This is a genomic window from Flavobacterium sp. KACC 22763 (assembly GCF_028736155.1).
Classification (GTDB): Bacteria; Bacteroidota; Bacteroidia; order Flavobacteriales; family Flavobacteriaceae; genus Flavobacterium.
The window spans coordinates 2,479,877-2,941,249 of sequence record NZ_CP117879.1 but is presented as its reverse complement, the minus strand read 5'-3'; the positions used below and the strand labels follow the sequence as shown (position 1 = coordinate 2,941,249).

General features: G+C 34.1%; 351 protein-coding genes, 5 tRNA genes, 3 other RNA genes, 1 pseudogene and 1 riboswitch (2 of these 361 only partly in view). Of the genes and pseudogenes, 168 read left to right on the top strand and 192 right to left on the bottom strand.

The features are described 5' to 3' along the window. Positions 1 to 1,908: the 5' portion of a SusC/RagA family TonB-linked outer membrane protein gene (locus PQ463_RS11785; protein WP_274253874.1), read on the bottom strand. Its footprint begins 1,377 nt before the window's first position; the window shows 1,908 of its 3,285 coding nt (coding positions 1-1,908); it begins with the start codon at positions 1,906 to 1,908; its stop codon lies off the left edge, out of view. Between the two features lie 279 nt (positions 1,909 to 2,187). Here PQ463_RS11785 and PQ463_RS11780 point away from each other — a divergent pair, with 279 nt between their 5' ends. The 21 genes from PQ463_RS11780 (at position 2,188) to PQ463_RS11680 (ending at position 34,229) form a co-directional block, all read left to right on the top strand. After that, a complete protein-coding gene (locus tag PQ463_RS11780; protein ID WP_443135182.1) occupies positions 2,188 to 2,907 on the top strand; it encodes a DeoR/GlpR family DNA-binding transcription regulator in 720 nt (239 codons plus the stop codon). Positions 2,908 to 3,237: 330 nt separating this feature from the next. Continuing rightward, on the top strand, positions 3,238 to 6,153 hold the full coding sequence (locus tag PQ463_RS11775) for an FAD-binding and (Fe-S)-binding domain-containing protein (RefSeq protein ID WP_274253872.1): 2,916 nt from the start codon (positions 3,238 to 3,240) through the stop codon (positions 6,151 to 6,153). Positions 6,154 to 6,190: 37 nt separating this feature from the next. Then, complete coding sequence (locus PQ463_RS11770) at positions 6,191 to 7,018, top strand: alpha/beta hydrolase (RefSeq protein ID WP_274253871.1); 828 nt, start codon at positions 6,191 to 6,193, stop codon at positions 7,016 to 7,018. Positions 7,019 to 7,611: 593 nt separating this feature from the next. Continuing rightward, entirely contained in the window at positions 7,612 to 9,447 is a 1,836-nt protein-coding gene (locus tag PQ463_RS11765) for an outer membrane protein assembly factor BamB family protein (protein ID WP_274253870.1), read from the top strand. Positions 9,448 to 9,694: 247 nt separating this feature from the next. Then, complete coding sequence (locus PQ463_RS11760; RefSeq protein ID WP_274253869.1) at positions 9,695 to 11,176, top strand: glycoside hydrolase family 10-like protein; 1,482 nt, start codon at positions 9,695 to 9,697, stop codon at positions 11,174 to 11,176. A gap of 13 nt (positions 11,177 to 11,189) precedes the next feature. Further along, positions 11,190 to 13,691, top strand: a complete 2,502-nt coding sequence (locus PQ463_RS11755; RefSeq protein ID WP_274253868.1) for a beta-N-acetylhexosaminidase — start codon at positions 11,190 to 11,192, stop codon at positions 13,689 to 13,691. A 4-nt stretch (positions 13,692 to 13,695) separates the two neighbouring features. Beyond that, on the top strand, positions 13,696 to 15,000 hold the full coding sequence (locus tag PQ463_RS11750; protein ID WP_274253867.1) for a serine hydrolase domain-containing protein: 1,305 nt from the start codon (positions 13,696 to 13,698) through the stop codon (positions 14,998 to 15,000). A 455-nt stretch (positions 15,001 to 15,455) separates the two neighbouring features. Beyond that, positions 15,456 to 17,318 carry a TonB-dependent receptor plug domain-containing protein gene (locus PQ463_RS11745; protein ID WP_274253866.1) on the top strand — a complete coding sequence of 621 codons (1,863 nt, stop codon included), beginning with the start codon at positions 15,456 to 15,458 and terminating at the stop codon, positions 17,316 to 17,318. A gap of 252 nt (positions 17,319 to 17,570) precedes the next feature. Next, a complete protein-coding gene (locus PQ463_RS11740; protein ID WP_274253865.1) occupies positions 17,571 to 17,837 on the top strand; it encodes a hypothetical protein in 267 nt (88 codons plus the stop codon). A 270-nt stretch (positions 17,838 to 18,107) separates the two neighbouring features. Next, entirely contained in the window at positions 18,108 to 20,783 is a 2,676-nt protein-coding gene (locus PQ463_RS11735; RefSeq protein WP_274253864.1) for a PAS domain-containing sensor histidine kinase, read from the top strand. Positions 20,784 to 20,785: 2 nt separating this feature from the next. After that, entirely contained in the window at positions 20,786 to 21,235 is a 450-nt protein-coding gene (locus PQ463_RS11730) for a response regulator (protein WP_111378991.1), read from the top strand. A gap of 222 nt (positions 21,236 to 21,457) precedes the next feature. Further along, positions 21,458 to 21,558: riboswitch (SAM riboswitch) on the top strand. Between the two features lie 239 nt (positions 21,559 to 21,797). Continuing rightward, positions 21,798 to 22,787, top strand: a complete 990-nt coding sequence (locus PQ463_RS11725; RefSeq protein ID WP_274253863.1) for a TlpA disulfide reductase family protein — start codon at positions 21,798 to 21,800, stop codon at positions 22,785 to 22,787. Between the two features lie 188 nt (positions 22,788 to 22,975). After that, positions 22,976 to 24,448 carry an aminotransferase class V-fold PLP-dependent enzyme gene (locus PQ463_RS11720; protein ID WP_274253862.1) on the top strand — a complete coding sequence of 491 codons (1,473 nt, stop codon included), beginning with the start codon at positions 22,976 to 22,978 and terminating at the stop codon, positions 24,446 to 24,448. A 265-nt stretch (positions 24,449 to 24,713) separates the two neighbouring features. Then, complete coding sequence (locus PQ463_RS11715; protein ID WP_274253861.1) at positions 24,714 to 25,190, top strand: cupin domain-containing protein; 477 nt, start codon at positions 24,714 to 24,716, stop codon at positions 25,188 to 25,190. Between the two features lie 325 nt (positions 25,191 to 25,515). Continuing rightward, on the top strand, positions 25,516 to 26,859 hold the full coding sequence (locus tag PQ463_RS11710) for a TolC family protein (protein WP_274253860.1): 1,344 nt from the start codon (positions 25,516 to 25,518) through the stop codon (positions 26,857 to 26,859). Positions 26,860 to 26,870: 11 nt separating this feature from the next. Next, complete coding sequence (locus tag PQ463_RS11705; RefSeq protein ID WP_274253859.1) at positions 26,871 to 27,935, top strand: HlyD family secretion protein; 1,065 nt, start codon at positions 26,871 to 26,873, stop codon at positions 27,933 to 27,935. A 3-nt stretch (positions 27,936 to 27,938) separates the two neighbouring features. Beyond that, complete coding sequence (locus PQ463_RS11700; protein WP_274253858.1) at positions 27,939 to 29,507, top strand: efflux MFS transporter permease; 1,569 nt, start codon at positions 27,939 to 27,941, stop codon at positions 29,505 to 29,507. A gap of 200 nt (positions 29,508 to 29,707) precedes the next feature. After that, on the top strand, positions 29,708 to 30,403 hold the full coding sequence (locus PQ463_RS11695; protein WP_274253856.1) for an ion channel: 696 nt from the start codon (positions 29,708 to 29,710) through the stop codon (positions 30,401 to 30,403). Between the two features lie 139 nt (positions 30,404 to 30,542). Beyond that, positions 30,543 to 31,634, top strand: a complete 1,092-nt coding sequence (locus PQ463_RS11690; protein WP_274253855.1) for an AI-2E family transporter — start codon at positions 30,543 to 30,545, stop codon at positions 31,632 to 31,634. A 150-nt stretch (positions 31,635 to 31,784) separates the two neighbouring features. Next, complete coding sequence (locus tag PQ463_RS11685) at positions 31,785 to 33,005, top strand: DUF763 domain-containing protein (protein ID WP_274253854.1); 1,221 nt, start codon at positions 31,785 to 31,787, stop codon at positions 33,003 to 33,005. A gap of 45 nt (positions 33,006 to 33,050) precedes the next feature. Continuing rightward, positions 33,051 to 34,229, top strand: coding sequence for an MFS transporter (locus PQ463_RS11680; RefSeq protein WP_274253853.1), 1,179 nt, complete (start codon positions 33,051 to 33,053; stop codon positions 34,227 to 34,229). Between the two features lie 12 nt (positions 34,230 to 34,241). Here the strand turns inward: PQ463_RS11680 and PQ463_RS11675 are convergent, their stop codons facing one another. Both PQ463_RS11675 and PQ463_RS11670 read right to left on the bottom strand, forming a co-directional pair. Further along, the gene (locus PQ463_RS11675) at positions 34,242 to 34,706 is read right to left on the bottom strand and encodes a hypothetical protein (protein WP_274253852.1); all 465 of its coding nucleotides are present in this window, start codon (positions 34,704 to 34,706) and stop codon (positions 34,242 to 34,244) included. Positions 34,707 to 34,718: 12 nt separating this feature from the next. Further along, the gene (locus PQ463_RS11670) at positions 34,719 to 35,006 is read right to left on the bottom strand and encodes a hypothetical protein (RefSeq protein ID WP_274253851.1); all 288 of its coding nucleotides are present in this window, start codon (positions 35,004 to 35,006) and stop codon (positions 34,719 to 34,721) included. A 619-nt stretch (positions 35,007 to 35,625) separates the two neighbouring features. On the opposite strand from PQ463_RS11670, the gene PQ463_RS11665 reads away from it, so the two are divergent. Further along, a complete protein-coding gene (locus PQ463_RS11665; protein ID WP_274253850.1) occupies positions 35,626 to 39,108 on the top strand; it encodes a patatin-like phospholipase family protein in 3,483 nt (1,160 codons plus the stop codon). 70 nt (positions 39,109 to 39,178) lie between these two features. On the opposite strand, the gene ssrA is transcribed toward PQ463_RS11665, so the two are convergent. After that, positions 39,179 to 39,576, bottom strand: a transfer-messenger RNA (tmRNA) gene (ssrA, locus tag PQ463_RS11660). A 67-nt stretch (positions 39,577 to 39,643) separates the two neighbouring features. Further along, positions 39,644 to 40,846 carry a serine hydrolase domain-containing protein gene (locus PQ463_RS11655; protein ID WP_274253848.1) on the bottom strand — a complete coding sequence of 401 codons (1,203 nt, stop codon included), beginning with the start codon at positions 40,844 to 40,846 and terminating at the stop codon, positions 39,644 to 39,646. 241 nt (positions 40,847 to 41,087) lie between these two features. Here PQ463_RS11655 and PQ463_RS11650 point away from each other — a divergent pair, with 241 nt between their 5' ends. After that, on the top strand, positions 41,088 to 42,290 hold the full coding sequence (locus PQ463_RS11650; RefSeq protein ID WP_274253847.1) for an NAD(P)-dependent oxidoreductase: 1,203 nt from the start codon (positions 41,088 to 41,090) through the stop codon (positions 42,288 to 42,290). A gap of 124 nt (positions 42,291 to 42,414) precedes the next feature. Here the strand turns inward: PQ463_RS11650 and fumC are convergent, their stop codons facing one another. Next, positions 42,415 to 43,800 (bottom strand): class II fumarate hydratase, encoded by a 1,386-nt coding sequence (gene fumC / locus PQ463_RS11645; RefSeq protein WP_274253846.1) that lies wholly within the window; start codon positions 43,798 to 43,800, stop codon positions 42,415 to 42,417. 219 nt (positions 43,801 to 44,019) lie between these two features. Between fumC and PQ463_RS11640 the strand changes: the two genes are divergently transcribed. After that, positions 44,020 to 44,193, top strand: coding sequence for a hypothetical protein (locus PQ463_RS11640; RefSeq protein WP_111288649.1), 174 nt, complete (start codon positions 44,020 to 44,022; stop codon positions 44,191 to 44,193). A gap of 327 nt (positions 44,194 to 44,520) precedes the next feature. Here PQ463_RS11640 and PQ463_RS11635 read toward each other — a convergent pair whose 3' ends face one another. Both PQ463_RS11635 and arsC read right to left on the bottom strand, forming a co-directional pair. Next, positions 44,521 to 47,025, bottom strand: a complete 2,505-nt coding sequence (locus tag PQ463_RS11635; RefSeq protein WP_274253845.1) for a TonB-dependent receptor — start codon at positions 47,023 to 47,025, stop codon at positions 44,521 to 44,523. A 91-nt stretch (positions 47,026 to 47,116) separates the two neighbouring features. Then, the gene (arsC, locus tag PQ463_RS11630; protein ID WP_111426449.1) at positions 47,117 to 47,461 is read right to left on the bottom strand and encodes an arsenate reductase (glutaredoxin); all 345 of its coding nucleotides are present in this window, start codon (positions 47,459 to 47,461) and stop codon (positions 47,117 to 47,119) included. Between the two features lie 114 nt (positions 47,462 to 47,575). Between arsC and PQ463_RS11625 the strand changes: the two genes are divergently transcribed. Both PQ463_RS11625 and PQ463_RS11620 read left to right on the top strand, forming a co-directional pair. Then, a complete protein-coding gene (locus PQ463_RS11625) occupies positions 47,576 to 48,508 on the top strand; it encodes a CPBP family intramembrane glutamic endopeptidase (protein ID WP_274253844.1) in 933 nt (310 codons plus the stop codon). A gap of 4 nt (positions 48,509 to 48,512) precedes the next feature. Next, entirely contained in the window at positions 48,513 to 49,556 is a 1,044-nt protein-coding gene (locus tag PQ463_RS11620) for an AMP-binding protein (RefSeq protein WP_274253843.1), read from the top strand. A gap of 359 nt (positions 49,557 to 49,915) precedes the next feature. Here PQ463_RS11620 and PQ463_RS11615 read toward each other — a convergent pair whose 3' ends face one another. The 4 genes from PQ463_RS11615 to PQ463_RS11600 all read right to left on the bottom strand — a co-directional run bounded on the left by PQ463_RS11615 (position 49,916) and on the right by PQ463_RS11600 (position 55,236). Further along, positions 49,916 to 51,130 carry an RsmB/NOP family class I SAM-dependent RNA methyltransferase gene (locus tag PQ463_RS11615; protein WP_274253842.1) on the bottom strand — a complete coding sequence of 405 codons (1,215 nt, stop codon included), beginning with the start codon at positions 51,128 to 51,130 and terminating at the stop codon, positions 49,916 to 49,918. Positions 51,131 to 51,265: 135 nt separating this feature from the next. After that, positions 51,266 to 53,245 (bottom strand): KUP/HAK/KT family potassium transporter, encoded by a 1,980-nt coding sequence (locus PQ463_RS11610; protein ID WP_274253841.1) that lies wholly within the window; start codon positions 53,243 to 53,245, stop codon positions 51,266 to 51,268. A gap of 132 nt (positions 53,246 to 53,377) precedes the next feature. Continuing rightward, positions 53,378 to 54,685, bottom strand: coding sequence for a hypothetical protein (locus tag PQ463_RS11605; protein WP_274253840.1), 1,308 nt, complete (start codon positions 54,683 to 54,685; stop codon positions 53,378 to 53,380). 110 nt (positions 54,686 to 54,795) lie between these two features. Then, complete coding sequence (locus PQ463_RS11600) at positions 54,796 to 55,236, bottom strand: hypothetical protein (RefSeq protein WP_274253839.1); 441 nt, start codon at positions 55,234 to 55,236, stop codon at positions 54,796 to 54,798. 119 nt (positions 55,237 to 55,355) lie between these two features. Between PQ463_RS11600 and PQ463_RS11595 the strand changes: the two genes are divergently transcribed. After that, positions 55,356 to 56,417 carry a beta propeller repeat protein gene (locus tag PQ463_RS11595; protein WP_274253838.1) on the top strand — a complete coding sequence of 354 codons (1,062 nt, stop codon included), beginning with the start codon at positions 55,356 to 55,358 and terminating at the stop codon, positions 56,415 to 56,417. A gap of 69 nt (positions 56,418 to 56,486) precedes the next feature. Here PQ463_RS11595 and PQ463_RS11590 read toward each other — a convergent pair whose 3' ends face one another. From PQ463_RS11590 to PQ463_RS11575, 4 genes are all read right to left on the bottom strand, one after another. Further along, complete coding sequence (locus PQ463_RS11590) at positions 56,487 to 56,945, bottom strand: sensor of ECF-type sigma factor (protein WP_274253837.1); 459 nt, start codon at positions 56,943 to 56,945, stop codon at positions 56,487 to 56,489. A 31-nt stretch (positions 56,946 to 56,976) separates the two neighbouring features. Then, on the bottom strand, positions 56,977 to 57,396 hold the full coding sequence (locus PQ463_RS11585) for a hypothetical protein (protein WP_274253836.1): 420 nt from the start codon (positions 57,394 to 57,396) through the stop codon (positions 56,977 to 56,979). Positions 57,397 to 57,429: 33 nt separating this feature from the next. Further along, on the bottom strand, positions 57,430 to 57,972 hold the full coding sequence (locus PQ463_RS11580; protein WP_274253835.1) for an RNA polymerase sigma factor: 543 nt from the start codon (positions 57,970 to 57,972) through the stop codon (positions 57,430 to 57,432). A 79-nt stretch (positions 57,973 to 58,051) separates the two neighbouring features. Further along, the gene (locus tag PQ463_RS11575; protein ID WP_274253834.1) at positions 58,052 to 59,251 is read right to left on the bottom strand and encodes an SRPBCC family protein; all 1,200 of its coding nucleotides are present in this window, start codon (positions 59,249 to 59,251) and stop codon (positions 58,052 to 58,054) included. A gap of 418 nt (positions 59,252 to 59,669) precedes the next feature. Here PQ463_RS11575 and PQ463_RS11565 point away from each other — a divergent pair, with 418 nt between their 5' ends. Then, entirely contained in the window at positions 59,670 to 60,050 is a 381-nt protein-coding gene (locus PQ463_RS11565) for a pyrophosphohydrolase domain-containing protein (protein ID WP_274253833.1), read from the top strand. A 237-nt stretch (positions 60,051 to 60,287) separates the two neighbouring features. Here the strand turns inward: PQ463_RS11565 and PQ463_RS11560 are convergent, their stop codons facing one another. Continuing rightward, a complete protein-coding gene (locus PQ463_RS11560; RefSeq protein WP_274253832.1) occupies positions 60,288 to 61,358 on the bottom strand; it encodes a branched-chain amino acid aminotransferase in 1,071 nt (356 codons plus the stop codon). A 307-nt stretch (positions 61,359 to 61,665) separates the two neighbouring features. Here PQ463_RS11560 and mnmC2 point away from each other — a divergent pair, with 307 nt between their 5' ends. Then, entirely contained in the window at positions 61,666 to 62,328 is a 663-nt protein-coding gene (gene mnmC2, locus PQ463_RS11555) for a tRNA (5-methylaminomethyl-2-thiouridine)(34)-methyltransferase MnmC2 (protein ID WP_274253831.1), read from the top strand. A gap of 166 nt (positions 62,329 to 62,494) precedes the next feature. After that, complete coding sequence (locus tag PQ463_RS11550) at positions 62,495 to 62,692, top strand: hypothetical protein (RefSeq protein ID WP_008468486.1); 198 nt, start codon at positions 62,495 to 62,497, stop codon at positions 62,690 to 62,692. 31 nt (positions 62,693 to 62,723) lie between these two features. Here the strand turns inward: PQ463_RS11550 and PQ463_RS11545 are convergent, their stop codons facing one another. Then, entirely contained in the window at positions 62,724 to 63,668 is a 945-nt protein-coding gene (locus PQ463_RS11545; RefSeq protein WP_111366250.1) for a LysR substrate-binding domain-containing protein, read from the bottom strand. 107 nt (positions 63,669 to 63,775) lie between these two features. Between PQ463_RS11545 and PQ463_RS11540 the strand changes: the two genes are divergently transcribed. The 4 genes from PQ463_RS11540 to can all read left to right on the top strand — a co-directional run bounded on the left by PQ463_RS11540 (position 63,776) and on the right by can (position 67,139). Then, the gene (locus PQ463_RS11540) at positions 63,776 to 64,255 is read left to right on the top strand and encodes a Dps family protein (RefSeq protein WP_111379024.1); all 480 of its coding nucleotides are present in this window, start codon (positions 63,776 to 63,778) and stop codon (positions 64,253 to 64,255) included. A 122-nt stretch (positions 64,256 to 64,377) separates the two neighbouring features. Next, a complete protein-coding gene (locus PQ463_RS11535; protein WP_239457881.1) occupies positions 64,378 to 64,659 on the top strand; it encodes a hypothetical protein in 282 nt (93 codons plus the stop codon). 83 nt (positions 64,660 to 64,742) lie between these two features. Next, on the top strand, positions 64,743 to 66,389 hold the full coding sequence (locus PQ463_RS11530) for a SulP family inorganic anion transporter (RefSeq protein WP_274253830.1): 1,647 nt from the start codon (positions 64,743 to 64,745) through the stop codon (positions 66,387 to 66,389). Between the two features lie 114 nt (positions 66,390 to 66,503). Continuing rightward, a complete protein-coding gene (gene can, locus PQ463_RS11525) occupies positions 66,504 to 67,139 on the top strand; it encodes a carbonate dehydratase (RefSeq protein ID WP_111366243.1) in 636 nt (211 codons plus the stop codon). Between the two features lie 41 nt (positions 67,140 to 67,180). Here can and PQ463_RS11520 read toward each other — a convergent pair whose 3' ends face one another. Then, positions 67,181 to 68,383, bottom strand: coding sequence for an LETM1-related biofilm-associated protein (locus PQ463_RS11520; protein WP_274253829.1), 1,203 nt, complete (start codon positions 68,381 to 68,383; stop codon positions 67,181 to 67,183). A 109-nt stretch (positions 68,384 to 68,492) separates the two neighbouring features. Continuing rightward, positions 68,493 to 69,020 (bottom strand): superoxide dismutase family protein, encoded by a 528-nt coding sequence (locus PQ463_RS11515; protein WP_111379028.1) that lies wholly within the window; start codon positions 69,018 to 69,020, stop codon positions 68,493 to 68,495. A gap of 212 nt (positions 69,021 to 69,232) precedes the next feature. Between PQ463_RS11515 and PQ463_RS11510 the strand changes: the two genes are divergently transcribed. From PQ463_RS11510 to PQ463_RS11495, 4 genes are all read left to right on the top strand, one after another. Continuing rightward, positions 69,233 to 69,661 carry an META domain-containing protein gene (locus PQ463_RS11510; RefSeq protein WP_274253828.1) on the top strand — a complete coding sequence of 143 codons (429 nt, stop codon included), beginning with the start codon at positions 69,233 to 69,235 and terminating at the stop codon, positions 69,659 to 69,661. Between the two features lie 4 nt (positions 69,662 to 69,665). After that, positions 69,666 to 70,184, top strand: coding sequence for a DUF4251 domain-containing protein (locus PQ463_RS11505; protein ID WP_274253827.1), 519 nt, complete (start codon positions 69,666 to 69,668; stop codon positions 70,182 to 70,184). A gap of 44 nt (positions 70,185 to 70,228) precedes the next feature. Continuing rightward, positions 70,229 to 71,143 (top strand): transporter, encoded by a 915-nt coding sequence (locus PQ463_RS11500; RefSeq protein ID WP_274253826.1) that lies wholly within the window; start codon positions 70,229 to 70,231, stop codon positions 71,141 to 71,143. 82 nt (positions 71,144 to 71,225) lie between these two features. Further along, positions 71,226 to 71,717 (top strand): hypothetical protein, encoded by a 492-nt coding sequence (locus tag PQ463_RS11495; RefSeq protein WP_274253825.1) that lies wholly within the window; start codon positions 71,226 to 71,228, stop codon positions 71,715 to 71,717. Between the two features lie 50 nt (positions 71,718 to 71,767). Here PQ463_RS11495 and PQ463_RS11490 read toward each other — a convergent pair whose 3' ends face one another. The 7 genes from PQ463_RS11490 to PQ463_RS11460 all read right to left on the bottom strand — a co-directional run bounded on the left by PQ463_RS11490 (position 71,768) and on the right by PQ463_RS11460 (position 81,271). Beyond that, complete coding sequence (locus PQ463_RS11490; RefSeq protein ID WP_274253823.1) at positions 71,768 to 72,784, bottom strand: glycoside hydrolase family 18 protein; 1,017 nt, start codon at positions 72,782 to 72,784, stop codon at positions 71,768 to 71,770. A gap of 308 nt (positions 72,785 to 73,092) precedes the next feature. After that, positions 73,093 to 74,898, bottom strand: a complete 1,806-nt coding sequence (locus PQ463_RS11485) for an acyl-CoA dehydrogenase FadE (protein WP_274253822.1) — start codon at positions 74,896 to 74,898, stop codon at positions 73,093 to 73,095. Positions 74,899 to 75,045: 147 nt separating this feature from the next. Beyond that, a complete protein-coding gene (locus tag PQ463_RS11480; RefSeq protein ID WP_198856475.1) occupies positions 75,046 to 76,227 on the bottom strand; it encodes a thiolase family protein in 1,182 nt (393 codons plus the stop codon). 105 nt (positions 76,228 to 76,332) lie between these two features. After that, entirely contained in the window at positions 76,333 to 78,723 is a 2,391-nt protein-coding gene (locus PQ463_RS11475) for a 3-hydroxyacyl-CoA dehydrogenase/enoyl-CoA hydratase family protein (protein WP_274253821.1), read from the bottom strand. Positions 78,724 to 78,771: 48 nt separating this feature from the next. After that, the gene (locus tag PQ463_RS11470) at positions 78,772 to 79,230 is read right to left on the bottom strand and encodes a MarR family winged helix-turn-helix transcriptional regulator (protein WP_274253820.1); all 459 of its coding nucleotides are present in this window, start codon (positions 79,228 to 79,230) and stop codon (positions 78,772 to 78,774) included. Positions 79,231 to 79,451: 221 nt separating this feature from the next. Next, positions 79,452 to 80,489 carry a helix-turn-helix transcriptional regulator gene (locus tag PQ463_RS11465; protein ID WP_274253819.1) on the bottom strand — a complete coding sequence of 346 codons (1,038 nt, stop codon included), beginning with the start codon at positions 80,487 to 80,489 and terminating at the stop codon, positions 79,452 to 79,454. A 134-nt stretch (positions 80,490 to 80,623) separates the two neighbouring features. Beyond that, positions 80,624 to 81,271 carry an HD domain-containing protein gene (locus tag PQ463_RS11460; RefSeq protein ID WP_274253818.1) on the bottom strand — a complete coding sequence of 216 codons (648 nt, stop codon included), beginning with the start codon at positions 81,269 to 81,271 and terminating at the stop codon, positions 80,624 to 80,626. A 122-nt stretch (positions 81,272 to 81,393) separates the two neighbouring features. Here PQ463_RS11460 and PQ463_RS11455 point away from each other — a divergent pair, with 122 nt between their 5' ends. The 10 genes from PQ463_RS11455 (at position 81,394) to PQ463_RS11410 (ending at position 101,567) form a co-directional block, all read left to right on the top strand. Next, on the top strand, positions 81,394 to 82,911 hold the full coding sequence (locus PQ463_RS11455) for a TROVE domain-containing protein (protein ID WP_274253817.1): 1,518 nt from the start codon (positions 81,394 to 81,396) through the stop codon (positions 82,909 to 82,911). A gap of 999 nt (positions 82,912 to 83,910) precedes the next feature. Beyond that, positions 83,911 to 85,332: an RtcB family protein gene (locus PQ463_RS11450; RefSeq protein ID WP_274253816.1), complete on the top strand. Its 1,422-nt coding sequence runs from the start codon at positions 83,911 to 83,913 to the stop codon at positions 85,330 to 85,332. Positions 85,333 to 85,965: 633 nt separating this feature from the next. Further along, on the top strand, positions 85,966 to 86,763 hold the full coding sequence (locus PQ463_RS11445; protein WP_274253815.1) for a TatD family hydrolase: 798 nt from the start codon (positions 85,966 to 85,968) through the stop codon (positions 86,761 to 86,763). 178 nt (positions 86,764 to 86,941) lie between these two features. Further along, complete coding sequence (locus PQ463_RS11440) at positions 86,942 to 90,862, top strand: YobI family P-loop NTPase (RefSeq protein ID WP_274253814.1); 3,921 nt, start codon at positions 86,942 to 86,944, stop codon at positions 90,860 to 90,862. A 215-nt stretch (positions 90,863 to 91,077) separates the two neighbouring features. Continuing rightward, a complete protein-coding gene (locus PQ463_RS11435) occupies positions 91,078 to 91,359 on the top strand; it encodes a hypothetical protein (protein WP_274253813.1) in 282 nt (93 codons plus the stop codon). A 302-nt stretch (positions 91,360 to 91,661) separates the two neighbouring features. After that, complete coding sequence (locus PQ463_RS11430; RefSeq protein WP_274253812.1) at positions 91,662 to 92,096, top strand: hypothetical protein; 435 nt, start codon at positions 91,662 to 91,664, stop codon at positions 92,094 to 92,096. Positions 92,097 to 92,226: 130 nt separating this feature from the next. Continuing rightward, complete coding sequence (locus PQ463_RS11425; RefSeq protein ID WP_274253811.1) at positions 92,227 to 97,299, top strand: DUF4132 domain-containing protein; 5,073 nt, start codon at positions 92,227 to 92,229, stop codon at positions 97,297 to 97,299. A gap of 1,258 nt (positions 97,300 to 98,557) precedes the next feature. After that, positions 98,558 to 99,061: a hypothetical protein gene (locus PQ463_RS11420; RefSeq protein ID WP_111426411.1), complete on the top strand. Its 504-nt coding sequence runs from the start codon at positions 98,558 to 98,560 to the stop codon at positions 99,059 to 99,061. A gap of 827 nt (positions 99,062 to 99,888) precedes the next feature. Beyond that, positions 99,889 to 100,986 (top strand): slipin family protein, encoded by a 1,098-nt coding sequence (locus PQ463_RS11415; protein WP_274253810.1) that lies wholly within the window; start codon positions 99,889 to 99,891, stop codon positions 100,984 to 100,986. A 35-nt stretch (positions 100,987 to 101,021) separates the two neighbouring features. Beyond that, positions 101,022 to 101,567, top strand: a complete 546-nt coding sequence (locus tag PQ463_RS11410; protein ID WP_274253809.1) for a 3'-5' exonuclease — start codon at positions 101,022 to 101,024, stop codon at positions 101,565 to 101,567. 6 nt (positions 101,568 to 101,573) lie between these two features. Here PQ463_RS11410 and PQ463_RS11405 read toward each other — a convergent pair whose 3' ends face one another. The 12 genes from PQ463_RS11405 to PQ463_RS11350 all read right to left on the bottom strand — a co-directional run bounded on the left by PQ463_RS11405 (position 101,574) and on the right by PQ463_RS11350 (position 116,727). Then, positions 101,574 to 102,488 carry a phytanoyl-CoA dioxygenase family protein gene (locus PQ463_RS11405; RefSeq protein ID WP_274253808.1) on the bottom strand — a complete coding sequence of 305 codons (915 nt, stop codon included), beginning with the start codon at positions 102,486 to 102,488 and terminating at the stop codon, positions 101,574 to 101,576. Between the two features lie 141 nt (positions 102,489 to 102,629). Then, the gene (locus PQ463_RS11400) at positions 102,630 to 104,408 is read right to left on the bottom strand and encodes an AMP-dependent synthetase/ligase (protein ID WP_274253807.1); all 1,779 of its coding nucleotides are present in this window, start codon (positions 104,406 to 104,408) and stop codon (positions 102,630 to 102,632) included. A 179-nt stretch (positions 104,409 to 104,587) separates the two neighbouring features. Next, a complete protein-coding gene (locus PQ463_RS11395; protein ID WP_274253806.1) occupies positions 104,588 to 105,022 on the bottom strand; it encodes a hypothetical protein in 435 nt (144 codons plus the stop codon). 144 nt (positions 105,023 to 105,166) lie between these two features. Beyond that, the gene (locus PQ463_RS11390; protein ID WP_274253805.1) at positions 105,167 to 107,578 is read right to left on the bottom strand and encodes a TonB-dependent receptor domain-containing protein; all 2,412 of its coding nucleotides are present in this window, start codon (positions 107,576 to 107,578) and stop codon (positions 105,167 to 105,169) included. A gap of 255 nt (positions 107,579 to 107,833) precedes the next feature. Then, the gene (locus tag PQ463_RS11385) at positions 107,834 to 108,550 is read right to left on the bottom strand and encodes an urease accessory protein UreH domain-containing protein (protein ID WP_274253804.1); all 717 of its coding nucleotides are present in this window, start codon (positions 108,548 to 108,550) and stop codon (positions 107,834 to 107,836) included. 7 nt (positions 108,551 to 108,557) lie between these two features. Further along, positions 108,558 to 109,634, bottom strand: coding sequence for a hydrogenase formation protein HypD (gene hypD, locus PQ463_RS11380; protein WP_274253803.1), 1,077 nt, complete (start codon positions 109,632 to 109,634; stop codon positions 108,558 to 108,560). 1 nt (position 109,635) lies between these two features. Next, a complete protein-coding gene (locus tag PQ463_RS11375) occupies positions 109,636 to 110,262 on the bottom strand; it encodes an FKBP-type peptidyl-prolyl cis-trans isomerase (protein WP_274253802.1) in 627 nt (208 codons plus the stop codon). 3 nt (positions 110,263 to 110,265) lie between these two features. Continuing rightward, positions 110,266 to 112,539: a carbamoyltransferase HypF gene (gene hypF / locus PQ463_RS11370; protein WP_274253801.1), complete on the bottom strand. Its 2,274-nt coding sequence runs from the start codon at positions 112,537 to 112,539 to the stop codon at positions 110,266 to 110,268. Positions 112,540 to 112,551: 12 nt separating this feature from the next. Beyond that, positions 112,552 to 113,061 (bottom strand): HyaD/HybD family hydrogenase maturation endopeptidase, encoded by a 510-nt coding sequence (locus tag PQ463_RS11365; RefSeq protein WP_274253800.1) that lies wholly within the window; start codon positions 113,059 to 113,061, stop codon positions 112,552 to 112,554. An 8-nt stretch (positions 113,062 to 113,069) separates the two neighbouring features. Next, on the bottom strand, positions 113,070 to 113,831 hold the full coding sequence (gene cybH / locus PQ463_RS11360) for a Ni/Fe-hydrogenase, b-type cytochrome subunit (protein ID WP_274253799.1): 762 nt from the start codon (positions 113,829 to 113,831) through the stop codon (positions 113,070 to 113,072). A 15-nt stretch (positions 113,832 to 113,846) separates the two neighbouring features. Next, positions 113,847 to 115,583, bottom strand: coding sequence for a nickel-dependent hydrogenase large subunit (locus PQ463_RS11355; RefSeq protein WP_274253798.1), 1,737 nt, complete (start codon positions 115,581 to 115,583; stop codon positions 113,847 to 113,849). A gap of 16 nt (positions 115,584 to 115,599) precedes the next feature. Then, positions 115,600 to 116,727 carry a hydrogenase small subunit gene (locus PQ463_RS11350; RefSeq protein ID WP_274253797.1) on the bottom strand — a complete coding sequence of 376 codons (1,128 nt, stop codon included), beginning with the start codon at positions 116,725 to 116,727 and terminating at the stop codon, positions 115,600 to 115,602. Between the two features lie 167 nt (positions 116,728 to 116,894). On the opposite strand from PQ463_RS11350, the gene PQ463_RS11345 reads away from it, so the two are divergent. The 4 genes from PQ463_RS11345 to hypE are packed head-to-tail and all read left to right on the top strand — an operon-like array spanning position 116,895 to position 119,370. Further along, positions 116,895 to 117,236, top strand: a complete 342-nt coding sequence (locus tag PQ463_RS11345) for a hydrogenase maturation nickel metallochaperone HypA/HybF (protein ID WP_274253796.1) — start codon at positions 116,895 to 116,897, stop codon at positions 117,234 to 117,236. 7 nt (positions 117,237 to 117,243) lie between these two features. Beyond that, positions 117,244 to 118,110 (top strand): hydrogenase nickel incorporation protein HypB, encoded by an 867-nt coding sequence (gene hypB / locus PQ463_RS11340; RefSeq protein ID WP_274253795.1) that lies wholly within the window; start codon positions 117,244 to 117,246, stop codon positions 118,108 to 118,110. Positions 118,111 to 118,112: 2 nt separating this feature from the next. Next, the gene (locus tag PQ463_RS11335; protein ID WP_274253794.1) at positions 118,113 to 118,349 is read left to right on the top strand and encodes a HypC/HybG/HupF family hydrogenase formation chaperone; all 237 of its coding nucleotides are present in this window, start codon (positions 118,113 to 118,115) and stop codon (positions 118,347 to 118,349) included. Between the two features lie 10 nt (positions 118,350 to 118,359). Continuing rightward, complete coding sequence (gene hypE / locus PQ463_RS11330; RefSeq protein WP_274253793.1) at positions 118,360 to 119,370, top strand: hydrogenase expression/formation protein HypE; 1,011 nt, start codon at positions 118,360 to 118,362, stop codon at positions 119,368 to 119,370. 151 nt (positions 119,371 to 119,521) lie between these two features. On the opposite strand, the gene purL is transcribed toward hypE, so the two are convergent. The 3 genes from purL to PQ463_RS11315 all read right to left on the bottom strand — a co-directional run bounded on the left by purL (position 119,522) and on the right by PQ463_RS11315 (position 127,261). Beyond that, positions 119,522 to 123,175 (bottom strand): phosphoribosylformylglycinamidine synthase, encoded by a 3,654-nt coding sequence (gene purL / locus PQ463_RS11325; protein ID WP_274253791.1) that lies wholly within the window; start codon positions 123,173 to 123,175, stop codon positions 119,522 to 119,524. Positions 123,176 to 123,561: 386 nt separating this feature from the next. Continuing rightward, a complete protein-coding gene (locus PQ463_RS11320; RefSeq protein ID WP_274253790.1) occupies positions 123,562 to 125,406 on the bottom strand; it encodes an endonuclease in 1,845 nt (614 codons plus the stop codon). Between the two features lie 340 nt (positions 125,407 to 125,746). Next, a complete protein-coding gene (locus PQ463_RS11315) occupies positions 125,747 to 127,261 on the bottom strand; it encodes a hypothetical protein (protein WP_274253789.1) in 1,515 nt (504 codons plus the stop codon). A gap of 285 nt (positions 127,262 to 127,546) precedes the next feature. Here PQ463_RS11315 and PQ463_RS11310 point away from each other — a divergent pair, with 285 nt between their 5' ends. From PQ463_RS11310 to PQ463_RS11295, 4 genes are all read left to right on the top strand, one after another. After that, entirely contained in the window at positions 127,547 to 127,978 is a 432-nt protein-coding gene (locus PQ463_RS11310) for a PaaI family thioesterase (RefSeq protein ID WP_012026684.1), read from the top strand. A 3-nt stretch (positions 127,979 to 127,981) separates the two neighbouring features. Then, positions 127,982 to 129,046 (top strand): chorismate-binding protein, encoded by a 1,065-nt coding sequence (locus PQ463_RS11305; protein WP_274253788.1) that lies wholly within the window; start codon positions 127,982 to 127,984, stop codon positions 129,044 to 129,046. A 96-nt stretch (positions 129,047 to 129,142) separates the two neighbouring features. Further along, on the top strand, positions 129,143 to 129,859 hold the full coding sequence (gene bshB1 / locus PQ463_RS11300) for a bacillithiol biosynthesis deacetylase BshB1 (RefSeq protein ID WP_111379060.1): 717 nt from the start codon (positions 129,143 to 129,145) through the stop codon (positions 129,857 to 129,859). A gap of 79 nt (positions 129,860 to 129,938) precedes the next feature. Next, positions 129,939 to 130,012: transfer RNA gene (locus tag PQ463_RS11295), tRNA-His, on the top strand. Between the two features lie 269 nt (positions 130,013 to 130,281). Here the strand turns inward: PQ463_RS11295 and ypfJ are convergent. The 8 genes from ypfJ to PQ463_RS11255 all read right to left on the bottom strand — a co-directional run bounded on the left by ypfJ (position 130,282) and on the right by PQ463_RS11255 (position 142,203). Next, the gene (gene ypfJ / locus PQ463_RS11290) at positions 130,282 to 131,136 is read right to left on the bottom strand and encodes a KPN_02809 family neutral zinc metallopeptidase (RefSeq protein WP_111379061.1); all 855 of its coding nucleotides are present in this window, start codon (positions 131,134 to 131,136) and stop codon (positions 130,282 to 130,284) included. A 162-nt stretch (positions 131,137 to 131,298) separates the two neighbouring features. Next, entirely contained in the window at positions 131,299 to 135,345 is a 4,047-nt protein-coding gene (locus PQ463_RS11285) for a PAS domain S-box protein (protein ID WP_274253787.1), read from the bottom strand. Between the two features lie 90 nt (positions 135,346 to 135,435). Continuing rightward, positions 135,436 to 136,092 carry a hypothetical protein gene (locus PQ463_RS11280; protein WP_274253786.1) on the bottom strand — a complete coding sequence of 219 codons (657 nt, stop codon included), beginning with the start codon at positions 136,090 to 136,092 and terminating at the stop codon, positions 135,436 to 135,438. 270 nt (positions 136,093 to 136,362) lie between these two features. Continuing rightward, positions 136,363 to 137,691 (bottom strand): aldehyde dehydrogenase, encoded by a 1,329-nt coding sequence (locus PQ463_RS11275; protein WP_274253785.1) that lies wholly within the window; start codon positions 137,689 to 137,691, stop codon positions 136,363 to 136,365. A gap of 75 nt (positions 137,692 to 137,766) precedes the next feature. Continuing rightward, positions 137,767 to 138,456: an RluA family pseudouridine synthase gene (locus PQ463_RS11270; RefSeq protein ID WP_274253784.1), complete on the bottom strand. Its 690-nt coding sequence runs from the start codon at positions 138,454 to 138,456 to the stop codon at positions 137,767 to 137,769. Positions 138,457 to 138,609: 153 nt separating this feature from the next. After that, positions 138,610 to 139,428, bottom strand: a complete 819-nt coding sequence (gene panB / locus PQ463_RS11265) for a 3-methyl-2-oxobutanoate hydroxymethyltransferase (RefSeq protein ID WP_111366180.1) — start codon at positions 139,426 to 139,428, stop codon at positions 138,610 to 138,612. Between the two features lie 51 nt (positions 139,429 to 139,479). Next, the gene (locus PQ463_RS11260) at positions 139,480 to 140,676 is read right to left on the bottom strand and encodes an SH3 domain-containing protein (protein ID WP_274253783.1); all 1,197 of its coding nucleotides are present in this window, start codon (positions 140,674 to 140,676) and stop codon (positions 139,480 to 139,482) included. Between the two features lie 99 nt (positions 140,677 to 140,775). Continuing rightward, a complete protein-coding gene (locus PQ463_RS11255) occupies positions 140,776 to 142,203 on the bottom strand; it encodes an L-serine ammonia-lyase (RefSeq protein ID WP_202003590.1) in 1,428 nt (475 codons plus the stop codon). 297 nt (positions 142,204 to 142,500) lie between these two features. On the opposite strand from PQ463_RS11255, the gene PQ463_RS11250 reads away from it, so the two are divergent. From PQ463_RS11250 to PQ463_RS11240, 3 genes are read left to right on the top strand one after another with little or no spacing between them, the layout of a single operon-like run. Further along, the gene (locus tag PQ463_RS11250) at positions 142,501 to 144,648 is read left to right on the top strand and encodes a cation:proton antiporter (protein WP_111379067.1); all 2,148 of its coding nucleotides are present in this window, start codon (positions 142,501 to 142,503) and stop codon (positions 144,646 to 144,648) included. Positions 144,649 to 144,677: 29 nt separating this feature from the next. Then, positions 144,678 to 145,421 (top strand): DUF2625 domain-containing protein, encoded by a 744-nt coding sequence (locus tag PQ463_RS11245; RefSeq protein WP_274253782.1) that lies wholly within the window; start codon positions 144,678 to 144,680, stop codon positions 145,419 to 145,421. A 30-nt stretch (positions 145,422 to 145,451) separates the two neighbouring features. After that, positions 145,452 to 145,814 (top strand): VOC family protein, encoded by a 363-nt coding sequence (locus PQ463_RS11240; protein WP_111379222.1) that lies wholly within the window; start codon positions 145,452 to 145,454, stop codon positions 145,812 to 145,814. Between the two features lie 105 nt (positions 145,815 to 145,919). Here the strand turns inward: PQ463_RS11240 and PQ463_RS11235 are convergent, their stop codons facing one another. From PQ463_RS11235 to truA, 35 genes are all read right to left on the bottom strand, one after another. Next, positions 145,920 to 146,603 carry a 2'-5' RNA ligase family protein gene (locus PQ463_RS11235; protein WP_274253781.1) on the bottom strand — a complete coding sequence of 228 codons (684 nt, stop codon included), beginning with the start codon at positions 146,601 to 146,603 and terminating at the stop codon, positions 145,920 to 145,922. 9 nt (positions 146,604 to 146,612) lie between these two features. Next, positions 146,613 to 147,512 carry a TlpA family protein disulfide reductase gene (locus PQ463_RS11230; protein WP_274253780.1) on the bottom strand — a complete coding sequence of 300 codons (900 nt, stop codon included), beginning with the start codon at positions 147,510 to 147,512 and terminating at the stop codon, positions 146,613 to 146,615. A 44-nt stretch (positions 147,513 to 147,556) separates the two neighbouring features. Beyond that, entirely contained in the window at positions 147,557 to 147,925 is a 369-nt protein-coding gene (locus PQ463_RS11225; RefSeq protein WP_274253779.1) for an iron chaperone, read from the bottom strand. A 265-nt stretch (positions 147,926 to 148,190) separates the two neighbouring features. Next, positions 148,191 to 148,658 carry an SRPBCC family protein gene (locus PQ463_RS11220; protein WP_274253778.1) on the bottom strand — a complete coding sequence of 156 codons (468 nt, stop codon included), beginning with the start codon at positions 148,656 to 148,658 and terminating at the stop codon, positions 148,191 to 148,193. A gap of 110 nt (positions 148,659 to 148,768) precedes the next feature. Further along, positions 148,769 to 149,431 carry a porin family protein gene (locus PQ463_RS11215; protein ID WP_274253777.1) on the bottom strand — a complete coding sequence of 221 codons (663 nt, stop codon included), beginning with the start codon at positions 149,429 to 149,431 and terminating at the stop codon, positions 148,769 to 148,771. Between the two features lie 63 nt (positions 149,432 to 149,494). After that, entirely contained in the window at positions 149,495 to 150,076 is a 582-nt protein-coding gene (locus tag PQ463_RS11210; protein WP_274253776.1) for an LOG family protein, read from the bottom strand. Positions 150,077 to 150,162: 86 nt separating this feature from the next. Beyond that, positions 150,163 to 150,699 carry a GNAT family N-acetyltransferase gene (locus PQ463_RS11205; protein WP_274253775.1) on the bottom strand — a complete coding sequence of 179 codons (537 nt, stop codon included), beginning with the start codon at positions 150,697 to 150,699 and terminating at the stop codon, positions 150,163 to 150,165. A 143-nt stretch (positions 150,700 to 150,842) separates the two neighbouring features. Then, entirely contained in the window at positions 150,843 to 151,967 is a 1,125-nt protein-coding gene (locus tag PQ463_RS11200; RefSeq protein WP_274253774.1) for a lactonase family protein, read from the bottom strand. A gap of 167 nt (positions 151,968 to 152,134) precedes the next feature. After that, positions 152,135 to 153,238 (bottom strand): MBL fold metallo-hydrolase, encoded by a 1,104-nt coding sequence (locus PQ463_RS11195; RefSeq protein ID WP_274253773.1) that lies wholly within the window; start codon positions 153,236 to 153,238, stop codon positions 152,135 to 152,137. Continuing rightward, the gene (locus tag PQ463_RS11190; RefSeq protein ID WP_274253772.1) at positions 153,235 to 153,660 is read right to left on the bottom strand and encodes a DUF1801 domain-containing protein; all 426 of its coding nucleotides are present in this window, start codon (positions 153,658 to 153,660) and stop codon (positions 153,235 to 153,237) included. The genes PQ463_RS11195 and PQ463_RS11190 overlap by 4 nt, the downstream gene beginning before the upstream one ends. Before the next feature lie 6 nt (positions 153,661 to 153,666). Continuing rightward, positions 153,667 to 154,707: a serine hydrolase domain-containing protein gene (locus PQ463_RS11185; RefSeq protein ID WP_274253771.1), complete on the bottom strand. Its 1,041-nt coding sequence runs from the start codon at positions 154,705 to 154,707 to the stop codon at positions 153,667 to 153,669. Between the two features lie 142 nt (positions 154,708 to 154,849). Next, the gene (locus PQ463_RS11180; protein WP_111379079.1) at positions 154,850 to 155,218 is read right to left on the bottom strand and encodes a nuclear transport factor 2 family protein; all 369 of its coding nucleotides are present in this window, start codon (positions 155,216 to 155,218) and stop codon (positions 154,850 to 154,852) included. Positions 155,219 to 155,297: 79 nt separating this feature from the next. Further along, positions 155,298 to 155,510, bottom strand: a complete 213-nt coding sequence (locus tag PQ463_RS11175; RefSeq protein ID WP_274253770.1) for an ArsR family transcriptional regulator — start codon at positions 155,508 to 155,510, stop codon at positions 155,298 to 155,300. A gap of 8 nt (positions 155,511 to 155,518) precedes the next feature. Continuing rightward, the gene (locus PQ463_RS11170; RefSeq protein ID WP_274253769.1) at positions 155,519 to 155,935 is read right to left on the bottom strand and encodes a hypothetical protein; all 417 of its coding nucleotides are present in this window, start codon (positions 155,933 to 155,935) and stop codon (positions 155,519 to 155,521) included. A 35-nt stretch (positions 155,936 to 155,970) separates the two neighbouring features. Further along, positions 155,971 to 156,459, bottom strand: a complete 489-nt coding sequence (locus PQ463_RS11165; RefSeq protein WP_274253768.1) for an SRPBCC family protein — start codon at positions 156,457 to 156,459, stop codon at positions 155,971 to 155,973. A 106-nt stretch (positions 156,460 to 156,565) separates the two neighbouring features. Continuing rightward, positions 156,566 to 157,018 carry a hypothetical protein gene (locus PQ463_RS11160; RefSeq protein ID WP_274253767.1) on the bottom strand — a complete coding sequence of 151 codons (453 nt, stop codon included), beginning with the start codon at positions 157,016 to 157,018 and terminating at the stop codon, positions 156,566 to 156,568. 73 nt (positions 157,019 to 157,091) lie between these two features. After that, the gene (locus tag PQ463_RS11155) at positions 157,092 to 157,535 is read right to left on the bottom strand and encodes a hypothetical protein (protein WP_274253766.1); all 444 of its coding nucleotides are present in this window, start codon (positions 157,533 to 157,535) and stop codon (positions 157,092 to 157,094) included. 23 nt (positions 157,536 to 157,558) lie between these two features. Then, positions 157,559 to 158,152: an NAD(P)H-dependent oxidoreductase gene (locus PQ463_RS11150; RefSeq protein ID WP_274253765.1), complete on the bottom strand. Its 594-nt coding sequence runs from the start codon at positions 158,150 to 158,152 to the stop codon at positions 157,559 to 157,561. A 254-nt stretch (positions 158,153 to 158,406) separates the two neighbouring features. Then, a complete protein-coding gene (locus PQ463_RS11145; protein ID WP_274253764.1) occupies positions 158,407 to 158,613 on the bottom strand; it encodes a helix-turn-helix domain-containing protein in 207 nt (68 codons plus the stop codon). A 9-nt stretch (positions 158,614 to 158,622) separates the two neighbouring features. Next, positions 158,623 to 159,165 carry a DUF2975 domain-containing protein gene (locus tag PQ463_RS11140; RefSeq protein WP_274253763.1) on the bottom strand — a complete coding sequence of 181 codons (543 nt, stop codon included), beginning with the start codon at positions 159,163 to 159,165 and terminating at the stop codon, positions 158,623 to 158,625. Between the two features lie 136 nt (positions 159,166 to 159,301). Further along, positions 159,302 to 159,982 carry a DUF4919 domain-containing protein gene (locus PQ463_RS11135; protein WP_274253762.1) on the bottom strand — a complete coding sequence of 227 codons (681 nt, stop codon included), beginning with the start codon at positions 159,980 to 159,982 and terminating at the stop codon, positions 159,302 to 159,304. 107 nt (positions 159,983 to 160,089) lie between these two features. Further along, entirely contained in the window at positions 160,090 to 160,470 is a 381-nt protein-coding gene (locus PQ463_RS11130) for a YdeI/OmpD-associated family protein (protein WP_274253761.1), read from the bottom strand. A 107-nt stretch (positions 160,471 to 160,577) separates the two neighbouring features. After that, positions 160,578 to 160,964 carry a DUF1801 domain-containing protein gene (locus PQ463_RS11125; protein ID WP_274257921.1) on the bottom strand — a complete coding sequence of 129 codons (387 nt, stop codon included), beginning with the start codon at positions 160,962 to 160,964 and terminating at the stop codon, positions 160,578 to 160,580. A gap of 16 nt (positions 160,965 to 160,980) precedes the next feature. Beyond that, complete coding sequence (locus tag PQ463_RS11120; RefSeq protein WP_274257918.1) at positions 160,981 to 161,415, bottom strand: GNAT family N-acetyltransferase; 435 nt, start codon at positions 161,413 to 161,415, stop codon at positions 160,981 to 160,983. 85 nt (positions 161,416 to 161,500) lie between these two features. Then, positions 161,501 to 162,007, bottom strand: coding sequence for a TPM domain-containing protein (locus PQ463_RS11115; protein ID WP_274257916.1), 507 nt, complete (start codon positions 162,005 to 162,007; stop codon positions 161,501 to 161,503). Between the two features lie 154 nt (positions 162,008 to 162,161). After that, positions 162,162 to 162,911: a DUF2314 domain-containing protein gene (locus PQ463_RS11110; RefSeq protein ID WP_274257914.1), complete on the bottom strand. Its 750-nt coding sequence runs from the start codon at positions 162,909 to 162,911 to the stop codon at positions 162,162 to 162,164. 235 nt (positions 162,912 to 163,146) lie between these two features. Next, positions 163,147 to 164,535 (bottom strand): dihydrolipoyl dehydrogenase, encoded by a 1,389-nt coding sequence (lpdA, locus tag PQ463_RS11105; protein WP_274257912.1) that lies wholly within the window; start codon positions 164,533 to 164,535, stop codon positions 163,147 to 163,149. Positions 164,536 to 165,043: 508 nt separating this feature from the next. Further along, the gene (locus PQ463_RS11100) at positions 165,044 to 165,628 is read right to left on the bottom strand and encodes an NUMOD4 domain-containing protein (protein ID WP_274257911.1); all 585 of its coding nucleotides are present in this window, start codon (positions 165,626 to 165,628) and stop codon (positions 165,044 to 165,046) included. A 225-nt stretch (positions 165,629 to 165,853) separates the two neighbouring features. Further along, positions 165,854 to 166,618: a LytR/AlgR family response regulator transcription factor gene (locus PQ463_RS11095; RefSeq protein WP_274257909.1), complete on the bottom strand. Its 765-nt coding sequence runs from the start codon at positions 166,616 to 166,618 to the stop codon at positions 165,854 to 165,856. A gap of 138 nt (positions 166,619 to 166,756) precedes the next feature. After that, complete coding sequence (locus tag PQ463_RS11090; protein ID WP_274257908.1) at positions 166,757 to 168,076, bottom strand: RagB/SusD family nutrient uptake outer membrane protein; 1,320 nt, start codon at positions 168,074 to 168,076, stop codon at positions 166,757 to 166,759. Positions 168,077 to 168,088: 12 nt separating this feature from the next. Then, the gene (locus PQ463_RS11085) at positions 168,089 to 171,427 is read right to left on the bottom strand and encodes a SusC/RagA family TonB-linked outer membrane protein (protein WP_274257906.1); all 3,339 of its coding nucleotides are present in this window, start codon (positions 171,425 to 171,427) and stop codon (positions 168,089 to 168,091) included. Between the two features lie 16 nt (positions 171,428 to 171,443). After that, positions 171,444 to 174,041: a zinc-dependent metalloprotease gene (locus PQ463_RS11080; protein ID WP_274257904.1), complete on the bottom strand. Its 2,598-nt coding sequence runs from the start codon at positions 174,039 to 174,041 to the stop codon at positions 171,444 to 171,446. An 86-nt stretch (positions 174,042 to 174,127) separates the two neighbouring features. Then, the gene (locus tag PQ463_RS11075; protein ID WP_274257903.1) at positions 174,128 to 175,705 is read right to left on the bottom strand and encodes a sensor histidine kinase; all 1,578 of its coding nucleotides are present in this window, start codon (positions 175,703 to 175,705) and stop codon (positions 174,128 to 174,130) included. 16 nt (positions 175,706 to 175,721) lie between these two features. Next, positions 175,722 to 177,476 (bottom strand): ABC transporter ATP-binding protein, encoded by a 1,755-nt coding sequence (locus PQ463_RS11070; protein WP_274257901.1) that lies wholly within the window; start codon positions 177,474 to 177,476, stop codon positions 175,722 to 175,724. 151 nt (positions 177,477 to 177,627) lie between these two features. After that, positions 177,628 to 178,362, bottom strand: coding sequence for a tRNA pseudouridine(38-40) synthase TruA (gene truA / locus PQ463_RS11065; protein ID WP_274257899.1), 735 nt, complete (start codon positions 178,360 to 178,362; stop codon positions 177,628 to 177,630). 630 nt (positions 178,363 to 178,992) lie between these two features. Here truA and PQ463_RS11060 point away from each other — a divergent pair. Then, positions 178,993 to 180,912, top strand: a complete 1,920-nt coding sequence (locus PQ463_RS11060; RefSeq protein ID WP_274257897.1) for an SPFH domain-containing protein — start codon at positions 178,993 to 178,995, stop codon at positions 180,910 to 180,912. 202 nt (positions 180,913 to 181,114) lie between these two features. After that, positions 181,115 to 181,609, top strand: coding sequence for a metallophosphoesterase family protein (locus PQ463_RS11055; protein WP_274257896.1), 495 nt, complete (start codon positions 181,115 to 181,117; stop codon positions 181,607 to 181,609). Here PQ463_RS11055 and PQ463_RS11050 read toward each other — a convergent pair whose 3' ends face one another. From PQ463_RS11050 to PQ463_RS11040, 3 genes are all read right to left on the bottom strand, one after another. Then, positions 181,610 to 182,524: a sensor histidine kinase gene (locus PQ463_RS11050; protein WP_274257894.1), complete on the bottom strand. Its 915-nt coding sequence runs from the start codon at positions 182,522 to 182,524 to the stop codon at positions 181,610 to 181,612. Between the two features lie 11 nt (positions 182,525 to 182,535). Continuing rightward, positions 182,536 to 183,195, bottom strand: a complete 660-nt coding sequence (locus tag PQ463_RS11045; RefSeq protein ID WP_274257892.1) for a response regulator transcription factor — start codon at positions 183,193 to 183,195, stop codon at positions 182,536 to 182,538. A gap of 147 nt (positions 183,196 to 183,342) precedes the next feature. Then, positions 183,343 to 183,753: a DUF4293 domain-containing protein gene (locus tag PQ463_RS11040; RefSeq protein WP_008468670.1), complete on the bottom strand. Its 411-nt coding sequence runs from the start codon at positions 183,751 to 183,753 to the stop codon at positions 183,343 to 183,345. 181 nt (positions 183,754 to 183,934) lie between these two features. Between PQ463_RS11040 and rho the strand changes: the two genes are divergently transcribed. Further along, positions 183,935 to 185,755, top strand: a complete 1,821-nt coding sequence (gene rho, locus PQ463_RS11035; RefSeq protein ID WP_274257890.1) for a transcription termination factor Rho — start codon at positions 183,935 to 183,937, stop codon at positions 185,753 to 185,755. A 161-nt stretch (positions 185,756 to 185,916) separates the two neighbouring features. On the opposite strand, the gene PQ463_RS11030 is transcribed toward rho, so the two are convergent. The 4 genes from PQ463_RS11030 to PQ463_RS11015 form a co-directional block, all read right to left on the bottom strand. Continuing rightward, complete coding sequence (locus PQ463_RS11030) at positions 185,917 to 186,933, bottom strand: M28 family peptidase (protein WP_274257889.1); 1,017 nt, start codon at positions 186,931 to 186,933, stop codon at positions 185,917 to 185,919. A gap of 9 nt (positions 186,934 to 186,942) precedes the next feature. Next, positions 186,943 to 187,917 (bottom strand): DUF3667 domain-containing protein, encoded by a 975-nt coding sequence (locus PQ463_RS11025; RefSeq protein ID WP_274257887.1) that lies wholly within the window; start codon positions 187,915 to 187,917, stop codon positions 186,943 to 186,945. 54 nt (positions 187,918 to 187,971) lie between these two features. Beyond that, positions 187,972 to 188,745 carry a dienelactone hydrolase family protein gene (locus tag PQ463_RS11020; RefSeq protein ID WP_274257886.1) on the bottom strand — a complete coding sequence of 258 codons (774 nt, stop codon included), beginning with the start codon at positions 188,743 to 188,745 and terminating at the stop codon, positions 187,972 to 187,974. A 107-nt stretch (positions 188,746 to 188,852) separates the two neighbouring features. Continuing rightward, entirely contained in the window at positions 188,853 to 189,305 is a 453-nt protein-coding gene (locus PQ463_RS11015; protein ID WP_274257884.1) for an Lrp/AsnC family transcriptional regulator, read from the bottom strand. 393 nt (positions 189,306 to 189,698) lie between these two features. On the opposite strand from PQ463_RS11015, the gene rocD reads away from it, so the two are divergent. Beyond that, positions 189,699 to 190,949 carry an ornithine--oxo-acid transaminase gene (gene rocD / locus PQ463_RS11010; protein WP_274257883.1) on the top strand — a complete coding sequence of 417 codons (1,251 nt, stop codon included), beginning with the start codon at positions 189,699 to 189,701 and terminating at the stop codon, positions 190,947 to 190,949. A 134-nt stretch (positions 190,950 to 191,083) separates the two neighbouring features. On the opposite strand, the gene PQ463_RS11005 is transcribed toward rocD, so the two are convergent. The 8 genes from PQ463_RS11005 to PQ463_RS10970 all read right to left on the bottom strand — a co-directional run bounded on the left by PQ463_RS11005 (position 191,084) and on the right by PQ463_RS10970 (position 204,709). Beyond that, positions 191,084 to 192,739, bottom strand: coding sequence for an arylsulfatase (locus PQ463_RS11005; protein ID WP_274257882.1), 1,656 nt, complete (start codon positions 192,737 to 192,739; stop codon positions 191,084 to 191,086). A 33-nt stretch (positions 192,740 to 192,772) separates the two neighbouring features. After that, positions 192,773 to 194,032, bottom strand: coding sequence for a YeiH family protein (locus tag PQ463_RS11000; RefSeq protein ID WP_274257881.1), 1,260 nt, complete (start codon positions 194,030 to 194,032; stop codon positions 192,773 to 192,775). 126 nt (positions 194,033 to 194,158) lie between these two features. Next, entirely contained in the window at positions 194,159 to 195,778 is a 1,620-nt protein-coding gene (locus tag PQ463_RS10995; RefSeq protein ID WP_274257879.1) for a sulfatase-like hydrolase/transferase, read from the bottom strand. 186 nt (positions 195,779 to 195,964) lie between these two features. Then, on the bottom strand, positions 195,965 to 196,681 hold the full coding sequence (locus PQ463_RS10990; RefSeq protein WP_274257877.1) for a thioredoxin domain-containing protein: 717 nt from the start codon (positions 196,679 to 196,681) through the stop codon (positions 195,965 to 195,967). An 11-nt stretch (positions 196,682 to 196,692) separates the two neighbouring features. Beyond that, entirely contained in the window at positions 196,693 to 197,748 is a 1,056-nt protein-coding gene (locus PQ463_RS10985) for a sterol desaturase family protein (protein WP_274257875.1), read from the bottom strand. Positions 197,749 to 197,976: 228 nt separating this feature from the next. Further along, complete coding sequence (locus PQ463_RS10980) at positions 197,977 to 199,893, bottom strand: arylsulfatase (protein ID WP_274257873.1); 1,917 nt, start codon at positions 199,891 to 199,893, stop codon at positions 197,977 to 197,979. Between the two features lie 195 nt (positions 199,894 to 200,088). After that, positions 200,089 to 201,561 (bottom strand): RagB/SusD family nutrient uptake outer membrane protein, encoded by a 1,473-nt coding sequence (locus tag PQ463_RS10975; protein WP_274257872.1) that lies wholly within the window; start codon positions 201,559 to 201,561, stop codon positions 200,089 to 200,091. Between the two features lie 16 nt (positions 201,562 to 201,577). Continuing rightward, positions 201,578 to 204,709 carry a SusC/RagA family TonB-linked outer membrane protein gene (locus PQ463_RS10970; RefSeq protein WP_274257870.1) on the bottom strand — a complete coding sequence of 1,044 codons (3,132 nt, stop codon included), beginning with the start codon at positions 204,707 to 204,709 and terminating at the stop codon, positions 201,578 to 201,580. A gap of 961 nt (positions 204,710 to 205,670) precedes the next feature. Here PQ463_RS10970 and PQ463_RS10965 point away from each other — a divergent pair. The 17 genes from PQ463_RS10965 to moaA all read left to right on the top strand — a co-directional run bounded on the left by PQ463_RS10965 (position 205,671) and on the right by moaA (position 222,982). Beyond that, a complete protein-coding gene (locus tag PQ463_RS10965; RefSeq protein ID WP_274257868.1) occupies positions 205,671 to 207,143 on the top strand; it encodes an MFS transporter in 1,473 nt (490 codons plus the stop codon). Positions 207,144 to 207,360: 217 nt separating this feature from the next. Continuing rightward, positions 207,361 to 208,839, top strand: a complete 1,479-nt coding sequence (locus tag PQ463_RS10960) for an MFS transporter (RefSeq protein WP_274257866.1) — start codon at positions 207,361 to 207,363, stop codon at positions 208,837 to 208,839. A gap of 19 nt (positions 208,840 to 208,858) precedes the next feature. Further along, entirely contained in the window at positions 208,859 to 210,451 is a 1,593-nt protein-coding gene (locus PQ463_RS10955; RefSeq protein WP_274257865.1) for a magnesium transporter MgtE N-terminal domain-containing protein, read from the top strand. A gap of 29 nt (positions 210,452 to 210,480) precedes the next feature. Then, positions 210,481 to 211,530 (top strand): MFS transporter, encoded by a 1,050-nt coding sequence (locus PQ463_RS10950; RefSeq protein ID WP_274257863.1) that lies wholly within the window; start codon positions 210,481 to 210,483, stop codon positions 211,528 to 211,530. Between the two features lie 145 nt (positions 211,531 to 211,675). After that, a complete protein-coding gene (locus tag PQ463_RS10945; RefSeq protein ID WP_111285406.1) occupies positions 211,676 to 213,892 on the top strand; it encodes a molybdopterin oxidoreductase family protein in 2,217 nt (738 codons plus the stop codon). A gap of 17 nt (positions 213,893 to 213,909) precedes the next feature. Then, positions 213,910 to 214,479, top strand: coding sequence for a 4Fe-4S dicluster domain-containing protein (locus tag PQ463_RS10940; protein ID WP_111285404.1), 570 nt, complete (start codon positions 213,910 to 213,912; stop codon positions 214,477 to 214,479). 10 nt (positions 214,480 to 214,489) lie between these two features. Continuing rightward, entirely contained in the window at positions 214,490 to 215,002 is a 513-nt protein-coding gene (locus PQ463_RS10935) for a QcrA and Rieske domain-containing protein (RefSeq protein WP_111285402.1), read from the top strand. A 15-nt stretch (positions 215,003 to 215,017) separates the two neighbouring features. Further along, positions 215,018 to 215,266 carry a DUF6755 family protein gene (locus PQ463_RS10930; RefSeq protein ID WP_089059585.1) on the top strand — a complete coding sequence of 83 codons (249 nt, stop codon included), beginning with the start codon at positions 215,018 to 215,020 and terminating at the stop codon, positions 215,264 to 215,266. Between the two features lie 170 nt (positions 215,267 to 215,436). Further along, on the top strand, positions 215,437 to 216,609 hold the full coding sequence (locus tag PQ463_RS10925) for a molybdopterin molybdotransferase MoeA (protein WP_274257857.1): 1,173 nt from the start codon (positions 215,437 to 215,439) through the stop codon (positions 216,607 to 216,609). 127 nt (positions 216,610 to 216,736) lie between these two features. Continuing rightward, positions 216,737 to 217,483 (top strand): sulfite exporter TauE/SafE family protein, encoded by a 747-nt coding sequence (locus PQ463_RS10920; protein ID WP_274257856.1) that lies wholly within the window; start codon positions 216,737 to 216,739, stop codon positions 217,481 to 217,483. 252 nt (positions 217,484 to 217,735) lie between these two features. Next, positions 217,736 to 218,308: a molybdenum cofactor guanylyltransferase gene (locus PQ463_RS10915; protein WP_274257854.1), complete on the top strand. Its 573-nt coding sequence runs from the start codon at positions 217,736 to 217,738 to the stop codon at positions 218,306 to 218,308. 6 nt (positions 218,309 to 218,314) lie between these two features. Beyond that, positions 218,315 to 219,103 carry a uroporphyrinogen-III C-methyltransferase gene (cobA, locus tag PQ463_RS10910; RefSeq protein ID WP_274257852.1) on the top strand — a complete coding sequence of 263 codons (789 nt, stop codon included), beginning with the start codon at positions 218,315 to 218,317 and terminating at the stop codon, positions 219,101 to 219,103. A gap of 2 nt (positions 219,104 to 219,105) precedes the next feature. After that, positions 219,106 to 219,345 carry a MoaD/ThiS family protein gene (locus PQ463_RS10905; protein WP_274257850.1) on the top strand — a complete coding sequence of 80 codons (240 nt, stop codon included), beginning with the start codon at positions 219,106 to 219,108 and terminating at the stop codon, positions 219,343 to 219,345. Positions 219,346 to 219,355: 10 nt separating this feature from the next. Beyond that, a complete protein-coding gene (gene moeB / locus PQ463_RS10900; protein WP_274257848.1) occupies positions 219,356 to 220,423 on the top strand; it encodes a HesA/MoeB/ThiF family protein in 1,068 nt (355 codons plus the stop codon). Positions 220,424 to 220,632: 209 nt separating this feature from the next. Continuing rightward, the gene (locus PQ463_RS10895) at positions 220,633 to 221,064 is read left to right on the top strand and encodes a molybdenum cofactor biosynthesis protein MoaE (protein WP_274257847.1); all 432 of its coding nucleotides are present in this window, start codon (positions 220,633 to 220,635) and stop codon (positions 221,062 to 221,064) included. 9 nt (positions 221,065 to 221,073) lie between these two features. Continuing rightward, positions 221,074 to 221,988, top strand: a complete 915-nt coding sequence (gene moaCB, locus PQ463_RS10890; RefSeq protein ID WP_274257846.1) for a bifunctional molybdenum cofactor biosynthesis protein MoaC/MoaB — start codon at positions 221,074 to 221,076, stop codon at positions 221,986 to 221,988. Beyond that, a complete protein-coding gene (moaA, locus tag PQ463_RS10885) occupies positions 221,975 to 222,982 on the top strand; it encodes a GTP 3',8-cyclase MoaA (protein WP_274257845.1) in 1,008 nt (335 codons plus the stop codon). The genes moaCB and moaA overlap by 14 nt, the downstream gene beginning before the upstream one ends. Positions 222,983 to 223,242: 260 nt before the next feature. Here moaA and PQ463_RS10880 read toward each other — a convergent pair whose 3' ends face one another. The 3 genes from PQ463_RS10880 to PQ463_RS10870 form a co-directional block, all read right to left on the bottom strand. Beyond that, positions 223,243 to 223,860, bottom strand: a complete 618-nt coding sequence (locus PQ463_RS10880; RefSeq protein ID WP_274257844.1) for a hypothetical protein — start codon at positions 223,858 to 223,860, stop codon at positions 223,243 to 223,245. Positions 223,861 to 224,001: 141 nt separating this feature from the next. Beyond that, positions 224,002 to 225,432 (bottom strand): rubredoxin, encoded by a 1,431-nt coding sequence (locus PQ463_RS10875; protein WP_274257843.1) that lies wholly within the window; start codon positions 225,430 to 225,432, stop codon positions 224,002 to 224,004. 271 nt (positions 225,433 to 225,703) lie between these two features. Next, on the bottom strand, positions 225,704 to 229,222 hold the full coding sequence (locus tag PQ463_RS10870) for a nitrate reductase (RefSeq protein WP_274257842.1): 3,519 nt from the start codon (positions 229,220 to 229,222) through the stop codon (positions 225,704 to 225,706). A 176-nt stretch (positions 229,223 to 229,398) separates the two neighbouring features. Here PQ463_RS10870 and PQ463_RS10865 point away from each other — a divergent pair, with 176 nt between their 5' ends. Further along, positions 229,399 to 230,103 (top strand): Crp/Fnr family transcriptional regulator, encoded by a 705-nt coding sequence (locus PQ463_RS10865; RefSeq protein WP_274257841.1) that lies wholly within the window; start codon positions 229,399 to 229,401, stop codon positions 230,101 to 230,103. A gap of 93 nt (positions 230,104 to 230,196) precedes the next feature. Here PQ463_RS10865 and PQ463_RS10860 read toward each other — a convergent pair whose 3' ends face one another. The 10 genes from PQ463_RS10860 to nirB all read right to left on the bottom strand — a co-directional run bounded on the left by PQ463_RS10860 (position 230,197) and on the right by nirB (position 242,316). Then, positions 230,197 to 230,820 (bottom strand): class I SAM-dependent methyltransferase, encoded by a 624-nt coding sequence (locus tag PQ463_RS10860; RefSeq protein ID WP_274257839.1) that lies wholly within the window; start codon positions 230,818 to 230,820, stop codon positions 230,197 to 230,199. A 3-nt stretch (positions 230,821 to 230,823) separates the two neighbouring features. Continuing rightward, complete coding sequence (locus PQ463_RS10855; RefSeq protein ID WP_274257837.1) at positions 230,824 to 231,537, bottom strand: endonuclease/exonuclease/phosphatase family protein; 714 nt, start codon at positions 231,535 to 231,537, stop codon at positions 230,824 to 230,826. 124 nt (positions 231,538 to 231,661) lie between these two features. Beyond that, positions 231,662 to 232,027, bottom strand: a complete 366-nt coding sequence (locus PQ463_RS10850) for a hypothetical protein (protein WP_111379137.1) — start codon at positions 232,025 to 232,027, stop codon at positions 231,662 to 231,664. 138 nt (positions 232,028 to 232,165) lie between these two features. Next, positions 232,166 to 233,443 (bottom strand): alginate export family protein, encoded by a 1,278-nt coding sequence (locus PQ463_RS10845; RefSeq protein WP_274257835.1) that lies wholly within the window; start codon positions 233,441 to 233,443, stop codon positions 232,166 to 232,168. 96 nt (positions 233,444 to 233,539) lie between these two features. Next, a complete protein-coding gene (locus PQ463_RS10840; protein WP_274257834.1) occupies positions 233,540 to 235,024 on the bottom strand; it encodes an MFS transporter in 1,485 nt (494 codons plus the stop codon). A 100-nt stretch (positions 235,025 to 235,124) separates the two neighbouring features. Next, on the bottom strand, positions 235,125 to 235,784 hold the full coding sequence (locus tag PQ463_RS10835) for a response regulator transcription factor (RefSeq protein ID WP_274257832.1): 660 nt from the start codon (positions 235,782 to 235,784) through the stop codon (positions 235,125 to 235,127). A gap of 715 nt (positions 235,785 to 236,499) precedes the next feature. Next, on the bottom strand, positions 236,500 to 238,311 hold the full coding sequence (locus PQ463_RS10830) for a PAS domain-containing sensor histidine kinase (RefSeq protein ID WP_274257830.1): 1,812 nt from the start codon (positions 238,309 to 238,311) through the stop codon (positions 236,500 to 236,502). A 6-nt stretch (positions 238,312 to 238,317) separates the two neighbouring features. Continuing rightward, positions 238,318 to 238,902 carry a DUF4202 domain-containing protein gene (locus PQ463_RS10825; RefSeq protein WP_274257829.1) on the bottom strand — a complete coding sequence of 195 codons (585 nt, stop codon included), beginning with the start codon at positions 238,900 to 238,902 and terminating at the stop codon, positions 238,318 to 238,320. Between the two features lie 253 nt (positions 238,903 to 239,155). Next, positions 239,156 to 239,533 (bottom strand): nitrite reductase small subunit NirD, encoded by a 378-nt coding sequence (nirD, locus tag PQ463_RS10820; RefSeq protein WP_274257828.1) that lies wholly within the window; start codon positions 239,531 to 239,533, stop codon positions 239,156 to 239,158. A gap of 269 nt (positions 239,534 to 239,802) precedes the next feature. Then, entirely contained in the window at positions 239,803 to 242,316 is a 2,514-nt protein-coding gene (gene nirB / locus PQ463_RS10815) for a nitrite reductase large subunit NirB (RefSeq protein ID WP_274257826.1), read from the bottom strand. Positions 242,317 to 242,583: 267 nt separating this feature from the next. Here nirB and PQ463_RS10810 point away from each other — a divergent pair, with 267 nt between their 5' ends. After that, positions 242,584 to 243,357, top strand: coding sequence for an META domain-containing protein (locus PQ463_RS10810; protein ID WP_274257825.1), 774 nt, complete (start codon positions 242,584 to 242,586; stop codon positions 243,355 to 243,357). 130 nt (positions 243,358 to 243,487) lie between these two features. Here PQ463_RS10810 and PQ463_RS10805 read toward each other — a convergent pair whose 3' ends face one another. Beyond that, complete coding sequence (locus tag PQ463_RS10805; protein ID WP_274257823.1) at positions 243,488 to 244,777, bottom strand: DUF2130 domain-containing protein; 1,290 nt, start codon at positions 244,775 to 244,777, stop codon at positions 243,488 to 243,490. Between the two features lie 368 nt (positions 244,778 to 245,145). Beyond that, a complete protein-coding gene (locus PQ463_RS10800; protein ID WP_274257821.1) occupies positions 245,146 to 246,033 on the bottom strand; it encodes a LysR family transcriptional regulator in 888 nt (295 codons plus the stop codon). A 306-nt stretch (positions 246,034 to 246,339) separates the two neighbouring features. On the opposite strand from PQ463_RS10800, the gene PQ463_RS10795 reads away from it, so the two are divergent. Then, the gene (locus PQ463_RS10795) at positions 246,340 to 247,047 is read left to right on the top strand and encodes a class I SAM-dependent methyltransferase (RefSeq protein WP_274257819.1); all 708 of its coding nucleotides are present in this window, start codon (positions 246,340 to 246,342) and stop codon (positions 247,045 to 247,047) included. A gap of 116 nt (positions 247,048 to 247,163) precedes the next feature. Here the strand turns inward: PQ463_RS10795 and PQ463_RS10790 are convergent, their stop codons facing one another. The 3 genes from PQ463_RS10790 to PQ463_RS10780 form a co-directional block, all read right to left on the bottom strand. Beyond that, positions 247,164 to 247,442 carry a putative quinol monooxygenase gene (locus PQ463_RS10790; protein WP_274257817.1) on the bottom strand — a complete coding sequence of 93 codons (279 nt, stop codon included), beginning with the start codon at positions 247,440 to 247,442 and terminating at the stop codon, positions 247,164 to 247,166. Positions 247,443 to 247,444: 2 nt separating this feature from the next. Continuing rightward, a complete protein-coding gene (locus PQ463_RS10785) occupies positions 247,445 to 248,050 on the bottom strand; it encodes an NAD(P)H-dependent oxidoreductase (RefSeq protein WP_274257815.1) in 606 nt (201 codons plus the stop codon). Between the two features lie 410 nt (positions 248,051 to 248,460). Continuing rightward, a complete protein-coding gene (locus tag PQ463_RS10780; RefSeq protein ID WP_274257812.1) occupies positions 248,461 to 249,447 on the bottom strand; it encodes an aldo/keto reductase in 987 nt (328 codons plus the stop codon). Positions 249,448 to 249,563: 116 nt separating this feature from the next. Between PQ463_RS10780 and PQ463_RS10775 the strand changes: the two genes are divergently transcribed. Then, positions 249,564 to 250,409, top strand: coding sequence for an AraC family transcriptional regulator (locus PQ463_RS10775; RefSeq protein ID WP_111285332.1), 846 nt, complete (start codon positions 249,564 to 249,566; stop codon positions 250,407 to 250,409). Between the two features lie 182 nt (positions 250,410 to 250,591). On the opposite strand, the gene PQ463_RS10770 is transcribed toward PQ463_RS10775, so the two are convergent. Continuing rightward, on the bottom strand, positions 250,592 to 251,353 hold the full coding sequence (locus tag PQ463_RS10770) for a C40 family peptidase (protein ID WP_274257808.1): 762 nt from the start codon (positions 251,351 to 251,353) through the stop codon (positions 250,592 to 250,594). A 68-nt stretch (positions 251,354 to 251,421) separates the two neighbouring features. Further along, the gene (locus PQ463_RS10765) at positions 251,422 to 252,600 is read right to left on the bottom strand and encodes an acetyl-CoA C-acyltransferase (protein ID WP_274257806.1); all 1,179 of its coding nucleotides are present in this window, start codon (positions 252,598 to 252,600) and stop codon (positions 251,422 to 251,424) included. A 238-nt stretch (positions 252,601 to 252,838) separates the two neighbouring features. On the opposite strand from PQ463_RS10765, the gene PQ463_RS10760 reads away from it, so the two are divergent. The 9 genes from PQ463_RS10760 (at position 252,839) to PQ463_RS10720 (ending at position 257,727) form a co-directional block, all read left to right on the top strand. Next, a tRNA-Ser gene (locus PQ463_RS10760) sits at positions 252,839 to 252,922 on the top strand. A gap of 14 nt (positions 252,923 to 252,936) precedes the next feature. Next, positions 252,937 to 253,011: transfer RNA gene (locus tag PQ463_RS10755), tRNA-Pro, on the top strand. A gap of 16 nt (positions 253,012 to 253,027) precedes the next feature. Further along, positions 253,028 to 253,101 (top strand) — tRNA-Arg (locus tag PQ463_RS10750). A gap of 81 nt (positions 253,102 to 253,182) precedes the next feature. Beyond that, positions 253,183 to 253,256 (top strand) — tRNA-Arg (locus tag PQ463_RS10745). A gap of 1,463 nt (positions 253,257 to 254,719) precedes the next feature. After that, positions 254,720 to 254,902 (top strand): type II toxin-antitoxin system HicA family toxin, encoded by a 183-nt coding sequence (locus tag PQ463_RS10740; protein WP_274257804.1) that lies wholly within the window; start codon positions 254,720 to 254,722, stop codon positions 254,900 to 254,902. A gap of 264 nt (positions 254,903 to 255,166) precedes the next feature. Further along, complete coding sequence (locus PQ463_RS10735) at positions 255,167 to 255,574, top strand: type II toxin-antitoxin system HicB family antitoxin (RefSeq protein ID WP_274257802.1); 408 nt, start codon at positions 255,167 to 255,169, stop codon at positions 255,572 to 255,574. A 118-nt stretch (positions 255,575 to 255,692) separates the two neighbouring features. Then, positions 255,693 to 256,364 carry a hypothetical protein gene (locus tag PQ463_RS10730; protein ID WP_274257801.1) on the top strand — a complete coding sequence of 224 codons (672 nt, stop codon included), beginning with the start codon at positions 255,693 to 255,695 and terminating at the stop codon, positions 256,362 to 256,364. Positions 256,365 to 256,580: 216 nt separating this feature from the next. Continuing rightward, a complete protein-coding gene (locus PQ463_RS10725; RefSeq protein ID WP_274257800.1) occupies positions 256,581 to 257,126 on the top strand; it encodes an AAA family ATPase in 546 nt (181 codons plus the stop codon). A gap of 82 nt (positions 257,127 to 257,208) precedes the next feature. Continuing rightward, positions 257,209 to 257,727: an STM3941 family protein gene (locus tag PQ463_RS10720; RefSeq protein ID WP_274257798.1), complete on the top strand. Its 519-nt coding sequence runs from the start codon at positions 257,209 to 257,211 to the stop codon at positions 257,725 to 257,727. Between the two features lie 57 nt (positions 257,728 to 257,784). Here the strand turns inward: PQ463_RS10720 and PQ463_RS10715 are convergent, their stop codons facing one another. From PQ463_RS10715 to PQ463_RS10705, 3 genes are all read right to left on the bottom strand, one after another. Beyond that, complete coding sequence (locus PQ463_RS10715; protein WP_274257796.1) at positions 257,785 to 258,558, bottom strand: ThuA domain-containing protein; 774 nt, start codon at positions 258,556 to 258,558, stop codon at positions 257,785 to 257,787. A gap of 343 nt (positions 258,559 to 258,901) precedes the next feature. Beyond that, positions 258,902 to 259,105, bottom strand: a complete 204-nt coding sequence (locus tag PQ463_RS10710; RefSeq protein WP_274257795.1) for a hypothetical protein — start codon at positions 259,103 to 259,105, stop codon at positions 258,902 to 258,904. A 45-nt stretch (positions 259,106 to 259,150) separates the two neighbouring features. Next, positions 259,151 to 259,420: a hypothetical protein gene (locus PQ463_RS10705; RefSeq protein ID WP_274257792.1), complete on the bottom strand. Its 270-nt coding sequence runs from the start codon at positions 259,418 to 259,420 to the stop codon at positions 259,151 to 259,153. Between the two features lie 122 nt (positions 259,421 to 259,542). Here PQ463_RS10705 and PQ463_RS10700 point away from each other — a divergent pair, with 122 nt between their 5' ends. Then, a complete protein-coding gene (locus tag PQ463_RS10700) occupies positions 259,543 to 259,866 on the top strand; it encodes a helix-turn-helix domain-containing protein (protein ID WP_111426299.1) in 324 nt (107 codons plus the stop codon). 170 nt (positions 259,867 to 260,036) lie between these two features. Further along, positions 260,037 to 261,140, top strand: a complete 1,104-nt coding sequence (locus tag PQ463_RS10695) for a fatty acid desaturase family protein (RefSeq protein ID WP_274257790.1) — start codon at positions 260,037 to 260,039, stop codon at positions 261,138 to 261,140. Positions 261,141 to 261,196: 56 nt separating this feature from the next. On the opposite strand, the gene PQ463_RS10690 is transcribed toward PQ463_RS10695, so the two are convergent. Next, positions 261,197 to 261,718 carry an Ivy family c-type lysozyme inhibitor gene (locus tag PQ463_RS10690; protein ID WP_274257789.1) on the bottom strand — a complete coding sequence of 174 codons (522 nt, stop codon included), beginning with the start codon at positions 261,716 to 261,718 and terminating at the stop codon, positions 261,197 to 261,199. A 208-nt stretch (positions 261,719 to 261,926) separates the two neighbouring features. On the opposite strand from PQ463_RS10690, the gene PQ463_RS10685 reads away from it, so the two are divergent. Beyond that, positions 261,927 to 262,574, top strand: coding sequence for a M15 family metallopeptidase (locus PQ463_RS10685; RefSeq protein ID WP_274257788.1), 648 nt, complete (start codon positions 261,927 to 261,929; stop codon positions 262,572 to 262,574). Here the strand turns inward: PQ463_RS10685 and PQ463_RS10680 are convergent, their stop codons facing one another. From PQ463_RS10680 to tsaD, 8 genes are all read right to left on the bottom strand, one after another. Next, entirely contained in the window at positions 262,575 to 263,141 is a 567-nt protein-coding gene (locus PQ463_RS10680) for a hypothetical protein (RefSeq protein ID WP_111426295.1), read from the bottom strand. 4 nt (positions 263,142 to 263,145) lie between these two features. After that, positions 263,146 to 264,324, bottom strand: a complete 1,179-nt coding sequence (locus PQ463_RS10675) for a THUMP-like domain-containing protein (RefSeq protein WP_274257787.1) — start codon at positions 264,322 to 264,324, stop codon at positions 263,146 to 263,148. 2 nt (positions 264,325 to 264,326) lie between these two features. Then, positions 264,327 to 265,418 (bottom strand): AI-2E family transporter, encoded by a 1,092-nt coding sequence (locus PQ463_RS10670; protein WP_274257786.1) that lies wholly within the window; start codon positions 265,416 to 265,418, stop codon positions 264,327 to 264,329. A gap of 104 nt (positions 265,419 to 265,522) precedes the next feature. Then, complete coding sequence (locus PQ463_RS10665; RefSeq protein ID WP_274257784.1) at positions 265,523 to 266,485, bottom strand: zinc metalloprotease; 963 nt, start codon at positions 266,483 to 266,485, stop codon at positions 265,523 to 265,525. Positions 266,486 to 266,782: 297 nt separating this feature from the next. Continuing rightward, positions 266,783 to 267,280: a TrmH family RNA methyltransferase gene (locus tag PQ463_RS10660; RefSeq protein WP_274257782.1), complete on the bottom strand. Its 498-nt coding sequence runs from the start codon at positions 267,278 to 267,280 to the stop codon at positions 266,783 to 266,785. A gap of 127 nt (positions 267,281 to 267,407) precedes the next feature. Next, a complete protein-coding gene (locus PQ463_RS10655; protein WP_274257780.1) occupies positions 267,408 to 268,046 on the bottom strand; it encodes a DUF4159 domain-containing protein in 639 nt (212 codons plus the stop codon). Between the two features lie 214 nt (positions 268,047 to 268,260). Next, on the bottom strand, positions 268,261 to 268,965 hold the full coding sequence (locus PQ463_RS10650) for a 16S rRNA (uracil(1498)-N(3))-methyltransferase (protein ID WP_274257779.1): 705 nt from the start codon (positions 268,963 to 268,965) through the stop codon (positions 268,261 to 268,263). A gap of 2 nt (positions 268,966 to 268,967) precedes the next feature. Then, positions 268,968 to 269,990 carry a tRNA (adenosine(37)-N6)-threonylcarbamoyltransferase complex transferase subunit TsaD gene (tsaD, locus tag PQ463_RS10645; RefSeq protein ID WP_129745714.1) on the bottom strand — a complete coding sequence of 341 codons (1,023 nt, stop codon included), beginning with the start codon at positions 269,988 to 269,990 and terminating at the stop codon, positions 268,968 to 268,970. Between the two features lie 193 nt (positions 269,991 to 270,183). Between tsaD and PQ463_RS10640 the strand changes: the two genes are divergently transcribed. The 5 genes from PQ463_RS10640 to PQ463_RS10620 all read left to right on the top strand — a co-directional run bounded on the left by PQ463_RS10640 (position 270,184) and on the right by PQ463_RS10620 (position 278,485). After that, a complete protein-coding gene (locus PQ463_RS10640) occupies positions 270,184 to 274,722 on the top strand; it encodes a translocation/assembly module TamB domain-containing protein (protein ID WP_274257953.1) in 4,539 nt (1,512 codons plus the stop codon). 308 nt (positions 274,723 to 275,030) lie between these two features. Further along, a complete protein-coding gene (pfkA, locus tag PQ463_RS10635) occupies positions 275,031 to 276,017 on the top strand; it encodes a 6-phosphofructokinase (protein WP_111366010.1) in 987 nt (328 codons plus the stop codon). A 95-nt stretch (positions 276,018 to 276,112) separates the two neighbouring features. Then, positions 276,113 to 277,117 (top strand): type I glyceraldehyde-3-phosphate dehydrogenase, encoded by a 1,005-nt coding sequence (gene gap / locus PQ463_RS10630; protein ID WP_012026555.1) that lies wholly within the window; start codon positions 276,113 to 276,115, stop codon positions 277,115 to 277,117. Positions 277,118 to 277,248: 131 nt separating this feature from the next. Next, positions 277,249 to 278,100: an N-acetylglucosamine kinase gene (locus tag PQ463_RS10625; protein WP_095930500.1), complete on the top strand. Its 852-nt coding sequence runs from the start codon at positions 277,249 to 277,251 to the stop codon at positions 278,098 to 278,100. A 10-nt stretch (positions 278,101 to 278,110) separates the two neighbouring features. Continuing rightward, complete coding sequence (locus PQ463_RS10620) at positions 278,111 to 278,485, top strand: methylglyoxal synthase (RefSeq protein ID WP_044048067.1); 375 nt, start codon at positions 278,111 to 278,113, stop codon at positions 278,483 to 278,485. Here PQ463_RS10620 and PQ463_RS10615 read toward each other — a convergent pair. Both PQ463_RS10615 and PQ463_RS10610 read right to left on the bottom strand, forming a co-directional pair. Further along, a complete protein-coding gene (locus tag PQ463_RS10615; protein WP_111426286.1) occupies positions 278,466 to 278,846 on the bottom strand; it encodes a RidA family protein in 381 nt (126 codons plus the stop codon). The genes PQ463_RS10620 and PQ463_RS10615 overlap by 20 nt on opposite strands. A gap of 28 nt (positions 278,847 to 278,874) precedes the next feature. Next, positions 278,875 to 281,577: a putative LPS assembly protein LptD gene (locus tag PQ463_RS10610; RefSeq protein ID WP_274257775.1), complete on the bottom strand. Its 2,703-nt coding sequence runs from the start codon at positions 281,575 to 281,577 to the stop codon at positions 278,875 to 278,877. 82 nt (positions 281,578 to 281,659) lie between these two features. Between PQ463_RS10610 and PQ463_RS10605 the strand changes: the two genes are divergently transcribed. The 5 genes from PQ463_RS10605 (at position 281,660) to PQ463_RS10585 (ending at position 286,645) form a co-directional block, all read left to right on the top strand. Next, positions 281,660 to 282,784, top strand: a complete 1,125-nt coding sequence (locus PQ463_RS10605; RefSeq protein WP_274257774.1) for an N-acetylmuramoyl-L-alanine amidase family protein — start codon at positions 281,660 to 281,662, stop codon at positions 282,782 to 282,784. A gap of 50 nt (positions 282,785 to 282,834) precedes the next feature. Next, positions 282,835 to 283,800, top strand: coding sequence for an MlaD family protein (locus PQ463_RS10600; protein WP_274257772.1), 966 nt, complete (start codon positions 282,835 to 282,837; stop codon positions 283,798 to 283,800). 6 nt (positions 283,801 to 283,806) lie between these two features. Continuing rightward, positions 283,807 to 285,144: a 4Fe-4S dicluster domain-containing protein gene (locus PQ463_RS10595; protein ID WP_274257770.1), complete on the top strand. Its 1,338-nt coding sequence runs from the start codon at positions 283,807 to 283,809 to the stop codon at positions 285,142 to 285,144. Between the two features lie 136 nt (positions 285,145 to 285,280). Further along, positions 285,281 to 286,072 (top strand): (Fe-S)-binding protein, encoded by a 792-nt coding sequence (locus PQ463_RS10590; RefSeq protein ID WP_095930505.1) that lies wholly within the window; start codon positions 285,281 to 285,283, stop codon positions 286,070 to 286,072. Positions 286,073 to 286,162: 90 nt separating this feature from the next. Continuing rightward, positions 286,163 to 286,645: an ABC transporter ATPase gene (locus tag PQ463_RS10585; RefSeq protein WP_274257768.1), complete on the top strand. Its 483-nt coding sequence runs from the start codon at positions 286,163 to 286,165 to the stop codon at positions 286,643 to 286,645. Between the two features lie 159 nt (positions 286,646 to 286,804). Here PQ463_RS10585 and PQ463_RS10580 read toward each other — a convergent pair whose 3' ends face one another. Together PQ463_RS10580 and PQ463_RS10575 are read right to left on the bottom strand one after the other, a co-directional pair. Beyond that, positions 286,805 to 287,350, bottom strand: coding sequence for a cysteine hydrolase family protein (locus PQ463_RS10580; RefSeq protein WP_274257767.1), 546 nt, complete (start codon positions 287,348 to 287,350; stop codon positions 286,805 to 286,807). 167 nt (positions 287,351 to 287,517) lie between these two features. Beyond that, on the bottom strand, positions 287,518 to 288,102 hold the full coding sequence (locus PQ463_RS10575) for a Crp/Fnr family transcriptional regulator (protein WP_274257765.1): 585 nt from the start codon (positions 288,100 to 288,102) through the stop codon (positions 287,518 to 287,520). A 177-nt stretch (positions 288,103 to 288,279) separates the two neighbouring features. Here PQ463_RS10575 and bshA point away from each other — a divergent pair, with 177 nt between their 5' ends. Next, a complete protein-coding gene (gene bshA / locus PQ463_RS10570) occupies positions 288,280 to 289,425 on the top strand; it encodes an N-acetyl-alpha-D-glucosaminyl L-malate synthase BshA (RefSeq protein ID WP_111379183.1) in 1,146 nt (381 codons plus the stop codon). A 15-nt stretch (positions 289,426 to 289,440) separates the two neighbouring features. Continuing rightward, a complete protein-coding gene (locus tag PQ463_RS10565) occupies positions 289,441 to 289,866 on the top strand; it encodes a protease complex subunit PrcB family protein (protein WP_274257762.1) in 426 nt (141 codons plus the stop codon). Positions 289,867 to 289,997: 131 nt separating this feature from the next. Here the strand turns inward: PQ463_RS10565 and PQ463_RS10560 are convergent, their stop codons facing one another. Both PQ463_RS10560 and PQ463_RS10555 read right to left on the bottom strand, forming a co-directional pair. After that, positions 289,998 to 290,495 carry a hypothetical protein gene (locus PQ463_RS10560; protein WP_274257760.1) on the bottom strand — a complete coding sequence of 166 codons (498 nt, stop codon included), beginning with the start codon at positions 290,493 to 290,495 and terminating at the stop codon, positions 289,998 to 290,000. Between the two features lie 139 nt (positions 290,496 to 290,634). Next, a complete protein-coding gene (locus PQ463_RS10555; RefSeq protein ID WP_111379186.1) occupies positions 290,635 to 291,456 on the bottom strand; it encodes a UDP-2,3-diacylglucosamine diphosphatase in 822 nt (273 codons plus the stop codon). A gap of 188 nt (positions 291,457 to 291,644) precedes the next feature. Here PQ463_RS10555 and aroC point away from each other — a divergent pair, with 188 nt between their 5' ends. The 3 genes from aroC (at position 291,645) to PQ463_RS10540 (ending at position 296,326) form a co-directional block, all read left to right on the top strand. After that, the gene (aroC, locus tag PQ463_RS10550) at positions 291,645 to 292,703 is read left to right on the top strand and encodes a chorismate synthase (protein ID WP_274257759.1); all 1,059 of its coding nucleotides are present in this window, start codon (positions 291,645 to 291,647) and stop codon (positions 292,701 to 292,703) included. Between the two features lie 52 nt (positions 292,704 to 292,755). Continuing rightward, positions 292,756 to 294,018 (top strand): dicarboxylate/amino acid:cation symporter, encoded by a 1,263-nt coding sequence (locus tag PQ463_RS10545; protein WP_111379188.1) that lies wholly within the window; start codon positions 292,756 to 292,758, stop codon positions 294,016 to 294,018. A gap of 247 nt (positions 294,019 to 294,265) precedes the next feature. Further along, on the top strand, positions 294,266 to 296,326 hold the full coding sequence (locus tag PQ463_RS10540; RefSeq protein WP_274257757.1) for a response regulator: 2,061 nt from the start codon (positions 294,266 to 294,268) through the stop codon (positions 296,324 to 296,326). On the opposite strand, the gene PQ463_RS10535 is transcribed toward PQ463_RS10540, so the two are convergent. Together PQ463_RS10535 and PQ463_RS10530 are read right to left on the bottom strand one after the other, a co-directional pair. Then, complete coding sequence (locus tag PQ463_RS10535) at positions 296,323 to 297,570, bottom strand: DEAD/DEAH box helicase (RefSeq protein ID WP_274257755.1); 1,248 nt, start codon at positions 297,568 to 297,570, stop codon at positions 296,323 to 296,325. The genes PQ463_RS10540 and PQ463_RS10535 overlap by 4 nt on opposite strands. 136 nt (positions 297,571 to 297,706) lie before the next feature. Next, a complete protein-coding gene (locus PQ463_RS10530) occupies positions 297,707 to 298,744 on the bottom strand; it encodes a formimidoylglutamase (protein ID WP_274257753.1) in 1,038 nt (345 codons plus the stop codon). 98 nt (positions 298,745 to 298,842) lie between these two features. Between PQ463_RS10530 and PQ463_RS10525 the strand changes: the two genes are divergently transcribed. Beyond that, positions 298,843 to 299,721, top strand: a complete 879-nt coding sequence (locus PQ463_RS10525) for a DUF8428 domain-containing protein (RefSeq protein WP_111379192.1) — start codon at positions 298,843 to 298,845, stop codon at positions 299,719 to 299,721. A 165-nt stretch (positions 299,722 to 299,886) separates the two neighbouring features. On the opposite strand, the gene hutI is transcribed toward PQ463_RS10525, so the two are convergent. Continuing rightward, positions 299,887 to 301,125, bottom strand: coding sequence for an imidazolonepropionase (gene hutI, locus PQ463_RS10520; protein WP_274257752.1), 1,239 nt, complete (start codon positions 301,123 to 301,125; stop codon positions 299,887 to 299,889). Between the two features lie 94 nt (positions 301,126 to 301,219). Then, the gene (locus PQ463_RS10515; RefSeq protein WP_274257750.1) at positions 301,220 to 302,269 is read right to left on the bottom strand and encodes a glutaminyl-peptide cyclotransferase; all 1,050 of its coding nucleotides are present in this window, start codon (positions 302,267 to 302,269) and stop codon (positions 301,220 to 301,222) included. Between the two features lie 88 nt (positions 302,270 to 302,357). On the opposite strand from PQ463_RS10515, the gene ffs reads away from it, so the two are divergent. The 4 genes from ffs (at position 302,358) to PQ463_RS10495 (ending at position 304,923) form a co-directional block, all read left to right on the top strand. Further along, an RNA gene (ffs, locus tag PQ463_RS10510) (signal recognition particle sRNA small type) lies at positions 302,358 to 302,455 on the top strand. A 175-nt stretch (positions 302,456 to 302,630) separates the two neighbouring features. Further along, on the top strand, positions 302,631 to 303,434 hold the full coding sequence (locus PQ463_RS10505) for an SDR family oxidoreductase (RefSeq protein ID WP_274257748.1): 804 nt from the start codon (positions 302,631 to 302,633) through the stop codon (positions 303,432 to 303,434). Between the two features lie 243 nt (positions 303,435 to 303,677). Continuing rightward, positions 303,678 to 304,334, top strand: coding sequence for a fructose-6-phosphate aldolase (gene fsa, locus PQ463_RS10500; RefSeq protein ID WP_012026532.1), 657 nt, complete (start codon positions 303,678 to 303,680; stop codon positions 304,332 to 304,334). A gap of 91 nt (positions 304,335 to 304,425) precedes the next feature. After that, complete coding sequence (locus PQ463_RS10495) at positions 304,426 to 304,923, top strand: hypothetical protein (RefSeq protein ID WP_274257744.1); 498 nt, start codon at positions 304,426 to 304,428, stop codon at positions 304,921 to 304,923. Between the two features lie 118 nt (positions 304,924 to 305,041). Here the strand turns inward: PQ463_RS10495 and PQ463_RS10490 are convergent, their stop codons facing one another. The 3 genes from PQ463_RS10490 to PQ463_RS10480 form a co-directional block, all read right to left on the bottom strand. Continuing rightward, positions 305,042 to 306,511: an MFS transporter gene (locus PQ463_RS10490; RefSeq protein WP_274257742.1), complete on the bottom strand. Its 1,470-nt coding sequence runs from the start codon at positions 306,509 to 306,511 to the stop codon at positions 305,042 to 305,044. A gap of 175 nt (positions 306,512 to 306,686) precedes the next feature. Continuing rightward, entirely contained in the window at positions 306,687 to 307,388 is a 702-nt protein-coding gene (locus tag PQ463_RS10485; RefSeq protein ID WP_111426265.1) for a LytR/AlgR family response regulator transcription factor, read from the bottom strand. Continuing rightward, entirely contained in the window at positions 307,378 to 308,430 is a 1,053-nt protein-coding gene (locus tag PQ463_RS10480) for a sensor histidine kinase (RefSeq protein WP_274257739.1), read from the bottom strand. Before PQ463_RS10480 ends, PQ463_RS10485 begins: the two co-directional genes overlap by 11 nt. Before the next feature lie 274 nt (positions 308,431 to 308,704). Here PQ463_RS10480 and PQ463_RS10475 point away from each other — a divergent pair, with 274 nt between their 5' ends. From PQ463_RS10475 to PQ463_RS10445, 7 genes are all read left to right on the top strand, one after another. After that, positions 308,705 to 311,755, top strand: a complete 3,051-nt coding sequence (locus PQ463_RS10475; RefSeq protein WP_274257737.1) for a SusC/RagA family TonB-linked outer membrane protein — start codon at positions 308,705 to 308,707, stop codon at positions 311,753 to 311,755. 156 nt (positions 311,756 to 311,911) lie between these two features. Further along, on the top strand, positions 311,912 to 313,489 hold the full coding sequence (locus PQ463_RS10470; RefSeq protein ID WP_274257735.1) for a RagB/SusD family nutrient uptake outer membrane protein: 1,578 nt from the start codon (positions 311,912 to 311,914) through the stop codon (positions 313,487 to 313,489). Between the two features lie 104 nt (positions 313,490 to 313,593). After that, positions 313,594 to 315,531 (top strand): glucosamine-6-phosphate deaminase, encoded by a 1,938-nt coding sequence (nagB, locus tag PQ463_RS10465; protein WP_274257733.1) that lies wholly within the window; start codon positions 313,594 to 313,596, stop codon positions 315,529 to 315,531. Positions 315,532 to 315,677: 146 nt separating this feature from the next. After that, a complete protein-coding gene (locus PQ463_RS10460) occupies positions 315,678 to 317,744 on the top strand; it encodes a beta-N-acetylhexosaminidase (RefSeq protein WP_274257732.1) in 2,067 nt (688 codons plus the stop codon). Between the two features lie 495 nt (positions 317,745 to 318,239). Continuing rightward, positions 318,240 to 322,976, top strand: a complete 4,737-nt coding sequence (gene chiA / locus PQ463_RS10455) for a T9SS-translocated chitinase ChiA (RefSeq protein WP_274257730.1) — start codon at positions 318,240 to 318,242, stop codon at positions 322,974 to 322,976. A 417-nt stretch (positions 322,977 to 323,393) separates the two neighbouring features. After that, the gene (locus PQ463_RS10450) at positions 323,394 to 324,164 is read left to right on the top strand and encodes a TlpA family protein disulfide reductase (RefSeq protein WP_274257728.1); all 771 of its coding nucleotides are present in this window, start codon (positions 323,394 to 323,396) and stop codon (positions 324,162 to 324,164) included. 281 nt (positions 324,165 to 324,445) lie between these two features. Then, entirely contained in the window at positions 324,446 to 326,065 is a 1,620-nt protein-coding gene (locus tag PQ463_RS10445; RefSeq protein WP_274257726.1) for an ABC-F family ATP-binding cassette domain-containing protein, read from the top strand. Positions 326,066 to 326,293: 228 nt separating this feature from the next. Here the strand turns inward: PQ463_RS10445 and PQ463_RS10440 are convergent, their stop codons facing one another. Continuing rightward, a complete protein-coding gene (locus tag PQ463_RS10440; protein WP_008468862.1) occupies positions 326,294 to 326,467 on the bottom strand; it encodes a hypothetical protein in 174 nt (57 codons plus the stop codon). A 101-nt stretch (positions 326,468 to 326,568) separates the two neighbouring features. Next, positions 326,569 to 328,371, bottom strand: a complete 1,803-nt coding sequence (locus PQ463_RS10435; RefSeq protein WP_274257725.1) for a hypothetical protein — start codon at positions 328,369 to 328,371, stop codon at positions 326,569 to 326,571. A gap of 239 nt (positions 328,372 to 328,610) precedes the next feature. Between PQ463_RS10435 and pyrR the strand changes: the two genes are divergently transcribed. The 6 genes from pyrR to PQ463_RS10405 all read left to right on the top strand — a co-directional run bounded on the left by pyrR (position 328,611) and on the right by PQ463_RS10405 (position 333,187). Next, complete coding sequence (pyrR, locus tag PQ463_RS10430) at positions 328,611 to 329,150, top strand: bifunctional pyr operon transcriptional regulator/uracil phosphoribosyltransferase PyrR (protein WP_008468864.1); 540 nt, start codon at positions 328,611 to 328,613, stop codon at positions 329,148 to 329,150. Between the two features lie 151 nt (positions 329,151 to 329,301). Continuing rightward, on the top strand, positions 329,302 to 330,228 hold the full coding sequence (locus tag PQ463_RS10425) for an aspartate carbamoyltransferase catalytic subunit (RefSeq protein ID WP_029273654.1): 927 nt from the start codon (positions 329,302 to 329,304) through the stop codon (positions 330,226 to 330,228). Positions 330,229 to 330,426: 198 nt separating this feature from the next. Continuing rightward, positions 330,427 to 330,759 (top strand): ribonuclease Z, encoded by a 333-nt coding sequence (locus tag PQ463_RS10420; RefSeq protein WP_274257716.1) that lies wholly within the window; start codon positions 330,427 to 330,429, stop codon positions 330,757 to 330,759. 59 nt (positions 330,760 to 330,818) lie between these two features. Continuing rightward, positions 330,819 to 331,724 (top strand): ribonuclease Z, encoded by a 906-nt coding sequence (locus PQ463_RS10415; RefSeq protein ID WP_274257714.1) that lies wholly within the window; start codon positions 330,819 to 330,821, stop codon positions 331,722 to 331,724. A gap of 126 nt (positions 331,725 to 331,850) precedes the next feature. Next, positions 331,851 to 332,495 carry a pyridoxamine 5'-phosphate oxidase gene (gene pdxH / locus PQ463_RS10410; RefSeq protein ID WP_274257713.1) on the top strand — a complete coding sequence of 215 codons (645 nt, stop codon included), beginning with the start codon at positions 331,851 to 331,853 and terminating at the stop codon, positions 332,493 to 332,495. Between the two features lie 185 nt (positions 332,496 to 332,680). Next, a complete protein-coding gene (locus tag PQ463_RS10405; RefSeq protein ID WP_274257712.1) occupies positions 332,681 to 333,187 on the top strand; it encodes a CAP domain-containing protein in 507 nt (168 codons plus the stop codon). A gap of 119 nt (positions 333,188 to 333,306) precedes the next feature. Here PQ463_RS10405 and PQ463_RS10400 read toward each other — a convergent pair whose 3' ends face one another. The 3 genes from PQ463_RS10400 to PQ463_RS10390 all read right to left on the bottom strand — a co-directional run bounded on the left by PQ463_RS10400 (position 333,307) and on the right by PQ463_RS10390 (position 345,292). Further along, positions 333,307 to 335,250, bottom strand: coding sequence for an OmpA family protein (locus tag PQ463_RS10400; protein WP_274257710.1), 1,944 nt, complete (start codon positions 335,248 to 335,250; stop codon positions 333,307 to 333,309). A gap of 12 nt (positions 335,251 to 335,262) precedes the next feature. Further along, positions 335,263 to 336,180 carry a PorP/SprF family type IX secretion system membrane protein gene (locus tag PQ463_RS10395; RefSeq protein ID WP_274257708.1) on the bottom strand — a complete coding sequence of 306 codons (918 nt, stop codon included), beginning with the start codon at positions 336,178 to 336,180 and terminating at the stop codon, positions 335,263 to 335,265. Positions 336,181 to 336,313: 133 nt separating this feature from the next. After that, positions 336,314 to 345,292, bottom strand: coding sequence for an HYR-like domain-containing protein (locus PQ463_RS10390; RefSeq protein ID WP_274257707.1), 8,979 nt, complete (start codon positions 345,290 to 345,292; stop codon positions 336,314 to 336,316). An 825-nt stretch (positions 345,293 to 346,117) separates the two neighbouring features. Here PQ463_RS10390 and PQ463_RS10385 point away from each other — a divergent pair. The 6 genes from PQ463_RS10385 (at position 346,118) to PQ463_RS10360 (ending at position 351,471) form a co-directional block, all read left to right on the top strand. Continuing rightward, positions 346,118 to 346,603 carry a SixA phosphatase family protein gene (locus PQ463_RS10385; protein WP_111377238.1) on the top strand — a complete coding sequence of 162 codons (486 nt, stop codon included), beginning with the start codon at positions 346,118 to 346,120 and terminating at the stop codon, positions 346,601 to 346,603. Positions 346,604 to 346,608: 5 nt separating this feature from the next. Continuing rightward, positions 346,609 to 348,687 (top strand): polyphosphate kinase 1, encoded by a 2,079-nt coding sequence (ppk1, locus tag PQ463_RS10380; protein ID WP_274257706.1) that lies wholly within the window; start codon positions 346,609 to 346,611, stop codon positions 348,685 to 348,687. A gap of 33 nt (positions 348,688 to 348,720) precedes the next feature. After that, positions 348,721 to 349,611 carry a Ppx/GppA phosphatase family protein gene (locus PQ463_RS10375; RefSeq protein ID WP_111363603.1) on the top strand — a complete coding sequence of 297 codons (891 nt, stop codon included), beginning with the start codon at positions 348,721 to 348,723 and terminating at the stop codon, positions 349,609 to 349,611. 14 nt (positions 349,612 to 349,625) lie between these two features. Next, positions 349,626 to 350,198 (top strand): TMEM175 family protein, encoded by a 573-nt coding sequence (locus PQ463_RS10370; protein ID WP_274257705.1) that lies wholly within the window; start codon positions 349,626 to 349,628, stop codon positions 350,196 to 350,198. A gap of 12 nt (positions 350,199 to 350,210) precedes the next feature. Further along, positions 350,211 to 350,771, top strand: coding sequence for a Crp/Fnr family transcriptional regulator (locus PQ463_RS10365; RefSeq protein ID WP_274257704.1), 561 nt, complete (start codon positions 350,211 to 350,213; stop codon positions 350,769 to 350,771). Positions 350,772 to 350,892: 121 nt separating this feature from the next. Beyond that, complete coding sequence (locus PQ463_RS10360) at positions 350,893 to 351,471, top strand: NAD(P)H-dependent oxidoreductase (protein ID WP_274257703.1); 579 nt, start codon at positions 350,893 to 350,895, stop codon at positions 351,469 to 351,471. Positions 351,472 to 351,594: 123 nt separating this feature from the next. Here the strand turns inward: PQ463_RS10360 and PQ463_RS10355 are convergent, their stop codons facing one another. Both PQ463_RS10355 and dnaX read right to left on the bottom strand, forming a co-directional pair. Beyond that, positions 351,595 to 352,011 carry a DUF8439 domain-containing protein gene (locus PQ463_RS10355; RefSeq protein ID WP_111425461.1) on the bottom strand — a complete coding sequence of 139 codons (417 nt, stop codon included), beginning with the start codon at positions 352,009 to 352,011 and terminating at the stop codon, positions 351,595 to 351,597. A 254-nt stretch (positions 352,012 to 352,265) separates the two neighbouring features. Beyond that, positions 352,266 to 353,351, bottom strand: a complete 1,086-nt coding sequence (gene dnaX / locus PQ463_RS10350) for a DNA polymerase III subunit gamma/tau (RefSeq protein ID WP_248727475.1) — start codon at positions 353,349 to 353,351, stop codon at positions 352,266 to 352,268. Positions 353,352 to 353,531: 180 nt separating this feature from the next. On the opposite strand from dnaX, the gene PQ463_RS10345 reads away from it, so the two are divergent. Continuing rightward, on the top strand, positions 353,532 to 354,329 hold the full coding sequence (locus tag PQ463_RS10345) for a hypothetical protein (RefSeq protein WP_274257698.1): 798 nt from the start codon (positions 353,532 to 353,534) through the stop codon (positions 354,327 to 354,329). 12 nt (positions 354,330 to 354,341) lie between these two features. Next, the gene (locus PQ463_RS10340) at positions 354,342 to 354,737 is read left to right on the top strand and encodes an NIPSNAP family protein (protein WP_274257696.1); all 396 of its coding nucleotides are present in this window, start codon (positions 354,342 to 354,344) and stop codon (positions 354,735 to 354,737) included. A 245-nt stretch (positions 354,738 to 354,982) separates the two neighbouring features. On the opposite strand, the gene PQ463_RS10335 is transcribed toward PQ463_RS10340, so the two are convergent. Next, a complete protein-coding gene (locus PQ463_RS10335; RefSeq protein ID WP_111425466.1) occupies positions 354,983 to 355,276 on the bottom strand; it encodes an SH3 domain-containing protein in 294 nt (97 codons plus the stop codon). A 124-nt stretch (positions 355,277 to 355,400) separates the two neighbouring features. Between PQ463_RS10335 and rnpB the strand changes: the two genes are divergently transcribed. Together rnpB and PQ463_RS10325 are read left to right on the top strand one after the other, a co-directional pair. After that, positions 355,401 to 355,741: RNase P RNA component class A (gene rnpB / locus PQ463_RS10330), an RNA gene on the top strand. 30 nt (positions 355,742 to 355,771) lie between these two features. After that, positions 355,772 to 357,022, top strand: coding sequence for a cation:dicarboxylate symporter family transporter (locus tag PQ463_RS10325; RefSeq protein ID WP_274257694.1), 1,251 nt, complete (start codon positions 355,772 to 355,774; stop codon positions 357,020 to 357,022). Between the two features lie 132 nt (positions 357,023 to 357,154). Here PQ463_RS10325 and PQ463_RS10320 read toward each other — a convergent pair whose 3' ends face one another. The 3 genes from PQ463_RS10320 to PQ463_RS10310 all read right to left on the bottom strand — a co-directional run bounded on the left by PQ463_RS10320 (position 357,155) and on the right by PQ463_RS10310 (position 359,499). Then, entirely contained in the window at positions 357,155 to 357,349 is a 195-nt protein-coding gene (locus PQ463_RS10320; RefSeq protein WP_274257692.1) for a hypothetical protein, read from the bottom strand. Positions 357,350 to 357,443: 94 nt separating this feature from the next. Further along, complete coding sequence (locus PQ463_RS10315) at positions 357,444 to 358,130, bottom strand: response regulator transcription factor (RefSeq protein WP_274257690.1); 687 nt, start codon at positions 358,128 to 358,130, stop codon at positions 357,444 to 357,446. Between the two features lie 10 nt (positions 358,131 to 358,140). Next, complete coding sequence (locus tag PQ463_RS10310; protein ID WP_274257689.1) at positions 358,141 to 359,499, bottom strand: sensor histidine kinase; 1,359 nt, start codon at positions 359,497 to 359,499, stop codon at positions 358,141 to 358,143. 140 nt (positions 359,500 to 359,639) lie between these two features. On the opposite strand from PQ463_RS10310, the gene PQ463_RS10305 reads away from it, so the two are divergent. Beyond that, entirely contained in the window at positions 359,640 to 361,754 is a 2,115-nt protein-coding gene (locus PQ463_RS10305; RefSeq protein ID WP_274257687.1) for a TonB-dependent receptor domain-containing protein, read from the top strand. A gap of 132 nt (positions 361,755 to 361,886) precedes the next feature. On the opposite strand, the gene PQ463_RS10300 is transcribed toward PQ463_RS10305, so the two are convergent. Further along, entirely contained in the window at positions 361,887 to 362,492 is a 606-nt protein-coding gene (locus tag PQ463_RS10300) for an RsmD family RNA methyltransferase (protein WP_274257685.1), read from the bottom strand. Then, entirely contained in the window at positions 362,489 to 363,310 is an 822-nt protein-coding gene (locus PQ463_RS10295; RefSeq protein ID WP_274257684.1) for a DUF3822 family protein, read from the bottom strand. The genes PQ463_RS10300 and PQ463_RS10295 overlap by 4 nt, the downstream gene beginning before the upstream one ends. A 295-nt stretch (positions 363,311 to 363,605) precedes the next feature. Between PQ463_RS10295 and PQ463_RS10290 the strand changes: the two genes are divergently transcribed. Then, entirely contained in the window at positions 363,606 to 365,015 is a 1,410-nt protein-coding gene (locus PQ463_RS10290; protein WP_274257683.1) for an ATP-dependent DNA helicase, read from the top strand. Between the two features lie 84 nt (positions 365,016 to 365,099). Continuing rightward, positions 365,100 to 365,930 carry a 4,5-DOPA-extradiol-dioxygenase gene (gene ygiD, locus PQ463_RS10285; protein ID WP_274257681.1) on the top strand — a complete coding sequence of 277 codons (831 nt, stop codon included), beginning with the start codon at positions 365,100 to 365,102 and terminating at the stop codon, positions 365,928 to 365,930. A gap of 94 nt (positions 365,931 to 366,024) precedes the next feature. Here the strand turns inward: ygiD and PQ463_RS10280 are convergent, their stop codons facing one another. Beyond that, positions 366,025 to 367,365 (bottom strand): outer membrane protein assembly factor BamB family protein, encoded by a 1,341-nt coding sequence (locus PQ463_RS10280; protein WP_274257679.1) that lies wholly within the window; start codon positions 367,363 to 367,365, stop codon positions 366,025 to 366,027. A 344-nt stretch (positions 367,366 to 367,709) separates the two neighbouring features. Here PQ463_RS10280 and PQ463_RS10275 point away from each other — a divergent pair, with 344 nt between their 5' ends. Together PQ463_RS10275 and kdsB are read left to right on the top strand one after the other, a co-directional pair. Continuing rightward, entirely contained in the window at positions 367,710 to 368,519 is an 810-nt protein-coding gene (locus PQ463_RS10275; protein ID WP_274257677.1) for a class I SAM-dependent methyltransferase, read from the top strand. 155 nt (positions 368,520 to 368,674) lie between these two features. Continuing rightward, positions 368,675 to 369,409 carry a 3-deoxy-manno-octulosonate cytidylyltransferase gene (gene kdsB / locus PQ463_RS10270; RefSeq protein WP_274257675.1) on the top strand — a complete coding sequence of 245 codons (735 nt, stop codon included), beginning with the start codon at positions 368,675 to 368,677 and terminating at the stop codon, positions 369,407 to 369,409. A 274-nt stretch (positions 369,410 to 369,683) separates the two neighbouring features. Here the strand turns inward: kdsB and PQ463_RS10265 are convergent, their stop codons facing one another. The 9 genes and pseudogenes from PQ463_RS10265 to PQ463_RS10225 all read right to left on the bottom strand — a co-directional run bounded on the left by PQ463_RS10265 (position 369,684) and on the right by PQ463_RS10225 (position 385,615). Further along, positions 369,684 to 372,098 (bottom strand): alpha-ketoacid dehydrogenase subunit alpha/beta, encoded by a 2,415-nt coding sequence (locus tag PQ463_RS10265; protein ID WP_274257672.1) that lies wholly within the window; start codon positions 372,096 to 372,098, stop codon positions 369,684 to 369,686. A gap of 190 nt (positions 372,099 to 372,288) precedes the next feature. After that, entirely contained in the window at positions 372,289 to 375,036 is a 2,748-nt protein-coding gene (locus PQ463_RS10260; protein ID WP_274257951.1) for a gluzincin family metallopeptidase, read from the bottom strand. A 299-nt stretch (positions 375,037 to 375,335) separates the two neighbouring features. Next, a complete protein-coding gene (locus tag PQ463_RS10255; protein WP_111377213.1) occupies positions 375,336 to 376,064 on the bottom strand; it encodes an LOG family protein in 729 nt (242 codons plus the stop codon). 362 nt (positions 376,065 to 376,426) lie between these two features. Next, positions 376,427 to 377,500 (bottom strand): hypothetical protein, encoded by a 1,074-nt coding sequence (locus PQ463_RS10250; RefSeq protein WP_274257669.1) that lies wholly within the window; start codon positions 377,498 to 377,500, stop codon positions 376,427 to 376,429. A 12-nt stretch (positions 377,501 to 377,512) separates the two neighbouring features. Next, entirely contained in the window at positions 377,513 to 380,344 is a 2,832-nt protein-coding gene (gene uvrA, locus PQ463_RS10245; protein ID WP_274257668.1) for an excinuclease ABC subunit UvrA, read from the bottom strand. Positions 380,345 to 380,445: 101 nt separating this feature from the next. Continuing rightward, positions 380,446 to 381,399, bottom strand: a pseudogene (locus PQ463_RS10240) (Fic family protein). A gap of 63 nt (positions 381,400 to 381,462) precedes the next feature. Beyond that, on the bottom strand, positions 381,463 to 383,247 hold the full coding sequence (locus tag PQ463_RS10235) for a chloride channel protein (RefSeq protein ID WP_274257666.1): 1,785 nt from the start codon (positions 383,245 to 383,247) through the stop codon (positions 381,463 to 381,465). 73 nt (positions 383,248 to 383,320) lie between these two features. Further along, on the bottom strand, positions 383,321 to 385,009 hold the full coding sequence (ggt, locus tag PQ463_RS10230; protein ID WP_274257664.1) for a gamma-glutamyltransferase: 1,689 nt from the start codon (positions 385,007 to 385,009) through the stop codon (positions 383,321 to 383,323). Positions 385,010 to 385,030: 21 nt separating this feature from the next. Further along, positions 385,031 to 385,615, bottom strand: coding sequence for an acyl carrier protein phosphodiesterase (locus PQ463_RS10225; protein WP_274257663.1), 585 nt, complete (start codon positions 385,613 to 385,615; stop codon positions 385,031 to 385,033). Positions 385,616 to 385,820: 205 nt separating this feature from the next. Between PQ463_RS10225 and glmM the strand changes: the two genes are divergently transcribed. Continuing rightward, positions 385,821 to 387,209, top strand: coding sequence for a phosphoglucosamine mutase (gene glmM / locus PQ463_RS10220; RefSeq protein WP_198856239.1), 1,389 nt, complete (start codon positions 385,821 to 385,823; stop codon positions 387,207 to 387,209). A 223-nt stretch (positions 387,210 to 387,432) separates the two neighbouring features. Here the strand turns inward: glmM and PQ463_RS10215 are convergent, their stop codons facing one another. Beyond that, positions 387,433 to 388,305, bottom strand: coding sequence for a lysophospholipid acyltransferase family protein (locus tag PQ463_RS10215; protein WP_111377205.1), 873 nt, complete (start codon positions 388,303 to 388,305; stop codon positions 387,433 to 387,435). Between the two features lie 113 nt (positions 388,306 to 388,418). On the opposite strand from PQ463_RS10215, the gene PQ463_RS10210 reads away from it, so the two are divergent. Both PQ463_RS10210 and PQ463_RS10205 read left to right on the top strand, forming a co-directional pair. Continuing rightward, on the top strand, positions 388,419 to 389,057 hold the full coding sequence (locus PQ463_RS10210; RefSeq protein WP_274257661.1) for a rhomboid family intramembrane serine protease: 639 nt from the start codon (positions 388,419 to 388,421) through the stop codon (positions 389,055 to 389,057). Positions 389,058 to 389,108: 51 nt separating this feature from the next. Then, positions 389,109 to 389,801: an SIMPL domain-containing protein gene (locus PQ463_RS10205; protein WP_274257659.1), complete on the top strand. Its 693-nt coding sequence runs from the start codon at positions 389,109 to 389,111 to the stop codon at positions 389,799 to 389,801. Positions 389,802 to 389,921: 120 nt separating this feature from the next. On the opposite strand, the gene PQ463_RS10200 is transcribed toward PQ463_RS10205, so the two are convergent. After that, the gene (locus PQ463_RS10200; RefSeq protein WP_274257658.1) at positions 389,922 to 391,292 is read right to left on the bottom strand and encodes a sensor histidine kinase; all 1,371 of its coding nucleotides are present in this window, start codon (positions 391,290 to 391,292) and stop codon (positions 389,922 to 389,924) included. A 249-nt stretch (positions 391,293 to 391,541) separates the two neighbouring features. Here PQ463_RS10200 and PQ463_RS10195 point away from each other — a divergent pair, with 249 nt between their 5' ends. Then, positions 391,542 to 392,519: a YheT family hydrolase gene (locus tag PQ463_RS10195; RefSeq protein WP_274257657.1), complete on the top strand. Its 978-nt coding sequence runs from the start codon at positions 391,542 to 391,544 to the stop codon at positions 392,517 to 392,519. A 9-nt stretch (positions 392,520 to 392,528) separates the two neighbouring features. Here PQ463_RS10195 and PQ463_RS10190 read toward each other — a convergent pair whose 3' ends face one another. Beyond that, positions 392,529 to 393,296 carry a DUF2490 domain-containing protein gene (locus PQ463_RS10190; RefSeq protein WP_274257656.1) on the bottom strand — a complete coding sequence of 256 codons (768 nt, stop codon included), beginning with the start codon at positions 393,294 to 393,296 and terminating at the stop codon, positions 392,529 to 392,531. Between the two features lie 259 nt (positions 393,297 to 393,555). On the opposite strand from PQ463_RS10190, the gene PQ463_RS10185 reads away from it, so the two are divergent. The 16 genes from PQ463_RS10185 (at position 393,556) to PQ463_RS10110 (ending at position 412,968) form a co-directional block, all read left to right on the top strand. Beyond that, complete coding sequence (locus tag PQ463_RS10185; protein ID WP_274257655.1) at positions 393,556 to 394,182, top strand: TetR/AcrR family transcriptional regulator; 627 nt, start codon at positions 393,556 to 393,558, stop codon at positions 394,180 to 394,182. Positions 394,183 to 394,210: 28 nt separating this feature from the next. Further along, positions 394,211 to 395,452 carry a TolC family protein gene (locus tag PQ463_RS10180; RefSeq protein WP_274257654.1) on the top strand — a complete coding sequence of 414 codons (1,242 nt, stop codon included), beginning with the start codon at positions 394,211 to 394,213 and terminating at the stop codon, positions 395,450 to 395,452. Between the two features lie 11 nt (positions 395,453 to 395,463). Further along, a complete protein-coding gene (locus PQ463_RS10175) occupies positions 395,464 to 396,366 on the top strand; it encodes an HlyD family secretion protein (protein WP_274257653.1) in 903 nt (300 codons plus the stop codon). Between the two features lie 11 nt (positions 396,367 to 396,377). Further along, entirely contained in the window at positions 396,378 to 397,328 is a 951-nt protein-coding gene (locus tag PQ463_RS10170; RefSeq protein ID WP_274257652.1) for an ABC transporter ATP-binding protein, read from the top strand. Then, the gene (locus PQ463_RS10165) at positions 397,318 to 398,061 is read left to right on the top strand and encodes an ABC transporter ATP-binding protein (protein ID WP_274257651.1); all 744 of its coding nucleotides are present in this window, start codon (positions 397,318 to 397,320) and stop codon (positions 398,059 to 398,061) included. The genes PQ463_RS10170 and PQ463_RS10165 overlap by 11 nt, the downstream gene beginning before the upstream one ends. A gap of 1 nt (position 398,062) precedes the next feature. Further along, positions 398,063 to 399,169, top strand: a complete 1,107-nt coding sequence (locus PQ463_RS10160) for an ABC transporter permease (RefSeq protein ID WP_274257650.1) — start codon at positions 398,063 to 398,065, stop codon at positions 399,167 to 399,169. Then, positions 399,166 to 400,290 carry an ABC transporter permease gene (locus tag PQ463_RS10155; RefSeq protein WP_274257649.1) on the top strand — a complete coding sequence of 375 codons (1,125 nt, stop codon included), beginning with the start codon at positions 399,166 to 399,168 and terminating at the stop codon, positions 400,288 to 400,290. The genes PQ463_RS10160 and PQ463_RS10155 overlap by 4 nt, the downstream gene beginning before the upstream one ends. Positions 400,291 to 400,504: 214 nt before the next feature. Next, positions 400,505 to 400,771, top strand: coding sequence for a hypothetical protein (locus PQ463_RS10150; RefSeq protein WP_274257647.1), 267 nt, complete (start codon positions 400,505 to 400,507; stop codon positions 400,769 to 400,771). Positions 400,772 to 400,861: 90 nt separating this feature from the next. Further along, on the top strand, positions 400,862 to 401,311 hold the full coding sequence (locus PQ463_RS10145) for an SMI1/KNR4 family protein (RefSeq protein ID WP_274257645.1): 450 nt from the start codon (positions 400,862 to 400,864) through the stop codon (positions 401,309 to 401,311). A gap of 8 nt (positions 401,312 to 401,319) precedes the next feature. Further along, on the top strand, positions 401,320 to 401,733 hold the full coding sequence (locus PQ463_RS10140) for a hypothetical protein (protein WP_274257644.1): 414 nt from the start codon (positions 401,320 to 401,322) through the stop codon (positions 401,731 to 401,733). Between the two features lie 278 nt (positions 401,734 to 402,011). Beyond that, complete coding sequence (locus PQ463_RS10135) at positions 402,012 to 402,392, top strand: hypothetical protein (protein WP_274257643.1); 381 nt, start codon at positions 402,012 to 402,014, stop codon at positions 402,390 to 402,392. Positions 402,393 to 402,617: 225 nt separating this feature from the next. Beyond that, positions 402,618 to 404,015 (top strand): DHA2 family efflux MFS transporter permease subunit, encoded by a 1,398-nt coding sequence (locus PQ463_RS10130; protein ID WP_274257640.1) that lies wholly within the window; start codon positions 402,618 to 402,620, stop codon positions 404,013 to 404,015. Between the two features lie 139 nt (positions 404,016 to 404,154). Next, positions 404,155 to 406,527, top strand: a complete 2,373-nt coding sequence (locus tag PQ463_RS10125) for an arylsulfatase (protein WP_274257638.1) — start codon at positions 404,155 to 404,157, stop codon at positions 406,525 to 406,527. Positions 406,528 to 406,583: 56 nt separating this feature from the next. Next, positions 406,584 to 408,158, top strand: coding sequence for an arylsulfatase (locus tag PQ463_RS10120; protein WP_274257636.1), 1,575 nt, complete (start codon positions 406,584 to 406,586; stop codon positions 408,156 to 408,158). A 49-nt stretch (positions 408,159 to 408,207) separates the two neighbouring features. Next, positions 408,208 to 410,556, top strand: coding sequence for an arylsulfatase (locus tag PQ463_RS10115; RefSeq protein ID WP_274257635.1), 2,349 nt, complete (start codon positions 408,208 to 408,210; stop codon positions 410,554 to 410,556). 36 nt (positions 410,557 to 410,592) lie between these two features. Further along, positions 410,593 to 412,968, top strand: coding sequence for an arylsulfatase (locus tag PQ463_RS10110; protein ID WP_274257633.1), 2,376 nt, complete (start codon positions 410,593 to 410,595; stop codon positions 412,966 to 412,968). Positions 412,969 to 413,115: 147 nt separating this feature from the next. Here the strand turns inward: PQ463_RS10110 and PQ463_RS10105 are convergent, their stop codons facing one another. From PQ463_RS10105 to PQ463_RS10050, 12 genes are all read right to left on the bottom strand, one after another. Next, positions 413,116 to 413,625: a hypothetical protein gene (locus PQ463_RS10105; RefSeq protein ID WP_274257631.1), complete on the bottom strand. Its 510-nt coding sequence runs from the start codon at positions 413,623 to 413,625 to the stop codon at positions 413,116 to 413,118. A gap of 2 nt (positions 413,626 to 413,627) precedes the next feature. Continuing rightward, positions 413,628 to 414,581 (bottom strand): hypothetical protein, encoded by a 954-nt coding sequence (locus PQ463_RS10100; RefSeq protein ID WP_274257630.1) that lies wholly within the window; start codon positions 414,579 to 414,581, stop codon positions 413,628 to 413,630. Then, positions 414,565 to 415,029, bottom strand: a complete 465-nt coding sequence (locus tag PQ463_RS10095; RefSeq protein WP_274257629.1) for a hypothetical protein — start codon at positions 415,027 to 415,029, stop codon at positions 414,565 to 414,567. The genes PQ463_RS10100 and PQ463_RS10095 overlap by 17 nt, the downstream gene beginning before the upstream one ends. 49 nt (positions 415,030 to 415,078) lie before the next feature. Next, a complete protein-coding gene (locus PQ463_RS10090) occupies positions 415,079 to 416,266 on the bottom strand; it encodes a PilN domain-containing protein (protein ID WP_274257628.1) in 1,188 nt (395 codons plus the stop codon). Positions 416,267 to 416,268: 2 nt separating this feature from the next. After that, a complete protein-coding gene (locus tag PQ463_RS10085) occupies positions 416,269 to 418,170 on the bottom strand; it encodes a type II secretion system protein GspD (protein WP_274257627.1) in 1,902 nt (633 codons plus the stop codon). 4 nt (positions 418,171 to 418,174) lie between these two features. After that, positions 418,175 to 419,581: a GspE/PulE family protein gene (locus PQ463_RS10080; RefSeq protein WP_274257626.1), complete on the bottom strand. Its 1,407-nt coding sequence runs from the start codon at positions 419,579 to 419,581 to the stop codon at positions 418,175 to 418,177. A 483-nt stretch (positions 419,582 to 420,064) separates the two neighbouring features. After that, positions 420,065 to 420,499 (bottom strand): type IV pilin protein, encoded by a 435-nt coding sequence (locus PQ463_RS10075; protein WP_274257625.1) that lies wholly within the window; start codon positions 420,497 to 420,499, stop codon positions 420,065 to 420,067. A 63-nt stretch (positions 420,500 to 420,562) separates the two neighbouring features. Next, entirely contained in the window at positions 420,563 to 421,684 is a 1,122-nt protein-coding gene (locus PQ463_RS10070; RefSeq protein ID WP_274257624.1) for a type II secretion system F family protein, read from the bottom strand. After that, positions 421,684 to 422,181: a PulJ/GspJ family protein gene (locus PQ463_RS10065; RefSeq protein ID WP_274257623.1), complete on the bottom strand. Its 498-nt coding sequence runs from the start codon at positions 422,179 to 422,181 to the stop codon at positions 421,684 to 421,686. The genes PQ463_RS10070 and PQ463_RS10065 overlap by 1 nt, the downstream gene beginning before the upstream one ends. Then, a complete protein-coding gene (locus PQ463_RS10060; protein WP_274257622.1) occupies positions 422,165 to 422,503 on the bottom strand; it encodes a hypothetical protein in 339 nt (112 codons plus the stop codon). Before PQ463_RS10060 ends, PQ463_RS10065 begins: the two co-directional genes overlap by 17 nt. Then, positions 422,478 to 423,689, bottom strand: a complete 1,212-nt coding sequence (locus tag PQ463_RS10055; protein ID WP_274257621.1) for a hypothetical protein — start codon at positions 423,687 to 423,689, stop codon at positions 422,478 to 422,480. Before PQ463_RS10055 ends, PQ463_RS10060 begins: the two co-directional genes overlap by 26 nt. Further along, positions 423,689 to 424,531: a toxin-antitoxin system YwqK family antitoxin gene (locus PQ463_RS10050; protein ID WP_274257620.1), complete on the bottom strand. Its 843-nt coding sequence runs from the start codon at positions 424,529 to 424,531 to the stop codon at positions 423,689 to 423,691. The genes PQ463_RS10055 and PQ463_RS10050 overlap by 1 nt, the downstream gene beginning before the upstream one ends. 562 nt (positions 424,532 to 425,093) lie before the next feature. On the opposite strand from PQ463_RS10050, the gene PQ463_RS10045 reads away from it, so the two are divergent. The 3 genes from PQ463_RS10045 to PQ463_RS10035 all read left to right on the top strand — a co-directional run bounded on the left by PQ463_RS10045 (position 425,094) and on the right by PQ463_RS10035 (position 427,944). Further along, complete coding sequence (locus PQ463_RS10045; protein WP_443135195.1) at positions 425,094 to 426,080, top strand: RHS repeat-associated core domain-containing protein; 987 nt, start codon at positions 425,094 to 425,096, stop codon at positions 426,078 to 426,080. A gap of 1 nt (position 426,081) precedes the next feature. After that, positions 426,082 to 426,444, top strand: a complete 363-nt coding sequence (locus tag PQ463_RS10040; protein WP_274257619.1) for a hypothetical protein — start codon at positions 426,082 to 426,084, stop codon at positions 426,442 to 426,444. A gap of 438 nt (positions 426,445 to 426,882) precedes the next feature. Continuing rightward, complete coding sequence (locus PQ463_RS10035; RefSeq protein WP_274257618.1) at positions 426,883 to 427,944, top strand: tyrosine-type recombinase/integrase; 1,062 nt, start codon at positions 426,883 to 426,885, stop codon at positions 427,942 to 427,944. Positions 427,945 to 428,255: 311 nt separating this feature from the next. Here PQ463_RS10035 and PQ463_RS10030 read toward each other — a convergent pair whose 3' ends face one another. The 9 genes from PQ463_RS10030 to PQ463_RS09990 form a co-directional block, all read right to left on the bottom strand. Continuing rightward, positions 428,256 to 428,630 (bottom strand): hypothetical protein, encoded by a 375-nt coding sequence (locus PQ463_RS10030; protein WP_274257617.1) that lies wholly within the window; start codon positions 428,628 to 428,630, stop codon positions 428,256 to 428,258. Between the two features lies 1 nt (position 428,631). Beyond that, a complete protein-coding gene (locus PQ463_RS10025; protein WP_274257616.1) occupies positions 428,632 to 439,872 on the bottom strand; it encodes a thrombospondin type 3 repeat-containing protein in 11,241 nt (3,746 codons plus the stop codon). 13 nt (positions 439,873 to 439,885) lie between these two features. Continuing rightward, on the bottom strand, positions 439,886 to 440,599 hold the full coding sequence (locus tag PQ463_RS10020; protein WP_274257615.1) for a LolA3 family protein: 714 nt from the start codon (positions 440,597 to 440,599) through the stop codon (positions 439,886 to 439,888). Between the two features lie 5 nt (positions 440,600 to 440,604). Continuing rightward, a complete protein-coding gene (locus PQ463_RS10015) occupies positions 440,605 to 442,959 on the bottom strand; it encodes a hypothetical protein (RefSeq protein WP_274257614.1) in 2,355 nt (784 codons plus the stop codon). Between the two features lie 88 nt (positions 442,960 to 443,047). After that, the gene (locus PQ463_RS10010) at positions 443,048 to 448,123 is read right to left on the bottom strand and encodes a beta strand repeat-containing protein (RefSeq protein WP_274257613.1); all 5,076 of its coding nucleotides are present in this window, start codon (positions 448,121 to 448,123) and stop codon (positions 443,048 to 443,050) included. Positions 448,124 to 448,206: 83 nt separating this feature from the next. Next, positions 448,207 to 450,639, bottom strand: coding sequence for a hypothetical protein (locus PQ463_RS10005; protein WP_274257612.1), 2,433 nt, complete (start codon positions 450,637 to 450,639; stop codon positions 448,207 to 448,209). Between the two features lie 14 nt (positions 450,640 to 450,653). Further along, on the bottom strand, positions 450,654 to 456,296 hold the full coding sequence (locus tag PQ463_RS10000) for a hypothetical protein (RefSeq protein ID WP_274257611.1): 5,643 nt from the start codon (positions 456,294 to 456,296) through the stop codon (positions 450,654 to 450,656). Then, positions 456,293 to 456,892: a hypothetical protein gene (locus PQ463_RS09995; protein ID WP_274257610.1), complete on the bottom strand. Its 600-nt coding sequence runs from the start codon at positions 456,890 to 456,892 to the stop codon at positions 456,293 to 456,295. Before PQ463_RS09995 ends, PQ463_RS10000 begins: the two co-directional genes overlap by 4 nt. After that, on the bottom strand, positions 456,876 to 457,355 hold the full coding sequence (locus tag PQ463_RS09990; protein ID WP_274257609.1) for an OmpH/Skp family outer membrane protein: 480 nt from the start codon (positions 457,353 to 457,355) through the stop codon (positions 456,876 to 456,878). Before PQ463_RS09990 ends, PQ463_RS09995 begins: the two co-directional genes overlap by 17 nt. 1,492 nt (positions 457,356 to 458,847) lie before the next feature. Here PQ463_RS09990 and PQ463_RS09985 point away from each other — a divergent pair. After that, on the top strand, positions 458,848 to 461,373 hold the 5' portion of the coding sequence (locus tag PQ463_RS09985; RefSeq protein ID WP_274257608.1) for a SusC/RagA family TonB-linked outer membrane protein. It continues 564 nt past the right edge of the window; the window shows 2,526 of its 3,090 coding nt (coding positions 1-2,526); the start codon lies at positions 458,848 to 458,850; the stop codon falls past the right edge of the window.

The window sequence follows — 461,373 nt, the reverse complement described above, 5'->3', positions numbered from 1 at the left end:
TACCTCCAATAGATATTTACCTTTGTAATCATAATTTACACGTGCAAAAAATCCTGCAATGGCATATCTTGATAAACCAGGATTTAAAATGTCATTAGAAACTAGAGGCGAAGTAAATTGGTCGCCAATAGCTAAGTTAAATTCTGGTTTGGTTTTGTCCAAAAGTGTATTTCTACGAGCATAAGTTCTTTCTTGATCGTACCATTCTGTATTCAAACCACCTAATACTTTAAAGTTGTGGTTTTCTCCTAATGTCTTAGTGTAATTTCCAAAGATATTGACTACATTTCTAGTGTAAGATGTTTTCGCTTGCGCAACAAAATCGTTGGCAGTTTCCATTGAAGTAGGTTTTCCGGCAACTAAGTCAGCAGCACTTGTCCACCAGTCCCAAAGCGGTACTTGACCACCATTCATTTTTAGACTAGAAAAATTGGTATTATAACTGTATTCTCCAACGATATTAAAGTCTTTTGTAACTTGAGCAGTAAGTCTTCCGCTTATCCTCATATCATTTGATTTACTTTCGTTTTGAGATGCATTTGCCATATAACCAGGCGCATGTCTAAAGTAAGTACCATTATAAGTTCCATAAGGGAAATAAGAACCCCAACGCATATAGTATCCAAAATATCCGTTACCAGCAGTATCAATACCATTGTTGTAGTAGTTAAAAGGAGAATCGTATTCTTGGAAAGTTCCCAATACTTTAAAATCTCCAGTAAGCCAGCTTGCTAATTCCGTTGTCAAACCAAGGTTAAGGTTGAATCTTTGGTTGGTTTCATTGTTAATTTTCATTACACCATCTTGATTAGAAAGCCCTAACGAAACAATAAATGAACTTTTGTCACTCAAAGAACCTTGAGCAGATAAATTATGAAGTGTTTGTACCGCATTCTTCTTTAACATTTCATCATGCGGATTCCAAATTCTGTAGAAATATTCTTTTCCTCCAATAACATCAAAATCTTCTCCTAAGATCATGTTTTTGTCATTTGGATTTCTAGTTGCAGCATATTTTTCTTTCCAGTTAATGATACCAGGCAATAATGTTTTGTAGTTCATACCGAAAGATTCTGGATTTGCATTTCCAGCTCTAGCCTGCGCGTCAATCATTGCTGGAAGCTCTACAGTTGGATCATTAAATTGAACCAAAGAAATTGGATTGCTCCAACCTGTATTGTTGCTATAAGCGAATCTTACTTTTCCTTTAGAATTTTTACCGCTTTTAGTAGTAATTAATATAACTCCAAATGCAGCACGAGCACCATAAATAGAAGCAGAAGCGGCATCTTTAAGTACAGACATAGATTCTACATCTTCTGCATTTAGCATAGACAATTCGCCTGGAACACCATCAACTAAAATAAGTGGTGATCCTTTAGCTTCTCCATTTATAATAGTTCCGGCTCCACGAATGTTAACGTTTGATCCTTTACTTATATTACCTGAATTAAAAGTAATATTAAGTCCAGGAGTAGTTCCTTGTAAACCTCTTGTGATATCAGTAATAGGGACACTTCCTAGAGCTTTTTTAACATCTACTTTTGCAACCGCTCCAGTAAGATTAGCTTTTTTCTGAGAAGCAAAACCTACAACAACAACTTCGTCTAGTTTCGAAGTGCTTTCTGAAAGACCAACATCTATTTTCTGTTGGCTTTCCACTTTAATTGATTGGGTTTCATACCCCATGTAACTAAAGTTTAGAGTTCGTCCTGATGCTACAGAAATACTGTAGTGTCCATCAAAGTCAGTTGTCGTACCGTTATTCGTTCCCTGAATAACGACGCTGACTCCAGGAATTGGAATTCCGTCTGCTTTGCTTTTTACTGTTCCAGTAACTGTTTTTGCTTGTCCAAATGCTGTTTGAATGCACAAAACCAACACTGAAATAAAGAGTAACTTTTTCATGATTAATCTGGTTTTTTATGGTTGTTGTTGAGCAAATATATTTAATTATTGCATATAAATGCATTATTTACTGTTTTTTTTCAAAAAATAATTTAAAAAACGCAAAATAACGCAAATTTTAATAAAAAATAAGAATTGAATTTGTTTTGAAAATCTTACTGTTGCATGATTTTGCAGTTTTTTGGGTCTTTTCTGAGATGGAATGAAATATTTGATATATTTGTGATGAATTTTAACTTTTATAAAAAAATGCTGAAGGCTGAAAGACAGAAATATATAATGACTAAACTTATTGAGGACCAAAAAGTTGTTACAACAGATTTAGCTTTGGCTCTCGATTTGTCAGAAGATACTATAAGAAGAGATTTGAATGAATTGGACAGCAAAAAGCTGTTAGAGAAAGTATACGGCGGCGCGGTTCAGGTTAAAGAAAAGTCTGCAAATGTCTTTGATATTGCAATAACTGCCGAAGAGCAGAAAAAGAAAATAGTTACAAAAGCGTTATCTCTACTTCATGACGATCAGGTTATTATAATGAGTGGAGGAAGTACCAATCTCGTTTTTGCAAAATTAATTCCGGCAGATTTAAAAGCTACTATATATACGTACAGTTTACCAATAGCTATGCAATTATCTCAGCATCCCAATATTGATTTGATTTTTATTGGTGGAAAAATGCAAAAAAACGCAATGGTTACTATTGGTATGGATGTGATTCAGGTGGTTTCTAAAATTAAAGCCGATATTTGTTTCATTGGTGCCAGCAGCATAAATATAAAACAAGGACTTACAGAAGTAGGTTACGAAATTTCAATTGTCAAAAAAGCAATGATAGAAGCTTCTGATAGAGTAGTTTCGATGTTTTCTTCAGATAAATTGAATACTAAGATGCCTCATGGGGTATGCGATCTTACGCAACTGGATACGATTGTAACAGAATTAGATCCAGAAGATGAAAAACTAGATGAATATAGAAAATCTGGAGTCTTTATCTTATAACTTTAAACTTATACAATGTGATTTTTGCGTTTTGTTGCGTTATTTGAATTTTATTATGTTAAAAAACGCAAAATAATGTATTTGTATGCTTTTTGTATCTATATTTGTTAAAACTAATTTTATTAGTAAGATATATTTATGAAAATCATCCCTTTGTCTGTTTGCCATTTCTGAAACGCATTTGAAGAAGTACGAAGCTTTCACGAGGAACTTTAATAAATATTGAATTCTAATAAAATTTAGAATGTATTGTTTTTGCCAAACCGCTTTTTAGCGAAGTGCAGAAATAAAACATGTATTAAAGAACCAAAAGCAACAGAACCAAATTAAATGTCCGATTCTCTCCAATTACAAGAATTAGAAAACTCCTTAGAAGGAAACCTTTTTTATGATGACCTTCATAAAAAAATATACGCCACAGATGCCTCTGCTTATAGAATTATGCCGCTTGCCGTGGCTATTCCAAAATCAGAAAATGATATTGTAAATATTATCCAATTTGCTTCAAAAAATAAAATTTCTATAACGCCAAGAACGGCAGGAACATCATTAGCCGGACAAACCGTTGGAAGCGGAATCATTGTCGATGTTTCTAAACATTTTAATAAAATTGTTTCTTTTGATCCTAAAAAGAAAACCATAACGGTTCAGCCTGGAGTAATTCGCGATGAACTGAATTTATATCTAAAGCCACACGGATTATTTTTTGCACCAACGACATCAACTACCAATAGATGTATGATTGGGGGAATGGTTGGAAATAATTCGTCTGGGACAACTTCGATTCGCTACGGTGTTACCCGAGATAAAATTGTAGAAATAAAAGCCGTTTTAAGTGACGGAACTACAGCTGTATTCAAAGATTTAACTTCTGAAGAGTTTATTGAGAAAACAAAAGGAGATTCTTTAGAAAATAAAATCTACAAAACGATTTACGAAGAACTTTCGAACAAAGAAAATCAGGAAGAAATCTTAAAAGAGTTTCCAAAACCAGAAATTCACAGACGAAATACAGGTTACGCGATTGATGTCCTGCTAAAATCTAAACTTTTTTCGGGAACTGAAGATACCATCAATTTAGGAAAACTCCTTTGCGGAAGTGAAGGAACTTTGGCATTTACGACAGAAATCACTTTGAAAGTAGATGATTTGCCGCCAGTAAACAATATTATGGTGGTAGCGCATTTTCATACGATTCAGGAAAGTTTGGAAGCTGTTGTCACTGCAATGAAGCATCATTTGTACACTTGCGAAATGATGGATGATACAATATTAGATTGTACGAAAACCAATAGGGAACAGGCTAAAAACCGATTTTTTATTGTGGGCGAACCAAAAGCAGTTATTATGCTTGAAGTTGGATCGCATATTAGTATGGAAGATGCCGAATTGCAAGCTGATGCATTAATTAAAGATCTTGAAAATAATGGTTTCGGATATGCTTTGCCAAAGATTTACGGTGCCGATATTGACAAAGTAAACGAGGTGAGAAAAGCAGGTCTTGGACTTTTAGGAAGCATTGTGGGAGACGATAAAGCAGCTGATTCTATTGAAGATACAGCGGTTGAATTGAGCGATCTTCCAAACTATATTGCCGATTTTGCAGCGATGATGGAAAGACACGGACAAAGTGCCATTTACTACGCGCACGCCGGAGCGGGCGAGCTGCATTTGCGTCCGAAGATAAATTTGAAGACAAAAGAAGGATTGCATCAGTTTAGAAATTTATCTACTGAAGTAGCGCATTTGGTAAAAAAATATAGAGGTTCGTTAAGCGGTGAACATGGCGACGGAATTCTACGCGGAGAATTTCTGCCGTTTATGATTGGCGATAAAAATTACGAGTTGCTAAAACGAGTAAAAAAAGCGTTTGATCCGAACACGATTTTGAATGTTGGAAAAATCGTAAATGCTTCAAAAATGGATGAAAATCTTCGTTTTGAAGCGGGAAGAATTGAACCTGAAATAAAAACGATTCAGGATTTCTCGGATAGTTTGGGAGTTTTGCGTGCCGCAGAAAAATGCAACGGTTCGGGCGATTGCCGAAAAATGCCATCAGCAGGCGGAACTCTTTGTCCAAGTTATCGTGCGACAAGAAACGAAAAAGATACTACGCGAGCACGTGCGAATGCTTTAAGAGAATATCTGACGAATTCTGAAAAAGAAAATAAATTCGATCACGAAGAATTATATAAGGTTTTTGAATTATGTGTAAGCTGTAAAGCCTGCGCGAGCGAATGTCCTAGTAATGTTGACGTAGCAACTTTAAAAGCTGAATTTTTATATCAATATCAAAAAGCAAACGGTTTTTCTTTCCGAAATAAAATTTTTGCTTTCAATTCAAAATTGAATGAATTGGGAAGTATTGCGCCATCTATTACCAATTGGGCTTCTAATCTTTCATTCGTTAAAAAACGCATGGGAATTGCTCCTGAAAGACAAGTGCCGTTACTGGCTCCAAAGACATTTAGAAAATGGTATGAAAAGAATAGAAAACAGAATATAGGCAGTTCTTTTGAAAACGGCAGCGTTTATCTCTTCTGTGATGAATTTACCAATTATTATGATGTTTCGGTCGGAATCGATGCGTACGAACTCTTAACAGAATTAGGTTACAGAGTAATTGTAATCGATCATGAAGAAAGCGGAAGAGCTTTTATTTCAAAAGGCTTTTTGGAAGAAGCGCAGGAAATCGCGAACAAAAATGTCAATACTTTTAAAAATATAATTTCTGAAAACACGCCTTTAATCGGAATCGAACCATCAGCCATATTGACTTTTAGAGACGAATATATCCGATTGGCTGCAGATAAGGAAAGTGCTGAAAAATTAGCCAAAAATACTTTTACAGTCGAAGAGTTTTTCAAAAGAGAAATTGGAAACGGAAAAATTCATGCAGATCAATTTTCTGAAAAAGAGAAAAACATCAAAATCCATGGGCATTGTCATCAAAAATCATTGAGTTCAGTTGAAGCTTCGTTTGCGATGTTGAATGTTCCTAAAAACAATACAGTTACGATTTATAATTCTGGCTGCTGCGGAATGGCGGGTTCATTTGGCTATGAAAAAGAACATTACGAAATCAGTATGAAAATGGGAGAAGATACTTTGTTTCCGAAAATCAGGGCAACAGAGCAATCAACTGAAATTGCAGCTGCAGGAACCAGTTGTCGTCATCAGATTTTTGACGGAACCAGCAGAAAGGCCTTGCATCCCGTGACTATTTTAAAAGATTGTCTGAAATAATTTTGAGTTTTACTCGTGCTCTTCAAAAACATCAATTATGAAAAAAATAATTTATTCGATCTTACTGCTGCTTTTCATTTTTACAGCCAAAGCGGCGAAGGTTGACACTTTGCAGGTTTTTAGTTCTTCGATGCAGAAGAATATTAAAACTTGCGTGGTAGTTCCTGACCATTATAAAAAAAGCAAGAAAGCATTTCCAGTTGTTTACCTGCTTCATGGCTACAGCGGAAATTATAGATCTTGGGCAAAAGATTTTAAAGAATTAGGAAAACAAGTGGATCAATACGGTTTTATAGTGGTTGGTGTTGATGGGAATTATTCAAGCTGGTATTTTGATAGTCCTATAGATCCAAGTTTTAAATATGAAACTTATGTGGTAAAAGAATTGGTTCCGTTTATTGACAAACAATACAGAACAATTGCAGACCGTAAAGCAAGAGCCATTTCAGGTTTGAGCATGGGCGGACATGGAGCTTTGTATCTCTCATTCAGACATCAAGATGTATTTGGTGCGGCAGGAAGCATGAGCGGAGGAGTAGATTTTCGTCCGTTTCCTGAAAATTGGGATATCAAAAAACGATTAGGCCCAATTACAGAATTCCCAGAAAACTGGAATCAGAATACGGTTACCAATATGTTAGACTTGGTAAAAGACAATAAATTAAAACTGATTATTGACTGTGGGGTTGATGATTTCTTTATGAAAGTAAACAGAGAACTTCATGCAAAAATGTTAGACCTAAAGATAAATCACGATTATATAGAACGTCCAGGCGAACATAATTTAAAATACTGGGAGAATTCCTTAAAATATCAACTGCTGTTTTTCTACAATTATTTTAATGATGCTGAAAAAATGCAGTAAACGTTAAATGTATTGCCATTTTGTTGATTTATGGCAAGACATAAATTTTGGTTGGTTATCCTAACAGGTTTTCAAAACCTGTTAGGTATTTTTTTCACCACTCCCGATAGCTATCGGGATAAAGGATAAAAAAGATTTTTTTGCCACGACCCGAGCGATAGCGAATAGGCGAAGCAATTGCACAAATTTTCGCGAATAAAATCTGCTTCATCTGTTAAATCTGCGAGAGAAAATAGTAGCCACAGATTAAAGGATTAAAAAGATTTTTTCGCCACGAATGGCACAAATTTTCGCGAATAAATCTGCTGCACCTGCTAAATCTGCGAGAGAAAAAATAGCCACTCCCGATAGCTATCGGGATAAAAGGATTTAAATTTTTTTGTAAATGAAATTGCTTGCAAAGTCATAGAGGCGCAAAGAAAAAAATATTTAAAAAAGAAAGACTTTGCGTCTTCGCGCCTTTGCGAGATTAAAAAACAAAACTTTGCGGACATTGCGTAAATCCTCGCGCTCTTTGCGGTTAAGTAATAAAACAAATTCCATAATAGGAATTGTTTAAAATAAATTATTGTTTAATAAAGAAAAAAACACCAATGAAAAATCTATTTTTAAGAATATTATTGCTTTTTGTAATAGTTTCTGGGTTCTCTCAAAATGCAGGAAAATCAGAAAATATCAAATTTGTACAGCTAACTGATTTGCACGTTTCGGTAGGAAATGACAATGACTTTTTATTGCAGAATATTGTAAAAGAAATCAATAATTCAGATTTTGAGTTTGCAATTGTAACTGGAGATTTAACCAATCGCGGTGCTGATGATGAATTGAAACAGGTACATTCGATACTTTCTCAATTGAAGATTCCATATTATGTAATTTCTGGAAATCATGAAACGAACTGGAGTGAAAGTGCTGGTTTGACGTACAAAAAAATATTTGGCGAGGATCGATTTGTTTTTTCAAAAGGTGATTATGTCTTTATAGGCTTTCCGTGTGGACCTTACATGAAAATGGGAGATGGTTTTGTAAAACACGAAGATGTACTTTGGCTGGATAAAACTTTAAAAGAAAACCTTAAAAATAATAATAAAAAAGTACTGAATTTTGCTCATTATCCGTTAGATAACAGCGTGAGCAACTATAAAGAAGTGCTTTCCGTTTTAGAAAAATATCCAACTGTTGCCACTTTTTGCGGTCACGGACATACTTTAAGAAAGTATAATTTCTCAGGTTTGAGTGGTATAATGGGAACTTCGATAACTTCGCTTGACGGAAAAACAAAAAGTTATAATCAAGTAATTATTAGCAAAGACAGTATCAGTATCTATCAAAAAGAAATTGATAAACCAGGAGTTTTTAAATTTTCGGTACCATCAAAACCTTCCAAAATTGAAATTCCGAAAGATACTGTTGCATTCCAAACTCCTTTTATAAAAGATATTGCTTCTATTTACTCGCTTCCTGCATTCGATAAAAAGAATCTTTATTTCACTAACTCAATTGGCGAAATAAAATCGGTTAATCAGAAAAATAAAAATGTAAATTGGAAAACGGAAACAGGAAATTCGATTTATTTTTCTCCAATAATTGTAAATAATAATTTGGTTATAGGTACAATAGAAGGAAATCTATTAGGATTTGACACTCAATCAGGAAAACAGAAATGGACTATTCCTGTTGGTGGTGTTTTGGTAGGTTCGCCAATTGCAGAAAACAATAAAGTGTATACAGCCAGTTCTACAGCATTTATTTGTGCAGATGCTGTGACAGGTAAAGTTATTTGGCAGAGTAATTTACCAGCTTCTTATTCGCAGGGAACTCCATTAATACAAAACGATAAAATAATTTTTGGAGTTTGGGATTCGTATGTGTATTGTTTGGATAAAAATACAGGAAAACTAATCTGGAAATGGAATAATGGCAACGATAAACAAATTTTGTATTCTGCTGGAAATGTCAATATGGTTGCATCAAAAAATAGACTTTATTTTGTTACGCCTCAACGTTTCTTGACCATTTTAGATATTGAAACGGGGAAAACGCTTTTAAGAACTCAAAAATGGAAAATTAGAGAATCGATGGGGAAAAGCCAAGACGGAAAATGGTTTTATGGCAAAACAATGGAAGGAGAACTGGTAAGGGTGCCGCTTAATGATACTATTGAATTGACTGAAGAAAATGTTGTAAGCCAAAGCAAAGTTTTGGATTTAAAATGGGGATATGAACACAATCCGGCAGCCATATTAGAAAAAAACAATAAAATATATTTAGGAAGCCGAAAAGGTGAAGTTGTAATTGTTGATGCCACAAAATTTGAAATCATAAAACAAATCAATTTGGGAAGTTCAAGTATAAATGGCTTTACGCTTGATGACAAAGGACAAGTTTGGGCATCACTTATTGAAGGAGGGATATTTCTGTTAGAATAATTTTATAATTAAGGTTCAAAGATTCAAAGGCTCAAAGGGACAGAGTTTTTTGTAAAGGCGAACAAAAGCGCTTTGGCGATAATTTTAAAATGAAAAAAACTTTGCGACTCTGCGACTTTGCGAGATAAAAAAAGGACACAACTTAAAACAAAACTTTGCGAACCTTGCGTAATTCTTAGCTCCCGATAGCTATCGGGATTGCGGTTAAATTATTCAACAACAATTAGCTAACCCAAAATACAACCTTATGAAAAGTCTAAAATTACTAATCCTAATACTGCTGATTCAGACCAAAATTTTCAGTCAGCAATCTCCAAAAAGAGAAATGCGCGCTGCTTGGATTTCTACAGTAGAAAATATCGACTGGCCGTCAAAACCGGGATTATCAGATAAAGAAATGAAGAACGAAATGATTGCCATTTTGGATAATTTACGATCTAACAATCTTAATACGGTAATTTTTCAAATCCGCCCAACTGCCGATGCGTATTATAAATCAACAAAGGAACCAGCATCGCATTGGATAACCGGAACTCAAGGCGTTGCTCCGGGTTTTGATCCATTGCAGATGATGATCGATGAAGCAGGAAAACGTGGAATGAACGTACATGTGTGGCTTAATCCATATCGTGTTCAGAAAGATACAGTAAGAGATGTGCTTTCGAAAAATCATTTATATTTTAAAAGACCAGACCTTTTCCTGACGTATGGAAAAACGAGATATTTTAATCCAGGTATGCAAGAAACTAGAAATTTTGTTGCTTCTGTTGTAGGCGAGATTGTTCGTAAATACGATATTCAGGCCGTGCATATGGATGATTATTTTTATCCGTATAAAATTGAAGGGCAAGAGTTTCCAGATGATAAAGCTTTCGCTAAAGGACCGCGTCAGTTTAAAGATAAAGACGATTGGAGAAGAGACAACGTCGATTTAATCATCAAACAAATTAGAGATACAATTATTGCTAATAAACCTGAAGTCGAATTCGGAATTTCGCCTTTTGGAGTATGGAGAAATATTGCCAAAGATTCGCAAGGTTCTAATACCAGAGCAGGAGCAACCAATTATGATGATTTATATGCTGATATTTTAAAATGGCAGAAAGAAAACTGGATCGATTATGTAACGCCTCAACTCTATTGGCACATTGGTTTTGATCGCGCCAATTTTGAAGTTCTGGCAAAATGGTGGGCAGAACATAAATATGGAGCAAATGTTTACGTGGGTCATGGCGATTATAAAATTTCAACTACCGCCAAAGAACCAGAATGGAGAAGTCCAGACCAGATTGTAAAACAAATCGAAATGATTCGTAAAATGCCTCAAATTGATGGTTCAATGCATTTTACTGCTTCAAATTTTCTAAAAAAAGGAGATACGCTGAGAAAACCTCTTATTGAAAAAGAATATAAATATATTGCTTTAACTCCCGAAGCCAACAGAATTACAAGATTAAAACCAGAACCGCCAACAAATGCTGTAATTGCCAAAAAAGGCAATAATGCAGTTTTAACTTGGAAAGCCGCCATTAATGACAAAAAATATGTAATCTACAAATTCCCAAAAGGAAGAATAACCGATTTCTCAAATCCTCAGAATATTTATTATGTGACAACAGCTCTAAAACTAGAAGTGCCAAACGTCGATTTGGAAAACTACGTTTATGCGCTCACCGCTTTGAGTCAGACTCAGACGGAAAGCAGTCCAATTGAATTTTCAGCAAAATAAAATATAAAAAGAAATGAGAAAAAGTATTCTTCTATTAGCCCTATTTCTAAGTTCGCTTAGTATTGTACAAGCCCAAAAATTAGACCTAATTCCGAAACCTGTATCAGTTCAGCAAAGTGCGGGTCAGTTTGTTTTGCCTCCATCCTTAAAAATTGTGGTAGACAAAAAACTAAAAAATAGTGGGGATTATATTACGACAGGTTTTTCAAAAAATACTGGAATTAACCCAATTGTTTCAATTGGAAAAAAACACGGAAAAAATACTATTTCATTTCTGGTTGATAAGAAATTGAATCTTCCAAGTGAAGGATATCAATTGGAAATAAATGAAAAAGGGATTTTCGTAAAAGGAAAAACAGATAAAGGCGTTTTAAACGGATTCCAAACTTTACTGCAAATTTGCTCTGCGAAAGAAGTTAAAAAAGGAACCCTTCCTTTTGTACAAATAGAAGATTATCCTCGTTTTGACTGGCGTGGAATGATGTTGGATTGTTCAAGACAATTTTTCGATAAACAAACTGTAAAAAATTACATCGATTGGCTGGCTGCCCATAAAATGAATGTTTTTCATTGGCATTTAACAGATGATAACGGTTGGAGAATCGAAATAAAATCATTGCCAGATTTAACTTTAAAAGGCGCTTGGAGAGGTCCAGGCGAAGTTTTGTTGCCATCTTATGGTTCTGGAGACAAACGTTATGGAGGTTTTTATACGCAAGAAGATATTAAAGAAGTGGTGGCTTATGCTACCGATCGTGGTATTTCTGTAATGCCAGAAATCGAAATTCCGGGGCATTCGCGTGCGGTAACGGCTTCGTATCCAGAAGTGGGTTGCGAGATAACGCAGGAACTTAAAAGTGTTCAAGGAGAAGTAAAAAATGTTTGGTGTGTTGGGCGTGAAGAAAATTATGATCTTCTGGATTCAATCATTAGAGAAGTTTCGGGATTATTTCCTTTTGAATATATTCATGTTGCGGGAGACGAAGTGAATCGCGCCAATTGGGAACATTGTCCAAAATGTCAAGCTTTAATGGCAAAGGAAGGATTTACAGACAGTTTTCAGCTTCAGAATTATTTTTTTAAAAGAGTTCAAAAAATTGTAGACAAATACCATAAAAAAACGGATGGCTGGAATGAAATCCTGAAAGGCGGAGAAATCGATCCAAATACTTTGATTTCTGCTTGGCAGGGAATTAGTTACGGAATTGAATCGGCAAAAAAAGGGTATAAAACCATCATGATGCCAGGACAATTTACCTATTATGATATGGCGCAATCTGAAACAGAACGCGGTCACAGATGGGCAGCAATTACAGATACAAAAAGAGCCTATTCGTTTGAACCAATTCCTGATGCTGATTTAACTACAGAAGAACAAAAAAATATCATTGGAGTTCAAGGTGCTTTGTGGAGCGAATATTTAGATCGTCCTGCAAGAATTATGGAATACCAAAGTTATCCGAGAATCAGCGCGTTGTCTGAAATTGGATGGTCTAAAAAAGAAGATAAAAACTGGGATGATTTTTATGGAAGATTAACCAACAGCCATTTAAAAAGACTGGCTGATATGGGAATTGCTTTTAGAGATTTTCCTCCAACAGCTATTTATAAAAATGGAATAATCACGGTAACGCCACCTTATGAAGGTGCCGTTGTACGATTTGATAAAGACGGAAATGAGCCTACTAGACAATCGCCTTTATATACAGGACCAATTCAAACTAAAAATTACGAGCAATATATGTTCAGAGTATTTTTTAATGAATATTCGGCAAGCCCTGCCGTAAAAGCAGAAAAATTGCCTGTTGCTAATTGGGATACATCAAAAGCAGAAGTTTTGACTATTTCTGAAAATATCTCACAATATGTAGATAAAAAAGGCATCTGGTATTTGGCTTTTAATCCGACAGATGACGGAGCAAACGGAATGATCAAAAATGTTTCGCTTTTTGAAAATGATAAATTAATGCAGACTTATGCAGACGAAAAAGCATTAAAATCAAAACCTCGTTTGAGATTTTTGATTGATAATTACAACGAAAAAAATACGTATAGATTAGATTTTACAGTCGAAAATAAAGAAGAGAAAAAGTCTGCTGCAAATGTAAAGTTCAACTGTTCTCCTTATCAGGAACCAGAAGTAAAAGTGACTTCATCGATGGCAGAAAATCCGAAGTTTCCAATTTCGAATCTGCAAGATTATAACGAAGAATCGTATTTGCGTACCGATGTTGCTTGCAAAGATGGCGATTGGATTTTGTATACCTTTACTAATCCTGTAACCTCTTCTAAAATTGAAGTTTTAACTGGAATTCCGCATCACCCGAGATTTATCATTAATAATGGATTTGTGGAGTATTCGTATAACGGAACCGATTTCATAAAAGGCGATAATTTCGACTACGGAAATGCTTCAATTTATCCGAAACAGCCTGTAAAAGCAGTTAGAATACAAATTACAGGAACCAATAATGAGCCTTTGATGGCAAGTCAGGACTTAAAAATCAATCCATAATACTATGAAAAATATTGGCATCAAAATTTTAATGGTTTCCTTGATTTTTTTAGGAATAAATGGTTATGCTCAGGAAAACTCAAAACAACCAGATGGTTTAGAACGCAATGAAGTTTACATCGATTCGATGATGACAAATGCGCTTGAAAAAGGCTTTTTTCCAGGAGCACAAATTATTGTTGGTACAATGGATTTTAATTTGATTTATAAAAACTACGGCTATCATGATTATACCAAAAAGCAATTGGTAAAAACAGAGGATGTTTTTGATTTGGCTTCAATGTCTAAAGTTCTTGGCGCAACACTTGTAACAATGCGTTTGGTCGGAAATGGAAAAATTAAATTGACAGATCAAGTTGGAGAAATTGTTCCGATTTACAAAAACACAGCGATTTCCGATTTAACGCTTTTTGAACTCTTAACGCATACTTCTGGATTAACGCCAAGTATCACTTTTTATCAAGCATTGCTTTCTACGCCAGATAATTCGCCATTTTTGAGTAATCAAAAATCGGAACAATATGTTGAGCCTTTTGATAATATGTATGTAAATAAAAACATTGTTTACGATTCTAAATATTTGGTTTTTGAGCCAAAAGAAAATTGGGTTCAGATTTATAAAAACATGTGGCTCAATCCAGAATTTTATCCGTCGGTTTATGAAAAGATTGCGAAAGCGAATACAAATCCGAGAGGGAAATATTTGTACAGCGATTTAAATCTTCTTTTGGTAAAACAAATGATAGAAACTAAAACAGGAAAAAAACTCGATCAGTTTACCAATGAAATTTATAAAGAATTAGGCATTTCAAAAATTGGATATAATCCGCTAAAATGGACTTCGATCGATAATGTAATGCCAACTGAAGTAGATAATTTTTTTAGAAAAGATACTGTAAAAGGTTATGTACACGATGAAGCGGCAGCGATTTTTGGCGGTGTTTCCGGAAATGCAGGTTTGTTTGCCAATGCAGAATCGATTGCTGTTATCTGCAAAATGCTAATGAACAACGGAAATTATAAAGGAAAACAGATTCTAAAAGCAAAAGTTGTAAAAGAGTTTACAGATTCTCCGCTTGCCAAAGAAGGAATTTATCGCGGTTTAGGTTTTGATAAGAGAAAACCAGACGAGTTTTTTACAAAAGATGATTTTGGACATACGGGTTTTACAGGAACTTTTTTCTTTATGAATAGAAATACAAATCGATTTTTAATTATTCTGACGAATCGAGTTAACCCAACTAGAACAAACCGGTTAATGTACAAAGACGATTTTAGTGCTAAAATCTGGAGGCAAATTAATAAATAAAAGTTTGCCACGAATTGCACGAATTTCCACGAATTAATTTTTTCAATCTGTGAGAAAAATTTAGCCACAGATTAAGAGGATTAGAATGATTTTTTTTCATAAAATATGTAAAAAAAGAATTAGTGAAAATTCGTGTAATTCGTGGCAAAATAAAAAAGAAATCTGTGGGAATCCTTTTAATCTGTGGCAAAAAAATAAGCGTAATCAAAAAAACTAATCATAATCAGATTGAGGCTGGAATTTCAGAAGAAGAAATCAGAAACAGTTAGAAAGAAAGTTTTGTTGCATTAAAAAAATGCGTGCTAAATGTTTGATTTATAAGTAATATCTCTCACTTTTGCTTAATTTTTGGCAAAATAGATCATTAATTCATCCGGACTAGTTATAATTACAAAACTGGTATGCTTTATTGGTACGGTAAGCAATTACTTTTGCCAAAAAAAATAAAAACCAAAATGAAAAAGATCTATTTTGCTGCCTTTGCAGTAATTTGTACCAATTTTTACGCACAGACAAAAAAAGATTCCATCAACCAAATGGATGAAGTCATTATTAATGAAGGCCGTTTTAATACACCAATTTCTAAACAAAACAGAAATGTATATGTTATTTCGAGCGAAACCATTAAAAAACTGCCAGGAAGAACATTGCAAGAAGTATTGCAATATGCCAACGGAGTAGATATCAGACAAAGAGGACCATTTGGAACTCAAGCCGACATCAGTGTTGATGGTGGAAGTTTTGAGCAGACTGTTGTTTTATTAAACGGAGCAAAAGTAATCGATTCTCAAACGGCTCATAATATGCTAAACCTGCCTCTTCCGGTTGAAGCAATTGAAAGAATCGAAGTGGTTCGTGGACCAGCAGCAAGAATTTACGGAATTAACAGTTTAACAGGAGCCATTAATATTATTACCAAAAAACCAACCGATTCTGGATTTATGGTAAGCACTTACGCAGGATCAAATTTCGAAAAAGATACTCAAGATACTGGTGATACTTTTTACGGAGCAGGAGTTCAGGCTGGAGCAGTTTTAGGAAAAGAAAAACAGCAGCATATTCTTTTTGCTTCGCATGATAAAAGCAATGGTTACCGTTACAATACAGCATTCGAAAACAACAAAATTTTCTATCAGGGAAATGTTCAGATCAATGATAAAAATGAAATTTTAGGTTCTGCAGGTTATATCAAAAACGGATTTGGAGCAAACGGATTTTACGCTGCACCTGGAGATAAAAACTCAACAGAAATTGTTCAGACTACATTTGCCAACCTTCAGTCAAATCACCAAATTACAGATAGCTGGAAAATCATGCCGAGAATTACGTACCGCTACAATTATGATGATTACCGTTATTTAGGAAATTCAAATCTGGCAGTTGGAAGAAGTCAGCATTATACCAATTCTATTGCAGGAGAATTGAACTCTACAGTTAAATTATCTAAAGGAGAAATTGGTTTTGGAGCGGAGTTTAGAAACGAAAATATCCACTCTTCAAACATTGGAGATCACGATCGCGAAAATGTGGGACTTTATGCAGAATACAGAAGAAGCTTTACTGAAAAATTGGATGTAAATATCGGAACATATTTAAATTACAATTCAGATTATAAATGGCAGATTTATCCAGGAATCGATGCTAGTTATGCTATTACCGATGCATTTAAGATTATTGGTAATGTGGGAACAAGTCAAAGAATTCCATCTTTTACAGATTTATATTTGAAACAAACAGGAAATGTTGGAAACCCTGATTTAGATTCAGAAAATGCTTTTCAAAGTGAAATTGGATTCAAATACAACAAAAGAGCTTTGAGTTTGAATGCGAATTATTTCTACAGAAAAATTGACAATTACATCGACTGGATGCGTAATGCTACAAATGTGCCTTGGCAGAGTCAGAACAAAGGAGATTTAAACACAAATGGAATCAATTTACGCGGAAATTACAGATTTGATTTCTCTAAAGATTCTAAATTAAGTATTCTTTTAGCTTACACATATTTAGATTCAGAATTCAATAGTACGCGTACAGAAACGTATTCAAAATATGCAATTTCGTCATTAAAACATCAAATTACCAATACAATAGATTATCAGTTTAAAAACTTATCTGTAATGTTTGCCACTCGTTTTAACGAAAGAATTACAGGTCCTTCTTATTGGGTAAATGATTTTAGAGTAAGTCAGGCTATTAATAAATTCACTATTTTCTTAGATGGACAGAATATTTTTAATGCAACTTATTATGAGGTAGGAGCAGTTCCATTGCCATCACGCTGGTTTACTTTGGGGGTAAAACTGGTTACTTTTTAAAGAGAATTTTTTTCAGAACTTTAGATTGTTAGAAACAGCCTGTAAGCTTTATGTTTACAGGCTGTTTTGTTTTTGCATTAATTAAATAAAGACTTTTTTCTAAAATGTTAATTTTTGTTTAAATTAAGAAATCATATAAACTTTTTTAAAAATGATATAATAATTTTATGGTTTAATTTGTTGAATTTTACTGAATTACGAATGAAATGATAATCAACTTTCAATTTTAAGAAAGTGTAAACCAGAAAAAAAATGGACAGAAGAAATAATCAAAACGATTTATCCCAAGAAAGTGTAGATCGTACTCAGGAGGCAAATTGGGATCCAATTTTAGGATACCACATGTATTTTCCGCATGAAGAAAGTATAGATGAAGATTTAAAGGAAAGAAACGACGCTGTTCATAAACCTAACACTGGTGATTGGGGAGATGATAGTGATTACGAAGAGCTAAGGCATAAAAAGAGTTCTGATATGAATATTAGTACTTTTGGAAATGAAGATACAAAAACAGATTGATAGTAAAAGAGCGGAAAATTTCCGCTCTTTTGCATATTATGCAGCTGCAGCACGAATCTTTAATTCTAATAAAAACTGAATTTTAAATGATTCTGATTTTTGAAATCAAAGAATTTGTAGGAGGATTTATATTGATATTTAATTTTTATGAAATCACATTGAATAATGTTTATAGTAAATCCCTTTTTATTTATATTTGAGAAGGAATTTAACAAATTTGAGTGTATTTTATAAAATTAAACAGCATTAAAAATTATTTTCACTCAGTAGATGATGGAGTTAATAAATAATTTAGATCTTCTAAAAACCGCTTTTAATGCTGCGCCAAATGGTATTGCAGTTTTAAAATCTTTGTATACTACTAAAAATAAGATTGAAGATTTTTCGGTGTTGCTGTTTAATGATTATTTTATAAACTGGATCAATAACGAAGACTACAAAGGAAAAAGATTCAGTAAAGTTTTTTCTAAAATAGGAGGAAACACAATTCTCGAAAAATGTATTGAAACCGCAGAAACAGGAATTACATCCCATTTTGAGCAATGCTATGATGATGAAAGAAGAAACCATTGGTTGAAATTTACAGCGGTTATGCAAGACGAACTATTGGTGGTGACAATGGAAGACATTACCGAAGAGAAGCATTCTGAAAATGAACTCAATAATGCATTAATTGAAGCTGAAAAACAAAAAAGACTTTACAATTCTATAATAAACGGAACTCCCGATTTGGTTTATGTATTTGATCTGGATTATAAGTTTACTTATGCCAATAAAGCTCTATTGACAATGTGGGGTAAATCGGCTGAGGATGCTATAGGACGCGGATTAATAGAAAACGGATATGAAGATTGGCATGCCGAAATGCACGAAAAGGAAATAGATACTGTAGTGGCTGAAAAAAAAGCTATTAGAGGAACTGTTTCTTTTCCGCATGCAGAACTCGGAAGAAGAATTTACGACTATATTTTTGTTCCAGTTTTTAATGAAAAAGGAGAAGTCGAACTTGTGGTTGGAACTACAAGGGATATTACTGAAAGTAAACAGGCAGAAGAAAAACTGCAGCAAAGTGAAAGCCGTTTTCGCAAAATGATTCATCAGACGCCGGCTCCAACTTTGGTGTTAAAAGGTGACGATTTAATTATTGAGCAGATAAATAAACAGATGCTGCAAATGATTGGCCGTGGTGAAGAAATTATTGGCATGCGATTGATTGATGTGCTGCCTGAGCTTGAAGGCCAATATGTATGGGAGCAGGTTTTAAAGGTTTATAACGAAGGAATTCCTTTTGATCAAAGTGAAGTTCTTGTGCCACACAATCGAACGGGAGAATTAAAAAACTATTATTATAATTTAACGTATCGACCTTTAATTGAAGAAGGGGAGATAACAGGAATGATACAAGTGGCGGTTGAGGTTACAGAACAAGTTGAAGCCCGTCAGAAAATGGAAAAAAGCGAAAACCGTTTTCGAGCTTTAGTCAATGCATCTTCTGATTTGGTTTATCGTATGGATGCCGATTGGATGGTGATGCAAAGTCTTGAAGGAGGAGGAAGGCTTTCTGGCTCTGGTGGCCATAGCGTCAATTGGCTAGATAAATTTGTTCATCCTAGCGATTTGGAACAAGCAGTTCATCTGATTTCTAAATCTATCGTAGAGAAAAGCATTTTTGAAATGGAACACAGAATTATTAAAGAAGATGATTCTGTACGATGGGTTTTCTCCAGAGTGGTTCCGATATTAGATGAAAAAGAAAAAATTGTAGAATGGTTTGGCGCTGCTAGTGATATTACTTCACAAAAAGAACTTCAAAATGTTATTGCAGAAAGCGAAGAGAAATTTAGGCAGCTTGCAGATTTGGTGCCGCAAATTATCTGGACCGCACAACCCGATGGATTTGTAGATTATTTCAACAGCAGATGGTATGAGTACACTGATCTTAACGAGCATGAATTTGGCGATTCAAGTTGGGTTCCAGCGCTCCATCCTGACGATGTTTACGATGTTTTAAGAACTTGGTACCAAAGCGTTAATGCGGGTTCTTCTTATCAAATGGAATTTCGTTTAAAAAATGGAATTTCGAAAGAATACCATTGGTTTTTGAGTAAAGCACTTCCTATTAGAGATAAAGAAGGAATCATTACCAATTGGTTTGGCACCTGCACCGATATTCATGAACAAAAATCGATTACCGAAAAACTGGAAATTTTGGTAGCAGACCGCACCAAAGAACTCCAACGTTCAAATGATGATTTGCAGCAATTTGCCCATGTTGCATCGCACGATTTAAAAGAACCCGTTAGAAAAATAAAAACATTTGTAAGCCGTTTAGAAGACCATCTCGAAAATCAGCTGGATGAATCGACAACGAGATATGTTGAAAGAATCCATGTAGCGGCAGACAGAATGTTTACTATGATTGACGGTGTGCTTGCCTATTCTAAAATCAATGCCGACTCGCAAAAAGCAACAATCGTTGATCTCAATGAAGTCATAAAAAGCATAGAAACCGATCTTGAAATTTCACTTCAAAGAACAGGCGGAAATATTTATTATCAAGGGCTTCCTGTTATTGAAGGAGCTTCCGTACTACTCTATCAGTTATTCTATAATCTGATAAACAATTCTATTAAATTTGCTAGAGAAAATGTTCCGCCACTGATTACCATTAATGCAAAAGAACAAATTGAAGGCGGTAGAAGGACAGCTGTAATTACGGTAGAAGACAACGGAATTGGGTTTGATCTCGATCAGACTGGACGCATTTTTGAAACTTTTACCCGTCTAAACTCTAAAGACCGTTATGAAGGAACTGGCTTAGGATTATCTCTTTGTAAAAAAATAGCGGAACGTCACGGAGGAAACATTACCGCAACCGGAATTGCTGATAAAGGAGCTGTTTTTAGTATTACACTGCCATTTGAACAAAGAGAAAAAGATATTTAATCATGAGTAAGAAAATAATATTATTAGCTGACGATGATCAAGATGACGCAGAAATGTTTTGCGAAGCCTTGGCTGATATAGATGAAAATATTGTTTGTCATTGTGCAGAAAATGGTGATAAAGCATTGAAAATGCTGAAAAATCAAGATAAAATTCCAAGTGTCGTTTTTTTAGATTTAAATATGCCTATTATGAATGGGTGGGAATGTTTGAAACAATTAAAATCGGAAGAGAATTTTAAAGATATTCCGGTAATTATGATTTCTACTTCTTCGCACAAAAATGATATGGAAGCAGCTGGGAACCTTGGAGCATTCTGTTATTTTGTGAAGCCAAATAATTTTAACGATCTAAAACAAGTCCTCGGATTAATTACTTCAAATCTCGAAAACGGATTCAAAGAGCCTCTTTTAAATCTGGAAAAGAATAAATATCTGCATCTTTTTCTTTAGAATTTATAAATGCATTTCGATTCAGAATCTAAAAAACGTATGAATTTCTTTTATAAATAAGAATTTCAAAATAAACTTATTTTTTGTTTTAATGTTTTGATTATAAGTGTTTTATTGGGTTGTTAAAAAGCGCTTTTTTAATTAATTTGAAAAAAACAAAATTTAAACTTGATTAATTCGGTAGAATTACTATATATTTGTATCAGAAAAATTATAAAATGATACTTATCCAGAAAGACTGAGGGAATAGGCCCATTGAAGTCTTAGCAACCTGTTGCCGAATAAGGTGCTAAATCCTTCCGCAAAATGCGGGCAGATAAGAAAGATTTCATCCGTAAATCTGTTTAAGATCATCCAATTAAAAATTATTAAAATGAAAACTGAATCAATTTTATATGCCGGTTATGAGCTTTTGAATATAATTTTCGAAGAAAATAGTCTGGCCGTTTTTCGAATGTAAAACACCAATTCTCTCTTAGATTTTCTTTTTAAAATGCAATTTGCTGATGGTTTTTTCATCGGCCAGAAACTCTTTTGTCTAATCTTAAAAACTAAAAATAAAATGAAAAAAATACTATTAGGTTTTGCTTTGTTTCTTGGAGTTGTTCAAACTCAGGCACAGGAAAGTAATTTACAATTAAAAGGAACTGTTGCAGATACTGTGGCGCAATACGTTTACTTGCAGAAGTTTCACAATAAAATGTTTACCACGATTGATTCGGCAAAAGTAAAAGACGGAAACTTTAGTTTTAAAACAAAAGTAAAAACACCAGATTTATACGGATTAAGCGTCAATACAGAAAGTTCGCCATTGTATGTTTTTCTTGAAAAAGACCCGATTACGGTAAAACTAAGTCCGAAGAAATATTATACAGCCTCTGTGGTTGAAGGTTCAGCTTCACAGGATTTGTTTGAAGCCTATAAAAAGAGCAAAGATGTTGAAATCAGCAAATTCATAACAGAAAATCCAAAATCTATCGTTTCGGCTTATGTATTATACAGAAACTGGTCATATAGATTAACGCCAGAGCAGATTACACAAAATATTGCTTTGCTAGATAAAAGTCTTCAAAACACCACTTACGTGAAAGAATTAAAAGAACTGGCTATTGTTTTAGACGGATTAGCAGTAGGTAAAAAAGCCCCAGATTTTACAGCCAATGATCCTGATGGAAAGCCAGTTCGCCTTTATGATAATTTGAAAGGGTATACTTTAGTAGATTTTTGGGCTTCATGGTGTGGTCCTTGCCGAAGAGAGAACCCGAATATTGTAGCGGCTTACAAAGAATTTCATGAGAAAGGGTTTAACATCGTCGGGATTTCTCTGGATAAAAAGAAAGAAAACTGGATTAAGGGAATTAAGGATGATAATTTAACCTGGACACATGTTTCTGATTTGCTTTTCTGGAACAGTGCCGTTGCCAAATTATATGGTGTAAGAGCTATTCCAGGGAATTATTTGGTAGATTCTAAAGGAATAATCGTCGCGAAAAACCTGCATGGAGAAGAGTTGCAATCTACATTAAAAAGACTTTTAGGGCAGGCAAATTAATTTATTTAAACACATAGTAACATAGTTTTTCTTTATCTAAAAAGGCATTTCATTTGTTTTAACAAACATAGCTATGTGTGAAAATCTAGATTTTTTCAAATACCTATTATTTAGAATATAATCTATGTTTCTATGTGTTTAAAAAGATTCAATCAATAATAAATTTAATTAATTAAAATGACAAGGATATGAATGCTATTGAGCCAACAACAAAACCAACAGAGCCTGAATGTTACTTTTCTAAATTTAGAGAAAATACAATAGGAATTGACCATACTTTTGAATCGGTTTATGGAGAACAAAATCTAGTTTACGCAGACTGGGTTGCCAGCGGAAGATTATACGCGCCGATTGAAGATATAATGCTCAATAAAATTGGTCCCATGATTGCCAATACGCATTCGCTTTCAAGTCAGACAGGAAAAACCTCGACTTATGCCTATCAGCATGCGAGAGATATTATTAAAAAGTCCGTTAATGCCAACGAATCGGATGTTTTGGTAACTACAGGAAGCGGTATGACGGCAGCTTTATCAAAACTGCAGCGTATTATGGCGCTTCGAACCAAATCGGAAGAAGATAGACCTGTGGTTTTTATTACTCACATGGAACATCATTCTAATCAGGTTTCGTGGTATGAAACAAATGCCGAAGTGGTTATTCTGCCGCCTGATGAGAACAATTTAGTCGACCCAAAAGCTCTTTCATCGGCAATCAAAAAATATGCAGACAGAAGCTTAAAAATCGGTTCGTTTACTGCTTGTTCGAATGTTACGGGAATTATTACGCCTTATCACGAATTAGCCAAAATCATGCATCAAAACGGCGGACTTTGTTTTGTAGATTTTGCAGCCTCAGCTCCGTATGTCAAAATCGATATGCATCCAAAAGATCCAGACGAACAATTGGATGCGATTTTCTTTTCGCCACATAAATTTTTAGGCGGACCCGGAACTTGCGGTATTTTGGTTTTTAATGAAAAATTATATCAATCTGATTTTCCTGATAATCCAGGCGGAGGAAATGTAAGATGGACTAATCCGTTAGGGAAATATTGTTACAGCGATGTAATAGAAGTAAGAGAAGATGGCGGAACTCCGGGGTTTTTGCAAGTTATTAGAACGGCATTGGCTTTAGAATTGAAAGAGCAGATGAACGTGGAGAAAATCAGAGAAAGAGAAAAAGAGTTGCTAGATCTTTGTTTTTCCAGACTTCAAAAAATACAAGGCTTATCTATTTTAGGAGATTTAACCACAGAACGAATTGGCTGTGTCTCGTTTGTGATTGAGGATATTCATTACAATTTGATCGTAAGACTTTTAAATGACCGTTTTGGGATTCAGGTTCGCGGGGGCTGGTCGTGTGCGAGTACTTATGCGCATTATCTGTTTAATATCAACGAAAAGAAATCGGCAGAAATTACAAATGAATTATTACAGCGAAATCAGACCAATAAACCAGGTTGGGTTCGTTTATCACTGCATCCAATTACAACCAATGAAGAGCTTTTTTATATCTGCGATGCGATTGAAAAAGTAGCTTCGAATTATAAAAAATGGAAAAAAGATTATGAATATAATCCGGTTTCAAATGAATTTGAGAATCCCGAGATTAAAGATACCATTGCAAGAGAAGTAAATGAATGGTTTAAGTTAGATTAAATATAGTTAGTTAAGTTTTAAACCTGACAGGTTTTAAAAACCTGTCAGGTTTCCAAAAGAGTAATATTCCGTAGGAATATCTCATCGGTAGAAAAAAAATGATATCGTTTTGCGTTGTGTCCTGTAAGGACACCTGTTTCAGGATATGATTTGCCTCGTTTATCAGACGTTCCTACGGAACGTATAAACGTGTGTTGAAATTTGATTCTACTAAGCAAACATTCCTAACGGAATGAATTGTTTTTTACCAGAATAAATATAAAGAATGAGAACAATACCAAGAAGAATCGTAACAGGCTTACGAGACGGAAAATCAATTATAGAGCAAGATGAAATCGTTTCGAATGTATCGGAACATTTTCCTGGATTAATTATTTCTGATATCTGGTCGACAGATTCTACACCCGCAAAATTTGAGGAGAAAGTTATTGAGAATACTGCTTTTCCCAATACACCAAAAAACGGAAGTTATTTCCGTTATGTTCAGATTCCGCCTGATAAAGATTTGGGTGTGATAGTCACAGAAGGAGAACCGCATCCTTTAATGCATCAGACCGACACTCTAGATTATATCATTATCATTTCTGGTGAAATTTACCTGATTGTAGACGAAGAAGAAACTTTGTTGAAAGCTGGAGATATTGTAATTCAGCGTGGCACCAATCATGCGTGGAGTAATAAATCAGACTCGCCATGCATTCAATTGGCTGTTTTACTGGATGCTGAGAAAACTGAAAAATAAAATTATAAGCCGATAACTACATTTTGATTTATTTCTAAAATTGCAATAATCTAGCTGATTGTTGCAATTTTTTTTTGTTTAAAATTGGTCTTGAGGCACTTAAAAATTGTTTCAATTTATAAATTGGAACAATTTTAAGTGTTTGTACTATAAAGTGTTGAATAATAATTGTTTAAATTTATTGTCAGAATAATTATTGCAAAAAATAATTTTAGAGTTTACGCCGTGGCTTTTTTTAAAGAAAGATTTCAAGTTTTACCGAAAGGTTGTTGAAGAATATTGATTACAGATTCCCAAAAATGAAAAATTAAATCAATATAATCGGATGTATTATTGGCAATTTAGAGTTTTAAATTTAAAATATTTGACTTTTGTCTTATTGTACTGCTGTAATTTAAGTTTTGCGCAGCAAGATACCAGTAGTCTGGCATCTGCAAAAAAGATAAGACTTGATGAGGCAATTTTATTAGGCATTAAAAATAACCGGCAATTGAAACTGGCAAATGCCGATTTGGCTATTGCCAATGAAAATGTCAGTCAGGCTAAAATTGCAAAAGCGCCAAGAATAAGTTTAAACGGTGGTTACAATTATATTGGAGATCCTAAACTTTACGAAGGATTTTATGCTAGAAATGTTACCGTATATTATTACGATCATCAGGCCTTTGCCAATATTATTTCTTCGCTCCCAATTTATGCTGGAAATGCCATTAATACCAGAATTAATCAGCAGGAATTAATTAGTGAGATGCAGGAATCGGCTGTAAAAATGACCGAAGCTGATGTCAAAAATGCCATTACCGAACAATATTTTACACTTGAGAAATTATACCGACAAATTGAGGTTACGAAACAGAATATTATCAATACTGACATTCGAATCAATCAGTTAAAATCGCGTGTAAAAAATGGTCAGAATCTTACGAGTGATCTTCTGAGAACCGAATTGCAGCAGTCTAATTTTAAGGTTTCGGTTTTTAGAAGCACCAATACGATTCAGCTTATCAGTAATTATCTGGATATATTAATCGGATTTCCGACTAATACAATTCTGAAACCCGAAGTGGCAGAAAGTATGATTCCGACAGAAAATATGAATCTGCAGGAAAGTTTAGAAGAAGCATTTCTGAATAGGGAAGAGATGAAACGGGCAGATATAAGAATTAAGTTATCAGAATCTTCATTAAGTCTCACCAAAAGCGGATTTAAACCGAGCTTAAATGCAAACTTAATTTTGAATACCGAATATCCGGCGCAGTGGCCCAATTATGTTAATATTCTCAATTATTGGGCAGCAGGACTTTCTTTGAATTGGGATATTTCGAGTTTTTATAACCTGAAACACCGCATAGGCAGCGATAAATTGGAAATCGATAAAAGCAATATAGCTCTAGAAGTGACCAAAGACCAGATTACTACCGAAGTTAAAAATGCGTACGTGAGATATGTAGAAAGCAAAGAAAATATTAAAACCTATAAAAAAGATGTAGAGCTGTCAATGAGCAATTATAAAATTGTAAAAAGCCGATATGATAACGATTTTGCTTTAATCAGTGAGATTGTAGATGCGGAATTGCAATTAAATAATTCTAGAATTTCACTTGTAAACGCCAATTTAGATTTAATCATTCAATATTACTCACTTCAATATGCAATGGGCAAACTTTAAAACTTCTTGTTATGAGCGAAGCAGATACACAAAATGGAGCAGTTCAGAAAAATGAAAAAAAGAGAAACACAATTCTCACGGTACTGTCTTTTGTTTTTTTAATTGCAGGAGGATTGTGGATTTTAAGTTTGTTCTTTGATTTCAGTTCCTATGAAACCACCAATAATGCGCAAGTTGAAGCTTACATAAATAATATTGCGGCGCGTGCGACTGGCCATATTAAAGAAATAAAATTTGAATCTAATCAGCAGGTGAAAAAGGGAGATACATTGGTTGTTTTAGATGATGAAGAATACATTATTAAAGTTAAACAGGCCGAAGCAGATTTGGCTATAGCCGAAGGTAATCTGCATTCGCTGCAGCAAAATATAACGACTTCAGTTTCTAATCAGGCTTCGGGAAAAGAAAAGCTGGCAGGAGATTTAGCGAGTTTAGAAAAAGCTCAAAAAGATTATCAGCGTTTCAAGAATATGTATGCCGATTCGGCAGTAACACGAAACCAATATGATCAGGTTATTTCTAAATTAAAATCGGAAGAAGCTTATGTTAAAGCAGGCAGAAAAGGTCTAGAAGCAAGCAGTTCGATTACCAAACAGAGTTCGATTAATCTCGAAGCAGCGACAGCAACCGTCGCCAGAAAAAAAGCAGATCTTGATGCCGCAAAATTGCAGTTGTCCTACACAGCTATAATGGCGCCAGCGGATGGTTTTGTGGGTGAAAGAAATTTGTCTATTGGCGAGTTAATTAATGCTAATCAGACTATTGCTACAATGGTTCTGACTGAAAAATTATGGATTTCGGCCAATTTCAAAGAAACTCAAATCGAGAAAATAAAACACGGACAAGAAGTGACCATTACGATTGATGCTTTGGATGGAAAAGAATTTAAAGGAAAAGTGGCTGGTTTTTCTCCTGCTACGGGAGCCAAATTCTCGATGGTTGAGCCTGATAATTCAACAGGAAATTTTGTTAAAATCACCCAGCGTATTCCAGTTAAAATTGAATTTGAAACTCCGACTAAAGAGCTTCAAGAAGTAAGACCAGGAATGAATGTAACTGTTGAAGTAAAAAAATAAGAGATGTTTGCAGGGAAAAAAAGGAGCCTTTTTACACTGACAGGATTATATATCCTGACGATTCCTTTTTTTAACGGACTCAATGTTACGACTTATGATAATTCGCAGATATTAGGACATTTTGGGCCTTCTACGACCGCTTTTAGTTATGCGGTTTACATTCCCATTTTTGCAATGCTTGCTTTTTTGCCTTTAGGATTAAAACTGGGAAAACAGATTAAGGTTCGTACCATGATTTTATCCGTTTCATTTTTGTCTCTGCTTTTCAACACGGCTTCATTATTTGCGCCAACGATCGCTTGGTTTGTTTTATGCCGTTCTCTTTTGGCAATAGTTTCTATTATTGGAATATTTGCTTCGATGGTGCCTATTTTATTAAAGTACAATCCTGCTCTTAATATGGCTTTGATGTACGGAATTTTTCAGTTTATACAGAAAGGAAGTCAGCATTTGTATCAATATTTAGGAGCACATTTTGTGAGTTTTCATAACTGGACGTTTGGAATTTATTTCCTGAATGTCAATTTTTTAATTTGTATTGTTCTGGCTTGGTATTTTTATAAAGCTGATGTGGCACCTCTAAAAGCCAAATTTCAATTTGATTGGAGAGGTTGGATTATCCTGATTTTATTTTTTACCATTATCCTTTTTTTATGTGCTGAAGGACAAACTAGAAATTGGTTTAGCGATCCTAAAGTAACGTTGGCTTCTGCAGTTTTATTTATTGTGGCGGGAATCTATCTGCTTCATGTTCGTTTTACCGCAGAACCTTTAATTAATCCAGATGTTTACAAATTTAAGAATGTCATTCCGGGGGCATTTTTGATGTTTTATATCGGATTAATAAATGGAACAGGAAGTGTCATAACAGGGTATATGACCAATATATTAGGTTTTGATCCCGTTCTGGGAGCGGTAACGCATCTTTCGCTTTTAATTGGGTTATGCATCTCGATTCCGCTTTCGACTTATCTTTTATTCAAACGAATTTATCTGGCTACGATTTGGGTAATTGGTTTCGCTTGCTACGGAATGTATCATATTATACTTTTTTTCAGATTCTATCCAGGAATCGATGCATCTGATTTTTATCTGCCATTAATTTTTAAAGGTTTAGGAATGGGGTTTCTGTTTCCAGTTTCGCTCTTATATATATCAGAAGGAATTCCTCCAAATTTGAGTACATCACGCATGATGACTGGAATTATCGCTCAGGCTGTTTTTGCTTCTTTACTCGGAGGCGCTGTTTTAGGAACTTTTATTTCAAATATGAATGTGCAGCATAAAACGGGTTTAAGCCAGCAATTGAGTCCGATAAATAAACAAGCCGAACAGCAGCTGGAAAACTCAAAAAGACAATTTTTATATATGGGATTATCAGATGCTGAAGCGCAGAAAAAAGCAGAAAAAAGTCTTTCTAATCAGACCTCTCAGGCTTCTATGTTATTGGCCTATAAAGATATTTATCTCGTAATGTCGGCAGTTTGTTTTCTGCCCATTTTCATTATTCTGCTTTTTAAACTTTGGCGAAGACCAATTGGAAGAGTAGAAGTAGAGCCGATACCGATTTGAGGGTGGGGATTAAAGAAGCAAGAAGCAAGAGTAAAGAAGTAAGAATATAGAACTTTTCCTGAGGTTTCGGGATTGGAATTTGGAATTTCGTTTTTGGAATTTGTTTTTAGACTTCAAGATTGGAATTTGGGATTTAGTTTTTGGAATTTATTTTAGGTTTCGGGATTGGAATTTGGAATTTAATATTTGGAATTTATATTATGATAGCACAAAAAGACCGTTTTTTATATCGTATTTGGACGCAAGAGAAAGGACTCAGTGGTATGCTGATACTCTTGTTTATCATGCATTTTATTGTCATTCCGTTTTTTGGCAGTTATATGCGTTTTATGACAGCAGTTAATATATTTTGGATACTATTTCTTTTCGCTGGAATTATAGCTTTATCAAAACATAAAAAGCAAGCTTTTCTTATTTCTATAATTCCCTTTTTATTTATTATAACACAATGGATTAATTATTTTGAACATAATATTTTTATCCTATTTGCCGATCTTATTCTCTCGGTTGCCATTATGCTGCTTCTCATTACTTTGGTTTTAATAAAAGTTTTGGAGCCTGGTCCTGTAACTACTTATCGCATTGTGGGCTCGATTGTCGTGTATATGCTTTTGGTTCATTTTTGGTCTACGCTTTATTTATTTCTTTTTCAGCATATTGATGGTTCTTTTCAAATAACAGAATCAAAGTTTACAAGCAATAGCGATCTGGCTAGTTTTATGTATTTCAGTTATATCTGTATCACATCAACAGGTTTTGGCGAAATAGCGCCTCTTCATCCTTTGGCTCGCTCTCTGGTTCAGATTGAGGTGCTTACAGGAGTTTTATATCCGATAATCTTGATTGGAAGGCTGGTTTCAGATGCCAATTTCTCTATTAATAAGACTGGGAAGTAAAGAAGAATCAAGAGACAAGAACCAAGATTAGAGTATAAAGAAGCAAGATTAGAGAAGCAGAGTAAGGATTTAAAGAAATCATTTACCATTAACAATTCACAATTTACCATTAACAACTCACCATTAAAAAACAATAACCATGAAAACAATCAATTCGAATAAAAAGAAAGAACTCTTTGATACTATTTTGCAGTTATTTTTCATATTTCTCCTTGTTGGGTTTTGTCTTAAGCTGCTGTTGCCTTTTTTTATGCCTATTCTGTGGGCTGTAATATTATCTGTTGTATTTTATCCGATATTTAATTCATTACAGAAAATATTAAAAGGAAGAAAAGCATTGGCATCGGTTGTCATTACTATTTTGATTATTGCCATTATGGTGTTGCCTCTCATTTATTTTCTGAAAGCGGCAACGGGAAATTTTTTAGAACTGAAAAATAGTTTTGAAGCAGGAACACTTAAAATTAGTCCGCCGGGTGCTTCTATAAAAGAATGGCCCATAATAGGTAAACCGCTCTATGAGTTTTTACTTTCAATGTCAACAGATTTAGAACAAGGCGTTGTTAAATATCAAGATCAGATAAAAGAATTGTCTTCTAAAATTATGGCAAGTATTTTGAGCTCTGGTGCAGCATTTTTGCAATTTATACTTTCGGTTATTATTGCAGGAGTTTTATTGGTATCGCCAGGAGGAAAAGCTTTCTTTATGAAATTCCTGAAAAAAATTGCAGGAAATGAAGCTGAAGAAATTATGACGATTTCGGTTTCAACTATTTACCAAGTGGTTAAAGGGATTTTGGGAGTTGCGGTTATTCAGACCATTATTCAAGCTATCGGCTTGTTTTGGGCTGATATTCCGTATGCGGGAATATTGACTTTGATTTGTTTGATATTTTCTATTTTACAGATTGGACCTATTATAATTAATATTGGAGTGATCATTTATCTTTTCTCAACTGGAGATTCTGGTCACGCCGTTTTTTGGACTATATTTTTTATCATCAGCGGATTGTCTGATAATGTCTTAAAGCCTTTATTATTAGGAAAAGGAGCTCTTGTACCTATGCTTGTGATTTTTTTAGGTGTGATAGGCGGTTTTATTATGTCAGGTTTCATCGGGTTATTTGTTGGGCCTATTGTATTTTCAATAGGATATAAATTGTTTGTAGCATGGTTGGATGATAATGCGGAACCTGTTGCAGAACCAGAAGAAGATATTGAGAGGGTTTAAATTGTAAATTGTTAATTATAAATTGTTAATTGTGTTATGCAAGTGGTTTTTTGCTTTTCACACCCTAAATTTTTTACACTTGAATTAACAATTCACAATTTATAATTCACAATTAAAAGAAGTATTTTTGCAGAATTCTAATTCCAGCAAATGAAACGTTCCGGTACAGCAGATCTTCCTTTACATTATGGGCATGTTCCATTATGGCTTGCTGAGCGAATGTCTAAACTTGGTCTTGCCATTGTAGAAACAATTGCAATGGAATTTTCGACTGCTGAGGTCATAAGTAAATTGAGCAATCCTTTTTGGTTTCAGAGTTTTGGAGCTGTTATGGGAATGGATTGGCACTCGTCTGGAATTACTACTTCGGTTCTTGGAGCATTAAAGAAATCGGTTAATCCGCACTCGAAAGAACTTGGGATTTATATCTGCGGAGGAAAAGGAAAGCATTCTATGGCAACGCCACAAGAACTTTTGTTCGTTGGCGAAAAAACGGGTCTTGATGGAATTAATCTTGCCAGCTGCAGCCGACTTACTGCAAAAGTGGACAATACCGCCATTCAAGACGGATTTCAATTGTATCAGCATAATTTTATTGTCGATAATAAAGGGCAGTGGGCTGTTATCCAGCAGGGAATGAATCCGAATTCGCGAACTGCCAGAAGATACCATTGGCACTCGCAAGATTTAAAGTCTTTTATAAATGAACCGCATACTTTTATTTATGGCGAAAATCAAGGCTCAATTTTAAATCTTACGGCAAATGAAGCCACAAAATCTCGTGAAGGTATTTTAGAATTGGTAAAAGAATCGCCAGTTAAAATCATAAAAGAAATGCAGCATCTTTCTATGCCCGCGCATCACGATGTGAGAATGGAAGATGTGAACATGAAAAGACTGGGCGCCATGCTTTGGGCTACTCACGAAAACAAGCCCGAAGATTTTGAAGAGTTACTGCTTTTAAAAGGAATGGGGCCAAGAGCTTTGCAGTCTTTGGCTTTGGTAAGCGAAATCATTTATGGAACTCCAACTCGCTTTGAAGATCCAGCCCGTTTTTCATTTGCTCATGGTGGAAAAGATGGACATCCGTTTCCTGTTCCCGTTAAAATCTACGATGAAACTATCGATACGTTGCAAAGAGCTATTAATCGTGCTAAAATTGGGAATAGCGATAAATTAAGTGCCATTCAGAAACTATCTGAGATTTCGCGGAAAGCAGAAGAAAGTTTTACGCCAAATTCTAATTTTGATGCCTTAATTCAAAGAGAAAGAGAGGAATCTTATAAATATGGCGGAAAAACCGTTTTTGGCGATGCAAAACCTCCTAAAAAGAAACCTATAAACCCATACAATCAGCTGGAATTATTTTAAAAATCATAATTTTCTATCAGCCTTTAGTTATATAAAAATCCAATAATGTCACAAAACGAAAAATCAATTTATACCTTACAATTCATTTTACTTTGTTTGAGTTCCCTATTATTTTCATCAAGTTTTAATATGATGATACCTGAACTTCCAAATTACTTAAGCAGTCTAGGAGGAGCAGAATACAAAGGGCTTATCATTTCATTATTTACATTGACGGCAGCAATTTCGCGCCCTTTCAGCGGTAAGCTTACCGATAAATGGGGACGCGTTCCTGTTATGGCAATAGGTTCTTCGGTTTGTGTGGTATGCGGATTTTTGTATCCAATTTTGAGTTCTGTTTCAGGATTTTTATTGTTGCGTTTGGTTCATGGTTTTTCAACAGGATTTAAACCTACATCAACTTCGGCTTATGTGGCAGATATTATTCCGCAGCACAGATGGGGAGAAGCGCTCGGAATGCACGGATTATGTTTTAGTATCGGAGGGGCATTAGGACCAGCGCTAGGAAGTATGATTGTGAATTCGTACGGAATCAATGTGATGTTTTACACTTCTTCATTTTTAGCCTTCTTTTCAATTATTATTGTAATGAATATGAAGGAAACTCTTGCGACAAAAGAAAAATTGAATTGGTCAATGTTCATTATAGGAAAAAATGATATTGTTGATAGAAATGTGTTTCCAGCAGGAATTATTACTTTTCTTTCGTACACCGCATTCGGACTTATTTTAACTTTAATTCCAGATTGGAGCGAACATTTGGGCGCAACAAATAAAGGATTATTTTTTACGGCTTTTACTGTCGCATCGGTTATGGTACGTTTTGGCGCAGGAAAAGTTTCCGATAGACATGGAAGACCAAAAGTTATCATGGCGGGATTAATCATAACTTCAATTGCTCTTTTTGTAATAAGTGCAGGAAGAGACATTCAGATGTTATTAATTGGAGCTGGAATTTACGGAATCGGTACTGGTATTTTGTCACCAGCAATTAGCGCATGGACTATTGACATGAGTAATCCTGAACATAGAGGAAAAGCAGTGGCAACAATGTATATTTCGATGGAACTTGGAATCGGTTTAGGCGCTCTTTTAGGTGGAACTTATTATAACGATCAAATTGACCGTATACCGCAAATCATTAGGTTTGATATACTGGTGTTAATTCTAGGGATTGCATATCTTACGTATTGGGCAAGAAATAAAAGGAGAATTAAAGCGTAATTTTCTGGCGCTTTATTCTTTTTTAATATTTAATTGCACTTTAAAATTGCCATAATAAGGATTATCAGCCATTAAAGAATGTCCGATTATTAAAACGTGAATTCCTTTTTGTTTGAGCGGAATTTTCAAATCCATTCCAAATGGTCCGTCTGCAGTTTTATCAGGAAAAATAATTTGATTAAAACGGATGTTTCCTTTTCCTCCATCTGGAATTATTTGAGCGTTTAATTCGCCCAAATCTTCATTTTTAAATTGAACATAAACTTTTGAATTTAGAGAATCTATATGGCCTTCTGCCCAAAACACATTTGCTTCATTCTTAAAATTCATAGCAATAGTGTCGCTTATTTTTTTGTTCTCCTGCTTTTTTTCTTTTTGAACAACAGGTATTGGTGATTCAGCAGAAGCTTCTTTGTTTTCCTTCTGCTGACATGAAAAAACGGAAATTAAAATTAGAAATACAGACAAGTTTTTCATAGCAGTATTTTTTTAGCTCAACATTTCGAAACTTCCTGGCTTTTCTTCATTTTTATCGTATTCTCCCGCAAGATTTCCATCCAAATCTTCCTCTTCCCAGTCATTTTCATCGTACTCTGACTCAAAATCGTATTCAAGATTTTCTTCCAATTCTCCAAGTTCTAGATTGTAGTGATTAGAAGCTGTGAGCTTATCAGTATAGTCACCTGCTAGATAATCGTCATAGTTTAGAAGTAGCTGTTGCTCATAAGAATTTGCTGCAAATGCAGATTCTTCAGATGTGTAATTTTCAGATTTCATATTAATCAGTTTTAATGAATGAATAATTGTGGCTAATTCTTTAATTAGATTATTCTAAAATTACATTGTAAGAGGGCTAACGATTTTATATAATTTCCTTGCAGTTTTATCAAATTTTCATTTGAGACGAAAATTTAGTTATAAAAAATGGATTTTATAATTTTTTGCTTAAAAAGAATTTAAGGGAATTTTTGTGTTATTATTTGAAGCAGTATAATTAAGCTGTTATGGAATATAAAAAATACTCTGATTTATATTTATTGAAATCTTCTTTTTTTAATTTGTTTTGGAAAGATTTATTGAGTCTAATTATTTGAAAAACAGGTAATTGTACTTATTTCTTTTTCAGATATTATTATTAAATTTGTTCCTACAAATTAAAAATCCCCTACAAGCCCACTCCTCGCAATTTTAGAAAAATAAGAGCAGAACAATTCAGATGTTTTATGCTAATATTCAAAAATGACATTTTTAAGTTATAAAATGTCATTGTCGAGCATTTTCACTTATATACGATTTGCATATTCTTATATCGATTATAGGGTTAGAAAGAAGAATTGAAAATTCCTGAGATATTCCTTGATATCAAATTTGATAGATTCTAAAAACAAAAATAGCCATGGATATAGTAACAGATCTTACAGCAGAAGCGGTTTCTTATATCACCTTATTTCAAGATATTTTAAAAAGCCAGCCCAAATCAACTGTACCGAACAATTTGATTAACAATACAGAGTGGAAATCGCTTAATGTATGTAATTTGCTTATTGATAATTTAACTCCTAATCAAAAAGAGAAAATTAGAGATTTGGTCTGGCATAGCCCTACAAAAGCAAACACTAAAGATCTTGCCAGGATATATTTTAAGAGGACTGTTTTGCTTTTAGATTGGCTTTCTGAAAATATACTGATAGGTAAAAAAAAGATCGATTTATTATTATCTGCGGAAGGAACATCAGAACTAATTTTGTTTAAACCCCCATTTTTCTGGAGGGAGAAAATCAGACACATTTTATATAAGGAGTCAGACAAACGTCTTGAACTGGTAGAATTATTAGAATATATGCCAGTACAGGTAATTTTGGCTATAACATTAAAAAAAGAGAAAGATTATACGATAAGACTTTATCAATTTTATATAAAGAAAATATTCGAAAAGGAATCAGAAACAGTGGTAACTTTTAATGATCATGATCTTCTGACTAGGGAAGATAAGGACAAACATGCTGAGTTTTGGAAAAGTGAAGAGGCTGAATTTGCTCAATCATACCTAAAAAATGATCAAGAATTGCTCAAAAAATTAATAAAAAACGGATGTTCGATTCCCTTTGAAACACTCTTTAGAGATGAGTTAATAGAAATTTCTAGGGCACGAAAAGCAAGAGATAAAGAATTAAATCTAGCTTCGGTAAGCAATGATTATAAAAGTGAAACCTTAGCGTCGCATTCTATTAAAGCAGAACAGGTTTTTGATGCTGTGGGAGAAGCTAGTGAGATGAAACTTATGGGACTTGCTTTTTCAGGAGGAGGAATCAGGTCTGCCACTTTTAATCTGGGTATTCTACAACGATTAGCAGCATTAAATGCTCTTCACAAATTTGATTATATCTCAACTGTATCTGGTGGTGGTTATATTGGAACTTGGTTTAATTCATGGATAAAGAGATCAGGTTCTTTTAGCAAAATTAATGACCGTCTTTCTCCTGATAAATCTGGTGATCCGTTAGCAGATGAAGTCCGTCCAATACGATGGCTTAGAATGTTCAGCAATTATTTATCCCCAAATGTTGGAATAATGTCTCCAGATGCGTGGACGTCTGGTATGACTTGGGTGCGCAATACAATGATTAATCAAACGGTATTGTTGCTGACATTATTAACTATCCTATCTTGTATCTATACTATTTATTCTTTTTGGGATTGGGCTAGAGAAAGTATAACGCAACAAAGTATTTTATGTGTTTCTATTTGGAGCAGTATCATATTGATAATAGGTTCTCTCATTGTTGCGATTCCAATGCGTACTTTTTATAGTGATGAAGAAAAAGAATCACATAAACTATGGTTAATAAATTTGAGGAAATCAATAATAAATTTTACGAGAAAATTTAAGTTAGGAACTTTTATCCCTAATATAATTTTGATTTGGGGCGGATTTAGTGCATTAATTATTAGTACTTATTTTGCGGCATATAATCCAAATTTTATTGGAAATGATAAATTTTGGTTTATAGGTTTGGTTTTTTGTGCGGCATTTTCAGGTTTTATCTGGGTAGCTGTTTGGGGTAATTACCATAAAAGATGGGATCTCATGAAAAGAGGAGTAGGAAATGTTACGCCAAAAGAAGAAAAAAATGATTACGCTAAAGATGAAATTCAAGAATCTAAAAAAATATTTGAGAAAAAAGTTGGTTGGGCAATTGCTTTATCTTCTCTTGTAGCATCGGCGGTGCTAGTATTTCTTTTGATAGTTTTTTGGTCCAATACAAATTTTATTTACAATTTGTTTATAGAGCATTATTCAAATTCTTGTAAAGTATTTTTTGTTATTGGTATTCCTTGTATCCTTGAAATATTCTCAATAGCTGTGATTATCAGAATGGCACTTATGGGAAATCTTTTTCCAGACTATAGAAGAGAATGGTGGGGTAGAATTGGCGGTTTGGTTCATCGCTTCATACTTTTTTGGATTATCATAAGTTTTGCTTCTTTGATTATGCCTGATCTATGGGAGAAATATTCAAAAAGCAATTTGGAAGGTTTTGACTGGAAAAGTTTAACAGGTTGGACTGGTTGGGCTGGATTTATTGGCTGGGGTATGAAAAAAGCTTTTGAAGCTACGGATGAAAGTGAAAGCAAAAAGAAAAGCTATATTGATATTTTACTTAAAGTCGTGCCGTTTGTTTTTATGGTTGGAGTTCTGTTGATAGGTTCTTGGATATTAGACAAAATAGAAGGATTTAATTTTTTTCCGAATATAAAAGAAGACTGGGGTAAATTTGGTTGTATTACTATAAGTTTATTAATTATTACAGTCTTAGTGAGTTGGCGTGTAGGTGTTAATGAATTTTCATTGCATCATTTTTATAGAAATAGGCTTATTAGGGCTTTTATGGGGGCAACTCGAAGCAGAGAAGAAAGAATAAAAACAGCCAATGCTTTTACAGGATTTGATGCCTATGATGATATTTTATTGTCTTCAATGACTGTTAAGGATGGTTATTTTGGGCCTCTTCCACTTATAAATGCTACACTCAATGCTACTGTAGTTTCTGCTTTAGACAGACAGGATCGTAAGGGGGAATCATTTGTTTTTTCTCCATTATATTGTGGTTATGATTTTAGTCCTACGCGTTCTTCGACTTATAACGTAGATAGAATTTATGAGTATGGATACAGACCAACAAATAAGTTTTCTAATAAAAATGGTGGTCCAACAATGGGAACTGCAATGGCAATATCCGGTGCCGCAGTTAACCCAAATTGGGGATATCATTCTTCTTCTACTATGGCATTTTTACTTACGCTTTTTAATCTGCGTCTAGGCTGGTGGATTGGTAATCCGAGACTGGCTAAATGGAAGAATCCTGATCCAGTATTTGGCTTATTGTATTTAATGCGAGATCTTATTGGTAAGTCAGATATTAATATGAAGTATGTTTGTCTTTCCGATGGGGGGCATTTTGACAATACGGGTTTATATGAACTTATAAGAAGACGTTGTCAGTATATTTTATTGGGTGATGCAGAGCAGGATAATAGAGGGACTTGTGAAGGGCTTGCAAATGCTATAAGACGATGCCGAATAGATTTTGGAGTTGATATTGATATTTCAATTGATGATATTATTAAAGGAAAGAGTCATATAGCCAAAGGAGCTATTAAGTATCCAGGTGATAAAAAAGATATTGGAACGCTCATATATATCAAAACTGTTGTAACAGGCGAGGAACCAGCTGATATTAGAGAATATGCTTTGGCGAATCCAGATTTTCCGCAACAATCGACAGGAGATCAATTTTTTGATGAAGCACAGTTTGAGAGTTATCGTAAATTAGGCTATTATTCCATTAAAGATATAAGTGAATTACACTTGCCTTGATCTTTGATAATGAAAAGTGTGTTTTTTTAAGAATAAAAAAAGCCTGTAAACAAAGAGTTTACAGGCTTTTTTGTGGAGTCGCCGGGAATCGAACCCGGGTCCAAACAAGCAACTAAAGAGCTTTCTACACGCTTATTTCCTGATTAGATTTTCGATGTTGAGCTAGGCCAGAAACAACCACCCAACACTTATCTTCTTAATTTTCGAAATCCACCCGAAGCTCATGGAAATCTAGGTTTATTTTTACGGTTCCCCTGAACGGAACGCCACAAACCAAGGCTTTCCAGGAGAATCCAGCTTCTCTACCTTGTAGAGACGTGGCGCAATCGTACTATGATTCGGATTATGCAGCTAAAGCGTAATTATTTTCGCCGTGTAAAAGTTCGAGATCTTATATTTACGAGCAAGGTCTCAATGCTCGACGTGCTTACTGTTCAATTCGACTTGCTGTCAAAACCAGTCGACCCCAAAAAATAAGTCTGCAAATTTAGAGTATTTGAAATTACTTTCTGCTAAAATTTTCAGAAAAATTTTGTTATTCTTCGTCTTTAAAATTAAAAGGGTAATCTCCAAAAACAGGAGCTAGTTTGCGAACTGCATAAGTGTTTCTTGTCATCTTATTAGATAATGCAATAATCGTAACTCCTTCTTTCATCAAAGTAATGTAAGATGAGGTGTTTCCGTGCCACCAGCCGTTATGGAAATAGAAATTCTGTCCTGTTTCCCAATTAATCATTCTAATTCCAAGGCCATAATTCTTAGTTCCTTTGCGTTCGTTGCTGTAACCTGTGTATACTTGCTTCAGCAATTCAGGTTTTAGAAAATCTGGTGATTGTCTTGCACGATCAAATTTTAAAAGATCTCTTGCTGTAGAAAAAACATTTTTATCGCCATAGACATTATCCAAATAATCAAAACCGATTTCTACACCGTTACCTTTATATGAAGGAACAATTTTCTTTCTGTCTTTATCGTCATCAAAAACATAAGTATGAGTCATTCCAAGAGGCTTAAAAATCATTTGAGACATTGCTTCTTTATAACTTAAACCTGTAATTTTTTCAATAATAAGCGCCAGCATTGCATAATTGGTATTGCAATAGCTAAAACGAGTTCCAGTTCTAGATTCTAAACCAATATCTTTTGTTGCCAGAATATCCAAGATATCTTTATTGGTCAATTGATTATGTCTGTCCCAGATCGATTTATCGCGATCTGTAAAATAGGCATAATTACGCATTCCTGTACGGTGATCCAATAACATTCTGATCGTACATTCTTCGTATGGGAAAGTTTTTAAAATAGTATTTACTTTCTGATCGAGGTCAATTTTTCCTGCATTCACCAATTTTAAAACCGCTGTTGCAGTTAGTACCTTGCTCACAGAAGCAATTTGCACAGGAGTGTCAGGAGTTATTTCGGTTCCTTCATTTTTATTGGCAAAACCGTTATATCTTTCAAATAAAATCTGTCCATTTTTGGCCACTAAGAAGCTTCCATTCATGGTATTGTTTGGCCAATTTTTGTTATAAAAGTGATTTATTCTGCCGACAACCGTGTTTTTATAAGCCTGTGAAACTTTCGGTTCAGCTCCTAACGGCTTCATTTTAGGTAAGGTATCTTCGACTGTCTGAGTTGTATCTGTTGCTGTTGTTTTGTTTTGACCACAAGAGCTTAAAACAAGTATTGAAAAAAGTAATTGTGGTATCTTTGTCTTTTTAAGGAAAATCATTTGCATCGTTCTTTAAAAACAAATATATCGAATTCAATTTTGTTGTATTCTTGGTTCTGTGGCTCTAATTTGCGTTTTTTAACATATTTTTAAGAAAAGTAAATTTTAGTCAGTTGTTTTTCAGCTTTTAACGGTTTTTAAGCATTCCAGATAGAATTTTTAAAACAAAATTTTAACTAAATTTGTTATATTTGAAACAAATATGTTTTAAAAAGTTATATTATTAAAAACTAAAAAACCACATTAAATGAAATTTGGAATTATAAAAGAGAGAAAAAACCCGCCTGATAGAAGAGTAGTTTTTTCTCCAAATGAATTGACAAGATTAAAACAGCTTTATCACGATGCTTCTGTAAAAGTTGAAAGTTCTGATATTAGAATATTTTCTGACGATGATTATAAAAATATGGGAATTACGGTCACTGATGATGTATCTGACTGTGATGTTTTATTTGGTGTAAAAGAAGTTCCTGTAGACGATTTGATTCCAAACAAAGCTTATTTCTTTTTTTCTCATACGATTAAAAAACAACCTCATAACAGAAAACTGCTTCAGGCGATCTTAGAAAAAAATATCGATTTGTATGATCATGAAACGATTGTAAACGAACACGATCATCGTTTAATTGGTTTCGGAAAATATGCTGGTATGGTTGGGGTTTATAATGGAATTCGTGCATTTGGAATTAAATTTGAATTGTTTAAACTTCCGAAAGCAGAGTCACTTTCTGGAAAAGAAGATTTGATAAAGCATTTAAAACGCATTACAATGCCTGCTTTAAAATTTGTTGTTACAGGAACAGGAAAGGTTGGGAGTGGGGCAAAAGAAATTTTGGATGCTATAAAAGTGAAAGAAATTACGATTGATAATTATTTGACTAAAAAATATGCTCAAGCGGTTTACGTTCAGTTGGATGTTTTGGAATATAACAAAAGAAAAGACGGTCAGGTTTTAGATTTTATAGATTTTGTGAATCATCCTGAAGAATATGAATCTGATTTTGAAAGATTTACGAAGGTTTCGGATATTTATTTCGCTGGGCATTTTCATGCTAATAATGCTCCAATGATTTTGACAAAAGAAATGCTGAATGCAAGCGATTGCAAATTGAAAGTGGTGGCAGATATTTCTTGTGATGTTAACGGACCGATAGCTTGTACAGTTCGTTCATCTACAATTGAAGAGCCGTTATACGGGTATTTTCCATTAGAAGATCGTGAAGTTGATTTCTTCCATCCTGCAGCTGTTGCTGTAATGGCGGTAGATAATCTACCTTGCGAAATTCCAAAAGATGCCAGCGAAGGTTTCGGAGAGCAATTTATGGAACACGTAATTCCGGCTTTCTTCAATGGTGATAAAGACGGAATCTTAAAACGTGCCAAAATCACTGAGAATGGAAAATTGACGGAAAGATTCAGTTATTTACAGGATTACGTTAATAATGGTTAATTATTAATTATAAATGGTTAATGAAAAAGAGCTTTCAAATTTTAGAAAGCTCTTTTTTTATTCGTATCGATGAGAATTAACAATTAACAATTAACAATTAACAATTAACAATTAACAATTAATCTTAAACCATATCCTCAGGTTTTACCCAAGCATCAAAATCTTCTGGTGTTACATAACCCAAACGAACAGCTTCTTCTTTAAGAGTCGTTCCGTTTTTATGAGCGGTTTGAGCGATTTCTGCTGCTTTGTAATAACCAATTTTAGTGTTTAAAGCGGTAACGAGCATTAACGAATTGTCTACTAATTCTTTGATGCGTTTATGATTTGGTTCGATTCCTTGGGCGCAATGTTCATCAAAAGAAACACAAGCATCGCCAAGTAATTGCGCCGATTGTAAAAAGTTAGCTGCCATTACAGGTTTGAAAACATTTAGTTCGTAGTGACCTTGCATTCCTCCAACAGCAATTGCCATATCGTTTCCAATGACTTGTGCACAAACCATAGTTAAAGCTTCACATTGTGTTGGGTTTACTTTTCCAGGCATAATAGAAGAACCTGGCTCGTTTTCAGGAATATGAATTTCGCCAATTCCAGAACGTGGACCAGAAGCTAACATTCTAACATCATTGGCAATTTTATTTAATGAAACAGCCAATTGTTTTAAGGCTCCATGTGTTTCTACGATCGCATCGTGTGCGGCAAGCGCTTCAAACTTGTTTTCCGCTGTTATAAAAGGATGTTTGGTGAATTTTGCAATATATTCGGCAACTTTTACATCGTAACCTTTTGGCGTGTTTAGCCCTGTTCCGACAGCTGTTCCTCCAAGAGCAATTTCAGATAAATGAGCTAAAGTATTTTTTAAAGCTTTTAATCCGAAAGCTAATTGAGCGGCGTAACCTGAAATTTCTTGACCAAGCGTTAAGGGTGTTGCATCCATTAAGTGTGTACGGCCGATTTTAACAACGTCTTTGTATTCGGCTGCTTTTTTTGCTAAAGTAGCATGAAGTTTTTCGACTCCAGGAATAGTAGTTTCTACCACCATTTTGTAAGCCGCAATGTGCATTCCAGTTGGGAAAGTATCATTTGATGATTGGGATTTATTTACATCATCATTGGCTTTTATGAATTGTTCGCCTTCGCCAATTTCAAAACATTTAAGAACTTGAGCACGGTTGGCAATTACTTCATTTACATTCATATTGCTTTGTGTGCCAGAACCTGTTTGCCAGATTACAAGAGGAAATTGATCGTCTAGTTTGCCTTCAAGGATTTCGTCGCAAACGGCTGCAATGGCATCTCTTTTTTCTATTGGCAGAACGCCTAAATCATAATTAGCATAAGCGGCAGCTTTTTTTAGATAGGCAAAACCTTCAATGATTTCTTTTGGCATAGATGCCGCTGGTCCGATTTTGAAATTATTTCTGGAACGTTCTGTTTGTGCACCCCAATATTTATCGGCTGGGACTTGAACTTCGCCCATGGTGTCTTTTTCTATTCTGTATTTCATTATGTTGTATGTAAAAATGTTATCTGTAAAAGGTGAAATGTTTTGATGAAATTCATCTGAGCTCTTTTAAAGAAAGGGATTGTATGTCCTAAAAAAGCTTATTTAAAATGAGTATAAATATACGGATAAATGTTATTTAACGAAAATTGATTTAGATTTTATTGCTGAGAAAAAATATATACCCTACATTTGTCGTAACATTCAAAAATTCCGGAAAACATGTTTGAATTTTCACAGTACTTAGGCTTTTTACTTTTCTTAACCATACTTACTATAGGGTTTTGGTTAATGTTTTTCTTAGTTGGTTTCGTATCTTACTGGGTTACGGGTGCTAGCTGGGAAATGATCAAAGAGAAAAGAGCTAGAAAAAGACAAGAAGAACAATCTATTTAATTTTAGATTGATGTCATAAGAAAAGAACCCATTAGGGTTCTTTTTTTTGTGCAAAAAAAAAGAGAAATTCCAATACTTGAAATTCCAAATTCTAATTTGATGAGCTTATTTAAACCCGACAGGTTTTTAAAACCTGTCGGGTTTCGTTAGAAATAGAAAAATCCAAATTTCAAATTTCCAAACTTTGACAAACTTGGATGATTAAATAAATTGGCTAAAAAGAAAAATTCCAAATCCCAATCGTAAAAGTTGGAATTTGGAATTTTTTTTATTGTTATTTTTTATCCAGTTTGGAATTTGGAATTTCAGTATTGGAATTTAAAAAAATTATCCCGGAAAATCTCCACCGCCGTCTCCACCGCCGTCATTTCTTGGCTGTGCATTTTTATCTCTTTCGCTCTTTGGTTTGTTGAAACGGTAAGTGAATGATAAATTGAATTGACGTTTACGGAATTGGAATTCGCTATACGAAGTCACTCCATCTAAATAAGTGTAAGATCTCATTTTTCTTGAATTGAATACGTCGCTAATGTTGAAAGCAATAGTAGCTTTATCTTTCATAACATCTTTGCTTAAAGCAGTATTCATTCCAAATTGCCCTAGGTTTTTACCTTGAGCTGTTTTTTGCTCTCCGTTGTACATTGCTGTCAATTGCCAGTCAATTTTATATGGTAAAGTAACTTTAGAGTTTACTCTTGCAAACCAAGATGTAGCCTGATTGTCTAAATCTTGAACTATAGTATTTCCTTGCGTATCTATGTAACTATGCTCTCCTGTAGTTTTTACATTAAAGAAATTGAAGTTACTGTTTAACTTCCACCATTTATACGGAGTGTAATTGAATGTGAATTCGAAACCAAATTTTTGTTCTCTTCCTAAGTTAATAGGCTGACTTTTGATTACTGGAGTACCGTCAACTACCTCACCTGGCGCAGGCGTTACCACTTCACCATCAGCAGTTACATAATCGCCGGTAGGAGATCTTACAAAGCTGAAAACGTCTTTTGTGTCTTCAAAATAAGCAGATGTATTGAAGGTTACTTTATCCCATTTTTTGATATAACCAATGTCATATTTATCTGTTAAAGAAGGATCTAAATCTGGATTTCCTTGAAAAATATTAATATTACTCGCATAATTTACAGCAGGGTTCATGAAACGTCCTCTTGGTCTAGATAAACGTTTGCTATAACTTGCCGAAAAATTGCTTTGATCTGAGATTTCGTAACTAATAAAAGCACTTGGAAACAAGTTGTTGTATTTCTTAGTATTGAAATTATTGTTGTCTAGCAAGTTTACATGAATATCTGTGTCTTCCCATCTTAAACCAAATAAATAAGAGAATTTGTTTGCTTTGAAGCCATATTGAGTGTAAAGGGCATTGATATTTTCTTTGTATTCTAATGTGTTTGATAGATTAGGATCTTTTACTGGAACATTATTTTCGATAGTAGTTACATAATATTCATTATTCAAATCTCCAAAACTTCCTTTGTAACCCGCTTCAAATTGCCCACCTTTACCTAATGGAAGAACATAATCGGCCTGAAATAATACTTGTTTTTGTACCTGATCGTTTAGCGTATTATTGAAATTAGGTGAAGCTGTAATGGTACTATTGCTGTCATCTGTATTTCTTGAAATAGAAAGATCTGCAGTAAGTTTATGTCCTTTATCGTTGAAATTTTTAATCAAGTTCGAAGTGTACTCAAAGTTTTCACTTCCAGTATCTGCGTCATTTAAACGATACGATGTTCCAGTGTAATTATGTGCAGCATCGTAGTTGTAATAATTGATCAAATCTCTATCATCACCAGTATTTTTTTGGTAATTGATGGCATTTGTCCAAAATGTAGAAGGAGTCAGTGTCCATTCAACACCAGCTCGTTCGTTAAATCCGTTTCTGACACGTTTTGTATCACGGTTTTCGTCTAAATAGCTTTTTGTTACTTCGTTTTGATCAAAATATTCTGAGTTTGTTTTACCAGCTCCTTCAGTAGTTCTATAGTTGTAACCAGCAGTTGTGAAATAGTTTAACTTTTCAGTTTTATAGTTTAAGTTGGCACTTGCGCCATACGTTTCTGGTAAACCAGTCGAGGCAATAAAAGTTCCGTTAAAACCTTGATTTTTACCTTTTTTAAGAATGATATTGATAATTCCAGATCCACCTTCTGCATCATAACGTGCTGATGGATTTGTAATTACTTCTACTTTATCAATGGCATCTGCCGGAAGTTGTCTCAAAGCTTCTGCAACGTTAATTGCCTGTGAAGGTCTTCCGTCAATTAAAATACGAATATTGTCGCTTCCTCTTAAACTTACATTTCCTTCAGTATCAACAGAAACAGAAGGAACATTGTCTAAAACATCGCTCACGCTTCCGCCTTTTACGATCATGTCTTGACCAACGTTGTACACTTTTTTGTCCAGTTTAATTTCGACTGTCGATTTTTCAGCACGAACTACAACTTCGTTTAGTTGTGCAGCATCTTCAGATAGGTTTACAACACCTAAATTGGTGTCATCCTGAATACTTTTTTGCTTAATTTCAGTAGATTTGAATGAAATAAATTCCACTTTTATATCGTAAGTTCCGGGTGCAACCGCAACTTCAAATTCTCCTTTTGGGTTTGTGATACCACCAGCAACAACTTTTGTGTCATTTGGTTTGGTAAGCGAAATTGTAGCGTATTCTAATGGTTGTTTGCTTACTTTCTCGAAAACTTTTCCAGTGACTTTTACTTTGGGTCTGCCACCCGGACCTTGTTGAGAATAATTGTAAAAACTTGTAAACAAGAATACAAGTAATACAGCAAATTTGATTTTTTTCATTTTCTGGTTTTCTTTTTCTCTTTAGACGCCAAATGTAGTTTTTGGTTTAAAGAGAAAAATCACAAAAAAATGTTAATAGGGTATTTTAGAATCAATCTAAAAAAGAAGCAACAAGTTCTGGATCGCGGCCAATGATCGCTTTTCCGTCTTTTACAACAATTGGACGCTCGATTAAAATAGGATTTTCTACCATGGCATTGATAATCTCATCGTCACTTAAAGTTTTGCCTTTAAAATTTTCAATCCAGATTTTTTCTTTGGTTCTAATCAGCTGGATTGGTTCAAGATTTAACTGTCCCAATAATGTTTTTAACTGGTCAAAAGATGGAGTTTCAGTTAAGTAAGGTATGATTTCAAAATCCTGATTCGACTTTTCAATAAAAGCAAGGCAATTTCTCGATTTTCCGCATCTCGGATTGTGGTAGATTTGTATCATTTTGCTATATTTAAATGTTTAATATTCATACATTAAAAAGGAGGTATTTTAGCAATATCAAAAGTAAGACTAACTTATCAAATTTAAATTCTCATTTTTTAAAATTTTAATTTTATGTTTTTAGAGCAAGGGATTAAACCCGAAAACAAATTTTGGAAATATCTTTTAGGGTCAGTCTTTATTATTTCGGCCTCTTTTATAGGGCAAATTCCAATTACTGCAGCTGTATTTTATAAAACATTTAGAGATCATATTGCTTTTCCAACTACAAATGAAGGAGTGATGAAAATGTTTGAAAGCAATACAACTCTTTTTCTAGTAATGATTTCTTTTATTTTTGCCTTTGCAGGAATTTATTTTGTGGTAAAATATATGCACCATCAAACTCTCTTGTCGGTGACAACATCAAGATCTAAAGTAGATTGGAAAAGAATCTGGTTTTCTTTCTTTTTATGGTCATTTTTCTCAGTGCTCAGTTTTTTGTTTGTATATTTAAGATCTCCAGAGCAGTTTGTGTTGCAGTTTAAATTAGTACCATTTTTGATATTAGCAGTTTTAGGATGTGTTTTAATTCCGATTCAAACTTCTACTGAAGAATATGTTTTTAGGGGATATTTAATGCAGGGATTTGCCAATTTAGCTCAGAATAGATGGTTTCCGCTCCTAATGACTTCTCTTATATTTGGCTCTATGCACTGGACCAATCCAGAAGTCGAAAAAATGGGAAGTATTATCATGATTTATTATATAGGAACTGGATTATTTTTAGGGGTTATCACTTTGATGGACGAAGGAATGGAATTAGCACTTGGATTTCATGCTGCTAACAATCTTGTTGGAGCATTATTGGTTACTTCAGATTGGACCGTTTTTCAAACGAATTCTATATTTAAAGATCTTTCAGAACCTTCGGCAGGAATTGATGTAATTCTGCCAGTTGTTGTTATTTACCCAATCCTGCTTTTTATTTTTAGTAAAAAATATGGCTGGACCAATTGGAAAGAAAAACTAACAGGAAAAATTAGTAATGTCGAATTAAATGCTTAAGAATATGCAAAACTTAACTCACAATAAAGTTCACAATTATTTCAAATTAAATGGATATCATTTAAATGCAAAAGATTTGTGTCAAATCGCTTATAGTTACATAAAAGAAGGTGATGCTTACGAACAATCCATTGGAGAATTCTTTTTGGATTGGTTTGATAAAAAGGATTATATCGAGATGACGACTTCTGGAACAACAGGGCTTCCAAAACTAGTTAAATTAAGGAAACAATCCATGATCCAGTCAGCTTTGGCAACAGGTGATTTTTTTGGTTTAGAACCAGGAGATAAAGCCTTACTGTGTCTGCCGACTCAATTTATAGCAGGGAAGATGATGCTGGTGAGAAGTTTAATTTTAGGATTGGAATTAGATGTGGTTTCACCAAGTTTGCATCCATTGCAATTTAATACAACAACATACGATTTTGTGGCAATGGTGCCGCTTCAAGTTCAGAACTCTATAGAAGGACTTTCTAAAGTGCGAAAACTAATTATAGGAGGAGCAAAATTAGATTCGGCTCTTGAAGAAAAATTATTACCTCTTAAAACAGAAATTTACGAAACATACGGAATGACCGAAACTATCACTCATATCGCTGCAAAACGTTTAGGTGATTCTGTTTTTTCTATTCTTCCAAATGTGAAAATCTCCCAAGACGATCGTCAGTGCTTGGTTATTAATGTCGCCTCTATTTCTGATGAGCCAATTGTAACGAATGATTTGGTGGAATTAGTAAATGAACAGCAATTTAAGTTTTTAGGTCGAATTGATAACGTAATCAATAGTGGAGGAGTGAAGCTGATTCCAGAACAGATTGAAGCTAAGTTGATTGGGAAAATTGCCAACAGGTTTTTTGTAACAGGACTTCCAGATACCACTTTGGGAGAAAAATTGATTTTGGTTGTGGAAGGGGAAAAACAAGAATTTGCTCCTGATTTTTTCGATGTTTTAGGGAAGTACGAAAAACCAAAAGAAATTGTTTTTGTTTCTAAATTCAAAGAAAACGAAAACGGAAAATTACTTCGTAAACCTACTTTGCAAGAGTAAAATTCAAAAATAAAAAATTCCAAATTCCAATGCTGAGCGTTTAAAACTTGACTAGTGACGTTCCAAGCTGGAACGCAAAAATAAATTTCAAGTTTTTCGCAATCTTGTCATTTCGACCGAAGGGAGAAATCTTCGCCAGAAACTCCGCAAAGATTTGACATTTTGGGGTGGTGCTACTTGCGGAGATTTGCTTCGCCAATTCGCTATCGCTCGGGTCTCCCTTCGGTCGAAATGACAAAACTATATGTAGAAAAAAATAAAAAATTCCAAATTCCAAGTTTTAAGATTGGAATTTGGAATTTTTAGTATTGAGTTATTCCAAAACAAATTGGAATTTGGAATTTAAATATTGGAATTCCCTATTTTTTACGTTCCAGTAGTGCCATATAGAATCCGTCAAAACCAGATTCTGAAGCTAACATTTTACGGTCTTCAATAAAAGTAAATTGTTTTCCGATTTCTGTTTTTAAGAACTTTTCTACTTGCTCTTGGTTCTCTGATGGAAGAACTGAACAAGTTGCATAAACTAATTTTCCGCCCGGTTTTACAATTTTAGAATAGTTTTCTAAAACTTCACTCTGAACTTTACGAATGTTATCGATAAATTCAGGTTGTAATTTCCATTTAGAATCAGGGTTTCTTTTCAAAACTCCTAATCCGCTACAAGGTGCATCAATTAAAACGCGATCAGCTTTTTCGTGTAATTTTTTAATCACTTTTGTGCTGTCGATAATGCGATATTCAATATTAAAAGCGCCATTTCTTTTTGCTCTTAATTTCAATTGCTTCAATTTACTTTCGTACAAGTCCATTGCAATCAATTGTCCTTTATTTTCCATTAAAGAAGCCATGTGCAATGTTTTTCCGCCCGCTCCAGCGCAAGTATCTACAACACGCATTCCTGGTTTTACATCCAAAAATCCTGCAACTAGTTGAGAGTTGGCATCTTGAACTTCAAATAAACCTTGTTTAAAAGCATCTGTCAAAAATACATTGGCTCTTTCTTTTAAAACAAGAGCTTCTGGCTGGTCTTTTAAATATTCAGTTTCAATATTTAAGTCCATTAAAGTATTGCGAAGACTTTCTTTAGTACCTTTTAAAGTGTTGGTTCTAAGAATAACTTTTGCAGGCTGATTTTGAGCTGCAATTTCTTTTGCCCAAACTTTTTCTCCAAGTTCTTTCACACCCAATTCATCCATCCAATCTGGAATAGATTCTTTGATGGCTCTAGTTTTAGATAATTCGTCAAAACGACCTTTAATTTTTCTTTCAGGAGTTCCTTCCAATTGTCTCCAATCTGGAATTGGATAACCGCGTAAAACAGCCCAAACCGCAAACATTCTCCATAGATTGTCTCTGTCATAAGGTTCTTTTACTTCGGCAATTTCAGCGTATAATCGTTTCCAGCGAACAATTTCGTATATGGTTTCAGCAACAAACTTCCTGTCAGAACTTCCCCAACGTTTGTCTTTTTTTAATGCTCTAGCTACCACTTTATCGGCATATTCTCCTTCGTTGAAAATTGCATTTAAAGAGTCAATGGTAGTATAAACTAAATTTCTGTGTAATCTCATTTCTATATTTTGAGTTGCAAAGGTACTATTAATTGATTGAAAGTTAAATTTTTAATACTGAATCTTGCTTTAGACTTTCACTAAATGAAAAAACACTCTAATTTAGAGTGTTTTTTGAAATTATTGTTAAGCTTTTTATTCTTTTGAAATAATTCGCGTTAATCCAATATTTTCTGGAGCATGAAGCACCATCGGGAATTTTTCTATTTTAACAGAGCTGCTGTCCAAGCCGAAAGCTCTTTCTTCAGACAAACTCAGTTTTTTGATGAAGAAGTAAGAATTCATGATAATGTTTTCATGCCATCTTAAATCGTTGTCATTTGATAAGAATTTTTCAGACAATACAAATTTAAAGTCCCCAATAATATTGTTTTTGTTTAAAGATTCGTAACGGCTCGTAATATCTACTTCGCCACGTTTTACCATGTCTTTGATAACTTCTCTAAACATCAAATTGATTTTGGTTGGCTCTCTAAAACCTAAGTTGAAATCAATTCTATAAATGTCGTCTTTAGCAATTTCGGTTACTTTATATTGTGTTTTGTAAGGCTCAGTTAAAATGTTTACGTGAACAAACCAATAAATATCAGCTCTTTTCGGACGTTTTTGAAGAATAGAATAAATGATTTTTTCCTCCAGTTCGTCAACGCGATTTGCATTAGTCATATAAACCAAATGCGTAGCATATTTCGGAATAGATAAATCTTGGCTTAATTCTACAAGAACTTGTTTGTAGTCGTCAACTTTAACCACTTTAGTGTAGTTTTTGTTGATTTTCTTAGCTAAATACCAGATTGTCATTACAGAAATCAGCAAACTCGCAATGATTAAGGTTACATAACCACCTTCTGCAAATTTGGTAATATTAGCAAAAAGGAAACTGAATTCAATCAACAAATAAATAGTAATCAACGGTACCATGAAGTACAGTTTTACACGTTTCATGATTAAGTAGTAGTTCAGCAAAATAGTCGTCATGATCATACATAGAATAATGGCAAGACCATACGCATGCTCCATGTTTCCTGATTTTTCGAAATGTAAAACGATTCCAACACAACCAAAAAACAAAAGCCAGTTGATTGAAGGAATATATAATTGACCTTTTACTTCTGTTGGATATTTGATTTTTACTTTTGGCCAGAAATTCAGACGCATTGCTTCGTTAATTAATGTAAACGAACCAGAAATAAGAGCTTGAGAGGCAATTACCGCTGCAAGAGTCGCAACTACAATTCCGAATGGTAAAAACCAATGTGGCATAATCAAGTAAAACGGATTTCCATTTTCTCCGCCTAATTGCTGTAATGTGCTTCCCTCGTGGTGAATTAAATAAGCTGCTTGACCGAAATAGTTTAAAACTAATGTCGCTTTTACAAACATCCAGCTAATTCTGATGTTTTTTCTACCACAGTGCCCCATATCAGAATATAGAGCTTCGGCTCCAGTTGTACATAAGAATACGAAACCAAGAACGAAGAAACCATCAGGATGTATCGATAATAAATGATAAGCATAGTAAGGATTAATCGCTTTAATTACTTCAGGATAATTAATTACTTGGATTGTTCCTAAAGTTCCCAGCATAGCAAACCAGATTAACATCATTGGCGCAAAGAATTTACCAACCAATTTAGTTCCGAACTGCTGAATCGTGAATAAAATGAATAAAATTGTAATTACAATATACACAATGGTTTGTGTCTGCATTGTCGGGTAGAATGCTCTAATTCCTTCTACAGCAGAAGAAATCGAAATTGGCGGGGTTATAATTCCGTCAGCGAGCAGGGCGCTACCTCCAATAATTGCGGGTACTATGAGCCATTGAATTTTTGTTTTCTTGACTAGTGCATATAAAGCAAAAATTCCTCCTTCACCGTGGTTGTCTGCACTTAAAGTAATAAGTACATATTTAATTGTAGTTTGTAATGTTAAAGTCCAGAACACACAAGAAATACCTCCTAAAACAATATCGGCATTTATCGTGTGATCGCCCAAAATAGCCTTCATTACGTACAATGGAGAAGTTCCAATATCTCCATAAATAATCCCTAAAGTAATCAATAAACCCCCAATAGACAACTTACTATGTAAGTTTTTATGCGATGCGCTCATGTATAATTTTATAAAAGACGGTTGCAAATTTACTGTTTTAAAACAAATTAGCGACAATTAAAATTAAAAAGATAAAAAAAAGCACAATCGTAAAATTGTGCTTTCTTTTTTGAGTATTATTTATTTTGAAAATTAGCCTCTTCTTCCATTTCCTCTAGAGCTTGAGCCATTGTCTCTTTGGCTCTGTCCGCCTCTGGATTCTTGGTTTCCTCTAGAAGATTCCTGACTCATACGTGGAGATTCTGAACGTTGGCTTTGTTGTGGTCTAGCAGAGTAATCTCGGTTTGAATTGCTAGACTGGTTTTCAGAGTAGCTTCTTGAACTTCTTTCAGCTCTTGGTGCAGACACTTCACGATTAGAATAGTCTCTTGATGTATTAGAACTGTTTCCGTTTCCATAATCTGTTCTCTGAGTATTTTGTACTCTTGCGCTATTTTCAGCTCTTTGAGAATTATAGCCACTATTTGAATAGCCACCACGATTTGTGCTTCTTTCTGTATTTACACTTTCAGAACTTCTGCCTGTAGGGTTATAGCTTCTGTTACTATTGCTGCTATTGCTGCTTCTGTCAACAGATGATCTGTTTGTTGCGTTTCTGTTTTCAGCATATGTTCTGTTAGAAACGCCATTATCAGATGTTGTTCTTCCAGTATAATTTCTGTTTGTATTATATGTATTTCTATTAGCATCTCTGCTTGCCACACGTCTTTGGTCTAGTTCATATCTATTAGATGTGTTGGCATGTCTTTCAGCAAAACTGTAGTTCGGGCGCATTCTTTCATAACCGTAAGTACGTCTTGTTTCATAGATTGCGGGAGCTCTATAGCTTCTTCTCGTATTTACATAATTGTATGTGTTATGTACATTGATGCAAACATTGATGTTATTTCTGTATCTATAAACAGGGTAAGGTCTCCAAGCGCTATAATATGTTGGGTAATAACCCCAATACCAAGTTGAATAATAAGGTCTGTAATTTGTCACCCAAAATGAGGTGTAAATAACAGGAACTACACTATAAACAGGTTCATAGATATAATTTGCTCCATACAAATAAGAGTTTCCAACAATTTGAACACTTACTTTATTGTAATTGTCTCTTTCTACATCTATCGTAGCAACGTCTTGGTAAACATCACGATCTAGAACTGCTTGGATAATAACAACGTGAGTTCTGTTTTCAACACTTTCGATTACACGAAGATAATCCACTTCGTCATCACCGTTAAGGTCAAGATTTGATATTTGATATTTTGGATCATTTAAACGTCTTTCAAAATCTTGAAGGTTAGCTGATTCTCCAAACATCGAAGCAACAGCTCTTAAATCTAAGTTATCGCTTATATCTGAGTTTTTTGCATAAACTGTAGCTCCAGCTTGGGCTTGGCAAGAACTAATTCCTAATGCAAATAAGGCTAGTAAAAGTATTTTCGCTTTCATGATAAAATCATATTGAAGATTAATATTCTGAGATATTCAATTACTGTGCCATAAAATTATTTGAACATAATTACGGATTTAGTTTGTTGATTATCATTGTTTTTTTGTTATTATCTTCTGTGTAGAAATACATCCAGCACTGTAAATACAAATGGAATTATAATATCTTTCGGACGAATTCCTGAATCGGTACTGTAGCCAGTATTTTTAGAACTCATTATAATATTAATAGTAGCAACATCTTCATATATGTTTGGTTGTATTTCAGACTGAATGATTATGATTTTTATATTGTTCTGAATTTTTTCTGATACTCTTAAATAATCAACTTTTCCATCATGGTTTAAATCTAAGTTTGAGATTCTTTCATCTGGATAATTTAACCTTGTTTCAAAATCTGCCGCGTCTACAGATTGAGAATATATCATAGAAACAGCATTCAAGTCTAAATTGTCTTCTACATAAGAGTTTTTAGGGTAAACGTTTACTTTTTGGGCATTAAGTGAATTTACTAATAATATAAAACTTCCTATAAAAAGTATATTTTTCATATTTTACTTGTTAAATTTATTTTGTAAGAAAACAACTATCATGCCAGAAAAGAATACAGAATGATTTTGATATTTTATAAATAATCGTATTTTAGCGTTAACCAAATTTTAAATTTCCTATGAAAAAACTCGCTTTATTTTGTGTTATTTTTATTTTGCTGATGTCTTTTAGGACATTTAATTATAAAACTGACGTTGTTTACAATAATGGCTTTACATCAATGACAGTAGATACATTATTTAAAGACAGAATTAGTATTAGAGCAATTCTAATTGATAAAAATAAAGTTTGGTACGGGGCCGATAATTCGCGTTTTGGATATTATGATTTGGATAAAAAGGAAAAATTTGAAGAACATATTTATCGTGATACGCTCAAATTGGAATTTAGAAGTATAGCGCAAACTTCAAAAGATATTTTTTTGCTGAGTGTGGCAAACCCAGCACTTCTTTATTCTGTTTCAAAAAAGGACCGCAAAGTTAAATTGGTTTACAAAGAAATTAATCCGAAAGTTTTTTACGATAGCATGCAGTTTTGGAACGATAAGGAAGGAATTGCAATTGGAGATCCTACAGAAGATACTTTCTCAATTATTGTTACTCGTGATGGTGGTGAAACTTGGACAAAACTGCTTTCTGATAAATTGCCAACAAATAGCACAGGAGAAGCGGCTTTTGCTGCCAGCAATACCAATATCGTTATAAAAGGAAACGATACATGGCTAGTTTCGGGCGGAAAAAAAGCACGTGTTTTTTATTCTCCAGATAAGGCAAAAACATGGAAAGTTGTAGAAACTCCTATTGTACAAGGAAAACAAATGACAGGAATTTTTACTGCCGATTTTTACGATTCTAAACAAGGTTTTATTGCAGGAGGAGATTATGATCTTCCTAATAATAAAGCCAATAATAAAGCTTTTACAAAAGATGGTGGTAAAACTTGGCAATTAATTGGCCAAAATATGGGATTTGGCTATGCGTCATGCATACAATATGTTCCTGGAGGAAATGGAAGAGAAATTGTTTGTGTAGGCTCTGAAGGAATACAATATTCTCAAAATGGAGGAGAAAACTGGATGCAACTTTCTACAGATAACAGATTTTTTACCATTCGATTTGTGAACAGAAATACTGCAATTGCTGCAGGACATAATAAAGTAGTTCGACTTAATTTTAAATAAAAAAAATAAGAACCCTAAATAATAAAGTAAGTATTATATAGGGTTCTTATCGCTGTTGTATCGTTAAGCTTAATCTTTATTTCCTTTGTCTCGATATTGCTGCAATAATTTTCGATTAAAGTCGTCTTCAGATTTTTTAAGCAATAATATTTTCTTTGCAGGAAGTACTTTTTTTAAACTGCTCATGTATTTTTCACGAAGCTGGTATATTTCTTTATCTGTACTTTCAATTTGAGATAATAATGTCGCTGCTTCTTTATCTGAAAGGTTTTTAAAATTGTCATCTTTTAATTGTCTCAGATACGTTTTCATTTTTAAATACTTTAATTCATACTGCTTGTCATCATAAGCATTATAAATTGGCCAGAATTTTTCGGCTTCAGTTGAAGTTAATTCTAATTCGGTCGTTAAAAATGACACTTTAAAAGCTTTAATCTTTTCTCGCTTTTCATCAATTTTTCCATTTTGGGCAAAAATTGAAAAACTTGTCAGAAATAGCAATAGCGGTAAAATGTTTTTTATTTTCATTGTTAAGCTAAGTTGTTGAGTTAAGTTTGATTTAATTTTGTTCTGAAATTAAGTGTTCCAAATTTGGACTTGTAGCCAAGATATCTTCTAATGTTTCATCTTCTAGAGTAACATCGTTGCCTAATTTTTCAATATCGCTGTCATCTAATTTTTGAATTAAGTCGTATTGGCTAATATTAGAATGATAGGATAAGTAATTTTCTAAAGTAGCTTCGTCAAGATCGTTTGAATTTGTTCTGTAATTATTGATGACAGGAATCAATAATGCAAAGCCAACTACAGCAGCGGCAGCCGTCCAAAGTGTTTTTTTGCGTTTGTAAAAAGGAATTACTTTAACTTCTTTTTCGTTTAATCGTTGTAAAACCTTTTCTGAAAAATCATCAAAATAGTTTTCTGGAGTTTTAAAGCCAGATTTTACTTTGGGTTCGTTTTCTAATTTAAATGTTTTCATAATACTTATAAGACAGTTTTAGTTACAAAAGGTTTAATTTGATGTAACATATAATTCGATTTTTTTTACTGCATGATGATAAGATGCTTTAAGAGCTCCGACAGATGTTCCTAAAATATCTGCAATTTCTTCATATTTTAATTCTTCAAAATATTTCATTTTGAAAACTAATTGCTGTTTTTCTGGAAGTGTTACAATTGCCTTTTGAAGTTTGATTTGAATTTCATTTCCATCAAAATACAGATCGGCTTTTAAACCATCGATAGTTTTGTTTTGCAGATCTTCAGACGAAATTCCGCTCAATTTTGCTTTTTGCGATAAAAAAGTCAAAGCTTCGTTTGTGGCAATACGGTACATCCAGGAAAAAAGTTTACTTTCTCCTTTAAAGTTTTTAAGATTTTGAAAGACTTTTACAAAAGTGTTCTGTAAAACATCATCAGCATCATCATGATTCAAAACAATGTTTCGAATATGAGAATACAAAGGACGCTGATAATCAGACAAGAGTTTTTGAAACGCAACATTTTGCGTTTCAGGGGTTAATAATTGTTTTATAAATTCTTTCTCTTCTATCAAACTTTTTGTTTTGTAAACTTTTTTAATAGAAGTTAGACAGAATTTATAGCAAAAGGTTTAATGCGCCTTTAGAAATTATTTAAAATTCTGAATCTTCTTCTTGTGCAGGTGTTTGTGCTGGAGCAGGAGCTGGTGCCGCTGGTTTGCGTTTTACAGGTTCTGTACGTGGCTGTTCAGTGCGTGGTTCGCTTGAAGTTTCTCCACCAGTGCTTTCTGGAGCATAAACAGGATCAGTAACAACAGTAGCAGCAGGAACTACTTTTGGTTTTATTGGAAAATAAATTTCGGTTACCAATTTTGATGAAGCTTTTACATCCAATTTACTTAATGTCAAAATTTCAAGATGAGACCAGCTTAAATCTGGAATAATCTTTTGATTGTTGATATAAGCAGTTGTTTTTGCAATTGCTTCATTTCTATGAGAGTAATCCCCGTTAAGTGTTGTTTTTACGGCATCAAAACCATTTAGTTTTCCTGCTAAAATATCACTTCCAGAAGCAGTTGAAATTTCTTTGTTGATTGGCAGACAGATCGAAATTTTTGCTAAACCAGTTTTAGTGTCGTAGGTATGATAAATAATAAACGGTTTTCCTACTGCAGACAATCCATTTGTTTCGCTAAAGTGAATAAGTTTCGGAATTACAATTCTAGCATTTTTACTTACTTTGGCAATTTCGCTAGTAAAAGTTTGCTTGATATAAGGAGTTTCAGTTTTCTTAACTACTCCATCTACTGTAACAGCAAAAGTTTTGGTTTCGTAGTCTAAGTTTTTGTCAATATTAGCTAAGCTTTTTTCGTAAATAGTTCCAATAACTCTGTCAGAACCACCATGAAGAGCAGTATATATTTTAAATAGGAAACTCATTGTTCCTTTTCCTTTCCAAGTAACTTTTGTTTTTCCGTTCAAAGTATCTTTTAAAGTCCAATTTACATCGGCTTCAGTACCGTCAAATTGCATTTTTTGGTCAATGCTTTCGCCGTCTTTTGTTTTAAGGATGATAGAGTTTCCTTTTCCGTCTGCACCATCCCAATAAAATGTAGCGCCATTTCCGCTAGTTTTATTAGCGTAAGTCATTTTGATAGAAGGATCTTCAATAGACCATGATTCAAAATCTTCGTAATTTCTAAAGTCGTTCAAGTAGTTATAAACCGTTGCACGAGGCGAATTGATAACTTTACTTCTTTCTACAGAAAAATCTCCTTTCTGAGTAGCAACAAAAACAGTAAGAGCGACAAAGCTTAAAAGTGCAAAAAGAAATAAATACTTTAGAATTTTCATGGCAGATTAATTGGTTTCGGTAAAGTTATAAATTTTATTATGAGTCTTACTAATAACCCATAATTATTAGGTTTTATTTTATTGGGACCAGAATAATTTATCTTTTTAGAAAGATTTTAATTACGAACAAAAGGACAATGAAAAGCAGAAAGGCAAGGAGTACTTTGTAATTTCCTTTGTAGAAAACTTTGTGTAATTTCAAATCTTTTCGATAAGCAAATATCATAATGATTACAAATGCAATAAAAAAACATACTCCAAATAGTATTTGTCCTTGACTAAACATAGTTATAAAAATTTTTAGCAAATTTAGAGATTTGTAAACGATTTGCTGCTAAATTGCCTTTTCATTTCATTGAATAAATTTTCAGATTTATTAGAAAGTGACTTAAATTAGCAAAAAAAAGAAAACTACTATATGAAAAAACAACTTGACGCCGTAACCGAATTTCACACTGCTTTTAAAATTGGCCACAGTGCAACTCCAATTGCCGATGTAGGAGCAGAGAAAAAATTACTTCGTTATAATTTAATGAAGGAAGAAAATGAAGAATATTACGAAGCGGTTCAAAATAATGATTTGATTGAAATTGCAGACGCTCTTGGAGATATGATGTATATTTTGTGCGGAACAATTATAGAACACGGACTTCAAGATAAAATAGAAGCTGTATTTGATGAAATTCAGCGTAGCAATATGAGTAAATTGGGAGAAGATGGAAAGCCAATTTATCGCGAAGACGGAAAAGTAATGAAAGGTCCAAATTATTTTAAACCTGATTTTTCTAAATTATTATAAAAAAGTAATATTTAAACACATAGAAATATAGTTTTTAAATTGAGAGAGAAAGACGTTTCACTTGCATCAATACACATAGCTATGTGTTAAGAAACGTGTTTCTTTTTAATTATTCTCTTTGCATCACTATAATTCTATGATTCTATGTGTTTAAAATTTATTTTATAGAATAGTGATAAAAAAAGAAACCCGATAAAACTAAATTTATCGGGTTTCTTTTTTTTATATGGTTTTGGATTATTGAACTTTAACTGTCCATCCAAAAGTATCTTCAGAAAGTTTGTTTTGAAGACTTGTTAGTTTTTCTTTTAAGAAAGAAGCATAAGAATTTTCGATTGGAGCCATTTCAAAATACTCATCTTTGTAAGAGAATCCTTTGATAACGCTGATAACAGCAGCAGTTCCTGCTCCGAAGATTTCTTTCAAAGATCCGTTTTTAGCAGCTTCAACCAATTCTGAAACAATTACTGGGCGAACTTCAACTTTTAATCCTTCTTTTTCTGCCATTGCAATTAAACTTTTTCTGGTAACACCATCTAAAATTCTTTCGCTTGTTGGAGCTGTTAATAAAGTATCGTTGATTCTGAAGAAAACGTTCATTGTTCCAGCTTCTTCTAATTTTGTGTGCGTTGCATCATCAGTCCAGATAACTTGTTGGAAACCATCTTTGTTTGCCAAGTTAGTTGGGTAAAACTGAGCAGCATAGTTTCCGGCAGCTTTTGCTGCACCGATTCCACCATTTGCAGCTCTACTGAAATGTTCAGCAATAATAACTTTTACTTCACCTCCGTAGTATGCTTTTGCAGGAGAAAGTAAAATCATAAATTTATATTCGTCAGAGGGATTTGCAATAACTCCAGGACCTGTAGCAATCATAAATGGACGAATGTACATACTAGCTCCATTTCCTCTCTGAATCCAGTCTTTATCTAATTTCAATAATTCATTTAAACCATCCATAAAAATAGCTTCAGGAACTTCTGGCATTGCCATCCTTACAGCAGATTTGTTGAAACGGTTAAAGTTTTCATCTGGTCTAAACAACCAAACATCATTATTGTCATCCTTATAAGCTTTCATCCCTTCGAAAATTGCTTGTCCATAATGGAAGACTTTTGATGACGGATCCATTAAAATTGGAGCATAAGGCTTAATGACAGGATTTTGCCATTGTCCGTTTTTAAAATCGCATTCGAATAAATGGTCTGTAAATACAGCACCAAAACTTAAGTTGTCAAAATCTACTTCGTTTATTTTTGTAGAAGCAGCTTTGATGATTTCAATTTTGCTTGTTTGAGTTGTACTCATAGTTATGTAAGTTTTTTGTGAGATATTCTTCACTATTAGAAATCTAAAGTGATGATATCGTGTAAAATGAAATTTATCGAATGCAAAATTACGTAAAAATCTCTAAAACGCTTAGTGAAAAATCATTATTTGTGGGTTTTGATTGAGATTTATTTATCCTATAATAAACTCAAATATTTAATTGATTTTTATAAAGAATTTATGAAAAAAGTGTCGTTTTTTAAGGCTTTACGCATTTGTTTTGACTAAATTTGATTATTGAAATGGCTTGAAAATCAATAAAAAGTCATTATTAAATTCTTAAAAGGTGAAAAGAGAAATAATTAAAACGCTAGATGGCTCAACTACAATTCGTTTGCCTGAATGGGACGAATGTTATCATTCTAAACATGGCGCAATTCAAGAGGCAAAACATGTTTTTATTAAAAACGGGCTATCATTATTTGATAATCCTATAAGTATATTAGAAATAGGTTTTGGAACTGGTTTGAATGCTTTTATTACGTATTTGGAAGCCATTAGAAAAAATCAGAAAATTGATTATGTTGGAGTAGAAGCATACCCTGTTGATGCAGATGAGATTTTGGAAATGAATTATGCTGAAGAATTGGAGGCATCGGAATTTTATAACATTTTTGAAAAAATGCATAAATCGGACTGGGATGAAAAAACAGAAATTTGCGACTTGTTCTCGTTAACCAAAAGGAAACAATTTTTTCACGAAATAAACGATTTTGAAATTTTTGATTTGATTTACTTTGACGCCTTCGGATATAGAGTGCAACCGGAGCTTTGGAGTACAGAAATTTTTCAGAAAATGTACAATAGTTTAAAACCAAACGGCGTTCTAGTTACATACGCAGCTCGAGGAGTTGTTAAAAGAAGTATGATCGAAGTTGGATTTACTGTAGAAAAATTAACAGGCCCTCCAGGAAAAAGAGAAATGTTTAGAGCTTTTAAAAAGGTTTAAATGAGTAATTTAGAATAATTCTACATTGATTTATTTGTTTTAAGAAAACGTATTCGCTGCTAAAGTTTTTAAAAAAATAAGTTAAAAGTAATATTTATGTTAGTTATTTGTTTAAATTTGGTTCGAGTTTAAAAAAATAGATAACCCCCGAAAATCTTATTTTATTATGTCAAAAATGATGTTTGATTACACGAAATCAATACTTGAAAGAGTTAGTTTCGATCCGGTACTTTTCTGCAAAGAGCTAGAAAAAGCTATCAAAACACTGTTACCTTACGAAATGGAACAATTGCAAGAATGGTTACTGAATTTCGTTGTCGGAAAACCAGAATTAAAACAAAGTCTACAACTAATTAAAGTATAAAAAGAAAGGAGCCAAATTGGCTCCTTTTTTATTACGCTTTCTTTTGTAACGGACTAATGATTTGAACATTCTGAAAAACAATTGCGCCTTTTACAACGCCTGCAATTGTAGATCTTAATGCATCAATGATTTGCATCTTTAATTCGCTCTTTGGGTAAATCAAACTTACCTCTCGAGCCGGTTTTGGTTCCTTAAAGTTACGGAGTTTCAGTTTATCGGATTCTTTTAAGTCTAGGGTGTGCAAGTACGGAAGTAACGTTGTACCAAGGCCTTCGTCTGCCAATTTAATGAGAGTTTCAAAGCTTCCGCTTTGAATCTGGAAATTAGTCTGGTCGACGTCTGAGACACTTTTACACAAATTTAAAATACCGTCTCTAAAACAATGGCCGTCTTGTAAGAGCAGAATTTCGTTCAGGTTTAAGTCGGCTACTTCAATTTCTTCTTTTTGGAAACTAGCGTGATGCTCTGGAATGTAAGCTACAAATGGCTCAAAATACAACACAATTTCTTTTATTTTTTCGTCTTCAAGCGGCGTTGCAGCAATTGCAGCATCTAAGTGTCCGTTTTTTAGTTTCAGGATAATTTCCTCTGTATTCAACTCTTCAATTAAGAGTTTAACTTTTGGATATTTTTTAATGAAATTATTCAAAAACATGGGTAGAAGCGTAGGCATAATGGTTGGAATGATTCCTAAACGAAATTCTCCGCCAATAAAACCTTTTTGCTGTTCTACAATATCTTTTATACGATCAGCTTCGTTTACGATGTTTTTTGCCTGACTTACAATTTTCTGTCCTATATCAGTAAGTTGGATCGGTTTTTTGCTTCTGTCGAAAATTAAAATATTAAGTTCTTCTTCAATTTTTTGTATTTGCATGCTTAAAGTTGGCTGTGTTACAAAGCATTTTTCAGCAGCAAGAGTGAAATTTTTGTGCTCAGCAACCGCTAACACATATTGCAATTGAGTTATAGTCATGTTGATAGTAATTTGTGATGCAAAAATAAGAAAATATAATTTTTATTTATATTTATTTTAGTAAAGTTACTTTAAATTTGTAGTAAATTAGTGTAAAAAATTAAATTATGAAGACAAATATTTTAGGATTACCTGTAAAAGAATCAGAGTTGTTAGTAAAAGAACTGAATGTTTTATTGTCAAACTTTCAAGTGTATTATCAAAACTTGAGAGGAATTCACTGGAATATTCGTGGAAAACGTTTCTTTGATTTACATGTAAAATTTGAAGAGTTATATACAGATGCACAATTAAAAATAGATATGATTGCAGAAAGGGTATTGACAATAGGAGGAACGCCTTTGCATACTTTTGAAGATTATATCAAAAACAATAAATTGACAGTTGGAAAAAATATTTCTAACGATGAAAAAGCAGTTCAATTGATTGTTCACTCTTTATCAGATTTATTAAAAATTGAAAGAGAAATATTGAACAAATCTGACGAAATTAATGACGAAGGAACTAATTCTATGATGAGTGACTTTATTGCTGAGCAAGAAAAAACAATTTGGATGATGAATGCTTGGTTAGAAGAATCATTATAAAATATTGGTTTTTAGTAAAATAGAAGCAGAATGGGATGAAAATTGCATTCTGCTTTTTTGTTTATGTTAAATTTCTATAAAAATCTCTTTGATTTTATTTGTTTAACGCTATTTTTGCTTCAATGAAATTTATAGCTCGCATATTATTATTCATATTTATTGCCTTCTTATCGACCCCGACAATTGTTCAGGCGCTTAAGAAAGGAAATAATACGACTATATCTTTTAGTATCGCTGAAGAGGAAGTGCATAAAGAACTTAAAAATGTAGTTCACCCTACTATTCTTGAGCACGAAGTTTTGATTCCGGTTTATATCGAGAAAAAAACAATCATTTCTGAAAACATTGTCAAACTAGACAACATCTCTCCGAGCATTTTTGCCCCACCACCTAACGTAGCATAATACTTCCGATTATTTTGATCTTTAGCCGCATTTCTTTTGAGATGGGGTAAATCTTTAATGAATAATTTTTTTAGTATTATATTATGACAAAAAAAATCAATCTTTTTGCCAACCTTAAATCTGATTTTGCTTCAGGTTTAGTGGTTTTCTTGGTGGCTCTTCCATTGTGTTTAGGTATTGCAATGGCTTCTGGAGCACCGTTATTTTCTGGAATTATCGCTGGTGTTGTGGGTGGTATCGTTGTAGGATATTTGAGCCAATCACATATTAGTGTATCAGGTCCAGCTGCTGGGTTAACAGCTATCATTTTAACCGCCATTACCGATTTAGGAGCTTTCGATGTATTTTTAATGTCTGTTTTTATTGCTGGATTAATTCAATTAGCATTGGGATTTTTAAAAGCGGGAAGTATATCGAACTATTTTCCGACAAACGTAATCGAAGGAATGTTGGCGGGTATCGGAATCATTATCATCTTAAAACAAATACCGCACGCATTTGGTTATGATGCAGATTTTGAAGGAGATCAAGCTTTTGTTCAAAATGATGGAAGTAATTCGTTTTCATTTTTGTTCGATGTTTTAAATCATATTCACTTAGGAGCTGTGGTAGTTTCAGCCGTTTCATTGGTAATTTTGTTAGCTTGGGAAAAAGTGCCTTTCTTAAAAAGAATAAAACTAGTTCCTGGAGCTTTGGTTGCTGTTATTGCTGGAGTAGTTTTAAACGAAATATTTGTATCTACAGGAAGCACTTTGGCAATTGCGAAAGAACATTTGGTTTCTTTGCCAGTTCCAAAATCTTTTGAAGACTTTAAATCAATTATAATTACGCCAGATTTTACTGCTGTTACAAATCCGCAAGTTTGGGTAGTTGGTATTACGATTGCCATTGTCGCTTCTATTGAAACTCTTTTATGTATTGAGGCTTCTGATAGAATGGATGTTCAAAAACGTTACACCAATACCAATGTTGAACTTAGAGCGCAAGGTGTGGGTAATATTGTAAGCTCTCTTTTAGGAGGTTTGCCAATGACTTCTGTAGTAGTAAGATCTTCTGCAAATAACAATGCAGGGGCAAAATCTAAAATGTCAGCCATCATTCATGGTGTGCTTTTATTAATAAGTGTATTGTCTATACCAGCAATTCTAAACAAAATTCCTTTGGCAACATTGGCTACTGTTTTGATTTTGGTCGGATATAAATTAGCAAAACCAGCAACCTTTATGCATTTCTGGGAAAAGGGAAAATACCAGTTTGTACCTTTCATTGCAACTTTGGTCTTTGTTGTTGCAACAGATTTGCTAAAAGGGGTTGCGTTGGGAATTATCATCAGTATCATTTTTGTTTTGAGAGGAAATTTAAAAAGAGCTTATGTCTTCAAGAAAGAAGAATATGAAGATGGCGATATCATTCATATCGATTTAGCGCAGGAAGTTTCGTTCTTAAACAAAGCGGCTATTAAACAGACTTTAAATGAAATTCCAGAAAACTCAAAAGTAATTATCAATGCTCACGATACAGAGTATATTGCACATGATGTTTTGGATTTAATTCGTGAATTTAAAGAAACCAGAGCTGTAGATGAAAACATCAAAGTGAAGCTTAAAGGGTTTAAGGAAGCTTACGAATTGGAAAATACGCCAGAAAATAGTAATCATGTTACGATTGAACATTATTATGATGTGGCAAAAAGAGAACTGGTTAAAAGAGAAGTTGTTAAAAGCGAATAATTAAAATAAGGGGTTTTTAAGGCAGTAAAAATGTCAAAATTTAGGTAACTTTACATCAAGTTCATTTTTGGAGACTATTATAACTTAGAAATTACCACACAAAAAATAAAAGAAATGAGAAAATTTTATGAGCAGTTATTAGAGAACAATAAAAAGTGGGTAGAAACTTCATTAGCAAAAGATCCTAATTATTTTGCTGATTTGGCAAAAGGACAACAGCCACCATTGTTATGGATTGGATGTTCTGACAGCCGTGTTCCTGCAAACGAAATTGTTGGTGCAAAACCAGGTGAAGTTTTTGTACATAGAAACATTGCCAATATGGTTGTGCATTCTGATATGAACATGCTTAGTGTTCTAGATTATGCTGTAAATGTTTTGAAAATTAAGCATATTATCGTGTGCGGACATTACGGATGCGGTGGTGTGAAAGCTGCAATGGGGCATCAGTCTGTTGGAATTATCGATAACTGGTTGCGTCATATTAAAGATGAATACCGTCTTCACGATAAATACTTGAATTCAATTGAGAATGAAGAAGAGCGTTTTAATGCTTTTGTTGAAATCAATACTAAAGAACAAGTTTATAACTTAGCGAAAACATCTATTGTGCAGAATGCTTGGAAAAATGGACAAGATTTAATGCTTCACGGTTGGGTGTACGGATTAAATTCAGGTTTTGTAACTGATTTGAATGTAACAATCAGTTCAAACGATGAATTGGATTCTGTTTATCAATTAGATCTTTAATAGATAGAAATAGAAATCGCCCTCATAAAGGGCGATTTTTTTTATTCGTTTTCGTCTAGATTCTCATTAAATGCCGATGGCAGCATTGTTGGGATAAACTTTATTAATATTGGCAGTAATAAACTTCCTCCAGGAAGCAGGAAGATTGTCAGAGATGGAATAGTTTTACAAATGTCCAAAAGCTGTTTTTTTACTTTCTTCTTTTCTTTTGCATCCAAATCTCTCGTTGTAGAATAGGCGAGTAGCACCATTAATTCTTTACTCTGTACAATTTCCTTAATCAATCTGTTTTTGTTTCGTATGATTAGTTTGACTACACTGTGCGTCATTTGATCATAAAAATGCTTGACAGGATTTGAATAATTAAAGTACGGAATCTTCTTTTTATGGGTAGTGATAAAAGTGTTGGTTGTGTCCATGCTTTTGGTCACAAAATCATCAGGAACTCCCATTGTTGATCCTAAAGCATATAGAAAATATGATTCTTCGTTTTCTACTACACCATCACTCCATAAAGCCATTCCGGCCATATCGATTAAATAATAATGCTCTAATTCGTTTTTGAAATAGTCAAGATGTAAAGTTTCCAAAGTTTCAACTGTAACTTTAGAAAATTTCGAATAACGTATAGAAGCTTCAAAAAGTTTAATTAATAGATCGTCGTGCTGTGATTTTACAGTTTTGGTTTTTAAAGCCAAACCGACAATTCCTAGAACTGTTTCTTCTATTCTCTTTAAATATTTTTCAGGAATTTCTCCATGTTCCAAATACTGTCTGAAAGCTAAAACATCAATAAACAAAAGAGCATTCGTTACCAAATGCGAAAAGTTTTTACTGATAATACTATCGTTAGTTTGGACTCTCTGGTCAATAATATTTTCTAGAGATAGAGAAGGAGTGTCTTTTGGCAATAAAATTTTGAACAAATTAAATCCTTCTGGATTCATCTGCTTGTAAAACTTTAAAACTTCAGCAATAAAATTTTTAGGTTCCGAATTTCTTTTCTCTAAACAAAAAACATGATAGAGCGTATTCAGTAAAGCTACTTTTGAAATTTCGGTTTTAAACCAACCCTTAATTGGAATTGGAATTTGAGAGTCAATAGCAATAATATGGCCGTAAATAAAACCCGTTTCTCTCACTTTATAGTAAAACGAATCCACTGTTTCAAAAGGAATTGCTTCTGAAAACTTCTGTTCACTAAAAAACTTATCGATCCAGCCTGGTGCTGATGGGTTAATCATTGACTTTATTTTGCTGATGCAAAGCTATGTCTTTTTCTTGTTTTAGGATTCATTTTAAAATGAAATAACCGCTAGATTTTGTTAAAAATAGCGGTTATTCAAATTTTTCTTATTTAATGATTCCTGCGCAAGCGACTCTTCCTCCGGCATTTCCTGTTGGTTGAGTGGTAAAATCATCTGTTCCTGCATGTACAATTAAACCTTTTCCAAGAACATCTTTGTTAGAATCTCCACATCCAACGCACCATTCGTCAGTAGTTAAAGTGATAGATCCGTTGCCTTTTGCGTCAGCGGTAAAGTTTCCGATATCACCTTTGTGATATTCTCCAACTCCCCATTTTCCGTGTTTTTTGAAAGTTGGATTCCAGTGTCCTCCAGCAGAACTTCCGTCTGCAGAACTACAATCTGCTTTTTCATGAATATGGATAGCGTGAACTCCAGGCTCTAATCCTGTGATTTTTGCTGTAAAAGTTACTTTGCCGTTCTTCTCAACAAAAGTGGCAGTTCCAGCAACTTTACTATTGCTTTTTGGTTCTAATGCAACAGTCAGAGTTTTAGCATCGTTTGATTTTGTATTTGTTTTACAGCCAATGATTAAGGCTGTAATTATAGCGAAAGAAACAATTAGTTTTTTCATATCTACGGGCATTTTAGTTAAAGATTAAGTAAATTTAACATAAAATAACGGATTTGATTAACTCTAAAAGTTAAAAAAAAGTCAAACTATACGTTATAATTTGATATTGATTGAGTTAAAAACCGAAAATATTGTTTAAATTCGTATAGGTTTTTAACGAATAATTTCTGAAAGCCATTTGTCTAATTCGCTCACATTTAATTCTTAATGTTATGATGAAAAAGATTTTTACCCTCGTTTTTTTTAGTTCGTTTTTAATTTCTTGTAAGTGTGCAAAAACGGATGCGGTTTCTAAGCTTGATGGAACTTGGGAACTAAATTATATCACTGGCCCACGAATTACTTTTGATGGTTTATACCCAAATAAAAAACCAACAATAAATTTTGATACCAAAGCAAATCAGGTTTCTGGTAATGCGAGCTGTAATACATACTCAGGAAAATTGGTTCTTGATGGCAACAAAATCGATTTTACTCAGCCAATGGCAGTAACCAAAATGATGTGTTTGGACGGATTGCAAGGTGAACAAACTTATTTGAGTACGCTTCAAAAAATAACTTCTTACGATATAACAGATGATGGTAAGACTTTAAACTTTATTTCTGGGGATATTGCCATGATGCGTTTTACTAAAAAATAATGTTATGAAAACTGCAATACCAATTTTGCTGTTCTTACTAAGTGCTTTTAGTTTTTCTGCTTCTGCACAGGAAAAAACAAAAAAAGAACTTAAGCAAGAAAGAGAACTCAAGAAACAAAATGAAATCAAAGCGCTTATAGATAGTCAAAATTTTGTTTTTGAAGCACAAAAAGCAACACCTCAAGGCGGTAGATTGATTCAGTTGGACTATAATACTTATTTTTTAAAGTTTAAAACTGATAACACAACTTGTGATCTTCCTTTTTTTGGACGTGGTTATAATGTTGGATACAGTACTGATGGCGGAATAAAATTTGAAGGAAAACCTGAAAATGTTAGAGTCGAAAGCAAAAAGAATAATACCATTCTAAAAGCAACAGTAAGAGGTGCCAGTGATGTGTACGATTTAACGTTTTCTATCTTTTATAACGGAAGCACAACGCTTTCTGTGAGTAGCAATAATAGAGGCCCAATTAGTTATGATGGAGTAGTATATGCTCCAAAAACAGCAGAGAAACAATGATATAATTCAATACTAAACTTGTCACAAATTCGTCTGAGTATTATATGGTAAGAATCTTTTTTTTGTTATTAAAGTGGCAGTTTTCGGTTTTGTTTTTCTTTTTTGGTGTGTGCAGCGTATTTGGTCAGGATTTGGAACCCAGAGTGTATGCAAATGTTCCTAAAGGTTTAAATGTAATTGCTGCAGGTTATGTTTTTATGAATGGGAATGTCCTGACAGATCCTTCTCTACCCATAAAAGATTTTACACTTCAAAGCCACAACATGGCTGTAAATTATATTAGAACTTTTGGGATGGCAGATAAACTGGCTCGTGTACAGGTAGCGCTACCTTTTACGTTTATGGATGGATCTGCTGTAATTAGTGATCAGCTGGTTACTGGCTCAAGAACTGGTTTTGCAGATATGAAAGTGCGTTTTGGAATTAATTTATTAGGTTCTCCTGCACTTGATAAATCTGAATTCAGAAGTTTTGAGCAAAAAACAATTCTTGGAGTTAGTTTGGTTACTTCAATCCCAACAGGAAGATATTATGGTGATAAACAAGTAAATATTGGAACAAACCGCTGGGCTTTTAAACCCGAAATAGGGGTGTCGAAAAGGTTTGCCCATGTTTATGCTGAGGCCTATGGCGGAATGTGGTTTTATACGGATAATAACGACTATCTAGGAAAAAAATTAGAGCAAAAACCAACCTATAGTCTTCAGGCGCACGCAAGCTATTATTTTAAAAACCAAATGTGGGTTGGCTTTAATACGACTTGGTTTTTTGGAGGTCGAACTATTACTGATGGAGTTTCCGATGATAGCCAGATTGATAACTGGCGAGTAGGGGGAACTTTTTCTACTCCAATTGCAAAAGGACAGTCTATTAGATTTCAATATCATGTTGGGGCATATACCAACAACGGACTAAATTATTATGCCTTATCAGCAGTTTACCAATATTCTTTCTTTTAAAAGATGATTATGATTTAATGTGTTTAAAATCAGTATATTTGAGTATGCATATATTTTTAAAAACAAATTTAAAATTGAAACTATGAAAAAATTAAGTCTTATTCTTATCATGGCGGCAGCCTCGTTTTCATCTTATGCGCAGTCTTCTTATAAAGAAGATTTAGAAGTAGTACAAAGTGTTTATGGAAAATCTAAAGCTGACCTGGTAAAACAGTATATGAATTTATCTGATGCGCAAGCGGCAGCTTTTACTAAAGTGTACGACGATTATGAAACCTCCCGAAAAGCTTTAGGGCAGACAAAGTTTCAATTGCTAAATGATTATGCGGCGAATTATGAAACTTTAACTGATGCAAAAGCTGATGAATTGGCAAAAGCTACTTTAAAAAATCATGTTGATTATGAGAAGCTTTATTCTAAAACTTATAATCAGGCCAAAAAAGCAATTGGTTCAATAAATGCAGCTAAGTTTATTCAGCTTGAGGTTTATCTTCAAACTATAATTAGAAGCGAAATTCTGGAAGCTATTCCATTTATTGGCGAAATGGATAAAAATAAGACTAAAATGATGTAAAATATTCGTCTATAAAAAAAAACGGGAATCATTTTGATTCCCGTTTTTTTTTATTTCTCAGTTTTAACTTTGTAAATCTCATTTACCATTCCGTCGCGGAAACTATCCAAAGTAAGTTCCCAAAACATAATTCCGCCTAATTTTTTTGCTTTTGCGTATTCAGCTTTTGCTTTTATAGATTTTAAATCATCTGATGTTGCAAAAGTTTTAGTTGATGCATTGTACCAATATGGCGCTTGCGCTTTTTCATCATAAAAATATTTCCAGCCGTTAGCTTCTGTGTAGGTTGTAGCGTAGTTTTTAAAGTCAACACCTTGAAAGTGCTCTCCAGCTTGGTATAATCCGTTGTTGATATTTTCTACATTTTTCCATTGTCTGGTATAAAATGCACCTCCAATAACTAGTTTTTCAGCAGGGACACCTGCTTTTAATAAAAATTCAACAGCTCTATCGGTAGATTCTTCTTTCGGATTTGTGCTGTATAATGGTGTATGATGACCAGTAACTTTTGAATATCCGTTTACTAAATCGTAACTCATAATGTTGATGCGGTTTACATAAGGAGCAACAGCTTTCCAGTCTATAGATTCATCCAGACATTTTTGGAAACCTCCAGCCGCAAAACTCAATTCGTATTTTTTACCTAAAGTTGAACGTAATATTTTAACTAATTCAGTAAAATTAGGTTTGTCAGCAGCTTGGTATAAATGTCCAGGAAGCCCTTCAATTGATGGGTATTCCCAATCTAAATCTAAACCGTCAACTTTAAAATAATCGCTTACTTCTTTTACAGATTTTGCAAATTTTAAGCGGCCTTCAGCAGTTGAGAATGCTTGAGAACAAGGTTCGCAGCCTCCCCATCCTCCAAGAGATACAATAATTTTAAGCTGTGGATTTTTTGCTTTAAGCGAAACTAAATGTTTAATTGTAAGAGAATCTTTGGCAGAATCAACACTTAATTTACCATCTTTTAAATGGCAGAAACTGAAAATAATCTGGTTTAATTTTTCAACTTCATATTTATCAATAAGTTGAGAATCGCCAGTGTAATAAGCAATAATGTCCATTTTTTTGTTCTTTTGTGCGAAGGTGGTAGCGAAGCAAAAACACAATAAAAATGATGCAATTAGGTTAATTTGTTTCATTATTTTGTTTTTTATAGTTTTTAGAACGTTAAATATACTGTAATCCATTTGATGTTTAACTATTCGGTATAAGTCTAAAAGTTAATTTTAACAAATATTTTGCAAATAACTGCAAAAATATTGCGAAGAATAAGAAATATCTTTCGCTAAAAATATTGAAAAAATAAACCCGCGCAGTTTCGGACTTGCGCGGGTTTATAACAAATTAAAAGCTAAAAACTATTTTGAAATTAGTAGCAGTAAGTGTTTTCTGCTACTAATTTTGCTGCAATTTTTTCTCTAAGTGCCACAATATTTGGCAGGTTAGTATATTTAGTGAAACGTTTAAGTCCCATTAACATCATGCGTTGCTCGTCACCTTCAGCAAAAGAAGCAATTCCTTCTTTTCCTCTTAAGTTTACGATATCTACAGCTTTGTACAAGTATAATTTTGCCATAGCGATTTGCTCTTGAACTTTATCTTCGCCTTGAGCTTTTGCTAATTTTTCAGTTCTCAAAATAGTACTTTCAGCCATGTAGATTTCAATCAGGATATCAGAAGCCGCCATTAATAATTGTTGATGAGCATCTAATTCTGGACCGTATTTTTGAACAGCGCTTCCTGCAACCATTAAGAAAACTTTCTTAAGGTTAGCAATAATTCCTTTTTCTTCAGAGAATAATTCAGAGAAATCTGGAGTGTCAAAAGATGGAATTCCCATTAATTCTTCTTGAACTTTCATTGCTGGTCCAAGTAAATCAACGTGACCTTTCATTGCTTTTTTGATCAACATACCTACAGAAAGCATTCTGTTGATTTCGTTCGTTCCTTCGTAAATACGAGCGATACGAGCATCTCTCCAAGCACTTTCCATTGGAGTATCTTCAGAGAATCCCATTCCACCAAAAATCTGAATTCCTTCATCAGAACAAGATTGAACGTCCTCAGAAACTGCTACTTTCAAGATAGAACACTCGATAGCATATTCTTCAACACCTTTTAATTCTGCTTCTTGGTGACTTGTTCCTTCTGCTTCACGAGCTGCGATTCTGTCTTCGATGTCTTTTGCAGCACGGTAAGAAGCACTTTCTCCAGCGTAAGCATTAGTTGCCATTTCAGCTAATTTAGAACGGATAGCGCCAAAAGATGAAATAGAAGTATTGAACTGAATTCTTTCGTTAGCATATTTTACAGCTCCAGAAGTAACTCTTCTTTGAGCATCAAGACATGCTGCCGCCAATTTAATACGTCCAACATTTAAAGCATTCATTGCGATTTTGAAACCGTTTCCTCTTTCAGACAACATGTTTTCAACTGGAACTTTTGTTTCGTTGAAGAAAACCTGACGAGTAGAAGAAGCACGGATTCCTAATTTATGCTCTTCTTCATTCATAGAAATTCCGTTTGCTGGATCGTTTTCTACGATGAAACCTGTAATATTTTTATCATCTCCAATACGAGCAAAAACGATGAAAACGCTACAGAAACCTGCATTCGAAATCCACATTTTTTGTCCAGTGATAGAGTAGTATTTTCCGTCTTCAGATAAAACAGCTTTTGTTTTTCCTGAGTTAGCATCAGATCCTGCGCCTGGCTCAGTTAAGCAATAAGCACCAAACCATTCTCCAGAAGCCAATTTCGGAACGTATTTTTTCTTTTGTTCTTCAGTACCGTAAAGTGTAATTGGCATAGTTCCAATTCCGGTGTGTGCACCAAAAGCAGTTGAGAAAGAACCTGTTGCTCCAGAAATGTAGTCGCAAACCAACATTGTAGAAACAAATCCCATTCCTAATCCGCCGTATTCTTCTGGAACTGCAACTCCAAGAAGTCCTAGTTCACCAGCTTTACGCATAGATGATTCTGTATAAGCGTAATCTTTTTTCTCAAAACGATCTTTGTGCGCCCATAATTCTTTGTCAACGAACTCTTTTACAGAGTCACGCATCATTAACTGCTCTTCAGAGAAATCTTCTGGTGTGAAGATGTCCTCGCATTTTGTTTCTTTAACTAAAAACTGACCACCACGAGTCACGTTTTTTTCGATTGTATCTGCCATGATTATGTTTTTTTTATATTTTGTTTTTGCTCAATCTTGTCATTGCGAGGAACGAAGCAACCACACTTGCTTTGCGCAATTGTTAGCGAGGTTGCTTCGTTCCTCGCAATGACCAAACTGGACGTATACTTTACTTAATACTACTTATTACAATACTTCGTAGACTCCAGCGCTTCCTTGCCCAGTCCCCACACACATCGAAACGATTCCGTATTTGTTACCTCTTCGTTTCATTTCATCGAATAACTGAACAGAAAGTTTAGCTCCTGTACATCCTAGAGGGTGACCTAAAGCGATTGCTCCACCGTTTACGTTTACGATTTCTGGATTTATATTTAATTCGCGAGTAACTGCTAAAGCTTGAGAAGCAAAAGCCTCGTTTAATTCAATTAATTCGATATCGTTTAATGTTAATCCCGCTTGTTTTAATGCTTTCGGAATAGCTTTTACAGGACCAATACCCATAATTCTTGGTTCAACACCAGAAGAAGCAAAATTTACCAAACGTGCAATTGGCTCAAGATTTAATTCTTTTACCATTTCTTCGCTCATGATTAGAACAAAAGCCGCACCGTCGCTCATTTGAGAAGAGTTACCAGCCGTTACACTTCCGTCAGCCGCAAAAACGGGTTTTAAACCTGCTAAAGCTTCTTTAGAAGTTCCTGCTCTTGGCCCTTCGTCTTTATTTACAACATATGATTTTGTTTCTTTTTTGCCATTTTCGTTGATGAAAGTCTGCTCAACAGTAATCGGAACGATTTGTTTGTCAAATTTTCCTTCAGCTTGAGCTTTCAAAGCTTTCATGTGAGAGTTGTATGCAAACTCGTCCTGATCTTCTCTAGAGATTTTGTATTGGTTCGCCACCGCTTCAGCAGTTAACCCCATTCCCCAGTAGTAATCTTCGTGACCTGCAGCAGCAACTTTATAATCTGGAGTTGGTTTGTAACCTCCCATCGGGATATAACTCATACTTTCTGCACCACCGGCAATGATACAATCTGCCATTCCTGATTGGATTTTAGCCGTCGCCATTCCGATAGTTTCTAATCCAGATGCGCAGTAACGGTTTACTGTAACACCAGGAACATCTTCCACTTTTAATCCCATTAAAGAGATCAAACGTCCAACGTTTAGACCTTGTTCTGCTTCCGGCATGGCATTTCCTACCATAACGTCGTCAATACGTTTTTTATCAAAATTAGGCAGTTCGTCCATCATAAACTGAATGGTTTCTGCAGCTAATTCGTCAGGTCTTTTAAATCTAAAAACACCTTTTGGAGCTTTTCCAACTGCTGTTCTATATGCTTTTACTATATATGCTGTTTTCATTTGTTTTTGTTTTTTTAAGATTTATTAGAAGAAAGAGGCAAGAGGTAAGAGAAAAGACAAAACTTTGTTTTGAAGTCTTGTTTCTTGCTTCTTTCATCTTATTCTCTAATTACGAAGCGGTTTTCCTTTAGTCAACATGTATTGAATTCTCTCTAAAGTCTTACGCTCTGTACATAAACTCAAGAAAGCTTCACGTTCGATATCTAATAAATATTGTTCAGATACTAAAGTTGCTTCAGATAAATCACCACCAGCCATTACATAAGCCAGTTTGTTAGCGATTTTCTTGTCGTGCTCAGAAATGTATTTTCCAGCTTGCATTTGATCTGTTCCAACTAAGAACATACCTAAAGCTTGTTTTCCTAGAACTTTAATATCGTTTCTTCTAATTGGCTGCGTATATCCAGCTTCAGCCATTAACAACGCATGTTTTTTAGCTTCAGCAATCTGACGATCTTTGTTTACTACGATAATGTCTTTTCCATGTTGAAGAAGTCCAGTATCAAAAGCCTCATAACCAGAAGTCGAAACTTTTGCCATTGCGATTGTCAAGAAATACTCTTGAAGAACGTTCAATTCCACATCATTTTTGCGGAATAAATCTGAAGCTCTTAAAGTCATTTCTTTAGAACCACCACCGCCAGGGATAACTCCAACACCAAATTCAACTAATCCCATGTATGTTTCTGCAGCAGCAACTACTTTATCAGCATGTAAGCTCATTTCGCATCCACCACCAAAAGTCATTCCGTGAGGCGCAACCACAACTGGAATAGAAGAGTAACGAACACGCATCATTGTATCTTGGAACAGTTTAATTGCCATGTTCAATTCATCGTATTCTTGCTCAACTGCCATCATGAAGATCATTCCGATATTAGCTCCAACAGAGAAATTCGCCGCTTGGTTACCAATAACTAAACCTTGATATTCTTTTTCAGATAAGTCGATTGCTTTATTGATAGCTTGTAGAACATCGCCACCAATTGTATTCATTTTAGATTGGAATTCTAAGTTTAAGATTCCGTCTCCTAAATCCTGAATAATTGCACCACTATTGCTCCAAACTTTTTTGCTTTCGCGAATGTTGTTCAGAATAATGAATGAATCTTGTCCAGGAACTTTTACTTGTGATTTTGTCGGAATGTTATAGAAATAAGTCGCTCCTTCTTTTACAGTATAAAAACTTTCGCTTCCAGAAGCCAACATTTCAGTAACCCATGCAGCAGGCTCTAAACCTTCCGCTTTCATGATTTCAATTCCTTTGGCAACACCAATAGCATCCCAGATTTCGAATGGACCATTTTCCCATCCAAAACCAGCTTTCATGGCATCGTCAATTTTGTATAATTCGTCTGAGATTTCTGGAACTCTGTTTGACACATAAGCAAACATTCCAGCGAAACTTTTACGGTAGAATTCTCCCGCTTTGTCTGTTCCTTTTACTAAAACTTTAAAACGATTGATTGGTTTATCAATAGTTTTTGTTAGCTCAAGAGTAGCAAAATTTGCTTTTTTTGCAGCGCGGTATTCTAATGTATTTAAGTCTAAAGAAAGAATATCTTTATCTACTTTTTTGTAGAAACCTTGTCCAGTTTTGCTTCCTAACCAATTATTTTCCATCATTTTGTTGATGAAATCAGGAAGTTTGAACAATTCGTGTTGTTCGTCGTTAGGGCAGTTTTCGTAAATACCGTTGGCAACGTGTACCAAAGTATCCAATCCAACAACGTCAACAGTACGGAAAGTAGCCGATTTTGGACGACCGATAACCGGACCAGTCAATTTATCAACTTCTTCAATTGTTAATCCCATTTCTTTTACCAAGTGGAATAAACTTTGGATTCCGTAAATCCCAATTCTGTTTCCAATAAACGCCGGAGTATCTTTAGCGACAACCGAAGTTTTTCCTAAGAATTTAGATCCGTATTCGTTTAAGAAATCCAATACTTCAGTAGAAGTTTTTGGACCAGGAATAATTTCAAATAATTTTAAGTAACGCGCAGGGTTAAAAAAGTGAGTTCCGCAGAAGTGTTGTTGGAAATCTTCGCTTCTTCCTTCACTCATAAAGTGAATTGGAATACCAGAAGTGTTTGAAGTAACTAAAGTTCCAGGTTTACGGAATTTCTCGATTTGTTCAAAAACTAATTTCTTAATGTCTAAACGCTCAACAACAACCTCGATAATCCAGTCAACATTAGCAATTTTTGCCATATCATCTGTTGTATTTCCAGTCGTGATTCTGTTTGCGAATTTCTGACTGTAAATAGGAGATGGTTTTGATTTTAATGAATTCGCCAAATGTTCGTTTACCACACGGTTGCGAACGGCTTTACTTTCAAGTGTTAATCCTTTTTTAGCTTCAGCTTCGGTCAGTTCACGCGGTACAATGTCCAGAAGTAAAACTTCGACACCAATGTTAGCAAAATGACAAGCTATACCTGAACCCATAATTCCGGATCCAATTACAGCAACTTTTTTAATTGTGCGTTTCATATTTGTTATTATTTGTTTTTTTTACAGAATCAGGACAATCAAAATTGATTACTTTTCTTCTGTGTTTTCTGTTTGATTAAATATGTTTTTATCGTGAATCAGTTCATTGATGATTTCAGAAACCTCGATAAAATGATTCAGTTTTTCTTCTGAAACATGTTTTCTAACCGTTTCATTAAATTTCAGAACTGTATTTTTAGATAAATCTCTTTTTTCTTTACCAAAGTCGGTTAGATAGATTAAAACACCTCTTCCGTCACTTGGGTTTTTTTTGCGAACAATTAAACCTTTTTCTTCCATAGATTTTAAGGTTCTTGTTAAGCTGGTGGCTTCCATTCCCATTCTTGGGCCAAGAGCCGTTGACGGAGTTCCTTCTTCCTTGTCCATACTTAAAAGAGCAAACCCTGTCGCCATTGTTGCATCATATTTAGCAGCTTCTTCATTATACATTCTTGAAACAGCTTGCCATGTCGCTCTTAAAATATAATCTATCGTTTTGTCTTTCATAGGTAACTATATCGATTTCAAATATAATTAAAAAATACTATGCATGCATATAATTTTTTAATAATTTTTTGGTTAGTTATAAAATATCCCTGATTTAGAGGGTTTTGGTTGTTTATTTTAAGTGTAATATACTATTCTTTTTTTAGATTTTAACATTTTTAATGCTGTAAAAATCCTTTTTTAGTTTTTAAAACGCATTTAATTCTGTATTCTGTAAAAAATTATGCATTTATTTCAGTTGGTTGTTCTGAATCATAGCGTGAAATAGCGTCTTGAAGAGTCTTTTTCATACGATTTCTCAGACCTTCTGGCTTTAAAATCTCCAAACAGCTTCCAAACCCTAACAGAAGACGTTCCATTTCATAATTTGGTATTACATATATATGTATAATAACACTTCCGTCTTCATTTTGCTTAATTATGCGCTGAGAAGTATGCAACGGTTTTGTAAGTACATAAGGTGCGTTTGAAGCATCCACCCATAATTCAATTCGTCTCGGTTGTAAGCCTGAATTTACAGTTACGCCAATTACATCCTTATAATAAATGTCGGCATCAAAATCTTCTTCTATATAAGGTAGATTAAAATCATAATCAATCGAAATAATTCTGTCTAAAGCCAAATTGGTAATCGGCTGTGAGGCTTTTTTCTTTCCAATTAAAAACCAACGGTTGTTGAATTCCTTTAATATAAAAGGATGAAAATGAAATTTGGTTTCTTCTCGCGATTTAAACGATTTATAGGTAATTATCAAAACCATCTTTTTAATAATCGCCTGATAAATTTCATCTAAATAATGAAGCCCTTTTAGGTTTTCGTTTTTATCCAAATAAATAACAGGTTTGGTATGCGATTTCTCGGCGTAGATTTTATCTTCCAAACGCTGCAGAATATCTGATACATCATTAAATAAAGAGAAATCTTTAAACTGTTTCAGCATCGAAACTGTTTCAGTTAAAACATTCATATCTGTTTCCGTCAGGGGAATATCGGTTATCGAAAAATCTTCATCTTCATATTTATAATACTTTTTATCGTAAACTACGATTGGCGCATTATAACCCAATTTTTCGCTTCGCATCAATTGAATATCCATTTGAATGGTTCGTTTGCTAATTGGGTTTTGGCGTCCTTCGTATTCAGATAAAGCCTCAGAACATTCTTCGATTAAATCTTCGAGTGTCCATTGCCTATATTTGTTCTGAAGGCATTTATCTATGGTTTTGTATCGGATTAAGGCGTTTTTGTTTTGTGACATTTTTGTATTTTTTAAACGTAGAGACGCAATTCATTGCGTCTAAACATTGTGAATATTCGTTGTGGATAATCATTGGCTGTGCGATCTAACACATTGTGGATATATTCGTTGTGTAGACGCAATGAATTGCGTCTCTACATTAATAATGAAATCTCTTTTTCAATATTAATTCTTGCTTTTTCTTCGTATAAATTTCTGAATTCATCCGTCTGAAAAATAAACTCATTCTCCAAAAAATGCTTCAACGCTTTTGCACGTCCAGGTTTGTATAGAAAATCAGGATAGATGCGGTATTCTTTTCTAATTTGTTCAAAATAGATTTTATAATCTTCCCAATCTTTGGCTAGAATTTTCAAATCAAAATCGATTAACCAATTAATATCTTCAATTGCATTTTGTTGATGTTGCTGTGTTGCGCAGATCGCGTCAAAAACCAAGTGACGATCAAATTCCGAAAACCCGACAGGTTTTAAAAACCTGTCGGGTTTAACATCTGTAAAAATAGACAAAGCATATTCGGCACTTTTAAGTTCGTTATCTTTTTTGGAAGCCGAATACACAAAATCATGATAGAAAATCGAAAATAATATTTCGTTTGGATTTTGAAGTTTATCACGATACGTTTCAAAACTGGCAATCATTTCTTTTAAATGCGTGAGATTGTGATAATGCCTTAATTTTTTGGAATATGCCTTTTCTAAATCCAACCAGTTTTGCTGAATTTCATTTGCTGAAAAGCCAATATTAGAGAGCAATTCAGAATAGATTTTCTCTAAATTCATCTTGTTTTTTACTCAAATTTAAAATTCTTTTTTTACTGCGCAAAATAATTGCGTAGTAGTTTTGAAATCTTTGCTCAAGAAATAAAACAATAACCATTGTCTAATTTTAAAAACCAGAAATTATGAAATTCAATTTTTTAGCAAAAGAGAAAAACAATATAGTTAATCACGAAAATGCACCGGCTTTTTCTTTAACATCAGAATACGAATTATACGCGGCAGTTGTAACAACAAGCTTAAGTGCTTCATTTTATGAAAAAGATACAACTCGTTTAGAGCGAATCAAAAACTTGATTAAAAAATGTAATCCAGTATTTGTTGCAAAATTGGCAGTTTATGCACGTAATGAAATGCATATGCGTTCAGTGCCATTAGTTTTGGTTGTAGAATTGGCTAAAATTTATTCTGGCGATTCATTAATCAGTAAAATGATAATCAATGTAATTCAGCGTGCAGATGAAATCACAGAATTATTGGCTTATTATCAAATGGCAAACGAACGTAATGGCGTTAAGAAATTAAACCGTTTATCAAAACAAATCCAAAAAGGTTTAGCGGTTTCATTCAATAAATTTGACGAATACCAGTTTGCCAAATACAATCGCGATGGTGCGGTGAAATTAAAAGATGCTTTGTTTTTGGTTCACCCAAAAGCAAAAGACGAAGCGCAACAAACCATTTTTAATAAAGTTGTGAGTAACACTTTGCAAACGCCATATACTTGGGAAACTGAGTTGTCGCAATTAGGTCAAATAAAGTTTTATAACGAATTTGAAAAACAAAAAGCATTTACTCAAAAATGGGAGGAATTGATTGATAGCGGTAAAATAGGTTACATGGCTTTGTTGCGTAACTTACGAAATATCTTAGAAGCGAATGTTTCTGGTTTTCATATCCAAAAAGTATGCGATTATCTTTCTAACGAAAAAGCAGTAGCAAACTCAAAACAATTGCCTTTCCGATTTTTAGCCGCTTATCGTGAAGTGAAAGATTTGAATTTCAAATACACTTCAATGGTTTTAGATGCCTTAGAAGATGCTGTTATGGCGAGTTCACAAAACATAAAAGGTTTTGATGTAAATACATCAGTTGTAATTGCTTGTGACGTTTCGGGTTCAATGCAACAGCCAATTTCACCAAAAAGTAAAGTATTGCTTTATGATATCGGTTTGATGTTGGGGATGTTAATGCAAAGCCGTTGTAAAAATGTGGTAAGCGGTATGTTTGGTGATCGTTGGAAAATAATCAATATGCCAAAACGAAGCATATTGGCCAACGTCAACGAATATTACAAACGCGAAGGTGAAGTAGGTTACGCTACAAACGGTCATTTGGTTTTGGAAGATTTAATCAGCCGAAAAGAAATTGTAGACAAAGTAATGTTGTTTACAGACGTTCAAATGTGGAATAACGCGTACACAAAAGACTCATTTGCAAATTCATGGAATCGATACAAAAGTATCGCACCAAATGCAAAATTATATTTGTTTGATTTGGCTGGTTACGGTCAGTCACCAATAAACATCGAAAAAAACGATGTATATTTAATAGCCGGTTGGTCAGATAAAGTGTTTGATGTTTTGAATGCTTTAGACGATAAAAGCAGCGCTTTGAATTACATTAATCGAATAGAATTGTAAACTTTCAATCTACTGCGCAAAATAATTGCGCAGTATGATTTGAATATTTGTAAAAGAAATAAGTTCATTGAAAATAGAATAAAAAACAAGTGTCGTAGATAAGTGTTACTTCGCTGTTAACGACGTGGTCGCGGGTTCGAGCCCCGCCACTTCCGCAAGAAAAAAAATATAAAAGGAAGTGTAGCTCAGTGGTAGAGCACGTAAATTTCACTTATCGTTTGTTGCCTTGTTTTAAAAATAAAAAAGAATGTCGTAAATAAGAGTTACTTCGTCTCAAATTTGGGGAGGAATAGCGAAGTTGTAAAATCAGCAAGGTTATCCAGTTCGACTCTGGCAAGACAAGCCCCGTTTCTCTTATTGCTTTTTACTTCTTTTTAAAAACTGAAAAATGTCGTGTATGAGAGCTACTTCGTTTAGGTTGAATATTAACTCTTATAAATTATTACTTTTTCAAAAAATAAGATGCCGTCTATTAAGCGCTACTTCGCGGCATGATAATATTAGGTTCGAATCCTAAAAGTCGCTTATAGAATATTGCTCTTAAAAAAAGAGTGTCGTCAGGAAATGGTTACTTCGTTCCAAGAAAATTAGACCATTCCTAAGTGTTACCTCTTTTAAAAATTAAAAAATGAATGTTGAAAACATCAATTAAATAAAATTAAAGACACAGCTTGTCATTTCGAGGAACGAGACTCGAGCGATAGCGAACAGGCGAAGCAAATTTCCACGAGAAGCTCGACAAAGATTGGTGATTTTGATTGCGGAGTTACTTGCGAAGATTTGCTTCGCCTGTTCACTATCGCTCGAGTCTCCTTATGTCGAAATGACAAACAGCGTGTTAATTACTTTAAATAAAAACTTTGCGTCTTAGCGACTTTGCGAGAAATATGTCTTCGCTGAGCAAAAAAAAATAGAAAAAACTACGTAAAATAAATGCGAAGCAGTAAGAAACCTTTGCACCTATGAACCTCAGGACCTTTGCCCCTTAAAAAAGAAAAAATGAAAACACAAATAAACGGTACAGATATATTAGAATTAGGATTCCCAGAAGGAAAAATAATCGGAATCGCCTTAAAAATAAACAGCAAACGAAACGGATTCACAAGAGACGAAATGATTGCAAATTTCAAAAACGTCTTAGAAGCTCCAGAAAACTATATAGACGATAAAATCTTCAGCAAACTAGCTGTGGCTTTAATCGAAAAATCGAATGAAAAACCAGAAGATTTCATTGCTTTAAATCAAACTCCGAATGCGTATTCGGCTTACGGATTAGATCATATCGAAGACGGAGCCAGAAAACAGATGGAAGTTGCCATGAAGCTTCCTGTGACAGTTGCCGGAGCTTTAATGCCAGACGCGCACCAAGGTTACGGATTACCGATTGGCGGAGTTTTAGCCACAAAAAATGCCATTATTCCGTATGGTGTTGGGGTTGATATTGGGTGTAGAATGGCATTGTCGGTTTATGATATTCCCGAAGATTTTTACTTTGAAAACGAAGCTAAATTCAAAAGAGAATTAATAGCGAATTCTATTTTTGGAGCGGGCCACGGATTTCACGGTCAATACAAATCAGATCATGCGGTTTTGGAGAATGAAACGTTCAATATGAATCCGTTTGTGAAGAACTTGAAAGATAAAGCCTGGTCACAATTAGGATCTTCGGGTGGTGGAAATCATTTTGTGGAGTTCGGAATCATGGAATTTGCGCAAGACGATGCCGTTTTAAATATTCCAAAAGGAAAATACGTCGCTTTGTTAACGCATTCCGGTTCACGCGGAATGGGAGCAACTATTGCGGGACATTATACTAAAATCGCCAAAGACGAATGTAAACTTCCAGAAGTAGCCAAAAACTTAGCGTATCTGGATATGAATTCGCAATTAGGACAAGAATACTGGCTGGCGATGAATTTGGCGGGAGATTACGCTTCGGCTTGTCACGAGATTATCCATAACAAAATGGAACGCGCTCTAGGTGCAACTATTTTAGCCAAAGTCGAAAACCACCATAATTTCGCCTGGAAAGAAATCTGGAACGGCGAAGAAGTGATTGTACATAGAAAAGGAGCAACCCCAGCCGGAAAAGGCGTTATGGGAATCATTCCGGGAAGTATGACCGCACCGGGATTTTTGGTGAGAGGAAAAGGCGAGGAGAACGCCATTAATTCGGCTTCGCATGGAGCAGGAAGACAAATGAGCAGAACTCAAGCCATAAAAAACATTACACAAACCGAAATGAAATCCATCCTGAGAGATCATGGCGTTACGCTTATCGGAGCAGGTCTAGACGAAGCCCCAATGGCGTATAAAGATATCAATCAGGTCATGGAAGCGCAGCAGGATTTGGTGGATGTGGTAGCGAAGTTTACGCCTAAACTGGTTAGAATGGCAGATGATGGAAGTCGTGAGGACTAGTGGTCAGTGATCAGTTTTTTAGTGTTCAGTCTCGGTCACAGTTTTCAGTGTAGAGGCGCACTGCAGTGCGTCTAACGCCCAGTTTGTCATCCTGAGGAACGAAGGATCACACAAGAGACTCTACAAAGATTGGCGATTCTCTTTGAGGAATATTGGATGTGATCCTTCGTTCCTCAGGATGACAAACTGTGTGATTAAAGATTTTTTCACGCTCCCGATAGCTATCGGGATTGCAGATTCAGCAGATTTTAAAATAATCCTTTTAATCTTAATAATCTGTGGCTAAAAAAACTTAGCGACTCTGCTCCCTATAGCTATCGGGATTGCGAGATTAAAAAAATAATAACCAACACAAAGAATAAAAAAAACTTTGTGTCTTAGTGCCTTAGTGGCAAAAAACAAAAAGAATTTTTTCACGCAGATTTCGCAGATTATGCAGATTTTTTTTAATCCTTTTAATCTTAATAATCTGTGACAAAAAAAACTTTGCGACTCCGCGACTTTGCGAGATTAAAAAACAAAAACTTAGCGTCCTAGTGCCTTAGTGGCAAAAAATAAAAAATAATTTAAGGCAACAGAGAGAAAAAAAACTTAGAATCTTAGCCTCTAAGAACCTTAGCAACTTTAAAAAAAATGAATTACATAGATATCGGAATTAATTTAACCAACAAACAATTCCAAAACGACATAGACGATGTCGTACAAGACGCGCTCGATGCCGATGTATCGCAAATGATACTCACAGGCACCAGCGTACGAAATAGCGAAGAATCTGCTAAGATTGCGCGACAATACCCAGGCGTGTTGTACGCTACGGCGGGAATACATCCGCATGATGCGAAGAGTTTTGATGCGCAGAGTATTTCGAAACTTAGGAAATTATTAGAACTGAAACATGTAGTTTCGGTTGGCGAATGCGGACTCGATTTTGATCGTGACTTTTCGCCCCGAAACAAACAGGAAGAATGTTATAAAGCCCAATTAGAATTGGCGATTGAAGTACAGAAACCTTTGTTTTTGCACGAAAGAAGCGCTTTCAATTCTTTTATGAATATTACCAAAGACTATTTACCGCAATTGCCAAAAGCCGTTGTGCATTGTTTTACGGGAACGTTGCAAGAAGCCAAAACCTATCTCGATAATGGATTTTATCTGGGTTTTACGGGAGCGATTTCAGATGCCAAACGTTTCAGTCATTTAAAAGAAGTCATTCAGTACGTACCGCTCGACCGAATGATGATTGAAACCGATGCGCCGTTTATGCTTCCTAAAAATGTCCCGAACAGCCTCTTGAAGAAATACCACGAACGCCGTTGCGAACCTGCTTTTCTGCCGTATGTTGCTGGAACAATTGCACAGTTTAAAGGAATTACTTTAGCTAAAGTAGTGGAGGAAACGACTAGGAATTCTAAAAGCTTTTTTGGGATTTAAGTTTTAATTATCAGATTATTTGTTGGCTTTTAAATCAGGGGTTTGTACTTGGTTTGAAGGCTTTTTGTTTATATATATTTGAAAATTCACAAGATTAAAATTAGTGAGGAAAACCGTAAGATTAAATCTTATATAATTAATAACTTTCGCTGTTCTAAATTTAAATAAACGCTTATCTATGAAAGAATACATAAACTCAAATATCTTAGTTTTATTAGCTATCCTAATAATTATGTGGTCTTTTAAGAGAAGTAAAAAGTTCTTAATAGATAAATTTGAAATGTTAAAAGAGTTTTTAATTAAGTGTTTACAGATACTGTTTAAAAATACTATTGATTATCTAACTAAAGTTGAAATTATCTTATATAAAGATAATCCAGTCACAAATCAATTGTCACTTGAAGATTTGACTGCAAATTTGCCTAATGAAACAAGAAACAATCAGATAAATAAATATCTTGATGCTTTATCTTTTGCAATACATAATGAAAATGTAACAAATATTGCGTTAACTGGTGGGTTTGGAACTGGTAAAAGCACAATCATTAACGAATTTTGTAAAAGAAATAGAGGTAATGAATATTTACATATTTCCCTAGCAAGTTTTAAAGATGATAAATCGGACGAAAAATTAATAGAAACGAGTATAGTTCAGCAAATTCTTTATTATGAGAAAAAAATAAAAATAAAAGAATCTTCATATAAAAGAATTGATTTTACTAAGCCTTTTCGAAAATTAATTTTCATATGCTTACTGACATTGTGGTTCTATTCTTTAATTTTTTTATTTTTTGAAGGGATTAATAAAAAGCTTATTCTCTTTAAAGGAATTAGCACAAATACAGAATTTATACAATTATTTTTTATTACTGGAGTATTTTATATTTTTTATAAATCATTTGATAAAATAAAGAATTTAAAACTCTCAAAATTAACTCCTAACACTCTTGAAATAGTTAATGAAAAAACAGATAAAGATCTTTCTGTTTTTAATAGAAACATCGATGAAATAATTTACTTCTTTGAAAAAACTAATACGAATATTGTTATTGTTGAAGATATTGATAGATTTAGTGATGATGTAGCTATCAAATTATATTCTAAAATTAGAGAACTTTCTATTTTAATTAAACAGTCTAAGGATGTTATTCAGCCAGTTAAGTTTATTTATTCAGTAAAAGATGAATTAATTTTAGAAGATAAGACAAAGTTTTTTGATATAATTGTTCCTGTTATACCAATTACTGATTATAGTAATTCAAAAAATATGTTTCTTTTAAAATTAGAAAGCTTTTTTGAAAAGGAAAAGAATGAAAGTGAGGTTGTCATAGAAAATAAAAGTTTTTTAGATAAAAATTTCATTTCCGAAGTTTCTAATTACGTGTATGACATGCGTACAGTTATCAATATTTGTAATGAATTTAAATTGTACAATGAGATTTTAATTATTGATAAACCTAGTATTGATAAAAATAAGCTCTTTGCAATTATATTTTACAAAAACATATTTCCAGATGATTTTGCGAGAATTCAAAAAAATGAATCGAAACTGCATCGAATTTTTAAAAAAGATTTTAAAAAAGACAAAGATTTGGAAAAAATTATTGTGGAAATTGACGATCAGTTGAAAGCTAAAATTGAAGAAAAGAATGAATTGGAAAAATTATTGAGTAAACAAGTTTTGAGAGATGTAAACGAGCTAAGAAAAATTTATATTTTTAATTTGATGGTGTTAATTGAAGAAAAACATTTGCAAAAAATTATAGATATAGAGGGGATGAAGTTGAGTGATAACCTGATTGCTGATGAAAATTTCGAAAAAATAAAGGAATCTCGTAATATTAAGTTCAGTTATGATTATGTTAGAAATCACAACTCAGGTATTTCTTTTAAAGATGTTGAAGATGAAATGGATAGTGAATTAACATATAATAAAAGGGTAAAGCTGATTAATGATTTTCATGAAAATAAAATAGCTTTATTAGAAAGAAAAATTCTTTTTTTAAATAATGAAAAGCAAAATATTAAAAATTTAAGTTTATTTGAATTATGTGAAAATTATAATGAAGGAGTTGATCACTTTTTAGAACTAGTTTATTCATCTAAAATATATAGAAATGTTGATGGTAAAGAATTTACTGAAAATAAAGTAAATCCTAACATTAGTTTATTTAAATATCTATTCAAAAATGATTATTTAAATGAAGATTTTATAGAATACGTCTCATACTTTCATCCAGGTTCACTATCTTCCAGTGATCATAAATTGATGATGAAAATAAACCAAAATGAAACTACCTCTTTTGAAGAGAAAATTGAAGATGTAGAGAATTTGGTAAAGAACATAAGAGATATAAGATTTAAAAATAAATCTATATTAATTTATGACATTTTACAATTTTTATTAAAAGAATGCCAAAACCCTAATTTAAGAAATGAAAAACTTGATTTTGTTTTGGATCAGATAAAAAATTATCATGATGAAAGTGTTTACTTTATTGAAAGTTTTTTAAAAAAAATAAGCAATGATAATGTTACTCTGACTAATTTTTATTTTGAAATAACTAAATGGGATAAATTCTGGCATTTTGTAGAAACAAAATTTTCTGAAGATTTAAGAAGAATTATTCTGCTTGATTTAATTCAATTATTTTCAGATGAAATTGGCAATAGGACTTTGATCAAGTTGAATAAAAATAAAGGATTAACAAATTTTATTAGTTTAGATAAGGATTTACTTAAAGATGCATTTGAAAGAATAAATACAGATCATCTTATAAAAACTTTACAGGTTTTACAGGTTCAATTTACTTCAATAACTTATTCTGAAAAAATTAAAAACTTATTATTAAAAGTTTACCAGCACGATTTGTATCAAATTAATATTGATAATTTAAATCTTTTTTCTAAAATAGATAAAAAGTATAATTATGATGCGAACAAGTTTTTTTATTCAAATTTTGGGTTTTTAAAATCTAATGAAACATCAAATTTATATATAAGAATAAATAAAAATTTAAAAGAATATGTAGAAAATGTTTATTTAGCTATTGAAGAAAATGTAAATGAAAAAGCTGATGATGTTTTGTACTTGCTAGAGCAAAATGATAAAATACTAGATTTAGAAAATAAAATAAAAATAATACAAAAAGGATTTACAGACAAATTAAATTCTTTTGATAGTATTCCTGTAAAAGAAATTCAAACATTATTAATTCAGAGAAATAAAATTTTCTCTTCTTGGGAAAATATTTTAGAATATTATAGTTGGGAAAGTTTGATTGATTCAGATTTGATTACTTTCTTAAATGATAGTGATAACTATACAAAAATATCAGTATTAGGTATTTATGAAAAAGAAGATGTTTTATTTGGTGAAAATAATTCATGTGACGATTTTATTTATGAACTTATAAACGATGAAAATCTTTCGCAGGATTCTTTTGAAGCAATCTTTGCGGAATCAGGAGAATTGGTTTTAAAATCAAATCGAATAAATATAGATTCTAGAATTTCATTTTTGGAAGAAAGAGTTTTTTTCGTGCTTGACGTAGAAGAGTTCGATTCATTATTTAAAAATAATAGAGATGTTTTAGTCAAATTAATTATCTCATATGAAGATAGTTTTATTTCAGAGCTAGGTAATTATAGTTTTGATATTGAATTTTTGGAACAATTGATTGATTCTGAATTAAGTATTGAATCTTTAGATAAAATTATTATTGAAAAAGAAGTAGAAATAATTAAAAGCGAAAATTTAGAATTTTTGCAAAAAATAGCTGAATTTTATTTAAAAAATAAATCTTTGAATTTAAGTTCAACATTATTTAAAAAACTTATCGCAGTTGATTTTGAAGAATCTTATAAAATTAGTTTATTTAATTTAGCTTTTTCTGATGAAAATAATGAATATGATATTTGTGATTTGTTAGAAAAAATGGGAGATAAATTTGTTGATATTGTAAATGATGTAAAAGTATCTTTTGATTTAAATGAAGAAAATGAAAGATTTCTTAAAATTTTAGAAGAGTACAGTATCATTTCAAAATTTACTAGAAGTAAAGCTAAAGGAATATTGAATGTTTTTTATGAAGTTTAATTTTTTTTGTACGTTTTTTCTTTCTTTTCAAATAAAAGCTTATATTTGTCTTGTCAAAATAAATCTAGGATTATATCCTGAAAACTTAATATAAGTTAATAATAAGCGAATCCCTCATTCACGTTGAAGGTGCTAGTGATAGCCCTAACGCATTTCCTAGAGATGTTTTGACACAACCGAAAATGAGGGATTTTGTGCGTTTAAAATTTTCCGTTATGTCAAAAGAAAATCAAAAACCAACACATCGTGATGTAGTGCCATCCGTAATCAATTTCCTTTCAGACGAATTGTTTGAGGGAGATTACAAAGAACAGCCCATGTATTTGCAGGAAATCTTCGAGCTATTAATGCATACAGAGTTTGGCGACGATATCAATTTAAGGCAAAAAATACTGAGCTGTTTAAGAACCAGCCGAAATCTGGCAGAAACCTTATCGCCATTTTCAGAGAAGCAGATTTATAAGGCTTGTAGTAGCAATCGTAAATTAACCCAATAAAAACTCAAATCCCGACAATGTCTATTTGTCGGGATTTTTTTTAGTATCAGTCTTTATGAAAGTCCGTGCAATGAGACGCGGATAAAACAGATTTACTTCGTAAAAACGCAGATTAAAACGGATTACTTAAGAATAAATAAAAAATCTGTTTTTAATCCGCGTCTTCGCGTTAGCGAATCCGTATAATCCGCGTCCTCAATGCGTTTTCTAGGTAGATTTTTTTAACATTAAAAAGACATTATTTTAAGCAAAAATCGCTTTAAAAATCTTACATTACGGCTCCAAAATAAAAGCCCGTAAAGATGAATATAAGCATCTCAGTTAAACAATTAGGAAAAAAACATCCGCTCCTTCAGGAAAAAAGTATCGCTCTCGATATAGAAAATCCTGTCATTAGTACACAAAAACTCATAGAATCGATTGTTGATCATCAAGTTCAATTGTTCCGTTCTTCATCCTTTGAGTTTGAAGACGAAGACAAAATCCATCTTCCCAAAGAAAATTATTTACCCATTCTTACCGATACCGGAAAAGTTGGTTTTGGCGCGCTGTACAATCACAATCAAGTAGATTTGGCCAAAGCGCAGGAAAATGCCATTGTAGCTTTCGAAGATGGTTTGTACGCTGTTTTCTATGGAGACGATGAGCTGGAAACGTTAACCGAACAAATCGATTTATCTCAAAATAAAAACCTCACTTTTATCAGGCTGACTTTCTTGGCGGGAAGCTATTGGTAATTTATAATTGTTAATTGTTAATGGTGAATTGTTAATGTTGTGCTTTTTGTTGAAAAACAAATCACATTTTGCTTTTCACATCCCAACAAATAATCTAAAATCTACAGTCTAAAATCTAAAATAAACAATCATGACGATAGAAGATCTTTTAAAAAGTAAAGTAATCGAAAATCCAATTAAGAGATTTAAAAAAGAACTGGAAGAAATTGTAAACAGTAATCTGCTTTCTAAATTACTTTCTGGAAAAAAACTGAAAAAAGAAGTGGCGGAGTTTGGTCTGGAACTCTTGAAACTTCAGGACAATTATTACAGCAATTATATTTCGCTTGGTTCTAAAGAAGCCGAAAAGTTTGCCGCTTTGGTAAAAGAGAATATCTGGGAAGATAAAAACTATTACGACTTGCTGCTTTACTTTTTTGGAGAAGAAACCGCCGCATTCGTAAAAGAAGCTTGGAACAGATTGCCGCAAAAAATGTATCAGAACGGGTATACACGAAGAGCTTTTAGAGCGCCTAATCATAAAAGTTATCTGTTGGTCAATCAGATCAATTTTCTGCGTTCTTTGCTAAACGGACCTTACAAATATAATTATCAGGACAGCAGTACTTTTTATTATGATTTGAGTATTGAAGATGAAATTCGTTACGATACCGAGATTTCAAATTCTATTAATAAATTCATGGTTTGGTCTTCAGCGTTGGATTCTGGTAAAGAAGGACTTTTTCAATTGTTTGAAGACATTATTTTCAATAAAGACACACACGGAAAAGTGTCTAGAAATATCATCAAAGCACTTTTAAATAGCGAAAAACAGCAGCATTGGGAGTTGGTAGAAAAACTGCTTTTGGCGGCGCAGCGTCAAGAAGGTTTGCGCCAGACGATTCTGGAGGCTTTAGACGAAACTAGCATTGGCGCTTTGCAATATATGATTAAAGTGCTAATTGATAATAAACTGACTCGTTTTTCATCGGTTGTAAGAGCCATCGATACGTGGACAGGTTTGGGCTGGGATTCTGAAAAAGAAACTACAGTTCGTAATATTATCGAGTTGGCTTCGGGTTATTTTACCAAACCAGAAACGATTCCGAATGGCGTAAAAAGCAAAAATAATAACGAAGTCTATATGGCGCTTTGGGTTCAAGGTGTTTTGGATGTCGAGAAAACAGTTCCGTATCTACATGAATTATTAGAAAAAGGTTCGGCTGAAAAGAAATCGTTGGCATTAAAATTTGCAGGAGAAACCAACGATCCTTATATCGAAATGCCTCTTTATTTTAAAGCTTTAGAAGATGAGAATCTGCAGATTTTAGCCTTTGCAGTTCCGAGAATGAATGCTTTGTTGGAAGCCAATACAAAATCGAAATTCTATATCGAAAATGCAGATTATCCGAACTTTTTTGATAAAGTTTACAATCTTGCACAAAGCATTACTGAGAAAGAAAAAACTTTTGAAGGGAAAGTGTTTTCGTGGTTAAATGTAAAGTTCGAAAGAGATACGCTTTATGCCGCAGCGATTAATTTGGTTGGCGATAACAACGAAAGATTGGAAGCGGTTTTACAGCATTTTGAAGGTTTCTCGATCAACTTAAGAGAGAAACTGACGAGAAATTTATTGGGAAGTTTTTATCACTATTCGTATTATAGTTTAAAGGAAAATACTCTGCAAGGAATGAAGACGCCATCTGACTTTCAAAGAAATTTTGCCTTGCGTATTTTAAAAGATAGAGGCGAATCTCTTGTAGCTTCGGCGATTTGTGTTTTAAAAAATTTGAGTTTAACCGAAGATGAATTAGCTGTTTTTCAGGAATTATTTAAACGTAAAAATTCTAATTTAAAAAAGAATCTAACAGCAATTCTAATCAAACAAGAAGATCAGAAAGTAGTCAATTTTGTTAATCAGACCATAGAAAAAGGAGATTTAGAACAGCGTATGTCTATGCTGGACGTAATGCTTCAGCTTCAGAAAAACAATAAACTGACAGATAAGGTTAATGATTGGGTAAAAGATTATCTGCAAAGACCAAAAATTACCGAGAAAGAAACCAAATTTATTGAGCAGTTAGAACCTTCAAAAAAACAAGACCTTTTAAGCGCAGAAAACGGTTACGGATTTTTTACGCCAAACGAAATTTCTGCTTATGAACTTCCTAAAGTAGGAGCAGATTCTTTGTATGCAAAAGCGGTAAAAGAACATCAGTATGGTTTCTCCAAATCGATGTCGCATATTAAAGACGAAATTGCGAAGCTTTATAAATTGTTTGAAGAAAACAGAAATTACGAATACGAAACTGAAAATTACGATAATAGCAAATCGACTGTTTTATTAGGAAACTCTTTTAGACCATTAAAAAATCTAAAAGACGAAAAGAATTCCGAATTGGCAGCGACTAATTATCCGTTGTATGAAGTTTGGGAAGAATGGTTTACCAAATCAGGTCTTGCCAATAGAGATTTGTTTTTAATGACGCTAGTAAGCAATTGCGATCGAAAAATATGGAGAGATTTTCTAGAAAAGCATGTTTTTTATTATAAAGAGCTGCTGCCTCACCAAAATAAAAGAGGTTACGATTGGGACAATGCAATTTTGAATATTCTGAATGCATTGCAGATTAAATATGTTTTTAATGAAAAGGCTGATTTCTTAATCGACGCTTGTAGTGCATTATATGCCGATCTTCCGGAATCTGTAATAGAATTTGAGTATAAGCCTGCTAAAGATGAGTATTATTACAATAACAACAACGGAAATGGCTGGCAGAGTCAAGGATTTTTTGATATTTATCTGAACAAAATTGGTTTACTTGATTTAACAGAAGAACAAAATGCTAAAGTCTGGAATCTATATAGATGGAGACAATTAAACGGTTTAGAAAAAAACAGATCTTTTGCCAAACCGCCAATTCATTTGTATTGCGTTGCGTTTGAGCAAAAAATAATTACCGAAGGTGAATTGTACGAGGGAATTTTAGAACCAGAAAGAATTTCTGTTTTAACCAGCGAGAAGAAACATTACAGACATTTTGGAAGCGAAGATTTAATTAAAAAGTTTCCATTCTTAGTTCCGATGATTGATAAAATCAGAGAGACGTTTTTGGATGTTGAGGTTAAGAGAGGAGATTCTAATACTACGGTTACACATCTGGTTCAGAGTTTCCAGAAGATTTTTGGAGCAAACCGCTTAGTCGAATTGATTACAGCGCTTGGAAAAGCAAGTTTGTACAAAGGTTATATTTATTCGTGGAGCTATACTGATTTAACGAAACAGAAATTATTTAGTTTCTTGTTGAAAAGATGTTATCCGTTAGAAACTGATACGCAGGAAAGTTTTAATGCTTTAATTAAAAAAGCTAAAATCTCTGAAGAGAGACTGATTCAGACTGCTATTTATGCGCCTCAATGGCAAAAGTTTATCAGCAGTTATTTGGATTGGAATGGTCTGGATGAAGGAATTTGGTGGTTTCATGCGCACACCAAAACGGCTTCTTACAGTGCTACAAATTCAGAATTAGAAAGTGAAGCGGCGAGATTTTCGACTTTAGATTTGCAAGATTTTAAAGATGGTGCTGTAGATAAAGATTGGTTTATATCGGCTTACAAAAAATTAGGAAAAGCCAAATGGGAACTTTTATACGAATCTGCGAAATACGTAACAGACGGAAATGGTCACAGACGTGCCAGATTGTACGCTGATACGATTACAGGAGATCTAAAAATTAGAGAAGTTACTGCCAAAGTAAAAGATAAACGTGACCAAGATTATTTAAGAGTTTATGGGTTGGTGCCTTTAAGTAAAGCAAGTCCAGAAAAAGATATTTTGGCGCGTTACGAATATTTACAGCAGTTTAAAAAAGAAAGCAAAGAGTTTGGCTCGATGAAACAGGCGAGCGAAGCTTTGGCGATTCGTGTGGCATTGGAAAATTTGGCAAGAAATGCGGGTTATCCAGATCCTGTTCGTTTGACTTGGGCAATGGAAACCAAACAAGTTCAGAATATTTTATCAAAAGAAACCGAAGTGGTTTTAGAAGATGTAACCATAAGTTTGGTGATCAATAATGAAGGAAAAGCTGATTTGGTTACGTATAAAGCAGGAAAGGAATTAAAATCGATTCCGCCGAAATACAAAAAAGACAAAGGTATTCTAGAACTGACGAATTACCGAAAAACCATGCGAGAGCAATGGACTCGTTCAAGAAAAGGCTTGGAAGAAAGTATGATTCGTGGTGATGAGTTTTTATTCGCAGAAATGCAAAATCTTTTCGAGCATCCAATTATTTCAAAACATCTAGAGAAATTGGTCTTTATTTCTAATGACAATCAGATTGGTTTTTATGTCGATGGAAGTTTAGTTACCGGTTTAGGAGAAATGATTTCGTTAAACGAAAAGCAGACTTTTAGAATTGCACACTGTTTCGATTTGCATAAAAATAATGTTTGGACAGATTACCAGAAATATTGTTTTGATAATAAATTACAGCAACCTTTTAAACAGATTTTTAGAGAATTGTATGTTCCAACGCCGGGTGAATTGAAAGAGAAATCGGTTTCAAGACGTTATGCAGGGCATCAAGTTCAGCCGAATCAAACTTTGGCTTTATTGAAAACAAGAGGCTGGAAAGTAGATTACGAAGAAGGATTGCAGAAAGTTTTCCATAAAGAAGGATATCAGGTAAAAATGTATGCAATGGCAGATTGGTTTTCTCCAGCAGATGTTGAGAGTCCGACTTTAGAAACGATCGAATTCCATTCATTAAAAGATTATAAAAACATTGCTTTTGAAGATATCAATCCAAGGATTTTTTCAGAAGTAATGCGCGATATTGATTTGGTGGTAAGCGTTGCCCATGTTGGCGGCGTAGATCCAGAAGCAAGTCATTCTTCTATCGAAATGAGAGCCGTATTGTTAAGGGAAACGTTGCGTTTGTTCAAAGTGAAGAATGTAGAAATTACAGGAAACCATGCCATCATAAAAGGACAATTGGCAGAATACAGCGTTCATTTAGGAAGTGCGGTTGTGCATCAGATGCCAGGTAAATATTTATCGATATTGCCAATTCATTCGCAACACAGAGGGCGTTTATTCCTTCCATTTGCAGATGACGATCCGAAATCGGCTGAGGTTATGTCTAAAGTTTTATTGTTTGCTAAAGACAATGAAATTCAAGATCCAACTATTTTGAGTCAGATTGATAAGACGTATGCATAATTAGATATTTTTGAACCTGACAGGTTTTTAAAACCTGTCAGGTTTGGTCTTTGCAAAAGGCAATTTGCGAGAAATGCTTTTGTTATAAAAATTATATTTTAAGTATATTTTGTTAAATTAATCTAAAATATACTACATTTGTATCTGTAATTAATAATAGAAAAATATATATGAAACTTTCAATAAGCACATTTTTTGAACCTTTAGCCGGAGATTCTTCAGCTGAAAGCTCAGGATGCATATATATTTTTATGAAATTGTAAGATAGAAATTAGAGTCAAACTCGTCATAAAATAGAAAAGCGTCCTCATTTGAGGACGCTTTTTTTGCTTTTAGAGTAATTTGAATTTGCTGATGATATTAAAAAAGATGTTTCGACTTCGCTCAACATGACAAGAAAATGATAGAAAAACAAACCAGAACTAAAAAAACTAAAAAAATATTTAGCCAAAATGTTTAATGATTAATAAAAATAGAAAGATATAGTCTTGGAAAGTAATCTAATGAGTAACAGTCATTTGATACAAAATGAAGATCTGCACTAGTTTGCGGACAGGAATTTCTTTGTCTTTATTTTTAGTTTAACTAACTGATAATCAGAAAATTATTCTTAAAAATATTTGGAAATATGATTTTTTCCATCATATCTTTGCCGAACAAAATTGAAACAAAGCGTTTCAGAAAACAACAACAACAACAACAACAATTATAAAAAACAAATAAAATGAGTTTTAAATTATACATACACAACCCAGGATTAGTAGCCGCGATTTCGGATCGTGAATGCTTTTACATGTCGGTGCATCAATATAGGCAATAGGATAGTTATATCGTATTTGTTATAGAAGCACCTTTAATTGGGTGCTTTTTTTTTGTCCTAGGGACAAAGGAATAAAGGGAAAGAGGAGCAAAGGTTTAAAAAAGCTTAGGAGCTTAACATCTTAGTGCCTCAGAAACTTAAAAAGAAGTTTAACAATAAAAAATTTAAGGATGAATCAAGAAATAGGATTTGCGTCGGGCCATAGTGGTCAAACAGACAAACTGGAGTCAAGTGAACCGTCATTTGCCTCAATTAAAAAGAAAGATTTGGAACTGATTAACCTATGGAAAGAAAAGGTGCGTTTTAAGGAAATTATATATATCATTTAGAGATTTTTCTCTGGTAAAGCAATGGTGCTTTTGAACTTATGTGATATTGGATTTCTTAGAAAAGCCTTCGATTTCCTGAGATTCCCAAGAATTACAAAATCAAAATACCATGCAAAACAATACATTACAACAATATAAAAAAGCAATTAGAAAAAAATACGAAATAGAAAAAGAAGGCAAATACTTTGATTATTTGTACAAGCCTTCTCGTGGAAAACTTCGTGATTTGTGCTGGCTAATTTTCGAAAACAACCCAACAAAGGATGACTTGAACGTTTTCAGCAACCTATTGGGCTTAGATTTCGATCATAGCAAAAAGAATAAGTTTAAGGAGAAAAAAGATAAGTTCAGACCTATCGAAACTTTCTTCAAGGGAGAAACAGATCCGTCAAACATTGATGCTATAAACATGGCAGCTATTTTGGTAGATTTTGAACCACGTCCTTTTAAAAAGTTCTACGAAATGTCTAAAACTGAAGAAATAAAACCAGTTAAACGGATTGAGAAAGCTAAAGCAGTTTTTGAAAAAAAGAAATCTGCTAAAAAGGAGAAGCATGAAAAAAAGTCTAAGAAAAGAAGTTTCTTTCTAGATTTTAAAAGCATGTTCTTCTAAAAACAAGAGATATTCGGTAGAGACGCACAGCAGTGCGTCTATCACCGAGTAATGCAAATCTACCCGAATTTAGTTTTTTATTTTCTACGCAAAATAATTGCGCAGTTCGATTTGAATATTTGTTCAAGAAATAAAACAAGTTCTTTTATAAAATGAAATGTATCAAAGTTTCGGCTTTGGTTAAAAATATCAAACAAGTCCAGTTGCGTGTTTCTGTATAGCACCATTGTAGAGAACTTTCCGCGAAAGCGAATTATGTTTTTCTATGCAACTTGATTTGGAGGTTTTGGTGGTTTTCCAAAAAATTATCACACGATCTATTTGTCGTGGGTTCGATTCCCATCCGTAGTAATGCGGTAACTCAGTTGGTTAGAGTAATAGAATGTTTATGCAGGTTCGAATCCTGCACCGAACACGTTTCGGTTGGACGAATCCGGTAAGTCAACAGACTGAAAATCTGTAAACAGTAGAGACCATCACTCTTAAAAAGATGACCATTAGAAAAAACTGATTTGTCTTTGTCAGTGAAACTAGGATTTTAGAATCTGATGCTTCACACTCTGATAAAGCCAGTGCGAATCGCAATGTGTTTTGAAAAGTTTGTTTTCTTTTTGATTTGATTGTTAAGAGAATTTGGGGATTCTCTCAATAAAATAGAATCAGAAACAATTCAGGTAGACAAATAACAAACTATTCGTCCGTTTTTCTTAGAGGAGAAAGGCAAAGAGGTTTTTTTATTAAGAAGAAAATAGAAAAAAGAGAATAGAGTATAGAGGTTTTAAAGATTTTTGAACATGAAACTTTAAACTTTAAACAAAAAAAATATTATGATAAAAAGAATTAAAATCGAAACTTACCAAGTAGGCTTGGTGTTCGAAAATAGAAAATTAGAAAAAGTATTAAAAGAAGGATTACACTGGATTTTTGGAAACAAAAACATTATGATTTACGATCTAAACGGATCTTTTCAGGCTCCTTTTGAGTTGGATATTTTATTGCAAAATGAAGTATTGGCATCTCTTTTGGAAGTTGTTGAGGTTGCCGATAACGAAATTGTATTACAATTTGTAAAAGGAAATTTCAAAGAAGTTTTAACGCCAGGGAAATATGCTTTTTGGAAAGGAGTTGTAAAAAATGAATTCATTAAAGCAGATTTGTCTAAGATTGAAATCACAGAAAATATTCCAGTAAACTTATTGGAAAATGTTAAGATGAGATACTTCACAAGAAAATTCATTGTGGCAAGCAATGACAAAGCTTTGTTATTTGTGAATGGAACTTTTGTGAAAGAATTGAAATCTGGGACACATTATTTCTGGAATAACGTCATTACAATCGAAGTGAAAACTGTTGATACAAGACAGCAGCAATTAGAAATTTCTGGTCAGGAATTGTTGACTAAAGATAAAGCAGGATTAAGAATCAATTTCTTTGTGAGATACCAAGTGGTTGATATTATGAAAGCTTTGATAGAAAACAAGGACTTTGAAAAGCAGCTGTATGTAGCAATGCAATTGGCTTTGAGAGCTTTTATTGGAGGTTTGACCTTGGATGAATTGTTAAACAAAAAAGATGCTATTGCTGAGGAAATTTTAGCAGAAGTGGCTTCAAAAATCGAAAACTTAGGTTTAAAAACTTCAGACGCTGGAATTAGAGATGTAATTCTTCCAGGAGATATGAAAGAGATTATGAATCAGGTTTTGGTTGCTGAGAAAAAAGCACAGGCCAACAGCATCATGAGAAGAGAAGAAACGGCTGCAACAAGAAGTTTGCTAAACACAGCTAAGCTGATGGAGGAAAACGAAATGTTGTGGAAGTTGAAAGAGATGGAGTACGTTGAAAAAATCGCAGACAAGATTGGTGAAATAACCATTTCTGGTGGCGGAAACGTAATTGGTCAATTGAAGGAAATCTTCGTGAAATAAAATCTCTTTATAAGAGAATTATAAAATTTAAAAAAATGAAAACAACAGATAAAATAATTATTATCGATTTAGAAGCCACATGTTGGCAAGGCGCAGTCCCGAGCGGACAGCAAAATGAAATTATTGAAATCGGATTGGCGGTCTTAGATACCGAAACTGGGGAAATTTCAAAAAACAAAGGAATTTTAATTAAACCCCAGCGTTCTAATGTCAGTCCGTTTTGTACTGAACTGACGACTATTACACAAGATTTGCTTGACAAAAATGGAGTAAGTTTTGAAGAAGCTATTGATTTGCTAAAGGACGAATACAATCCAGATTTATATACTTGGGCAAGTTACGGGCAGTACGATTTGAATATGCTGAAAAAACAATGTAAATCGTTTGGAATTCCGTATCCGATGGGAGAGGAGCATATCAATGTAAAAGAGCATTTTGCCGAAAAGTTTGGCCTGGTCAAACCAACCGGAATGAACGGCGCGCTTGCATTGCTGAATATTCCGTTAGAAGGAACACATCACCGCGGAATTGACGATGCTAAAAACATCGCTAAGATTTTGCATTGGTGTCTAAAAAACTAGAATGGTTTAAATCCACTCTCCAGCTGCATTATAATCATTTGGAAGATAAGTGAGATATTGAACCATTCGCGGTTTTTCTCCTTTATTTGGTGTCGCACAATGCGGAAGTGCCTGATGCCAAATAATAAAATCTCCTGCATCACCTACAATTGGTTTTGCTTTAAGAGTCTGCAACGCTTTTATTCTTGGATTTTCGTGAGGTTCTACTTCGTCTAGCCATTGATCAATTTGGTTATGAAAACCTGGAACACAATGAAAAGCGCCATCATTTGGCCCGCAATCAGTTAAATAAAGCAAGCCCTGAAGGCCAAAATTCAAAGGTTTTTTCAAACTCATATCCCAATGAAGCGGACTTCCCAGAAAATTAAAATTCTCTGTTTCAGGCGGATTAAAACTTACCTTATCAATCGTTTTGTAAATTTTAGTGGTTTTATAAAGCTGTTCATATGCTTTTTTTACTCTTGGAGAAAAACGGTTACGGTTTAAAGTTTTATGATCAGAAAAATTAAGCATAAGCCCTTTTTGATCTTCATGCCTTTCGTACCAGCTTTCCTTTTTATTAGGATCCATTTTGAGATATTCCCAAATGGCTTTTTGAGTGTCTTCGCAATCTTCTTTAGAAATGGCATTTTTGACTACAACATAGCCATTTTGATTCCAGAATTCTAAATCTTGTTCAGATAGGACATTTTCAGTTAAATCTTCGGTTTCGGGAGCAGTATCGCGTTTTCGGTTATTAATCCAAATTTTAAAAGTTTCAAAATCGGGTTTTTCGAAATATAAAAACTGCAAAGTATCTTCCATGCCAATGCCTAATTGGTAAAGGGTTTTTACCTCGTTATCCCAGTTGGCATTATTCGAATTGGAGCTTTCCTGATTTACGGTGCGTTTCCATATTTGTTCTAGTACATTCCAAGGCATAGCTTTCAGTTTTAGAGAAAAGCTAAAATAAACGATTTATGGTTTACTGTTCAAAGCAAAAATACCTGTTTTTATAAACTAAGAAAAGCTGTCTTAAATTTTAAGACAGCTTTTCTTTTGGGTTTATATTATTCTGATTTATTAATTGTTTCCGTAGATTTTTCCGTAAAGATCTTTATAAATCTCTTTAATGATTTTACGTTTCAATTTTAGAGTCGGTGTAAGTTGTCCACCATCAATAGACCAAACATCTGGAGTAAGCTCAAAACGTTTTACTTGTTCCCAGTGTCCGAATTTTTTGTTGATGCTTTCTACTTCTTCATCGATACGTTTAATTACATCTGGATTTGCGCTGATTTCTGCATCAGAACTTCCTAAAGTAATTTTATGGATTTTTGCCCATTCTTTTACAAATTCAAAGTTTGGCTGAATAAAAGCTCCAGGCATTTTTTCTCCTTCACCAATAACCATAATCTGCTCAATAAAACGAGATTGTTTCATAGCATTTTCGATCATTTGCGGAGCAATATATTTACCACCAGAAGTTTTGAACATTTCTTTTTTACGATCTGTAATTTTTAAGAAACCTTCGCTGTCAATTTCTCCAATATCTCCTGTATGGAAATAGCCATCAATTACAGCTTCAGCAGTTTTTTCAGGATCTTTGTAGTAACCTAACATTACGTTTGGCCCTTTTAATAGAATTTCTCCGTCTTCGGCAATTTTCACTTCTACATTACGGATTGGTTTTCCGACAGTTCCAATTTTAAAGCCTTTGTTTCTTTGGTCGTTTACGGCAATTACTGGTGAAGTTTCAGTCAAACCGTAACCTTCCATAACTGGAATTTCTGCAGCAGCAAAAACTCTCGTCAAACGTGGCTGTAAAGCGGCACTTCCAGAAACCATTAAATCTAGATTTCCACCCAAACCTTCTTTCCATTTACTGAAAATCAGTTTGCGGGCAATTTTTAATTGAAATTCATACCAAGCGCCATTTGCGCCGTATGGTTCATATCTTAAACCTAAATCGATAGCCCAGAAAAACAGTTTTTTCTTGATTCCTGTCAATTCAGCTCCTTTAGCATAAATTTTATCGTAAACTTTTTCTAAAAGTCTTGGTACAGCTGTTATTACAGTTGGACGGACTTCTTTTAAGTTATCACTGATTTTATCAATAGATTCTCCAAAATAAACCGATACGCCATAATATTGATAGATGTACAAAATCATTCTTTCAAAAATATGGCAGATAGGCAAGAAGCTTAATGCCGTGCTTTTTCCTGGATCAAACGGAATTCTTGGCGAGCTGTCTAAAACATTCGACACAATATTTTTGTGCGAAAGCATAACGCCTTTTGGTCTTCCTGTTGTTCCTGAGGTATAAATAATAGTAGCTAAATCATCTGTATGAATACTATCTTTTCTAGCCTCAACCTCGCTTTGATTGCTATCATCTTCGCCTAAAATCAATAAATCTGACCAGTGTTTGCAATCATCAATTTCATTAAAAGAATAAACTTCTTTCAATGAAGGCACGTTGGCTTTAATAGCATTTACTTTTTGTAAAACTTCTTCATCAGAAACAAAACAATAAATACTGCCGCTATGGTTTAAAATATATTCGTAATCTTCTTCTGCAATAGTTGGATAAATTGGAACGTTCTGCGCACCAGTCTGTAAGATACCAATGTCCATTACATTCCATTCAGTACGGTTATTTGAGCTTATTAAAGCAATTTTATCATCTTTCTGAACGCCCATGCGCAATAATGCTCTCGAAATAGCATTTGCTTTTGCAATATATTCCTCGCTAGATGTTTTTTCCCAGACTCCATTTTTTTTGGTTGCGAGAGCAACTGGAAGGTTGTAAGTTTCTTGTTGATAATAGGGAAAATCAAAAAGGCGTGTGATTGAAACCATGTTTAATATATTGAATTATTATTGCAAATTAAATAAAAATCGGGTATGATTTTTAAATTTATAAAATTTAATCGGAAAATTTACGGGTACTATTAAAATTCAACGAAAACGTTTTCTTTTTGGTAGAAAATGAGGGTAAAATTGAATAAATATTTAATAAGGCGACTGTTTTTTACAGTTTATTGAACGTTGTAATCTACGTATTCTTTCACTCTTTCGCCCATTAAGAACATTTTCTTCTTGACAAAATGAATAGAAAATTGAGAATAATACCATTCTTCGCTATCATTTGGTCTGTACCAGAAGGTATAAGAGGCACTGTTAAATCCTTCTTTGAATACAGGAACGCCTTCTTGTGTGCATTCTATTCCCCAGTTAATTTTTTGCTTGCTCAAATCTTCAGCCTGAATGAAACCTGTTCCATCAGGATTTAATACCGTAATAGGTTGTTTTTGATTTAAAGGAGCGTAAGTTCCAGGAATTGGATATCCGATAGTTGTAGTAATATAACGCTCTTTAGAATTATGAATAATCGGATCTACGTGAACTTGTGAATGCGATGGCGTAACAGCAAAGAATAAGCTGAAAACAAAAAGTAATTTTAAAAATTTCATTCTATGTAGGTTTAAGTGTTTTTGGGCTGAAAAAATCGAGTGGCTGATTTTTTGCTGGGCGAATATAATCCATTTTTTTTATAGAATGGAAGCTTAAAAATACAAGAATGAAATTTTTATGTTTTATTTATTTTAGGTAAGTTTTTACTCTGTAGAAAACTGATTTTCGAGTAATTTTTCTTTAAAATCTGATCTGAAAGTGTAAGCAAAAGTAAGCATCAAAGCACGTGTGTCTGATTTGTTGGTGCGGTGATTGCTAAACAAAAGCGTATTGTTTTTATAACCACTTTCTAAAGTGTTGAACATGTCGGTTACGACCAAGCCTAATCGAGCATTTCCTTTTCCGAGTTTCTGTTGAAATCCCATGTCAACATTATAAATTGGAATTCTTTTTCCTTGCGGAGTGGCAACGGCCGAGTTATAATTTCCGATAATCTGAAGTTTTCCGCCTTTCCACGGAACAAAGTTGTTGATCACTTTTCCGTACCAGCTAAATGCACTGCTTACAATATCTTGTGCTTGTGGTAAGTTGTCTGCGTTAATGTTTTGCTGAAAAGCTGTTAAACTAATATTGGCATCATAAAAGCCAACTGGTTTAAGGGTGAAAATTGTTTCCAAACCATACGTAACAGTGCTTCCAATATTTTGTGGCTGGAGCAAAACTACTCCATTGTCTAAAAGCTGTGCATATTGTCTAATTGCATCAGTTGCATTTCTGTAAAAGGCATTGGTTGAAAAGGAATAATTTTCCCAGTTTTTATTATAGCTTATTTCAGCAATATGAATAATCTCTGGTTTTAAGTACGGATTTCCTCCATGCGGATTCAATGCATCTGTAATATCAATAAATGGATTTAAATCATCGAGATCAGGACGATTAATTCGTTTGCTATATCCTAATTTGATAAATTCATCTGATTTTAAATTCAATTGCAAAGAAGCTGACGGAAAGAGTTTCAAATAATTATTGCTAAATCGGTCACTGTTATTTTGCGTTGCGCCAGTATTGGAAACATTTTCTGCTCGCAAACCTAAATTGTATTTCCATTTTGGGGTTTCGCTATCGCCAATATAAGAATTCATTAGACCATAAACGGCATTTATCTGTTCGTTAAATTCAAAAGTATTGGTCGCTAACGGATTTACAACATAATCACCATTAACCATATCAGCACTTTCAAAATCTGAATTAAAAAACCTGAAAGTCCCTTTGTAACCCGTTTCTATAATCGATTTTTCTGAAATTGGAAAAGTATAATTAACAATTGCATTAGAAATATTTTGGTTTTCATAATTGTGCGTTCGCTGTAATTGCGCGTCACCAATCTGTTGCTGGTATTGATCATAATTATAAGTATCAATATCAGTGTTTTCTCTGTGTTTTCCGAAAGAAGAAGTAATTGAGGTATTTAAACTTTTTCGGTCATCATCAAATTTTCGATCATAAGTAAAAGCTAGCTCACCAACTCTTGAACGTTCCAGTTCTAAAGAATGTCTTCTGTTGTTAGAGAAAAATGCATTAGCGCTTGTATTTACTTGCGTGTATAAAGTTTCATCATTGTCTTGAGTTTCGATATTTCCTAATGCTTCAAAAGAAAAGCTGTTTTTTTCATTAGGAGAAAAATCAATATTTAATTTCAAATTCTGAAGGCCTTCGGTTCTTTCATCATTTCTATTTTGATGAATGTAATGTTCGTCATCAATAAAATAATTTGTTCGGTCAGCATTTATTTTCTTTGTTCTTCCGGCAAAACGATTGTCATATCCTAAACCAAAATTCCATTTTTCTGTTTTATGGTTAAATAGAAGGGAACTATTGACTCTCCCTTTTGCTCCAAAACCTGCGCCTAAAGCTACAGCACCATTTGTACCGCTTAGATTGTTCTTTTTAAGCTTTATATTAATAATGCCGCTTTCGGCATTTGCATCATATTTAGCCGTTGGATTACTAATTATTTCGATGCTTTCGATGCTGCTCGCGGTAATCTGATCCATGTTGGTAATGGCAGAATTTTTTCCGTTTATCAAGATCATAGGAGATTTTCCTCTCAAGGTAATGCCGCCTTCAGCATCAACGGCAACAGTTGGAATACTTTTTAGCATATCTGTAGCGGTTCCGCCTGTTTGTGAAATATTCGAAACAGCATTAAAAATAAAGCCTTCGTTTGTTTTCTGAATCTGTTTTTTCTGTGATTTTACAACAACATCATTGAGTAAATTATTGTCGTTTTGCAATTTGATTGTTCCTAAGGAAATTGGATTTTCAGAAACTTTTACTTTTTGAAAAATGGTTTTAAAACCAATTAATTTAAATTGAAGATGATAATCTCCTGAAGGAACATTTTCTAAAGAAAAATTTCCTGAAACATCTGTTGTGGCATAATTAGCCGTTTTTGTTGAATCGGCTATGTTTTTTAAAATAACATCAACAAATTCAATGGGAGCTTTTCCATCAGATACAGTTCCTGTTATAGCATTTGTTTTTTGACCAAATGAAAATTGATTTGCAAGAAGGAAGATAATAATAAAGGCGGCGTTTTGGATCATTTTTTTCATGTGACAAAGATATTTATCACATCAAATGAGTCTTAAATAATAGCCTTAAGATATCATTAAGCTATTCTTATATGTTAATTAGAATTATAATGAATAATGAAAAAAACAGTTTTTTTTTCCTTTTAAAAACAGTAGTTTACCTTATGGAATCAAATTTAGCTTATCCTGATATTTTACTTCAATAAAATGTGCAAGCCGAAAAGCAAAAAAGTGGGTGTAAATTAAGACATAAAATTATGGAGACTGCTTTAGTTTTTAAAATAAATTGGTATAAACAATCTTGAATCCGAAGATGATGCAAATTACCGAAGAAATTATAATTAATGCATGTTGTAATTTTTGAGATTTGAGAACGCTTTTGGTAAACGGAATACTAAATAGTCCCGAGGCGATAAACATTCCTATTATAGAACCAATTCCAAAAATTAGGATATATAGTAATCCTTCCAATGGTGTTTTCATTTGCGAAATGACTAAAATAACCAAAGATCCGCTTCCTGCCAGACCATGAATTAGTCCAACACCAAAAGCTGTTTTGTAGTTTGTCGATCCGTCAAAATGGACATGCTTAAAAGAGGCAATTGGATGTGAGTGATAATAGGTATGAGCATGCATGTGCGTATGTGTAACCCCATTGCTATGCGTATGCTCGTGGCTATGGCAATACGTATGCGAATGTCTTTTTTTATATAATAATTTAAATAAACGAATTACGCCCAGTGTAATCAGCATTAAGCCAACCACAGCTTCGAGATAGCTAAATATGTTTTCGTTAATTGAAATTTTGAAGCCAATCATAATAACGCCTACAATAAAAATAGTGGCAGTATGGCCAATTCCCCAAAACATTCCGTCTTTAAGAGCATCTTTAATTTTGACTCTATTTGTAACAAGATTGTTAACAGCCAATAAATGGTCAGCTTCAAAAGCATGTTCTAGTCCGGCATAAATGGTAATTAATAATCCAATCATTTTAAATTTATAAATAGTTGAAGTAGGCTGCACAAGCGCCTTCAGATGAAACCATTGGTGCTCCTAGCGGATTTGAAGGTTTGCATTTTTTTCCGAATTCAGGGCATTGATTTGGTCTTTTGTTTCCGGTTAGGATTTGACCAGCTATGCACAAATTATCTGTCGTACTGTTTGTTGTTTTTATAGAAAACTTGCTATTGGCATCATACATTTTGTAATTTTCTCTCATTACAAGACCACTGTTTTCAATGGCTCCGATACCTCTCCATTCCTGAGTTCCAATAGTAAAAATTGTATTTACAACTTCTTTAGCTCTTAGGTTTCCTTCTTCTTTTACCAATCTTGTATATTGGTTTTCTACCTCATGTTTTCCTTGTTCTAATTGTAAAATAGTATGATAAATTGCTTGAACCATATCAGCAGGTTCAAATCCGGAAACAACAATTGGTATTTTGTGTTTTTTTGCAATAGGATAATATTCTTCCAAGCCTACAATCGTGCAAACATGTCCGGCGCCTAAGAACGCATGTATATTGCAAAATTCATCAGATAAAATAGCTTCCATTGCTGGTGGAACTAATACATGTGAAACCAATAAGCTAAAATTGGTTAAACCTAATTTTTGGGCGTGAAGAACCGCCAATGCATTACTGGGAGCGGTAGTCTCAAAGCCTACGGCAAAAAAGACAACTTCTTTATCTGGATTTTTAGAGGCAATATTTACTGCTTCCAATGGCGAATATAAAATTCGTAAATCGCCACCTTCTGCTTTGGCTTGCAGTAAACTTTTTGAAGAACCCGGAACCCGAATCATATCTCCAAAAGAACATAGAATTACGCTTTGCTTCATTAATTCAATCGCTTTATTGATTAACGAAATAGGAGTAACGCAAACCGGACATCCCGGACCATGAATCATTCTTATATTCTCTGGCAATAAATCCAGCAGTCCGTTTTTGACAAGTGAATGGGTCTGGCCACCGCAAATCTCCATAATATTCCACGGTTTTGTGGTTATTTTATGGATTTCATTGATGTAATGTTTAACTAATTCTGGATTTCGATATTCAGACAAGTATTTCATTTTAAACGATATTTAAAAGTTCAATTATAAATACCAAAGTAGAGTTGGGCTGAATTACCGGTGGCGCTCCCATTTCGGCATAAGCCAAATCATGCGGAATGTAAACTTTCCAGCGTGAGCCTTCGGGCATTAATTGCAATGCTTCCTGCCAACCTTTTATAGTTTGTAATACTTTCATTTTTTGAGGACCTGTATCTTTGGTTGAATCAAAAACATCTTCGTTTAATAAATAACCTTCATAAATTACATTGATAGTATCGGTAATTTTTGGTTTTGAGCCATTTCCTTCTGTTAGAATTTCATATTGTAAACCGCTTGGCAGAGAAATAATACCTTCTTTAGCCGCATTTTTAGCTAAAAAAGCAGTTCCGATAGCCGCATTTTTCACTTTTAATTCTTCCTGCAAAAGAGCGACATAATTATTGAAGATTTCGATAGAACGTTTTGTAGATATTTTTTCTCCTTTCTTTTCAAAAACAGATTTCATTCCGTCTACATAATCTTCATATTTAATTTCTTCAAATCCAATGTCTTTCAAGCTTAAAGCCATTACAACTCCAGCCGAATACGAAATTTTATCTTTTTCTACGGTTTTGCCTATATGTCCTAATAATTCAAGAATGTCCATAATTTATTTTTTTAGATGTAAGTAATGATTAAGTTGTCCAAAGGAGATGTTTTCGTCGTTTGGAGAAAGTGTTTCGTGAAAATGCAGTTTATATTTTGGCTTTAGATGATCAATAATCAAATCAACAAGAATTGAGTTTTGAAAAACACCGCCACTAAAAGCGATTTCTTTTAATTTTGAAAAGGCCGCTATTTTTTCTATACATTTTACCAAAGTAAAATGAAAATTAAGGGCAATCATCTCTAAATCTTTATTGGTTTGAACGGCTTTGGCAACTTGCAGTAAAAGTTTTTTTGTAGGCAATAAATGGGTTATTTTTTCATCTTTTAGATAATCTCTCAGTTTAATTTCAGATTTGTTAAAAGCATTTTGAGCCAGATTTTCCAAGTACATTCCAGCTTCGGCCTCAAATAAAATAGGTTTTGTAAATCCCAGAATAAAAGCAACAGCATCGATTAATCGTCCCATTGATGAGGTTTTAATCGAGTTTTCTTTAATGAGTTTACTATAAACTTTTAATTCATTTTTGTTAAAGTGAGAATGAAGATAACTGCTGTTTTTACTAATTGAAAGTGCAGCTATTTTTGGGTTTTTAGCCATTTGATCGCCTAAAATCCAAGCGAAATATTCCAGATGTCCAATTCGGGTTATAGTGCTGTGGTCATATTCATAAAATTCGCCTCCAAATATTTCTGTTTGGCTTCCAAACCCAGCTCCATCCCACACAACACCTAATATTTTAGATCTTTTCCAAAGTTTTTTTTCACTTAAAATAGCGGCAAAGTGCGCTTCGTGATGCTGAATTTTTACCGTTTCTACTTTTGTATCCTTATGTGAGAATGTCGAAATGATTTTGTTATTTTCATAGTTAGGATGCTGGTCGCACAGAACAGTTTTTGGAGAGAAATCAAAAAAATGCTGATAGTTTTTTATTTTCTTTTCGAATCTGTTATAAGTATCAAAATTTAATAAATCGCCAATGTATTCACTCGTATATACCTGATTATTTGGTGTTATGGTAATGGTGTTTTTTAAAGTAGCTCCAAGACAGATTAGTTTTTCTGAAGTGTTTTGTAAAAACGAAAAATCAATATTTGGAGCAAAACCTCTGGCGTGACGCAGAAAAATCTTCTGCTTATTTTTTCGTGAAAATTTAAGAACAGAATCGTCCTGTGAATTCTGAATTTCTAAATTATGATGCAGATAATAATCAGCGATAGGGTTTAGCGTTTTGATAGCTTCATCCTGATCAGCAAAAATTGACGATCCGTTGAAATTACCACTAGTAGCGACTAAAGGTTTTTGAAATAAATTTGAAATTAAATGCAAAATTCCAGAGTTTGGTAACATAGCTCCAATTGTTTTCATGTTTGGAGCGATCTGATCTATAGCTAAATCCAATTGTTTTTTAAGAGGTAAAATTACAATTGGAGCTTGGGCAGATTTAATGGCATTTTTTTCTGTTTTATGGCAGAATAAATAATTTTCGATTTGTTTCGTGTCTGGAAATAGTATTGCAAACGGCTTTGTTAGGCGTTTTTTCCTATTGCGTAATTCCTGAACGGTTTGGCTGCTTGTAGCATCGCAAAGCAGCAAATAACCAGATGTGTTTTTTACAGCAATTATTTTTCCTTCGTTTAATTTTTCTGCAATTGCCTCAAAAATTTCTTTATTGCTTCCTGAAATAATGGTGTCTTTATTATCTGTAAAAGAAATTTGCACACCGCAATTAGGACAGGAATTGGTTTGAGAATGAAATCGAATATCTAAAGGATTTTGGTATTCTTCAAGACATACTTCGCACATTTTAAATTTATTCATGCTCGTATTTTCTCTTTCAAAAGGAAATTTTTCTGCAATCGCATAACGCGGTCCGCAGGATGTGCAGCTAATAAAAGGATAATAATAGCGATGATTTTCTGGATCTAAAACTTCGTCTTTGCAATTTTTGCATATTGCAAAATCTGGAGTTAGAGGCGAATTGACAGAAATATTTTTCTCAGTAGGTTTAATAAAAAACAAATCAAACTTTTGCTCTATTGAAATTTCAGAGATTTGTATTTCGTTTATTCTTGCATTTCTTGGATGCTTTCGTCTAATTTCGGAATAAAATTCAGTTACTATTTTGTCACTTCCCTGCACAATTATAATTACACCAGACTCAGCATTAGATACATATCCTTTTAATTTTAATTTGACGGCCAGATTGTATACAAACGGACGAAAACCTACGCCTTGTACAGTACCAGAAATTTTTATTTGAAATGAAGGGTTCAACAGAAGTGATTATTATTTAATTTTAAATTTTTCTATTTGGTGTATAATTTGTTTGGTTACTTTTTCGATCGCAGCATCTACTTTTGGAGAAAGTTGCATGCACATTGGCTCCATTTTTAAAATGGTAATGGTGTATAAATAAATTTCGGGCATAGTATCTGTCATGGACAAGATATCGACCATATCTTTGAGTCCGAAATTGTGACCACTTAACGAAATGGGAAAATCTTCTGAAAAACGTGGTTTCAAAAGGGTGATTGTGCCTTCTTCCTTGCCATCCATTGTGGCATCTACAATAATTACCTTTTGATGATTTTCAATGTAGGGAATTAAAGTAAAGCCACCAGTGCCACCGTCAATAAAGGAAATATTCTCAGGAAATTGAGTTTTATCTATTCTGTTTATAAACTGAACGCCCACACCTTCGTCTCCCATTAAATAATTTCCTATTCCAAGTACAAGTATGTCATTGCCATCTGAATGAAATTGGTCTATTTTTTTGGTGCTAATTTCTGTTTCCATATTTGCAATTATAAATCCTTTGTTTGTACTGGATCTTGATTCGCTGTTTCTGTTTCCAGAAGTTCATTATTGTCTTTTTTGATTCTTTCTGTGCGAACAAATTTATAGCCACTCACCATAGCCGATGTTTCGCCCAAGCCTTCCAACCAATCGTGGAAGAAAACCAAATAGATATGAACGATCGCAAACAAAATAAAGGTCCAGGTAGTAAAATGATGAATCATTCTAACATTCAAATCTCCTCCAACTAAGTTGGTTACCCAGCCAAACATTTTAGGAAAAAACCAAGTCGAAGTGGGAGCGTACATGGCAAATCCGGTTCCAATCATAATAAGTCCCATAAAAAACATGACTAAATATGATGCTGCAGCCACACTATTGTGACCTACAGCTCCTGTAGGAGAACCGTGCGTTTCTTCGTTTTGTAAAAAAATGTCGAATTTAATTACGTGCCACATTCTTTTGAAGCCCTCTTTTTTGAACGGGAAGAAGACTCGCCAATTGGCATATTTATTTCCTTTAAAGGCAAAATAAACTCTCAAAATCATAACAGCAACTAGTAAATAAGCGCACATAAAATGAATTTCACGAACGTATCCAAACCAAAATTGGTCTGTAGCTTCTTTGGTAGAAATTAATCCTGGCGGATTACCAATAATAAACCCTGTTGTGACTAATCCTGTAATAGCCCAAGCATTTACCCAATGAAAAATTCGAATGGGTAACTGCCATATATAAGCTCTTTTATAATCGTTAGTTTTTTTTGACATGCTGAACAGTTTAAATTAAGAACCGCAAATTGTTATATCGTTTACCTCTTTTATGATAGCACCGTTTTCATCGTATAAGTGAACTGCGCATGCAATACAAGGATCAAAAGAGTGTATGGTTCTAATAATTTCTAGAGGCAGATCAGGATTTGCGATAGGGGTATTCAATAAACTGCTTTCATAAGGAGAACGTTGTCCTTTAGGATCTTTTGGTGATGCATTCCAAGTTGAAGGAACTACTTGCTGATAGTTGGCAACTTTAGCATCTTTAATTACAATCCAGTGGCTTAATGCCCCTCTTGGTGCTTCTACAAGACCAACTCCTTGTGATTCTTTTGGCCAAGTTAAGGTTTCCCATTTTTCTGTATTGGCCATTTTAGTATCGCCTTTTTTGATGTTTTCAATTAAACTATCAAAGAATTCTAAATTCCAAGTGGCTACCAATTGTGATTCTAAAGCTCTTGCAGCAGTACGCCCTAATGTTGAGAATAAAGCTCCAGCAGGAACTTGCAGTTGTGATAAAGCACGATCCACACTTTCTTTAAATTCTTCTCTTCCAGATGCATATCCAACCAGCATTCTTGCCAACGGACCAACTTCCATAGCATGACCTTTCCATCTTGGTGTTTTGATGAAACTGTATTTTTCATCGACGTTTAAATGGGTATAAGGAGGTTTTGGGCCTGTGTAGTTTATTTTAGTCTCTCCAGACCAAGGCTGCCTTCCCGAATTTCCGTCTCCTTCGTAATCATACCAGGAATTGTTTACGTATTCTTCGACTGTTTTTAAGTCTCTTAAATCTAAATCATGGACTTTACTTAGATCTTTATTCAAAATAACCCCTGACGGAAATTTGAAAGTATTGATATTTGTATTGTTATGTCCTTGAGTTGGAAAGTCACCAAAAGTCATAAAATTATGAAAACCGCCAATGGCTCCCCAGTCTTTATAATAACTCGCTATAGTAAGAACATCTGGAAGATATACTTGCTCTACAAAACGTTTTCCCTCTTCTAATAACTGTCTCACAAAAGCCAATCTTTCAGCATTTAGTCCGCTTGCGTCATCAAGATTAATAGAACAGGCCATTCCTCCAACTAAAAAGTTAGGATGCGGATTTTTACCCCCAAAAATGGCGTGTACTTTTACAATTTCTTTTTGCCATTCTAAAGCTTCAAGGTAATGTGCCGTTGCCATCAAATTGGCCTCTGGCGGTAGTTTCATTTGTGGATGTCCCCAATATCCATTAGCAAAAATTCCTAATTGACCGCTGGCAACAAATTTTTTCAATCTTTTTTGAAGATCAGAAAAATAACCTGGCGAACTTTTAGGCCAATTTGAAATAGATTGTGCCAATTGTGATGTTTTTACAGGATCAGCATTTAAGCCACTTAAAACATCAACCCAATCAAAAGCATGGAGATGATAAAAGTGAACGACATGATCGTGCATATATAAAGCTCCAAGCATAATGTTTCTCACAATTTCGGCATTGGGCGGAACCACAATTCCTAATGCATCTTCAACAGAACGTACAGATGCGGTTGCATGAGTTGCGGTACAGACGCCGCAGGTTCTTTGTACAAATGCCCAAACATCTTTCGGGTTTCTGTCTTTAACAATATTTTCCAGTCCCCTAACCATTGTTGAGGATAAGAACGCTTCTTTGATAGTGCCATCTGAAATTTCTACTTCGGCTCTTAAGTGTCCTTCTATTCGTGTAATTGGGTCTACAACTATTCTCTCTGCCATTTTATTTCTTTATAGATTATAAATCCTCTAAGTGTTTTTCGTTTTCAGTTCCTTGACTGATTCTTTGATTCAGTTCTTTTCTTTTTGATACATTCGAAAGAATAGCGTGAGCTCCAATACCCACAGCAACTCCGCCAAGTGCAACTTTACCAAGTGTATCGGCATTTGCCTCAATATTTCCAAGATTTATTGAAGAATCTCTAGAATAGAAACTTCCTGCATCCCAGAAATCATTGGCACTACAGCCAATACAGCCGTGACCAGATTGAATTGGGTAACTAACGCCACCATTCCATTTCATGTTTCCGCAAGCATTGTAAGTGCTAGGCCCTTTGCATCCTACTTTATACAAGCAATAGCCTTTTTTCGCATTTTCGTCATCAAAGTTTTCTGCAAATAATCCGGCATCAAAATAGGGTCTTCGGTAACAGCTGTCGTGGACTCTTTTAGAATAAAAAGCTTTTGGACGACCAGAACTGTCTAATTCAGGTAGTTTTCCAAATGCTACAACATGCACAATAATTCCGGCCATAACTTCACCAATTGGCGGACAGCCCGGGACATTTATTATAGGTTTGTCGGTAATAATTTTGTTTATAGGCACAGCTCCAGTTGGATTAGGTTTTGCGGCTTGAACACAACCTGAGGTAGCACAGCTTCCCCATGCTATTATAGCTTTTGCTCCAGCTGCAGATTCTTTAAGAATATCTAAAGCGCTTCGTCCTCCAATACAGCAGTAGTTTCCATCGGCTCCCATAGGGATTGAACCTTCCACACAAAGAATATATTCACCTTTATATTTGTCCATTGTGGCTTTTTTAGCAGCTTCAGCCTGATGCCCAGATGCTGCCATTAAGGTTAAGGTATAATCTAAAGAAATTTTATCCAGAATAATATCAGCAACAATTGGATGATCAGAGCGAATAAAAGATTCACTACAGCAAGTGCATTCCTGAAAATGCTCCCAAATAACGGGCAGTCGAGGAGTAGTTTCCAAAGCTTTGGCAATTTGACCAATGGCAGAACTTTGAACGCCCATATAGGCTCCAATGTAAGCAACAAATTTTAAAAAATCTCTCCTGCTGTAACCTTGTCTTTCAATACTATTGAAATAGGTTTCGTTTTCATTATTTTTTTCCTCCATCCGTTTCTGTTTTAAATTATAGATTAAAAAAATGCTTGGTTTTGTTTAAAAAGAAATTTTAAAATTATCTAAACATTTATGGTGTAAATGTGACAATTGTCAGTTTTTGAAAAATGTTTTGGTAATATCTTGTGAGATTGAAATATATTTTGAAAAAACGATAAATTATGCATGAACTCTCTGTTGTTACTTCAATTGTAAAAATTGCCGATCAGGAAGTGAAAAAAATTGGAGGAGGAAAAGCTCTTGAAATCTATTTGGAAATAGGAAAATTATCAGGTGTCGAAATGAGTTCTTTTCATTTTATATGGCCGCAATGTATTGTTGGGACTGTTTTAAATGAGGCAACATTGTTTGTTGATGAGCCTGAAGGAAAAGCAAAATGCGCCGAATGTGAAACGGAGTTTCATATTGATAAAAGCTTTGACAGCTGCCCAAATTGCAATAGCCCTTTTAAAGAAATCATCACGGGCAAAGAATTGAAAATCAAAAAAATAATCATTAAATAGCATAATTATGTGTACCACTTGCGGATGCAGTTCTGATGAAAACGAAATAAGATTTACTAAAATAGGAGAGAAATATTCTCATTCTCATTATGGACATCACCACCATCATCACCATCATGATCATGAAGATCATCACCATGACCATCACCATGATCATGATCATGAGCATGATGACCACGATCACCATCATCATAACGATCATTCTCACAGCCATTCTCATGAAATAAATATTGTACAGCTTGAAAAGGATATATTGTACAAAAATCAGCTGACAGCGGAGAGAAACAGAGGTTTTTTTGAAGCTCTGAATATTTTTTCTATCAATTTAGTGAGTTCGCCGGGTTCTGGTAAAACTTCTCTATTGGAAAGAACAATTGCTGATTTGAAAGACAAAATGGCTTTTTCAGTAATTGAAGGAGATCAGCAGACGACCAATGATGCCGATAGAATTCATAAATTAAATGTACCAGTAATTCAAATCAATACAGGGAAAGGTTGTCATTTGGATAGTGAAATGATTGCAAGAGCAGTAAAAGAGCTCAAACCCGTTTCCGATTCTATTTTAATGATAGAAAATGTTGGCAATCTAGTTTGTCCAGCGATGTTTGATTTAGGAGAACTAAAACGAGTTGTAATTATATCAGTTACGGAGGGTGAAGATAAACCACTTAAATATCCGGATATGTTTTTGGGATCGCAAATTTGCCTGATCAACAAAATTGATTTATTGCCTTATTTGAAATTTGATTTGGAAAAACTAAAAGAATACGCAAAAAAAGTGAATCCGCATTTGACTTTCTTTGAGGTTTCTGCAGCATCAGGCGAAGGCTTATCTGCCTGGTACGAATTTTTAACGCAATCTATAAAAAAATAAATATGTGCTTAGCAGTTCCTGGACGACTTGAAAAAGTCACATTAGAACTTGATGAAACCTTTAGAATAGGAGAGGTCTCATTTGAAGGGATTATTAAAGAAGTCAATCTGGCTCTTGTTCCAGAGGCTAAAATTGGCGATTATCTTTTGGTTCACGTTGGTGCAGCCATTGGTATTATTGATGAAGCCGAAGCCAAAAGAACAATGGAGATTCTAAAAGAAATGGGCGAAGAGATTTAATACTTTTAAAATGGAAAAAAAATCTGAAGTGATTCACCTCCACCACGGAAGCGGAGGTGAACATATGACTAAATTACTAAATGAGGTAATATTTAAGATCTTAAAAAATGATATTTTGGAAGTACGCCATGATGGCGCATTTTTAAATTTAAGTGGAAATCTGGCTTTTTCAACTGATAGTTATGTTATTTCTCCAGTATTTTTTAAAGGAGGAAATATTGGCGAGCTTGCCGTAAATGGTACAGTGAACGATCTTTCGATGTGCGGTGCGGTTCCAAAATATCTTTCGTTGGCTTTAATTATTGAAGAAGGTTTTTCTTTGGATGAATTTACCGAAATAATTAAATCTGTTAAACAAGCGGCTGATAACGCGAATGTTCAAATTGTCACTGGAGACACAAAAGTTGTAGAGAGAGGAAAAGGAGATAAAATTTATATCAATACTTCCGGAATTGGAATCATTCATGAAAAGACAGATATCAAAACTCGAAATATTAAAGAGAATGATGTTTTAATCATAAACGGAGCAATAGCTTCGCACGGAATGGCGATTATGTCTGAGCGTGAAGGATTGGAATTTGATAGTGATATTTTGAGTGATACCACTAATTTAAACCATACAGTTATAGAATTAATAGAGCAGTTTGGAGACAAAATTCATTTTTTAAGAGATGCAACCCGTGGCGGATTAGCTTCGGTTCTACATGAAATATCGACAGAAATTAATTTGGGGATTTCACTTTTAGAAGAAAACATAAAGGTAGAAAATCAGGTAAAAAGTGCTTGTGAGTTGTTAGGATTAGATCCGCTTTATGTGGCAAACGAAGGGATTTTTGTTTGTGTCGCTGCACCCGAAATTAAAGATGAGGTATTGAGAATTTTGCAAAAAATAAATCCAAATGCATCAGAAATTGGTTTTATCACTGCTGAGCATCCTTCAAAAATAATTATTGAAAGCGCTTTTGGAGGCAAAAGAGTGGTAAATCCTTTAGTGGGAGAACAGCTGCCACGAATCTGCTAGTATTTTTATCGCCATGAATTCACGAATTTCATTAATTCTATTTTTGTAAATAAAAATTTGTGAATTGCTTCGCCTATTCGCTATCGCTCGAGTTGTGGCGATAAAAAAAAACGCCCGATAATTTCGGGCGCTTTTAGTAAAAATATATTTTTTAGTTTTTCTCAATCCATTTTCTGGCATTAACAAAAGCTTCGTGCCAAGGCGTAACCTCGTCATTTCTGTCTTTTGGATAATGCGCCCAGTTCCATTGGAAAGTCGAACGCTCAATATGAGGCATCATTACCAAGTGTCTTCCAGTTTTGTCACACATCATTGCTGTGTTGTAATCAGAACCGTTAGGGTTTGCAGGATAACCTTCGTAAGCATATTTAGACACAATGTTGTATTGATCTTCTGCGTAAGGCAATTTGAATTTACCTTCTCCGTGAGAAACCCAAACTCCTAAAGTGCTTCCTGCCAACGTCGATAACATCACAGAATTGTTTTTCTGAACCGTTACAGAAGTAAAGATACTTTCGTGTTTCTGGCTTTCGTTATGGTGCATTTTTCCGTGAACTTCGTGCTCTGGATTAATCACTTCCAATTCCATAAACAATTGGCAACCGTTACAAATTCCGACAGATAACGTATCTTTTCTTTTGAAGAAATTATCTAAAGCTGTTTTTGCTTTTTCGTTGTATAAGAAAGCTCCAGCCCAACCTTTAGCAGAACCTAAAACGTCAGAGTTAGAGAATCCTCCAACCGCTCCAATAAACTGAATATCTTCAAGCGTTTCGCGACCAGAAATTAAATCCGTCATGTGAACGTCTTTTACGTCAAATCCAGCCAAGTACATTGCATTTGCCATTTCACGCTCAGAATTACTTCCTTTTTCACGAATAATAGCCGCTTTTGGTCTTGGTTTAGAATTGTCGATTTCTGGTTTTTTTCCTGTAAAATGTGTTGGGAAAGTATAATTTAAAACCTGATTTTTATAGTTTTCAAAACGTGCCTGAGCTCTTCCGTTTTTAGATTGTTTTTGATCTAATAAATAAGAAGTTTCGAACCAAACGTCTCTGTATGTCGGAATATCTAAATTCCAATTTCCGACTTCTAAAGTAGCTGTAGAAGTTACAGAACCAATTTTGAAGAATTCAACATTATTAGCTTTTAATTTAGTTTCAACAGCTGCATCAGATTTAGCTTGGAATACGATTCCGATGTTTTCTGCGAAAAGGATTTTCAATAAGTCTTTTTCCGCGAAAGCGCTGAAATCAATTTTAGCTCCAAGATTAACATCAGCAAAACACAATTCTAATAAAGTAGTGATTAAACCACCGCTTCCGATATCGTGACCTGCTAAAATTTGGCTTTCGCCGATTAATTCCTGAATTGTATTAAATGCATTTTTGAAGAAAGAAGCATCTTTAATTGTAGACGTTTCGTTTCCAATTGTATTTCTGATTTGTGCAAAAGATGAACCTCCAAGTTTGAAATCATCTTGAGACAAATTGATATAATAGATTGAATCTCCGTTTTTCTGTAAAACAGGTTCAACCACTTTTCTAATATCTGTACAGTTTCCAGCCGCAGAAATAATAACCGTTCCCGGCGCAATTACTTCATCGTTTGGATATTTTTGTTTCATTGAAAGTGAATCTTTTCCTGTTGGAATATTGATTCCTAATTCAATTGCAAAATCTGAACATCCTTGTACAGCTTCGTATAAACGAGCATCTTCACCTTCGTTTTTACAAGCCCACATCCAGTTTGCAGATAATGAAACTCCTTTTAACTGATCTTTAATTGGTGCCCAAATCAAGTTTGATAATGATTCTGCAATTGCATTTCTAGATCCAGCAACTGGATCAATCAAAGCCGCAATAGGAGCGTGCCCGATAGAAGTTGCAATACCTTCTTTTCCTAAATAATCCAGAGCCATTACTCCAACATTATTTAAAGGCAATTGTAACGGACCAGCATTTTGTTGTTTAGCTACTTTTCCTCCAACACAACGGTCAACTTTATTCGTCAACCAGTCTTTTGAAGCAACAGCTTCTAAACGTAAAACATCTTTTAAATAGCTTTCGAAATCTGTAGCGATGTAAGCAACATCAGCATATTTTCTGTCAACCGTTTTATCTATCATAACCGTTTTTGGAGAACTTCCGAAGAAATCTTCTAAAGCATAATCCATCGGTTTTGAACCATTTGTTTTAGATTCGAATGTAAAACGGTGATCTCCCGTTACATCTCCAACCTGATACATTGGCGAACGCTCTCTGTCAGCGATTCTTTGTAATGTATCGATATCTTTTTGACCAATAACCAATCCCATTCTTTCCTGAGATTCGTTACCGATAATTTCTTTTGCAGAAAGTGTTGGGTCTCCAACAGGCAATTTATCTAAATCGATTAAACCTCCAGTTTCTTCCACCAATTCAGAAAGACAGTTTAAGTGTCCTCCCGCTCCGTGATCGTGAATAGAAACAATTGGGTTATTGTCACTTTCCACCAAACCACGTATCGCGTTTGCAGCACGTTTTTGCATTTCTGGGTTTGAACGCTGAATCGCATTTAACTCAATTCCTGAACCGAAAGCTCCTGTATCTGCAGAAGAAACCGCAGCACCACCCATTCCGATTCTATAATTTTCTCCACCAAGAATTACAATTTTATCGCCTTCTTGTGGTTTCTTTTTAATTGATTGATCTAGTTTTCCGTATCCAATTCCACCCGCTTGCATGATTACTTTATCGTAACCAATTTTACGGTTTTCCTCTTCGTGTTCGAAAGTTAAAACAGAACCTGTAATAAGCGGCTGGCCAAATTTATTTCCGAAATCAGAAGCTCCGTTTGAAGCTTTGATTAAAATGTCCATTGGCGTTTGGTACAACCATTTTCTTTCTTCAACAGCATTTTCCCATTTTCTGTCTTCTTTCAAACGAGAATATGAAGTCATGTAAACTGCAGTTCCGGCTAATGGCAAAGATCCTTGTCCTCCCGCTAAACGGTCACGAATTTCTCCTCCAGATCCTGTTGCAGCTCCGTTGAAAGGCTCTACTGTTGTTGGGAAATTGTGTGTTTCGGCTTTTAATGAGATAACCGAATCAAATTCTTTTATTTCGTAAAAATCAGGTTTGTCTGCCGATTTTGGTGCAAATTGCTGCACTTTTGGTCCTTTTACAAAAGCAACGTTGTCTTTGTAAGCAGACACAATATCGTTAGGATTTTCCTGAGATGTTTTTTTGATTAATTTGAAAAGAGAAGTCTCTTTTTCTTCACCGTCAATCACAAAAGTTCCGTTGAAGATTTTGTGACGGCAGTGCTCTGAGTTTGCTTGAGAGAAAGCAAAAATCTCAGAATCCGTTAATTTTCTTCCAAGTTTAGTCGAAAGATTGTTTAAGTAATCAACTTCTTCTTCGCTTAAAGCTAAACCTTCTACTTTGTTGTAAGTTGCAATATCATCAATCTCCAAAATTGGTTCTGGCTGAATGTTGATAGTGAAGATTTCTTGATCTAATTCATTGAATTTTTGAGAAAGCATTGGGTCAAAATCAGTAAAATCTTCCGTTGCAGGATGAAATTCTTCGATTCTGATAATGCCAGAAATCCCCATGTTTTGAGTAATTTCTATAGCATTTGTACTCCAAGGTGTAATCATAGTAGCGCGAGGACCAACAAAGAAACCTGTCAATGCAGATTTTTCGATCTTACTTGCGTCGGCAAAAAGCCAGTTTAATTTTGAAATGTCTTGAGCTGAAATTTCGTTTTGCGTTTGTACGGCAAAAACAGTTTTGCTTTGGTTTTCAAAGAAATGGATCATTTGTGTAGTTTGTTGTATTGAGCTGCAAATTTAATGTAAATAAATAGTAAGCGCAAATTTGAAAACGATCTCTTTTCAAAAAAAATGAAATTGCTTTTTTCTTGCATTTTTTCTACCAAAAAGACGCAATATCAAGAGGTTTCGGTCTATGAGAAAATTTAAAGATTTAGTAATTTTTCTTTTTTGATATGTTCTGTAATATTAAACTTTTAGAAAGGAAAAAGTGAAAATTGAAATGATGCAATTTTGGTGTTTATACGTGGGCAGATCTGCAAAATTTACGAAACGCAGAAAGTGATAAAAAATACGTTTCTAAAGAAAAATCTTTCACAGATAATGAAAAAAGCGGCAATTTGCCGCTTTTTTGGTTGATGAAAATCTAATTTTTAATTAATAATAACCTTTTTAAAAGCTGTTTTTTCTCCTTTTATAATTTTAATAATATAGATTCCCGTTGGAAGATTATGTACAGAAACTTCTGGAGAAGTTGTGTTTTGTTGTTCGAAAACTTTCTGACCAGAGAATGAGAAAATTTCAATAGAATAAGGGCTATTTACAATACCTGGCTGAATATTGAAATTTCCATTAGACGGATTTGGGTAAATTGCAATTTCGCCTGCAATGACTTCTTCTTCGATTTCAGGAGTCTGAACCATTTTGCTAGCTAAGTTGTTGCAAGTATCCTGAGAATACGAATCCCATTGTGCGCTTAAATTGAATGTTGTGCTCGGAGAAGTCACAGTCGATTTTCTTCTTAAAGTAACATCGATGGCAAAATTGGCTGTTCCACCATTAAAAGTTCCAATGATATCAATTAAAACACCGTTTTTAAATAAACCTACAGCATCATTTCCGTTAAAAGTCAGTTCGGTTGCTGTGGTCGAAATATTGGCCGCGCTTGTAGAGAAACAGCTTGATGACATAGAACTGTTTACAATTACAAATTTGCTTCCAGTTGTTAAAGTTCCGCTTAGAGCCAATCCAGTGCTCCAAGAACCAGCACCGTTTGTTTGTTTTTTGATTGTATACGCAGACAGATTAACAGAAGCTCCAGTATTGTTTGCAATTTCTAAAGCTTTGTTGTTTCCAGAACCTTCAATATATTCAGAGAAAAGAAGATCGGTTGCGGTTCCTGTTCCACTGCTGTCTGTTGTAACGCTTATTGTATTGCTTGATGCAGAAGCATTTCCTGCAGCATCTTTTGCTTTTACATAAATAGAATAAGCTGTTGAAGCGGTTAAACCTGTAATTGTTGTATTTGTGCTGGAAACAGTTGTTTTTAAAACACTATTAGCATAAACATCATAACCTGTAACGGCTACATTATCTGTTGAAGCTGTCCATGAAAGTGTAATTGAGGTTGCCGTTTTTGATGTTGAAGCCAAACTTGTTGGTGCGGTTGGCGCTTGAGTATCGCCAGAAGGAGTTCCGCCCCAAATTTGATTTACATATTCTGGATGATCAATAAACGGATTACGATTATTTTGGCGTGAATAGATTGCATTGTTTCTAGCGATTTCTCTTGCGCTAACGGGGTCTTGTGCATGCCAAGCCAAAAGCATATTCAAGAAAGCTGTTGTAAAAACTTGGTTGCTCGAACCATTAAACATAGCATAAGAATAACCTGCAACAGTGTTTTCGTATCGTGTTGCAAAATAGAAATACATTCTCGCGATATCGCCTTTAAAATCATTTATTGGTTCGAAAACCGTTCCCGAATATCCAGAAACAGCACTTGATCCTAATTTGCTTCCGTTTTGAGAAGTGTAGGTTGCGGAGCTTACATTTCCGTGAGGATAGTTGGAACGTATTCCGTTTACTTTTCCATCGGTTGGAGTTATAAAATGGGCATCGGAAACCATTGGTGACTGTTCATTAAAAACAGATTGCGGAATAATGTGTTCTCTATTGTAGCAATCGCCTTCAACAGAATAGCTACCACATCTTTGAGTAGTTCCAGTTGTATAAGTGTACGGATCTGTTCCTGATGGATTTTCAGAATACATGTCTAAAACAGTTCCGTCATTTTCGTAAAAATTGTCAACGTCAGAGGTTTGATAAGTAGTGTACAAACCTGCATATCCATTATCCGTATGACCTTTAATAATGTTATACAATTGTGTTTTTAAAGTATAGCCCGTTCCTGTTGCAGTGCTGTAATATCCAGACGGAATTTGGGCAAAACCAATTGCAGTAAACATCAATAACAGTAAAAAGTAGTTTTTTTTCATAATTAATAGTTTTAAGATTTGGTTGAGAAAACCATTTTAAAAACCTGATTGTTAAGTTTTTAAAAATGTGTTATAGCAAATCTACTACTTTTATGAAAGCAATACGTTAAGTGATGTTTAATTTTAGATATATTTTCTTACGATGTTTTTTTATTTGCCACGAAGGAGCTAAGACGCAAAGTTATTTCGGCACATTAGATTTTCGTTCCAGTATTCTGTAGAGACGCACTGCAGTGCGTCTAACGTATTGTGGATATTCGTTGCGTAGACGCACTGCAGTGCGTCTCTACGATATACTTTGTATAAAAAAATTTGTGCCTTAGCGTCTTTGTGGTAAAAACTACTTTTTAGGAAAATCTTGACTTTGATAAGCACCCAAATCTGGCGGAGAAGTTCTTGTAATTCCTAGAATATCTGTTGGAATTATATAGGCCTGATTCCCTTTCGCGAAAGCGGCAGAAGTTTTATCGATATTAAATTTATTCTGCGAAACATTATAAAACTTCGGATTTTCATTCAGAATAATGTTGTTGTAATGTTCAGTATCGGTTTTAAATTGATAATTAGGATTTGTAGTTGAACTGCTGAATTTTAGTAGACAATTGTTTAATTGATATACAAATGGAGCGCTTGTATTTTTATCTAAATTAAATTCATTTGTAGCCGAACCGTAAATAATGCAATTATTAAAAGTTGCCTGAGTAAGCGGATTGGCTTCTGGAGTTGCTCCTGCCAAAGAATTACTTAAGTTAACCGCAAATTGAGAAGGTGTCGACCAGTTATTGTTGAAAGTGCAATGTGTAAATTTGTAGTTTCCGCCATAAACACAAGATAGACTAGCTAATCCAGCATAATTAATGACTATGTTTTCTCCATTAATTTGTGCATTTTGAGCTAAGATTCCGTACTCAACACAATTATACACTTGAGTATTTTTAATTTCAATTGTATTTAATGGACTTCTGAATTCTAAACCAGTAACAGCATTTTTTAAAGTCAAATGATTGATAGCATGATTGGTGCTTCCTTTTTCAAAAATAACCGATTTCCACTGTCCTGGAATATCAGAGTAAAGCGATTCTAAACGATCGCCTTCAAAAATAACTTCGTTTTCGAGTTTATCAGTTTTAGAAGTTGTTCCATTAATTTGAAGTGAAGCATTATTTCCGACATATAAACCAGAATTGGCGTGAAAATGGATTCTTGAGCCAGCTTCAAAAGTTACTGTTTTGTTTTCGGGAACTCCTGCGTAACCATAAATTACGTAAGGTTTGTCATTTGTAAAAAGAAGTTCGTTTCCGTTTGTTGGATCATTTTCACTCAAATAAAATCCGTCAACCTCTTTGCCGTCAATTTTAATTTTTTCCTTTGTTCCGTCTGGATTTTGATTTGGATATAAAAATACAGCATCTTGAATTAAGGTTACCAAAGCTACCTCCTGCAAATTAGCACCGCTGTCAAACTGAATTTCATCAGTATATAAAAAATCTGTTGGATTGGCGTCTGTAATATCTGCTGTAGTTTCTATAAAAATGTACAAACTGTCTTTTGCTAAAAGCGTAACATCTTTATAAATCTTTCCTTCGTTGCCGCTCATTCCGTCAACCGTCATTCTGTATTTGGAGTTTAAGCCTTTTTTAAATTGTACAGTCGGAATCGAAATATCATTTTTACTTCGGTTATAGACTTTCAATTGATAAGTGCTTGAACCAATGTTTTTAAAAACAGTATCTAAATAAACGGTGTCTTTTGAAAATTTTAAATCTCCAGAACTGGCAACAGTATCAAAGTCAGTTCGGCAAGAACTGAATGCTAGAATTATTCCGAAAATAAAAAGTACAAAGTATTGACGCATTATTGTTTCTTTTTTGCCACGAATTACACTAATTTTCACAAATTTTATTTCAAATTAATTCGTGTAGATTAGTGTAATTCGTGGCTATATCATTTTTTAATTTTTTTAATCTGTGTATCCCGATAGCTATCGGGAGTGGCAAAAAAAAGCCAAAGATTGATTTTGATTGTTTTTGTAAAAATAACAAAAAACCTACAGGTTTGAAGTTGATTTTTAAATTTTAGAATCTGATTTTAGATTTATGTCTTATCTTTCTTTAATTTTACGTTTTTAAAGTTTATTTTAATGAATTATACAAAAGAACAGATTTTAGCGCGCTGTAATGAGTTTTCTAAAAACACATTAATGGAAACGCTGAAAATTGAATATATCGACGCCGGAGAGGATTTTTTAACTGCAAAAATGCCTGTAAATCCAAGCGTTCATCAGCCAATGGGATTATTGCATGGAGGTGCTTCTGTTGCTTTAGCAGAAAGTGTTGGGAGTGCGGCTTCTTTCTTTTTTATTAATCCGAAAGAGCAGGAGGTAAGAGGCATCGAAATTTCGGCAAATCATCTAAAAAGTATTCGTGAAGGCTATGTTTTTGGAACAGCCAGAATTATTCACAAAGGAAGAAGCCTTCATCTTTGGGAAATTAAGATTACCGATGAAGAAGGGAACTTGGTTTCGCTTTGCAAATTGACGAATATGGTTTTGGATAGAAAGAAAAGTGAGTAAATTATGAATTCATTTTTCTTAAAAATTAAAAATCATAAAGAACAGAATTTGCCTTTTGTACTTTATTCAAAACCTAACTCAACAAATTTTGTTGGGATTTTACAACAGAACAATAATTTAAATACCGTTTCTGATTACAGCGAAAAAGGATTTGTTTTTGCTTCTTTTGATGAAAAACAATTAATCCTGATTCCTGAAAATGAATCGGAAATTATTACTGCCGAAAAAGAAAAAACTTCTTTCGAACCAATTGAAATAGACGATTTGAGTTTTGATCCAGAAGCTAAATTTCAGTATGAATATTTAGTGGCTCAAGGAATTCAAGCCATTAAAAATGAAGAATTCAAAAAAGTAGTTTTGTCAAGAAGCGAAGAGGTGCCTTTGGCTGAATTTGATTTTATTGAAACTTTTCAGCACTTGGTTCAACTGTATCCTGCTACTTTCTGTTATTGTTTCTTTCACCCGAAAATTGGACTTTGGATGGGAGCAACGCCTGAAAAACTTTTAAAGGCAAACGGAAATGTTTTTGAAACCATGGCTTTGGCGGGAACGCAGAAAGATAATCAGGAAACAGAAATTGTTTGGCAGCAAAAAGAAAAAGATGAACAGCAGTTTGTAACCGATTTTATTGTGAAAAGACTTCGAGAATTTACAGCTTCGGTTGTGGTTTCTGAACCTTACAGTTTAAAAGCAGGATCGATTTGGCATATTAAAACGGATATTTCGGGTGTTTTAAAAGATAATTCAACTCTAGAAGAAGTGGTTGATACTTTGCATCCAACACCTGCCGTTTGCGGACTTCCAAAAAAGAAATCGAAAGCATTTATTTTGGATAATGAGAATTACGATAGAACTTTCTATACTGGTTTTCTAGGCGAATTAAACAGCACTTTTGCTGGAAATAATTCAAGTTCTGATTTATTTGTAAATTTACGATGTATGCAGATTCAGGAAAATAAAGCCATTCTGTATATGGGCTGCGGAATCACAAAAGAAAGTGTTCCCGAAAAAGAATGGGAAGAAAGCGTGAATAAATCAATGACGATGAAAAGAGTCTTGAGAAAATAGTTTATAAATTGTTTCAAGTTTAAGGTTTCAAGTTGTCAACAGAACTTGAAACCTGAAACTTGAAACCTGAAACTTGAAACCTGAAACAAAAAATAAATGAAATTAGACATATTAGCCTTCGGGGCGCATCCAGACGACGTAGAATTAGGTTGTGCTGGAACCATTTTAAAAGAAGTATCACTTGGTAAAAAAGTAGGTATTGTAGATTTAACGCGTGGTGAATTAGGAACGCGCGGAACGGCTGAAATTAGAGATCAGGAAGCAAAAGACGCTGCGGCCATTTTAGGAGTTCTAGTGCGTGAAAATTTAGCAATGCGCGACGGGTTTTTTGTTAATGATGAAAAGCATCAATTAGAAGTTATTAAAATGATTCGCAAATACAAACCAGAAATTGTATTGTGCAATGCAATCGACGATCGCCATATTGATCACGGAAAAGGGAGCAAATTGGTTTCTGATGCTTGCTTTTTATCGGGTTTAATGAAAATTGAAACTTCAATAGACGGAGTGAAACAGGAAGCATGGAGGCCTAAAGTAGTGTATCATTATATTCAATGGAAAAATATTACTCCAGACTTCGTTGTGGATATTACAGGATTCGAAGAAAAAAAGGTGGAAGCGATTATGGCTTATAAAACCCAGTTTTATGATCCGAATTCAAATGAACCTGCGACGCCAATTACGAGTAAAAACTTTTTTGAAAGCCTAAATTATCGTGCAAAAGACTTAGGAAGACTAGTTGGGAAAGATTTTGCAGAAGGTTTTACAGTTGAAAGATGTTTGGCAGTCAATAGCTTAGAAAATTTGATATAATTTTTATGAAAATTTTTCATTTTTTTCTTTGTAGAACTCAACCTTTGTTCTATATTTGCACTCGCTAAGCAGAAAAATGGTGGTTGTAGCTCAGCTGGTTAGAGTAGCGGTTTGTGGTGCCGCGGGTCGCCGGTTCGAACCCGGTCAGCCACCCAGATTTAAAGCCTTGAAGAAATTCAAGGCTTTTTTTGTTTTCTGACGAAAACTAAAAAAAGTAAAATTCCAATTTTTTGAAATTGCTTCGCCTATTCGCTATCGCTCGGGTCCAAATTCCAACTCATTGCAGTTTGAAATTTGGAATTTTTTATTTTGAATCTAATCTCAAAGAGTTTGGAATTTGGAATTTTTAAAATATTGGAAATTAAAAAAGCACAACTGCTTAAGTTGTGCTTTTCTGGTGGTTATTATATTTGGTTTATGTATTATTGAATTTCTTCAAATGTAGTACCTTGTTTAATATCGCCGGTTTTGTAACCTTTTTTAAACCAATACATTCTTTGTTCTGAAGTTCCATGGGTAAAAGAATCTGGAACTACATGTCCTTGCATTTTACTTTGAATAGCATCGTCTCCAACAGCGTTTGCCGCACTTAATGCTTCCTCGATGTCGCCAACATCTAGATTTTCTTGATTGTAATGTGCCCAAACACCAGCGTAGAAGTCAGCTTGTAGTTCTAAAGCAACAGATAGTTTATTAGCCTCGGCTTCACTTTTTCCTTGCTGTTCCTGACGCATTTTTGCAGACGTACCAAGCAAAGTTTGTATGTGGTGGCCAATTTCATGTGCGATAACGTAAGCAATGGCAAAATCGCCACCTTTTGCGCCAAATTTACTTTTTAGCTCCTCAAAGAAACCTAAATCCATATATACTTTTCTATCTCCCGGACAATAAAAAGGACCAGAAGCCGATGATGCGCCTCCGCAGGCAGTTTGTACGCTACCTTTAAAAAGCACTAATTTTGGTTTTTCGTAGGTCATGCCATTTTCGGCAAAAACTTTACTCCAAATATCTTCATTATCTGCTAGAACAACTCTAACAAAATTCCCCATTTCTTCGTCTTCCTTGCTTAAAGGAGCTGCAGCTTCTGTCTGTTGGCCTTGACCGCCTTGCATTTGCTCTAAAATTGGTGCTATCTGCTGGCCAGTTTCGCCACCAAAAACATTAAGCAGTAAAACAATGATTCCGATAACTCCACCACCAATTATTGCTTTACCTCCGCCGGAAATTGATCTTCTGTCTTCGACATTATCACTTTGTCTTCTGCCTTGCCACTTCATATTGAATTGTTTTTATTTTATGTTTGAAACGTTGTACGAATTTATAGATTTTTTATGATAAATTTTACAATTGAAACGCTTATGTTTAGTTTTTGGTCACACTTTTCAGTGCCAGCAAACAATCTGAAACTGAAAACTGCGACTGCGACTTAAAACTAAAATTTATCCCAGCCATTTAATTAAAGCTTCTTCAACACTTCCTTTCATAATTGGTTTAGAAATGTAATCGTCCATTCCAGCAGAAATGCATTTGTTGCGTTCTTCCTTTTCTGCGCCAGCAGTAACGGCTATTATTGGAACATCGCGTCCTTTTTTAGTATTTCTGATTGCTTTGGCAGTTTCGTAACCATTCATAATAGGCATCTGAATATCCATAAAAATAATGGTCGGATTAATTTTTTCAAATTGCTGAATGGCTTCATATCCATTTTCACATTCGAAAATAAAAGCATTATTGTATAGATTTTTTATAATTGTCTTAAGAAGAAGCATGTTTACTTTGTTGTCTTCCACAATTAAAAAAGTAATATTATTGCCGTTTGTTTCTATTTCATCAGAATCCAGATTGATGTTTAAACTTTTGAGTTCGGCATTGTATTTATCATTAATACTCTGGTTGCTTGTTTTTAAATTCAAATCAAAGAAAAAAGTGCTTCCTTCGTCAATTTTGCTTTCTAGTTGTAAACGGCTTTCCATTAAAGCAAGCAACTGATTAGATATGGTTAAACCAAGACCAGTTCCTCCAAATTTTCTTGTTGTAGAACTGTCTTCCTGAGAAAAGGCTCTGAAAATTTTCTTTTGATTTTTTTCTAATATGCCAATTCCGGTATCGATAACCGCAAAACGAATAACACAATTGTTGTTTTTGTTTTTTTCTAAAACGGAAACATTTAATTTGATGGAACCTTCAGTTGTAAATTTAACTGCATTAGAAAGCAGATTAATCAAAATTTGTTTGATGCGGACAATATCTGTCCAGATATATTTTGGAACTTCAGGGTCTATATTCAACTCAAGTTTTAGATTCTTTTTGTTGGATTCGTATATAATTAAATCAAAAATTTGTCCTAAGATTTTTTTGATATCATATAAGTCAATAAAGAGCTCTAATTTTCCAGCCTCAATTTTTGAGAAATCTAAAATGTCATTAATAATTTCAAGAAGAGAATGAGCCGATTGATTTATTGTGGTCATGTATTTTTCTTGAATTTCCTCCAAATCTGTTTTCATTAATAAATGTGTAAAACCAATAATTCCGTTTAGAGGAGTTCTAATTTCGTGAGACATATTGGCTAAAAAGTCAGATTTTGATTTGCTTGCGGCTTCTGCTAGCTGTTTGGCTTTTATGGCGTCTTCGATTTCTTTTTTGCTTGTAATATCAAAATAAATTCCGCCAACAAATTCAATTTCATCATCTCGCTTAATTACATCTCCAAATTCTTCTATCCAAATATACTCTCCGCTTTTGCGCTTAATGCGATATACATTATGCAAAGGCATTCCGTTTTGGAGATTATCGATTTGATTGTTAATTACATCTTCTTTATCATCAGGATGAATTAACGACAGAAAAGACAAATTATTTTCAATAAATTCAGATTTTGAATATCCTGTAAGGTTTGAGACTTCATCGTTTAAGAATATTTTGGTCGAGAAAGCATCAAATTTTGATAAATAAACCGTTCCAGGAATATTATTGGCAATCAATTTGAATTTTTCCTCGCTTTGGATAATCTTGGTTTCATTTCGGTTTCTTTCTAATGCAGACGAAATGTTATTTGCTAAAACCTGAAAGATATTAATTTCGTCTTCAGACCATTCTCTTTCTGTCGTGCAATCATCAAAGCCTATAAAACCAGTGAAAATGTCATTTATGTAAATTGGTAAAATTAAAATTGACTGAATTTCGTTATCGCTCAGAAGCTTTTTGAAAAAACCATCATTAAGATTTCGCGTTAGCGTATTTAAGATTTTTCTCTGCGATGCAGCATCGTATATCTCTCGCAGATTTTCTTCGGTCATAGATCGCAATGGCGTGATCTGATGCGTAACCCCTTCACGTGACCATTTGTATTTCTGGCTTACAGTATTGTAAATAGCATCTTTTTCGTAGTAATACATATGATCTACTTTGGCTGCTTTTCCAATAATGTTATACGTTTCCTCAAACATCTGATGAGTAGTTTTGCTTAGCAGGAACTTTTCGGTACACAAAGAAAGTGCAGACAAAAGCTGACCCTTAAGTTCTAATTTTCTTTCTGCCTCCAATCGCATTTGTGAAGAAATGGCAAGCGAAATTACATCTGAAATAGTTCTCGCATAATTAATGTCTTCATTATCCCACTCGCGTTTATGTTCGGTGCTTTCAAAACAGACAACTCCCGCCAATTGTCCTGTTAAGAAAATAGGCACATCCAGCATTGATTTTATGTTGTTTTTTGTAAAATAAAGCTTTTGAAATTCAGATGTTTCCAATTTGTTGAATACATCTGGAGCATTTATGATGGCTTTGTTGTTTAGTGTTTCAAAATAAATAGGATAGGATTCTTTTTTTAAAATATTTTTGTCACTTACGCTTTGATTGTCAAGGCTAAAAAGATTTTTGCAGGTAATGAGGTCGTCGTCATATTTCCAGAAACTTACACGATTGACATCGCTTATTATAGCAGCTTCTTTCAGTATTAAATCAATGATTGTGTTTAGTTCGTCATATTTGCTAAAGTCTGTAGTAGATAATTTCTTGGTCGAACTATTATAAGCTTCAATTTTTTTAAGACGTCTTTTTTTCTCCTTTTCGATATTCTTTTTCTCGGTAATATCTCTTGCAATTCCAGAAAAGCCAGTTGTTAATCCTAAATCATTTTTGCGTACAATGATCTTTTGCGAAATCCACATTTCTTCGCCGTTTTTCTTCAGAATTGGAATTTCAATAATTGGATAATTATTTTCATTTAGCACCAAATTTTCATAGAAATCTACGGCACTGGTGATATAGTTTTCGTGAATAAAATTTGAATAATGCTTTTTAATGATTTCATTTTCAGTATAGCCAAGAGTAGAAAAGCCAAATTCATTGATGAAAGTAAAATGGCCTTCGGCGTCAATTTCAAAAATGATATCGGTCGCGGTCTGAATTAGATTTTTGTATTGATCCTGAACGATAACCTGCTCCGTAACATCTTGTCCGATACTGATGATTAAATCTTCTGAGAACTTTTTATCTTTCCATTGGATATATTTGTATTCGCCGCTTTTTGTTTTTAGTTTCCTGATGTACAGCTTGTTTTCGTGGTTTTTGATTGGATCTAATTTTTCTTCTGAATCCTCGGTTAATTCCCAGAATTTTACTCCCATAACTTCTTCAGGCTGATAGCCTAAAATAGGAGTTATGGTTTCGCTGCAAAAAAGAATTTCGCTTTTTTGATTGGAGGCTATTGTAAGTGAATTTCCTTTGTGAACTATTTCATTTGCAAACCTAAAATTGTCGCGATTGTTTAATAAAACAGCATATTTTACCTGATTTATAATGAAAATTAGAATGCAGAAATTAAGCAATAAAATGGAGGATTTTATTGGAATAAGATGAAATGCTAGCGTGGCAATTAAAAAAGCAAAGGTTAAGCCGACAAAAGTCCAGTAAATTTTTATAGGCTTGAGGATGTTGTACGAAAAGAAAAAAGAAATAAGGAAAACAATAATCGGTACAACGTCATTTCTTAAGGTAACAATGTTGTAGGCGACATAACTAATATAAATAAAGAAGCAAGAAATAAAAATCTGTTGGATTTGATCTCTTACCCATTTGATTCTATTTGTTACAGTGTAAATGAAAAGAACAAAAATGCCAATGAGAACATTGACTACCAATAGGCTTTTGGGTCTAATTTTGAAGATTTCATTGATAATTTCGATAACAATTACCGCAATGCCAAAAAATAAAATATAAAGCTGATATTCTCTGCTAACAGTATCTTGTTCTTTCTTTTTTTCTATGAAATATCCAATTTTTGATTTGATTTTGAAAAATTGATAGACCAAAAGCGACAGAAAAGCAAAGAGCGATAATCCTAAAACAATAAGTTTATGATTATTGTAGAAAATGATATCAGGATTAAATACATACCATCCGGTCATAATTGATTCAAAGGCACTTCCACTAGCGGAAATTCCTGAGATAACCGAATTGAAAAAACTACAGTTTGCGACCATAGAATTTGGGGTATGTTAGTTAAGTAAATAGCGTTTTGAAAATTCTTAAAAAGAAGTGGTTAGGTTCTCTATAATTAAGAATTTTCTATTTTAATCTACATTGTATTTTCCGATTGAATCAATTGAATCTTCTTCTTCAGATTGTGTTCCAAAAATGGCAAAATATGTAGCATATTGCATTGAACTGTTAAAAACTGCAGTAAATATTACTCCTACACAGCATGCTACAAGCCCTACTAAAGCACCCAAAAAACCTATGATGAAAAATGCAAATATATTTAGCGGATTTTTAGTAACTATAATAATGCTTGCTTTTAAGGATTCTATTCCTGTTAAATTTCCAAAGATAATTAGAGGGGTTGATAAATAAACGAAATAGGATATAATGTAGGGAATTGCAAATGCAATTAATTCTCCAAAGGGAATATTTAAACTTCTAATTAAATTAGAAAGTAAGTTTCCTGTAATAGCGGCAATAATAGCTGCGATGAAAATCTGTGCAAAATATTTTCCTTTGTAATAGCAGAACATCGTAGAGACATTAAATTCAATATCTTTATCTGCAGAATCTGCCATTTTTAAAAATCCTGCGCCAAAAGGAGCTATTAATGCTGCTAGCACAGAAAAGCCAATTGTTTGAACTAAAAGTTCAACAGCTGTAAAATTTTGATTTGTAAATTCCTTTAGATAATCTTCCTTTAGACTTTCAATTCCAAAATAGGCAATCATTATTCCTATATATGCCATCACAATGATAATGGTTAAGACCAAAATGATAAGTCCCGAATAAAGGGCTATTTTTTTATAGTTTTCGAAAGCGTGGTTAAAAACTGTAGAAAAATCAAGGGAAAAGCCATTTTTTTTAATGTCCTCAATTTGATCACGTGTAGATTTCATTTGTATGTAGAATTGTTTTATAGACTTATAATATTTGAAAGGTATCTTGACGTAAATATAATATTTTTAATCAATTCTGTATCAAAATCTACAAAACATTCCGAAATGTTTTTAACTGATTTATAGCCAGTCTAAAATCCTTTTTATGGAAACTAGTTTATTTTTATATGGTGCATAACGCATAGGTAAATCAAGCCAGTTTGCTTTTTTTACAATTGCTTTATGGTGAGAGAATGTGTCGAAGCTTCGTTTGCCATGATACGCACCAATTCCGCTATGGCCAACACCTCCAAAAGGCAATCTGTTATTAGAAAAATGAATAACAGAATCGTTGATACAGCCACCTCCAAAAGAGTATTTTGAAATTAATTTCTGTGTAAATGAATTATTTTCGCTAAAAACATAAAATGAAAGAGGCTTCTCATAACGGCTGATAACCTTTTCGATGTCGTTTTCATTTTCGTAAACTAAAATCGGCAGAATGGGACCAAAGATCTCTTCGGCCATAACTGGACTATCTAAATCTGGCTCTTCAAGAAGCGTTGGTGCGATATAAAGTTTGTTGGCATCGCTTTCTCCTCCAAATAAAATATGCTCATTTTGAATCATATTGGTCAGTCGGTACCAGTTTTTTGTATTTATAATTCTAGCAAAATCAGGAGATTTGTCAATTTTCTTGCCGTAAGCTTTGATGATTTCTTCAATTAAATATGAAATGAAATTCACCTTCATGTTTTTCTGAATCAGAATATAATCGGGAGCAATGCAAGTCTGGCCAGCATTAATAAATTTTCCCCAGACAATTCGTTTGGCCGCAAGTTTTAAGTTGGCAGTTTCATCTATAACGCAAGGATTTTTTCCTCCCAATTCGAGTGTTACCGGAGTTAAATTTTCAGCTGCCGCTTTTGCAACAATTTTACCTACAGCAACGCTTCCAGTAAAAAAGATATAATCCCAACGCTGTGCCAGCAGTTTATTAGAAACTTCGATTCCGCCTTCAAAAACTTCAACATGATTAACATGAAAAGTTTTTTCTATAATTTTTGCAATTACGGCAGAGGTATGAGGTGTAAGTTCAGAAGGTTTTAAAACTACTCGGTTTCCTGCAGCTACTGCAGCAACCAAGGGACATAAAGCAAGCTGAAAAGGATAATTCCAAGGAGCAATGATCAATACGTCTCCGTAAGGTTCTTTGTAAATATAATCGCTAGAAGGGAAATTAAGAATTGATGGAAGGACACGTTTAGGTTTGGCCCATTTATTAATATTTTTTATAACATCTTTCAGTTCTGAAATGACGTAATTGGTTTCGGTCAAAACAGCTTCGAATTCAGGTTTTTTAAAGTCATCGTATAAAGCTTTTACGATTAAATCTTCGCTTTTCTGAATATTGTACAATAACTTTTTTAGAGTTTCCTTTCGATATCCGATGTTGTTTTTATAATCCATTTTCCGATTAACTTGAATTTTTCCTATGCAAGTTAATTTATAAAATTTAAAAACTTAACAATTAAATCATAAAAATCATACAGCATTCCAAATCGGGTCGTCTGGAGTTGGTGCGATAATCGTAATGTTTTCTTTAGAAACAGGATGTATAAAAGTTAGTTTTCTCGCATGAAGATGTATTCCGCCATCGGGATTGCTTCGGTCTGCACCGTATTTAAGATCACCTTTAATTGGAGAGCCAATTGCAGATAATTGTGCGCGAATTTGATGATGACGCCCAGTATGCAAATTGATTTCCAACGCCGTATAATTTTGAAGTTCTTTGATGATTGTATAATCTAAACTGGCTAATTTGCTGTCTGGAACTTCTTTTAAATGTGCTTTTGAAGTATTGTTTTTTTCGTTTCGTTTTAAATAATGAACCAGTTTTGCTGATGCTTCACGAGGTTTATTTTTTACAACAGCCCAATATGTCTTTTTAGTTTCACGATTGCTGAACAATTCGTTCATTCGAGATAAAGCTTTACTGGTTCTTGCAAAAACTACAATTCCTGTTGTAGGTCGATCCAAACGATGAATCACCCCCAAGAAAACATCTCCAGGTTTGTTGTACTTTTCTTTAATATATTCTTTCACAATATCAGACAAAGGTTTGTCGCCTGTTTTATCGCCTTGAACAATATCGCCCACACGCTTATTAACCACAATAATGTGATTGTCTTCATGAAGTATCTGTAAGTTATTTTTATTTGAAACAATTTTCATATTAGAATTTCGAATTATTTGGCTAAAGCCCTATAATAGCTTAAAAATAAACCTCCAGCTAAAGCTGGAGGCAATTTATATAAAAACTTTGAACCTTTGTTCCTTTGCCTCTTTGAACCTAAAAACTTAGAACCTTAGTATCTTAAAAAAAAATTAATATTGTTCATTAGCATTAGGGAAATCACTAGACTTAACATCAGCTGCGTATTGCCCGATTGCTTTTGTCATTTCTTCGTAAAGATTTAAGTAACGACGAAGGAAACGCGGACTGAATTCGTTATTCATTCCCAACATATCGTGAATTACTAAAACTTGACCGTCAACACCGCCGCCAGCTCCAATTCCGATAACTGGAATAGAAATGCTATCAGCTACTTTTTTAGCAAGAGCTGCTGGAATTTTTTCCAAAACAACAGCAAAGCATCCTACTTTTTCAAGCATTTGAGCATCTTCGATTAGCTTCTCAGCTTCTTCTTCTTCTTTTGCGCGAACCGTATAAGTTCCGAATTTATAGATAGATTGAGGAGTTAGCCCTAAATGTCCCATTACTGGAATTCCAGCATTTAATATTTTTTTGATAGACTCTTTAATTTCTTTTCCTCCTTCAAGTTTTACAGCATGTGCACCACTTTCTTTCATAATTCTGATAGAAGAACGTAAGGCTTCTTTTGAATCTGACTGATAACTTCCGAAAGGTAAGTCAACTACAACCAAACCTCTTTCTACAGCGCGAACTACAGAAGAAGCATGGTAAATCATCTGATCTAAAGTAATAGGTAGAGTAGTTTCGTGACCCGCCATTACGTTTGATGCCGAATCACCAACTAAAATTACATCAATACCAGCGGTATCAACAATTTTAGCCATTGTATAATCATACGCAGTCAGCATAGAGATTTTTTCTCCATTGCTTTTCATTTCAATTAATGACTTTGTTGTGATTCTTTTATAATCTTTTTTTGCTACTGACATTTTATTGTTTTTTTGATAATGTAAAAGTATTGAATAATTGTAAAAGGGGAATCAGCAATAATAGAATATTTCGACAGAAAATAGTTTGCCGTCTTTAAATTGTAGCTGAATTTGTCCATCTTCTAAATTTAATGAGTAGTGATGTGGAGTTTTTAGAGACGTTTCAATATAAGTTCCATATTTTTCGATAAAGTCTCTTTCAGTGAGCTTATAATCAAAAATGGTTTTTGAATTGAGAATAAATTTGTTGTTTTCATTTAAAAAAACTTTTACAATTTCAACCAGATTTTTGCTTTCATCTACAGAAACTTCCAAATCGGAATAATAATAAAAAGTATCACTTAAATAAATGCCACATCCGTCTTCCATGGTTTTCTTTTTTAAAGGCTGATTATACAGTTTTAAAAGTTCGCTAAGTGGAAGATTGAATGTTTTGGTTTTCACTCCTTTTAGTGAAAATTCTGCTTTTTTAGAGATAGCTGTAATTTCATCAAAAGTCTTTTGTTGTCCTAGTTTCCTAGCTAAAAGTTCATTTAGTTCTGTTTCCGAAATTAATTTTTCATCATTAATCTGCTTTACAACAGCAGAATAACGCTGATAAGCAGGTGCTAATTTTTTGTAACCACTATTCCAGGCAAGCTCTACAATTCGTTCGCTTAGTGTTTTTCTTTCATTTATTTTTGAAACATCCAGTTTGTCAAATTCATTAATTAATTTGTCGAAATCAGGACGTTGTCCAATATATTTTCTTTGTACAAATTTGTTATATTCATCTCTAAATGTACCGCTGATATTCACCCATTCATCTTGGCTTTTAGGGTAATAATTTACAGGAACAGGATCTCCAGTAAATAAAATTTCTCTGATTTTTGAAGTTTTATCAGGCATTGCGCGTGCTTTCAAGCCGGCAGCTAAAACAAATAAATGAGGGCTACCATAATAATTATCGCCACTTTCAATGATTGGGTTTTCTTTATCTTTTGTTTTTATATCAGATGCATTGAGTGTTTCTGCAATATATTTTGCCTCAACATAGCCTTCAGAAAAATTATCAGATTGTATTTTATACCATCCGTTTTCATTTTTAGATAGTAGTTTTATAGATGCTCCATATTTAAAATAGCCCAGAAAATCAGATGATTTGTTCTTAGAAGTAAATAATCTTGTGTCCGATTTTATATAGTATATTTCTTGAGAGTGCAGTAAAAAAGAAGAGCAAAAAGCAAATAGAAAGTAAAGTTTTTTCATGAATGTTTCTATATTTTTTTGCCACGAATTCCACAAATTAACACTAATCTATATAAAAATAATTCGTGCTAATTTGTGGAATTCGTGGCAACTTAAATTTTAGCAATCAGCCATATTTACGGCAACTGCAAGACCTCCTTCAGAAGTTTCTTTATATTTTGAATTCATATCTTTTGCTGTTTCCCACATTGTGTTAATCACTTTGTCTAGAGGAACTTTAGCATTTTTAGAATCAGTTTCTAGAGCTAATTCAGCAGCATTTATCGCTTTAATGGCACCCATTGTATTTCTTTCGATACAAGGAATCTGAACTAAACCGCCAATAGGATCACAGGTCAAACCTAAATGATGTTCCATTGCAATTTCAGCAGCCATAAGCACCTGAGCAGGAGTTCCGCCCATCAATTCGCATAAAGCTCCCGCCGCCATTGCAGAAGAAACGCCAATCTCAGCCTGGCATCCGCCCATTGCTGCAGAAATTGTAGACCCTTTTTTGAAGATACTACCGATTTCGCCGGCAACCATCAAAAATTGTTTGATTTCTTTTTCGCCAGCACTATGGTTTTCAATTACCATATAATACATTAAAACGGCCGGAATTACTCCAGAACTTCCATTTGTTGGAGCTGTAACAACACGTCCTAAAGAAGCATTTACTTCATTTACGGCAAGCGCAAAACAGCTAACCCATTTTAAAATTTGGCGAAATTTAACTTCGGTTTTTCTAATTTCTTCCAACCAGCTTTGCGGGTCGGTATAATTCGATAATCCGATTAGGTTTTGATGCATGTCAAAAGCTCTTCTTCTTACATGAAGTCCACCAGGAAGAATACCTTCCGAGTGACAGCCTATGTACATGCATTCCAGCATAGTATTCCAAATACGCATTAGTTCAGAATGCACTTCGGCTTCTGGACGCATCGAAATTTCATTTTGATATACAATTTCAGAAATTGTTTTGTTTTCAGTAATTGTATAATTCAATAATTCAGCTGCGTTTTGAATTGGGTAAGGAAACGCACATTTTATTGCTTTCTTTTCTTTAGCATTGGTACGCTCTTCTTTTACAACAAACCCGCCTCCGATAGAATAAAAAGTTGATTCATATTCAGAGTCATCAGATTTGTAAGCTGTAAATTTTAATCCGTTGGCATGAAACGGAAGAAAGTCTTTGTTGAAAACAATGTCTTGAAGAAAAAAGAACGGAATCACTTTTTGGTTACCCAAATTGATTTCGTTTGTAGTTTCGATTTTTTTAATAATTCCTGCAATATCTTCAACAGGAATATATTCAGGGTCTTGTCCGCTCAATCCGAGCATTACGGCAAGATCTGTTGCGTGGCCTTTTCCAGTTAAAGAAAGTGAGCCATATAAGTCGACTTTTACTCTAGTAATATCGTCTAAAATTGCTTCGTCTTTGAGCTCTTCAAGAAAACGTTCAGCAGCACGCCAAGGGCCTAAAGTATGTGAGCTTGAAGGGCCAACGCCAATTTTAAGCATATCAAAAACAGAGATACATTCTTCCATTGTTCAATTTTTATTAAGACAAAGATAATCGAATAATGCAATTATGATTATTTTTTGAATGTTAATCTTGCATATTTGTTAAAAAAGATATTAAAATTTAATAATTCGGCAACGAAATAAATTTAAAACCTTAATATGCGCTTTACGTAAAAAGTTAGCTATTTTTAGGTATTTTTGTAAAAGAACGAGTTGTAAAGAATACTCGATTCGTCAATATTAATACTTCATGGATTTTGTTTGAATTCTGAAAAATGTCTTTTTACAAATTATAATGCCACAAGAAGATAAAGTTACCATATGATAGAATTTTTCAAACATCTATTACAAGAATTCGAATTACCTTTAAGTAACCCTGTATTAATTTTTTCATTAATACTTTTTATAATTCTGCTTTCACCAATTTTACTTAAAAAGATTAATATTCCAGGAATTATTGGGCTTATTATTTCAGGAGTTATTATTGGACCTCACGGATTAAATATTTTGGCAAAAAACTCTGCAGTCGATTTATTTTCGACAATTGGACTTTTGTATATCATGTTTATTGCAGGATTGGAATTGGATATGAATGAGTTTAAAGCCAACAGAAATAAGAGTTTACTCTTTGGTCTTTTTACGTTTATTCTGCCGCTTTCTATCGGGTTTCCAGTTTGTTTTTATTTGCTTCAATATGATTTTAATGCTAGCTTTTTGACAGCAAGCATGTTTGCAACTCACACTTTGGTTGCGTATCCTATTGTCAGCAAATTGGGAATTGCTAAAAATCAAGCCGTTGCCATTACCGTTGGAGGAACTATTTTGACCGATACTGCCGTTTTGATTATTCTGGCCGTAATTATGGGAAGCGCTCAGGGCAATTTAAATCAAGCATTTTGGGTAAAACTAATAATTTCTTTAGCTATTTTTTCTGCCATAATGTTTGTAATTATTCCACGTGTTGCAAAATGGTTTTTCAAGAAATTAGAGAGTGAAAAACATGCCCATTATATTTTTGTGCTTTCTGTGGTTTTCTTTGCAGCCTTTTTGGCCGAAGTAGCAGGAGTAGAGCCAATCATTGGAGCTTTCGTAGCAGGTTTGGCATTAAATCCGCTTATTCCGCATTCTTCTGCTTTGATGAATAGAATAGAGTTTATTGGAAACTCATTATTCATTCCGTTCTTCTTGATTTCAGTGGGAATGTTAGTTGATGTCAGCGTTATTTTGAGCGGACCAACAGCTTTGATTGTAGCAGGAACTTTAAGTGTTGTGGCCATATTCGGGAAATGGATTGCAGCATTTTTTACTCAAATTGTTTTTAAATACACTAGAACCGAAAGACAGCTTATTTTTGGATTAAGCAGTGCACACGCTGCAGCAACTTTGGCGGTAATTCTGGTGGGTTATAAAGCTAAAATTTTAGACGAAAATATCTTAAACGGAACCATTATCTTAATCTTGATTACGTGTATTGTAGCTTCATTTGCTACTGAAAAAGCCGCTAAGAAAATTGCAATCTGCGAAGAAGAATTTTCACATGAAGATACAGAAAGAGACCAAATTCTTGACGAACATATTCTGATTCCGTTGGCTAAAACTTCGGCGGCGGCGAGTCTGTTAGATTTTGCACTTCTGATAAAAGATAAGAAGTCATCAAACCCAATTACTTTATTGACGATTGTTCCTAATAACAATCAGGCGGAAAAAAATATTTTGAAGTACAGAAAAGCAGCTGATAAATTTGTTATTCAGGGCTCTGCTTCAGAAGTTAAAATCAATACCATTGCCAGAATTGACCACAATCCTGCGAGTGGAATTGCCAGAACTTCAAAAGAAATTATGTCTGATATTGTGATTGTAGGATGGCCAAGAAAGACAGGATTTATTGATAAAATTTTTGGAGAAAATGTAGATTCTATAATCAATAATGTCGATAAGACTTTGTTTATCTGTAGATTTCAGAAAAATTTTATTGAAGAAAAAAGACTGGTTTTTATCTGCCCTCCATTTTCTGAAAGAGGCGTTGGTTTTCACTTGCTTCTTCAGAAAATATGCCGTCTATCACAAGAATTAAGCATTCCGATTGTGCTTCATGCCGAATATAAAACGCACGAAACCATTCAGCAGATTGCTAATAATTTAAAACTAAATGCAAAATTAGGATTCAAAAATGTTTCGGATTGGGAAGATTTTGAAAGTATCTCAGACGAAATAAAACCAACCGATTTAGTTGTCTTCAACCTTTCTAGAAAAGGCTCTGTTTCGTATCAGTCTATTTTTGATAAATTGCCACAGAAATTCGAGAAATATTTTGACAGCAATAATGTGATACTGGTCTATCCGCAAGACGATCGCAAAGAAAGCGCAATGGATGCTTACGAAGATTTTACTGCATCACCTTTAGCAAAAGGAATTGAAGCTATAGAACAGATTGGACGAGGCATTGGAAGTATTTTGAAGAAAAATTAGGCAATCTTTAAAAGCTGCAAACCAAATAAATGAAACAAAAACTCCTATTAATTGTATTGATAGCAATTACTTTTACAGTAAGCTCACAGAATAAGATGAAAAGCACAAAAGAACTTATTGATAAAGCCGATCCAGGCTGGCCAATTGTGGAAGAGTGGATTAAAACCGCAAAAAATAAAGTAGAGATTCTACCAGTTGATCAAGCGAGAGCAAGCGAGACATTATATAAAACCCAAGTTACAACAAGGTCAACTATGGGAGCTGTAATTTTTATGACAGGTGGTCTTTTAATAGACGATGGCTGGATTAGAATTTTAGGTTCTGGAAGTTCAAAATTTAATAGAACGTTACCAGATTGGAATAAAGGAAAATCATTTAATGAGTTTGGAGAAACGCCAAGTTTCCTGCTGATTGCTGATGACGCCATTGGCGGTTTTTATTTATTGAATGGAGGCGGATTAGGAAGTGATCTTGGAAAGATCTATTATTTCTCGCCTGATAATTTAGAATATGAACCGCTTGATATTACATACTCTGAGTTTTTAGGTTTTTGTTTTAGTAATGACTTGGATAAATTCTATGAAGGGAATAGATGGAATGGATGGCGCGAGGAGGTATCGAAATTAAAAGGCGATGAAGTTTTTAATTTTTATCCATTTTTATGGACAGCCGAAGGAACTGATATCAATAAAAGCACAAGAAAAATTATCCCAATTCAAGAACAGTATAATTTAAATCTTGATTTGCGTAAACAAATTGGTTTGGGACAATAAAGCTTGAAATAATTTCAAAAGAACATAAATATGAATCACAATGCTAAGTCAATACGTCCATTTATAGGTTCTAAAAATTTTGAAATATCAAGAAGCTTCTATCGCGATTTAGGATTTGAAGAAACGGTTTTAGAATCTAATTTTTCGGTTTTTAAAACAGGAGAAATCGCTTTTTATCTTCAAGATTATTATGATAAAAGCTGGATTGAAAACACGATGATTTTTCTAGAAGTTGACAATGTTGAACGTTATTATCAAGAGCTTTTAGCTTTGAATCTTCCCGAGAAATATGAAGGAGCAAAATTAACTCCGATAAAATATTTAGATTGGGGAAGCGAATGTTTTCTTCATGATCCAGCTGGAGTATTATGGCATTTTGGAAAGTTTAAATAGGCAATATTTTTTGCCACGAATTGCACGATTTCCACCAATTATTATTCAAATTATAGAGTAGATAAATTCGCGTAAATTTGTGAAATTAGTGGCAAGCAAAAAAAATCATCTCAATCCAAAATCACCCAAAACGCGCGTTGTACTTTTACGCTGATACCAATCATTATAAACCAATTCTAAATTTTTGACTTCAAATTCTCCAAAATCATAATCGCGGAATTTCTCTGCAATTTCAATTAATTTTTTCGGATTATGAAGCTTTTCCTGAAAACGCATTATGGTAGAATGCGCTGTTGAAATTTCATATCGGCTGTCTATAGATTGCTGTAATCCCGAATTTTTGAAATTCTCTCTAAGCCTGTTTCGTAAATTATTCAACGTTTCATCACTTGGAAATCCCTGAATCATAATGGCCGAAGGTGAAGCGGTTATGCCTTTGTAGTGAATTTTTATTTTCTCAACATCAACCATACTTCTGCAGATTACTTCGATATATTCGTTTGGTGAGATCTGATTTAATGTAAATTTATCCGAACAAGAAATAATCGACATTACCGTAATATGGATATCTGAATCTGGATAAAAATACTGTTCTGGTTCTGCTTTTTTCAATTCATTAATGAAAGTTTGAATATTAGCTTTAATTTCATCATTTGGACGAATAAGCAACGTAATTCCGAAACGGGAATCAGACTCATTTTTAAGTTCAGAGTCAATAGAATATTTTCCTGCCGAAATGATTTCAGAAGATGTTTTATAAAGCTGATTGTAATGTTCGGTTAAATTCATTTCTGTATGTTATTCTGCTTCAAAAATCGATTTTAGAAGCTTTTGTAAATCATGTTTATTGTTTTCTCCGCCACCTTTCCATTTCCCAATAATAATACCGTTTTTATCAATAAGAACTTTGTGAGGGATTCCGCTAACGAAATAATCTCTATCTATAGAACTGTTATTTTCTAGGATAGAAATGTGTTTCCAAGATTCGATTTTATCTTTTTCAATGGCCTTTTTCCAAGCATCCGATTTTTCATCTTTTGTAATGCTTATAATTTCAAGGCCTAGCGATTTATAATTTTTGTATAGTTCTCTAATATACGGCAATTCTTCACGGCAAGGAGCACACCAGCTAGCCCAGAAATCAATTAAAACATATTGTTTGTTTTTAAAATCGGCAAGCGAAATGTCTTTATTATCAATGTCTTTCAGGTTAAAGTAGGGAGCAGGACTTCCAACTTTGCTTTGGTTAAAATATCTTAATTTCTCGGACATTTCTTGCCCTTTTTCAGAATTCTTTATTTCTGGCGTAAAATTTTCAAAAACTTCCACGAAAGTGTCATAAAAATTCATTCCAATAAAACGACTAACATGAAGTCGCATTAGTTGTAAAGAACAGTATGAATTAGGATGATTTTTAGCAAAAACAAAATCAAGTTTTAATTCTTCAATATCATTTTGATCTTTTGCATTTTCTAACTCATCCAAACGAAGATTTAATTGATTTTTAATTATCGAGTCTTTTTCAATTTCAATTTTTGAATACACTTCTTTTTGCAGTTTTACGATAGAATCGCGAACTTTTTTTGTGGGTTTATGAAGTTCTAGAATTTCTTTTTCAATTGCAGCTTCGTCTTGAGCGAAACTCAAAAAGGTTACAAAAAAGGCAAAAAGCAAAAAAAGGAGGTTTATTTTTTTCATTAAATAAGATTTTGTAAATGATAATAAAATACTAAGATTTAAGATTACTTCTTTTTTATTTTTTCAAGATTTTCTTTTACTCTAAACTTAACAATTTCGGTAATCAAATCATAAGGCATTGGATCTTTCAAAGGAAATTGGACAGAACCTTTTCCTGATTTATATTTAGCAAGTTTTTCTGCAAAAGCTTCATGTCCAGAAGGTAGAGCATAAAGTCCGATATGGTTTTTGAAAGCCGCAAAATAAACCACAATTCCATTCTGCTCGAAAGCTGGCATCGAATAACTGATTTTTTCTTTAGCATCTGGAGCTGCTTTCTGAATCGTCATTCGGACTTTCTCTAGAATTTCCTGAACATCATTCGGAAATCCGCCAATGTATTCGTCTATGTTTTCGGGTTTTTTAACTTCCATTTTCTTTTGTTTTTTGAAGTTTCAGGTTTCAGGGTTCAAGTTGCTTTTCTTTGCAGTTAGATCTTTACCGCAAAGTGCGCTAAGTTTTTTTTAATACGAAGACTAAGCAAAATCTATATTTTAAGTTCGCAAAGCTTTATGTAGAAAATGCTTTGTGAACTTTTCATTTTAATGATTCTCAAAAAGACTTTGCGCACTTTGCGTAATCCTTTGGGATCTTTGCGGTAAAAAAAAAACACTCAGATTTTGCGGTTAAATCATACGTTTAAGCAAGACCTTTAGGAAAACGATCCAAGACCAAATTCAATCGTAAATTATGTTCTAAATAAGCTTTTGCTCCCGCTAAAACCAAAGTAAAACCTTCAGTTGAATTACGAACCTGATCGATTATTTTATCTGAATCTCCGTGAAAACCAGAATTGGTAATACTCACAAAAGTTTCATTTTCGTTCAACGGGCTAAAAATCCATTCGACTAAAGTAATTTCGTCTGGATTTCCCCATTCTAAGACAATCTTTTTATTTTCTTGTACAACAAGTGTGGTTACTGAAAGCGAAAAACCATACATTTCCCAAGTCCATTCGGTTTTTTGGTTTTCTTCTAATTTTCCCGATCCTTTCGTAAACCAAAATTTACTAGTAATTTGAGGATCGATAAAAGCCTGAAAAACTTCTGAAACAGGTTTTCTAATCAGCATTTCGGCCTTTGCATATTTATTGTTTTCTGTTTTCATTTTTTTTAGGTTAGAAGTTGTTTGTTAGAAGTTTAAAAGTAAATTTTAAGTTGATTTACTTTTAAACTTCTAATTTAGGAATTCAGATATTAATATGTGCTAAAATTTAATTAAAATGTAAATCCAGCAATTAAATTAAGAGAATTTGTTTTCATTGATTGGTCAGTCGGCATAGCAGGTTTAGCAATATCTGTTAAACCTAAATTTTCTCGTAATTCAATATAGATGTTGTGATTATCATTTAGTTTAAATTCTTTTCCGAATCCGGCTGAAACTCCAAAATCCATTGATTTTCTATATTTGGTATCTTCTAAATTCTCATCTGAATTTTGTATGCCAGAAGTTTTATATTTCCAACCTGACTTAAGCAAATAACCTAAATAAGGTCCTCCATTAATATAAAAACTCTTATTACGAGTAAAACTGAATTTTAACATGATAGGAAGTGTAATATAATTCAAATAGTTAGTTGTTTTAATGCTATAACGGTCATATGATATATCCGAAATATAATTGACTTCTCCTTTTGAAGTTTGTGTTTTTCTGTCGTAATCCAAATCTGCTTTTAAAGACAGACTTTCATTTAGTTTGTATTGCGCTGAAATTCCAAACAAATAAGAAAAGCCAGGGTCTTCATCTATAAAAGATTCATAACCTCTAAAACTTGAGTAGGTTAAACCTGCTTGCACACCAAATTTAAATTTTGATTCTTGAGCAGTTGTTTTGAATGTGATTAAAGTAATTGTAAAAAGGAATAGGGTAATTTTTTTCATTTAATAATAGGTTATTTAATTTTGGAAGAGCGAATACATGTAATTAGCTTTTACTGCCTAAAATTAAACGTTCTTTTTATCAATCCATTTTCCAACAGTTGGCGCAACGTAATTTTTCATTTGATCCAATAAATCAGCAATATTGTCACTTACCAAAAGCATTTCTCGATTTACTTCTTTAAGCAATCCTTTTTCTGTCATAGTTCGCAGTAATTCAATCAGGGAATCATAATAGCCATTTACGTTTAAGACAGCGATTGGTTTTTTATGTAATCCTAATTGTGCCCACGTTAGCATTTCGAAAAGCTCTTCAAGTGTTCCAAAACCTCCAGGAAGAGCAATTACGCCATCGCATAAATCGTTCATTTTGGTTTTTCTTTCATGCATGCTTTCTACCAAAATTAATTCGGTTAAGCCTAAATGAGCAATTTCTTTTGATCTTAAAAAGTTTGGAAGCACGCCAATTACTTTTCCACCTGCATTTAATGCTCCATCTGCAACCGCACCCATCAAACCTACATTGGCACCGCCGTAAACTAATTCTATATTTTGTTCGGCCAAAGTTTTTCCAACTAAAATTGCTTGTTCTTCGAAAATTTTTTCTGTACCAAAACTCGAAGCACAGAAAACGGTTATTCTTTTCATTCTTTAGTTTTTTTTAGACAAGATGAAAGAAGCAAGAAGAAAGACGATTTATTATGTTCAATATCTTTTCTCTTGCTTCTTTCCTTTTATTTCAAGTCTCTGTTTTTCTTCAATTCATATTCAAAATAAGGAAAATCAGTGTCATTAATAGAAAATGTCAGTTCATTGATTTTTTCGGCTCCTAGTTTTAAAACAGCTTTTTGAGAACGGAAATTTTCTGCTCCGATATGAAAAAGCACCGAATTAACATGCTGGAAAGCATAATCCATCATTAATTTCTTATTTGAACTATTATATGGCCCGCCCCAATATTTTCTTGTAATGAAAGTGTAGCCAATTCCAACATTCGATTTTTCTGGATTGTAGTCATAAAAACTTGTTGTTCCCATAACTTCATTGGTTTGTTTGTCAAGAATTAAGAATGAACTTTTTGTGATTATTATGTCAAAATAAGTTTTAAAACCTTCTCTTGTATATCGGTCTTTTACAGGATTCTGTTCCCAAATTAAAGGATCAGAAGCAGCTTCAAATAATGCTTCAAAATGTTTTTCTTCTAAGGGAATTAATTTTGAGATTTCGTTTTCTAAAAAATCTGGCTGTAAATTGAAATTTGATGTTTGCATTTTTGATGGTTTTTATGGTTCGTTTTTATTCCATTTAGTTTCTGATTTTTAATCTGTGTCAATTCACTAGCGATCCTTCGACTTCGCTCAGGAAGACAAAATAAAATCTGTTTTAATCTGCAAAATCTGCGTGAAACAAAAAATTATATCTGTTTAATCTGCACACAAGAAACATTTTGCATTTTAATCTGTTTCCCTACTTTTTTTAATAATCCCGTTTTAGAATCTCTTTTAAAAACAACTACATTATTGGTTTGCACATTCGAAGCAACTAGAAATTTTCCGCTTTCGTCAATAGCAAATATACGAGGATGTTTTCCTCGTGTAGATTGATAGCCAATGTTTTTCAATAATCCGTTTTCATCAATAGAGAATATCGCAATATTGTTTTCTTTACCTCGGTTTGTCGCGTAAAGAAATTTTCCGTCAGGAGAAATATGAATATCAGAGCTCTCAAAACCTTCTTTGATTTTGTCGGGATGTGTGGCAATGCGCTGCACTTTGTTTAAAACACCATTTTCATAATTGTAAACACTTATCTGTCCCGCCATTTCTTCAATACAATATCCCCATTTTTGATTCGGATGAAAAGTAAAATGTCTTGGACCAGCTTCTAAATCAGTTTTCGTAAATGGATTTTGAGTTTTAATTAAAGGCTTTTTCTGATTTTCATCAAAAGCATAACTACGTATTTTATCGGCGCCTAAATCGGGTAAAAATAAATAATTGCCCTGCGGAGAAAATACTGCCGAGTGCACATGAGATTTGGTTTGTCTTTCTTTGTTTACGCTTCCGTCTGTATAGTGAAAATTTTGCGCAATAGAATCAATCCTGCCATTTTCCAGAATTGGATAAACCGATACACTTCCTTCTGTATAATTGGCATTGGCAAGCCATTTTCCGTTTTTGTGCACGCTGACATACACTGGATTTTCGCCACCGCTTCTTTGGCTGTTTAAAAAAGTCAAAGTTTTTGCTGTGGTATTAAATTCAAAACTGCTTACGCTTCCTGCATTTGGAGTTTTTGTATCTGTGCATGCATAAACATATTTACCGTTTGGAGAAACTGTTAAATAAGATGGATTCACAATATTTTTAACCGAAGTAAACTTAGTGAGTTTCCCATTCAAAGTATCCAATTGATAAACCTGAATCGTTTCTGCCGTTTTATCGCGATTATAAGAACCTAAAAACACATAAGTATTTTGTGAAAAAATGCTGGTTGTTAAAAGGAAGAAAAAGAACAGAAGTATTATTTTTTGTTTCACGGTATTTAGTTTGTTTCTGGTTTTAGAGTTTCAAGTTTCAGGTTTCATGTTTTGCTTACTTTTGCCAGGCTGAGCGAAGTCGAAGCCCTAGTACCAATTGGAGCGCCCTTCGACTTCGCTCAGGGTGACATTGCATAGATTTAGAACTCACAATTCACAACTCATAATTAATTCACCTCTTTCCACCATTGTTGAAATTCTTGTTTGTCGTTTTTTAATTCAACAGCTTCACCGATCATTGGCGTTACTAACGGAATCGGATTTTCTGAGAGATTATTTAATTCAGTCACTTTATTTAAAGGTTCGTCCCAAGAATGTAGTGATAAAGCAAATTTCGAAGAATGTACAGGAAATACCCTTTTAGCTTTCAAGTCTTTCATGGCTTGTATTACATCTTCTGGCATGTTGTGAATATATTTCCATTTTTCATTGTATTGGCCATTGTCAAGCAAAGCAATGTCAAACGGGCCATATTTCTCGCCAATTGCAGCAAAATGCGAATCATAACCGCTGTCTCCGCCCAAATACATTTTGAAATCTTTAGTTTCCAGTATAAAAGAAGTCCAAAGCGTATTGCATCTTTTAAAACCTCTGCCCGAAAAATGGCGAGAAGGAGCAGTATGAATGGTTAGATTTTGATCTAATTCTATTTTTGAGTACCAATCTTTTTCAATAATAATTTCAGGAGCAAAGCCCCAGAATTCCAAATGAGAACCTACGCCAAGAGCTGTGATTATCTTTTTAGTTTTAGGTTTTAATTTTAAAATCGTATCGTAATCCAAATGATCATAATGATCGTGTGTAATCAATAAATAGTCAATTTCTGGAAGATCTTCAACTGAATAAATATCAGAACCTTTAAACGATTTTGTTGTGCCAGGAATAGGAGAGGCGTTACCGCTAAAAACGGGATCTATCAAAAAACGTTTTCCTTCCAACTGAATAAAATAAGACGAATGTCCAAACCAAACTAAAATATCTTGGTCTAAGGCCAGTTTCTTTAAATTGGTTTTTACAGACGGAATCAAATCTGTCGGGATTTTTCGATCTACTTTTTTAAAGAAAAATTCAAACAAAACACCAGCCATACTTGCTCCTTCAGCTAAATCTGGAGTAAAACTCTGATTTTCGAATTTTCCGTTTTTATATTGAGGTGAATTTTGAATCTGAATTAATCTTTCGCCCGAAGGTGCTTTTCCGAATTTTGGATGCTGCAGAAACATATAAATTGCAAAAGCAATCAGGAATAATAGAATTAGGAATGTTATCATTTATTTTGCGGATATAAATTTTGGGTGTATTCAATTGAAAGTAAAATTATCTTTTTTAAGGTTTCGATATCAATATCAGCCAATTTTTTAATGTAAATACAGGCTTTTGACGAAGTATGCTTTCCTAGTTTAGATAAAAGTGCTTCTCTTTTTTCTTCAGGCAGATAGAAATAAACAGTCATCGCTGTTTTTCTTGGCGAAAACCCCGCAAGTGGCGCATCTCCTTCATGTCCGCTTTCATATTTATAATGATAACTTCCAAAACCAATAATGCTTGGCCCCCACATTTTGGGTTCAAAACCTGTTATTTTCTCAATTATTTTTAGAAGTTCAAAAGCATCGTTTCTTTTAACATCATTTTCAACAGCGTTAATAAAATCAGTCACGCTGTTTTGAGTTTCTGTGGTTTTATTTTTTGCCATTTTAGTTTACTTTTTCTTTAATAAATCGCTTTTCAAAAGAATGTTTTTGATTTTAAATTCAGTCGCATAAAACAAATTAGCATCTTCAGGCATCTGATTTTCCAATGCAATCAAACTTACATCACTTTTTGGGAAATACAAATTTACACCAGAAAACCCGTCTCCCAAACCTGTATGTCCAAGATACTTAACAGATTCTTCTTCTACAATTCGAATTCCGTATCCATAAGGCTGTTTTTCTTTTCCGAAGAAATTATGCTGAGATAAAATGGTATTTTTAATTAACAATTGATACGATTCTGGTTTTAGAATCTTTCCCTTATGAAGATTATTGTTCCAAATTGCTAAATCAGAAACGGTTGAAATTATGCCGTCTGCGCCTAAGGTTTCATCTGTGATTTGTCTTGAGGTATCAGGTTCCAATTGATTTTTCACATTATAATAACCCGTTGCCAAATTTTGTTCTTTATCTTTTGAATAACAAAAAGTGTGATTCATTTTTAATTTCTTAAAAAGCGATTCGGCAACCTCTGTATAGCTTTTTTTAGAGCTGAATTCGACAATTTTTGCAACCAGATTAAAACTTATATTTCCGTATTTAAAATCGGTTCCAGGTTTAAATGCCAACGGTTTTTGTAAATCGACAATTCCGTGAGAATGATTTAAAAGCTGATGAACCGTTACCGAATCTGCCCAAGTTTGAGTTAGTTCGGGTAAATATTTTTTGATTGGTGCATTCAAATCTACTTTTCCTTTTTCGACTTCTAATAAAAGCAGAGTTGCAGCAATTAATTTACTGTTAGACATGATTTCAAATTGCGTATCTAATTTTAAAGGTTTTTTAGTTTCGAAATTTGAAAAACCTTCAACTTTTGAATACAGTGTTTTTCCGTTTTGAGAAATCAAAACCACACCATTAAATTTAGGGTTAGCGCTTTGAAGTATACTATCAATACTTTTTTTATAATCGTCTTTTTTTTGGGCCGATGAATTGCAAGAAGTTAGTATTAAAACTAATAATAAGGAGATTTTGGTGATGAAGTTCATTTATAATTGTTAATGGTGAATTGTTAATGGTGAATTGTAAATTGTTATTGTTTAATGTTTAATGGTTGCTCGATTGAATATAGTTGATGATTTTTTATAGTATTCTATAATTAATAATTTACCATTAACAATTCACAATTAACTAAAACATTCCGTTTTCATTAATAGAATCTTTAGGAACAGGTTGTCCAAGATCCCAAAGTTCGACGATTTTATTCAATTTGAATTTGAGAATATGCACGACGGCAAAACCAATATCTGAACGCGTTTGTTTGAGATGCGAATGTACAGCAACAAGGTTTCCGTCTTCTAAAATATGATGTATTTTAAAAACTTTATTTGGGTTTGTTCTGGCTGATACTTCCATAGCAAGCATTAATGTCTCTGCATCACCTTTGAAGTAGGCATTATGGTGTTTGAAATTCTTTCCGACATATAATCGAAAACCTTCATGAGGATGCCCTTTTGCTGCTAGTTTCAGGAAGTTTTTAGCGATTTCTTTATTAGTCATAATTCAAAATTTAAAAACAAACTAAGTTATGAAATAAAGCGCTATAAATTTTGCAGAAAATACTTAGGAATTTATAAAATTAAACTTCTTCCGATTTGATTTTAGAAAGATCAATGCCCAATTTTGCAAACTCTTTTTCTCCCAATTTGGTAATGTAAAAATGTTTGTTTGAAGCTTCATTTTTTGCGATCCATTTTTTGTCTGCGAATGTTTCAAAAAGCAGTTCGCCGAGTTTACCACCAATATGACTGTAGCATTTTTTGGCTGGCTTTATAGTATTTTTGGTTTCCATCTTTTTCTTTAGATTTTCTTTTTTACCGCAATTTTAGAAGCCAGATAAGCCATTGGAAGATAAGCAAAAACTAAATCGACAATGCTGAACCAAATTGGAGATGGAAGTGTAAAGACCATTGTGATGCCGCCAAATAAAAAGAAAGCTCCAATAACAAACGCTAATTTTGTTTTGCTAGAGGCAGCAGATGATGCAGTTGTGAGTGCTCCAGCAAAAGTTCCGATTGCGTGGGCTAAAAATGGAAAAAGAAAATGCTTTGGCTCGAATAAGTGCATAGTAGCTTGTAAACCTTCTGTAGTCGTAACATCAGCACCATTTGGAGGCGGAATTATAGAGCCGCTTATTAAAATGATGCTCATGTTGACTATGCTTCCGATAACAAGACCTGCAATTACGGCCAAAGTATTTCTTAAAAATGGATTCATAACTTTCGTTTTTTGTTATAACGAAAGTAAGAAAATTATTCTTTTGATGATAATGCTCTTTCAGTTTCTATTTGAGGTTTTCCTGTAGCATTTGGCTGGCCTTTTCCAGTTTCTATTAATTTTTTCAAACTGTTTTCGACATAGTTGCTCCAACCTTTTGTGCAAACATCAAAACATTCGTATTCTGGAACTAGGCCAACATGGGTGAAAGTGAGTTTTGTCATGTTACCTTCTTTAGAAATGTCAAAAACAGCTGTTGTATTGGTCCATTCGGTATCGTCTTTGGTAAAACTGAAATAGTTTTCTTCAATCAGCCAGACAATTTTTTGATTCGGAATGACTTCTGTCAATTTTATTTTACAGCGGTGAACATCTTCGTAATGATATTTAAATTCATCACCTTCGTTTGCTGTTTTTCCTTCAATTTCTTCAGACCACCAGCCTTTAACGTTTTGTATAGCTTTAAAAACTTCTTCTGGTGATTGATTGAGAAGTATTGTTGTGGTAAAATCGTGAGTGTTCATAATTAATTGATTTTTTAAATTAGTAAAGTAAAATTACAATCTAAAAATCAATTGGTTAAGGTGCTTAAAAGACAATTTTGAGGTGCTTTTCGGACAAACTCTGTTCTTATTCTTTTCGTAAGAAAGCCATCATAAAATTTGCAATGTAAATAGGAGTGGCAACAAAAAGGATAACAAAAATTTCTAAGATTAATACTAAATTTAGCATTAAAGAATCATCAACGAGAGAGAAATCATTATTTGCAATTAGTTTATAATAAAGAAAAAGAAACCAATATATCATAAAACTTCCAATCAAAATAATAGAGTGAATTATAATCAAAGGTTTTGTAAGCTGTTTTTTGAAAACTTTTTCAATTAACCAATAACCTGAGCCCATAAAGAAATAGAGAAAAAATAAACTAGCAGTAATTTCAAGATTGGGAATTATATAATAAGTGTCATGAATATTAATATCCAGAAAAGAGTTAGGATAAAAACTTTTGATAAAACCAATAATTAAAACTAGAATAGAAACAATCCAAAATAAGTGGTAAACTTTTATTTTGTTGAAAGGCATAATCTATTGTGTTTTTTTTAAGAATGTGATTAACGTAGTTCGAAATGTTTTGTTATAATATTTTTTACAAAAGTTATATGGAACTTTCTGTTAATAGAACTACACTCATAATAATTCCAAAAAATATAAGAATGCTCAATAAACCAATCAAAGTTACTCTCCATCCGCCGAAAGTTTCGCCACCATTTTTAATATGATTTTGAATATTCTGTTCCTGAAATTTTTTCAAGAAATAAGAAGCGACAGCTGAATAAAGTACTGGGAAGAGAATATTTGGAAAGTTATCGGGAATGATAAAAATGAGCCCAATAATCGCAATCATTGATAGAGTTGTAATAATCCATGTATTTTTTGCTTTTTCAAAGTCATTAAAAGCTTTAAAATTTTCTGCAATGCAATAACCTGCCACTAGTGGACCAGCAAAAAATGTTCCTATTCTTATGGCTTTTTCTGAATATATTTTTTCGGTTGGAATTTCTTCAAAAACTGATTTTTCTGAATTATTGTCTTCAATCATTTTTATAAAGTAAGATTTGTGATTTATATTGTTGCTTTAATTTTTTCTGGGATTTTATTGATCAGTTCAAAATGTTTTGCCATTACATTTTCAAGCTCTAATGTTCCTCCTAAAATAATCATTTCTTTGTGCGTAAAACGTTTTCCGAGTCGGTCTTCGAGCATAATTTTTTCCATGCTTTGTGCTATTTCGATTTCATGTAAAAAGTCATTCGGATGTCCGGCAGTACAGATTGCAAGTCCATACGGAATAGTTTTCATTTTCCTTGAAGTTTCATTTTGTCCGTAAGCGTATCCAACAGAATAAACACGATCAAACCAGCCTTTTAACTTTGCAGGACAATCACTCCACCAGACAGGATACAAGAAAATAATAGCATCTGCTTTTTCTATTTTTTCTTGTTCTGCTAAAACATCAGAAGGAATTGGAAGCTGTGTCTTGGCAAATCCTTCACGCTCATATTCTGCTTCAGACATATCGCTGATGAAATTAGATCCATACAAATCGGAGACTTCAATATACCAATTTTCATTGCCTAAAACAGATTTTAATCTTTCCAAAACCTGAAAGGTGTATGATTTTTTACTGGGATGTGCGTAAACAATTAAAACATTCATTTTTAGACTTTTTAGATTTGTAATCGTTTCAAAGTTTAAATCAGTTCTGTACGAAAATACAAATTAAAAGTAAAATATTTTATTTTAAGATGTTGAATTGGATTTTAAAATCTGTCAGAGCTAAGTACAGTTTGTCATTTCGACGAAGGAGAAATCTCCGCAAGTAGCTCCGCAAAGTAATTCCCAATCTTTGTCGAGTTTCTAACGAAGATTTCTCCTTCGTCGAAATGACAAGATTGTGTAAAAACTATTAGTTATTTTTCTGAAAATTCTAAAATATCTCCAGGTTGGCAATCCAATACTTTACAGATGGCTTCGAGCGTACTGAAACGGATTGCTTTTGCTTTACCAGTTTTTAATATGGAGAGATTTGATAATGTTAAATCTACTTTTTCTGAGAGTTCATTTAATGACATTTTTCTTTTTGCCATCATGACGTCTAAATTTACTATAATGGGCATAATTTTGGTTTAAATGGTTAGGTCAATTTCCGATTGAATTTCGATTCCTCTTTTAAAAATTTGTCCGATTACAAACATCACAATGGCCATAAAAATCCAAATGTTATGGCCTTCAAGATTAAGTGATTCTAAAGTTGGGAGTTTTACACCATTTGATACCAACCAATTGTTGAATTTGAAAGCCCAAAAAGAAAATAATCCGATCCCGAAAGCTAAATAGGAGAGATAAGATATAAAGCGTCCTGTTTCTGGAGTAAAAGGTTGTTCTATATTTAATTTTTTCTCGTGCAGCATTTTTACAATCAGATAAAACATAATCGATTTTAATATTGCCACAATGCTGATAAAACATATTTCTTGAATGTAAAAGCTAGGACTGTAATTGTAGAGATCGAGTAAATTAAGAAAGCGAGCATTATAGGAATTTATAGTCATAGTATAAATTCCGTTAAAAAGATACATACCGGCTTCTACGCATAAGCCAATAAAAATAATCCACGATAAAATATTCAGGATTTTTAGAATCTGTGGTGTTCCAATTTTAATTTCCATACTATTTAAGATTAGAAGTTATGCTGCTAAAATAATAAAAATTTATTGATAAACAATAAATAAATAGTTTTTATCAAAAAAAAATAGCTTCAATAATTTTGGTGCTGAAGCTATTTTTATATGTTTCAAAATCTTGTTATCGGAGGACTTTCTTTTCGTTTTCGAGCATTTTTTCGATATTAAAATAAATGCCATCTACATTGTAAACACCTTTTTCGAAACTTAGGTAATCGCAGTTTTCAACCAATGATTGTCCTTTCGATTCAATTTCAAAAAGGCTGAGCAATATGTATTCGTGGTCTACCATTAGGACATGAAAACCAGTTTCGCATTTTTTGCCATCTCCAGAAGAAAGAATTACATTCATAATACTGTGAAATTTAAAGGAAGCAATTTTTGCTGCAGTTTCGTCACCTTTTAAATGATAAATGTAAGCTAGATAGTTGAGCTGTCTTAAGTCAAATGGAAAATCGTTTAAGGAATTATTGGCTAGTTTTATAATTTCGTCATAATCTGAAGTTTCGAGTTTTTCTTTAGCGTAATAAGTGCGGAGTTTTTCGTCGTTGGGAGAAGTCCAAAAAGCATTGTATTTGGGTTGAAAAAAGTAACCTAAATATAAGTGGCGATATTCATCATGTGATAAAAGAGTATCATTTTTAATCAGCCTTTCCATTAATTTCGGATAAAAGAATTTGGAATTCTTATCACTGATTTCTTTTTCGATTGCTTTATAATCAGGTTTTGTAAAACCGAGATCTTGAGCGTTTAATTGGATTCCGATACAAAAAAATAAGGCAACAAAATAATGTTTTAGCATGATTTAGACGGTTTTAAGTTAGGTTTCTGGTCTTACTAAAATACAAATTATTTTAAAGCAAAATGTTCTTGTAAAATCCTAATTCGGTATGACAAAACATGCTTTTATTATGGTTCATTAGTTATCCATTTCCCTTTTTCTTTCGCAATATCGATTAATTTCTGGCCATGTTCAGTCATTAAATTCTGCTGAATCATGCGCTCGGCTCTTTCGATATTAGGTTTGCTCCATTTGCTGGTTTTGGGATTTCGGTGAGAGAAGGTAAGGTAATAGCTTTCTCCGTCACGTTTTTTGCAGAGACTGTCAATCCAGCCAAAACAAAGTGCTTCTTCGGTTGCTTCGACTAAATTTACACTCTGTATTTTACTTTTTTTATGATACAAAATCAGCCAAACCGATTTTTCTGCCTGGCTGTTTTCCTCAAGCCAGTTGCGCCAATCTTGTCTTGTTGGAGCATAAACAGCTAATTTTCCGTCTTTAGTTTCCATCTTTTTAATTTTTATTTTGTAAAAGTAAAATGGCTTTATGACAACAGTATGTCAGTAATAAAATTAAATTAAAGTTTTGAAAATTAGATATTTAAATTGTTTTTGATTTATTTTAACCGAAGTAATTGGCCTTTTCGTTTGACAATGTTTTTGTAATCCCACTGAATTTCTCTGCTTTTCTTGAGCCAGCGTTTTAAATCTTCTTCATTTATCTGATCGATGTTTGTATAACGCTTTTCAGCAGCTTTAAATGAGCCTTCGTTTTGAAGTTTTTCTTCCTCAAAAGATTGTCCGCTCCAGAAGAGCAATCTTACTGAATCTTTTAATTTGCTGTAACCTACAATCGGATTTCCGTCTAAAAACCAAACAGGATGAGCGTGCCAGATTTTGTTTTCGGCTTCAGTTAAGTTTTTATTTATAATGTCATAAAGAAGATTGCAGATTTCTTTATTTTCTGCTGTCTGAGAATCGTTGTAATCCTGAATCTGATTCATATCTTTAGCATTTAAGTTAATTTATATCTTTTGTCAGCTCAAATAAAATATAAGTTCCGTTGCTTGACTGGCCTCTCGATTTTTCTTTGAATCCTTTTTTTAAGTAGAATTCAATTGCTTTGGTATTGCTTACAAGGCATTTTAGGGTAATTGGAAATGCTGTTTTCTGTATGGTGGCTTTTAATAATTGGGTGCCAATGTTTTTTCCTTGATATGCATTCTCAACATAAAGATGATGGATAAAGTTATTAGGCATCCAAATCGAAATAAATCCGACGGGAATATCATCTATGAGTGCAGTTAGAATATATTCTCCTTTTGTCTGTTTGTCAAAATCTTCAAGTTTGAATTCTGATGTGTCTTGCTCTGTAAATGTTCGCTGTCTTTCGTTTAAGAAGATGATTCTTAAACGTGGTAAGTTGATGTTTTTCGCTTCTTCTACAATTACCATTTCGAATATATTTATTGTTTGTTAAGCGTAGGAAAGTTAAATAAAAAATCCGACTTGTTTATGCAAATCGGATTTTGATGTTTTTTTATGGCTGTAACTTTTTCATGAATTCATTTGAAGCCAGTTCTAATGCTTTATAATAGTTTCCTTTTTTAAGTTCAGGAACAGAATAAGTGGCAATTATGTTTTGTGTGTCTTCAGTACTTAATTTGTATCGTATAAAATCGACACTTATAACCTGAATTTGTCTTAATGTTTTACTTACGATTATTAAAAGAGTAGGGTCTAATCGCGGGTCTTTTGATAGAAATTTATCGAGTTCCAATGTATATTCTTCCAATGACTTAAATGGAGAATAAGAAGGAGTTGTGATGACAACAATTTTATAAAGGTATTTTTTTTCGAAACCGTTTAATGTGGTATTCAAAGATTTAAGCTCGACTGGTGTTAATATTTTTTCGAAGTCGTTGACACAGTCTGTTGATCCTGAAAAAGAGCTTTTTAGTTGAGAAGCAAAATCGGTGTCGTTTTTTGTTTGGGCAGATAAAAGAACTGAGGTTAACAGTACTAGCGTAAAGAATAATTTTTTCATTCTGTGGCAGTTTAGATTTGGTGCAGCAAAAGTAGCACATTCTTTAATTTTAAACAGATGAAAAGTAGAATAGTTTTTGTTTTATGTCGAAAAATATTGGGTCTTATAAAAATAAAAATCCGACCTGCTTTCACAAATCGGATTTTAAAGTTTTCTATTGTAATAAAGGCAGTAAATGATCCCACTTTAATTCTTTGGCAAAATCCAAAGCAGTTTTGCCAGTTGCGGTTTTAGCATGTTTATCGGCTCCAGATTTCAGTAAAACTTCAACAGAAGTCTGATTTCCTGCAATGGCTTCGCGATGCAGAAAAGTATAGCCTAATTCATCTTGGTTGGATACTTCTTCCGGATTATTGGTAACGAACTCAATAAGGCTTTCCCTCATGTTTTTGCTCATTGGGTGTTCAATTAGATTTTCGGGTTTTTCTTTTTGTTCGTTTACGATCAAAATGTCGTTAAAATCGCCAAAATCTAGTCCCCAAGCCTCGTCATGAGATTCCCTTTCGTCCTCGCTCATTTCAGAACGCATGGCTTGAATTGTAAATGCGCCATAAGTTTGTCCATTGATGGCAAATAACCAATCGCTGATTTGATTTATCGGAATTGCAATTTCGTCTCCATTAGCGACGTTAGTTAATTCATCAGGATCATTTACCAATATGCCATATATGTTTTCGCCATCGAAATTCACATCGTTAATCCACATATGTTCTACGATGGTTTCTCCGTCTATTTCTTGAGTAAAAGCCAGTTTTACGCAAGCAACATCCAATCCTGGAACTATTCGTCTGTATTCCCAAGATAATTCTCTCCAGAAATATTTAAAGGTTTCTTGAGCTTTTTTGTAAGCCTCAATCATTTTTGGATTTTCTCCGTCGGCGTAGAATATTTTTGTTTCTTCCATAAAAATGAATATTTATAATGATTTATAAAAGTAATCTTTTTATTACTTTGGAAGAAATGATATTTAGTTGTTTTTTAGAATTATTAATTAAAAAGCAAGATTGTTTCAGATAAAGTTTTGTGATTTCTCCTTTCAGTTGAAATGACAAAACTATAGGCACAAAAAAATCCGATCTGTTTTCACAAATCGGATTTTATAAATTGAGAATTATATATAACCGTAAAACGGTATATTTTTACAAGTGAATTACTTCGCCGTAAGCATCAGCTACAGCTTCCATAACAGCCTCGCTCATTGTTGGGTGAGGGTGGATAGATTTAAGGATTTCGTGACCTGTAGTTTCTAGTTTACGAGCTACAACTGCTTCAGCAATCATATCTGTAACACCAGCACCAATCATGTGGCATCCTAACCATTCTCCGTATTTAGCATCGAAAATTACTTTTACGAATCCGTCAGCATTTCCAGCAGCTTTTGCTTTTCCAGAAGCTGAGAATGGAAATTTACCAATTTTTAATTCGTAACCTTTTTCTTTAGCTTGTTTTTCTGTTAAACCAACAGAAGCGATTTCTGGAGTTGCATAAGTACAACCAGGAACATTTCCGTAATCGATTGGGTCTACGTGTAAACCTTTAATTTTCTCAACACAGTTGATTCCTTCAGCAGAAGCAACGTGAGCTAAAGCTTGACCAGGAGTAACGTCTCCAATTGCGTAGTATCCTGGAATGTTAGTTTCGTTGTAAGCGTTTACTAAGATTTTATCTCTGTCAACAGCGATTCCAACTTCTTCTAATCCGATGTTTTCAATGTTTGTTTTGATTCCAACCGCAGAAAGTACGATGTCAGCTTCTAGAACTTCTTCTCCTTTTGCAGTTTTAACGAAAGCTTTAACTCCAGCTCCTGTAGTGTCAATACGCTCAACAGAAGAGTTAGTCATTACTTTAATTCCTGATTTTTTCAAAGAACGCTCAAATTGTTTTGAGATATCTTCGTCTTCTACAGGAACAACGTTTGGCATAAATTCTACGATAGTAACATCTGTTCCCATTGAGTTGTAGAAGTGAGCGAACTCAACTCCGATTGCTCCAGAACCAACAATGATCATAGATTTTGGTTGCGTTGGCAATGTCATTGCTTGACGGTATCCAATTACTTTTATACCATCTTGAGGTAAGTTTGGCAACTCGCGAGAACGAGCTCCAGTTGCGATGATAATGTGGTCAGCGCTATATTCTGTAACTTTATTGTCTTTATCAGTAACGTCAAGTTTTTTTCCTGGTTTTAGTTTTCCAAAACCTTCAATAACGTCAATTTTGTTTTTTTTCATTAAGAATTGAACACCTTTGCTCATTCCTTCAGCAACACCACGGCTGCGTTGAATAACTGCAGGGAAATCTTTATCAAATTCAGAAACTTTCAATCCGTAGTCAGAAGCGTGTTTAAGGTAATCAAAAACCTGAGCAGATTTTAAAAGCGCTTTTGTTGGGATACATCCCCAGTTAAGGCAAACTCCACCTAGATTTTCTTTTTCTACTACAGCAGTTTTAAAGCCTAATTGTGAAGCTCTAATCGCTGTTACATATCCTCCAGGACCACTTCCTAAAACAATAACGTCGTATTTCATTTTTTTTGCTTTTAGTATTAACTATCGAAAATGAAGTTTATATTTCCGAAACTCATCTTTCGATTTCTTCTTTTGTTATTTGTGATTGCGAATTTAAGGATTTATTTTATACGAACACCTGAAATTTTGTTTTTAAAGACACAGATTTTGGTCTTTTCACAGAAACCAAAGTAATTGTGAATTGTAAATTGTGAATTATGAATTGATTTTTGTGATTTAGTGAGTAATTGTTGATGGTTGATGGTTTGTGGTTTATGGTTTGTGGTTTATGGTTTATGGTTTGTTGTTTGTTGTTTGTGGCTATTATAATTTTGTCTCTCTGTCCGAAGTTGAAGAGCTTTGTGTGGGCTTCGACTTCGCTCAGCCTGACAGTCGCTGAATCTTTTTGAATAAAATAAGCCACAGATTAAAAAGATTAAAATGATTTTTAAAAAATCTGTGTTAATCTGTGTAATCTGTGGCTATTATAATTTTTTATAATTGATAATTGACAATTATCAATTATCAATTAAATCTTAACGTGTCCCCAGTTTTCTCCGCTGGCAATTCTTCTAATTTGCATTTCGCTAACGCCAAATTGTTTTGCAATCATTTTAAGACGAGTTTTTTGTTCAGGTCTTGCTAGGATTTTTTTGATTAACATCACTTTTGTGGTGGTTAATTTTCGTCCGTCGGCTTTTAGATTGTGTTCAATTAAGTTCTTTTTTGCCTGAATAACGCGCGGACTTTTACGGCTGTGCGCCATCATTTCCTGTTTGGTTGCCCAGCGAAGATTGCGTTCATCATCATTAGCCCTGTTGTAATCTAAATGCAGAACATATGTTTGCTCTTCCGATTCTTTCGGAATGAAATATTGGGCAACTAGTTTGTATAAGAAAAGGTATTTATTAACGATTTTATCGTCTTTTTTTACCTTAAAACGGAAAGTAGGATATCCGTCGCTTAAACCGCCTTTTAAGATTCGGCCATTTTCAATATCGTCGGTAAAACTTATTAATCTTCCTCTGTTTGAAATGGCGTATTTAAGTTGTAATGAGGCATTTATTTCTATTTCTTTGAATTTTTCATCAGGATAAAATCTATTTTGTGGCATTGTCTTTTACATTTGATTTCTATATTCTCAAAGATAAATAATAAACCAAAAATTTCAGCTATCTTACTGATTGTGAAAGGGCAATTTTATGATTTCTATAACGCTAATTTAACGTTTTAAAGCGTTTTTGGCAGTTTTTAGTCGGATTTTAAATCACAATTTATCAAAAACGCAGTTTTTCTGTTTTTTAAATTAATGTGATTTTATAGCTAAATAATTATTAAATTATTGATCTAGCCAGTTTTTGAAGTTGTTGATTTCCTTTTTACTGATGAAAATAGCATCAGATTCAGCTGCAGGAACCGTCAAGACCAATTCAACTTTCTGATTAGAATGTTTTATAACTTCTTTAATGCTGTCTCGGCTAACGATATATTTTCGGTTTATTTTGAAAAAACGAAATGGATCAAGACTGTTTATAATTTCTGTCAAAGTACTGTTGTACAAATAACTGTTTCCAGATTTTATGTGAATAAAAAGATGCTTTCCAGTCGCAGCAAAATAGGTGATTTCGTTTTCATTAATAGAAATCATTTTATAGCCGTGATTTACTAAGAAATGGCGCTGTATTTTATTGCTTTCGGGGTTTTCTATTGCAACTAAAGATTGAAGCGTGGAATTGCTGTTAAAACTGTCTTTTATTTTTTTGAATTTCTGAAGGGCTTCCAATAATTCTTCTTCTTCAAATGGTTTTAAAAGATAATCTATTGTAAAATGTTTGAAAACCGAAATAGCATAAGAATCGTAAGCGGTTACAAAAATAACAGGGCAGGAGATATCTGCTTTTTCGAAGATTTCAAGACTTTTTCCGTCACCCAAATGAATGTCCATAAAAGCGAGGTCTACTTTGTTTTCGCTAAAAAATGCGACAGCTTCTTTTACCGATTTTAAAACGCTGATTGCTGCAATCGATAAAACGTCCTGCTGCTCTAAAATAGATTTTAGATAGCTGGAAGCAAGATGTTCGTCTTCGACAATAGCAATTTTCATTTTGCAGATATTTATAATGCAAAGATAAATTCAGGAATTCTTATACGCAATAAAGAGCGCATTTTGTTGTATTGATTTTATAAAAAAAAGGCCTAGCTATAAAAACTAGACCTCTTAAAAAAAACAATTTAGGTAAAATTATAGATTGGGATTATTCAATCTCGCGTTTGCTGGATAAATAATGGTATAACGCGGATCATTTTGTATTAAAGTGCTTTCGGTGCTCAAGAATTTATGTACGATTTGTTTTTGAGTTGTTCTTCTTAAATCAAACCAACGGTGACCTTCAACTGCAAATTCTCTATGTCTTTCTTCGTAAATAAAGTTCGTCAAATCTGCTGCATTCATCGCATTAACTTCGCCTTCTAACTGTGTGTATCCAGTAGCTGAATATCTGTTTTTAATGAAATTTAAAACTGTTGCTTTAGCATCATTAATATTGTCCAGTTTCAGCAAGGTTTCAGCTTTTGTTAAATACAATTCGGAAGTTCTGAAAGATGACTTTTGATTGTCATTTCCTCCTTTTAGGATTTTGAAACGGCTTCCGCTAGCTGAAAAATAAAGCGGGAAACGTAAATCTGTTGTTTTGTTATACGCTGCAATTAAATCTGGAGAAGCAAATGAAGCTCTTTGAATACCGACGATATATCCATCTTCAAGGGCTAAAATCGATTCTTTTCCGTCAAATTTTGTAGCCAGAACAGGAGTTGCTTTTAAATCAATTAAAGTATTGTTGATTTCTAAAGCTTTGTTGGCAGCATCTAATGATTTTTGCCATTGCTGCTGATACAAATACACACGGCTTTCTAAACTAAATAAAGCCACTTTTGAGAAACGATAGTTTAATCCTGTTGCCTGTTTATTTATGTTAATTAATTTCTCTGCTTCTTTAGTGTCAGAAATAATTTGATTGTAAACAGCTTCTACACTGTGCGGTACAAAAACTTGTTCTAAGTCAATTTCTAAAGCTAACGGAATTCCTTTGTCTGTAGCTGCAGTTGAAGCGTTGTAAGGTTTTCCGAAAAGGTTAACCAAATCAAAGTTTGCCATTGCTCTCAAAGCATAAGCTTCGCCTAATAGTTGATCTTTTTCCTCAGATGCTTTTACTTTTTTTGATGCTTCATTGATAACAACATTAGTGTAAAAAATGACATTGTATAAATCTTGATAGTGAAATTCTAATGTACTTTTATCAGGATTTGCATCTTTCCATAAATAGATATCTTTATAAATAGAAACTTCACTGTTGTCTTCGTTCATTAACAATTCGTCTGTACGAACTGTAGACAACGATTTGTGCTCTGGATATGAAGCATATCCTTTGGTTAGAACTGCACGAAATTCTTCTAGCGATTCTGGAATTACTTTTCCTACTGGAGTAATGTCCAGATAGTCATCGCAGCTGCTAAGAGCAATAGCAGCAACGAATAGTGTTATATATTTTGAGAATTTTTTCATCTTTTTTAGTTTTTAGAAAGTAACATTAAGTCCTAAAGTAAATGATCTAGGAACTGGCTGCGCATAAATGTTTCCGTAAGTTTCAGGATCAAAATAACCTTTGTAATCTGAGCTTATCACAAATAAGTTTCTTGCTTCAAGATTTAAACGAATACTTTGAATATTGATGTAATCTGTGAATGTTTTTGGGAATGTATAACCAAAACGAACACTGCTCAATCTCATATAACTCATTTCGCTAACCCAAGTATCTAAGTAGTTATAAGTATTGATTTGATTTGCACCAGAAAACCAGCTGTACGCCATCCATGAATCTCCCGTACCAGAATTTTTACTTGTAATACCTGGTAAATTAGATGAAGTGTTGGTTGGTGACCAAGCGTTTAAAATATCAGTTGTATAATTCTGTCCTCTGTCTACTATTGTTCCGTTATAAGGAGGTGTTTTGGTAACCGTTTGTTTGATATTGAATGACGCTGCAATCGTAAGATCAAAATTACGAACCTTAAATGTGTTTGTAAGACCTCCTGTAAATTTAGGATCTTTGTCTCCTAGGTAAACAAATAGATCTCTAAATTCTGCTGGCGTTAAACTTGACTGAGTAATTTCTCCAGGCAAGAATTCAGCATAAGGGTCAAATAGACCAAAGAAAGTCTGTGCATTTACAGTTTCTCCTTTTTTGTTTACAAATAACGGGTAACCGTTTTCGTCGATTCCGTTTGTTTTAAATCCAAAAACAGCGTTTACAGCATGACCTTCTTGGTTTGGCAAATAACTGTTGTCTCTTATTTCTAAACGGTCAATGTTACTTTTGTTATGAGCAAAATTAATTGTAGTATTCCATTTAAAATTAGGACGGTCGATGTTTTTTGTAGCCAAGGCAATTTCATAACCTTTATTACTTACTTGCGCCCAGTTCATATTGGTAAATTCAAAACCATTTTCTAAAGGAAGCGCTTTCATACCAATTAAATCGGTACTTTTTCTTCCGTAGAAATCAGTTACAATGCTAATACGGTTGTTAAACATACCAAGATCAAAACCTAAGTTGGTATTTTCTGTTTTTTCCCAACGCAATTTGCTGTTTGGTGGAGTCGTTACCTCAATTATAGGTTCTGTCTGTCCTGGTAAAATCGTAGTAGTTTTATTTTCTCCAACTACATAAGGAGAAGTATTTTTGTCAATATTACCTTGTAAACCGTAAGAAGCACGAAGTCTTAAGTTAGAAATTGTTTTGCTGTCTTTTAAGAAGTTTTCTTGAGACACTAACCAAGATCCAGATGTTGACCAAAGTGGCAAGTATTTGTATTTTGGGTCTACACCAAATAAGTCAGAACCATCGTAACGAACACTTCCGTAGAAGCTATATTTTCTATTGTAAGTGTATGCCGCTGTTGCAAAGAATGATGCAAAGGCATTTTCTTTTTCTGTTTTTATGAATGTTTTGTAAATAGCGTCATTAACAGAATTTGAGTTAGGGAAAATAATTTGTTGTGTTGTCAAATTCTTTTCGTCATAACCAAAACCTCTTGTCAAGATAGTAGTGTTTTTATTTCTTCTTAATTCATTACCAACCATTACTTCAATTTCGTGTTTCTCTCCTAAAGTTTTAGAATAGTTCACCATTGTTTTTAAGTTGTACTGAAAAAAGTCTGTGTTTGTATTTTGAATAATACCTCCTTCAGGAAGGAAATACTTTTGAACTCCTCCAGAATAATAGCTTGTTTTTTCTTTTTGTTTTCTAGTGTAAAAAGTTTCCTTGCCAGCAAATTTTTCACTAGAAGAATTATCCAGCTGTAAACCTAATTGGCTTGATACTTTCAAATCTTTTGTGATTTTATACTCAGCATCAAGCAATGCTTTTATAGCTCTTGTTTTTAAATCATAAGAAGTATTGTTTCTTTCTTCTAAGAAATTAAAAGGCAATTTAATATCAGAATAAGACGCAATGTCTGGATCGTATTTATAACTTCCATCTTCATTGTAAGGCGTAAGATACGGATTTACGTTTCTTGAATAGTTTGCAGGATTTGTAAAACCATCAGTATCTGTTACGTAAGAAGTCGTTTTAGTGTCTGAACCAAAAATACCTACACCCACTTTAAATTTATCAGTAATATCGTAGCTGTTTTTTAAAGTTAAATTGTAACGTTTAAGACCTGTTCCAATTGTTGTTCCTTTTTCGTCGTAGTATCCTAAAGAGAAATAGTAGTCAGATCTTTCGCTACCTCCAGACAAACTTAATCCGTGTTGTGTGTTGATTGCGTTTTGGTATAATAAATTGCCCCAATTTGTATTGATGCCTCTTAGGTTATTGATTGACTGTTGTGTTTGCGGACTCAAAGAAGAGAATCCACCGGCTCTGTATGCGTCTAATTCATTCGCTCCATTTAGGATACGAGCAACATCACCACCGGTGTCTCTATAAGTCAAATCTGCACGGCTCGCCATATTAAGTTCAAGATCAACTTTCTGATTAGAATCCATTAAGTTTAATTTTGAAAATTCTGGTCTTTGAGTAATAAAAGTATTGGTGTTGAAGCTAACGGTCATTTTCCCGCTTCTTCCTTTTTTAGTCGTAACAACGATTACTCCGTTTGCAGCGCGTGCGCCGTAAATAGCGGTAGCCGCAGCATCTTTTAAAATGGTAATATCTTTAATGTCATCTGGATTTAAACCAGCAATAGAGTAGTTGCTTAATAAATCGATATTCTCTTTATCGTAATTTTTTGGAACATCATTGTTCTCTAACGGAAGTCCGTCTAAAACCCATAAAGGGTCTTGTGTTCCATTTAAAGAGGCAGTACCTCTAATTCTGATTTTTGCTGCAGCTCCTGGCGCTCCTGATGGAGTAGTAACAGCAACTCCGGCAACTTGTCCAATTAATAATTGGTCAATGCTAGATACACCAGTCTGTTGAATAGAAGCCATATCTACTTTTGTAATAGCAGATGTCAACTTTCTTTTTTCAATTTTCTGATAACCTGTTATAAGAACCTCTTGAAGTTTTGCTGTTTCAGAATTTAAGGCGATAGTATAATCTTTTTGAGCTGATAATTCAAGAGTATACGATTTGTATCCCATGAAAGTAACTCTCAAAGTAGTAACGTTTTTTGCGATTTTCAAGCTGAATTTACCATCAAAATCTGAGGTAGTTCCAATTGCTTCACTATGGATAATACCTGCCATAGCGGTTTTGTTTGATATCGAATTATTCTCAACGAAGATCGATGCGCCAGGAATTGGCGATGAATCTGCTGCATCTTGAATGATCCCCGTGATGGTTCGGGTTTCCTGCGAGTATCCTGCGATGGCCAGGAACAGCAGTAAGGCTTGTAAAATTTTTTTCATGTTTTTGGGTTGTGTATTAAAAGGTTGTATTATTTAGGGCTTTTTCGATTCGTTGGATCAAATCGCGGTAATGGTTTTGGGTAGATTGGTCTCCTGTATTCTTTTTAGTTTTTAATAATTGAAGGACTTTTGTTAATTCGCCTTTTTTATCTGAGGTTACTTCTGCAACTCTACTTAAAAAAGCATTATTGATATTTCTTGCTGTATGTGCATCATTTAAATAATTGCATAAATGCGGCATGCTTAAAGTCTGCTGAATTTCGATTGATTTCTTCGCTTCTGTTTTTTCAAATAATTTATTTGTTGAAATAATTAAAACATCTACATAATTCTTTTGTGTCATACGCTCCAGAATTGATAGCGATTTATTCGCAATTGTTCCAGCAAAAACGTTTTGATGTATTTTTTTAAACAAATCATTTACGGTAAAAACGGGTTCTTTAGTTTTATTTAGCTGATACAATTCATTTTCTGTCATTCGAAGTAAACGGTCGTCTCTGAATAAGCTATACATTGCATCGTATTGTAATCCTCGTGCCATTGTATATGGTGTGTATTCGTAAGGTCCAAAAGGAGAATCTTTCAACGGATTTGTTTTTTCTAAAATGTCATTAAAAAACAGCCACTGCGGAATTGTAAGTACATTTTTAACTAAATAATCTGCAGCTCTTTTCTGCATTGCAGCAGGAACCGGAACATAACTTTGTTTGTTATCGCCGTGAACCGTTGTATTTAAATAAACACCCCCAATATTAGCCAATACATGGTCAGTGTATGTTTGCCATTGGCCAATAGCTCCAATATATAGTTTACCTGTTTCATAGTAAGACTGATCTTTATCGTAAGTCCAGTTTAAGATATTATCTACAACACGCTTTAAGTTCTTCAAACCGTATTCGCTTGCTTTCATAGCATCATTTCCTAAGTCTTCAGACTGAGAACGAGGATCAATTACATTTCCCTGCTGTTCGCCATAAAAATAAATGGGGTCATCTTGATGTTTTGTAATTAAGGCGTTTAGTTTTGTTGTTTCGTTGTCGTTAGGCGAGTACCATCTGTAACCCCATTCTATAGCATATTTATCATATTCTCCAATTTTTGGAGTAATTACTGTAACATTGTCTTCTGGCTGAGCTACATAGTTGTAACGCGCATAATCCATAATTGATGGAGCTGTTCCTCCCATTTTTGCTGTAAATTCTTTAGAACGTAATGATTCTACATCATAAGCAAAAGAAGAACCCATATTGTGTTTTAAACCAAAAGTATGACCCACTTCGTGAGACGAAACAAAACGAATTGCTTCTCCCATATGTTCATCGCTAAATTTATTTTCTCTAGCTTTAGGATCAATTGGTCCTGTTTGGATGCGCATCCAGCTTTGAAGCGACGTCATTACATTATGCCACCAGATAATATCGGCTTCGATAATTTCACCGCTTCTTGGGTCAACCACAGATGGCCCCATTGCATTTGATTTTGGAGATGCAGCATACGTAATTACAGAGTAACGCACGTCATCAATATCAAAATCCAAATCTTTATCAGTAGGTTCTTTTGCGATAATAGCGTTTTTGAAACCCGCTTTTTCAAAAGCTGCCTGCCAATCGTGTACTCCATCAATAATGTATTTTCTCCATTGTTTTGGAGTCGATGGATCGATGTAATAAACGATTGGTTTTTTCGGCTCTACTAATTCACCTTTCAAATATTTTTCTTTGTCTTCTTTTTTAGGTTCTAATCTCCAGCGTGTAATAAGTTCTTTTTCAACCATTGCTTGCTGTGCATCGGTAAAATACCAATGCTTTTCAGAAAAGAAACCAATTCGTTTATCAGAAAAACGTGGTTTCATTGGAGTTTTGTCCAATAAAATAATATTACTTGTCACACCAAGCGTAATTGGTAATGACGATGCGCCATCGCTGTAAGAAGTTGTCAGTTGCGATTTTACTACAATATTTTTTGGGAAAGTTTTTAAACCTTCTATATATGATAAATCAGATTTTACAGAACCTCCAATGCCAGTGTTGCTCAAAACATCATTGAAGCTTTTTTGTTTTCCGTCAAAAATCTTATTTACTTTAATAACAACAGAAGTCGAATCGTTGTTTTTGGTTTCAATATCAAAAACTTCAATAATAGATTCTGCAAAATTATTTTGAACCGATTGTGTAATCGCATCTTCTTTTGGTGAAGAAACTTTTGGAACATACGATTTTACCCAAACCTTCTTTGCAATTGTATCTTTATAAAAACTAATGACTTTGTTTTCATAATTCATTCCTTTGTTTAAGCCAGCTTCGTTTACTTGAAAAGGAACTTGAGATAATTTGTTTACAATTAAAAACTCTCTTTGGAATAAACTGTCTTGAATTTCAAAATAAACATCGGTTTTTACCTGAATGACATTGAAGAGTCCTTTTTTGATCGAACCTTTTTTTACAAGGTCGTCGTATTTTTTACCTTTTTTAGAATCGGTAGAATCTTTTTTAATTTCAGTTTTGTCCTCTTTTTTGTCTTTTTTCTTCTTTTGAGAATGAACAGTAAGTGACGATAATAGTAATAAGGATATGCAAAATATTATCAAATTATGCAGGAATGATTTTTCCTTCATCAGATGTTAAGTTTAGGTTAATTTTCGATCCGAAACTATTTTATTTTAGTTCGGAAAAAAAACAAAAAGGAGTGAGTGGCTTTTTTTTAGGAGTGAATGGATATTAATGGAAGAATACAAACAAAATAGCCATCTTTTTCTGATGTATTAAATTCTGTTTTTGAATAATAATTGTAAATACTCTTTAGGTAATTTAACCCAAATTTAGTACTCGGTTCTGCAGTCAATTTCTTTTGAAGATTGTTGCTGATAATTACCTGATTTTCTTTAATCAGGATTTTTGTAGTAAGTGGACTTTCCTGTGTGGCTCTATTATGCTTAATAGCATTTTCGACCACAATCTGAAAAGCAAGATAAGGGATGTGTTTGTTTAATGCAGCTTGGTTTTCAATTTCGATAGAAAAGAATAACTCTTCTTTAAAACGGGTTTGCTGCAAAAAGATATATTTTTCGATAAATAATAATTCGTCCTTCAAAGGAACAATGTTCTTTTCTGGCGGATCAATTAAATAACGATAAATACGAGATAGGTTTAAAGTAAATTTCTGCGCAACTTTAATATCACTTCCAATAAGCATATAAAGCGAATTGAGCGAATTGAACAAAAAGTGTGGATTAATTTGCTCTTTTAATTGTTGCAGCTGAATCAAAGCTTTTTCTTTGATGATTTTTTCATTCTCAACCAAGAGTTTATTTTTCTCTTTTATGACAATTCCCTTTTCTCTGTAAGCACGTCTGTTGGCATAAGAGAAAAGATAAAAAATCAAAAGCAACATTACTGTTGTGATCGAATAAATCGAAGTTGAATATTTTTTAACCAAAGCTACATTTTCGTCAGCGACCATTTTAGGAACGTTAACGCAGACAAACCAGTTTGAGTTTTTGATATCCAGTTTTTTAGTAAAACGAATAACATCCAACTGCAAGAACTCAGACAGAGTTGTTCTTTTGACGAAATCTTGTTTCTTACTATAAATCGTATCAGATGGATTAAGAGATGAAATCTTAAAGATATTTTTTCCAAGAAAAGCAATTTCGGGATGGTAAATGCAGGTTCCGTTTTTATCAAAAACAAAAGCGTAGTTAGTAGCTGTTTTTGTTTTGTCTATTTTAGAAATGTAACTATGAAGCAATCTCAGATTGATGTCATAACCATATTTTACGACAGTTTTGCTTTCTGAAACTAATTTAAAATAAATGCGCCAAACCCATTCCTTTCCTTGCGGAAGAATTACACTGAGATGTTTGGCATTTTCATTTTGAATAAGAAATGCTTTTATGTCATTTTTAATTTCGTTAGAAATAGAAGGATTGCCGTATTGAATAGCGTTTTCATTAATCTGAAACCAATTATTCACAATCAATTTATTATTTGCCTGAAGAGAAGACAAAAGCTTTAAATTGTTATCAAGGTTTCCCGAAGTGCTGATTTTTAGAACTTGTTCAATCTTTTTTTCCTGTTCTAAGAACTTCGAAAGTTCTTCAGACATGAATTCTTGTTTTTTAAGGAAGTTACGCGTTGCTATATCATCATTCGATTTTTCGGTTAAATCTGTAATCAGATTGCTCAGAATGTAAACCGACGAAACCGTAATCAGAATCGAGACAACAACGTATATTAAAAAAGCACGCCTAGAAGTAATATTTTTTAATCTAAATTTCAAAAAGTAACATTATGACTTAGTTTGCCACAGCAAACTGCGAGTCATATAAATTTTTATAGTAACCATCAGCTTTCAGTAATAATTCCTGATGCGTTCCTTGTTCAACAATCAATCCCTTATCCATCACCACAATTTTATCTGCATTTACAATTGTTGCTAATCTATGTGCAATTATAATAGAAGTTCTTCCTTTTGTAATCGTTTCTGTTGCACGCTGAATCATTTCTTCAGAATACGTATCAATCGAAGAAGTGGCCTCATCCAAAATCAAAATACTCGGATTACTCACATAAGAACGTAAAAAAGCAATAAGCTGACGCTGTCCAGAAGAAAGCATAACGCCTCGCTCTTTTACATCAAAATCATAATTATCTGGGAGGTTCATAATAAAATCATGAACACCAATTTTCTTTGCAGCATCAATTACTTTATCTCTCGTAATTGCCGGATTGTGCAAAGTAATATTATTGTAAATTGTATCGGCAAACAAAAAGACATCTTGCAAAACCACAGCAATTTGTTTTCTCAAAGAAGCCAAAGTGTAGTTTTCGATGTTTTCACCATCAATACAGATGGTTCCGCTGTTGATTTCGTAAAAACGATTCAATAAATTAATGATAGTCGATTTTCCTGCACCGGTAGAACCTACAATAGCAACAGTCTGTCCAGCCGAAACCGATAAATCAATTCCTTTGATTACTTCCTCTTCTGGAATATAACTGAAACGAACATCTTTAAAGTCAATTCTTCCGTTAAAAACTGGCGCTTCAATTGTTCCCGTATCTTGAATATGATCTTGCGTGTCGATAATATCAAAAACACGATTGGCAGCAATCATTCCTAATTGCATCTCGTTAAATTTATCTGCAATTTGCCTTAACGGATTAAACAGCATTCCGATAAACATGGTGTAGGAGAATAAATCTCCAAAAGTCGTAAAATGATCACCGTTCAAAATTCTAAAACCACCATAAACGACAACTAAACCTAAAGTAATAGATGAAATAATATCGGCAATAGGGAAGAAAATAGAGTTGTATAAAATGGTTTTAATCCAGGCTACTCTATGTTTGTTGTTGATTTCTTTGAAGTTTTCGGCTTCGATTTTTTCACGGTTAAAAAGCTGTACGATTTTCATACCCGTTACACGTTCCTGAACAAACGAGTTCATGTTGGCAATCTGAGTTCTTACTTCCTCAAAAGCAACTTGCATTTTACGTTGGAAAATCCTTGTAACATAAACCAAAATTGGCATAGCAATTACCACAATCCAAGTCAGTTTCCAGTTCATGTAAAACATAAAAATCAACACCACAACCATTTTCATCAAGTCACTTATAATCATAAACAAACCCTGACTGAAAATTCGAGCAATAGATTCAATATCCGAAACGGCTCTTGTAACCAATTGTCCCACCGGAACCAAATCGAAATACTTCATTCTGAAACTCAAAATGTGCTGAAAAAGTTTGGTTCTAATATCTTTTACAATATCCTGACCGAGCCAGTTGGCCCAATAGACGAAGTAAAACTGAGAGAAAACTTCCATCAGTAGAACTACACCCATTAAAATAATATACATCAATAATCCCATTTTATCATGAGTTTTGATGTAGCCGTCTACTGTTTCTTTAAGCAAGTAAGGACGGAGCGCAGCAAAAATGGACAGCGAAATGGCAAAAATAATTACGCCATAATAACGCCATTTATAAGGGCGGGTATATTTTAAAATTCGTTTGAATAATCCTGTGTCGAATGCTTTTGCTTTCATTTATTTTTAGGAGCTGTTTCCTGCTTTCCGTTACAAGTTTTTCTCAAAAATATGTTTTTGTTTAATTTTTATAAAGCTTCCGTTGGTCGCTCCATAAAAATTACAAAAACTATATTTTTTTCAAAAAAGCTTTTCACTTCAATCAGGGCTATTAAATGTAATCGTAATAAATATTGGTTAAATATAAACCATGTGCTGGGACAGAAAACCCTGCTTTTTCTCTGTTTTTGCTGGCAATAATATTTTCAAAATCTGCCAATGTGATTTTGTGCAATCCTATATTAATTAAAGTTCCCACAATGGAACGAACCATATTTCTTAAAAAACGATTGGCCGAAATGGTAAAAATCAGTTTTCCGTTTTCCTGTTTCCAGAACGCCTCAAAAATCGTGCAATCAAATGTGTTTACATCAGTATTAACTTTTGAAAAACACTGAAAATCGGTATGTTTCAATAATAATTGCGCCGCTTCATTCATCAAATCCACATCTAGTTTTTGCGTCACATACCAGCTCAATTCCTGTAAAAACGGATTTTTAACCGTATTGATATGATATTCGTAAGTTCGTTTTGTTGCGTCAAAACGACAGTGTGCATCATCGTGAACTAGTTTAATATCAAAAATCGCAATGTCTTTTGGCAAATACGAATTCAATTTATAAACCAAAATTGGAATATCAAGAGTTTTTTCTGTATCAAAATGACCATACATTTCACTCGCGTGCACGCCAGTATCCGTTCTTCCAGCACCCATAATGCTGATAGTTTCATTTAATAAAACCGAAAAAGCCTTATTTAAAGTTTCCTGAACTGAAGAAGCATTTGGCTGTATTTGCCAGCCATGATAATGTGTTCCGTTGTAAGCGAATTGAATAAAATATCTCATTTTAAGGGACAGAGGTTCTGAGTGGCAAAGGTACAATTTTTAGTGGCAAAGTTACAAAGGTTCAAAGTAACAGAGGTTTTTGGGTTGTTTATATCTGTAGAGACGCACTGCAGTGCGTCTAACTTTTTTAGTGGCAAAGTTACAAAGGTTTAAAGTAACAGAGGTTTTTGGGTTGTTTATATCTGTAGAGACGTACTGCAGTGCGTCTAACTTTTTTAGTGGCAAAGTTACAAAGGTTCAAAGTTACAAAGGTTTTTGGGTTGTTTATATCTGTAGAGACGCACTGCAGTGCGTCTCACGCCCGATTGGAAAAATTGTACTTATATATAGGTATACTGTTTTTGATATATTTTAAATCAATAAACATCTATTTCGATAAAATCTAAAAACAAAAACTTAGTCCCATTGCATCTTAGCGTTTCAGAAACTTTGTTAAAATCCTTTAAAACCCAAAATGCAAATCATAGTTTGCCCAGCTAAAAATCGTGTCAGAAATTGACAATTCCAACGATATAATTGAAACTATTTTTTAATTTTTTTAGTCAGAAATTTCTAAATGTTAAATTTTAAAATTTTTCATTTTAACATTTCATATTTCTCCTATGTTTGTATCACTAAATATCAAAAACTATGAATGAAATTACCTCTTATTGGTGGATACTTTTAATTGTATTTGCCATTCTTTTTTACAAATTTATTTTGCGCGTTTTCTTCGGAATGGTGATTGTTCCCGAGGATAAAATCGGTTTAGTAACCAAAAAGTTTGTTTTGTTTGGCGCAGACAAATCATTGCCCGACGGCCGAATTATAGCAACAAAAGGCGAGGCGGGCTATCAGGCTAAAACGCTTGCCCCGGGGTTATATTGGGGAATGTGGATTTGGCAGTATTCAATTGACATGACTAGTTTCACATTAATTCCAGAAGGAAAAATTGGATTGGTTTTAAGTAAAGATGGAAAAGAAATTCCGACAGGAAGAATCTTAGCTAGAAAAGTAGAAAGTGACAACTTTCAAGATGCAACAGCATTTTTAGACAACGGCGGACAAAAAGGACGTCAGACTGCTTTTATTACAACTGGATCGTATCGTATCAATACGTTTTTGTTTGAGATTGTAATTACAGATCAAATCAAGATTTACGAAAACATGATTGGTATTGTAACAGCTCTAGATGGTGAACCAATTCCGCAAGGACAGATTGCAGGTAAATTTGTAGATAGCCATAACAATTTTCAGGATTTTGATAAATTCCTTGAGCATGGCGGAAATCGTGGTTTGCAGCCTCAGGTTATGTTAGCGGGTTCTTACTATATTAATACTTGGGGAATTTTAATTGAGCAAAACCCAATGACAGATGTGCCAATTGGTTATGTTGGAGTTGTAATTTCTTATATTGGAGAAGATGGGCAAGACGTAACAGGTGACACTTTTAAACACGGAAATATTGTTTCAAAAGGACAGCGTGGTGTTTGGATGGAGCCTTTCGGGCCAGGAAAGTATGCTTTGAATAAATATACTACTAAGCTAGAACCTGTTCCGACAACAAACTTGGTTTTAAACTGGGCTAATGCTAGAAGTGAATCGCATGATTTAGATAAAAACTTATCTACAATTACAGTTCGTTCAAAAGACGGTTTCCCTTTCAATCTTGATGTTGCACAAATTATTCACGTTCCGGCGGCCGAAGCGCCAAAAGTAATTGCACGTTTTGGAAGTATGAACAATTTAGTTTCTCAGGTTTTGGAACCGACAATTGGTAACTATTTTAGAAACTCAGCTCAAGACAGCGATGTGATTTCGTTCCTTACAACTAGAAAAGAACGTCAAGAATCGGCTAAAAACCATATTAAATTAGTTCTTGATGAATATAACGTAAATGCTGTTGATACCTTAATTGGAGATATTGTTCCGCCAGATTCGTTAATGAAAACTTTGACAGACAGAAAATTGGCCGAAGAAGAGCAGAAAACATATCAAACCCAAAAATTGGCACAAGAACAGCGTCAGGGAATGGAAAAAGAAACGGCAATTGCTGATATGCAGAAAGAAATTGTACGAGCTTCGCAAAGTGTTGAAATCGCACAACGTACTGCAGATGCAACTGTTAAGAAAGCGGAAGGAGATGCAACAAGTTTAAAACTGAATGTAAATGCTGAAGCAGAAGCTACAAAAATGCGTGCAAGTGCAGAAGCCGAAGCCACAAAAGCAAGAGCAGGAGCACAAGCTGAAGCAACAAGACTGAATGCAAGTGCAGAAGCTGAAAAAATCTCAAAAACTGGTTTGGCTGAAGCGGAGAAAATTATGGCGATTGGTAAATCTACTGCAGAAGCATATCAATTACAAGTTAGCGCAATGGGCGGAGATAATTTTACCCGTTATAAAGTAACCGAAGAAATTGGTAAAGGAAATATCAAAGTAATTCCAGATGTATTAATTTCAGGAAACGGCGGTTCTGATGGTTCAATCAGTGGTTTATTGGGATTGAAATTGATGGAAATGATGGATACCAAAGAATTGAAAGAAGGTAAAAATCAAAATACTAAGAAATAAATTAGCTCACAAAAGACCTGACAGGTCTCTAAAACCTGTCAGGTCTAATAATTTACAAAAATCCGATCTGTTTTTCAGATCGGATTTTTTATGTTTATAAAGAAAATAAAACTTTATGAAAGACGCACTACAGTGCGTCTCTACAGAAAAACCTTTGTATCTTTGTATCTTTGTTACTATGAACCTTTGAACCTCAAAAAAATTGACTAAGATCCTACTTCTCTCAGATACTCACAGCCATATTGATGATACAATTTTAAAATATGTTGCTCAGGCAGATGAGGTTTGGCATGCTGGAGATATTGGAGATTTGAGTGTTACAGATGCTATTAAAAAACTAAAGCCATTGAGAGCGGTTTATGGAAACATTGATGATGCAAAAGCAAGATTAGAGTTTCCGCTAAATAACCGTTTTTCATGCGAAAATGTATCGGTTTGGATTACGCATATTGGAGGTTATCCCGGAAAGTACAATCAGAATGTTAGAGAAGAATTGGCTTTGAATCCGCCAAAATTGTTTATCTGCGGGCATTCGCATATCTTAAAAGTTATGTTTGATAAAAAGCACAATTTACTGCACATGAATCCAGGTGCGGCAGGGAAAAGCGGTTTTCATAAAGTACGAACGATGCTTCGATTTGTAATTGATGATGATAAAATCAAAGATCTGGAAATTGTTGAAATAGGAGCGAAATAATTAATGTGGTAGCGGAATCTCGATTTTTATTTTGGTTCCCTGATTTTCTCTGGAAACAATAGATAAAGAGCCTTTGTATTTTTTGATTCGCGCTCTGATTCTGTTTAAGCCAAAGCCTTCCGCATCTTTTAATTTTTGAGTTTTAAAACCAATACCATCATCATGAATACGCAGAATTAATTGGTTTTCTTTTTCATTTAAAGTAAGTTTTGCTTTTTGGGCATTGCTATGCTTAGTGATATTGCTAAATAATTCACTTACAATAAAATAAATTTTCATTTCGAATTTTTCAGCATATCGTCTGCTGGTCGGAACTGAACTTGAAAATTCAAATTCAATCGCAGAATTGGAGTTTTTTTCGCATAAATCCTCTAAAGAATAAATTAATCCAAAGCGTACCAAAAGAGCTGGAACAAGATCATGAGACATATCTCTTAAGAGCTCGTGAGCCTCAGATAAAATGGTTTTTGCTTTTTGTATTTCATCCGATTTTATATTGTTCTGAGCTGTAAATGTATTTAAATGCAATCCAGCTGAAGATAATAGCGAATTAATATTATCATGAAGAAAAGAAGCAATTTTTTTGTGTTCTGCCTCTTGAGAATCTATGCCTGAATTGATGATGTCGAGAAGAATTTTCTGTTTGGTGTCTTTGCGTTTTATTTTTTGCTTTAGTTTATTGTTTTGATACAAAAAGTAAAATAAAAGAAAAACAATGATGGTTAGTATGATAGATAGGCTAACAATTTTTTTATTTCGTAATTGTTCTGATTTGCTAATAGACGTAAGGACAGTTTTATTATCAACTTGAGTTTGCGACGCCTTTGTGTTTACAGTGTCTTTTGGCTGTGCAAGACTAGTTCCTTTAACAGCAAAAAATAATAGCAAAGAGATAAAAAAACGGAAAACAGGCATAAAAGCAATTGTTAAGGATTAATCAGATTGTTTTTAAGGGCATATTTTACTAAACCTATCGTACTTTTTATATTCAGCTTTTTCATGATGTTTTTACGATGTGTTTCTACGGTGTGTGAACTAATGAAAAGCTTTTCGCTAATTTCTTTCCCGCTATGTTCCAAAGCAATCAAAATAATAATTTCGATCTCTCGCGGGCTTAAAATAGGATTTTCTATAATTGCACTGTGGTTCAGTTTCGGACTGTCCATAAAAGAGTTGAAGATCTTTTCTCTGACGGCGTCACTAAAATATTCCTGTCCTTGATAAACAGCTTCAACGGCTTCAATAATATTTTCGCCAGCGCAATTCTTTGTAAGATAGCCTTTTGCGCCCAGTTTCATTACTTCTTTAATGATTTTTAAATCATCATAACTAGATAAAATGATGACTTTGCAAGGGAGCTGTTTTTCATTAAATTCTTTAAGGGTTTCAATACCATCTTTTTTCGGCATGCTGATGTCTAAAATTAAGACATCGGCATTATCTTTCATGACATCTTCATAGACAGTGGTGCCGTCTAGTGAAGTTCCTGCCACTTCAAAGTTTGAAACGGTTTGAAGTAAGTTGGATAGTCCATCAATCAAGACCTGATGATCGTCTGCAAGATGAACTCTTATTTTTGGTGCCATGATTATTTGAATTTGAAAATACAAATTTATCATGTAAATCACATTTTGAGTATGCTCTTTAGGTCTGATTTGTAATATAATAGGGCAAAAAAAACCCGAATAAAAATTCGGGTTCTTCTTCGCACAAAATAAACTAAGTTTATAGGTTTACCTCAAACGATCAACAGATTTTACAAGATCTTCGTCCTTTTTGATGGCCTTATTAGCTAAAACTAATAACACGATAGCGACAATCGGCATGAACATCCCAATACCTTTCTCAGAGACTTCAGTCCCTCCAGATAAATTTAGTGATCGATATACAAATAATCCTAATAAAATTAAATTTAATATGATGTTCAGTCTGTTTAATACAAACTGATTTTGTCTCTTTTTAAATGAAATAATACTAATAATACTAAGCATTGTTGTCAAACCTAATAAAACAGTATAAAGCTGATCCTGCATAAAAAAGAATGGTTTTCCTGCACTAGTTGTCCAAAGCGGAACAAAAAGCATTAAAATGCCAGTTGCAGCAAAAGCTAGAAATAAATATACAGTCTGAATTCTTTGTATCATGGTCTAAAAATGTTTTACAAAAATATATTTTCTTTTTTTAAAATACTATTGTATGATAAAATTTTATTCGTATTATTGCATCATAATACCGTAAGCACTTCATACTGCGGTCAATTCAAATTAATTATCTACCTATTCTTTTTACAGTATTCCTTAAAATAATTAAATTCATAGAACATTCATGTTTGATATTTCTGCATTAAAAGAAATGAAGCTTTCTGAGCTTCAAGAAATAGCTAAGTTAGCTAAAACAATAAAGATTACTGGTGTCAAAAAAGAGACTTTAATTAGTCAGATTTTAGCACACCAAGAGGCATCTCTTGCGTCGACAGAAACTCCAAAAACTGAAGCAGCAGAAACTAAAGAAGAGAAACCAAAACGTGCTAGAATTGCACCAGTCAAAGCAAAAGCGGCAAATACCAAAAATGCACCTGTTTTAGAATTTGATAAAGTAGAGGAAACTGTTCAGAATAATGAAACTGCAGAAAAAGTGGAGCCAATTGCAGAAACGGCAACAGAAGCAGTACAGGAAAATAAACCTGCGGCAGGAAAAAAAGAACCTAAAGCGGTAAAATTTAATAAGCAGGCATACGAGAAAAAAGTAGCTCTTAAAAAAGAGAAAGAGGCAGTAAAAGAAGTAACTGCTGAAGAAGTTGCAGAATCAACTCCATCAGAAACAATTAGTTCTGAGCCAACAGCAGAAACAGCTGAAAAAACTACACAATCTCCTGCAAAAAAGGTTAATCCGAATCAGAATAAAAATCAGAACCAGAACCAAAATCAAAACCCGAATCAGAACGGGAATGGAAACGGAAATCACAATAACCAAAACCCTAATCACAAGAATAAAAAGAATAACAATAATTTCAGAGATTCTGATTTTGAATTTGATGGAATTATCGAAAGTGAAGGCGTTCTTGAAATGATGCCAGACGGTTATGGATTTTTACGTTCATCAGATTATAATTATTTAGCTTCTCCAGACGATATTTATTTATCAACTTCACAAATCAGATTATTTGGTTTAAAAACGGGAGATACAGTAAAAGGAGTGGTTCGCCCTCCAAAAGAAGGTGAGAAGTTTTTCCCATTGGTTCGTGTATTAAAAATCAATGGACACGATCCGCAAGTGGTTCGCGATAGAGTTTCTTTTGAACACTTGACACCAGTTTTCCCTTCAGAAAAATTCAAACTAGCCGAAAAAGGCAGTTCTATTTCAACAAGAATTATAGATTTGTTTTCGCCAATAGGTAAAGGTCAGCGTGGAATGATCGTTGCACAGCCTAAAACAGGTAAAACAATGCTTCTTAAAGATATTGCAAACGCTATTGCAGCCAACCACCCAGAAGTTTATTTGATTGTTCTTCTTATTGATGAGCGTCCTGAGGAGGTTACCGATATGCAAAGAAGTGTTCGTGGTGAGGTTATCGCTTCAACTTTTGATAGAGAGCCACAAGAGCACGTTAAAATCGCAAATATCGTTCTTGAAAAAGCAAAACGTTTAGTAGAATGTGGTCACGATGTTGTGATTCTTTTAGACTCGATTACGCGTTTAGCGAGAGCTTACAATACAGTTCAGCCAGCATCTGGTAAAGTATTAAGTGGAGGTGTTGATGCCAATGCATTACAAAAACCAAAACGTTTCTTTGGAGCTGCTAGAAATGTAGAAAACGGTGGATCTTTAAGTATCATCGCTACTGCATTAACAGAAACTGGTTCTAAAATGGACGAGGTTATCTTCGAAGAATTTAAAGGAACTGGTAATATGGAGCTTCAATTAGATCGTAAGATAGCTAATAAACGTATTTTCCCTGCAATCGATCTTACATCATCAAGTACACGTCGTGATGACTTATTATTAGACGAGAAAACATTACAAAGAATGTGGATTATGCGTAAATATCTATCAGATATGAACCCGGTAGAATCTATGGATTTCGTAAACGATCGTTTCAAGAAAACGAAAAATAATGAGGAGTTTTTGATTTCGATGAATGACTAGTTAAAGTTGCTAAGGTTCTGAGATGCTAAGATTCTAAGTTTTTTTTAGCTTTGAGTAAATCAAAAAATATATAATATAAAAAAGGATGAGTTTTACTCATCCTTTTTTATATTCGTTCCTAAAAGAACCTTAGAACCTTAGTATCTCAGAACCTTAGAACCTTATTTTTTATCCACTACCGGTCTATTTTCTCTATTAGCCAAATCCCAAGCTACTACAAAAGCCAGTTTTGTTCTTTTGGTTAAAGCGTCGTATTCAATTTTTTGAGGCTCGTCACCTTTTCCGTGGTAATCTTCGTGAACTCCGTTGAAGAAGAAAACAGCTGGAATACCGTGTTTTGCGAAGTTATAGTGATCAGAACGCTCATAGAAATGGTTTGGGTCTTTAGGATCATTAAATTTGAAATCTAAATCCATTTTAATGTATTTCTCGTTTTGAGAGACAACCGCATTGTGTAAATCAGAAGATAATCTGTCAGCACCAATTACATAAACGTAGTTGTTTGTATTTGAATGTTCAACATCACGTCGTCCGATCATGTCAATGTTGATATCTGCAATTGTGTTTTCGATTGGAAATAATGGGTTTTCAGAATAATAACGTGATCCGTGCAAACCATGTTCTTCACCAGTTACATGAAGAAACAAAATAGAACGTTTTGGACCGTGACCTTGCTTTTTAGCTTTAGCAAAAGCTTTAGCCATTTCTATAACCGCTACAGTTCCAGAACCATCATCATCAGCACCGTTGTAAACTTCACCATCTTTAATTCCTACGTGATCGTAATGCGCAGAAATTACCAAAACTTCGTTTGGTTTTTCTGAACCTTCAATGTAAGCCCAGATATTTTCAGAATCTGGAAGATTTTGATTACGTCTTGCATTCATAAATGCAGCGGGAACAGGCTGGTAGAAATCTTTAGCTCCTTTTGGAAAAGAGATCCCACTTTTTTTGTATTGCTCGATCATATAAAGACCTGCTTTTTTCTGTCCTTTAGAACCAGTTTCGCGGCCTTCCATTTCGTCAGAAGCAACAGTGTAAAGCATTTTCTTTAAGTCTTTTTCGCTAATTGTTTTTACGTATTTTGTAGGATCTGAATTGTCTTTGGATGCAGTTGACTGTGCGGTTTTGCATGAATACGCAGAGACAATTAAGAATAAAAGGAGTAATTTTTTCATTTCTTATGGTTAGTGTAAATTAATAAATGTGTAAAGAACGTATAAAGTCAGTAAAAATAGGATAAAAAGTGAGTTTATTATAAACAAGAAAAAACTTTTGATAAAAGATACTATTCTTGACTCGCCATAAAAACGATGATGCGCTGGATAGAAATAATAGCACATCCAAATTGTTCCTACAAATGTTGTAATTGATGATATGAAAGACAACGGGCTATCTTCTCCAAAAAGACCAATTAATCTGTCTATAATAAACATGATGAGAAAAATTAGCAGTAGGAAAGAAAAATAGTGGAGTGTGAAAATTCCATGATCAAAATAATACCATCTTTTTTTATTGTGAAAGAGCCACAAGAAAAAAGCAAAAAACGGCATAATTATAAAGAGGATTTTAGGAAGATTGTGAAAGAACGATTCGACAAATTTTTCATAAATCTCTTTTTTAGTGTATTTTTCGGTAACATGTATTGCTTTTTCAGTAAACCAATACGAAGAAGCATTCAACTTCTCGTTTTCTTTTCCATATTTTTGAATCGAGTCTATCTCTTTCATCGTTTTAAAATGAAAGTACTTTTTGTCGTCTTTTCTGCTTATGCTTAAGCTATCAGTAGCTTTAGATATTTCTTTGTTCAGTGCTTCTTCACTTTTATCAATTTTTTCACCGACATTGTTTGGAAACATCGCAATTAATAAAAAAGTAATAAAACTGATAAAAATATATAATCGGACAGGGGCTAAATAAGACAAACGTTTTCCTGAAAGATATTCTTTTGTAAGCGTTGAAGGCTTAAACAGTAAATTTTTTATTGTTTTCCAAAAAGCATTTTCATAATGCGTCAAATCTTCAAAGAAATGAACAAATAAATGATGAAAAGTTTTTCGGCTATCGCTGTTTTCTTGCCCGCAATTTGGGCAGAATTTTTGTTCCACAACATGCCTGCAGTTTAGACAAGTTTTGTCTTCTCTAATTTTATTATGTGACATTGGTTTATGTTAATTGATTTGTTTTGGTAGTTTTTAGGTATTTGTTTTTAGAAATTATTTTTTCAAAACTTCATTTAAGAAAAGCTGTAAGTGATCAAAAGATCGTTTTGCAGCAACAGCATTATATGCCGCACCTTTAGAATTATCACTTCCCGCTTCAGGATTTGTAAAAGAGTGAACCGAATTTGCATAATAAATCATTTGCCAGTCTGCTTTACCATCACGCATTTCCTGTTGGCATGCTGCGATTTCTTCTTTAGAAACAAAAGGATCATCGGCGCCATGGCAAATAAGGACTTTTGCAGAAATTGGCTCATTCTTTCTGCTGGCATCTTTTCCTAAACCGCCATGAAATGAAGCTATTCCTTTTACATTCAAATGGCCTCTTGCGGCTTCCAAAACTCCAGTTCCGCCAAAGCAGTAGCCAATAGCAACAATATTATCTTTATTAGCGCCTAATTTAATTAGTTCATGTAGGGCTATATCAATACGTTTTTGATAAGCTTCAAAATTAGTTTTGTAATATCCAGCTTGTTTTCCTGCTTCACCAGTATTTTTAGGATAATTTCCTTCTCCGTAAATGTCTGCGATAAAAACATGGTAACCCAGTTTAGATAGTTCTTCTGCGATTCCTTTAGAAGCGTTATCAATTCCGAGCCACGCTGGTAAAAGTAAGATTCCGGGGTTGTTGCTGCTTTTTTTAGCAGATTTTATAAATAAGCCATTTAGCTGTTGGCTTCCTTCAGTATATTTTATTGGTTTTAATTGCGCATTCATGAGATTAGAAAATAAGATTGCACTGAATAAAATGATTATCGAGTTTTTCATGATTTCTTCAATTTTTAACAAATATCAGAAATATTATGTTACAAAAAAACCTCACAAGTAAATTCTTGTGAGGTTTATAACCGATATTTTAAAAGAATATTTTCTTTTTATAAGGATATGTTTCGTTTAAAAGCGCAGCCCAATTCTACAATCGAATCGGTTTTGTCAATACCTGGAATTCCATCAATTTTTTCATAAAGAATACGACGCATATGTTCGTGATTTTTGGCAATGATTTTAATGTATAAAGTAAACGAACCCGTCACATAATAACATTCTGTAATCTCTGGAATTTCTTTAAGTGCTTCAATAATTCGTTCAGAATCAGAATCTTTGTTTAATGTGAGTCCAGTAAAAGATGCCCAGTCGTAGCCTATTTTCTTTTCCTGAATAATGGGTTTAATCCCGCCAATTACACCTTGTTCGATCATTCTGTTAATACGCTGATGCACCATGGTATTTGATATTTTCAGATTAGTAGCGATTGCAGAAAAGGCCATTCTTCCGTCTTTTTCTAATTCTTTAAGAATACTAATATCAAATTCGTCTAATATATCCATTAATTTAAATTATTAACTGTTTTATTGTTGCTTAGTGAATGTATGTAGTTCCTACGGAACATTCTTAATTATGACCTTATAATTTTACCAATATTTTATTCCTAACGGAATAATCTCGTAGAGGTTAAATATTGGTAGGCAATTTCAAATATAATTTTGTCCCGTAGGGACTACATTACGTTCTGTAATTATCAATATTTCCGAATTCATAAAAGTAGTTCTTTTTTTTAATAATTAAACTTCTAATTTCATTTCTCAAAAAATAAATATGCTTTTTTTACGCTGCTTAAATTTAAGTTTTGACTTTTATTTTGTTATTTTTAAGTCAAAAACAGTTTTTATGGATTGTTATTAATTAAATTTTGATATTTTTGTAAAAATAAAAAGCATATTATGATAAGTACAGAAAAAACACTTTCGTCAAAATCAGAAAATTTGATTGAAAAAGAAAACAAATATGGAGCTCATAATTATCATCCGCTTCCTGTAGTTTTAGAACGTGGAGAAGGCGTATATGTTTGGGATGTTGACGGTAAAAAATATTATGATTTTTTGTCTGCTTATTCAGCAGTAAATCAAGGTCATTGCCATCCAAAAATTGTGAATGCAATGATTGAGCAGGCACAAAAACTGACTTTGACTTCTCGTGCTTTTTACAACGATAAATTAGGAAATTACGAAGAATATGTAACGAAATATTTTGGTTTCGATAAAGTTCTTCCAATGAATACAGGTGCTGAAGCAGTTGAAACAGCTTTAAAAATTTCAAGAAAATGGGCGTATGAAGTAAAAGGAATTCCAGAAAATCAAGCGCAAATCATCGTTTGTGAGAATAATTTTCACGGAAGAACTACCACTATCATTTCATTTTCAAATGATGAAACAGCACGCAAAAACTTCGGACCTTTTACAGATGGTTTCATTAAAATTGAATATGATAATCTTGAAGCGCTTGAAAAGGCTTTAAATTCATCAAAAAATATCGCTGGATTTTTAGTTGAACCAATTCAGGGTGAGGCAGGAGTTTATGTTCCTTCTGAAGGTTATTTAGCGAAAGCGAAGGCACTTTGCGAAAAGCACAATGTACTTTTTATTGCAGATGAAGTTCAGACAGGAATTGCACGTACAGGAAAATTATTGGCAGTTCATCATGAAAATGTACAGCCTGATGTTTTAATTTTAGGAAAAGCCATTTCTGGCGGAGTTTATCCAGTTTCGGCAGTTTTATGTAATGACGAAATCATGAATGTGATTAAACCAGGACAGCACGGATCTACTTTTGGAGGAAATCCTGTTGCCGCGGCTGTTGCCATTGCAGCTCTTGAGGTTATTAAAGACGAAAAACTGGCTGAAAACGCAGAGCGTTTAGGAGTTATTTTAAGAGACGGATTAAATAAAATCGCTGAAAAAAATAATTTAATTACGCTAGTTCGCGGAAAAGGTCTTTTGAATGCAATTGTAATTAATACAGATGAAGAATCTGATTTGGCTTGGGAAATCTGCTTGAAATTTAGAGACAACGGATTATTGGCAAAACCAACTCACGGAAATAAAATTAGATTGGCACCGCCTTTGGTAATGACCGAAGAGCAGATTAAAGAATGTCTGGAGATTATCGAGAAATCTTTGAATGAGTTTAAATAATTCTTTCTAATAATTTAAAAATAAAAAGCAGCAAATTACTTGCTGCTTTTTTTGTAGACCATTTTTGTTTTAAAAAGCGACTGTTACAGTAACAATCGCTTTTTGTTATAATTACTAAAATATCAAAAAAGTAATTATTTTTTTGGAGCAGCACCAGGAATCAATTCTCCTTTTTGTTTGAATTTGCTGTATTCTACAACTCCTGTTTTATCTGCCCAGTCAAAGTATTTTGCCGAAAGATCATTTACAATTCCAGGATTTTGAGCTGCCACATTTGTAGTTTCTCCTCGGTCTGTTTCAAGATCATAAAGTTCCCATTGGTAAGATGGATAAATTGAAACCAATTTCCATTTGCCTTCACGAACGGCTCTGTTTCCAGCTCTTTCCCAAAATAAAGGCGCGCCACGGTTTACTTCTGAAGCATTGTCAAATAATACAGGCAATAAACTTTTTCCAGGAAGCGGATTAGAAGTTACTCCATTTAAAGTTTTAGGATATTCAATTCCAGTCAATTCGTAAAAAGTAGGAGCAAGATCAATAATATGTCCAGTTCCTTTATCGATTCTTCCTGCTTTAATTTTGGATGGATACCAAGCAATAAATGGAGAACTGAATCCGCCTTCGTGCATATTGTTTTTATAATCCTGCAAAGGTGTATTCGATAAATACGCCCAATTTTGTTCTTGGTAATCAAAAGAACCGGAAGAACCTACAGGACCATCATTTCGAACCAAACCTCTCCCTAACGGATTGTAGGTATTAAATCCGCCTTGAGCGCCATTATCAGAAATAAAAATAATTAGTGTGTTTTTATCCTTTTTCAGTTCTTTTAGCTTATTCAAAACTTTACCCACGTTTTGATCCATATTGTCAACCATTGCAGCATAGACTTCCATTTTTGCTTTCCAGAATTGCTTCTCATCATAAGTCAGTTTGCTCCATTCTGGAACTTCAGGATCTCTTGCCGAAACAGTTTGATTTGCGGGCAGGATGCCATTAGCTTTTAATTTCTCAATTCGTTTTTCTCTTAAAACATCCCAGCCTTGATCAAATTTGCCTCTATATTTTGCAATATCAACTGGTTTTGCCTGTAATGGCCAATGCGGAGCTGTAAAAGCCAAATACAAAAAGAAAGGTTTGTTTTCTTTGTTTTGTTCCTCTAAGAAAGTGACCGCATTATTGCCAATTTCATCTGTAAAATAATAAGAATCATCTTTTGGATGAAGCTCTTCGTTATTACGAATTAATTTCACGGGATAAGGTGTTTTTCCAAAAGGCAAAGGCTTGGTGTCAAAATAATTAGAAGCTCCTTTTAAGATACCATAAAATTTATCAAAACCTCTTTGGTTAGGCCATTGTGCTTGATCTTCAGAACCAACATGCCATTTTCCTGATAAAAGCGTGCTATATCCGCCTGAGCGAAAAACTTCACCTAATGTCAGAGATTCTTTGTTTAAATAACCTTGATACGCTGGCAAACCCAGATTAACATCAAAAAAACCAACTCCAGCTTTATGCTGATATTGTCCAGTTAATAAAGAAGCTCTTGTGGGCGCGCAGATGGAATTATTGTAAAATTCGCGAAGGCGTGTTCCTTCTTTTGCCAATCGATCTAGATTTGGAGTGCTAATTTCGGAGCCGTAATTTCCTAAATCTGAATATCCCATATCGTCTACCATAATCAAAATGATATTTGGTTTTGATGAATTATTCTGTGCATTCGATGGGTAAAAACCAACCGTTCCAGACGCAAGAAAAGACAGTAAAATGTTTTTTAGTTTGGTATTCATGGTATTGTTTTGTTGTTAATTTTCATTGGTTTTTTATTTATTGAAAAGTAAAAAAGCAATGAAAAGGGTAATAATAATATTGAATAATTGTGCAATTAAGAAGGCGAATAAAGGTTTCCTGCTATTGTTTTGAAGTAAATCTTTAAAATTGGTTTCTAAGCCTATACTTGTAAAAGCTAATGCAAACCAAACTCCTTGTAGGTTTTTCAGATTGTCCTTGACAGTATCTCGAACTTCTGGGCTTATAAAAAAAGAAAATAGGATAGAGGCTAAAATAAAACCGATAACAAATTTAGGAAAACGTTCCCAAATGACTTTTAAAGTCGGTTTAGATATTGCTTCAGAGGAATTGTTATGTGTGTAAGTCCAATAAATTGAAATAGCAAAAGCGGCTAATCCTAATAGTACATTTTGCGAAAATTTTACAATTGTACTAATTTTTAGTGCTGTTTCTCCAACCAAAGTTCCAGAAGCCACAACTGCACCAGAAGTATCAATGCTTCCTCCAAGCCAAGCACCAGTTACCTCTTCTGGGAAATTAAAATATTTAGCAATAATAGGCATGAAAATCATCATTGGAATTGCGGTAACCAAAACAATCGAGATTACATAAGATAATTTTTTTGAGTCGCCTTTGATCGCGCCAGAAGTTGCAATTGCCGCCGAAACGCCACAGATTGAAACGGCACTTGAAATCATCATGGTTAATTCGTCATCGACTTTTAGTTTCTTGCAAAGCCAGAAGGCAAAATACCAAACCGACAAAACCACTATTAAAGCCTGAATTAATCCTAATGAGCCAGCTTTTAAAATATCAGAGAAAATAACACTGGTTCCTAATAAAACCAATCCGATTTTGACAAATAATTCGGTCGATAAAGCAGCACGAAACCATTCTGGAAGTGTAAAGAAATTACCAATTGCTAAACCAATTATCAAACTGAAAATGACTGCTTCTAGATTTAGTGCTTTTACCTCAGAATTTCCTGCAATGATTAAGGCAATTATCGTTAAGAAATAAATTATAGGAAATCCCAAAATGAAATTTTTAACCGATTTTCCAACTAAGAATGTTCCAATTGTTCCGATAGAAATAAAATAAAGGAATTGAAGACCTATTGTTTGAGTGTTTTTAATTTCGAAAACATTATTTATTAAGTCTGTTCCGTTTGTCCACTTGAAAACGGGAACTTCTGGCAGAAAAATAAAGAGAGAAATTCCGATGATTAGAAAACCGAGAATAACGACGGTCCAATCTTCGTGAAGATTAAATTGTTTTGTTGAGGTTGACATTAAGGGTTGAATTAAATTCTTTAAGAATATTATTTGAATTGCCTCCAGCTTTAGCTGGAGGTAATTGATCTTTAGGATTAAACCCGACAGGTTTTTAAAACCTGTCGGGTTTGTAGAATACTTTTATTACAAATCAACAAAGTACTTTTGTTTTCCAAAGTCGAATTCATAATAGGTTAAATTTGGCCAAAGCGGTTTGATTAAGCCTTTTTCCCAAGTTTGCAAAGCTGTTTCTAATTCTTTTACTTTTTCAGGATTTAGTTGTGAGAGGTCTTTAGTTTCCGATTTATCTTTTGCAAGATTATAAAGCCATTTTTCATGCGTTCTTCCGCTAATGACTAATTTCCAATCGCCGCTTCGAACGGCTTTTGCATCGCCAGAACGCCAGTATAAATCTTTGTGTGCTACTTTATTTTCATTTACTGTTTTAACCAAATCAACACCATCATAAATTCTATCTTTTGGTAAATCAGAACCAATCGCAGCAGCAATGGTTGTAAAAAAATCTAAAGTGCTTACAGGCTGTTTATAAACTGTATGAGGTTTAATTTTTCCTTTCCACGAAAGTGCAAAAGGAACATTGATTCCGCCTTCGAAATGAGAAAATTTCCCGCCTTTAAGTGGAGCATTTGTTGTAGCAAAAGTATAATCGGCACCGCCATTGTCACTTGCAAAAATGATTAAAGTATTATCCTCTAATCCTTCTTTTTTGACTTTTTCGCGAATTCTTCCAATGGCATCATCCAAAGCGCTAATCATAGCAAAATAAACACGCTTGTTCTCGTCTTTAACATTTGGGAAACGATCGTAATATTTTTTGCGAACCTGAAACGGCGTATGAGGCGCATTAAAAGGAATATAAAGCAAGAAAGGCTTATTTTTATTTTTATCAATAAAAGCTTCTGCTTCTTCCGCAAATTTTTCGGTTAGATAGGCTTTTTCATCAATAATTGTGGTATCCCGACGGATTTGTCCAATTCCAACTCGGCCTTTTCCCCAAATGGTTTTGTCGGTAAAATCTTTATGATGATGATTAATAATATCTGGATTATCATCTTCTGGCGCATAAAGCGAGAAAGCTTGATAAAATCCGTAATGATAATCGAAACCTCTGTCTAAAGGGAAAAATCCTTTGTTGTGACCTAAATGCCATTTTCCAATTATTCCTGTGCTGTAACCTTGTCTTTTTGCCAAATCTGCAAAAGTGATTTCCGATTTTGGAAGCCCTTGCGTTGCAATAGATGCATCATTTGGATATTCGATTTTGTCATTCAATTTCCAATTGTCTGTTTCAATTAAATAATTAAAAGCATAATATTCCAGATTGTTTTTAGGATAGCGATCGCCCGGCTGATATTCATGCCCAAAACGTTCTTGATATCTTCCCGTAATTAATCCCGCTCTTGATGGCGAACAAATTGATGCAGAGGCGTAACCGTCTGTAAAAGTCGCGCCTGATGCGGCAAGCGAATCGATTTGTGGAGTTGGAGTCGATTTTCCGCCGTAGAGCGAAATATCGTATTTTCCTAAATCATCTGCCAGAAGGATAATGATATTGGTCTTTTTTCCAGAAATAGAATCTTTAGGTTTTGAAGCTAAAAACTCTTTTTTTCCTTCTGCCAATTTTGGATTTTCTTTGATTAAGGTTCCATAGGTATTAATTGGCCAGAATAAAAAAGCTGCCAGAATGAAAAGCGTGATTAAAATGGGGGTAACAATTTTGGTTATTTTTTTATAGTTTGCCATATTAAGGTTTTGATTTGTGTTGAGAGGAGTGTAAGAGCTTTGTCAAAGCTTTGCGCGTAGTTTTTGTCATTTCGACGAAGGAGAAATCTCCGTAAGTAGCTCCGCAACGAAAAAAAACAATCTTTGTAGAGCTTCTTGTGGAGATCCCTCGTTCCTCGGGATGACAAACTGTACGGTTTAAAAGAATTACTTAGAAGCCAATGCAACATCAACTTCATTCTTCAAGTCATTTATCCCTTCTTTCTTAAAAATAATTTTCCCGTTTTCATACAAGATTAAAGTCGGAAAAACTTTTACTGTTTTTAAATCGGCAATTACCTGTGGACTGTCTTCTAACTCAATTTCTACGATTTTTAAATTGTTTCCGTATTCAGATCTGATAGTTTCTAAAACTGGTTTTGCTTTTTTGCAAGCACCACAGTATTTCGAACCAATATCAACCAAAACTGTTTTATTTTCAGCAATAATTTTATTGAATTCGGCTAATGATAATTTGCTTTTTAGATTAGAATAAAAGGGTTTTCCGTTTCCAATCCAATTGGCAATTCCGCCTTCTAAACTATAGGCTTCTGAGAAACCATTTTTTAATAATTCTTTTTCTAAAGCAACACTTCTTCCAGCTCCGATAGAATAGATAAAAACAGGTTTAGATTTATCTAGTTTAGCAACAGATTGCGTGTAGTTTTCAGATTGAAGATTAAAGTTTACAGCACCTTCAATATGATTTAAAGCAAATTCTTCTGAAGTTCTAGCATCAACGATCTGTGGATTTTTTTGACTTTTTATTTTCGAATAAAATGAATCCAGCGACAATGAGCTGTGAATTTCATTTTGCGAAAAAGCAGCAACTGCCCATAAAAAGGCAATTGCTGTTATACTGGTTTTTAAGATTTGATTTTTCATTTTAAGAAGTATTAAACTTGTTCTAAAACTGGAGTAGGAGTTTCTTCTAAAGCTGCCTTAGGTTTTGACGGAAGCGATAATACGCCTTCGGCAAGAGAACTGCCTTCTTTTTTAGATTTAAAAATTGGCCATAGAAACTGAGCGTACCATTCTTCTTGTTTGTATGATTTTGTTCCGAACGATTTTGGATATTTACGTGTTATTAATCCGGTTCCGAAAATGATATCCCAGATAAAAAACATATTTCCAAAGTTTCCTTTAAAATGTCCAACACCGTCTCCACTTGTATCTGCATGATGCGCTTGATGTGTTGCAGGAGTAGAAATCAACCTTTCCAAAACCCATGCAATTGGATGTAATACTTTGTATTTGTAAAAAGGTTTATCCCATGGAATGCTTGAGTGTGCTCCCAAAGTGATGAAACGTTTAATTACTAAAACAAATAAAGCAGGAAGCCCTAAACCTAAATAGGTTAATGTCGTCGTCAAATAAATCTGAGAGAAGAAAAGTGTATAAATAAAGTTCTGTCTAGAAGCCATCGCCATTCCCATATATGGAGCTGAGTGATGTGTTCTGTGAAAACGCCATAAAAACGGAACTTGATGATGCAGTCTATGATACCAATACTGCGTTAAATCATCAGCAATTGCGATAAGGAAAAATCCTCCCCAAAACGGAACCCATGATAATGAATTGGCCAAATTTGGCAATAAATATGGCAAAGCTGTTAAGCTGAAAAAAGCAATTACGGGAGGTAAAAGCAATTCTGGAGCTAAGAAACAAACAATGTCTATTTTACGTTCTTCGCCTGTCCATTCGTCATCATACAATCCAGCAGCAAATTCTATAATTCCTAAAACGATCATAAATACCGTTAATCCCCAAGTTCTAATATTAGCAAAAACAGGTTGGGCAAATTCTAAAAATGACGGCAGTGTAATATGCGATTCACTTACAGCTCCGCCTGTTAATTTAAAATACAGGTAAATTGCCAGTACTGGCAATGAATAAATGAAGAAACTTATCGTTAAGTCTCTAGTTAATTTTTCTTTTTGAACTATTGCCATGATTTCTTATTTTAAAAATTGATTTACTACTGCTAATCCGCCAGCCAGAATCGCCAGCGGAACTAAAAACAAGATTATCCCCACGACAATCTTTTTTCCTATAATTTCATAATCTACTCGTTTCATAATTATTCGTTTTATGTCCTGCAAGGTTTTCAAAACCTTGTAGGTATTTGTTTTTTTAGTAGAAACCTACAAGGTTTTCAAAACCTTGCAGGTTCTGTAATATTAATTGTTGGTTCCTCCAGGTTTAGTTGCCTGTTTAATCAAGTCGGAAACTGTTTTTCCTTTGTCAGCACCCGTGTTGTGGATTCTTCTGTTGTACACATCTTGCCAATCAATCAAAGGATATAGATTGTTTTCTTTGGCCTGTTCGTCAAATAATTTTTGAAGTTCAGCCAGTTTTTCAGGATATTTTTTCGCTAGATTGTTACGTTCGTTAAAATCTTCGTTTAGGTTATACAATTCCCAAACGTCTGTATCAAAATTGCTTGGAGCAGGTTTTTCATTGCTTCCTAAAGATTTTTTCACAGCAAAAGAATCTGGCAAATGTGCTGCAGAAGCTTTCCATCCGTCTTTGTAAATGGCTCTGTTTCCGAAGATGTAGTAATACTGAACTTTGTGCAATGATTCTGCTTTCGGATTATCTAAAGAAGCTTGGAACGAAGAACCTTGAATAATGTCTTGTTTGATTCCTTTAATATATTCTGGAGCTTTAATTCCAACAATATCTAAAGTCGTTGGCAAAAGATCAGTTACGTGGCTGTATTGGTTTCTGATGCCGCCTTTGTCTTTTATTCCGTTTGGATAAAAAACAATCAACGGATTGCGAGTTCCACCTTCAGATTGTGCATCTTGTTTCCAGTTTTTAAAGGGAGCATTGGTTGCCTGCGCCCATCCTAAAGGATAATTGGTATTTAGACCTTTTGCAGTTCCAATTTCTCCAATGTTGTTTAAGTTGCTTTGGAAGTTTTCTTCATCTGTTTTTCCTTGAGCAAACAAACTCTGATTGATTGTTCCTTGCAGCGTTCCTTCTTTACTAGCTCCGTTGTCACCAATAGCAACAAAGATTAAAGTATTATCCAATTGTCCACTTTGTTTTAAATAATCCACAACTCTTCCAATTTCATAATCTGTATAAGTCAGGAATCCAGCGTAAACTTCCATGAATCTTGCGTATACTTTCTTTTGGTCTGGAGTTAATTTTTTCCATTCAGTGATTAAAGCATTACGATCTGGCAGTCCAGCATTTTGAGGAAAAATTCCTAATTTCTTTTGGTTTGCCAATACTTTCTCGCGGTAAACATCCCAACCTTCGTCAAATTTTCCTTTGTATGGTTCAACCCATTTTTCGGCAACCTGATGAGGTGCGTGAACAGCTCCTGGCGCATAGTATAAGAAAAATGGTTTCCCAGGCGCTGCTTTCTGCTGTTTCTGAATATAACTGATGGCTTTGTCTGTAATCAATTCATTCAAATGGCGTCCATCAGGTTTAATATGAACTTGATCTTCTACCAAATCAGGATTGTATTGATCGGTTTGCGAACCTAAGAATCCGTAGAAATGATCGAAACCTTTTCCTGTTGGCCATCTGTCAAACGGACCCGCATCTGTAGCATCTTCGTCTGGTGTAACGCCATATTTTCCAACCGCAAAAGTGTTGTATCCGTTGTCACGTAAAATCTCTGCAATGGTTCCTTTATCAGAAGGAATTCTTCCATCCCAACCAGGAAAACCTGCAGATAAAATAGTATGAGAAAATCCGCTCACGTGAACTCTTCCTGAATTTCTTCCAGTCAATAAAGCGGCGCGGGTAGGAGCACAAATTGCTGTTGTATGGAAGTTTGTATAACGAAGTCCGTTATTTGCTAGATTATCAAAAGTTGGCGTATTGATTAAACCTCCAAAAGCGCTTGAAGCTCCAAATCCAACATCGTCTAAAAGAATCCAAACAATATTCGGAGCGCCTTTTGGTGCCGTTACAGGATCTGGCCAATATTCTTTAGAATCGGCTAAAGTTTTGCCGATTGTACCCTTAAATTCTTGTTTGTCCTGTGCAAATCCTAATTGTGCAATTAGGACAGCAGTAATCAAAAGCCCTTTCTTAGAGCCTTTGATTGAAATGCTATTTTTTAAATTTTTCATTTTTTATAGTTTTTTAGTTATATGGTTTTAAATAATGGTTCTTATTTTTTTAACACATAGAATCATAGTTTTAGAGCCGATAAAAGGCGTTTCACTTATTTCAATTCACATAGCAACTATGTGTGGAGAAACGAGTTTCTCTTTTACTTTCTTTATTAATAATTTAAAATCTATGCCTCTATGTGTTTAATTTTTTTAATATCCAGGATTCTGAGGTAATCCATCAGGATTGATATTTCTTTCGCTTTGCGGAATTGGATAAAGATTATTTCGTTCTGAAACTGAGTTTTTAGCTGTTACTTTTTTTACCTCTGTAACCAATGTTCCCCATCTTACCAAATCAAACCATCTTTGCCCTTCCTGAACAAATTCTTTTTTGCGCTCTTCTTGAATTGCCGCTCTAAAAGAGGTCTGATTTAATCCAACTAAATCCACGGTCGCATCTGCAGTTGTAATCGCTTTTCCAAAAGCTCTTCTTCTCACTTGATTAATCAATTCGTATGCTTCGGGAGTTGGACCGCCTTGTTCATTTATTGCTTCCGCTAAAGACAAAAGAATGTCCGCATAACGAATAACTGGGAAATTAATCGCTACGTTTCCTGGAGTAGCCAAATTGGATAAATCCAAGTATTTTTTGAAGATTGGTTTCGGGAAAGTATATAGCGTTCCTGTTGCTGGGTTAAGCAATTGTTTGGCATAACTAACATCTCTTCTTTTATCTCCTGCAGCATAGATATCGTAAAACAAAGCAACGTCTGAGATAATATCTGCTGGTTCTGTTGCGGTGAATCCAGTAAAAGAAGTTGCTTGAAAAGTACTTCCGCTAGAACCGTTTCCTGCTTGATTTGGCTCAAACTGAACAGAGAAAATATGCTCTTTTCCGTTCTTTTTTGTTTTAGTGAAAATGTCTTGGAAATCTTCAAACAAAGCATATCCATAACCGCCATTAATTACTTCTCTAGATTTTGCAATAGCATTTGGCCAGTCTTTTCTAGTTAGATATACTTTTGCTAAAATCGCTTTTGCAGCTCCCGATGTAGCGCGTCCAGCATCTGCTGCTGGATACGTTTTTGGAAGGGCTTCGGCGTCTGTCAAATCTTTAACGATTTGATTGTAAACTTCGTCAACCGTAGAACGATTTGTTTTTAAATCTCCCAAATTGATAGAAGTAGCTTCGTGCAAAACAATTGGAACTCCGCCCCAAAGACGAACTGCCTGAAAGTATAATAAACCTCTAATAAATTTAGCTTCGTTAATCAATCTAGTTTTAATAATATCTGAACCCGATACTTTCGGAATATTATCAATAGAAACATTGGCTCTGTTGATTCCGTTATAAATTTGTCTCCAAGCCACTTGAACACGATCTGAAGTAGCATCATGCGTTAAACTACTCAAAGCTCTAACTTGCGGATTGGTTGCCGAAACTCCCGCTGCCGCATAATCTGAAGCCATATCGGTTAAGAAATAAAGGTTTCTTCCAAACAAACTCTGCTCGCCTGGGTCAAGGCTTAAAGAAGCATAAACAGCAGTTACACTTGCAGTAGCATCATCTTGAGTGACAAAATAATTGTCTTCGGTTACAAAAGAGGTAGGTGTTACCTCTAGATCGGCGCACGATACCAATAGGCCGGCACTTAAAAGGAATGTTATAATGATCTTTTTCATTTTGATATTTTTTTACTTAGAAAGTTACGTTCAAGCCCGAGATGAATGTTTTTGAGTTTGGATAAGAACCAAAATCAATTCCCGGATATAAGTTATTTTGTTCGTATGAACTTACCTCTGGATCGTAGCCAGTGTATTTTGTCCATGTAATTAAGTTTTCTGCTGAGATGTAAACTTTTACGCTTTTTGTCCCCAGTTTTTTAGAAACGCTTTTAGGTAAAGTGTATCCTAATGTGATTAATTTTAATCGTAAGAAAGATGCATCTTCTACATAGCGTTCAGAAACAATTCCTAGTGGTGAACTAGAAGCTCTAGGAATTTCATTACTTGGGTTCGTTGGTGTCCAGCGGTCATTTAAAGTGGCTGCAGCATTGGTTCCAAGTGTAGAGATTTCTAATTGCTGATTTAAAGCATTGAAGATTTTTCCGCCGTATGCTCCTTGAAAAGAGAAATTCAAATCAAAATCATTGTATGAAACTGTATTGCTGAAGCTTCCCACAAATTTTGGCTGAGAAGTGCCTAAATTTCCTTTGTCAAGAGCGGTAATTACACCATCTCCGTTGGTATCAACATATTTTCTATCTCCGACTTTGGTGTTTGCCAAACTGTTGATTTTTGGCTGTGTGTTAACTTCTTCCTGAGTCTGGAAAATTCCGTTGGTTCTATATCCCCAAAAAGTTCCTAAAGGCAACCCTACTTTTACAATTACGGGCTGTTGTTGTAGCAAAGATCCGTTTGGCACTACAGGAAAAAATTCGTTTACACCATTTCCGATTTCGGTAACTTTATTTCTATTTAAAGAAAATACGATGTTCGAGTTCCACGCGAAGTTTTCGGTTTTGATGTTTTCAGTGGTTAAACCAACTTCAAAACCTTTATTTTCAACTCCACCAATGTTTTGAAGAACTGTTGCATAACCTGAACTCAATGGCACTGGAACATTGATTAATAGGTCCTTTGTCTTTTTGTAATACACATCAAAAACAAAATTGATTTTTCGATCTAATAATGATAAATCCAATCCAACGTTATACTGATTTGTTTTTTCCCATTTCAAATCTGGATTTGCCAATCGGGTAGGAGCTAAACCGGTGTATAATGTTCCTCCAAAAGAATAGTTTACAGATCCCATTGAAGCCAACGGAAGATAATTTCCAATTTCTTGGTTTCCTGTAGTTCCTGCTGTAATTCTCAATTTTGCTTCCGTTACACCTTTAATATTGTTGGCAAATTCTTCGTCAGTAATATTCCAAGAAAATCCAGCAGAAGGGAAATAACCCCAAAGCGATTCTGAACCAAATCTTGAAGAACCATCTGCACGTCCAGATAAAGTGAAATTGTATTTTCCTTTATAAGAGTAATTTACTCTCGCCAGCCAAGATTTCAGAACACTTTCATAAGCGTCACTATACGGTTTTACAGGAACACCATCTTGAATGGCATTGTAGGTATTGGCATCATTTACAAAAGTTTGGGCACCTGCATTTACTACCTCACCTTTTGTATATTGAAGGGTGTAACCTCCTAAAGCAGAAAACTTATGATCTGCGCCAAAATGAGTATTATAATTCAGCGTATTTTCATTCAGAACAGAACTTACTAATCTTTCTCCAATAGAAGCCAAACCTTTTGTTCCTGCACCTGTAGTAGTGTTTGAAGGCGCGTAATAGTTTTGTTTCGTATTCAAAACATCACCGCTTACAGCAACTTTTGCCGTTAATTCTTTATTGAATTTATACTCGCCAAATAAACTAGTTAGAATTCTGTTTAATTTGGTTTCGTTGGTTGTGTTATCCAAATCGTTAATCGGATTCGGAACATAACCATTTACGGAAGTTGCATAAGGATTGTTCGTTACATTGTAACTGCCATCCGCATTTTTGATTGGAACAACTGGAGCAGTTAAAACAACGCTAACCAATGGATTTGGATTCCTTCCAGCTCCCGCGCCGCCATTTGTACCGACACCATTTGCAATCGAGTTGGTATAATTGGCATTTACCCCAAATTTGAATTTCTGAGAATAGTTTCTTTCATAGTTGGCTCGAAGAGAAATACGTTTGAAATCAGATCCTAAAACAATACCATCTTGGTCAAAATACCCTGCAGAAACTGCATATCTTGATTTTTCATCTCCGCCAGAAAATGATAAATTATGGTTTTGTACAGGTGCCGCAGTTACAAAGGCTGCCGATTGCCAATCGTAATTTCCAGAAGTTTTTAAAGCTTCAATTTGTTCAGGAGAAAAAGAAGGAGCTTGGCCAATACTTGCCTGAACATCGTTTCTTAAACTTGCCCATTCGCTGGCATTCATTAATCTCAGTTTCTTTGAAATATTCTGGAAACCGAAATAACCTTGGTACGAGATGTTATCTTGTCCTTTTGTTCCTTTTTTGGTTGTAATAATGACAACTCCATTAGCACCACGAGAACCATAAATCGCTGTCGCAGAAGCGTCTTTTAGAACTTCGATAGATTCTATATCAGCAGGATTAATAGTCGATAGAACGTTTACGGTTGCCCCAGCATAAGTTACGCCAGCTCCACTGTTGCTATTATCGTTGTAAATTAAAATTCCATCAACAACATAAAGCGGTTCGTTACCAGCAGTAATAGAGTTTCCTCCACGAATGCGAACACTAGAAGAAGCTCCTGGACGTCCAGAACTTTGTGTAACTACAACTCCTGCTACAGCTCCTCTTAATAAATTATCTGCCGATGAGGTTACCTGAGATAAATTGGCTTTTGGAACTGAAGCTACAGATCCTGTAATATCTTTTCTCTTTTGAGTTCCGTAACCCACAACTACCAATTCGTCTAGTTCTTGGCGTTCTTCTTTAAGATTAATAATTACTGGATTTTTCTCAACAATGACTTCCAATTTTTTATATCCAATGTAACTTACGATCAATGTGTAGGGAAATTTCTGTCCCGTTTGAAAATAAAATTTTCCTTCTGCATCTGTAACAACACCGTGAGTTGTTCCTTTAATGGTTACAGAAGCACCTATAATGGGCTGATTTGTAATATCATCAACAACAGTTCCGTCTAGTTTAGATTGAATGAGCGGGGTGGTATTCTGGGCTTGTATTCCTGCTGTTATGAAGAGTAGAAACAGCAGTATGTGTATGTTTAACTTTTTTTTCATTTCTTTGTGTTGGTTTTAAGTAATTAACAAGACGCCCTGAGCACTGTTTATACAGCACTCTAAAAGGTGTTCTTGATTTAGTGATAAATGTTCTTTAAGCCTTGCCATTTCTGTTGCCGCAGAAATGGCTTTTTTTATTTACAGCAACAGGTTTGCATTGTTTTCATTTTAGTCTTTTTAGTTGTTAGTTATTTAAATTTTTGAATAATAGATATAGTTTCAAGAATCTTTTCCAACACATTCGAATGTGTCAGAGAGATTTCTTGGTTAAAATTCAGTAAATATTTTAGGTGATGTTTTTTATGTTTTGCTTCGATATAGATTCTAAAGGCAAACAAAATAAAAGTAGATTATTAACAACAGAAACACATATAACAAAAAGTGCTATAAGTGTATTTTTTAGGAAGAATGTAACGCGATATGCTTTCTGTTGTTTTCACAATAATAGTTTTTTATAGTTGGAAATATTATTTTAAACTCTACTAATCCTATAGACAAAGTTAAATTTTATATAATAAAAACCAAAAGTTTAGACGATTTTTTTTGAAAAAGTCTTTTTAAGAGTTAGAAATCGAATGTAAAATAGTATATAATGTGTTGGTTTTTAGGTAATTGTATGTTTTGTTTAATGTAAAAACAATGTTAATTTAATTTTTAATTCAAGCACAAAATTGTAGTATTTTACATTTAAAATGCTTGTTCCTAATACTTTGTAAGATACGTAAAAGCTCTAAAAACGTCTTATAAATGTTTCAGAATGAGTTGATGCACAATTTAAGGCCAACATTAGTAAGTTATGTAGCAATAATTTTAAATTTTGTTATATTGTTTATTATTAGTGTTTTAACTGTTTTTTTTCTAATTTTAATACATTCTTATTTTTAGCAGGAAAATTGAAATATTTCTGCAATATTGATTTATAGGTTAAATTTTTCAGTAATAATTCTAACACTATTTTTCTATGTCTGATCTTTCCCAATCACATCGCATTCTTTTTTTTAATACGTTAGCATTTATAATTTGTTTTGCCTGCTGGACGTTAAATGGAGTATTAGTAACTTTTTTAAACGACCGTGGTATTTTTGAATGGAGTGTCGTCGAGATAGGATGGCTTCTCGGGATTCCGATTTTAACAGGTTCGGTAATGCGTTTGCCAATGGGAATTCTCACTGATAAATTTGGAGGGAAACCTGTTTTTTCCTGTTTATTGATTTTGAGTTCAATTCCATTATTTCTTTTGCCTTTTGCTTATAATTTCTGGACGTTTGCGATTTTGAGTTTTTTATTCGGAATGGTAGGAACTAGTTTTGCCATTGGCGTAGGCTATACTTCAGTTTATTATCCAAAAGAATGGCAAGGAAGAGCGTTAGGTATTTTCGGAATGGGAAATTCTGGCGCTGCACTGACCACTTTTCTAGCTCCGACATTATTGACAAAATTTTCGGAAAGTGATCCAGAAAATGGCTGGAAATGGCTTCCAATTATTTATGCAAGTGTTTTGCTTGCTATGGGAATTGTTTTTTTGATTTTTACAAAAAATAAAAAAATTGAAGCAGCACCTAAAACAATAAATCAAGTTTTTACACCGCTTAAAAGTATCCGAGTTTGGCGTTTTGGATTATATTATTTTCTTGTTTTTGGTTCATTTGTAACATTTTCGCAATGGTTGCTTCCCAATTTTTTAAACGTATATCATACGACTTTGGTTATGGGCGGAATTTTTGCTGCTATATTTAGTTTACCATCTGGAGTTATCAGAGCTTATGGCGGATTTTTATCTGATCGTTTTGGTGCGAGAAAAGTAATGTATTGGGTTTTGAGTTCTTCAGTTGTTTTAAGTTTTCTGCTGATGTTTCCAAAAATGGATATTACAACATCTGGTTCTGGTATTACAGCAGCAAAAGCGGGAACAGTTACGGATGTTTCAAACGATAAAATTGTTATTGGCGATAAAACCTATCCGATAATTCAAGAAGATAAAAATGCTGCGCACAGTAAATTTTTCCCATCAAAAAAGTCTTGGCAGCAAGTTGTAGTAGAGCAAAATCAGGAAGTTCAAAAGAAAGATTTATTGGCAGAAGGAATCACCCAAATTCATTTTGAAGCCAATATGTGGATTTATTTAGTTTTAGTAATTCTGATTGGTTCTGCGTGGGGAATTGGCTCTGCAGCGGTGTATAAACATATTCCGGATTATTTTCCAAATGAAGTTGGCGTTGTAGGTGGAATGGTTGGCTTACTCGGCGGTTTAGGTGGATTTGTTGGACCAATTATCTTCGGTTATCTTTTAAGTACAACTGGTTTCTGGACAAGTTCATGGATGTTTATTTTGGCAGTTTCTCTTATTTGTTTAATATGGATGCATCGTGTTGTTGTGAATTTGATGAAAGAGAAATCACCAGAATTTGCTAAAGATATGGATCGAAAACATTAAAATAGATTTATAAAAACAGAAAAAGCCTTTTCTAAATACAGAAAAGGCTTTTTCTGTTTTAAAAGATATTCATTTTCTGTTATTTAGGATGTTTTAAAATAAGATAAAAATATCTTTTATATGATATATGTCATATAAATTATCAGATTGAGACTATAATTTTGCTTGCATAATTGATGATAATCACTCGATTATATTCAGGTAATCTACATAGTTTATGAATAATTTGTCTCAATCTCACCGAATTTTATTTCTTAATACCTTAGCTTTTACCGTATGTTTTGCATGTTGGACATTAAATGGCGTTTTGATCACTTTTTTGGCTGATAAAGGAATATTCAATTTTACTGTAGTAGAAATTGGTTGGCTTCTCGGAATTCCTATTCTTTCGGGTTCTGTTTTCAGACTGCCAATAGGAATTTTAACAGATAAGTATGGTGGCAAATATGTTTTTTCGGTTTTACTACTCCTATGTTCTGTGCCGCTTTTTTTACTTCCTTTTGCAAATTCCTTTTGGAGTTTTGCAGTTCTAAGTTTTTTCTTCGGATTAGTTGGAACCAGTTTCGCTGTCGGGATAGGATACACTTCAATTTGGTATCCAAAAGAATGGCAAGGAAGAGCCTTAGGAATCTTCGGAATGGGAAATGCCGGTGCAGCCATTACCACTTTTATTGCACCTACCTTATTAAATAATTTATCTGAAAGTGATCCACTTAACGGTTGGAAAATGCTTCCAGTTATATACGCATCTATACTAGTAATTATCGGAATTCTTTTTATTGTTTTTGCTAAAAACAAAACCAATCATGGTATTTCAAAAACTATGGGAGAACTTATGTCTCCGCTTAAAAAGGTCAGAGTGTGGCGCTTTGGTGCGTATTACTTTTTAGTTTTCGGATTTTTTGTAGCCTACTCGCAGTGGCTTCTTCCAAATTTCATGAATGTCTACAATACTACTCTCGTTATGGGCGGTATGTTTGCGACAATGTTCAGTCTTCCGTCAGGAGTTATTAGGGCTTTCGGAGGTTATCTCTCAGATAAATTTGGAGCGAGAAAAGTGATGTATTGGGTTTTGGGCTCATCAATCGTAATCAGTTTTTTATTGATGTTTCCAAAAATGGAAATCTTCACTGCGGGTCCTGGAGTTATGTCTTTAAGTAATGGGACGGTAACAGAAATTTCGGCAGATAAAATAATCGTTAACGGAAAATCACATCAAATAAACAATAAAAAAGATCTGGAAATAAATAGCGAATCTTCTGTTTTCCCTGTAAAAAAATCTTGGCAGGAAATCATTGTAAAACAAAATCAGGAAGTAAAAAAGAAAGAATTATTAGCAAAAGGAATTACCCAAATCAACTTCAGCGCCAATCTTTGGGTGTACGTTGTTTTGGTAACGCTGATAGGAATTTCTTGGGGTATTGGAAAAGCGGCTGTTTACAAACACATTCCAGAATATTTTCCTAATGAAGTTGGAGTAGTGGGCGGAATGGTTGGTTTGATTGGTGGTTTAGGAGGTTTCTTCGGTCCAATAATCTTTGGCTATCTTCTCAATTATACTGGACTCTGGACAAGCTCATGGATATTCATATTTCTGGTTTCTGTTCTTTGTTTAGTATGGATGCACAGAACAATCATAAATGCGATGCGAAGTAAATCACCCGATTTTACAAGAGAAATAGAAGACAATCATTAAAAATTAAATTGAAATAGAGATGAAAACTTGGTTAGACAAATGGAACCCCGAAGATGAAGCATATTGGAATTCTGACGGAAGTAAAATTGCATGGAGAACTTTAACAATTACAACAATTACATTAGTATTATCATTTGCCTCATGGTTCATGATGAGTGTTATAGCGGTAAAACTGCCTGGATTAGGATTTAATTTTTCTAAAGATCAGCTTTTTTGGTTAACCGCAATACCGGGATTAGCTGCCGGATTATTGCGAATTATTCACACATTTTTGCTTCCTATTTTTGGAACGCGACATATTATTTCTTTGGCGACAGCAATTAAATTAATTCCCGTAATCGGAATTGGTTTTGCAATTATGAATGTAAATACGCCTTTCTGGGTTTTTGCAGTTTTGGCTTTTACAACAGGTTTTGGCGGTGGAGATTTTTCTTCTTATATGCCAAGTACAAGTTTATTTTTTCCTCAGAGATTAAAAGGAACTGCATTAGGAATTCAGGCAGGAATTGGAAATTTTGGTGTTTCAATAGCACAATTCGTTACGCCATTAGTAATAAGCGTCGGAATTTTTGGAGCTTCGACCGTTTTTACAAGTATCGATCCGAAAGAAACGTTAACTGTTTTCCAAAATTCTTCAATTGAAAAACAAAAAGAAGTTTTTGCCGCTTTAGATAGTGAAGTACAAACGAAAATTCTTTCTAATGTAAAGAAAAACATTGTTGATTCTGTAAGTACGGCCGTGAACTCTCAAGACAATGCAGTTGTTTTTGCTTCACTTCCTGTTAAGGCAAAAGCAAAAGCGATTGCAAATGCAAATCCAAAATTAGCAGAGAAAATAATAAACAACATTAGCGCCGAAAATACAGCGGTAAAAAACAAACCAATTTATTTGCAATCTGCAGCATTTTGGTACGCGCCATTTCTAATAATTATGGCATTTATAAGCTGGTTTTATTTAAGAAGTATACCGATGAAGGCTTCTGTAAAAGAGCAATTGGATATTTTCTCAAATAAACATACTTGGTATTGTACAATTACGTACGTAATGACTTTTGGAACTTTTGCAGGTTTATCTGCCGCTTTTCCATTAATGATTAAATTTTTATATGGAGATTTTCCAAATGCGCCAGATCCTTTAGTATATGCTTTTTATGGACCATTAATAGGTTCTGCCAGCCGAATTGCTTTTGGATTTGTTGCAGATAAAGTAGGAGGAGCCGTATTGACAACCATAACAGGTTTAGGAATTTTGGCCGGAGCTATTATTTTAGTGACTCAAGGATTAGTTGCACCAACAAGTATGGATCAGTTTCCTCTTTTTGTAGCAGTAATTTTGGCAATGTTCTTTTTTACCGGAATTGGAAATGCTGGAACCTTCAGACAATATCCAATTATTTTTAAAGAAAATCCTCGTCAGGCAGCAGGAGTTATTGGTTGGACAGCTGCAATTGCGGCATTTGGACCATTTATCTTTTCTAAATTAATAGGAAATAATATTTCGGCTAATGGCACTGTAAATCAATTCTTTATTGGTGTTGCTTTTTTTACTATATTAGCTACAGGTATCAATTGGTGGTTTTACAATCGTAAGAATTGCGAGAAACCAAGTTAAAGAAGTAATCATTAAAATAAAAATTAAGGATGAAAAAGAAAACGTTTAATACCAAAGCTTTACTGGTTGCATCACTAGTTTCTATACTTACAATTATACTAGTATTTTACGGTTCAAGGCAGTTGCAAAATTTTGATGCTGCTCTCGTAACATACCTCTTCGGAACTGTATTTGCATTCTTTGGAATCGTTTATCGATACACAGTTTGGCTTCAAAGACCTCCAACTTGGATGTATTTTAAAAGGAGTCTTAAATTTCTTTTTACCGGAAAAGTGTTTTCACATTTATGGTTTTTAGGAAAAGAATCGGTACAGAATATTTTAGTTCAGAGATTTATTTATCCGAGAAGCAAATGGCGCTGGTTTGCCCATTTTTGTATTGCCATAGGATGTTTATCCGCTTTTGCGATTACAATTCCGCTAACATTTGGATGGATTCATTTTACATTAGCACCCAATTCCATTTCCATTTACGAAGCACATTTCTTCGGATTCAAAATGATGGATTTTCAAATAAATTCATTTTTAGCATTTCTGATTTTTCATGCATTAAATTGGTCTTCATGGCTTGTTATAATTGGTTCAGTTTATTATTTAAGAAGAAGATTAACCAATCCTGGACTTATTGCAACACAAACATTTGAAGGTGATTTATTGCCTCTTATTTTATTAATAGCGATTTCCGTTACTGGATTGTGTTTGACTTATTCGTATCAATTCATGAAAGGTTTCGCGTATGATTTTCTCGCTGTAATTCATTGTGTAACAGTAATTATGTTTTTGCTTTGGATTCCGTTTGGGAAATTCTTCCACATCATTCAGCGTCCCGCGCAAATTGGAGCACATATTTATAAGCAAGAGGGAATTAAAAAAGGAATGGCTGTTTGCCCTCATACAGGCGACGAATTTGCAACGAAGCTTCATATAGAAGATTTAAAAATTGTAACCAAACAATTAGGTTTCGATTTTACTCATGAAGATGGAACTTCTCATCTTGATTTAAGTCCTGAGGGAAAAAGATCGCGCTTAGCACAAGCACATTTAAAAGCCAGATTAGAAGGCGGTAATTTATTTGGATAATTTAAAAAGTTTCAGGTTTAAAGTTTCAAGTTCCAGACTGAACGTAAAACCTGAAGACAAAATTTATAAAGTTTCAAATTTGAGGTTTCAAGTTTCGCACAGAACATGAAACTTGAAACCTAAAACAAAAAATAACAAAAAGGCAATGGCAAAACTACCAGTATCAATAGAGAAAATAATAGATGACTTTGGACCACATTTAAACTACGCGCCAGTAGACGGTTATGCTGGAAGAGATGAACCAGATGAAGTTGTAAAAACGCATTGCTGTTTCTGTGGCATGCAATGTGGCATTCAATTAATGGTGAAAGAAAACAAAGTTGTAGGTTTTGAACCATGGATGGAATTTCCTTTTAATGAAGGTCGTCTATGCCCAAAAGGAGTACAGCGTTATCTTCAAAATAATCATCCTGATCGTCTTTTGCATCCAATACAAAGAGTAGAAGGAAAAGGTTTTGAGAAAGTTTCCTGGGATGATGCAATGGACAAAACGGTTTCTGAAATAAAAAGAATTCAGGAGAAATACGGAAAACACGCATTCTCAATGCTTTCTGGCGTTTCATTAACCAATGAAAAAAGTTATTTAGTTGGAAAGTTTGCTCGCGTTGCCTTAAAAACAAGAAATCTGGATTATAACGGCAGACTTTGCATGGTAAGTGCTGGTGCAGGAAATAAAAAAGCATTTGGTTTAGACCGAGCTTCAAACAATTATTCTGATTTAGAATATGCTGAAGTTATTATCGTAACTGGAGCGAATATCAGTGAAACATTTCCAACTCTTACTCATTGGATTTGGAAAGCCAGAGATCGTGGTGCAAAATTAATTGTTATAGATCCAAGAATGATTCCGCTGGCTAGAACTGCCGATATTCATCTTGACGTAAAACCCGGAACAGATTCGGCTTTATATGGCGCAATGCTGAAATATTTGGTAGATCACGATATGTTAGATCATGATTTTATCGATAATTATACATCTGGATTTCAAGAAACAATTGATGCTGTAAAAGACTATACTTTAGAATGGGCAGAAGAAGTAACTGGAATTGACAAGGAAAAAATAAAAGCTGCTGCCGAATTATGGGGAAAAGCAAAAACTAGCTTTTTATTGCATGCAAGAGGAATTGAGCATCATTCAAAAGGCGTAGATAATGTTGTAGGCTGTATCAATTTGGTTCTAGCAACTGGAAGAATCGGAAAACCGTATTGTGGTTACGGAACAATTACAGGACAAGGAAATGGTCAGGGAGGCAGGGAACATGGACATAAATGTGATCAATTGCCAGGAAACAGAGATATTGAAAATCCAGAACATAGAAAATATATTTCTGAAGTTTGGGGAATTGATGAAAAAGATTTACCAGGAAAAGGACTCACAGCTTACGAAATTATCGAAGCAATTCATAGAGATGAAATAAAAGGCTTAATTTCTATTTGTTTTAATCCGTTGGTTTCGCTTCCAAACAATAATTATGTGCGATCAGCTTTAGAAAAATTAGAGTTTTATGTATGTATTGATTTCTTCTTGAATGAAACTGCAAGACATGCGGATATTGTTTTAGCAGGCTCTTTACAGGAAGAAGAAGAAGGAACAACAACTTCTGCAGAAGGACGTGTTATTCGAATCAGGCAAGCCGTTACGCCACCGGGTGAAGCAAGAACAGATACTTCGATTTTATTAGAAATTGCTGAGCGTTTGGGCGAAAAAGATAAATTTACTTACAATAATAGCGAAGAAATTTTCAATGAATTACGTGTAGCTTCAAAAGGCGGTACAGCAGATTATTTCGGGATCACATATAAAAAAGTAGAAGATAATATGGGCGTTTTCTGGCCTTGTCCAACTGAAGATCATCCGGGAACACCAAGACTTTGGGAAGATAAAAAGTTTAAAACACCTGACGGGAAAGCGCATTTTAATCCCGCGCCATATAAACTTCCGGGTGAAGTTACCGATGATGAATATCCAATAACACTGACAACTGGACGTGTAGTTTCGCAATATTTGAGTGGAACGCAAACCCGAAGAATTGGCAAATTAGTGGATCAGTTTCCGGAGCCAATGGTCGAAATCCATCCAGAAATGGCCACAAAATATAATATTAAACAACGTGAATTAGTTCGAGTAGTAACGCGTAGAGGCGAAGGAATTTTTCCCGCCAATATTGTAGAAACTATTAGAAAAGATACTGTTTTCATTCCGTATCATTGGCCGGGACACAAATCTGCAAATCAGTTAACACCAGGAACATTAGATCCAATTTCTAAAATTCCTGAGTTTAAAGTCTGTGCCTGCCAATTATTTCCGCAAGGGGCAATTGCCCCGCCAGCAAAAGAATCTGAAGCTTATGCAAGTGTTTAATCTATAAAAAGAATAGTATGAATTTAACGAATTTTAATACCAGCGAAGAATTTTTTGTAGATATGCAACGCTGCATTGGCTGTAAAGCTTGCGAGATGGCTTGCGCTGAGTGTGAAACCAATGGGCAGCAAACTTTAATCAGCGTAAATTATGTAGATCGCGCGGCAACTATTCAGACCACAGTTCAAGTTTGTATGCATTGTGAAGATCCAGTTTGTGCCAATGTTTGTCCCGCAGACGCTATTTCACAAGATGAATTTGGCGTAGTTCACACAGCAAGCACAGAAAGATGTATTGGTTGTTCAAATTGCGTAATGGCATGTCCGTTTGGAGTGCCCAAAAAAGTCGAAGAATACGATTTGATGATGAAATGCACCATGTGCTATGACAGAACCAGCGTTGGAAAAAAACCAATGTGTGCAACAGTTTGCCCTAGCGGTGCTTTGTTTTATGGCACCAGAGAACAAATTGAAGAAATGAGACCAAACAGCACACCAATTAATAATTTCATTTTTGGAAAAGAAAAAGTGAAAACCAAAGTCAATATTATGATGCCAAAAGGCAGTACAGAATTACGAATTTATTAAATGACAAATCATGTCTAAAGAAGATAATTTAAATGAAAACTGGAAAAAAGATTTTCCAATAAAAAAACAAGAATCAACCCAGGTCAGTCGACGCGATTTTGCCAAATTCTTAACTTTTGTTTCTGGAGGCTTAATGGTGGGAACTGGATTTGTGACTGCAAAAGCTTTTTTATTGCCAAAGGAAGAAGTGCAAGGCGAGCATTTTATTTGCAATAAAGAAGATGTTCCTGTTGGAGGGACGAGAGGTTTTGTTTTAGAAGGAAGTACAATTCCGTATATTTTAATTCATTTAGAAAGTGGTGAATTTAGAGCTTACGAACAAAAATGTACGCATCTTTCGTGTTCTGTTTTTTATAAACCTGGAACCGGAATTATACATTGCCCATGCCACGAAGGATCGTTTGATGCCATGACGGGAGATGTAATTGCTGGGCCTCCACCGAGAGCTTTACCACAATTGGAGGTAGTTTTTAAAGAAAATGCTGTTTTTGTAAAAGCATTAATTGAGAAAAAAGAAAGCTAATTTAAATTTTGAATTATGAGCACATTTAGAAGAAGCCAAAACAGAGCGAATCCGAATAAATTGAACAACATACTTTCGACACTTATCTTTATTCTGATTTTAAATGTAAGCATTCAAATTTGGCTTTTGTATGCATCATTAAACAATGCATTAGATAATAATAAAGAGATTTTAATTCCTGCTTTTATCGCTTCTGCCATCTTATTTTTAATTGGGTTTGCTTGGCTTTATTATCTTCCAAAGGGAAATTTCAGAAACAAATAAAACGAAATTCTTAATTTCAAAAAGCTATTTTGGTTTTTTATGAATCTATTTGCATTAATTACGCTAAATTTATATTTTTTAAAGAATTAAGGTTTTTTAATGATTTTAACTAAGTAAAAATACTTATATTTGTAATAAGTATTTTTTGCTTTTAAATATACACCAGCATAATGATTAAAGTTGAAGAAGCCATAGCAATTATTGAAGCGAATAGTACTAAAATGCCAACAAAGAATATTTCGGTACGCAAAGCTTTAGGATATGTTTTAGCAGAAAAAGTGATTTCGCCAATCAATATGCCTCCATTTCGCCAATCAGCGATGGATGGATATGCGTTTACACACAGTATTCGCCATCAATATGATGTTGTTGGAATTTCTCAGGCTGGAGATCATTCAAATATAAAACTGAAAGCAACTGAAGCAATTAGAATATTTACAGGAGCTTATGTTCCAGATGATGCTGATACAGTGGTAATGCAGGAACATGTGATGGCAAATAAAAATTCGATTTTAATTGCTACAATGCCAGAGAAATTGTCAAACGTTCGTCCAAAAGGAGAACAGATTGCTAAAGATGAGGTTGTTTTTGAAGCCAATACTTTGATTACACCTGCAGCAATTGGTTTTTTGGCTTGCTTAGGGATTACAGAAATTGAAGTTTATAAGAAACCGAAAGTAGCGATTTTAGTAACAGGAAATGAACTAGTTCAGGCAGGTGAGAAGCTAAAAAAAGGGAAAATATACGAAAGTAATTCAGTTATGTTAGAAGCAGCGCTTCAAACTATCGGAATTGAAAAAACGAAAGTTTACAGAGTAAAAGATAATCTAAAAGCAACAAAAAAAGCGTTGCAAGGGATTTTAAAAAAATATGATATCGTTCTTATTTCTGGTGGAATTTCGGTTGGAGATTATGATTTTGTAAAAGAAGCATTATTGCAAAACGATGTAAAAGAACTTTTTTATAAAATCAATCAAAAGCCAGGAAAGCCTATGTTTTTTGGATCTAAAAATGAAACTTTAGTTTTTGCGCTTCCGGGAAATCCGGCTTCATCTCTGACTAATTTTTATATTTATGTTGCTCCGGCGGTGAAAAACAGAATTGGATTTTCGGAAATTCATAAACCGAAAGTAGTTCGAAAATTAAACTCAGAAATAAAAAACAATACCGGAAAAACATTGTTTTTAAAAGCAAAATACGACGAAACAAGCGTAACAGTTTTGGATGGACAAAGTTCTGCAATGCTAAACACATTTGCAGTTGCAAACAGTTTATTAATTGTTCCGGAAGATATTGAAAATTATAAAAAAGGGCAATTGGTAACATTATTGCCAATTGATTAGATTTTAAGAAAATAGAATAAAGCGCGAAGAAAAAAGATTTTACTTATTAAAGATGAAAAGCAGTATGTAAATAAAAACATATAGCTGAGTCACTTGAAACTTTAAACCTGAAACAAACAAATACCCAATGAACCTCCTAAATTCCGAAAATATACTATTATTCAGTTTCGCCTTAATTGTAATTGCATTTTTATATTCAAGCGTTGGGCATGGCGGAGCTTCGGGATATTTAGCATTGATGAGCATTTTTGCTTTCCCGGTTTCGATTATGAAACCATCAGCTTTGTTATTGAATTTGTTCGTGTCGAGTATTTCGTTTTTATTTTATTATAAAAATAATTATTTCAAGCCCAAGCTCTTTTATCCGTTTGCGATTGCATCGATTCCCGCGGCGTTTATTGGGGGTTTTATAACCTTAGATAATGCGATTTATAAAATTGTTTTAGGAATTGTATTGGTTTTTGCAGCCTTGAGATTGTTTGGAGTATTTAATTTTAAAGAAAAAGAAGAAGTAAAAATAAATCTTCCGTTTGCTTTAGCAATTGGTTTTGCAATCGGATTATTATCTGGAATGTTAGGAATTGGCGGTGGAATTATTTTGAGTCCGATTTTGTTGTTTTTAGGATGGGCGTCGGTAAAAGAATCAGCGGCAATTTCGAGTTTATTCATTTTTGTGAATTCATTTGCTGGAATGTTAGGATTCTTTTTAGGAGGAAAAACAATTCCAATGGAAAGTTTTTATTTAGTTCCAATTGCGGTTGTAGGAGGAATGTTGGGAGGATTCTACGGAAGTGGCTCTTTTTCCAATAAAACATTAAAAATGGTATTAGGAACAGTGATTTTGATGGCAAGCGTTAAATTGATTTTTCCTTGAAATAATAATAAAATAGAATTCATAAGTTCTGTACGCAGAATTTTTTGCCACAGATTTCACAGATTAGAAAGGATTTTTGTTTGCAATAAATTAAACAAATTTAAATGAAGTTTTTTTGGCTTCTACAAATAAAAATTTGCGAAAATTTGTGTAATTCGTGGCAAAAGAATCAAGACAAAGTATTTTAAAATAATCTCTTTAATCTGTGAAATCTGTGGCAGAATAAATAATAAAACCTGAAACAAAAAGAAAATGGAAACACTAACAGTATTTATTCTTTGCGGAGGAAAAAGCACCAGAATGCAGTCAGAAAAAGGATTGGTTTTGTTTCAGGATAAACCATTTATAGAACATATCATTCAGGCTATTTTACCGATAACAGATCAAATTAAACTGATTACGGCATCAAAAGAATATGATTATTTGAAATATGAAAAAATTCCCGATCTAATTATAGATAAAGGTCCGCTGGGCGGAATTTACACGGCATTATCACATTCTGAAACCGAATTCAATCTGATTTTAAGCTGTGATATTCCGTTAATTTCGACCGAATTATTACAGGAATTAATTTCAAAACATACGCAAGAAGCTGGAATTACAGTTTTTGCATCAGAAAGTAAAACACATCCTTTAATAGGGATTTATTCAAAAAGTATTGTCCCAGTTATTAAAGAAGCAATTGATTCGAATGAATTAAAAATGATGGATCTGCTAGCGAAATTACCGCATCAGATTATCAACATAGAAGAAAGCGAGAACTTTCATTTAACCAATATTAATTCGGCTGACGAGTTAAACGACCTGAATATCAATTTAACTTAAAAGACTATGCGAAATTTAAAAACACCAAAATTGACGATTGTAGGCGCAGGTCCAGGCGACGTTGAATTGATTACTATAAAAGCAATTAAAGCTTTAAAAAGTGCCGATGTGGTTTTGTACGATGCTTTAGTAAATGAAGAATTACTAGAATATGCACCTAATGCAGAAATTGTTTTTGTTGGAAAACGTTTAGGCTGTCATGCTTACACACAAGATCAAATTAACGATTTAATTGTTTCGATGGCAAAAACTCACGGACATGTAGTTCGTTTAAAAGGTGGCGATCCGTTTGTTTTTGGAAGAGGAAGCGAAGAAATTGAATTTGCAGAAGATTTCGGAATAGAAACTGCTATTGTTCCTGGAATTTCATCTGCTTTAGGAGTTCCTGCTTCGGTCGGAATCAGTTTGACACAGCGAAAAGTGGCTGAAAGTTTCTGGGTTATCACAGGAACAACTTCATCTCATGAATTATCGAAAGACGTTCATTTGGCTTCAAAATCGGCTGCAACTGTGGTTATTTTAATGGGAATGCATAAATTGAATGAAATTATTTCAATCTATCAGGAAAACAGAAATGATGATCTGCCAATTGCTATTATCCAAAACGGAACGAAAAATTCAGAACAAAAGGTAATCGGAACTATCAATACAATTACTAAATTGGTAGCTGAAAAAAATATATCATCGCCGGCAATTATCGTTATTGGCGAAGTTGTTAGAAACACATCAAGTTGGATTTCATATTTTCAGGAGCACTTTGATGACGAATTTATTTTTCAAAATTTAAATTTATAAAAATGATTGAGGTTAAATATTTTGGAGCTGTCGCTGAAAAAACGAAATGTGAATTCGAAAAATTATCTTTTTCAGAAGAATTGTCATTGCAAAAACTATTGAAGGATCTGAACCAAAAATACGAGTTTGAATCACTGACCTTCAGCGTTGCAGTAAATCAAAAAATAGTTTCAAAAACTTCAGATTACACTTTACAGACCAGCGATATTGTAGCATTATTACCGCCGTTTGCAGGAGGATAAAACATAATTTATGAGTTCATCTACCCGATATAATAGACAAATTATACTTCCAGAAATAGGAGAGGAAGGCCAGCAGAAATTAGCTAAATCAAAGGTTTTAGTAATTGGTGCAGGAGGCTTGGGCGCTGCGATTCTGCCATATCTCGCTGCAGCAGGAGTAGGAGAAATCGGAATTTTAGATCACGATGTTATTGAAATTTCTAATCTTCAAAGACAAGTAATTTACAAAACTGATGCTATCGGAAAATCAAAAGCAAAGGAAGCCAAAGCGACGATTGCTGAATTGAATCCTTTAGTGAAAGTAAAAGCAATTTCTGAAAAATTATCTGGAAGAAATGCCATTTCGTTATTTGAAAAATATGATATTATAGTTGATGCGACTGACAACATCGCAATTAAATATTTAATAAACGATGCCTGTTTCGTGACTAATAAACCAATGGTTTATGGATCTATTTTTAGATTTCAGGGACAAGTTTCGGTTTTCAATTATCAAAATGGACCAACATATAGATGTCTATATCCTGATGAAAACTTGAATGCGATAAATTGTGAAGAAGCAGGAGTTTTAGGGGTTTCAGTTGGAATTATTGGTATGTTTCAGGCCAATGAAGTTTTAAAAATGATTCTGGAAATTGGTGAAGTTTTAAGCGGAAAAATATTGGTTTATAATGTTCTGAATAACGAACAGCAAAAGTATGATTTCGAAAAAAACGATATTGAAACCATAACCAGAGAAGCATTCGAAGAAAAATACAATAAATGTGAAGTTGAAGAAGTGAGTTTTGAATCGGTTTTGAATGAAATGGATAATGCTGAGGTTCTTTTTCTGGATGTTCGAAATACAGATGAATCGCCAAAAATCAGCTTAAAAAATCAAATTCAGATTCCGTTAATGCATTTGGAAAGTAAGTTGGAAAATCTAGATAAAAAACAAACGATTTACATTTTCTGCCAATCTGGAATTAGAAGTAAAATTGCAGTCGAATTGCTTCAAAAGCATCAATTTAAAAACATAAAAAGTATTGCTGGAGGCGCTTTGGCAATGAAACAGTTATTACAAGAAATAAAAATATAGTCATAGATTTTAAAATGTTCGTCTAGCTTGTCATTTCGACGAAGGAGAAATCTTCGCAAGTAGCTCGACAAAGATTGGCGAATTACTGAGAGGAGTTCCTTGCGAAGATTTCTCCTTCGTCGAAATGACAATATTGAGATTAACTTTTTTTAAAATAGATTTTAATTTGTGAAAATTAGTGTAATTCGTGGCTAAAAAAAAAATAAAAAATGAGTAAAAATGTATTTATAGAAGGGCCAATTGCCCCTGAATTTATAGCCGAATCAATCGCCAAACACCAATCAAAACATACGATTGGAGCACATAATATCTTTTTGGGACAAGTCCGTGCCGATATTATTCACGACAACACCGTCGTAGCAATTGATTATTCGGCATATAAAGACATGGCAAATGAAGCGTTGTACGCAATCCGTGAAAAAGCTTTTGCTAAATTTGATTTGACCTGCATGCACATTTACCATAGTTTAGGTGTTGTAAAAGCAGGTGAAATCTGTTTGTTTGTCTTTGTTTCGGCAACGCGACGCAAACAGGTTTATGAAGCTACAGAAGCCATTGTAAACTGGATTAAAACAGATGTGCCAATTTTTGGCAAAGAAATGTTTGAAAACGATACATTCACTTGGAAACAAAATACCTAACAAAATAAAATGGTAGATATTACGCATAAAATAAGCACTTTAAGAGTCGCAACAGCAACCGCAATTGTAAAGGTTAGCAAACAAGAAACAATTGATGCAGTTGTCAATAATTTAGTGCCAAAAGGAAACGTGTTTGAAATGGCAAAAACTGCTGGACTGTTTGCGGTAAAAAACACGCATTTGTCCATTCCAGATTGTCATCCGCTTCCAATTGAATTTACTTCTGTAGAATACAATATTGAAGGTTTAGATATTCATATTATTTTCAAAGTAAAAACCGTTTATAAAACCGGGGTTGAGGTTGAAGCGATGCACGGAGCATCAATTGTAGCGCTTACAATGTATGATATGCTAAAACCAATTGATAAGGAAATCGAAATTTCAACAATCAAATTAATTAATAAAGAAGGCGGAAAATCGTCTTTCAAAAATAAATTTCCAAATGCAATTAGAGCCGCAGTTTTCGTTTGTTCCGATTCGATTTTTGCGGGCGATAAAGAAGATCGTTCTGGAAAAACTATTGTAGAAAAATTAAATTCATACGGAGTCGAGACTTCTCATTATGAAATCATTCCAGACGAATTGGATATTATTCAGGAAAAAACTAAAGCTTTCGCCAAAGAAAATCAGCTGGTGATTTTTACAGGCGGAACAGGATTGTCTCCAAGAGATGTTACACCAGAAGCTTTAGAACCATTATTGGAAAGCAGAATTCCTGGAATCGAAGAAGCCATTCGTAATTACGGTCAGCAAAGAATGCCTTATGCAATGCTTTCAAGAAGTGTTGCAGGAACATTAGGAAAAAGTTTAGTTTTGGCTTTGCCAGGTTCAACAAACGGAGTAAGAGAATCTATGGACGCTGTTTTTCCACATGTAATGCACGTTTTTCATATTTTAAAAGGAAAAAATCATGACAGCCTCTAACACTGATTTAACGGATGGTTTTGGGCGCAAGCATAATTATTTGCGCATTTCGCTGCTGGAAAAATGCAACTTGCGTTGTACGTACTGTATGCCGGCTGAAGGAATTGCGCTTTCTCCAAAAAGCAGTTTAATGACGGCTGATGAGATTTTTGCCATTGCTCAAACTTTCGTAAAAAATGGTGTTGACAAAATCAGGTTAACTGGTGGCGAACCTTTGCTAAGAAAAGATTTTCCAGAAATTGTTTCTAAACTATCTCATTTAGATATTTCACTTTCCATTACCACAAACGGAATTTTAATTGATCGTCATATTGAGGTTTTAAAGCAATTTAATGTCAAAAAAATCAATTTGAGTTTAGATACCTTAGTTTCATCTAAATTCGCTTCGATAACGCTTAGAAATCAGTTTGAGAAAGTAATTGATAATTTGCATTTGCTTCTAAATAATGATTTTCAGGTAAAAGTAAATGTGGTTTTGATGAAAGGTTTTAATGATAATGAAATTGTTGATTTTGTAAAACTAACGCAGTTTCTTCCTATTTCTGTTCGTTTCATCGAGTTTATGCCGTTTGCGGGAAATGAGTGGGACAGAAGCAAAATGGTTTCGCAACAAGAAATTTTATCTTTAGTTGGAGCTCAATTTTCGTCAGAAGAAATTCTGAAATTAGAAGATGAAAAAAACTTCACTTCAAGAAACTATAAAATAAAAGGATTTCAAGGCGATTTCGGAATCATAAGTTCGATTACAAATCCGTTTTGTGATAGTTGTAACCGTATCCGCTTGACGGCAGATGGAAAAATAAAAAACTGCCTTTTCTCTAATTCAGAAACTGACTTATTAACTGCTTTTAGAAATGGAGAATCCATTACTGATTTAATTTCAGAATCGATTCAGAATAAAAAGAAAGTTCGTGCGGGAATGGTTACGATGGATGAAATGGACGATCCTAAAAAACATTTTGACAATCGTAGTATGATTGCGATTGGGGGGTAATGTTAATTGTGAATGGTTAATTGTAAATTGTGAATGAGTTACTTTATAAATAATTAAGCTTCTTGTGATAACACAAAGTTTGTCTGGCTGAGCGGAGTCGAAGCCTAATTCGCATAGTTTGTCATTGCGAGGAACGAAGCAACCGCACTAACAAAAGCAACGTTGCAAATAATCGTGTGATTGCTTCGTTCCTCGCAATGACTTACTGCTGTGAATAAAAAAAGGTTTAACTTTTTCAAAGTCAAACCTTTCTCAGAATATTATTTTTTCTTTTTAGCTTTTGCCTTTTTTTGAGCTTTAGCTTTCTTTTCAAGTTTCTTAGCTTTAGCTTTTGCTTTCTCTTTTTTAGCCTTTTCCTTTTTCTTTTCAGCTGCTTTTAGTTTTGCTTTTTTAGCTTTTTCTAATTTTTTGATAACAGCTTTAATCGCTTTTTCTCTTTTCTTTTCTTTCTCTTTTTTGGCTTTCAGTTTAGCTTTCAGCTTAGATTTTATATCGTTTTTCTCTTTGCCAATTTTTTCAACAGTAACAACAGGCTTGTTTTCCGCAGCATCATTGGTTTTAATTTCTACAATTTCAGAAACTATAGGCTCTTTTTTTGCAGGTGCTGTTGCTGCTTTTTTCACAGTTGCACTAGGAGTTGTTTTAGAAGCTGCTCTTACTGGTGTTTTCGCTGCAGGTTTGACAGTAGCAGTTGGTGCTTTTGTAGCTGTCGTTTTCGTTGTTGAAGTCTTGGCAGCTGATGGTTTTACAGCTGTTCTGGTGGTTCTTCTAACTGTTGTTTTAGTTTCTGGTTGTATTTCTGTAGTACTTTCTACAGCTGTTTCTGCTGGAATATCAGTAGCTTTTTCAGCAGAAGATTGTGTTGTTCTTTTTATCATAACTGTATTTTTTTATTGAATAAATAGATGTTAACCAAGTGGTTTCAAAGCTTTTGAAGGATGCAGCCTTACGATAAATTCTTAGTTAAGCTGAATATACACAATTTTTGAATACAAAATGCGACACTTTTTTAGAACTCATTAATTTTCAACCGTTTCCAAAATTCTAAAATTGCTTTTTGGTGCCTCGCAAAGAGAACAGCAATAATTTCCGGGTAGATTTTCAAATAAAATGCCTTTTGGAACACCTTGGGTTTCATCTCCGTATTCAGAATTATAAAGCGTTAAACATTCCTGGCATTGATAAATGTCTAACTGTGGTTTTTCTTTTTTCTGAGAATTTTCAGTTGTCTCTGAAGTTGAATTTCCGAGTTCATCGAAATATTTTCGGCTTAACTCAATTAAAATTGTCGGAAGTTCTAGTTTATCAATATCTTGTGAATGCACGATATATTCGCGAGTATTTGGGTCGAAATTCTTGGCGAACAATACATTATAAGTATCTCTGATTTTGATCGATTCTAAAGCTACTGGGAGCTCATTTTTTTCGATGACAATCGAAGTGAAATAATGTCCGTCGCGATTGTATTCTGAAATTCCGAAATTCAATCCGTAAGTACTGATGTCGAATTGATCTAAAGTTCTAACTAGAAAAGTCTTTAGATTCAATGCCCATTCCATTGCAACGGGTAAATGCCAATTTAACTCTAACAACGAATGACGAACGTTAATCCCTCGTTTTCCTAAGAATTTTTCCCATTCCAGTTTTCGGTCTTTCGGAATTCCTTTGATTATGAAGGATTTCCAAGGTGTAATACATATTTTTCCAATTTTGCATTCAAAACACAGATCACACATTTCTTTTAGGAAATCCAAATCGTATAAATTATTTCTCCAGTACAATCCCAACCAATATTGATCAATTCCCATTCGGTTCATTCCTTCGTAATACGGAAATGGATAAAATGGGATATTTAATGGTTTGTCAATTGTTCGATTATTAGTATCTAAAGCTTCACTTACCAAAGCGAAAAGTGTTTCAATATCAACTGAATCTTCTTCTGATATTTTTTCGATTTCGTAATAAATTTTAGCCAAATCCCAGCTGTAAAGTAAAACAGGATAAACTTCTATTTTTTCCCATTTTGGAAGACGAATGTATAAATACCAGTAATCTTCATGTTCTGAAGCAATGAAATTCAAATGTCCTGTAAACAAAGGAACCAATTGCTGCTTCGGATCGGTTATGTTGACTTTAAGTTTTGGCTGTTCTTTAAATTCTTCTAAAATATATAAAAAACGGTTTCCAGTAAGCCAGTTGGTATTTCTGAAAATATCAGTCGAAACATAAGAAGAAACAATATTGTTGCCGCTTTTTTGGTCAGGATAAACAAAATGATGTTTTCCTAAAGTGGTTTTGTCCAAAGATTTAAATCCTTTCGGAAAAATAATATCCTGTCTGGAACCAAACGAAATTGAATCCAATCCTTCTTCCGAAGCGATATTTACAACTTCTCTAAGTTCCCCTGGCGAAATAACGCCTCCTTTTACTATTAATCTTGTTAGTTCCATTTTGTTTTTCTTTGTTTCAGGTTTTCTTTGTTTCAGGTTTCAAGTTACTTTACTTTGAACATAAATTTTAACGCAAAGAGCGCAAAGATTTTTTTTACTTTATAATAAGTTGCCAAAGTTCACAAAGCTTTGGGTAAAGATTTTAGCGCATAGCTTTGCGGACTTTTTTCGATAGAAAACAATTTTAAGCACAGAATATTATTCTTTGCGAAACTTTGCGAAAAACCTTTGCGAACTTTGCGTTTAGATCAACTCAATATAACAAAAGCTACTACACTTTACATTTCGCAAGAATCTCTTTAACCTCTGTTTTACAGCTTCCGCAACCTAAACCTGCGCCTGTGTTTTTGCATAATTCAGTGAAATCATTTACACCACTTTTAATCGTTTCTTCAATGTTTCCAGCTCCAACTTGACTGCATGAACAGACTAATTTTCCTAAAACCGGTTTTGCATCTGAGCTTCCTCTTAAAAGCGTATTTCGTTTGTCTGATAATTCGATTTTGCTTTCGATCATAGTTTTGAATTCGGCAAACTCGTTTTTATCTCCCATTAAAATTGCTCCAACTAAAAGATCGTCTTTTACGATACACTTTTTGTAATAGCGTTTTTTCAAATCGGTAAAAACAATTTCTTCATATGAATCGTCATTTTCAGGAATCGTAATATCGCCGATACTGCAAAGGTTGATATCTTCTAATTTTAGAATATTCATTAAAATCGAACCTTTATAATAACTGCTTATATCGCCTGCAAGGAAATTGGCTAGAATATCAGCTTGTTCTTCAGCTGCAGAAGTGATTCCGAATAACTTATTATCAAATTCTGCAATTTCTCCAATCGCAAAAATATCTGGATTTGAAGTCTGTAAATACTGATTTACTCTTACACCGCGACCGCAAGAAAGTCCGCTTTCACGAGCAATCTCGATATTCGGAATAGTTCCAATGGTATATACAATAGCGTTTGCCGTTATGATTTTTCCGCTTTTTAAAGCAATTTCGATTTCATTTGGATTATCGGTTTCAAAAACGGTGCTGACTTCATTATCAAAATAAATTTGAATATCGCGAAGCTGTACTTCTTCGGCCAATAATTTGCTCGAAATTAGATCCAATTGACGCTCCATTAAACGAGAAGCTCTTTGAACGATCGTGGTTTTTACTTTTTTATGTTTTAATGCTGCAGCCAATTCTAATCCTAATAATCCGCCGCCGATAATGACAACATGCTGTTCTTCTGGCGGAAGATTAGTGTTGTCTAAGTGTTTTTTTAAACGATCAGCATCTTCTTTTCTTCTAACGGTAAAACGGCCAGGAAGATGAAGTTGTGCATTTTCTGGAACGAAAGGACGGCTTCCGGTTGCCATAATCAACGAATCGAAAGTGTGAATTTCGCCTTGACTATCTATAATTGTTTTTTGTTTTGGATCTAATTTTTCAATTGCCACTCCAGCTTTCATTGTGATTTTCAACTTACTGAAAGCTTCTCCGTCTTTTACTTTCAAAAGTTGTTCCCAGCTGAATTCTCCTGTCATATATTCTGGAAGCAAAACTCGATTATAAAACGGATTCATTTCATTAGAAAAAACAATAATTTCATCTGTTGAATTGAATTCGCGATAGTTTTGAATGAAGCGGAAAGAAGCCGCTCCAGCGCCAATAATCGCAATTTTCTGAAATGGTTTTACATATTTTTTTATCGAAACGGTTGTGAACTTAAAATCAGGTTCTTTTGAAATTGGATCGACAACAGTATTCGTTAAATTATTGGTTCTGTTTAAATCATTTTCGAGTTGTTTTCCCCAATGCATCGGTAGAAAAACGACTTTTTCTTTGATTGAATCTGTAACTTTTGCTTTTACACGAACTTCTCCATTTTTGCTCGTAACGGTAACAATATCTCCGTTTTTAATATCGTTTTTATAAGCGTCAATTGGATTTATTTCTAAAACTGGACTTGGAATATGTGTCAGTAATCGTGATACTTTTCCAGTCTTGGTCATCGTATGCCATTGATCGCGAATTCTTCCCGTTGTTAAGATAAAAGGAAATTCATCATTTGGCTGAACCGATGTATTTTCGATAGAAACTGGCAGATTAAAAATCGCTTTTCCAGAAGGTGTATAGAATTTTTTGTCTGTAAATAATCTCGGAGTTCCTGGGTGATTATAATCAGGAACTGGCCATTGAAAAGTTCCCTCAGTTTTTAAACGATTATAATTTAAAAACGAAATATCAATATTGGTATTTTTAGTTAGTGCACAATGTTCTTTGTAAACTTCCTCGGCACTGTTGAAATTGAAACCATTGAAATTCATTTTTTTAGCAAAACGAATTAAAATTTCAATATCTGGAAGCGCTTCTCCTGGCGCATTGATTCCTTTTGGGAGATACGATATACGACGTTCGGAATTGGTCATCGTTCCTTCTTTTTCTAGCCAACCCGCAGCAGGCAACAATAAATCGGCAAATTTGGCTGTATCAGCATTATGAGAAATGTCCTGAACGACTACGAATTTAGCATTTTGAAGCGCTTTTTCAGCCCTGCGTGAATCTGGTAAACTTACTAACGGATTGGTGCAGATAATCCAAACGGCTTTCATTTTTCCAGATTCAAGAGCTTCAAACATTTCTGTGGCAGTTAAGCCCGGTTTATCTGAAATCTCATCGACACCCCAAAAATCGGCTACTTCTTTTCGATGCGTAGGGTTTGCAATATCTTTATGTGCGGCCAAAAGTGTTGCCATTCCACCCACTTCTCGTCCGCCCATTGCGTTAGGTTGGCCTGTTAAAGAAAATGGACCAGAGCCTGGTTTTCCAACTTGTCCCGTTAAAAGTGATAAATTCAGCAAAGCCGTATTTTTATCAACGCCAACAGCACTTTGGTTTAATCCCATTGCCCAAAGCGAAATAAAACCTTTTGCTTTACCAATAATATCGGCGGCAAGTTTGATGTCGTTTACCGAAATTCCGCAAAGTTTAGAAGCTTTCTCAAGAGAAGTTCCTAAAACTAAGTCTTTATATTGTTTGAAATTCTCAGCGTGGTTTTTTACAAAATCATGATCGACGTAGCCTTTCTCGATAATACGTCTCGCAATCGCATGATATAAAATAATATCCGAACCTGGAATAATCTGCAAATGTAAATCGGCGAAAGCAGCAGTATCTGTTCGTCTTGGATCGATGCAAATTATTTTGGTTTTCGGGTTTTTCTCTTTGTGTTTTTCTAATCTTCTGAAAAGAATAGGGTGGCACCAAGCCGGATTTGCGCCTGTAATTAAAAAAGTGTCAGCCAATTCAATATCATCATAAGCAATTGGCACAGAATCTTCTCCGAAAGTTTTTTTATAACCCACAACTGCAGAACTCATGCAAAGTCTTGAATTGGTGTCTATATTATTGGTCTTAAGAAAACCTTTTACCAATTTATTGACTAAGTAATATTCTTCGGTTAAACATTGTCCTGAAATATAAAAGCCAACGCTATCTGGTCCATGTTTTTTTATGATTGAAGAAAAAACCGCAGCGGCGCGATCAAGAGCTGTATCCCAGCTTACGCGTTCTAATGGATACGATTTGCTTCCTCGCATTTCTGGATATAAAATTCTATCGGAAGTATCGTTGACTACGTAATGCAGGTTCATTCCTTTAGAACAAAGCATTCCTTTGTTTACAGGATGATCTTTGTCGCCCTCAACCATTACGCCATTTTTAGCATCATTGGTCACGATTATGCCGCAGCCAACGCCGCAGTAGGAACAGGTAGTTTTGATCTTCGTAGTTTGCATTTAGTGTTCTATTTAGAGATACTACTTTTAGTTAATAGTCTGACTTTACAAAAGTACTTATGCAAAAATAAGTATTTTTACGTATTAATACGTATTTTTTAGATTTATTTTTTTACTTTTGATGGAAATAAATGAGGAACAACAAATTAGTTTTTAACTGCTAAAAATTAGAACTCATGAAAGAAGAGCAAACCATTTGTTATTCCTGCGTCAATGAAAATTGTTTTATCAAGAAACATCTGCATTTAGAACAGATGGCTGGTTATGTTTCTAAAAAACGAAGTATTACTTGTAAAAAATCTGATCGATTTATAACGGAAGGTGCGCCTTTACAAGGGCTTTATTTTATTTGCAAGGGAAAAGTTAAAACGGTAAAAACGGGAATTAATGGTCGTGAACAAATTGTTCGTTTAACCAAAAACGGCGATATCATCGGTTTCCGTGGATTTGGAACAAGTAAAAAATACTTAATTGGAGCTTATGCGCTTGAAGATACAGTTTTGTGTAATTTCAGCAACGAAACTATGGTCGAAATTTTACAGCATATTCCGGAATTTACCTATGCTTTAATGTTGTTTTATGCCGAAGAATTGAACAAGAGCGAAAACAATATCCGCAAGATTGCGCACATGAATGTTCGTGAGCGTGTAATTGATTTACTGCTTTATATTCACCGCAAATTCGGACAAACGAATGGTTTGATTGATATTGAGCTTTCGCGAAAAGAAATTGCCGATTTTGCAGGAACAACAGAAGAGCAGGCAATACGTATTTTATCAAGTCTTAAAAAAGAATCGCTGATTAAAACCGAAGGAAAGCGTGTTGGGATTTTGGAAGTCTCAGAGTTAAGATCTGAAATTATGGAGCATAAGTATTTTTAGGGTTCTAAGTTGCTAAGATTCTAAGTTGCTAAGGTTTCTTATTGTAGAGACGCACTGCAGTGCGTCTTTACCGCATGCGTCTCTACTTCGTATTTATGATTTTTTTCTTCCTACAAATCGAATTACAGAACCTGTTCCGTTATGGAATAAACCTTCGCTGAGTTCGATTTCTTTTTCTTCCAATTCAATGATTTCGTAATTTGGAAAATCGGCTTTGATTTCTTCGATTGAAAAAAGAGATTCGATGTCTTTTGGTCCGCCGACTTTTTCATTTTTGGTTACATATTCCAAATGTTTTTTGCTGAAAGCTTCAAAAATGATAATGCCGTTTTTGCGTAGTAATGTATCTAATTGTTGATGAATTTCCGATTTAATTTCTGCCGGAAAATGTGCATAAATTAAAGCAATCGCATCAAATTGTTCTGCTTCGAAATCAAGAGTTTCCAGTTCGCCAACTTGATAATCAATTGAAACATCATTTGCTTCTGCAAGTTTTAAGGCTTTATTTCTTCCTTCTTCACTAATATCAAAAGCAGAAACGTTCCATCCTAATTTCGCAGCAAAAATTGCATTTCGCCCTTCGCCTTCGGCAGGAAAAAGAATTGAACGGGAATTTAATTTTTCGATTTGTTCTTTTAAGTAATTGTTGGGTTCTTCGCCGTATGCGAAATCTTCGCTTTTGTAACGGTCGTCCCAACGCTGAGTCCAGTTGTTCATGGTTTATATATTGAATTTAATTATTAAAGGTTTGTGGTCGCTATACAACGTCCAATCTTTGTAAGTACCAACTTCAACACTTTCTAAAGCTTCATTAAAATCATTTGAAGCAAAACAATAATCTATATGATAAGGCTTATTTTTACTCTTATGAAGATATAAAGTTGGATGCTCTTCTTTGCCGTGAGTCTGATTGAAGTATTTATGATATGTGCTAAAAATATTTTTTTCGGCTAATTTATTTACAACAGTTGTATGGTTTCCTTCTCTTCGTGGTTTATCCCAAATCGTATTGCTGTTAAAATCTCCAATTAAAATGGTTTTAGTTTCTTTGATTAGATCTTCGTAAAAATGAATCGCTTTCCAGATCTGAGTTACATAAGCGCCATCTTTATCCGCAGGGTTATTTGCCCAAATTGCAAATAAAGTAAAGTCAATCTTTCCGCCTGTTACTGCAATTGGTAGAATATTTTTGAAATCTGGATTATGAAAATCTAATAATTGAAACCGATAATCACTATAAGAAAACACGCCAACTCCTTTATGCGGATTTGTACCATACCAAAGAATGTCGTTTGGTGTTTGTATTTCGGTTGGGAATTTTAATTTTTCCGAACATTCACACTCAGAAATTACAGCAATATCAGGATTATGAGCTAGAATAAATTCTGCTTTTTTTCTGAATGCCATGTTGCAATTCCAAGCGATGATTTTCATTTGAAAATTAAATTGTTTCTCACTCAAATATAGCGATTAATGAGGATATTTTTTTGATCGATCAAAAAACTACCCTTTCTCAAAATAGAAAAAGGGTAGTTTGTATATATAAATTTCTTTAATCTTAACCAACAAATTTTGTTTCTCCGCTGTTAATGTCGATTTCAGCAAAATTGTGTTTTCCGATTACGATAAGCAGTTTGTCTGAGTTGTAACCAACATATCTAATTTCAGGTTCTCCTTTTTTAGGTTTTCCACAGATTGAAATTACATTGGTTTGCCATTTCAGTTTTTTTCTTTTGTAGGCAGAAATGGTCTGCAGATCATTTTCAACATAATAAACTATGTTGTTTTTTTTGATTCCTCTTTTTTGCGTTTTGGCAAAATTAATTTCTGAGTTTTTCGAAATTAAGGCATCATCGTATTTTTGGGCAATACCTGTTTGCGTGACAATAAAAGTCAGCAAGGACAATTTTAGAAATGGTTTCATTAGGATAGAATTGGGGGTTCATAATCACTTCAAATATAAATAATTATACATATAATCCACGCTATAATTAAATAAAAAAAATACCCTTTTCCAGAAATAGGAAAAGGGTAAAATATTTAGGTTAAATTTTAAGAAAAACTATTTTTTCCAACTGAAAATTTTCGGATCAACAGATATCATTAACCACGCCCAATTATTAGTATGGCTTGTATCTCCACCTTTTACAAATTCCATTGTTTTAGATCCAAACATCTGAGAGTAACCTCCAGTTACGGTTATGTTTTTCTTGAAATTATATCCAAAAGTGGCGTCAATCTCTGTTCCTAAGTAAGAATCCATTTTTTCGTTAAGCGGAACATTTACTACATCAGCAGCTGTTAAAAATACATGTGGAATTAAAGCAAATTGCCATTTGTTTACATTATAGTTTAGTTTGATAAAGGCATCTTGTAAACCATAGCTATTGGTGTAATTTCCAACATAAAAATAATCCATATAACCGTTAAATCCGTGGTTGGTTCCAAAAAGGGGATTAAAAGATTTTATTACCGTGCTTCCATCATTTGAAGATTTTCCAGATAAAAATTCGTAACCTAAATCTAGTTTAAAAGCTTCTGTTATGTTATACCCTAAATTGGCAGCAGCATTCCAAGCGCTCACTTGATGATCGTTGCTTTTTCCAGTTTGTCCATATACCCAGAAACTGGTGTCTAGTTTGCCTTTTTTATAAGTAACATAAGGTCCAAAAGTTTGCTTATAATCTACTAGAATTTTACTCTCTGGAGTATTTGGACTACGAGTATATTCGTATCCTGTATTCAATGCTAAAAAGCTTGCGCCTAAATTTTCGTTGAATTGATTGTGGTACCAAGCATATTGCATGGTTTTGTACATATTAGGTACAGTATAAGCTGTTTGAACAAGATTTTCAGCATCTGAATTGTATGCACCTCCAAAATCTAATTTTTGAGTTTCATTATGAAAAGAAACTATTAACGCGTCATGGCTTTGTCCTTGCTGTGCCCAATCCAATCCTCCAAGGATACGCTGATTATCGTAAGAAAGCACTTGACGTCCCATTCTGGCGCTCCATTTTTCAGTAAAATTATATTGTGCCCAAGCTTCAAAAACTGCTACTCCATTTTTATCGGAAGTAGTTGTCGTTGGTACATCTCCCCAAGTTCTGGTATTTTGTAAACTCAGTTTTACGATTAAATCCTCTTGTTTGTAATTAATGCCTAAACGAGAGCGTTGTGAAATTTGCGATGTTCCTTCTTGGCCGTATTGCAACGGTTGTTTGAATCCATTTCTATATTCAAATCGTGGTCTGATTTGAAGATTTACATCTAATTCTTGGGCTTGTATTTCAAAACTTAATCCTACGATAAGTATTAAAATTAGTTTAAGTTTTTTCATAAAATTTTTGTTTTTTTATCAGAGGTAAATTTATAAGAAAATGCCGTCATAATAATATGATTATAGTCATGTTTCTAATTTTTTTTTAATCTTAGTTTAATAGGCAGGTTCTAATTTTGCTTTATTTACTTTAACTTCCTTTTTCTTAGATAGTTGAGTAATAGTGTAATGCATCCAAATTAAGCAGATAGTTGAAAAGATTAAAATAAAAATCCATGAACTTGACCAGATTCCGGTTGCAGTTAATAGATATCCAAAGATAATTGGACCGAAGAACCCGCCTAAGCCACCAATCATTCCTACCATTCCGCCCACAACGCCAACTTCTTTTGGAAAATATTCAGGAATATGTTTGTAGACAGCCGCTTTTCCAATTCCCCAAGAAATCCCAATTAGAATTACTAAAACCAGAAATACCCACATATTGGCATCAAACTTAATAACGGTCACACCTTTGGCAATCAATTCTTTTTTAGCAACACTTTGATTGTGTGCTACAACAACATCTTGCCAGCTAGTAGAAGTTGGAAAAATAGCATTTTCATTACTATTGGCTGTTTTTTGTGCAATTGGATATTCTTTATCGCCAATTTTCACGGTTTTGTCGCTAATTTCGTTAACAACACCTTTTTTTGCCGCAAGTATTCCTGGCCCAGAAGTAGTGATTTCCATTTTCGGAATCGATAATAAAGCACTTAAAATTACAGAGGAACTCAAAACCCAATACATTACTTTTCTCGCTCCAAATTTATCTGATAAATAACCTCCGAAAGCTCTAATTACTCCAGATGGTAAACTGAACATTGTTGCAAATAAACCGCCCATAACTAAACTCGTTTGGTACACGTTCATGAAATTTGGCAATAACCATTGAGAATAAGCTACAAAACATCCGAAAACTAAGAAGTAATAAGCTCCAAAACGCCAAACTCTTTCTGATTTTAAAGGAGTAAGCATTTGTGAAATGGTTTTACCACTGCTTTCTATTTTTTTGTTTTGAGCGAAAATTAAAAAGGCAACACCAATTACTACTAATGAAATGGCATAAATAACAGGTAGTACTTTCCAGCCATTTTGCGGATCGTCGATAGAGAAATGATTTAATAATGAAGGTGCTAAAAATGTTGTGATAGCTGCGCCAGCATTCCCCATTCCGAAGATTCCTAGTGCGCGACCTTGCCATTCTTTTGGGTACCAAATTGAGGTATATCCAATTCCGACTGCAAAACTGGTTCCTACCATTCCAAAGAAGAAACTAAGTAACGCAAACATAAAAAAGCTGTCAGCATAAGGAAGAAGGAAAAGCGGAATTGAACTTAGAAGAAGTAAAAGTGAAAAGACATATTTTCCGCCAAATTTATCCGTTAAGATTCCGATTGGCAAACGCATGATTGATCCAGTTAAAATTGGAATACCTAAAAGCCATCCGACTTGAATAACATCCCAATGGAAAATTCCATTATCAACTAAAAAGGTTACTAGAACCCCGTTTAATGTCCAACAGGCAAAACACACTGTAAATGCCAATGTGTTCAAAAATAAAATTTTGTGTGACTGCGATAGTGAGTTTGTATTTTTCATAGTACTTATTGTTTTTATGTAAAAGTAAGTACTATAACTTAGTAAAAACCTGCTAAAACGCAGTTTTAGAAAAATAATTACGTATTTATACGTATTTTTTTTAAATTAAAGAATATTCAGCCGCTTTATTAGAAAGTTCCATAAGGTTTTTTACTTTCAGTTTTTTCATTAAGTTGAAACGGTGCACTTCGGCAGTTCGTTTACTAATATCAAGCGCTTCGGCGATTTCTTTGTTTCCTTTTCCAGATAAAAGAAGGGTTAGGATTTCTTTTTCTCTTTTGGTAATCATCATTTCTTCACCTAAAGGTTGTTTTGGTTCTAATGATGTTGATGAATTAGTTAATTGGCTAATTAATATAGAAGAAATATCACCGCTGAAATATTTTCCTCCTACAGCAACGCTATGCAATGCTTTTAAGAATTCTTCTTTGCTTGAGCCTTTTAGCAAATATCCGTCGGCTCCCGCTTTTATTGATTTCAAGACATATTCTTCCGATTCGTGCATTGAAAGCATGATGATTTTTACGTTGTTTTTTTCGTTTCTAAGTTTTTCTACTACCTCAATACCTGTTAAGTTTGGCATACGAATATCTACTATAAGTAAATCTGGCTGTGTTGCTGCAACTACTTCAAGTGCATCTTCACCATCAATTGCTTCGCCTACAACCTCGATGTTTGCTTCGTTTTCAAGTAAAGACTTGATTCCGTCTCTAACAAAAACATGGTCATCTGCCAGTACTACACGAATGATATTGTTCATAGTTTACTTAATTTTGATTCTCAATTTTTACGTATATTCATCTAAAAAGAAGATGCTAATATACGTACTTTTTTTATTTAAAATTCCAATTTTTTGAAATTCCAAATTCCAATATTAAAAAATCATTAGAAATCCTTAGATAAATTCGAATATTAAAATACCAAATTCCAAATTGAATATAGGATTGCCAGGCTGAGCGGAGTCGAAGCTAGTGCAAAGAAATTCCACAATCTAAATCGCCAATCTTTGTAGAGTTACTCGCGTAGGCTTCGACTCCGCTCAGCCTGACAAGCGTGCATAAAACTTTGATAAAGTTTGGTTTTTAATTGTCTCCAGCTTTAGCTGGATGTTTTTGTAGCTAGAAGAGAGGGCTTTAGCCAAATGCGTAAGTTTGGCTAAAGCGCTTCCTAGTACTTTTTTGTAACCTCGAGCTAAAGCTGGAGGCAATTCATTTTTTCACTTTTTAATTCCTTGGTAAAATTAAATTTTCTTTTGAAACCCTTTGCCCGCGAGAGGGATAGGAGGAAGCTACCGAAGTAGCCCGGATAGCCCGACAGTATTGGGGAAAGTGGGCGAATATAGACAAAGTTTGTTTGCCCACTTTCCCCAATACTGGCTCGCCATGATAATTAGATAATGAGTTAATGTGTCAATTAGATAATTCTTATGAATGTGTTAAATAATTATCTAATTTTCTAATTGGCACATTAACTCATTATTTTAAGATCGGGATGTTGAATGTAATTCTCGTTCCTTCACCTGGAATGGAGTTCATGAAAACGCGGCCGTTGATGTATTGGATTCTTTCTTTCATAAATAAAAGCCCCATTCCTGATTCGCTGTTACGCTTTTTATCGACTGAATTGACATCAAAACCTTTTCCGTTGTCATCAACGATAATACTTAAAAGTGTATCGCTGTGCGAAAGCTGTACAATTATATGAGAGGATTCTGCATATTTAATGGCGTTGTTGATGGCTTCTTGCGTAAGTCTGTAAATATTGATTTCGATTAAGGAATCTAAGCGCTGGTCGAAATCGGTTTTGTTGTAGAAAAGGATTTCTTTTCCCGTAAGTTTTGAAAGCTCCTGCGTTAGTTTTGATAATGACGAAACGATTCCGTGATCGCTTAATTCTGGTGGCATTAGGTTGAAAGTTGCCGTACGGACACCTTTTATAATATCTAAAGAAAGCTTTTTTAAATATTCTATTTTTTGTTCTGACTTTTCTCTGTCGTCTAGATTAATGCTTTCTAAACTGAACTTTAAACCGGTAAGCATTTGACCGATTCCGTCATGAATTTCTTTAGCGATTCGGTTTTGTTCGTTTTCCTGATTTTCAACAATTTTGCTTGAAATAATCTTTTGCTGGTTGATTTTTTCGGTAGTGTTTTCAAGGTTCAAACGTTCAACTTCACGCTGTGCTTTTTTGCGTTCGGTGATGTTGAAACAAACGATCAAAAGTTCCAATTCGTCTTTTTTGATCATTACGGGAACCATCGATAAATCGAGCCAGATTTCTTTTTCATCTTTATTTATAATTTTGATTTCGCCTTGCCAGCCGCTGCGCTGTTTTTCGAAAATAAGACGGTCAAAATTAACCTGTTCTTTTTCGTCTTCTGTCAGTACTTGAGAGAACTTTTTGTTAGATGAAAACTTAGTGTAATTAAGAAGTTTTGCAAATTTTTCTCCAATATGGATGATCGAGCCATCTGGTGAAATTCGGCAATACAGTAAAGTATTTTCCATCGCATAATTGAGCGATTTTAATTCTTTTACTGAGTTTTCTTTGATTTCACTTATGATTTCGGTGTCGTAGGCTAGTTTCAGCGCTTTCTTTTCAGAAGATAAAAGCTGAGCAATGAGCCTTTCGATTTTCTTGTTGGTTGGTTTGAAAATGAAGAAGAATTCTAAAAGCAGAACAAGCAATGTAAAACCAAAAATCCAATATTCGATTCTGCGCTGCTCGGTTACTTTTTCGTGCGCTTCAAGATCGTATTGCGTTACAATCTGATTCATTTTTGAAAGGAAAACACCTTCGTTTTCTAGAATAATTTGAACTAGTTTCTGGTTTTCAGAAGTCGATTTTTTCTGTTGTAAATTCAGCAGAAAAGAATCTGTAGTTTGTGTAATTTTATTGAAAATCGGATTGATTTCCAGATACAATTTATTTAGCGTTTCGCTTTTTTCTTTTGGAAAAGCTAGACTGTCATTCCCGTTTTCCAACGCATTTTGATTCTTTTTCCAAAGTTCTAAGACCTCTTTTAAGTGTGAAGTTTTTTTGGCTGTAGCCGAATCAGAAACGTAATGTAAAATGAGGACTTCTTTGACAATTTTCTGGCTCAGCATTCTTTGCTTACCAGAAAAATTAATGATTTTAGAATCGCTTAACTGCTGATTCAGATTGTATTGAACCAGAAACTGACTGACAATTATAGTTAAGGCAATAGTAAGAAGCGCAAAAAAATACAGACGGCGTAAATTTTTGAAAGTGATTTTTTCTGCTGCTTCCTGATTGCTTTTCTTCATATCTTTTTACAATCCTAAAGAAGCTTTTATTAGGTTTAAGTTTTCTTCAGAATAATTGATTTTTAAAGCTTCCTGATGTCCTTTGTCAGACATTTTATCCCAGGTTTTCTTGATGATGTTTTTCAGCTTTTCTTCGTCGTGCTTGTGAACGAAAGGTTCTAAATAATAATCTAAAAACACCAAACAAATTACGTCTTCCAATAATTGTGTTTCGGCATCTTTTTTAAGTAATTTTTTTTCGATTAAGAAAGAAACACGATCGATAAAAGTTTGATCGTAACCTGCTCTTGCTAAGATTTCAGCTGTAGTTTTTGCGTGGAATTTTTTTAGTTCTTCTCTCCATTTTAAGTAACCAACTCGATCCATTGGATATGATTCACGAGCGACTTTCCATCGGCAGATGTGTTGTGCTTTTGAAGCAATTTGAACTTCTTCGGATGCGTTCGGTTCAAATTCCATCAGTTTTTTATACATCCTGTCAGAATACAACAATTCTTTTGGATATTCTTTGTTTTGGTCTAATTCGATGTTTGGGTCTTGTGCGTTTTCAGCATCAATCCATTCGCTTGCTTTTTGAAAAGGTGTAGTCATTTTTTGGTTTGATAATAGAATTTCAAAGATACGGAATTAAGTTTTTGCTGATAGTTTTTTTTAACACATAGAAACATAGATTTGTTTGTGGTTAAAGGCGTTTCACTTGCATTAATTCACATAGTAATTGTGATAGTTTTGTCATTTCGACGAAGGAGAAATCTTCGCGAGAAGCTCGACAAAGATTGGCTTATTGGAACGGAGCTACTTGCGAAGATTTCTCCTTCGTCGAAATGACAAGATTGAGATTAAATCAGTCTATAAAACCAACAAATACTTCATCTTCAACAATCTTAACAGGATACGTTGCAATGCTATAATCTTCACCATTTAAATTAGAACCATCAACAAGTGAAAAAGTCTTTTTATGCATCGGGCAGGCGATTTTCGGAATATCATCTGCAGATCCTGTCATTCCTCTTGAAAGTACCATTTCCATTTTATGTGGGCAAGCGTTTTGGCAAGCGTACCATTCGTTGCGACGCGTAAAATTAAAAATTGCAATTTGTTTGTTTTTGTATTTAATGCAGCCTCCTCGGTTGGTTGGGAAATCTTCAACTTTACCTGCTTTGAACCAAATTGTTGCATCGCTCGCGTGAACTGTTTCGTATTGATTTAAGATTTCTTCCATTTTGATTGAGTTTTTGGTTCCTGTTTCTTAGCCCTCTTTTTACAATCAAGAGAGATTTGATGGCGCAGTAAAAAAGAGGGTAAGAAGGACAGCAAACGTTTAATGATTTTTTTTTTTTTTTTTTCGGAGCTTTATAGTTTAACCACATAGAGACATAGACTTAATAGTTTGAAAAAAGAATTGTCAAAAGAAATTATTCCTGTTATGGAGAAACATTGCTTTTTGTTAAGGTGCAAAATCTATGTCTCTATGTGTTTAATTTTAAATATTTATGACCAAGCTTTTGGCATTTTTTGATCTCTTAATGGTACGAAAACAGCGTTGTCGTCTTTTTCGTCTGAGTTTATAAAATGATTGAAACGTTTCAATAATCTTGGTTTTTCTAGCACTTGTTTCCATTCGCATTCGAAAGTGTTTACTAAAGTCTGCATTTCAGCTTCAAGCGTTTCGCAGATTCCTAAACTATCTTCTATAATTACTTGTTTCAAATACTCTAAACCTCCGTCTAGTTTTTCCAACCAAGTTGAAGTTCTAATTAGCGGACCAGCAGTACGTATGTAATACATTAAGAAGCGATCCATGTATTTGATCACAGTTTCTTTGTCGATTTTTTCAGCCAATAAAACGGCATGTTTTGGATTTGCTCCGCCATTTCCGCAGATGTATAAATTCCATCCACCTTCAACAGCAATTAATCCGAAATCTTTTCCGCGAGCTTCGGCACATTCGCGAATGCAGGCTGAAACACCACCTTTTAGTTTATGCGGAGAACGGATTCCTTTATATCTGTTTTCTAGTTCAATCGCAAATCCGGCGCTATCGTCCATTCCGTAACGGCACCACGCATTTCCGACACAGCTTTTTACAGCACGAAGTGATTTTCCGTAGGCATGACCGCTTTCAAAACCATTGTCGATTAAGATTTTCCAGATTTTTGGCAAATCGCTTAAGTGCGCTCCGAATAAATCAACTCTTTGTGCTCCAGTAATTTTAGTGTACAAATCGAATTGTTTTGCCACTTCGCCAATTACGATTAATTTCTCAGCAGTAATTTCTCCTCCAGCAACTCTTGGAACTACAGAATAGGTTCCGTTTCGTTGAATGTTTGCTAAAAATCTATCGTTTGTATCTTGTGTAGTTACGTGTTTATTAGCAGTATCATTGTAGATACTTGAGAAAATAGAAGCTACAACTGGTTTACAAACTTCGCATCCGTCGCCTTTTCCGTGATGATCTAAAACATCGTAGAAATTCTCGTATTTGTTGATTTTTACTAAATCAAATAATTCTTGACGTGTGTAGCTGAAATGTTCGCAGATCACTTCTTTTACTTCTTTTCCTAAAGATTTCTGTGTTGCTTTTACCAAATCAGAAACCATTGGTTTACAGCCTCCACAGCCAGAAGTTGCTTTAGTCGCTTTAACGACATCTGAAAGTGAAGAACAGCTTTCGTCTAAAATTTTACAGCAGATAGCGCCTTTTGTAACATTTTCGCAAGAACAAATTACGGCGGTGTCTGGCAAATCCATTACGCTTCCTAAAGAAGAACCTTCAGAACCGTCACGAGAACCTAAAATCAAATCTTCTGGGTTTTTAGGCAACGCCATTTCGTTGATGTAAATCTGAAAAAGCGAACCGTAATCGCTAGAATCTCCAACTAAAATTCCGCCTAAAAGTTTTTTAGAATCCTTAGTAACGTTGATTCTTTTGTAAACGCCACTTAATTTATTTTCATAAATAATAGCTGTGACATCATTATTTTCAATAAAAGGATCACCAAAACTCGCAACTTCAACACCAATTAATTTCAATTGTGTTGACATATCGATGGTTTCTCTCATGGTTTTATCACCATTTAAGATTTGTTCAGCAGCTACATCGGCCATTTCGTAACCTGGCGCAACAAGTCCGTAAATGTTATGATTGTAAAGAGCTGCTTCGCCAATTGCAAAAATAGAAGGATCTGATGTTCGCATTTGATTGTTTACCACAATTCCGCCTCGTACACCAACTTCAAGTCCTGAAACTCTTGCCAGTTCGTCGCGAGGTTTAATTCCGGCAGATATAACCAACATGTCTACTTTTAACAATTCGTCGTTTGCAAACATCATTCCCGTTATACTTTCCTTTCCATCAATGTATTGTGTTGCTTTGTTAAGATGAATTCCGATATTTAATTCTTCTATTTTTGATTGAAGCATATCACTCGCGCCTTGATCCAATTGCCTCGGCATCAAACGTGGTGCAAATTCCACCACATGAGGATTTAAGCCTAAATCTCTAACGGCTTTTGCCGCTTCAAGACCTAATAAACCTCCACCTAAAACGGCGGCTTCTGTAGCACCCTTTATTTTTATTTTTTTGGCGTAAGCCATAATAGCATCTAGATCTTCGATGGTTCTGTAAACAAAAACACCTTCTTTTTCTACGCCTTCAATTGGTGGCACAAATGCCGAAGAACCTGTAGCTAAAACTAAGTAGTCGTACGTATGTGTTTTGCCTAAGTGTGTATGAATAGTTTTTACATCACGATTAATATCTGTAATTAACTCTGATGTATTTAGAATAATATTGTTTTCTGCGTACCAATTGGTCGTTGATAGTGATAAATCATCAGCTGTCTTTCCTCCAAAGTACTCGCTTAAGTGAACGCGATCGTAGGCGCGTCTTGGTTCTTCTCCAAATACTGTGATTTGATACTTCTCTTGTCCTGATTTTGCAACAAACTTTTCGCAAAATTTATAACCAACCATGCCGTTTCCAACTACTATTACTCTAATCATGATTTCTTTAATTAAGTATTACTATGCAAATATAAGTATTTATACTTATAAAAATACGTATAATGTTATTTTTTGAGCAATAATTATGTTTTGATTACTACGTATTTTGGCGTAATCTTTTACGTAGTGCGGATTTCGAATGATTTTTTACGTACTTAGTTTTTTAAATTTGAAAGGATTCTAAATAAGCATTTCAAAAAAATGTTGTAAATTCATAAGAATTTTACAGGTATTTTATGCGCAAGAACTTTTTTAAACTAAAATCTCATGAAAAAAATACTTTCAATATTGTTGTTTTCATTTTTAATAATAGGATGTAAAACGGCTGCAAATAAAGAAACTGTCGGAAGTACTTCGACAAGTTCTACAGAAGAGGATTTAAAATATTATTTTAAAGGAACAGGAAACGAGCCGTTTTGGGGAATTAAAATAGGGAATGAGGAAATTGTTTTTACCTCATTAATACCAGGAAAAGAAAAAATCATTTTTCCAGCCGTTGATGCTATTAGAGCAATGGATGCTAATGTGAAAATGTATCAGGCACGTAACGAAACCACTTCGGCAACGATTACGATTCAACAATTGGATTGTCAGGATTCGATGTCTGGAGCGATTTCGCCTTATAGCGTAAAAGTCGAAATTAGAAATAATTCAGAATTAGAAACAAAGAAGCTTAGCGGGTGCGGAAAATATATTACCGATTATAGACTTCATGATATTTGGGTTTTAGAAGAATTAAATGGATATAAAGTTTTTGCAACAGATTTTCAGAAAGAAATGCCTCGAATTGAAATTAATTCATCAGAGAATAGATTTTCTGGCTATGGCGGTTGTAATGCAATAAGCGGTTCGATCTTTTATGAAAAGGATTTGCTTCGATTTTCAAAAGTGCTTTCAACTCTCATGGCTTGTCCTTCAGGAAATAAAGAAGGAGAATTTACTAAAGCATTGCAAAGTACAACAACTTATTCGATTGGAAATAATCAATTGATTTTGTCTAATCCTTCTGGGAAATTGGCTGTTTTTAAGAAGGTGGATTAATTATTTTATTTGTTTCCCGCAGATTTTACAGATTGAGCAGATGTTTTTTACTACCAAAGATTCTACAGATCAAATGGATTTTTTCTGCTTAATCTGCGAGAGTTTTTTTATGTTTTAAATAACGAATAAATTACTCAAGTAATTCCTTAGTTTCTTCCTCTTCAGTATCATCGCCTTCAATAAAATCCAATTCCAAAGCCTTTACACTCTGAACCGCATTTCCAGCAATGCCACGTATAGAACCATACATTCCCAGTGTATTGTGTACTACTTTTTCGATTTGTTTTTCGCGTTGTTTCCAGATTCTCTGCATGGCTCTTTTTTCAGAATCTAGGTCGCTTTGCATTTGAGTGAAACCTTCTACAATTCCTTCAATCTGCAAACGGAATTCGTTGCTTGTAAGGAAATCATATAACATCGACATTTTATCGCCTTTGTTTTCCTGTGCCTGAACCGCTTGATTGATCTGAATTAAAGATTGGCGTAAAACTGCGCTCAAACCTTTAAATTCTTCATACGTACAAATCCAGATTCCGTCGCGCATGCCCATTCTTTCCATTCCGTTTGGCATCACTTCGGTAACCAAAACCCCAATATTGGCTCTTTTGGTTCTAATATCGTTTTTGAATTTCTCAATCCAAGAAGGCTGAAATGCTTTGGTTCTTTTGCTTTCGTAATAAATAGAACCGCAGTTTTGGTGTTCTCTTGTATTTACAACTTGAAGACAGTCAGCGCCGTTTGCCCCTTTCTTAATTTCATCAATACTGTCAAGAGGGAAGTTATTGGCAAGCCATTCTTCAATTGCCAATTCCATTATTTCGCCTTGCAATTGCATAGAACCTTGTTCCTGCTTGCGTTTCATTTCTTCCGTCAGCTTTTTTTGTTCTTCAAGCTGCTTCTGGAGTTCTTTAAATTTTAACTCGTTTTTATCGTCTTCCTGCTTTCTGATTTTTTCACGTTCCAAAGCCAGTTGAGCATTCAATTGCTTTTCGGCTTCAGCTTGAATGGCATCTTTCATTTCCAGTTTTTCGCGTTGTAATTTGGCGATTTCACCTTCCATTTTATTTAATTCTCTGATTTTTTCCGATTTTTCAGAGAGTTCTTTCTCCATTAAAAGTAAACGATCTTTGTTCTCTTCTTCAAGTTTGGCTTTTAGTTTTTCGGAGATTTCTTTTTCGGCTGTTTTTTTCTCACGCTCTAAACGTTCGGCAAAAAGTTCATTTTCTTGTTTCTTTTTGGCTTCAAATTCGGCTTTGGCTTTATCCAATTGTTCGTTTTTAAGCTCTAATTCACGGTTTTGAATATTAGCTTTTTGCTGGAATTCTTTACGAATGCTATCTTCCAATTGATGTTTTAAAACATCATTTACATCGATAGGAGTTCCGCAGTTTGGACACTGAATTGAAGATTGCTCAGCCATTTTATATTGAAATTTTTATTGTAGAATTTGAATTTGCTAAGATATTTAAAAGTTCTCTTTTTATGATGTGGATTTCTGTACTAATTTGTAACGAATTTTTTATATGCCACGAAGACGCTAAGACGTAAAGTTTTTTTCTTTTACCAAATTATCCATATAGTATGTCATTTCGACGAAGGAGAAATCTCCGCAAGTAGCTCCGTTCCTATAAGCCAATCTTTGCAGAGCTTCTCGTGGAGATTTGCTTCGCCTGTTCGCTATCGCTCGAGTCTCCTTCGTCGAAATGACAAACTTTGCATATAACCATTAGCCAATTTTTAAAAAAAACTTTGCGTCTCTGCGACTTTGCGAGATTAAAAAATCAAAACTTAACGAGAACTCTTCTTCGTCAATAAAAAATCAACTGCAGATCGAGTAATCTTAGAATGATCATCTTTTGATGTAATTAACGAGACATTTGTATATAGATTAACCTTTTTCAATTCAATAAAACCAATTTCAGAATCTTGATTATTTTTGGCAATATTTGAAGGAACAATCGAAATTCCCAATCCGTTTTTGACCAATTGCACGATGGAGTTGATGTTATTGGCTTCGTGTACGATCTGTGGTGTAAAATCATAAAAGGCACACAATTCCAATAAAACTTCATGATAATGCGGAGCGTAATCTTTATTGAAAAATACAAACGTTTCGTCTTTCAGTTTTACAATTTCATTTTCAGTTTTTATCTGAATGAATTTTTTATTGTAAACCAATGAAAAACCATCTTTAAACCATAAATGCGATTTTATTTTGGGTGATTGAATAGGCGATCGAATAATTCCCATTTCGATTTTTCCTTGTTCTAAAGCGTCAATTTGTTTGGTGGTAGAAATCTCAAAAAGTTTGAAATTTACATACGGAAATTGCGCCTTTAGATGTTTGATTAAATCTGAAATCACAGCAGAATATATCGAACTGATATAAGCGATCCTGAATTCTCCAGAGACATTTTCTGCAATCTTTTTTGTTTTTACAGAAATGCGTTCTAGATTCTGAAAAATCGCTGTAACTTCTTCTTTAAAATATTTACCTGCTTCAGTTAGTTCTACTTTTTTATTATTTCTGATAAAAAGCTTTGCTTGGAGTTCTTCTTCCAGTTCTGCAATTTGTCGGCTTAATGGAGGTTGAGAAATAAAGAGTTTTTCTGAAGCTTTGGTAAAGTTCAGTTCTTCGGCTACAGCCAAAAAATATTTTAGATGACGTAATTCCATGATACTTTAAAAGTATTATTAATTGATAAAAATAGTATTTTTAAGGTATTTATGAAAGAGGTAGTTTTGGTTTTTAGTTAAATGTTAGATGTGAAACGTTAAAAGTGAAAGTTGTAACGAATAACTCTTAACAAAAAAAAATATAACTTTTTAAAGCAAAATAGGTCTCTCGCAGATTGAGCAGATAAAGCAGATTATTAATTTTAGATAAATCATCTTAATCATAATAATATCCCAATCATATAATAGCAAAAAGATTAGCTCAATCTGCTTGATCTGCGAGAGATTAAAAAAAAAACAAAGACTATGAAAAAATCAACTATTGAAGAAATCAAAGAAAGATTTGACAATGATGTCGAACGATTTTCAAATTTAGAGACAGGACAAGTTGCCACAATTGACGCCACTATTTCTTTAGAATTAATAACGGAAGCTTCAAAACGCATTGTACCAAATGCTGTAACTATTTTGGATGTGGGTTGCGGAGCTGGTAATTATACTTTAAAAATGCTATCTAAAGCGCCAAACTTGAATTGCACTTTGGTCGATTTGAGTTTGCCAATGTTGAATCGTGCTTTTAAAAGAGTTTCAGCAGAAACAAAAGGAAAAGTTGAAATCAAACAAGGTGATATTCGAGAAATAGATTTAGAAGAAAATAGTTTTGATATTATCTTGGCAGGTGCAGTTTTGCATCATTTGCGTGATGATAACGATTGGGAAACGACTTTTACAAAATTATTTAAATTGTTGAAGCCAGGTGGCTGTTTGATGATTTCTGATTTAATAACGCAGGATACGGAATTATTAAACGAATATACTTGGCAGCGTTACGGCGAGTATTTAGAAGGAATAGGAGGGGCGGAGTACCGTCAGAAAGTTTTGGATTATATCGAAAAAGAAGATTCGCCAAGATCTATGAATTATCAATTGGATTTGATGAAAAAAGTAGGTTTTTCAAAAGTCGAAATTTTACACAAAAATATGTGTTTTGGAGCATTTGGAGGGATAAAGTAGTTTTTTATAGCCACGAATTGCTTCGCCTGTTCGCTATCGCTCGAGTCACGAATTATTTTAAATCCTTTGCGTATAGATTTTGAAAAATAAATTCGTGAATTCGTGGCGAAAAACCTTTAGAGAATCTGTTCTGTTTTGTAAACCTGAATCGGGCTTGAAACTAGGTGTTCGGTTTTTTTGATAAATTCTTGCAAGTAAGATTGGGTATTATGCAGATCTAATCCTGGTTGATCTTTCCATTCTTCCCAAAGAATAAAAACATTGTCAGAAGTATGTAAATCGTAACGAATACATGCAGCTTCTTTTCTTGTTTCAGTAACTAGATGAGTAAGCATATTTTTAATTTCAACTAAATGTTCTGGTTTACTTTTTAAAATTGCGGTAATCGAAATCATAATTATAAGTTTTTAAAGGTTTGCTCTAGGTGTTTGGCGTATTGTTCTTTAAAGATAATAATATTTTCTGGTGTTGCGCCTTTTTCTACATCATGAAAATGGAATCCGTTTAGTTTTTCCATTCCAGTAAATTTGTTCATTTTATGGAAGCCAAACATTACGCCGTCATCGACAGAAGTTTCTTCAAAGAACTCTCCTGGAAGTGTAAAAGCGGTTGCAGGTGCATTCCAGCTCGTGGTGAGCATGTATTTGCGCCCGTGTAGAAGTCCGCCAGTTCCGTAGTTGATATCAGGATTTACACGGCTTCTTCCGTCGTTTTTATAGATTCCGTTGTTGTGTCCTTGCGTAAAAACATCATCGATATATTTTTTGAAAAGATTCGGAATTTGAAACCACCAAACAGGTGTATGATAGATGATTACATCTGCCCAAACGAATTTTTCTACTTCTTTTTGAAGATCTATTTCGTCTTCAATATGAGTTGTTTTTATTTCGTAATCGTTGTTTTTAGAAAGAAATTCAGTTGTCCAGTCTTGAACAGTTTTATTAAATTGTCCTCCTGAATGTGCGAATTTTTGTCCGCCGTTAATTATAAATATCTTTTTCATTTTTATTGTTATTTCTTATGAAAATGGATGCGTGAGGGATAGAGGCGGTATCTTTTTGCGTAATGAAATGGAGTAAAAAATATAGCCGAAAGCCCGACCCGGAGGGACACGCCCAAATTCTATTTATTTAATTTTTGAGATTTTTTTTAACACATAGAAACGTAGAATTTTTTTTCTGGAAAAGAGAATGGAAAGAAACTGGTTTCTAACACATAGTTCACAAAGTTTGTCATTCTGAGGAACGAGGAATCTCCGCGAGAAGCTCTACAAAGATTGGCAACTCACCGTGCGGAGTTACTTGTGGAGATTCCTCGTTCCTCGGAATAACAAGATTATGTTGACTATGTTTATTAATGCAGTGAAACGCCTTTATAGACAAAGTAAAACTATGTTTCTATGTGTTTAAAATATTATTTTATTTTAGCAATTGCTTGATTGATGAATTCCAATTCTGAAGCTGATAAATCGAAATTCATTGTTTTGGCATTTGAAATGGCTTGTTCTGCGTTTCTTGCTCCTGCTAGAACAATTGCAATTCCTTTTTGTAAAGATGTCCAGCGTAATACTAATTGCGATAAACTTGCTTCTTTTGCATGTGCTAAAGAAGTTAATTCTTCAACTAAAGTTTTTACTTTTTGAAGATCAAACTGATTGAAATAGCCGTTTCTATGATCGTTTTCTTTTAATTTACTGTCGGTGAAATATTTTCCAGTCAATAAACCTCTTTCCATTGGACTATAAGCAATGATTCCGATGTTTTCTGCAACTGTGAAAGGAATTAGTTCTTCTTCAATTTTACGGTTCAGCATACTGTATGCCACTTGATTTGAAGCCACTTGAATCGTTTTTTGTGCTTCCTGAATTTGAGCCACATTATAATTGCTTACTCCAAACGCTCTTATTTTTCCTTGTTGGATTAGCGTTTCAACAGCTTCCATTGTTTCAGAAATTGGCGTTGTCGAGTCTGGCCAGTGAATTTGCAATAAATCGATATAATCGGTTTGAAGACGTTTTAAGCTTTCTTCAACTTCTTTAATTACGTTTGCTTTTGATGAATATTTATATACGGGCACTTTTTTACCGTTGTCGTCAGCATCGAAAAAGAAATCACCTTTTCCGTTATTACTTCCGTCCCAAACCAAACCAAATTTAGTAAGTAATTGAATTTTAGAACGATCATAAGGTTTTATAGCTTCGCCGATCATTTCTTCGCTTAGACCAAATCCGTAAAAAGGAGCGGTATCGATTGTGGTAACACCGTGGTCAATTGAAGCTTGAACAGATGCTATTGAATCTTTCTTTTCAGTTCCGCCCCACATGGTTCCTCCAATGGCAAATGCACCATAAGTAATAGCTGATAATTCAAGTTCTGAGTTGCCTAGTTTTCTATATTCCATGATTGTGATTTTTTATGTTTAAAATTGATGAGGCAAAATTATACCGTTTTTACGATTCTTATTTGGTATATATTTGTCTTTTTTAGGTATATTTGCATCTTCAAATAAATGGAATTATGAAAAAAGAAAACTTATACGAACCTTTTACGGTTTCTTTTGAAACGCTGAATGAATATCCAGATGTTGGAGATCGTCATAATTTTTTCGAACTGGTTTATATTCTAGAAGGAACGGGGAGGCAGTGTATTAATAAGAATATTTTTGAATATGATCCAGGGCATTTGTTTTTATTGACGCCCGAGGATTGCCATAATTTTACAATTGAAACCAAAACGAAATTTTTCTTTTTAAGGTTTAATGATATTTATTTGAAAAATTCGAGTCTGCAGAATGAAAATATTCAGCGATTAGAATATATTCTTCAGAATGCAAATCATCAACCGGGCTGTATTCTTAAAAATGATCCTGATAAATGTTTGGTGAAAGTGATGATTGAAGCTATTTGCCGCGAACATCAGGACAAAGATGTTTACAATCAGGAATTGATTCAGCAATTAGTAAATACGTTGATTATTATTGTGGCGAGAAATATTGCGAAATATCTTCCTGAGCAAGTGACTATAAATACGGAAGCTAAAGCAATGGATATTCTGCAATATATTCAGAACAATATTTATTATCCTGAAAAAATCAAAGCAGAATCTATCAGTGATTATTTCGGAATTTCGAATACGTATTTAGGACGTTATTTTAAGAAACATGCCAGTGAAACGATGCAGCAGTATATCAGTAATTATAAAACGAAGTTGATAGAACACCGTTTGCAATTCAGCGAGAAGCGCATTAACGAAATTGCATACGAATTTGGCTTTACGGATGAAAGCCACTTTAATAAGTTTTTTAGAAAGCAAAAAGGGTATAGTCCGTCTGAATTTAGAAAGACGATTCGTTTGAGTGCGTAGTTTTTTTAGCCACGAATTCACGAATTTACTCTAATTTTTTGGCTGTTTTTATTTCACATATAGCACTAAAAATTAAAAATGAATTGTTAAATGTGCGAGAGAAAAATAGAAAAAGACCGAGTAAATCAGTGTTTTCGCAAAGCGAATCTGTTTTATCCGTGTACTTTAACTTAAAGTCTTAATTAAATAATTTTCTTGATTACACGAAGTTTGTGAGTGTGTTTGTTTAATTCAGGATTGTAAATTCCAGTATGGTCCAAACGGTCAATGCGTACTTTTCCACTTGCGTGAATGATGTAGTTGTTTTCCATTATGATGCCTACGTGAGTAATGTTTCCTTCATCATTATCAAAGAAAGCCAAATCGCCTGGTTCGCATTCTTCAATAAAGCTTAACGGATCTCCTTCGAGTGCTTGCTGTGAAGCATCACGATGAATTTTATATCCGTTTAATTTATATACCATTTGGGTAAAACCTGAGCAGTCAATTCCAAAAGGTGTTTTTCCACCCCATAAATATGGAGCATTCAAATACATAAAAGCAGTTTTAATTAAAGCGATTTTAGGTTTGATGCCGCTGGTTTTGGTTCCTTCAAAATCAAAGTTGGAAGTATTGATTTCGCTATTATTTAAAAAAGATAGAGAAGCTCCGAGCGGAATAGGAAGTAGAAGATTATTGGGAGCTGTGATATAATCAATTAAGTCAGCATTTAAAATAATGGACTCTTTACTCAAAAGATCAAATTGCTCTTTGCTAATTTCCTGATATTGCTTAGAATCTACCCAGCCTTTGTAATCATCATATTGAATTCTGATTCGCGCCCATTGATTATGGCGTTCTAAAATTTCGATATGCTCGCCAAACAAGAGCTGTGTAACAATTTCACTTCTGTCGCTGGCTTCAGCTCGAACAGGTACTATGGCTAGATTGCAAATTCCAAACATCTAAGGAAATTTATAAAGTTGAAAATCAGGAGTCATAGTTATAACTCCTGATTTTTTGAGATATTGTTTTAAGCTCTTTCGATAACAATTGCCGATGCGCCACCACCACCGTTGCAGATCGCAGCAGCTCCAGTTTTTGCATTGTTTTGTTCTAAAACATTAAGTAAAGTTACAATAATACGTGCTCCAGAAGCTCCAAGAGGATGTCCTAAAGAAACTGCACCACCGTTTACGTTTACTTTATCGTTATCAAGATTTAATATTTTTGCATTGGCTAATCCAACTACAGAGAATGCTTCGTTAAATTCGAAGAAATCAACATCTGAAATTGAGATTCCTGCTTTGTCTAAAGCTTTTGGTAATGCTTTTGCCGGACTTGTTGTAAACCATTTTGGTTCTTGAGCCGCATCTGCGTAACCTTTTATGTATGCAAGAGGCTTTAAACCTAAAGCATTTGCTTTTTCTTCAGACATTAAAACTAAAGCAGCAGCTCCGTCATTGATTGTAGAAGCATTTGCAGCAGTTACAGTTCCGTCTTTTGTGAAAACTGGTGCTAAAGATGGAATTTTATCTAATTTCACATTAGTATATTCTTCGTCTTTAGAGAAAATAACTGGTTCGCCACGTCTTTGTGGCACTTCAACAGGAACAACTTCATTGTCGAATTTTCCAGCATCCCAAGCTTTGGCACTTCTTTCATAAGATTGAATAGCGAAAGCATCTTGCTCTTCACGGCTGATTTTGTATTCAGAAGCACACAAGTCAGCACAAACTCCCATTGCGTTGTTGTCGTAAGCATCTGTCAAACCATCTTTCTGCATTCCGTCAAGCATAGTTGCAGGACCAAATTTGTTTCCAGCGCGCATTTGTACGTAATGAGGAATCAAGCTCATGCTTTCCATTCCGCCCGCTACCACAATTTCAGCGTCACCACATGCAATTGCTTGTGCAGCAAACATAACCGCTTTCATTCCAGATGCACATACTTTATTTACTGTTGTAGCAGCAACTTCTTCAGATAATCCAGCAAACAATGCAGCCTGGCGCGCTGGAGCTTGTCCAACACCCGCCTGAATTACATTCCCCATGAAAACTTCATCGACTAATTTTGGGTCAAGATTAATTTTTGAAAGCGCCCCTTTTATGGCAGCCGCTCCTAATTTTGGTGCAGGTACACTAGATAACCCGCCCATGAAACTTCCGATAGGTGTTCTAACGGCAGAAACGATAACAACTCTTTTGTTCATTTTCTGTTTAATAATAGTTAGTAAGCAAATTTACTGTTTATTTGAATAAATTCAAATTTTGTATTGAATAGACGAATTTTAAATTTAAGGTGAAATTTTTGTTAATTCTATTTGTTTGATTGTGAAGCGGTTTTGAAAAAAGATAAAAAAAAACTAAAAAAACTCAAAAAAAAGCTTGTGAGAAAAGGAATGTTGTTATACATTTGCACTCGCAAAACGGAAGCAATTCCACTAGCAAGGAGAGGTGCCAGAGCGGTAATGGAGCAGATTGCTAATCTGTCGACGGGTAACCGTCGCCAGGGTTCGAGTCCCTGTCTCTCCGCTTAAATTTTGCCTCGGGGTGTAGCGTAGCCCGGTTATCGCGCCTGCTTTGGGAGCAGGAGGCCGCAGGTTCGAATCCTGCCACCCCGACTACAATTGAAATAATGGACGCATAGCTCAGCTGGATAGAGCACCTGCCTTCTAAGCAGGCGGTCGAAGGTTCGAATCCTTCTGCGTTCACAAAAAGTCACTCAAATAGAGTGACTTTTTTGTTTTTATGTATATACGTTTGATTTCTATTCTTAGAAATTTAAAAATAATGGTTCCATAGCTCAGCTGGATAGAGCAACGCACTTCTAATGCGTAGGTCGAAGGTTCGAATCCTTCTGGGATCACAAAAGCCACTCAAAATCGAGTGGCTTTTTTGTTTTGAACAATTTTAATTTATAAATTTATTTCGTAAATTATTACTTTCTGGTCGATTTTTGCAACTTTATTGCAACTTAGAATGAAAAATTGAGGAATTGAGACTAAATAATTATAAGGTTGAGGCTAATGAGATTTTTTTATATATTTCATATGCAATTTTGATTCTAAGAAATCTAATTATTTGTAAGAAGAAAAACAATTTCTTCAAAAAAAACTTTTCAACTATGATATTGTCGATCTAATTTTGGAGATTTATTTATTTTTGGCTTTTCTAGCTTGTTGAAAAGATTATAAAGATAAAAATAGATAATTGAAGTCATAAATTTGCAATTTTAAAATTATGAATTATGATTTTTTTCTTAATAAAAATATTGCTTGCTTATGTGGGAAATATTATAAAATTGTTGATTATATTTTTATGGAGACTTAGATTGTGTTATGTTAAAGAGATTTAAATTTTAATAATACAAATATTCGTCTTAATTATGTTAATTAACTAAAATTGTTGATAAAGTATTCCTAACTTTGATCAAGTGCACGTTTGAATAAATATATTTGTGCAATAAAAAAACCATCTACAATTGTAGATGGTTTTAAAACTAATTATTCTATCTTTCGATAAATAATTTCACTATGTCAACTAGGAGTCTGCCAAAACTTATTATAGACACAGTGAGAAATTTAAATTTGAGCCATTGACTTTCTGAGTCTTTAGGCTCATTTTTTTTTAATTTCATTTACTACAAAGATTATCAATTGTAGAATAATAAAAAATGGAATCTTGTTAAAAATCCGCACAGTTGTCAACAGTTTTAAAACTTTATATATAATAACGTTAAACCATTATTTTACTTATTGAAAGGTAGATTCAATGGTTGTGAAATGAAATAGTTATCAACAGTTGATTTGTGTTTTGACCAAAAAATATATTACAAATAGATATGAATATCCTTTTCATCTACAACAAATTGCAAATTGTCGGAATCTTCAATTAAAGTCAAAATCATTTTATCGATTGAGTTTCATCAAACGTGTTGTAATTAATACTTGAATCAGTATCAAAATAAAATTAAAAAAAGGAAGTCTTAGAACTTTGCATTTCCATGTCGTCTTCAACGAAATCGTGTTGATTATCTGTTTCAGCACCAAAATATTGTAGAGATAGTACCTTGATTTAACAACTTTGTTATAAAATCAATTTTTAAATTTTCTGGAAGTAAAATCTTCGGACTTGACAATATTAAAGCATGCTTAAACATAAAATAGAAAAGTTTTTATAAATATACATAAAAATAAAATATGTTGATTTTGATATAATTAAGAATTAAGCTCAAATGTTAAAGTTTTAGTTAAATATATATTGTATTTGATATATATTGTAAAAATGATATATATTTGTCTCATTATAATTATAACAAATTTTGGCAGAATGAGTAGTGAAGATTTGTTTAAGATATTGAGAACTAACGGATGGGAACTTAGTAGAACAAATGGAAGTCATCATATCTTTAAACGCCCAGGGGAAAAAGGAATAGTTGTAGTGCCTCATCCGAGAAAGGATATTCCGAAAGGTACATTAAACAGCATTTTAAAACAAGCGGGGCTGATTTAGTTCAGTCCCTAACTTGTAGGGATTTCACTCTAATATAAATATAAACTTGCTAGAACTAGAATAATTTCGCAAAAACCAGTTACTAACCTTGAAAGTCGAGGGGTATTACTTTAACCAGTATTAATCTAAAAATGAAAATTTAAACTATGGGAGACGCTTATAACTTTAATGTAAAATGGGCTTATATAAGCTTATTATACTAGTATCTATTTATAGATAAATCAAAAAAAATTAAATATTATTATACCAAGCAGGAAAAAAATTATGGCAATCAAAGTGAAGATTGAGAAATCTGATGGTCGCTATTGGGGAACAACACAAAATGTACCTGGAGTAGTGGTGGCTGACGGGGAAAGTATCAATGATCTAAAAGATAACATGAGAGAAGCTGTGGAATTGTACTTAGAAGCAGCTGAAGAAAACGATACAGAAACTTATGAATTATATAAAAACGGAATTGATTTTGAATACGAATTAGAAGTTTCGGAGATTTTCAGTTTTTTTGAAGTAATTAATAAGGGAGAATTTGCAAAAAGTATAGGAATAAATCCAACTTTATTTAGACAATATACAAATGCAAAGAAACAAACATATATATCGGAAAAAAGAGCTAAAGAAATTGAAAACGGTTTACATCGTTTAGGTAAAGAGCTTTTAAATGTAAAGCTCTAAAAATAAAATTTCTCATAAATTAATAATTTATGCTACTTTTACCCCTCAATTTGAGGGGTTTTTTATTGGTCAATTGACTGAAATAGAGTTTGATATAGAATCATCTAATTTTTATTTAATGAAAGAATTTTTTAAGGAAAATATGGTAGTTTCGTGGTTGATTCTCATATCAATCTTTACTTGTTTAATTCCAATTACTTTTTATGTAATTAAATTTTCAGGACTTGCTTTATCAGATGATCCGATAGTATGGGGAACTTTTGGAGATTTTTTGGGAGGTACAATTAATACAATACTTTCTCTGAGTAGTTTAGTAATCTTGGCAATTTTAACCAGTTCGATTAATAAACAATCAAATGCAGAAAACAAAAAAAATAGTTTTTTACTTAGAAGATTAGACAGTTTTGATCAATTGGCTTCTTATTTAGATAAAATTGGTCAAATTACGGTTTATGTTAGCACAGTCCTAAATGAAAATAAAGTAACTAAAAAATTGAGTGATGAACATGATATTTTGAAGTTAAAAGAGTATAGGCATACTCTAATAGAAATTACTGTTTATTTAGAATCTTTTCGACACAGATATGGGCATTTGTATGAATATGATTTTTATTCAATTGAGTATATCGATCTTCTTAAATGTTCAGATAAATTCAAAGATCTTTTTGATTCTATCATTTTAATTATAAATGGTAGGGATAATAATAAAGAAATAATAGGTGATGATTATGAAAAATTTACTACAAAATTTGATCAAGTTTTGAAAAATTTATCAAAGGAATTGAAATAAAATTTTAAAAACTATTTGTAGAAACTATCATAAAATACAACTTTTTTAAAATGTTTATTTTTAAAGTATTGTAAAACAATAAGTAAAAAGAAAGTGAGTTTGTTCCTTCTAAACAGGCGGTCGAAGGTTCGAATCTTTCTGGGATCACTTTATAGGATGATCATTTTTGATCATCCTTTTTTGTTTTGTACCTATTTTGCTTATTTTTAGTTGTTCATGATTAAAAAATATAATGGTATGAGGATAGCAATACTTGGAGCTCATAAGGTTGGTAAAACCACATTTGCAGAAAAACTGCATGAAACTCTTCCTGATTATGAGTTTTATTCAGAACCGTATTTTGAACTGCAGGAAATGGGATTTGTTTTTACTGAAATGCCTACTGCGGATGATTATATAATCCAGTTAGAACATTCTTTAAAGCAAATTGTAAAAAGTAACAGAAACGCTATTTTTGACCGCTGTCCAATTGATCTTTTAGCATATGCTTTAGCGGTCGATGATAAATTAAATTTTTCGTCAATATTTAATAAAATTCAGAATGCAATTAAAGAAATTGACGTTTTTGTATTTGTTCCTATTGAAAAGCCAGATCGGATTTTGTGCTCAGCCTCTGATTTGCCTGAACTGAGGTATGAAGTAAATGATATTATCGGAGAATTAATTGATGATTTTGATTTGGAAGTGATTGAAGTAAAAGGAAGTTCCTCCGAAAGACTAAATCAAATCCAAAGTAAAACGCAACAATTCCTTGCCAAATAGATTGGCTCTTTCTTAATTATTTTGTAGTAAATTGCATCTTCATTTTTAATTCTAATAACAAATAAAATTTTTACTACACCCCATGAATGAAGAAATTAAATTATACCGAAACGCTAAGAAAACAAGAAGTTTACTTTTATATGCTAGCGCTATCAGTATTTTAGTAGCGATTATGCTTTTGTACGGAATAGGGACTTTTGATGGAGTATTTAAAATAAAACTATCGATTGCTTCTGGTGCTATTCTTTTGATAATGCTTGTTTTGATATTTAAAATGCTTGCAAGTATAAAAGACAAATCTCCCTTAATTCAAATAGATTCAAATGGATTTTCTGGAAGAACAACTCCAGTAGCTAAAGCTTTTGGAAGAATAGAATGGCAAGATGTTACCGATGTGCAATTGCAAAAAGTAGGAGGAGACACTTTGGTTGCAGTTACGACTGATAATGTGGACAAGTATGATGGTCGCGTTTCTAAATTTCTATGGAAAATGGCTTATGACGAGCAAAATTCTAAATTGAATATAATGTACTCGGCTTCAGAAATTGAAATCGATGCGGATGAATTGTATAAGCTGTTTTTAAAATACTGGAAAAAATAGAAAAAGTGCCTCTCAAGTGAGGGGTATTTTTATTATGTTTTAGATAGAATAATATCTTTAGTTTCTTTTAACCGCCCAGGAAATAGAATTCCGTAATAGTGTAGTGTAAGCTTCATTTTGGAATAATTCTGGAGCATGCCCCATAAAAATATAAACGTTTCTTGAAGCAAAATGATCGTTTGTCCAAACTACGGGATGATCTCCCATTTTTATTTTTGAATCGGGTTCGTAAGTCGACTCATCAACTGAAGCCAGAACATGAACATTTGGCCTTGGACTTTTGTCATAAGTATACCATTCTTCTTTTTGGATAATGAAATCAGATGGAATTCCTTTAGTTACAGGATGCGATTTATCTTCTATGTTTACTTTTCCGCTAGCAAAATCTGGAATGTAATTTACAAATCTGATTCCGCCCATAAAATCAGAAAACCATTTCCACATTGGGTATCCATCAAATTCACCTAGCAAAGTGGCATGATGCAAACCAACCCATCCGCCTTTTCCGCTGTTCATGTATTTCTGAAACGCCTGCATCGATTCTTCGCTCCAAGTATAAGGAGGATAATCTAATTGTATAAAAACCTGATATTGTTTTAAAAGTGTTTCATTGATTGTTTTGGTGCTTTCAATATAATCAATGGTAAAGCTGCTGTCAATAGCAAGTTTGTTCAGCCAAGGTTTAGCTGCTTTAGTAAACGGAAGATGATGTCCGCCATTTTCGTATAAAACTAAAGCTTTAAATCGCGATTTTTTTTGTTTTTGAGCTGTGCAATCTGGTTGAAAGAAATAGCTTAAAATAAGTAGAATAAATACTATTGAATTTTTCATGAAAGCAATTTTGTGATGACAAAATAAATTATGGTTCAGACCTTGTGGTTATCGCTTGTAAAAACAGGGCTAAATGCCGAATCCACTGTTTGGTCCAGCGCCATTCATTGCCTTTTTCTTCCATTTCAAAATCGATTCACAAACTGTTAGGACTTATGTCTTTGTCAATTTTTAGTTTTTAGCTAGTGTGCAAATTACAAAAAAGATAAAATTTGCGAAAGCTAATGCCTTGATGCTAAAATCTGCAAATTATAGCAGGAATTATTTTTATTGATTTTGTGCAATAATGAAAAGAGAGATGATGTGTATTTGATGTGATTTTTATTGACCAGGCATGATATTTTTAATTGAAAATTCTTTTCACTTTTTCAATTTGGCTAAAACATTTTGAATGGATTTCAAGTCCTTCTTCATACTGTTCAAGACTCATTCCGTATAAATAAGCAATGTTTTTAAAATCATTTTTATCTGACGATAAGATTTCAAAATGATTATGAATAGCCTCTTGCTGGTTGTTTTCTTTTTTATTATTATTTCGAGTTGTCATAAAATAAGCTTTGGTAATATATTGTTTTATACTGTTTTTTGAAAATTATGAAGTAAGAAGTTTAATCTTTTCGACTGCCTCTTTGTTTTCATTGGCTACTTCTACCAATGCGAGTAAAATATCATTTCTTAGAATGGTTTTATTTCTTACGTTTCTAATTAATGCTTTGCTCGGAGCAGGCTGCCCTTTTTTTACGATACAAGCAATAGTAAGATCAACATAGGTAACAGGTAAATGCCTATCTATAAATTCATAAGCTTTTTTATTGTGAGAATTATCTTCTTTAAAATTGCTATTATTGATTAATTTTGACATATATTTGCTAATAATTATTTGTATGTATTTTATTACGTGTAAATGTAAGAATAATATTATATTATTTATTCTTTTTAATGTTAAAAAATATATTATAGCTATATTTTGTTTGAATTTTAATAATGATGTATCACGAGAAACTAAGTAAATTCTTTAGGGATAAAGGATTAAAGCAGAAGGAAGTCGGGGCAATTTTAGGATTTAGCCCTGCAATGATTGGAAGATATTTACATGGAACGGCTAGTATAGGTTCTGAATTTATACTTAGCTTAAGTAAAAATTTTCCAGATGTGGATTTGAATGATCTTTTTGCCGATGAGCAAAATAAGGTTAATGAAGCTGGACCTGTTTATGAGAAGCAGAATATTCTGAATGACTTGCAAGAAATTGAAGGACGTATTCATAATATTCGCCTGCGTCTGGCAGATAAAAAGTTTGAGGAATAATAAAAAGTTTTCCAAAAAGTTTCTAACAGTTAAAATGTCACAGTATTAATTTAAACCGCTCTTTTTGAGTGGTTTTTTTATTTAAAATACTCCTTTTTTATTTAAATTCACACTTACAGTTTAAGTTTTTTTTTACTAAATTTGGTTAACAATTTCTAGCAGTAACCAATATGGAAAAATTAAAACGACCGGTTTATGTTAAACCTGGAGCAGATGATTTTTTTAAAAAGATGCGTTTAGAAGTGAATGAAACGGTCTTAAAAAACTCGTCTTTGTATGTATTAAATGTTGTGAAGTCTTTAGGGCTTCTGGCAGTATTTTTTTTATTCTACGCCTGTATTTTATTTTTCGGGAACCGGACCCCGTTATTATTTCTTTTTTACATTTTGTCTGGTATTACAATGATCGTTTTATTTATAAATGCTTTTCATGATGCTGCACATGGAGCTTTGTTTAGAAAGCCTAAGCATAATGAATGGTTTTTATATGTTTTAGAACTCTTTGGGAGTAATCATTGGCTTTGGATGCGACGTCATATAAGCCTGCATCATGCTTATCCAAACGTGCCAGATTGGGACGTAGATATTAAACAGAGCGATATTATTAGAATATTTCCGAACAGTCCGCTGTTTAATTACCACAAGTATCAGCATATTTACATGTGGTTTATTTATCCTCTTTATAGCCTCAATTGGCTTTATATTAGAGATTTTAAAGACTTTTTTGGTACAAAGGACAACTATGTAAAGAAAGTAGTAGATAAAATTCCGAGACAAGAAGTTTATAGACTGTTTGCGGCTAAGATTATCAATCTCATTTATTTGCTTTTCATTCCAATGATGCTCTTAAGCCAGCCTTGGTATATCGTGCTTTTTGCATGGCTATCTATGCATTTATGCGGTAGTGCGATTGGTGTTGTGGCATTGGTTTCTACACACGTTGATGAAGATGCTCACTTTCCGCATACTGATGAAGATGGAAATCTTTCCGATACGTGGGTAATGCATCAAATGATAGTAACTAAAGATTTTAGTACAGAAAGCAAACTGGCTAATTTTCTTTACGGCGGATTTACGCATCACGTAGCACATCATCTTTTTCCAGCTGTTGGACATACGTACTATCCGTATATTACGCCAATTATAAAACGTTATGCAGAAGAATACAATTTGCCATACACCTCATATCCGTTTTACCACGCTGTTCGTTCTCATTTTAGAATGTTGAGAGACAAAGGTGTAAAAGAAAATATTCTGATTACAGGAGAAATATAAGTCTAAAAATATCCAATAAAAAAAGCGGTTTTTAAACCGCTTTTTTTATGCTTGCATTATTTTTTATTTTGAATATTCTCCTTTTTAATATTTAAATCTTTTAAGAAGTTATCTTTTATTTCAATATCAAAATTATCTTCTTTAAAAACGGTTAATTTAGATTCAGAAAATTTATAGACATTGATTTTATTGTTTTTAACGTCAATATACAAATCATAAGAATAAGTACTGCAGTCATGTTGCTTGCAGCCCCAAGCGTGAAGTATATTATCTTGTTTTTCAAAAGGAGTTTCTGTGTTCCAGTTTTTTGTCATTTGATCGTAATCTGCTCCTAGTAATTTTTTTAACCTCGGAGCTAAACTGCTTTTGGTTAAAAACTGTGTTCCAATGACACTTTTATCTACTAAACCATACAAAGTATCATTTGGATTCAAAACAATACTGTCTGCCTGTAAAGCTTCAGTTTTAATAGAAGTAGAATCTGTTTTAGGAACTTCTTTTATAATTTCTTTTTTGCAGGAAAATAAGAGTAAACTGCTTGCAAGTGCTGCTGAAATGTATTTGGCTCTGTAATTCATAATATAACTGGTTTTTAGAATTAATAATTTAATTTACAAAGTCGTAAAGAGCTAATTTTCATAAAGATATTAAAAATAATGTTTGGTTTGAAAGGAATTTATGACGAATTGTAGATTTGTAAAAACAAACTTTTTACCCTTAAAGAGAAATTGTTCAATCGGTTTTTAAGTTTTTTTGTTTAATTTCAATTTTTAAAATCGTCTTAAAATGAATTATATTTTCAAAATATTAGTCTTTTTCCTTTTTGGAATAAGCTGTTTACAGGCACAAAATGAAGCTTATACAACTTCAGCTGAAGTAAAGATTTCTGATACTACATTTGTGAATCTGCGAGATTACAGCAATGATTTTGTCTATGATATGAAATACGCAACAGATGATAATTTTTTAAAGACAAAAGTTTATGATTGTGCCGAATGTATGCTTCGTTTAAAGACTGTAAAAGCATTAATTGCAGCCAATAAGGATTTTTTGAATAAAGGTTATAGAATTAAATTATATGATTGTTACAGACCTTTGGATATTCAGAAAAAAATGTGGGAGATTGTATCGAATCCTATTTATGTTGCAGATCCAAAAAAAGGCTCCATCCATAATAGAGGAGGAGCCGTAGATATTTCTTTGGTGGATATAACCGGAAAAGAAGTTGATATGGGAACTTCTTTTGATTTTTTCGGAATTATGGCGAGTCATAATTTTAAACAGCTTTCAAAAGAAATACTTTCTAATAGAGCTTATTTAAAAAAGACCATGATTAAAAATGGCTTTAACTCTTTTGATTCTGAGTGGTGGCATTACAATTTAAAAACCGGTTTAAAGGATAATGTGTCCAACCAGAAATGGAAGTGCAATTAATTACTCAACGCACCTGATATTATCCATAAAATAAGTATTCGGATTAGTTACCTTTCCTGTTAATTCAGAAGTAAGTTCTCGTTTTACAATGTAATCTTCTGTATTGGTAAGATATTTAATTCTCATTATTGAAATTGGAGATTTTTTTAGTTCCTCATAATTATCTTTCATAAACATAAAAATACCAGTATTGATACGGTTATCAAACCCTTTTTCATCACGAACAAGTGTTCCGCAGTTTTCTTGATTGATGTGCATTAGGGTTACAATTTTTCCGTTTTCTAATTGCAGAAATATTTTTGAGTTTTTGTCAAAGCAGTTTGCCTTGATAAAATCTTTGCTTTTTTGAATAGATTGTAGGTTCAATGTTGGTAAACCATCTGTTTGAGCCAAAGAGAAGAAGATATAATTAAAGCTTCCGCCAAAATATTTCTCACTCATCAAATATTCATTTGTTATTTTATAAGATCCGATGGAGTCGTTTACATTTACACTGTATTCACAAGGTTTTTGGGCAAATGCGGTAAAGGTTAATAAAAATAGAGTTAGCGTAATTAATTGTTTCATTGTGTTAGATTATTTTGGTGCAAATTAAAACTATTTTGTTATCTTTTACATCTGTCGTAAAAAAACAATACAAATTTCCTCCATTTTTTATTTTCCACTTCTTTCGGATGTTTTCTACAGTTTCAGGAAAATTACGAGTGGTAATATTAGCTTGCTTATTGGCTAGTTCGTTTTTCATCTCATTTTTATGGTATGGAATGACTTTTTGAACTTCAAATTTCCTTCCCGGAAAATCGATTAAATCTTCTGAAGTATATAAATGAGAATGTTTGTGCAGTTTATTAATCTGAAAAGTGGTGCTGATTTCATCAAAACCTCCAGATTTCATAATTGCCGAATTTGGTTCGTATAAATATTGTTGAGGTAAATTATAAATAGGAAAAGATTCTTCGCCTAGAATAAATTCAAAAGTTTCTGTTTTTTCTTTTAAAATATTAGCAGTCTTTAAAGTTATTTCGCCGGTATACTCTTTATGAATTTCAAAAAGCAGTTCTTTAACTTCGTTTTCTAAAGCAATGATGTGAATGTTCTTTACATTCTTTAATTCTGATAATCCCGCCGAAATATCTAATAAAGGAGCAGTTTTAATTAAAATAGAATCAGATTTTTCAAAATAAAAATCAAGCAATTCCGGAACATTTGGCAGACAGTCTTTCAGCATGAAAACTTTGCCTTTGCTGTCGTTTCTTCGTGAAGGATCAATATAAATCCAATCGTATTTTTGGTTGGTTTCTTCTAATAAATGAATAGAATCGCCAGCATAAAAAGTACAATTTTCAACTTGCAGCTGTTTAAAATTATGAGCTACAGTTTCAGACAATTGTTCATTTATTTCACAATGCGTTATCGATTTAAATTTCTTCGAAAAATAATAATCGTCAACGCCAAAACCGCCAGTTAAATCAATTAAAGATTCGCCAGATATTAAGGAAGCCTTATAAGCTGCAGTTTTCTCTGAAGAAGTTTGTTCTACTGAGATTTTGCTTGGATAAATAATATTTTCGGTTGCAAACCAAGTCGGAAGTTTTTCTTGTGCTTTTGTTCGGGCTTCAATCTGATTTAAAATTAAAATCCAATCCATTTCTGGAAACGGATTTTTTTGGAGCGCCAATTTTGTTATATCTGCACCAGTATTTTGAATTATATATTCTTGAATTTCTGGATGCAAAATAGGATTGTTCAAAGCTAAATTCTTTCGGTTAATACGGAGACGATTTTGTTGTCAGGGAAAAATTCTTTTAAAATTACTTTAATCATCGTAAACGCTGGAATGGCTATTATCATACCCACAATTCCAAACGTAATACCGCTGATTAATATAACCAAGAATATTTCTAACGGGTGCGAATTTACACTTTTTGACGAAATTATGGGCTGGCTAATATTGTTGTCAATTGCCTGAACCAATAAAAAACCAATAACGACATAGATTGTTGTTGGCAGAATTTCTGATTGAAAATCTTTTCCAATCATGCTTATCATAGTCAGAATCGCAGCCAAAGTAGTTCCGATAATTGGTCCCAAATAGGGAATTATATTTAGAATGGCGCATAAAAAGGCAATTACAAAAGCATTTTTATTTCCGAAGATTAGCAATACAATCAGATATAGAATAAACACTACAATTAGCTGCAGTAATAAACCAATGAAATAGCGTGTCAGTAAATGGTTTATTTTTGCGATGGAGTTTAAAATTTTGTCTTCATTTGAATCTGGCAATATTCTTCTCGCCTGATCTTTAAAGATATCTTGATCTTTTATGAAAAAGAAAGTAATAAAAAATACAGACACCAATCCCATTCCCATATCGGCCATAAAGTTGATTATAGTATTGATGAATCCTGTAAAATAGCTAAAATCTAAGAAAGAAATGAGCTTAGAATCTTTTATAACTTTATTCAAATCTATATGCGGAATATTAAAATACTTTTCGAGACTGTTTTCTGTCTCTATAAATTGAGCCTGCAGATGTACTGTGTCAAGAAGAGCTAGATTATTTGCTTGAGAAATAATTAAAGGGACAAATAATAGAATAAAGCCCACAATTAGAAAAATGAAAAAGATAATTGTGGTTGAAGCGGCCATCGAATTGCTGAATTTTAATTTGTTCTTTAAAAGAAGCACCATCGGATTGGCAATCAAACACAATAGTAGCGAAATGCACAAATAAACGATTACAGTTTGAATTTCATATAAAAAATATAAGACGATACCAATTATTAAAATTGTAGCTAAAGCTCTTAATATTCCGTAAGAAATAGTTTTTGATGTGATCATGCTTAAAATTTAGACTATAAATATAGGAAAAAGCATTCTAAAATTTATGGGTAAACAAAAAAAGCGAGATGATTTCATCTCGCCTTTAATTAAGTTTTTTTTTATTATGGTTGTGCAAAAGAAGCTCTAGCACCTCCAGTTGTAAAAATAGCCGATATTCTATTTTTCTGACCTGTCGAGAACATGTACATTGCAGCATCATCAACATAATCCATGTAGTTCATTGTCATTTCTACAGGTGTACCTGTACAAGTGCTGTAATGAGGGTAAGCAGGAACTCCGTAGTTTGCTGTGTTATGAGTAGGAGTATCAGAAACAAGATCGCTTCCGCAAGTTGCATCTCCCCAGATGTGACGTAAGTTCATCCAGTGACCTACTTCATGTGTAGCTGTTCTTCCTAAGTTATATGGAGCATTTGCAGAACCAGATAATCCGAAGTATTTAGGATCAATTACCACTCCGTCTGTAGCAGAAGCACCTCCAGGAAATTGTGCATAACCTAAAATTCCGCCACCAATAACGCATGACCACAGGTTTAATTTTGTAGTTGGAGAAGTAGGTGCAATTCCGCCCTGAGCTGTTTTTTTCATAGCGTCATTTGTTCCCCAAGAAGTTTTTGTAGTAGATTTTCTGATAACCTGATCTAAAACAAAAGTAATTCCGATGTTAGCTTTAACTCCTGAGAATAATGCTGGTACATTATTGTAATCAGAGTTTAAAGCATTGAAATCTTTGTTTAGCACATCAATTTGTGATTGAATTTGTGCATCTGAAATGTTTTGTGCAGCAGTTTTGTATAAAACGTTTACTACAACTGGAATTTCGATTTTTCCATTTACCAAACGGCCTGTGAAATTTGAACCTGCGTGTTGTGCAGTAAAAGTTTCGATTTCGTTCATTCTAATTGCCAACATAGGATCGGCTTTCAATTGAGCTTCTAAAACTTCTTGCGTTGCACAGCCTCTTCTTGCTGGAACGCTTGCATCTGCATTAGCAGAATCAGATTGTTCATTTTGACAAGCAAACAGCATTAATGCTGCAAATGTGGTAATAATAACTTTTTTCATAATAATTTGGGTTTTTGTTATAAAATTGTTGATTAGTTGAATAATGCGGCAATTTTATAACAAAATACCTTTCTTGCAAAATATTAGATCAAAAATTTTGTGAGAAATTTTACAATCCCTTACAAACATTGATTCCTACAAAAAATATCTTTAAAAAATTATACAGTATTTTCTTTCTTTTTATTTTTTTAATGCATTTCGTCGTGATTATCTGTCGTTTAACGATAAATTTTAACAAATAAATTTGAAGTAAAACTGAAGGGTTCCTTTTAAAAGAGATTTTTAAAGCTTAATTTTTTACAACGAAGTAATCTCATAAAGCGCAATACTCGCAGCCTGAACCACATTCATACTGCTATTTTTGCCAAACATATTGATATGCACAATTTGATGGGAAAGTTTTAGAAGTTCTTCAGAAATTCCGTTGATTTCACTTCCAATCAAAAGTGCGATTTTTTTATCGAAAGGAATCATAACTTCTTTTAAAGGTTTGCTGTTAGAAGTAATTTCTAAAGCAATAATTTCGAAATTATTATCAGTCAGATAGGAATGAAGTTCGTTGAAATTTTCAATTACAGAATGTGGCACATGAAGATGTGTACTTCTAGAAGTTTTATTGATTTTACGTGGTGTAAGCGGAATATCTTTTCCGTAAAAGATAATATTTTCAACTCCGAAAGCTTCAGAAATTCTAAATAAAGAACCAATATTCTGCTGAAAGTAAATATGATCGCATACCAAAGTAATGGGAAACGTTTTTCTTTCAAATTGATTTTCTTCGTGAGTCAGTTGCATTTTTTGTTAGTGAAAAGTGATTAGTAATTAGTAATAAGTAAATAGTAAATAGTGTTGAGTCCGAATCTAAATAATTTTCTCTTTTAAATTGATGAATTACTTGTAACTAATTACTTGGGACTAGTCATTAATTAGTAAAAATATAATTGATAATGTTGGCACCCATTTTCAAGGCTTTGTCTCTTACGTTTGCAGGATCATTATGAACTTCGGGATCTTCCCAGCCATCACCCAAATCACATTCATAGGTATAAAGCAAAACCAGTTTGTTGTCTATAAAAATACCAAATGCCTGTGGGCGAGTTCCATCGTGTTCGTGAATTTTTGGCAATCCATTTGGGAAAGGAAAAGGCTTCTGAAAAATAGGATGATTCGCCGGAAGCTCGACTAAATTATTATTTGGAAATATCTTTTTGATTTCTTTTCGAATATATTGATCCATTCCGTAATTATCATCAATATGCAGAAAACCTCCAGCAGTTAGATAATTTCTCAAGTTTGTTACGTCTGCATCACTAAAAACAACATTTCCGTGTCCGGTCATATGTACAAACGGATAGGAAAGTAAATCTGGATTGCTTGGTTCTACCGTTGAAGGTTTGCTTTTGATGCGTGTATTAATATTAGCATTGCAAAAACTGATCAAATTTGGCAACGAAGTCGGATTTGCGTACCAATCGCCGCCACCGCTGTATTTAAGCAAAGCAATTTCTTGTGAAAAAGAAACACTTGAAAAGAGTAACAATAAGTAAAATATTTTTTTCATATAATTTTAATTATAAGGCTTTATCGTACTATTTGTTATTTCGAGGAACGAGAAATCTCCATAAGCAGCTCTACAAAGTTTGGCTTTTCGTTGCGGAGCTTCTCGCGGAGATTTGCTTCGCCGATTCGCTAGCGCTCGGGTCTCCTTCGTCGAAATGACAATATTGAGTTGATTTATTCTCTTGAAATGACAAATTTAATTGTCTTTAATTTGTTTATTCATTAAAAAAAACAACACTATGACAAGCTACCACAGCAGCTGTTTCTGTTCTTAAACGCGTATTTCCTAGGGTTACAGGCTTGTAATTGTTTTCTAATGCCAATGCAATTTCTTTTTCAGAAAAATCACCTTCTGGACCAATTAAAATGGTAATGTCTTCATTTGGTTTTAAAACCTCTTTCAGTGACTTTTTATCGGTTTCTTCGCAGTGTGCAATTAACTGTAAACCATTTTGTTTTTGTTTAATAAATTCTTTAAACGAAATAGCTTCATTCAATTTTGGAAGAAAGGTTTCATTGCATTGTTTCATTGCCGAAAGAATGATTTTTTCAAAACGATCACGATTAATTACTTTTCGTTCAGAGCGATCACAGAAAATCGGAGTGATTTCCTGAACTCCAATTTCGGTAGCTTTTTCTAGAAACCATTCAAAACGATCGTTCATTTTGGTTGGAGCAACAGCCAGATGCAAATGGAATTTAGGTTTTTCTGCATTTGTTATAGAAAGCACTTCAACGGTACATTTATTATCTGAAGCCAGAGTGATCTGAGTCTCAAACAATAATCCAAAACCATTGGTGACATGCAAAATATCTGCATCTTTCTTTCTAAGAACTTTTATAATATGACGGCTTTCTTCTTTATCAAAAGAAAAACTTTCGGTTGTCTCGTCTATATTCGGATTAAAAAATAACTGCATGATTAAAATTCGATTCTTGCTTTAGAAACCACAGCAGAAGTTTCAAAACGATTAGATAAGTATTTTTGGTATCCTACAATTCCAATCATTGCAGCATTATCGGTTGTGTATTCAAATTTCGGAATAAAAGTTTTCCATCCGTATTTGCTTTCGGTTTCTTTTAAGGTATTTCGAATTCCAGAATTTGCCGAAACTCCTCCGCCAATAGCAATTTGTGTAATTCCAGTTTCTTTTACAGCCAGCTTAATTTTATCCATCAAAATTTCGATAATGGTGTGCTGAATAGAAGCGCAAATATCATTCAGATTTTCTTCGATAAAATTCGGATTCTGCTGTTTGTTTTTTTGAATGAAATATAAAATAGCCGTTTTCAATCCAGAAAAACTGAAATCTAAACCCGGAACTTTCGGTTTTGTAAAAGGAAATGCTTTCGGATTTCCTTCTTTCGCATATTTATCAATCAAAGGTCCGCCAGGGTATGGAAGTCCAAGGATTTTGGCACTTTTATCAAAAGCTTCACCGACAGCATCATCTGTAGTTTCTCCGATAATTTCCATATCAAAAAAACTATTCACTTTTACTATCTGAGTATGTCCTCCGCTAATGGTTAAAGCTAAAAAAGGAAATTCAGGTTTATCGTAGCCTTCTTCATCAATAAAATGAGCTAAAATATGGGCATGCATGTGATTTACAGCAATTAGTGGCACATTTAAGGCTAATGATAATGATTTGCTGAAAGAAGTCCCCACCAATAAAGAGCCCATTAATCCTGGACCTTGTGTAAATGCGATTGCGCTTAACTGTTCTTTTTGTACATTTGCTTTACGAAGTGCAGCATCTATCACAGGAACAATATTCTGCTGATGCGCTCGGGAAGCCAATTCAGGGACAACACCTCCGTATTGATTATGAATTAATTGATTGGCTACAACATTTGACAATACTTTGTCGTTATGTAAAACCGCGGCAGCAGTATCATCGCATGAACTTTCGATGGCTAGAATAAAAACCTCTGGATTTTGCATATAAAGGCACAAATTTTGAATTATATTTGACAAATCAAACGATTACATCTCTTTGATTTAAGCAGTGCCCCAAAATTAAAGAATTTTTATCAAAAACAGCCGTTCTTTGTCTGTTCAAATAAATTAAAAGAAAACTAAAATTAAAGAAGCTATCAAAAAAGTAAAGAAAATAATATCAAGAACCTTAATTGTGTTGATTTTACTTTTGTTAGCACTTGCTATCATACTATCTCTTCCTGTGGTTCAAACACAGATTGCCAATTATGTTACCAACTCATTAAACAAAGATTACAAGGTTAATATTAATGTTGAAAAAACGGCAATCAATATTTTTGGCGGAGTAAAATTGAAAGAAGTAACGATTTTAGATCATCATAAAAAAACGATGATTTATTCGAATATCATTACAACTGATATTGCCAGTTTCAGTAGATTGTTAGATGGAGATTTAATTTTTGGAGATTTGCGTTTGACAGGTTTGATTTTTAATCTAAAAACCTACAAAGGCGAAGACGAAAATAATATCAATAAGTTTATACAGGCTTTTGAAGTCAAAGATACTCCTAAGAAAAAATCAACGAAGCATTTCCTTTTAACCGCTAAAAATGCTTACATCGAAAAGGGGAGATTTTCTGTTGTCGATGAAAATAAGACTACTCCTAAATTTCTGGATTTTACAAAATTAAACGCTTATATCAGCGAGTTTAAATTGTATGGTCCAGATGTAAATACAAACATTCACCGATTTTCATTTATGGATCATCGCGGTTTGTATGTTTCTAATTTTGCGGGGAAATTTAGTTATACCAAAAAACAGATTATAGTTCAAAATCTGGCTATAAAAACCAAAAGATCCTCTATTTATGGTGTTGCAATTTTAAATTATAAACCATCAGATTTTCTTGATTTTACAGATAAAGTTCGATTTGATGTTTTAATAGATTCTTCTTCTATTGCAACAAACGATATTCGCCATTTTTATGATGGTTTGGGTAAAAATCAGCATTTTAAACTGAAAACCAAATTAGACGGTCCGTTGAATAATATGACGCTTACAGGATTGAGACTAAGCGACACAAACGGATCAAAAATTAACGGAACAATCAATTTCAGAAATCTTTTGGGCAGTAAAACGCAGAAATTTTCTATGGATGGAAAGTTTAACAAACTGCTTTCTAGTTATGACGATTTAGTGGTTTTGCTTCCAGGGGTTTTAGGAAAAAGACTTCCTATAGAAATGAAGCGAATTGGGAAATTTAATATTGTCGGAAAAGCAAAAGTTACGACAACAGAATTAGAAACCGCTTTTAAGATTGCTACAGATGTAGGAAATGGAGAAGTCGATCTTCATTTGAATAATATGGATTTTATTGACAAGGCTTCTTATTCTGGAAATATTGTTTTAAATAGTTTTGATATCGGAACTGTTTTAAATAGAAAAGATATTGGAAAGACGACTTTGAATCTTGATGTAGACGGAGTTGGTTTTACTGAGAAGTATTTGAATACCGTTATAAAAGGGGATATTTCTAAATTAGATTACAATAAATACACCTATAATAATATAGTAGTAAATGGAAATTTTAAACTTCCATATTATAAAGGACAAATTGCGATAAATGATCCAAACTTAAATTTGAATTTTGATGGTTTACTCGATTTAAGCAAAAGAGAAAATCGTTATGATTTTCATATTAATGTTGAAAATTCAGATTTAAGAAAACTTAAGTTTATTAATGATTCTATTTCACACTTCAAAGGAGATGTTGTAGTTCAATTGTCTGGAAATTCTATTGAAAATCTGCAAGGAGATATTTTTATAAACGATGCAGAATATCAAAATCCAAAAACAACTTATGTTTTTGATCAGGTAAATTTAAATTCAAGTTTTGATGCAGATCGACTAAGAACCATTACAGTAAGTTCGAATGATGTTGTAGACGGAAAAATTGTTGGTAAATTTAGATTTGATCAATTGGATAAATTGGTCATGAATTCTGTTGGTAGTCTGTATACCAATTATAAGCCTTATAAAGTTAGAAAAGGGCAATTCTTGAATTTTAATTTCCGTGTTTATGATAAAGTGGTCGAAATGCTTTATCCAGACATCAATATTGATTCTTCTACAGTGGTTAGAGGAAAAATAGATTCAGATTTGCAAGAATTTAAATTTCGTTTCAGATCTAAAAAAATTACAGCCGACAAAAATACATTCGATAACATTCGAATTAACATTGATAATAAAAACCCGCTTTATAATGCTTATGTCGAATTGGACAGTATAAAAACACCGTATTATAAAATACGTGATTTTAATTTGATTAATGTTACGGCAAATGATACTCTTTTTGTTCGTTCGGAGTTTAAAGGGGGAGATAAAGGTGAAGATTACTTTAATCTTGATTTGTTTCATACAATAGACAAGAATAAAAATAATATTGTCGGAATCAAGAAATCGGAAATGAAGTTTAAGGACTATATCTGGTACTTAAATGAAGATGCTGAAAAAGACAATCAGATTGTTATTGATCAGTATTTTAAAAATTTCACATTTGATAACATCGTTTTATCTCATGAAAATCAGAAAATTGATTTGAACGGAGTTATAAAAGGAAAAGATTATAAAGATCTCGAACTGACCTTTGAAGATGTTGATATTAATAAAATAACCCCCGCCAATTCCAAATTTGTATTTAATGGTAATTTGAATGGAAGTGTCAATTATAAACAGAACAAAAATGTTTATCAGCCCACAGCATCCATTAAGATTGATCACCTTGTAATGAACAAGACAGAACTCGGTACGCTTAATTTTGATATTTCTGGTGATGAATCTTTTAGAAAATTCACTGTTAATTCGTCGATTCAGAATGGTTTTACCGAATCTTTTAGAGCCAACGGAACTTTTGCTGTAGAGAATAAGGAGACAATCATGGATATGAGCTTGAAGTTGGAAGGCTTTAATTTGGCAACTTTAGGAACTATTGGGGGAGATGTTCTGTCAAATGTGCGTGGGTCTGTTTCTGGAAATGCCGCCGTTGTCGGAAATTTGAAAAAACCAGAAATCAACGGTCGTTTGTATGTTGAAAAAGCTGGAATGACAATTCCGTACTTAAATACCGATTACGAATTAAGCGATCGAACGGTTATTGATTTGACCAATGAGAAATTCTTGTTTAGAAATAATCAATTGACAGATACGAAATACGGTACAAAAGGTTTGCTGAACGGAAGCATAGAGCACAATAATTTTGGCGACTGGAAATTAGATTTAAATATTACATCCAAGCGTTTAGTGGCGTTGGATACAAAAGACAGTGATGACGCGGCTTATTTCGGAACAGCATTCATAAATGGAACAGCCAGTATAAAAGGACCTGTAGAAGGTCTCTTTATTAAGGTAGATGCGAAATCTGAAAAAGGCACAGAAGTCAAAATCCCAATTAATAATGCGCAAAGCGTTGGAGAAAGTAGCTGGATTCATTTTGTAACGCCAAAAGAAAAGTATAATCTAGAGAACGGAATTGTTGAAAAAACAAGAGATTATAACGGACTTGAACTGGAGTTTGATTTTGATATTACGCCAGATGCCGAAGTTGAAGTTATTCTAGATCGAAATTCGGGCCATGGTATGAAAGGAAAAGGATACGGATCGCTTTTGTTTAAAATCAACACTTTAGGCAAATTTAATATGTGGGGAGATTTCCAGGCATACGAAGGAACTTATAATTTTAAATACGGCGGACTTATCGATAAAAAGTTTACGGTTAAAAAAGGAGGTTCGATTATTTGGGAAGGAAACCCAATGCGTGCCCAACTGAATTTAGAAGCAGTTTATAAAACACAAGCCAATCCAGCTGTGCTTTTAGATAATACTTCTTCATTCAATAAAAAAGTTCCCGTAGAAGTCGTGATTGGATTAAGAGGAGATTTGGCGAGTCCAGAGCCTAATTTTGATATTCAGTTTCCGTCCGTAAGTAATGTTTTAAAATCGGAAATACAATATAAATTAGACGATAAAGATATTCGTCAGACGCAGGCACTTTATTTATTGTCTACAGGTTCGTTTATGAGTACCGACGGATTTAGTCAAGGAGATTTTTCTGGAACATTAACAGAAACCGCTTCAAGTTTGTTAGGTGGCATTATTAAGTCGGATAATGATAAAGTAAATATTGACTTAAATTACATTGCTGCAGACAGAAGAACAGGGCAGGAGGTTGACGGTCAGTTTGTGGCCAATATATCTTCGCAGATTAATGAACGAATTACTATCAACGGAAAATTAGGAGTTCCTGTAGGAGGTGTAAACGAGTCTGCAATTGTTGGGGATATCGAAATCTTGTATCGAGTAAATGAAGACGGTACAATGAACCTTCGTCTGTTTAATAAAGAAAACGACATTAATTATATAGGACAAGGAATTGGTTATACGCAAGGTGTCGGTATTTCTTATGAAGTCGATTTTGATACCTTTAGCGAGCTTGTAAACAAGCTGTTTAAAGACCATAAAATTGAAAAAGCTGTAAAAAGTTCTTCTCATGACGATCTTCAAGATTCGTATCTTCCTGAATATATGAATTTCTCAAGCAAGAAAGATTCAGAGAAAAATAAGAAGAAAGCAAAAGAAGATGAAGAGAAAAGAAAAAAAGAAGAAGAAAAGAAGAAGAAAAAAGAACAGGAACACACACCAAGCAATAATCAAGGACTAATTCCTGATAATGATTATTAACACTTTGTTAAAAATAGCCTTTTATAAAACCATTATTCTCATAATGGTTTTTTTTGTGCTAAATTTAAGCACTTTTTTAAAATTTTCCATGTGAGCGGGAAATTCTATTTTTATAACACTTCATTAGGGTATTGTTAATTTTGACGATTTAATTAAAAAAATAGCGTTTTATTATTTTTAATGAAATTTTTTCTTAGAAAAAACTTATTAACGAAAACGTTTGAATTTAACAAATTTTATTAATTTATGATAATCGTAACCCGAAAAGTGCTGAATGTTTGCTAATTTTACACTTTAATACTTAAATAATGCCAAAAACAATAAAAAAAGTAGGTGTTCTTACCTCAGGAGGAGATTCACCTGGAATGAATGCTGCAATACGATCAGTTGTTCGAACTTGCGCATATCACAATATCGAATGTATCGGAATTTATAGAGGGTACCAGGGAATGATTGAGGGCGACTTCAAAGAGATGGGACCACGTAGCGTAAATAATATTGTAAACAAAGGTGGAACGATCTTAAAATCGGCTCGTTCAGTTGAGTTTAGAACCCCTGAAGGTAGAAAAAAAGCACACGAGAATCTTGTTAAGGCTGGTGTTGATGCTTTGGTTGTTATTGGTGGAGACGGAAGTTTTACTGGAGGATTGATTTTTAATGCAGAATTTGGTTTTCCTGTAATGGGAATTCCAGGTACAATTGATAATGATATTTATGGTACAAGTTTTACTTTAGGGTATGACACTGCTTTAAATACTGTTGTAGATTGTATCGATAAAATTAGAGATACAGCAAGTTCGCATAACCGTCTTTTCTTTGTAGAGGTTATGGGTAGAGATGCTGGTCACATTGCTCTTAATGCAGGTATTGGTGCAGGAGCAGAAGAAATCCTTATTCCTGAAGAAGATTTAGGTTTAGATCGTCTTTTAGATTCACTTCAAAAAAGTAAAGCATCAGGAAAATCATCAAGTATAGTTGTTATTGCCGAAGGAGATAAGATTGGTAAAAACGTATTCGAATTAAAAGATTATGTTGAGGCCAACCTTCCTGAGTACGACGTAAGAGTTTCTGTTTTAGGACACATGCAGCGTGGTGGTTCTCCATCTTGTTTTGACCGTGTTTTAGCAAGCCGTTTAGGAGTAAAAGCAGTAGAATCTTTAATTGAAGGAAAATCAAATTATATGGTTGGACTTCGTGAAGATAAAGTGATTTTAACTCCGCTTGAGCAAGCTATTAAAGGAAAATCAGAAATTGACAAAGAATTGTTAAGAGTGTCAGACATTATGTCGACATAACTAATATAAAAAGTTTAAAAAAGAAGAGAAGTTTATTGTGAGGAAATTAGACTTTGAAATAGTGTAATAAAAACAAAAGCAAAAAATTTAGTAAAATGTCAAAAGTAAAATTAGGAATAAACGGATTTGGACGTATCGGAAGAATCGTTTTTAGAGAGTCTTTCAATAGAGATAATGTAGAAGTTGTTGCAATCAACGACTTGTTAGACGTAGATCACTTAGCTTATTTATTAAAATATGATTCAGTTCACGGTCGTTTCAACGGAACTGTAGAAGTTAAAGAAGGAAAACTTTATGTAAACGGAAGAAACATCCGTATCACTGCAGAAAGAAATCCAGCTGATTTAAAATGGAACGAAGTTGATGTAGATGTAGTAGCTGAATGTACTGGTATCTTCACAACTATCGAAACTGCAAGTGAGCACTTAAAAGGTGGTGCAAAGAAAGTTATCATTTCTGCTCCTTCTGCTGATGCTCCAATGTTTGTAATGGGAGTTAACCACGAAACTGCAAAAGCTTCTGATTTAGTTGTTTCTAACGCTTCTTGTACTACAAACTGTTTAGCTCCTTTAGCTAAAGTTATCCACGATAATTTCGAAATCGTTGAAGGTTTAATGACAACTGTTCACGCAACTACTTCAACTCAAATGACTGCTGACGGACCTTCTAGAAAAGACTGGAGAGGTGGACGTGCTGCTGCAATCAACATCATTCCTTCTTCAACAGGTGCTGCTAAAGCGGTTGGAAAAGTAATCCCATCTTTGAATGGGAAATTAACTGGAATGTCTTTCCGTGTTCCTACTGCTGACGTTTCTGTTGTAGATTTAACTGTAAAAGTTGCTAAAGAAACAACTTACGAAGAAATCTTAGCTGTATTGAAAAAAGCTTCTGAGAACGAAATGAAAGGTATCTTAGGATATACTGAAGATGCAGTTGTATCTCAAGATTTTATCTCAGATAAAAGAACTTCAATCGTTGATGCTGGTGCAGGAATCGGATTAAACTCTACTTTCTTCAAATTAGTATCTTGGTATGACAATGAGTACGGATACTCAAGCAAATTAATTGATTTATCTGTACATATTGCAGGTTTAAAATAATAATATATATTTTTGCAAAATCCCGTTACTTTACAATAACGGGATTTTCTTATTTTGTTACTTCTATAATTAATGTAAAAAATACACTTTTAAATTAAGAATAGAAAAACCTAATTCCAAAAACGAAACAAATGAAATTAATAGTTGACAGTGGATCTACTAAAGCCGATTGGATTGCGATAGATGATAATGGAAAAGTATTATTCACAACACAAACTTTAGGATTAAATCCTGAAATTCTAGACGAGCCAGAAATCATAGAAAGATTAAATGACCGTTTCGATATTTTACAAAACAAAAAAAATGCTACGCATTTATTCTTTTATGGTGCCGGTTGTGGTACAGACAGAATGAAAGAGTGGTTGAAAAGAATTTTTCAAGAATATTTTTCTAACGCAATTGTAGACGTTCAAGAAGATACTTATGCTGCTGTTTATGCAACAACTCCAAAAGGAGAAGAAGCGATTGTTTCTATCTTAGGAACAGGCTCTAACTGTAGTTATTTTGATGGAAAAGTATTGCATCAAAAAGTTCAGTCATTAGGTTATATCGTAATGGATGATTGTAGCGGTAACGTTTTTGGAAAAGAATTAATTAGAAAATACTATTTTAATAAAATGCCTAAAGAATTGGCTGTTGAACTTGAAAAAGAGTACGACGTTGATCCAGATTTTATTAAAAACAAATTATACAAGGAACCAAATCCAAACGCTTATTTGGCAACTTATGCTAAGTTCTTGATTAAGCATAAAGACACTGAGTTCTGCAGAAAAATCATCTTCAAAGGAATGAAGTCTTTCGTTAAGAATTACATCAAACAATTTGATAACTGCAAAGAAGTTCCAGTACATTTTGTTGGTTCTATTGCATTTTATTTGAAAGATGAATTACAAGAGACATTCAATAAATATGAACTTCAATTAGGGAATGTTTTAAGAAGACCTATTGATGGATTAATTGCTTACCATGTCGCTAATCAATAGTTCTGGTTTTATGGAAATTGCCATTATTGCTCATGATGGAAAAAAAGCGGATTTAATTGATTTCTTGATCAAAAATGAAGCTGTTTTGCATAATGAAAAAATAAGACTGATCGGTACTGGTACTACGGGAGGAAAAGCAGAAGCTGCTGGATTTAAAACTCAGAGAATGCTTTCTGGACCTCTTGGGGGCGATGCGCAAATTGCCGGAAGAGTTGCGGAAGGAATTACGCAGATGGTTTTCTTTTTTAAAGACCCTTTGTCAAGTCATCCGCATGAAGCAGATATTAATATGCTAATTCGTGTTTGCGATGTGCATAATGTGCCGCTGGCAACCAATGAAGCAACGGCACAATTATTATTAGATGCTATTGCACAGCAATTATAGAAATTTCTACATTAACATTTTTTGGCAGACAAGCCACTTGAACCGTTTCACGAGCTGGAGCGGTTTTTTCGTTAAAATAAGAACCGTAAACGGTGTTTATTGCTCCAAAGTTATTCATGTCCATGATGAAAATAGTTGATTTTACAACGTTCTCAAAAGTCATACCTGCAGCTTCAAGAATAGCAGCAATGTTTTTCATAACTTGTGTAGTCTCGTCATTAATATTGTCTGTAACCAATTCTCCTGACTCAGGATTGATTGCAATCTGTCCAGAAGCATAAAGTGTGTTTCCAGATAATACGGCTTGATTATAAGGTCCGATTGGAGCCGGAGCCTTCTCGGTAAAAATGATTTTTTTCATAATGAAATTATTTTGATTCGAAAGTAGTTTATCTATTTGAAACGCTACGTTTGTTCCATTTGATATCGCTAAGCATACCAGATTTAATTCCGATGAAGAAGTTCCAGTTAGAATTGGTTCCTAATGGTTGCCAGTTGAAAGCCATTCTCCAGCTTAACAAGTCTCTTTCAAAACGGAATTGTGTAAAGGTAACTCCTTTTTGTACAAAATCGTAACCAGTTGAAACCCCTGCTTTCCATTTAGGAGTAAGGTCGGTATTGATGGAAACCATGATGGAGTTTCCAGAAATAGTATTTTCTCGCTTTACGTTTGAATACGTTAATGAATAAGCAAGTGTCATGTCCCACGGGACTTTAGAATTAAAGAATTCCGTAATGGCATCTTCTCTTTCAGGTTCATTGGCAAACTGGCTGTTACGGCTGTCATTTAAATCTGTATTTGTACCAAATAAATCATCATTTCGACCACCGTTTCGCTGACTCTGAGTATTTTTTTCTTTTTCTTTTCCGGTTCCTTTGTTCGTGAATGAATAGTTTACAGTTACGTTTGCACTTGTCATTCTAAACAAACTTCCGCCATTGTCAATGTTGAATTTATCAATTTTGTTACCTCCATTATCAATCGCGTACGGATCTAATGTGGCACCAAAATTCATATTCATTTTGTTGTCAAAAAACTGCGTTCCACCGCTAACTAATACAGGTTGCCATCCAAACGTACTTTTTCCGTCAGCGTTGAAATTATAGCTTGTGCTGAAGTTTAAGTTGTTCAGCAGCATAATCTTTTTAGGTTCTGTTTTTGTGCTGTCACGGTCTCTTACTTTAGCTTCAAAAGTATTGCTCAAAGCAAAACCTACAATATTAGAATTCTCTTTTCCTGGTGCTCCGTATAATCCGTTTTCGAATCTGGTGTACTCAGAAGTAATTCTTCCAGAAGCGTCTACAGCATAAGTATCATAATATTTCTCGAAACTTGGCGTGTAAGCATACGTTATACTCGGACGCATGACGTGTCGAATAGATTGAATTTTTTTATCAGCTCCAAAATTGAAAGTTCCGTAAATAGTAGTACCTAAATTGGTGCTGAAATTATAAGTTCTAAAAGCATCAAAACCATTTACGGTTTTATTAATGGTTTGTCCAGCAGCAGGATCATACTCTTTCTGGATAGTTTTGTTAACCCACGTTTCTTGGTAAGTCGTAGAAGCTCCAGCACTAAAATATTTAAAAATCTTAAAGTTGGTGCTCAACGGAATAGTCTGTTGTAAACCTAATTGCGCATCGTCAAACATCTGAGGTTTGAAAAATAGCGAATCTTTTGTTTTAAAATAGTTTTTACCGCTTACATTATATTGTAAGTTGATATTCTTAATTAATCCTTTCTTTACGCCATCCTTTCCAACAAAGGGATATACACGGTCAATACTTCCTTGTAAAGACGGAAGCGTCATAATAATGTCTTCTGTTTGCGTATTCTGACTGTGAGTTGCAGATAACGAAATACGAGAACCAGGAATGGTATTGAAAGTTTTGTTGTATGAAATAGAAGAACTTAAAGTATTGTTTAAGTTTGATCCAATATTCGCTTGGTTGATAGACTGTTTAAAGTACTTACTGCTACCCATGTTTACAGAAGCAGAGAAAGTGGAATTTGGATTTGATTTTGTGTCTTTAGAATGTGACCACTGAATGTTGTAAATGTTTTGTTTTGAGTAATCAGGATAACCACGTTCGCTGTTAATTAAGTTCTCAAAACGGATGTTGACATTTCCTCTATATTTATATCGTTTAGCATATGCCGATTCAAATCGCATGGCGTAACTTCCGTTGGTATAATAATCTCCAAGTACAGTTAAGTCGTAATTGTCGCTGAGGGCAAAATAATAACCTCCATTTTGCAATGAAAAACCTCTTGTGTTAGAATCGTTATAACTTGGAATGATAATACCCGAAACGCTTTTTTCTTTACTTAAAGGAAAAAATCCATAAGGCAATGCAAGTGGGGTAGGAACATCAGCAATTACCAATTGTGTTAATCCAGCAACGATTTTTTTGCCTGGCACAAATTTAATTCTACTAGTTTGAAAGTAGTATTCAGGATTGTCAATATCTTGAGCAGTTGTTATACGGGCTCCTTTTAAAAAGTATACGGAGTCGTTTTCTTTTTTAGTAACTGAAGCCTTAATATTCAGTTCACCTTGTTTTGTTCTCGAATTATAAATTAAAGCCTTTTTGGTTTTAAAATTAAAACGGATAGAATCAGGCTGCACTTCACTTGATCCCTGTTTGAAATTAGGATATTGGGTTAATACGCCAGCAGAATCTTTAATTCTTCCTGCATAAACTTCGTCTTTTTCATAATTAAGTACAATTATACCCGATTTTAATTCTACATCTTTATAGTATAATTCAGCTTCATTATATAAAGTAATCAGCTTTTTTTTCTGGTCAATTTTAGCATAATCTTTAGCTTTATATCTAACTTTTCCGTCCAAAAAAGTCTTTTTTGGTTTAACAGTATCTAGTTTTATGGTGTCTGTAATCGCAGGAGTTTCTTTATCTGTTTGTTTTACAGCAGGTAAAGGCTTTTTTTTGTTTTTTATTTCTTGCGAATATAAATTACCACAACCTATAGTTAGGAAAAATGATATTAAAACGATATTAAATAAGTTTGTATGCAAAGGTTTAAATGCTATTTTTGTAAAATTATGGCTTGTTTTTTGACACGTCAAACTTACATATAATTTTTTGGCAAAAATAATCAATTCTAAAAATTATAACAGCTGCGTTTTATTAAAATTAACTTTTAGATTTATGAATGGAATTAACAAATTTAAAGTAATATTTACTTTATTTCTAACGATATCGTCTTTTTGTGCTCACAGTCAGTCAAATGTGTTTAAAGTGACACTTGATGCTGGACATGGAGATCATGACTTTGGAGCTGTTTATAGCGGACGAATTGAAAAAAATATTGCTTTAGCTATTGTTTTGAAAGTAGGGAAGATTTTAGAGCTAAATCCAAATGTTAATGTAATTTATACCCGTAAAACTGACGTTTTTGTTGATTTGGTCGAAAGAGCCAATATTGCAAACAGAGCAAATTCAAATATTTTTGTCTCGATTCACTGCAACGCCAATAAAAATACGGCAGCCGACGGAACAGAAACTTATGTAATGGGTTTAAGTAAAGTAGCATCAAACCTTGAAGCTGCGAAAAAAGAGAACTCGGTAATTACATTAGAGAAAGACTATAAACGTAAATATGAAGGGTATGACCCAAATTCTCCAGAATCGATGATTGGTATGACTCTAATGCAAGAAGAATATTTAGATAATAGTATTACTCTGGCAACTAAAATCGAAGAAAACTTTGAAAAGTTAGGGAAAAAACTTCGTCATGGAGGGGTAAAACAAGCGCCTTTTATGGTACTTCATAAAGCGTATATGCCTAGAGTTTTGGTTGAAACTGGATTTGTTTCTAATCCAACAGAAGGAAATATACTGAATTCAGAAGAAGGGCAGGATGATATTGCAAGAGCAATTGCAGAAGCTATTTTAAGTTATAAAAGAGAATACTTTGGTTCAGGAACTGAGTCAGAGGATAGTCGGCCCATAAGAGATACCTCAACTAAGGCAAAACCAAAAACAAATACTCCAGTTGCTGTTGCTAAAAATGCGCCAAAAGGAACGTTTTTTAAAGTGCAGCTTATTGCAAGCATCAAGAAAACACCTTTAGAGCCAAAAAACTTTAAAGGGCTTAAAAATGTAACAATGGTATACGAAAATAATATTTATAAATATTTCTACGAAGAAACTCCAAGTTACGAAACAGCGCAAAAATATCTGCAAGAAGCTAAAAGTAAAGGATATGGCGCAGCGTTTTTAGTGGCAACTAAAGATGGCGAAAAAATCAGTATTCAGGACGCGATTAAATAATAAGCGTAAGTTCGAATATTTATATTAATTTTGTACAAACACTTAGAATTTTGAAACTAACAAGAGAAATTAAAACGGCTATTTTAGTCATTGCATCCATTCTACTATTTATCTGGGGATATAGTTTTTTAAAGGGAAGAGACCTTTTTACTAATTATACAATATTATATGCTGAATATGATAATGTTGAAGATTTATCACCATCTGCACCAGTTACACTTAACGGACTTGCGATTGGTAAAGTAAATAAAATTACAATTGATGAAGTTACTGGTAAATTGTTAGTTGAGCTTCAGCTTAAAACAGATTTTCCAATTTCTAAAACTAGTACAGCTTCTATTTATTCTCCAAGTTTGATTGGAGGGAAACAAATTAAAATTATTCCAAATTTTGCTGATAAAGAATTGGCAGAAGACGGACAGAAATTGGTTTCTTCTGTTGAATTAGGATTGACAGAATCATTAGGAGGAAAAATTGAACCAATTCAGCAAAAGCTTGATAAAATGCTTTTGAATATTGATAATTTGGTTACAGGATTAAATAATACTTTAGATAAAAATACTCAAGAAAATCTAAAGAAAACAATTGCTGAGTTAAGTCAGACAATGGAACAATTTCATAAAGCTTCTGGAAGTCTTAATAATATCTTGGATACTAATAAAGGACAGATTAATGGAATGGTTACAAACTTCAATAAGATGTCTGGCAACTTCAATAAAATTTCTGATTCATTAAATAAAGCAGATTTAGGAAAAACAGTTCGCAACTTGAACCAAACTTTAGCTAAAGTTGATGTTTTAATGAGCAACTTGAATTCTGGAAAAGGCACGGCAGGAAAAATACTTAACGATGAGGCTTTGTATAATAATTTGACAAAAACCTCAAAAGAACTTGAATTGTTATTGCAAGACCTTCGTCTTTATCCAACACGTTACGTAAACGTTTCTCTTTTCGGAAAGAAAAATAAGCCATACGTAGCACCAACAGAAGAAACAAACTCAACCGATAAAAAATAATTATAAATGAGTTATTTAGATAATATTTTATTCGCAGTACTTCTTATAGTAGGTTTCGGTTTTTTTACAGCGAGCGTAAAAAAAATCATCCGAAATATTAATCTAGGAGTCGATGTAGATCGAAAAGATAATCCTAAAGCTCGTTGGAAAAACATGGCATTGATTGCTCTAGGGCAGTCAAAAATGGTGAGACGCCCTGTTGCAGGAATTCTTCATATTTTTGTATATGTCGGTTTCATAATAATTAATATTGAATTATTAGAAATTATTATCGATGGACTTTTTGGAACACATAGAGTTTTTGCACCTTATTTAGGTGTAGTTTATGATGTCCTAATTGCTTCATTTGAAATATTGGCGATACTTGTAATTATTGCTGTAGTTACTTTCTGGATCAGAAGAAATGTAATCCGTTTGAAACGTTTTGTAAGCAAAGATCTAACTGGTTTTCCAAAGAGCGATGCTAATTACATTTTGTATTTCGAAACAGTTTTAATGATTCTGTTTTTATTGATGAATGCATCTGATTTGCATTTGCAGAATGTTCCAGGTGGATATTCTCATTTTCATAAAGCAGGAAGTTATCCGATAAGCCAGTTTTTAGCACCGATTTTTAATGGTACTTCAAACGAAGTTGTTGGGCTATTATTCGAAGTTTTCTGGTGGCTGCATATTGTTGGTATTTTAGTTTTTATGAACTATTTGTACTTTTCAAAACATTTGCATATTCTTTTGGCTTTCCCGAATACCTATTTTGCAAACTTAAAACCAGAAGGACAGTTTGATAATCTAGCTTCAGTTACAAAAGAAGTAAAACTGATGATGGATCCAAATGCAGATCCTTTTGCGGCAGCTCCAGCTGATGATAATGCACACCCCGCTAAATTTGGTGCAAGTGATGTTCAGGATTTAAACTGGGTTCAGTTATTAAATGCATATACTTGTACAGAATGCGGTCGTTGTACTTCTTCTTGTCCAGCAAATCAAACAGGTAAAAAATTGTCTCCACGTAAAATCATGATGGATACAAGAGACCGTTTGACAGAAGTTGGTAAAAATATTGACGCCAATAAAGGTGTTTTTGTTCCAGATAACAAATCACTTTTAAACGATTATATTACGCCAGAAGAATTATGGGCTTGTACGTCTTGTAATGCTTGCGTTGAAGAATGTCCAGTAAATATTAGTCCATTATCTATCATTATGGATATGCGTCGTTATTTGGTTATGGAACAAAGTGCTGCTCCAATGTCATTAAACGCTATGATGACTAATATTGAAAATAATGGTGCGCCTTGGCAATACAGCCAGCAAGACCGTTTAAATTGGAAAAACGAGAATTAAGATTTATTGTTTAATCGGTTAGTTGTTTAACCGTTTAATCGATTTTAAAATAATATTTCGGTTTTTATAGAATTGTGTAGAGGCTTTTAGCTATTCAACAATTCAAAGATTAACCGATTAAACAAAAGTGAGAGAAATGTCAGAAAATTTAGTAGTACCAACAATGGCAGAAATGCTTGCCGAAGGAAAACAGCCAGAGGTTTTGTTTTGGGTAGGTTGCGCAGGAAGTTTTGATGATAGAGCAAAAAAGATTACTAAAGCGTTTGTGCGAATTTTAAATCGTACTAATGTTTCTTTTGCAGTTTTAGGTACAGAAGAGAGTTGTACTGGGGATCCTGCAAAAAGAGCTGGAAATGAATTTTTGTTTCAAATGCAAGCCATGATGAATATCGAGGTGTTGAATGCTTATGAAGCTAAAAAAATCGTTACGGCTTGCCCACACTGTTTTAATACTTTGAAAAATGAATATCCTGAATTAGGAGGTAATTACGAAGTTATTCACCATACAGAGTTTTTAAAATCATTAATTGATGATGGAAGATTAACTGTTGAAGGTGGGCAGTTTAAAGGTAAAAAAATTACTTTCCATGATCCTTGTTATCTAGGTAGAGCAAATAAAGTTTACGAAGCGCCAAGAGATTTAATTCAGAAATTAGACGTTGAATTAGTTGAAATGAAACGTTCTAAAGCAAACGGATTATGCTGTGGAGCAGGAGGAGCACAGATGTTTAAAGATGCTGAGCCAGGAAACAAAGAGGTTAATGTTCTTCGTACAGAAGATGCATTAGAAGTAAAACCAGACATTATTGCTGCGGGTTGTCCGTTCTGTAATACAATGTTAACCGATGGTATCAAGCACCAAGAAAAAGAAGGACAGGTTAAAGTTCTGGATATTGCTGAGTTAATTGCAAATGCACAGGATTTGTAAAAGAGATTCTAAGGTTCTAAGATGCTAAGCTACTAAGTTTTGAAACCTGAGACTTGAAACCTGAAACAAAAACAAACAAAAAGAGAAAAAATGTATATACCTTTTGAAAATTTACCAGGTGAATCTAGAGTCTGGATTTACCAATCGAACAGAAAATTTTCTGAGGAAGAGTTTTCTGAAATCGAAACAGATTTAAAAGCTTTTGTAGAACAGTGGGCTGCACACGGAACAAGTCTTGAAGCTTCGTTTTTATTGAAATATAATCGATTTATAATATTGGCAGTAAATCAAGAAGTGCAAGCTGCTACGGGATGTTCTATAGATAGTTCTGTTGAATTTATTCAAAGTTTAGAGAAAAAATATAGCGTTGATCTATTAGATAAAATGAACGTTACTTTTAAACTTGGAGAACATATTGCACACAAACCATTGATTGATTTCAAGAAAATGGTAAAAGATAAATCAGTTTCTGAGAATACAATTGTTTTCAATAATTTGGTAAACAATATCGAAGAATTTAATGAATCTTGGGAAGTTCCTGCTGCTGACAGCTGGCACAGCAGATTTTTCTAAGAGTATTTAAAATATATTTAAAGGCATGAAATGTAGATTTTGTGCCTTTTTTGTTTTAAATAATGATTTAAATTAAACCCGACAGGCTTTTAAAACCTGTCGGGTTTTGTTGTATAAAGAACTTTATCAAAGCTTTAAACTTTGACAAAGTTGAATAATTTAGTGAGCAATAAAATCTGCGGTTGTTTTAAGTTCAGCATAATAAAATGCCATAGCGCCTAATAATGCATTTTGAACTTCTTTAGCTGCAACTTTATTACTTTGTACGTCAAGATCTTTTGTAGCACAAGCGTCTGAAATGACTGTACAGTCAAATCCATAATCCTTTGCAGCTTTTACTGTAGCATCAATGCAAACGTGAGTCATCATACCGGTAACTATGAGATTTGTTATTTTCTTTTCTTGTAAATAAGCTAAAAGATTGGTTTCTCTAAAGCTATTGGGATAATGTTTAGTTATAATTTTTTCATTAGAAATTGGGGCTACTTTTACATTGATTTTTGCACCATCTGTTTCAGGAAGAAAAAAGGTAGAATTAGGAGCTGTTGCAATGTGCTGAATATGAATTACCTCTATTTTTGATTTTCTACAGTATTCCAGAATAGTTCTGGCATTATCTGCCGTTGCTTCAGATCCTGAAAGTTCCATTCGTCCGCCTGGGAAATAATCATTTTGAACGTCTACGATAATTAGTGCTTGTTTCATTTTTTCTTGATTTTTTTGTTGACAATAAATATTTGCAAAAGACAATAATGTGATTAAAAAGGAAAATGTAATTCTAATCATGGTATAAAATATTTTTAACTGTTATTATTGACAGCAAAAGTAGAATCAGACCTGTTTTTGAAAAATGACCTAGGTCAACTGAGATGTTAAAATATTTTTTTTCCTTTAATCATCCTGCTGAAAAATGAAGGAGTAACACCAATGTAAGAGGCAATTTGCTGTTGTGTTAAAGATGAAATCACAGAAGGATAACTGGCCACAAATTTTTCAAGACGTTCTAAAGCAGTTAAACTCATATAGTCTATAATTCTTTGCTGGCTTACTGCAAAAGCTTTTTCGGTTAGAATACGAAAGTATTTTTCAAATTTAGGGAGTTTTGACAGTAGTAATTCTTGCTTTTCGCGGCTTAAAAGTAGTGCAGTTGCTGGTTCAATGGCTTCCATAAATAAGTTTCCAGGTGTGGCCGAGACAAAGCTATTTATATCTGTAATCCACCAGTCACTTGGTGCGATTGTAAGGATATGTTCTTCACCTTTTTTATCAATAAGATAGCTTTTTACACATCCAGAAACAATAAAAGTAAAACTATGAGATATTTCGCCTTCTCGATGCAGTATTTGTTTTCTGTTGTATTTCTTTTGTTGCAATAAAAAAATAAAATACGACATTTCATCATCAGTTACCTCAATTCGTTTTCGGATGTTTTCTTGCAATAAATTATAATTGTCCATATAATAATATTAATAATATAAAAAGCTGTTTATCGGAATCAAGGTTTGAAAAAATTAAAGGTAAAATTAGATTCTTGAAATATAAAATGAATGTATCTAAGATTCACAAAAATCTAACAATTTAAACGGTTAATTAAACGCTATTTTTGAGTATTTTCGTAGAATTAAATTTAATCCATGAAAATAGCAATAGTCTGTTATCCTACTTTTGGAGGTAGTGGTGTAGTAGCCACAGAGTTAGGTCTCGAATTAGCCAGAAGAGGACACGAAATACATTTTATTACATATAGCCAGCCAGTTAGATTGGCACTTTTAAATCCGAATGTTCATTATCATGAAGTAAACGTTCCGGAATATCCTTTATTTCACTATCAGCCTTACGAATTGGCGCTATCTAGCAAATTGGTTGATATGGTGAAATTATACAAAATAGAGCTTCTGCATGTGCATTATGCTATCCCGCATGCGTATGCAGGATACATGGCAAAACAGATGCTTAAAAATGAAGGAATTAATCTTCCGATGATTACTACACTTCACGGAACTGATATTACACTTGTTGGGAATCATCCGTTTTATAAACCTGCGGTGACTTTTAGCATTAATAAATCAGATTATGTGACTTCGGTTTCTCAAAGTTTGAAAGATGATACTTTGAAATTGTTCAAAATCAAAAATAAAATTAAGGTGATTCCGAATTTTATTGAGTTGGACAAAGTCAAAAAAGACCCAAACGCACCTTGTCACCGTTATGTAATGGCGAATGAGAATGAACGTATTATAACGCATATTAGTAACTTTAGAAAAGTAAAGCGCATTCCGGATATCATTAAGATTTTCTATAATGTTCAGAAAGAAATTCCAGCTAAACTAATGATGGTTGGAGATGGACCTGAAAAGGAAAAAGCAGAAATGTTATGTCAGGAATTAGGGATCTTGGATAAAGTGATTTTCTTTGGAAATAGTCACGAAATTGATAAAATCTTATGTATGACCGATTTGTTTTTACTGCCTTCAGAAACTGAGAGTTTTGGTTTGGCAGCATTAGAAGCAATGGCATGCGGTGTTCCAGTAATTTCAAGTAATTCTGGAGGCTTGCCTGAAGTTAATTACGATGGTTTTTCGGGTTACTTAAGCAATGTTGGCGATGTTGAAGAAATGGCGCAGAATGCGTTGAAGATTTTAAAGGATGATGCCGTTTTGAGCCAGTTTAAAGCAAATGCATTAGAGGTAGCAAGAAAATTTGATATTAAAAACATATTGCCTAAGTATGAAGCTTTGTACCAAAAAGCGGTTGATGATTACAAATTGGAGAAGCACTAATTTAAAAGGATAAAAATGAAAAAAGTAATTTCTGTTTTAGCGGTTTTTGTTTTGATTTCTTGCGGAGTGAAGAAGACAGGAAGTTCAAACGCATCACTGTACGAAGTTTTGACAACACAATCTGACGGTGGTGGGAATATTAAGTTTTTCGAAATTCTGACCGAACCAAATGAAATCAAAATGCTTGAAAACGATCCGAATTTGGCTCATAAGATGAAAGATCCAGATGTTCAAGATTATAATTATGTGATTCTGAATATGGGTGAGAAAAACACTAGCGGTTATACGATAGATGTTGAAAAGGTTGAAGAAACTGATAAAAACATTATTATAACCGTAAAAGAAAATAGTCCTGCAAAAGACGCGATGACTATGCAGGTGATTTCATATCCTTATACGGTTGTAAAAATCCATTCTAAAAAAGCGATTATCATTAATTAAGAGAAAGCTAGATTTAAAATGTCAGGCTGAACGGAGTCGAAGCCCCTTTTTAAATTTCTTTTTGAACCATAAAAAAAAGCCTGTCTATTTTAAACGACAGGCTTCTTTTTATAATTTTTTTTAATTTTATTTTAGAATCTAAATTTGACACCAAAACCAACGTCAAATCCAAAATTATCATCGTCGTAATATCCTGAACCAATTTCTGGTCTTGCGTCCAATGATAAAGTAAGTGGTACTTCTTTGAATCTATATTCGATCCCGATATCTCCAGCTGCAAAAACATAAGTTCCGCTATCGCTGTATCTGTAGTTATTGTTATAATAATCATGATCCCAAGCAGCTAGTCCTCCTCCGACACCAGCATACCAGTTAAAACCTCCGTCAATGTTCCAAACCCATTGGTAAAGAGCAACCCCTTTTATTGCGTCTACATCACTGCTGTTTCTCCATCCTAAATCGAACTCAAGTCTATTTTTTTGATTTAAACCTAATTGGTATGATATTTCTCCTCCAAATCCATTGTTGTCTCCTAGACGTAATCCTAAAGCGTGTTTCGAAATTTCTTGTGATTGAGCCGTAAATGCTAAACCAAGAAGCATAAGGGCAGATAAAAGTATCTTTTTCATAAAAATGGTAAATTAATTTTATTCAAATGTATTATTACAGTTGAATACAAAACGTATAATATTTTTGAAAATTGTTATATAATTTACATTTTTAGGAATTTGAAGCGTTAAAAATCTTAAAATCCTGCTTTTGAGGTGTTTATTTTAGGATTATGGATGAAATCAACTGCGACGTAAGAAGATCTTCCATTTCTAAGAGATTTTCTTCTTCGGCAAAATTACTGGCCTTGTAAGAAAATAATTTCCATCTTTTTTTATGATATTCTAAAGCAGTTAAGTTTTCTACCCAGTCACCCGAATTTAGATATAAAGTAGAGCCGTGTTTGTTTTCTTTGGTTATGATTTTTGGTTCATGAATATGTCCACAGATAACATAATCGTAGTTTTTTTCAATAGCCAGATCAGTTGCCGTAGTTTCAAAATCAGAAATAAATTTTACCGCTTTTTTAACGCTTGCTTTTATTTTTTTAGAAAAAGAGTAAGGTTCGCGTCCTAATTTTGCCAGGCACCAGTTAGCAAAACGGTTTGTTAAAATCAGATAATCGTAACCCAAACCGCCTAGTTTTGCAATCCATTTTGAATGCTGTACAGAGGCATCAAAAACGTCTCCGTGAAAAATCCAGGCTTTTTTATCGTCTAATTCTAAAACCAATTTATCAACAAGTGCAAAATTTCCCATATTCATATCGCTGAATTTACGAAGTATCTCGTCGTGATTTCCAGTGATATAATACACTTTTGTTCCTTTAGAAGCCATTCCTATAATACGCTGGATAACGCGTAAATGTGCTTTTGGGAAATAAGATTTACGAAACTGCCAAGCATCAATTATATCGCCATTTAAAACTAAAGTTTTGGGTTTAATGCTTGAAAGATAGTTGTTTAGTTCTTTTGCGTGACTTCCGTAAGTTCCTAAATGGACGTCAGAAAGAACGACCAATTCGACATTTCTTTTTTTCAATTTTTCTTGATTTGAAGTTTTACAAATGAAAGAAAGTTTGTGAAATCTGACTTTATTAAAAGGTTATTAAAAGGTGGATAATTTTACCAAATTGTGATTTTTATTCCATTTAATGTTTCGTTAATAATACCAGTTTTAAATTTTTTAATTTAATTCATAAAACTTACATTTGCTCAAAACAAAACACAATGGCAGGAAACAGCTTCGGCACACTATATAAAGTAACTACATTTGGAGAATCTCACGGTGAAGCTTTAGGCGGAATTATTGACGGATGCGCTCCAGGAATACAATTAGATTTTGAAGCAATTGAAGTAGATATGGCTCGTAGAAAGCCAGGTCAGTCGGCAATTGTTACACAAAGAAAAGAACCAGACAGCGTTCAATTTCTATCAGGAATATTTGAAGGAAAAACTACTGGAACTCCAATAGGTTTCATTATTCCAAATACCAATCAAAAATCAGACGATTACTCTCATATAAAAGATAATTACAGACCAAGCCATGCTGATTATGTTTACGATCAGAAATACGGTTTCCGTGATTATCGCGGTGGTGGAAGAAGTTCTGCAAGAGAAACAGCAAGCAGGGTAGTAGCAGGTGCAATTGCAAAGCAAATGCTGCCAGAAATTAAGATCAATGCTTATGTTTCTTCTGTTGGTCCAATTCATTTAGATACACCTTACCAAGAATTAGATTTTTCTAAAATTGAAAGCAATCCAGTGCGTTGTCCAGATGAGAAATCTGCAGCGATTATGGAAGAATATATTCGTGACATCCGCAAGCAGGGAGATACTGTTGGAGGTGTTGTGACTTGTGTAATTCAGAATGTTCCAGTTGGTCTAGGTGAACCAGTATTTGATAAACTTCACGCAGAATTAGGAAAAGCAATGCTTTCTATTAATGCTGTGAAAGGTTTTGAATATGGAAGTGGTTTCTCTGGTTCTGAAATGAAAGGAAGCGAACATAACGATTTATATAATCCAGACGGAACAACAAAAACAAATCTTTCTGGAGGAATTCAAGGCGGAATAAGTAACGGAATGGATATTTATTTCAGAGTTGCTTTTAAACCTGTTGCAACTATCATGCAGACTCAGGATTCGTTAGATAATAAAGGAAATATTACACCAATGACAGGAAAAGGCCGTCATGATCCGTGTGTAGTGCCTCGCGCAGTGCCAATCGTAGAAGCGATGGCTGCAATTGTTTTGGCAGATTTTTATTTAATCAACAAAACATATTAATAAAAGGTAAGACAGTGAGGGTCTTATATTTTAATAATCAAAAAATAATTTAATGCAAGAAGTTACAGAAACTAAAAAAACATCATTTCTTTCGGGATTAACAGGGCAGATTATAATTGCGATGGTTCTAGGAGCCATTTTAGGAATTATTCTGCACAATAGCATTTCACCCGAAGCAGCGCAGGCATTTAGCAGTAAAATTAAAATGCTGGCAACCATTTTTATTCGTTTGGTGCAAATGATTATTTCTCCATTGGTTTTTACGACTTTGGTGGTTGGAATTGCGAAATTAGGTGATATTAAAACTGTTGGAAGAATTGGAGGAAAAGCTATTGGATGGTTTTTTACAGCGTCATTTATTTCGCTTCTAATCGGATTGTTTTATGTGAATATTTTGCAACCAGGCGTTGGTCTAAAACTGGATCACGTTGATATGGCAGCAGCTTCTGAAGTTACTGGTAAAACACAAAACTTGTCTTTTGATAATTTTGTTGAGCATATCGTGCCAAAAAGTATCGTTGAAGCAATGGCTACTAATGAGATTCTTCAAATTGTAGTTTTCTCAATCTTCTTCGGATTAGCGGCAGCTTCTTTAGGAGATACAGTAAAGCCTATCATTGGTGCTTTTGATAGACTATCGCATGTCGTTTTAAAAATGGTAAACTATGTAATGAAATTTGCGCCAATTGGAGTTTTTGGAGCAATTGCAGGTGTGTTTGCCATAAGAGATGCAGAAGAATTGGTGATTACTTACTTTAAATTTTTCGGCTCGTTTTTAATAGGTATCAGTACTTTATGGGTTATTTTAATTGCCATTGGGTATATTTTCCTTAAAGGAAGAATGACTGAATTATTAAGACGTATTACTGGACCTTTAGCAATTGCTTTTGGAACAACAAGTAGTGAGGCTGTATTTCCAAAATTAACAGAAGAATTAGAGGGTTTTGGAGTAAAAGATAAAATTGTTTCTTTTATGCTGCCGCTTGGATATTCGTTTAACCTTGACGGAAGTATGATGTATATGACTTTTGCGAGTATTTTTATTGCTCAATTCTATAATGTACATTTGGATTTAGGAACACAAATGGCAATGCTTTTAGTTTTAATGCTTACTAGTAAAGGTATTGCAGGCGTGCCAAGAGCAAGTTTGGTTGTAGTGGCTGCAACCTGCGGTATGTTTGATATTCCGATTGAAGGTATCGCATTGATTCTTCCAATTGACCACTTCTGCGATATGTTTAGAAGTGCTACAAACGTATTAGGTAATGCATTAGCAACTTCTGTTGTAGGACAATGGGAAGAGAATAAAGAATAAAAATATACTGAGATTTTAATTTTTTTATCTTAGTTATTGAAATAATATTTGAAAAGCTGTATTTTTTTATGAAATGCAGCTTTTTTTTATTTTAAAGTGTATATTTGATCAAATTAGCCGATTAATGCCCCACAAACGGATTTTTTTACTCTTATTTTTGGTTCTGAATTGCTTTGCCAATTCAGCAATCGCGCAATCTAATTGCAACCTCGATCCTAAAATTGATAAGACGGTAAAGAAAGCACTTTTGAATTTTAGGGAATCTAATTTCGAGAAATCACTAATCTATTCGAGAGCTGCCTTAAGCGCTGCAACGGCCATAAAAGACAACTGTCTTATTGCTCGCTCTTATAATATTATAGCTGCAAATTACAACGAATTGACAGAGTATGATAAAGCTATTTTTTTCTATAAAAAAGGTTTGTATTATGCCAATAAAACCAATAACGATTCTTTAAAATGTAACCTTTATAATAATTTAGGGAACATGTATTGTTTCGGAAAAGAACAATTTGATGAAGGAATCCGTAGTTATAAAAAAGCAGTAGCTTATGCTTTGAAAATAAATGATTTAAAAGAAGTTTATTTTACAAACGTAAATATTGCATGGGCTTATTTTGATATTGGAAATTACAATCAGGGATATCTTTTTTTAAAGTATGTAAACAGTACTAAAATAAAGTACAATGACGAATCGACAGAGGTTATTGTTGCTATGCTGAATGGAATTTACTCTAGCTATAAAAATGATAATAAAGCAGCCAATGCTTATTTTTTGAGTGCCATTGAATCTGGTAAAAAATGTCAGGAGAAAATAGATCTGTCACATGCTTATTTAGAATATTCGCATTTTTTGAATAAAACAAATAGGCATAAAGAAGCATACGATGCGCTTGTTAAGCATTATGATCTTTCAGATAATCTATACGATGTTAAGAAAATTAAAAAGGCGTCGCAAGCTGGTTTAAGTCTCGAGCTGGATGAGTATAAGAGGCAAATCGATAAGGTTGAAGGAGAAAAAGTAGAGCAATCGCAGAGCTTAAGGAAATCAAAAATTATTGTGATTCTTTTTATTTTGATTTCGTTGATTCTTTTAATTTTAATTATCACACTAATAAGGAATATTAGATATAAGAAGAAACACAATTTAGAGCTTCTTAAAGCGAAAGAAATTGCAGAAGAAGCCTCTTTGCTTAAAACTCAATTTATATCGACTATAAGCCATGAATTGCGTACGCCGCTTTATGGTGTTGTGGGGATTACAAATATGCTGCTTGAAGAACATAAAGAAATCTCAAGAAGCCAGCATTTAAGTTCTCTTAAATTCTCTGCGAGATATTTACTATCTCTTGTAAATGATATTCTTCAGATTAATAAAATCGAAGAGAACAAAATTGTACTTGAAAACCTAACTTTTAATATTTCTGATGAAATTACGGTAATCAAAAATTCGCTTTCTTTTCTTTCGCAGAAAAATAATAATAGAATTTCCACTAATATTGACTCAAATATTCCTGAGTACTTAATTGGAGACAAACTGCGTCTTGCGCAGATTTTAATGAACTTGGTAAGTAATGCATTAAAATTCACAAAAGACGGACAAGTTGAAATTAACGTAAAGTTGAATAAAGTAGAAGGAAAGCTGTATTATTTAGATTTCTTAATTAAAGATAACGGAATCGGAATTGCAGTTGCAGATCAGAATAAAATTTTCGAAAAGTTTGTCCAAGTTGGTAGGAGAGATGAAGATTACCAAGGTACAGGTTTAGGGCTTAGTATTGTAAAAAGATTACTTGGACTTTTTGGAAGTACAATTGCACTTGACAGTGACTTAGGAAAAGGAACAGCATTTTCTTTTACAATTGCTTTTGAGCACGATTTAGCTAAAACAAAAAGCATTATTGATGAAATTGAAGTTGATTTGACTTCTAGCGAAATTTATAAAATTTTGGTGGTAGAAGATAATTTGATTAATCAGCTTGTGACGAAAAAGATTATTGAAAAGAATAATTATTCTTGCAAAGTAGTCGATGATGGTTTTGCTGCGCTTAAGGCTTTAGAAAATGAAACGTTCGACCTGATTTTAATGGATATTAATATGCCTTTAATGAACGGATTTGAAACTACAAAAAGAATACGTCTTCAGGGTATAGAAACGCCAATTGTAGCCTTAACCGCTTTTGATAAAGATGAAATTACAGATGAAGCGATTTCGTCTGGAATGAATGATATTATCATTAAACCTTTTGAACCGGTTAAATTATTTAAAATAATCAATTTCCTTATAAAAGAAAAAAACGCTGTTTAGTACCAGCGTTTTTTGTTTTTCTTAGCGTTTGTCGATTTTCTCGATTTATGAGCACCGCCGCTTCTGTTTGAATTTTTAGTTTTTTCTCCAGCTTCCGGACTTCCAGAATGCCATTGATACGGATGATCTGCAATTGTTTTTACATCAACCTTGATTAATTTCTGAATGTCTTTCCAGTAAGGAAGTTCATCTTTTCCGCAGAAAGAAATTGCAATTCCGCCATTTCCAGCGCGACCTGTACGGCCAATACGGTGAACATAAGTTTCAGGAATATTCGGTAAATCAAAATTGATTACGTATGGTAACTGTTCAATATCAATTCCTCGAGCTGCAATATCAGTTGCAACTAGAACACCGACTTCTTTGTTTTTAAAAGCGTCAAGAACCCTTTGTCTAGCATTTTGTGATTTATCTCCGTGAATTGCTTCTGCAGGAATATCTTTTTTGCGAAGTGCTTTAACAACATTATCTGCACCATGTTTTGTTCTAGAAAAAACAAGTACGTTAGATAAATTTTCTTCTTTAATTAAAGTGTATAGCAAGTTTCTTTTTTCTGTTTTGTCAACAAAATAAATGCGCTGTTCTACATTTTCTGCAGTAGATGAAACTGGTGAAACTTCAACTTTTGCTGGATCTTGAAGAAACATTTCTGCGAGCTCGCGAATAGCGATTGGCATTGTTGCAGAGAAAAGTAAAGTTTGTCTGTTTTTAGGTGTAAGTTTTATGATTTTTTTTACATCGTTTATAAAACCCATATCCAGCATCTGATCGGCCTCATCGAGCACTAAAGTGTGCAGATGATTTAAATCAAGAAAGCCTTGCTTATGAAGGTCAAGCAAACGTCCTGGAGTAGCGATTAAAACATCAACTCCATTTTTTAAAGCGTCTACTTGAGGGTTTTGTGAAACTCCTCCAAAAATAGTCAGCTGTGTTAAATTGGTATATTTAGCATAAGTGTCAAAACTTTGTCCAATTTGTACTGCCAATTCGCGAGTAGGTGTAACTACAAGCGCACGAATCTGTTTGGCTTTTTTTGACGAACCAACGATACGATGTAATTGATGTATGATTGGAATAGCAAAAGCTGCTGTTTTTCCTGTTCCTGTCTGCGCACAGCCAATTAAATCACGACCTTCTAAAACAATTGGAATTGCTTTTTCTTGAATAGGAGTCGGATTTAAATAGCCTTCTTCAAATACGGCTTTTTGTATACTTTTTGAAAGTGATAAATCTTCGAATAACATATCTTAGGTGTTAACTATTTTAGTTTTAATTCTAAAATGCCGTGCAAAGATAGGTTTATTCGGTTAATCCTTTATTTGAATTGGCTTTTATTTGGCAAAACCAATTTGTTTTACATTAGAAACAGGCTTTTTTGAATCAGTCTTTTTCAATATTTGCTTTAACAAAATCGGTCACTAAATAACCAATTAACTTGCCGATTAAGTTATTGTTTGGCGAATTGTCTAAATCTGGTGCGCCTTCGCAGATATGCAAATACGCTGCATTTTTATGTTCGCCAAAGAAAGAAACAAATTGTCGCAATTCTTCAACAGAGAATCCGCTTATTGTCATGGCACTGCTGGCAATATTTGGAATTGCGTCTAAGTCGACTTCGATTCCAAAAGCATCATTTTTAATAAAATCCAAAGCTGTAATCATTTCGCGATTAAAGTCTTTTTCTTTTCTAATATTGACACTATCGTAAGTATTATAGCGAACACGATCTTCCAGTTTTTTGATAATGTCTAGAACACTTTTTGAAGTGTAGTTTTCATGAAGTCCAAAAATGAAATATTTCTTTAAAAAACCTTCTTCGTAAGCATAAGAAAAGCCATTTCCGCTATGACGACCCTCCAAAATCCTAAAATCAGAATGTGCGTCAAAATTTACCGCATTTACAGGTTTTCCTTTTGCAAGAGCGGCGCCTTTAATATTTCCGTAGGCATTGTTATGGCCTCCGCCAATAATAATTGGTGTTTTTCCAGCTTTAATTATGGTAAAGATAATATGAGATACTTCTTTGTCTATTTTTTCAACCAGCTGACTTAATTTTGAACGATCATCAATATCATTAAAATCAAGGTTTTCTACTTCTCGCATTTCATTTGCAACGTTGATTTGCCCTAAAACAATAATGTTGCTTCCTTTGCAAAATCTATTATGCTGAATGTTTGCAATGCTTTTTATTGCACATTGCCATGCTGATGCGGCTCCAGGCCTTCCATAATTGGCACGAACACCAATGTCTTCGGGAATTCCTAATAGTACATACTTTGCTTCACTTTCTTTGAGAAAATTGATTTTGTCAACTCCTGGCGGAATGACAATCATTTTTTCTCCGAACTTTAATTCACCACTTCTGTAATTTGTGACTTTTGCTAAATCATTTATAGTGAAAGGGATTAATTTTTCCATGAAAAAAATTTATTTTCCAAAAATAATATAATTGTAGAAACTTACGTTATTACCTTATATTAATTCTTAAATTTGTTATTAAAGAAAATTATTTAAATATGGAAAACCCAAAGAACAACAATTCAAGTCTAAAGGCGGTAATCGCAGTTTTAGCAGTCCTACTGATCGGTAGTTTAGTGTATATTTTTAAATTATCTTCTGATACAGAGGTGGTTAAAACTGAGCTTACAACAACTTTGACAGAAAAAGAATCTGTAATGAAAGATTTACAGGAGTTAAAAGCAACTTATGATGCTGCAATTGCTGAAAATACTTCGATGTCTGACGAATTAATCCAAGAAAGAGATAAAGTAGTAGCTTTAATGGATGATTTGAACAAGTCTAAAGGAGATGTTTCTAAATACAGATCGCAAGTTCAGGCAATGCAAAGTAAAATGAAAACTTTAGTTGCTGAAAACGATGAGTTGAAAAAACAAAATGGTGTTTTAACTACTCAAAGAGATAGTACTATTGTAGTTTTAGGAGAATCTAAAAAATATAATGAAGTATTAGTTGGTCAAAACGAAGAATTAGCTAAAACTGTAGAAAAAGGTTCTAAATTATCTGTTTTAAATACTAAAACTTCAGCTTACAAATTGAAAAGTTCTGGTAAACAAATCGAAACAGATAAAGCAAGCCGTGCAGACGTTTTAAAAGTTAGTTTTACGATCGCTGAAAACCAAATTGCTAAATCTGGTGACAAAACGTATTATGTTCAAGTTATCGATTCTAAAAACAATGTTTTAGGTGAAAAGAAAACAGAAAGTTTTGGTGATAATACTTTAACTTATAGTTTTAAAACTACAGTGAAATATGAAAATAAAACTGTACAAGTAAGTGAAGATCTTCCAGGAAAAGATTTTGCTAAAGGAACTTATTTTATCAATGTATTTGATAATGATGAGTTAGTTTCTAAAACTAGTTTCAGTTTAAGATAATTTTGCCATAAGGGATAAAATACCACTAAGATATTAAAGGTCTGTGATTTTCACAGACCTTTTTTTATGCTTGAAATCGTATGGCTTTGCTAAGGAATGTGCTTAACAATACGTTTCCCGCGGTTGAAACCACGGGCTATATTTAAATTTAAATTGTTGAAATAATTATTCTAAAATTTTTCCTTCTACAAAAACAGATTCAATAAGATTGCTTCCAAAAGCGTATGGAATTTGATAATAAGATGAAATCGGTTTTGTCAAGATTAAATTAGCTTTTTTGCCTTTTGTAATACTTCCGTGTGTTTCAGAAAGTCCCATTGCGTATGCTCCGTTAATTGTGGCAGCATTTATGGCTTCTTCTGGCGTCATTTTCATTTTGATGCAAGCTGTTGCCACCACAAAATTCATATTTCCGGATGGAGTAGAACCAGGGTTGAAATCTGTTGCTAAAGCTATAGGTAAACCGGCTTTTATCATTTCGCGGGCAGGAGTGTAAGGAATGCTTAAAAAGTAAGAGCAAGAAGGCAAAGCGACAGGCATTGTTTCTGTGTTTTTTAATGCTTGAATGTCTTCTGGGGTCATTATTTCTAAATGATCGACAGAAAGGGCGTTAAATTTAACTCCAGCCTGAATTCCGCCAATCGAATTAAATTGATTTACGTGAATTTTTGGTTTTAAGCCAAATGCTAAACCTGCTTCCATGATTTTTTCGGTTTCTTCTACAGAAAAATAACCGCTTTCGCAGAAAACATCTACGTAATCTGCTAGCTTATCTTTAGAAATTTCTGGAAGCATTTCGTTGATAATTTCATCCAAATAACCTGCTTTATCGTCTTTGTAATGTAAAGGAAAAGCATGCGCGCCTAGAAATGTTGCTTTGATTGCAATAGGGTAGTTTTCGGCCAGTTTTTTAATTACACGAAGCATTTTTAATTCTCCATCAACTGTTAAGCCGTATCCTGATTTAATTTCTACGGCTCCAGTTCCTAAATGCATTACTTCTTCTAAACGAATTTTAGATTGCTCGTAAATTTCTTCTTCTGAAGTTTCGTTTAGTTTTTTAGCCGAATTAAGGATTCCGCCGCCACGATTAGCAATTTCTTCATAAGAAAGTCCGTTGATGCGGTCTACAAATTCTTGCTCGCGATTTCCTGCATAAACAATATGTGTATGGCTATCGCACCAAGACGGAAGCACAACTTTTCCTGTTGCATCAATAGTTTTATCTGCATTGATTTTTGGAAGATTATCCATTGAGCCGAAGTCTTCAATTAAATTGTCTTTTAAAACTAAAAAAGCATTTTTAATTATTGGAAGATTAGCCATTTCAGAACCTGAAACTTTAGCAATTGAATTTTCGCGAACCTGTAGTAACTCTTGTATGTTTGTGATTAAAGTGATCATTAGTAAGAATTGTTATAAAACACAAATTTCACAAATTTTCACGGATTAATATGTGAAAACTTGTGAAATTCGTAAAATTGTTTTTCTCTAAAGATTATTCAGAAATTGTTATTTCGAATATTTTATCCCAATATTTACCTGTAACAAAAATGGTTTTAGTAGCAGGGTTATAAGCTATTCCGTTTAAAACTTCAGCATTTTTGCTTTTTACAAATTTACGTAGTCCAGATAAATTGATAATTCCTTCAACTGCACCAGATTTTGGGTCTACAACCGCAATGGCGTCTTTTTGCCAAACATTAGCATAGAATTTTCCATTGATTAATTCTAATTCATTAAGTGCCTTAATTTTTGAAGAGCCAGAATAAACATTGATATAATCAATTAATTTTTGGTTAGAAGGATCCATTTTCCAGATTTTCTCTGTTCCATCAGAATGATAGATATATTTATCATCATGTGTCATTCCCCAACCTTCAATATCTTTATCGTATTTGAATGTTTTTTCCAATTTAAAAGTTTTAGCATCGTAGATAAAACCTGTTTTTTCTTGCCATGATAATTGATATAGTTTACCTCCAAAAAACGTAATGCCTTCTCCGAAATATTCTTTCGGAAGATCAATTTGTTTGATCACTTTTCCCGTTTTATAATCTACTTCTCTAAAGTACGAGTCTTCTTTTTGTCCTGTACTTTCAAAAAGTCTTCCGTCATGAAATTCTAAACCTTCAGTGAAAGCTAGAGAATCATGTGCAAAAGTATTTACGATTTTATAATTTAAAAGTTTTGGCTCAACATCTGAAACTACTTCGATTCTTTTAGTAGCATCAGAAGAATCTCCGCCAAAATAAACTTTAGCTTTTAGGTATTGGTATCCTAATTTTTGATCTATTAATTCAAATCTAAAATTTTCAGCGCCTTTTGTTCCTCCAACTCTTTGGTCGTTTATGAAGTAAGCAACACTGTCGATTTCTTTCGAATTTGGGTTTAAAATTCCGATATTAAGGACTTCTTTTTGCGTAAAATGAGCCGGAAAAGCAGAATCATCGATAGTAAATAAAGAATTTTCACCTTTATTTTTTTCTTTGCATCCAATTAATGTGATTCCTAATAAAATGACAGCTAGGAAGTTATATTTTTTCATAGTTTAAAATTTCAATAAGCCAATATACGATGTTATTTTTATAGCAACAAAGCTCTTGCAAAAATATAAAAAGATTGTATATTTGCACCGGCAAGTCCTACACGACCAGCTCCTGCAGACTCCCCCAGGATGGGAACATAGCAAGGGTACGTGGTTGAGCGGTGCGATGTAGGTCGCTTGCCATTTTTTTTAGAATTTAATTAGTTTGCAATCTTCCTTTTAGGAGGATTTTTTTATTTTTGAACCTATCTGAAGTTAGATGTTATTGGTTAGAAGCTAAAAGTTGACTGCTTTACGTAGATCAAAATAAACCCAATTCCAAAAACTCATAACTCATAATCCATAACTTATAACTAAAAAAATGAGTAAAGTCGTTTTAATTACCGGAGGATCATCAGGAATTGGAAAATCTATTGGTGAGTTTTTGCATCAAAAAGGTTTTGTTGTATACGGAACAAGTAGAAATCCTGAAAAAGTTTTAAATTCTATTTTTCCGTTGGTGGCTTTAGATGTTCGAAATTCTGATTCTATTAAAACTGCTGTCGATAAAATTATTTCAACTTCTGGAAGATTAGATATTGTAATTAACAACGCTGGAGTTGGAATTACAGGACCATTAGAAGAAATTCCGACGGAAGAAATTCGAAATAATTTTGAAACGAACTTTTTTGGTCCAATTGAAGTTATGAAGGCTGCGCTTCCGCAAATGCGTAAACAGAATTCGGGACTTATAATCAATATTACTTCAATTGCTGGTTATATGGGATTGCCATACAGAAGTGTTTATTCTGCTTCAAAAGGAGCTTTGGAATTAATTACAGAAGCTTTGAGAATGGAGGTGAAATCTTTTGGAATTGAGATCACAAATGTTGCGCCTGGAGATTTTGCAACTAATATTGCAGCAGGCCGTTATCATGCGCCAGTTATTAAAAATTCTGCTTATGAAAAGGTGTATGGAGATGTTCTGGCAACGATGAACGATCATGTTGATGCAGGAAGTAATCCGAACGAGATGGCTGAAGCTGTTTACAAAATCATTCAGACCAAAAAACCGAATGTGCATTATAAAGTTGGTGCTTTTATGCAGAAGTTTTCGATTGTATTGAAACGTGCGCTTCCAGATAAAATGTATGAGAAGATGCTTATGAATCATTATAAGTTATAAATCGCAATTAATTACTTGATTTTAGATTTAAATCACAAATTGATTTGATTTTTGAAATTGTTATTGGTATTGATTTCGTAATTTTGCAGCTGCGTTTGCGTGAGGGACAGGAGTAAACTACCGAAGTAGTACGGATAGCCCGACCGGATTTGGAAAAGGCGCTTGTAAGCGGTTTGATTGGTGCGCCTTTTGCAAATCTGGTCACGCCCTGAATAAATCAACACAATTTAAATAATATAAATTATGAAATTTTTTATTGACACAGCTAATTTAGCTCAAATTAAAGAAGCACAAGCTTTAGGTGTTTTGGATGGTGTAACTACTAATCCGTCATTAATGGCAAAAGAAGGAATCACTGGAAAAAACAATATCCTTAAGCATTATGTTGATATTTGCAATCTTGTTGAAGGTGATGTAAGTGCTGAAGTTAATGCTCTTGACTTTGAAGGTATGGTTAAAGAGGGTGAGGAGCTGGCTGAATTACACGAGCAGATTGTTGTAAAGCTTCCTATGACTAAGGAAGGTGTTATGGCAGCAAAATATTTTTCTGATAAAGGAATCAAAACTAACGTAACTCTTGTTTTCTCTGTAGGGCAAGCTATTTTGGCAGCAAAAGCTGGAGCTACTTATGTTTCTCCGTTTGTTGGTCGTTTAGATGATATTTCTACTGATGGATTGAACTTGATCCAGGAAATTAGAGAGGTTTATGATAACTACGGTTACGAAACTCAAATTTTAGCAGCTTCTGTACGTCACACAATGCATATTGTAAACTGTGCAAAAATTGGTGCTGATGTTATGACTGGACCGCTTTCTGCAATTTACGGTTTATTGAAACATCCATTGACAGATATCGGTTTGGCTCAGTTCGTAGCTGACTTCGAAAAAGGAAATAAATAATCCTTAGATATTTACAAAATTAAAATCGTCTTTTTTCTAACGAGAAAAGGCGATTTTTTTTACTTTTATATTGAATCTTAAATAGTTAAATATGAAAATTATCTTATTTATGTTGTCATTTTTTGTGGCAAGTTTTTCTATAAACGCCCAAGCTGCTAAAGTTATTACTTCGGTTAATGAGGCTGGAGATGTTGCAACTTATGAGTTGGATTGCTCGGTTAAATTTCAAACTCTTGCCAAAGGTCTTCGATATAATATTACGAGACACGAATTTAAAGGTCCGGAATTAAAAAACACGTATCGTCTTTTATTAGTTATGGACGGATTTTATTCGAAAACACTAAACAGTGAGATGAAAATTTCGGCAGTTTTAAGTGACGGGACAGTTATTGAGGCAAGAAAAACTATCGAAGATGATGGCTTTTTTGATGGAGCTTGTACGTTGAAAATAAGGGATCCTCAAGCGCTTTTAAATGCTGATATTGACAAGGTAATTATTCATGCAGACAAAGATGTTGTTTATCCTTTATCGGCGCAAAATAAAGCTGTTTTTAAGAAGAATTTGAGCAATATTATTAATGCTAAATAAAGATTCTAAGTTTCTAAGATACTGAGAAGCTAAGTTTTTTCTTTTTTGAATAAAAAAAATCCAAATTCCGTTATTAAAATTGGAATTTGGATTTTTTTATATTGTTATTTTTTAATTTTTAGTGTCCGCCACCTTCACTTTGTACGTGGCTGATTCCTTGTTTTTTCAAGATTTTAGGACAGTAGAAACCATAGAATCCTAAATATGCAAAACCAATAAGCGGTACAATGTAAGAGAAGTGAGTGTAAGTGATGCCGAAAATTCCGTTTGGATTTGTTGCATCTAAATCACAGATACTTCCTTGAACCAATGGAATAACTCCACCTCCAAGAATCATCATGATCAAGAAAGAAGATGCTTTTCCTGTGTTTTTTCCTAATCCTGCAATCGCTAAATCGAAGATTGAAGGCCACATGATAGATAAGAACAATCCTCCAGAAATAAAGAAGAATTTAGCGATTTCTGGGTTTGGCCAAGCTAATCCTAAAACCATCATTGTTAATCCTGAAATTCCGAAAAGCATTAAGGTTTTTCCAGCGTTTTTACCACCAACAAAACTTACAGCAATAAATAGTAAAATCCAGATTGGATAGATATAGAATGAAGAAACATCGTGTGCAGCAAAGATATTTGCTCCAATGATTACTCCAAAAGCTATAGCTGGTACGATAAATTTTAGTGCAGTATTTACCAAGTTAGAAGTATTGAATACGTTTACTCCACCGTTCCAACGGCCGATCATTAAACTTCCCCAGTAAAGCGCAATAAATGGTGCAACAGCATCTTCTAGTACATTTCCGAACTCGTGAGTGTGTAATAAGGCTGGTAGATTACTGATGATAGTTACCTCAGTTCCAACATAAATAAAAATTCCTAACATACCCAAGTATAATTGTGGATAGTCAAGAATGTTGAATTTACTGTGTTTGTCTTTGATGATTGCTTCTTCTTCTTTTACCGGATCTTCGATTTTAGAAAAATTCATAAAAATAGCAACAGCAATAAATGCAAGACCTAAAATGATGAATGGCAATTTAATATCGTCTAATGAAAGAGCTGTTTTTTTGTTGTCTCCCATTCCAAACAAGGCAATACCTAATAAAATAGCTCCGATTGTTGTTCCGAAAGAGTTGATTCCTCCTGCAAGTGTCAAACGGTGTGCTCCAGTTTCTGGGCTTCCCATTTTAATAGCTAAAGGGTTTGCCACAATTTGCTGAATTGAAAATCCTAATCCTACTGTAAATAAAGCTGTTAGAAAGAAAGGGAAACTTTGAATTGTAGCAGCTGGAACGAATAAAAATGAACCTATAGCAGATAAAACTAATCCTGCAGATAAGGTTCTTTTATAGCCGTATTTTTGTAAAACGTCTACTTTTAAAGAAACGATAAAGAATATAATTGATCCAACAAAATAAGCAGCGTAGAATGCCCAAGCTACTAATTGAGATTGTACTTGCGATAACGTAAATACTTTTTTGAATACTGGAATCAGGATGTCATTGGCTGAACCAACAAAACCCCAAAAGAAGAAGACGATTATCAAAGAGATAAATTGCCCCCATTTGGTTTGCACATTTTCTGAACTCATAATAATAAGGTTAATTTTTTATTTTATTGTTTTTTGAAGACCGTAAATATATTTGTTAGGATTATCAAAAAAAAATAAAAAGGTATAAATAATGTTAAATTTAAACCAACGACTATGTTTTTTCAACAAAGTGTTAATTTTAACCTAGTTAGAAAATGTAATTCGTAATTATGTTTTATTCTAATATCTTGTTTTTAACTTCTTTACTGTAGTTTCTGCCTATTGGAATGTTGTATGATTGAATTTGAACGCGGTTTCCTTCTATAGATTTTACTTTATTTAGTGCGATCACATACGATTTATGTATTCTTAGGAAACGATCTGCGGGTAATTCTTCTGATAGCGATGTAAGAGATTTATGAGTAATATAGGTTTTATCTGGCGTGACCACTTTTATATATTCCTTCATTCCTTCAACAAATAAAATTTCTTCAATATTAATTTTCATCATTTTTTTATCGACTTTAATAAAAATATGAGAATCGCCTTTTGTGGTTTCTACTTTAATATTGTTTTTGAGATTGTATTCGGTGGTGATTTTATTGATGCATTTTATAAATCTTGGCAACGGAATTGGTTTAACCAAATAATCTAATACATCCAAATCATAACTTTCTGCAGCAAATTCTCTAAATGCAGTAGTAATGATAACTTTAGTTTTGTTCTCAATGAGACTGATAAGCTCAAAACCAGTCATCATAGGCATGTTAATATCTAAAAAGACAGCATCAACAGGGGTACTGTTGATAAAATCAAGCGCCTCTAAAGAGTTATTGAATGTTGCTATAACTTCAAAATCTGTAAAATTGGTAAAATAATTTTGCAGGACTTTGATAGCTAAAGGCTCATCATCAATTAACACGCATTTAATCTTCATTCTGGGTAGGTATTTGCAATCGGATTATGTAGAAATTTAGTTTAGTGGTATGTTTAAGGCTGAAATTATTTCTATAAATTAATTTTAACCTCTTTTTTGTATTAACTAAACCGATTCCTCGTTTTGGATTATGAGTTTGTGAAATTACAAAATTATTTAAGATTTCAAAATCAAGCGTTTTATTGTCTAAAACTCTGCAATTGATCTTAATTTTTAGGTTTTTATTGTTTAATCCGCCATGTTTGAAGGCATTTTCAACCAATGAGATAAAAATTAGAGGTGGCACGACAACATCATCTATATTTGATTCGAGGTTTATCGTTACTTCTACATTTTCAAAACGGAGTTTTTCTATTTCAATATAATTCTGGATATAATCGATTTCTTTAATTAGAGGAACAAATTTGGTTCCTTTTACATCATACAATACATATTCCATCAAGTTGGAAAGCTTGATAATTACATCTGGAACTTTCTTTGAAGATTCTAATGATAAAGCATACAGATTGTTTAATGTATTAAAGAAGAAATGTGGCTGAATCTGATTTTCAAGATACTTAAGTTTTATTTTAAATTGGTTTTCTCTCAAAGATCGGTTTCTTTCTCTTTCTCTTAACCATGTTAACGTGAGGTAAACAGATGATGCCATTGCCAGTACATACAACTCACCAATGCAAACGGCAACTATGTGATTGATTTCAAATGGATGGTATTCTCTATTGGCTTCTGGCCAGATATTTTCAGATATTATATAGTAGGTAAGGGCGGTTTTAGCCAAATAAATTGCAAATAGACTTAGAAGCAATAAAAATGTATACATAATATATTTTTGCTTCAATACATACTTCGGAACCAAAACAAACAAATTAAGATACACTAAAGGAATGACTAATGAAAATTCGATTAAGTTCGATTTGAAAGAATAAGGATAATCATTAAAGTAAGCACCCCATCTTAAAAAGTTTAAAGTAAAATATACTCCCCAGAACCATATATGGTTTTGCAGTTTGATGTCAAATTTAACTTTTCTTATTTCTTTCAATTGGTTGGGTGAGTTAGATAAATTTAGTTTTTCTTAACAATATTGAAATATTGTGCAACTTTAAACAATTAACTGCAATATGCCAATTTTTTTGAATAAAATTTCGCAAAAAAAGGATATTGGTGCTTAATTTTTCTATTAGAACGTTTTCGTAAAGCGTATTATTGAATGATTTATGTCGTTCGTTTAAATTTTGTTGTCGTTGGTTTAATTTATTTTTTTTAACAATGCCTTAAGAATAATTTTACTTCATAACTAACAAAATAAAATAAACATGAAAAAAATTTTCTTAATCTTTATGATTGTTTTTACGGCGCAAGTTTCGCTTGCACAAGTAAAAAGTGTCAAAGGTGTGATTACAGATTCTGAAGGTATGCCATTACCAGGAGCTTCTGTTTTGGTACAAGGAAGTCAAAAAGGAACAACTACCGATTTTGATGGATTGTATACGATTGAAGTTCAAAAAGGACAGACATTAGTTTTTAGTTATGTAGGTCTTGGAACACAGAACATAGTTGTAGGCGATGCTGCTACAATAAATGTAAAAATGGTACAGGCTGCATCAAATGCACTAAATGAAGTAGTAGTAACTTCATTGGGACTTAAAAGATCAAAAAAGACTTTGACTTACGCAGCCCAGGAAGTTAAAGGGGAAGAGGTTACAAGAGTTAAGGATGCTAACTTAATGAACAGCTTATCTGGTAAAGTTGCGGGTCTTATTGTTGGAAAAAGTTCAGCTGGAGCTGGTGGTGCAGCAAAAGTGACTATACGTGGTAACTCATCTGCAACAAATAACCAGCCATTATATGTTATTGACGGTATTCCAATGTTAAACTCTAACTCATCTCAAGCAAATCAGGTTTTTGGTGATACAGCTGGAGGAAATAGAGATGGTGGAGATGCAATCTCTATGATGAACCCTGATGATATTGAATCGATGACAGTTCTTAAAGGAGCTTCTGCAGCTGCTTTATATGGTTCTCAAGGAGCAAATGGTGTTATCGTAATTACAACTAAAAAAGGAAAAGAAGGAAACGTAACAGCATCTTATAACGCGAGTGTATTTGTTGATAATGTAGTTTCATTACCAGAATTTCAAACTAGTTATGGTGCAGCGCCATCATCTGATAAAACTTGGGGAGATCCTAAAAACTCTCCTGACCACGTAAAAGATTTTTACAATACAGGTCTTACTATGATCAACTCTGTATCTGTAAATGGTGGATCTGATAAAATGTCAACTAGTCTTACTTATGCAAACACTAAAGTTGATGGTGTAATTCCAACAAACGAGTTTAAGAAAAATAACATTGCACTTCGTCAAAGCGTTAAATTATTTGATGATAAAGTAACTATTGATGGTGCGATATCTTATGCAGAGCAAAAAATTATAAATAAACCAACAAACGGATTGTACTTCAATCCATTGACAGGTGTTTATTTATTCCCAAGAGGAAATGATTTTAACGATTACTATAAAAACTTTGAAGAATTCAATGTGTCAAGAAACTTAATGACTCAAAGATGGCCTGCTCAGACATCCGATATTATTCAAAATCCAGGTTGGATTTTAAATAGAAATCAATCTATTGATAAAAATCAATCTTTAATTACTTCTGCAGCTATTACATATAAAGCAACAGATTGGTTAAGCATTAAAGCAAGAGGAGGTTATAATAAATTTGATAATATTTTTGATAAGAGAATGTATGCTGGTACAAATGAAACATTGGCACCATCTACAGGTAGATATATTTACTCAGATAGTGAAAGTAACCAATTATATGGAGATTTAATTGCTACTATCAATACTAAATTCAGTGATGATTTTTCATTCAGCGCTAACCTTGGTACAAGTATCACAAAATCTACAATCAACGATGCTTACTTAAGTGATTCAGGTCAAAAAAATGGACTTGTAAATGCAAACTGGTTTAATACAGGAAACTTTGTATCTGCAGAAAGAAATGCTCATACTGTTGGAGGTAAAAAAGAAGTTCAATCACTTTTTGCAAGTGCAACGATTGGTTACAAAGACATGATTTATCTTGATTTGACTGGAAGAAATGACTGGTCATCAACTTTGGTAAATACAGATAATTTAAGTTTCTTTTATCCTTCAGTAGGTTTATCAGCTGTTTTAAGCCAAATGGTATCTTTACCTGAAGCAATTAGTTATGCAAAAGTTAGAGCTTCATTTGCTCAAGTGGGTAATGATATTTCTCCTTTCTTAACTTCACCAGTAAATACTTTAGTTGGTGGTATTGTTACACCACCATTAGTTGGTCCACAACCAGGAACTTCTTTGAAGCCAGAAATGCAAAATTCTTATGAATTTGGTACAGAATGGAGATTCTTAAACAACAGAATCGGATTTGATTTTACTTACTACCATAACGAAACTAAAAATCAATTAATCACGGCGCCAGCTCCAATTCCAAATACTACGGGATATGCTAACTATGCATTTAATGCAGGAAGTATTGAAAATAAAGGTTTTGAGATTACAGTAACTGCTAAAGCAATTCAAAATGAGAATTTCTCTTGGGATCTTGGATTGAATTATGCTTCAAATAAAAATACAGTACTTGATTTAGGTACAGGTGCAAATGGAGAACTTAATACAGTTGTATTGACTAATGGTGATCCAAATAGCTACAGATATGTTATGAAAGAAGGACAGCCATTCGGGACAATTCAAGGAAAGGATATTTTGAGAAATGATCAAGGTCAGATGTTGCTTGCTGGTAAAGGAGATAAAGCTTTAGTTCAAAAAACGGAAAAGTGGATAGACATGGGAAGTTCAAACCCTGATTTTATGTTAGGTTTTTCAAACTCTTTCAAATACAAGAAAATATTCTTAAATGTGCTTATTGATGGAAGATTTGGAGGTAATGTAATGAGTATGACAGAAGCAATGCTTGATTCTTATGGTGTATCTAAAGCTAGTGGCGATGCAAGAGCTGCTGGAGGAGTTAAAGTAAACGCTTTAGATGAAGATGGAGTTCCAGTAACGACAATGTCTGCACAAAATTACTATAGTTCAGTTGGAGATAGAGCTGGTGCTACTGGAGAGTATATGTACAAAGCAACAAATGTTAAATTAGGCGAGCTTTCTCTAGGATATACTTTTGATTTCAGCAAAACTACAATCTTCAAAGCAGTGAATGTTTCTCTTGTTGGTAAAAACTTATTTTTCTTCTACAAAGATGCTCCGTTTGATCCAAACGTAACATTAAGTTCAGGAGAAGGATTGCAAGGTGTTGATATTTTCGGATTGCCTTCAACAAGAAGTATAGGTGTTAATTTGAATTTAACTTTCTAAAATAATTAATAAAAGGACAAAACCTTTTGGTTGTTGTAAGACTCTTGTTTGTTGATTGAATGTAGAAATAATGTAAAATGGCAAACATTGAAACCCTAGATATGGGTAGCTTATAAATCAATAAAAATGATTTTAATTAACGATAAAAATTCACAGATGAAAAATAAATTATTAATATTAGGTTCAGTTTTAGCTCTTGCATTAGGGAGCTGTACAGGTGACTTTGAAGAGATAAACACTAACGATAGTGGTTTTAGCCAATCGCAGTTAGAGCAAGATTTTAATCAAGTTAAAGCGCCTCTTAAAACAATGCAGAGAGGAATGTATATCTTGGTTGCAGATGATTGGCAGGGAGATATTCAGTTTAACTTAAATGCAGATATCTTTTCAGGATATATGGGAACACCTCATGATTTTGAAGGAAACGCAAATAATTCAACATATGCGCTTTTGGATGGATGGAATGGCGCTGAATGGGTTCAGAAGTACCAAAAGGAGATGGTAAATGCATATAATCTTGAAAAATTAACAAAAGATAAGTATCCTCAGTTTTATGCTTGGTCTTTGATCTTAAAAGTTTATGCAATGCATAAAACTACAGATTACTACGGGCCAATCGTTTATTCAGGTTTCGGAAATCCTGATGGAACAACTCCGTATGATTCTCAGAAAGCGGTTTATGATCAATTTTTTGCAGAGTTAAAAACTGCGATTGATATTTTAACTCCAAAAGCGGCAGATGCTTCTACAACTTTCTTTGCAGGAGGAGATGCAACAGACGGAACTACTGCAGCTGGAAGTATTCAGAAATGGGTAAAATTTGCTAACTCTTTAAGATTACGTTTAGCATTGCGTATTTCTAACGTTGATCCTGTAAAAGCAAAAACTGAAGGAGAAGCTGCATTGGCAGGTTTAGGAGTAATTACTTCTAATGCTGATAACATGGCTTATATTGCTGAGCATCCTGTTAAAACATACACTGGTCCTTGGGCAGATATCAATGCAGGTGGAGCAATTACATCTATTATGAATGGTTATAATGATCCAAGAAGAGATGTATTCTTCCATAAAGCTACTGGAGGTGTTTATCAAGGTATTAGAATGGGAACTTTAGTTGATGCTAATTACAGAACAGCAAAAGCTGATTTATTCTCTAAAGTTGGACCAATCGTAGAAAACAACTTGATTCCTTGGTTTAATGCATCTGAATCTTATTTCTTAAAAGCTGAAGCAGCATTAAAAGGATGGAATGTTGGTGGATCTGCTCAGTCATTTTACGAAGCAGGAATTGCAGTTTCATTTGCTCAGTTAGCAGCAGGTGATGCATCTACTTACATTAATGACGATACTTCAATGCCAGCAAACTTTACTGACCCATTAAATGCAGCGAATAATATTGCGGCACAAAATTTAGTGACAGTAAAATGGTCAGAATCGGCTTCTAATGAAGTTAAACTACAAAAAATTATTACTCAAAAATGGATTGCTGGTTTCCCTGATGGTCAAGAAGCTTGGGCTGAAACAAGAAGAACAGGATATCCAAAATTATTCTTGCCAGCAAATAACTTCTCTGGAGGAAAAATTCCTAATGGAACTTTTGTTAGAAGATTGAATTTCTATGTAAATGAGAAAACTTCTAATCCAACAGGTTATGCTCAAGGTGTTCAGCTTTTAGGAGGTCCTGATACTGGAGCAACAAGACTTTGGTGGGATACTGGAGTAAACAAATTCTAAAAAAAAATGGAATATTAAGTTTGGTTAGTGGTATGGTATAGATGGTGAAAGCTGTCTATACCATTCTTAAAACCAAAATGGTAAATACTACAAAAAGAAAAAAAATGAAAAGTGCTTTAGAAATAAAACCTGATATTAGTTACAAAAGCGCTGGGAAATTTGAAGAAACTCGTTTTGAGAAAATTCATAACGAAATCTTCAAAAATTCTATTGAAGCTTCTGTAATTGTAGCGCATGAAATTGCGCAGCTAATTAGATCTAAGCAAGAAAAAAATAAACCTTGTGTTTTAGGTCTGGCAACAGGTTCTTCTCCTATCAAAGTTTATGAGGAACTAGTGAGAATGCACAGAGAAGAAGGACTAAGTTTTAGCAATGTAATCACCTTTAATCTGGATGAATATTATCCGATGACTAAGGAGAACAATCAGAGCTATCATTATTTCATGCATGAGCATCTTTTTAATCATATTGATATCAAACCTGAAAACATTAATATTCCTGATGGTACAGTGGGAATTGATGAAATTAATCAATACTGCATCGATTATGAAATGAATATTAAAAACGCAGGAGGTCTTGATTTTCAATTGCTTGGAATTGGTAGAACAGGACACGTTGGATTTAACGAGCCGGGTTCGCACATCAATTCAGGAACAAGAATTATTACCCTAGATCATATCACAAGAGTCGATGCTTCATCTGCTTTTAATGGTATTGATAACGTGCCGAAACGTGCCATAACAATGGGAGTTTCAACAATTATGAGATCAAAGCGTATTGTTTTGATGGCTTGGGGACAAAACAAGGCAGATATTATCAAGAGAACCATTCAAGGAGATATCAGTTCTGAGGTTCCCGCTACATTTTTACAGAATCATCCAAATGCAACTTTTGTTTTAGATCAGTCGGCAGCATCAGAATTAACCCGTTTCAAAACACCTTGGTTAGTTGGTGAATGTCTTTGGACTCCTGAATTAAAAAGTAAAGCAATTGTTTGGCTTTGTCAAAAAACAAAACAATCTATTCTCAAATTGACAGACCGTGATTACAACAATAACGGAATGTCTGATCTTTTGGCTCAGGAAGGTTCTGCTTACGATATGAACATTAATATGTTTAATATTTTACAGCACACCATTACCGGATGGCCAGGAGGAAAACCAAACACAGATGATTCATTTCGTCCAGAAAGGGCAAATCCGGCAAAAAAGAGAGTTATTCTTTTTAGTCCGCACCCAGACGATGACGTGATTTCTATGGGAGGAACATTTTCAAAATTAATCAAGCAAGGGCACGATGTTCATGTGGTGTACCAAACTTCAGGAAATATCGCAGTTTCAGATGATGAAGCACTAAAATTTGCAGAAGTGGCAAGTGATTTTATTGGAGAAGGTCAAGTAGATATTAATTTCAAATCGGTTATCGAATTTTTGAATAACAAATCTGAAAATCAAATTGATTCTTTAGAAGTTCGAAAATTAAAAGGATTGATTAGAAGAAGAGAATCTTACGGAGCAACAAGATACATCGGATTGAAAGATGAGAATACGCACTTTTTGGATCTTCCTTTTTATGAAACAGGACAGGTTAAAAAGAATCCGTTAGGGCCAGAAGATATTGCGATTGTAAAAGATATCATTGCAAAGATAAAACCGCATCAGGTTTTTGCTGCAGGAGATCTTGCCGATCCGCATGGAACTCATGAGGTTTGCTTAAATGCCATTTTCGCTGCATTAAAAGAACTTAAACCAGAACCATACATGGATGATTGTTGGTTGTGGCTTTATAGAGGTGCTTGGCACGAGTGGGATATTCATGAAATCGATATGGCCGTTCCGTTAAGTCCGTCTGAAGTTTTATTAAAACGTCATGCCATTTTACACCACCAGTCTCAAAAAGATAGAGTGATGTTTCAAGGAAATGATTCTCGTGAATTCTGGGTTAGGGCAGAAGATCGAAATAAAAACACAGCCGTATTATATGATGAACTAGGTTTGGCTGAATACGAAGCGATTGAAGCCTTTAAACGTTTTGATTATTAAAAAAATCCGATTCGTTTTTTAATGAATCAAATAGCAAAATTCAGGATGATCTCATAGCAAAAGTGAGGTAAAGCTGAAATCACTCTGAGTTTTGTTTTTTATATAAATTTAGGATACTTAAAACTATCCAACCAAAAAAAAGAAAAATGAAATATCTATTTGTACTATTATTTGCAGGTATATCGGCAGGAGCTCAAGTCCAGAAAGAGCAGCTGAATCTTATGCCTTGGCCTCAGAATGTTGTTATTAATGAAGGTAATTTTAATTTAAGTAAAAACTTTAAAGTTAATATTACAGGAAATCCAAATCCAAGAATTTTTGGAGGAGTAACTCGTTTTTTGCGCCGTTTAGATGGTAGAACAGGTATATTTTTCGAACAAGGTTTTATTGAAAAGCTAAATGAAGTTCCAAATGCAGAATTACAAATTAATTGTACCAAAAGTGGTAAAATTGGTTTGTATGAAGACGAAAGTTATCATTTAGATATTACTTCAAACAAAATCACCTTAAACGCTTCCAGCGATTTAGGAGCATTGCATGGTTTGGAGACTTTACTGCAAATGCTTCAAAACAATTCAAAAACATTTTATTTTCCAGTTTCAAAAATTTCAGATTTTCCAAGATTTACATGGAGAGGTTTGATGATGGATGTTTCAAGACATTTTCAGCCTATCGATGTAGTTAAAAGAAATATTGATGCATTGGCAGCAATGAAAATGAATGTTTTTCACTGGCATTTGGTTGATGACCAAGGCTGGAGAATTGAAATGAAAAAACATCCAAGGTTTACTCAAGTAGCTTCGGACGGAATGTATTACACACAAGAGGAAATTAAAAATATCGTAAAATACGCCGATGAGCGCGGTATTTTAATTGTTCCAGAAATAGATGTTCCAGGTCACGGATCTGCAATTTTAACAGCTTACCCAGAAATTGGAAGCAAAGTGATTACGCTGACAGGAGGGACATCCGAAAAAAATATTCAAGGTACAGCAATTGCTACCTATGGAATTGAAAGAAATGCGGGGATTTTTTCACCAACATTAGATCCTTCAAATCCTAAAACATATCAATTATTAAGCGAAGTTTTTGATGAGGTTTGCCCATTGTTTCCAGGAGCTTATTTCCACATTGGAGGAGATGAAAACGAAGGAAAAGATTGGGATGCAAATCCTAAAATTCAAGAGTTCAAAAAGAAGCATAATTTAAAAAACAACCACGAACTGCAGACGTATTTTACAATGCAGTTAGCTCCGATGTTAAAGAAACACGGAAAACAATTAATGGGTTGGGAAGAAATTTTGACTAAAGATTTATCAAAAGAAGCTATTGTACATTCATGGAGAGGCCCAAACGAAGGAATGCCAGCAGGACAATCTCTTGTAGATGCAGTTAAAAAAGGATACAAAACAGTTTTGTCTAATGGATATTATATCGATTTGATGTATCCAATTGCGAGCCATTACTTAAATGATCCGATGCCAAAAGGTGCTAATTTAACTGGTGACGAAAAAGCAAGAATTCTAGGTGGAGAAGCTACAATGTGGACAGAATTGGCTACACCAACAACTATAGATTCAAGAATTTGGCCGAGAACAGCTGCAATTGCTGAAAGGTTATGGTCTGCAGAAGATGTGGTAGATGTTGAGAATATGCGCAAACGTCTAGAAACGATTTCTTTTAGATTAGAAGAATTAGGCATTACACATATTCGTAACAAGGATGTGATTTTAAGAAATATTGCAAATAATCAGGATATCAAATCATTAGAAGATTTTTCAAATGTAAGTGAGCCATTGAAAGGATATACTCGTAATAAAGGAGGAACAGAATACCAAATGTATTCTCCGTTCACTCTATTTGCAGATGCCTGTGGTCCAGATGCCAAAGATGCTCTTGCATTTGATGCCGCTGTAAATCAATATTTAACAAATAAGTCGGCAGACAATAAAGCCAAAGTGGCTGCATTTTTTACAAAATGGATTGCAGTTCACAAAGGATTGACAGAATTAAGCAATAATGCGCCATTGGTGCAGCCAATATTACCATTGTCTAAAAAACTAAATGATGCTTCTCAGGAATTATTATTGGTTTTAGATAATAAATCAACTTTAGCACCAGCAGATCTGAAAAAATTGATTGAACAATGCAATACAAAAGATCATGCAGATGTAGAACTGTCTGTTTATGAGAGTTTAAAGAAATTAATTTAGAGTTGGATTTGAATTAGTATTTAGTACGTTTTTGAGTTACTAATGTTTTTTTAGAGTGTTGATTATCTCTGCCATGCTTATGGCAGAGGTAATTACGATTAAAATTTTGGAATTCTTTTTTTAGACCGAGACAACAATTAAGTAATAAATTATAACAAACTAAAAATAACCAATAACTGAGTATTAACCTTTTAAAAACCAAATAGAAAGAATAGAATAAAACATGACAAAAAAAGAGTATAGATTGATGAGTCGTCCCAAATTTATCATTTGTATTTAACATTATTTTTTTTAAAAATTATAAATAAATATCAATCACTACTATTGGCTAATGATTATGTAAAAATCAGTAATAGTAATATTTATCTATAGAATGTAATTTGAGTTTATTTCCAATCGACAGCAGCCTTCCAACCTGCAGTTGAGCGAAACCCAGAAGCTTTTATGCTGCTGTGGCCCAATTATTTATTTTCTATTAACTAATATTTATTAATTATGAAACATTATTACAGATTGCTCTTTTTGTTACTGTTTCCCTTACTTGCGTTGGCACAACCAGCCCACGGAAAAAAAGTAGTAGGGTATTATGCTCAATGGTCTATCTATGCCCGGGATTTTAATGTTCCGAAAATCGATGGAAGTAAATTGACGCATTTAAATTATTCTTTTTATGGGACCACTTATGATCCTGCCCATCCTGAGAATACAAAATTAAAATGTTTAGACACTTATGCTGATTTTGAGCATATGGAAGGCGGAATTCCTTGGGATGCGCCAGTAAAAGGGAACTTTTATGATTTAATGAAATTGAAAGAAAAGTATCCTCATTTAAAAGTTTTAATCTCTGTAGGTGGCTGGACAAAAGGTCAAGATCTTTCTCCAATTGCTGCAAGTCCTGTAGCAAGAGCGGCTTTAGCAGCAGATATGGCAAACTTCATTACTACATATCCATTTATTGATGGTTTCGATATCGATTGGGAATATCCTCTTTCGGGCGGAACTGACGGTACAGAAATAGTAAATGGTTCGCCTGTTCCTCCACAAAAATATAGTCCTGATGACAATAAAAATTTAGTGCTTTTATTGAAAGCAATGCGTCAGGCAATGCCAAATAAACTAATTACGATTGCTGCTGGAAACAATGTTAGAAATGTTTCTAAACAGTATTTAGGGCCAAACAATAGATCGCAATACGGAATGACAGAAGACATTTCTACTTATTGTGATTATATCACCTATTTTGGATACGATTTTGGCGGTAACTGGTATGATAAAACCTGTTATAATGCGCCTTTATATGCAAGTGGAAACCCAAATGATCCTTTATATGGTGCAACACAATCAGAATCATTAGATGAATTAACGAATCAATATTTAAATGTAATTGGTTTTCCTGCTAATAAATTAATCATGGGATTGCCTTTCTACGGAAAAAAATTCGATAACGTTGCTACAAATTCAACAAACGGATTGTTTGTTTCAGCACCAAGATACGTAGTTCCTGGATGTACAAATCCGCAAAATCCAACAGGAACATGGGATGGTTCAGGAGCTTGTGAAAAATCTGGAAGTATCGAAATCTGCGATTTAGTTGGAAATCCAGTTACCAATTCGCATGCTTATTTAGATCCAAATACTATGCAGGTTACTGCAAGTGCAGCTTCTGCAGGATGGGTTCGTTATTTTGATAATACTACTAAAGTTCCTTATTTATATAATGCTACTTCAAAAGAATTTATTTCTTATGAAGATAAACAGTCAATGGACTTAAAAGTGCAGTATATAAAATCAAAAAACTTAGCTGGAGGTATGATTTGGGAATTATCTCAAGATACAAGAGGTTCAATTCCAAACGCATTATTAAACCAAGTTGATACTTCTTTTGGAAGTGTAGTTCCGGGAACAGTAAGTATTTCGGGTTCTGTAAAAAACGGATCGGCTTTGGTTACCAATGTTACAGTAGAATTGCGAAATTCAACCAATGCAGTTATTCAGACAGTAGTTTCTGCGACAGGGAATTTCACATTCAACAATTTAACTTCAGGGCAAAACTATTCGTTAACAGCTGCAAAAGCTAGTTATACTTTTGTTCCTGTAAGTTTAACAAATGTTACAGTTAATCAAACAGGCGTTACAATCAACGGATCTCAGCCAACTTATACTGTAAGCGGAACAGTTCTAGACGGAACAATAGGAGTTTCTGGTGTTACAGTTTCAGCAGTTTCTGGAACGACAACATTAACAGGAGTTTCAAATGCAAGCGGAGCTTACAGCGTAGCAGGATTAACAGCAGGTTTAAACTTTACCGTTACCGCTACAAAATCTGGCTTCTCTTATACACCAGCTTCAACAGTTTATAATGCAATTGATGCTAACAAAACGCTTAATTTCACTCAAGGCGCAGCAGTGGTTACTTATACCGTAAGCGGAACAGTTCTTAACGGAACAACTCCAGTTTCTGGCGTAACCATTACAGCAGCTTCTACAGCAGGAAATGTTACTGCAACAAGTAATTCTAGCGGAGCGTATTTATTGACTTTAGCTTCTGGTGGAAATTATACGGTAACAGCAGCTTTGACTGGGCAAACTTTTACACCAGCATCTACAGTTTATTCTAATTTGAATGCGAATAAAACGTTGAATTTTACTCAAGATGTTGCAACAACTACAAGTAAAATTAGCGGAACAGTTAAAAACGGAACAATTCCTGTTGCGGGTGCAAAAGTAGAAATCGTTTTGCCATGGACAGATAATGCACATCCGTGGAAAAGTGTTTTGGCAACAACAGATGCACAAGGAAAATACAGTTTTGATAATGCTGTTACAGACGGTTATACAACTATTACAAGTTTAAAATTAAATACTTGGTCAAATGGAGAAGTAAATTATTACCCAAATAATTTGGCAAATTTTCCTGTTCCATCAACTCCAACAGTTTACAACTTTAATACAAGTTCAACAGCAAAAGCAGCATTGGCAGCAGCGACAAACTTAATCAGCGGAACTGTGAAAAATGGTTCTACGCCTGTTGCGAATGCAAAAGTGGAAATCGTTTTGCCTTGGACAGATAATACGCACAACTGGAAAAGCGTTCTGGCAACAACAGATGCATCAGGAAATTATGCTTTCGATAATTCAGTTGTAGCAGGATATACACAAATTTTAAGCTTGAAATTAAATTCATGGCAAAATGGAGAAGTGGCTTATTATCCAAATAATTTAGCAAATTTTGCCGTTCCTACAACGCCAACAGTTTATAATTTTAATACACAAACAACGGTTGTGACTAAGCCGGTCGTTGCGATTACAGCACCAACAGCTTCTACGATTGCTATAAACTTAGGATCATCAATTAATTTTGTTGCAACTGTTGGATTAAGTGCCACAGATGCGACTACAATCTCATCTGTTGTATTTAATTTAGACGGACAAACTATAAGTGCTACCAATTCATCAGGAACTTATACATCGGTTTGGACACCGGTTGCTAATCAGTTTGGAGTTTCTCATACGTTAACCGTTACTGCTACAGCATCAAACGGACAAACAGATTCAAAAACTTATAGTTTTACATTAACTTGTTCAGGTGCAAATTGTCCAAATACATTGCCTGTAATCACTTGGAATTCGCCATCAAATACTACGGTATACCAAAGTTCTTTCCAAGCGGTGCCAATTTCAGTTACAGCTGTTGATAGCGATGGAACAGTTTCAGGTGTTACTATTACCATAAACGGAGGAACATTTAACATGACAGCAGGTACAAATAATACTTATACGTACAATTTTACGCCAACTGCTTATCAGGATTATCCAATTGTAATCAAAGCAACAGATAATAAAGCTGCGGTAACAACATTAAATAATACTATTAAAATTGCTACAATAAGTGGTAATAGATTTATTCCGCTTCCATCTAAAATTATTTTAGGGTATGCGCATTCTTGGGAAAATACTTCAGCTCCATTCTTATATTTTTCTCAGATTAAGGGAAGTAAGTTTAATGTAGTAGATTATGCTTTCGTAGAAACCGTTAATCGTGATGGTTATACGCCAATACTTACTACTAATGATGCTAGATATTTGACCAATGGCGTTTTCGATAAGCAATTATTGAAAAATGACATCAAAACTTTAAGAGATAGTGGCGTTCCTGTTATTGTTTCTATTGGAGGTCAAAATGGTCATGTTGTTCTGGAAAATGTAACTCAGAAGAATATTTTCGTTAATGGTTTAAAAGCAATTATCGACGAATATCAATTTGATGGAGTTGATATTGATTTTGAAGGCGGATCTATGAATTTTAGCGCAGGTGGTTTAAGAGATATTTCGTATGCGGGTATTTCTGCTTATCCAAGATTGAAAAACGTAGTAGATGCTTTCAAAGAATTAAAAGCGTACTATGGTCCTGGATTCTTATTGACTGCAGCTCCAGAAACACAATACGTACAAGGAGGATATACGACTTATACGGATACTTTCGGTTCGTTCTTGCCTATTATTCAAAACTTGCGTAGCGAATTGGATTTGTTAGCGGTACAATTGTATAATACAGGAGGAGAAAACGGATTAGACGGCCAGTATTATGGTACGGCTAAGAAAGCAAACATGGTTACAGCCTTGACTGATATGATCATAAAAGGATATAACATTGCTTCAACAGGAATGCATTTTGACGGCTTGCCAGCTTCAAAAGTTCTTATTGCATTGCCAGCTTGTCCGAGTGCAGCAGGTAGCGGTTATCTGACTCCAACCGAAGGAATTAATGCTATGGATTATTTAAGAAACGGAACCAATTTCACGGGAAGAACATATACTATGCAGTCAGGCGGGCCATATCCTTCTTTAAGAGGGTTAATGACTTGGTCTGTAAACTGGGATGCATCTTCTTGTGGTAATTCATCTGAATTGTCTAAAGCGTATGCGGCTTATTTTGCATCGCAAGGCACAGCAAAAACATTGGCTGTAGGAGATATAACGGCTGAAAGCAATACGACTGTGGCTTACTTTAGAAATAATACACTATCCGTATCTAATGAAACAGAAGAAATTGCTCAAGTTGATGTATTCAATACGATAGGGCAGAATGTTACAAGCCATAGAAATCTCCAAAACAATAAAGAAGTATTGCTTAATAGCCCAAGTTTTGCTAGTAAACAGATTTTTGTTGTGATAGTAACAGATAAATCAGGTCATAAAAAGTCATTGAAAGTAATGAACTTTTTAAACTAAAATAAAAGAATTGAAAATTTAGAAATAAGAAAGTTGGGACGGTTAAAATTGAGTTTGGTTATTTATTTTTTAACCTAATTTTTATTTCTTAAATGCTGTGAATTGAGGTAATTTGTTATTTGGTTTTTGCCTCAAGTAGCGCATTATGAACCTGGCAATTTTTGTTGCCAGGTTTTTTTATTTATGACTTTCGATAAATGAAGTAATAACTCAATATAGTACACGGATGATGCGGATTTACTTCGTAAAGACGCGGATAAAAACGGATTTTTTTTAGATAGATTAATATAAAATCTGTTTTTATCCGCGTTTTCGCGTTAGCGAATCTGCCTCATCCGCGTACCATTTCTACACAATTAACCCAAATTAAAAACTATTTTAATTACTTTTGATTTTACAATTATCGCATAAAACTTCATGAAAAAATTATTCAATATTCTAATCGCATTTTTAATTTTTACGACTTCCTTCAGTCAGAATAAATTCGGAAATCCAGAAATTGATCCATTACAAATTCAGAAAACTTACGAGCAATGGTCGGTTTATAATAAAGGAATTATGCTTTCTAGAGATTTCACTGCACTTGATGCTGAATCAAAAGAAATTTCTAAAGAGGCTTTTCTAGATAAATTAGCAAACGAAAACTACATTCCAATTAGATTAAAATCAGAAGCGAATGTTTACGTTTATAAATTATTTAAAATTCAGCCAAAAACAGATACAAGTATAAAAGCAACAATAAACCAAATTGGTTTTGATGCTTTTAAAAACTATAAAATGGAAGGAACCGCTTTTCCGCAATTTTCATTTAAAGATTTAAACGGAAATCTGGTGACCAACGAATCCATGAAAGGAAAAATCATTGTGATAAAATGCTGGTACATTCACTGCACGCCATGCATCAGAGAATTTCCTCAAGTAAATAAATTAGTAGAAGAATACAAAGACCGAAAAGATATTGTTTTTATGAGTTTAGCCGAAGATTCAGCAGAACAATTAAAAACATTCTTAGCTAGAAAACCTCTTTCATATTCTGTAATTCCAGACATGAAAGTTTATATGAATGAATCGTTGCAATTGAATTCATTTCCAACACATTTCATTTTAAACAAAGAAGGAATGATTTCTAAAGTGCTTCCAAATTTCGAAAGCTTAGAAGTGGCTTTGGCGAAGGAAAGTAAAATGTAATTTTTGAATTATTCGAATTTTTCGAGTAGTTGAAATTTAATATCGAATTATCCGGATTTTCCGGTTAGTTGATTTTCTAAATTCACATATAGAAGTAAGTGTAAATGCAGTTTGTTATTTCTGACAAGATTGTGTATAATTATTTGCATAAAAAATAAAACTTTGCGCCTATGCGCCTTTGCGAGAACCCCTCATCAGCATAAAAAACTTTGAACCTTTGCGCCTTTGCAACTCTGAACCTTTTTCCGTACTTTTGCACCAAATTAATTAAAAAGACATTCATGTTAACAGTCAATAATTTATCAGTTCAGTTTGGTAAAAGAATTTTATTCGACGAAGTAAATACTACGTTTACTCACGGAAATATTTACGGCGTTATTGGAGCAAATGGTGCAGGAAAATCTACTTTTTTAAAAGTAATTTCGGGCGATATTGATCCAACTTCGGGGCACATTCATTTAGAGCCAGGAAAACGTATGTCGGTTTTAAACCAGAACCACAACATGTTCGACGAGCATACTGTTTTGGAAACCGTTTTAATGGGAAATAAAGTTCTGTACGCTGTTAAAAAAGAAATGGATGAACTTTATTTAGATTATAATGATGCGAATGCAGACAGAATAGGGGAGTTACAAGTTCAGTTTGAAGAAATGAACGGCTGGAACGCCGATTCTGATGCTGCAGCGATGTTGTCTAACTTAGGAATCACAGAAGCAGATCATTATACGTTAATGGCGGATATGGAAGGAAAAATGAAAGTACGTGTGCTTTTGGCGCAGGCACTTTTTGGAAATCCTGATTTGCTGATTATGGATGAGCCTACCAACGATTTGGATTTCGAGACAATCGCTTGGTTAGAAAACTTCTTGGCAAACTATGAAAACACTGTAATTGTTGTATCTCACGACCGTCACTTTTTAGATGCGGTTTGTACACATATTTCTGATATTGATTTCGGAAAAATCAATCACTACTCAGGAAACTATACTTTCTGGTACGAGTCTAGCCAATTAGCGGCAAAACAGCGTGCTCAGCAAAACAAAAAAGCAGAAGAGAAGAAACAAGAGTTGGAAGAATTTATTCGTCGTTTTAGTGCAAACGTGGCGAAATCGAAACAAGCAACTTCTCGTAAAAAAATGATTTCGAAATTGAATATTGCCGAAATCAAACCTTCTAGCCGTCGTTATCCTGCAATTATTTTTGATCAGGATCGTGAAGCTGGAGATCAGATTTTGAATGTAGAAGGTTTAGCAGCTTCAGTAGACGGAGAAGTTTTATTCAAAGATGTTGATTTGAATATGGCAAAAGGCGATAAAATCGTTCTTTTTTCTAAAGATTCACGTGCTACAACGGCTTTCTACGAAATCTTAAACGGAGAACAAAAAGCAGACGCTGGAAGTTTTGACTGGGGAATTACAACAAATCAAGCGTATTTGCCAGCTGAAAACCACAAATATTTCGAAAACGATTTGACTTTAGTTGACTGGTTACGTCAGTACGCTAAAACAGAAGAAGAGCGTGATGAGGTATTTATTAGAGGTTTCTTAGGAAAAATGATTTTCTCTGGAGAAGAAGCTCTTAAAACTTCAAGAGTTTTATCTGGAGGAGAAAAAGTACGTTGTATGCTTTCTAGAATGATGATGGAGCGTGCTAACGTTTTAATGCTAGATGAGCCAACAAACCACTTAGATTTGGAGTCTATTACAGCTTTCAACAACTCATTGAAAAACTTTAAAGGTTCTGTAATCTTCACAACGCATGACCACGAATTCGCGCAAACTGTTGGTAACAGAATCGTAGAATTGACACCAAACGGAGTAATCGATCGTTACATGACATTTGATGAATACCTTGATGATGATAAAATTCAAGAACAAAGAAAGAAGATGTATAATCTTTAAATTTTTAAATTCCAATTTTAAAAATTCCAAATTCCAATTTTTGAACATGGAAACTTTGATAAAAGATAAATCATAAAGTTGATTTGCGTATTTTTGTCATTTCGACGAAGGAGAAATCTTCGCGAGAAGCTCGACAAAGATTGGACTTTGTTCTAAATCCATAAAAAAAATCCCAAACGCCAAGTTTTAAATTGGAATTTGGGATTTTTTTTATTGTTTATTTCACTACTATTTGCTTCCGAACATTTTAGCGAAAATCCAGATAATAATTGCAATAATAAAGATTACGATAAAAATCCCGAATCCCATTCCGGCTTTAAAAATGTCTCCTATAACTTCACAGCTTGTAAATGAAAATAGTATTACAAATACCATTAACAATCTTAGTATTTTATTTTGCATGACTCTGATGTTTTAAATTCACATTTAAAATTACTTCGCGAATCTGCTAAATGTGTTATAGAATTTTTTGGAAATGTTTTAGGATTTGGAGATTGATAATGTTACTCAAAATTTTCTTTAATCCAAAGAATGGATTTCTTTGAAATTTTCTTGTTAAATTTTAATCCTAATTCGCCATTATTGGATTGTGCAACTGATGTACTATTCGATTGAATATCTAAAAGTTTGGTAATTTCAAATCTTCCATTTTTCTCTACATATATATCTTGATCTCTTTTTAAAAGGATGTTTTCTACATTTACAATACAAATTTTATTGTCTTGAAAAAACTCTGTTGGTTTATATAAAAATTTTAAGTTTGCAGGTCTAAAATCAATTAATCCATAGTTAGTTATTGTTTTTCTCGCATCAGATTTAGATATGATATTATTTTCAATATCAAAATACAAATTAAAAAGTTGCCAAGTTGTCAAGAGACCTCTTTCATCACTCAAAGCATCTTCTGTTTGATGAGACGTAAATGGTGGATTTTGTCTGTTTAATGGGGGAAGATATCTTTGATGATTGACAATATACAATGCAAAAACATCAAATTTATTTCTCTCTCTGCATCTGCGGTGTTTTATTTTTGAAATTTGATTGCAATCAGAATCTGTTGATGTTCCACCAACTCCTTTGCATTCTATAATTAATAGTCCATTTTCTATTTCAATTTGAATATCTTCTTCTAAAATTTTTGATTCTTCTTTTGTTTGATCGTAATCAATGATGTTTTGGAAACCGAGCCATTTGAAGTACTCAATTAAAGATTCTACTAAATTATCTCCTGTCTCGGTCAATATATTTTGTAAAAATGAGAAGGTATTTAAATTCTCATCGATCTTAATTTGATTTTGATTTAATTTATATTCAAATTCTTCTTGAATTTTGTTTTTTTCATTTAATAATGCTTCATGATTAGGTAACCAATAATCTTTATTATTTTTCCATTCAAAAGTGCTAGAGTAAGGAAAAAGTTCTGGAAAAGAAGAAGGGGCAATTTTAGTTAGAAAGTCTTTTAAAAAAGCTCCTTTTTCTTTAATTTGAGGTAGCATAATTAAATTTTCAAACTCATTTGTTTCTAAAAATGAAACTATATCTCCATTCATATTTTTTATTAGTGGTAAATAATTCTCTTCTTCCACTAAATCATATCCTTTGTAATAAGTTGGGTGATGGAATGTTTGGTTGTAAACTGAATCTTTTAGGTGTTTTTCTAAAAGAGTTTTTAAGTCTGTATTAATTTCGCAAACTCTCATTTCTTTGCCAAATTTTTGAGTTGAAAATTGAATATAATCTCTAAAAGAGTAAATATTATGTTTTTCAATGTCCCCTCTATTATATGAGCGCTCTGATATTTCAACAAGTTCATATTCAATTTCATAAAAAGCACATGAGAAAACTAAAATTAAGTGTTTTCTGTTGGTTATTTTAGCTAGTTCATCTTTCAAAAATGTGCCAATCATTGGACGAGGATCAAACAGAGTTTGAGGGTAACTACTTAAAATAGAAGTTGAAGTTTTACCAGTATGGTTGGTCTTTAAATGATTACTGGGATTGTAATCTAAAGTTTTAGATCCTTCTAAATCTATTAATATGATGTCATATTCATGAAGATTGTCTGGTAAATCGTAGTTTAATAGTAATTCATGGTTTTTGTTATGTAAATTTGGAACTCTTATTTTTGAACCTATCGAACCATTGTATACAGTGAATCCGCATTTTTTTAATATATCAATATCTTCTTCTTTTAAATCTACAGAACATATTCTTGGTTGTTCAAATATTTTTGTTTCTTCTTTTTTATCTTGATTCATAGTTATATCTTTTATTTCTCCCTCTTTTTTTGATCGAAATAGTTTCATCTTTTGAGTTTGTTTTGGTTGGTAAGTTTATTTTTTCAGTAAAGAGATTATTTGTAATGTTATTCGCTAATATATAATTAAAATCACAATGAATTACTAAAAAAAGTATTAGTGAATTAAGAATGAAATTTTTGAATTTAAATTCTCAAATTAATTCATAAAAATATTTTCCACGCCCAACACCCCAACAAATAAAATCAGATTCCGTATATTTGCCCAACCAAACATTACAATCACTTATGAGTCAAAAAGTATTACTTAATTCGAAAGAAGTTACTATCATACTGCATCGTTTGGCTTGTCAGTTAATCGAAAAACATCTTGATTTCTCTGAAACTATTTTAGTTGGAATTCAGCCAAGAGGGGTTTTTTTAGCTGAACGTTTAAAACAAATATTAGAAAACGAATACAAGGTTCCTGAAATTTCTTTAGGATATCTGGATATCACTTTTTTTAGAGATGATTTCCGTCGTACTGATAAACCGCTTGAAGCCAATAAAACCCAAATCAATTTTATAGTTGAAGACAAAAAAGTCATTTTTATTGATGACGTTTTGTTTACAGGAAGAAGCATTCGTTCTGCCTTAACTGCCATTCAATCTTTTGGAAGACCTTCAGAAATTGAATTATTGGTTTTAATTGACAGACGTTTCAGCCGTCATTTACCAATTCAGCCTGATTACCGTGGCCGTCAGGTAGATGCTATTAATGGTGAAAAAGTAATTGTAAGCTGGAAAGAAAATGATGGTGAAGATGTTGTTCACCTAGTGACAAATTAGTTTAATCGGTTAACCGGTTAATTGTTTAATCGGAGAAACTCAATGATTAGACAATTAAAAATATAAAAAGTTGAACCGTTAAATCGGTTAACTGTTTAATCGCAAAGCAAACGATTAAACGATTAAACAAATAAACAGTTAAACATTAAACATGAAAGAATTAAGCGTAAATCATTTATTAGGAATAAAATATATCAATGAGAATGATATTAACCTGATTTTTGAAACGGCAGATCATTTTAAAGAAGTCATTAATAGACCGATTAAAAAAGTTCCTTCATTACGAGATATTACCATTGCCAATATTTTCTTCGAAAACAGTACCAGAACCAAACTCTCTTTCGAATTAGCGCAGAAACGTTTATCTGCTGATGTAATCAGTTTTTCTGCAGCTCAATCATCGGTTAAAAAAGGAGAGACTTTGATTGATACTGTAAATAATATCCTTTCGATGAAAGTGGATATGGTTGTAATGCGCCACTCTAATCCCGGAGCGGCTTATTTTTTATCTAAAAATGTCAAAGCGAGTATCGTAAACGCGGGAGACGGAGCGCACGAGCACCCAACTCAAGCTTTATTAGATAGTTATTCAATTAGAGAAAAACTAGGTGATGTTGCTGGAAAAAAAGTAGTTATTGTAGGCGATATTCTGCATTCGAGAGTTGCCTTATCCAATATATATGCTTTGCAGATGCAAGGCGCAGAAGTAAAAGTTTGCGGGCCAAAAACACTAATTCCGAGATATATTGAATCGCTTGGTGTTACAGTTGAACCAAATTTAAGAAAAGCCTTAGAATGGTGTGATGTTGCCAATATGCTTCGTGTACAAAACGAACGTATGGATGTGAATTTCTTCCCATCAACGCGTGAATACGCACAACAATATGGAGTAGACAAACCACTTTTGGACTCGCTTGGAAAAGAAATCGTAATTATGCACCCAGGACCAATCAATAGAGGAGTAGAGATTACTTCTGAAGTTGCTGATTCTGATCATTCGGTGATCTTGAATCAGGTGGAGAATGGAGTTGCGATTAGAATGGCGGTTATTTATTTGCTGGCTTCTAAGATACAGTAGTTTTTCAGTGTTCGGTTTTGAAATAAGTGTCACACTAAGCGAAGTCGAAGTGTTTTTTTAAACTAAACGTGCTTTGCAAACGTGGGCTTCGACTTCGCTCAGCCTGACAAACGTGAAATGTGAAACTTCAAACGTGAAACAGCAAAAAACAAAAAAACTTAGTAAATTAGCATAAATATAAGCCCTCAAAAATATAAAATGAAAGTAGATCAAAAAGGACATACCGTTACGATTAAAGATACGCAAGGAGATGTAAATGCTTTCTTGGAAAAAGTAACGCAACAATTTAAAACCTTTGAAAAACAAAATATTATAATCGATTTATCAGCTGATTCTAATATTTCAGAAAATGATTTAAAAGCTTTTTTACCGCTATCTAAAGCTCAGAAAAAAGCAAAAAAATCGTTTGTAATTGTAGCAACCGATCTTGATTTTAATGCTATTTCAGATAAATTGGTTGTAGTGCCTTCTCTTCTAGAGGCTCACGATATTATTGAAATGGAAGAAATCGAAAGAGACCTAGGTTTCTAATAATTAACAATTGATAATTAAAAATTAATAATTGTCAATTATCAATTTTTAATTGAGAAATGAAGTTAACTATACTTGGCTGTTATGCCGCAACTCCCAGAACACTTACTAATCCGACTTCGCAGGTTTTAGATATTAAGAACAGATTGTTTTTAATTGATTGTGGAGAAGGAACTCAGGTACAGCTTCGCAAAAACAAGATTAAATTCTCAAAAATTAATCACATTTTCATATCGCATCTTCATGGAGATCACTTATTTGGATTAATTGGAACTATTTCGACATTCTCACTTTTAGGAAGAACCACAGATTTACATATTTATGGTCCGAAAGGAATTAAGGAATTTGTTTTAATTCAATTGAAACTAACAGAATCTTGGACGACTTATTCTTTGTTTTTTCATGAATTAGAATCGAAAGAAAGTGAAGTCATTTTTGAAGACAAGAAAGTTATTGTAAAAACAATTCCGCTAAAGCATCGTGTTTACACAAATGGTTATCTTTTTCAGGAAAAACCAGATGAAAGAAAATTAGATGTTGAAGCTGTTCAGCGCTATAATATACATGTAGCGTATTATCAGAAAATAAAAAACGGAAGCGATATCACGCTTGATGATGGAACTGTAGTGGCGAATGCGAAACTTACTTTTGATCCGCCACCAGCCAAAAGTTATGCTTTCTGTTCTGATACAGTTTACAACGAAGAGATAATTCCGATTATTCAGAATACAGATATTTTATATCACGAATCGACATTTTTGGAATCTGAAGCAAGATTGGCAGAAAAAACACTCCATTCGACAGCAAAAGAAGCCGCAAATATTGCTTTAAAAGCCAATGTAAAACAGCTTATTTTAGGTCATTATTCAACTCGTTATGATGGTTTGGAGCCATTTAAAAAAGAAGCAGAAGCAGTTTTTCCAAACGTGCTTTTAGCAGATGATGGAGTGAGTTTTGAATTTTAAAGATGCTAAGATTCTAAGGTTCTAAGATGCTAAGTTTCTTATTGTAACTAGAAAGGCTTCGACTTCGCTCAGCCTGACAAACTTGAAACTTGAAACTTGAAACAAAATAAACTAAAATCAAAAACTATGAATGATTTAAGTAATTATAGAAAATCTTACGAGAAAAGTGAATTACTGGAAACTAATATTCCTGAAGATCCAATTAATCTTTTTAACCGATGGTTTCATGAAGTGGAAGATTTTGGTGGAAGTGGAGAAGTGAATGCCATGACAGTTTCGACAATTGGATTAGATGGTTTTCCGAAATCGCGTGTGGTTTTATTGAAGAAATTTTCTGAGGAAGGTTTTATATTTTATACCAATTACAATTCGGAAAAAGGGAAAGCAATAGAAGCTAATCCAAATGTTTGTTTGTCTTTTTTTTGGCAGGAAGCCGAACGTCAAGTGATTATTAAAGGAATTGCTCAGAAAACATCTGAAGTTATTTCAGACAATTATTTTGATTCTCGTCCTGATGGAAGTAAACTTGGAGCGATTGTTTCTCACCAAAGTGAAGTGATTCCTTCAAGAACATTTTTAGAAGAAAACTTAAAAAAACTAGAAACTGAGTTTGAGGGAAAATCAATTCCGAGACCTGAAAATTGGGGTGGCTATATTGTGACTCCACTACAAGTTGAATTCTGGCAAGGAAGACCAAATAGACTTCATGATAGGATTCGTTATACTAGTCAGTCAGATTTTTCTTGGAAGATTGAAAGGTTATCTTCGTAAACGTATTTTTACGTAGGAATTTTATATTTAAAATTAAAAAATAAGTGCATTTCATCGATTATTTTTGCACTTTAACGGTAAATTGAATACGTTTGGAATACAATAAAGCAAACGATATTTATTCAAAGATAAATTTAAAGGATTTGCCCCAACATTTACTTTAAACCGCTAAAATGCTGATGATTATGAAAAAGATTACGCGCACCATGTTGTTCATTGCGATTTTGTTCGCAATGAACGCATGTTCTGCTGATTCTGCCGAAGCAAGCTTGGATACTGCTACTCCAACAGAAACGCTTGTTGCAAATTACACATACAACGATACCGAAATAGAAACGATGAGACTGATAAACGAATACCGTGTGAGTATTGGTTTGAATGCCTTGGAAAGGATTAATCATATATCATTTAAATGTGAAGAGCATAATAAATATATGATTGCAAATAATGTTGTGGATCATAACGATTTTGTGGCAAGATCTAGTAATATGACTAGTGTACTGGGTGCAAAAAAAGTAGGGGAGAATGTTGCTTACAATTATAAAACTCCCGAAGCGGCTTTAAGAGCTTGGTTGGATAGTCCAGGTCACAAAGAAAATATAGTAGGAGATTATACTCATTTTGGATTGTCTGTAACGACAGATCCGGCTACAGGAAAAAAATATTATACTAACATATTTGTTAAGCTTTAAAGATTTATTGAACAGGTTGGTTTTTTAAAAGTCGTTGCGATTCATAGAATTACAACGACTTTTTAAATTAAAAAAAGCTGCCATTTTAGGCAGCTTTTTTTGTTTATTTATTGATAAGATTATAAAGCTGTGATAATAAATTCGCTTCGTCTGTTTGCCTGATGTTCTTCTTCTGTACAAGGTACACCATCGGCGCATTTGTTTACGAGCTCTGTTTCGCCATATCCTCTTCCAGTTAAACGTTTAGGAGAAACTCCATTTTTAACCAGCCATTGAATAGTTGATTTTGCTCTTCGATCAGATAAAGCCTCATTGTATTGATGAGAAGCTCGACTATCAGTATGTGAACGGATGTCTAATTTCATATTAGGATAATCGTTCAAAACAGCCAGTATTTTTTCTAGATCCAATGCAGCTTCTGTTCTAATATTTGATTTATCCAAATCGAAATAAATCATTTTAATTCCAAAACATTTTCCTAAGTCATCACCCACAGTAACTTTGCACGTTGCTTTTTCCAATGCAATTGGTAAGTTTGTTTTGCCGCTTGTTTTTTCGATCGTTACGCTTAGTTCTCTAGTTGTATATTCTGGTTTTTCGGCTCTTACGTAGTATGTTTTACCACATTCTACATCAAAAGAGTAAAGGCCGGAAGCATCTGCAACAGCAGAGTTTTTAAGATTCATCTGATCATCATACAAAGTTACCTTTGCACCAGGAAGCACATCTCCAGTTTCGGCATCTGTTATGGCACCATATAATTCCTGAACACATTTGAGTCTTCTTGTTTCTAAGAATTTATAGATATCATCAGAACCCTGCCCGCCATCTTTATTGGAAGAGAAGAAACCTCTTCTGGTTTCAGGGTCAATTATATAAGCAAAATCATCTTTTGGAGAATTGACATCTGCTCCTACATTTTGGATATCGCTTATTTTTCCATTTTTATCGATGTTGGCAACAAAGACGTCTAAACCTCCTAAGCCAGGATGTCCGTTAGAGGAAAAATAAATCTCGTTTTCAGAAGTTAAATAAGGATATGTTTCTTTTCCTTCTGTATTAATTGTATTTCCGAGATTTTCTGGCGGACCATAGCCGCCGTTAGCGTTGATGCTTACTTTATATAAATCGGATTCTCCAATTGAACCAGGCATGTCGGAAGCAAAATACAGTGTTTTTTCATCTGGGCTAAGAGCTGGGTGAGCCGTGCTATAATTATTGCTATTGAAAGGCAGCTCAGTAATATTGGTCCATTTATTATCTTTTCCCAGCTCTGCTTTGTAAAGTTTTACTAATGTGACTTTGCTTTCGTCTTTTCCTTTTTTGCCATCAATAAAGTTGTTTCTGGTAAAATAGACTGTTTTTCCATCTTTTGTAAAAACTGGAGAAGCCTCATGAAATCGGGTATTAATAGCCGATTTAAATTTGTTTACTTTAGATGTACCGCCCGTTGCAGGGTCCAAATCGGCATCATAAATATTAGTAAAATATTCTCCTGTCCACTTGTGTTTACGTTTTATGAAATTTCCGGTATCTCTTGCAGAGGCAAAGTAAATTTTGTTATTGTAAACGAATGATCCATAATCCGAGTACCTACTATTTATGCCCGCATCTTCTATCTGGTACCTCCCAGAATTTTCTTTTATCTTGTCCATATAGTTTGCATTTTCTTTATAGAGCTTTCCCCTATTGTCATTTTTTGAAATGGCATTAAAATCATCCAAAAGCTTATTGGCTTTAGCCATATCACCAGTTGATTTTAGGGATTGCGCATATCGAAAATAGTATTCTGGTTCGGGATTTGGATTCATTGCAAATAATTCGCCGTACCATTTTGCTGCGTTTTGAAAATCTGAATTAAAATAATAGGCATTTCCCAGTTTTTTAAACATGTCTTCAGATTTGTAGCCCTTATTGGCAACTTTTTCATAAATTTTTATTGCATCTACGTAGGCATAGCCATCATATTTTTTGTCTGCAGCATTTATTTTTGACTGCTGAGCATAACAGCTAAATGAAAAAGCGCCTATAATTGTAACGAAAAGTAGTGTATAGTTTTTCATGATACCTTATTTTTAGAAGAAACGAGGAGTTGTCATTTTGCCTTTGTTTGAGAAGAATTCATAACGAAGGAATATCTCATGTGAACCTGAATTGTAATTATTTAAATTGGTAGTTTCTCGATCATAGCCATACCCTAAATAAAGTCCGTCTGTAATCTGAAATCCTACCATAGCACTTAAAGAAGCGCTCCATCTATAGGCTGCACCAAGCATAAATTTATCATAGAACATGAAATTGGCAGATAGGTCTACCTGAAGCGGTGCCCCTTGAACCATTTTGGCTAAAATGGCGGGTTTAAATTTTACATATTCGTATTTGTCAAGATTGAATACATAACCTCCCATTAAATAATAATTGATTTTGTCTTTAAAAATTGCTACATCATTATCGTCGTAACGATTTGTTTCAATAAAATTAGGAACAGACAAACCAATGTATGCTTTGTTAGAATGCCAGTAAACTCCAGCACCCACATTTGGAGAGAATTTATTGTTTAAATCCTGAAACTGAGGATCTCCTTGATCTGCAGGATTTAATTTATTTACATCCAGATTGAAGATGTTTGCAGTTCCTTTAATACCAAATGAAAGTTTAAAATCGGCAGATGTCTGTATTGTATATGAAACATCAACTGAAATGTTGTTTTCATTTGTTGGCCCAATTTTGTCATTTACTAATGAAGCGCCTACACCTAGTTTACTATTATTTATAGGAGAGTTAACTGAAAAACTGCTTGTTTCTGGTGCTCCGTCGAGACCAACCCATTGGGTACGGTAAAGACCAAAAATACTAAGTGCTCCACGAGAACCTGCATAGGCAGGATTTATATTTATTGTGTTATACATATACTGTGTATACTGTGCATCTTGCTGTGAATACCCTGAACATGTAATTAACAGAATGACGAAGAAAAATAATTTTGTTCTCATAGTAGATTTTATTTAATAATTACTATTGACTATTTAAATCATTGAATTTCAATGTGTTCTATTCAAAATTAATCAAATTTTTCGGATTTTTTTAACACCTTGTAAACAACTAGTTTACAAGGTGTTTTAATTACTATTTGGATAGATATAAATATCCGTCTAATTTATGTTCTTGAACATTGTTGTTTCCATCCAGAGATTTATAGTTAATAATGTAAAAATAAGTTCCAGTTGGTAGTCCGTCAGACTGCTTAACAGTTGTTCTTCCTCTTGAAGTTCCATCAAAAGCATTTGTTGTATTATTATAGTTTGTAGTTTCAAAAACTAAAACTCCCCAGCGATTGTATATTTCGACAGAATTGCCAGGATAACAAGTGGTGTCATCGATATTGTCAATTTTGAAGAAATCATTTATATTGTCGCCATTTGGAGAAAAAGCATTATGTACTAAGACATTACCACAAGCTAGAACTTTACAGTCATCATTGACTTCCATATTTAATATGATGCTTCTCGGACATTTTTCGTCAGCTATTATATATTCAAAAGCATAATTGCCTAATGCTAAACCAAATGGATTAAGAACACTTCCCTGAAGCGCATTAGTATTATTTCTATCTTGCCATACTCCAGTTAATGGACTTCCCTGAGGAAGTAGGCTGTTCAAGTTAACTAATGTCGAATCATCAGTACATGCTGTGCCGCTTACTTCTACAACACCATTTGGAATTACTGTAATAGTAACAGTTGCAGAATCACAATTTTGAGAACTTAATTTATCACAGATTGTGTAGCTGTAAATATAAGTGCCAGCAGGTGTTAAGCTTGATACATTCACATTTCCAGACGCATCAACAGTGATGTTTGGATCTGTTTTAGTATTGTTTCCTTCGGCTAGAAGGGTAAAGCTTACTAATTCTAGTGTTACAGGAGTTTTTTCTTTAAAATCATTGCTTAATATATTGCCAACCAGACCAAAAGTGTTACATCCAATATTATTATAGGTGTCGTCATTTGCAATTACAGAAGAAATTACAGTAACAGTTACGATGGCAGTATCGCAGTTTCCAAAATCAGCTTTTTCGCAAATTTGGTATGTTAATGTGTAAGTTCCGCCTTGCGTATTTGGTGCGACAGTTACAGATCCGTCAGGGTTTAGTGTTAATGAACCTGTTGGGTCGGCAACAGCAGTTGTTAATGTAACATCATTTATGTTTACTGTAGAACCATTTAATGTATCGTTAGTTAAAACATTAATCACATTAGTTTGTCCTGACTCTCCAATTATTGGTGCAGGAGTATCATCATTTGCTACAATAGCAAATGTTGGTCTAGCAGTACAGAAAGGATCTGCAGGAGGATAGCTAACTGTGATAGTTTGACTAGGATTTAGAGATAGGGTCACATTTGCTGTTGGACGTAATTTTTCAAATCCATCAGCTCCTTCAATCCATCTGTTGTTCTCAAAAATCCAGCCTGGCCAGTCAATTCCTTTTCCTTGATCATCTACTACAGCTCCTGGCCATAGTACACGTCCGCTTAATGGCAGATCGGTCATTGTTGTTATTACATTGTTATTGCTGTCTGCCCATGCAATGGTCACGCCATTTACAGGAGTAAAGTTTCCTGGAGTTACTGTATAGTCAAGATATGGTACATCATTTACGCATATCGATGTTGCAGTAACAGTCATTACAGGAGCTTCTATTGTAACGGTAACAGTAGCAGTGTCGCAGTTATCTGTCTGATCGGCTTCGCAGATTTGATATACCATTGTTAATGTCCCTACTGGAGCATTTGGCAGTACATCAACTGAACCATCAGCATTTAATTGTAAAAACTCGTTTGGAGTTACAGTTGTTATGATTACATCAGATGCAGTTATAGCATTTCCTTCTAAAGTATCATTTGGCAATACATTTAATACATTAGTAGTAGTATGGTTTACGCCTGCAATCGGACCTGCGCTGTCATCATTAGCTACAATGTCTTTGTATTCTTTACAGCTTACTCCGAAATCAAGATCTAAATGAACTAAATCTTCTGGTGTAACTGTCACGACATAGCCGCTTTCTGTTGTTGTTTTGCAAACGGTATGCAATTGTGCTTTACTTGCTTTACCTGCAATATTTTTACCTGATATTGAAGGAATAACTTTTACCAAACCAGTAAATCCTAAGTTTGCAGCCATAGTGTCGAAATTTGCATCTCTTACCAATTTTACTGTATATTGTCCATAAGGATTTTCACTTTCTGGACGGTCTCTCCAGTATCCTGCAATTCCTACAATAATATCTTTGTGGTATCCATTTGGACCATCGACAATTACATTTGGACTAAGTGCATTTCCGAAACCACCAGCATTTAACTCACCGACATTTAGAGGGCCAGTATAGCTTCCGTCTCCATTAAGATCGATCCATTCCCATAAGCTGTAGTCAACAGCTCCATTTGAGTCTGGAATATTTTTAGTAATAGTACCATCGTTATTAGCGTCGTACCATTCATCTTGAATTCCGTTGCTATTGGTATCGTACCAAACATAATCTCCAAGAACAGGAAGTGTTGAAGCTCCATATTGGAAGTTATGAACTTGGAAAGCACATTCTTCTAGAGTAGTAAAGAATAAACTAGTGTCAACAGGGTATAATTGATATGCACTATTTAAATTAGCATCTTGTACTTGTACCAAATAACTTCCGGCTGGCATTCCTGTGAAACTGTACATTCCGTCTGCACCTGTAATACGCATTTGTATTGGTCCTGTAGTTGTTCCCTGAGGAATCAATGTTACAGGTACATTTGCAAGAGGAGTGTTAGTATCTACATTTATGATTTGGCCAGATATTTTAACTCTATAATTTGGCTCTGTAATTACCACTGTTGCAGTTGCTGTACAAATTTCATTTTCAGTATTTACTGAAGATGTTGCAGTAAGTGTATAGGTTCCAGCTGGCAGATTAGTATTTCCAACCACCTCATTATTTTGATTGGTAATAACTACAGTAGCTCCAGCAGTGCTGGTAACTGCAATAGAACCATCGCTTTCTCCTTGACAGCTTACATTTGTAGCAATGCCACTTACAGAAACTTTATTTTCAACTGTAAAGGTTTGAACTAATTCAGTTTTATTACCTGCACAGTCTGTTAAAGTGTAAGTTCTGGTTAAGATGTAAGATGCTCCATTACATCCAGTTCCTCCATTATTAGTGTCACTTACTGTGATATTTACAGCTCCTGAGCAATTGTCTGTGGCATCTTTGATGTCATCTGGACTTCCTGCTGGAATGTCTGCGGCACTTTGTAGATTAGCAACATCTGCTGGTGCAGTGCCTGTTGGAGGTGTAGTATCTCTTACTGTTATAATTTGAGTATAAGAAACTGAATTTCCTCCACAATCACTTGTAGACCAGTTACGAGTTAAGGTATATTCTGTACCGCATTCGTTTTTAATATCGCTTTTAGTTTCACTGAAAACAATTGGTAAGTTTCCATTGCAATTGTCAGAAGCTTCCATATTAAATGGCTCTGGAACTGCGTCACAAGAAACTGTAATATCTACAGGAAGTTCACCAGCGAAAGTTGGGTTTGTAGTATCCTGAATTGTGATCACCTGAGTAAATGTATCAGATATGTTACCACAGTTATCTTTTACTGTCCAAGTATTGGTGTAAGTTCCTGCATTTGCACAGCTTTCAGAGGCAACAAATGATCCGCTTACTTTTTCGATGTTTAGAACATCTGAATCGCATAAGTCAGAAGCTGTAGGGAACTGAGCTTGAGCAGTGGCAAGAGCTTCCGCATCACTGCATTCCAAAGTTACATCTAGAGAACCAGCAACGGTATTCCATGTTGGTGCTGTAGTGTCTTGAATAGTGATTACTTGAGTGAAAGTGTCAGAAGTATTTCCGCAGTCATCTTTAACTGTCCAAGTGTTGGTGTAAGTTCCTGCATTTCCGCATCCTTCAGAAGCTACAAATTGTCCGCTTACTTTCTCAATGTTTAGAACATCAGCATCGCATAAGTCAGAAGCTGTAGGGAACTGAGCCTGAGCAGCTGCAAGTCCTTCTGCATCACTACATTCTAAAGTCACATTTAAAGTGCCAGCAACGGTATTCCATGTTGGCGCTGTTGTGTCTTGAATAGTGATTACTTGAGTGAAAGTATCAGAAGTATTTCCACAGTCATCTTTCACAGTCCAAGTGTTGGTGTAAGTTCCTGCATTTCCGCATCCTTCAGAAGCTACAAACTGTCCGCTTACTTTTGTTATGTTTAGAACATCAGCATCGCATAAGTCAGAAGCTGCTGGGAATTGAGCTTGAGCTGAGGCAAGACCTTCTGTGTCATTACATTCTAAGGTTACATTTAAAGCGTCTGCAACAGTTGTCCAAGTAGGAGCAGTTGTATCCTGAATTGTGATTACTTGAGTGAAAGTGTCAGAAGTATTTCCGCAGTCGTCTTTCACAGTCCAAGTGTTGGTGTAAGTTCCTGCATTTCCGCAACCTTCAGAAGCTACAAACTGACCGCTTACTTTTGTGATGTTTAGAACATCTGAATCGCATAAGTCAGAAGCTGCTGGGAATTGGGCTTGAGCAGTGGCAAGACCTTCTGCATCGCTGCATTCCAAGGTCACGTTTAGAGAACCTGCTTGTGTTGTCCAAGTAGGAGCAGTTGTATCCTGAATTGTGATTACTTGAGTGAAAGTGTCAGAAGTATTTCCGCAGTCATCTTTCACAGTCCAAGTGTTGGTGTAAGTTCCTGCATTTCCGCAACCTTCAGTGGCAACGAACTGACCGCTTACTTTTGTGATATTTAAAACATCAGCATCGCATAAGTCAGAAGCTGCTGGGAATTGAGCTTGAGCAGTGGCAAGACCTTCTGCATCGCTGCATTCTAAAGTCACGTTTAGAGAACCTGCTTGTGTTGTCCAAGTAGGAGCAGTTGTGTCCTGAATGGTGATCACCTGAGTGAAAGTATCAGAAGTATTTCCGCAGTCATCTTTTACAGTCCAAGTGTTGGTGTAAGTTCCTGCATTTCCGCATCCTTCAGAAGCTACGAACTGTCCGCTTACTTTTGTGATGTTTAGAACATCAGCATCGCATAAGTCAGAAGCTGCTGGGAATTGAGCTTGAGCAGTGGCAAGACCTTCTGCATCGCTGCATTCCAAGGTCACATCTAGAGAACCTGCCTGTGTTGTCCAAGTTGGCGCTGTTGTGTCCTGAATGGTGATCACCTGAGTGAAAGTGTCAGAAGTGTTTCCGCAGTCGTCTTTCACAGTCCAAGTGTTGGTGTATGTTCCTGCGTTTCCGCATCCCTCAGAAGCCACGAACTGTCCGCTTACTTTTATGATGTTAGAAACATTTGAATCGCAAAGGTCAGAAGCAGCAGGGAACGTTGCTTGGGCGTTTGCAAGTCCAGTTGCATCGCTGCATTCTAAAGTTACATTTAAAGCTGTTGGAGCAGTTGTCCAGGTTGGAGCAGTTGTGTCTTGAATGGTGATTACCTGAGTAAAAGTTCCAGATGTATTACCGCAGTCATCTTTTACAGTCCAAGTGTTGGTGTAAGTTCCTGCATTTCCGCATCCTTGTGAAGCTACGAACTGTCCGCTTACTTTTGTGATGTTTGAAACATCGGCATCGCAAAGATCAGAAGCTGTTGGGAACTGTGCCTGAGCAGCAGCAAGTCCAGCAGTATCGCTGCATTCTAAAGTTGCATTTAGAGAGCCTGCCTGTGTTGTCCAAGTTGGCGTTGTTGTGTCCTGAATGGTGATCACCTGAGTGAAAGTATCAGAAGTATTTCCGCAGTCGTCTTTTACAGTCCAAGTGTTGGTGTAAGTGCCTGCATTTCCGCATCCTTCAGAAGCTACGAACTGTCCGCTTACTTTTGTGATGTTTAGAACATCAGCATCGCATAAGTCAGAAGCTGTTGGGAACTGTGCCTGAGCAGCAGCAAGTCCAGCAGTATCACTGCATTCTAAAGTTGCATTTAGAGAGCCTGCCTGTGTTGTCCAAGTTGGAGCAGTTGTATCTTTAATTGTGATTACTTGAGTAAAAGTTCCAGATGTATTACCGCAGTCATCTTTTACCGTCCAAGTGTTGGTGTAAGTTCCTGCATTTCCGCATCCTTGAGAAGCTACGAACTGTCCGCTTACTTTAGTGATATTTGAAACATCAGTATCGCAAAGGTCAGAAGCTGTTGGGAACTGAGCCTGAGCAGCAGCAAGTCCAGCAGTATCACTGCATTCTAAAGTTACATTTAAAGTGCCGGCAACAGTATTCCAAGTAGGAGCAGTAGTGTCTTGGATTGTGATCACTTGAGTGAAAGTATCAGAAGTATTACCGCAGTCATCTTTTACAGTCCAAGTGTTGGTGTAAGTTCCTGCATTTCTGCATCCTTGAGAAGCTACAAACTGACCGCTTACTTTAATGATATTGGTTACATCGGCATCGCACAAGTCAGATGCTGATGGAGACATTCCTTGAGCTATAATAAGTCCAGCTGCATCGCTGCACTCTACAGTTGTATTTAGCGAACCAGCAGCAGTTGTCCAAGTTGGCGCAGTAGTATCCTGAATTGTGATTACCTGAGTAAAAACGGAGGAAGTGTTGTTGCAGTCGTCTTTTACCGTCCAAGTATTGGTGTATGTTCCAGCATGTCCGCATCCTTGAGATGCTACAAACTGTCCGCTTACTTTAGTGATGTTTGAAACATCAGTATCGCAAAGGTCAGTGGCTGTTGGAAACTGAGCTTGTGCAGCTGCAAGTCCTGCAGCATTACTGCATTCTACGGTTGCATTTAAAGAACCAGCAGCAGTTGTCCAAGTTGGCGCAGTAGTGTCTTGGATTGTGATTACCTGAGTAAAAACGGAAGAAGTGTTATTGCAGTCGTCTTTTACCGTCCAAGTGTTGGTGTAAGTTCCGGCATTTGCACATCCTTGAGAAGCTACAAACTGTCCGCTTACTTTAGTTATGTTTGAAACATCGGCATCGCACAAGTCAGAAGCAGTTGGAAACAAAGCTTGAGCAGCGGCAAGTCCTGCAGCATTGCTGCATTCTACGGTTGCATTTAAAGAGCCGGCAGCAGTTGTCCAAGTTGGTGCAGTAGTATCCTGAATTGTGATTACCTGTGTGAAAACTGTTGAAGTGTTATTGCAGACATCTTTAGCGGTCCAAGTGTTGGTGTAAGTTCCAGAATTGGCACAAGTTCCAGCGGCGAAAGTTCCGCTCACTTTAGTATAGGTTACAGTTCCACCGCAATTGTCTGTGGCTACAGGAGCCTGATTTTGTGCAGCTGTCAATCCTGCTGCATCGCTGCATTGCAAAGTAACATTTAAAGCGCCTGCTTGAGTTGTCCAAGTTGGAGCAGTCGTGTCTTGAATAGTTATCACCTGAGTAAAAACTGTTGAAGTATTATTGCAGACATCTTTAGCGGTCCAAGTGTTGGTGTAAGTTCCAGAATTGGCACAAGTTCCAGCGGCGAAAGTTCCGCTCACTTTAGTATAGGTTACAGTTCCACCGCAATTGTCTGTGGCAACAGGAGCCTGATTTTGTGCTGCTGTCAATCCTGCCGCATCGCTGCATTGCAAAGTAACATTTAATGCACCTGCTTGAGTTGTCCAAGTTGGCGCAGTCGTGTCTTGAATAGTGATCACCTGAGTGAAAACTGTTGAAGTATTATTGCAAGCGTCTTTAGCGGTCCAAGTGTTGGTGTAAGTTCCAGAATTGGCACATGCTCCAGCGGCGAAAGTTCCGCTCACTTTAGTATAGGTTACAGTTCCACCGCAATTGTCTGTGGCAACAGGAGCTTGATTTTGTGCTGCTGTCAATCCTGCCGTATCGCTGCATTGCAAAGTCGCATTTAAAGCGCCTGCTTGAGTTGTCCAAGTTGGAGCAGTAGTATCGTTAACAGTTACTATTTTTTCACAAGTAGAACTGCATCCATTTAAAGTAGTAGTTAATAATAATTTAAACGTTGTATTACAAGTGGAGCCAGCTTGAACAGTTACGTTCTGTAAATTTGTAGCAGATGTAATTGTCGCACCATTTGCAGTTGCCGGAGGCAAAGACCACGAATAGCTCGTCATACTGGCTGGAGCCGCAAAAACATTAGAAGAAGATAAACATACAGGACCACTAGTACCAGTAATAGAACAAGCAGTTGGAGTATTTACCGTTACGGTTGCTTCACTTGTCGCAATATTACTTCCAGAGCATAAACCTGAATTAGAAAATATTGCTCTGAATTTTGTGGTTTGTGTTAAACTACCTGTATTGTAAGCTGTTAAGCCTACAGTATTAGCAATATCTACCCACACTGAAAAAGGGGCAATAGATGATTGCCATTTAATTACATTAGAACCAGCATTGAGACCTGTTAGTGTTAAAGCAGCACTAGCTCCTGAACATATAGTTGAGTTTGGTCCAACAGTTCCTTTTAGTGGAATTCCAAAAGTAAGTGGAGTATTAGTACATAGACTTGAATTAGGTGAGTTACCACTAACAGAAGCTAATTTTGTAACGTTAATTACACCAGGATTATTGGGATCACAAATGTTAATTCCCAAGCTTCCAAAAGGAACATTAAACTCTAAAAATGTAGCACCAGAATTACAATTGGCCTTACCTGCCTGAGCAGCAAGACCCGCAGGGATAACATTAGTTTGAGTTTTAACATTGCCATTTCCTGTATATAAAGTAAAACCACTTCCGTTAGAATTAATTTCTAAGATATACTCAGCGCCAGCTACACTAATAGTTCCTCCAAAAGAATCTGATGTTAATCCTGTTGCTGGATTATTATCAGTATCTAAGTACAATCTAAAAAGTGCCGAACCACCATTCCCAATATCCATACCTAATCTTAAAACTTGATTTTGGGTATCAACTTTAGCACGAATCGTCCCAATGTTGCATGTTGAAGAAGGGTTAGCTAATAATACTGTGCTGTAAACCGTTCCAGTCGCATATTCATCACCAACTGCACCTGGACCAGGGCAGTAATTGCCATCATATGTGTTTTGAGAATAGCCACTTGTAGTAAATATTAAAAGCAACGTAATATAAACGCATTTAATATTAAAATTAATATTCGTTAAAAAAGTAATGTTTTTCATAATCTCTAATTTTTAATCTTTAGTAAATTTTATTTTGAGATTCTTGAGTTATAATCCGTTTTAATTGATTATAAATTGCCGAGGCTGTTCTTGGTAAAAATTATAATATTGACTTAAAAAATTGGCTTGTAGAAAAAATGAGTGTTTTTGATTTTTTTTTAAGTTTTAGGTTAATGTTCAGTAAAAATCTCAAGAAGATGGAAAAACTGTTCTATTCATTTAAATGGGACAAATAGGTTATTAATCACATCGTGCATTTCTAACAAAAAAATAACTTACAATTTTGACACTTTTTAGGACCTTTCAAGTGACACTTTTTTATTCTTATAAATTGTTTCTCTGTTTTGTGATATATTTAATATTTTAACAGAATCAAAGTTATATTAGAGTTTTTCTAATATGATTTTTTTATCTGTAACTAACCTAAAAACTCGTTGAAGTGTTGTTTTTTTATCAAGAAATGACCCAAAAACACTTTTTTTTAACTCAAAAAAGTAGAATTTTTCTTCTCCTTTTTTTGCTTTATTCACGATATTAAGTTTCTTTGTAGTGTATTAAATGATTAATAATCAGGTATTTAGTTAATTTTTTAGAAGATTAAAGAATATCGACTAAATACTAATTTTATAGATGAAGTACATAAAATGACAAAAAGTGACTTTTCTAATTTTTGTAGTCCAAAAATTTTACAGGGCATTTATTCTTGTTAAAATTTTGTTATAATGTTAACGGAAATAAAAAAAGGAAAAGGTTTAAAATTTCTTTTGTAAATTAGAACTTAATTAAAAAATGACCTGCAACTCAGGTTTTTAAAAATTGCTACTTATGAAAAATCTTATATTAATTCGTCATGCCAAATCTAGCTGGGAAGCACCACTGAAAGATTTTGATCGTCCATTAATGAAAAGAGGAATTTTAGATGCGCATGATGTTTCATTAAATATTTCAGAGTATCTTCCTAAAACGTATATTATTTGGAGCAGCACAGCCGCGAGAGCCACAGAAACCGCTTTAATTTTTGCGCAAAACATATCTTATCCATTAGAAAGCATCATTTTTAGAGATGATCTGTACACTTTTGATGAGAAGCAGCTCGAAAAAGTTATTAAATCGTGTGATAATAGTTTTGAAAGCGTTATTCTTTTTGGACATAACGAGGCTATTACAAATTTTGTTAATAAATTTGGGGATGTTTTTATAGAAAATGTACCAACTTCGGGCTTTGTATCGTTACAGTTTGATGCCGAAAGTTGGGACACGATCCATAAGGGCAAAACACATAAAACTATTTTCCCCAAAGATTTAAAATAATTACAGTGTACGAACAGAAATATATCGATAGAGAAAAAAGCTGGTTAGCGTTTAATGCGAGAGTGCTTCAGGAAGCAGCAGACAATACAGTACCACTTTTAGACAGACTGCGTTTTGTTGGAATTTTTTCAAACAACTTAGATGAATTTTTTAGAGTTCGGTACGCGGCCATTCGACGATTAAGTCTTTCAGGTATTTCTGGTGAAAAATATTTAGGAGGTATTTCTGCGCATCAATTAATTAAAGATATTACCGAAATTGTAATTCAACAACAGTCTGAAAGTTTGCGTATTCTTGGAAACATTGAAGCAGAACTAGAATCTGAAAATATTTTTATTATCAATGAAAAACAGATTACACCAAAACAAGAGTGTTTCTTAAAGGACTTTTATACCCAAAAATTAAGTCCAGAACTAGTGACCATCATTTTAAATGATTTGGCTGTTTTTCCAATTCTAAAAGATACTTTAGGCTATTTGGCAGTTCGTTTAGAATTAGCAAATGATGAGGTTCGTTATGCTTTAATTGAAATTCCAAAAAATATCAACAGATTTGTCGTTCTTCCTTCTGAAGAAGAAAAACAATATGTTATTTTAATAGATGATGTTATTCGTTTTAAACTGAAAAACATCTTTAATATATTTGATTACAAGAGCGTTTCTGCTCACATGATCAAAATTACGCGTGATGCACAATTGGATATAGATAGTGATTTGAGTAAAAGTATGCTTGAAAAAATTGCTTCGTCTGTAAAAGATCGCCGAATAGGAGAACCTGTTCGTTTTATTTACGATAATTTAATTGAAGAAGATACCCTGCAATTTTTCTTGGATAAAATGAAAATTGTAGAAACAGATAGTATAATTCCAGGAGGAAGATATCATAATCGTCGCGATTATATGAGTTTTCCAAATCTTGGTAGATACGATTTGTTGTACAAGCCAAACGAACCGTTACCAGTTCCTGGCTTGAATCTTGAAGGGAGTATTCTTGAAAAAATCTCTAAAAAGGATTATTTGGTGCACGCGCCTTACCAGTCATTCTCCTATCTGACTAAGTTTTTGCGCGAAGCGGCTTTAGATCCAAAAGTTACAAGCATTAAAATTACCTTATATCGTTTAGCTAAGAATTCACAAATTATCAGTTCGCTGATAAATGCAGCCAAAAACGGCAAAAGGGTAGTAGTGCAAATCGAACTTCAAGCACGTTTTGATGAAGCTTCGAATATTTCGTATGCAGAACAAATGCAGACAGAAGGAATCGAGCTTATTTTTGGTATCAAAGGATTGAAAGTGCACAGTAAGATTTGTGTAATTGAAAGAACGGAAGAAGGTAAAAACCGTCGTTACGGATTCATTTCAACTGGAAACTTCAACGAAGCAACAGCAAAAATTTATACCGATGTAACACTTTTTACTTGCCACCAAGGAATCTTAAAAGACACATCAAAAATATTTGAGTTTTTTGATATTAATTATAGAGTACACAGATACAAGCATTTAATTGTATCGCCTCATTACACGAGAACCAAATTCATCAAACTTATTGATCGTGAAATTCTTCATGCATTGGCAGGTAGAAAAACGCATATTAAATTAAAAATGAATAGTTTGTCCGATTTTAAAATGATCGATAAATTATACGAAGCAAGTAATGCTGGAGTGAAAATTCAGCTTCAGGTAAGAGGAATATGTTCTCTAATTCCGGGAATTCCAGGTATGAGCGAAAACATCGAAGCCATAAGTATTGTAGACAATTACTTAGAACATTCGAGAGTTTACATTTTCGGAAATGCTGGTTTGACCGAAGTTTACATTTCGTCTGCCGATTTTATGACTAGAAATCTTGACGGCAGAGTCGAGGTAACCTGCCCGATTTATGATCTTGAAATCAAAAAGGAATTGATTGATAACTTTAATATTGCCTGGAAAGGAAATGTAAAAGTGAGATATCACTCCTATAAATTAGATAATAAATATAAGCCCAAAAATCATCATGCGCCATTTAGAGCACAATTTGAAACCTATAAATATTATCAGAATAAAGTAGCTATACTTGAAGAGGTTCCTCAAAAAGTAAATTAATAATAAATACCAATTTCAAATCATAAAGTGAGCATGATTAATATTAGGAAGTTCGCAGCGATAGATATCGGTTCAAATGCCATGAGGCTTTTGATTGCTAACGTTGTTGAACAAGAAGGCAAAGAACCGCAGTTTAATAAAAGTTCCCTTGTTCGTGTGCCAATTCGTTTAGGACAAGACGCCTTCACGGTTGGAGAAATTTCACCAGAAAATATAGATCGAATGGTAGATGCCATGAAAGCATTCAACCTTTTGATGAAAGTACATAAAGTAGAGCGTTATATGGCATTTGCGACTTCTGCAATGCGCGAAGCCTATAATGCAAAAGAAGTTGTGGCTTTAATTAAGAAAAAAGCCGACATAAAAATCGAGATCATCGACGGTAAAAAAGAGGCGGCAATTATTGCTTCTACAGATTTGCATCATTTAATTAAATCTGACGAAACTTATCTTTTTGTAGATGTTGGAGGTGGAAGTACCGAGTTTACCTTATTCTCTGACGGAAAAATGATTACGTCAAGATCTTTCAAAGCAGGAACGGTTCGTTTACTTAATAATATGGTGCACGATTCAGTTTGGGATGAAATAGAAAAATGGATTAAAACCAATACAGCAGATTACGATGAGGTAACGCTGATAGGTTCTGGAGGAAACATCAATAAGTTGTTTAAAATGTCTGGAAAACAGCAGGAAAAACCGCTTTCGTACATTTATGTTAACTCACAGTACGCATTCTTAAATTCATTGACTTACGAACAGAGAATTGCCGAATTAGGATTGAACTCCGACCGTGCCGACGTGATTATTCATGCCACTCGTATTTATCTGAATGCTATGAAATGGAGTGGTGCGCGCCAGATTTATGTTCCTAAAATCGGACTTTCTGATGGTATCGTAAAAGCAATGTATTACGGTAAAATTTAATATTATTTTTTTTAATGAATAAAGGCAGACTAGAAGCTTTTAGTGATGGCGTTTTGGCAATCATTATAACAATTATGATTTTGGAAATTAAAGCGCCGCAAGGACATGAATTTGCAGATTTAAAACCGCTTATTCCAAAGTTTTTAAGTTATGTTTTGAGTTTTATTTACGTTGGAATATACTGGAATAATCATCATTATTTACTCCATGGTTTATCAAAAGTAAACGGAAAAGTATTGTGGAGTAATCTGCACTTTTTGTTTTGGCTGTCTTTAATTCCCGTTTCTACCGCTTGGATGGGGGAGCATAATTTTGAGAAAGCTGCAATGACAATGTATGGTGTTGTGTTGCTTCTCTCGGCAATCTCTTATATTATTTTGCAATATACTATAATGTGCAGTGAAGGAAGTAATTCTGCTTTAAGAAAAGCACTTAACAAAGATTATAAAGGTAAAATCTCCTTAGTTCTATACGTTATCGGAATTGTTACGGCATTCTTTAACCAGTGGGTTTCTGGAGCAGCTTATTTTACAGTTGCTATGTTATGGCTTATTCCAGACAAAAGAATCGGAAGGATTTTTTCTTAAAATGAATAGTTTATGAAAGCTGTTTTTCAGTCCATTCAAGATTTCTCTGCTGACGAATTAAGTCTTTTAGATAGTTTGATAACATTTCGAACATTAAAAAAAGGAGAACTTCTATTGGCTGAAAATCAAGTTTGCAACGAAATAGTTTTTATCGAAAAAGGAATTCTCCGTTCCTTTTTCGTCAATCATAAAGGCGATGAAATCACCAATTGTTTTGCTTTCGAAAACGAATTTATGGCTTCTTTTGCCAGTTTTATCACAGAAGAAAAAGCAGAAGAAAACATTCAGGCTCTTACCGATACTCAATTACAGATTCTAAATAGAAAAGCTCTAGAAAAACTCTACCAATCAGGGTTTAACTGGCAGGAAACAGGCAGAAAATTAACCGAATTAGAATTTGTAAATCTACACAAAAGAATGGTTTCTTTTCAGAAACTATCAGGGGCACAGCGCTACGAAGAACTTTGCCAAAACCATCAAAAGTATATTCAGTTAATTCCTTTGCAATATTTGGCTTCTTATCTAGGAATTACCCCAAGACATTTAAGCCGAATAAGAAAAGTGGTTGTTTGATAAATTGAGTTTTTTAGATTAAAAATCCTTTTAATCTATTTAATCTGTGGCAAAAACACTTTTCAGGACATTTGTCTAGTAAAAGAAAATGTACTAATAGTATTTTTGAAAAAACGTAAACATGAAAAAAATACTGATTATAAACGGACATCCAAACGCGGAAAGCTTCAATTTCGGAATTGCAGAATCGTATCAAAAAGGCGCCGTTGCTTCTGGTGCACAAGTAGAAACCATCACAATTGCTAATTTAAAATTTAGTCCAAATCTCAAATTTGGTTATCAGAAAAGAACCGATCTAGAACCAGATTTATTAGAATCTTGGGAGAAAATCAAAAGAGCCGATCATTTAGTTTGGATTCATCCCGTTTGGTGGGGCGGACTTCCAGCGATAACAAAAGGATTTATTGATCGTTTGTTTTTGCCGGGAATGGCATTTGAATATCGCGAAAATTCGGTTTGGTGGGATAAATTGCTAAAAGGCAAAACAGCTCACATTATCACAACCCTAGATCAGCCGAGCTGGTATTATAGATTGTTTTTTGGAAGACCTAGCGTGAATCAATTAAAGAAATCTACTTTGGAATTCTGTGGTATAAAACCAGTAAAAGTAAGCTACGTAGGAATTGTAAAAGGTTCGACCGAAGAACAAAGGAAAAAATGGCTAGATAAAGTTTACAATTTCGGGCTTAAAAATAAATAGTTTTTTGTTCGCTACGACTCGAGCGATAGCGAATTGGCGAAGTAAATCCAGTAAATTATTAAATAGTATTAATAAAGGAAAAAAAATCGTGAAAATTCGAGAAATTCGTGGCTAACAAAAAAATTAATCCTTCAAATCTAATCCAAATGTTGAACGCAAAAGCTCAATGTTTGGGTTGATTTCTAAGAAACGATTATATCTATCTTGATTATTATAAGTTCGTTTTGTTTCAGCCTGCTCGTTTACAATTACTTCAATTGTAATGTCGTGATTATGCAAATGACCTTTTAAATGCCCCAATAAACCATTCATCTGACTTTCGAATTCTAGTTTAGAACCTTCATTTGGCAGTTCATAAGAAATTGTGGTTCCGTTTAGAACAGGATCGCTGATCAATAGAATAGATTCCATAATTCTAAGCCCTTTTTGTCCTAAGCGTTCTGCATATTTGTTCCAATGAAGACGCATATCGGTTTCATTAAACTCTTCAGTAGGTAAAACAGAAGATGGTTTAACATACGATTTACTGCTTGCTTCCAATTCTTTTTTCTTGCGGATACTAGCAAGAGAAAAAGCAGAAACTTTAGGAGCGCCGCTTGTATCTGCCTTTGGAACTTCTGGAGCCTGAACTTTTGGAGTTTCAGCAACTTGTTCTGGTTGAGGAATGGCAACTTTAGTTTCAGTTGCAGCTTGAGAAGTTTGATTTTCAATTGCAACAGAACTTTCGATTTTCGATTTTGGACTTTGAACTTCAACTATAGAATAGCCTCCGTTTTTAAAGTAAACGGGTGGAATTATGAATTGCTCAACTTTTTTTTTTCTCCATCAAAGTTGATAGAGGCCAGTTGCATCAAACATAATTCAACTAAAAGACGTTGATTCTGACTTAATTTGTATTTTAAATCGCAGTCGTTTGCAATGTCAATTCCTTTAAGTAAAAATTCCTGAGAACATTTTTGCGATTGTGTAGCATACATTTGTTGCGCTTGCTCACCAACTTCTAATAAAGCAATAGTCGAAGGTGTTTTGCTTACTAATAAATCTCTGAAATGTGAAGCCAAACCAGCAATAAAATGATGTCCATCAAAACCTTTGGCTAAGATATCATTGTATGCTAATAAAAGTTTCGGAATCTCATTTTCCAGAAGTAAATCAGTAATCGAAATATAAGTTTCGTAATCTAAAACGTTTAGGTTTTCGGTTACAGCTTGACGTGTCAAATTTGTTCCGCAGTAAGAAACTACACGGTCAAAAATAGACAAAGCATCACGCATGGCACCATCTGCTTTTTGAGCAATAATGTGCAATGCATCATCTTCAAAAACGATTCCTTGACTTTCAGCAACATCAGCCAAATGTTCTTTAGCATCTTTTACTGTAATTCTTTTGAAATCAAAAATCTGACAGCGAGATAAAATCGTTGGAAGGATTTTGTGTTTTTCTGTTGTTGCTAAAATGAAAATAGCATGTTTTGGCGGTTCTTCTAATGTTTTAAGAAAAGCATTAAAAGCGGCCGAAGACAACATGTGGACCTCGTCAATGATATATACTTTGTATTGTCCAGTTTGTGGCGGGATTCTAACCTGATCGATAAGGTTACGGATATCATCAACCGAGTTGTTTGAAGCAGCATCTAGCTCAAAAACGTTAAATGCAAAATCTTCAGTAGGATCGTCATATCCAGGCTGATTTATTTTTCTTGCCAAGATACGCGCGCAAGTAGTTTTACCAACTCCACGCGGTCCTGTAAACAAAAGAGCAGAAGCTAAGTGATTGGTTTCAATAGCGTTCAACAAAGTGTTTGTAATGGCCTTTTGCCCCACAACATCCTTAAAGGTCTGCGGGCGATATTTTCTTGCCGATACTACAAATTGTTCCATATTCTCTTTTATTGGATAGCAAATATAGAGTATAATTTAATGATTTAAAAATTTAAAAATTGAAAGATTTTTAAGTGGTTGAATTGTAGAAAGAAAAAAATATTATCTGCAACGTTTAAAGAAAAAGTAATACTTTTAATGCAAAATATTTAACAGCCTATTTATTATTAATTAGAAAATATGAACGCAAAACAAATAGTTAAATTAAGTAATATCATCGGAATTTCCTCTATAATTTTATTAGTGTACTGGGTCTTTACATTTATTGTAATTGAAGTTTTCGGACTAAAGGTTTTTAGAGAAAACATGACCGAAAGCTTTTATTTAAGCATTCTCGGTATTCTTGCTCTTATGGCAGGATCTCTAATAGTGAATCTCATGTTTAATTTGACGAGAATTGCCGAAAGAAAAAATGAAGATGAAGTAAACACAAAATCAAATCGACGCAAGTTTGCTGTTCTGCTTTTAATTTTTCCGTTAATTCTAGTTATACTTTTTGGCGGTGATTATTTGACTTCTGCCAAAAAAGAAAAAATGCTAATTAGCTCTGCGAAATCTATTATAGAATCTAACAAGGCAAATAGCGATAAACTTTTAAATTATACTTTTTCCAAATCTTACATCAAAGAAACTACAGGAATTTTAAGAGTTTTATCTTCAACCGATAAAAACTTTCCGAGTGTAACTTTAATTGTGAAAGATTCCATTAAAGATTCACCTGTTTTTCTTGGTTTTAATGCTTATTATAATGAAAGCTTAGATAGTGACACAATACAACCTCAAAAAGTAAATTATATTTATCAGACTAATAAAGAAGAAAGAGCTTATCTTAATGAGGTTTTTAATAAAAATAGTGATGAGTTAAGATATAGTTCAAGCAATGGTAATTATGAATTGTTTTACCCATACAAAAAGAACGGAAAAACGATCATCATCTATTTTTCTGAACAGCAGCGTTATGGCAAATTAGGAAGCTGATAAATTTAAATCATGAAGAAATATTTTCTAGTATTAGTTTTGCTTGCAGCGTTTGCTGTAAAAGCACAAAAAACTCAAATGAGTCCAATTTATCAATTGCGAATCTATGAGATTTTCGAAAGCAATAAGAAAGAATTTCACGAACGTTTTCGCGATCATGCCATGCGCATTATGAAGAAATACAACTTTAAGATTATTTCTATTTACGAATCAAAATCAGATAAGAAAACAGAGTTTGTTTATTTTCTAGAGTGGCCAGATGAAGCAACAATGAAAAAAGCATGGGAAGGTTTTAGAAAAGATCAGGAATGGATTGATGTTAAAAAGCAATATACTGCAAAATACGGTGATGTAGTAGGAAATATAGAAGATCGCGTTTTGACTAAGCTTGATTATTCACCTAATTAAAAAAATGAGAAGAATTTATTTTTATGTCATTCCTAAGGAATGAAAAGAATTTCAGTTTCTAGGAATGACATAGATTATTGAATCATTTTTTGTTCTCATTTGCTTTTACTTGATTTATAAAAGATTCTTTCTTTTGAAACCGATTGCTCTAGCCCTGATGGTAGCGGCATCCTTTTGTGGCGGTCCCGATAGCTATCGGGAGCAGCAAAAGATATAGCGGACAGCAGGTTCCCGGCTCCTAAAAACTATCTTCTCTTAATGCTTAAATCCAATAAAAACTGTGCTGTTTCCTGATCTGAATCGGCTGAGAAACCAGCAACATAAACTCCTTTTTTGCCCGTAGTCGACTTAATTCCGTATACAACTGCCTCATCTGCTGGGTCTGACTCACCCTCGTATCGATACACATGAACAATTTCAAATTTCTCAGGATTCTTTTTAATCGCATCAGCATTTCGATTAAAATCGCACGTAAATCCTTTTTCATTCAATTGATCTAAAGCTTTTGAAACAGTTGCGTAATGATACATTCTTTTCATGATAAACTGAAATTAAATTATAGATTTTTAAAGATAACTATTTTAAAATTAAAAAGTTATGATAAAACTCATAAAATCTAAAATTTAAAATCATTATTGTTAGTTCTTAAATCGCTATTTTTGCAGCGCAGACCGCCTTATCGTCGTCCCGTCCCGATAGCTATCGGGATCGGGAGGGAGGAAAGTCCGGACACCATAGAGAAGCATAGCGGGTAACGCCCGTCGGTTCCGAAAGGGATTAGGACAAGTGCAGCAGAAAGTATGTACAGGTAATGCTGTAGTGAAACCAGGTAAACTCTATGCGGTGAAATACCAAGTATATCGGCATTTAAGGGCTTCTCGTTCGTTGCCGAAGGGTAGGTAGATTGAGTCCATCAGTAATGGTGGATCTAGATAAATGATAAGGTATTGTTTTGTTGCAAAATAAGACAAGAACAGAATCCGGCTTACAGGTCTGCATTTTTTATATATTTGTGAACTATCTAACTTATCCTCATGAATATTACGACTCCAAATCCTTCGTCAAAATCTAAAAAAAGCCTTTTTAGAACCATTGTAACCAATCTTACTTTTTGGGTTTTAATTGCTATTATTTCGGGTGTTTTGCTTGGACATTTTTCTCCAGAAAATGGTGTAAAGATGGAATTTCTGGGCAAGAAGTTTATTCAGCTTATTTCGCTTTTCATTGGGCCAATTATTTTCCTGACCATCGTTTTAGGAATTTCGGGTATGGGAAATCTTAAAAAAGTAGGTCGAATAGGGGTTAAAGCTTTAACGTATTTTGAAGTAGTTTCGACCGTTGCTCTGGCAATTGGTGTGACTGTTGCTTATATATTTAAACCAGGAAAAATTGATAAATCGGGACTGACTTTTGGCGATGCAAGCCAATATACAAATGGAGCAGCAAAGGATTTTTCGTGGTTGCAGTTCTTTTTGTCCAATTTTACATTACAGGTTTTGTTGGCTGCTATTATATGCGGAATAGCGTTGAACTTTTATCAGAAAAGAGAACAGACTATTTTGGTTCTGGAACGATTTTCGAAAGTCGTTTTTACGGCTTTAAAATATGTAATGTATCTAGCGCCAATTGGTGCTTTTGGTGGAATGGCTTACACGATTGGGAAATTTGGTTTGGCAACTTTGATTCCGCTTGGAAAACTGATGCTTTGTGTTTATCTGACTATGGCATTGTTTGTCTTTTTGGTTTTAGGAAGCATATTGAGATATTACAAAATCAACATTCTTTCAATTTTAAAATATATTAAAGAAGAACTTTTACTAGTTCTAGGGACTTCATCTTCTGAAGCTGCTTTGCCAAGTATTATGGTAAAATTGGAAAGAATGGGTTGCAGTAAATCGGTTGTGGGATTGGTGATTCCGACTGGTTATTCTTTTAATCTCGATGGAACTTCGATTTATCTTTCGATGTCAGTCCTTTTCATTGCGCAACTCTACGATGTGCATTTGACTTTTTTTGAAATCATGACCGTTATCGGAATTCTTATGATTACTTCGAAAGGCGCAGCGGGCGTAACAGGAAGCGGATTTATCGTTTTAGCATCAACTTTAACCGCATTGCATAAAATTCCAGTTGAAGGTTTGGCATTTCTATTGGGAGTAGATAAATTTATGAGCGAAGCCAGAGCGATTACCAATTTAATTGGAAACACAGTGGCAACAATAATAATTTCTAAAACAGAAAGAGATTTTATAGAGCTTGATTTGAGTAATCCTGAGGGTGAATGAAATTGATTATGTTTTAATTTTTCTCGCAGATTTTGCAGATTTAAGAGATTTTTTAAAATTGCAATCTGTAAAATCTGCAAAATCCGCGGGAGAAAAAACTTTGAGTCTTAGTGCCTTCGTGGCAATTCTTTTTTAGCTCTCGTCTTTTGTTGTTTTTACCAAGCTGATTCCCGATGTAAAAAACACGATTCCTAATATTCCGTAAATAATAAGTGATTTTATATCTCTGGTTTCGCCAGATGTGCCGGCAAAAATAACGGCCGTATAAATAAGTCCTATAATTCCGAGGATTGTAAGCAACCCGCCGAAAAATCTTTTTAGGTTCATGATTGTTAGATTTAAAAGTTCTCTAACAAAGTTAAATTTTGACAAGTTAATTTCTGTTACACAATTGTTTATGTGAAATTATATGATTCGAATACTATTTTTCTATTTTAAATTCCAATCCTATATTTCGAACACTTTCTATTTTGATTTTTGGATCTGAATTAAAATACTTTCTAAGTCTGCTGATAAAAACATCCATGCTTCGCCCTGAGAAATAATCGTCTTTTTTCCAGATAGACATTAAAATCTGATCTCTTTTTAATAACTGATTATGATTCAAATATAGATATTCAATAAGAGAAGCTTCCATCTCTGTAAGCTGCTGAACATGATTTTTATTATTGAGTGTTAGACGCTCGTTATCAAAAATATACGATCCAATTTCAATCATATTATTTCCTTCCAGACTTCTTTTTTGCTCTATTCTCTTTAGAATATTTTGTAAACGAAGAACCAGCTCATCAACTTCAAAAGGTTTTGCGATATAGTCGTCTGCACCAAGTTTTAGACCAATAATTTTATCTTCTTTAAGCTTTCTTGCCGTTAGAAAAATAAAAGGAATTTCTGGATTGATGGTGATTATTTTTTCCGCCAATGAAAATCCGTCCATTTTAGGCATCATGACATCAAAAATGCAAATATCAAAAGCCTGGTTTTTAAAATAATCTAAAGCTATCTCGCCATTTTCTGCCCAAACTACTTCAAATTGATGCAGTTCTAAATATTGTTTTAAAATTGCAGCAAAATCAAAATCGTCTTCGGCTAAAAGTAATCTTTTCAAAATAAGGTAATTAAACTTTTAATAAAATAGTAAACTGAGTTCCTTTTCCTAACTCGCTAATAACATTTACAGAACCTTGATGCGCTTTTACAATTTGGTCGACATAATACAATCCTAAACCAAGGCCTTTTGTATTATGCAGATTTCCTTGTTGCACACGATAGAATTTTTCAAAAAGAAACGCTTGTTTGTTTTTAGCAATTCCAATTCCGTCATCTTCAAAACTGATAGAAAATTGGTTTTCTACCATTTTTGTTTTTACTGTAATGGTATTAGATCCATATTTTGCAGCATTTTCCAAAACATTTAAGAAAGCCGTTGTTAAATGAAATTTATCCAAAACTAGGATCGTTTTCGCTGTCTGAAAATCGGTCTTAAGATTGACTTTAGGAAACGTAATTTTAAAATCATTGACAATAGAAAGCAGAAAATCTTCGGCATCTATTTTTTCCTTTTGTAATTCAATTTCATTTTCTGCCAAAGAATTCGCCATAACCTGATCGATTAAATTCTGAAGACGGTTATTTTGACGTGAAATTGTATTCACAATGGCGTTGAAATTTTCTTCATTTTCACGAATGCTTTTCTGTGCTAAAATCTTTGTCGAGATCCCTAAAGTTGCCAAAGGCGTTTTAAGTTCGTGTGTAATATTATTGATAAAATCGGTTTTTACATCGCTTACTTTTTTCTGTTTAATCAAAGCTTTTAAGGCAATGACAAAAAGCGTAATTAAAGTCAGAATTGATAATAAAGACAAAATGAGAATAAAAGTCATTCGTCTCAGAATAATCATTTCCCAATCTATTACAGAAACGTACATAGAATCTTCTGTCAGCAATTGATATTCCTGATTTTCAAAAGTTCCGTTGGTTGTTCCAACATAATTTCTCACTAAAAAAGCATGATTAAGCGAAGCTAGATTTCCGTACAATTTATTCTGAATAAAAGGCTTCTCTGAGAAAATAGTATCGGCTTTTTTGGCACTTTGATATAAAATAAATTTGTTGAGAACAATGGCAAAATCAATTTTAAAATTCGGCAAATCTCTTTCAAATTTTCGTTGGATTTCTTGTGTTACAGCGCTCTGATATTCATTTTGTAAAACACCAATCTTAATATCTAATTTGCTGTTTTTTCCTTTTATATATCTTTCAGAAAGGCTTTTGTAAAGTGCTTCTTTTTTTGCCACAAAAGCTGAGTCAATATCACTGTAGTTGTTTGAAATCTGAGCAATTTCATTTTTGATCTGTGTATGAAACTGTGCCACTTTATATTCGTAGGCTGTTTTTACCAAATAACATTGCACCGTCATAAGCACGATTAGTGCAATGACAGAAAATGTGATTAATAAATTGATTCTTTGTTTCATATTCCTTCGAAAATTCTGTTTCAAAAATACTGTTTTTACTAATCAAATGGCAGATTAACTCTGCATTAACCTACGATTAACTTTCAGAACTAGGTTTTCAAAGCATTTTTGCAGCAACACTAATCAATTTAAATTTTAAAATGAATTTTTATCTGCCATTAAAACTTCTAATAACACTTTTACTTTTTTGTCTTTCATATATTGCCAATGCTCAGAATGAAACACCAAAAGACTCTACTTCAAATCAATTAGATGAAATTGTCATCAGCCAGGAGAAAAAGACATTTACAAACTCAAACGGAAACATAAAAGTTGACGTTGCCAATTCGGTTTACAGCACAATTCCAAATCCAGTCGATTTGCTTTCAAAATTGCCATCGGTTCAAGTAAGTACCGATCGCGAAAGTATTTCGATTGTCGGAAAAGGAAATCCGCTCATTTACATTGACGGGCAAAAAGGAACGATAACCGATTTGAATGCCTTGAGTGTCGCTGATATTAAAACAATTGAAATTATTAAAAACCCATCTTCAAAATACGAAGCCGAAGGCCGTGCTGTCATTTTAATTACCAGAAAACTCAGTAAAAAAGACAGTTTTAGAACCGAAATTTCAGAAACAGCGTCTTTCAAAAAGAATTATAATAATTATTTAGGTTTTAATTCTAGTTTTAAGAAAGGTAAATTAGAATGGAAAGCCAATTTTAATTACAATAAATTAAATCCTTGGGAGAAGCATACTCTAGAATATGAAATTCCAAAAGCTTCCATTATTTCCAATTATGATGTAATGGCAAATACACATCGCAATCAATACATTTTTGGAGGCGGAATGTTTTACAAAATAAAAGAGGAGGATTATTTCTCCATTAATGTAAATGGAAAGCTTCAGAGTGATACGTTCGATATCAACACTTTTACTTTTAATCAAAATCAGGATGTGGTAAATAATGTTTTTACACTGAGTGATAATTCAAGTAAAAAGGATTTTGTAAATGCATTTGTGAATTATTCAAAAAAAATAAAATCGATTGACACGCAGCTTTTTGCTGGTTTTCAATACTCTAATTTTAATCAGCATTTAAAGAGTTTAGTAGCCAATAATTACAATGAAACCGATTTTGAATTGTCGCAAAATCGCGATCAGAAATTTAATGTCGATGTTTTTTCTGGAAGAGTTGATTTGGAGAAAAAGTTTAAAAATGAAATGAATCTGGAATATGGGGCATTGTATCTAAAGGCAAAATCAGTATCAAACGCAGATATTTTTGACTTTGAGAAAAATGCTAGTGAAGTTTCAGATTATGATTTTAAAGAAGAGAATCTCGCCGCTTATATTCAGTTTTTGGGAAAGCTGAAAAAAGTAGACTTTTCATTCGGACTAAGAGCCGAAAATACCAATGTATATGCAAAATTTAGAACGCAAGTTTCGCCTTCAATTGATAAAAACTATACCAATTTGTTTCCGAAAGCCAATCTTACTTTTCCTATCGATAGCACAAAAAGTATTATTCTAGATTATGCGAAAAGCATTGTGAGGCCTAAATATTCTTCATTAAGTCAGATTGCTACCTATATAAATCCGTATTTTTTGTACGGAAGCAGTATAAATTTGGGTCCGGCATTTGTAGATGAAATTTCGAGTTCTTTCCAATATCTGGATAAAACTTTAAAATTTGGTTATTATCAAACCAAAGATGTTGTTAATCCGACTTTTGTTTTTAATGGGGAAACCAATGTGCTGATGATTACCGATATTAATTTTAAACGCGAAACTGGTTTTACAATAGATTTGACGCTTCCGTTTACTTATAAATTCTGGACGGCAACAAATTCTCTCGTTTTTGCAAAAAGTAAGACTGAAGATGACGCAGCTTTATTGCATCCATCAAAACCTTATTTATATTATTATTCCAACAACACTTTTAAACTGCCGAAAGATTTCAGTTTTGTTTTTTCTTTTTGGGGAATGACGAAACAGAACGATGGAATTTTTGAACGAAAAGCCAATTTTATAGTCGATTTATCACTGGCAAAAACATTTGGCAAAAACTGGAGCTGTACCTTAAATTACAATGATATTTTTAAAGCTACGACCTATACAGATGCTTTTGGCATTAATAACATAAATTCAAAGTTTAAATATTGGGTTGATGCAAATGAGATTTCTATTGCAGTTCGTTATTCTTTTGGAAAGATAAAAGATTCAGAATTCAAAGAAAAAAGTGTCAATGAAAGTGAAAACAGGATCAGATAAGGTTTGAAAATTTCAAAAATAAAATTCCAAATTCCAATCTCTGAAGCTTCAGGAGAAAATTGGAATTTGGAATTTGACATTTCAATTTTAAAATTTGGAATTTGGAATTTAAAAAATTGGAATTTTAAAATTTCACCCTTCATCTTCTTCAGTTTCTTTTTTAGAAACATCGTGTGGTAATTCTTCATCATCGTCGGTAGAATTTAGTTCGAAGAAACTAAAAAACGAACCGCCATAACTTTTCTGGAAAGAAAAATTACTCATATGATCCAATTTGGTATATTTTGAATGCTCGATAATCATCATTCCGTCATCTTCCAATAAATCTCTTTCAAAAACTGTTAGCACAATTTTCTCAAAAGTTGCCTGATCCAATCCGTAAGGAGGGTCTGCGAAGATAATATCGTAAGTGGTTTTGCAGTTTTCTAAAAACTTAAAAACATCGCTTTTGGTTGCAGCAATATCAAAATCATATTCTGATGAAACTTGCTTGATGAATTTTACGCATCCGAAATCGCCATCAACCGAAGTAATTGGAGCGCTTCCGCGTGAAGCAAATTCATAGCTGATGTTTCCAGTTCCCGAAAAAAGATCTAAAACCTTTAAGCTGTCAAAATGAAAATGATTATTCAAAACATTAAACAATGCTTCTTTACTCATATCAGTCGTTGGTCTTACAGGTAGGTTTTTTGGCGGAAAAATTCTGCGTCCTTTGTATTTTCCTGAAATGATTCTCATGATTGAAATAAGATATAATGTTTTTGATTTTGAGCGGTTGTAAAGCTGTTTCTTTCTTTTAGTTTTGAGACATCCATGAAAGAAATATGGCGCACGTATTTGTATGCTATAGCATAAAATGGATCGTTTTCTGAAATTGTTCCTAATAATTCTAACTTGAAACTTTCCGGATTCATGCTCATTTGCTCTGCTGTAAATAAAATATAGTAGATGAAATCTTCTGGAGTATTGTATTCAAACGAATTAAACAATAAAAGTTTCTGATTCTGAACCACGATAATTTCAAAATTAACTGGATTAAAATTCACAATCATTTTCTTGTCGTCATTGTTTCTTGAGTTATCCAGAATTTTTTCGACCAAAATCGTATTGGCGTGTTTAGAATTAAACGACCCTACATTATCAATCAGGAAATTGTTTATATTCACATACGGAATATAAACAGAATTCATTTGATAATTAGGAATTTGATCAAAAGTAAAGTGATCTGTTTCAAATACTTTTGTAGTGTATTGCAGATAACTTCCTAAATAATTCTCATCAAATAGAGCAGTTGGGACAAAAGTCGAAAAATTGTTATTATGGATAACCATTACTTCGTCATAAGTCTCTTTTAATTCAGGATTAGTCTTGAAAGCATTGTTGAATAAATCTTCAATTCGACTTGTTTTGCTAGTGGTGTCAAACTTTATTTCTTTGAAAGAAGTAATGACATTGTTTAAAGTATCAAAACAGCAGTATGAAAATCCAGTCAGGGAGACCTGAATAGAAAGTTTTCTGTAATTTTTTGAAGTAATGTTAGTATTTTGTAATGACATAGTTGATTTACAATTCGTTACCTGTTTTAAATCAAGAAAGAATTTAAGCGACCACAAACTTACAAATTAAAAAGGAACAATTATAATTGCAATTTCAAAAAACAATTTGAATCTAAGTTTAAAACAAGGTTAAGAAAAAGTATATTTATTTGAAAATTAATTGGTTATATTTTGTTAAGCACAATTTGATTGTTTTTATTGAATATTTTAGGTTGTTGAAATCTGAAATTGAGATTGAAATTGAATTTTGTCATTGCCATTAAAAAGAACGACCTTTGTATTTCAATATTATTTTATGAATTCTGCACAGTTTTACGGTATTTTACAAAAGCGATTTCCTTTTCCTCCAACATATAAACAGGATATTTTTTTTCAGAAAATTGCCATTTTCCTGACCGAACCTCAAAATGACACCATTTTTGTTTTGAAAGGATATGCTGGAACGGGAAAAACAACTGTTATTTCTACTATTGTCAATAATTTAGCAGACATAAACAAAAAGTATGTTTTATTGGCGCCAACGGGACGTGCAGCAAAAGTAATTGCCAATTATTCTAATAATCCAGCCTTTACAATTCATAAAAAGATCTATTTTCCGAAGAAATCTTCTGGTGGTGGAGTAGCTTTTACCAAACAAGTCAACAAACATAAAAACACCATTTTTATCGTCGATGAGGCCTCGATGATTTCAGATAGTACGTTAGACAGCGGATCACTTCTAGACGATTTGATCAATTATGTGTATTCGGGACAAAACTGTAAAATGATTCTTTTGGGAGATACAGCCCAGCTTCCGCCAGTCAATTTGGATGTTAGTCCGGCTTTAGATATTGATACTTTGGGTTTTCATTACAGCAAAGAAATTGAACACATCGAATTGGACGAAGTAATGCGTCAGGAAGAAAGCTCAGGAATTTTGTACAATGCTACTGAATTACGTGAATTACTGAAAGAGAGCTTTATAACTGAATTTAAATTTAATGTAAAGAAGTTTAAAGACATTGTTCGCCTGACAGATGGGTATGATATTCAAGATGCAATAAACACTGCATACAGCAATTATAGCATTGAAGACACTGCCTTTATTGTTCGTTCTAATAAAAGGGCAAATCAATACAATGAACAGATTAGAAGCCGAATTTTATTTAAAGAAAGCGAACTTTCAGTGGGGGATTTCTTAATGGTAGTAAAGAACAATTATTTCTGGCTAAAAGAAACTGACGAAGCAGGATTTATTGCCAACGGTGATATTATTGAAGTGTTAGAACTTTTTGGAATTAAAGAATTATACGGATTTAAGTTTGCGAAAGTAAAAATTAGAATGGTCGATTACCCAGAACAAAAGCCTTTTGAAACGGTTTTAATTTTAGATACTTTAACTAGCGAATCACCATCTTTGACGTATGAAGAATCGAATCGTCTGTACGAAGAAGTGATGAAAGATTATGAAGATGAACCAACTAAATACAAGAGATTTCAAAAAGTAAAAGAAAACGAATATTTCAACGGATTGCAGGTTAAATTTTCGTACGCTATAACCTGCCACAAATCGCAAGGAGGGCAATGGAATACGGTGTTTATCGAACAGCCTTTCCTGCCAAACGGAATTGATACTGATTATATTAGATGGCTTTATACCGCTATGACACGTGCCAAAAATAAGCTATATTTGATAGGATTTAAAGATGAGAGTTTTGAGGAATAAAACACTAATTTCACGAATTAGCACGAATTCTTTTCGATTTAGATTTGTGTAAATTTGTGTAATTCGTGTTTAAATACTTTTACAATGACAACACTAAACGACTTACATTCGATTTCATCGACGTTTTCGAATACAGATAAAATGCCAGTTCTGTTTTTGGGACACGGCAGCCCAATGAATGCTATTGAAGAAAATCAGTTTGTGACTGGTTTTCGCAATTTGGCTAAAACATTACCACAACCCAACGCTATTTTATGCGTCTCGGCGCACTGGTTTACAAAAGGAACAAAAGTGACTTCTATGGAAATGCCAAGAACCATTCATGATTTTGGAGGATTTCCGCAAGCACTTTTTGATGTGCAATATCCAGCAAAAGGAAGTCCAGAATTGGCAGTTGAAACCAAAAAGCTTTTAGACCCTGTTATGGTCGAATTAGACGAGCATTGGGGATTAGACCACGGCGCTTGGAGCGTCATTAAACATTTGTATCCAAATGCAGATGTTCCTGTAATTCAATTGAGCATCGATTATACCAAATCGGGGCAATATCATTTCGAATTGGCTCAAAAACTGCAGGCACTACGCTATAAAGGCGTTTTAATCATCGGAAGCGGCAATATTGTGCACAATCTAAGAATGGTCGATTTTAGAAATTTTGATAAAGATAATTACGGCTACGATTGGGCAATTGAAGCACGAGAAACGGTAAATAATTATTTGCTTGATGGAAATTTTGAGCCTTTAATAGATTTCGAAAAAATGAATAAAGCTGTTCAATTGGCGGTTCCAACGCCAGAACATTATCTTCCGTTATTATATACTTTAGGTCTGAAAGATAAAACAGACGATTTAAGCCTGTTTAATGATAAGTTATTGGCAGGTTCATTAAGTATGACCTCAGTAAAACTCATGTAATATACTTTGTGTATCTCTGCGAAACCTTTGCGAATCTTTGCGGTATAACTATTACACAGTGATTCACCAAGAATTACGCAGAGATTCGCTAAGGTTATTTTTCTTTTTTCAAATTATAAGCATAAAGATAGCCATCTGCACTTCCGTAAAAAATAACATTATTGCTGATGAATGGAGAAGAAACAATGGAACCTAATTTGTAAAATTCATCCATGACTTTTTGATTTTCAGTATAAATAGACAAGTCGGCTTTTTTGGCGGCAAATCCAAAATCTAGATGATCATTGTTGAGAGTGCTGGCGGCATATTTGTTTCTGTTTTCTGTTGAAATAGTAGTCGATTCTTTTCCATCAGAAAGCAAGTTTAAGTTAAAGGAATTCCCCGAAAAATCACCGAAATAGATTGTGTTTCCTGCAATTGCTGGCGAAGAATAGACATATCCGTTTCCTTTAAATCGGTATTTTTCTTTTCCTGTTTTGGGATCCAATGCCAACAAAGCATAAGTATCAGAAGTTCCAACATAAAGTATATTGTCTTTGACAACAGCTGTACTCAAAATCCAAGAATTTTCGGCGTTGTATTTCCAGATTACTTTTCCTGTTTCGGTATCTAGTGCAAACAAATAAGGGTCTCTTGCGCCAAAATAAACTATTCCGTTATAAACAGTAGCAGAAGCTTGAATTCCTGTAAAACCTGTTTTGATTTCAGTAGTAAATTTCCATTTCTCTTTTCCTGTTTTACAATCCAAAGCATAAAAGACGCCATCCCATCCGCCAAAATAAACGGTATTTTTTTCTAGAATCGGAGTACTGTGTATAGCGGCTTTTGTTTGAAACTTCCATTTTAAACTTCCAGTTTTAGCATCAACAGCATATAGGTTTCCGTCACTGCTTCCAAAAATTGCCAAAGCTAATTTATTATCCAAATAAATAACGGGTGTTGAAAGATAAAAGTCCCATAAATCGGCCATAAGTAAATCACTTGGTTTCATGCCCCACATTCCAATTTCACTGTACCAGTGTTCGCCTTTGGTTTTAAATTGCCAAATCTCTTTTCCTGTTTTAGCATTTACAGCATAATAATGGCCATCAAAACTTCCAAAATAAACAATGTCATTATAAATACTTGCAGAACTATGAACGGCTCCATTGGTTTTAAATTTCCATTTTAGAGTTCCAGACTTTTCATCGACAGCATAGAAATAGCCATCTTCACTACCAATATATACTATTCCATTTTGAGCGATTGGAGAAGAAAAGATTTTACCTTCAGTTTTAAATTTCCATTTTAAATCTTGCAAAGGCTGATATCCTTTTCCTGAAAAAATACGATTAGAAAACGGATTTAAGGCATTTGAATTGCCAGTTTGCGGGAAAACATTTGAACCTAGAATTAAAAAGAAATAGAGCAGGAGAGAAGTAAAGTTTCTTTTCATAGTTTTTCTTATAAAAGTAAAAATATTTATAAGATATTAAAATACAATGCTTTGAGAAATATGTTATAAATATATTTTAGAAAGCTCTTTGTGAATAGTATATCTGTTTTTTGATGGAAATAGCCAAAGAAGGCCTCAAAGTTTTCCAATCGTTTTCCATTTAATTTGTTTATTTTTGTGTAAGTAATTGTTTGTCAGTTGATTATTTGTTGTGTGTCTTCTTTTTAAGTAGCTTTTTAAATGCCTTTTTGTGATTAACTGGTGATAATTTAAAAAATGATAGAAGATGTTTACAAATGAAGTAAAAGTGCGGCATCAGCACTATAATCACTGATAAAACTAAGATGAATCCAAACAAAGCATTATGGGAAAAAGGCGATTTTACACGCGTTGCAGAATCTATGAGAGAAAGCGGTGCGGAATTGGTTGCCAAAATTGGAATAAAAGAAAACAGTAACGTTTTAGATCTCGGCTGTGGCGATGGTACTACGGCAATACCTTCGGCAAAATTAGGAGCCAATGTTTTAGGTGTTGATATAGCAAGAAATTTAGTTGAAGCGGGTAATCTTCGAGCAAAAAAGGAAGGATTGGTTAATATTGTATTTCAAGAAGGTGACGCAACCGATTTGAATGAATTGAAAAATCAAACTTATGATGTTACGATGAGTATTTTTGGAGCAATGTTTGCTCCAAAACCTTTTGATGTTGCTAAAGAAATGGTTCGTGTCACACGACCTGGAGGTAAAATTATTATGGGTAATTGGATACCAGGAGATCCAACATTGATTGCACAAATCTTGAAAATTAGTGCTGAATTTACACCTCCGCCTCCGGAAGGTTTTGTAAGTCCAATGCTTTGGGGTATTGAGGATAACGTAATCGAAAGATTCACAAATGCGGGTGTTCCTAAAGAAAGTATTTCTTTTGAGAGAGATACCTTTACATTTAAAGCATCATTCCCACCTTCGGAGTGGCTAAATCGATTAAAAACTTACTATGGTCCAACGATGAATGCTTTTGAAGCTGCCGAACAAAATGGAAAGACTTCGGATTTGTATGCTAAACTTGAAGGATTAGTTAATAGCCAAAACCAAAGTAATGACAATTCTACATTAATTCCAGCAACTTATCTTCGGGTTACAGTTTCGGTTTAATTTTTCGTCTTAATATTCTTGAACATGATTTTCATCTTTTACAGAAATAGAAAACAGAGAATTTAAAAGTAATTTTTGCATATTTGCAAACACTTAAAAGCAGTGAAAATTAAATTATTAAATTTTGAGTTTTTTAAACTCAGTAAAATATAAGAATGAAAATAATAGCGGTAATTCCAGCCAGATATGCATCAACACGTTTTCCAGCAAAATTAATGCAGGATTTAGGTGGCAAAACAGTAATTCTGAGAACCTATGAAGCAGCAGTTTCGACAGCATTGTTTGATGATGTTTTTGTAGTAACTGATTCTGATTTGATTTTTGATGAAATTGTCTCGAATGGAGGAAAAGCCATTATGAGTATCAAAGAACATGAATCAGGTAGTGATCGAATTGCTGAGGCTATTGCAGATCTCGATGTTGATATTGTGGTAAATGTCCAAGGTGATGAGCCTTTTACTGAAGCAGAACCTTTAGCGCAAGTTTTATCGGTTTTTAAAAATGATCCAGATAGAAAGATTGACTTGGCTTCGTTAATGCGAGAAATTACAAACGAAGATGAAATTAATAATCCGAATAATGTAAAAGTGGTGGTTGATCAGTCACAGTTTGCATTGTATTTTTCACGCTCTGTAGTTCCGTATCCGAGAGAGAAAAATGTTGGAGTAAGGTATTTTCAGCATATCGGAATTTATGCTTTTAGAAAACAGGCGTTATTGGACTTTTACAGTCTTCCAATGAAATCTTTGGAAGCTTCTGAGAAGTTAGAGCAATTACGCTATTTAGAGTTTGGAAAACGTATCAAAATGGTCGAAACGACTCATGTTGGAATCGGGATTGATACGGCTGAGGATTTGGAGAGAGCGAGAGCTATGCTAAAGGATCTTTAATTCGTCGTATAGAACGCGGATGAAACAGATTCGCTTTCGCGAAAGCGCGGATTTAAACGGATTATTTTATATAAATTATGTTCTAACCGCATTTTGTGTCATTTCGACGAAGGAGAAATCTCCACGAGAAACTCCGCAATGTGAACCAATCTTTGTCGAGCCACTTACGAAGATTTCTCCTTCGTCGAAATGACAAAACTGTGCACTCACTTTGGGTAAAAACATAAAAAAAGCTCCAAGATTTTGGAGCTTTTTTTATATCTAAAATTCTTAGTTACTGATATAAAGCAGGATACTTAGAAGGATTAACTTCGTGCATCATATCGTAAATCTTCTCGTAAATATCTTCTGCAGAAGGTTTAGAGAAATAATCACCATCAGTTCCGTATGCAGGTCTATGCGCTTTTGCTGCTAAAGTCTGTGGTTTGCTGTCTAAGTGTTTGTAAGCATCTTGCTCTTCTAAAATCTGCTGTAAGATGAATGCTGAAGCTCCTCCAGGAACATCTTCGTCAATTACTAAAAGACGATTTGTTTTGGCAATACTTTTTACAATGTCTTTGCTAATATCAAACGGAAGTAAAGATTGAACGTCAATAACTTCGCAATCAATTCCTTTTTCTGCTAATTCATTAGCAGCTTGCATAACCAATCTTAAAGTTGATCCGTAAGAAACTAAAGTAATATCAGAACCTTCTCTTAAAGTTTCTACAACTCCGATTGGTGTTTTAAATTCACCAAAATTCAAAGGCGTTTTTTCTTTTAGACGGTATCCGTTCAAACATTCAATAACTAAAGCAGGCTCGTCACATTCTAACAAAGTGTTATAAAAACCAGCAGCTTGTGTCATATCTCTTGGAACTAAAACGTGAATTCCGCGAATTGCATTGATAATCATTCCCATTGGAGAACCAGAATGCCAGATTCCTTCCAAACGGTGTCCACGCGTTCTAATGATTAACGGTGCTTTCTGTTTTCCAACAGTTCTATATTGTAATGTAGCTAAATCGTCACTCATGATCTGAATAGCATACAATAAATAATCTAAGTACTGAATTTCAGCAATCGGGCGTAAACCTCTCAATGCCATTCCGATTCCCTGACCAATAATAGTCGCTTCACGAATTCCGACATCGGCAACACGAAGTTCTCCGTATTTTTCTTGCATTCCTTCAAGACCTTGATTTACGTCTCCGATGTTTCCAACATCTTCACCGAAAATTAAAGTTTCTGGATATTTTGCAAATATGGCGTCAAAGTTATCACGAAGAATCATTCTTCCATCCAAATCTGGTTTTGCATTTTCTGCATATTTAGGAAGAACTTTTTCTACTGAAAATACATTTTGATTAGACTCTGAATGTAAATTACTGCTGAATTTTTCCTGAGTTTCGTTTAAGAATCTTGTAATCCAGTTGGATAAAAGAACTTTGCTGTTTGGTACTTCAATAAAACGAAGAATCTTTCTAGCATAAACTAATAACTCCTTTTTTAACGGCGCTTTAATTGCAGCCAATTCAGAAATTAATTTTTTGATTCTTTCTTTATGATTGATGCTTGCTTCAGCAATTTGCTCCAATAAAGCTAAAAGATTCTTTTGCTCATCAATAATTGGATTAATGAAGCTGTTCCAAGCTTCTTTTTTAGCTTCTAGAACTTCTTTCTTTAATTCGAAATCAAGTTCTGCCAATTCCTCTGGAGAAGCAATATTAATAGCAATCATCCAAAGACGCATTTGGCGAATACAGTCAAAATCTCTTTCCCAAGCCAGTCTTTCTGCACTTTTGTAACGTTCATGAGAACCAGAAGTAGAGTGGCCTTGAGGTTGTGTCAATTCGTTTACGTGAATTAAAACAGGAATATGTTCTTCGCGTGCAATGGCTCCGGCTCTTTCGTAAGTAGAAACCAACTCAGCATAATCCCAGCCTTTAACCCTAAAGATTTCGTAACCTTTAGAATCTTCATCGCGTTGATATCCTTTTAAAATTTCAGAAATATTCTCTTTAGTAGTTTGGTGTTTAGCGTGAACTGAAATTCCGTATTCATCATCCCAAACACTCATTACCATCGGAACTTGTAAAACTCCCGCAGCATTTATGGTTTCAAAAAATAAACCTTCAGAAGTACTCGCATTACCAATAGTTCCCCAAGCAACTTCGTTTCCGTTTACAGAAAACTTATCTTTAATGGTAATTCCGTCTACGTTTCGGTAAATTTTTGAAGCTTGAGCCAATCCCAATAATCTAGGCATTTGACCAGCAGTAGGAGATATATCTGAACTTGAATTTTTTTGTTTCGTTAAGTCTTTCCAAGAACCGTCTTCGTTTAAACTGTGCGTTACAAAGTGTCCGCCCATTTGTCTTCCCGCAGACATTGGATCAAAAGCTAAATCAGTATGACCATATAAACCAGCGAAAAATTGTTTAGCATCCAATTCGCCAATAGCCATCATAAAAGTTTGATCGCGATAGTATCCAGAACGGAAGTCTCCATTCTTAAAAGCTTTGGCCATTGCCAGCTGTGGCACTTCTTTTCCGTCTCCGAAAATACCAAATTTAGCTTTTCCGGTTAATACTTCTTTTCGACCTAAAAGACTACATTCACGGCTTGTTACCGCAATTCTATAGTCATTCAATACCTCAGTTTTGAAATCTTCAAATGTCAGTGTAGTATTGCTTTTTTCTTTTATCATAATCTTGCAGGGTCATGTTGTTTATGTCGCGAAATTACTTAAAAACAATCAATAATCATAATTCTTTGAAGTAAATATAATTTAATTATTTGTATTCAAATCTAAAAACTACGTATTTTATTTATGTGATTTTTATGTAAAATTTAATTTTATTGATAATTTCGCAAGTTTTTGTTTAAAATTCATTTGATTAAAACCATTTTCGGGTAAAAAGTGTGACTAACGTTTTTGGTGAAAATGTGATTATAAATCGTATTTTTTCATTGTATTTAGGCTGTGTTATTTCCCATCCATTATTAGAATAAACAGGGAAATAGAGTTCAAAGTAGTCAGGAACAAGATTTAAACGCACTCCAGAATCGTAGGCAAAGAACTCACTTTGGTGTTTGTTTTTCAAGAAACCAATGTCTCCGTAAAGCTCAACCCAGTTCCATACGGCATAACTTGCGTTTAGAGTTGCCATCCATTGATTGGCGTAAGAAGGCTCTAATTGTGATTTGAAACCTCCTTCGGCAATTACATATTGTTGGCTAAAAAATCCTGTGCTTTCTGATCTTCCAAATAAATTATAATCAAATAAATAATCAGTCGGACGGTCTAAGCCAAAACTGAAATAATCTGAATTTGTTGTGTTGTACAAGAAACTTCCTGCGTATAATCTTAAGTTTAACTTTTTATTGTTTTCAAACAATCTTCTGTATTCTACTTCTCCCGCAACTTTTCCGAATCCTCCAGAAAACTGCAGATCGGTCATAAAGCTAAAATGATCAATTAATTCTGTTTTTGTATTAGCATAACGCGCATTAAATACTGAATAATTTGGTTCTGAATTATCTGTTATATAACTGCTGGCTTCACGGTTTACAATAACCTGGCGAAATAAAAATGTTTGTTTTCTATTATCTCTGAAATCTTTTTCGCGTATGCGAAACACCACCATTGGATTTAATCTCAAATAAGTAGCGTCTGGCGCATAATGAAAATAATTTTGACTGATAGAATATCGGACATTGAATAAAGTACTGTTTCTATAGTACTGATTCCATGAAAAGGCTGACGAACCAGAAATTGTTCCTGCCTTTATGGAATACGCCGGATTAATATCAAAATTAAAAGGTTTGTCTAAAATGGTTTTATTTTGAAAACGAACTCCCGGTGTAAAACCATCATATAAGTTATAGTTTAATGTCGGAATATATAAAATCTGATTGTAGTATGGGTCTTCTAAATCTTTAGCAAAATTAAATTTTAAAGGACGGTTCAGAGAAACATGTTTTAGAGATCTCCAATTGTTTCTCTGGTTGTACTCTGGAACTTCATTGTCATAATTAATGACAATTTTATCTGCATTTTTTCTGCTGATTTCGTAAACTGAATCTTTTGTTTTGGGCTCTATCCATTGTTTAAAAACTACTTCCTTCTTTTTAACTCCATAAATTGGAATAGGAGCGTAGATTCCGGTTTTATTTTTAATCGAAAACGTAATGCTATCTGCCGTTCTGGAAACATTAGAAAATTTATAATCGATAATATCTCTCGAATCGATAATGGTTTTAAAGAACCAATCGATATTTTTTTGGCTCTTTTGAGTTAAGATTTTTTCAAAATCGTATCGATTAGACTGTCCAATTTGGTTAAGATTGTAAAATTCTTTTACACTTTTAGGAACAATGTCATGATTAAGGTAATCATCCAAATAACTCAAACTTAAACCTGCACGATATTTACTGGCAATTTGTTCGTTAAATTTTATGAGCGTATTTTTTGGATCACCAAGAGGCTGATCCAAGTTTTTACGCGCCATAAGCATATAATAATAACTGTATTGCTCATTAAAAGTCAGATTGGTAATATGATAACTTTTAAAGAGTTTCATATCTGAAAGTTTTCCCAGCATTTTTTCATCCTGATGATGTTCTTCCATGTACTTCATCATGGTATAAATCTGGATTCCGTCATAAACCCAATTATCTTTTCTAGGATCTAAACGCAGACTGCTTTTGAGGTAATTGTTTAAAAAAGTCTTTAGAAATTGAATTTCAAAAATAAAGTCGTCTTGAAATGGACTGATAAAAGAGGGCAACTGATTTAAACCATAAAATGGATTTCTATCATAATCTGCCTGAGAAACGGTAATTCTTTCGTGCGGATATTTGCCAATAAACTTCTCAGCATAAGAAACCACGCGATTAATAATAATAGCTTTCTGGTATTCGTCTATTTTTTTATTTTTTAAATTCGTTAGAACCTGTAAAGAGCCATTGTCATAAGTTCTAAAGCTATTTTGCTTTTCGATATAAAGATTTAGATCGGTTCTGTTTTTGCCTGAAAAAGAATAAATACTATAGCCCTGATTGGTTGAATCTTTCGAAACCGAATTTAAATCGGTCGTTATGGAATACTGATTAGGAATCTTAATTTCCACTTCATAATCACTTACGGCGTTGGCAATATCATCCAGATTGAAATTGTTGTACTTTACAAAAAAGCCATTTTCAAAACGGGCAGGACTTAAAAACCAATTTTTTAATGCCATACCGCCATTTTGAGTAAATCCAAAATGAGTAAACTTATCGTTTGGAATTTTTACAATATAATTAAGATGCAAATCAATTTTTTCGTTTGGAAGAAGTTTACGATTCAATCGAACCGTAACATAGTCAGGATCTGCAGCACTTCTTTCCCATTCAAGAGCTGAAAAATTGGTTTCAGTCAGATTTATAATTGTGGTTTTTCCTCTATCTGCCGCTTTCGCCAAGTGGAAACCTCTGTAGAATTCATCAGAAAAACGTTTTGCCAAGGGCGTATTTTTGTCTGCAAAAGCATTATTCCAATCATTCAAAACAATTGAAGTCAGAGTATCATTTGTATTATTATGATACGTAATATCCTGTTTTATGTTCAGTGTTTTAAGTTCAAGATTTACCGCCACTTCCATCTTAGATTGATGTTGTGCAGTAAGTTTTATCGAGAATAATAAAACTAAAACGAGGCAAATAATTTTATAAAGTGCTTTCAAATAATGGCTTAAAAGTTATAAGAGATACTTATGTTACGGACATATTGAAGTTACGGATTTTTGTAAAAATAGTATAAAAAAAGCTGTTTAAAAAAACAGCTTTCAATTTTTGCGTATTTGCAGTATATTTTAACCATATGAGTGATATAAGTGTATTTAGCGCAAAGCTTAAAAATATACTTTTAAATGAGCTTATATTACTTATATGGTTTTGAAAATTAGAAATTCGGACTTAAATCGTACTTTTTGTAGAATTTATCCAATGCTTCTACAACTTCGTCTTCTGTGTCTACAATTTTAAATAAATTCAAATCTTCAGGGCTTACTGTATGCATTTTTTCAACCAAAACAGTTTTAACCCATTCGATCAAGCCAGACCAGAATTCAACTCCAACTAGAATAATAGGGAATTTTCCAATTTTCTTAGTCTGAATCAAAGTGATTGCTTCAAACATTTCGTCCAAAGTTCCAAAACCTCCTGGCATAACTACAAACCCTTGCGAATACTTTACGAACATTACTTTTCTCACAAAGAAATAGTCGAAATTCAAGTTTTTATCGTGATCAATATACGGATTAAAATGCTGTTCAAACGGAAGTTCGATATTTAAACCAACCGAAGTTCCTCCGCCCAAATGCGCACCTTTATTTCCAGCTTCCATAATTCCGGGACCACCTCCTGTAATCACACCGTAACCTGCTTTACTGATTTTATAAGCGATTTTTTCTGCCAATTGATAGTACTTGTCATCTGGTTTTGTTCTTGCCGATCCAAAAATAGAAACACAAGGACCAATACGTCCCATTGCTTCGTAACCATTTACAAACTCAGACATAATTTTAAAAATTGCCCAGCTGTCATTGGTTTTAATTTCATTCCAGGTTCTTTGTTTCAAACGATCCTGAATTACTTTATCTTCATCATTATCAAAATCTTCTAATCTCATTTTAGGTATTTTAATTTATTATTTTATTTATGTTTTTGTCCCATTTTGTCATCCTGAGCGTAGTCGAAGGAAGGAGCTGATTCCTGCTGTCCGCTATATCTTTTGTGGCGAACCCCGCCACAAAAGGATGCCGCTCCCATCAGGGCTAGGGCAGTTGGTTTCAAATAAACATTCGGTTTAATTGAAACATGTTTTCTTTAAAAAGCTTGAATTTTTCAAAAAAAGCGGACACTAAATTAACGCTTTTTTCTAGAATTGTTATAGAAATACGAAATTATTAGATTGTAAAAGTGGAGAGATAAAGTTTTGTTTTATCGATTTGTTTTGAATATCAGTGATCTGTGCGATGAAAAAACAGTGTTTTAATAATAATTTATTTTTCGAGTCATTTTGGTATCAAAAGATCCATTTTTAAAAATTACAATTGAAGTCCAGTTATTGTTTGTGTCATACTGATATTTTTGCTGTATAGCGAAAATATTTTGATTAGTCTCCTTATCGGTTAATATATCAGATATGAGATTATTATTTTTATCGTATTTGCATTTTCGAATTGCTCCATCATAAGTCAATTCCGTAAGGTTATTATTAATGTCAAATTTAAAAGTTTGAGTATCAGGTTCATCAAAATAAGTAGAAGTAATTGAAGTGATTTTACTGAAATCGTCATATTTTAGATTAGTTGATTTATCTATACTCTTATCTTTGTAAAAATGATCAAATTTTGAAATTTCTCCTTTTTTGTTTAGGTAATAAACATTTTTACTGAAATTGGGATTAATTGTTATTGAATCCTTTTTTAATTTTTTCGAGCTATGATTATTATTTTCAAAATGATATTTTTTTTCTGTAATGATACTCATTTTGTACTCATAAATAGATAAATTTCCAGCAAGGTATGGCATATTTTCTGCGATGCTATATTGATACATTTTTGCTAATTTATTTTTTTCTAAATATTCATAATCAGTAACATTTATTTCATAAATTTTTTGTTTTAAATCATAATTAGTTAATGATTTTCTTACAATATTATTGTTGTGATTATAAACAATACTATCTATAGAACTTAATCTTTCTGATTTGTCGTTTCTAATTTCATAGTGCTGTCTAGTAATGATTTCTTTAGAGTAATTAAATATGATTTTTTGGTTTCGATAAAAATCTTCATTCTTCGTTATTTTACCATCAGGCGTAAATTCGATATAATATGTTTTTGCAGTATTATCATCATAATAGCAGCTAATATTTTTAATAGGTTTTCCCTTTTTAAAATCAAGATCTTTTTGGTTAGTTGGAAAAACATGTAGTGTTGGGTTAATTTTAAAATCACTGATTGCAACTTGATAATAATTTTTAGGGTCATTAAAAGTTTCTATTTGCTGACTAAATATAGCGTGATTTACCAATAACAAAAGGAAAATGATTTTCTTCATATATTTAAAATATTACTCTAGCTCTTTTTTCAAAAACTTAGCCGTATAACTCTTTTTATTCTGAGCCACTTCTTCTGGCGTTCCTTTGGCAACCAATTGACCGCCGCCTTTTCCGCCTTCTGGACCAATGTCAATAATATAATCGGCAAGTTTGATAACGTCCATATTATGTTCGATTACCAAAATTGTATTTCCTTTATCAACCAATTTATTGATTACTTCCATCAAAACGCGAATGTCTTCAAAGTGCAAACCTGTTGTTGGCTCATCTAGAATATAAAATGTATTTCCAGTATCTTTTTTAGACAATTCTCCTGCCAATTTAATACGTTGTGCTTCACCACCCGAAAGTGTTGTGCTTTGCTGACCAAGTGTAATGTAGCCCAAACCAACATCTTGAATGGTTTTGATTTTTCTATAAATCTTCGGAATGTTTTCAAAAAACGGAACCGCTTCATCAACCGTCATATCCAAAACATCAGAAATAGATTTCCCTTTATATCTAATTTCTAAAGTTTCTCTGTTGAAACGTTTGCCTTGACACGTTTCACATTCTACGTAAACGTCCGGTAAAAAGTTCATTTCGATTGTTCTTACACCAGAACCTTCGCAGGTTTCGCAACGTCCGCCTTTTACGTTAAAGCTAAAACGTCCTGCTTTATAACCACGAATCATACTTTCAGAAGTCATAGTGAACAGATTTCTGATTTCAGTGAAAACCTCTGTATATGTTGCAGGATTCGAACGTGGTGTTCTTCCAATCGGACTTTGGTCAATATCAATTACTTTGTCGATATGTTCTAAACCTTCAATCTTTTTATAAGGTTGCGGTTTTTTTACGCCATTAAAATAATACGCATTTAAAATAGGATAAAGCGTTTCGTTAATTAAAGTCGATTTTCCACTTCCAGAAACTCCTGTAACACAGGTTAATTGACCTAATGGAATTTCAATAGAAACATTTTTTAAGTTATTTCCTGTTGCTCCAGTCAGTTTTAAGAATTTGCCATTTCCTTTTCTCCTTTTCTTCGGAATGTCAAATTTCATTTTACCATTCAAATATTGAGCGGTAATAGTGTTCGAAGCTAAAGTTTCTTTCGGTGTCCCAATACTGATGATTTCTCCACCATATTTACCCGCTTTTGGGCCAATATCAATAACATAATCTGCTGTTTCGATCATGTCTTTATCGTGTTCAACCACAATAACAGAGTTTCCGATATCGCGTAATTGTTCCAAAGAATGAATTAGTTTTTCATTATCTCTTTGGTGTAAACCAATACTTGGTTCATCCAAAATATATAAAACGCCAACCAATTGCGAACCAATTTGTGTTGCTAGACGAATACGCTGTGCTTCACCACCAGAAAGCGATTTTGAACTTCGGCTTAAAGCCAGATAATTCAAACCAACATTCATCAAGAAATTCAAACGGTCTTTGATTTCTTTTACAACTTCAGATGCAATTAAAAGCTGTTTGTCTGTCAAATGGCTATTTAAATCTTGAAACCAAGCTGTTAAATCTGAAATATCCATATCACACAATTCGGTGATATTTTTTTCATTTACCCTAAAAAATAATGCTTCTTTTTTAAGGCGTGAGCCATCACAAACAGGACAGTTAATTTCGTCCATAAAATCTTTTGCCCAACGTTTTATGCTGGTTGTGGCACTTTCGTCATATTGATTTTTGATGAAGTTGGAAATTCCCTCAAAATCAATTTTATATTCCCTTGTTACGCCAAGATCTTTTGAGTTGATTGAAAATTTATCTTTTCCGCCATACAAAATCATTTGCATGGCTTCTTCTGGAATCTTTTCAATCGGATCCGTAATTTTAAATCCGAATTTTTCTCCAATAGTTTCCAATTGTTTGAAAATCCATGAAGATTTGTATTCGCCAAGCGGAGCAAAACCACCTGCTTTTATAGATAATTTCGGATTCGGAATAATCTTTTTAACGTTGATTTCGTGTACTGTTCCCAATCCATTGCAATGCGGACAAGCACCTTTTGGAGAGTTGAAAGAGAATAAATTTGGTTCTGGATTTTGGTACGATATTCCTGTTGAAGGACACATTAAATTACGGCTGAAATAACGCACTTCATTAGAATCCTGATCTAAAATCATCAAGACATCTTCACCGTGATGCATCGCAGTATTGATGCTTTCTGATAATCTTTTTTGCGTATCAGAATTATCTTCGATTACCATTCTATCAACAACAATCTCAATATCGTGTGTTTTGTAACGATCCAATTTCATTCCTGCAACCAAATCTTGAACTTCGCCGTTTACACGAACTTTCAAGAATCCTTGTTTGGTAATCTGCTGGAATAATTCCGCATAATGCCCTTTTCTGGCTTTAATTACTGGCGCTAGAATATTGATTCGTTTTCCGCTATAATCCTGAATAATCAGATCTTTAATCTGTTCATCAGAGTACGAAACCATTTTTTCGCCCGTGTTATAACTGTACGCATCTGCACCACGTGCATATAAAAGTCTAAGGAAATCGTAAATTTCAGTAATCGTTCCAACCGTAGAGCGCGGACTTTTACTTGTTGTTTTTTGTTCAATCGCAATTACAGGAGAAAGGCCGTCGATTTTATCTACATCAGGGCGCTCCAATCCGCCAAGGAATTGTCTCGCATAGGCAGAAAACGTTTCAACATAGCGACGCTGCCCCTCAGCATAAATAGTATCAAATGCCAAAGAAGATTTTCCCGAACCTGATAAACCAGTAATTACAACCAGTTTTTCACGCGGAATAGATATATCGATATTTTTTAGATTATGAACTCTTGCACCAAGAACTTCAATAGTATTGTCTTTATCTAGCATAATTTTGAGCAAAAACGCAAAGTTACCACTTTGATTTGTTCTTTTAGTGCTCGATAGCAAAACTTTATGTTACAATTAGTAACAAAAAACGCTAGTATAAACTAGCGCTTTCTTTTTCGGGTTGCCATATAGTTTTCAATGGCTTCTTTGGTGGTATACCAATTTCGGCCTTCTTTGTAAGCATCAATTTTTCCTGTTCTGGCCAATAAACTAACATATTCTTGACTATAAGGTGTATTTGGTTCGCTCACAATATTTTGAATTGACTGATAGTCATAAGGGCTTTCAGGCATCGCGCCAAGATAAATATTAAGCGTTCTTTCGAGTGCCTGACACATTAAAAGCGTCAATTTTTGATAATTTCCATTATTTGCTTGATTGAGCGCTTCGTAATATTTCTTGCGATCATTTTTTAGAATAATAGCAGGCGGAAAACCACTTCGCATCAATAATAAATTCATGCTTAATCGAACCGTGCGCCCATTTCCATCAAAAAAAGGATGAATCTAGACTAGTTTATGATGGTAGATTGTTGCCAATTCTATATCGTTTAAATCTAAAGGATTTGTATTGATAAACTCGATTAGCTCGTCTAAATAATCTGAAACTTTATTAGCATTTGGAGGCATGAAATTAGCTCCTGAAATTCGAACTCCTCCGTTACGAATTCTTCCAGCAAAATCTTCCTCGATGGAACGCATTGCCAAACCATGAATAGACAGAATATCGATACTTCTTAGTTTATAATTCTCATCAACAATAGTGTAGAGGTAATCAATAGCTTTGTCATGATTATGGGTTTCAAAATGTTCACGCAGCGATTTTCCTTTAATGGTAATTCCTTCTTGAATAACCATTTGGGTTTCTCTCAAACTAAGTGTATTTCCTTCAATACTGTTTGAGTTGTAAGTCCATTCTAGAGAAAGACTTTCTCGTATTTTATTCAAGGCAATATTAGGCAATGGTCTGCTGTTTTGCAGTTCTTGCCTTTTTTGGTACAATCGATCAAAGGTTGATTGAAATTCTTCTCTGTATGTTAGGTCAATATTAAACATAATCCTACAAAGATACTTCTTAATATCGGATAAATAAAATTTTTAACGTATCCGATATTAAGGCTATTCAATAGTCATGGAACGAAGTTTTGTTCTGTAAGCTTCGAGTGCTATTGATTTGGAAATAAATCCGTGGTATTTTCCATCTCTTAAAACAGGAAGAAAGGCAGATTTTGAAGTTTCAAATTTTCGCATTACAATTTCCATGCTGTCAAGTGTAGAAATTGTAGTTGTTGGTACTTTCATTACGTCTCTAATAAAAGTATATTTTACACGGTAAGTATTGAAAATAATCTCTCGAATATCATTAAAGTGAACTACTCCGACCAAATCTTTTTCATTATTTACAACTGCAAAAACAACTTGGTTGGAATGCGAAATAAGATCAACCAGTTTAGTCAAATTTTCATCTGGATGCACTGTCAAATAATCACACTGAATAATCGAATCGATATCTAAAGTTGATAAAATATTAGAATCTTTATTGCTTGTAAACGCATGGCCTTTTTTGGCTAATCCTTTTACGTCAAGCGAATACTTTTCAAAACGTTTAGAAATGGCAAAACTGATGGAAGAAACAATCATTAGCGGAATCATTAATCCGTAACCTCCAGTAATTTCAGCAATTAAGAAGATGGCAGTCAGAGGAGCATGAAATAAACCACTTAGAATTCCAGCCATTCCGACCATTGTAAAATTACTGATAGGAAGTTTTGATAAGCCGATAAGTGTAACTAGTTTAGAAAAGAAATATCCCAAATAAGATCCTAAGAATAGAGAAGGAGCAAAGTTCCCTCCATTTCCTCCGCTTCCAAGAGTTAAGCCCGAAGCAAATACTTTAACCATCATAGTAGCGCCAATAAATAAAAGCAAAACCCATTGATTGTTTCTAAAATCGGCAAATAAAGTATTGTCTAATAATTGTCCCGGATCTGTATTAGACAGGGTTTTGATGCTCTCATATCCTTCACCAAAAAGTGTTGGAAAAATAAAAATCAACAGTGCCAATAACGATGACCCAATCAACGCTTTTTTATATGGATTGATTTGTTGTTTGGCAAAATAATGTTCTACTCTTTGGAAATTTCTTGAGTAGTAAATTGCAGCCAATCCAGTGAGCACACCTAAAATAACATAAAAGGGGATGTTATGATAATCAAATGTTTCCTGTTTTTTGAAACTTAAAAGTATGCTTTCGTCTAGCACAATTGCAGAAACCAAAGCACCTGTTGCAGCCGAAATCATAATTGGGGTAAAAGCAGAAATGCTGACATCTACCAATAAAACTTCAATAGCAAAAAGAACTCCAGCAATTGGGGCGTTGAACGCTGCTGCGATTCCAGCTGCGACTCCGCATCCAATTAATAAAGTTCGATCTTTATATTGCATCTTATAATTCTGGGCATAATTTGAACCAAATGCTGCTCCAGTAATTACGATGGGACTCTCTAAACCTGCCGAACCTCCTAATCCAACCGTTAACGAACTGGTTACAATCTGCGCGTACATTTGTTTTTTGGGGATAATGCTGGCTTTTTTGGCAACAGCATAAAGTATCTGAGAAGTTCCTTTTTGTATACTTCCGTTAAGAACTTTATTTACAACAAAAACGGTTAATGTAATACCAATAATGGGCAAAATACTGTTGATGAAACTCAGTTTTAGAATTCCATTAATGTATGTGGCAAAAGAGAAGACGCTGTGGGCGAATGTTTTAAGGGCAATCACGGCAAAAGCACATGATATTCCAGTTAAAACGCTAGATAAAAAAAGGAACTGTTTTGGAGTCATTAAAGATTGAGCCAAAGCAATTATACTTTCAAGTCGTCTGAAATATTTTTTTATCATTATGTTTTAAAAATTATCTGTCTTACAAAATTAGATTATAATGTTAGATTAAAAAAATAAAAACTTAGGACTATTAAAAACCAATAGCTTTATCATCGCCTCTAAAGTCAGCTCCTCCTTCTAATGTATGGTCTGGCAAAACCAAAATAGCATCTACTTTTCCGATAATTGGAGTTGGTTTTTCGTTGATAATGTAACTCTTAGCTTTTAACTTGTCAATAGTTTTGCTTTCAAAAGTGTTAGGTTCAAAAGTAATTAAATCTGGCAGCCACTGATGATGAAAACGCGGAGCATTTACAGCTTCCTGCATGCTTAAATTATATTCATAAACATTTAGAATTGTTTGCAAAACGGAAGTTATAATAGTTGAACCTCCTGGAGTTCCTACCACCATAAAAAGTTTTCCGTCTTTTTCTACAATGGTTGGTGTCATTGAGCTTAGCATTCGTTTTTGCGGAGCGATGCTGTTGGCTTCATTTCCAACCAAACCGAACATATTTGGAGAACCTGGTTTGGCACTAAAATCGTCCATTTCATTATTTAAAAAGAAACCAAGTTCGTCACAATAATATTTAGAGCCATAACCGTCATTCAAAGTTGTCGTAGCAGCAATAGCATTCCCGAATTGATCTACAATTGAATAGTGAGTAGTTTCTGTGCTTTCGGCATAATTTACTTTTCCTTCTTTTATTTCGCTAGATAAAGTTGCTTTTTCCGGATTAAAACTAGCCATTCTCTCACGAAGGTAATTTTCGTCTAATAATTCTTTCATCGGAATTTTGACAAAATCTGGATCGCCTAAAAAGTAGCTTCTATCGGCATAAGCTCTTCTTTCCGCTTCAACAATTACCTGAATGGCATCTGCAGAATTATGTCCCATTTTGGCTAAATCATAAGGTTCTAGCATTTTTAAGATTTGAGCCAGACAGATTCCACCGCTGCTTGGCGGAGCCATCGAAGTGATTTTTAAACCTTTATAAGTAAACTGTAATGGTGTTCTCCATTTAGCTTCATATTTCGATAAATCCTGCATTGTGATAATGCCACCTTTTTCCTTAAGATAATTGACTAAGATTTTTGCCGTTTCACCTTTGTAAAATTCGTTTCTTCCTTTTTTCTGAATTCTTTTTAAAGTTTTGGCTAAAGCCGGATATTTGATAGTGTCGTTTTCTTTGAAGCTGCCAGATAAGAGCGAGTTTTCTCCATTTATTTTTACAATGCTTTCATGATAATCCTTTAAGCTTTTCTCCTGTTTTTTAGTCACTACAACCCCTCTTTCTGCTAAAGCAATTACAGGCTCAAGGATCTTAGAAATAGGCATTGTACCATATTTTTTATGAACAGCAAAAACACCTGCAATAGTCCCTGGAACGCCAATGGCAAGTGCTGTCTGAGTACTTTTTCCTTTTATAACATTTCCTTCGCTATCCAAAAACATATCTTTTGTGGCTGCCAGTGGCGCTTTTTCGCGATAATCCAAAGAACCAACTTCGCCATTTGCTTTTCTATACACCATAAATCCGCCGCCGCCGATGTTTCCTGCAAACGGAAAAGCAACTGCAAGAGCTAATTCAGTTCCGACCATGGCGTCAAAAGCGTTTCCTCCATTTTTCATAATGTCAGAACCAATTTTTGAGGCTTCTTCACGAGCAGAAACCACCATTGCTTTTGTAACAACTAGTCCAGTTGGGTTTGGCGTTGTCTGTTGTGCATTGCTGCTGCTTATATATAAGAGGGCGATTAAAATCGTAATTTTTTTCATGTGCAATAAAATTAAATTCACTTAAAGAGAAAGTAGTTTTTCTTTGGCTTTTGTTCTCATTTCATCAAAGAAAAGTGTGAATTCTTCTTCAAACTCATCATAAAACTCAGTAAGTTCTTCAACAGCAAACTGCATTTGTGAAATATTTTTAGATCTTCTGTCCATTTGCGTCAAAATGTTCTGGATTCCTTCAGTGGTTCGATAACTCAAAAGCCAGTTTCTTTCAATCATATAAGGCATTAAACCTTGTGTTTTTTCGGTTAAAATATCATAATTATCATGTAAGGAATGATAAAACCGTTTAACAAAAAGCTCTAATTCTTCGTCAGAATATTGCGTCCAGTTTTTGGCTAAGAAATGATCGTAAACAATATCTACAATAACTCCCGCATAATGATGGTATCGCTCGTGAAGGCGTTTGGTGCTTTTTCTAAAAATATCGTGAGAATCGGTATAAGTGTCAATGAATCGATGCAGTAAAATTCCTTTTTGTACATCTTCGGGAAAATGCTCAAACTGTTTACCGCGAATTCCATCCGCCATAAAATTCCCGATTTTAATTAAATCATTGTCTCCAGAAAGATATATATGGGCTAAGAAATTCATTTTTTGTAAGTTTCTAAGAATCGAAATTTCTAAGATTCTAAGTTATTTTAGTAAATGTATAAAAACTTTTTCAAATCATTTTGTTATAAAAATAACGAGATGCAAGTAGTTTCCTATGGACTAAATTCAAAATCTTAGAAACTTAGCACCTTAGTAACTCAGTAACTTTTTTATATTTGTAAAAAAATAACCCTAACTCACAAAAATGACTCTAATAAAATCTATTTCTGGAATCCGCGGAACGATCGGAGGAAAAGTAGGAGACAATTTAACTCCTGTTGATGCTGTAAAATTTGCGTCGGCATACGGAACTTTCTTAAAAAACAATATTGCTAAAGATAAATTGACAGTTGTAATTGGCCGTGATGCTAGAATTTCTGGACCAATGATTCATAATTTAGTTGTGAATACTTTAATTGGTTTAGGAATCGATGTAATTGATCTTGGGCTTTCTACAACACCAACTGTTGAAGTGGCTGTTCCGTTGGAAAAAGCTGACGGAGGAATTATCTTAACAGCATCTCACAATCCAAAACAATGGAATGCTTTAAAATTATTAAATGCTAAAGGTGAATTTTTAAGTGGAGCTGACGGTGCAAAAATTCTTGAAATTGCTGAAGCAGAAGCTTTTGATTTTTCTGATGTGGATAGTTTAGGCGAAGTTATTTCTAATGACGCTTACATGGATATTCATATCGATGAAGTTTTAAACTTGCCATTGGTTGATATTGAAGCGGTTAAAGAAGCTAAGTTTAAAGTGGTTGTCGATGGTGTAAATTCTTCAGGAGGAATTATTATTCCGAAACTTCTAAAATTAATGGGAGTAGAAGTGGTGGAATTATATTGTGAACCAAACGGACATTTCCCACACAACCCAGAACCTTTAAAAGAGCATTTAACGGATATTTCTGAATTAGTTGTAAAAGAAAAAGCTGATTTTGGTATCGTGGTAGATCCAGATGTAGATCGTTTGGCTTTTATTAGTGAAGACGGTGAAATGTTTGGCGAAGAATATACTTTAGTTGCCTGTGCAGATTATGTTTTAAGTAAAACTCCAGGAAATACAGTTTCTAATATGTCATCTTCTCGTGCTTTAAGAGATGTTACAAAAGCGCATGGCGGAAGTTATGAAGCAAGTGCAGTAGGAGAGGTGAACGTAGTAGAGTTGATGAAGAAAAACAATGCAATAATTGGTGGTGAAGGTAACGGTGGAATTATCTATCCAGAGTTGCACTACGGAAGAGACAGTTTGGTTGGAGTTGCTTTGTTTTTAACGCATTTAGCAAACAAAAAAATGCCGGTTTCTGCTTTGAGAGCTTCTTATCCAGAATACTACATGAGCAAAAATAAAATTGAATTGACTCCGCAAATCGATGTTGATGCAATTTTAACTCAAATGACGGAGAAATACAAAAACGAAGATATCTCGACAATTGATGGTGTAAAAATTGATTTTGCGACAGAATGGGTTCATTTAAGAAAATCAAACACAGAGCCAATTATTCGTATTTATACTGAAGCGCCTTCTCAGGATGCAGCAGATAAATTAGCACTTCGAATTATTGATGAAATTAAAGTAATTGCTGGGATCTAAGATTTCAGTTTTTGAAATAAAAAAGCCTCTTTGGAAATTTCTAAAGAGGCTTTTTCTGTTTGATTGTATTATGGTTAACACATAGAAAAATAGCTTTTTGGAACTTATTAAAAGCGTTTCACTTTTGGATAAATACACATAGAGCTATGTGTTAAAGCTAGCTTTTTCTTTAATCTTAAAACGAAACGATAAAATTCTATGTTTCAATGTGTTAAAATTAAATTTATTCAATTCTGTGCTTCCATCTTTTGTGCGTCCACAAATAAAATTCGGGAGCTTCTAGAATCTGTTTTTCTACTTCTTTAAGATACATTTCAGTAATTTTAAAGTTTTCAAATTCTTTCGGATTATCAGCAAGAGGAATAAATGTAGCTTCATAATAGCCTCTTCTAACTTTTTTAACCTCTACAAAAAGTACTGCCAAATCATATTTTTTTGCCAATGTTTCGGCGCCCGTATGCACAGGAACTTCAACACCCATAAATTTCATCGAATGAAAAATCCTTTCCATCTTTGGCGATTGATCGCTTGCTAAACCATAAAGGCTTAAAATGCCCTCACGCTGGTTTTTTGCCATTGTTGGAATCGCTTTTCTGGTTTCGATCATTTCGGTATTGTATTTAGAACGGATTTTTCGAATTAATCTGTCAAAATAAGGATTAGCCAGCCTTTTGTAAACCGCAACCCCTTGAAATCCGAGTTTGGGATTAATGGTTAAAAGCCATTCATAACTTGCATAATGTGAAGCCACAAGAATTACGCTTTTTCCTCTTTTAGCATAATCAAGCACAAGATCAATGTTTGTTACATGAAATCTTCTTTCCATTTCCTCTGGAGACATACTCATGGTTTTCACCATTTCCAGAAACAGGTCGCACATATGCTTGTAGAATTTCTTTTCGATTACTTTTCTTTCCGCATCATTTAAATGAGGTAAAGTAAGCGCAAGATTCTCGCGAACTACTTTTTTACGATATCCGATCACTCTATATACCAAAAAACAGACAAAATCTGAGAATAAGTAAAATATCGGAAAAGGAAGTATAGAGATAAGCCAAAGTAAAGGGTAGGCTAAAATATAAACAAGAAACTGCATGTAAATTTTTTTGACAAAGATAAATTAAAAAATGATTAGCGATCGATATTTTGCATTCTTGCTAACTTATCTTTAAGAATGACTATATTTACAATTCACAATAATTAATACTCATGAATATTATTTTAATAGCGATTATCGTTGCGAACGTTGTTATTAGTTACAAAGGTTTTAATGATCTTTATTTTTTTAGAAAATACGAATTTCACGTAGGAAGCATTCGTTCTGGAGAGCAAATTAGAATGCTTTCGTCTGGTTTTCTGCATGTAGATATGATGCATTTGATTTTTAACATGTTGACTTTGTATTTTTTTGCTCCTGTAGTTTTAGGCTGGCTAGGTAATTTTTCTTTTATCTTGGTTTATTTTGGAAGCTTAATTTTTGGAAGCCTTCTTACCATGTTGTTTCATAAAAATGATTATAGTTACAGAGCCGTTGGAGCTTCTGGAGCTGTAACCGGAGTTTTGTATTCGGCAATATTACTGCAGCCTGACATGATGCTCGGAATATTTTTTGTCATTTCGATGCCGGCTTATATTTTTGGAATTTTGTATCTATTGTACTCAATTTACGGAATGAAAGCCAAAAATGACAATATTGGGCATACAGCACACTTTGGAGGTGCTATAGGAGGGTATTTGATTACTTTAATAAAAATGCCATCATTATTTACAGACCATACATTGATGGTAATTCTGCTTGCGATTCCAATTTTGATCCTTTTTGGAATGGCAAAATTGGGAAAACTCTAAGCTTGGCACAACTTTTGGAATGCTCTTGTCAAACATTAAAATTTAACAAAAATGAAAAAACTAGTATTATTTTTAACAATCATGTTTATGACTATGTCTTACGGCCAAGAAATCAAACAAGTTCCTTTAATTAATGTTAATGGAGAAGGAAAAGTAAAAGTAGCACCTGATCAGGTTTGTATTTCAGCTTCGGTTGAAACAAAAGGGAATAATGCTAAAGACGTTAAAAAACAAAATGACGAAAAGATGGATGCTGTTTTAAAATTCATCAAAAAAATGAATATCCCAACAGCAGATTTCAAAACAAAACAAGTAGCTCTTAATCCGCAGTACGATTATGAGAAAAAGAAAACTTCTTATAACGCTACACAAACGGTAGAAATTGTAGTGAAAGATTTGGCTAAGTATGATGAATTAATGGAAGGTTTGGTTCAACAAGGAATTAACAGAATCGACAGAGTTTCTTTTGAATCATCTAAATTAGCGCAATACGAATCTGAAGCTAGAAAATTAGCGATGAAAGATGCTAAAACAAAAGCAGAAGAGTACGTTTCTGTTTTGGGGCAAAAAGTAGGTAAGGCGTTTACAATCTCTGATAACTCTCAAATTTACCGTCCACAGCCAATGTATGCTGCTATGAGAATGAAAGAAGCAGACTCAATGGGAGGAGCTTCAAACGAAACTTTAGCAATTGGCGAAATCGAAATTACAGCAAATGTTAGTGTAAGTTTTGTGTTAGACTAAACGGTTCTAAAATTCCAAATAAAAAAAATCCAAATTCCAATTATACTGGGATTTGGATTTTTTTTATTTTGTTATTGAGCTTGGAATTTGGAATTTCAGTATTGGAATTTAATTTAAAATTTAATCAATCTTTAGCGGAAGTGTAAACCTAAATGTACTTCCTTTTCCTTGTTCGCTTTCAACCGAGATTTCTCCTTTATGGATGTTTACAAATTCTTTGCAAAGTAACAATCCAAGTCCGCTTCCGAGTTCGTTTTCTGTTCCTTTTTGGAGAACCTTTCCATTAATTTTAAATAGTTTTTCTTTGATGTAGTCAGGAACTCCGATTCCGTTGTCTGTAATAGAAATTTCTGCTTTCTGATTGGTTTTGGTCAATTTTAGTTTAATTTCTCCATTTTTGTCAGTAAATTTAATGGCATTGCTTAGCAAATTACGCAAAATGGTGCTAATCATATTTTTGTCTACTTCTGCTTCAACCAGAAAAGCCGATTCAAATGTGATGTTTATATTTTTATTTAAAGCTGCATTTCTACTTAGTTCAATATTCTCCTCAATTAAGGCATTTAGCAATATATTTTTAGGATGAAAAGCAATCATTCCGGTTTGGACCTTAGACCATTCTAGCAGATTTTCAAGTAGTTTGTAAATATTCTTATTCGAATCATGCAGCAGTTCAGATATTTCTTTAATTTCTTCACGGCTGTATTGATCAATATTTTCGAGCAGAATTTCAGACAGAGAAACCGATGATCCTAAAGGGCCTCTTAAATCATGAGAAATAATAGAGAAAAACTGATTTCTATCACTCAAAAGCTTTTTGATTTTATTATCCTGCCTTTCTTTAACTAAGAGCAAAAAGCCTACAATTCCAATTAAGGTCAGAAGGAAAAGACAAATGCTGTATAAGCTATCAAAAGTATCATTTGAAATAATAAGATTTTGAGGATGCAAGTATCTGTGAACTATTCGTATTGCAATTAGAATTTCAAATCCTGTATAACACAAAACATAAAAAGTCTTGAAAAAGCTTTTTTCCTTTTCTGTAAAATAAATAATTGTAGGCAATAAATAGATGGCAAAAACACCAATGCCGCCAATGATAACACGAGTATTCATTGAGGCGTCAAACAGTGTCGAAATATTAAAAAGCAATATTGACGCAACTGTAATAGCTATTTGAATTTGAAATTGCCTTTTTGCATGTGTTTTAATGAGCGACAGCATTGCAATGGTTTCAAAGCAACAGGCGCCAAAAATCATAGAATTGGCAATATTGATAGAAGCAAAGTCCGGGATGATATTACGTAGAAGAGCCAATATCCAAGCAAGAGTCAGTATTAATTTACCTAATCCAAACCATTTTAATATTTTTTTGTTATCACTATTGGCATACGAAAACGAAAAACTAAAAATGAGGAGGCAGGTAAAAAAATTACCCCAGAAATAAAGCAGAAAAATGGTTTTTGGATCTACTGGTAAAAGTTCAAACATTAAAAGGATTTTGCTTTTTGGAAATCGATTTTACAAATATATAAATAAACTAAACATTTAGACCTGAGTTGGCGCTTCATGAGCCATGTTCCTGCATATTTAACAATTAGTTTTCTTTAGAATTGTTACTGTTTTTTTAAATTTACATAAAGTTAAATTATTCAAAAAAGGAAATAATTAAAAGAAAGAATTAAATTACATATTGAATGATTTCTTAGATTTGTAAAAAGTACCACAAAACACCTTGTTATGCCACTAATTGAACAATCAGAATATACTTCCCCTTCGATTATTCATCGCAACAGGCATGTTTCTACCATTTATGCTGCCTTGATAAAAAGGTTCGAAGTGCCTGAATATACAAGAGAAAAGCATGAATTGAATGACGGAGATTTTATCAATATCGATTACATTTTAAATGACTCAAAAAAAGCAGTTATTTTATGTCATGGTTTAGAAGGTGATTCTCGCAGAACGTATAATAATAGCTGTGCAGCCTATTTTCTGCAGAAAGATTTTTCAGTTTTTGCTTGGAACAATCGTACTTGCGGTGGAGAAATGAATCGTCTTCCGAGATTATATCATCATGGTGCTGTTGACGATCTTGATGAAGTGGTACGTTTTGCATTGAGAAAAGGAATAGAGGATGTCTATTTAATAGGATATTCAATGGGAGGCGTTCAGCTTCTTAATTATTTGGGATGGACAAAAATTGATCAGCGCATAAAGGCAGCGGTTTCTATTTCGGTGCCAACGCATATTGCAACAAGTGCAGAAGTGCTTAAGCAAGGTTTTAATAGAGTTTATCTAAAGAATTTCACAATAGATATTAAAAAGAAACTGAAATACAAAGCAGCACAGTTTCCTGATTTTATCAACCGTGATCAAATTGATAATATTTCTACTTTTGATGAAGTCGATCAATATTTTACGGCACCGCTTCATGGATTTGCGAGCCGTGACGATTATTACGAACGTGTTTCTCCAGAGTTTTCACTTAAAAATATTACAACTCCAGTTTTAATAATTAATTCGCTAGACGATCCTTTTTTGGGCGAAAGATGTTACCCAAGAATGATTGCCAAAGACAGTGCATATGTTTATCTGGAAACGCCTAAATATGGCGGGCATTGTGCTTTTCCGCTTAGAGATTCTGAATATTCTTATGCCGAGAAAAGAGCGTTTAAGTTTTTTGAATCTTTTAGGTCTAACAATACTTTGGTTTAAAGAATAAATTTATTCATCGCCAGAATTCTCAATTTCAGAAGGCGCTTTTTTTCTAATGCTGGTACTCAGATAAAAGAATAACCGTATCGTGTGATTCATGTCATATTGATATCCGGAATATTTTTGCTGATAGACATTCATATAGCCAAAATCGTAGCTCCATTTTGGATTTATATTTTTTTTGATTCCGATAAAAAAGCGGTTTTGATCAAAAGTATTGTAAATAACTTCTTCTCCAAAATGTAGCAGAATCTCATCTGAAAGCACCATTTGCGGCCACGATTTTTTATCAGAAATTCGGAAAGTAAAACTCATGAGATAACGAATTCTATTAGTAAAACGCCAATCACCACTGGGTTTATCGTTAACGATTTTTTCTTGCCAGCGCTGTTCATTTCGTAAGCGCTGCAAAATGCTTACATTCCCAAATTTTGTGTTTAATTGTGCCTGCTGATAAATTCTGTTTTCGTCAGAAAAAGTACTCCAATCGGGATTGGAAGGTGCTAGCCACATGTGCGCATATCCTAGATTTAGAGAAATATTTGAATTTGGAATATAGCTGATGCCTCCTCTTATAAAATAAAAACTCGGGTCGGAAACAAAATCATTTCGTCTGATATGAAAGTCACCAATCATACCCCAATGATCTGCAAATTTGGTGACAGTGTTTATAGATACCCAAGTCTGAAGCTGCTGGTTAATTTCTTTTTCCTGTCCTTGTCCAAATACATTTATAGAAAGCAAGAAAATCAGGATTCCGATAAAATTGGTTTTCATAAAAAGCACGATAGAAATTAATTAAAAAAAGTAAATTTCTTTAAAATCGGTAATAAGTAATGAGTTGTTAAAGTAAAGATATTCTTTTTTAACGAGAAATTATGTCTTATATTTAAGTTTTAATTTGTTTTATATCAGGTTTTTATGTGTTTTGAATCAAAGATGTTAAATACGTTAAACAAAATTTTTAATCATTTGATTAAAAATTTTGTTTAACGTATTTGTAAAAAACTTAACTTTGCCTTTAAAAATATTAAATATGAGTGCTTCAGCATCTGAGAAAAAAGATTCTACTACAGAAGAAAAGATAAAAACAGCAGCCAAAACTGTTTTTTATAAAAAAGGTTTTGCAGCAACGCGAACTAGAGATATTGCTGAGGAAGCAGGTTTGAATCTTGCTTTGCTTAACTATTATTTCAGAAGTAAGGCTAAACTCTTCGAAATTATAATGGCAGAAACTTTTTCTGGTTTTATAGGCAGTATGAAAGTGATTTTGGATGATGAGAAAACTTCTTTGGAACAAAAAGTAATAACTATTGCCGAGCGATACATTGATTTTATCAGTGTAGAACCTGAAATTCCAACCTTTATTTTAACTGAAATTCGTAATAATCCAGAAGAACTTTTAAAAAAACTGCCCATTAAAGAAATCGTAAATGATTCTGTTTTTATTAAACAATTTCAAGAAGCAGTTCAAAATAAAGAAATAACAGAACCTAATCCGTTGCACTTTTTGATGAATCTGCTGGGATTGGTCGTTTTTCCATTTATAGTCAAACCCATTATTATGGGAAGCAGAAATCTGGAAACAGAACAGTTTCATGCACTAATGCAAGAGCGCAAGAAAAAAATTCCGATCTGGATTAATATGATGTTTAAAGCCTAATACTAACCTGAAGTTAATTTATACTGTAATGAGAAGGAAATTATACTTTAAATATATTGGAATCTTGTCCTTTATAACAGCACAGGCACAGACCTTGACAATTGATCAAAGTTATCAGTTGGCTGTTGAGAATTATCCTTTAATAAAACAATATGAACTTATTGAAAAAAGTAAAGAATATACTTTGAGTAATGCCAATAAAGCTTATCTGCCTCAAATAAGTCTAACCGCAATTGAAGGATACGTTTTTGGAGATTTTCCGACTTTGGGAAGTTCAGGAAACGACAGCAAATTTAAGTTTATTGGTCTCGGGCAAGTCAATCAGACTATTTGGGATGGAGGCGCTACCAAAACACAGAAAAAGATTATTGAGGCATCTTCAAACGCGGATAAAGCTTCTGTAGAAGTCTCGCTTTACGATTTACGTTCTCGCGTAAATCAGCTTTATTTCGGCGTATTGCTTATTGACGAGCAATTGAAGCAGCTTCAAATTCAAAATGCCATTATTGCCAATAATATTGATAAGGTTAAAAAACTTCACGAAAATGGTTTGGCGTATAAAACGGATGTTGATGAAATGAAAGCTGAACAGCTCAATCTTAGCAGACAGAAAAAAGATTTTGAATATACTAAAGCAGGTTACCAAACGATGCTTTCTTATTTGATAGGGAAAAACATCAGTCAGGAAAAACTTGGAAAACCTTTCAATTCTTCTAGTCTCGACACTATTATCAAACGTCCAGAACAATTACTTTTTGCCAGTCAGCGCAATCTGGTAAATGCACAATCCGAAATGCGGAAAGTTAGCCTTATGCCTAAAGTTGGCTTACTGGGTGCAGGTGTAGTTTTGGCACCTGGAATTAATTTGGGAACCAATAAAATTTCTACCGTTGGAGTTGCTGGAGTAAGTGTTGGATGGGATATAAAAGGATTGTATAAAAATTCAAACGAAAAACAGCTGACACAGCAGAATTTGAAAAAAATAGAAGTTCAAGAAGAGACCTTTTTATTTAACACCAGATTTCAAATGAATCAAAAAACGGCCGACATTGAAAGACAGAAAGCCATTTTGAAAGATGATGATGAAATTGTAAAACTTCGTCAGACTATTCGCGAAGGATATCAGCTGAAATACGACACTGGCGCTGGCCCGCTAATCGATTTACTGAATGCAACCGAAAAAGAAGGAAATGCACGAGCAGAAAAAGCATTGCACGAAATTCAATTGCTTATGGCAGAATACGAGTATCAAACAATCAAAGGAAATTAATACTATACATTATGAAAAAGATAACGCTTTTATATTTTCTTATTCCAGCAATATTCATGTTTTCATGCAATAATAAAGAAAATGATTTTGATGCTTCGGGGTCTTTTGAAGCTGTTGAAACCATTCTGTCAGCAGAAGCAAACGGTCAGATTTTACAATTGAATGTAGAAGAAGGCCAACAATTAGAAGCAGGACAAAAAGTAGGTTTTATAGACAGTACACAGCTTGCTATAAATAAAATGCAATTGCGCCAAAGTGAAAAAGCAATTCTGAGCGGAAGACCGCAAATACAGATACAAACCGAAAGTTTAAAACGACAGCTCGATAATGCTATTTTAGACCGCAACAGAACTGAAAAATTAGTAAAAGGTGGAGTAGCTTCTCAAAAGCAATTGGATGATATAAATTCTAAAGTAGCCGCTTTACAAGCGCAGATAAAGGCTCAGAAGAGTTCGCTGGAAACCACTACTGAAAACTTGACTCAACAAGGAAATACAGTTGGAGTTCAGTTAGAAGGAATTGAAGATCAATTGAACAAAAGCGTAATTGTAAATCCGATAAAAGGAACCGTTTTGGCAAAATATGCAGAACAGTATGAAATGGCTGTAATTGGAAAACCATTATACAAAATTGCCAATTTGGAAACACTTGATTTGAGAGCGTATATAACAGGAACGCAACTGCCACAAATTAAAATAGGACAGCAGGTTAAAGTGCGTATAGACGAAGGTGAGAAGAAATACAAAGAATATCAGGGAACAATTGCTTGGATTTCAAACAAATCTGAGTTTTCTCCAAAAACAATTCCGACCAAAGATGAAAGAGCCAATTTGGTTTACGCGATAAAAGTAAGAGTGAAAAACGATGGATATCTGAAAATTGGTATGTACGGAGAAGTTCTTTGGTCAAAATAAAACAATACAATATGCCTTCAGTTACATTAAAAAATATTACTAAAAAATATGGTGATTTTGTCGCTGTAGATGAGGTGTCTTTTGAAGTGCAGAAAGGAGAACTTTTTGGCTTAATTGGTCCTGATGGCGCTGGGAAAACTTCGATTTTCAGAATCTTAACGACATTACTTTTGGCGGAAGGAGGTACAGCAACTGTTGAAGGGCATGATGTTGTAAAAGACTTTGAGGAAATTAGAAATAAAGTAGGCTACATGCCTGGAAAATTCTCTTTGTATCAGGATTTGACTGTAAAAGAAAATCTCGAGTTTTTTGCCACCATTTTCGGAACCACGATTGAAGAAAATTATGAACTGATTAAAGATATATACGATCAGATAAAACCTTTTAATGACAGACGTGCCGGAAAACTTTCTGGAGGAATGAAGCAAAAATTGGCTTTATGCTGTGCTTTGATTCATAAACCTGAAATTTTATTTCTGGATGAACCTACAACAGGTGTAGATGTGGTTTCTCGAAGTGAATTTTGGGAAATGCTGGCAAAACTTAAAAAGCAAAACATTACAATAGTAGTTTCGACTCCTTACATGGACGAAGCAAAATTATGCGATCGCATTGCGCTTATCCAAAACGGAAAAATAATGACAGTTGATGAACCGAAACAAATTATAAATAGTTTCCCGAAACCGCTTTTTGCTGTAAAAGCAAAGAATATTTACAAGCTTTTACAAAATCTTAGAACGGAAAAAGAAATTGAGAATTGCGATGCCTTTGGTGAATTTCTTCATCTTACATTGTCTTCAGAGCTTGCAGATGTAGAGAAAGTTATAACTATTGCTCAAAAATACAATCCCGAAGATTTAGAAGTAAAAAAAATAGAGCCAACAATTGAAGACAGTTTTATTCGTCTAATGCGGGAACAAAATCATTTGAATGAACCAAAAGAAATGCTGAATGGAAAATAAAGCTATAGTTTGTAAAGATCTAACGAAACAGTTTGGTGATTTCAAAGCGGTTGACAAAATTAGCTTTGAAGTGAGCGAAGGCGAAATTTTTGGATTTCTAGGAGCCAATGGAGCTGGAAAAACAACAGCCATGCGAATTCTCTGCGGACTTTCTTTTCCGACTTCTGGAGAAGCCCACGTGGCTGGTTTTGATGTGTATAGACAGCAGGAAAAAATCAAGAAAAATATTGGTTATATGAGTCAGAAGTTTTCGCTGTATGATAATCTTACTATTTTGGAAAATATTGAATTTTTTGCTGGAGTTTATGGTGTTTCTAGACCTGAAATAAAGGAAAGAAGTAAAGATTTAGTTTCGGCTTTGGGCTTGGAGAAAGAAGCCAAAAAATTGGTTGGCGGATTGCCTTTGGGTTGGAAACAGAAACTGGCTTTTTCTGTTGCCGTATTTCATCGCCCAAAAATTGTTTTTCTAGACGAACCTACAGGTGGTGTTGACCCAATAACCAGACGCCAATTTTGGGAAATGATTTATCAGGCAGCAGCTGACGGAATTACGGTTTTTGTTACCACTCATTATATGGATGAAGCCGAATATTGTGATAGAATCAGTATTATGGTTGACGGGCATGTTGCAGCAATAGATTCTCCATCAGCATTAAAAAAACGCTTCGATGCCGTTTCTATGGATGAGGTTTTTTATGAACTGGCACGAAATGCCAAAAGAACATCAGATTAGTATGAAAAGATTACTGGCTTTTATCCAAAAAGAGTTTTATCATGTTTTCAGAGATCGAAGAACTTTGCTGATTCTCTTTGGGCTTCCTGTTGCACAAATTGTTCTTTTTGGTTTTGCCTTGAGCAGCGAAGTAAAGAATATCGGAATTGCCATTCAGGATAATTCACACGATATTCATACCGAAAAAATGATACAAAAGATACAGTCCAGTTCTTATTTTCATGTTGAAAATCCGATCTTGAATTACAATGATATTGAGAACAGATTTAAAGACGGAAGCATAAAATGTGCGGTCATTTTTCCGTCCAATTTTGGTTCTGATATTCAACGTCTCGGAGGAGCAAAAATTCAGGTAATTGCTGATGCATCAGATCCTAATACGGCGACAATAGTTACCAATTATTTGAACGCGATTATTAGAGATTATCAGCAGGAATTAAATCCGTCTGCGAAGTTAAATTATCAAATAATTCCAGAATTAAGACAGCTTTATAATGAACAGCAGAACGGTTCGCTTAACTTTATTCCTGGCGTAATTGCCTTGATTTTTATGATTGTAAGTACAGCTTTGACTTCGGTTTCTGTTGTGCGTGAAAAAGAACTTGGAACGATGGAAATTTTGCTGGTGTCGCCTTTCAAACCCATTATGGTTTTAATCGCAAAAGCAATTCCATTTTTAGTACTTTCCATAATCAACTTTATCATTATTATATTTCTTTCAGTATATCTGCTTGATGTTGAGATTAAAGGAAGTTTTCTGCTTCTTTTTGCAGAAAGTATTTTGTTTATTATCACTTGTCTTTCTCTTGGACTATTGATTTCAAATGTTACCAATTCGCAACAAACTGCGATGCTTATATCGATGATGGGTATGATGGTGCCAACTTTGATTCTGACTGGTTTTATGTTTCCGATAGAAAATATGCCTTGGATATTTCAAGCGATTTCTCATGTAATTCCGTCGCATTATTATTATATCATTGTAAAAGCTGTAATGCTCAAAGGTTTGGGCTTTTCATATATCTGGAAAGAAACGCTAATATTGGCAGTAATGACAGTTTTATTGCTTACGATCTCTTTGAAAAAATTTAAAATCAGATTGTCATGAAGGTGTTACGTTTTATACTGCAGAAAGAATTTCGACAGATCTTTAGAGATAAAACGATTCTTGCAATGATGTTTTTTGTGCCGACGATACAGCTCATCATTTTACCGCTTGCGGCTAATTTTGAAGTGAAAAGTGTAAACATTGTTTATGTAGATCATGACCATAGTTCTTATTCAGAAAAATTAATAAATAAAATAGGCTCTTCGGGATACTTTCATATTGTAGGAGCACCAGCATCGTATTTAGAAGGCATGAAGTTTATTGAAACGGGAGATGCCGATCTAATTCTAGAAATTCCTTCTGGATTTGAACGAAATTTGGTAAGAGAAGGCAGCCAGAAAGTGAATATCGCTGCAGATGCCATTAACGGAACGAAATCCAATATCGGAAATGCTTATTTAAATGTTGTGCTGGCAGATTTTAGTAATGATTTGGATATTCGGTTTAAATTACCGCCACAATCGGCTTCTGTTTCGCCATCCTTAATAACTTTAAACAGTACAAATTGGTACAATCCGAGAGCAGAATATAAATACTATATGGTTCCTGGAATTCTGGTTTTATTGCTCACTTTGATTGGCGGATTTATTACGGCACTGAATATTGTAAAAGAAAAAGAAATTGGTACGATTGAACAGATTAATGTGACGCCAATTCAAAAATGGCAATTTATTCTGGGTAAGCTAATCCCTTTTTGGATTGTTGGAATGATTGTATTTACAGTTGGTCTTATTGTAATATATTTGATTTACGGAATATTTCCGCAAGGCAGTTTCTTAGTTTTATATCTTTTTGCAGGAGTTTATCTAACGGCCTTATTAGGGTTAGGACTTTTGATTTCAACATTTGCCGATACGCAATTGCAAGCCATGTTTATCGCCTTTTTCTTTATGATGATTTTTATGCTCATGAGCGGTTTCTTTACTAGTACTGATAGTATGCCGAATTGGGCAAGAACCATTTCAGAATTTACGCCTGTAACGCATTTTATTAAAGTGGTTCGTCTTATTGTTTTGAAAGGAAGTGGTCTGCAAGAAGTTGGAAGAGAGCTTTTATACTTAATTATTTTTGCGGTTGTTTTAAATTCATTGGCGATTTATAACTATAGAAAAACAAGTTAATATAAAAAGATTCCTGAAAATGATAGCGCAATGATAGCGCGGATTTGCAATCCGTGCCCACAAAGATTGTTAGTTTTCTTTGTAAATATAAAAAAGCATATTATTTTGTAAATTTTTGCCTTAATGATTTGTTTTTGTGTCTTAACTGTTGCGCGTACGGATTGCAAATCCGCGTTAAAGGTGATTTTAATTGATAATTTAAAATATTAAAAGAATGAAAGTTAGACAGGTAATGTACGCACCTATCGCAGCGCGTCAATATACTTATAAATTTAATAAGGAAAAGAGAACCAATATTGAAGTTACTGATGAAGTGATTGATGGTTCTCCTTTTGTTTATATTGATTTTAAGGATACCAAAGGAGAATTGATACATGAATATTCGTATAAATTAGGACAGATTCAGTATTATTTAGCAAAAAGACAGGAGAGCTGGTTGCCTATTACAGATTATCCTTTTCCTCCAAATGATGAAAATTAAAAAAGGTGAAAGAATTTTTGAGCCAGCGATTTCCAGAAATAAATATTATAATAATGACAACTCCCAAATTACATTATTAAACACAACACTATGGAATACTTATCATTTTTAAAACAATATGCATCAGAAATTGGCAATTCAAGTGGAGTTAAAAGTCAAATAATAGATGAAATTGAAAAAAAATTTCAATTAAAACTACCATTGGCTTATAAAGAATATTTGGTGAATTTTGGAGCCAATACTGGCAATTTGTTAAGTAGTTACTATATGACATATCCATCACTGAAAGAAAATAAATTAGATGTTCTTGAAATGATACATTTTGATGATAGAAAATCAGAAAAAGAAAAGCCGTTTATAAAAAATAGTTATTTCTTTTTTGGGCAATGGCAGGGTTACAATTTTTATTTCTTTGATTGTGAGTTAGGGAATGATAATCCAGAAGTATATATATTAAGTGATGGATTAGAGATATCAAAATTTAAAGATACATTTAGTGATTTTATAAAAGATGAAGGAATAAAACAGCTAGGTATCTAACTAGAATAATGGCAAAACTTAAAAATATGCTTTTTTTAAACAAGATTCAATTAAGTCAAGAGACTTTTCCCGTAAACTACTATGATGAAGAAGTAGTGCTTACTTTTTACTGTAATGATAAAGGGGAAAGGCACCAAACAATTTTGTCATTAAAGAAATCAATTTCTCTTAAGGAAGCTGTAGATATAAATGAAATGGCTTATGTAGAACTTGCAAAATTAGGAGTTGATAAACTTGAGTATTTAAGAAGTGAAGATAGAAAGCACGAATATCGTTACTTAAAAACATTTTCAGAAAATTGTAAGAAAGAATTTTTGGTGATTTTTAATTTTAAAGAGTATAGAGGCTATTATAGTTGTCGTGTTTTTGGCGTTATTGAGGTGACAGATGAATTACAGTTGAAAAATTTAGTTTACAATTAGGTAAGAGAGTAAAACGATAGTTAATCAAAAACATGGAAAAAATAATTAATAATGGAATCTTTAGATATTATGAGGATTTCGTCCGATTACGCGGATTTGTAATTCGTGCCCACCAAGATTTGTAGTTCTCTTTGTGAATATAAAAAGGAGATTAATTTGTAAAACTTTTTTATGATTTGTTTAGTGTCTTATTGTTACGGGAACAGATTGCAAGTCCGCGCTAACAGTTCTTCCAACTAAAGCTTAGCAAATTGAATACATTCATTAATAATATCGTAATGAAAATAGAAATTAATAAAAAGTACCAGTCAAGTTTAATTGCAAATACTGATCTTCATGCAGGTGGTTTATTTTTTTGTATAATCTACCAAAATCAGCTAGAGTTCTTTGAGAATGGTAAAGTTGAACTAACAAAAAATGTCGTTGATGCCTTTCGTCCTATGGACGAGCATGATGTTAAACATTTGCAAGATTATAAGATTTTGGGAGACTACTCATTTAATGATAGAGGATATTTGGTTTGTAAATTTGAGGAATTGTTTTGGACATTTACCGGATTGTCTACCGAAAAAGATAGTTCAATTATTCCCTTTAATATTTATGATAGTCGCTTAGAAAATAGATGGGGAGAAGTTTATAGACTTGAAGAAATTATTTAAAGAGAACGTTTTTTCAGATGTTATTTCTTCGTTTCACTTGGTTTACAAATCCCGATCGTGCAGATTTATGAGCAACGATTGCGCGGATTACAAATCAGCGCTATAGGTAAATTTTAAACTCGGGGCGAGGCAATTCCTATTTAAAAAAGATATTCTTAACATAATTAAGCTTTTTTTTATTAATTTTCATAAGCTATAAATGGAGTTTCTATCTAAAACTATAGGATGCTAGATAATAAAGAAGAAAAAAAAGAGCAAAATGCAGTTCATCTGCTTCCTTGGGTAACAGCAATTGCTATGTTTATACAATCTTTAGATGGTACTATTCTTAATACTTCACTGCCTTCAATAGCTGGAGATATGGGATATTCACCAACCGAGATGCATTCTGTCATTGTGACCTATACCTTAACATTAGCTATGTTTATTCCGCTTTCTGGATGGCTGGCAGATAAATTTGGCACTAGGACTATGTTTATGATTGCTGTATTCTTGTTCATTATGGGGTCTTTATTTTGTGCACTTTCTACCGATTTAAAATCCTTTAACTTGGCTCGCGTTCTGCAAGCAGTTGGGGCTTCAATGATGGTTCCAGTTGCACGATTGGCTATTTTATATCAATATCCAAAAAGCGAACTGCTCAAAACTATGAATTTTATAACCGTATTTGGATTGCTAGGAATGGTTGCTGGTCCAAGTTTAGGAGGTTTTCTTTCGGATAATTTAAGCTGGCATTGGATATTTTTGGTGAATATTCCTATTGGTCTTATCGGAATTTCGATGGCATACCGAATAATGCCTAATTTTAAACATGCTGTCGGAAGGTTCGATTTTAGAGGTTTGATGTATTTTAGCTTAGCGCTGATCTCCATCACTTTGGTTTTGGAACTTATAGGAGACGAAAGAACTCATATGATTGTGATTTTAAGTTTGTTATTTCTATCTGGACTTCTTTCTCTTTTTTATTATGTCCATTATAAAAGAACTGAAAAACCTATAATTGATTTACATCTTCTAAATATCAGAACCTTAAAAATTGGGTTAATTGGCAGTTTGATCACCAGATTAGGAATAGGCGGATTACCTTTATTATTACCACTTATGCTACAAACCAGTTTTGGCTATTCGGCTTCTGTATCAGGATTATTATTGCTGCCTTCTGCTTTGTCAAATGTAGCTGTGAAACCATTTATGGTAAGCATTATAAAATTTTTCGGTTACAGAACAGTACTAATAAGCAACACTATTTTATTGGGAATTATATTGATTATTCTTGGTTTTGTAACAAAAGAAACGCCGCTTGGTTACTATATCTTGCTGATGATATTTTATGGAGTTTTTACTTCTGTACAAATGTCGGCAATGAATACCATTACACTTTCAGATTTGGATCAAGACACCGCGAGCGGAGGAAATACAATGCTGGTGATAATGCAGCAGCTTTCGGTAAGTTTTGGAGTTTCTGTTTCTAGTCTTGCACTTTCGTTATTTCAGACAGGTATTTTTGACTTAAATACTGACAAAGCATTTAAATATACTTTTATTACATTGGCAGTTTTTACTATTTTATCCAGTTATACTTTTTCGAAGCTAAGCAAAACAGATGGAGAAGGGTATATGTAAATGTATCAGATGAAAATTTTGTACGTTTAAAAAGTAGTTTTTCGAAGCAAATTGGTTGCAAATTATAATCTGAAACATCATAAAGAGATTTTATAAAACACATGTTTGTAAATTAGTGCGTACCACTAAATTTCTAAATATGAAATCTTTTATCAGCCCAAAGTTGCTTTTAATTTTAGCTGTATTTCTTTTCAGCTGCAACCAATCACAGAAAACAGATTCTGTAACAGAAAAAACGGATTCAGGAGAATTAGACCGAACCACACTCCCAATTCCTGAGCCGCCATTTGGAGGCAAAATCGGAGAGACCTATAAAGATTCTAAAGAAGAATGGCCAAAACTAGTTACTCCGCCACAAGGAGCGCCAAATGTCATTATCATTCTTTTAGATGATGTTGGATTTGGACAAGTGAGTACTTTCGGAGGTCCAGTTCCAACTCCAGAATTGGATAAATTAGCCGCAAATGGCTTAAAATATAACCGATTTCACACCACCGCAATCTGCGGACCATCACGTGCTGCTTTGTTGACAGGAAGAAATCATCACAATGCAGGTTCAGGATTCTTGGCCGAATGGGCAACAGGATATCCAAGTTACAATTGCATGATTCCTAAAACCACGGCAACATCAGGTAGAATTTTAAAAGGGAATGGATACAGCACTAGTTGGTTTGGAAAAAATCATAACACTCCAGATTGGGAAAGCAGTATTACAGGACCTTTTGACCGCTGGCCGACAGGTTTAGGTTTCGATTATTTTTATGGATTTATTGGCGGAGAAACACATCAATATTATCCAGTTCTTTTTGAAAACACCAAAGCGGTAGAACCAGATAAGACTCCAGAACAAGGCTATCATTTTATGACCGATATGACTGATCGAGCAATCAACTGGCTGGAATACAGTAAATCAGTAGCGCCTCAAAAACCAGTTATGATGTATTTTGCTCCAGGAGCTGCACACGCTCCGCATCATGCACCAAAAGAATGGCGTGATAAATTTAAGGGACAGTTTGATAAAGGCTGGGATGTGGTAAGACAAGAAACGTATGAACGCCAGTTAAAAATGGGAATTATTCCAAAAGGAACAAAATTGACTCCAAGACCAGACTGGGTTACGCCTTGGGATAAACTTTCAGCAGATCAGAAAAAATTGTTTGCACGTTTGATGGAAAATTATGCTGGCTATCTTTCGTTTGCCGATCATGAAACGGGACGACTTCTTGAAGCCATAAGCAAACTTCCAGATGCTGATAATACATTGATATTTTATATTGTTGGAGATAACGGTGCAAGTTCAGAAGGAGGAATGGAGGGAACGGTTAATGAAATAAAAGCATTAAGCGGAATTTCAACTCCTTTGGCAGATAATTTAAAACATCTTGACGAAATTGGAGGGCCTAATACCGAGCCACATTATCCAGTTGGATGGGCTTGGGCAGGAAATGCCCCTTTTCAATGGGTAAAACAAGTAGCTTCTCACTTTGGCGGAAGCCGAAATCCTATGGTGGTTAGCTGGCCAAAAATGATAAAAGATAAAGGCGGAATGCGCAGTCAGTTTGTGCATTTGATAGATGTGCTCCCAACGGTTCTAGATGCTTCTCATTTGCCAGCGCCGAAAACGGTTGATGGTGTTGAACAGAAACCTATGGACGGCGTTTCTTTCTTATCAACTTTTACAGATAAAAATGCCAAACCAGTTAGAACCAGACAATATTTTGAGGTTTTCAGCAACCGCGCCATTTATGATAACGGTTGGGTAGCAGCAACACAGCATACTTTTCCTTGGAGACAGGATTATGCACCAGGAAACTGGGATAAAGACAAATGGGAACTTTATAACATTGATGAAGATTATAGCGAATCGGTTGATTTGGCTAAAAAATATCCAGAGAAGCTTAAAGAATTGAAAGCAATTTTTGATGAAGAAGCTAAAAAATACAACGTTTATCCGTTGGATGATAGAGGAACAGGAAGATTAATTTCGCCAAAACCTACACCATCAGATCCTAAACGCAAACACTTTACTTTTTATGCAGGAGCAACTAGATTGGCAGAAACAGCTTCTCCAAATACTAAAAATAAATCGCATAGCATTACAGCAGAAATCGAGCTGAAATCAAAATCAGACAGTGGTATTATTGTGGCTTCTGGCGGAAGTTCGGCTGGATTTGCTTTGTATGTTCAAAACGGAAAATTGGTTTATCATTATAATTATTTTGATGAGTCACGCTTTGTAATTACTTCAAAAGAATCTCTTCCAGTTGGAAAGAGTACCGTACGATTTGATTTTGCTTACGATGGAGGTGGAACTGGAAAAGGCGGAACTGGAAAATTGTATATCAACAATAAATTAGTTGGCGAAGGAAGAATTGATAAAACCGTAGCAGCTCGTTTTGGAATCGATACTTTCGGAATTGGTGAAGATTCAGGATCGCCAGTTGCAAAATCATATAAAGCACCATTTAAGTTTACAGGAATTATTGATAAGGTCGAGATTGACTTGAAATAATTATGAATTGTAAATGGTGAATTGTGAATTAAGAATTTTAGTTTAAATAAAAAATTATGAAAAAATATATTGTTTTATTAGCCTTGGTTTTTGTTGCTAAAATAAGCGCACAGCAAAACTATTTTAATCCAACTGTTAAATTGAAAGATTATTTAGAACCAGCTATTCCTCATCCTGATCAGGATAAAGAAATGAAGGATAAAATGAGCAAATTAAAAAAGAAACCTAATATCTTGATTATTCTTATTGATGATATGGGTTACGGTGATATCGGCGTTTATGGTGGAGGTACAGCGATTGGTGCACCAACTCCAAACATGGATAAACTGGCTCACGAAGGTTTACAGTTAACTTCGACTTATGCACAGCCAACTTGTACACCAAGTCGTGCGGCAATTATGACAGGTAGAATTCCGGCAAGATCAGGATTAACAAGACCAACTTTGACGGGCGAAAATCCGAAAGTGAATCCGTGGGCTTCTGAAAATACAACAGCCAAGATACTTTCTCAAAACGGCTATAAGTCGGCAATTTCAGGAAAATGGCATTTGGGCGAAAGTAAAGGAAGTCTCCCAAATGAAGTTGGGTATGATGAATGGCTTGGATTTGGTTCAGTTCAATCAGAATATGCGCAGTTTGTAAACGAATGGATTTATCCAGATCTAATTAATAAACCAGACCGATTAAATGCAATTAAAAAATTGGTTGATCAAAACATTTTGACAGGCAAAAAAGGGGAAGAAAACAAAATAGTTCAGCCGATATCTAATATTGAAGAACTTTCTAAAGTAGATCAGGTTTTTGCTAATTACAGTGAAGACTTTATCCGAAGATCTGTTAAAGAAAATAAGCCATTTTACTTGATTCATTCTTTTTCTAAAGTGCATAACGATAATTACGTATCAGAAGGTTACAAAGGAAAAAGTCCTGCGGCATTTCCTTATAAAGATGCAGTAGTTGAAGTTGATGATATTGTGGGAAGATTGATGAAACTTTTGCAAGATTTAAAAATAGACGACAACACATTAGTATTTCTTACTTCTGATAATGGTCCAAATGAAGATGTTTGGCCAGATAGTGGTTACACTCCGTTTAGAGGAGGAAAAGGAACAACTTGGGAAGGTGGAGTGCGAGTACCAGGAATTGCTTATTGGAAAGGTATGATAGCTCCGGGACGCATAAGTGATGGATTATTTGATATTTGCGATATGTTCAATACGTCTCTTTCGGCAGCTGGAGTTTTAGATAAAATTCCATCATCTAATTATATTGATGGAGTAGATCAGTTATCATTTTTTCTGTCAGATAAAGGGGTGTCGAATAGGAATGCTGTTTTTATGTATTCTGAAACCAAATTCATGGCCGTGCGTTGGCAGGAATACAAAGTGCATATGAATGTTTTTAATACATCGGTAGAACGAAAAAATCTGGATCAGTCTACGATTCAAAGTATCGGAATGAGCCCATGGGTATATAATTTATATACAGATCCAAAAGAGCAATTAAGTACAGGACATCGTTTTTTTGAGTGGGGAATTCCTGGTGTAATGGGACTTATTGCCGCTCATTTAGGAACGTATCAAAAATATCCTATGAAAGATATTGGTTTAAAGAAACCAGGTGCTGAGTAATATTTTTTATTGAGATAAATTTTAATGTACAAAAAATAAACGACCTGTAATGGAAACTAAAAAATATGCAAAGCTGTTTTTCTTTTTTAGTATAAATGCTTTATCAATTTTTTTTGTAAATGCACAAGACGTTTTGCCTTTTCCGCCTGTGCCGAGTGCAAGTATTGCCAATGAAACGTTGGCAGAAAGCACGCACAAAAGAAGAGCACAGCCAGATCATCTGCCAAAAGATGCGCCAAATATTATTATTATTTTAATGGATGATTTAGGTTTTGGTACGCCTTCAACTTTTGGAGGAGGTGTCAATACGCCAACATTAACCAAAGTATTTAAAGAAGGAATTGCTTATAATGAATTTCATACTACGTCAATCTGTTCTCCGAGCCGTGCTGCTCTATTAACTGGTAGAAATCACACTCATGTAGGAAACGGAACAATTGCAGAAAGAGCCGTGGATTGGGATGGTTATACTGGAATTATTCCTAAAGAAGCTGCTACAGTTGCTGAGGTTCTAAAAAACTATGGCTACAGTACATCTGCTTTTGGAAAATGGCATAATACACCAGCCAATCAAACCACTGTTACAGGACCATTTGATTATTGGCCTGTTAATTACGGATTCCAGCATTTTTATGGATTTCTTGCTGGAGAAACTTCTCAATATGAACCAAGACTCATAAACGATTTCACTCCAGTTGAACCTCCAAAAGATGAAAAATATCATCTAACAACTGACTTGGCAGATCATGCCATTGAATGGATGAATCAGCATAAATCCTACGCAGCAGACAAGCCTTTTTTATTGTATTTTGCACCTGGTGCCGGTCATGCGCCACATCATATTTTTAAAGAATGGGCAGATAAATACAAAGGCAAATTTGACGACGGATGGGACGCTTATCGCGAAAGAGTATTTAAACATCAGAAAGAATTAGGCTGGATTCCAAAAAGTGCTATGCTGACTGCGAGAGACAAAACAATGGCTTCATGGGAAAGTATTCCGAAGAATGAAAGAGCTTTTCAAATTAGAATGATGGAAGTTTTTGCAGGATATGTAGAACACGCAGATCATGAAGTGGGTAGAGTTTTAGATGCGCTTGAAGCGAATGGACAAAAGGATAATACAATCGTATTTTTTATTTGGGGCGATAACGGTTCAAGTGCCGAAGGGCAGAATGGTTCAATAAGTGAATTATTGGCTCAAAACGGAGTTTCAAATACTATTCAGCAGCAATTGGATGCCTTAGACAAACTCGGCGGATTAGATGCAATTGGCGGGCCTCTTTTAGAAAATAATTATCATGCGGCTTGGGCTTGGGCAGGAAATACACCTTTTAAACATACTAAATTGGTGGCTTCGCATTTTGGAGGAACACAGAACGCAATGGTTATCCGCTGGCCAAAAATGATTAAACCTGACAGCACGCCGAGAAGCCAATTTCATCATATAAATGACATTGTTCCAACAATTTATGATGTTTTAAATATTAAAGCACCTAAAGTGGTGAATGGCTTTGAGCAAATGCCTTTAGATGGTGTGAGTTTTAAATATACTTTTAATGATGCCAAAGCAAAAGAAGTATCTAAAGTTCAGTTTTTTGATAATAACGGAAGCCGAGGAGTTTATAAAGACGGTTGGTACGCCTGCACTTTTGGCCCTTTATATCCGTGGATTCCTGCACAAAAAGGTCTAGCTGATTGGGATTCAACAAAAGATGTCTGGGAGCTTTATAATATCAAAGAAGATTATACACAATACAATGATTTGGCTTCTAAAAATCCTGAGAAACTAAAAGAACTTCAAGAGGTTTTTAATGAAGAAGCGAAAAAGAATAAAGATTATCCAATTGGTGCAGGAATATGGCTCAGAATTCATCCAGAAGATGTTATTAAAGCACCATATACTTCATGGGTTTTTGATAAAAATACTAAACGCATGCCTGAATTCAGCGCACCTGGTTTAGGTAAAAAAAGCAACAAAGTAATTGCTGATGTTGAGATTAAAGAAAACTGTTCAGGAGTTTTGTATGCTCTTGGAGGTTCTGGTGGCGGTGTTACTTTATTTATGGATAACGGAAAATTGATTTATGAATATAATATGCTGATTATTGAACGCTATAATGTTGAATCATCAGAAAAAATTCCCGCAGGAAAACATAAAATAGAAGTTTTAACCACTATTGCAAAACCTGGAGCTCCAGCTGAAATTGCAATAACAGTAGATGGCAAAGAATATGCTAAAGGAGAAGTGAAACGTACGGTTCCCGTAGCATTTACAGCCAGCGAAACTTTTGATGTTGGCGAAGATTTAGGTGGTCCGGTTTCTATCCGCTATTATAAAAAAGCGCCTTTTAAATTTGAAGGAAAAATAAATAGTGTAAAAGTGAATTTGTTGTAATGAACCAATAAGATTTAAATAATTAAACTGCCTTTTATGGAAACTAAAAAATATGCAAAGCTGATTTTCTTTTTTGGCATAAATATTTTATTTATGTTTTATGCAAATGCACAGGACGTTTTGCCATTTCCTCCAGCTCCTTCAGCTTCACAAGCTGGAGTAACAATTGAAACATCAACTTACAAAAAAAGAATAGAGCCTAAACATTTGCCAGCAGATGCGCCGAATATTTTAATAATATTGATGGATGATGCAGGTCCCGGAGCTCCTTCAACTTATGGCGGAGAAATAAACACGCCAACATTGTCCAGAGTAGCCAATACAGGAATTTCATATAATCGTTTTCATTCAACAGCTATGTGTTCGCCAACGCGCGCCTCACTGCTTACGGGGCGTAATCATACCCGAGTAGGTAACGGTCAGATTGCCGCGATTGCGAATGATTTTGATGGTTTTAGCGGAACTATTCCAAAGAGTTCTGCGACAATGGCTGAGATATTAAAAGATTACGGCTATAATACAGCAGCATTCGGAAAATGGCATAATACGCCCGAAGAACAAATTACCTCAAAAGGACCGTTTGATTATTGGCCAACAGGTTATGGATTCGAATATTTTTATGGTTTCCTTGCAGGAGAAGCTTCACAATACGAACCTACTTTGGTGCGAAATACCACTTATGTAGAACATCCGAAAACTTCTGGAGGACACGATTATTACCACTTATCAGAAGATCTGGCTGATGATGCCGTGCTTTGGCTGAGAGAGCAAAAAGCATACGCGCCTGAAAAGCCATTTTTTGTGTATTGGGCGCCAGGTGCCGCTCACGGGCCACATCATGTGATGAAAGAATGGGCAGATAAATACAAAGGGAAATTTGATGACGGATGGGACGCTTACCGCGAAAGAGTATTCAAACGCCAAAAAGAACTTGGATGGATTCCGCAGAATACACTACTTACTCCAAGAGCAGAATCTATGACTTCGTGGGCAAATATTCCAGAAGGAGAAAAGCCTTTTCAGCGTCGTCTTATGGAAATATGGGCTGGTTTTGCAGAACATGCCGATTTTAATGCTGGAAGAGTTATCGATGAAATCGAAAAATTGGGAGAGCTAGATAATACCATTATAATTTATATTTGGGGAGACAATGGTTCGTCTGCAGAAGGTTTAAATGGTACGATCAGTGAACAATTGGCGCAAAATGCAATTCCGACCAAAATAGAACAGCATATTACGGCTCTAAATGAATTAGGAGGTTTAGATGTGCTTGGAGGACCAAAAACGGATAATATGTTTAATGCTGGCTGGGCATGGGCAACAAGTACTCCATATCAGGGAACAAAACTGCAGGGAGCTTATTTTGGAGGAACACGCCAACCTATGGCTATTTCATGGAAAAAAGGAATCAAACATGATAAAACACCAAGGCCACAGTTTCATCATGTAATTGATATTGCGCCAACTATATATGAAATCGACAAAATTTCTGCCCCAAAAGTAGTGAATGGTTTTGCACAGGATGAATTAGACGGAGTAAGCATGGTGTACACTTTCACCGACCCGAAAGCAAAAGGCACACGCCACACGCAGTTTTTTGATATAATGGCAAGTCGGGGAATCTATCAGGATGGTTGGTTTGCAAGTGCCAGAGGCCCAAGAGAACCATGGGTAGGAGGAATCCCGAAAGGCATTAAACAGTGGTCACCACTTACAGATACTTGGCAGTTGTATAATCTAGATCAGGATTGGTCTCAGGCTGTTGATTTGGCAGCAAAAGAGCCTAAAAAACTGGAAGAGATGAAAGCTTTGTTTTTAACGGAATCAGCAAAAAATAAAAACCTGCCAATAGGAGGCGGATTATGGTCTACTGCGTTGTATCATCCAGAAGACGCGCCATCTTCGCCACTAACCGAGTGGACTTTTGATTTGCCAATAAAAGGCATGCCAGAATCGGCAGCTCCGAAATTAGGTAAAGTGAGCAGTATAGTAACTATGGACGTAGAAGTTCCTGAAAATGCAAATGGAGTACTGTACGCACTTGCAGGATTTTCGGGAGGCGTTACCTGCTATGTAAAAGATGGCTATTTAAACTATGAGTTTAATTTGTTTGAAGTACAGCGCACTAAAATTAAATCGAAAGATAAACTGCCAAAAGGTAAAATAAAAATCGAAGTCGAGTCAAAACTGGCCGATAAAATTGGCGGTGCTATGAATGTGATATTGAAAGTAAATGGAGGAACAGTTGGACAAGGAACCGTTCCTACAGCCATGTCTCTTCATTTTACGTCAAATGCCACTTTTGACATAGGAACCGATCTAGATTCTCCTGTTTCCTTAGACTACTTTGATCAAGCGCCATTTTCATTCAATGGAAAAATTGGAAAAACAAAAATTACTTATTCAAAATAAAGTTTTTTTGTGATATGCTTTTTAAGGATTAAGAATATTTTTAAAGTTACAAAATAAAAGTCCTAATCTTTGATTAGGACTTTTTAATGAAAGGACATAATTTTTGCTATTTATATAGTACTGTTTCAAAAATAGTAGTAGAATAAATCAGCTTTTTTTTGCATGTATTATTTTGCTTTGCGAATTGAAGACGACTTCAATAGAATCTTTAAATTTTTTCTTTACGATTAAGCCATTTACTTCATCATTCAGTTTCAGTTTGTGCAGTTTCGAATCTATTTTCAATAAAACTAATTCTACATCATTTGACTTTAAATATCCAAAATATTGTAATTGTGGCCAAGGAATATCGAACTTTGGTTTTAGAACGGGTGCTGATGGTTTTATCGCTTTTCTGACTGGCGCATGATAAGAGACAGAAGCTGTAAATGAAGGTTTTTCGACAAACTGCTTGTTTAAAAAAGGATCACGGCCAATTTTTTTTAATTCAAAAGTATCCTTATTGATTTTCTTTAAAGAAATATCACTATTGTGCCCTTCAGCACTTAAATTGACATCGCTGTTTCCAAAATATCGGTTAATAGTTCTAAAGCCTACGGTTCCCCATAGACCTAGAACTACAATAATTAGAACTATATTAATTTTCTTTTTAGCCATTCTTAATTTACTGTAATCTTAAATCCTGTGCTATTGGTTCCTTTGTTTCCAGCAAGATCAACTGCTCTCACTCTCCAATAATAAGTTCCAGCATTGGCAAATGTATATTGCAGCGATGTTGTATTACTGTTTAAAGGTTGGATAATGGAATTAAAATCTACATCAGTAGCAATTTCTACCACATAAGATATAGGCGATTTTATAGTTCCAGTATCTGCAGCAATAGACCATGTCAAGTTAACAGCTGTATTAACCGTCTGAGTTGAGTTGTCAGCCGGAAGCGTGTTCTTTGGCTGATTTGGAGCTGTTGTATCAATATTGAATTTTTTTGCGCCATACTGTTTTGTTTCGCTTTCAGCATTTTTAGCTTTTACCCTCCATTCATAATTTCCATCAGCAAGCTGTGGCAGATCTAATGTTACTGAAGTGTCTGTTACCTCAGTTAGAGGATAAACTTCCTGACCCGTTGCTGTATTTACAACTCTGACGCTATATGAAGTGGCTTTATCCAATGGTTGCCAGCTTAAAGTGACATTTGTAAAATTTAAATATTTATCACTGTCTGGAGTTAGCAATATAACCTGCTGATTTGTTAGATCATCTGGAATATTCGTTGCAAAATTTGACGGGAAAGAATACGTAGACTGATAAGCATAATTTTCAGCTCTTACGCGCCAAATGTAACTTCCTGCTTCAAGAGGCAAAGTTAAATTTGTCTTTGTAGTAAGAGAATCTAAGATAAGAACTTGGTCTTCTTCAAATATCTGAATGCGATATTTGTCGGCACCTTTTAGGCTGTTCCATTTAAAATTGACTACATTGCTTTCAATAACAGCATCTTTTGTTGGCGAAATAATCTGTACAATATCGTTGGTAATGTCTTCTTCAAGAATATCTTCGCATGAGAACATAAAAATTGAAAGGCTGATTAATATAATTTTATTTAGTGTTTTCATAGTTTTGAAAAATCATTTTTAAATGTAAAACTTCAGATTTATTATTTTTTTTAGTTGTGTAAAAATTTTGGCTGACCATTCTTGAATAATCGAACTTTTTTTCAAAATTATAAGCCAGTTCTAGTAATTGGTTTGCATTTCCAGTAACATCCAGTTGATTGGTTATAACATGGTAATCAGTTTCTGGATAATCATGAATAGGCTTTAAATCGTTTATTGAAACTCCTGGAGCAGCTGATGCAAAACCAATTATACCTTGCTGAACCATTTCTTTTGTAACACCCTCTTTACCGATTATTTTGTCTAGATATTCAACATCATTTTTAAGAGTTCCGTTGTTTTTTGCTTTTTTATTGATATCGTCAGCCTTTTTTGAAAGCATGCGATATTCTGAAATAACCTCAAACAGAGTGTGAAAAGATCGTTTGTATGCCGTTATCGATAACATAAAAAAGATTATGATCAATGCATAAAATTTTTGCTTATAAGAGTAATTTTCAAACATTTTTAAGAATGATTTTTATTTCAAATACCGACTTGTTCTTTTTGTCTTTTTTTAAGCTAACAATTTCAAAACGTTGCAGCCAATCCATTTTTTTCAAATTTTCAAGCCAGGAATTAAATGATGATTCCTGATATGTTTCGCCTTTTATAATAATTGTACCGCTATCAAATAAAGCTTTTTTGTTCTCTTTGTATTCTTCTTTTAAAGGAGCAATATTTAATTCTGTCAATGAAATTGCACTTGGAACAGTCTGCATAATCTCGTAGCTATAGAAAGAGAAAAATTTTGAAGACAAGACTCCAGATTCTTTTAAGAGATTGAGTTTCTTTTCTTTTTGGGCTTCCAAATCTAATATCAACTGATAAGATTGATTCGAATAAACAGTCTGAAGGTTGAGTTCAGAATTTTTTGTGCCATAATACTGAATCAGAAAATAGCTGATCATTAAACTCAAAAGAAAACCTGCAAGCATTGCTACGCCAAGAAAATTGAAAGCTTTCTTGTAGATTAGTTCTTCATTGTTTAAATTGGAATTTATTGTTTTAGAAACTTCTTTTGGTTTAACAAAAAAATGAATAACAGAGCCGTATAATGGCAGGAAAACATTTGATACTGTTTCTTCGCCAATTTGATAATTAACGTTAGCTACAGTTTCATTCTGTTTTGAGAAACCGGAAATGATCTCATTTTCAAACTCAAGTTTAATATCAGTTGAATACAAAACATCTCTTTTTAGCACATTATTTAGTAACGCGCCCAGAAATGAACCAATATAAATGTCGATCACCTGAAAGCCGTTTTTTTGAAATTGAGTAATGCTTTCTTCTACAATATTTTTTCTGCAGAAACTTATAAAATTGGAGTTTGCTCCTTTTATATCGGTGTAAAAAATGGTGTTAAAATCAATATTTTTCTGCCAGTTTAAATCGGTTTCATTGTCAAAATTTATTTCTTTGTTTAAAACTCCTTTTCCTTCTATAACAAGTAAAATAGGCAGTTTTTTATCTGTAGTTTTTATTAAAGCATCAAAAGTCTCAAAGGTCTGTTTTGAAACAATAGAAATTTTGTTTGCCTTCTTTTTTACAGTAAGCAGATTATAAATTTCGTAACCCTCTTTTTTGATTACGCCAACGACATTCAAATCGTTTATTTTTATGAATTTAGATAAAGTGGCGATCATTTTTAATAAATAACTGTTGGTTTAATAAAAATGTGAAGCTTCGAATCACTTTTTCCTTTTTTCCTGCTGCTAAAGAACCATTTGACAACCGGAATTCTTGAAAGCAGTGGTGTTCCCGTTCCAGAATTTTCTTTTTTCAATTCATCCAAACCACCCAATAAAATCATCTCGCTATTTTTAACTCTTACTAAAGATTCAAATTTTTGCGTTGCTTTTCCTGGAGGTGCATCTTCTCCAACTCTTGCTAAGAATGAGCTTTTTTCTACAGCAATTGTCAAAGTAACATTTTCGTCTGTAGAAACATAAGGCTTTATAGAAACGCTAAGATTTGCATCTGTAGATTTCCAAGTTCCAGAATTTAGAATGTCATTTCCTATATTGTTGTTTATCAGTCTGTTATTTTGTTCAAAATAGTAGCTTGTTTCTCCAATAGACAATTTTGCTTCGTGTCCGCTGATAGTTGCAATTTTAGGTGTTGACTCTATTTTTAAGGCAGAATTGTTTTCAAGCAGTTTTAAGTTTAAATAAAAAGACTCCGTTACTTTTCCTAATTTAAAAAGCCCGAAACCATTAAAAGCATCTATCAAACTGTTTACAGATGAGCCATTTAATGTTACATCTGAATTTGGAAAAAGCACCCCACTAGTTGAAACTTTATTTATTTTGTCAAGACCAGCTTTCATTCCAGTCTGAATATCATAAGCCTTATTGTATTGAACAATAATTACCTCGATCTGGACCATCGGAACAACTTTGTCAATCTGTTTAATATAAACTTTTAATTCTTCAAGTATAGATCTTGAACCTGACACGATTAATCCGTTCAATTCTATGAATTCTTTTATTTCCAGTTTTTCTGAAAAAATCTTAGGAAGAGTAGGAAGCACAGATTCAATTGATCTATTTTCCAGCTGAATCATTTCTGTTATTCTTAAGCCTTCAGTAGCTTCTTCTCCGATAAGATAGATGTCGCCCTGCTTTTTGAAAGTGTATTTTTTTCCTTTAAAAATATGCGCCAGCAAATCATCAAAAGTCAGATTATCTGCAGATAACGTTGTTTTTTCATTTTCGGGTTTATTATATAAAAAATAATTGATATGAAGTTTTTCTGCCGCTTCAGTCAATAAATCTGATGCATCAGCGATGTAAGCGCTAATCTGCAGAAAGCCATTTTTGTTAATGTTTACTTCATAATATCCAGGAACGCCAAGACTTACTTTTGGCTGTTTCGCTTTTGCGGTTGTAGCTAAAGTAGAATTTTGTGCTGTGCTTTTTTGCAAAAAATAAATACCATTATCATCTTTTACAGCACTTAAATCATTTGATTTTGCCATCATTTCGATAACCTGATCAAATGGACGGTTTAGCACATAAGAAGAAACTCTTATGCTTTTGATGTCTTGCGCTAAGATGAGGTTTTTTCCAGATTTATCAATAATAGCTTTGGCAACGGCAGACAGGGTGTCATTTTCAAGTTTTACGGATAAGAAATCGTTTTGCGGATTATAAGTTACATCAATAACTTTTGGTTGCTTTTTCTCTACTACTGCGACAACTTTTCTTTTCTTAAAAACAATGATATTGCTCATAAAAGAAACATCGATGTCATATTTTTGAGCAAGATGAATAAAAACATCTTTTACCGTTACATCAAAAAAGTTGTTTGCTACAGGTTGGTTCAGTTCAGTATCCACATCGACATTTAATTGATGCTCTTCTGCTATAGATGCAATAAAATCGTGAAGAGTAAGTCCAGAAACATCAATTTTAATGGTTTCATTCAATCCCTTTTTTTGTACTGAGAACTCGTCAAACTTTCTGCGCAGCTCAGTCATATCCTGCTGAGCGAAAATTATATTTGAAAAAAATAACGCAACTAGTGCGAAAACTATCTGTTTAAGCATTTATTTATATGTTTATTAAAATTGAATAAATTTCTTCTAGAGATGTTTCTCCCGAAGCTAGAATCTCAAATGCTTTTTCAGGCAGTGATTTATAATTGGTATCATTACTGTATAATTTTGTAATTGTGTTATTTTTAATAGATTCTGCAATTGCATGATTAATATTTAGAATTTCATAGATTGCCGTTCTTCCTTTATATCCCGTGTGGAAACATTTGTTGCAGCCAACAGGTTTGTAGTATGAATTGATTTCGTACGGAAATTTGAAATTAAGCGGGAAATCTTTAGGATCGCTTGCAGTTTCTTTTTTACAGCTCTCACAAAGCTTTCTAACCAGTCTCTGTGCAACAGATAAGTTTAAAGTTTCTGCAATTAAGTAAGATGGTACTCCCATATCGATCAATCTGGAAATAGTTCCTATGGCTGAGTTGGTATGTATGGTTGATAAAACCAAATGTCCTGTTAACGATGCTCGAATTGCCATTAAAGCAGTTTCAGAATCACGAATTTCCCCAAGCATAATAACATCTGGATCTTGACGCAAAAATGATTTTAGGGCAGAGGCAAACGTTAAACCAATGTCTTCTTTAAGCTGTACTTGATTAATTCCTTTAAGCGTATATTCGATAGGATCTTCAACTGTTACAATATTTCTTCTGCTGTCATTCAATAATCTTAAAGTGGCATAAAGCGTGGTTGTTTTTCCCGAACCGGTCGGACCGCTTATCAGGATAATTCCGTTTGGTTTTTTAACCGCTTCCAGATATTTTTCCAATTCTTCTTTCTGCAGACCGAGTGTGTTCAAATCAATATTTGAAGCATCCTGACCCAGAAGACGCATAACTATTTTTTCTCCAAATAGTGTTGGCAGAATAGAAACCCTGATATCAAAAGATTCATTGGTGATTCGTCCGTCTTGCGGAAGTCTTTTTTCGGTAATATTAAGTTTAGCTTTAATCTTAACCTTATTGACCAATTCCAAATAATTTTCCTGTTCGATCTTATAGCGTTCAATTAGCTGTCCGTCAATTCTGAAGCGAATTCGGGATGAGTTTTCATAAACTTCAAAATGAATATCACTGCATTTTAGAGATTTGGCTTCAGCCAATAAATTTTCTAGAAAATCGCCTTTATCAACACTCAATGACTTGTTTGAAGCTAAAGCACGTTCTTTTCTGTAATATATAGATAAAGCTTTTTCTATTTCTGTAGATTCTGCTGAATGGAAAACAATATTTTTCCCCAGAAACAGCTCTAATTCCTCTTTTGCATCTTCTTTATTGCTGGAATGATCAACATAAACTTCTATGGTGTTTTCGTGAACTGATTTCGGAATAATGCGATACTGATTAGCCAAATCATTAGATACAACATGCTGGATTTCTGGAAATATTTCGATATTTTGTATCATTAGAATAAGGTTAGTTTTTGAAAGGTTAGAAAATAGTCTTTCATTAAAACAAGGAATAAAAATAAAGCCGAAAATCCTGCCAGGGGCACGGTGCTTTCCTTAATGATTCTTTTTAGTCCAAATTGCATTGCGATGGCAAAAACAAGAGATAAGATGAAAAACAAAATATAGTTTTTCAGTAAAAACAATGGACTGATGGCAATATAAAATAGCAAATCTCCCAATCCGAAATAATGAAGGAAAGGGTTAAGAAACTTCTTGGATTTCAGACTCATGTATAGCGTAAGAAACCCTAAAGTAATTAGGAAAAAAACAGTGTTATAAAATACTATCTCAGCCAGCTGGTATTTTTTTATCGGAATAAGAAAGAATGCACTAATGAATATTACAAGCGGTAAAACGACATGTATTTTACGAAATTTCCAATCCTGAATAAAAACCAAAACTAAACAAAGAAGCAAAATTATTGGAGCTAGTTTCAATTTATTCTTTAGTTACTTCGGTTAGTATTTTTTTGCTGTCAATTTCCCACGTATTAAAGCTGCCGTCACCATCTAGGTCAGAAGTAGCAGTTGCTCTTGCTAAGAAGGAATCGTTTGTTGCATCGATAATTTCGATTTTGTAAACAGCCTGTCCACCTTCGTCAACCGTTTTTTCCTGTTCAAAACCTATTTCTTCTAGACTTCCAGAGTATTTAGAATGTCTGTAGAAATAGCTTTTTTCAAGTCCATAAACCTGATTTAGCATAGCTTGTGCCTCAATGGCTTTTGCCTGTCCGATTACTGAAGTCTGATTTGGCAATACCATCAGCAATAATATGCCGATGATGCATAATACAATTAGAATTTCCGTTAATGAATAGGCTTTAACGTACATTTTTTGATAAGATTTGTAGTATTTTTTAATGCGTTCTAACATTTTGTTTTTTATTAAGTTGTATTAATTGGGTACAGTTAAAATATGAGTTGAATTTTTATGAGATTATTTGTTTATAATTTTGCTTAGATCGAACATTGGTGCGTACATAGAAACCATAATGACACCTACAATGGCGCCGATTACGATGATAATCATAGGCTCGAGTATTACACCGATCATTTTTGTCTGATGGCTTATTTCTTCATTATACTGTTCTGTAAGGCGTTCAAACATAGTTTCAAGCTGATTGACCTGTTCTGCAACTTCGACCATAGAAACCATTTTATTTTCAAAGACAGAGTGCTTTTTTAAACTTTCATTTAAAGAAGCTCCTCTGGTAATGTCTTCCTTAATCTGCTGAATTGCAATTTCGATAGGGTAGAAGCTGATCATTTTGCCAGTCAGGGTCAAAGAATTAATCAAAGTGGTCTTGGATGTAATCAGCAAATTCATTGCTTGGCAAAAACGCGATATGTATATTTTACGGATTAAATTCCCGAAATAAGGAATCTTTAAAAGCATTGAGGTGGTCAACGCTCTGTAACTATCTTTGCTTTTCAATAAAAAATGAACTATTGCTAATCCGACTATAAAAGCAATTACAAATGAAAATATTGTTCCCGAATGATTTGATATTTTCAGGATAATTTGAGTGCTTTTTGGCAGCTCGCTTCCAAATTGCTTAAATACTGAACTAAACATCGGGACTACTTTATTCAACATAAAATAAAGAACCAAAATAGTAACCAGCATTACAATTGTCGGATATGTCATAACCGAAACAATTTGCCTTTTCATTTGGATTTTTCGGTTAAAATACTTCTGTAATTCACCTAAAACTTCTTCCAGTTTTCGGGTTTCTTCTCCAATCTGAATGCTGTAATATTCGTAAGCAGAAAACTGGTCAGTTTCGCGCATCGATTCATAAATGCTTTTTCCCTCAATTACTTTTTCTTTAATTCCGATTATGAGTTCTTTTTCGAATTTATTTTCAGACTGATTGCTTAGAATTTCTAAAGCTTTTTTAAAATCGACACCTGATCGCAAAAGCATTCCAAGCTCTCTGTAGAAAATTTCTTTTTTCTTGTCAGAGAGTTTTTTTGAGAACTGAATAGAACCAGTTTCAATCCTGAAATCTTTTTTCTCGGCTTTAGGAGCTTTATATGTAGATAAATCGAAACTCATTAGTTTTTAATCTTTTGCATTAGTTCGTTTGGATACACTCTTTTATAAAATCGCAAATCCAGCTCTTTTTGGTTTGATTCTATATTTAGTTTAATTTTTTGATAGACAAATTGTTCCGATTTGCTTTTCACCGTATCTAAAACCATTGTTTTTAATTTGATCTGAAAAGTATCAACAAATGTTTCGCTGTTTCTTAAAATCACATCATCAAAAAACTGGTACGAAACTCTTTCGCCTGCATAACCGTTAAAAGAAATTTCATTTTCTGAAGCCGTCATTTTTTCCTTTTCAAAAATATCTTTGTTCAAACTGTACGTTAATCGGTTCAAATCGTTCACCAGCTGATTCTGGTTTTTGAAATCAATCATCCTTCCGCTTACAATAGAAAAAATGACAAACAGAATGCCCATTATAATAGCTGTAACAGCCATGCCTACAATTGCTTCTATAATAGAAAAAGCAGCTACAGAATGATATTTATTACGGGTTCTGAACATAAAAACTCTTTTCAAATTTGAATTGTGTACTGTCTTTATACTGCACCGAAATTTTTTTCAGATTTTCGTTAATTGATTCTTCTTCAATCAATAAATTTTCATTTTCATCATTTGATATCGAATCATTTTTTATCTGCGATAAATAAAAAAGCTCGTTTACTTTATTTTGTGTGCTATAAAATTTAGCAGATGTCTTTGGCGTATAGACCGACGCAAAAATCATAACTGCAAAATAGAGACATATCGAAATTATGGTTAATGCAATAACCGATTCCAACAACGAATTTGCCCTTACTTTACAACACTTTTTTAATGACTCCATAATTTGTTGTTTTGGTGTTGAATAAAGGGACAGAAATATAATAGTCTGGACGTTTTTCGGTATTAATTTCAATATTACTAATCATATTTTCGTATGATGACGAAACTGTTTTTAGAAAAAAACGATTGGTGTAAACAGAGCCAAAAACATTGCTTTTGAGCATTAGTTTGCCGCTGCAGTACAAATCGCCAAAAAGGAGTCCATCTTCATCGATCTCTATCGTATTTTTTTCAATCAAATCATCTGTATTTCCAAATAGAACTACTGCGCCATTTATTTGACAACCCTTTTTTATCTTTATTTTTGATTCTTCAGTGCTTTCATTATACACGCAAACTACTGAAGGATAATTTAAGGTTACTTTTTCTTCGAGTTCAATTCCTTTAGAGGCAAATGCCTGAACTGTTCCTTTAAAGCCTTCCTCAAAAGTGATCTTCGGCGCTATTAGAATAACATCTTCCAAAACGGTATTTTTTTTCACTCGGATAGAATCTTCAGATCTCAGCACAAAATTTCCCTTGACTATGATGTTGCCTAAATTGGAGTTTACTAAAACCTCTTTCGTAGTATTGAAAAACGAATTATAATAAAGAGAATCTTTTGTTTTTTCTATTGCATTTAGTTTTACTCTTTCGGATTTAATTCCATGAAAAATCTTTTTAAAATCAGGATTTATTTCTGGCAGCTGCGGTTCAGAAACAGTAATTTTTCCGTCTGCTGTCAGTTTATTTAAATCATTGTTGATGTACGAAGTTTCAATAAATGTACTTGGCAGCTGATTGTCTCCTATCAGTTTTACCTTTCCAGAATAAAACAAAGATTTAGACAAATTGGTCAGGTAAATGGCATTTTTGTCCTTATTTCTCGCACCGACAAAATGAGCAGATAGAACAGTGTCATTAGAAATGTACGATTTAGCTAAAACAAGTGACAAAAGGCCATATTGCTTTGTTTCGTAAGCTCCTTCTATTCCAGACTTTTCATCTTTTTCAATTTCTGCTGGCTGTGTTTTATTACCCAAAGCAAAGTTTAAAACAGACTGGTTCTGAATATACAATTCCTCTTGCAAATTATAATATAAGTTGAGCTGGCTGTACAGATTTGAAAAGTACAGCAATGCTCCGCAAATTATAGAAACAATTAAGCAGATGTAAATGGCATATAGCAGACTGTGAGCTTTAACCATTACTTAGGCGCTTTATCTTTCTTTTTGAAAATGTTTTTAAAGAAGCTTTCTATTTTTGAATCTTTCTTAGGTTCATTTTTAGCTTTTTCTTTTGCAGCTTTTCTGGCTTCTTTATCTGCTTCTCTTTTTGCTTTTTTATCGGCAGCAGCTATTTCTCTTTCTTTTTTCTCTTTTTCTTTTGCCTGCGCTTTTTCTTCTTTTGTTTTTGCTTTATAAGACTTTAGTTTTAAGGCGTCTGAAGTAGCCTCTTGTTCTTTTTGAGAGTCTATTGCATTTTCAGCTTTAATGTTTTCCTGTTTGATTCTGTATTGCTCAGATTTGCTGATAATCTCTTTCTTCTTAACAATAACACCATTTTTATAAGTAATAATTTCTTCACTTTCAGCATTTTTCCATTTTCCAGTTTTCAGATTTGAAGAGAATTTTCCGTTTTCGACCAATTTTCCGCTTTCATCATATCTAGAATATTTTCCTGAACGCAAACCATTGCTATAGTGTAGGGTAGTGGCTAGAACCCCATTTTGATGCCAAGTTTTCCATTCGCCAACACGAAGTCCGTTTTTAAACTGACCTTGTTCTGCCAGCTGATTGCTATGATACATTTTGATAAACTTATCATTTAGAAGTTCACCTGCAATACCGCCCTGTGCTTCATGAATAAGTCCGCCTTTGAACCAGAAATACGTTTTTGAAGTTTTCGGATTGACTTTTTTGTCTGTAGTGTAAAACTCGTATCTGAAATTTTTATCGGAGATTCTTTTAATCGTGTACGGATCTCCAAAAGAAACCAATACAAAAGAAAGAAATATAAGAAAATAACGTGGTATTGATTGTGTTTTCAAGGGGCTGGTTTTATTTTTTTATTTGGTCAATAGCTTTGTTTGTTATCTTGGAAATTTCATTATCGGCAGGACTAATTAACATTAAAACAGAAAAGTTCTTATTTACAATATTCTGTATCAGTTTTTTCATCCCAAACCAATCTTAAAAAACAAATGTATTTTTTCTTTTCTGTACTTTTTTACGGCTTTCCACATTTGCGAAAGTTTTTTCTTTTTTTTTATGAAATACAATTTGATTTTATTTATAACGTGTTTGTTTACAGGTTTTTATATGTTTTATAAAAGAGCTTTTATTTTGTGTTTTTATTTTTTTTCTAATTTTAAAGAATTAATTTGTAGGTTTGAGATGATAAAATTGTAAAGAATGAGGTAAGAAAAACTTCCTTTTTCTGAGTTAGAAATGTTCTTTGTATTTTGACATAATAAAGCCTTCTAAAAGTATTTTTGAGATATTAAAAACAAGCAGAAAATGCCTTAAACTGCATTTTTTGTAATTATTTCTAACTAGTGAAAGGTTTGTTTTTGTTGGCTTGATCGAGTTTAAGATTACTATCCTTTCGGAATGCTGGTGCCGTCTCGACACGGAAGCTCGGATTCGTATAGATACGGGTTCCAAGGACAGGAGAAAGATGATGAGATTAAAGGTGAAGGGAATTCGCTTAACTATACCTTCAGGATGCATGATCCTAGGATTGGTAGGTTTTTTGCGATTGATCCATTAACGAAGAAGTATCCCCATTATACTCCTTACTCTTTTAGTGGAAATAAGGTTATTCAGTATGTAGAACTAGAAGGGTTAGAAGAATCTGGAACAAATGCTGGAAGTGCCATCATGTCAATATTTTTCCCATTACCTCCAAAAATTAAAAATAATCCTCAAAAGTATCCTGGTGCACATGGATTAAATTTAGCAGGAAAAGCAGCTGCAGTATCAGTAGCCGCTCCTCCTATCTTGACTGGTACTACTGTTGCATATGAAAGTTATACTACTTGGTATGGAACATCTATGTTGGGGAATTATTTTGCTGCTGGTTCTGGTATGGCTGGTATGGGAGGAACTGCTTCTGCGGCAATGATTGATGCTAATGCTTATTTTGGAGCATCTTTTTGGCAAACGAATGCTTCTAAAGGAGTTATTAATGGTTTAAGTAATATTATAGGTCAAGTCGCATATAATGGTGGATTTGAAAACTTTAACTATTCACAGCCAATTTTTGCAGGATTTGTTGGAAATCCATTTTTGTCGAACTTTGGAGAATCTTTTTTTAGTGTTACAGCTGAGAATGGCTTTACAACAAATAACTTCAACTCTAATTTTTTCTCTACTTTTGGATCTAATTATATAGGTGGGAAAATTGGAGATACATTTGAAGTTTCGGAAAAGTTATATATGAGTAAAGTATTGAATTTAACTTCCGGTGGTGCAACTGAAACATTTGAAAATAAAATTGGAGATAGTTTAGAGCAAATTCAACAAATCTTTAAAGATTTTAAGATAGATATGTCATTCAGTACAAAAAAAGAAAAACAAAGTAAAAAATTTAATTAGTATGAATAAGAATCAGGGAATGGCAGCTGGGTGTTTTTTTGTATGTATGGGATTGCTAATTTTTTTTTCAAATAAGTATCAAGAAAAAAAAAACAATATGATTGAAGACAATAAATTTGTTACAGTTGCTAAGGTTTTTTATATTGAGCATAGAAGAGGCTTTACAGATGCAAGATTTTACTTTTACTACAATGAAAAAAGGTATGAGTCTGGCAAGTATATTAAGAATTCAGGAGACATTTATTTAGGAAAGTTTTATAAAATTGCAATCGCGACTAATAATCCTGAGTATTGTGAAATATTTCTAGAAAAAGAAGTTAAAGATTCAATAGAAATTGCTAAAGCTGGTTTCAAATTTGATTAGTAACATTTCCAAGACTCATGCTGAAAAGCAATCTCCACGATAGCGCAGATTTGCAATCTGTGCCCGCAGAGTTAATCAACACCTGCTTATCTATAAAAGCAAAAAAAAACTGCAACCAGAACATTTTCTAGTTGCAGTTTTTTAATTATAGATGTCAATTTCTTTTACTTTCCAATCCCGATGGCTCGAATATGTCGCCACAACGATAGCGCAGATTTGAAATCTGTGCCCGCAAAGTAAAGCCACACAGTTTACTACTAACATCAACAAACTGCAACTGGAATTCATTATCTAGTTGCAGTTTTTTCTTAATTATAGATGTCAAATTCCTTTACTCGCCAATTCACTATCTCTCTTCTTTTAATAAATAGTTGTAAATCATAATTTGAATAATGCATACAATTTCTTATTGTGTTTTATTATATTGCAAATACAAAAATGAAAAAACAATCCATGAAAAAAACTAGTCCAATAATTCCTTTATTCAAACAATTCATAAAAGAAACTGAAACAGGTAAACGGCTTAAAAAAAATGGAGAAAGAATAAAAGCAGATTCAATACAAAACTATAAATATGTATTAAACAACTTGATTCAGTTTTCAACTGAAACCAAATTTGAATTACGTATTTGCGATGCTTCAAAACTAGACAAACGAGAGTTTACATCTGAGAAAAGTTATTGGAAAAAATTTTACCAAAAGTTTACAGAGTTTTTGTACAAAAAAGGCTGTCATGATAACTATGTTGGAGCCAATATAAAAGTTATTCGTGTTTTTTTTAATTACCTTAAAAATGATAAAGATTTAAACACTGGTGATTTTCAGCGTTTATTTTATGTCCGAAAAGAAGAGATAGAAATCTTTGTCTTATCGCCAGAGCAACTTAAATTTTTAATTCATGATAAAGAATTTGAGCAAACCCTTATACCAAGCTACAGACGTATAAAAGATATTTTTGTGTTTGGGTGTTCTACTGGTTTGCGTTATTCTGATATCTTTTTGTTGACCAATAAAAACTTTGAAAAAATAGATGGGGAATGGTATCTGAAACTAAAATCAAAGAAAACTAAAACCTTTAGCTTTATTAAGCTTTCAGCTTACGCCATAACTATCTTTCAACGTTATACCTCTTCAAATAGCAAGACTCCTCTTTTTGGAAGTATTAGTTTGTTTAATTTCAACAAAAGCTTGAAACATATAGGTGAGCTTGCCGGCTTTACATCACCGATCGAAGTTTCAAGAGAAAAACAGGGAAAAACTCAAAAAATAACAAGGAAAACAGATATTTCAAAAAATCGTTTTTGTGATAAAATGAGTTCTCACATGATGCGTAGAACTGCCATTACTACTTTATTGATTTTAGGAATGCCAGAACATTTAGTTCGTAAGATTAGTGGGCATAGTCATGCTAGCACTTCTTTTAATCGATATGTTCATTATGCGCAGGCTTATATGGATAAAGAGATTGAAAAGGTACATAGTAAATTGGAGAGTTATTGAATAAAAACAGAGCCTTAATTTGTTCTATGCTTTGGAATAAAAAAACCTCGTAATTTATACGAGGTTTTCATTTATTGGATTTGTTTTTGTCAATTTTCTTGCGTTCACGAGCGTGACGCTCGCGCTAGCAGGGGAGTTATTAAATAAAACCATAACCACATTTTTTCTTTAATTTATAACAAAAAACCTCGCACTTTTGCGAGGTTTTCAATTTAAATAAATTTGTTTTTATAGATTTTCTTTACGTCCATAAGCGTGACGCTCGCACCTGCTGGAGGCTTTACATTACGCGCACAGATTGCAAATCTACGCTATCGTTGCGTTGATATATCCGCGTCATCGGAGTTTGCAGTACTGTCTAATATTGGCTCACTTATTGATGGATTATCTACATAATATCTAACATATATCTTTTTATTTATACACCAATTATTTTTTTCACATTTTTTAAAAAGCTTAGAAGGAATCACTTCTTTTTCATAAAAAATTCCATCTACGCAATATCTGTAATCCAAATAATAATTTGCAATGCCAATTTCATAATATTTTGTAATTACTCCATCTATAATTTTTGAATTAGTAAACAATTTCTTTTTTTCATAATAATTAACGATTGTTTTTTTTAAACTTATAGAAACTATAACGACAATAATTAAAGCCAAAATAATTTTTTTTGTGTTTTTCATATTAATTAGGTTTTAATGCTTCTTTAGCTTTTTTCTGCTCTACCTTTTTAATAATATCAATTAGGTACCTTTGTCCTTGATCTATATAAACTTTTCCATTTGCTTTATTTGGAACAAGTTTTTCATTTGCTTTATTCAAAACAATCCTTAATCCAAATTCTTGAAGGCCTTCGTTTAAATCTTTTACTTTAAATCCATCTTGAACAGACACGTCTAAAAAAGATTTCACCACATCCCTCGCTTTTTGATTTGTAATAAAGACTTGGGCTGCTACATCCGAGATATCGACTTTTTTGATATCACCTTTTACTAAAGCTTGTGCTATAGTTTCAAAAACTGCTTTTCCTACAGAAGTCTTTAAAAATTTTAGCCCTTTTGAACCAAGATTTAGTTCAGCACTTATACCTCCTCCGAAAACCATAGTAACACCTGCAACGTAATTTTGAATAGTCTCAGAAGATGCTCTAGAACCTTCAACTAGAGGATCTGGTTTATAAATAAAGACTTTCATAGCGTGAATCCCCTGTGAAAATGATTCAACAGTAGCTTCCATCGCAGTTCCTTCCTTATACGAAATTTTAGCTGTATTACCCATGGCATTTATTGTAAGCGTACCTCCAATCGGTCCAGGCGAACCGTATTTTTGATACTCATCTTTTCCTTCTACCCATCCAACATGATTTGCAAAAGCTTTATAATAACTAGCTTTTTTGGCTTGCCATTCAACTAAATTATCATTGTTTTTTTTCATAATTGTAGGTAACCCATTTTGTCCTAGAATAACAATTTTGCTTTCTAAACCATCTTGGTCAACTGCCCAAATAGGACTATTACTAGCGAACTGATAAGGTGTTAGCCATGGGTATGTTTGAAATAAAGGGTCTTCCGATAAAAATTTTCCAATTCTTGGGTCATAAATTCTGAAACCATAATCATATTGAGCACCCTCACCTTTAACTTCATCATCCTTTTCTTTCCCATTAAACCCATATCTATACGAATCGGAGCTTCCGTGGCGTGACGGTACGAGCATTCCGAAAGGATAGTAATCTGAGAAGCTAGTTACATCGGCTGTAAAATGATCACCATCGAAAATACTTCTGTCTGTAATTACCGTGAGAACGTTACCTAAATGGTTCGATAATTCGTACTGTTTGTCACCTACAAAACGGTAAGCGGTGATAGGTTCGCGGGCAATCGCATTTTTACCTTCTCCTTGTGCTTCTCCTTCGCAGACGTCACCAATACCATTGTTGTTGTTGTCTGTTTGGTCTTTATTTGATTTTGCTATGCAATTATCGCAAACGTCACCAACACCATCACCATCTGTATCTTTTTGATCAAAGTTAGCTTTATTTTTGCAATTATCACAGACATCACCTACACCGTCACCATCAGCATCTGCTTGGTCAGGGTTTGGCTTATAGCGACAGTTATCACATACGTTTCCAAAACCGTCATTGTCATCATCTTCCTGGCCAGGATTGAAAATGTAAGGACACTTGTCAACGGTATCTTTTACACCGTCACCATCGATATCTCCTTCTTTAGATCCGCAGAAAGTTTGTGCAAAATCTACAGTTGTAAATGCAGGCTCACTAGTGAATGGTCTATTACCTTTTAAGGTCATCAATTGTCCATTGATAGAACCAGCATAATCTCCTGATGTTTCATCAAAACTGTATTCGTTCACTTTTAATTCTTCAGTATCTTGTCCGTTATTGATAGAATAGCTGAAATCGCATAATTCAGCTTTTAAAGCTTCATACTTGACAAGAGCTCCACCAGGACGATAACTTATTGTTGTTGCGCCAAGTGAGTTTTTAGGCAATACAATACTAATATCTGCAGAACCGCTACTCATAGCCTTATTTTCTTCACCATTCATTTCTGTAACCGTTGTTTGAGCTACTGCATTATAAACGTTTCCGTTAATAATCAATTGTACCGTATAGTTAGATCCTTTAGTATCGCCTTCTTTGATGACAGCTTTAATGTCCCATTCGTCTTCTGGTATTGCTAAATCCCCTATTTTATAGTCTGTTCTGTATCTATAGCTTCTATAACTGTAACGTCTGTTGCCAGAGTTGTTTTTGTACCAGTTGTGGTTTCTTTTGTATTTAACAATCGAAATGTATGGTTTATAACCAGTTGCAGTTTTCTCAACAGATAGAAATAATGAGCTTAAATAAGAAAAAGTACCGTCCTGTGGCCATTTCTGACCTTCTTTTAAAGTTCCGTGAAGCGCAGCAAGCAGTTTTACTTTATTATTGTCTGATTCATTGATCTTTAAGTGCCCATTAAGAGTTACCGATTTTGTTTTTGTAAACGAGTTATCAAATAAGTTGATCGAATTTCCTTCAACTTCCATCCACGAAGCATTATCGGTTGGCTGGTCAAAGTCTAATCCTGATTGAGCGCCTTCAGTTGCGACAGCATTTGTCTGCATTAAACTTACAGATTCTGTACTTGCCATTTTACTGCTCATTGCAGCCATTCTTAACTGTTGAGGAACTGTTTCCTGACTGATTTGCATTCTGTGTTTTTCAGCTCCAAGTCGGCTGCTTCCATAGATGTCTTGTTCAACAAGGAAATAAGTAATTTGATTTCCTTCTTTGATCATCTCATATGTGCTCAACACATTGCCTTGCGCATCACGCAGGTAATAAGTTGTAGTAGTTTTAGTCGCTGTTGCTACGGTTTTAGCAATTCTGTTGCCTAAACCATCATACTCAAAACTGATAACGGTTCCGTTATTTTTGGTAACCGATTTAACTTTGCCATCTACACGCCAATCAATTTGGATTCCTTCCTGTTTGTCTTGTGTTAATTGACCAATGTTGTCATAAACATAATTTTCGTCTTCAATTTGGTTGTCTATATCCAAAGAAGTGTCATTAGGAGATCCATTTGTAAAGACATCATTTGCAATAGCATCTTTTACATTTTTTAATCGGTTTGTATCAGAGTAATAATTATATGTTAACTGATCCATTGATGTAATCGCACCATTTTTAGGAGCAGAATTGAACATCGTTTTTAAATTACCGTTTTTATCATAATCGTACTTAGAAGCATAACTATTAGAGGCTGTAGTTCCAAGAATAGATTGAGAACTCATTTCTCTAATTCGGTTCAGCTGGTCGTAACTATAGAAATTAAACTGTGTCGGAATAATATTTTGGTTATGGTCTGTCAATGACGTAACCATTTCTTTAATATTTCCGTTATAAAGATCATTGTCTGCTTTTGCCAGATTCTGTTCTTTGCTATAGCTGAAAATAGCATTGTCTCTGCTTCCAGAACGCGATTTATAATCGCCATTATAGTAATTTAAGGCAAAGCCAAAAGCATCCTGAGCTACATTTAAACCATCTTTTCCAGCATCGAAATCTTTTCCGATTCTTTCTGAATTGACGCCTTTCAGCCATCCTTGAAGTGTGTAGATGTAATCCAGACCCTGAACTTGTTTATCTCCAAGATCTATACGAGCCAATGGTCCGTGATCGTAGTATAAGTAATTGGCTTCTTTTTCCCAGATAATATTGTCTTTACTGGTATAAACCTGTTGGATTCTATTATCGGCATCATATTGGTAGCGGTGGATAAACTGTTCATTAGCATCATTTGGCTGATAAGTCACTTTATTTACATTTCCGCTTATTAAATCATAATCGTAAACTATTTTTTTTCTGGCAACGCCCATTCTTTTCAGTGAAGCATTGTTATTATTATGAATTAACTCTTTAACGTTTCCGTGAACATCATAATCATAGAAAACACCATTAGTATAAGTATCCAAAGCTGACTGGCCAGTAAGTGTATCAAAGTACAATACTGCAGTTACTCTCTTATGATTATTATCTGAACCATAAGATGTAAACCAGTTTTCGGTATCTTTTACAGGACGATCATAAATTGTTTTAGTTACTTGTTCAGTATTGTCGGCAATATTGTACGGGTAATTGATTGCTGTTTTTACTGCATCAGTAGGAATTAGGTTGTTGCTGGCATCAACAAGTCTTCCGTTTTCATTGATAGATAAAACAATGCCTGCTTTTGTTTTTAATTGCCCAGCTTCAGTAATTCTTCCCAAGAAATCATAGCGGGTATAACTAAATTGTGAGTTTCCAGTCTGATTGCTGTTCTGGCTTGCTATAATTCTGCCTAAGTTATCATAAGCAAAACGTGTTTCACCACCGTCTGGGGTTTTCTGCCACACCAGCTGATTCAATGAATTGTAACGGTATTGAGTCTGAAGCGTATTTGAAGGTGCGACCTTTTGTCCGTTTACATCTGCAGTATCTTCTTTCAGAACGTTATTTTTACGTATATCATTAATAGTTTCATTTGAAGCTGGAGAAACGCGTTGTACACCTTCAGGCGGAACAGTTTGAACTAAATTTCCAGCCTGATCATAATAGTATAAAGTATATTGGTATTCTTTATCAATAGCCGTTTTGGTTAAAGTTTCATTTAAACCTTCAAAAGCCGCTTTAAGATATTTTTGTTTGAAAGCTTCTTTTTTCTCTTCATAGAAAGCATCAGAAACTTGTTGGATATTAATATTGTTTATCGCTTTTTTATAGATTTCACAAGGTGTTTTAGTTCCTAGATCTACTGGAAGTTCTAAACTAAACGATGGAGTTAACGTTGCTGGTGCGCAAAAGTCATTTGTAATAACATATGAGTTGGCAAAATCATTCCAGTTTTTAGTTTCTTCTGTGGGATTTGTTTTCTGTGTTTCAATGTAAGCATAATAAGCAGTAATTGTTTCAGTGGTCTTTGGATTGCCATATTTAAGATTAGTGCTTCCAAATTCGGCAATAGTTAAGAACATTGCATCTTGCGGAGTCTTAACATCGAATTTAACCAAATAGTCTACATATTCTTTACTGATATAGCCATAATTAGCCTCACAGAAGAAAACACCATTGTCTTTTAATTTTTTTGGAAGATCGTATGTAGGTATCTGAGCAGACATACGAGTTTTGAATTCCTGCCATTTGTCTCCACAAACTACTGGGGTAACTGTTGGAGGAACGCAGATGTCACTGCAGGTTGGTGTGCCTAGTTTTAGGGGTGTTTTTGCTAACATGGCATCTTGGCGAGATTGTAAGCTATTGTTTATCTTTAAAGAAGAAGATGTTGGAGCGTAGTTGCTTGTTAGAAATGGACATATATCGAACACATTATCTGCATGATTACTAATTTGAACAGATACATAAATAAATTGCCCTTCACTTGCACCTATATAGTTGAAATTATTGTTACCTATTTTGGCAACAAATTTATTCATACCATTTCTATAATCGATGAACACATATTCTACACGGTTTCTTTTAATTTCCCAGTTCTGAAATTCTATTGCTCCTTCTAATATAAAGTTATTATTGTAAAACTCAATTTTATAATCATTGACAATTTTGAAGTAAGTTAATTGTATAGGAGCACTATATGCATTTGGATAAACTGTATTGGAAACTGACCAGTTTCTGGCCAATTGATATTTATTTATTAAGTTTGATTCTGTGATAAATTTTGACATTTTCGCTGTTAAAGGATTTCCAAAAGTGCTGTACATTGTTTCAGGTACAAGATTATTGGTTAATATTTCATTAAGAGCGTTTTTTAATCCTTCTTCAAAAGTAAATTCGACATTACTATTATTATCGCATGCAGTCTCCCTACCAGACGGGTTGTTAGAAATAAAATCACAGAATGAAGAAGATGGAACCCCAAAGGTTTGGGTACCTCCAATATTTTGCCAAGCACTTGTGGTAATAAAGGTTTCATCGTTAATGTCTGTATAGCTTATACGAATCGAATTACCATTATAAATATCAATTGAATTAATTTTCTTTATTAAGTTTTGGGCGCCGGGAATTACTAAACTTATCAAATCATATGTATAGTCATTACCGTAAGAATAAAATTCTATTCTGAAGACTGTAATGCCGTCATCTGTATTATAATATGGAATATAGGTAAGTTTATAATTAGATAAATTCACATTTGATGTCGTTTGCTGATTTGGCCCGCTTACGCTATTAACAAAATCTAGTTGACTTTGGAAATGTTCTACCAAATTTGATTCTGTGATAAATTTTGTAATTGCAGTATTTTCAGAAGAAGGATGAATCTGATAATCGAAAGAATTATTTAGTAGTGCCTGATTGATAACATTAGCTAAGTTTTCTTCGTAAGCAAGCTCTACATTATTGTTTAAGTTACAAGAATTTACATTAATATACGGTAATTCAGGTGGACCACAATCATCACCATATCCATCACCGTCATAGTCCCATTCTCCACAAGGTGCACAGCACGCGAAGTATAATGGTTTTTCTGTTCCTGTATAAATTCCCCAACCTTTTCTTTGATATCCAGTGCTTGTTAATGATTTAACAATAATTCCATTTTTATTTGCGGCTTCTGGAATCATATCAACAACTTTACCTACAGAGCCTCTTGCGCCTCTTGTAGACTGAAACAGAATTTTATCATTAACAGAGATGGTTATAATTCTTGAATCAGTCCATTGGGGGTGTGGGCCATTTTTAAATATTACTTGATCTTGATCTTTAACCCCAAAATAAGTATAAAGAAATCCAGATTTAAAAACGTTGTTATTTGTTATATCTATGCTGTTTAAATCTTCAAAATTATTTGGACCTTGTAAATTAATTATAAGATCTTTTAACGCACTTACAAAACGCTCTCTTTTATTACATTGCGTATCCTCAAAAGCAATAGTTTCACCAACACCTATTCCTCCTGTAAAGTGACATTCTCCCACAGCTGCTTTTGTATATCCTTCAATAATAATTTCTTCTGGAGTAATACAGGTTGGAGTAGTCCCTTTACGGACAATAGTAGCTAAAATTTTAAACTTAAAAGTTTTGGTTGCTGCCTCATAAGATTCGTAGTGAATGTTTTTGAAGCCTGAAATATCTTCCCATTTTGGAGGAGTTACACTTTCTCCACAAGGATTTTTATAGCTATCAATACCGGTTAATTTTAAAATAATAGGAGTTGCAATGCTATTTGCACCAACCATAAAGTCTATTTCTAATTCTGAATTTTGAGAGCCCGTTTTACGACCTAAAATTTTTGGGGAAAGTGAAGCAGAACTTAAATCAAATCCAGGATTAATCTGCGCATTAAATATACCAGCTGTTAAATAAGGCATACTATAAGCAGGAAGATCTAATAATAAACCATTTGGCTGTATATTAGGATCTACTAGACCTTTCAGAAATGTTTCCATATCAAGAGCCAAAGGGCATTTTCCTGTTTCTAGATATAGATTGGCATTAGCTTTTGCATCTGCAGCAGCCATAGCCTGTGGGTCTTCTAGACCAGAATCATAACTAAAATCTGCTGGTACAAAACGTTTTTCTTTTTCATAAAAGAAAGGAGCAATTTCTTCGTAGCAGATAGGAAGCAAGTCAATTAAACCAGCTGGTATTTCAGGTGTGACAGATTGGCTTGCAGCAATTAAACCGGTAACATCATCAAAGTTTTTGTCGCTGTTGGTATTGTATTTTTTTAGTAAGGTTTTGTATGTTTCTGTACTTTGCTTGTTTCCAATGCAGTCATTGTTTGCTCGATATTTGTTTGCATAAATATGAGCAAAAACAGTTCTTGTTTTTTCTTTTAAGGCAATATAATATCCTTTAAAATTAGACCATATTCTTTGTTTTAAGTATGGATCAGGAAGACGTCTAATTTCGTCAAGTAATTCATCATTAGTTTTTGTTAAAATTGGTTCATATACAGAAACAGGAGTGATGCCATTAGAATAAGCTGCAAAGAAGTATGCTGTCTGCAGCATGTTCAATTTAATAGAATTTCCTTGTGTACCTATAAAACTTATGCCATCAAAACTGTTTACTAAACCTTCTTTCATAATATTTTTACGAACATCAAATTCTGTTTGAATTTCAATAGAATTGTCAAGTTTGGTATAAAAAGGGTCAATGCTAGAATAAGATCTTATAAGATTATCTATAATCCCTGCACTTGCAAAAATCGTTTCGTTTCGTTGCGGGTTTTCGGTATTATAATACTCTAAATCTCTTAATTTCGCATCAAAACCATCAGAGTTTTCATTGTTAATGCTGTTATTGCATACAGCGGCATTATATTCATAATATCTATATTCTGGGTGATATGGCAACAGAGCTTTAGCCCAGCTTGACTGCCAAATTTTTAGAAAATCGGAAACATTGCTTAGGTACTGAGGCGCTACAAGCAAATAGTTTTCATCATCACTGCTTGGATCATCTTCCACAGGAATAGCTCCATTGTCTTCAAGAGCTCTTAGGTTAGGAGTATAAGTGCCATCTTCGTTTCTAAAAACCGAAATTTTTGAAGGCTCATTGTTTTCATCTTTATATCCTCCAACAGGGTATCTCCAGTGTGCTTTTGTTCTTTGCTCTGTTTCATTTAGTCCAGTATCTGGGTTTACGTCGGTAACTTGGTTGTATCCATTGTATAAAAGCTGATTGTTTTCGTTGAAGACGCTTACAGGATCTAAATCATTGGCAACTTCTGCAGGATCAATTGTTTCTAAACCAATAATAGAACCATATTGTCCTCCTGGACTTACATCTGCTAGAAGAATTTCTTCATTGATGCTACATAAATTTGCAGGCTGATTGCATAATTCTCGACAACTTGTAATTAAAGCTTTAAATTCTCTTTGGTAATGAGCAGTATAAGTTGCTGTTTCCTCAGCCGTAAGACTAATTGTTGGCATATTGGCAGCAACATAATTTGTTTGTGCTGTTAAAATGTAAGGTTCTCTTGCTGCAGTATTTCCTAAACTGCTTTCGTCTGTTGAAAAATGGCTTGAGTATCCAGCTTTATCTGATGCGTCTAAATATGAAGTAACTAAAGCTTCTTCACAGCTTCTGCAGGTAACGTTACAGTCTGTTTCTAGAATTACCTCATTAAATTCAGTCGTCACTGGTTTGCAAGTTGTACCATTTTTTAATTCGCTAATATAATCGTCAGCATATTGATTTAATGCCTGCGCATTTATCTGTAAATTTTTGCTAAGACTGTATTTTCCTTCTTCCAATGGAAGAAAGCTACCATCTACTTTTTTAATTTTTCCTTCGAATAATTTATTGGTAAAATCTAATGTTGAAGGTGAAAATGAATTGGTGCTGATTGTTCCAATTTGAGCTGATAAAGGAGAATTGTTCGTAGAAAATAATAATTCGTTTGCACAATCATCTGTCATTGTCATTGACCAATCGTAAACAAATGGATAGTATTTACCAGGCAAACATTCATCATTAAAACTTCCTGCTGTTTTGCTAAGTCCGTAGTTGAAAGTAATCGGAGCTTTTTTAACAACATTTACCGAAGTATTTAATTGGATTCCATCTTCTGTAAGGCCATTATTTCCTGAAACATACTTATCGTTATTTACCAGTAAGCTTTCTGTTGTATTGATGTGCAAAGTTCCATCTGTTTCATCTAAAAGGGATACAAGGTTTCCTTTTTTATCACCAGCAAGAGCAGTAGCAATTGTTCTGCCTTGCGGATCCAAATAACTAACGCTTACTTGTCCGTTTGGGTCAATCACCGTATTTTTTTTGTAATGAGATGCATCACCCACTTTATAGCCAAATAATCTGTTAAGTTCTGCTTGAGATGGGGTTCCGTAAAAATATTTCATCTCGTGTCCAGAACCAATCTGATGATCTTTACCAACTCCTCCTTTGCTACTAATACGTCCAGTATTATCTGGTGTATAAACAGTTTGAGAGAATGGCAATAAAGCTGCATCTGGAACTAAATCTTGATGGTCCTTGCTTACAGCGTTATTTCCTGAATAATACTTACTTGAACCAGAAGTATTGGCCATTCCGCTGATAACAACAGGAGCGCAGCTTTTGTCTGCTGAATTATCCCAATCAAAATCTTTATGGGTGTAAATTGAATTTGATTGGCTGTTTTTATTTAAATCTGGATAGAAATGAATTCCTGAAGACTCTACAGGCGCTGGTAATACTTCAATAGCAGGACGGCCTTGGTTATCGTAGATGACCTCGCCGACAACTGCTTTATTGTTAGAATTGATTTTAGTAACAGTCTGACGATTACGCAACGATCCATCAAAATAACTTACTACTTCTTTTTTCTTTCCGTCTTCGGCAAATGAAGACTGATATTGCCAGTTTTTCTTGCCCGTTTCATGGTTAGCGTCGATGGTAAGGAAGTGTAACCAGTCGCTGATTAACTTGTGAGACTCCAAAAATCCTGAAGTCCAGTTTCCGTAGTAATTTTTAGAAATATCACTCAAAAATCGTCCCACAGGTCGCACTCTGTAAATAATATAACCTTTTGAATATACTAGTGGAATTTTATAAAAAATATCTTTCGTTTGGATTCTTGTACTGTTAAGCCTAAAATCCTGATCCGTTAAAGCAATTTGGTTTGGTAGAAGAGTTCCGCCGTTTTCAGCAAAATTATCAATCCATGTCCATTCCAATTCATATTCTACAGCAGGAGCAACGTTGTCTTTACTCCATGAAATTAGAATTTCATCAGCCCCATCGCTTGCGCTATTTACTTCGATTTGCTGAGTTCCATTATTCTTAATAAAAGTATGTTTTAACGGAAGCACAGAACTTGATTGAGTGCTGCTCAGTTGGAGGTTGTAATAACGGTCTGTGGTAAACTTTAGTTGTAGATATGCTGATGAATTATCAACGGTTATTGCTGTACCAGATTGATTGTAATATGTAATAGACATTACCTGTACATCTGCCTTATGAATTCCAGGTAGATTATATGTAGCATAATCATCAAATTGAATTCCTTTTGTGACATTATCATGTTTGATTTTTCTTAAAGTAACAAGATATGGATTAGGATAATTTACAGGATTATTGTTTAAATCCTTAAAACTAGTTTTTACTACATCTAAACTGTCATACGGAGTTATTCTCAGCTGTACTTCGGCATAATAAATTTTAGTATATTCGGCTGAATTACTTTTATTATCATCAAACCCAAAATGAATTGAAACTGTCGGATTTATAGAAGTAAAGACTTTTTGCTTTTTGATGTCGGCATATTTTGCATCAGTAACATGTAGAGTTGGCTGACCTTGTAACTGGTTTCCAACTTTTTTATCACCTAAATGTATTTCCTGCTGTGCAGAGAGCAACAGTGAAAAAAGTGTAAATATAAATGCCGTTAAGTATTTATTTATAAACATATATCTGATTTTATTAATTGGAAATGGTTCTTTGGTCAGTTATTTCGTAATTCTTTATCTTTTCTGTTGGCAGAAACCTATTTTTACCAGATGCTGTCAAATAAGTTTTGGTCGAAAAAAGGGAAGAATTTACGGCTCTTCGATTAAAGCCAGTATTTGTAACTTCTAATCTGGGATGATAATTCTTAGGACTTTTGTAATCATTTGAAAAATTAACAGCCGTACTATAGAAAAATGTAGATTTCTGCAGAAAATACTTTTTCGTTATTTGTAAAACAATCTTCGAATAGGGTAAGCTGGAATAGTTTTTTGCTGTTAAGACAATTTCCCAGTATGTTTTAAAATCCTTAAAAGATTCAACTTTACAAAGTTCGAATAGAGGTTTGACATCCAGACTTCCGAAGTAATTTTTAAGCGGATCTGCAATTTGCACTGCTTTTTCTGAATGGCTAATTTTAATATTTATTGTTTTTGAATTCAGTATCTCGGTCTGATCAATTTTCATATACACCTCGTTAAGGTCATTTTTAACAAAAATGCCTTTATAGGCCTGTTCAATTTTTTTTGAATCGGCACTTTTATATAAAACATAACTGGAGTTATATTGCAGAGGAGTAGCTATGGTGTACTGTTTGCCAACCTGCTGCATTACTTCGCTTGCTGTTTGGCAATATGCAGATGAGCCTAGAACCAAAAAGTTTATAAATAGTATTATTTTATTAAGCATGAGTATTAATTATTAATGTAATTACCAGAACGGGTTTCTTGTATTGTTTTTATTCCTTTTGCGGTTTCTTTCTTAACTCTGACTAATCCTCCTTCATTATCATATTCATAGAAAGTAGAGTAGTTGTTTTCGTCTAGCTCAGACATGAGTTTGAACGTTTCTGAATCATATACAAAAGTTTTTACGCTTCCATCAACTGGATGGATTCTTAAATCATCAAAGTAAACTGGTACTCCGCCGCTTTTATTTTCAAGTTCAATTCCTATTGTTCTTGTTCCTTTAGGGATTAAGAATTTGTATGTAATTCTCTGCCAGCCATCGATAATATCCCCTTTTGCAAACAGTGTGTCTACTTTCATGATGTATCTGTCGTCTGTAGTATTTACATTGTTATAGTAAATTAAATTGATTGCTGCATTTTCATAAGTTTGAAGCTGAATTGCAGATTCTTCTTTTACCCAAGCGCTAAGCATATATTCTTTTTCCGGTGAAGGCTGAAAAGTCAAACAGTCAGAACAATAATTTTTATCTGAAGGGTTCCCGCAGGTAAATTTGCTTAACTTTAAATTATCAGACAGATAAGCTTCATTTTCTGGTTTTGTAAGCAAATCAAAACTTTCGAACCCGTAATAGTCATAGCTAAAATCATCAATCTTAGATTGAGGGTATTCTGTTTCTGGAAGGCTTAATAAATATTTTAAAGATGTTCTTAAAAGCGGAACAACTCTAGACTCAGAAGTACTAGCAGTTAATGCTTGAACATAGTTAGGATCTTCGCTTCTTGCAAGAACATTGTTAGTGATTCCGCCATCAACATAGAAACCATTTTCAATACCTAAAACATATAAATGAGGTTTATCTGCACTACTATCTAAAGTGCTTTTTGAATTACTAAATCTCGACATTGTTTGATCTCTAAGAGCTTCAACATTTGTTGTTTCACATCCATCTGTAAACATTAATACAACATTTGGTTTCATAGAAAGATTTAGAGCATAATCTAAACCACTTTTCCAAAAATCAGAAGAAGGGCTAACACCTTTGACTTTACCGCTTCGATTACCATAATTTTCGATCCATCTATTCAATTCAACTAGGGTAGAAGGGGCTTCATTGCTCACTCTTGTCGGCTGTACGTGATCTTCTCTTTTGTTTTCATCGCTGTCAGACATTCCTATTAATGAAACAAAGATGTTTGATTGTAGTTTGTCATTATCGCTAGCTTGTTGCTGAATGTATTTTTTAAGCTGTTTTTTGATTTTTTCCATTTGTGGAAGACTAATCGAACTTGATTCATCTACAACAATTGCAACATGTGAAATACAGTATAATTCTGAACAGAAATTGATATGATTTACATAACTGATAACATTACTTGATGGAGTAGTGGTCAGTTTCGTTACGATTTCATCATTTTCATAATCATCTAGATTAAAGTCAGCAACAGTATTTCCGTTTAAAGCAATCTTTACATCATATTCAGAATGGTCAGAAAATGAGAATGCAACAAATCCTTGCTGTGTATCATGTACAAAATTGTATATAGCAGGTTTTTTATCTTTTACATAAAATTCAAAAGCTTTAAGTTCGTCGCAAGTATAGCCATCAACAATAGTTTCAGCAGGAAGTGTAAGTAGTTTATTTACTAAAGTCTTGAAGATGGATTTGATTTTAGGCGTATTCAAATTGTTTTTTGTACATGAAATAAAATCTTGGCATTTCTCAACAATAATCGTTTTTGTAAATTCAAATGTACATTGATCATTTTTATAAGCGCTTAAATGAATAGTATAAGCTCCAGAACTAGTACCAGTAAAAGTATATTCGCCGGTTGTATTGGTAACTGGATTTAGCTGCTGTGTGCTTCCTGCTTTAGTAGTATACCATTTGTAGGTAAGACCAGTAGACACTGTCTCAAATCCAAGTTTTACAGGCTCATTAACACACACAACTTCTGTTTGACATGCCAAAGCTGTAATTTCTTTGGTAAATGTTTTGCTGCAGTTTTCAGAATCTGTTACAACCAGCTTTACAAAATAAGTTCCTGGAGTTTTAAATGTATACAAATATTTTCCTGTTGTATTTGAAACGGGAAGCGCCAAAACCTGCCCTAAGGAATTAGTTGTTGACCATTCGTAACGAAAGTTATTGCCAGCAGTTTCAAAAGTAAAACTCACCTCTTCATTTATACAATGAGTTTCAGGTGTGTCAAACATGATTTTAACTGGGGCATTTAATATTTCAACAGAAGTTGAATCTATTTTAAATTCCTTAAAATCCTTAGCGAAAGAAGAAAAAGGAAACAAAATCAGAAACAGGATTATAGTTCCGTACTTTTTTATTTTTAAATGATTTGCCATATTACTTTCTAGATTCAGACTTAAATGATTTGATTTTTGAAATTGCCTTTTTCATATTCTGCTTACTTGACGACAGTTTTTATTATGGTTAATGGCTATTAGGACATTGTTGTATTTGAGATATTTGACCACTATTGTTAATTAATATAGCCTGTCCACTTTCTAAATCTTGATGCCATGTATTTCCGCTACCAACTTTAGTAGTTAATTGAGTGTTCAGATAAAGTTGCTGTCCAATTCCAAAATATGGTGAGTCTGAATACACTATAAAAGTAAAATTGGTTTGAGTACAAGCTGTAGTAGCAGAAGTTCTACCAGGGCTGCTAAGTCTAAAAGTATAATAAGATGGATAAGTACAAGTTCCATTACTATTAGCATAAGTCTGTCCATTTGCATTTACAGCATTCTGTGCAAGGGTGTCTGCAGCTGCCTGCGTGGAAGCGCTGTATGTTCCTGCAGGAATTGTATAAGTTACAGTAGAACCTGTTCCAAACGCATTACAGTTGTTTCTGGTGAAGGTTCCGCTTTTGGCAACGTTTACAAAAGTGCAGGTTCCGTTATTGTTTGCGTATGTCTGCCCGTTTGCATTTACGTCATTCTGCGCAAGCGTGTCAGCGGCTGCCTGCGTTGAAGCGCTGTATGTTCCCGCAGCCACGGTGTAGGTTACAGAAGATCCTGTTCCTCCAGCTCCGCAGTTGTTTTTCGTATAGGTTCCGCTTTTGGCAACGTTTACAAAAGTGCAGGTTCCGTTGGTATTGGCGTATGTCTGCCCGTTTGCATTTACGTCATTCTGCGCCAGCGTGTCAGCGGCTGCCTGCGTTGAAGCGCTGTATGTTCCCGCAGCGACTGTGTAGGTCACAGAAGATCCTGTCCCTCCAGTTCCGCAGTTGTTTTTAGTGAAAGTTCCGCTTTTTGCAACGTTTACAAAAGTGCAGGTTCCGTTGGTATTTGCGTATGTCTGCCCGTTTGCATTTATATCATTCTGCGCCAGCGTGTCAGCGGCTGCCTGCGTTGAAGCGCTGTATGTTCCCGCTGCGACAGTGTAGGTTACAGAAGATCCTGTCCCTCCAGTTCCGCAGTTGTTTTTCGTATAGGTTCCGCTTTTGGCAACGTTTACAAAAGTGCAGGTTCCGTTATTATTTGCGTATGTCTGCCCGTTTGCATTTACGTCATTCTGCGCCAGCGTGTCAGCGGCTGCCTGCGTTGAAGCGCTGTATGTTCCCGCAGCCACGGTGTAGGTTACAGAAGATCCTGTTCCTCCAGTTCCGCAGTTGTTTTTCGTATAGGTTCCGCTTTTGGCAACGTTTTTAAAAGTACATGTGCCGTTATTGTTTGCGTATGTCTGCCCGTTTGCATTTACGTCATTCTGCGCCAGCGTGTCAGCGGCTGCCTGCGTTGAAGCGCTGTATGTTCCCGCTGCGACAGTGTAGGTTACAGAAGATCCTGTTCCTCCAGCTCCGCAGTTGTTTTTCGTATAGGTTCCGCTTTTGGCAACGTTTTTAAAAGTACATGTGCCGTTATTGTTTGCGTATGTCTGCCCGTTTGCATTTACGTCATTCTGCGCCAGCGTGTCAGCGGCTGCCTGCGTTGAAGCGCTGTATGTTCCCGCAGCCACGGTGTAGGTTACAGAAGATCCTGTTCCTCCAGCTCCGCAGTTGTTTTTCGTATAGGTTCCGCTTTTGGCAACGTTTACAAAAGTGCAGGTTCCGTTGGTATTGGCGTATGTCTGCCCGTTTGCATTTACGTCATTCTGCGCCAGCGTGTCAGCGGCTGCCTGCGTTGAAGCGCTGTATGTTCCCGCTGCGACAGTGTAGGTTACAGAAGATCCTGTCCCTCCAGCTCCGCAGTTGTTTTTCGTATAGGTTCCGCTTTTGGCAACGTTTACAAAAGTGCAGGTTCCGTTGGTATTGGCGTATGTCTGCCCGTTTGCATTTACGTCATTCTGCGCCAGCGTGTCAGCGGCTGCCTGCGTTGAAGCGCTGTATGTTCCCGCTGCGACAGTGTAGGTTACAGAAGATCCTGTTCCTCCAGTTCCGCAGTTGTTTTTCGTATAGGTTCCGCTTTTGGCAACGTTTACAAAAGTGCAGGTTCCGTTGGTATTTGCGTATGTCTGCCCGTTTGCATTTACGTCATTCTGCGCCAGCGTGTCAGCGGCTGCCTGCGTTGAAGCGCTGTATGTTCCCGCTGCGACAGTGTAGGTTACAGAAGATCCTGTCCCTCCAGTTCCGCAGTTGTTTTTCGTATAGGTTCCGCTTTTTGCCACGTTTACAAAAGTGCAGGTTCCGTTATTATTTGCGTATGTCTGCCCGTTTGCATTTACGTCATTCTGCGCCAGCGTGTCAGCGGCTGCCTGCGTTGAAGCGCTGTATGTTCCCGCAGCCACGGTGTAGGTTACAGAAGATCCTGTCCCTCCAGCTCCGCAGTTGTTTTTCGTATAGGTTCCGCTTTTGGCAACGTTTTTAAAAGTACATGTGCCGTTATTGTTTGCGTATGTCTGCCCGTTTGCATTTACGTCATTCTGCGCCAGCGTGTCAGCGGCTGCCTGCGTTGAAGCGCTGTATGTTCCCGCTGCGACAGTGTAGGTTACAGAAGATCCTGTTCCTCCAGCTCCGCAGTTGTTTTTCGTATAGGTTCCGCTTTTGGCAACGTTTTTAAAAGTACATGTGCCGTTATTGTTTGCGTATGTCTGCCCGTTTGCATTTACGTCATTCTGCGCCAGCGTGTCAGCGGCTGCCTGCGTTGAAGCGCTGTATGTTCCCGCTGCGACAGTGTAGGTTACAGAAGATCCTGTCCCTCCAGTTCCGCAGTTGTTTTTCGTATAGGTTCCGCTTTTTGCCACGTTTACAAAAGTGCAGGTTCCGTTATTATTTGCGTATGTCTGCCCGTTTGCATTTACGTCATTCTGCGCCAGCGTGTCAGCGGCTGCCTGCGTTGAAGCGCTGTATGTTCCCGCAGCCACGGTGTAGGTTACAGAAGATCCTGTCCCTCCAGCTCCGCAGTTGTTTTTCGTATAGGTTCCGCTTTTGGCAACGTTTTTAAAAGTACATGTGCCGTTATTGTTTGCGTATGTCTGCCCGTTTGCATTTACGTCATTCTGCGCAAGCGTGTCAGCGGCTGCCTGCGTTGAAGCGCTGTATGTTCCCGCAGCCACGGTGTAGGTTACAGAAGATCCTGTCCCTCCAGCTCCGCAGTTGTTTTTCGTATAGGTTCCGCTTTTGGCAACGTTTTTAAAAGTACATGTGCCGTTATTGTTTGCGTATGTCTGCCCGTTTGCATTTACGTCATTCTGCGCCAGCGTGTCAGCGGCTGCCTGCGTTGAAGCGCTGTATGTTCCCGCAGCCACGGTGTAGGTTACAGAAGATCCTGTTCCTCCAGCTCCGCAGTTGTTTTTCGTATAGGTTCCGCTTTTGGCAACATTTTTAAAAGTACATGTGCCGTTATTATTTGCGTATGTCTGCCCGTTTGCATTTACGTCATTCTGCGCCAGCGTGTCAGCGGCTGCCTGCGTTGAAGCGCTGTATGTTCCCGCAGCCACGGTGTAGGTTACAGAAGATCCTGTCCCTCCAGTTCCGCAGTTGTTTTTCGTATAGGTTCCGCTTTTTGCCACATTTACAAAAGTGCAGGTTCCGTTGGTATTTGCGTATGTCTGCCCGTTTGCATTTACGTCATTCTGCGCCAGCGTGTCAGCGGCTGCCTGCGTTGAAGCGCTGTATGTTCCCGCAGCCACGGTGTAGGTTACAGAAGATCCTGTTCCTCCAGCTCCGCAGTTGTTTTTCGTATAGGTTCCGCTTTTGACAACGTTTACAAAAGTGCAGGTTCCGTTGGTATTGGCGTATGTCTGCCCGTTTGCATTTACGTCATTCTGCGCCAGCGTGTCAGCGGCTGCCTGCGTTGAAGCGCTGTATGTTCCCGCTGCGACAGTGTAGGTTACAGAAGATCCTGTTCCTCCAGTTCCGCAGTTGTTTTTCGTATAGGTTCCGCTTTTGGCAACGTTTACAAAAGTGCAGGTTCCGTTGGTATTTGCGTATGTCTGCCCGTTTGCATTTACGTCATTCTGCGCCAGCGTGTCAGCGGCTGCCTGCGTTGAAGCGCTGTATGTTCCCGCAGCCACGGTGTAGGTTACAGAAGATCCTGTTCCTCCAGCTCCGCAGTTGTTTTTCGTATAGGTTCCGCTTTTGACAACGTTTTTAAAAGTACATGTGCCGTTATTGTTTGCGTATGTCTGCCCGTTTGCATTTACGTCATTCTGCGCCAGCGTGTCAGCGGCTGCCTGCGTTGAAGCGCTGTATGTTCCCGCAGCCACGGTGTAGGTTACAGAAGATCCTGTCCCTCCAGCTCCGCAGTTGTTTTTCGTATAGGTTCCGCTTTTGGCAACATTTTTAAAAGTACATGTGCCGTTATTATTTGCGTATGTCTGCCCGTTTGCATTTACGTCATTCTGCGCCAGCGTGTCAGCGGCTGCCTGCGTTGAAGCCCTGTATGTTCCCGCAGCCACGGTGTAGGTTACAGAAGATCCTGTCCCTCCAGTTCCGCAGTTGTTTTTCGTATAGGTTCCGCTTTTTGCCACATTTACAAAAGTGCAGGTTCCGTTGGTATTGGCGTATGTCTGCCCGTTTGCATTTACGTCATTCTGCGCCAGCGTGTCAGCTTCTGCTTGCGTTGAAGCGCTGTATGTTCCTGCGTTAACAGTGTAGGTTACGGTTGAACCTGTCCCTCCAGCTCCACAGTTATTTTTAGTGAAAGTTCCGCTTGCTACTAAGTTTTTATATAATGATTTTACAGTAATCGTAATATTGATTGGCGTGCCTGAGCAGTTCCCTAATTTAGGTGTTACGGTGTAAATTGCCGTTCCATCTGCACCACCAATATTGGCTAGAGTTTGAGCAATTGATGCGCCACTTCCTGATGAAGCTCCGGTTACTCCTGTCTGAACCACAGTCCATGAAAATACAGTCCCGATTTTAGAGGTTGTTAAGCTAATGGATGTAGCTTCTCCAGAGAAAATGCTCTGAGTCGAAGGGGTTGCAATAACATTTGCTTCGCAGATTGCAGGATAGGATGGAGAGCTACCTTTTATTGATCCAACAATTGCTGGACAGTCTTGAGCTCGCAAAACCATTGAATTAAAAATTATGAAAGCTAACAATAGCAGATGTTTTTTCATTTTAAAAATGCGTGTTATAATTTTAATTTATTATAGACCTATTGTATTTTAAAAACACTATCTAATATGCAATTGACTGCAGTTTATGGTGTGCATGTTGTAACTCCTGCATGGGTTACAATGCTTCTGGCTACTATTTCTACACAGGGTGCAGTTTCAATATCTTCTCCTGCTCCTGCTCTTGGCAGATCAATTTGTCGCTGGACTCCGTTTGCGTCTATGTAAATAACATAATCAGTACCTGTATGCTCGTAAGGATGCATGGCACGATATCCATATGTAGTTGTAGTTGGCTCTTCTACTCCACAATTGCTGAATTCTGCTACCGTACCATCATTAGCGATTCTAATCGTATATCCATCAATTCCTTCTTTACGCCAGGTGTTTCCGCTTCCTACTTTGTTTTTTAACTGCGCATCAAGATAAAGCTGGGTTCCAATTCCTAAGGAATTAGAAGCAGCGTAAAAGGTATCAGGGAAAGTTATTGCAGGACACGCTTCGCTTGCACTATCTCTTCCTGGTGTAGAAAATCGGAATGCTTTTGCCATAGCAGTTTGACAGCAATTTTGATTGTCGTTCCATGCAACGGTTTTGTTTAAAACGGGGCCATCAATTGTAAGTGAAGTTTCACTGATACAAGCAGCAACTGAAAATGTATAGGTTTGATCTCCTCCTCTTGGTACAGGCTCAAAAGTTTTATTAACCTCTGTTCCGTTTGGAAGGAAATAGTTAAGAGTAATTGGTTCTTGAGCTACAACTGTAACATAATCTAAGAATCTTTTATCGCAAGTAGAAGTAGAGCAAGAATAGATATCGGTTATTTTACCTGTTGCATCAATTTTATAAGCAACGGTATTATCTTGGGCTTTATACCATGCAAAGCTATTACTTACAGGTACAGGAGTTGATAAACTCTGGTTTGCAAATAATTTAGTTCCTATGCTTAGTGTTTGTGTATTGGCGTAAAATTTATTTGGAAAAGCTGTTTCATTACATGCTAACACAGACGTAATGCCAGAATTTGAAAATTGGAATGGATAACCGGTGTCTTTTATAATTTTAATGATTCCTGTAACTGGATCACAGTTTGAAGGGCAAAAATCGATATTAACAATTTCTGATTTTGCTCTACAATCATCGGGATCAAATAAGGGAGAAGATCCATTAGCCATCCTTGTAGGCAAGCTCACATTGCAAGAATTTAACTGTTCGTTATAAGAGATGTATTGGCTAGTATTTAAATACAATTCATATTCAATTCTCTCATAGAGTTCTTCAACTGTTTCATATTCAGGTTGAAAAGGCGCAATTCCATATCCCATATAGAAACGAACATCATATTGTCTGTCAGGAGAAAATGAAAATTTTATTTCAGACAAATAGCCCGTATTGAAGTTTTGTTCTCTATTGCTTACATAGTTGTAAAAAGAGGTTCCAGTATTATTTTTTAAATAGGGTAATAAACTACTAAAATCTGAACCTGGGCCATTATTGTTGATTTGTTGGTCTGTCTCACCCATTAATGTCCTTGCGGCTAATTTTTTCACTACATTTAATAAAAGCCCTTTTACAATTTCTGATTTTGGATTTTCTTCTGTACAACTTCCAGACATTAGAGAAATAATTACTTTAGAATTAGTTGCCTTACACCCCGTAAGATTATCAGTGACATTTAAAAGTACTTTATGGTAGCCTGGCACTGAAAGCGTGATTGGAAATTCAGCAGAGGTCCCCCTTGTTATTAATGTGCCATTGGGACTGTAAAGGTTCCAATCAAAAGTAAGATTTGAATAATTTTGGGTGCGCCAGAATTCTGCTGTTAGTTCATAAGCTTGGTTCATATTTAATGACGTTGTGGAATTTGAATAATCGCCAGGGGCCATTATTCCAAAAGAACGTTCATTTTCAGTAATACCGCATTCATCAAGAGACCTGACAGCATTATCATAAAATGTTGTACATCCATTTTGATCTGTAAGTACAAGTTCAATTGTATATTCTCCTAATGTACTTGGAGTGAAAGTAAAATTTTGATCTGTACTGTTACTAACCAATGCTCCTTGAGGATCTAATAGACTCCAGCTGTAGGTGTATACATTGGAGGGGAAATATGTTCCGCTTAAAGAAGCGGTAACAGGTGTGGTGGAGACAAGGATTTCATAATTAGAGAGCATGATGTAACCTCCACGCTCATTAGCATCTATAACACACGAAGCCGCTGCTGAACGCAAAGTTGAAATATTCGTACTGTTTATAGCTAACGTATTTTTTTGTGTAGCCACTTTTTTATTCGAAAGATTTTTAGTTTTTTGTGCTCGATTAATTTTTTGTTGTCTAGTACGAAAAGCATTCATTTCTTTTGGTAAATCTTTATCCGCAACACCTCGTTTCTTTAAAATAGATCTTAACTTAATGACATCAAAATCATTTGATTTCTCAGATGTATTTTGAGAAAAAGAGATAGAAAAAATAAAAAAACTTAAAAGGGTAAAAACTAATTTATAGGTAATTTTCATCTGTTTGGTTAATTTTAATTACAAGAAATAACCTGTTTTTTAACTACGGTTTTTTGGTTAGGTGCAACCCGTAAACTCTTTCTTCCTGTATGTGATTGGTCAGAAGAAATGCTTATTTCATTTTTTCTCAATTGCGCTTTATAATCAAAATGTGATGCTTTGTCGCAGTCTTTAAGGTTGCTATCATAATCTTCAAACCCGTCTGAGGCCAATTCGCGGTATTCTGTATTAGAGCCTACAGCGACAGGGAAACGATTGTTATAACCATATAGGGCAGAGGAGTATCGGTCTAAAGCGTCTTTGTTTTCTATTTCTTGGCCGTAAGGATTATATTGTGTAACCTGAGAGGCTGGTGTCCATTTCTGTTTATTGTCAGTTGAAATCTGCCAAATTAAGTTAGCATCCAAAACATAGAACGGAAAGAAATCTGTAAAGAATCCGGTTTTACGTGGAGTAGGATCTTCTGTAGAATTTCTACCTGTTAAGAAAGCATAAGATCTTTCGGCTCTCCAGTTTCCAAGAATATTGTATAAGTACGGATTGTAAGAAAGGTCAGAATCGCTATCTTCAGTTGCTGCATTTTCAAATCCAAACTTTAGATTTCCTTGAGTATCGAATACCATTTTTGGCAAATTGCATTCACATTGCGCAGGCCAGATATCATTGTATTCGACAGCCGAAGCATTCACAATTCTATTTGATGAATCATTTGATTGGAAAGGAGTATTTCCAATATTTGATTTTATTCCTGTAATCTGATTGTTTGCATCATAATTATACAGCGGATTCTTCATAGAGGTTACACTTGCCATACCTGCTGTCTGCATATTGCGATAACCCGAACGGATTACTTTAATTTTTCCTTCGGTCTTAACATCTTGAATCAGTTTTCCTTTCGAATCAATAAGTTTGAAATCGGTGTCAGAAACTTTTACAGCCCAAGCTCTTATGAGGAGTTTGGCATTTTCATTATCACGCCCAGTTACCCATACTTCATCACCATTAATTAAATAGTCAGAAGGTTTATTTTGAGAGGTGCTGGCAGAAGCGAATTTATAACTTCCGTTTAATGGCTCAATTCCAATAGTGAATTCTGCATTTTTTGAAGTCTGACCCATTCCTCGGTATTTCCAATAGGCAGGGAAATTAAAGCTGAAATAATTATCGTCGTATTCATTAGTGGTTTGGGTCAGTAAAATTTCTCCTGTTTCAGCATCCCAAGCCAAGTTTTTAGTAGAAACTTTAGATCCAGAATCGTATGCGACTTTTTCAGAAAGTATTCCTGTACTATGAATTACTTTTGTCGTTGTTGCAGTTCTTATCTGACTTTCATGTTTTGTATAACTCGGAATTGGAGTGGGAACCACAATAACAAATATTGTAATAGGAAGGGTTGCAATATTAAAGTGAATACCAGCTGTTGTAGTTGTCGAAGTGTTTTCTCTAAAATCGTTAATAACATCATAGTCAACTCCAACTAATTTTTTAGAGATATTTCCTTGAGAATCTACAGTTTCTATAGTGTTGTTTAGTCTTCCAGAATTTGGACTTTGAGGATTTGAAACAGTACTGTAATTGTAGTCTACCCCTGAAATAGCTTGCGTTTGTCCTTCTCCATAAACTCTCTGATTTTTCATTTTTCCATCCATATCATTGGTATGAATAGAGAAGCCTTGAGACATCGCAATATGATTCTTAACATTTAAATTTAAAAGATTTGCTAAAACATTTGAAGTGTCAAAATTTGAAGACAATGATGTTTTGTCCACAATAGTAGGAAAGTCTCTTGAAGTATAGAATTCAGTTACAACAGAGCCCGTTGCATGCTTTTTGACTTCTTTGTTCTCTGCTTCATTTTTTCTCGGAAGATTTGCAACAGTTACCCTGCTGTAGGTTATTTTCGGAGAAGGGAAAAATGATTCGCCCAAAGGTTCTTCAACATAGTTATCGCTATCAGGTCCTAAGAGAAGATCTCTTTTGTTTTTATCATAGAAAGGCTTTACAAATGGATTTTCTTTAGAACCTAATGGCTCATAAGTTGCAACTCCAGATGAGTTTCCATTTTTATCGTTATAATTGTAAGTTTGCCCATAAGATTGTTTATAAAGATCATTAGTTGCATTTTCAGTCATGATGTTCCATTGATCGTTAAGTGCAACCTTTTTAACTCTGCTGCCACCTCCAATTTTATGTCCATTTGTATTCATCAGACGAATCCAAGATTTTCCAGTTATGAAATTACGAGCAATTCCAGTCTGTTTTAATTTTCCATTTGGACCCTGAAAAATTTCTAAAAGAGCAGGCATCCATCCAATTAACTGCATGACAACACCTTTTACATCATCAGTGTTTTCTTCGTTATTCATGCTGTAAACTAATCTGTTTAAATTTTGTCTACCAAAATTCCACCCAGCTTTTTGTATTGGATTGGTGTCTTTGTCGTCTTTAGAACTAAATTTATCTCCCTCACCAACTTTTTGAAGTGGAATAGAGGCATATTTTTTTCCGTTGCTTGGATTTTGAAAAAAGCCGCAAGTGCCTTCTCTTCTTACGTAACCCGTGACATAATCATATTTGTCTATGTTTCCTCCAGCTATTGGGTTTGGGCTTACCATATTAAGCAAAAATCTAAAGTACATTGGGTTGTCTTCTGTACCAATAGTTTTTAAATAAGTGTCTTTAAAGTTTTTATCTGCATTTGGGTTGGTAATGTCAAAATCTTTGTCTATTTCTACATAGACATAATCACCTAGGGTGGCAGTTTTAATAGAACTATCAATTGCGTTTGCATTTGATGGAGTTTGGTTTCCACTTCCTACAACTTTAAACATCTGCATGGCTTGTTTGTCTTGTACAAAAGCATAATCATCTGCTTCAAAATTTACTTCAATCAAACCTCCAGAAGGCAGTTTAATAGATTTTAAATGCCAAACAGAAGCATATTTATCAGCAGTTTCGCGATCATTTTGATCCACAAAAGGGAATTCAGCATTAGACAATTTGCCTGTTGTGCTTCCGTTTAGATTTTTTTCTGATGGTTTGTATCCTCCCCATACATCATACGCCTTCATATCATACAAAGGATTATGATTTGTATCTTCTGAAATATTATAATCAGGCTGATCTGAACCATCTGCTTTTTGGGTAAGACTTGCAGGCGCATATTTGAAAACGTATGGAGTAAATTTCCCCATTTTTGAGTTTTTATACGTAAAATACACTTTAGTTAAAGTCAGTTTTCCCTGTTGCCCTTTTTGCTGAGCAATATCCTTATTTTTATTATTGTCAATTCCTTGACAGAGGCTGTAATCATACTCAAAATAGGCCTCCTTGATTGGAATAGCTTTATCTCCTTTGGCTAAGTATTCGGGTTTAGAGTATAAAGAAATTTTATCAAGTTTATACATTTTAGAATTATCACCTCGCCCCCCATTTTCATCAGCTACACCGTATCCATCATTTCTTTCCGAAATATGAAAGATGGCGATATGAGTTTTAGTTTCAATTTGTTTAATGTATAGTAATTCTTTCTCGCCGTACAGATAATTTCCTTTGTTATCTTTTGCACTGGAACGAAGCCCTTCATCATAATTTACAGAATCCTTGGCAAATGGAACCCTCCATTTGTATGCATTTGCACCGCTTTTATTTTGGTATTTAAATTTTGTATATGTTCCTAAGTCATCGTCAGACGGTCCATCGTCTGTTAAGTCCTGATAATCGGAAGATAATACGGAAGTCAATAGGTAAGTATGGGCATAAGCTGGTGTTGTGGTTCTATTAAAGTATCTGTCGCCAGTTTGTTTATTGTTAGGAGAATTATCAACTCCAGGAGTATACTTTACTAGGCCTTTCTGATAGTTAGGATTTGAATTTCCTACATCAAAAGTCACTTCTTTCTTGATAGAATTATAAGCAGCTCTTCCATATATATAACGTTCGCCACCATCTTTGGTAATCTTTATTTCAGAGGTATGATGATCTTGTTTCCCTTTAACAGAATATGGACTGAATTGATTAGAATTTTCGTACTTAGTAAAGCCAAATTGAGATGCTTCAAGACGATTCAGTCTTTCAATTGACTGGTTTCGAGAAAGACGTTTGGTTCTTATAATAGATCCTGTTTCAGCTATAGCATTTGTTCCTGTATTTTTATAGTATTTCTGGCTTGTTTTTCGTGAGAATTTACCTCCTTCTATGTTTAACTTTACAGGGCTATATCCTCCTAAATTATTCTGTAAAAGGCCTAATTCTTGATCAACATGATTGCCGCCAATGTTTTTAAAGAACACTTTTTCATAATCTGGACGGTTGCCACTCTTTTTCTCTCTAAATCTTCCTAAAGCAGGGTTTAAATTTTCCCATACATTAGATTTGCTGTTTCCTAAAGTAACTGTAGCGTCAACACCCACGTGAACACCTCCGCCAGCTCCAAATTCTAAACCTAAGCTTCCTCCAGAAGTTTCGTCTTTTGTTTCGTTGTCATAAACATAACCAACTTGAGATTTATATGGACGATACATTCCTGAGATTCCTTGTCCTTGAATGCTATAAACATCATAAGTGTTGTTGGTAATAGGCAAAGAAGTTGTGTTTTTATTAAAAGTTCTGTCTTTTTCTCTATTAAAGTCTAAGACATCAGATTTCCCTGCATTATAAGTATTTTCAAAACCATATGCTTTTTCAATTTTATGTTTTTCAGAATCCTTGATTCCTTGGCTTGTAACATAACCTGAGAATTTCATACCCGGTTCAATTCCCCAAATTTCTCCCTCTACATTGACACTGAACATATAATTTGAAGACTTCATACCAACTCTTTTTGTCGGTGTAAAAGAAGCATCTACAAAAGATACAGATCCTGAAGTTAATTGCTCACTAGCCGAACCTTTTGTTTTAAAGTCGGTTGAAGTTTTATTGAATGTTCTACTAGTAGAATTTGATAATGTAAAGCCTTCTATTCCTTTTCGGCTATTGTAACTAACTCCCACATTAGTGCCTAAAAAATAGTCATTATCTTTAGTTTCTTTAAGCTTTTTTGAAAAAGAAACGCTTGGTGAGACTGAAACACCTTCAGTGGCAGAAGATGAAATATTCATTCCCACAGATAGGTTATCGCTAACTTGATAACTTAGACCGAAGCTTGAGCTTACTCCAATACCATCATAGTTATTGTATTTTACGCCTAGACCTGCACTTGCTTTGGCGCTAGCTTCTTTTACACCAAATGCAGTTCCAAAAACATTAAAATCTGCTCCAATAGTAATGTTCGGTTTTAGATTATTTTCATAGATCATCTCATCGCCATTGAAATCATCAGGTAAGCCACGTACTTGCCTATTAATCTGTCCTACGTCAAGATTCCATCCTAATCCGACCCATGAAGCTTCTTGATCCATTGTTACTCCAGAATTATAAGCAAGGTTTAAAGGATAGCCTCCAACATCCATTATTGGAATATTATAGTTAAAATCACCGCTCGCTAAATCAACCATGTCAGAAGTGCCGATAGGAGTAAATGCTTCAAATTCTGGTTGTGATGGACCATTTGTCAATGCATAAATTTGCATTGGTTGCGCAGTTTCTAATAGAATCATTAATGCTAAATAGATAGCAACAGTCTTTTTAAATTTACTTACTTTTTTTTGCTTAATCATAAGGCTATTTGGGTATAGGTATCTTTAAATTTGAATTTTAGAGTTCCTTTTTTAAAAAGAAAATCATTATAGACAAGCTGTATTTTTTCATTTGGATCTATTCCTGAAAAAAACAATAAAACTCTTTGATAAGGAGCAATTTTATAGGTGCGTTCATATGTGACTCCCGAACATTTAATAGTATCATTTTTAGAAGTGACAGCATAAAAGTCTTTGTCAAGACCAAAAGACATATATTTAATGGCATCTGTATATTCCATTCCAGTAAAATCTTTTGAAAGAAGATCTTTTTCTTCTTCCTCTTGAAATGTGAATTCTATAATCCGTTCTCTTTTGTTTTCTTCATAGAGAGCATCAACCGTCGTAAGACTGTCAGTCCCCATGTCTTTAAGTAAATAATACTGGATAGGAACTTCTGTGGCAGTAAATCCGATGTCTTCAATTTTTTGTGTATAAGTGCGAGATTTCCAGCCTATTTTTTCAAGGTTGAAATAGCGATCTCTTATTTCTGAATCGTCTGCTGATTGAGAATCTTTTTTGCAAGAGGATAAAATACAAACGAATAAGACAAAAATAAGCTTATTTAAGTCCTTCATACTTTTGATTTATGTAAGTGATTAATTTGTCTGTGATGTCAATAGATTGATCTGCAAATAAGACATTACCATTGCTGTCCGAACTAATGATAATATCGCAGTCATTTTCTTTTGAGAACTCGGCAGAATAGCTCTTTATTCTAGTCCATATTTTAGAAGTCTGTTCGGAGCTATAGAAATCATTAAACTGGTTTAACTCTTCTTTTTCCTTAATAAACTGTTTCATTAAGGTTTGTTTTTGAATGCTTGAGATTTCAGTAGATTCTAATTGTGAATACAAAACATCAAGATTAGCTTTTCTATTGTTGAACTCTTTTTCTCCATTCTTTTTAAGCTCTTTTGTCATGCTAAAGTTTTCAAATACTTTGGCATTGTCAACATATAGAATTTTTGTTTCCGGTTGCATTAAATGCAAGACTAATAGAACTGTTGAAATAGTAATCAACAGGATGTTGATTATCAATAGTGATGGTTTTGGGGTTGTTCTCACTGAGGTATGTCTGTTAAATTTTCGGTAAAAATTATTATTAAAATTCTTGTTATTCTGTATTTTTTTGAAAATATTGACAGGTATTTGTTAAAACACCTTGATTAAGTTTTAATAATAGCAATCCGTGGTATTTTTTATTATTAAAAATGTTAAAATTTAGCCTGTTCAGATTTTCGTGCCAAACTTATAGGTTATTCTCATAAAATCTTTACGTGATTCCTCAATAGGGGGGCATAAATTAAATTATTTTTGAATAGGTGATTGTTAATGTATTGATTTTAAAGGTTTTATTTGGTTGTTGTTTGTGTAAAAAAGTTTTTATTTAAGAAAATAAGATTGCTTTTTGAGTAAAAAAGTAGATGTGAAGTATATTTTTCTTATTCAAGCTAAAAAAAAAAATGGTGTCTTTATATTAAAAATGATATCTAGTCTATCTCTTTATTTTTAAGGAAAATTAGCGACTTCGGAATAATAGTTTGCCTAAAATGCTTTACTAATTAATTCTTGCAAATTTTTAATTTAAGAAAGTAAAATTATCTTAGAACTGCATTTAGAGTTATTTTTCTTTGAAATTGTGATATTGAGTAGAAAAAATAAAAAATGTGAGTAGGGACTATTAAAAAATATGAATGGATATAATTTAAAAAATGCAATCTTTAGATTTTGGACTTTCATTAAGGGGAAATAGTTTATTCGCAATATGTTATTATACTGATTATTTGGTTTTTTTGAACTATTTCTAAATACTTTTAATATCTCATTGTAAATATTCAACTGGAAACTCGAATTTCTGATCTAAGACTGAGGTTAGAGCTATGTAGGCAGTCCAGTGTCCTTAAAAAAGCGATCTCTGTAAATCCGAGTTATTTCCGTGAGATCGTATAGTCTTGAGTTTATTTCGAAAATCATATTATAGATTAGATTATTTTAGAAAGACAAAAAAGTTTATTTTTTTTCAATAATTTGTTTTTAAGAGCCTTTCATGAAAATGAAAGGCTTTTTTGTTAAAACAAACAATCGATTGTTTTAACAAGGTTTTCAGAACTTTATAGACAGTTTATCAGTTAGTTACCTTTTGATGTACGATTTTACTGGGATTTGTTGTTTGGTCTTAGTCTTTCAAACTAAATAATTTTATTTTTTTTCAAATAGGAATTTAGGATTTTCAATTTTTATGTTTTATTTAAGAATATAGCAATAACATGTGGTTTTTATTAATGTTATCTATAACGTTGTAGTTGTTTTTGAATTATTGTTATTTTTTTAAGGGTAATTATGAAGTAAATATTTTTTTAAGGAGTATTTTTTTTGTACTTATCAATAAAAAATTACACAACCGATTGTGTGTGGAAGATATTTTTTTATATTTGTGATGAATACATTTATTAACTAATGCTGCATTTTAACTTTTAAAGTGTGAAAAACTAACCAACAAAAACCAATTTTAATAATTAAATCAATTTTTATGAATAATTTTTTTATTACAAGTAAATCGAAGTATATAAAAAGCTTCGGTTTTTTGACCCTATTGTTTTTGGTCTCAATGCAAATTAAGGCGCAAACAACAGTTACAGGAACAGTTTCGGACGCAAATGGTCCAATTCCTGGTGTGAATGTTAATCTAAAAGGAGCAAAAAACGGAGTAAGTACAGGTTTCGATGGTAACTATTCTATAAGTGTTCCTTCAAATGGTGTTCTTGTTTTTACCTTTATAGGTTTTAAAACCCAAGAAATTACTGTTAAGGGGCAGACTAAAATCAATGTGCTTTTGGAGGAAGACTCAAATAATTTAAAAGAAGTCGTTGTAATCGGATATGGTACTCAAATTAAGGAGGCTGTTACGGGATCAGTTGCTTCATTAGGAGGAAAAGAATTAAATGAAGTGCCTGCCGCCAATATTACTCAAGCTTTGCAAGGAAGGCTTCCAGGGGTTGAGATGACGCAAACTTCTTCTAAACCTGGTGCTGCTATGCAGATAAGGATTCGAGGAACAAGATCTCTTACAGGAAGTAATGATCCTTTGGTGGTATTGGATGGAGTTCCGTTTGCGGGTTCGATAGGAGATATTAATCCTGCAGATATTAAGTCTGTAGATATCCTGAAAGATGCTTCTGCTACAGCTATTTATGGTTCTCGTGGTGCCAATGGTGTAATCTTAGTGACTACTTTAAAAGGAAAGAAAAATCAGAAAGCTACATTTACATACAATGGTTTTAGCGGGATTAAACAAGTTTTTTCAAAATATCCTATGATGGATGCTTCAAAATTTGCCGCTCTACGTGATTATACAGGTTTATATGTGGATGGTGTTGACGAAAAAAGAAATGTAAATACAGATTGGCAGGATTCATTATACGGTTCTGGCGAAATGATCAGCCATGATGTGAGCGTTTCAGGAGGAAGTGAAACGGGAGCTTACAATGCAGGTTTAGGATATTACAAAGAAGAGTCGGTCCTTCCTGGTCAAAGTTATGAGCGTTTTAGCCTTAGAGCAGGTTTAGATCAGCAGATTAATCGATCTATTCGTATAGGATTTAATACCAATAGCAATTACAGTATTACAAATGGTGATAATATCGGAACAGGGACAATTCTGCAGACTTCACCGCTTGCTAATCCGTACAATGCAGATGGCTCTTTGAAAAGAACGGTTAGCATGGCAGCAGATGATCAGTGGGTTTATACTAGACAATCTATTAAAAATTTAGGAGATGCTTATGTTAATTTGAATAGAGCTTTCAGTTCTTACAATAACATTTTTGCAGAAATTAAAATTCCTGGCGTTGAAGGTCTTAAATATAGACTTAATACAGGATTAAATTTGCGCACATCAAATATTGGATATTATGAAGGTCAGGGAGTTTTTGATGTAAACCCGACAACGCTTTCTAATGCTGCGATAACAAATGGCTGGTCAACACAATGGCTGTTGGAAAATTTACTGACTTATGATAAAACTTTTGCAGAGAAACATACGGTAAATTTTGTAGGTCTATATTCAAACGAGCAATATACAGGACAAAGTTCGAGAGTGACTCGAAACGGAATTACTTCTGATGCTTTCCAATTTTATAATTTAGGACAAAGTGAAGAAGAAGCTGTGATTAACCCTGCAGATCAGGATTATACACAATGGGGATTGACATCTTATATGGCTAGGTTAATGTACTCTTATGATAACCGTTACTTCATCTCTGGAACAGTTCGTTCTGACGGTTCATCAAGATTATCCCCAGGTAACAAATGGGTAACTTATCCCGCAGTATCTGCTGGATGGACACTTTCAAATGAGTCATTCCTTAAAGATGTGAAATATATTAATTTATTGAAATTGAGAGCTGGATATGGAGAAACTTCAAATCAGGCAGTATCTCCTTATGCAACTCTAGGAGCTTTAAGTACAAGACCATACAATTTTGGAAGCAATAATTCAACAGGAGTATATGTTACTGAGCTTCCAAATCCTAATCTGGGATGGGAGTTTTCAACTACATGGAACTATGGTTTAGATTTCGGGTTTTTTAATAACCGCTTATCTGGTACAGTTGAATATTATAAAACAAATACCAAAAATCTATTGCAACGCGTGGGACTTCCAGCAACATCTGGTGTAAGCAGTTATGTGGCTAACGTAGGAGAAACAGAGAACAAAGGTTATGAAATCTCATTGAACGGAGTTATTCTTGATAATCCTAAAGGTGTGACATGGTCTGTAGGAGTTAATTTCTATAAAAATGAAAACAAGCTTGTTGCTTTAGCATCAGGTGCTAGTCGTGATGAAGCAAACAACTGGTTTGTTGGATATAATATTAATTCAATCTTTGATTATGAAAAGGTTGGAATCTGGCAGGAAGGAGATCCATATATGTCAATTTATGAGCCAGGGCCAACTGGAATTAATCAGCAGGGAACAGTTGTAGGATCGATTAAAGTGAAATACACAGGAGATTATAATGCCGATGGTTCGCCAACTCGTGCTATTAATGCAAGC

Bases quoted from the DNA above. Each gene is read 5' to 3' on its own strand.
- PQ463_RS10860 (WP_274257839.1), bottom strand. From the start codon at position 230,820: ATGAACAACTGGACTCAGCGTTGGGACGACCGTTACAAAAGCGAAGAT.
- PQ463_RS11335 (WP_274253794.1), top strand. From the start codon at position 118,113: ATGTGCTTAGCAGTTCCTGGACGACTTGAAAAAGTCACATTAGAACTT.
- PQ463_RS10830 (WP_274257830.1), bottom strand. From the start codon at position 238,311: ATGAAGAAAAGCAATCAGGAAGCAGCAGAAAAAATCACTTTCAAAAAT.
- PQ463_RS10135 (WP_274257643.1), top strand. From the start codon at position 402,012: ATGAAAATAGAAATTAATAAAAAGTACCAGTCAAGTTTAATTGCAAAT.
- PQ463_RS10365 (WP_274257704.1), top strand. From the start codon at position 350,211: ATGAAAGCTGTTTTTCAGTCCATTCAAGATTTCTCTGCTGACGAATTA.
- PQ463_RS10660 (WP_274257782.1), bottom strand. From the start codon at position 267,280: ATGCAACTGACTCACGAAGAAAATCAATTTGAAAGAAAAACGTTTCCC.
- PQ463_RS10225 (WP_274257663.1), bottom strand. From the start codon at position 385,615: ATGAATTTCTTAGCCCATATATATCTTTCTGGAGACAATGATTTAATT.
- dnaX (WP_248727475.1), bottom strand. From the start codon at position 353,351: ATGGAACAATTTGTAGTATCGGCAAGAAAATATCGCCCGCAGACCTTT.
- PQ463_RS11520 (WP_274253829.1), bottom strand. From the start codon at position 68,383: ATGATTAACCCATCAGCACCAGGCTGGATCGATAAGTTTTTTAGTGAA.
- PQ463_RS11640 (WP_111288649.1), top strand. From the start codon at position 44,020: ATGTTTGAATTTTCACAGTACTTAGGCTTTTTACTTTTCTTAACCATA.
- lpdA (WP_274257912.1), bottom strand. From the start codon at position 164,535: ATGAAATACGACGTTATTGTTTTAGGAAGTGGTCCTGGAGGATATGTA.
- PQ463_RS11670 (WP_274253851.1), bottom strand. From the start codon at position 35,006: ATGAAATCTGAAAATTACACATCTGAAGAATCTGCATTTGCAGCAAAT.
- PQ463_RS10505 (WP_274257748.1), top strand. From the start codon at position 302,631: ATGAGTAAAGTCGTTTTAATTACCGGAGGATCATCAGGAATTGGAAAA.
- PQ463_RS11425 (WP_274253811.1), top strand. From the start codon at position 92,227: ATGACGATAGAAGATCTTTTAAAAAGTAAAGTAATCGAAAATCCAATT.
- PQ463_RS10995 (WP_274257879.1), bottom strand. From the start codon at position 195,778: ATGGCAAACTATAAAAAAATAACCAAAATTGTTACCCCCATTTTAATC.
- PQ463_RS10460 (WP_274257732.1), top strand. From the start codon at position 315,678: ATGAAATATCTATTTGTACTATTATTTGCAGGTATATCGGCAGGAGCT.
- PQ463_RS11735 (WP_274253864.1), top strand. From the start codon at position 18,108: ATGATGGAGTTAATAAATAATTTAGATCTTCTAAAAACCGCTTTTAAT.
- PQ463_RS11015 (WP_274257884.1), bottom strand. From the start codon at position 189,305: ATGGATATATTAGACGAATTTGATATTAGTATTCTTAAAGAATTAGAA.
- PQ463_RS11310 (WP_012026684.1), top strand. From the start codon at position 127,547: ATGAATTATACAAAAGAACAGATTTTAGCGCGCTGTAATGAGTTTTCT.
- PQ463_RS10280 (WP_274257679.1), bottom strand. From the start codon at position 367,365: ATGAAAAGAAACTTTACTTCTCTCCTGCTCTATTTCTTTTTAATTCTA.
- PQ463_RS10325 (WP_274257694.1), top strand. From the start codon at position 355,772: ATGAATATTACGACTCCAAATCCTTCGTCAAAATCTAAAAAAAGCCTT.
- PQ463_RS10950 (WP_274257863.1), top strand. From the start codon at position 210,481: ATGAAAAAGAAAACGTTTAATACCAAAGCTTTACTGGTTGCATCACTA.
- PQ463_RS11195 (WP_274253773.1), bottom strand. From the start codon at position 153,238: ATGATAACATTCCTAATTCTATTATTCCTGATTGCTTTTGCAATTTAT.
- pfkA (WP_111366010.1), top strand. From the start codon at position 275,031: ATGCCAAAAACAATAAAAAAAGTAGGTGTTCTTACCTCAGGAGGAGAT.
- PQ463_RS11110 (WP_274257914.1), bottom strand. From the start codon at position 162,911: ATGGAAGAAACAAAAATATTCTACGCCGACGGAGAAAATCCAAAAATG.
- PQ463_RS11625 (WP_274253844.1), top strand. From the start codon at position 47,576: ATGTTTTTAGAGCAAGGGATTAAACCCGAAAACAAATTTTGGAAATAT.
- PQ463_RS10020 (WP_274257615.1), bottom strand. From the start codon at position 440,599: ATGCTTAATAAAATAATACTATTTATAAACTTTTTGGTTCTAGGCTCA.
- nirB (WP_274257826.1), bottom strand. From the start codon at position 242,316: ATGATTAGAGTAATAGTAGTTGGAAACGGCATGGTTGGTTATAAATTT.
- PQ463_RS10255 (WP_111377213.1), bottom strand. From the start codon at position 376,064: ATGAGATTAGAAGATTTTGATAATGATGAAGATAAAGTAATTCAGGAT.
- PQ463_RS11715 (WP_274253861.1), top strand. From the start codon at position 24,714: ATGAGAACAATACCAAGAAGAATCGTAACAGGCTTACGAGACGGAAAA.
- PQ463_RS11135 (WP_274253762.1), bottom strand. From the start codon at position 159,982: ATGCTAAAACATTATTTTGTTGCCTTATTTTTTTGTATCGGAATCCAA.
- PQ463_RS10710 (WP_274257795.1), bottom strand. From the start codon at position 259,105: ATGACAACTCGAAATAATAATAAAAAAGAAAACAACCAGCAAGAGGCT.
- PQ463_RS11755 (WP_274253868.1), top strand. From the start codon at position 11,190: ATGAGAAAAAGTATTCTTCTATTAGCCCTATTTCTAAGTTCGCTTAGT.
- pyrR (WP_008468864.1), top strand. From the start codon at position 328,611: ATGAGTCAAAAAGTATTACTTAATTCGAAAGAAGTTACTATCATACTG.
- panB (WP_111366180.1), bottom strand. From the start codon at position 139,428: ATGTCAGTAGCAAAAAAAGATTATAAAAGAATCACAACAAAGTCATTA.
- PQ463_RS11515 (WP_111379028.1), bottom strand. From the start codon at position 69,020: ATGAAAAAACTAATTGTTTCTTTCGCTATAATTACAGCCTTAATCATT.
- PQ463_RS11745 (WP_274253866.1), top strand. From the start codon at position 15,456: ATGAAAAAGATCTATTTTGCTGCCTTTGCAGTAATTTGTACCAATTTT.
- PQ463_RS11170 (WP_274253769.1), bottom strand. From the start codon at position 155,935: ATGAATCCATTTTTAAGAAATACTTTGGCCGTAATTGCAGGTCTTGTT.
- PQ463_RS11375 (WP_274253802.1), bottom strand. From the start codon at position 110,262: ATGGACATTCTTGAATTATTAGGACATATAGGCAAAACCGTAGAAAAA.
- PQ463_RS10040 (WP_274257619.1), top strand. From the start codon at position 426,082: ATGAATAAGAATCAGGGAATGGCAGCTGGGTGTTTTTTTGTATGTATG.
- PQ463_RS11255 (WP_202003590.1), bottom strand. From the start codon at position 142,203: ATGGAAGAATGTATCTCTGTTTTTGATATGCTTAAAATTGGCGTTGGC.
- PQ463_RS11190 (WP_274253772.1), bottom strand. From the start codon at position 153,660: ATGGCAAAAAATAAAACCACAGAAACTCAAAACAGCGTGACTGATTTT.
- PQ463_RS10825 (WP_274257829.1), bottom strand. From the start codon at position 238,902: ATGACTACACCTTTTCAAAAAGCAAGCGAATGGATTGATGCTGAAAAC.
- PQ463_RS10790 (WP_274257817.1), bottom strand. From the start codon at position 247,442: ATGATTTCGATTACCGCAATTTTAAAAAGTAAACCAGAACATTTAGTT.
- rocD (WP_274257883.1), top strand. From the start codon at position 189,699: ATGATAAGTACAGAAAAAACACTTTCGTCAAAATCAGAAAATTTGATT.
- PQ463_RS10880 (WP_274257844.1), bottom strand. From the start codon at position 223,860: ATGATAAAAAGAACAACACAATCTTCTGCTGAAAAAGCTACTGATATT.
- PQ463_RS10155 (WP_274257649.1), top strand. From the start codon at position 399,166: ATGAAGGTGTTACGTTTTATACTGCAGAAAGAATTTCGACAGATCTTT.
- PQ463_RS11620 (WP_274253843.1), top strand. From the start codon at position 48,513: ATGCAAAACTTAACTCACAATAAAGTTCACAATTATTTCAAATTAAAT.
- purL (WP_274253791.1), bottom strand. From the start codon at position 123,175: ATGATCCATTTCTTTGAAAACCAAAGCAAAACTGTTTTTGCCGTACAA.
- cybH (WP_274253799.1), bottom strand. From the start codon at position 113,831: ATGTCAAAAAAAACTAACGATTATAAAAGAGCTTATATATGGCAGTTA.
- PQ463_RS10055 (WP_274257621.1), bottom strand. From the start codon at position 423,689: ATGGTTAAAGCTCACAGTCTGCTATATGCCATTTACATCTGCTTAATT.
- fumC (WP_274253846.1), bottom strand. From the start codon at position 43,800: ATGAAATACAGAATAGAAAAAGACACCATGGGCGAAGTTCAAGTCCCA.
- PQ463_RS10385 (WP_111377238.1), top strand. From the start codon at position 346,118: ATGAAAAATCTTATATTAATTCGTCATGCCAAATCTAGCTGGGAAGCA.
- PQ463_RS11540 (WP_111379024.1), top strand. From the start codon at position 63,776: ATGAAGACAAATATTTTAGGATTACCTGTAAAAGAATCAGAGTTGTTA.
- PQ463_RS11710 (WP_274253860.1), top strand. From the start codon at position 25,516: ATGTATTATTGGCAATTTAGAGTTTTAAATTTAAAATATTTGACTTTT.
- PQ463_RS11150 (WP_274253765.1), bottom strand. From the start codon at position 158,152: ATGAATGTTTTAATTGTTTACGCACATCCCAGTAAAAAATCATACACC.
- PQ463_RS11500 (WP_274253826.1), top strand. From the start codon at position 70,229: ATGGTAAGAATCTTTTTTTTGTTATTAAAGTGGCAGTTTTCGGTTTTG.
- PQ463_RS11040 (WP_008468670.1), bottom strand. From the start codon at position 183,753: ATGATACAAAGAATTCAGACTGTATATTTATTTCTAGCTTTTGCTGCA.
- PQ463_RS10205 (WP_274257659.1), top strand. From the start codon at position 389,109: ATGAAAAAACTAGTATTATTTTTAACAATCATGTTTATGACTATGTCT.
- PQ463_RS11635 (WP_274253845.1), bottom strand. From the start codon at position 47,025: ATGAAAAAAATCAAATTTGCTGTATTACTTGTATTCTTGTTTACAAGT.
- PQ463_RS11760 (WP_274253869.1), top strand. From the start codon at position 9,695: ATGAAAAGTCTAAAATTACTAATCCTAATACTGCTGATTCAGACCAAA.
- PQ463_RS11285 (WP_274253787.1), bottom strand. From the start codon at position 135,345: ATGGTCGCAAACTGTAGTTTTTTCAATTCGGTTATCTCAGGAATTTCC.
- PQ463_RS10265 (WP_274257672.1), bottom strand. From the start codon at position 372,098: ATGATAAAAGAAAAAAGCAATACTACACTGACATTTGAAGATTTCAAA.
- PQ463_RS11320 (WP_274253790.1), bottom strand. From the start codon at position 125,406: ATGAAAAAAAACTACTTTTTACTGTTATTGATGTTTACTGCAATTGGT.
- PQ463_RS10680 (WP_111426295.1), bottom strand. From the start codon at position 263,141: ATGAAACAATTAATTACGCTAACTCTATTTTTATTAACCTTTACCGCA.
- PQ463_RS11665 (WP_274253850.1), top strand. From the start codon at position 35,626: ATGGATATAGTAACAGATCTTACAGCAGAAGCGGTTTCTTATATCACC.
- PQ463_RS11680 (WP_274253853.1), top strand. From the start codon at position 33,051: ATGTCACAAAACGAAAAATCAATTTATACCTTACAATTCATTTTACTT.
- arsC (WP_111426449.1), bottom strand. From the start codon at position 47,461: ATGATACAAATCTACCACAATCCGAGATGCGGAAAATCGAGAAATTGC.
- PQ463_RS10115 (WP_274257635.1), top strand. From the start codon at position 408,208: ATGGAAACTAAAAAATATGCAAAGCTGTTTTTCTTTTTTAGTATAAAT.
- PQ463_RS10990 (WP_274257877.1), bottom strand. From the start codon at position 196,681: ATGAAAAATCAAATCTTAAAAACCAGTATAACAGCAATTGCCTTTTTA.
- PQ463_RS10065 (WP_274257623.1), bottom strand. From the start codon at position 422,181: ATGTTCAGAACCCGTAATAAATATCATTCTGTAGCTGCTTTTTCTATT.
- PQ463_RS11245 (WP_274253782.1), top strand. From the start codon at position 144,678: ATGAAACAAAAACTCCTATTAATTGTATTGATAGCAATTACTTTTACA.
- PQ463_RS10590 (WP_095930505.1), top strand. From the start codon at position 285,281: ATGTCAGAAAATTTAGTAGTACCAACAATGGCAGAAATGCTTGCCGAA.
- PQ463_RS10765 (WP_274257806.1), bottom strand. From the start codon at position 252,600: ATGAACAAAAGAGTTGTTATCGTTTCTGCCGTTAGAACACCTATCGGA.
- PQ463_RS11610 (WP_274253841.1), bottom strand. From the start codon at position 53,245: ATGAGCGCATCGCATAAAAACTTACATAGTAAGTTGTCTATTGGGGGT.
- PQ463_RS10565 (WP_274257762.1), top strand. From the start codon at position 289,441: ATGAAAAAAGTAATTTCTGTTTTAGCGGTTTTTGTTTTGATTTCTTGC.
- PQ463_RS11220 (WP_274253778.1), bottom strand. From the start codon at position 148,658: ATGAAAACAGAAAACAATAAATATGCAAAGGCCGAAATGCTGATTAGA.
- PQ463_RS10965 (WP_274257868.1), top strand. From the start codon at position 205,671: ATGTCTGATCTTTCCCAATCACATCGCATTCTTTTTTTTAATACGTTA.
- PQ463_RS10525 (WP_111379192.1), top strand. From the start codon at position 298,843: ATGGAAAACCCAAAGAACAACAATTCAAGTCTAAAGGCGGTAATCGCA.
- PQ463_RS11395 (WP_274253806.1), bottom strand. From the start codon at position 105,022: ATGAAATTTTTAAAATTACTTTTTGTTTTCAGCTTATTCTTTGCTGTT.
- PQ463_RS10970 (WP_274257870.1), bottom strand. From the start codon at position 204,709: ATGAAAAAAAAGTTAAACATACACATACTGCTGTTTCTACTCTTCATA.
- PQ463_RS10235 (WP_274257666.1), bottom strand. From the start codon at position 383,247: ATGATAAAAAAATATTTCAGACGACTTGAAAGTATAATTGCTTTGGCT.
- PQ463_RS11480 (WP_198856475.1), bottom strand. From the start codon at position 76,227: ATGAAAACAGCATATATAGTAAAAGCATATAGAACAGCAGTTGGAAAA.
- PQ463_RS11390 (WP_274253805.1), bottom strand. From the start codon at position 107,578: ATGAAAAAAATGATCCAAAACGCCGCCTTTATTATTATCTTCCTTCTT.
- PQ463_RS09995 (WP_274257610.1), bottom strand. From the start codon at position 456,892: ATGAAGGACTTAAATAAGCTTATTTTTGTCTTATTCGTTTGTATTTTA.
- PQ463_RS11700 (WP_274253858.1), top strand. From the start codon at position 27,939: ATGTTTGCAGGGAAAAAAAGGAGCCTTTTTACACTGACAGGATTATAT.
- tsaD (WP_129745714.1), bottom strand. From the start codon at position 269,990: ATGCAAAATCCAGAGGTTTTTATTCTAGCCATCGAAAGTTCATGCGAT.
- PQ463_RS11160 (WP_274253767.1), bottom strand. From the start codon at position 157,018: ATGCCTTTCAACAAAATAAAAGTTTACCACTTATTTTGGATTGTTTCT.
- PQ463_RS11020 (WP_274257886.1), bottom strand. From the start codon at position 188,745: ATGAAAAACTCGATAATCATTTTATTCAGTGCAATCTTATTTTCTAAT.
- PQ463_RS11250 (WP_111379067.1), top strand. From the start codon at position 142,501: ATGATAGAATTTTTCAAACATCTATTACAAGAATTCGAATTACCTTTA.
- PQ463_RS11185 (WP_274253771.1), bottom strand. From the start codon at position 154,707: ATGAACTTCATCACCAAAATCTCCTTATTATTAGTTTTAATACTAACT.
- PQ463_RS11650 (WP_274253847.1), top strand. From the start codon at position 41,088: ATGAAATTTGGAATTATAAAAGAGAGAAAAAACCCGCCTGATAGAAGA.
- PQ463_RS10035 (WP_274257618.1), top strand. From the start codon at position 426,883: ATGAAAAAACAATCCATGAAAAAAACTAGTCCAATAATTCCTTTATTC.
- hypE (WP_274253793.1), top strand. From the start codon at position 118,360: ATGGAAAAAAAATCTGAAGTGATTCACCTCCACCACGGAAGCGGAGGT.
- PQ463_RS10025 (WP_274257616.1), bottom strand. From the start codon at position 439,872: ATGTTTATAAATAAATACTTAACGGCATTTATATTTACACTTTTTTCA.
- PQ463_RS10985 (WP_274257875.1), bottom strand. From the start codon at position 197,748: ATGGCAATAGTTCAAAAAGAAAAATTAACTAGAGACTTAACGATAAGT.
- PQ463_RS10805 (WP_274257823.1), bottom strand. From the start codon at position 244,777: ATGGCTGAGCAATCTTCAATTCAGTGTCCAAACTGCGGAACTCCTATC.
- PQ463_RS11100 (WP_274257911.1), bottom strand. From the start codon at position 165,628: ATGCCACAAAATAGATTTTATCCTGATGAAAAATTCAAAGAAATAGAA.
- PQ463_RS10620 (WP_044048067.1), top strand. From the start codon at position 278,111: ATGGAAATTGCCATTATTGCTCATGATGGAAAAAAAGCGGATTTAATT.
- PQ463_RS10545 (WP_111379188.1), top strand. From the start codon at position 292,756: ATGCAAGAAGTTACAGAAACTAAAAAAACATCATTTCTTTCGGGATTA.
- PQ463_RS10850 (WP_111379137.1), bottom strand. From the start codon at position 232,027: ATGAAACCATTTCTAAAATTGTCCTTGCTGACTTTTATTGTCACGCAA.
- PQ463_RS10855 (WP_274257837.1), bottom strand. From the start codon at position 231,537: ATGAAAATCATCGCTTGGAATTGCAACATGGCATTCAGAAAAAAAGCA.
- PQ463_RS10130 (WP_274257640.1), top strand. From the start codon at position 402,618: ATGCTAGATAATAAAGAAGAAAAAAAAGAGCAAAATGCAGTTCATCTG.
- PQ463_RS11590 (WP_274253837.1), bottom strand. From the start codon at position 56,945: ATGAAAATAAAAAACATTTTACCGCTATTGCTATTTCTGACAAGTTTT.
- PQ463_RS10420 (WP_274257716.1), top strand. From the start codon at position 330,427: ATGAAAGTAGATCAAAAAGGACATACCGTTACGATTAAAGATACGCAA.
- PQ463_RS10800 (WP_274257821.1), bottom strand. From the start codon at position 246,033: ATGGAATTACGTCATCTAAAATATTTTTTGGCTGTAGCCGAAGAACTG.
- PQ463_RS10005 (WP_274257612.1), bottom strand. From the start codon at position 450,639: ATGAAAATTACCTATAAATTAGTTTTTACCCTTTTAAGTTTTTTTATT.
- PQ463_RS10875 (WP_274257843.1), bottom strand. From the start codon at position 225,432: ATGGAACTAACAAGATTAATAGTAAAAGGAGGCGTTATTTCGCCAGGG.
- bshA (WP_111379183.1), top strand. From the start codon at position 288,280: ATGAAAATAGCAATAGTCTGTTATCCTACTTTTGGAGGTAGTGGTGTA.
- cobA (WP_274257852.1), top strand. From the start codon at position 218,315: ATGCGAAATTTAAAAACACCAAAATTGACGATTGTAGGCGCAGGTCCA.
- PQ463_RS11175 (WP_274253770.1), bottom strand. From the start codon at position 155,510: ATGGAAACCAAAAATACTATAAAGCCAGCCAAAAAATGCTACAGTCAT.
- PQ463_RS10090 (WP_274257628.1), bottom strand. From the start codon at position 416,266: ATGATCGCCACTTTATCTAAATTCATAAAAATAAACGATTTGAATGTC.
- PQ463_RS10450 (WP_274257728.1), top strand. From the start codon at position 323,394: ATGAAAAAATTATTCAATATTCTAATCGCATTTTTAATTTTTACGACT.
- PQ463_RS10185 (WP_274257655.1), top strand. From the start codon at position 393,556: ATGAGTGCTTCAGCATCTGAGAAAAAAGATTCTACTACAGAAGAAAAG.
- PQ463_RS10250 (WP_274257669.1), bottom strand. From the start codon at position 377,500: ATGAAGAAAATCATTTTCCTTTTGTTATTGGTAAATCACGCTATATTT.
- PQ463_RS10390 (WP_274257707.1), bottom strand. From the start codon at position 345,292: ATGAAAAACATTACTTTTTTAACGAATATTAATTTTAATATTAAATGC.
- PQ463_RS10095 (WP_274257629.1), bottom strand. From the start codon at position 415,029: ATGTTATCGATAACGGCATACAAACGATCTTTTCACACTCTGTTTGAG.
- PQ463_RS10075 (WP_274257625.1), bottom strand. From the start codon at position 420,499: ATGTTAGAACGCATTAAAAAATACTACAAATCTTATCAAAAAATGTAC.
- PQ463_RS10445 (WP_274257726.1), top strand. From the start codon at position 324,446: ATGTTAACAGTCAATAATTTATCAGTTCAGTTTGGTAAAAGAATTTTA.
- PQ463_RS11505 (WP_274253827.1), top strand. From the start codon at position 69,666: ATGAAAACTGCAATACCAATTTTGCTGTTCTTACTAAGTGCTTTTAGT.
- bshB1 (WP_111379060.1), top strand. From the start codon at position 129,143: ATGAAATTAGACATATTAGCCTTCGGGGCGCATCCAGACGACGTAGAA.
- PQ463_RS10730 (WP_274257801.1), top strand. From the start codon at position 255,693: ATGAAAGAATTTTTTAAGGAAAATATGGTAGTTTCGTGGTTGATTCTC.
- PQ463_RS10015 (WP_274257614.1), bottom strand. From the start codon at position 442,959: ATGGCAAATCATTTAAAAATAAAAAAGTACGGAACTATAATCCTGTTT.
- PQ463_RS11470 (WP_274253820.1), bottom strand. From the start codon at position 79,230: ATGAAAGACAAAACGATAGATTATATTTTAAGAGCGACATGGCAAGCT.
- PQ463_RS11225 (WP_274253779.1), bottom strand. From the start codon at position 147,925: ATGGAAGTTAAAAAACCCGAAAACATAGACGAATACATTGGCGGATTT.
- PQ463_RS11305 (WP_274253788.1), top strand. From the start codon at position 127,982: ATGAATTCATTTTTCTTAAAAATTAAAAATCATAAAGAACAGAATTTG.
- PQ463_RS10980 (WP_274257873.1), bottom strand. From the start codon at position 199,893: ATGAAAAATTTAAAAAATAGCATTTCAATCAAAGGCTCTAAGAAAGGG.
- PQ463_RS10485 (WP_111426265.1), bottom strand. From the start codon at position 307,388: ATGAAGATTAAATGCGTGTTAATTGATGATGAGCCTTTAGCTATCAAA.
- PQ463_RS10070 (WP_274257624.1), bottom strand. From the start codon at position 421,684: ATGAGTTTCGATTTATCTACATATAAAGCTCCTAAAGCCGAGAAAAAA.
- PQ463_RS11435 (WP_274253813.1), top strand. From the start codon at position 91,078: ATGTCAAAAGAAAATCAAAAACCAACACATCGTGATGTAGTGCCATCC.
- PQ463_RS11615 (WP_274253842.1), bottom strand. From the start codon at position 51,130: ATGAGATTACACAGAAATTTAGTTTATACTACCATTGACTCTTTAAAT.
- PQ463_RS11560 (WP_274253832.1), bottom strand. From the start codon at position 61,358: ATGAGTACAACTCAAACAAGCAAAATTGAAATCATCAAAGCTGCTTCT.
- PQ463_RS10725 (WP_274257800.1), top strand. From the start codon at position 256,581: ATGATTAAAAAATATAATGGTATGAGGATAGCAATACTTGGAGCTCAT.
- PQ463_RS10530 (WP_274257753.1), bottom strand. From the start codon at position 298,744: ATGGAAAAATTAATCCCTTTCACTATAAATGATTTAGCAAAAGTCACA.
- nagB (WP_274257733.1), top strand. From the start codon at position 313,594: ATGAAAAGTGCTTTAGAAATAAAACCTGATATTAGTTACAAAAGCGCT.
- PQ463_RS11025 (WP_274257887.1), bottom strand. From the start codon at position 187,917: ATGTCACATAATAAAATTAGAGAAGACAAAACTTGTCTAAACTGCAGG.
- PQ463_RS11475 (WP_274253821.1), bottom strand. From the start codon at position 78,723: ATGAAACGCACAATTAAAAAAGTTGCTGTAATTGGATCCGGAATTATG.
- PQ463_RS10405 (WP_274257712.1), top strand. From the start codon at position 332,681: ATGAAAAAGATTACGCGCACCATGTTGTTCATTGCGATTTTGTTCGCA.
- PQ463_RS11140 (WP_274253763.1), bottom strand. From the start codon at position 159,165: ATGGAAATTAAAATTGGAACACCACAGATTCTAAAAATCCTGAATATT.
- PQ463_RS10340 (WP_274257696.1), top strand. From the start codon at position 354,342: ATGAAGAAATATTTTCTAGTATTAGTTTTGCTTGCAGCGTTTGCTGTA.
- PQ463_RS11575 (WP_274253834.1), bottom strand. From the start codon at position 59,251: ATGAAAATTCTAAAGTATTTATTTCTTTTTGCACTTTTAAGCTTTGTC.
- PQ463_RS11585 (WP_274253836.1), bottom strand. From the start codon at position 57,396: ATGAAAACATTTAAATTAGAAAACGAACCCAAAGTAAAATCTGGCTTT.
- aroC (WP_274257759.1), top strand. From the start codon at position 291,645: ATGGCAGGAAACAGCTTCGGCACACTATATAAAGTAACTACATTTGGA.
- PQ463_RS11605 (WP_274253840.1), bottom strand. From the start codon at position 54,685: ATGAAAGCGAAAATACTTTTACTAGCCTTATTTGCATTAGGAATTAGT.
- PQ463_RS10425 (WP_029273654.1), top strand. From the start codon at position 329,302: ATGAAAGAATTAAGCGTAAATCATTTATTAGGAATAAAATATATCAAT.
- PQ463_RS11385 (WP_274253804.1), bottom strand. From the start codon at position 108,550: ATGATTGGATTATTAATTACCATTTATGCCGGACTAGAACATGCTTTT.
- moeB (WP_274257848.1), top strand. From the start codon at position 219,356: ATGAGTTCATCTACCCGATATAATAGACAAATTATACTTCCAGAAATA.
- ggt (WP_274257664.1), bottom strand. From the start codon at position 385,009: ATGAAAAAAATTACGATTTTAATCGCCCTCTTATATATAAGCAGCAGC.
- PQ463_RS11725 (WP_274253863.1), top strand. From the start codon at position 21,798: ATGAAAAAAATACTATTAGGTTTTGCTTTGTTTCTTGGAGTTGTTCAA.
- PQ463_RS11510 (WP_274253828.1), top strand. From the start codon at position 69,233: ATGATGAAAAAGATTTTTACCCTCGTTTTTTTTAGTTCGTTTTTAATT.
- PQ463_RS10780 (WP_274257812.1), bottom strand. From the start codon at position 249,447: ATGGAATATAGAAAACTAGGCAACTCAGAACTTGAATTATCAGCTATT.
- PQ463_RS10360 (WP_274257703.1), top strand. From the start codon at position 350,893: ATGAAAAAAATACTGATTATAAACGGACATCCAAACGCGGAAAGCTTC.
- PQ463_RS11740 (WP_274253865.1), top strand. From the start codon at position 17,571: ATGGACAGAAGAAATAATCAAAACGATTTATCCCAAGAAAGTGTAGAT.
- PQ463_RS10215 (WP_111377205.1), bottom strand. From the start codon at position 388,305: ATGCAGTTTCTTGTTTATATTTTAGCCTACCCTTTACTTTGGCTTATC.
- PQ463_RS11595 (WP_274253838.1), top strand. From the start codon at position 55,356: ATGAAAAAACTCGCTTTATTTTGTGTTATTTTTATTTTGCTGATGTCT.
- PQ463_RS11120 (WP_274257918.1), bottom strand. From the start codon at position 161,415: ATGGTAATTGTAGAAGAAGCGAAAAACATCAACTTACCACGTTTAAGA.
- PQ463_RS10170 (WP_274257652.1), top strand. From the start codon at position 396,378: ATGCCTTCAGTTACATTAAAAAATATTACTAAAAAATATGGTGATTTT.
- PQ463_RS10345 (WP_274257698.1), top strand. From the start codon at position 353,532: ATGAACGCAAAACAAATAGTTAAATTAAGTAATATCATCGGAATTTCC.
- PQ463_RS10335 (WP_111425466.1), bottom strand. From the start codon at position 355,276: ATGAAAAGAATGTATCATTACGCAACTGTTTCAAAAGCTTTAGATCAA.
- PQ463_RS10305 (WP_274257687.1), top strand. From the start codon at position 359,640: ATGAATTTTTATCTGCCATTAAAACTTCTAATAACACTTTTACTTTTT.
- PQ463_RS10195 (WP_274257657.1), top strand. From the start codon at position 391,542: ATGCCACTAATTGAACAATCAGAATATACTTCCCCTTCGATTATTCAT.
- PQ463_RS11210 (WP_274253776.1), bottom strand. From the start codon at position 150,076: ATGAAAAGAATAACCGTTTTCTGTGCTTCGAGTTTTGGTACAGAAAAA.
- PQ463_RS10945 (WP_111285406.1), top strand. From the start codon at position 211,676: ATGGCAAAACTACCAGTATCAATAGAGAAAATAATAGATGACTTTGGA.
- PQ463_RS10060 (WP_274257622.1), bottom strand. From the start codon at position 422,503: ATGGAGTCATTAAAAAAGTGTTGTAAAGTAAGGGCAAATTCGTTGTTG.
- PQ463_RS10670 (WP_274257786.1), bottom strand. From the start codon at position 265,418: ATGATCACATCAAAAACTATTTCTTACGGAATATTAAGAGCTTTAGCT.
- PQ463_RS11770 (WP_274253871.1), top strand. From the start codon at position 6,191: ATGAAAAAAATAATTTATTCGATCTTACTGCTGCTTTTCATTTTTACA.
- PQ463_RS10925 (WP_274257857.1), top strand. From the start codon at position 215,437: ATGATTAAAGTTGAAGAAGCCATAGCAATTATTGAAGCGAATAGTACT.
- PQ463_RS10715 (WP_274257796.1), bottom strand. From the start codon at position 258,558: ATGAAAAATTCAATAGTATTTATTCTACTTATTTTAAGCTATTTCTTT.
- PQ463_RS11655 (WP_274253848.1), bottom strand. From the start codon at position 40,846: ATGCAAATGATTTTCCTTAAAAAGACAAAGATACCACAATTACTTTTT.
- PQ463_RS11750 (WP_274253867.1), top strand. From the start codon at position 13,696: ATGAAAAATATTGGCATCAAAATTTTAATGGTTTCCTTGATTTTTTTA.
- PQ463_RS10655 (WP_274257780.1), bottom strand. From the start codon at position 268,046: ATGAAAAAAATATTTTACTTATTGTTACTCTTTTCAAGTGTTTCTTTT.
- PQ463_RS11270 (WP_274253784.1), bottom strand. From the start codon at position 138,456: ATGAAAATTGTTTCAAATAAAAATAACTTACAGATACTTCATGAAGAC.
- PQ463_RS11085 (WP_274257906.1), bottom strand. From the start codon at position 171,427: ATGAAAAAAATTTTACAAGCCTTACTGCTGTTCCTGGCCATCGCAGGA.
- PQ463_RS11280 (WP_274253786.1), bottom strand. From the start codon at position 136,092: ATGGCATATATAGGAATAATGATTGCCTATTTTGGAATTGAAAGTCTA.
- PQ463_RS10605 (WP_274257774.1), top strand. From the start codon at position 281,660: ATGAATGGAATTAACAAATTTAAAGTAATATTTACTTTATTTCTAACG.
- PQ463_RS11705 (WP_274253859.1), top strand. From the start codon at position 26,871: ATGAGCGAAGCAGATACACAAAATGGAGCAGTTCAGAAAAATGAAAAA.
- PQ463_RS11415 (WP_274253810.1), top strand. From the start codon at position 99,889: ATGATAAAAAGAATTAAAATCGAAACTTACCAAGTAGGCTTGGTGTTC.
- PQ463_RS10145 (WP_274257645.1), top strand. From the start codon at position 400,862: ATGGAATACTTATCATTTTTAAAACAATATGCATCAGAAATTGGCAAT.
- PQ463_RS11235 (WP_274253781.1), bottom strand. From the start codon at position 146,603: ATGAATTTAACCGAACATTACAATCAGCTTTATAAAACATCTTCTGAA.
- PQ463_RS10175 (WP_274257653.1), top strand. From the start codon at position 395,464: ATGAAAAAGATAACGCTTTTATATTTTCTTATTCCAGCAATATTCATG.
- PQ463_RS11460 (WP_274253818.1), bottom strand. From the start codon at position 81,271: ATGAATTTAGAGAAAATCTATTCTGAATTGCTCTCTAATATTGGCTTT.
- chiA (WP_274257730.1), top strand. From the start codon at position 318,240: ATGAAACATTATTACAGATTGCTCTTTTTGTTACTGTTTCCCTTACTT.
- PQ463_RS11440 (WP_274253814.1), top strand. From the start codon at position 86,942: ATGAAAGAATACATAAACTCAAATATCTTAGTTTTATTAGCTATCCTA.
- PQ463_RS10320 (WP_274257692.1), bottom strand. From the start codon at position 357,349: ATGAACCTAAAAAGATTTTTCGGCGGGTTGCTTACAATCCTCGGAATT.
- PQ463_RS10475 (WP_274257737.1), top strand. From the start codon at position 308,705: ATGAAAAAAATTTTCTTAATCTTTATGATTGTTTTTACGGCGCAAGTT.
- PQ463_RS10010 (WP_274257613.1), bottom strand. From the start codon at position 448,123: ATGAAAAAACATCTGCTATTGTTAGCTTTCATAATTTTTAATTCAATG.
- PQ463_RS10200 (WP_274257658.1), bottom strand. From the start codon at position 391,292: ATGTTTGAACTTTTACCAGTAGATCCAAAAACCATTTTTCTGCTTTAT.
- pdxH (WP_274257713.1), top strand. From the start codon at position 331,851: ATGAATGATTTAAGTAATTATAGAAAATCTTACGAGAAAAGTGAATTA.
- PQ463_RS11405 (WP_274253808.1), bottom strand. From the start codon at position 102,488: ATGCCTTGGAATGTACTAGAACAAATATGGAAACGCACCGTAAATCAG.
- PQ463_RS11730 (WP_111378991.1), top strand. From the start codon at position 20,786: ATGAGTAAGAAAATAATATTATTAGCTGACGATGATCAAGATGACGCA.
- PQ463_RS11215 (WP_274253777.1), bottom strand. From the start codon at position 149,431: ATGAAAAAAATTACCCTATTCCTTTTTACAATTACTTTAATCACATTC.
- PQ463_RS10085 (WP_274257627.1), bottom strand. From the start codon at position 418,170: ATGCTTAAACAGATAGTTTTCGCACTAGTTGCGTTATTTTTTTCAAAT.
- PQ463_RS10785 (WP_274257815.1), bottom strand. From the start codon at position 248,050: ATGAAAAAGATATTTATAATTAACGGCGGACAAAAATTCGCACATTCA.
- PQ463_RS10775 (WP_111285332.1), top strand. From the start codon at position 249,564: ATGAAAAAAGAAAACTTATACGAACCTTTTACGGTTTCTTTTGAAACG.
- PQ463_RS11145 (WP_274253764.1), bottom strand. From the start codon at position 158,613: ATGCCCATTATAGTAAATTTAGACGTCATGATGGCAAAAAGAAAAATG.
- PQ463_RS11205 (WP_274253775.1), bottom strand. From the start codon at position 150,699: ATGCAAACATCAAATTTCAATTTACAGCCAGATTTTTTAGAAAACGAA.
- PQ463_RS11450 (WP_274253816.1), top strand. From the start codon at position 83,911: ATGAAAACACAAATAAACGGTACAGATATATTAGAATTAGGATTCCCA.
- PQ463_RS11465 (WP_274253819.1), bottom strand. From the start codon at position 80,489: ATGTCACAAAACAAAAACGCCTTAATCCGATACAAAACCATAGATAAA.
- PQ463_RS10585 (WP_274257768.1), top strand. From the start codon at position 286,163: ATGTATATACCTTTTGAAAATTTACCAGGTGAATCTAGAGTCTGGATT.
- PQ463_RS10295 (WP_274257684.1), bottom strand. From the start codon at position 363,310: ATGTCATTACAAAATACTAACATTACTTCAAAAAATTACAGAAAACTT.
- PQ463_RS10865 (WP_274257841.1), top strand. From the start codon at position 229,399: ATGAAAGAAGAGCAAACCATTTGTTATTCCTGCGTCAATGAAAATTGT.
- PQ463_RS10400 (WP_274257710.1), bottom strand. From the start codon at position 335,250: ATGAAAAACTATACACTACTTTTCGTTACAATTATAGGCGCTTTTTCA.
- can (WP_111366243.1), top strand. From the start codon at position 66,504: ATGAGAAAATTTTATGAGCAGTTATTAGAGAACAATAAAAAGTGGGTA.
- PQ463_RS10915 (WP_274257854.1), top strand. From the start codon at position 217,736: ATGGAAACACTAACAGTATTTATTCTTTGCGGAGGAAAAAGCACCAGA.
- PQ463_RS11115 (WP_274257916.1), bottom strand. From the start codon at position 162,007: ATGAAAAAATTATTCTTTACGCTAGTACTGTTAACCTCAGTTCTTTTA.
- PQ463_RS11050 (WP_274257894.1), bottom strand. From the start codon at position 182,524: ATGCCTGTTTTCCGTTTTTTTATCTCTTTGCTATTATTTTTTGCTGTT.
- PQ463_RS10740 (WP_274257804.1), top strand. From the start codon at position 254,720: ATGAGTAGTGAAGATTTGTTTAAGATATTGAGAACTAACGGATGGGAA.
- ygiD (WP_274257681.1), top strand. From the start codon at position 365,100: ATGACAACACTAAACGACTTACATTCGATTTCATCGACGTTTTCGAAT.
- PQ463_RS11430 (WP_274253812.1), top strand. From the start codon at position 91,662: ATGAATATAAGCATCTCAGTTAAACAATTAGGAAAAAAACATCCGCTC.
- PQ463_RS10810 (WP_274257825.1), top strand. From the start codon at position 242,584: ATGAAAAAAATACTTTCAATATTGTTGTTTTCATTTTTAATAATAGGA.
- rho (WP_274257890.1), top strand. From the start codon at position 183,935: ATGTTTGATATTTCTGCATTAAAAGAAATGAAGCTTTCTGAGCTTCAA.
- PQ463_RS11005 (WP_274257882.1), bottom strand. From the start codon at position 192,739: ATGAATACCAAACTAAAAAACATTTTACTGTCTTTTCTTGCGTCTGGA.
- PQ463_RS11350 (WP_274253797.1), bottom strand. From the start codon at position 116,727: ATGGAGGAAAAAAATAATGAAAACGAAACCTATTTCAATAGTATTGAA.
- PQ463_RS11260 (WP_274253783.1), bottom strand. From the start codon at position 140,676: ATGAAAAAACTTTACTTTCTATTTGCTTTTTGCTCTTCTTTTTTACTG.
- PQ463_RS11545 (WP_111366250.1), bottom strand. From the start codon at position 63,668: ATGACTATAACTCAATTGCAATATGTGTTAGCGGTTGCTGAGCACAAA.
- PQ463_RS11530 (WP_274253830.1), top strand. From the start codon at position 64,743: ATGACAAAAAAAATCAATCTTTTTGCCAACCTTAAATCTGATTTTGCT.
- PQ463_RS10190 (WP_274257656.1), bottom strand. From the start codon at position 393,296: ATGAAAACCAATTTTATCGGAATCCTGATTTTCTTGCTTTCTATAAAT.
- PQ463_RS10920 (WP_274257856.1), top strand. From the start codon at position 216,737: ATGAACCTCCTAAATTCCGAAAATATACTATTATTCAGTTTCGCCTTA.
- PQ463_RS11780 (WP_443135182.1), top strand. From the start codon at position 2,188: ATGACTAAACTTATTGAGGACCAAAAAGTTGTTACAACAGATTTAGCT.
- PQ463_RS10210 (WP_274257661.1), top strand. From the start codon at position 388,419: ATGAATATTATTTTAATAGCGATTATCGTTGCGAACGTTGTTATTAGT.
- PQ463_RS10415 (WP_274257714.1), top strand. From the start codon at position 330,819: ATGAAGTTAACTATACTTGGCTGTTATGCCGCAACTCCCAGAACACTT.
- PQ463_RS10045 (WP_443135195.1), top strand. From the start codon at position 425,094: ATGCTGGTGCCGTCTCGACACGGAAGCTCGGATTCGTATAGATACGGG.
- gap (WP_012026555.1), top strand. From the start codon at position 276,113: ATGTCAAAAGTAAAATTAGGAATAAACGGATTTGGACGTATCGGAAGA.
- PQ463_RS10650 (WP_274257779.1), bottom strand. From the start codon at position 268,965: ATGCAGTTATTTTTTAATCCGAATATAGACGAGACAACCGAAAGTTTT.
- PQ463_RS11600 (WP_274253839.1), bottom strand. From the start codon at position 55,236: ATGAAAAATATACTTTTTATAGGAAGTTTTATATTATTAGTAAATTCA.
- PQ463_RS11045 (WP_274257892.1), bottom strand. From the start codon at position 183,195: ATGGCACCAAAAATAAGAGTTCATCTTGCAGACGATCATCAGGTCTTG.
- PQ463_RS11535 (WP_239457881.1), top strand. From the start codon at position 64,378: ATGAAATTTATAGCTCGCATATTATTATTCATATTTATTGCCTTCTTA.
- moaA (WP_274257845.1), top strand. From the start codon at position 221,975: ATGACAGCCTCTAACACTGATTTAACGGATGGTTTTGGGCGCAAGCAT.
- PQ463_RS11000 (WP_274257881.1), bottom strand. From the start codon at position 194,032: ATGTCAACCTCAACAAAACAATTTAATCTTCACGAAGATTGGACCGTC.
- hypB (WP_274253795.1), top strand. From the start codon at position 117,244: ATGTGTACCACTTGCGGATGCAGTTCTGATGAAAACGAAATAAGATTT.
- fsa (WP_012026532.1), top strand. From the start codon at position 303,678: ATGAAATTTTTTATTGACACAGCTAATTTAGCTCAAATTAAAGAAGCA.
- PQ463_RS11485 (WP_274253822.1), bottom strand. From the start codon at position 74,898: ATGGCAGATACAATCGAAAAAAACGTGACTCGTGGTGGTCAGTTTTTA.
- PQ463_RS11090 (WP_274257908.1), bottom strand. From the start codon at position 168,076: ATGAAAAAATTCTCAAAATATATAACACTATTCGTTGCTGCTATTGCT.
- uvrA (WP_274257668.1), bottom strand. From the start codon at position 380,344: ATGCTAGATAAAGACAATACTATTGAAGTTCTTGGTGCAAGAGTTCAT.
- PQ463_RS10150 (WP_274257647.1), top strand. From the start codon at position 400,505: ATGAAAGTTAGACAGGTAATGTACGCACCTATCGCAGCGCGTCAATAT.
- PQ463_RS11080 (WP_274257904.1), bottom strand. From the start codon at position 174,041: ATGAAGGAAAAATCATTCCTGCATAATTTGATAATATTTTGCATATCC.
- PQ463_RS10720 (WP_274257798.1), top strand. From the start codon at position 257,209: ATGAATGAAGAAATTAAATTATACCGAAACGCTAAGAAAACAAGAAGT.
- PQ463_RS11690 (WP_274253855.1), top strand. From the start codon at position 30,543: ATGAAAACAATCAATTCGAATAAAAAGAAAGAACTCTTTGATACTATT.
- PQ463_RS11410 (WP_274253809.1), top strand. From the start codon at position 101,022: ATGAAAACAACAGATAAAATAATTATTATCGATTTAGAAGCCACATGT.
- PQ463_RS11695 (WP_274253856.1), top strand. From the start codon at position 29,708: ATGATAGCACAAAAAGACCGTTTTTTATATCGTATTTGGACGCAAGAG.
- PQ463_RS10160 (WP_274257650.1), top strand. From the start codon at position 398,063: ATGAAAAGATTACTGGCTTTTATCCAAAAAGAGTTTTATCATGTTTTC.
- PQ463_RS10560 (WP_274257760.1), bottom strand. From the start codon at position 290,495: ATGAAAAAGATACTTTTATCTGCCCTTATGCTTCTTGGTTTAGCATTT.
- PQ463_RS10690 (WP_274257789.1), bottom strand. From the start codon at position 261,718: ATGAATTACAGAGCCAAATACATTTCAGCAGCACTTGCAAGCAGTTTA.
- PQ463_RS10975 (WP_274257872.1), bottom strand. From the start codon at position 201,561: ATGAAAAAGATCATTATAACATTCCTTTTAAGTGCCGGCCTATTGGTA.
- PQ463_RS10105 (WP_274257631.1), bottom strand. From the start codon at position 413,625: ATGGCTAAAAAGAAAATTAATATAGTTCTAATTATTGTAGTTCTAGGT.
- PQ463_RS10930 (WP_089059585.1), top strand. From the start codon at position 215,018: ATGAGCACATTTAGAAGAAGCCAAAACAGAGCGAATCCGAATAAATTG.
- PQ463_RS10580 (WP_274257767.1), bottom strand. From the start codon at position 287,350: ATGAAACAAGCACTAATTATCGTAGACGTTCAAAATGATTATTTCCCA.
- PQ463_RS11275 (WP_274253785.1), bottom strand. From the start codon at position 137,691: ATGGATTATAAAAACAACATCGGATATCGAAAGGAAACTCTAAAAAAG.
- PQ463_RS10375 (WP_111363603.1), top strand. From the start codon at position 348,721: ATGATTAATATTAGGAAGTTCGCAGCGATAGATATCGGTTCAAATGCC.
- PQ463_RS10515 (WP_274257750.1), bottom strand. From the start codon at position 302,269: ATGAAAAAATATAACTTCCTAGCTGTCATTTTATTAGGAATCACATTA.
- PQ463_RS11685 (WP_274253854.1), top strand. From the start codon at position 31,785: ATGAAACGTTCCGGTACAGCAGATCTTCCTTTACATTATGGGCATGTT.
- PQ463_RS10470 (WP_274257735.1), top strand. From the start codon at position 311,912: ATGAAAAATAAATTATTAATATTAGGTTCAGTTTTAGCTCTTGCATTA.
- PQ463_RS10960 (WP_274257866.1), top strand. From the start codon at position 207,361: ATGAATAATTTGTCTCAATCTCACCGAATTTTATTTCTTAATACCTTA.
- PQ463_RS11565 (WP_274253833.1), top strand. From the start codon at position 59,670: ATGAAAAAACAACTTGACGCCGTAACCGAATTTCACACTGCTTTTAAA.
- PQ463_RS11180 (WP_111379079.1), bottom strand. From the start codon at position 155,218: ATGACTAATAAAGAAATCGCTAAAAACTTCCTGAAACTAGCAGCAAAA.
- PQ463_RS11355 (WP_274253798.1), bottom strand. From the start codon at position 115,583: ATGGCAGAGAGAATAGTTGTAGACCCAATTACACGAATAGAAGGACAC.
- PQ463_RS10100 (WP_274257630.1), bottom strand. From the start codon at position 414,581: ATGAAAACACTAAATAAAATTATATTAATCAGCCTTTCAATTTTTATG.
- PQ463_RS11495 (WP_274253825.1), top strand. From the start codon at position 71,226: ATGAAAAAATTAAGTCTTATTCTTATCATGGCGGCAGCCTCGTTTTCA.
- PQ463_RS10370 (WP_274257705.1), top strand. From the start codon at position 349,626: ATGAATAAAGGCAGACTAGAAGCTTTTAGTGATGGCGTTTTGGCAATC.
- PQ463_RS11365 (WP_274253800.1), bottom strand. From the start codon at position 113,061: ATGGAAACAGAAATTAGCACCAAAAAAATAGACCAATTTCATTCAGAT.
- PQ463_RS10275 (WP_274257677.1), top strand. From the start codon at position 367,710: ATGAATCCAAACAAAGCATTATGGGAAAAAGGCGATTTTACACGCGTT.
- PQ463_RS11345 (WP_274253796.1), top strand. From the start codon at position 116,895: ATGCATGAACTCTCTGTTGTTACTTCAATTGTAAAAATTGCCGATCAG.
- PQ463_RS10495 (WP_274257744.1), top strand. From the start codon at position 304,426: ATGAAAATTATCTTATTTATGTTGTCATTTTTTGTGGCAAGTTTTTCT.
- nirD (WP_274257828.1), bottom strand. From the start codon at position 239,533: ATGGAAGAAATCTTAAATCAATACGAAACAGTTCACGCGAGCGATGCA.
- PQ463_RS10290 (WP_274257683.1), top strand. From the start codon at position 363,606: ATGAATTCTGCACAGTTTTACGGTATTTTACAAAAGCGATTTCCTTTT.
- PQ463_RS10840 (WP_274257834.1), bottom strand. From the start codon at position 235,024: ATGAAAAATACAAACTCACTATCGCAGTCACACAAAATTTTATTTTTG.
- PQ463_RS11765 (WP_274253870.1), top strand. From the start codon at position 7,612: ATGAAAAATCTATTTTTAAGAATATTATTGCTTTTTGTAATAGTTTCT.
- hypD (WP_274253803.1), bottom strand. From the start codon at position 109,634: ATGAAATACTTGTCTGAATATCGAAATCCAGAATTAGTTAAACATTAC.
- PQ463_RS10625 (WP_095930500.1), top strand. From the start codon at position 277,249: ATGAAATTAATAGTTGACAGTGGATCTACTAAAGCCGATTGGATTGCG.
- PQ463_RS10080 (WP_274257626.1), bottom strand. From the start codon at position 419,581: ATGATACAAAATATCGAAATATTTCCAGAAATCCAGCATGTTGTATCT.
- PQ463_RS10835 (WP_274257832.1), bottom strand. From the start codon at position 235,784: ATGAACAATATCATTCGTGTAGTACTGGCAGATGACCATGTTTTTGTT.
- PQ463_RS10000 (WP_274257611.1), bottom strand. From the start codon at position 456,296: ATGATTAAGCAAAAAAAAGTAAGTAAATTTAAAAAGACTGTTGCTATC.
- PQ463_RS11240 (WP_111379222.1), top strand. From the start codon at position 145,452: ATGAATCACAATGCTAAGTCAATACGTCCATTTATAGGTTCTAAAAAT.
- PQ463_RS10870 (WP_274257842.1), bottom strand. From the start codon at position 229,222: ATGCAAACTACGAAGATCAAAACTACCTGTTCCTACTGCGGCGTTGGC.
- PQ463_RS10905 (WP_274257850.1), top strand. From the start codon at position 219,106: ATGATTGAGGTTAAATATTTTGGAGCTGTCGCTGAAAAAACGAAATGT.
- PQ463_RS10310 (WP_274257689.1), bottom strand. From the start codon at position 359,499: ATGAAACAAAGAATCAATTTATTAATCACATTTTCTGTCATTGCACTA.
- PQ463_RS10685 (WP_274257788.1), top strand. From the start codon at position 261,927: ATGAATTATATTTTCAAAATATTAGTCTTTTTCCTTTTTGGAATAAGC.
- PQ463_RS11130 (WP_274253761.1), bottom strand. From the start codon at position 160,470: ATGGAAACTAAAGACGGAAAATTAGCTGTTTATGCTCCAACAAGACAA.
- PQ463_RS11490 (WP_274253823.1), bottom strand. From the start codon at position 72,784: ATGGACATTATTGCTTATTACACTGGCGATTCTCAACTTATTGATAAA.
- PQ463_RS10935 (WP_111285402.1), top strand. From the start codon at position 214,490: ATGTCTAAAGAAGATAATTTAAATGAAAACTGGAAAAAAGATTTTCCA.
- PQ463_RS11315 (WP_274253789.1), bottom strand. From the start codon at position 127,261: ATGCGTCAATACTTTGTACTTTTTATTTTCGGAATAATTCTAGCATTC.
- PQ463_RS11030 (WP_274257889.1), bottom strand. From the start codon at position 186,933: ATGAAAAAATTACTCCTTTTATTCTTAATTGTCTCTGCGTATTCATGC.
- PQ463_RS10895 (WP_274257847.1), top strand. From the start codon at position 220,633: ATGAGTAAAAATGTATTTATAGAAGGGCCAATTGCCCCTGAATTTATA.
- PQ463_RS10845 (WP_274257835.1), bottom strand. From the start codon at position 233,443: ATGAAAAAACTTAAACTAATTTTAATACTTATCGTAGGATTAAGTTTT.
- PQ463_RS10180 (WP_274257654.1), top strand. From the start codon at position 394,211: ATGAGAAGGAAATTATACTTTAAATATATTGGAATCTTGTCCTTTATA.
- PQ463_RS10665 (WP_274257784.1), bottom strand. From the start codon at position 266,485: ATGAAAAAAGTTATTATTACCACATTTGCAGCATTAATGCTGTTTGCT.
- PQ463_RS10700 (WP_111426299.1), top strand. From the start codon at position 259,543: ATGATGTATCACGAGAAACTAAGTAAATTCTTTAGGGATAAAGGATTA.
- kdsB (WP_274257675.1), top strand. From the start codon at position 368,675: ATGAAAATAATAGCGGTAATTCCAGCCAGATATGCATCAACACGTTTT.
- PQ463_RS11455 (WP_274253817.1), top strand. From the start codon at position 81,394: ATGAAATTCAATTTTTTAGCAAAAGAGAAAAACAATATAGTTAATCAC.
- truA (WP_274257899.1), bottom strand. From the start codon at position 178,362: ATGAGATATTTTATTCAATTCGCTTACAACGGAACACATTATCATGGC.
- PQ463_RS10940 (WP_111285404.1), top strand. From the start codon at position 213,910: ATGAATTTAACGAATTTTAATACCAGCGAAGAATTTTTTGTAGATATG.
- PQ463_RS10125 (WP_274257638.1), top strand. From the start codon at position 404,155: ATGAAATCTTTTATCAGCCCAAAGTTGCTTTTAATTTTAGCTGTATTT.
- PQ463_RS10695 (WP_274257790.1), top strand. From the start codon at position 260,037: ATGGAAAAATTAAAACGACCGGTTTATGTTAAACCTGGAGCAGATGAT.
- PQ463_RS11230 (WP_274253780.1), bottom strand. From the start codon at position 147,512: ATGAAAAAAATAAACCTCCTTTTTTTGCTTTTTGCCTTTTTTGTAACC.
- moaCB (WP_274257846.1), top strand. From the start codon at position 221,074: ATGGTAGATATTACGCATAAAATAAGCACTTTAAGAGTCGCAACAGCA.
- PQ463_RS11445 (WP_274253815.1), top strand. From the start codon at position 85,966: ATGAATTACATAGATATCGGAATTAATTTAACCAACAAACAATTCCAA.
- PQ463_RS10395 (WP_274257708.1), bottom strand. From the start codon at position 336,180: ATGAGAACAAAATTATTTTTCTTCGTCATTCTGTTAATTACATGTTCA.
- PQ463_RS11400 (WP_274253807.1), bottom strand. From the start codon at position 104,408: ATGGTTTCAATCACACGCCTTTTTGATTTTCCCTATTATCAACAAGAA.
- PQ463_RS10735 (WP_274257802.1), top strand. From the start codon at position 255,167: ATGGCAATCAAAGTGAAGATTGAGAAATCTGATGGTCGCTATTGGGGA.
- PQ463_RS11060 (WP_274257897.1), top strand. From the start codon at position 178,993: ATGAATGAAATTACCTCTTATTGGTGGATACTTTTAATTGTATTTGCC.
- PQ463_RS11095 (WP_274257909.1), bottom strand. From the start codon at position 166,618: ATGAAAATTGCTATTGTCGAAGACGAACATCTTGCTTCCAGCTATCTA.
- PQ463_RS10705 (WP_274257792.1), bottom strand. From the start codon at position 259,420: ATGTCAAAATTAATCAATAATAGCAATTTTAAAGAAGATAATTCTCAC.
- PQ463_RS10615 (WP_111426286.1), bottom strand. From the start codon at position 278,846: ATGAAAAAAATCATTTTTACCGAGAAGGCTCCGGCTCCAATCGGACCT.
- glmM (WP_198856239.1), top strand. From the start codon at position 385,821: ATGACTCTAATAAAATCTATTTCTGGAATCCGCGGAACGATCGGAGGA.
- PQ463_RS11550 (WP_008468486.1), top strand. From the start codon at position 62,495: ATGTCAAAAATGATGTTTGATTACACGAAATCAATACTTGAAAGAGTT.
- PQ463_RS10535 (WP_274257755.1), bottom strand. From the start codon at position 297,570: ATGTTATTCGAAGATTTATCACTTTCAAAAAGTATACAAAAAGCCGTA.
- PQ463_RS11775 (WP_274253872.1), top strand. From the start codon at position 3,238: ATGTCCGATTCTCTCCAATTACAAGAATTAGAAAACTCCTTAGAAGGA.
- PQ463_RS10110 (WP_274257633.1), top strand. From the start codon at position 410,593: ATGGAAACTAAAAAATATGCAAAGCTGATTTTCTTTTTTGGCATAAAT.
- PQ463_RS11155 (WP_274253766.1), bottom strand. From the start codon at position 157,535: ATGATTGAAGACAATAATTCAGAAAAATCAGTTTTTGAAGAAATTCCA.
- PQ463_RS11675 (WP_274253852.1), bottom strand. From the start codon at position 34,706: ATGAAAAACTTGTCTGTATTTCTAATTTTAATTTCCGTTTTTTCATGT.
- PQ463_RS11720 (WP_274253862.1), top strand. From the start codon at position 22,976: ATGAATGCTATTGAGCCAACAACAAAACCAACAGAGCCTGAATGTTAC.
- PQ463_RS10165 (WP_274257651.1), top strand. From the start codon at position 397,318: ATGGAAAATAAAGCTATAGTTTGTAAAGATCTAACGAAACAGTTTGGT.
- PQ463_RS10435 (WP_274257725.1), bottom strand. From the start codon at position 328,371: ATGAAACTATTTCGATCAAAAAAAGAGGGAGAAATAAAAGATATAACT.
- PQ463_RS10595 (WP_274257770.1), top strand. From the start codon at position 283,807: ATGAGTTATTTAGATAATATTTTATTCGCAGTACTTCTTATAGTAGGT.
- PQ463_RS10575 (WP_274257765.1), bottom strand. From the start codon at position 288,102: ATGGACAATTATAATTTATTGCAAGAAAACATCCGAAAACGAATTGAG.
- PQ463_RS10260 (WP_274257951.1), bottom strand. From the start codon at position 375,036: ATGGAAGTGGCGGTAAATCTTGAACTTAAAACACTGAACATAAAACAG.
- PQ463_RS11125 (WP_274257921.1), bottom strand. From the start codon at position 160,964: ATGAATCAGATTCAGGATTACAACGATTCTCAGACAGCAGAAAATAAA.
- ypfJ (WP_111379061.1), bottom strand. From the start codon at position 131,136: ATGAAGTGGCAAGGCAGAAGACAAAGTGATAATGTCGAAGACAGAAGA.
- PQ463_RS10770 (WP_274257808.1), bottom strand. From the start codon at position 251,353: ATGTTTGGAATTTGCAATCTAGCCATAGTACCTGTTCGAGCTGAAGCC.
- PQ463_RS11165 (WP_274253768.1), bottom strand. From the start codon at position 156,459: ATGAACACTCACGATTTTACCACAACAATACTTCTCAATCAATCACCA.
- PQ463_RS11070 (WP_274257901.1), bottom strand. From the start codon at position 177,476: ATGAAAGCAAAAGCATTCGACACAGGATTATTCAAACGAATTTTAAAA.
- PQ463_RS10490 (WP_274257742.1), bottom strand. From the start codon at position 306,511: ATGAGTTCAGAAAATGTGCAAACCAAATGGGGGCAATTTATCTCTTTG.
- PQ463_RS10440 (WP_008468862.1), bottom strand. From the start codon at position 326,467: ATGCAAAATAAAATACTAAGATTGTTAATGGTATTTGTAATACTATTT.
- PQ463_RS10955 (WP_274257865.1), top strand. From the start codon at position 208,859: ATGAAAACTTGGTTAGACAAATGGAACCCCGAAGATGAAGCATATTGG.
- PQ463_RS10300 (WP_274257685.1), bottom strand. From the start codon at position 362,492: ATGAGAATCATTTCAGGAAAATACAAAGGACGCAGAATTTTTCCGCCA.
- PQ463_RS10030 (WP_274257617.1), bottom strand. From the start codon at position 428,630: ATGAAAAACACAAAAAAAATTATTTTGGCTTTAATTATTGTCGTTATA.
- PQ463_RS11420 (WP_111426411.1), top strand. From the start codon at position 98,558: ATGCAAAACAATACATTACAACAATATAAAAAAGCAATTAGAAAAAAA.
- PQ463_RS10795 (WP_274257819.1), top strand. From the start codon at position 246,340: ATGAAAAAATCAACTATTGAAGAAATCAAAGAAAGATTTGACAATGAT.
- hutI (WP_274257752.1), bottom strand. From the start codon at position 301,125: ATGATCACTTTAATCACAAACATACAAGAGTTACTACAGGTTCGCGAA.
- PQ463_RS10120 (WP_274257636.1), top strand. From the start codon at position 406,584: ATGAAAAAATATATTGTTTTATTAGCCTTGGTTTTTGTTGCTAAAATA.
- PQ463_RS10140 (WP_274257644.1), top strand. From the start codon at position 401,320: ATGGCAAAACTTAAAAATATGCTTTTTTTAAACAAGATTCAATTAAGT.